At 61.8% G+C, this 461,373-nt stretch carries 385 protein-coding genes, 3 tRNA genes, 1 other RNA gene, 7 pseudogenes and 2 riboswitches (2 of these 398 only partly in view); of the genes and pseudogenes, 184 read left to right on the top strand and 212 right to left on the bottom strand.

The annotated features are described in order from the left end of the window. Positions 1 to 213 carry the 5' end (the start) of a chorismate--pyruvate lyase family protein gene (locus OH764_RS04260; protein ID WP_498848135.1) on the bottom strand. It extends 498 nt beyond the left edge of the window, so 213 of the gene's 711 nt are visible here — the first part of the coding sequence; it begins with the start codon at positions 211 to 213; its stop codon lies beyond the left edge, outside the window. A gap of 238 nt (positions 214 to 451) precedes the next feature. On the opposite strand from OH764_RS04260, the gene OH764_RS04255 reads away from it, so the two are divergent. Next, positions 452 to 958 carry an OmpA family protein gene (locus tag OH764_RS04255; protein ID WP_498848134.1) on the top strand — a complete coding sequence of 169 codons (507 nt, stop codon included), beginning with the start codon at positions 452 to 454 and terminating at the stop codon, positions 956 to 958. A 90-nt stretch (positions 959 to 1,048) separates the two neighbouring features. On the opposite strand, the gene OH764_RS04250 is transcribed toward OH764_RS04255, so the two are convergent. After that, on the bottom strand, positions 1,049 to 2,788 hold the full coding sequence (locus OH764_RS04250; protein WP_498848133.1) for a hypothetical protein: 1,740 nt from the start codon (positions 2,786 to 2,788) through the stop codon (positions 1,049 to 1,051). Beyond that, a complete protein-coding gene (locus tag OH764_RS04245; RefSeq protein ID WP_498848132.1) occupies positions 2,788 to 4,689 on the bottom strand; it encodes a hypothetical protein in 1,902 nt (633 codons plus the stop codon). The genes OH764_RS04250 and OH764_RS04245 overlap by 1 nt, the downstream gene beginning before the upstream one ends. 280 nt (positions 4,690 to 4,969) lie before the next feature. Between OH764_RS04245 and OH764_RS04240 the strand changes: the two genes are divergently transcribed. Next, positions 4,970 to 5,239, top strand: a complete 270-nt coding sequence (locus OH764_RS04240) for a hypothetical protein (RefSeq protein ID WP_214876976.1) — start codon at positions 4,970 to 4,972, stop codon at positions 5,237 to 5,239. 139 nt (positions 5,240 to 5,378) lie between these two features. On the opposite strand, the gene htpG is transcribed toward OH764_RS04240, so the two are convergent. After that, positions 5,379 to 7,277 carry an Hsp90 family chaperone protein gene (gene htpG / locus OH764_RS04235; RefSeq protein WP_498848131.1) on the bottom strand — a complete coding sequence of 633 codons (1,899 nt, stop codon included), beginning with the start codon at positions 7,275 to 7,277 and terminating at the stop codon, positions 5,379 to 5,381. Positions 7,278 to 7,426: 149 nt separating this feature from the next. Next, the gene (locus OH764_RS04230) at positions 7,427 to 8,878 is read right to left on the bottom strand and encodes an aminotransferase-like domain-containing protein (RefSeq protein ID WP_498848130.1); all 1,452 of its coding nucleotides are present in this window, start codon (positions 8,876 to 8,878) and stop codon (positions 7,427 to 7,429) included. Positions 8,879 to 9,320: 442 nt separating this feature from the next. Here OH764_RS04230 and OH764_RS04225 point away from each other — a divergent pair, with 442 nt between their 5' ends. The 6 genes from OH764_RS04225 (at position 9,321) to OH764_RS04200 (ending at position 17,233) form a co-directional block, all read left to right on the top strand. Continuing rightward, on the top strand, positions 9,321 to 10,025 hold the full coding sequence (locus tag OH764_RS04225) for a VOC family protein (protein ID WP_498848129.1): 705 nt from the start codon (positions 9,321 to 9,323) through the stop codon (positions 10,023 to 10,025). A 75-nt stretch (positions 10,026 to 10,100) separates the two neighbouring features. Beyond that, entirely contained in the window at positions 10,101 to 11,297 is a 1,197-nt protein-coding gene (locus tag OH764_RS04220) for an aminotransferase-like domain-containing protein (RefSeq protein WP_498848128.1), read from the top strand. Between the two features lie 54 nt (positions 11,298 to 11,351). Further along, the gene (locus OH764_RS04215) at positions 11,352 to 11,816 is read left to right on the top strand and encodes a RidA family protein (protein ID WP_020065300.1); all 465 of its coding nucleotides are present in this window, start codon (positions 11,352 to 11,354) and stop codon (positions 11,814 to 11,816) included. Positions 11,817 to 11,982: 166 nt separating this feature from the next. Beyond that, entirely contained in the window at positions 11,983 to 12,885 is a 903-nt protein-coding gene (locus tag OH764_RS04210) for a PhzF family phenazine biosynthesis protein (RefSeq protein ID WP_498848127.1), read from the top strand. A gap of 587 nt (positions 12,886 to 13,472) precedes the next feature. After that, the gene (locus OH764_RS04205; RefSeq protein ID WP_498848126.1) at positions 13,473 to 15,824 is read left to right on the top strand and encodes a bifunctional diguanylate cyclase/phosphodiesterase; all 2,352 of its coding nucleotides are present in this window, start codon (positions 13,473 to 13,475) and stop codon (positions 15,822 to 15,824) included. Between the two features lie 200 nt (positions 15,825 to 16,024). Further along, the gene (locus tag OH764_RS04200) at positions 16,025 to 17,233 is read left to right on the top strand and encodes a chromate transporter (protein WP_498848125.1); all 1,209 of its coding nucleotides are present in this window, start codon (positions 16,025 to 16,027) and stop codon (positions 17,231 to 17,233) included. A gap of 88 nt (positions 17,234 to 17,321) precedes the next feature. On the opposite strand, the gene OH764_RS04195 is transcribed toward OH764_RS04200, so the two are convergent. The 5 genes from OH764_RS04195 to OH764_RS04175 all read right to left on the bottom strand — a co-directional run bounded on the left by OH764_RS04195 (position 17,322) and on the right by OH764_RS04175 (position 25,389). After that, positions 17,322 to 17,780 (bottom strand): CopD family protein, encoded by a 459-nt coding sequence (locus OH764_RS04195; RefSeq protein WP_020065296.1) that lies wholly within the window; start codon positions 17,778 to 17,780, stop codon positions 17,322 to 17,324. A 330-nt stretch (positions 17,781 to 18,110) separates the two neighbouring features. Continuing rightward, complete coding sequence (gene parC, locus OH764_RS04190) at positions 18,111 to 20,435, bottom strand: DNA topoisomerase IV subunit A (RefSeq protein ID WP_498848124.1); 2,325 nt, start codon at positions 20,433 to 20,435, stop codon at positions 18,111 to 18,113. A gap of 69 nt (positions 20,436 to 20,504) precedes the next feature. Continuing rightward, entirely contained in the window at positions 20,505 to 22,490 is a 1,986-nt protein-coding gene (locus tag OH764_RS04185) for a DNA topoisomerase IV subunit B (RefSeq protein ID WP_498848123.1), read from the bottom strand. Positions 22,491 to 22,898: 408 nt separating this feature from the next. After that, positions 22,899 to 24,848 carry an ATP-binding cassette domain-containing protein gene (locus tag OH764_RS04180; protein WP_498848122.1) on the bottom strand — a complete coding sequence of 650 codons (1,950 nt, stop codon included), beginning with the start codon at positions 24,846 to 24,848 and terminating at the stop codon, positions 22,899 to 22,901. A 139-nt stretch (positions 24,849 to 24,987) separates the two neighbouring features. After that, positions 24,988 to 25,389 carry a DUF4399 domain-containing protein gene (locus OH764_RS04175; RefSeq protein WP_498848121.1) on the bottom strand — a complete coding sequence of 134 codons (402 nt, stop codon included), beginning with the start codon at positions 25,387 to 25,389 and terminating at the stop codon, positions 24,988 to 24,990. A gap of 218 nt (positions 25,390 to 25,607) precedes the next feature. On the opposite strand from OH764_RS04175, the gene OH764_RS04170 reads away from it, so the two are divergent. Then, positions 25,608 to 25,799 (top strand): rubredoxin, encoded by a 192-nt coding sequence (locus OH764_RS04170; protein WP_020065290.1) that lies wholly within the window; start codon positions 25,608 to 25,610, stop codon positions 25,797 to 25,799. 364 nt (positions 25,800 to 26,163) lie between these two features. Then, a tRNA-Arg gene (locus OH764_RS04165) sits at positions 26,164 to 26,238 on the top strand. A gap of 58 nt (positions 26,239 to 26,296) precedes the next feature. On the opposite strand, the gene OH764_RS04160 is transcribed toward OH764_RS04165, so the two are convergent. The 4 genes from OH764_RS04160 to OH764_RS04145 all read right to left on the bottom strand — a co-directional run bounded on the left by OH764_RS04160 (position 26,297) and on the right by OH764_RS04145 (position 28,942). Continuing rightward, positions 26,297 to 27,373, bottom strand: coding sequence for an acyltransferase family protein (locus tag OH764_RS04160; RefSeq protein ID WP_498848120.1), 1,077 nt, complete (start codon positions 27,371 to 27,373; stop codon positions 26,297 to 26,299). Positions 27,374 to 27,440: 67 nt separating this feature from the next. Continuing rightward, positions 27,441 to 28,145, bottom strand: coding sequence for a glutathione S-transferase family protein (locus OH764_RS04155; protein WP_498848119.1), 705 nt, complete (start codon positions 28,143 to 28,145; stop codon positions 27,441 to 27,443). A gap of 159 nt (positions 28,146 to 28,304) precedes the next feature. Continuing rightward, on the bottom strand, positions 28,305 to 28,526 hold the full coding sequence (locus OH764_RS04150; protein WP_498848118.1) for a hypothetical protein: 222 nt from the start codon (positions 28,524 to 28,526) through the stop codon (positions 28,305 to 28,307). 224 nt (positions 28,527 to 28,750) lie between these two features. Next, on the bottom strand, positions 28,751 to 28,942 hold the full coding sequence (locus OH764_RS04145) for a CsbD family protein (RefSeq protein ID WP_020065286.1): 192 nt from the start codon (positions 28,940 to 28,942) through the stop codon (positions 28,751 to 28,753). 200 nt (positions 28,943 to 29,142) lie between these two features. Between OH764_RS04145 and OH764_RS04140 the strand changes: the two genes are divergently transcribed. Further along, positions 29,143 to 29,469 (top strand): hypothetical protein, encoded by a 327-nt coding sequence (locus OH764_RS04140; protein WP_498848117.1) that lies wholly within the window; start codon positions 29,143 to 29,145, stop codon positions 29,467 to 29,469. A 280-nt stretch (positions 29,470 to 29,749) separates the two neighbouring features. Further along, complete coding sequence (gene dcm / locus OH764_RS04135) at positions 29,750 to 31,024, top strand: DNA cytosine methyltransferase (RefSeq protein ID WP_498848116.1); 1,275 nt, start codon at positions 29,750 to 29,752, stop codon at positions 31,022 to 31,024. A 97-nt stretch (positions 31,025 to 31,121) separates the two neighbouring features. Here dcm and OH764_RS04130 read toward each other — a convergent pair whose 3' ends face one another. Further along, positions 31,122 to 31,817 carry an alpha/beta hydrolase gene (locus tag OH764_RS04130; protein WP_498848115.1) on the bottom strand — a complete coding sequence of 232 codons (696 nt, stop codon included), beginning with the start codon at positions 31,815 to 31,817 and terminating at the stop codon, positions 31,122 to 31,124. Positions 31,818 to 31,976: 159 nt separating this feature from the next. After that, a complete protein-coding gene (locus OH764_RS04125; protein WP_498848114.1) occupies positions 31,977 to 32,891 on the bottom strand; it encodes a LysR family transcriptional regulator in 915 nt (304 codons plus the stop codon). A gap of 190 nt (positions 32,892 to 33,081) precedes the next feature. Here OH764_RS04125 and OH764_RS04120 point away from each other — a divergent pair, with 190 nt between their 5' ends. The 7 genes from OH764_RS04120 to OH764_RS04090 all read left to right on the top strand — a co-directional run bounded on the left by OH764_RS04120 (position 33,082) and on the right by OH764_RS04090 (position 40,054). Continuing rightward, a complete protein-coding gene (locus OH764_RS04120) occupies positions 33,082 to 34,404 on the top strand; it encodes a hypothetical protein (protein ID WP_498848113.1) in 1,323 nt (440 codons plus the stop codon). Between the two features lie 86 nt (positions 34,405 to 34,490). Next, positions 34,491 to 35,426, top strand: a complete 936-nt coding sequence (locus tag OH764_RS04115; RefSeq protein WP_498848112.1) for a glutamate/aspartate ABC transporter substrate-binding protein — start codon at positions 34,491 to 34,493, stop codon at positions 35,424 to 35,426. A gap of 65 nt (positions 35,427 to 35,491) precedes the next feature. Next, positions 35,492 to 36,229, top strand: coding sequence for an amino acid ABC transporter permease (locus OH764_RS04110; RefSeq protein ID WP_498848111.1), 738 nt, complete (start codon positions 35,492 to 35,494; stop codon positions 36,227 to 36,229). A 1-nt stretch (position 36,230) separates the two neighbouring features. Further along, complete coding sequence (locus OH764_RS04105) at positions 36,231 to 36,908, top strand: ABC transporter permease subunit (RefSeq protein WP_088172912.1); 678 nt, start codon at positions 36,231 to 36,233, stop codon at positions 36,906 to 36,908. A gap of 160 nt (positions 36,909 to 37,068) precedes the next feature. Further along, the gene (locus OH764_RS04100) at positions 37,069 to 37,869 is read left to right on the top strand and encodes a LysR family transcriptional regulator (protein WP_498848110.1); all 801 of its coding nucleotides are present in this window, start codon (positions 37,069 to 37,071) and stop codon (positions 37,867 to 37,869) included. A gap of 204 nt (positions 37,870 to 38,073) precedes the next feature. Continuing rightward, positions 38,074 to 39,024, top strand: a complete 951-nt coding sequence (locus OH764_RS04095) for a LysR family transcriptional regulator (RefSeq protein WP_498848109.1) — start codon at positions 38,074 to 38,076, stop codon at positions 39,022 to 39,024. Between the two features lie 76 nt (positions 39,025 to 39,100). Continuing rightward, a complete protein-coding gene (locus OH764_RS04090; RefSeq protein WP_498847679.1) occupies positions 39,101 to 40,054 on the top strand; it encodes an IS5 family transposase in 954 nt (317 codons plus the stop codon). Positions 40,055 to 40,286: 232 nt separating this feature from the next. Here the strand turns inward: OH764_RS04090 and OH764_RS04085 are convergent, their stop codons facing one another. Next, on the bottom strand, positions 40,287 to 40,901 hold the full coding sequence (locus OH764_RS04085) for a hypothetical protein (protein ID WP_498848108.1): 615 nt from the start codon (positions 40,899 to 40,901) through the stop codon (positions 40,287 to 40,289). A 433-nt stretch (positions 40,902 to 41,334) separates the two neighbouring features. Between OH764_RS04085 and OH764_RS04080 the strand changes: the two genes are divergently transcribed. From OH764_RS04080 to OH764_RS04060, 5 genes are all read left to right on the top strand, one after another. Beyond that, positions 41,335 to 41,604, top strand: coding sequence for a hypothetical protein (locus tag OH764_RS04080; protein WP_498848107.1), 270 nt, complete (start codon positions 41,335 to 41,337; stop codon positions 41,602 to 41,604). A gap of 95 nt (positions 41,605 to 41,699) precedes the next feature. Further along, entirely contained in the window at positions 41,700 to 42,131 is a 432-nt protein-coding gene (locus tag OH764_RS04075; RefSeq protein ID WP_498848106.1) for a hypothetical protein, read from the top strand. Between the two features lie 217 nt (positions 42,132 to 42,348). Then, complete coding sequence (locus OH764_RS04070; RefSeq protein WP_498848105.1) at positions 42,349 to 42,795, top strand: very short patch repair endonuclease; 447 nt, start codon at positions 42,349 to 42,351, stop codon at positions 42,793 to 42,795. A 159-nt stretch (positions 42,796 to 42,954) separates the two neighbouring features. Further along, positions 42,955 to 43,458: a YbhB/YbcL family Raf kinase inhibitor-like protein gene (locus tag OH764_RS04065; protein ID WP_020065276.1), complete on the top strand. Its 504-nt coding sequence runs from the start codon at positions 42,955 to 42,957 to the stop codon at positions 43,456 to 43,458. Positions 43,459 to 43,636: 178 nt separating this feature from the next. Then, on the top strand, positions 43,637 to 45,085 hold the full coding sequence (locus tag OH764_RS04060; protein ID WP_498848104.1) for an MFS transporter: 1,449 nt from the start codon (positions 43,637 to 43,639) through the stop codon (positions 45,083 to 45,085). A gap of 143 nt (positions 45,086 to 45,228) precedes the next feature. Here OH764_RS04060 and otsA read toward each other — a convergent pair whose 3' ends face one another. The 6 genes from otsA to OH764_RS04030 form a co-directional block, all read right to left on the bottom strand. Then, positions 45,229 to 46,656 (bottom strand): alpha,alpha-trehalose-phosphate synthase (UDP-forming), encoded by a 1,428-nt coding sequence (otsA, locus tag OH764_RS04055; protein WP_020065274.1) that lies wholly within the window; start codon positions 46,654 to 46,656, stop codon positions 45,229 to 45,231. 225 nt (positions 46,657 to 46,881) lie between these two features. Further along, positions 46,882 to 47,157 carry a hypothetical protein gene (locus tag OH764_RS04050; RefSeq protein WP_498848103.1) on the bottom strand — a complete coding sequence of 92 codons (276 nt, stop codon included), beginning with the start codon at positions 47,155 to 47,157 and terminating at the stop codon, positions 46,882 to 46,884. A 153-nt stretch (positions 47,158 to 47,310) separates the two neighbouring features. Next, positions 47,311 to 47,538: a hypothetical protein gene (locus tag OH764_RS04045; RefSeq protein WP_498848102.1), complete on the bottom strand. Its 228-nt coding sequence runs from the start codon at positions 47,536 to 47,538 to the stop codon at positions 47,311 to 47,313. Positions 47,539 to 47,629: 91 nt separating this feature from the next. Then, positions 47,630 to 49,030, bottom strand: a complete 1,401-nt coding sequence (locus OH764_RS04040) for a sigma-54-dependent transcriptional regulator (protein ID WP_020065271.1) — start codon at positions 49,028 to 49,030, stop codon at positions 47,630 to 47,632. Positions 49,031 to 49,327: 297 nt separating this feature from the next. Beyond that, complete coding sequence (locus OH764_RS04035; protein WP_498848101.1) at positions 49,328 to 49,588, bottom strand: hypothetical protein; 261 nt, start codon at positions 49,586 to 49,588, stop codon at positions 49,328 to 49,330. Between the two features lie 244 nt (positions 49,589 to 49,832). Beyond that, positions 49,833 to 50,150 (bottom strand): ElaB/YgaM/YqjD family protein, encoded by a 318-nt coding sequence (locus OH764_RS04030; protein ID WP_020065268.1) that lies wholly within the window; start codon positions 50,148 to 50,150, stop codon positions 49,833 to 49,835. Between the two features lie 307 nt (positions 50,151 to 50,457). Here OH764_RS04030 and OH764_RS04025 point away from each other — a divergent pair, with 307 nt between their 5' ends. From OH764_RS04025 to OH764_RS04015, 3 genes are all read left to right on the top strand, one after another. Then, complete coding sequence (locus tag OH764_RS04025) at positions 50,458 to 51,516, top strand: sigma-54 interaction domain-containing protein (protein WP_027775614.1); 1,059 nt, start codon at positions 50,458 to 50,460, stop codon at positions 51,514 to 51,516. A gap of 238 nt (positions 51,517 to 51,754) precedes the next feature. Further along, entirely contained in the window at positions 51,755 to 52,381 is a 627-nt protein-coding gene (locus OH764_RS04020; protein ID WP_498848100.1) for a hypothetical protein, read from the top strand. Continuing rightward, positions 52,378 to 52,920, top strand: a complete 543-nt coding sequence (locus tag OH764_RS04015) for a hypothetical protein (protein WP_498848099.1) — start codon at positions 52,378 to 52,380, stop codon at positions 52,918 to 52,920. The genes OH764_RS04020 and OH764_RS04015 overlap by 4 nt, the downstream gene beginning before the upstream one ends. A 105-nt stretch (positions 52,921 to 53,025) precedes the next feature. On the opposite strand, the gene OH764_RS04010 is transcribed toward OH764_RS04015, so the two are convergent. After that, positions 53,026 to 54,372, bottom strand: a complete 1,347-nt coding sequence (locus OH764_RS04010) for an ABC transporter ATP-binding protein (RefSeq protein WP_013338552.1) — start codon at positions 54,370 to 54,372, stop codon at positions 53,026 to 53,028. Positions 54,373 to 54,466: 94 nt separating this feature from the next. Then, entirely contained in the window at positions 54,467 to 56,218 is a 1,752-nt protein-coding gene (locus OH764_RS04005) for an ABC transporter permease (protein WP_498848098.1), read from the bottom strand. A 753-nt stretch (positions 56,219 to 56,971) separates the two neighbouring features. Between OH764_RS04005 and OH764_RS04000 the strand changes: the two genes are divergently transcribed. Together OH764_RS04000 and OH764_RS03995 are read left to right on the top strand one after the other, a co-directional pair. Beyond that, positions 56,972 to 58,657 (top strand): sensor domain-containing diguanylate cyclase, encoded by a 1,686-nt coding sequence (locus tag OH764_RS04000; RefSeq protein WP_498848097.1) that lies wholly within the window; start codon positions 56,972 to 56,974, stop codon positions 58,655 to 58,657. Between the two features lie 114 nt (positions 58,658 to 58,771). Next, on the top strand, positions 58,772 to 59,038 hold the full coding sequence (locus OH764_RS03995) for a double-stranded DNA-specific endonuclease (protein WP_020065259.1): 267 nt from the start codon (positions 58,772 to 58,774) through the stop codon (positions 59,036 to 59,038). A gap of 156 nt (positions 59,039 to 59,194) precedes the next feature. Here OH764_RS03995 and OH764_RS03990 read toward each other — a convergent pair whose 3' ends face one another. Together OH764_RS03990 and OH764_RS03985 are read right to left on the bottom strand one after the other, a co-directional pair. Continuing rightward, positions 59,195 to 60,511: a two-component system sensor histidine kinase family protein gene (locus OH764_RS03990; protein ID WP_498848096.1), complete on the bottom strand. Its 1,317-nt coding sequence runs from the start codon at positions 60,509 to 60,511 to the stop codon at positions 59,195 to 59,197. After that, on the bottom strand, positions 60,495 to 61,220 hold the full coding sequence (locus OH764_RS03985) for a response regulator (protein ID WP_013338547.1): 726 nt from the start codon (positions 61,218 to 61,220) through the stop codon (positions 60,495 to 60,497). Before OH764_RS03985 ends, OH764_RS03990 begins: the two co-directional genes overlap by 17 nt. Before the next feature lie 220 nt (positions 61,221 to 61,440). On the opposite strand from OH764_RS03985, the gene OH764_RS03980 reads away from it, so the two are divergent. Beyond that, positions 61,441 to 61,977 (top strand): Spy/CpxP family protein refolding chaperone, encoded by a 537-nt coding sequence (locus OH764_RS03980; protein ID WP_498848095.1) that lies wholly within the window; start codon positions 61,441 to 61,443, stop codon positions 61,975 to 61,977. A gap of 230 nt (positions 61,978 to 62,207) precedes the next feature. On the opposite strand, the gene OH764_RS03975 is transcribed toward OH764_RS03980, so the two are convergent. Continuing rightward, entirely contained in the window at positions 62,208 to 62,918 is a 711-nt protein-coding gene (locus OH764_RS03975) for a pirin family protein (protein ID WP_498848094.1), read from the bottom strand. 402 nt (positions 62,919 to 63,320) lie between these two features. Between OH764_RS03975 and OH764_RS03970 the strand changes: the two are divergent. The 5 genes and pseudogenes from OH764_RS03970 (at position 63,321) to OH764_RS03950 (ending at position 68,379) form a co-directional block, all read left to right on the top strand. Continuing rightward, positions 63,321 to 64,098: pseudogene (locus OH764_RS03970) on the top strand (ABC transporter substrate-binding protein). A 319-nt stretch (positions 64,099 to 64,417) separates the two neighbouring features. Next, positions 64,418 to 65,107, top strand: a complete 690-nt coding sequence (locus tag OH764_RS03965) for an ABC transporter permease (protein WP_020065253.1) — start codon at positions 64,418 to 64,420, stop codon at positions 65,105 to 65,107. Further along, complete coding sequence (locus OH764_RS03960; protein WP_498848093.1) at positions 65,104 to 65,817, top strand: ABC transporter permease; 714 nt, start codon at positions 65,104 to 65,106, stop codon at positions 65,815 to 65,817. The genes OH764_RS03965 and OH764_RS03960 overlap by 4 nt, the downstream gene beginning before the upstream one ends. A 42-nt stretch (positions 65,818 to 65,859) precedes the next feature. Next, on the top strand, positions 65,860 to 66,639 hold the full coding sequence (locus tag OH764_RS03955) for an ABC transporter ATP-binding protein (protein ID WP_020065251.1): 780 nt from the start codon (positions 65,860 to 65,862) through the stop codon (positions 66,637 to 66,639). A gap of 618 nt (positions 66,640 to 67,257) precedes the next feature. Continuing rightward, the gene (locus OH764_RS03950; protein WP_110402893.1) at positions 67,258 to 68,379 is read left to right on the top strand and encodes a porin; all 1,122 of its coding nucleotides are present in this window, start codon (positions 67,258 to 67,260) and stop codon (positions 68,377 to 68,379) included. 209 nt (positions 68,380 to 68,588) lie between these two features. Here OH764_RS03950 and glnK read toward each other — a convergent pair whose 3' ends face one another. Both glnK and OH764_RS03940 read right to left on the bottom strand, forming a co-directional pair. Continuing rightward, positions 68,589 to 68,927 (bottom strand): P-II family nitrogen regulator, encoded by a 339-nt coding sequence (glnK, locus tag OH764_RS03945; protein WP_006048444.1) that lies wholly within the window; start codon positions 68,925 to 68,927, stop codon positions 68,589 to 68,591. 147 nt (positions 68,928 to 69,074) lie between these two features. Next, complete coding sequence (locus OH764_RS03940; RefSeq protein ID WP_498848092.1) at positions 69,075 to 70,796, bottom strand: glutamine-dependent NAD(+) synthetase; 1,722 nt, start codon at positions 70,794 to 70,796, stop codon at positions 69,075 to 69,077. A 157-nt stretch (positions 70,797 to 70,953) separates the two neighbouring features. On the opposite strand from OH764_RS03940, the gene OH764_RS03935 reads away from it, so the two are divergent. Together OH764_RS03935 and OH764_RS03930 are read left to right on the top strand one after the other, a co-directional pair. After that, complete coding sequence (locus OH764_RS03935) at positions 70,954 to 72,123, top strand: GNAT family N-acetyltransferase (protein ID WP_027775625.1); 1,170 nt, start codon at positions 70,954 to 70,956, stop codon at positions 72,121 to 72,123. Between the two features lie 9 nt (positions 72,124 to 72,132). Next, complete coding sequence (locus OH764_RS03930) at positions 72,133 to 72,459, top strand: GIY-YIG nuclease family protein (protein ID WP_498848091.1); 327 nt, start codon at positions 72,133 to 72,135, stop codon at positions 72,457 to 72,459. A 12-nt stretch (positions 72,460 to 72,471) separates the two neighbouring features. On the opposite strand, the gene OH764_RS03925 is transcribed toward OH764_RS03930, so the two are convergent. Beyond that, a complete protein-coding gene (locus OH764_RS03925; RefSeq protein WP_498848090.1) occupies positions 72,472 to 74,580 on the bottom strand; it encodes an FUSC family protein in 2,109 nt (702 codons plus the stop codon). Positions 74,581 to 74,901: 321 nt separating this feature from the next. Continuing rightward, positions 74,902 to 75,429 (bottom strand): inorganic diphosphatase, encoded by a 528-nt coding sequence (gene ppa / locus OH764_RS03920; RefSeq protein ID WP_027775628.1) that lies wholly within the window; start codon positions 75,427 to 75,429, stop codon positions 74,902 to 74,904. A 277-nt stretch (positions 75,430 to 75,706) separates the two neighbouring features. Here ppa and OH764_RS03915 point away from each other — a divergent pair, with 277 nt between their 5' ends. The 8 genes from OH764_RS03915 (at position 75,707) to OH764_RS03880 (ending at position 85,397) form a co-directional block, all read left to right on the top strand. Continuing rightward, positions 75,707 to 77,146 carry an aldehyde dehydrogenase family protein gene (locus OH764_RS03915; RefSeq protein WP_498848089.1) on the top strand — a complete coding sequence of 480 codons (1,440 nt, stop codon included), beginning with the start codon at positions 75,707 to 75,709 and terminating at the stop codon, positions 77,144 to 77,146. Positions 77,147 to 77,196: 50 nt separating this feature from the next. Further along, complete coding sequence (locus OH764_RS03910; RefSeq protein ID WP_027775630.1) at positions 77,197 to 77,955, top strand: SDR family oxidoreductase; 759 nt, start codon at positions 77,197 to 77,199, stop codon at positions 77,953 to 77,955. Between the two features lie 193 nt (positions 77,956 to 78,148). Then, positions 78,149 to 79,468, top strand: coding sequence for an MFS transporter (locus OH764_RS03905; protein WP_498848088.1), 1,320 nt, complete (start codon positions 78,149 to 78,151; stop codon positions 79,466 to 79,468). Between the two features lie 616 nt (positions 79,469 to 80,084). Further along, positions 80,085 to 80,762 carry a CsgG/HfaB family protein gene (locus OH764_RS03900; protein ID WP_288823684.1) on the top strand — a complete coding sequence of 226 codons (678 nt, stop codon included), beginning with the start codon at positions 80,085 to 80,087 and terminating at the stop codon, positions 80,760 to 80,762. A gap of 70 nt (positions 80,763 to 80,832) precedes the next feature. Continuing rightward, positions 80,833 to 81,183 (top strand): DUF4810 domain-containing protein, encoded by a 351-nt coding sequence (locus OH764_RS03895; RefSeq protein WP_498848749.1) that lies wholly within the window; start codon positions 80,833 to 80,835, stop codon positions 81,181 to 81,183. 14 nt (positions 81,184 to 81,197) lie between these two features. After that, on the top strand, positions 81,198 to 81,863 hold the full coding sequence (locus OH764_RS03890; RefSeq protein ID WP_498848087.1) for a DUF799 domain-containing protein: 666 nt from the start codon (positions 81,198 to 81,200) through the stop codon (positions 81,861 to 81,863). 784 nt (positions 81,864 to 82,647) lie between these two features. Continuing rightward, entirely contained in the window at positions 82,648 to 83,670 is a 1,023-nt protein-coding gene (locus tag OH764_RS03885) for an LLM class flavin-dependent oxidoreductase (protein ID WP_498848086.1), read from the top strand. Between the two features lie 110 nt (positions 83,671 to 83,780). Further along, entirely contained in the window at positions 83,781 to 85,397 is a 1,617-nt protein-coding gene (locus tag OH764_RS03880; protein WP_498848085.1) for an MFS transporter, read from the top strand. A 60-nt stretch (positions 85,398 to 85,457) separates the two neighbouring features. Here the strand turns inward: OH764_RS03880 and OH764_RS03875 are convergent, their stop codons facing one another. The 4 genes from OH764_RS03875 to OH764_RS03860 form a co-directional block, all read right to left on the bottom strand. After that, positions 85,458 to 86,174 (bottom strand): O-methyltransferase, encoded by a 717-nt coding sequence (locus OH764_RS03875; RefSeq protein ID WP_498848084.1) that lies wholly within the window; start codon positions 86,172 to 86,174, stop codon positions 85,458 to 85,460. 104 nt (positions 86,175 to 86,278) lie between these two features. Next, a complete protein-coding gene (locus OH764_RS03870; RefSeq protein ID WP_204520410.1) occupies positions 86,279 to 86,575 on the bottom strand; it encodes a 4Fe-4S dicluster domain-containing protein in 297 nt (98 codons plus the stop codon). A gap of 2 nt (positions 86,576 to 86,577) precedes the next feature. Further along, positions 86,578 to 86,886 carry a hypothetical protein gene (locus tag OH764_RS03865; protein ID WP_410802009.1) on the bottom strand — a complete coding sequence of 103 codons (309 nt, stop codon included), beginning with the start codon at positions 86,884 to 86,886 and terminating at the stop codon, positions 86,578 to 86,580. A 12-nt stretch (positions 86,887 to 86,898) separates the two neighbouring features. Continuing rightward, on the bottom strand, positions 86,899 to 87,480 hold the full coding sequence (locus tag OH764_RS03860) for an RNA polymerase sigma factor (protein ID WP_498848083.1): 582 nt from the start codon (positions 87,478 to 87,480) through the stop codon (positions 86,899 to 86,901). Between the two features lie 158 nt (positions 87,481 to 87,638). Between OH764_RS03860 and OH764_RS03855 the strand changes: the two genes are divergently transcribed. Then, positions 87,639 to 87,956 carry a hypothetical protein gene (locus OH764_RS03855; RefSeq protein ID WP_408491045.1) on the top strand — a complete coding sequence of 106 codons (318 nt, stop codon included), beginning with the start codon at positions 87,639 to 87,641 and terminating at the stop codon, positions 87,954 to 87,956. A gap of 199 nt (positions 87,957 to 88,155) precedes the next feature. On the opposite strand, the gene OH764_RS03850 is transcribed toward OH764_RS03855, so the two are convergent. The 3 genes from OH764_RS03850 to hemC are packed head-to-tail and all read right to left on the bottom strand — an operon-like array spanning position 88,156 to position 92,404. After that, on the bottom strand, positions 88,156 to 89,346 hold the full coding sequence (locus OH764_RS03850; protein ID WP_498848082.1) for a heme biosynthesis protein HemY: 1,191 nt from the start codon (positions 89,344 to 89,346) through the stop codon (positions 88,156 to 88,158). 2 nt (positions 89,347 to 89,348) lie between these two features. Beyond that, positions 89,349 to 91,367, bottom strand: a complete 2,019-nt coding sequence (gene hemDX, locus OH764_RS03845) for a uroporphyrinogen-III synthase (RefSeq protein WP_498848081.1) — start codon at positions 91,365 to 91,367, stop codon at positions 89,349 to 89,351. Next, complete coding sequence (gene hemC / locus OH764_RS03840) at positions 91,367 to 92,404, bottom strand: hydroxymethylbilane synthase (RefSeq protein WP_498848080.1); 1,038 nt, start codon at positions 92,402 to 92,404, stop codon at positions 91,367 to 91,369. Before hemC ends, hemDX begins: the two co-directional genes overlap by 1 nt. A gap of 422 nt (positions 92,405 to 92,826) precedes the next feature. Here hemC and ppc point away from each other — a divergent pair, with 422 nt between their 5' ends. Next, positions 92,827 to 96,036 (top strand): phosphoenolpyruvate carboxylase, encoded by a 3,210-nt coding sequence (gene ppc, locus OH764_RS03835; protein WP_498848079.1) that lies wholly within the window; start codon positions 92,827 to 92,829, stop codon positions 96,034 to 96,036. A gap of 55 nt (positions 96,037 to 96,091) precedes the next feature. On the opposite strand, the gene OH764_RS03830 is transcribed toward ppc, so the two are convergent. Then, positions 96,092 to 96,844, bottom strand: a complete 753-nt coding sequence (locus OH764_RS03830; RefSeq protein WP_498848078.1) for a class I SAM-dependent methyltransferase — start codon at positions 96,842 to 96,844, stop codon at positions 96,092 to 96,094. 175 nt (positions 96,845 to 97,019) lie between these two features. On the opposite strand from OH764_RS03830, the gene OH764_RS03825 reads away from it, so the two are divergent. The 5 genes from OH764_RS03825 to OH764_RS03805 all read left to right on the top strand — a co-directional run bounded on the left by OH764_RS03825 (position 97,020) and on the right by OH764_RS03805 (position 102,204). Then, the gene (locus tag OH764_RS03825; RefSeq protein WP_027775644.1) at positions 97,020 to 97,844 is read left to right on the top strand and encodes a helix-turn-helix transcriptional regulator; all 825 of its coding nucleotides are present in this window, start codon (positions 97,020 to 97,022) and stop codon (positions 97,842 to 97,844) included. Between the two features lie 183 nt (positions 97,845 to 98,027). Next, complete coding sequence (gene argH, locus OH764_RS03820; RefSeq protein ID WP_027775645.1) at positions 98,028 to 99,434, top strand: argininosuccinate lyase; 1,407 nt, start codon at positions 98,028 to 98,030, stop codon at positions 99,432 to 99,434. Between the two features lie 185 nt (positions 99,435 to 99,619). Beyond that, positions 99,620 to 100,156: an energy transducer TonB family protein gene (locus tag OH764_RS03815; protein ID WP_498848077.1), complete on the top strand. Its 537-nt coding sequence runs from the start codon at positions 99,620 to 99,622 to the stop codon at positions 100,154 to 100,156. Positions 100,157 to 100,565: 409 nt separating this feature from the next. Then, positions 100,566 to 101,873, top strand: a complete 1,308-nt coding sequence (locus OH764_RS03810) for an MFS transporter (protein ID WP_498848076.1) — start codon at positions 100,566 to 100,568, stop codon at positions 101,871 to 101,873. Positions 101,874 to 102,024: 151 nt separating this feature from the next. Further along, positions 102,025 to 102,204, top strand: a complete 180-nt coding sequence (locus OH764_RS03805; RefSeq protein WP_020065217.1) for a hypothetical protein — start codon at positions 102,025 to 102,027, stop codon at positions 102,202 to 102,204. A gap of 44 nt (positions 102,205 to 102,248) precedes the next feature. Here the strand turns inward: OH764_RS03805 and OH764_RS03800 are convergent, their stop codons facing one another. Both OH764_RS03800 and waaC (OH764_RS03795) read right to left on the bottom strand, forming a co-directional pair. Continuing rightward, complete coding sequence (locus tag OH764_RS03800) at positions 102,249 to 102,386, bottom strand: hypothetical protein (protein WP_164701812.1); 138 nt, start codon at positions 102,384 to 102,386, stop codon at positions 102,249 to 102,251. Positions 102,387 to 102,923: 537 nt separating this feature from the next. Further along, entirely contained in the window at positions 102,924 to 103,925 is a 1,002-nt protein-coding gene (gene waaC, locus OH764_RS03795; RefSeq protein ID WP_498848075.1) for a glycosyltransferase family protein, read from the bottom strand. Positions 103,926 to 104,134: 209 nt separating this feature from the next. On the opposite strand from waaC (OH764_RS03795), the gene OH764_RS03790 reads away from it, so the two are divergent. Next, the gene (locus OH764_RS03790) at positions 104,135 to 105,652 is read left to right on the top strand and encodes a chloride channel protein (RefSeq protein ID WP_498848074.1); all 1,518 of its coding nucleotides are present in this window, start codon (positions 104,135 to 104,137) and stop codon (positions 105,650 to 105,652) included. Between the two features lie 74 nt (positions 105,653 to 105,726). Here the strand turns inward: OH764_RS03790 and minE are convergent, their stop codons facing one another. From minE to OH764_RS03750, 8 genes are all read right to left on the bottom strand, one after another. After that, complete coding sequence (gene minE, locus OH764_RS03785; RefSeq protein ID WP_020065213.1) at positions 105,727 to 105,984, bottom strand: cell division topological specificity factor MinE; 258 nt, start codon at positions 105,982 to 105,984, stop codon at positions 105,727 to 105,729. Between the two features lie 14 nt (positions 105,985 to 105,998). Next, positions 105,999 to 106,814, bottom strand: coding sequence for a septum site-determining protein MinD (gene minD / locus OH764_RS03780; protein WP_007175863.1), 816 nt, complete (start codon positions 106,812 to 106,814; stop codon positions 105,999 to 106,001). 102 nt (positions 106,815 to 106,916) lie between these two features. After that, positions 106,917 to 107,753, bottom strand: coding sequence for a septum site-determining protein MinC (minC, locus tag OH764_RS03775; protein WP_498848073.1), 837 nt, complete (start codon positions 107,751 to 107,753; stop codon positions 106,917 to 106,919). 240 nt (positions 107,754 to 107,993) lie between these two features. Next, the gene (locus OH764_RS03770) at positions 107,994 to 108,527 is read right to left on the bottom strand and encodes a GNAT family N-acetyltransferase (RefSeq protein ID WP_498848072.1); all 534 of its coding nucleotides are present in this window, start codon (positions 108,525 to 108,527) and stop codon (positions 107,994 to 107,996) included. A gap of 177 nt (positions 108,528 to 108,704) precedes the next feature. Continuing rightward, a complete protein-coding gene (gene map, locus OH764_RS03765; RefSeq protein WP_498848071.1) occupies positions 108,705 to 109,490 on the bottom strand; it encodes a type I methionyl aminopeptidase in 786 nt (261 codons plus the stop codon). Between the two features lie 262 nt (positions 109,491 to 109,752). Further along, a tRNA-Ser gene (locus OH764_RS03760) sits at positions 109,753 to 109,842 on the bottom strand. Positions 109,843 to 110,009: 167 nt separating this feature from the next. Beyond that, positions 110,010 to 111,305: a serine--tRNA ligase gene (serS, locus tag OH764_RS03755; protein WP_498848070.1), complete on the bottom strand. Its 1,296-nt coding sequence runs from the start codon at positions 111,303 to 111,305 to the stop codon at positions 110,010 to 110,012. 62 nt (positions 111,306 to 111,367) lie between these two features. After that, complete coding sequence (locus OH764_RS03750; RefSeq protein WP_020065207.1) at positions 111,368 to 112,681, bottom strand: replication-associated recombination protein A; 1,314 nt, start codon at positions 112,679 to 112,681, stop codon at positions 111,368 to 111,370. Positions 112,682 to 112,934: 253 nt separating this feature from the next. Between OH764_RS03750 and cytX the strand changes: the two genes are divergently transcribed. After that, positions 112,935 to 114,251, top strand: a complete 1,317-nt coding sequence (gene cytX, locus OH764_RS03745) for an SLC5/6 family protein (protein WP_498848069.1) — start codon at positions 112,935 to 112,937, stop codon at positions 114,249 to 114,251. 91 nt (positions 114,252 to 114,342) lie between these two features. Here cytX and speB read toward each other — a convergent pair whose 3' ends face one another. Then, complete coding sequence (speB, locus tag OH764_RS03740) at positions 114,343 to 115,332, bottom strand: agmatinase (protein WP_498848068.1); 990 nt, start codon at positions 115,330 to 115,332, stop codon at positions 114,343 to 114,345. 193 nt (positions 115,333 to 115,525) lie between these two features. Between speB and OH764_RS03735 the strand changes: the two genes are divergently transcribed. Further along, positions 115,526 to 116,437, top strand: coding sequence for a LysR family transcriptional regulator (locus OH764_RS03735; RefSeq protein ID WP_498848067.1), 912 nt, complete (start codon positions 115,526 to 115,528; stop codon positions 116,435 to 116,437). A gap of 83 nt (positions 116,438 to 116,520) precedes the next feature. Here the strand turns inward: OH764_RS03735 and lolA are convergent, their stop codons facing one another. Together lolA and OH764_RS03725 are read right to left on the bottom strand one after the other, a co-directional pair. Next, positions 116,521 to 117,249, bottom strand: a complete 729-nt coding sequence (gene lolA, locus OH764_RS03730) for an outer membrane lipoprotein carrier protein LolA (RefSeq protein WP_498848066.1) — start codon at positions 117,247 to 117,249, stop codon at positions 116,521 to 116,523. 447 nt (positions 117,250 to 117,696) lie between these two features. After that, the gene (locus OH764_RS03725; RefSeq protein WP_498848065.1) at positions 117,697 to 120,012 is read right to left on the bottom strand and encodes a DNA translocase FtsK; all 2,316 of its coding nucleotides are present in this window, start codon (positions 120,010 to 120,012) and stop codon (positions 117,697 to 117,699) included. 354 nt (positions 120,013 to 120,366) lie between these two features. Here OH764_RS03725 and trxB point away from each other — a divergent pair, with 354 nt between their 5' ends. The 4 genes from trxB (at position 120,367) to OH764_RS03705 (ending at position 124,067) form a co-directional block, all read left to right on the top strand. Next, positions 120,367 to 121,368 (top strand): thioredoxin-disulfide reductase family protein, encoded by a 1,002-nt coding sequence (gene trxB, locus OH764_RS03720; protein WP_498848064.1) that lies wholly within the window; start codon positions 120,367 to 120,369, stop codon positions 121,366 to 121,368. A gap of 193 nt (positions 121,369 to 121,561) precedes the next feature. Further along, positions 121,562 to 122,335 (top strand): Smr/MutS family protein, encoded by a 774-nt coding sequence (locus tag OH764_RS03715; protein WP_498848063.1) that lies wholly within the window; start codon positions 121,562 to 121,564, stop codon positions 122,333 to 122,335. Then, positions 122,335 to 122,955 carry a trimeric intracellular cation channel family protein gene (locus OH764_RS03710; protein WP_027804182.1) on the top strand — a complete coding sequence of 207 codons (621 nt, stop codon included), beginning with the start codon at positions 122,335 to 122,337 and terminating at the stop codon, positions 122,953 to 122,955. Before OH764_RS03715 ends, OH764_RS03710 begins: the two co-directional genes overlap by 1 nt. Before the next feature lie 194 nt (positions 122,956 to 123,149). Continuing rightward, entirely contained in the window at positions 123,150 to 124,067 is a 918-nt protein-coding gene (locus OH764_RS03705; protein WP_498848062.1) for a LysR family transcriptional regulator, read from the top strand. Between the two features lie 83 nt (positions 124,068 to 124,150). Here the strand turns inward: OH764_RS03705 and OH764_RS03700 are convergent, their stop codons facing one another. The 4 genes from OH764_RS03700 to OH764_RS03685 form a co-directional block, all read right to left on the bottom strand. Beyond that, complete coding sequence (locus tag OH764_RS03700; protein ID WP_020065197.1) at positions 124,151 to 125,266, bottom strand: ABC transporter ATP-binding protein; 1,116 nt, start codon at positions 125,264 to 125,266, stop codon at positions 124,151 to 124,153. A 113-nt stretch (positions 125,267 to 125,379) separates the two neighbouring features. Continuing rightward, positions 125,380 to 126,237 carry a carbohydrate ABC transporter permease gene (locus OH764_RS03695; RefSeq protein ID WP_020065196.1) on the bottom strand — a complete coding sequence of 286 codons (858 nt, stop codon included), beginning with the start codon at positions 126,235 to 126,237 and terminating at the stop codon, positions 125,380 to 125,382. Further along, a complete protein-coding gene (locus tag OH764_RS03690; RefSeq protein ID WP_027775665.1) occupies positions 126,227 to 127,165 on the bottom strand; it encodes a carbohydrate ABC transporter permease in 939 nt (312 codons plus the stop codon). Before OH764_RS03690 ends, OH764_RS03695 begins: the two co-directional genes overlap by 11 nt. A gap of 245 nt (positions 127,166 to 127,410) precedes the next feature. Next, entirely contained in the window at positions 127,411 to 128,658 is a 1,248-nt protein-coding gene (locus tag OH764_RS03685; RefSeq protein WP_498848061.1) for an ABC transporter substrate-binding protein, read from the bottom strand. Positions 128,659 to 129,208: 550 nt separating this feature from the next. Between OH764_RS03685 and zwf the strand changes: the two genes are divergently transcribed. From zwf to OH764_RS03665, 4 genes are all read left to right on the top strand, one after another. Next, positions 129,209 to 130,672 (top strand): glucose-6-phosphate dehydrogenase, encoded by a 1,464-nt coding sequence (gene zwf / locus OH764_RS03680; RefSeq protein WP_498848060.1) that lies wholly within the window; start codon positions 129,209 to 129,211, stop codon positions 130,670 to 130,672. A 49-nt stretch (positions 130,673 to 130,721) separates the two neighbouring features. Next, on the top strand, positions 130,722 to 131,468 hold the full coding sequence (gene pgl, locus OH764_RS03675) for a sugar phosphate isomerase family (RefSeq protein ID WP_498848059.1): 747 nt from the start codon (positions 130,722 to 130,724) through the stop codon (positions 131,466 to 131,468). Then, positions 131,446 to 133,362 (top strand): bifunctional transcriptional regulator/glucokinase, encoded by a 1,917-nt coding sequence (locus tag OH764_RS03670; RefSeq protein ID WP_498848058.1) that lies wholly within the window; start codon positions 131,446 to 131,448, stop codon positions 133,360 to 133,362. Before pgl ends, OH764_RS03670 begins: the two co-directional genes overlap by 23 nt. A 161-nt stretch (positions 133,363 to 133,523) precedes the next feature. Then, a complete protein-coding gene (locus tag OH764_RS03665) occupies positions 133,524 to 134,450 on the top strand; it encodes a bestrophin family protein (protein WP_498848057.1) in 927 nt (308 codons plus the stop codon). 36 nt (positions 134,451 to 134,486) lie between these two features. Here the strand turns inward: OH764_RS03665 and OH764_RS03660 are convergent, their stop codons facing one another. From OH764_RS03660 to apbC, 5 genes are all read right to left on the bottom strand, one after another. After that, on the bottom strand, positions 134,487 to 135,167 hold the full coding sequence (locus tag OH764_RS03660; protein ID WP_498848056.1) for a lysozyme inhibitor LprI family protein: 681 nt from the start codon (positions 135,165 to 135,167) through the stop codon (positions 134,487 to 134,489). 92 nt (positions 135,168 to 135,259) lie between these two features. Further along, positions 135,260 to 137,545, bottom strand: a complete 2,286-nt coding sequence (locus tag OH764_RS03655; protein ID WP_020065187.1) for an arginine/lysine/ornithine decarboxylase — start codon at positions 137,543 to 137,545, stop codon at positions 135,260 to 135,262. An 87-nt stretch (positions 137,546 to 137,632) separates the two neighbouring features. Then, complete coding sequence (gene dcd / locus OH764_RS03650; RefSeq protein WP_006048517.1) at positions 137,633 to 138,202, bottom strand: dCTP deaminase; 570 nt, start codon at positions 138,200 to 138,202, stop codon at positions 137,633 to 137,635. Positions 138,203 to 138,534: 332 nt separating this feature from the next. Further along, positions 138,535 to 139,068 (bottom strand): superoxide dismutase family protein, encoded by a 534-nt coding sequence (locus tag OH764_RS03645; protein WP_498848055.1) that lies wholly within the window; start codon positions 139,066 to 139,068, stop codon positions 138,535 to 138,537. 130 nt (positions 139,069 to 139,198) lie between these two features. Continuing rightward, complete coding sequence (gene apbC / locus OH764_RS03640; protein WP_498848054.1) at positions 139,199 to 140,287, bottom strand: iron-sulfur cluster carrier protein ApbC; 1,089 nt, start codon at positions 140,285 to 140,287, stop codon at positions 139,199 to 139,201. Between the two features lie 401 nt (positions 140,288 to 140,688). On the opposite strand from apbC, the gene OH764_RS03635 reads away from it, so the two are divergent. Continuing rightward, positions 140,689 to 141,342, top strand: a complete 654-nt coding sequence (locus OH764_RS03635; protein WP_498848053.1) for an OmpA family protein — start codon at positions 140,689 to 140,691, stop codon at positions 141,340 to 141,342. A gap of 397 nt (positions 141,343 to 141,739) precedes the next feature. Further along, a complete protein-coding gene (metG, locus tag OH764_RS03630; protein WP_498848052.1) occupies positions 141,740 to 143,878 on the top strand; it encodes a methionine--tRNA ligase in 2,139 nt (712 codons plus the stop codon). Between the two features lie 152 nt (positions 143,879 to 144,030). Here the strand turns inward: metG and OH764_RS03625 are convergent, their stop codons facing one another. Together OH764_RS03625 and OH764_RS03620 are read right to left on the bottom strand one after the other, a co-directional pair. After that, positions 144,031 to 148,377: a translocation/assembly module TamB domain-containing protein gene (locus tag OH764_RS03625; RefSeq protein WP_498848051.1), complete on the bottom strand. Its 4,347-nt coding sequence runs from the start codon at positions 148,375 to 148,377 to the stop codon at positions 144,031 to 144,033. A gap of 28 nt (positions 148,378 to 148,405) precedes the next feature. Beyond that, a complete protein-coding gene (locus tag OH764_RS03620; RefSeq protein ID WP_498848050.1) occupies positions 148,406 to 150,253 on the bottom strand; it encodes an autotransporter assembly complex protein TamA in 1,848 nt (615 codons plus the stop codon). Positions 150,254 to 150,603: 350 nt separating this feature from the next. On the opposite strand from OH764_RS03620, the gene OH764_RS03615 reads away from it, so the two are divergent. The 4 genes from OH764_RS03615 to panD all read left to right on the top strand — a co-directional run bounded on the left by OH764_RS03615 (position 150,604) and on the right by panD (position 153,123). Continuing rightward, positions 150,604 to 150,789, top strand: coding sequence for a DUF3460 family protein (locus OH764_RS03615; RefSeq protein WP_007175923.1), 186 nt, complete (start codon positions 150,604 to 150,606; stop codon positions 150,787 to 150,789). Positions 150,790 to 150,806: 17 nt separating this feature from the next. Beyond that, complete coding sequence (locus tag OH764_RS03610) at positions 150,807 to 151,682, top strand: segregation and condensation protein A (protein ID WP_498848049.1); 876 nt, start codon at positions 150,807 to 150,809, stop codon at positions 151,680 to 151,682. Positions 151,683 to 151,886: 204 nt separating this feature from the next. Beyond that, positions 151,887 to 152,720, top strand: a complete 834-nt coding sequence (gene panC, locus OH764_RS03605) for a pantoate--beta-alanine ligase (protein ID WP_087751364.1) — start codon at positions 151,887 to 151,889, stop codon at positions 152,718 to 152,720. Positions 152,721 to 152,736: 16 nt separating this feature from the next. Then, positions 152,737 to 153,123 carry an aspartate 1-decarboxylase gene (gene panD, locus OH764_RS03600; RefSeq protein ID WP_128594487.1) on the top strand — a complete coding sequence of 129 codons (387 nt, stop codon included), beginning with the start codon at positions 152,737 to 152,739 and terminating at the stop codon, positions 153,121 to 153,123. A gap of 236 nt (positions 153,124 to 153,359) precedes the next feature. Here the strand turns inward: panD and OH764_RS03595 are convergent, their stop codons facing one another. Further along, on the bottom strand, positions 153,360 to 153,998 hold the full coding sequence (locus OH764_RS03595; protein ID WP_498848048.1) for a ParA family protein: 639 nt from the start codon (positions 153,996 to 153,998) through the stop codon (positions 153,360 to 153,362). A 234-nt stretch (positions 153,999 to 154,232) separates the two neighbouring features. Between OH764_RS03595 and OH764_RS03590 the strand changes: the two genes are divergently transcribed. Then, positions 154,233 to 154,652, top strand: coding sequence for a PaaI family thioesterase (locus OH764_RS03590; protein WP_498848047.1), 420 nt, complete (start codon positions 154,233 to 154,235; stop codon positions 154,650 to 154,652). Positions 154,653 to 154,748: 96 nt separating this feature from the next. Here OH764_RS03590 and OH764_RS03585 read toward each other — a convergent pair whose 3' ends face one another. Further along, positions 154,749 to 156,209, bottom strand: coding sequence for a cobyric acid synthase CobQ (locus tag OH764_RS03585; protein WP_498848748.1), 1,461 nt, complete (start codon positions 156,207 to 156,209; stop codon positions 154,749 to 154,751). Between the two features lie 348 nt (positions 156,210 to 156,557). Between OH764_RS03585 and cobU the strand changes: the two genes are divergently transcribed. The 4 genes from cobU (at position 156,558) to OH764_RS03565 (ending at position 160,157) form a co-directional block, all read left to right on the top strand. After that, entirely contained in the window at positions 156,558 to 157,112 is a 555-nt protein-coding gene (gene cobU / locus OH764_RS03580) for a bifunctional adenosylcobinamide kinase/adenosylcobinamide-phosphate guanylyltransferase (protein ID WP_498848046.1), read from the top strand. Then, positions 157,112 to 158,047 (top strand): CobD/CbiB family cobalamin biosynthesis protein, encoded by a 936-nt coding sequence (cbiB, locus tag OH764_RS03575; RefSeq protein WP_498848045.1) that lies wholly within the window; start codon positions 157,112 to 157,114, stop codon positions 158,045 to 158,047. Before cobU ends, cbiB begins: the two co-directional genes overlap by 1 nt. Continuing rightward, on the top strand, positions 158,040 to 159,146 hold the full coding sequence (gene cobD / locus OH764_RS03570; protein ID WP_498848044.1) for a threonine-phosphate decarboxylase: 1,107 nt from the start codon (positions 158,040 to 158,042) through the stop codon (positions 159,144 to 159,146). Before cbiB ends, cobD begins: the two co-directional genes overlap by 8 nt. Before the next feature lie 90 nt (positions 159,147 to 159,236). Next, positions 159,237 to 160,157, top strand: coding sequence for a cobalamin-binding protein (locus OH764_RS03565; protein WP_498848747.1), 921 nt, complete (start codon positions 159,237 to 159,239; stop codon positions 160,155 to 160,157). 45 nt (positions 160,158 to 160,202) lie between these two features. Here OH764_RS03565 and cobC read toward each other — a convergent pair whose 3' ends face one another. From cobC to OH764_RS03535, 6 genes are read right to left on the bottom strand one after another with little or no spacing between them, the layout of a single operon-like run. Continuing rightward, on the bottom strand, positions 160,203 to 160,793 hold the full coding sequence (gene cobC, locus OH764_RS03560) for an alpha-ribazole phosphatase family protein (RefSeq protein WP_498848043.1): 591 nt from the start codon (positions 160,791 to 160,793) through the stop codon (positions 160,203 to 160,205). After that, positions 160,778 to 161,563 carry an adenosylcobinamide-GDP ribazoletransferase gene (locus tag OH764_RS03555; protein ID WP_498848042.1) on the bottom strand — a complete coding sequence of 262 codons (786 nt, stop codon included), beginning with the start codon at positions 161,561 to 161,563 and terminating at the stop codon, positions 160,778 to 160,780. Before OH764_RS03555 ends, cobC begins: the two co-directional genes overlap by 16 nt. Before the next feature lie 46 nt (positions 161,564 to 161,609). Continuing rightward, the gene (gene cobT, locus OH764_RS03550; RefSeq protein ID WP_498848041.1) at positions 161,610 to 162,671 is read right to left on the bottom strand and encodes a nicotinate-nucleotide--dimethylbenzimidazole phosphoribosyltransferase; all 1,062 of its coding nucleotides are present in this window, start codon (positions 162,669 to 162,671) and stop codon (positions 161,610 to 161,612) included. A gap of 37 nt (positions 162,672 to 162,708) precedes the next feature. Beyond that, positions 162,709 to 163,548, bottom strand: coding sequence for an ABC transporter ATP-binding protein (locus tag OH764_RS03545; RefSeq protein ID WP_498848040.1), 840 nt, complete (start codon positions 163,546 to 163,548; stop codon positions 162,709 to 162,711). Continuing rightward, positions 163,545 to 164,603 carry a FecCD family ABC transporter permease gene (locus tag OH764_RS03540; protein ID WP_498848039.1) on the bottom strand — a complete coding sequence of 353 codons (1,059 nt, stop codon included), beginning with the start codon at positions 164,601 to 164,603 and terminating at the stop codon, positions 163,545 to 163,547. Before OH764_RS03540 ends, OH764_RS03545 begins: the two co-directional genes overlap by 4 nt. Positions 164,604 to 164,630: 27 nt before the next feature. Continuing rightward, positions 164,631 to 166,574: a TonB-dependent receptor family protein gene (locus tag OH764_RS03535; protein ID WP_498848038.1), complete on the bottom strand. Its 1,944-nt coding sequence runs from the start codon at positions 166,572 to 166,574 to the stop codon at positions 164,631 to 164,633. A gap of 92 nt (positions 166,575 to 166,666) precedes the next feature. After that, a riboswitch (cobalamin riboswitch) is annotated at positions 166,667 to 166,946 on the bottom strand. A gap of 216 nt (positions 166,947 to 167,162) precedes the next feature. Between OH764_RS03535 and OH764_RS03530 the strand changes: the two genes are divergently transcribed. The 5 genes from OH764_RS03530 to OH764_RS03510 all read left to right on the top strand — a co-directional run bounded on the left by OH764_RS03530 (position 167,163) and on the right by OH764_RS03510 (position 169,647). Beyond that, positions 167,163 to 167,519 (top strand): ATPase, encoded by a 357-nt coding sequence (locus OH764_RS03530; RefSeq protein WP_027775693.1) that lies wholly within the window; start codon positions 167,163 to 167,165, stop codon positions 167,517 to 167,519. Continuing rightward, positions 167,516 to 167,830, top strand: a complete 315-nt coding sequence (locus OH764_RS03525) for a cell division protein ZapA (RefSeq protein ID WP_020065163.1) — start codon at positions 167,516 to 167,518, stop codon at positions 167,828 to 167,830. Before OH764_RS03530 ends, OH764_RS03525 begins: the two co-directional genes overlap by 4 nt. A gap of 162 nt (positions 167,831 to 167,992) precedes the next feature. Continuing rightward, positions 167,993 to 168,174: non-coding RNA, 6S RNA (gene ssrS / locus OH764_RS03520), on the top strand. Between the two features lie 82 nt (positions 168,175 to 168,256). Beyond that, a complete protein-coding gene (locus OH764_RS03515; RefSeq protein ID WP_498848037.1) occupies positions 168,257 to 168,715 on the top strand; it encodes an EVE domain-containing protein in 459 nt (152 codons plus the stop codon). 203 nt (positions 168,716 to 168,918) lie between these two features. Then, complete coding sequence (locus OH764_RS03510) at positions 168,919 to 169,647, top strand: SIMPL domain-containing protein (protein WP_498848036.1); 729 nt, start codon at positions 168,919 to 168,921, stop codon at positions 169,645 to 169,647. A gap of 90 nt (positions 169,648 to 169,737) precedes the next feature. Here OH764_RS03510 and lgt read toward each other — a convergent pair whose 3' ends face one another. Next, entirely contained in the window at positions 169,738 to 170,637 is a 900-nt protein-coding gene (lgt, locus tag OH764_RS03505) for a prolipoprotein diacylglyceryl transferase (protein ID WP_020065160.1), read from the bottom strand. Between the two features lie 113 nt (positions 170,638 to 170,750). Continuing rightward, positions 170,751 to 171,731 carry a LysR family transcriptional regulator gene (locus OH764_RS03500; protein WP_498848035.1) on the bottom strand — a complete coding sequence of 327 codons (981 nt, stop codon included), beginning with the start codon at positions 171,729 to 171,731 and terminating at the stop codon, positions 170,751 to 170,753. A 131-nt stretch (positions 171,732 to 171,862) separates the two neighbouring features. Between OH764_RS03500 and ilvD the strand changes: the two genes are divergently transcribed. Next, the gene (gene ilvD / locus OH764_RS03495) at positions 171,863 to 173,536 is read left to right on the top strand and encodes a dihydroxy-acid dehydratase (RefSeq protein ID WP_498848034.1); all 1,674 of its coding nucleotides are present in this window, start codon (positions 171,863 to 171,865) and stop codon (positions 173,534 to 173,536) included. A 155-nt stretch (positions 173,537 to 173,691) separates the two neighbouring features. Continuing rightward, the gene (locus OH764_RS03490) at positions 173,692 to 174,033 is read left to right on the top strand and encodes a c-type cytochrome (RefSeq protein WP_498848033.1); all 342 of its coding nucleotides are present in this window, start codon (positions 173,692 to 173,694) and stop codon (positions 174,031 to 174,033) included. 78 nt (positions 174,034 to 174,111) lie between these two features. Here the strand turns inward: OH764_RS03490 and OH764_RS03485 are convergent, their stop codons facing one another. The 3 genes from OH764_RS03485 to OH764_RS03475 form a co-directional block, all read right to left on the bottom strand. Further along, positions 174,112 to 174,825 (bottom strand): DUF2486 family protein, encoded by a 714-nt coding sequence (locus OH764_RS03485; RefSeq protein ID WP_498848032.1) that lies wholly within the window; start codon positions 174,823 to 174,825, stop codon positions 174,112 to 174,114. A gap of 90 nt (positions 174,826 to 174,915) precedes the next feature. Further along, positions 174,916 to 175,332, bottom strand: coding sequence for a DNA polymerase III subunit chi (locus OH764_RS03480; RefSeq protein ID WP_498848031.1), 417 nt, complete (start codon positions 175,330 to 175,332; stop codon positions 174,916 to 174,918). 61 nt (positions 175,333 to 175,393) lie between these two features. Further along, positions 175,394 to 176,905 (bottom strand): M17 family metallopeptidase, encoded by a 1,512-nt coding sequence (locus OH764_RS03475; RefSeq protein WP_498848030.1) that lies wholly within the window; start codon positions 176,903 to 176,905, stop codon positions 175,394 to 175,396. Positions 176,906 to 177,042: 137 nt separating this feature from the next. On the opposite strand from OH764_RS03475, the gene lptF reads away from it, so the two are divergent. Genes lptF through OH764_RS03460 form a run of 3 tightly spaced genes read left to right on the top strand, consistent with a single transcriptional unit; the run spans position 177,043 to position 179,684 of the window. Further along, positions 177,043 to 178,140 (top strand): LPS export ABC transporter permease LptF, encoded by a 1,098-nt coding sequence (lptF, locus tag OH764_RS03470; protein ID WP_027775702.1) that lies wholly within the window; start codon positions 177,043 to 177,045, stop codon positions 178,138 to 178,140. Positions 178,141 to 178,143: 3 nt separating this feature from the next. Continuing rightward, on the top strand, positions 178,144 to 179,292 hold the full coding sequence (lptG, locus tag OH764_RS03465; protein ID WP_317020998.1) for an LPS export ABC transporter permease LptG: 1,149 nt from the start codon (positions 178,144 to 178,146) through the stop codon (positions 179,290 to 179,292). Positions 179,293 to 179,303: 11 nt separating this feature from the next. Next, positions 179,304 to 179,684, top strand: coding sequence for a sirohydrochlorin chelatase (locus OH764_RS03460; RefSeq protein ID WP_498848029.1), 381 nt, complete (start codon positions 179,304 to 179,306; stop codon positions 179,682 to 179,684). Between the two features lie 82 nt (positions 179,685 to 179,766). Here the strand turns inward: OH764_RS03460 and cobA are convergent, their stop codons facing one another. The 6 genes from cobA to OH764_RS03430 form a co-directional block, all read right to left on the bottom strand. Next, a complete protein-coding gene (gene cobA / locus OH764_RS03455) occupies positions 179,767 to 180,522 on the bottom strand; it encodes a uroporphyrinogen-III C-methyltransferase (protein WP_498848028.1) in 756 nt (251 codons plus the stop codon). A gap of 51 nt (positions 180,523 to 180,573) precedes the next feature. Further along, positions 180,574 to 181,890, bottom strand: a complete 1,317-nt coding sequence (locus OH764_RS03450) for a sulfate adenylyltransferase subunit 1 (RefSeq protein WP_027804174.1) — start codon at positions 181,888 to 181,890, stop codon at positions 180,574 to 180,576. A 17-nt stretch (positions 181,891 to 181,907) separates the two neighbouring features. After that, positions 181,908 to 182,870 (bottom strand): sulfate adenylyltransferase subunit CysD, encoded by a 963-nt coding sequence (gene cysD, locus OH764_RS03445; RefSeq protein WP_027775707.1) that lies wholly within the window; start codon positions 182,868 to 182,870, stop codon positions 181,908 to 181,910. A 124-nt stretch (positions 182,871 to 182,994) separates the two neighbouring features. Beyond that, the gene (locus OH764_RS03440; RefSeq protein ID WP_498848027.1) at positions 182,995 to 183,747 is read right to left on the bottom strand and encodes an adenylyl/phosphoadenylyl-sulfate reductase; all 753 of its coding nucleotides are present in this window, start codon (positions 183,745 to 183,747) and stop codon (positions 182,995 to 182,997) included. Continuing rightward, entirely contained in the window at positions 183,744 to 184,292 is a 549-nt protein-coding gene (locus OH764_RS03435; protein WP_498848026.1) for a DUF934 domain-containing protein, read from the bottom strand. The genes OH764_RS03440 and OH764_RS03435 overlap by 4 nt, the downstream gene beginning before the upstream one ends. A gap of 22 nt (positions 184,293 to 184,314) precedes the next feature. Then, positions 184,315 to 185,994, bottom strand: a complete 1,680-nt coding sequence (locus tag OH764_RS03430; RefSeq protein WP_498848025.1) for a nitrite/sulfite reductase — start codon at positions 185,992 to 185,994, stop codon at positions 184,315 to 184,317. Positions 185,995 to 186,222: 228 nt separating this feature from the next. On the opposite strand from OH764_RS03430, the gene OH764_RS03425 reads away from it, so the two are divergent. The 5 genes from OH764_RS03425 to OH764_RS03405 all read left to right on the top strand — a co-directional run bounded on the left by OH764_RS03425 (position 186,223) and on the right by OH764_RS03405 (position 193,334). Then, positions 186,223 to 187,164, top strand: a complete 942-nt coding sequence (locus OH764_RS03425; protein WP_498848024.1) for a CysB family HTH-type transcriptional regulator — start codon at positions 186,223 to 186,225, stop codon at positions 187,162 to 187,164. Between the two features lie 42 nt (positions 187,165 to 187,206). After that, positions 187,207 to 188,367 (top strand): ABC transporter substrate-binding protein, encoded by a 1,161-nt coding sequence (locus OH764_RS03420; protein ID WP_087751380.1) that lies wholly within the window; start codon positions 187,207 to 187,209, stop codon positions 188,365 to 188,367. 222 nt (positions 188,368 to 188,589) lie between these two features. Beyond that, a complete protein-coding gene (locus OH764_RS03415; protein WP_498848023.1) occupies positions 188,590 to 189,801 on the top strand; it encodes an efflux RND transporter periplasmic adaptor subunit in 1,212 nt (403 codons plus the stop codon). A gap of 15 nt (positions 189,802 to 189,816) precedes the next feature. Further along, entirely contained in the window at positions 189,817 to 193,011 is a 3,195-nt protein-coding gene (locus OH764_RS03410; RefSeq protein ID WP_498848022.1) for an efflux RND transporter permease subunit, read from the top strand. Between the two features lie 62 nt (positions 193,012 to 193,073). Then, on the top strand, positions 193,074 to 193,334 hold the full coding sequence (locus tag OH764_RS03405) for a hypothetical protein (protein ID WP_020065140.1): 261 nt from the start codon (positions 193,074 to 193,076) through the stop codon (positions 193,332 to 193,334). Between the two features lie 30 nt (positions 193,335 to 193,364). Here the strand turns inward: OH764_RS03405 and OH764_RS03400 are convergent, their stop codons facing one another. The 6 genes from OH764_RS03400 to OH764_RS03375 form a co-directional block, all read right to left on the bottom strand. Next, entirely contained in the window at positions 193,365 to 194,516 is a 1,152-nt protein-coding gene (locus tag OH764_RS03400) for a Gfo/Idh/MocA family protein (protein ID WP_498848021.1), read from the bottom strand. Between the two features lie 49 nt (positions 194,517 to 194,565). Beyond that, a complete protein-coding gene (locus tag OH764_RS03395) occupies positions 194,566 to 195,615 on the bottom strand; it encodes a sugar phosphate isomerase/epimerase family protein (protein ID WP_498848020.1) in 1,050 nt (349 codons plus the stop codon). Between the two features lie 68 nt (positions 195,616 to 195,683). Next, positions 195,684 to 196,646 (bottom strand): type 1 periplasmic-binding domain-containing protein, encoded by a 963-nt coding sequence (locus OH764_RS03390; protein WP_498848019.1) that lies wholly within the window; start codon positions 196,644 to 196,646, stop codon positions 195,684 to 195,686. A gap of 74 nt (positions 196,647 to 196,720) precedes the next feature. Further along, entirely contained in the window at positions 196,721 to 197,734 is a 1,014-nt protein-coding gene (locus tag OH764_RS03385) for an ABC transporter permease (RefSeq protein ID WP_498848018.1), read from the bottom strand. After that, positions 197,715 to 199,202, bottom strand: coding sequence for a sugar ABC transporter ATP-binding protein (locus OH764_RS03380; RefSeq protein ID WP_498848017.1), 1,488 nt, complete (start codon positions 199,200 to 199,202; stop codon positions 197,715 to 197,717). Before OH764_RS03380 ends, OH764_RS03385 begins: the two co-directional genes overlap by 20 nt. A 3-nt stretch (positions 199,203 to 199,205) precedes the next feature. Further along, positions 199,206 to 200,258: a LacI family DNA-binding transcriptional regulator gene (locus tag OH764_RS03375; RefSeq protein ID WP_498848746.1), complete on the bottom strand. Its 1,053-nt coding sequence runs from the start codon at positions 200,256 to 200,258 to the stop codon at positions 199,206 to 199,208. Positions 200,259 to 200,649: 391 nt separating this feature from the next. On the opposite strand from OH764_RS03375, the gene OH764_RS03370 reads away from it, so the two are divergent. The 4 genes from OH764_RS03370 to OH764_RS03355 all read left to right on the top strand — a co-directional run bounded on the left by OH764_RS03370 (position 200,650) and on the right by OH764_RS03355 (position 205,462). Next, positions 200,650 to 201,303, top strand: a complete 654-nt coding sequence (locus tag OH764_RS03370; protein WP_020065132.1) for a protein-L-isoaspartate O-methyltransferase family protein — start codon at positions 200,650 to 200,652, stop codon at positions 201,301 to 201,303. Positions 201,304 to 201,362: 59 nt separating this feature from the next. After that, positions 201,363 to 201,686, top strand: a complete 324-nt coding sequence (locus tag OH764_RS03365; protein WP_020065131.1) for a rhodanese-like domain-containing protein — start codon at positions 201,363 to 201,365, stop codon at positions 201,684 to 201,686. Positions 201,687 to 201,697: 11 nt separating this feature from the next. Beyond that, complete coding sequence (locus OH764_RS03360; protein ID WP_498848016.1) at positions 201,698 to 203,248, top strand: TolC family protein; 1,551 nt, start codon at positions 201,698 to 201,700, stop codon at positions 203,246 to 203,248. A gap of 258 nt (positions 203,249 to 203,506) precedes the next feature. Beyond that, positions 203,507 to 205,462: an acid phosphatase gene (locus tag OH764_RS03355; RefSeq protein WP_498848015.1), complete on the top strand. Its 1,956-nt coding sequence runs from the start codon at positions 203,507 to 203,509 to the stop codon at positions 205,460 to 205,462. 73 nt (positions 205,463 to 205,535) lie between these two features. On the opposite strand, the gene OH764_RS03350 is transcribed toward OH764_RS03355, so the two are convergent. Further along, positions 205,536 to 206,372 carry an alpha/beta fold hydrolase gene (locus OH764_RS03350; RefSeq protein WP_204520370.1) on the bottom strand — a complete coding sequence of 279 codons (837 nt, stop codon included), beginning with the start codon at positions 206,370 to 206,372 and terminating at the stop codon, positions 205,536 to 205,538. 315 nt (positions 206,373 to 206,687) lie between these two features. On the opposite strand from OH764_RS03350, the gene OH764_RS03345 reads away from it, so the two are divergent. Together OH764_RS03345 and OH764_RS03340 are read left to right on the top strand one after the other, a co-directional pair. Next, positions 206,688 to 207,185 (top strand): DUF2844 domain-containing protein, encoded by a 498-nt coding sequence (locus tag OH764_RS03345; protein WP_498848014.1) that lies wholly within the window; start codon positions 206,688 to 206,690, stop codon positions 207,183 to 207,185. Positions 207,186 to 207,211: 26 nt separating this feature from the next. Next, positions 207,212 to 208,522 carry a DUF3443 domain-containing protein gene (locus tag OH764_RS03340; RefSeq protein WP_498848013.1) on the top strand — a complete coding sequence of 437 codons (1,311 nt, stop codon included), beginning with the start codon at positions 207,212 to 207,214 and terminating at the stop codon, positions 208,520 to 208,522. A 125-nt stretch (positions 208,523 to 208,647) separates the two neighbouring features. Here OH764_RS03340 and aptA read toward each other — a convergent pair whose 3' ends face one another. Beyond that, the gene (gene aptA, locus OH764_RS03335) at positions 208,648 to 209,979 is read right to left on the bottom strand and encodes an aspartate aminotransferase family protein (protein WP_498848012.1); all 1,332 of its coding nucleotides are present in this window, start codon (positions 209,977 to 209,979) and stop codon (positions 208,648 to 208,650) included. 405 nt (positions 209,980 to 210,384) lie between these two features. Here aptA and urtA point away from each other — a divergent pair, with 405 nt between their 5' ends. The 13 genes from urtA to ureG all read left to right on the top strand — a co-directional run bounded on the left by urtA (position 210,385) and on the right by ureG (position 223,038). Then, positions 210,385 to 211,683 carry an urea ABC transporter substrate-binding protein gene (gene urtA, locus OH764_RS03330; RefSeq protein ID WP_498848011.1) on the top strand — a complete coding sequence of 433 codons (1,299 nt, stop codon included), beginning with the start codon at positions 210,385 to 210,387 and terminating at the stop codon, positions 211,681 to 211,683. 314 nt (positions 211,684 to 211,997) lie between these two features. Beyond that, positions 211,998 to 213,653: an ABC transporter permease gene (urtB, locus tag OH764_RS03325; protein ID WP_498848745.1), complete on the top strand. Its 1,656-nt coding sequence runs from the start codon at positions 211,998 to 212,000 to the stop codon at positions 213,651 to 213,653. Between the two features lies 1 nt (position 213,654). After that, complete coding sequence (urtC, locus tag OH764_RS03320) at positions 213,655 to 214,848, top strand: urea ABC transporter permease subunit UrtC (RefSeq protein ID WP_498848010.1); 1,194 nt, start codon at positions 213,655 to 213,657, stop codon at positions 214,846 to 214,848. Further along, positions 214,845 to 215,708, top strand: coding sequence for an urea ABC transporter ATP-binding protein UrtD (urtD, locus tag OH764_RS03315; RefSeq protein WP_087751393.1), 864 nt, complete (start codon positions 214,845 to 214,847; stop codon positions 215,706 to 215,708). The genes urtC and urtD overlap by 4 nt, the downstream gene beginning before the upstream one ends. 31 nt (positions 215,709 to 215,739) lie before the next feature. Then, positions 215,740 to 216,432: an ABC transporter ATP-binding protein gene (gene urtE / locus OH764_RS03310; protein ID WP_498848009.1), complete on the top strand. Its 693-nt coding sequence runs from the start codon at positions 215,740 to 215,742 to the stop codon at positions 216,430 to 216,432. Between the two features lie 113 nt (positions 216,433 to 216,545). Beyond that, positions 216,546 to 217,439, top strand: coding sequence for an urease accessory protein UreD (locus OH764_RS03305; RefSeq protein WP_498848008.1), 894 nt, complete (start codon positions 216,546 to 216,548; stop codon positions 217,437 to 217,439). 282 nt (positions 217,440 to 217,721) lie between these two features. Then, positions 217,722 to 218,525, top strand: a complete 804-nt coding sequence (locus OH764_RS03300; RefSeq protein ID WP_498848007.1) for a transporter substrate-binding domain-containing protein — start codon at positions 217,722 to 217,724, stop codon at positions 218,523 to 218,525. Between the two features lie 133 nt (positions 218,526 to 218,658). Then, positions 218,659 to 218,961, top strand: a complete 303-nt coding sequence (ureA, locus tag OH764_RS03295) for an urease subunit gamma (RefSeq protein WP_006048588.1) — start codon at positions 218,659 to 218,661, stop codon at positions 218,959 to 218,961. 36 nt (positions 218,962 to 218,997) lie between these two features. Continuing rightward, on the top strand, positions 218,998 to 219,303 hold the full coding sequence (locus OH764_RS03290) for an urease subunit beta (protein ID WP_020065115.1): 306 nt from the start codon (positions 218,998 to 219,000) through the stop codon (positions 219,301 to 219,303). A 55-nt stretch (positions 219,304 to 219,358) separates the two neighbouring features. Then, positions 219,359 to 221,065 (top strand): urease subunit alpha, encoded by a 1,707-nt coding sequence (gene ureC / locus OH764_RS03285; protein WP_020065114.1) that lies wholly within the window; start codon positions 219,359 to 219,361, stop codon positions 221,063 to 221,065. A 2-nt stretch (positions 221,066 to 221,067) separates the two neighbouring features. Further along, positions 221,068 to 221,706: an urease accessory protein UreE gene (ureE, locus tag OH764_RS03280; protein WP_498848006.1), complete on the top strand. Its 639-nt coding sequence runs from the start codon at positions 221,068 to 221,070 to the stop codon at positions 221,704 to 221,706. Continuing rightward, positions 221,693 to 222,373 carry an urease accessory protein UreF gene (locus OH764_RS03275; protein WP_498848744.1) on the top strand — a complete coding sequence of 227 codons (681 nt, stop codon included), beginning with the start codon at positions 221,693 to 221,695 and terminating at the stop codon, positions 222,371 to 222,373. Before ureE ends, OH764_RS03275 begins: the two co-directional genes overlap by 14 nt. 11 nt (positions 222,374 to 222,384) lie before the next feature. Next, a complete protein-coding gene (gene ureG / locus OH764_RS03270; protein ID WP_020065111.1) occupies positions 222,385 to 223,038 on the top strand; it encodes an urease accessory protein UreG in 654 nt (217 codons plus the stop codon). A gap of 36 nt (positions 223,039 to 223,074) precedes the next feature. Here the strand turns inward: ureG and waaA are convergent, their stop codons facing one another. The 4 genes from waaA to OH764_RS03250 form a co-directional block, all read right to left on the bottom strand. Further along, positions 223,075 to 224,382: a 3-deoxy-D-manno-octulosonic acid transferase gene (gene waaA, locus OH764_RS03265; protein ID WP_498848005.1), complete on the bottom strand. Its 1,308-nt coding sequence runs from the start codon at positions 224,380 to 224,382 to the stop codon at positions 223,075 to 223,077. Positions 224,383 to 224,521: 139 nt separating this feature from the next. Then, positions 224,522 to 225,406 carry a Kdo hydroxylase KdoO gene (gene kdoO / locus OH764_RS03260; RefSeq protein ID WP_020065109.1) on the bottom strand — a complete coding sequence of 295 codons (885 nt, stop codon included), beginning with the start codon at positions 225,404 to 225,406 and terminating at the stop codon, positions 224,522 to 224,524. A gap of 49 nt (positions 225,407 to 225,455) precedes the next feature. Continuing rightward, entirely contained in the window at positions 225,456 to 226,457 is a 1,002-nt protein-coding gene (gene waaC, locus OH764_RS03255) for a lipopolysaccharide heptosyltransferase I (protein ID WP_498848004.1), read from the bottom strand. A 264-nt stretch (positions 226,458 to 226,721) separates the two neighbouring features. Next, complete coding sequence (locus OH764_RS03250) at positions 226,722 to 228,116, bottom strand: phosphomannomutase/phosphoglucomutase (protein ID WP_027775745.1); 1,395 nt, start codon at positions 228,114 to 228,116, stop codon at positions 226,722 to 226,724. A gap of 260 nt (positions 228,117 to 228,376) precedes the next feature. On the opposite strand from OH764_RS03250, the gene OH764_RS03245 reads away from it, so the two are divergent. Genes OH764_RS03245 through galE form a run of 4 tightly spaced genes read left to right on the top strand, consistent with a single transcriptional unit; the run spans position 228,377 to position 232,706 of the window. Then, the gene (locus tag OH764_RS03245) at positions 228,377 to 229,639 is read left to right on the top strand and encodes an MATE family efflux transporter (protein WP_498848743.1); all 1,263 of its coding nucleotides are present in this window, start codon (positions 228,377 to 228,379) and stop codon (positions 229,637 to 229,639) included. After that, positions 229,636 to 230,469, top strand: coding sequence for a glycosyltransferase (locus OH764_RS03240; RefSeq protein ID WP_131318428.1), 834 nt, complete (start codon positions 229,636 to 229,638; stop codon positions 230,467 to 230,469). Before OH764_RS03245 ends, OH764_RS03240 begins: the two co-directional genes overlap by 4 nt. Positions 230,470 to 230,522: 53 nt before the next feature. Beyond that, positions 230,523 to 231,671: a glycosyltransferase family 4 protein gene (locus OH764_RS03235; protein ID WP_498848003.1), complete on the top strand. Its 1,149-nt coding sequence runs from the start codon at positions 230,523 to 230,525 to the stop codon at positions 231,669 to 231,671. Between the two features lie 12 nt (positions 231,672 to 231,683). Further along, complete coding sequence (gene galE, locus OH764_RS03230) at positions 231,684 to 232,706, top strand: UDP-glucose 4-epimerase GalE (RefSeq protein WP_317020955.1); 1,023 nt, start codon at positions 231,684 to 231,686, stop codon at positions 232,704 to 232,706. 790 nt (positions 232,707 to 233,496) lie between these two features. Here the strand turns inward: galE and OH764_RS03225 are convergent. The 4 genes from OH764_RS03225 to OH764_RS03210 all read right to left on the bottom strand — a co-directional run bounded on the left by OH764_RS03225 (position 233,497) and on the right by OH764_RS03210 (position 238,946). Beyond that, entirely contained in the window at positions 233,497 to 235,284 is a 1,788-nt protein-coding gene (locus OH764_RS03225; protein ID WP_498848002.1) for a hypothetical protein, read from the bottom strand. After that, positions 235,194 to 235,580 carry a GtrA family protein gene (locus OH764_RS03220; protein ID WP_498848001.1) on the bottom strand — a complete coding sequence of 129 codons (387 nt, stop codon included), beginning with the start codon at positions 235,578 to 235,580 and terminating at the stop codon, positions 235,194 to 235,196. Before OH764_RS03220 ends, OH764_RS03225 begins: the two co-directional genes overlap by 91 nt. Continuing rightward, complete coding sequence (locus OH764_RS03215; protein WP_498848000.1) at positions 235,577 to 236,515, bottom strand: glycosyltransferase family 2 protein; 939 nt, start codon at positions 236,513 to 236,515, stop codon at positions 235,577 to 235,579. The genes OH764_RS03220 and OH764_RS03215 overlap by 4 nt, the downstream gene beginning before the upstream one ends. 799 nt (positions 236,516 to 237,314) lie before the next feature. After that, positions 237,315 to 238,946 carry a methyl-accepting chemotaxis protein gene (locus tag OH764_RS03210; protein WP_498847999.1) on the bottom strand — a complete coding sequence of 544 codons (1,632 nt, stop codon included), beginning with the start codon at positions 238,944 to 238,946 and terminating at the stop codon, positions 237,315 to 237,317. Positions 238,947 to 239,198: 252 nt separating this feature from the next. On the opposite strand from OH764_RS03210, the gene OH764_RS03205 reads away from it, so the two are divergent. After that, complete coding sequence (locus tag OH764_RS03205; protein WP_498847998.1) at positions 239,199 to 240,296, top strand: MraY family glycosyltransferase; 1,098 nt, start codon at positions 239,199 to 239,201, stop codon at positions 240,294 to 240,296. A gap of 1,577 nt (positions 240,297 to 241,873) precedes the next feature. Here the strand turns inward: OH764_RS03205 and OH764_RS03200 are convergent. The 3 genes from OH764_RS03200 to OH764_RS03190 form a co-directional block, all read right to left on the bottom strand. Beyond that, complete coding sequence (locus OH764_RS03200) at positions 241,874 to 242,749, bottom strand: T6SS immunity protein Tli4 family protein (protein WP_498847997.1); 876 nt, start codon at positions 242,747 to 242,749, stop codon at positions 241,874 to 241,876. 83 nt (positions 242,750 to 242,832) lie between these two features. After that, positions 242,833 to 244,545, bottom strand: a complete 1,713-nt coding sequence (locus OH764_RS03195; protein WP_498847996.1) for an esterase/lipase family protein — start codon at positions 244,543 to 244,545, stop codon at positions 242,833 to 242,835. After that, positions 244,545 to 247,226: a type VI secretion system Vgr family protein gene (locus OH764_RS03190; protein ID WP_498847995.1), complete on the bottom strand. Its 2,682-nt coding sequence runs from the start codon at positions 247,224 to 247,226 to the stop codon at positions 244,545 to 244,547. The genes OH764_RS03195 and OH764_RS03190 overlap by 1 nt, the downstream gene beginning before the upstream one ends. Positions 247,227 to 247,765: 539 nt before the next feature. On the opposite strand from OH764_RS03190, the gene OH764_RS03185 reads away from it, so the two are divergent. Next, positions 247,766 to 248,233 carry a hypothetical protein gene (locus tag OH764_RS03185; protein ID WP_498848742.1) on the top strand — a complete coding sequence of 156 codons (468 nt, stop codon included), beginning with the start codon at positions 247,766 to 247,768 and terminating at the stop codon, positions 248,231 to 248,233. A 1,061-nt stretch (positions 248,234 to 249,294) separates the two neighbouring features. Here OH764_RS03185 and OH764_RS03180 read toward each other — a convergent pair. The 3 genes from OH764_RS03180 to OH764_RS03170 form a co-directional block, all read right to left on the bottom strand. After that, a complete protein-coding gene (locus OH764_RS03180) occupies positions 249,295 to 250,476 on the bottom strand; it encodes an integrase domain-containing protein (protein ID WP_498848741.1) in 1,182 nt (393 codons plus the stop codon). A 4,782-nt stretch (positions 250,477 to 255,258) separates the two neighbouring features. Further along, a complete protein-coding gene (locus tag OH764_RS03175; RefSeq protein WP_498847994.1) occupies positions 255,259 to 255,921 on the bottom strand; it encodes a nuclease-related domain-containing protein in 663 nt (220 codons plus the stop codon). A gap of 563 nt (positions 255,922 to 256,484) precedes the next feature. Then, entirely contained in the window at positions 256,485 to 257,453 is a 969-nt protein-coding gene (locus OH764_RS03170) for a hypothetical protein (protein WP_498847993.1), read from the bottom strand. A 1,865-nt stretch (positions 257,454 to 259,318) separates the two neighbouring features. Between OH764_RS03170 and OH764_RS03165 the strand changes: the two genes are divergently transcribed. Next, positions 259,319 to 260,335 carry a PRTRC system protein D gene (locus OH764_RS03165; protein ID WP_498847992.1) on the top strand — a complete coding sequence of 339 codons (1,017 nt, stop codon included), beginning with the start codon at positions 259,319 to 259,321 and terminating at the stop codon, positions 260,333 to 260,335. A 1,215-nt stretch (positions 260,336 to 261,550) separates the two neighbouring features. Here OH764_RS03165 and OH764_RS03160 read toward each other — a convergent pair. From OH764_RS03160 to OH764_RS03140, 5 genes are all read right to left on the bottom strand, one after another. Beyond that, positions 261,551 to 261,772, bottom strand: coding sequence for an IS1096 element passenger TnpR family protein (locus OH764_RS03160; protein WP_498847991.1), 222 nt, complete (start codon positions 261,770 to 261,772; stop codon positions 261,551 to 261,553). 296 nt (positions 261,773 to 262,068) lie between these two features. Further along, a complete protein-coding gene (locus tag OH764_RS03155) occupies positions 262,069 to 263,952 on the bottom strand; it encodes a polysaccharide biosynthesis protein (RefSeq protein ID WP_498847990.1) in 1,884 nt (627 codons plus the stop codon). An 11-nt stretch (positions 263,953 to 263,963) separates the two neighbouring features. Continuing rightward, positions 263,964 to 264,986, bottom strand: coding sequence for an MraY family glycosyltransferase (locus OH764_RS03150; protein ID WP_498847989.1), 1,023 nt, complete (start codon positions 264,984 to 264,986; stop codon positions 263,964 to 263,966). Beyond that, positions 264,980 to 265,951, bottom strand: coding sequence for a UDP-glucose 4-epimerase family protein (locus OH764_RS03145; RefSeq protein WP_498847988.1), 972 nt, complete (start codon positions 265,949 to 265,951; stop codon positions 264,980 to 264,982). Before OH764_RS03145 ends, OH764_RS03150 begins: the two co-directional genes overlap by 7 nt. Then, a complete protein-coding gene (locus OH764_RS03140; protein ID WP_498847987.1) occupies positions 265,948 to 266,793 on the bottom strand; it encodes a glycosyltransferase family 2 protein in 846 nt (281 codons plus the stop codon). Before OH764_RS03140 ends, OH764_RS03145 begins: the two co-directional genes overlap by 4 nt. Positions 266,794 to 267,469: 676 nt before the next feature. Here OH764_RS03140 and OH764_RS03135 point away from each other — a divergent pair. Beyond that, complete coding sequence (locus tag OH764_RS03135) at positions 267,470 to 268,624, top strand: AGE family epimerase/isomerase (RefSeq protein WP_498847986.1); 1,155 nt, start codon at positions 267,470 to 267,472, stop codon at positions 268,622 to 268,624. A gap of 430 nt (positions 268,625 to 269,054) precedes the next feature. Next, positions 269,055 to 269,557, top strand: a pseudogene (locus tag OH764_RS03130) (transposase); the annotation flags it as partial. A 360-nt stretch (positions 269,558 to 269,917) separates the two neighbouring features. Here the strand turns inward: OH764_RS03130 and OH764_RS03125 are convergent. Further along, entirely contained in the window at positions 269,918 to 270,910 is a 993-nt protein-coding gene (locus OH764_RS03125; protein WP_498847985.1) for an acyltransferase family protein, read from the bottom strand. Positions 270,911 to 271,607: 697 nt separating this feature from the next. Continuing rightward, positions 271,608 to 272,459 (bottom strand): hypothetical protein, encoded by an 852-nt coding sequence (locus OH764_RS03120; protein ID WP_498847984.1) that lies wholly within the window; start codon positions 272,457 to 272,459, stop codon positions 271,608 to 271,610. A gap of 843 nt (positions 272,460 to 273,302) precedes the next feature. Here OH764_RS03120 and OH764_RS03115 point away from each other — a divergent pair. Continuing rightward, positions 273,303 to 274,478 carry an acyltransferase family protein gene (locus tag OH764_RS03115; protein ID WP_498847983.1) on the top strand — a complete coding sequence of 392 codons (1,176 nt, stop codon included), beginning with the start codon at positions 273,303 to 273,305 and terminating at the stop codon, positions 274,476 to 274,478. Between the two features lie 66 nt (positions 274,479 to 274,544). Here the strand turns inward: OH764_RS03115 and OH764_RS03110 are convergent, their stop codons facing one another. The 13 genes from OH764_RS03110 to OH764_RS03050 all read right to left on the bottom strand — a co-directional run bounded on the left by OH764_RS03110 (position 274,545) and on the right by OH764_RS03050 (position 291,128). Then, positions 274,545 to 276,485 (bottom strand): glycosyltransferase family 9 protein, encoded by a 1,941-nt coding sequence (locus OH764_RS03110; protein ID WP_498847982.1) that lies wholly within the window; start codon positions 276,483 to 276,485, stop codon positions 274,545 to 274,547. Positions 276,486 to 276,487: 2 nt separating this feature from the next. Then, positions 276,488 to 279,919 (bottom strand): glycosyltransferase, encoded by a 3,432-nt coding sequence (locus OH764_RS03105; RefSeq protein WP_498847981.1) that lies wholly within the window; start codon positions 279,917 to 279,919, stop codon positions 276,488 to 276,490. Positions 279,920 to 279,949: 30 nt separating this feature from the next. Beyond that, positions 279,950 to 281,740: a glycosyltransferase family 2 protein gene (locus OH764_RS03100; protein ID WP_498847980.1), complete on the bottom strand. Its 1,791-nt coding sequence runs from the start codon at positions 281,738 to 281,740 to the stop codon at positions 279,950 to 279,952. Between the two features lie 103 nt (positions 281,741 to 281,843). Further along, positions 281,844 to 282,593 carry an ABC transporter ATP-binding protein gene (locus OH764_RS03095; protein WP_440785417.1) on the bottom strand — a complete coding sequence of 250 codons (750 nt, stop codon included), beginning with the start codon at positions 282,591 to 282,593 and terminating at the stop codon, positions 281,844 to 281,846. Positions 282,594 to 282,602: 9 nt separating this feature from the next. Next, positions 282,603 to 283,385, bottom strand: a complete 783-nt coding sequence (locus tag OH764_RS03090; RefSeq protein WP_440785416.1) for an ABC transporter permease — start codon at positions 283,383 to 283,385, stop codon at positions 282,603 to 282,605. Between the two features lie 60 nt (positions 283,386 to 283,445). Further along, positions 283,446 to 284,345, bottom strand: a complete 900-nt coding sequence (locus OH764_RS03085) for a glycosyltransferase family 2 protein (protein WP_440785415.1) — start codon at positions 284,343 to 284,345, stop codon at positions 283,446 to 283,448. A gap of 2 nt (positions 284,346 to 284,347) precedes the next feature. Continuing rightward, complete coding sequence (rfaD, locus tag OH764_RS03080) at positions 284,348 to 285,334, bottom strand: ADP-glyceromanno-heptose 6-epimerase (protein WP_440785414.1); 987 nt, start codon at positions 285,332 to 285,334, stop codon at positions 284,348 to 284,350. Positions 285,335 to 285,365: 31 nt separating this feature from the next. Next, entirely contained in the window at positions 285,366 to 286,361 is a 996-nt protein-coding gene (gene rfaE1 / locus OH764_RS03075; protein ID WP_498847979.1) for a bifunctional heptose 7-phosphate kinase/heptose 1-phosphate adenyltransferase, read from the bottom strand. Between the two features lie 54 nt (positions 286,362 to 286,415). Further along, positions 286,416 to 287,315 (bottom strand): SDR family oxidoreductase, encoded by a 900-nt coding sequence (rfbD, locus tag OH764_RS03070; RefSeq protein ID WP_498847978.1) that lies wholly within the window; start codon positions 287,313 to 287,315, stop codon positions 286,416 to 286,418. Next, positions 287,308 to 287,859: a dTDP-4-dehydrorhamnose 3,5-epimerase family protein gene (gene rfbC / locus OH764_RS03065; RefSeq protein WP_498847977.1), complete on the bottom strand. Its 552-nt coding sequence runs from the start codon at positions 287,857 to 287,859 to the stop codon at positions 287,308 to 287,310. The genes rfbD and rfbC overlap by 8 nt, the downstream gene beginning before the upstream one ends. Then, the gene (gene rfbA, locus OH764_RS03060) at positions 287,844 to 288,737 is read right to left on the bottom strand and encodes a glucose-1-phosphate thymidylyltransferase RfbA (protein WP_440785454.1); all 894 of its coding nucleotides are present in this window, start codon (positions 288,735 to 288,737) and stop codon (positions 287,844 to 287,846) included. Before rfbA ends, rfbC begins: the two co-directional genes overlap by 16 nt. Before the next feature lie 10 nt (positions 288,738 to 288,747). Beyond that, positions 288,748 to 289,809: a dTDP-glucose 4,6-dehydratase gene (gene rfbB, locus OH764_RS03055; protein ID WP_498847976.1), complete on the bottom strand. Its 1,062-nt coding sequence runs from the start codon at positions 289,807 to 289,809 to the stop codon at positions 288,748 to 288,750. A gap of 407 nt (positions 289,810 to 290,216) precedes the next feature. Next, positions 290,217 to 291,128, bottom strand: a complete 912-nt coding sequence (locus OH764_RS03050) for a GDP-mannose 4,6-dehydratase (RefSeq protein ID WP_440785408.1) — start codon at positions 291,126 to 291,128, stop codon at positions 290,217 to 290,219. A gap of 203 nt (positions 291,129 to 291,331) precedes the next feature. Between OH764_RS03050 and OH764_RS03045 the strand changes: the two genes are divergently transcribed. Continuing rightward, the gene (locus OH764_RS03045) at positions 291,332 to 292,216 is read left to right on the top strand and encodes a symmetrical bis(5'-nucleosyl)-tetraphosphatase (protein WP_440785407.1); all 885 of its coding nucleotides are present in this window, start codon (positions 291,332 to 291,334) and stop codon (positions 292,214 to 292,216) included. Positions 292,217 to 292,228: 12 nt separating this feature from the next. Here the strand turns inward: OH764_RS03045 and OH764_RS03040 are convergent, their stop codons facing one another. The 8 genes from OH764_RS03040 to OH764_RS03005 form a co-directional block, all read right to left on the bottom strand. Beyond that, complete coding sequence (locus tag OH764_RS03040; protein WP_440785406.1) at positions 292,229 to 293,068, bottom strand: lysophospholipid acyltransferase family protein; 840 nt, start codon at positions 293,066 to 293,068, stop codon at positions 292,229 to 292,231. 69 nt (positions 293,069 to 293,137) lie between these two features. Continuing rightward, positions 293,138 to 294,418: a dihydroorotase gene (locus tag OH764_RS03035; RefSeq protein ID WP_498847975.1), complete on the bottom strand. Its 1,281-nt coding sequence runs from the start codon at positions 294,416 to 294,418 to the stop codon at positions 293,138 to 293,140. A gap of 93 nt (positions 294,419 to 294,511) precedes the next feature. Further along, a complete protein-coding gene (locus OH764_RS03030; protein WP_440785403.1) occupies positions 294,512 to 295,537 on the bottom strand; it encodes an aspartate carbamoyltransferase catalytic subunit in 1,026 nt (341 codons plus the stop codon). A gap of 86 nt (positions 295,538 to 295,623) precedes the next feature. Beyond that, complete coding sequence (gene pyrR, locus OH764_RS03025) at positions 295,624 to 296,163, bottom strand: bifunctional pyr operon transcriptional regulator/uracil phosphoribosyltransferase (RefSeq protein WP_498847974.1); 540 nt, start codon at positions 296,161 to 296,163, stop codon at positions 295,624 to 295,626. Then, complete coding sequence (gene ruvX / locus OH764_RS03020) at positions 296,150 to 296,590, bottom strand: Holliday junction resolvase RuvX (protein WP_020069823.1); 441 nt, start codon at positions 296,588 to 296,590, stop codon at positions 296,150 to 296,152. Before ruvX ends, pyrR begins: the two co-directional genes overlap by 14 nt. Positions 296,591 to 296,600: 10 nt before the next feature. Further along, the gene (locus tag OH764_RS03015) at positions 296,601 to 297,179 is read right to left on the bottom strand and encodes a YqgE/AlgH family protein (protein ID WP_020069822.1); all 579 of its coding nucleotides are present in this window, start codon (positions 297,177 to 297,179) and stop codon (positions 296,601 to 296,603) included. A 252-nt stretch (positions 297,180 to 297,431) separates the two neighbouring features. Then, positions 297,432 to 298,841: a FimL-related protein gene (locus tag OH764_RS03010; RefSeq protein WP_440785401.1), complete on the bottom strand. Its 1,410-nt coding sequence runs from the start codon at positions 298,839 to 298,841 to the stop codon at positions 297,432 to 297,434. Positions 298,842 to 299,085: 244 nt separating this feature from the next. Beyond that, positions 299,086 to 299,256 (bottom strand): rubredoxin, encoded by a 171-nt coding sequence (locus OH764_RS03005; RefSeq protein ID WP_006047743.1) that lies wholly within the window; start codon positions 299,254 to 299,256, stop codon positions 299,086 to 299,088. Positions 299,257 to 299,541: 285 nt separating this feature from the next. On the opposite strand from OH764_RS03005, the gene OH764_RS03000 reads away from it, so the two are divergent. The 4 genes from OH764_RS03000 to cysC all read left to right on the top strand — a co-directional run bounded on the left by OH764_RS03000 (position 299,542) and on the right by cysC (position 302,307). Continuing rightward, on the top strand, positions 299,542 to 300,402 hold the full coding sequence (locus tag OH764_RS03000) for a hydroxymethylpyrimidine/phosphomethylpyrimidine kinase (protein ID WP_498847973.1): 861 nt from the start codon (positions 299,542 to 299,544) through the stop codon (positions 300,400 to 300,402). Positions 300,403 to 301,182: 780 nt separating this feature from the next. After that, positions 301,183 to 301,437 carry a hypothetical protein gene (locus OH764_RS02995; protein ID WP_498847972.1) on the top strand — a complete coding sequence of 85 codons (255 nt, stop codon included), beginning with the start codon at positions 301,183 to 301,185 and terminating at the stop codon, positions 301,435 to 301,437. Next, positions 301,380 to 301,679, top strand: a complete 300-nt coding sequence (locus OH764_RS02990) for a hypothetical protein (protein ID WP_440785399.1) — start codon at positions 301,380 to 301,382, stop codon at positions 301,677 to 301,679. The genes OH764_RS02995 and OH764_RS02990 overlap by 58 nt, the downstream gene beginning before the upstream one ends. Before the next feature lie 16 nt (positions 301,680 to 301,695). Next, positions 301,696 to 302,307 carry an adenylyl-sulfate kinase gene (gene cysC / locus OH764_RS02985; protein ID WP_440785398.1) on the top strand — a complete coding sequence of 204 codons (612 nt, stop codon included), beginning with the start codon at positions 301,696 to 301,698 and terminating at the stop codon, positions 302,305 to 302,307. 163 nt (positions 302,308 to 302,470) lie between these two features. On the opposite strand, the gene groL is transcribed toward cysC, so the two are convergent. The 11 genes and pseudogenes from groL to OH764_RS02930 all read right to left on the bottom strand — a co-directional run bounded on the left by groL (position 302,471) and on the right by OH764_RS02930 (position 310,134). Next, positions 302,471 to 304,111, bottom strand: a complete 1,641-nt coding sequence (groL, locus tag OH764_RS02980; RefSeq protein ID WP_020069817.1) for a chaperonin GroEL — start codon at positions 304,109 to 304,111, stop codon at positions 302,471 to 302,473. A 52-nt stretch (positions 304,112 to 304,163) separates the two neighbouring features. After that, the gene (gene groES, locus OH764_RS02975) at positions 304,164 to 304,454 is read right to left on the bottom strand and encodes a co-chaperone GroES (RefSeq protein WP_006047749.1); all 291 of its coding nucleotides are present in this window, start codon (positions 304,452 to 304,454) and stop codon (positions 304,164 to 304,166) included. Between the two features lie 537 nt (positions 304,455 to 304,991). Beyond that, positions 304,992 to 305,252 (bottom strand): annotated as a pseudogene (locus OH764_RS02970) (site-specific integrase); the annotation flags it as partial. Positions 305,253 to 305,628: 376 nt separating this feature from the next. After that, a complete protein-coding gene (locus OH764_RS02965) occupies positions 305,629 to 306,159 on the bottom strand; it encodes a hypothetical protein (RefSeq protein WP_408170203.1) in 531 nt (176 codons plus the stop codon). 1 nt (position 306,160) lies between these two features. After that, positions 306,161 to 306,298 (bottom strand): hypothetical protein, encoded by a 138-nt coding sequence (locus OH764_RS02960; RefSeq protein WP_288830404.1) that lies wholly within the window; start codon positions 306,296 to 306,298, stop codon positions 306,161 to 306,163. A 127-nt stretch (positions 306,299 to 306,425) separates the two neighbouring features. After that, positions 306,426 to 306,854, bottom strand: a complete 429-nt coding sequence (locus OH764_RS02955; protein WP_498847971.1) for a DUF1810 domain-containing protein — start codon at positions 306,852 to 306,854, stop codon at positions 306,426 to 306,428. A 30-nt stretch (positions 306,855 to 306,884) separates the two neighbouring features. After that, positions 306,885 to 307,454: a hypothetical protein gene (locus OH764_RS02950; protein WP_408421625.1), complete on the bottom strand. Its 570-nt coding sequence runs from the start codon at positions 307,452 to 307,454 to the stop codon at positions 306,885 to 306,887. A 29-nt stretch (positions 307,455 to 307,483) separates the two neighbouring features. After that, positions 307,484 to 307,624: a non-homologous end-joining DNA ligase LigD gene (gene ligD / locus OH764_RS02945; RefSeq protein WP_408201332.1), complete on the bottom strand. Its 141-nt coding sequence runs from the start codon at positions 307,622 to 307,624 to the stop codon at positions 307,484 to 307,486. Between the two features lie 116 nt (positions 307,625 to 307,740). After that, a pseudogene (locus tag OH764_RS02940) lies at positions 307,741 to 307,821 on the bottom strand (hypothetical protein); the annotation flags it as partial. 397 nt (positions 307,822 to 308,218) lie between these two features. Next, the gene (locus OH764_RS02935; RefSeq protein WP_408421622.1) at positions 308,219 to 308,983 is read right to left on the bottom strand and encodes an alpha/beta hydrolase family protein; all 765 of its coding nucleotides are present in this window, start codon (positions 308,981 to 308,983) and stop codon (positions 308,219 to 308,221) included. Beyond that, positions 308,980 to 310,134, bottom strand: coding sequence for a DUF3182 family protein (locus OH764_RS02930; RefSeq protein ID WP_498847970.1), 1,155 nt, complete (start codon positions 310,132 to 310,134; stop codon positions 308,980 to 308,982). Before OH764_RS02930 ends, OH764_RS02935 begins: the two co-directional genes overlap by 4 nt. A 445-nt stretch (positions 310,135 to 310,579) precedes the next feature. Here OH764_RS02930 and OH764_RS02925 point away from each other — a divergent pair, with 445 nt between their 5' ends. Further along, a complete protein-coding gene (locus OH764_RS02925; protein WP_498847969.1) occupies positions 310,580 to 311,515 on the top strand; it encodes a VirK/YbjX family protein in 936 nt (311 codons plus the stop codon). A 253-nt stretch (positions 311,516 to 311,768) separates the two neighbouring features. Here OH764_RS02925 and OH764_RS02920 read toward each other — a convergent pair whose 3' ends face one another. The 4 genes from OH764_RS02920 to OH764_RS02905 all read right to left on the bottom strand — a co-directional run bounded on the left by OH764_RS02920 (position 311,769) and on the right by OH764_RS02905 (position 315,464). Next, positions 311,769 to 312,659 carry an NAD(P)-dependent oxidoreductase gene (locus OH764_RS02920; protein ID WP_498847968.1) on the bottom strand — a complete coding sequence of 297 codons (891 nt, stop codon included), beginning with the start codon at positions 312,657 to 312,659 and terminating at the stop codon, positions 311,769 to 311,771. Then, the gene (locus OH764_RS02915; protein ID WP_408502444.1) at positions 312,659 to 312,970 is read right to left on the bottom strand and encodes a putative quinol monooxygenase; all 312 of its coding nucleotides are present in this window, start codon (positions 312,968 to 312,970) and stop codon (positions 312,659 to 312,661) included. Before OH764_RS02915 ends, OH764_RS02920 begins: the two co-directional genes overlap by 1 nt. Before the next feature lie 45 nt (positions 312,971 to 313,015). Further along, entirely contained in the window at positions 313,016 to 314,374 is a 1,359-nt protein-coding gene (locus tag OH764_RS02910; RefSeq protein ID WP_440785389.1) for an NAD(P)H-dependent oxidoreductase, read from the bottom strand. Between the two features lie 181 nt (positions 314,375 to 314,555). Then, the gene (locus OH764_RS02905) at positions 314,556 to 315,464 is read right to left on the bottom strand and encodes a LysR family transcriptional regulator (protein WP_498848740.1); all 909 of its coding nucleotides are present in this window, start codon (positions 315,462 to 315,464) and stop codon (positions 314,556 to 314,558) included. A gap of 196 nt (positions 315,465 to 315,660) precedes the next feature. Here OH764_RS02905 and OH764_RS02900 point away from each other — a divergent pair, with 196 nt between their 5' ends. Both OH764_RS02900 and OH764_RS02895 read left to right on the top strand, forming a co-directional pair. After that, positions 315,661 to 316,689 carry a TRAP transporter substrate-binding protein gene (locus OH764_RS02900; protein ID WP_288831100.1) on the top strand — a complete coding sequence of 343 codons (1,029 nt, stop codon included), beginning with the start codon at positions 315,661 to 315,663 and terminating at the stop codon, positions 316,687 to 316,689. Next, the gene (locus OH764_RS02895; protein ID WP_498847967.1) at positions 316,686 to 318,575 is read left to right on the top strand and encodes a TRAP transporter large permease; all 1,890 of its coding nucleotides are present in this window, start codon (positions 316,686 to 316,688) and stop codon (positions 318,573 to 318,575) included. The genes OH764_RS02900 and OH764_RS02895 overlap by 4 nt, the downstream gene beginning before the upstream one ends. A 275-nt stretch (positions 318,576 to 318,850) precedes the next feature. Here OH764_RS02895 and OH764_RS02890 read toward each other — a convergent pair whose 3' ends face one another. After that, positions 318,851 to 319,543: a phosphatase PAP2 family protein gene (locus OH764_RS02890; protein ID WP_498848739.1), complete on the bottom strand. Its 693-nt coding sequence runs from the start codon at positions 319,541 to 319,543 to the stop codon at positions 318,851 to 318,853. 262 nt (positions 319,544 to 319,805) lie between these two features. Here OH764_RS02890 and OH764_RS02885 point away from each other — a divergent pair. Together OH764_RS02885 and OH764_RS02880 are read left to right on the top strand one after the other, a co-directional pair. Next, positions 319,806 to 320,165: pseudogene (locus OH764_RS02885) on the top strand (methyl-accepting chemotaxis protein); the annotation flags it as partial. 190 nt (positions 320,166 to 320,355) lie between these two features. Next, complete coding sequence (locus OH764_RS02880; RefSeq protein ID WP_288824332.1) at positions 320,356 to 321,330, top strand: FkbM family methyltransferase; 975 nt, start codon at positions 320,356 to 320,358, stop codon at positions 321,328 to 321,330. 76 nt (positions 321,331 to 321,406) lie between these two features. Here OH764_RS02880 and OH764_RS02875 read toward each other — a convergent pair whose 3' ends face one another. After that, positions 321,407 to 322,522 (bottom strand): glycosyltransferase family protein, encoded by a 1,116-nt coding sequence (locus OH764_RS02875; protein WP_498847966.1) that lies wholly within the window; start codon positions 322,520 to 322,522, stop codon positions 321,407 to 321,409. Between the two features lie 856 nt (positions 322,523 to 323,378). Between OH764_RS02875 and OH764_RS02870 the strand changes: the two genes are divergently transcribed. Both OH764_RS02870 and OH764_RS02865 read left to right on the top strand, forming a co-directional pair. Further along, positions 323,379 to 324,941, top strand: coding sequence for a hypothetical protein (locus tag OH764_RS02870; RefSeq protein ID WP_131317674.1), 1,563 nt, complete (start codon positions 323,379 to 323,381; stop codon positions 324,939 to 324,941). Between the two features lie 183 nt (positions 324,942 to 325,124). Then, positions 325,125 to 325,760, top strand: a complete 636-nt coding sequence (locus OH764_RS02865; RefSeq protein ID WP_498847965.1) for an FMN-binding negative transcriptional regulator — start codon at positions 325,125 to 325,127, stop codon at positions 325,758 to 325,760. Between the two features lie 506 nt (positions 325,761 to 326,266). Here the strand turns inward: OH764_RS02865 and OH764_RS02860 are convergent. From OH764_RS02860 to OH764_RS02845, 4 genes are all read right to left on the bottom strand, one after another. Beyond that, on the bottom strand, positions 326,267 to 328,225 hold the full coding sequence (locus OH764_RS02860; RefSeq protein ID WP_440785585.1) for an RICIN domain-containing protein: 1,959 nt from the start codon (positions 328,223 to 328,225) through the stop codon (positions 326,267 to 326,269). Between the two features lie 25 nt (positions 328,226 to 328,250). Beyond that, a complete protein-coding gene (locus OH764_RS02855; RefSeq protein WP_498847964.1) occupies positions 328,251 to 328,874 on the bottom strand; it encodes an SCO family protein in 624 nt (207 codons plus the stop codon). Positions 328,875 to 329,241: 367 nt separating this feature from the next. Then, on the bottom strand, positions 329,242 to 331,044 hold the full coding sequence (locus OH764_RS02850) for a right-handed parallel beta-helix repeat-containing protein (RefSeq protein WP_498847963.1): 1,803 nt from the start codon (positions 331,042 to 331,044) through the stop codon (positions 329,242 to 329,244). Between the two features lie 102 nt (positions 331,045 to 331,146). After that, positions 331,147 to 332,076, bottom strand: a complete 930-nt coding sequence (locus OH764_RS02845) for a polysaccharide deacetylase family protein (RefSeq protein WP_498847962.1) — start codon at positions 332,074 to 332,076, stop codon at positions 331,147 to 331,149. 603 nt (positions 332,077 to 332,679) lie between these two features. Here OH764_RS02845 and OH764_RS02840 point away from each other — a divergent pair. From OH764_RS02840 to OH764_RS02830, 3 genes are all read left to right on the top strand, one after another. Next, positions 332,680 to 334,932, top strand: a complete 2,253-nt coding sequence (locus OH764_RS02840; RefSeq protein WP_498847961.1) for a polysaccharide biosynthesis tyrosine autokinase — start codon at positions 332,680 to 332,682, stop codon at positions 334,930 to 334,932. 88 nt (positions 334,933 to 335,020) lie between these two features. Then, positions 335,021 to 336,265, top strand: coding sequence for a polysaccharide biosynthesis protein (locus OH764_RS02835; protein ID WP_498847960.1), 1,245 nt, complete (start codon positions 335,021 to 335,023; stop codon positions 336,263 to 336,265). Between the two features lie 10 nt (positions 336,266 to 336,275). After that, complete coding sequence (locus OH764_RS02830) at positions 336,276 to 337,430, top strand: hypothetical protein (RefSeq protein ID WP_498847959.1); 1,155 nt, start codon at positions 336,276 to 336,278, stop codon at positions 337,428 to 337,430. Here OH764_RS02830 and OH764_RS02825 read toward each other — a convergent pair. The 4 genes from OH764_RS02825 to OH764_RS02810 form a co-directional block, all read right to left on the bottom strand. Continuing rightward, complete coding sequence (locus OH764_RS02825) at positions 337,424 to 338,356, bottom strand: glycosyltransferase family protein (protein ID WP_498847958.1); 933 nt, start codon at positions 338,354 to 338,356, stop codon at positions 337,424 to 337,426. The two genes, OH764_RS02830 and OH764_RS02825, sit on opposite strands and share 7 nt — an antisense overlap. 74 nt (positions 338,357 to 338,430) lie before the next feature. Then, positions 338,431 to 339,372 (bottom strand): glycosyltransferase family protein, encoded by a 942-nt coding sequence (locus tag OH764_RS02820; RefSeq protein WP_498848738.1) that lies wholly within the window; start codon positions 339,370 to 339,372, stop codon positions 338,431 to 338,433. Positions 339,373 to 339,430: 58 nt separating this feature from the next. Beyond that, the gene (locus OH764_RS02815) at positions 339,431 to 340,585 is read right to left on the bottom strand and encodes a glycosyltransferase family protein (RefSeq protein ID WP_498847957.1); all 1,155 of its coding nucleotides are present in this window, start codon (positions 340,583 to 340,585) and stop codon (positions 339,431 to 339,433) included. A 1,274-nt stretch (positions 340,586 to 341,859) separates the two neighbouring features. Further along, a complete protein-coding gene (locus OH764_RS02810; protein ID WP_498847956.1) occupies positions 341,860 to 343,581 on the bottom strand; it encodes a glycoside hydrolase family protein in 1,722 nt (573 codons plus the stop codon). A gap of 89 nt (positions 343,582 to 343,670) precedes the next feature. On the opposite strand from OH764_RS02810, the gene OH764_RS02805 reads away from it, so the two are divergent. The 3 genes from OH764_RS02805 (at position 343,671) to OH764_RS02795 (ending at position 346,937) form a co-directional block, all read left to right on the top strand. After that, on the top strand, positions 343,671 to 343,928 hold the full coding sequence (locus tag OH764_RS02805) for a hypothetical protein (protein WP_498847955.1): 258 nt from the start codon (positions 343,671 to 343,673) through the stop codon (positions 343,926 to 343,928). 1,216 nt (positions 343,929 to 345,144) lie between these two features. Beyond that, positions 345,145 to 345,780, top strand: a complete 636-nt coding sequence (locus tag OH764_RS02800) for a hypothetical protein (RefSeq protein WP_288824356.1) — start codon at positions 345,145 to 345,147, stop codon at positions 345,778 to 345,780. Between the two features lie 89 nt (positions 345,781 to 345,869). Next, entirely contained in the window at positions 345,870 to 346,937 is a 1,068-nt protein-coding gene (locus tag OH764_RS02795; RefSeq protein ID WP_498847954.1) for a hypothetical protein, read from the top strand. Between the two features lie 19 nt (positions 346,938 to 346,956). Here OH764_RS02795 and OH764_RS02790 read toward each other — a convergent pair whose 3' ends face one another. Next, positions 346,957 to 348,030 carry a glycosyltransferase family 4 protein gene (locus OH764_RS02790; protein WP_204521184.1) on the bottom strand — a complete coding sequence of 358 codons (1,074 nt, stop codon included), beginning with the start codon at positions 348,028 to 348,030 and terminating at the stop codon, positions 346,957 to 346,959. Beyond that, positions 348,030 to 349,283, bottom strand: coding sequence for an oligosaccharide flippase family protein (locus tag OH764_RS02785; RefSeq protein ID WP_020069795.1), 1,254 nt, complete (start codon positions 349,281 to 349,283; stop codon positions 348,030 to 348,032). Before OH764_RS02785 ends, OH764_RS02790 begins: the two co-directional genes overlap by 1 nt. Positions 349,284 to 349,653: 370 nt before the next feature. Here OH764_RS02785 and OH764_RS02780 point away from each other — a divergent pair, with 370 nt between their 5' ends. After that, on the top strand, positions 349,654 to 350,856 hold the full coding sequence (locus OH764_RS02780) for a glycosyltransferase (RefSeq protein WP_020069794.1): 1,203 nt from the start codon (positions 349,654 to 349,656) through the stop codon (positions 350,854 to 350,856). 60 nt (positions 350,857 to 350,916) lie between these two features. On the opposite strand, the gene OH764_RS02775 is transcribed toward OH764_RS02780, so the two are convergent. Next, the gene (locus tag OH764_RS02775; RefSeq protein ID WP_288824363.1) at positions 350,917 to 352,065 is read right to left on the bottom strand and encodes an acyltransferase family protein; all 1,149 of its coding nucleotides are present in this window, start codon (positions 352,063 to 352,065) and stop codon (positions 350,917 to 350,919) included. Between the two features lie 278 nt (positions 352,066 to 352,343). Here OH764_RS02775 and OH764_RS02770 point away from each other — a divergent pair, with 278 nt between their 5' ends. Further along, positions 352,344 to 353,786 carry an O-antigen ligase family protein gene (locus tag OH764_RS02770; protein ID WP_131317702.1) on the top strand — a complete coding sequence of 481 codons (1,443 nt, stop codon included), beginning with the start codon at positions 352,344 to 352,346 and terminating at the stop codon, positions 353,784 to 353,786. Then, positions 353,783 to 355,000 carry a glycosyltransferase family protein gene (locus OH764_RS02765; protein WP_498847953.1) on the top strand — a complete coding sequence of 406 codons (1,218 nt, stop codon included), beginning with the start codon at positions 353,783 to 353,785 and terminating at the stop codon, positions 354,998 to 355,000. Before OH764_RS02770 ends, OH764_RS02765 begins: the two co-directional genes overlap by 4 nt. Positions 355,001 to 355,099: 99 nt before the next feature. Here the strand turns inward: OH764_RS02765 and OH764_RS02760 are convergent, their stop codons facing one another. Continuing rightward, positions 355,100 to 356,833: a GMC family oxidoreductase gene (locus OH764_RS02760; RefSeq protein ID WP_498847952.1), complete on the bottom strand. Its 1,734-nt coding sequence runs from the start codon at positions 356,831 to 356,833 to the stop codon at positions 355,100 to 355,102. Between the two features lie 169 nt (positions 356,834 to 357,002). Next, positions 357,003 to 357,617: an LbetaH domain-containing protein gene (locus OH764_RS02755; RefSeq protein ID WP_498848737.1), complete on the bottom strand. Its 615-nt coding sequence runs from the start codon at positions 357,615 to 357,617 to the stop codon at positions 357,003 to 357,005. 184 nt (positions 357,618 to 357,801) lie between these two features. Between OH764_RS02755 and OH764_RS02750 the strand changes: the two genes are divergently transcribed. Further along, complete coding sequence (locus OH764_RS02750; RefSeq protein ID WP_498847951.1) at positions 357,802 to 358,296, top strand: hypothetical protein; 495 nt, start codon at positions 357,802 to 357,804, stop codon at positions 358,294 to 358,296. Positions 358,297 to 358,327: 31 nt separating this feature from the next. Here OH764_RS02750 and OH764_RS02745 read toward each other — a convergent pair whose 3' ends face one another. From OH764_RS02745 to OH764_RS02705, 9 genes are all read right to left on the bottom strand, one after another. Then, positions 358,328 to 359,659, bottom strand: coding sequence for a glycosyltransferase WbuB (locus tag OH764_RS02745; protein WP_027777978.1), 1,332 nt, complete (start codon positions 359,657 to 359,659; stop codon positions 358,328 to 358,330). A 63-nt stretch (positions 359,660 to 359,722) separates the two neighbouring features. Continuing rightward, positions 359,723 to 360,865: a glycosyltransferase family 4 protein gene (locus OH764_RS02740; RefSeq protein WP_498847950.1), complete on the bottom strand. Its 1,143-nt coding sequence runs from the start codon at positions 360,863 to 360,865 to the stop codon at positions 359,723 to 359,725. Between the two features lie 25 nt (positions 360,866 to 360,890). Further along, the gene (locus tag OH764_RS02735) at positions 360,891 to 361,847 is read right to left on the bottom strand and encodes a GDP-L-fucose synthase family protein (protein WP_498847949.1); all 957 of its coding nucleotides are present in this window, start codon (positions 361,845 to 361,847) and stop codon (positions 360,891 to 360,893) included. A gap of 5 nt (positions 361,848 to 361,852) precedes the next feature. Continuing rightward, positions 361,853 to 362,971 (bottom strand): GDP-mannose 4,6-dehydratase, encoded by a 1,119-nt coding sequence (gmd, locus tag OH764_RS02730; RefSeq protein ID WP_110402741.1) that lies wholly within the window; start codon positions 362,969 to 362,971, stop codon positions 361,853 to 361,855. A 98-nt stretch (positions 362,972 to 363,069) separates the two neighbouring features. After that, positions 363,070 to 365,304 (bottom strand): polysaccharide biosynthesis tyrosine autokinase, encoded by a 2,235-nt coding sequence (locus OH764_RS02725; protein ID WP_214877246.1) that lies wholly within the window; start codon positions 365,302 to 365,304, stop codon positions 363,070 to 363,072. Positions 365,305 to 365,353: 49 nt separating this feature from the next. Continuing rightward, positions 365,354 to 366,493, bottom strand: a complete 1,140-nt coding sequence (locus OH764_RS02720; protein ID WP_498847948.1) for a polysaccharide biosynthesis/export family protein — start codon at positions 366,491 to 366,493, stop codon at positions 365,354 to 365,356. Positions 366,494 to 366,561: 68 nt separating this feature from the next. After that, positions 366,562 to 367,947: a sugar transferase gene (locus OH764_RS02715; protein WP_498847947.1), complete on the bottom strand. Its 1,386-nt coding sequence runs from the start codon at positions 367,945 to 367,947 to the stop codon at positions 366,562 to 366,564. A gap of 52 nt (positions 367,948 to 367,999) precedes the next feature. Further along, positions 368,000 to 369,547: a glycosyltransferase family protein gene (locus tag OH764_RS02710; protein WP_498847946.1), complete on the bottom strand. Its 1,548-nt coding sequence runs from the start codon at positions 369,545 to 369,547 to the stop codon at positions 368,000 to 368,002. An 86-nt stretch (positions 369,548 to 369,633) separates the two neighbouring features. Next, a complete protein-coding gene (locus OH764_RS02705) occupies positions 369,634 to 370,617 on the bottom strand; it encodes a helix-turn-helix domain-containing protein (protein WP_498847945.1) in 984 nt (327 codons plus the stop codon). A 790-nt stretch (positions 370,618 to 371,407) separates the two neighbouring features. Between OH764_RS02705 and OH764_RS02700 the strand changes: the two genes are divergently transcribed. From OH764_RS02700 to OH764_RS02685, 4 genes are all read left to right on the top strand, one after another. After that, complete coding sequence (locus tag OH764_RS02700; protein WP_498847944.1) at positions 371,408 to 373,408, top strand: hypothetical protein; 2,001 nt, start codon at positions 371,408 to 371,410, stop codon at positions 373,406 to 373,408. Positions 373,409 to 373,534: 126 nt separating this feature from the next. Then, positions 373,535 to 373,684: a hypothetical protein gene (locus OH764_RS02695; protein WP_498847943.1), complete on the top strand. Its 150-nt coding sequence runs from the start codon at positions 373,535 to 373,537 to the stop codon at positions 373,682 to 373,684. Between the two features lie 84 nt (positions 373,685 to 373,768). Next, the gene (locus OH764_RS02690) at positions 373,769 to 374,221 is read left to right on the top strand and encodes a GDP-mannose mannosyl hydrolase (protein WP_498847942.1); all 453 of its coding nucleotides are present in this window, start codon (positions 373,769 to 373,771) and stop codon (positions 374,219 to 374,221) included. Positions 374,222 to 374,343: 122 nt separating this feature from the next. Continuing rightward, entirely contained in the window at positions 374,344 to 376,740 is a 2,397-nt protein-coding gene (locus OH764_RS02685) for an RICIN domain-containing protein (protein WP_498847941.1), read from the top strand. Positions 376,741 to 376,786: 46 nt separating this feature from the next. On the opposite strand, the gene OH764_RS02680 is transcribed toward OH764_RS02685, so the two are convergent. From OH764_RS02680 to OH764_RS02660, 5 genes are all read right to left on the bottom strand, one after another. Next, entirely contained in the window at positions 376,787 to 377,872 is a 1,086-nt protein-coding gene (locus OH764_RS02680; RefSeq protein ID WP_498847940.1) for a glycosyltransferase family 4 protein, read from the bottom strand. 415 nt (positions 377,873 to 378,287) lie between these two features. Next, a complete protein-coding gene (locus OH764_RS02675; RefSeq protein ID WP_498847939.1) occupies positions 378,288 to 379,769 on the bottom strand; it encodes an MFS transporter in 1,482 nt (493 codons plus the stop codon). 62 nt (positions 379,770 to 379,831) lie between these two features. Further along, positions 379,832 to 381,070: a CaiB/BaiF CoA transferase family protein gene (locus tag OH764_RS02670; RefSeq protein WP_498847938.1), complete on the bottom strand. Its 1,239-nt coding sequence runs from the start codon at positions 381,068 to 381,070 to the stop codon at positions 379,832 to 379,834. After that, positions 381,067 to 382,050 (bottom strand): hydroxymethylglutaryl-CoA lyase, encoded by a 984-nt coding sequence (locus OH764_RS02665; RefSeq protein ID WP_498847937.1) that lies wholly within the window; start codon positions 382,048 to 382,050, stop codon positions 381,067 to 381,069. The genes OH764_RS02670 and OH764_RS02665 overlap by 4 nt, the downstream gene beginning before the upstream one ends. Positions 382,051 to 382,345: 295 nt before the next feature. After that, positions 382,346 to 383,239, bottom strand: a complete 894-nt coding sequence (locus OH764_RS02660; protein ID WP_408161642.1) for a LysR family transcriptional regulator — start codon at positions 383,237 to 383,239, stop codon at positions 382,346 to 382,348. 274 nt (positions 383,240 to 383,513) lie between these two features. Between OH764_RS02660 and OH764_RS02655 the strand changes: the two genes are divergently transcribed. Next, positions 383,514 to 384,173, top strand: coding sequence for a LysE family translocator (locus OH764_RS02655; RefSeq protein ID WP_498848736.1), 660 nt, complete (start codon positions 383,514 to 383,516; stop codon positions 384,171 to 384,173). Between the two features lie 223 nt (positions 384,174 to 384,396). Next, the gene (locus OH764_RS02650; protein ID WP_498847936.1) at positions 384,397 to 385,185 is read left to right on the top strand and encodes a sulfite exporter TauE/SafE family protein; all 789 of its coding nucleotides are present in this window, start codon (positions 384,397 to 384,399) and stop codon (positions 385,183 to 385,185) included. Between the two features lie 114 nt (positions 385,186 to 385,299). Here the strand turns inward: OH764_RS02650 and OH764_RS02645 are convergent, their stop codons facing one another. Both OH764_RS02645 and OH764_RS02640 read right to left on the bottom strand, forming a co-directional pair. Further along, complete coding sequence (locus tag OH764_RS02645; protein ID WP_498847935.1) at positions 385,300 to 385,548, bottom strand: hypothetical protein; 249 nt, start codon at positions 385,546 to 385,548, stop codon at positions 385,300 to 385,302. Positions 385,549 to 385,930: 382 nt separating this feature from the next. Next, positions 385,931 to 386,284, bottom strand: coding sequence for a BON domain-containing protein (locus OH764_RS02640; protein ID WP_498847934.1), 354 nt, complete (start codon positions 386,282 to 386,284; stop codon positions 385,931 to 385,933). Between the two features lie 668 nt (positions 386,285 to 386,952). On the opposite strand from OH764_RS02640, the gene OH764_RS02635 reads away from it, so the two are divergent. The 3 genes from OH764_RS02635 to OH764_RS02625 all read left to right on the top strand — a co-directional run bounded on the left by OH764_RS02635 (position 386,953) and on the right by OH764_RS02625 (position 390,349). Continuing rightward, a complete protein-coding gene (locus OH764_RS02635) occupies positions 386,953 to 388,452 on the top strand; it encodes a TAXI family TRAP transporter solute-binding subunit (RefSeq protein WP_498847933.1) in 1,500 nt (499 codons plus the stop codon). A 99-nt stretch (positions 388,453 to 388,551) separates the two neighbouring features. Then, positions 388,552 to 389,196 (top strand): 2-hydroxychromene-2-carboxylate isomerase, encoded by a 645-nt coding sequence (locus tag OH764_RS02630; protein WP_498847932.1) that lies wholly within the window; start codon positions 388,552 to 388,554, stop codon positions 389,194 to 389,196. 187 nt (positions 389,197 to 389,383) lie between these two features. Further along, positions 389,384 to 390,349, top strand: a complete 966-nt coding sequence (locus tag OH764_RS02625; RefSeq protein ID WP_498847931.1) for a LysR substrate-binding domain-containing protein — start codon at positions 389,384 to 389,386, stop codon at positions 390,347 to 390,349. Positions 390,350 to 390,491: 142 nt separating this feature from the next. Here the strand turns inward: OH764_RS02625 and xdhC are convergent, their stop codons facing one another. Genes xdhC through xdhA form a run of 3 tightly spaced genes read right to left on the bottom strand, consistent with a single transcriptional unit; the run spans position 390,492 to position 395,074 of the window. After that, positions 390,492 to 391,112 (bottom strand): xanthine dehydrogenase accessory protein XdhC, encoded by a 621-nt coding sequence (xdhC, locus tag OH764_RS02620; protein WP_498847930.1) that lies wholly within the window; start codon positions 391,110 to 391,112, stop codon positions 390,492 to 390,494. 6 nt (positions 391,113 to 391,118) lie between these two features. Next, the gene (xdhB, locus tag OH764_RS02615) at positions 391,119 to 393,482 is read right to left on the bottom strand and encodes a xanthine dehydrogenase molybdopterin binding subunit (RefSeq protein WP_498847929.1); all 2,364 of its coding nucleotides are present in this window, start codon (positions 393,480 to 393,482) and stop codon (positions 391,119 to 391,121) included. Positions 393,483 to 393,520: 38 nt separating this feature from the next. Continuing rightward, entirely contained in the window at positions 393,521 to 395,074 is a 1,554-nt protein-coding gene (xdhA, locus tag OH764_RS02610; RefSeq protein WP_498847928.1) for a xanthine dehydrogenase small subunit, read from the bottom strand. A gap of 379 nt (positions 395,075 to 395,453) precedes the next feature. On the opposite strand from xdhA, the gene OH764_RS02605 reads away from it, so the two are divergent. Continuing rightward, positions 395,454 to 396,665 (top strand): MFS transporter, encoded by a 1,212-nt coding sequence (locus OH764_RS02605; RefSeq protein ID WP_498847927.1) that lies wholly within the window; start codon positions 395,454 to 395,456, stop codon positions 396,663 to 396,665. A gap of 185 nt (positions 396,666 to 396,850) precedes the next feature. Here OH764_RS02605 and OH764_RS02600 read toward each other — a convergent pair. Further along, positions 396,851 to 397,039: pseudogene (locus tag OH764_RS02600) on the bottom strand (PAAR domain-containing protein); the annotation flags it as partial. Positions 397,040 to 397,044: 5 nt separating this feature from the next. On the opposite strand from OH764_RS02600, the pseudogene OH764_RS02595 reads away from it, so the two are divergent. Further along, positions 397,045 to 397,269, top strand: a pseudogene (locus OH764_RS02595) (hypothetical protein); the annotation flags it as partial. 89 nt (positions 397,270 to 397,358) lie between these two features. On the opposite strand, the gene OH764_RS02590 reads toward OH764_RS02595, so the two are convergent. The 4 genes from OH764_RS02590 to aspT (OH764_RS02575) all read right to left on the bottom strand — a co-directional run bounded on the left by OH764_RS02590 (position 397,359) and on the right by aspT (OH764_RS02575) (position 403,982). Further along, entirely contained in the window at positions 397,359 to 398,582 is a 1,224-nt protein-coding gene (locus tag OH764_RS02590; RefSeq protein WP_498847926.1) for a pyridoxal-phosphate-dependent aminotransferase family protein, read from the bottom strand. Between the two features lie 191 nt (positions 398,583 to 398,773). Next, complete coding sequence (locus tag OH764_RS02585) at positions 398,774 to 400,438, bottom strand: bifunctional aspartate transaminase/aspartate 4-decarboxylase (protein ID WP_498847925.1); 1,665 nt, start codon at positions 400,436 to 400,438, stop codon at positions 398,774 to 398,776. 92 nt (positions 400,439 to 400,530) lie between these two features. After that, positions 400,531 to 402,213: an aspartate-alanine antiporter family protein gene (gene aspT / locus OH764_RS02580; RefSeq protein WP_498848735.1), complete on the bottom strand. Its 1,683-nt coding sequence runs from the start codon at positions 402,211 to 402,213 to the stop codon at positions 400,531 to 400,533. Between the two features lie 86 nt (positions 402,214 to 402,299). Then, entirely contained in the window at positions 402,300 to 403,982 is a 1,683-nt protein-coding gene (gene aspT / locus OH764_RS02575; protein WP_498847924.1) for an aspartate-alanine antiporter, read from the bottom strand. A gap of 103 nt (positions 403,983 to 404,085) precedes the next feature. Here aspT (OH764_RS02575) and OH764_RS02570 point away from each other — a divergent pair, with 103 nt between their 5' ends. Beyond that, positions 404,086 to 404,217, top strand: coding sequence for a hypothetical protein (locus OH764_RS02570; protein WP_498847923.1), 132 nt, complete (start codon positions 404,086 to 404,088; stop codon positions 404,215 to 404,217). Positions 404,218 to 404,498: 281 nt separating this feature from the next. Beyond that, the gene (locus OH764_RS02565) at positions 404,499 to 405,506 is read left to right on the top strand and encodes a 2-hydroxyacid dehydrogenase (RefSeq protein ID WP_498847922.1); all 1,008 of its coding nucleotides are present in this window, start codon (positions 404,499 to 404,501) and stop codon (positions 405,504 to 405,506) included. On the opposite strand, the gene OH764_RS02560 is transcribed toward OH764_RS02565, so the two are convergent. After that, positions 405,503 to 406,117, bottom strand: coding sequence for a ParB N-terminal domain-containing protein (locus OH764_RS02560; RefSeq protein ID WP_498847921.1), 615 nt, complete (start codon positions 406,115 to 406,117; stop codon positions 405,503 to 405,505). The two genes, OH764_RS02565 and OH764_RS02560, sit on opposite strands and share 4 nt — an antisense overlap. A 96-nt stretch (positions 406,118 to 406,213) precedes the next feature. On the opposite strand from OH764_RS02560, the gene OH764_RS02555 reads away from it, so the two are divergent. Both OH764_RS02555 and OH764_RS02550 read left to right on the top strand, forming a co-directional pair. Beyond that, positions 406,214 to 407,038, top strand: a complete 825-nt coding sequence (locus OH764_RS02555) for an enoyl-CoA hydratase (RefSeq protein ID WP_498847920.1) — start codon at positions 406,214 to 406,216, stop codon at positions 407,036 to 407,038. Positions 407,039 to 407,277: 239 nt separating this feature from the next. Then, positions 407,278 to 408,444: an MFS transporter gene (locus OH764_RS02550; protein ID WP_498848734.1), complete on the top strand. Its 1,167-nt coding sequence runs from the start codon at positions 407,278 to 407,280 to the stop codon at positions 408,442 to 408,444. 67 nt (positions 408,445 to 408,511) lie between these two features. Here the strand turns inward: OH764_RS02550 and fahA are convergent, their stop codons facing one another. From fahA to OH764_RS02535, 3 genes are read right to left on the bottom strand one after another with little or no spacing between them, the layout of a single operon-like run. Then, complete coding sequence (gene fahA / locus OH764_RS02545) at positions 408,512 to 409,813, bottom strand: fumarylacetoacetase (RefSeq protein ID WP_498847919.1); 1,302 nt, start codon at positions 409,811 to 409,813, stop codon at positions 408,512 to 408,514. Continuing rightward, a complete protein-coding gene (hmgA, locus tag OH764_RS02540) occupies positions 409,810 to 411,156 on the bottom strand; it encodes a cupin domain-containing protein (protein ID WP_498847918.1) in 1,347 nt (448 codons plus the stop codon). Before hmgA ends, fahA begins: the two co-directional genes overlap by 4 nt. 31 nt (positions 411,157 to 411,187) lie before the next feature. Further along, complete coding sequence (locus OH764_RS02535) at positions 411,188 to 412,552, bottom strand: MFS transporter (RefSeq protein WP_498847917.1); 1,365 nt, start codon at positions 412,550 to 412,552, stop codon at positions 411,188 to 411,190. 319 nt (positions 412,553 to 412,871) lie between these two features. Here OH764_RS02535 and OH764_RS02530 point away from each other — a divergent pair, with 319 nt between their 5' ends. After that, positions 412,872 to 413,705 (top strand): EAL domain-containing protein, encoded by an 834-nt coding sequence (locus tag OH764_RS02530; RefSeq protein ID WP_498847916.1) that lies wholly within the window; start codon positions 412,872 to 412,874, stop codon positions 413,703 to 413,705. Between the two features lie 106 nt (positions 413,706 to 413,811). On the opposite strand, the gene OH764_RS02525 is transcribed toward OH764_RS02530, so the two are convergent. Further along, complete coding sequence (locus OH764_RS02525) at positions 413,812 to 414,597, bottom strand: IclR family transcriptional regulator (RefSeq protein ID WP_498847915.1); 786 nt, start codon at positions 414,595 to 414,597, stop codon at positions 413,812 to 413,814. Positions 414,598 to 414,691: 94 nt separating this feature from the next. Here OH764_RS02525 and OH764_RS02520 point away from each other — a divergent pair, with 94 nt between their 5' ends. Then, complete coding sequence (locus tag OH764_RS02520; RefSeq protein WP_006047845.1) at positions 414,692 to 415,882, top strand: acyl-CoA dehydrogenase; 1,191 nt, start codon at positions 414,692 to 414,694, stop codon at positions 415,880 to 415,882. Between the two features lie 165 nt (positions 415,883 to 416,047). On the opposite strand, the gene OH764_RS02515 is transcribed toward OH764_RS02520, so the two are convergent. Continuing rightward, a complete protein-coding gene (locus OH764_RS02515; protein ID WP_020069742.1) occupies positions 416,048 to 416,686 on the bottom strand; it encodes a peroxiredoxin in 639 nt (212 codons plus the stop codon). Positions 416,687 to 417,027: 341 nt separating this feature from the next. On the opposite strand from OH764_RS02515, the gene OH764_RS02510 reads away from it, so the two are divergent. The 3 genes from OH764_RS02510 (at position 417,028) to OH764_RS02500 (ending at position 418,482) form a co-directional block, all read left to right on the top strand. Next, a complete protein-coding gene (locus tag OH764_RS02510; protein WP_006047848.1) occupies positions 417,028 to 417,330 on the top strand; it encodes an ElaB/YgaM/YqjD family protein in 303 nt (100 codons plus the stop codon). A gap of 139 nt (positions 417,331 to 417,469) precedes the next feature. Next, entirely contained in the window at positions 417,470 to 417,856 is a 387-nt protein-coding gene (locus OH764_RS02505; RefSeq protein WP_498847914.1) for a phage holin family protein, read from the top strand. Between the two features lie 161 nt (positions 417,857 to 418,017). Continuing rightward, on the top strand, positions 418,018 to 418,482 hold the full coding sequence (locus OH764_RS02500) for a DUF3318 domain-containing protein (protein WP_498847913.1): 465 nt from the start codon (positions 418,018 to 418,020) through the stop codon (positions 418,480 to 418,482). A 97-nt stretch (positions 418,483 to 418,579) separates the two neighbouring features. Here OH764_RS02500 and OH764_RS02495 read toward each other — a convergent pair whose 3' ends face one another. The 8 genes from OH764_RS02495 to glyA all read right to left on the bottom strand — a co-directional run bounded on the left by OH764_RS02495 (position 418,580) and on the right by glyA (position 423,415). Continuing rightward, positions 418,580 to 419,011, bottom strand: a complete 432-nt coding sequence (locus tag OH764_RS02495; RefSeq protein WP_498847912.1) for a type IV pilin protein — start codon at positions 419,009 to 419,011, stop codon at positions 418,580 to 418,582. 10 nt (positions 419,012 to 419,021) lie between these two features. Continuing rightward, positions 419,022 to 419,309, bottom strand: a complete 288-nt coding sequence (locus OH764_RS02490) for a hypothetical protein (protein WP_498847911.1) — start codon at positions 419,307 to 419,309, stop codon at positions 419,022 to 419,024. A 39-nt stretch (positions 419,310 to 419,348) separates the two neighbouring features. Further along, positions 419,349 to 419,654 carry a hypothetical protein gene (locus tag OH764_RS02485; protein ID WP_498847910.1) on the bottom strand — a complete coding sequence of 102 codons (306 nt, stop codon included), beginning with the start codon at positions 419,652 to 419,654 and terminating at the stop codon, positions 419,349 to 419,351. After that, a complete protein-coding gene (locus OH764_RS02480) occupies positions 419,651 to 420,463 on the bottom strand; it encodes a PilW family protein (protein ID WP_498847909.1) in 813 nt (270 codons plus the stop codon). The genes OH764_RS02485 and OH764_RS02480 overlap by 4 nt, the downstream gene beginning before the upstream one ends. Then, positions 420,460 to 420,918, bottom strand: a complete 459-nt coding sequence (locus OH764_RS02475) for a type IV pilus modification PilV family protein (RefSeq protein WP_498847908.1) — start codon at positions 420,916 to 420,918, stop codon at positions 420,460 to 420,462. Before OH764_RS02475 ends, OH764_RS02480 begins: the two co-directional genes overlap by 4 nt. Continuing rightward, complete coding sequence (locus OH764_RS02470) at positions 420,915 to 421,475, bottom strand: GspH/FimT family pseudopilin (RefSeq protein WP_498847907.1); 561 nt, start codon at positions 421,473 to 421,475, stop codon at positions 420,915 to 420,917. Before OH764_RS02470 ends, OH764_RS02475 begins: the two co-directional genes overlap by 4 nt. Positions 421,476 to 421,678: 203 nt before the next feature. Then, complete coding sequence (gene nrdR, locus OH764_RS02465) at positions 421,679 to 422,161, bottom strand: transcriptional regulator NrdR (RefSeq protein ID WP_020069733.1); 483 nt, start codon at positions 422,159 to 422,161, stop codon at positions 421,679 to 421,681. Positions 422,162 to 422,167: 6 nt separating this feature from the next. Continuing rightward, positions 422,168 to 423,415 carry a serine hydroxymethyltransferase gene (gene glyA, locus OH764_RS02460; protein WP_498847906.1) on the bottom strand — a complete coding sequence of 416 codons (1,248 nt, stop codon included), beginning with the start codon at positions 423,413 to 423,415 and terminating at the stop codon, positions 422,168 to 422,170. A 166-nt stretch (positions 423,416 to 423,581) separates the two neighbouring features. After that, positions 423,582 to 423,690, bottom strand: a riboswitch (ZMP/ZTP riboswitch). 238 nt (positions 423,691 to 423,928) lie between these two features. Between glyA and ydfG the strand changes: the two genes are divergently transcribed. The 11 genes from ydfG to OH764_RS02405 all read left to right on the top strand — a co-directional run bounded on the left by ydfG (position 423,929) and on the right by OH764_RS02405 (position 432,263). Next, positions 423,929 to 424,675: a bifunctional NADP-dependent 3-hydroxy acid dehydrogenase/3-hydroxypropionate dehydrogenase YdfG gene (gene ydfG, locus OH764_RS02455; RefSeq protein ID WP_088173098.1), complete on the top strand. Its 747-nt coding sequence runs from the start codon at positions 423,929 to 423,931 to the stop codon at positions 424,673 to 424,675. A gap of 59 nt (positions 424,676 to 424,734) precedes the next feature. Beyond that, complete coding sequence (gene ybgC, locus OH764_RS02450) at positions 424,735 to 425,214, top strand: tol-pal system-associated acyl-CoA thioesterase (RefSeq protein ID WP_498847905.1); 480 nt, start codon at positions 424,735 to 424,737, stop codon at positions 425,212 to 425,214. Positions 425,215 to 425,371: 157 nt separating this feature from the next. Continuing rightward, positions 425,372 to 426,049: a protein TolQ gene (gene tolQ / locus OH764_RS02445; RefSeq protein ID WP_006047860.1), complete on the top strand. Its 678-nt coding sequence runs from the start codon at positions 425,372 to 425,374 to the stop codon at positions 426,047 to 426,049. Positions 426,050 to 426,059: 10 nt separating this feature from the next. After that, on the top strand, positions 426,060 to 426,506 hold the full coding sequence (gene tolR, locus OH764_RS02440) for a protein TolR (RefSeq protein ID WP_025601528.1): 447 nt from the start codon (positions 426,060 to 426,062) through the stop codon (positions 426,504 to 426,506). Further along, positions 426,503 to 427,519 (top strand): cell envelope integrity protein TolA, encoded by a 1,017-nt coding sequence (tolA, locus tag OH764_RS02435; RefSeq protein WP_498847904.1) that lies wholly within the window; start codon positions 426,503 to 426,505, stop codon positions 427,517 to 427,519. The genes tolR and tolA overlap by 4 nt, the downstream gene beginning before the upstream one ends. 137 nt (positions 427,520 to 427,656) lie before the next feature. Beyond that, complete coding sequence (gene tolB / locus OH764_RS02430; protein WP_027777927.1) at positions 427,657 to 428,949, top strand: Tol-Pal system beta propeller repeat protein TolB; 1,293 nt, start codon at positions 427,657 to 427,659, stop codon at positions 428,947 to 428,949. Positions 428,950 to 428,980: 31 nt separating this feature from the next. Next, a complete protein-coding gene (gene pal / locus OH764_RS02425; RefSeq protein ID WP_013338115.1) occupies positions 428,981 to 429,490 on the top strand; it encodes a peptidoglycan-associated lipoprotein Pal in 510 nt (169 codons plus the stop codon). Positions 429,491 to 429,509: 19 nt separating this feature from the next. Continuing rightward, the gene (gene ybgF, locus OH764_RS02420; protein ID WP_498847903.1) at positions 429,510 to 430,259 is read left to right on the top strand and encodes a tol-pal system YbgF family protein; all 750 of its coding nucleotides are present in this window, start codon (positions 429,510 to 429,512) and stop codon (positions 430,257 to 430,259) included. Positions 430,260 to 430,460: 201 nt separating this feature from the next. Next, positions 430,461 to 430,536 (top strand) — tRNA-Lys (locus OH764_RS02415). 361 nt (positions 430,537 to 430,897) lie between these two features. After that, positions 430,898 to 431,272, top strand: a complete 375-nt coding sequence (locus OH764_RS02410) for a hypothetical protein (protein WP_498848856.1) — start codon at positions 430,898 to 430,900, stop codon at positions 431,270 to 431,272. A 178-nt stretch (positions 431,273 to 431,450) separates the two neighbouring features. Next, on the top strand, positions 431,451 to 432,263 hold the full coding sequence (locus OH764_RS02405) for a mechanosensitive ion channel family protein (RefSeq protein WP_498847902.1): 813 nt from the start codon (positions 431,451 to 431,453) through the stop codon (positions 432,261 to 432,263). A gap of 104 nt (positions 432,264 to 432,367) precedes the next feature. Here OH764_RS02405 and OH764_RS02400 read toward each other — a convergent pair whose 3' ends face one another. After that, positions 432,368 to 433,033 carry an SNARE-associated domain-containing protein gene (locus OH764_RS02400; protein ID WP_498847901.1) on the bottom strand — a complete coding sequence of 222 codons (666 nt, stop codon included), beginning with the start codon at positions 433,031 to 433,033 and terminating at the stop codon, positions 432,368 to 432,370. Positions 433,034 to 433,225: 192 nt separating this feature from the next. Between OH764_RS02400 and mutL the strand changes: the two genes are divergently transcribed. Next, positions 433,226 to 435,280: a DNA mismatch repair endonuclease MutL gene (mutL, locus tag OH764_RS02395; protein WP_498847900.1), complete on the top strand. Its 2,055-nt coding sequence runs from the start codon at positions 433,226 to 433,228 to the stop codon at positions 435,278 to 435,280. Between the two features lie 43 nt (positions 435,281 to 435,323). After that, complete coding sequence (miaA, locus tag OH764_RS02390) at positions 435,324 to 436,283, top strand: tRNA (adenosine(37)-N6)-dimethylallyltransferase (RefSeq protein WP_498847899.1); 960 nt, start codon at positions 435,324 to 435,326, stop codon at positions 436,281 to 436,283. Between the two features lie 153 nt (positions 436,284 to 436,436). On the opposite strand, the gene purM is transcribed toward miaA, so the two are convergent. Continuing rightward, positions 436,437 to 437,504, bottom strand: a complete 1,068-nt coding sequence (purM, locus tag OH764_RS02385) for a phosphoribosylformylglycinamidine cyclo-ligase (protein WP_498847898.1) — start codon at positions 437,502 to 437,504, stop codon at positions 436,437 to 436,439. A 149-nt stretch (positions 437,505 to 437,653) separates the two neighbouring features. Here purM and OH764_RS02380 point away from each other — a divergent pair, with 149 nt between their 5' ends. The 7 genes from OH764_RS02380 (at position 437,654) to panB (ending at position 443,927) form a co-directional block, all read left to right on the top strand. Continuing rightward, the gene (locus tag OH764_RS02380) at positions 437,654 to 438,730 is read left to right on the top strand and encodes an AI-2E family transporter (RefSeq protein ID WP_498847897.1); all 1,077 of its coding nucleotides are present in this window, start codon (positions 437,654 to 437,656) and stop codon (positions 438,728 to 438,730) included. A gap of 71 nt (positions 438,731 to 438,801) precedes the next feature. Further along, the gene (gene hda / locus OH764_RS02375) at positions 438,802 to 439,545 is read left to right on the top strand and encodes a DnaA regulatory inactivator Hda (protein ID WP_020069718.1); all 744 of its coding nucleotides are present in this window, start codon (positions 438,802 to 438,804) and stop codon (positions 439,543 to 439,545) included. Next, on the top strand, positions 439,538 to 440,224 hold the full coding sequence (locus tag OH764_RS02370) for a histidinol-phosphatase (protein ID WP_020069717.1): 687 nt from the start codon (positions 439,538 to 439,540) through the stop codon (positions 440,222 to 440,224). The genes hda and OH764_RS02370 overlap by 8 nt, the downstream gene beginning before the upstream one ends. Next, on the top strand, positions 440,221 to 441,819 hold the full coding sequence (gene pcnB / locus OH764_RS02365; protein WP_498847896.1) for a tRNA nucleotidyltransferase/poly(A) polymerase family protein: 1,599 nt from the start codon (positions 440,221 to 440,223) through the stop codon (positions 441,817 to 441,819). Before OH764_RS02370 ends, pcnB begins: the two co-directional genes overlap by 4 nt. Positions 441,820 to 441,867: 48 nt before the next feature. Beyond that, complete coding sequence (gene folK / locus OH764_RS02360; protein WP_020069715.1) at positions 441,868 to 442,401, top strand: 2-amino-4-hydroxy-6-hydroxymethyldihydropteridine diphosphokinase; 534 nt, start codon at positions 441,868 to 441,870, stop codon at positions 442,399 to 442,401. Beyond that, the gene (locus OH764_RS02355) at positions 442,398 to 443,078 is read left to right on the top strand and encodes a deoxynucleoside kinase (protein WP_498847895.1); all 681 of its coding nucleotides are present in this window, start codon (positions 442,398 to 442,400) and stop codon (positions 443,076 to 443,078) included. Before folK ends, OH764_RS02355 begins: the two co-directional genes overlap by 4 nt. A 33-nt stretch (positions 443,079 to 443,111) precedes the next feature. Continuing rightward, positions 443,112 to 443,927, top strand: coding sequence for a 3-methyl-2-oxobutanoate hydroxymethyltransferase (gene panB / locus OH764_RS02350; protein ID WP_020069713.1), 816 nt, complete (start codon positions 443,112 to 443,114; stop codon positions 443,925 to 443,927). A gap of 48 nt (positions 443,928 to 443,975) precedes the next feature. Here panB and pabB read toward each other — a convergent pair whose 3' ends face one another. The 5 genes from pabB to grpE all read right to left on the bottom strand — a co-directional run bounded on the left by pabB (position 443,976) and on the right by grpE (position 450,527). Then, positions 443,976 to 445,865, bottom strand: coding sequence for a bifunctional chorismate-binding protein/class IV aminotransferase (pabB, locus tag OH764_RS02345; protein WP_498847894.1), 1,890 nt, complete (start codon positions 445,863 to 445,865; stop codon positions 443,976 to 443,978). Between the two features lie 25 nt (positions 445,866 to 445,890). Beyond that, positions 445,891 to 447,033, bottom strand: coding sequence for a molecular chaperone DnaJ (dnaJ, locus tag OH764_RS02340; RefSeq protein WP_020069711.1), 1,143 nt, complete (start codon positions 447,031 to 447,033; stop codon positions 445,891 to 445,893). A gap of 269 nt (positions 447,034 to 447,302) precedes the next feature. Next, complete coding sequence (dnaK, locus tag OH764_RS02335) at positions 447,303 to 449,261, bottom strand: Hsp70 family protein (RefSeq protein ID WP_498847893.1); 1,959 nt, start codon at positions 449,259 to 449,261, stop codon at positions 447,303 to 447,305. A gap of 152 nt (positions 449,262 to 449,413) precedes the next feature. Then, positions 449,414 to 449,854, bottom strand: a complete 441-nt coding sequence (locus OH764_RS02330) for a thioredoxin family protein (protein WP_498847892.1) — start codon at positions 449,852 to 449,854, stop codon at positions 449,414 to 449,416. 88 nt (positions 449,855 to 449,942) lie between these two features. Continuing rightward, a complete protein-coding gene (gene grpE / locus OH764_RS02325) occupies positions 449,943 to 450,527 on the bottom strand; it encodes a nucleotide exchange factor GrpE (protein WP_027804896.1) in 585 nt (194 codons plus the stop codon). Between the two features lie 379 nt (positions 450,528 to 450,906). Here grpE and OH764_RS02320 point away from each other — a divergent pair, with 379 nt between their 5' ends. Then, complete coding sequence (locus tag OH764_RS02320) at positions 450,907 to 451,068, top strand: hypothetical protein (protein WP_006047884.1); 162 nt, start codon at positions 450,907 to 450,909, stop codon at positions 451,066 to 451,068. Here the strand turns inward: OH764_RS02320 and OH764_RS02315 are convergent. The 3 genes from OH764_RS02315 to hrcA all read right to left on the bottom strand — a co-directional run bounded on the left by OH764_RS02315 (position 451,040) and on the right by hrcA (position 453,713). Beyond that, positions 451,040 to 451,447, bottom strand: a complete 408-nt coding sequence (locus OH764_RS02315) for an RNA-binding S4 domain-containing protein (RefSeq protein ID WP_020069707.1) — start codon at positions 451,445 to 451,447, stop codon at positions 451,040 to 451,042. The two genes, OH764_RS02320 and OH764_RS02315, sit on opposite strands and share 29 nt — an antisense overlap. Positions 451,448 to 451,455: 8 nt before the next feature. After that, positions 451,456 to 452,526, bottom strand: a complete 1,071-nt coding sequence (hemH, locus tag OH764_RS02310; RefSeq protein ID WP_310354195.1) for a ferrochelatase — start codon at positions 452,524 to 452,526, stop codon at positions 451,456 to 451,458. 167 nt (positions 452,527 to 452,693) lie between these two features. Beyond that, the gene (gene hrcA, locus OH764_RS02305; protein WP_020069705.1) at positions 452,694 to 453,713 is read right to left on the bottom strand and encodes a heat-inducible transcriptional repressor HrcA; all 1,020 of its coding nucleotides are present in this window, start codon (positions 453,711 to 453,713) and stop codon (positions 452,694 to 452,696) included. A gap of 318 nt (positions 453,714 to 454,031) precedes the next feature. On the opposite strand from hrcA, the gene OH764_RS02300 reads away from it, so the two are divergent. Both OH764_RS02300 and recN read left to right on the top strand, forming a co-directional pair. Next, the gene (locus tag OH764_RS02300; protein ID WP_027804895.1) at positions 454,032 to 454,934 is read left to right on the top strand and encodes an NAD kinase; all 903 of its coding nucleotides are present in this window, start codon (positions 454,032 to 454,034) and stop codon (positions 454,932 to 454,934) included. 66 nt (positions 454,935 to 455,000) lie between these two features. Continuing rightward, positions 455,001 to 456,671 carry a DNA repair protein RecN gene (gene recN / locus OH764_RS02295; protein WP_498847891.1) on the top strand — a complete coding sequence of 557 codons (1,671 nt, stop codon included), beginning with the start codon at positions 455,001 to 455,003 and terminating at the stop codon, positions 456,669 to 456,671. A 124-nt stretch (positions 456,672 to 456,795) separates the two neighbouring features. Here recN and glnE read toward each other — a convergent pair whose 3' ends face one another. Then, positions 456,796 to 459,594, bottom strand: a complete 2,799-nt coding sequence (glnE, locus tag OH764_RS02290; protein WP_498847890.1) for a bifunctional [glutamate--ammonia ligase]-adenylyl-L-tyrosine phosphorylase/[glutamate--ammonia-ligase] adenylyltransferase — start codon at positions 459,592 to 459,594, stop codon at positions 456,796 to 456,798. Between the two features lie 205 nt (positions 459,595 to 459,799). On the opposite strand from glnE, the gene OH764_RS02285 reads away from it, so the two are divergent. Then, on the top strand, positions 459,800 to 461,373 hold the beginning of the coding sequence (locus OH764_RS02285) for a YhdP family phospholipid transporter (protein WP_498847889.1). Its footprint extends 2,614 nt past the window's final position; only the first 1,574 of its 4,188 coding nucleotides appear in the window; the start codon lies at positions 459,800 to 459,802; its stop codon lies off the right edge, out of view.

Raw genomic sequence — 461,373 nt, 5'->3', positions numbered from 1 at the left:
CGGCGCGCGGGCGGGCAGACCCAACGCGGCATGCTCGTCGGCCCAGGCCAACGCCACACCTTCACGCGTGACACGCACCGCGACTGCGCCGAGCGCGCGCAGATGCGCGGTCAGCGAACCGCCACGGGTCAACCAGTCTTTCTGCGCGGCGCCGAGGCCAGGCAAGGGAGCGACGCGCCAGTGCGCGTCGGCGGCATCGAAACGGATAGGCATGGGTTCGGATTATAACGGCGCGACTGTCGGACGATTGCCCGGCCCGCACGCGTATTTTCCGGCGATCCGACTCAGCCGCCGCATCGGTATCGAAACGCTCAATCAAGTCGCCGATTTCGGAAAGGTCCGATGTTCCAAGGCCGCGACCCACGATAAAACCTCCGTGCTTCACGAACCGGCGATTCGCCCGCTGTCGACGGGCGCGCCATCCGATGTGCAAACGAACGAGAGAACAAACATGAAGAAAATTCTGAGCATGAGCGCCTGCGCAATGTCGGTGCTGCTGGTGGCTGGCTGCGCCGCGCCGTTGAACCGCGATACTGAGACGTCGTTGAACAAGGCCGTGGGCATCGAGGTTGCACCGGTCGCGGATGGCGTCGCCGTGAAGCTGCCCGAGAAAGCGCTGTTCGATTTCAACAAATCGGAAGTGCGCGGCGATGCGAGCGCGGTGGTAGACCGTTCCGCGGTGCTGCTCAAGCGCAGCAAGAAGCCGATCATCGTCGAAGGCTACACGGACAATATCGGCACGCTCGACTACAACCAGCAACTCTCGGAAGCGCGTGCGACCGCCGTGGGTTACGCGCTCGTGGCGCGCGGCGTGACGATGGAGCGCATCCGCACCAAGGGCAACGCGTACAACAATCCGGTTGCAAGCAACGACACGCCCGAAGCACGCGCGCTCAATCGCCGCACTGAGATCGTCGTGCGCGGCGAAACCATGGATACGTTAATGGGCAAGAAGTAGGCACCAGCCGCTTCAGGCGGACTACGCTAGTCACATCCAGGGCCGGCTGCGTCGCGCGCGCCCGGCTCACCTGCGGACTCAGCTACCGATTCACCTGCCGACGTACTCCTGCAGCGCCTGCGCGACGTCAGCGAGCACCGCTCCCCATTGATTCAACTCACGCTGCCTGAAAAGACGCATTGACGGATACCACGGACTATCTGCGCGTTCCGCCATCCAGCGCCAGTCCGTGAAGGTAGGCACCAGCACCCACACCGGCGTGCCGCAGGCGCCGGCAAGATGCGCGACCGCGGTGTCTACGGTAACGACCAGATCGAGCGACTGAATGATCGCCAGCGTATCCAGGAAGTCGTGAATCTGCGGTCCGAGGAGGTGTATGTCGATCCCCTTCGACAAAGCCGCCGCGTCATGCTGCGCCTCTCCTTTTTGCAACGAGAACCAACGCACGCCCGGCTGCTCCAGAAACGGCCGCCATTGCTGAAGCTCAATGGACCGATAGCGGTCGAGCGCATACGCGGGATTGCCCGCCCAAACGATACCGACGCGCTTTGTGAACGATCCTTGCGCCTTGACAGGACCGAGTGCGTCCAGACGGTCACGCCAGCGCTGCACGGCTGCGGGCTTTGCCTGCAGGTAAGCCGTGGCAAGCGGCAACATCGGCAATTCGAGTTTCATATGCGCAGGCATGCTCAACATGCGGCACCAGTAGTCGTACGGGCCGGGCGGCGCCGTGGTCCAGGCCGCATGCACGCCCGCCGCATGGCGCGCCACATCGCCAAGCGGCCCTTCGACCCAGACGTCCACCTGCGCGCCACGCCGATGAAGCCAGTCGGCCATACGCAGAAACTGGATCTGATCGCCAAGACCCTGTTCGCCGATCAGCAGGAAACGGCGGCCGAGCACGCGCTCGCCTTGCCACTCCGGGAAATCCGGGCGAACCAGATCGTGATTTTCCGGTAGCGCGTCATGCCACCGGTACTGCTTCCAGCCTCGTTCGAAATCGCCCGCGCGAAGCTGTGATGCCGCCAGATTGAACTGCATCGACGGGTTCTGCGGCATGAGCCGGGCGGCCTCCGCGTTATGCATCTGCATTTGCTCGAAGTTGCCGAGCATATTGAGCGCGAACGACGCGTTGTGATGCAGCCAGGCGTTGTTCGGTTCAACGCTGATTCCCTGCCTCGCGACGCTGACCGCGTCGGCGAAACGATGCACGCTGTTCAGAGCGAATGCGAGTTGTTGCAGAGCTGCGGCGTTGGAGCTGCAGCGTACGCGCAGGGCTGGCAACAGATCGCCGATCTCGGCATCGCGCTGCGCCTTGGACAACGCCGCGATCAACATGAACGCATCTGCAATGTTCGCGGAGTCGAGCGCCCATGCTCGCGACCAATAGTTCGCTGCATCGGCGTGCTGCTCCTGTTCCGTGCAGATCTGCGCCAGCGCGCGAACTGCATGGTGCAAAGTGGGCTCGAAGCGGATCGCGGTTTGATAGTGTTGGCGCGCCTCGGCGAATCGCGCGGAGAGCTTCAGGCAATCAGCAAGATTCCGATGAATGCTCGCACTGCCACCACTTAACTTCAGCGCGCGATGGTAGAACGCCTCGGCCGCGATCCGATTTCCGCCCAGCACGGCAAGCAACCCGCGATGCTCCCAGATGTCTGCACGATCGGGCGCGAGGTTTAGCGCGCGATCCAGCTGCTCAGAGGCACGCTCGAGCGCGCCCTCGCGAAAATATGCAAGCCCGAGTTCATGCAGAGCGTCTGCCTCTGCGTTTAAGTCGGCTGGCGGGGCTTCGCTGCTTAATAAACCCGAATCGCGCGTGTCAGTTGCCATCAGCCGATTACTGCCGGATGCGCTGCGTGGCTCGATTCCACGCTGCTCGCGCCGTCCGCCATCAGCGCTTGCAGGCGTGCCTTCACTCGCTCGATGACGGGGGCCCAGTGCCCCGGCTGCGGCTGCCTGAAAAGCTCCACCGAGTCGTACCAGGGTTGCGCCTCCTCGTTGCCCCACGCCCAGTGCGACACGTGGTCGAGCATCGCGAACACCGGACGCCCTACCGCGCCGCCAAGATGCAACGGTGCACTGTCGATCGTGACTAGCGCGTCGAGCGCACCGAGATGGGCGGCAACGTCGTCGAAGCCGGCATGGTATTGCGCCGTCATGTCGTACACGCGATAACCCTGCGCGGTCAGCACCGCGACATCGGCCGCACGTCCTGGCGTAAGCGAATAGAAGATGACATCGGCAAGCGACAGCAACGGTTCAAGCGTTGCCCGCGCAATCGAACGCTTTTCGTCGCGACGATGCGTAGGGCTTCCCGCCCACACGAGCCCGACATGCAGTCTCGCCTGCGGTGCCTGTCTGCGTAGCTGCTCACGCCACGCGCTCACCTTGTCCGGATCTGCGTGAAGATACGGATCGCCTCGGACCTGCTCCGGCTGCAGGTCCAGCACAAGCGGCAAACTCATGATGGGCAGGCTGTAATCCGGCGCGCCGAGCGGGCCGTCTTCGATCGACACGCAGTCCGGGTAAAAACGCGTGAGCAGCGCGTGCAACGACTTGCGCACGCAGAGCACGAGCCTGCCGCCTTCCCGACGCACGCGGGCGGCAAGTTGCGGGACATAGCGCACCATGTGAATGTCGTCGCCGTTGCCCAGTTCGCTGTGCACGACAAGCGTCTTACCGGTGAGCGCCTCCCCTTGCCAGCGCGGACACAGCCGAGCCATAACCGAAACGATATTGTTCGGCTCGCGGTCGTCGCGTGCGAGGCGTGCCTCGAAACGCTTCCAGCCGCTTGCCCATGCGCCGTGCCGCAGATCCAGGTCGGCAAGATCGACTGCCGGCGTCACCGCGTGCGGATTGACCGCCAGTGCTTCGCGCAGCATCGCGGCACTGTCCTCGTAGCGTGCCTGTTCGCATAGATAGAAGCCAATCGCGGCGAGCACGTCGGCATTGCCTGGCGACGCAGCATTCGCGGCGCGCATGGTCGCCTCGGCCGCCGCGGCGTCGTTGCACTGCCATTGCGCGTGACTGAGCTGCCACGCCATCTCCGCGTCTGCGGGATTGCGCGCCAGCGCCTCGCGGCACACGTGCTCGACCGCAGTCCAGTCGCGCACCTCGCGCAATGCCAGCACGAACTGCAACGGTAACGCCGGATCGACGGCCGGATCGAGCGCATATGCGCTCGCTAGCGCGGCACGCCGCTCCTCGCGCACGCCGGGACCGCCGGCCCCGCTCGCCGCACCCGCCGGACCCAGCGCACCGAGCGAAATAGCCAGCCACCACGGCGCGCGCGCGTCGTGCGGCGCTCGCTGCCGATAGGCTCGTAACATATGCGCCGCCGCCGAATGCGCGCCACACCCGTTGATGAGCCAGACGATCCATTCGAGCGTGGTGGCAAGCGGCTGCGCGGCGACCGCGATCTCGCTGTGATGCCGCGCGACCTCGGCGCGGGCGAGCGCGTCGGCGAACAGCGCAAGGCGAGCATGGCGCGCGCCGCCGGCTTCAGCTTGTGCGTGCGATGCGCTGTGATACGCCTCTTCGAAACGCCCCGCGCTCGCGTGCAGATCGGCATGCAACTGCCATGTCACGCCAGCGGCGGCCAGTTCGGCCGCACGCAGCACTGCCGCGTGGTGGCCCTCCTCGCGCAAAACCGACCACAGAAGATGAACCGTCTCGAGAGGCGTTGTGACATTGATCAGTGCCGCCGGAGCGGCCAAAGCGGAATCGGACATGAAAACTCAGAAAGTGCCGCAACGCGCAGGCGCTTCAATCGCAAAAGAGATTCCACGCGCACGGCTTGTACAGAAAGTGGCTCGAAGAACGTGCCCGATCTTCGAGCCGCCCAGTTTCGAAGCGCGACAGTCAAGATAATGCCGTGCCCTGCGTCTCATAAACTAATCTCAATTTATGGTCGTTGATTAGTTTTAGTTAGTTAACCATAATTAATTTTGCACGACGTCGAAATAGACCCAAAGCGTCGCGCAAATCTATAACTAGCAGCAGGGAGTCAGCTTGAATACTACAAACGTAAAGGAAACTTCTGACCGTATCGCGCATCTTGCGTCGGTCGTATTGGCTCGTCAGGGCGCTACCCATATCGAGAAAGAGCTAGCCGGCTCCGCGCTCGCGCAACACCACACGGCTAAACAGACCAGCGCGGCAATCGGCAGCCTCGCGGCGCAGGTGCTCGGCGATCATCATTCCAGTTTCGAGGCGAAGGAGTTGGCCGGGAGCGTGCTTGCACAAGTGCGTCACCTGCACGGGCTAACCTTCGCCCATTAATGCACGCGCAGTGACCGATCCGGATCTATCTTGGTCGGTCCATAACATCACAAAGCGCTCGGCAAAAAAAATGCGCTGCCAAAGCAGCGCATTTTTCTTTCACTTCGTTGAACGTCGGTTCGACGCTACGCGATCGAGCTCAATTCGCGCGTGCAAGCAACAACGCGTTCGTACGCTTCACGAAGCTCGCCGGATCTTCAAGCGCGCCGCCCTCGGCCAGCAACGCCTGGTCGAACAGCAGGTGGCACCAGTCGTCGAAGTTCGCGCTATCGGCATGCAAGCCCTTGACCAGTGCGTGCTCCGGATTCACTTCCAGAATCGGATGGAACGAAGGCGCCTGCTGCCCTGCGGCCTTCAGCATGCGCTGCAGGTAACCGCTCATCTCGCCGTCGTCGGCAACGAGGCACGAGGGCGAATCGGTCAGGCGGAACGTGAGGCGCACGTCTTTTGCCTTGTCCTTCAACGCTTCCTTCATCTTGTCGACGAGCGGCTTGAGCTCCTCACTCACCTTTTCCTGCGCCTCTTTTTCCTCGTCGTTCAGCGCGCCCAGATCCAGATCGCCGCGCGCCACGCTTTGCAGCGGCTTGCCGTCGAATTCGTTCAGGAACGACAGCATCCACTCGTCCACGCGGTCGGTCAGCAGCAGCACTTCCACACCCTTCTTGCGGAACACTTCGAGATGCGGGCTGTGCGTCGCGGCCTGCCAGGTGTCGGCGGTCACGTAGTAAATCTTGCTTTGCTCCGGCTTCATGCGCGCGACGTAATCGGCGAGCGACACGTTCTGCTCCGGTGTTTCCGTATGCGTGGACGCAAAGCGCACGAGCCTGGCAATGCGCTCGCGATTCGCAAAATCTTCGCCGATGCCTTCCTTCAGCACCTGGCCGAACTCTTTCCAGAAGCCGGCGTACTTCTCCTTGTCGGCGTCGTTATCCGAGTTGGCCAGATCTTCCAGCATCGACAGCGCGCGCTTGGTCACGCCCTCGCGGATCGCCTTGACGTCGCGGCTTTCCTGCAGGATCTCACGCGAGACGTTAAGCGGCAGATCGCTCGAATCAACCACACCCTTGACGAAGCGCAGGTACGCGGGCAGCAGTTGCTCGGCGTCGTCCATGATGAACACGCGCTTCACGTACAGCTTCAGCCCGCCGCGATGATCGCGGTTCCACAGATCGAACGGCGCGTGGCTCGGCACGTACAGCAACTGCGTGTATTCGCTTCGGCCTTCGACGCGGTTATGCGTCCACGTGAGCGGATCCTGATGATCGTGCGACAGATGTTGATAAAACTGCTTGTACTGCTCTTCGGTGATGTCGTTCTTCGCACGGGTCCACAGCGCGCTGGCCTGATTGACGGTCTCGTCCTCGTCTTTCGTGACCATCGCGCTATTTTCCGCGTCCCACTCTTCCTTCTTCATCAGAATGGGCAGCGCCACGTGATCGGAATACCGCTGAATGATCGACTTGAGCCGATGCGACGACAGGAGTTCGTCTTCATCCGCACGCAGATGCAGCGTGATGGTCGTGCCGCGCGCGGCGCGCTCGATCTGCTCGACGGCGAAATCGCCCTCGCCGGCGCTTTCCCAGCGCACGCCTTCCGACGCCGGCAATCCGGCGCGGCGCGTCTCGACCGTGATCTTGTCCGCGACGATGAAGCCCGAGTAGAAGCCCACGCCGAACTGCCCGATCAGCGCAGCGTCTTTCTGCTGATCGCCCGACAGCTTGCCGAAGAATTCCTTGGTGCCCGAGCGCGCGATCGTGCCGAGGTTGGCGATTGCTTCGTCACGGCTCATGCCGATGCCGTTATCGTCGATCGTGATGGTGCGCGCGTCCTTGTCATACGACACGCGAATGCGCAGATTCGGGTCGTTCTCGTACAACCCGCTGTTTTCAATCGCTTCGAAACGCAGCTTGTCGGCCGCGTCGGACGCATTGGAAATCAGCTCGCGCAAAAAGATTTCCTTGTTGCTGTACAGCGAATGGATCATCAGTTGCAGAAGTTGTTTTACTTCTGCCTGAAAGCTCATGGTTTCTTGTGCCATGGTCGGACTTCCTCTCTGTTGCGAATCGGTTTTTGCGAATCGGGTATTGCGGATGCGCTTCGGGTCAGGCGTGGCACGGGGCCGGATTGCCGACGTGCGGTGCCGTGCCGCCGGATCGTTCGCCTAAATAAGGGCGATGCGGCGCCGTTTCAAGAGGCCCGGCGCGCAACGCCATCCAGGTAACGGCAGAGGAACGTCGCCAGTTCTGGATCGCCGCAATTGGCGACGTTGAAGCGCATCCACGTGGTGGGCGACTGCTGCGGCGAAAAAAGGCTGCCGGGCGTCAGCAGAAAACCGGCTTCGTGGCCGGCGGCCGCGAGGCCGTCGGCGTCGACTCCGGTGTCGGCCCACACGAACATACCGGCCGTGGGTGTCAGGAACAGCTTCAGGCCGGTCTTTTCCAGCATCCGTACGGATTTTTCGCGCACGCCGTCGAGCCGCGCACGCAACCGCTCGACGTGGCGTCGGTAATGACCCTCGGTGAGGATTTTGTACAGCACCCGCTCGTTCAATTCCGGGCTCGTCATGCCGACCAGCATTTTCTGGTCGCTGACCGCCTTCGCGACTTCCGGCGCGCACGCGATGAAACCCACGCGCAGATTCGGCGCGAGCGTCTTCGAAAAACTGCCCAGATAGATCACGCGCTTGAGCTGATCGAGGCTTGCGAGCCGCGTGCCGGCATAGCTCGGCGGGCAGAGATCGCCGTAAATGTCGTCTTCGACCACGATGAAGTCGTACGCCTCGGCAAGCCTCAAGATGCGGAACGCCTGCGCCGCCGTCAGCGAAGTGCCGGTCGGATTCTGCAGCACCGAATTGATCACCAGCATCTTGGGCCGCCACGTCTGCACCAGCGATTCGAGCGCGTCCAGATCCGGGCCGTCCGGCGTATAGGGCATGCCGACAAGCCGTGCGCCTTGCGATGCAAAGCGCCCGAACATCTGGAACCACGCAGGATCGCCGACGATCACCGAATCGCCCGCCTTGACATAAATGCGCGAAATCAGGTCGATCGCCTGCGTGATGCCCGACACCATCACGATCTGCTCGGGCGACGCGCCGATCTCCAGTTCCTCGAGCCGCGTCTGCAATTGCTGGCGCAGCGGCAGAAAACCGAGCGGCGTGCCGATCCCCAGCATCTGCGCGCCGCTTTGCCGACCCAGCGTGCGCAGCGCGTTGGTGATCAACTCGCCGTCGAGCCAGCGCGCCGGCAGATAGCCGAGACCCGGACTGCGCTCCGGGCGCGCGCCCGTATGCAGCATGTTGCGCAGCAGCCAGACCACGTCGATGGTCGCCGGCGCGGGCGCCTGCGTGACCGGACGAATTTCCGGAACCGCCGCGCCCGCCAGACGCTCGCGCACGAAGAAACCCGAGCCGCGCCGCGACTCCAGGTAACCCTGTGCGACTAGCCGCTCGTACGCCTCGACCACCGTGAAACGCGACACGCCTTTGTCCAGCGCCAGCTTGCGGATGGACGGCATACGCATGCCGGGGCGAAACACGCGCTCTTCGATGCGGCGGCGGGCCCATTGCACGAGTTGCTCGACCAGCGTCAGCGACGCCGTGTCGTGCGGGGCGGGAATTTGTGTAAGCGGGACGGACATAGACGCACTCCAACTGTACCGAACAGTATCAAATCGATTGTACCGTTACTGTGCAGGTCGTCGCCGCTACATTTGAGACAGAAGAAGCGCCCCGGCCGGATTGGCGGCGTCTTCGAAGTACCGAGCCAGGCGGCGATCCCGCCGAGTAGGCTGTCGGATGCGCGAACGCCGTTTTGCAGCGGCGAGCGAACCGATAGGGCAAGCCGGCAAGCTAACCGGCAAGCGGCCCCCAGACAGCCTCACGCCCAGTCGCCGGCAACCAGTCGCAAAGACCTCGCACCGCACGCTGATCGCACGTCGATGGCCCGTTAAGGGCACGTTAAGCGCAGGTTCGCGGATCGTCGCCGCTCCGCGAACGGTTATGCTTACGTGCCCGGGCCCCCGCATACGCTGCGCGTGGCGCGGGTCCGGCCTGATGTGAAACCCGTTTTCCCGATCCGCAATGACCGCACATTTGCTTCGTCTCGATCATCTCGTTGTTTCCGCCCGCACGCTCGACGAGGGTACACAGTACGTCGCCGACGTTCTCGGCGTGGCACCGGCCGGGGGCGGCGCGCATCCGTTGATGCGGACCCACAACCGCCTGCTGAACCTGTGGGGCGGCGCGTATCTGGAAGTGATCGCAATCGATCCGCATGCCGACGCCGCGCAGGAATCGGCCGCCGCCGCGCCACGCCCGCGCCTTTTTGCGCTCGACGACCCCGCCACGCACGCGCGCCTCGAGAATGGGCCGTACCTGTCGCATTGGGTCGTCCGCGTTGACCGCCCGAAGCATCTGCCGACGTGGCAGGCCCAGTACCCGCAGCGCATCCCGCCAATCGTGCCTCTCACGCGTGGCGAGTTCAGCTGGGGGTTGTCCATTGCGGACGACGGCGCGTTTCCCTCCTGGCAAGGCGCCGGCGACGGCGTGCTGCCCTCGCTCATCCAGTGGGACACGGCGCGGCATCCGTCGGAGTCATTGCCCGAAACCGGCATCGCGCTAAAAGCGCTGAACGGCCAGCATCCGCAAGCCGAGACGGTGGCCGCGCAATTACAGTGGCTAGGCGCCGCGCATCTGATAAAGCTGCATCCGACGGACGACGCAGCGGCTCCGGCCGCGCTCACCGCCGAGTTCGAAACCCCCAACGGTCTACGGACCCTTAAATAGCCAGCGCGCGCGGGTCGCCGACTCGCGCGATAATCGAAGTTTTGACAGGTTCCAGACATACCAGCAGAGGAGACCATGGACCAAAGCGACTTGAAAGCCCCCACGTGGCAATTGTCCGAACGCGCACGCAAGCTCACCAGCTCGGCGATCCGCGAGATCCTGAAGGTCACGGAGCGGCCCGAAGTCATTTCGTTCGCCGGCGGCCTGCCCTCGCCGGCCACCTTCCCGGCCGAACGCATGCGCGAAGCGTCCGACCGCATTTTGCGCGACTCGCCCGCCGCCGCGCTCCAGTACAGCGCAACGGAAGGCTATGCGCCGCTGCGCGAGTGGGTCGCGAAGCGCTACTCGGTGAACGGCGCGCAGATTCGCCCGAGTCAGGTACTCATCACCACCGGCTCGCAGCAGGCGCTCGATCTGCTCGGCAAGGTGCTGGTCTGTCCGCAAAGCCCCGTACTCGTCGAAACGCCGACCTACCTCGGCGCGCTGCAATCGTTCTCCATGTACGAACCGCGCTACATCCAGGTGCCGACTGACGAACAAGGGCTGATTCCCGAAGGACTCACGCCCGAACTCACCGCCGGCGCCCGCCTGTTGTACGCACAACCGAATTTCCAGAATCCGACTGGCCGTCGCCTGCCGGTCGAGCGGCGCCGCGCGCTCGCCGAGTTCGCGAAGACCGCGCCGTTCCCGGTGATCGAAGACGATCCCTACGGCGCGCTGGATTATGCGGGCGAACCGCTGCCGACCATGCTGTCGATGGCGCCCGACCATATCGTCCACCTGGGTTCTTTCTCCAAGGTGCTCGCGCCGGGTCTGCGCGTCGGCTACATCATCGCGCCCGAAGAGTTGATCTTCAAACTCGTGCAGGCCAAGCAGGCCACCGACCTGCATACGCCGAGCTTTACCCAGCGCATCGTCCATGAAGTGATCAAGGACGGTTTTCTCGACACGCATGTGCCGACCATTCGCGAGCTTTACCGCGACCAGTGCGCGGCAATGCTCGCCGCGCTCGAACGTTACATGCCCGAAGGCGTGCAGTGGAACCGTCCGGAAGGCGGCATGTTCATCTGGGTGAGCCTGCATGCGCAAATCGACAGCATGAAGCTGCTCGAGGAAGCGGTCGCACAGAATGTCGCGTTCGTGCCGGGCGGTCCGTTCTTCGCCAACGAAGCGCAGCACAACACATTGCGCCTGTCGTTCGTCACGGTGCCGCCGGCGAAGATCGACGAAGGCGTGTCGCGTCTCGCGACGCTGGTCCGCGCCAGGCTCTGAAACTAGCCGGCCCGTTCGCCGCAACCACCTCTCATTACCGACCGAGGACACAACATGGCTCAAACCAATGTTTATGACAAGCTGAAGGAACTGGGCATCGAATTGCCGAACGCAGGCGCGCCGGCGGCCGCCTATGTGATGAGCGCGCAAAGCGGCAATACGGTGTACCTGTCCGGCCACATCGCGAAGAAGGACGGCAAGGTGTGGGCGGGCAAGCTCGGCGCAGAACTCAGCACCGAAGACGGCAAGGCCGCGGCGCGATCCATCGCCATCGACCTGCTTGCCACACTGCACGCGCATGTGGGCGACCTCAACCGCGTCACGCGCATCGTCAAGTTGATGAGTCTCGTCAATTCCACGCACGAGTTCACCGAGCAGCACCTCGTCACGAACGGTGCGTCCGAACTCGTCGCCGACGTGTTCGGCGAGCGCGGCAAGCACGCACGCTCGGCATTCGGCGTCGCGCAGATTCCGCTCGGCGCATGCGTCGAAATTGAAATGATCGCGGAAGTCGAGTAACGCATCGCGATCTAAGGCCGGCCCGTCCGGCCTGTCGCATTCAACGCGTCGCGAGGTGTCGATCACCCGCGGCGCGTTTTGCATTTGTGGCGAGGTAGCCCGTTCCCGCAGCAGCAGATAGAATCCGCGAACCCTATCAACCGCAGGAATCGCCGGACCGCCCCCGATGCCCGCTAACACAGTTCGTTTCAAACAGGTCGACGTGTTCACGTCGGTGCCGTTCAAAGGCAATCCGCTTGCTGTCATATTCGACGCAGAGACGCTCGGCGCCGATCAGATGCAGGCGATCGCGCACTGGACCAATCTGTCCGAAACAACCTTCCTGTTGAAGCCGACGGACCCGGCTGCCGACTACCGCGTGCGCATTTTCACGACTCATGGCGAATTGCCCTTTGCCGGTCATCCGACGCTCGGCACCGCGCATGCGCTGCTTGAAAGCGGCTACCAGCCGAAGCAGCCGGGCAAGCTCGTTCAGCAGTGCGGCGTGGGCCTCGTGGAATTGCAGTCCGTTCGTGAGGACTCCGGCGACATGCATGGCGCGTGGGCATTCGCCGCACCGCCCGCACGAATTGCGCCGTTGTCGGAACAACAATACGCCGCACTTTCTACGGCTTTGCGTAGCGACGCGATAGACTTCGGCGCCACGCCGAGCGCCGTCGACAATGGCGCGCCGTGGCTCGTCGTGCGCGTGAAATCGGCGCGCGATTGTCTCGCGCTGGAACCCGACGCCGCGGCGCTCGCGCGCATCGTGCAATCGGTCGGCACGCACGGTCTCGCCGTTTATGGTCCGCACGAGGCCGGCGGCCCTGCCACATTCGAAGTGCGCTGCCTGATGACGGGCGGCGCCTTCGGCGTCGGCGAAGACCCTGTTACCGGCAGCGCCAATGCGGCGCTCGCGGGTTTGCTCAGTGCGCAGCATCTACGGCCGGGCTCGAGCTACACCGCGCGCCAAGGCACCGCGCTCGGACGCGCCGGCCAGGTCTTCGTGCGCTACGACGACACGAACAGCAAGACGTGGATCGGCGGCTCGTCGGTGACCGTCGTCGACGGTACGTTCCGGATGCCGTGACCGGCCCATCGTTTGCTTACATCTCATCCCATTGAATGGAGCAATCGCAAGGCTGCTGCAAGGTAGTGAAGAAGCAGGCGCGCGCAACTTGTTTCATTCGCCACGCGTAACCACGTTTAGCCACAAAAAGCCGCTCGTTGTGTTGAGCCGATGCAATTTGCATAAAGACCGCCCGAAAAGACCACGTACGTGACAGCCGCCATGCCGGAACGCCGAACCTCGATGCAGCATCCGAAGACCAGTTCCACCGCCATTCGATCCCGCTCATGCTCCGAGTCGCGGACCGGCGGACTATGGAGCACGCCACGGAGCCTGGCGGAAAACCGCAGCCCGGGCGGACCGCGAAATAGCCTCGAGACAGCCGCGGACTGCGCCAGCGTATACCCGATGCCGGGACCCTTCCTTAATCCAGTGGCATTAAGTAATATCGAAACGTACCCGACAAAGTGCGAACGATCAGGCGCCAGGTCACGCCCCTTCTTGCGCAGTAGTTCCGGCAACTTGGTCACCATGCAGCCATCCATGAAAACAGCGCCGACGACCCTCGCGCGTTCGCAACCGGCCCCCAGTCGGGTACGGGCCGCCTGATGAGCAAAACCCGCTTCTCCGATCAGCGCGAAGCCAAAAGCCGCCGCGATCCCGCTGCGTCCAGACGGCGTGCGCTGTTCGCGATTCCCGCGCTCGGCGTACTGGTGCTGGTGCTTCTTTGGACCGTGATCTTCGCGCGTCTTTCGGTCGAAAAAGAAGCCACTTATCGCGAGGCCATGGCGTCTGCCGCGATTCTCTCGGCAGCGCTCGAACAGCATACGATCAAGGCGATTCACCAGGTCGATCAGATCACGCGGTTCGTCAAATACGAGTTCGAGAAGACACCGGGACGTTTCGATCTTGCCAGCACAGTCGAGAAAGGCGTCGTGCAAAGCGAGACGCTCGTTCAGGTATCGTTGATCGATGAACGCGGGCAGTTGATCGCCAATACGGCCGAGCTGAATCCCAGGCGTATCGATCTGTCGGACCGCGAACACTTCAAAGTCCACGAACACGAAAACGACGACCAGTTGTATATCAGCAAGCCGGTGCTCGGCCGCGTGTCGGGCCACTGGACCTTGCAGATGACGCGGCGCCTGAATCATCCGGACGGCACGTTTGCGGGTGTCGTCGTGGTATCCGAAGACCCGAGCTATTTCACCAGCGACTTCTACAACAACGCGGCGATCGGCCGCGAAGGCGTGATCGCGGTCATCTCGGACAACGGCAGGGTGCTCGCGCGCCGCACCGGCAGCGCCGTGAATGCGAACGGCTCGTTCTCGGCGAGCGGCTCGTATCCGACGTCCGAACACGTCTCGGGCACCTATGTCGATTCGATCGACAACGTCACGCGCATCGTGTCGTACCGGCATATCGACGGTTATCCGCTCGGCGTGCTGGTCGGTCTGTCGCAAGCCGAGGAATTCGCCGACTACAACCATACGCGCAACGTCTATCTGCTGATGGCGGGGTTCATCTCGCTCGCCATGCTGAGCTTCTTCGCCGTGGCAACCGGCCTGATCGGCAAGCTGCTCGGCCGGGAGCGCGAGATGACGCATCTGGTCGAATACGACCTGCTCACCGGCTTGCGCAATCGCTATGCAACCTTGCGGACGCTGCGCCACGAAGTCGCGCAACCGGCCAACCTGGGCCGCCTCGCGATTCTGTTTATCGACCTCGATAACTTCAAGACGGTCAACGACACCCTCGGTCACAACGCCGGCGACATCGTGCTGCAAATGACGGCCTCGCGGCTCTCCACCGCAGTCGCGGACGACGGCACGTTGAGCCGCATCGGCGGCGACGAGTTCGTCGTCGTTATCAAGGGCGAGGACGTCGAGAAGCGCGCGGTCGCGCTCGCCGAAGCGGCGGCCGAAGCCTTCGCGAAACCGTTCGAGGTGCGCGGCAGCTCGTTCGTGCTGCATGCGAGCATCGGCATCGCGCTTTATTCGGTCGCCAACGAAAGCGAGATCGACCTGCTGAAAAAAGCCGACCTCGCGATGTACAGCGCGAAAGATGCGGGCAAGAACTGCTACCAGTTCTATTCGCCGCAGCTGTCGCATCGCGCCGACCATCTGATGAAGTGGGAACAGCAGTTGCGCGTCGCGCTTGCCGAAGGGCAACTGTTTCTCGCCTACCAGCCGAAGATCGATCTCACGCGCCGCTGCATCACCGGCTTCGAGGCGCTGGTACGCTGGAACCATCCGCAGCACGGTCTGATTCCGGCCAACGAATTCATTCCGGTCGCGGAGTCCACCGGCCTCATCGTGCCGATCGGCGACTTCGTGATCGAGACCGCGTGCCGGCAACTGGCTGTGTGGCAGCAGCAAGGCTACGACACGCTGTCGCTCGCCGTGAATATTTCCGCCGTGCAGTTCTGGCGCGGCGATCTGTACGAAACGGTGTCGCACGCGATCGAGGAAAGCGGTATTTCGGCACGCCGCCTGGAACTCGAAATCACGGAAACGGCGATGATGGAATATCCGGAACTCGTCTCCGAAAAAATCTTTGCGCTGAAGCGCCTCGGTGTGCGAATTGCACTCGACGACTTCGGCACTGGCTATTCGTCGCTGTCGTATCTGAATCGTTTTTCCGTGGATACGCTGAAGGTCGACCGGTCGTTCGTTCAGGCCATTCCGGGAGATCGCAGCGTTTGCGTGATGGTCACCGCGATCGTCAATCTGGCGCGCTCGCTCGGGCTGACGGTGGTTGTCGAAGGAACGGAAACGGAAGAGCAGATTGCGTGGCTCGCCGCGCTCGGTCATATCGAGGCGCAAGGTTTTCTGTTTTCGCGCCCGGTTCCTGTCGACGCAATTCCGGCGCTGCTCGAACGGTTCGGCGTGTGCGGCATGACGGGCCGGCATCCCGTTCAGGAAACGAATACGAGCGCCAGCACCAGCACGAACGGCTAGGCAGACAGGCCGAAGGCGTCGCTTGCAAGGCTTTGAATTTCGATGCTGCAATCGAGAAGCCGGCCCATACCGCAGTCACGCAAAACCGGCTACATTCTCGCTGTATTGCAATCTCGCGCGGTGCCGCCGGACCGGTCGGCCTTGCGCAACACCCACACGATTCACAGGACGGACGCCCGCTCAGCGGGCGCCGTGGCGCCATGCAGACCATAACAAGCCACAATGCGGCAAGACGAGGGGAACGGGAACCGCTATGGACGCTGTTTCGGGTCGTGTTCGGCCTGTCGGCATTGTCATGGGGCGGCCTCGCGCTGATGGCTCAACTCGAGAATCACTACGTCGAACGTGAAGGACGGCTCTCGCGGATCGCGTTCTCCGACCTGATCGCGCTTGCGTGGATGGTGCCGGGGCCGGTGGGCTGCAACGTCGCCGTGCAACTCGGACACGCGCTGCGCGGACGCGCCGGCGCTTGGGTCGCGGGCATTGCCAGCGTGCTGCCCTTTTTCATGCTGATGACGCTCTTCGCGATCTTCTATCGCACGCCGATCGTGCGCGCCGCCGCGTCGCAGACCCTGCTCAATCACTTCAGCGTGGTACTCGCCACATTGATCGGCATCACCTGGTACAAGCAGACACGTGCGCTCGTGCGCGGCAAGCTCGAATGGACCGCGGCGGTCGTCGGCTGTATCGCGCTTTTCTATGCGCACAGCCCTGCCGCTTATGTGCTGATGCTAAGCGCGGCGTTCGGTGCGGGCTGGGTGGTCAGCCCCGTGCGCGACACGCGCTTTGCCGTGTCGTTCGCGCGCGTCGACTGGCAGATCCTCACAATACTGTGCGTGTTCGTGCTGCTGTTCGCGCTACCTCTGCCGCATCGCTACGATCTCGCGCTGCTATGGCCGCGGCTCGCGGGCGCGGGCATGACGCTGTTCGGCGGCGGCTTCTCCGCGTTGCCGGTGCTCAAGACATTGTTTGTCACACCGTCGATCGGCATATCGGACAACGACTTCACGCTTGCGTTTTCGCTGTCGCCGCTATCGCCGGGACCGCTTCTGAATGTCGTGCCGTTCTTCGGCTATCTCGTGGACGGGTGGGCTGGCGCGTTGATCGCCACGCTCGCGTTGTTCGTGCCGTCCGGATGCCTCGTGGTGCTGGCGCAGCAGCACCTGCATCAATTGAAGATGAACCAGCAATTCGAGCACGGCATGCGGATTCTGCGCGCGGTCACCACGGCCTTCCTTGCAGTGGCCGTGCTGCGAATCGCCGGACGCGTGCCGTTGCAACCGGTCTATCTGATTACCGCGCTATTCTCGGCGATGTGTTTCGCGAAGCTGAAGATGCCCGTGTACGTGGTGTACGGCACCGTTGCGGTCGTATGTGGACTGTGGCTCGCTTACGGCGCATTGCTTTAGCCACGCGCTCAGAGGTTGTACGCCGCCTTGCAGCGCGACCCCGTGCATCGACCGTGCATCGACCGTTCAGCGAGCCGGCAAGCGTCTCTCAAAACCCGCGCGACAGCACGGCGAATCCGACGGTCACCACGCCAAGCACGATATTGATCAGCACCAGACGCCGGATCGTGCCGACTGCCTGTGCGCCATCAGGCCACTTCTGCGCCTGCACCGCGCGGCGAATGCGCGGAAACACCGCAAAGCGGATATGTCCAAAGATCAGCATCATGACGATGCCAAGGCCGGCCATTGCATGCAACGGCCACGTGGCGTGGCCACCGCCGAATTGCATTAGCAGGAAGCCGCCCGTCAGCAGAATGACCAGCACCGAAGCAGCAACCCAATTGAAGAAGCGACCAAACACCGACTCCCACAACGGCAAACGCAATTGCGGCGAAAGATCGGCAATCGCCGGGCGCAAGCAGAAATGCGCGAAGACCATCCCGCCGATCCATATCGCGACTGCGAGCAGGTGTAGAAACAGCGCGAGTTCGATAGCCTTGTTCATGTTGTATTCCTCTCCGACGACGCCACACCGCTTATGACGAATGATATGAGCAGCGGCTATTGAGCGCGTTCGACCGCACGCCATGCGTGCAGTTCCAGCAAGCCCAAGGCTTTCTCGTCGTTTTTCTTGTTGTTATTGCAGCGCGCCTGTATCTAGACGGAATACCGCACTTCGACACCGTAACGCCGCCCCCGAATTTTCTCCAACGTGCCCCGCAGTTACGGCGTGGTAACGGCGTGGTTACCGCGAGCCACTGCAGCACACTTCACTGCGCACGGCCAGCGCCTCGCATGCTAGCAGACGCCGACCGTATTGGAACGTCAATCTTCGTCAAGCGGCCAGCACGGGGCGCATACCTTCGAGCTTTAGCTTGGTTTCAGGCGGGCGCCCTTTACGCGCCCGCTTGCCGACATGCGACGCCAAAGCGGCGCCGCTCAGCTTTTCTTCGTCCAGACGTCCGCCGCGACGCGCGCCGATCAGCATGACCCCCGCCGCGTTGATCGCGAGCGCCTGAACCAGCGTTTCCTTGTCGTCGAGCGCCATTAGTGTGACGCCGCGACCGCCGCCAGAGAGCGTCTTCATTTCGTCGAGACCGAATACCAGCAGGCGCCCGCTCGACGACAGACACGCGACCTGCGTCGCGTCCGGCAGCATCGGCATGGGCGCGAGCGGCACAGCGCCGGCGTCGATCGTCATGAACGACTTGCCTGCCTTCAGGCGGCTCACCATGTCGCCGACCTTCGCGATGAAGCCAAAGCCGTTGCTCGACGCGAGCAACAATGCCTGGTCAGCCGAAGCCGCGTAGTAATGCATCAGGTGGCTGCCCGATTCGAGTTCGATCAGCGACGTCACCGGCACGCCGTCGCCTCGGCCGCCCGGCAGCGACGCCACCGCGACCGAATAGACGCGGCCGTTGCTGCCCCACGCGACGAGCGTATCGGGCGTGCGGCACTGGAACGCGGCGTAAAGACCATCGCCGGCCTTGAATGTGAAGCCAGCCGTGTCCAGCCCGTGCCCCTTCAGCGCACGCACCCAGCCCTTTTGCGAGACCACGACCGTGACAGGTTCATCGACCACGCGCGCTTCGTACGTCGCGCGCTTTTCCTGCTGGATCAGCGTGCGGCGCTCGTCGCCGTACTGCTTCGCGTCGCCTTCGATTTCCTTGATGAGCAGGCGCTTCATCGCCGATTCGCTGCCGAGGAGCTCTTCGAGCTTCGCTTTCTCGTCGCGCAGTTCGGCAAGCTCTTTCTCGATCTTGATTTTCTCAAGACGAGCCAACTGACGCAGCCGGATTTCCAGGATGTCCTCGGCCTGGCGATCGGACAGGCCGAACGCGGCCATCAACGCGACCTTCGGTTCGTCGGACTCGCGAATGATGCGGATGACTTCGTCGATATTCAAAAAGACGATCATCCGGCCTTCGAGGATGTGAATCCGGTCGTCCACCTTCGTCAAACGGTGACGCGTGCGGCGCGTGACCGTCGCGAAGCGGAACGCGATCCACTCGTGCAGGATTTCGCTCAAGCCCTTCTGACGCGGCCGGCCGTCGCCGCCGACCATCACGAGATTCAGCGACGCATTCGATTCGAGACTCGTATGCGCGAGCAGCGTGGTGACGAACTCCGTCTGATCGATGCGGCTCGACTTCGGCTCGAACACGAGACGCACGGGCGCGTCCTTACCGGACTCGTCGCGCACCGCGTCGAGCAAGGCCAGCATGGTCTGCTTGCCTTGCAACTGTTCAGGCGTTAGCGCCTTTTTGCCAAGCTTGATCTTCGGATTGGTCTGCTCCTCGATTTCTTCGAGCACCTTCTGCGCGGCCGTGTTCGGCGGCAATTCGGTGATGACCAGTTGCCACTGGCCGCGCGCGAGGTCTTCGATCTTCCAGCGTGCTCGGACCTTCAGGCTGCCACGGCCGGTTTCGTAGGCCGCCGAAATTTCCGCCTCGCTCGAAATGATCTGGCCGCCGCCGGGGAAATCCGGACCCGGAATGTGCTGCATCAATTCGGCATGCGCAATCTTCGGGTTGCGGATCATCGCGACTGCGGCGCTCGCAACTTCTCGCAGGTTGTGCGACGGGATTTCGGTGGCGAGGCCCACGGCGATGCCCGAGGCGCCGTTGAGCAGGACGAACGGCAGACGCGCGGGCAAGAGCCTCGGCTCGTCGAACTCACCGTCGTAGTTCTTCATGAAGTCGACCGTGCCCTGATCGATTTCGTCGAGCAGCAGCTTGGCGATCGGCGTCAGACGCGCCTCGGTGTAACGCATCGCCGCTGCGCCGTCACCGTCGCGAGAGCCAAAGTTGCCCTGGCCGTCGATCAGCGGGTAGCGCATCGAAAAGTCTTGCGCGAGACGCACCAGCGCGTCATAGGCCGACTGGTCGCCGTGCGGATGATATTTACCCAGCACGTCGCCGACCACGCGCGCCGACTTGACCGGCTTCGCGTTGTCGGACAGGCCCATGTCGTTCATTGCGAACAGGATGCGGCGTTGCACCGGCTTCTGGCCGTCGCACACATCCGGCAGCGCGCGGCCCTTGACCACGCTGACCGCGTAGTCGAGGTACGCACGTTCCGCGTAATTGCCGAGCGTCAGAAAATCGCCTTCCGGCGGCGGTGGCTCGGTGAACAGGTCGAGAGTGTTATCGTCGTCCATCTAGATTCCGTATCGTGTTTGGCGTGAAGTTTCGTGCTTCCGTGTGACATGCGAGCGCTGTAAAACCGCTCAGATATCCGCTTCCACTTCATTGCCCTTTTCTTCCAGCCAGCTGCGCCGCGATGCCGCTTCGCCCTTGCCCATCAGCATGGTCATGCGCGCGACCGTGGCGTCGTAGTCGAGCTCGCCGAGCGCGACCGGCGTGAGTCGCCGTGTGTCCGGGTTCATCGTCGTATCCCACAGTTGCTCAGCGCTCATTTCACCGAGGCCTTTGAAGCGGCTGATCGACCATTGCGTGTCGCGCACGCCGTCTTTACGCAGCTTGTCGAGAATCGCTTCGAGTTCGCCTTCGTCGAGCGCATAGAGCTTTTGCGCCGGTTTTTTGCCGCGCGCGGGCGCGTCCACTCGAAAAAGCGGCGGGCGCGCGACGCACACATGACCGCGTTCGATCAACTGCGGGAAATGCTTGAAGAACAGCGTGAGCAGCAACACCTGAATGTGCGAGCCGTCCACGTCCGCGTCCGACAGAATGCAGATCTTTCCGTAGCGCAGGTTCGACAGATCGACCTTGTCGTCCGGACCATGCGGATCGACACCGATCGCCACCGAAATGTCGTGCACTTCGTTATTCGCAAAGAGACGGTCGCGCTCGGTTTCCCACGTGTTCAGCACCTTGCCGCGCAGCGGCAGGATTGCCTGATATTCTTTGTCGCGGCCCATTTTCGCGGAGCCGCCGGCCGAATCGCCCTCGACGAGGAACAACTCATTGCGGCCGATTTCCGTCGACTCGCAGTCGGTCAGCTTGCCTGGCAGCACAGCCACGCCGGAGCTCTTGCGCTTCTCGACCTTCTGACCTGCGCGCGTGCGCGCCTGCGCCTGCTTGATGACGAGGTCCGCAAGCTTCTTGCCGTGCTCCACATGCTGGTTCAGCCACAATTCGAGCGCCGGGCGCGCAAACGACGACACGAGCTTCACCGCGTCGCGGCTATTCAGACGCTCCTTGATCTGCCCTTGGAATTGCGGATCGAGCACCTTTGCCGACAGCACGAACGACACGCGCGCAAACACGTCTTCAGCGAGAAGCTTCACGCCCTTCGGCTGAAGGTTGTGCAATTCGACAAAGCTCTTCACCGCCTGATACAAGCCGTCGCGCAAGCCCGATTCGTGCGTGCCGCCGGCGGGCGTCGGAATCAGGTTGACGTACGACTCGCGCGTGAGCGACCCTTCCTCGCTCCACGCGACGACCCACGCGGCACCCTCGCCTTCGGCGAACGTGTCTTCACTTGATCGCGAGTTTTCGGCGTAACGCTCGCCTTCGAACAGCGGTATTAGCAGGTCACTGCCGTTCATGCCTTCGAGCAGATAGCCGCGCAAACCGTCTTCATATTTCCAGCTTTGCTGTTCGCCGGTTTTCTCGTTGATAAGCGTGACTTCGACGCCCGGCAACAACACTGCCTTCGAGCGCAGCAGCCGTTGCAATTCGCCGAGCGGCAGATTGGGCGAGTCGAAGTACTTCGGGTCTGCCCACGCGGTAACGCGCGTGCCCGACTTCTTTTCGCCCTTCGCTGCGGCGCGCACTTCGAGCGGCTTCGCCACGTCGCCGTGCGCAAAGCTCAGCGCGGCAACCTTGCCGTCGCGCCACACGGTGACGTCGAGGCGAGTGGACAGCGCGTTGGTGACCGACACGCCGACGCCGTGCAAGCCGCCCGAGAACGTGTAGGCGCCGCCGGCGGCTTTATCGAACTTGCCGCCCGCGTGCAGCCGGGTGAACACGATTTCCACGACCGGCACGCCTTCTTCCGGATGCAGGCCGAACGGAATGCCGCGGCCGTCGTCTTCGACTGACACCGAATGGTCCGCGTGCAGCGTGACCGTGATTTGCCGGCCGTGGCCGCCAAGGGCTTCGTCCGACGCGTTGTCTATAACTTCCTGAATGATGTGCAGCGGATTCTCGGTGCGGGTGTACATGCCGGGCCGTTGCTTGACCGGCTCGAGACCCTTCAACACCTTGATCGACGCTTCGCTATACGCGGCGTTTGGCTTTTTCGTAGACATGGTTGACTCGGGTGCGTCGGTTCATCGTTGTCCACAGGTCCTGTGGACAGGTCCGTGGACAATGCGTTGAGTTTTCAAAAAAAGCGAAACGAAACAACGTGGTTAGGTGGGGTGCCCGCAGCGCGGGCAAACTGTTTTGCCGCATGGCTTCCGCGCACGAAACCACGTGACGGCCACGTGGTTTCGTGCGCGGGCTCTTATCGACACGCCAGATAACGGCCCGACGCACGGCACTATCGCCGCGCATCGTTGCCGCCGGTGCGAACGCCGGGGAAGCCTGTTCGCGGGGTATTTTACTGATTTCAAACCTGGCGGCAATTCACGGCTCGAGCGATCGGCCTTCCGGACAAGGCGTGGCCCATGCAAAAGCAAATGCGCCGACGACACGACACGTCAGCGCTCACCGCTTTATTTGCGGCGCTTTTCCAGTTCGTCCCAGCGCTCCAGCGCGAGCAGCAGCTCTTCGTCGATCGCGGCGTAGCGTTCGGAAAGGCGCTTGCCCTCCTGCGCGTCTGTCGCGAAGATCGAGCCGTCTTCAAGCTGAGCACCGATGGTTTTCTGCTCCGCTTCGAGAGCGGCGATTTTCTCCGGCAACGCCTCCAGTTCGCGCTGTTCCTTGAACGACAACTTGGCCGCGCGTTGGGTGTTGCGGCCAGCGGGACCGTCCTTGGAAGCTGCGCTGTCTTTCGCGCTGTCTTTGGCCGCTTCCTTGCTCGCCTCTTTCTGCGCTTCCTGCGCCATCTGCTGCGAGCGCTGGCTCTGGATCTGCCAGTCCGTGAAGCCGCCCACGTATTCGCGCCACTTGCCCCCGCCTTCCGACGCGATCACCGACGTCGCGACGTTATCGAGAAACGCACGGTCGTGGCTGACGAGCAGCACCGTGCCGTTGTAGTCGGTGAGCAGCTCTTCCAGCAGTTCGAGCGTGGGAATGTCGAGGTCGTTGGTGGGTTCGTCGAGCACCAGCACGTTGGCCGGCCGCGCGAAAAGACGTGCTAGCAGCAGACGGTTACGCTCGCCGCCCGACAACGACTTGACCGGCGAACGGGCACGCTCCGGTGCGAACAGGAAGTCGCCCAGGTAGCTCATGACGTGCTTTTTCTGGCCGTTGACTTCCACCCACTCGCTGCCCGGGCTGATGGTATCGGCAAGACTTTTGTCCAGGTCCAGCTGCGCGCGCATCTGGTCGAAATAAGCCACTTGCAGATTGGTGCCGACGCGCACCGCGCCTTCGTCCGGCTGCAATTCGCCGAGGATGATCTTCAGCAGCGTGGTTTTGCCCGCGCCGTTCGGACCGACGAAGCCGATCTTGTCGCCGCGCATGACGGTCGCCGTGAAACTGTCGATCACAGTGCGCGAGCCGTAGCGCTTCGTGACGTCCGTCAGTTCGGCGACAATCTTGCCCGACTTCTCGCCCTGGCCCACGTCGAGCTTGACGTTGCCTTGCACGTTGCGGCGTTCGGCGCGCTGGTTGCGCATTTCGACGAGCCGTGCGATCCGGCCGACGCTGCGCGTGCGGCGCGCCTCGACACCCTTGCGAATCCACACCTCTTCCTGCGCGAGGAGCTTGTCGGCCTTCTCGTTTTCAACGCGTTCGATTTCCAGCTGCTGCGCCTTGCGCGTCTGATAAGCGGAGAAATTGCCCGGATACGAGAGCAGACGCCCGCGATCCAGTTCGACGATGCGCGTGGCGACGCGGTCGAGAAACGCCCGGTCGTGCGTGATGAAGAGCAGCGCCGCCCGCTGCGAGACGAGCAGATCTTCGAGCCAGCGGATGCCGTCGAAGTCCAGGTGGTTGGTCGGCTCGTCGAGTAGCAGTACGTCAGGCTGCACGACGAGCGCACGGGCGAGCGCCACGCGCTTTTGCATGCCGCCCGACAGCGAACCGACGCGCGCCTCGCCATTCAGGCCGATCTGCTGCAGCGTGGTGGCAACGCGCGTGCTCCAGTTCCAGGCATCCGCCGCGTCCAGCGACGATTGCAGCGTGTTCATGCGCGCCATCAGCGCGTCGTGCTGTGCGCCTTCCGGTTCATCCGCAAGCTGGTTGGCGACCGCGTCGTATTCGTCGAGCAGCGCGCGGGCGTGCGTGAGGCCGGCGGCGACAGCGTCGAACACCGTGTCGTCCGTATCGAACTCCGGCTCCTGAGGCACGTACACCGTGGTCAGATTCTGTTGGCGCGTGACGAGACCGTCGTCGGGCTTAGCGAGTTCCGCGACGATTTTCAGCAGCGACGACTTGCCCGCGCCATTGCGGCCGATCAGTCCGACGCGCTCGCCCGATTCGAGAGAGAAGTCCGCGTGATCGAGCAACGCGACGTGACCGAATGCCAGTTGGGCTCCGGTAATGGTGTAAAGCGACATGGAGAATTGGAGAAGACAGCGATGAGTCGGAACTGCTCATTGTACCGGGCGCGCGGGCTAGTGCCTGTAAGCCCGAAGACATAGGACGAATCACCGGGCCGCGCGTGCCCGCCCTTGCACCCTCGCAGGGGCACACCCATCACTTCACATGCACCGTGATCGTCTTGCTGAGTTCGGGGCCATACGACCGATGCGCACCGTCGCCGAATTGCAGCGTCAGCGTGTGATCGCCCGGCGGCAGTGTCAGATCCGTTTCGGTCTGCCCTTTGCCGAAGTGCAGCGATTTGTCGTTGGCGGGAATCACCTCGCCTTTGGGAAGCGGCTTGCCGTCCACCAGCAGATGATGATGGCCCGTGCCGTCCGTCATTGTGCCGGCCGGCACGACCTTCATGCCCTCGACGCGGAACACCACGTGGACCGGATTGCTGACGCTCGCGCCGTCCGTCGGCTGCACGAACGACACGCTTGCAGCCTGCGCTGTACCCGATGCCGCCAGCAAAGCGGCCGCTGCCATGCCGCTCAACCATCTGCTTCTGAACATGGTTTCTCTCCTGGTTGGAAACATAAACCGCGTGGAAACGCCGAGCCGCTGCCAGTCCGAGGATACACGCTATACATGACACGCCCTCGCGTCAGCCCAGCGCGGAACGTCGGTCAATCGGGGTATCGGACGAATTCCGGTAATATTGCGGGTCGCCGCCATGCCCAAAAAAGGGGCAGACTGGGCGGATCATTGCATTGAAGAAGGATGAGTGCGTCGTGAGCGAAGTAACGGAAGTGACAGAATATAAGAGCTGGGTGTGTCTGATTTGCGGCTGGATCTACAACGAGGAAGAAGGTCTGCCCGAAGAAGGCATCGCCGCGGGCACCCGCTTCGCCGCGATCCCGGACGACTGGCGCTGCCCGCTGTGCGACGTCGGCAAAGCGGAATTCGCGGTGGTCGAGTTTTGAGGCTGACCGGCTTGGCGGTATCGAGCCAGCCTTGACCGGCCGGACGTTGAGATAAGGCTTCGGTAGTTCGCGCGGCCCAGCAGGTCTTGCCTGCTGGGCCGCTTGTTTTTTGGGGCGGGCTCGGAGAGCGAGCCGGGCCTGATACTCTTCTTCGCCGGTGCGCTCGTCAGGCGAAACGTCGGCGATAGTGACGCGTCGACGGGCTCCGATCGTGTATTGGCGGGCTTTGAAGGCGGCGTTCGTTTCCAACGTTTTTGCTATACTCTTGCCCTCGCTTGCATAGCTGGACATGTGAGCGGCTGCCGCCGAATGTGGGCGCAGCGAGCACAGATCAGGGGCCCGGTCCGCCCCGTAAAGTTATCCGCTCCCTGTAGTTCAATGGATAGAACAAGTGCCTCCTAAGCGCTAGATGCAGGTTCGATTCCTGCCAGGGGGACCAACCCGCCTCACAGCCTCACACGGCGTTTCACATCTCTCACGCCGCCCGACGCAACGCCTCAGTTGCGCACAGGCTCTGCCGTCGCACGAGTCCGCCTGACCAGGCGCTTGCCCATTCTGTTCATCGGTCCTTCCAGCCATTGGTACGAAGCGAGCCCGATGGCGACCGACGCCAGCACCACGACTACACAGACCAGATCGCCAGGCATACGATGCTGCCGGTCGAATATCTGCAGCAGCTTGACGCAGACCGGCACCGAAAAAACGTGCGTCAGATACAGCGAATAAGAAGAGTCGCCAACGAGTTCCAGCAACGCGTTCCAGCGCACCATGTTCTCCACCGACAACCCGGCCACGACTACGGCGAACGCAGGCAACCCAAAGACCAGAAAGCGGTTCGTTTCAGTAAGGGCCGGCGCGAACACTTTGCCGGCGGCCAAGATCGACACGACGATCGCTGCCGCCACTGCTATCGGCACCGCGCGTTCCGTCGCATAAACCCAGCCGACGAGAGTGCCAAATACAAACTCCATCACGATCGGATTTGTATAAAACGAAAATACGACTCCGCCCGCATGAACGAAATGCAGCGCGGACATGACCGCCAGGAATGCCGCGACAGCCAGCAGCCGATAACGCGTTAAACACATCGCAGCGGCGGACACGCCGTAAAACCACATCTCGTAGTTGAGCGTCCACCCGACGCCGACTACCGGCGCCGTCACGTGGATCCAGTTCAGCCAGGGAAAGAACAGATAGGAGGCCACCGCGTGCCCGACATTCAGCGACGCATTTCCGAATGCGCCCGGCACGGCGAGAACCAAGACAATGAAAAGCGACGTGAGCGCCCAGTAAAGAGGAACAACCCGGGTAATGCGGGCAACGATAAATGCCTTTGCGGAAGCCACGCCGGGCGGCTTGTCATGCGTAACCAGCACCATGACAAAGCCGGAAATGACGAAAAAGACATCGACGCCGATTTCACCGAAACGCGAAATCTGGTGGAAGAAATGCGTCGCCCAGCCGTATCTGGCGACGTTCCCTTCTGCATGAAATGCGACCACGCCCAACGCGGCCAACGCTCGCAATGTTTGAATCGACCTCAACTGCCGTATGCCGCCCATACGGTCTGCCATACGTTCCGCTATGCGTTATCAAAACGACGCGCGGTCCGGCGCGGACCGCCGTCGTACCAACGAACGCCTACACCCGCTTCGGACTATCCAGTCCCCGAACGACAGCCGGACGCGCGACGAACGCGGCCAGGACGCGCCTCACATTCGGAAAATCCTCTATGCCGACGAGCTCGCCCGCTTCGTAGAAACCGATCAGATTGCGCACCCACGGGAACGTCGCGATGTCCGCGATCGAATACTGATCGCCGAGAATCCACTCGCGCCCTTCGAGACGCTGCTCCAGCACGCCGAGCAGCCTTTTCGATTCGGCGACGTAGCGATCGCGCGGACGCTTGTCTTCGTATTCCTTGCCTGCGAATTTATGAAAGAAGCCGAGCTGGCCGAACATCGGGCCGATGCCGCCCATCTGAAACATGACCCACTGGATCGCCTCGTAGCGGCCGGCGGCGTCCTTTGGAATCAGCTGGCCGGTTTTGTCCGCGAGATAAATCAGGATCGCGCCGGATTCGAAGAGCGGCAACGGTTTGCCGTCAGGTCCATTGGGATCGATGATGGCGGGGATCTTGTTGTTGGGATTGAGCGACATGAACTCCGGCGTCATCTGATCGTTCGTGTCGAAGCGCACCAGATGCGGCTCGTAAGGCAAGCCGGTTTCTTCAAGCATGATCGACACTTTGACGCCGTTCGGCGTAGGCAGCGAATACAGCTGAAGGCGGTCCGGATGCTCAGCAGGCCATTTCTTCGTGATCGGGAAAGCGGACAGATCTGTCATGTGATGGTGTAAACCCTGTGCGGAATGGCGGGAAATGGCATTGGGCGGCAAAGACCGACGGGGTGTCCGGCCTCGGCTGGGCCAATGCGGAGCGCCAAATATAAACCGAGTCGGCGCAACGGGTGCGGGACGCCGGCATGTCCGCGATTCAGGTTGCGCTCACCACAAGTCCTTCGTCGCGCCGCCCGCGCTCAGGTCATAGCCCTCGCGCCACAGCGCGGCACCCACCGTCAACAGCAATGCCCTGCGTTCGACGTCGAGTTGCTCCCACATCGACGCGAGCCAGGCTGCAAAGCTTGCGCACGTCTCGTCCAGATCGGCGGGCGCTTTGCCTTCCAGGTACTGCCGTTCAAACATCGAAAGCACTTTTTCCGGTGTCATTGTCGCGGCCTCCATGTTGGATGCAGCCAGTCTAAAGGCCCGGCAGCCCGCAGCGCACGTTCGGCGCGCCAAAGCCGGGTTACTCCCAGGCCCGGCCGACGATGCAGCCGAAACCGGACAAGCCGACGAGAACCGGACGCGCCTCCCGCCAGAGACTTGAAATGGCACCGCCAATGAGAAAAAGGCGCCGAAGCGCCTTTTCCCTACGACTGCATCAAGCCAGATTACGGGGTGTTGCGCTTGGCTTGGTCCTTCGCGTCTTCCTTTGCGTCGCCGTAGCTCTTCTGCACCTTGCCCGCGCCCTGCTGGAGATCGCCCTTCAGTTCCTTGGCGGGATTATCCGTCGCCTTACCCACGGCTTCGTTGATTTTTCCCTTAACCTGTTCGCCCACACCTTTTACCTGGTCCTTGTTCATGTTCGGCTCCACTTATTTGAATGCCGACGCGAAATTGCGCCAGTAACCTGATCGAGCAACGGCCATGCCTGAGGCCCGTCGCTGAACGCGTCGGCAAAACCGGTACCGCGCGGCGGGCTGTATCGAGCCCCCCGGAAATATTTTCATCAAAAGGCTAAAGTTTCCCTCCAGCCTGCCGTAATAGGTGCCATGGAGGAGCCATGGACCGCAAACCCATCACCCTGTCGGCATCATCGAAAGCCGGTTTGATCGACGGCGACATTACCCATATCGCTCGCGCGATGCGGTTGTCGCTGGAAGGCGACCTGGCTGGCCCTATTCTGCCCCCGATCTACTGGCGCGAGCGTCTTTACAAGTTGCTCGACACGGGCAGCCTGACGCACCCGCAGCTGTGCGCGGTGGACAGTCTTCTGTTGCAGCTCGACCGGTTCGAGGCTGAGCCGCCTCTGGCATGGGACGAACTCGCGCCCGGCACCGCTGCACTACTTCCACCTCCGCACGAAACCGGCGCCGGACATCTCGCCTAGCGCGGCGGTCGCCCGCTCTTGTTGCTTCCCAGTTCCGTTGGTGCGGAGCGAAGCGGAGAGCAGGCGCGACGTATTGGTCTCGATAAAAAAAGGCCGCGAACTATGCCGCGGCCTTAACACGTCGCAACGCAGGGACCTCGCGTCACGCTGCAAGGGTACACATCCAACTGTGACAAGCGCATTTTCGCCGCAGCGTGGAATATCGCGCCCCAAAATTCCTGGACAGGCGGTAATCGAACGGTCAAAATGTCCGCCAAAATTCCCAGCGAGAACAAGCGACATGACAATGGCCACCAGGCACGACCTGCTCCTACAAGCGTTGCAGGTCTACAGTCAGGCTGAAATCGCGGCGCGCTGCGGAAAAGACGTCAGAACCATTCGACGCTGGAAAACGGACCAAAGTTGTCCCCGCATCGCCGAAGCGGCATTGCGTGAGATGCTGCACACGAGCGCGCGAAATTCGCATCCGGAAAGCCGCGCGGATTTCCAGTTCATTGATCTTTTTGCGGGAATCGGCGGAATTCGGCGCGGCTTCGAGGCGCACGGCGGTCAGTGCGTGTTCACGAGCGAATGGAACGAGTTCTCCAAAAAGACGTACCAGCAGAACCATCAGGACGCCAGCCACACACACCAGTTCGTCGGCGACATCGTGTCCTACGCGGAAGATTCGGTTCCGTCACATGACCTGCTGCTTGCCGGCTTTCCTTGCCAACCTTTCAGCATCGCGGGCGTAAGCAAGAAGAATTCGCTCGGCCGTCCGCACGGTTTCGAGTGCACGACACAAGGCACGCTTTTCTACGATGTCGCGCGCATCATCGATGCTAAACGCCCGGCCGCGTTCGTCCTGGAAAACGTCAAGAACCTGCTCTCGCACGATAAAGGCAACACGTTCAGAACGATTCTCGACGTACTGCGCGACGAGCTGAAATATGACGTTCACTACAGGGTTATAGACGGGCAACACTTCACGCCGCAGCATCGCGAGCGGATCGTCATCGTAGGTTTTCGCGAGCCAACCGGGTTTTCTTTCGACGATCTGCGCGTGCCGGCAACGGGGCCGCGTCTAGCGTCGATTCTGCACAAGACGGACGGCACTGAGCCAGTGTTGCCGCACGACGGCGAGCGCTTCTTCGACCACGTCCGCCGCAAGGTGCAGCCGAAGTACACGCTGACGCCGAATCTGTGGGCCTACCTGCAGGCTTACGCGGAGAAACATCGCGCGGCCGGAAACGGCTTCGGCTTCGGCCTCGTCACGCCGGGCAGCGTCACACGCACGCTGTCCGCGCGTTATCACAAGGACGGCTCGGAAATTCTTCTCGCGCAAGACAACGGGGAGCGGCCACGCCGTTTGACGCCGCGCGAATGCGCACGTTTGATGGGCTTTCCCGACGACTTCGTGATTCCCGTGAGCGATACGCAGGCGTATCGCCAGTTCGGTAACAGCGTCGTAGTTCCGGTCATGCAGGAAGTGGCCCGCATCATGAGCCCGCATTTGAAAGAGCTTCTCGCGCGCGAGCGCGAACGTTCGCGGGAAACGCTGACTGCGCTTGCTTAGCTGCGTTGCCTGTTGCGTCGTGTAATAACCATCGGTGAAGCGGGCCTGTCGGCCCAATACGCAACAGATTCGACAGGCCCTCGCATCGACGTTGCGATCATCTAGCCAGTTCTGTGGCCGCCTCATGAATCAATGCGGCGACCTCCACTGGTCGCGAAGCAAGCGACGCATGACTTGCGGGCAGCGTGACCACCTTTCTTGCATTCATTCTGGCGGACATCATCTTCTGGTTGTCGGGGTGGATCATTCTGTCTTCACTCGATATCTGGTACCAGGAGGGTTTGTCGGCCCACGCAGGCGAACTGATTCGGTCTCCGAACGTTTCGCCGAGCGGTGCTTTCTGCGTCACGGCCATGACGAGCCCCTCGTCGGAAGTCAGGTCCTGGCAAAAGCTCTCATGGAACTTCCCTGCTTTAAGCCATAGATAGCCATCGCTGTCAGGTTCGAGATGAGGCGCAGCCTCGGGAACGTGCTGCTGCGTAATGCCACCAGGGCTCTCTCCCTCGTCCGGCGCAAACGCTGCGATATACACAAGGCCAACGACGTCCGGGTGATTTCCTGCCTGTGTGATGACGGCGCCTCCATACGAATGTCCCACCAGCAAGACCGGTCCGTTCTGTTGCGCGATCATCTTGCGGGTACGCTCGACGTCATCGGCCAGCGACGTCAGTGGCAATTCCACAGCGCGGATCGACTGGTGACCTTTGCGCGCCAATTCGACGATGACCTTGCTCCAATGCGCGGCGCCGCCCCAAAAACCATGCACCAGCAAGATCACAGGCTGATTGCTCATTTGCGTAACTCCATTCGAGTGATTTGATTTTTCGCCGGCCACGGCAGGTCTGATCGACGCTTCGACACTCGTGACCGTGCTCCGATCGCCGCGGAAAAAGCGGGATCGATTGGATCATAGGTCCAGAAAATCACAACACCGAGAAAGTTTATGTGGTGGTTACCCGCATACCGCGGATAGCGCAATCGTGTCCAAATGCGATTGCAGGATCTCGATGAAATGCCGCGCGAGCAACGAAGGCGCGGTGTGCGCAGGCATTGCCATGCTCACGGCTACGTCGATTGCCGGCGTCAGCGGCTTGACCAGCAATTGACCTGCGAATGTACTCGCCACATAAGGATTGACGATTCCGACGCCATTGCCCGCACTCACGAGAGCACAGATCGTGATTGACGACGTTGTCTGAATGGCGAATTCAGCAGGTATGTCATTCGCATTCAGTACTGCCTTAATTGCGACTGTCAAATCGTCCATTTCGCCGAGCGCGAGCAGGCTCTCGTCGCGCAAAGCCAGCACATGAATAGTCGACTCCGCTTGAAGACGATGGCCGAGCGGCAACACGCATACCGCGGGCACCGTCTTCGCGACCTCAGTCTGGAAGTCGAGCTCGTCGAGCTTGCCCGTCGTCAATATCAGGTCCACCAGATCCTGACGCAGTAAATCCGTGAGCTGCGGTGTATTAGCCGTCTGCACGTTCAGATACGTCTGTGGGAAGCGGGCTCGAAGCTCACGAATGACCTGCGGTAACAGACCGATACCGAGCGTCGGTGTACAACCGATTCGCAAGGCTCCCGTGCCGGACTTGCGCAGAATGGCGACCACCGACTCGATGTTCTCCAGACCGTTGAAATGCAGTTGCACGGCTTTGTATAGCAACTGTCCTTCGCCTGTCGGTCGCAGCCTTCCATGGTGCACCTCGAACAGCTTCAGACCGGAAAAGCTCTGCAATTCCGCAAGCCGGCGACTAATTGAAGGCTGCGTCGTATTGAGTACCGCGGCAGCGCCCGTTGTCGTGCCCATTTGCATTACCGCGCGAAATGCCTGGATCTGCTGGAAGTTCAGTGGCCGGGTCAAGGGGACGTCCCTTCGATATGAGCATAGGAGCGCAGTATTCGAATGAAGACTGCCGCACGAGTATATCAACGGCGAATACCCATGCGCGAAAAATGAATTACCCCGCATTGATGTGCGGCGATATGCTTCAGTCACCTCATGCATCGGCACTTCATGCCTGTGCCACCTTCACTAACCGATTCGTCCGTTCATGACTGCGTCCGCCACTTGCATCGTCAACCGCTTGCCCGAAAGAGGGCGAATCGTGAAACTCAAGTGCCCTGTGCGGCGGCTTGGCAGTGGCGAGCGCCATCATTTCTTTGGCTACTACAACAAGAGCGCATGGGACCGAACGGGCCGCTACGTGCTGGGCAACCAGGTCGCCATGATGGATGCGCCTCTTACGCCACAACTCATGGCGAAAGTCGGCTACTTCGACATTGAGGATCGCGAAACTTTTCACGCAATCGATACGACGACCGCCTGGAACTGGCAAATGGGCTGCCAGTTGCAATGGCTGGACGGCGAGCCCAGGCGCAAGGTCATTTACAACACTCGCACGGGCGATCTGTCGGCGCGCTATCCGGGTTTCGGCGCAGCCATTTTCGACATCGACACCGCCAGAAAGACAACGCTTCCCATGCCGGTTTATGTGTGCGCACCCAATAGCCGCTATGCGCTTTGCGTCGACTACCGGCGTCTCTACGTCACGCATGAAACGATAGGCTACAGCGAACGCGGCGGCCCATTTGCCCTGCAACTTGCCCCGGCAGACGACGGCATCCATCGCCTCGACCTTGCAACGGGTGAAACCGCATTGATCGTGAGCTATGACGATTTGCGCAGCTTCCACTACGTTCCGTCCATGCAGAACGCCATTCACTGGGTAAGCCACATCGAGATCAATGCTGCGTCCTCGCGCGTGCTATTTTTGCACCGCTGGACTGAACGCACCGCCGACGAAACCTGCTTCCTCCATAGGCTGATCACGATGAATCCAGACGGCTCGGGCATGCGGCTGCTCGATTGCTCGGACCATCCGCTACCGCAACTGGCAGAGCATTTCGATTCGTCCGCAGTCGGCACCTTCGACTACGAGAAGTCTGAATACCAGATATCGCACCCGCTTTGGCAAGACGATTCACACGTCATCGTATGGGGCCCGCACGCCGGCAGCATCCATTATCACCTGTATGAAGACAGCGATAGAGGCAACGTGGAAGTAATCGGTCGCGACCTGCTCACAGAGAACGGTCATATGAGCTTTTCGCCAATCGACACGCGCTGGCTCTTATCGGACACATACCCTGACTCGCGGACGAACACACGCATTCTGTTTCTCTACGACATGCATGAAGATGTGCGCTACGACATCGGGGAGTTCTATGCACCGCCCGACCTGAAAAAGGAAAACCGTTGCGATCTGCACCCGCGTTGGAATCGCGATGGCCGCGCCGTGTGCATCGATTCTGTTCACGAGGATGCGCGTCGGATGTATGTGATCGATGTTGCGCAGATCACCGGCACGCGCTGAAACAACACTGACATCCATTGTCGCGTGATGCCGGAAAACCGCGCGGCTCGGGGAGCCCACAAGAGATGCAAGTTCTGGAGACCACCATGAAACAATCGCTTTCTGCCCGAGCCGCGAACGGCCGCTGCGGCGCGATCGCCGCCGTCGCCCTTTTGACCTTCAGCGCACTCGATGACGCGAGAGCGGCAGAACCCGAACTCACGGGAACACTCCTCAAAATAAGCAAAGAACATGTGGTGACCATCGGATACCGCGATGCGTCCGTTCCGTTTTCGTACTACGACGCGGACCAGAAGCCGATCGGCTACTCGATCGACGTGGCTAATCTGATCATCGCGCGCATCAAAATGGTCGTGAAGCTGCCAGACCTCAAAGTCCGCACTATCCCCATCACCTCGCAGAACCGCATCTCGCTGCTTCAGAATGGCACGATCGATTTCGAATGCACGAGTACCACGAACAACGTGGAGCGCGCGCAACAGGTGGCGTTTTCGAACAGCTTTTTCGTAATCGGCACACGCCTCCTGGTCAACAGGAAGTCGGGCATCAAGGACTTCGACGATCTGAAAGAAAAAACCGTCGTGGTCGGCGCGGGCACTACCTCGGAGAAGATCCTGCGCAAGATGAATGTAGAGAAATCGATGAGCATGGACGTCATCAGCGCAAAAGATCACACCGAATCGTTTCTCATGCTCTCTACTGGCCGCGCAAAAGCCATGATGATGGACGACGCGTTGCTGGCCGGAGAACGTGCGAAAGCGCGCAACCCAGGCGACTATGAAATCGTGGGCACACCTCGAACCTATGAAGCCTACGGCTGCATGTTGCGCAAGAACGATGCACCGATGAAAGCCGTGATGGACGCCGCAATTATCGAAGCCCAAAAGTCCGGTGTTGCCGCGAAGATGTACCAACGCTGGTTCCAGCAGCCCATTCCTCCGAAAAGGATAAACCTGGATTTCCCGCTGTCTCCGCGCATGCAGGCGCTCTTTGCGAATCCCGACGACAAGCCGACGTCCTGAGCCGCATCGACCCAATATGACGACACGTTAACCGCGCGCCGACATGCGCAGGCGAGAGGTATTTCATGGATTACAGATGGCACTGGGGCGTGCTGCTGCAGCCCGTTGCTACCGGCGAACCGGCCACTTATCTGGGCTGGCTGGTGTCCGGTCTGGTGAACACCGTTGAATTGACATTGCTCGCGTTTTCACTCGCACTTGTCACGGGCACCGTATTCGGCGTAATGCGTACATTGCCCAACCGCGCCGCAAAGGCGGTGAGTGCCGCGTACGTTTCGATCTTCCGTGGCGTACCGTTGATCGTGCAGTTCTTTATCTGGTTCTTCGTCGTGCCGGAACTGCTGCCCGCCGCTATCGGAAACTGGCTCAAGAGTCTGCCATCTCATCCACAGTTTCTCATCGCATCGGTTGTATCGCTCGGGGTGTACACGGGTTCGCGAATCTGCGAGCAAGTGCGCGCCGGCATCCTGGCGCGTCCCGTTGGACAGGTCCATGCCGCATTCGCACTCGGTCTCACGCGAGCACAGGCATATCGGTATGTGCTGCTGCCCGTCACGTTTCGCACGATATGGGGCCCGCTGACATCGGAGTTCCTCATCATATCCAAGAACTCGGCGGTGGCATCTACCATCGGTCTGCTTGAACTGTCCGGCCAGGCGCGGCAACTCGTCGACTACACGGCACAGCCGTATGAGTCGTTCATTTGCGTAACGCTCGCCTATATGGGACTGAACTTCGCGATTCTGTGCGGCATGCGCTGGATTCGTCGCCGGACTGCATTGCCTGGCCTGATTGGGGGCTGACATGTTCGAGATGGACTGGCAAACGCTCATCGATTCGAGAGCTGTACTGCTCTCAGGCATGCGAATCACTTTGCAGATTACCGTGGTGGCGATTCTGTTCGGTCTCGCCTGGGGTACGGTATTAGCCGCGTTCAGTTTGTCGTCGCACTACGTGCTGCGCGTTTTCACGCAAGCTTATGTGTCGCTGTTCCGATCCATTCCGCTTGTCATGCTGCTGCTGTGGTTTTTTCTGATCGTGCCGCAATTCCTGAAGGCTTTGTTCAATCTACCGTCGACGGTAGACCTGCGGCTCGTTTCTGCCCTGACCGCCTATTCGTTGCTCGAAGCCGCGTTCTTTTGCGAAATTATTCGTGCGGGGATCGCGAGCTTGCCGCGCGGACAGCTTCAGGCCGGGTACGCACTCGGCATGACACCTTTCCAGACGCTGCGCTATGTGATCTTTCCGCAGGCCTTTCGCGCAATGGTTCCGCTCGCGCTCACACAATGCATCGTGATTTTTCAGGACACATCGCTCGTCTATGTGATTGCTCTTGGAGACTTCTTTCGGCGAGTGACTGCGATCGGCGAACGCGACGGAACGCTTGTACCCATGCTGATCGTTGCTGGTGTGGCCTACTGGTCGGTCACCACGCTCCTCATCGCGATCACCAATGGCGTTCGGACGAGGCTGGCAAAATGATTGCACAGGGAAACGTCTTTCGTACTCGCCGGCATCCCGCATCGAGTGATCGACCTGTCTCCATGCGCGGCACATGACCACGGCCACGAGTCACGACACGCAACTGCGCATGTTCGTCGCAGTTGCGAAGCACCATTCGCTGCGCGCGGCGGCGGAAACGGTGGGTATCACACAGCCGGCCTTGAGCCGCCACATCCAGGCCCTCGAATCGAAACTGGGCCGCCTCCTGTTCAGGCGGCATGGACGCGGAATGCAGCTCACGTCAGATGGTGAAGCATTATTCCGCACGGTCGAACCTCTCTTCGACGCTTTGGACGAATCTATCTCGCATGCCGCGCAAGGTCCTGGCTGGGGACTTTCACTGCGCATTGCCACTGTACAGACGTTGATCGGACATTTCGTGCCGAGCCTCACCAAGGAGCTACTGCAACTTTATCCGCAGACGCGCCTCTCGCTGCAATGCGACAGTTCGAGCCACATCGTCGAGATGGTTTTACGCGGCATGGCCGACCTGGGGCTCACCTATTCGACGGAGGTCAGCGCCACAGACCTCGAAAGCGTCGATCTTCACCATGAACGCCTCGCTCTCTATCACAGCACACGGGCCGATCTGAGCCGCGACACCATGTCGCGATTGTCGGAGTTGAAGCTGATACTGCCGCCCCGCCACTTCGGCGTGCGACGCTACGTGGAGCGCGTGCTGGGTTGTGCGATACAACCATCGATAGAATGTGACTCCCTCGAACTCTCACTGCGAATGGCGTCTATTGGCGATGCCATTGCACTACTCCCCGAGCATGTGCCAAACGATTTAATTGCAAGCTGCGAATTGAAACGCATCATTCTCAAGGATATTCCACCGCGCAGGCTCGTCGCCTTCTGGCGAGTGCAACACAGGAGATCTGTCGTACTGGATACGGCAATCGGGATTGCCACGCGAACACTCGCGGCCAAACAATAACACTACGTTAATCCAGAGTTATTTGTGGGATCGTGGCGCCCTCCTCGGGCGACGCTCATAATTGCATCGCGTTGCGCACAACTCACGTGCATTTTCAACACCTCTTTAAGCCGGTGGACAACGTAAGAACACGTCTCCACAAACGCTTGCATCGTCGAGCGGCTTCCTGAAGTGCAACGCATACCTGCAAACGGTGAGGACACGATGAAGAACCATCAACTTCGCGCGCTCGTCGCCATTGCGGACGCGGGCAGCGTTCGCGGCGCAGCCCGGGCATTGGAACTGTCGCCGTCGGCGATCACCCAGGCGCTTAAAGATCTCGAAGACGACGTCAATGCCCCGTTGATACAGCGTACCTCGTCGGGCGCGACATTGACGGAATGCGGCAATACACTTCTCACGCATGCGAGACTGATCGTGGCGCAAGTGGAGCGCGCTCATGGCGCGATGAGAGAGATGCGGGCTGAGCCGTCCGGCAAGCTCGCGGTCTCCATTACGCCATGGATAGCACTCTGTTTTCTTCCGGAAATATTTATCCAGTTCCGCCAGAGAATGCCGAATGTCCAACTGGAGATGTTCGAGGGTCTCATGTCGATTGCGAATCCCCGCTTGCGCGACGGGAGCGTTGAACTATTCGTGGGACGGCAAGCACCCGACATCGCCAATACGGAATTCAATTTCCGCCCGCTCTTTTCTTGCGGCCTGGCCGTTGTCGCGCGGCAGGGGCACCCGCTTGCGCAGTCGCGCTCTCTCGCCGACCTTATGGATGCCGACTGGCTAGTCTCACTCGACTCTGACATGGAGTGCCGTCTCTCCAAGAAGATGTTCTATCGCAATGGCTTGCCGGAACCACGCAACGTCCACTTCACCCATTCATTGACAGTGGCCGCATCAGTACTGCAAAGAACCGATGCAGTTTCGATCTTTCCGTGGCCGCTCGCAGAGATTTGCGTGACGCGCTATAAGTTCTGCGCCTTTCCGCTGAGAGAAGAACTTGCCGACACTTCTGTCGGCATCGTCTCGCGCAACGGGAATCCTCTCAGCGCGGCGGCGAATTGCCTCGTCGACATACTTCTGGAAACTATCCGCGACAGCGACAAGGCAGGAACGGCAGAAGCGAAGCGGGTTCTGCAATCGACGGAGCTGCTCTTCTAGGGATGGTCTGCAAAAGTCCTGGCGTCGAAGTCTGGTTGTCCTATCCTGGAAGAACGGGAATTAAAGGAGTTCCTCGATGACACAGCTCGGTCTTGGCCTGGATCTTTCAACGAAACGCACGCGCAAGCGGGAATTTCTCGATGAGATGAGGCGCGTTGTGCCATGGTCGAGGTTGATTGCGTTGATCGAACCGCACTATCCGAAGGGTAAGACTGGAAGGCCGCCGTTTCCGGTTGCGACGATGCTGCAGATTCACTTCATGCAGCAGTGGTTTGGGCTTTCGGACCCGGCGATGGAAGAGGCGCTTTATGACGTGCCGCTGTACCGTGAGTTTGCGGGGCTGGACGAAGGTATGACGCGTTTGCCAGACGAAAGCACGATTCTGCGGTTCCGCCACCTTCTCGAAACGCACGGACTGGCCGCGCAGATGCTCGCCCTGGTCAATGAGATCCTGAGTGAAAAAGGCTTGATGTTGAAGGCAGGGTCAGCGGTCGATGCGACCTTGATTAGCGCACCGAGTTCGACAAAGAACGGCTCTGGCAAACGGGACCCGGAGATGCATCAGACGAAGAAAGGGAATCAATGGTACTTCGGGATGAAAGCGCACATCGGCGTGGACGCAGAGTCGGGGCTGGTCCACACCGTCATTGGTACGGCAGCCAACGTGCACGACATCAATGCGGCCGAAGCGTTGTTGCACGGCCAGGAAAAGGATGTGTACGCTGACGCCGGATATCAGGGTATAGAAAAGCGATGTCAGGCGAACCCGGTACGCTGGCATGTCGCGATGCGACCGGGCAAGCGTCGACAACTGGACCTGACCAATCGTCTGGACGCGATATACAACCAGATTGAGCGCCTGAAGGCTGGCGTGCGCGCCAAGGTTGAACATCCGTTTCGCGTGCTCAAGCAGCAGTTTGGTTACACGAAGACCCGCTACCGAGGATTGGTGAAGAACACCGCGCAGATCACGACACTGTTTGCGCTGGGCAACCTCTGGATGGCGCGCAAGGCTTTAAACAAAGCGTGAAACGCCCGGCGCATCAGGCCGTGAATCTCGGCAAACGAAGGTCATCATGCTTCAAAAGCCGCACGATCAACCTGCTGGCAGACTCTGCGGCCGATACGCCCAACGTGAAAAAAGATCGGCGCACATGAAAACATGTTGTGCAGACCTTCCCTAGCACCGCTGACAGGCGAGTCGTGCCGGCGTCCGGGTACTACTGCGAACGGCAGTACCTCGGCGCCGGCTCTTCATATCGTCAACGAATTGGCTTGCCGTCGCGCGTGATCAGAATCGCTGTCTCCGCATGATATTTCGCGTGCACGCTGTCGCCGACGGCAATCTTATCGAGCGGTACGTCGGGCGCTATTTGCAACAACATGCTGCGCGTGGGTCCCCGCAATACGATCTGCCGATTCTTACGATCCAGACTCTGCACGGTTGCGACGATGTCGACGTTGCGGAGCTTGACGGACATACCGTGAGAAATCGGCGTCGCCGTCTCTCCCTCGACGCGCGAACGGACGCCCTTCGTCTCTACCTTTTCTGCCGACAGCAGTAATGCGCCTGTGTACTCGACGTGAACTTCGTCGCCTACCTTGAGGAGTCTCACGTCCGCAACCTCGGGATCGACCTCCACGACCACCGTTTCTCCGCGCGATCCCTGGACCGTGATGCGACTCGTCTGCACATCGACGTTGATGATACGGCTGGTGAGCCGGGCCATTGCATCCGCACCCACCGCACTGGCCGCACTGGCTGATGCAGGCGCACGCGTCACTTGTGCGTGGGCCGCTAGTGGGTGGCCCAGCAATATGGCCGTAGCAAAGGCGAGGGTCAGCATACCCGGCGATCGTAATGTGAGTGCACGCATGTGTTGCTCCTGTTCCTGATTATTAAGTGTGGCCAAAGCCTCGTGACAACTCGCAGCGTTTGAACGATTCGGTCATTCGATCGGTGTCAGCAGCGAACGTATCGCGAGCCGATAGGGACTGTGAAGAAGCGCGATCATGAACGCGTTAATCGCCTGCGAACAGCATGCGCAAATGGCGTAATAACTTCAGAGGAGATGGGTGCGTGACTGCTACGTAACATTGGAGGCACGCTATGTGTATGTATCGCGCTTAATGATTGGTGTTCGGTTTTCCTTTACACGTACGTCATTTCCGTTCTTTCCGCTCACTGTCGCTTGCATTAACTTCTCATCACGTTGCAGCGAGTAACGAACCCCGAGCCTCCACTTTCAAGCTCTGAGTGGTGGACTTTCGCGGCCGCTTAACGCGGCCGTTTTTTTCGCAGGAGTGTCTATGAAGAAACTCGTTTCCACTGTGTTGTTCTGCCTGTTCAGCGCCGCATCTGCATGCTGGGCACAAACCGAAACGGAAAAATCGCCGGCGGGCACGAATGACCAGATCGTCCAGATGCACCAGCAGATCTCCGCGGCCAATCGCAGCTATGACGCAAAGGTTGCCGCGGCGAAACGCGTTTATCTGCGGCAGAAAGCAGCCGCAGGCAAAGAGCGCGACGCGTCCATCGCCGCGGCGCGCGACGGTGTCCCCTCATCTGGAACGCAGTAAGCGGTTGCGTTGAAGCAGCCGGAAAACACAAATTCCGGCTCGCGATGTGAAGACGATCCAGCACTGGTAAAACAGGAAGAAGAAAGGCGTCGAACATGAAAAGAGACCATACCGCGCGAGCGTCGTCGCGCGACAGCGAACAAGATCCGGCCGCGTGCACCGTCGTCGCTTCGGATAACGAAGCGGAGAAGAACAAGGAGGCGGCGAAGCGCAAGAGGCTGAGTGCGTCGAACCTCGACGCCATCATGACGCCGGGAGTCCGATACACCTGCGTCGCGCTCGCGAACCAGTTGAACAGCAGCACGCGGCAGGTCAGGGCTTCTCTGAGCCAGTTGGTCAGCGCCGGCACGATCCGCCACGTGCAGGAAGATCGCATCGGCAGATACTGGGTTCCCACCAAGGAAGAGAAGCGCGAATTCGAGCAAGGGCGTCGTGAACGCAGAAGGCCGATTGGCCATATGCTGGAAGGTTACGACTCCGAGTTGCGCCGGATACAAAGTCTTTGCATGCTCGTGCGCAGATCGTGACGACAGTCGTTTTTGCGTAAACTGGCCGAATGCCGGCATCCGCCGGCTTGCTTACGCGCATCGAATTAAACTGCCGGCGACGCCCGATGCGGCGCGCATCGTGCTCTCGCGTAGGCAATCGCTGCTTACCGAGGAGCCATCTAATGAGTCGACAGAAGTTTCTTCTTCACGCGCCGACGCATTGCGGCCGCGCGCGGCGCGTCATCGAAAGCTAGCAATGGTCGATATCGTCGATAGCGCGACCCGCAGCCGCATGATGTCCGGCATTCGCGGGCGCAACACCAGGCCCGAAGTTCTGATCCGCAGCCTGCTGCATCGGCAGGGCTTTCGCTTTCGTCTGGATGCGCGCGACCTGCCGGGACGCCCGGATATCGTGCTGCCCCGCTACCACGCCGTCGTGCTCGTGCACGGCTGCTTCTGGCATGGCCACGACTGCCATCTTTTCAAATGGCCGCAGACGCGCCCCGAGTTCTGGCGCGAGAAGATCGGCCGTAATCGCAGCAACGACGACAAGGTGCGCGCCGCGTTGCTCGCCGACGGCTGGCGCGTCGCGGTCGTATGGGAATGCGCTTTGCGTGGCGCCAATCGCGATATAGAAGGCGTGCTGACGCGGCTCGTCGAATGGCTGAGAAGCGATGCGCCGAGCTTCGAGGAGCGCGCGTAGCACCTCAGACCGAACGTTGCGTCGAGCGAACCGAAAGCACGCGGTGATACACTCAATCGGCTTACCCGAAGCGACCCTCGGCGGCCCGGCATGACGTCGGCGCGGCGCTGAAACCGTTCGCTTCGGCCATCGAAAACCCGTCAAGAAGGGAGGCACATAATGGCTGATTTCCGTCTCTGGTCCGACGATTTCTCCAACAACGGCTTCATGCCGAAGGCACACGAATACAGCGACAAAGCCTTTGGCGTCGATGGAGAAAACATCTCGCCCGCGCTGCAATGGGAAGGCGCGCCGGCTGACACGCAGAGCTTCGCGCTCACCGTGCACGATCCCGACGCGCCGACTGGCAGCGGGTTCTGGCACTGGGTGGTGGTGAACATTCCCGCCGACGTGCGTTCGCTGCCGCGCAACGCCGGCAAGGCCGACGGCTCGCTGCTGCCGCAAGGCGCGCTGCAGGTGCGCAACGACTACGGCACGGTCGGCTTCGGCGGTGCGGCGCCTCCGCGCGGCGACAAGACACATCGCTACATCTTCCGCCTGCATGCGCTGAGCGTGCCGCATCTGCCGATCAATGCCGAAACGACCAATGCGGTCGCGCGTTTCATGACGCATATGAACGAGATCGACTCGACGACCCACACCGGCCTCTACGAACTCAAGTAACGGCAAGCTGGCGATGCCGCGCCGCCCGAGCGCGGCGCGCATGTGACATGGGCGATGCCGGCGCGCTCATCCATTGCGCGCCGGCATCGCCGCGTCCCGCGAACCGTTTTGCAACGGCGCGCGATACCCACGGCTCGCTGTCCGACCGGCGGTTTGTCCAAGGCACATTCAACAACCGATGCACGCACAACCATCGCGCAATGGCGGCGCAGTACCGCCCAACGCAGAGCAGACAGGCGCGGCCGACAGCGCCGCAGCGTCCAATCCCGAACACGGCCTGCCGACGCCGCAACGCTATTGGGCGATGCTGGTCATTGCGCTCGCCCTCACGCTGGCAGTACTCGACAGCGCTATTGCCAATGTCGCGTTGCCCACTATCGCGCGAAACCTCCAGGCGAGTGCGGCCGGCTCCATCTGGGTCGTCAACGCATATCAGCTTGCCATCACCATTTCACTGCTGCCGCTGGCGTCGCTTGGCGACCGCATCGGCTATCGCCGCATCTATCTTGGCGGTCTGATTCTGTTCACGGTCGCGTCCTTCGGCTGCGCTCTTTCCACGTCGCTGTCGACGCTCGCAATTGCACGCGTCGTGCAGGGCTTCGGCGCGGCGGGTGTCATGAGCGTGAACACGGCGCTGGTCCGCATGATCTATCCGCCGACGCAACTCGGGCGCGGCGTCGCAATCAATGCGATGGTGGTGGCGGTGTCCTCGGCGGTGGGACCCACGGTGGCCTCGGCGGTGCTCGCCGTGGCCTCGTGGCCGTGGCTCTTCGCGATCAATGTGCCGATCGGCATCGCGGCGATTGTGGGCGGCTTCAAGGCCCTGCCCATGAACCGCGGCCACGATTCGCCATACGACCTGTTGAGCGCGGTCATGAACGCGTTCGTATTCGGCCTGCTGATTTTTGCAGTCGACGGTCTCGGGCACGGTGAACGGCTCGGCTATGTCGCCGTGGAATTCATCGGCGCGGTGGTGATCGGCTACTTCTTCGTGCGTCGTCAATTGAGCCGGCCGGCGCCGCTGCTGCCGATCGATTTGCTGAGGATTCCCATCTTCGCGCTGTCGATCGGTACCTCGGTCTGTTCGTTTTGCGCGCAGATGCTCGCTTTCGTGTCGCTGCCTTTCATGTTGCAGGACACGCTGGGTTTCTCGCAGGTCGACACGGGCCTCCTGATGACACCATGGCCCGCGGTCATCATCATCGCTGCGCCAATCGCCGGCGTGCTGTCGGACAAGGTGTCGTCAGGCTGGCTGGGCGGCGTCGGACTGGCCACCATGACCGTCGGACTGCTGCTGCTCGCCACGCTCGGAGCGCATCCCGACCCGGTGCAGATCGCATGGCGCATGGCGTTGTGCGGCGCCGGTTTCGGTATCTTCCAGTCGCCTAACAATCGCACGATGCTGTCGTCGGCGCCGCGTGAGCGCAGCGGGGGCGCGAGCGGCATGCTGGGCACCGCGCGCCTGACCGGGCAGACGCTCGGCGCGGCGCTTGTCGCGTTGATTTTCGGAGTGGCGCCGCACAACGGGCCAGTTCTCGCGCTGTATGTGGCCGCAGGTTTTTCCGCGGTGGCGGCGGTGGTCAGCACACTGCGCGTGACGCAACGGGCGAAAGCGCGGCCGGCCTGATCTACATTTTTTTGCGAACTCAACGCAAAAAGGGCGCGGATCGCTGCGAACGATCCGCGCCCTTCTCTTCCTTTTCTTCGACAACCTCGCTCTGACGTGACGAGCGCGCGGGGCTCCGCGAGAGCCGCGCTGCCGCAAAATTGCTATGACGACGCCGTCACGTCAGCGAGCTTTACCGCTTTGGCCGTCACGGAAGACGCCGTAGCGACGTTGCGCAAATCGCCGAGGAAGGTATCGCGCCAGACGGACAAGTTGTTCTCGCGCATCGGCGCCATCATGTCCGCATGGCGGGCCTGACGTTCGGCGAGCGGCATCGAGAGCGCACGTTCCAGCGCTTCGGCCATTTGCGAGAGATCGAACGGATTGACGACCAGTGCACCCGGCAGTTGCTCCGCCGCGCCGGCGAATTGCGAGAGCACCAGCACGCCCGGATCGGCCGGATCTTGCGACGCCACATATTCCTTTGCGACCAAGTTCATGCCGTCGCGCAGCGGCGTCACATAGCCGACCTGCGATTGACGGAAAAGCGCCATCAGCAGGTTGCGCTCGTATTTGCGGTTCAGGTACTGGATCGGCGTCCAGTCGAGCTGCGCAAAGCGGCCATTGATACGCCCCGCTTCGCCTTCCAGCGTCTGACGAATCCGCTGATAGGTCTGCACGTCAGCGCGCGTCGGCGGTGCGATCTGCACGAGCGACACACGCCCGTGCCATCCCGGCGCATTCAGCAGCAGGCGCTCGAACGCCTGAAAGCGTTCGACCAGACCCTTCGAATAATCGAGGCGATCGACACTCATGATCAGCTTGCGGCCGCGCATGCCGTCGCGCAGGCTGCGCACCGGCTTGCGGTCGGTAAACTGCTCGGCGGCCTTGGCGATCGCGTCCGGATAGATACCGATCGGATACGCACCCACCTTGAGGAACCGGTTGTACGCGTGAACCATGCCGTCTTCACTCGACGTGCCATGATGGCCACGCTCGATGAAATCGACGAACGACTGGCGATCCGCCTCCGTTTGAAAGCCGATCACGTCGTAGCTGCACATCGCCTTCACGAGTTCCTCATGCGGGGGAATCGTGCGCAGCACCTCGGGGACCGGAAACGGAATGTGCAGGAAAAAGCCAATCGGGTTCTTCACACCGAGATCGCGCAGGCAGCGCGCAAACGGCAACAAGTGGTAGTCGTGAACCCAGATAATGTCGTCAGGCCTCAGAAGCTCTTTGAGCTGCTTGGCGAGCGTCGCATTGACGCGCTGATAGCCCGCATATTCCTGACGGTCGTAACGCGACAGGTCATTGCGATAGTGAAACGTCGGCCACAGCGTCGCATTCGAAAAGCCGCGGTAATACTGGTCGTAGTCACGCTTGGTCAGGCCAACGGTCGCATAGGTCACGTTGCCTTGCTTCTCGATTAGCGGCGGGGACGGCTCGCTCACCGTCTCACCGCTCCAGCCGAACCAGACTCCGCCGGTTTCCTTCAACGCATCCAGCACGCCGATCGCCAGGCCGCCCGCTGCGGGCCGCCCTTCCTGGGTCGGCGCAACACGATTCGATACCACGATCAGTCTGCTCATTGGTGCTCCACCTAGTTCAGTTGTTTCGTTGCATACGGACATGTGCCAAAAAGGTGCATGCAAGTCGCGTGCCGTTTTTGCGGAAGCGGAGGACAAAAAATGTATGCAAATGTGACGGGCGAGCAAAAACCCGCAGCACGGGAACGCCGCGAAGAACTTCCTTGCGTTTCCTACGACGAACTGGCGAACGCCGTTCTCGCGTGATTATTTGCTGGGCAGAGAGCCTCACGCGTCCTGCTCGGAGCCTAGGTCGCGCTGGTAGTCGAGACCTTCCGGGCGGACGCCGCCCTGGTTGTACTCCCCGTCGGGTGGTGCGTGCGGAGCGACGCGATTCTGCGCGGACGGATCATGGTGAGGCGCCTGAGGGACGGGCGCGGCTGATGAATCAGGCGCTGGCGCGCGGGGCGACTCGGTAGAAAGCGGCGGACCGTTCTTCGTCGCCGGGGGACGGCCGTCGCGCTTGGAGTGGCGCGCCGAACGCCGCAGTGCTGGATGTCTCATGATCGATGCCTCCGGGCAAAGCCGCGCCGCCCAAGCAGTGGCGGCATCTACAAGTTTCGAAACGACGCCGTAACTGCCGGTAAAACATGCGCCGCATTTGTAACATGTACACAAGTTTGCGGCGCGTGGCTAGGGCTCAACCTGCAGGCCATGTCAGAGTTGCAGAGAGATTGGCGGGCGCCGACTGGCTTGGGGAGTTTGCGTGGGCTGCGGCGGCGGATCGCCGATCGGCGGCTCTACCGGTTCGATCGGCTGAGGACTGGGGTCGGGCACAGTGTCGGGCTCGCCCGGCGTCGGCGGCGCCGAAGGCGGTTCGATCGGCTCCGGACGATGTGCATGCTTCTGAAGCGGCGACGCGGGAGCGGCAACGTGTTCCGGCATGTCAGTGATCCTCGTTATGCGTTCTACCGAAACGCAGCAAGGGCTGTGCCGTCACCGGAGCGCTCCCGGCCAAAGCGGAGGCGATTGAACGCTAAGCGTCCGCGCCGCCCAGCGCGCGCGATTCGTCGGCGGAATCGCCTTCTTCACGTGCGTCGTTGCCATATTCCACGAGGCGGTTGTACAGCGTCTTCAGGCTGATGCCGAGAATCTCCGCAGCGCGCGTCTTCACGCCGCCGCACTGCTCGAGCGTAGCCAGAATCAGTTGACGATCCGCTTCTGCGAGCGACGTGCCGAACGGGATGGTGATCGCCGTACCGGCCGCCGGCTTCGACAACGTGATCTGCAGCGGCACGGTGGCCGTGCTGTCCGAATCCGTGCCCGACATGATGTGCGCGCGCTGTACGTAGTTCTTCAGTTCACGCACGTTGCCCGGCCACGGGTACGACAACAACATCTCCTTCACTGCGGGCGGGAAGTGTTTGCGCGTGCCATGACGCTCGTTGAGCTCGTCGAGAAACGCCTGGGCCAGCAACTCCACGTCTTTGCCCCGGTCGCGCAGCGGCGGCAAGCTGATCGGGAATACATTCAGCCGATGGTAAAGGTCGAGCCGCAGCTTGCCTTCCAGCACCGCCTGCTCCGGATCGCGGTTGGTCGCGGCAATCAGGCGCACGTCCGTTTCGATTTCCTTTGTCGTACCCACGCGCATGAACATGCCCGTTTCGAGCACGCGCAAGAGCTTGACCTGCAGCTCAATCGGCATCTCCGTGATTTCGTCGAGGAACAGCGTGCCGCCATTCGCGCGCTCGAAATAGCCCTTGTGCTGACGGTCGGCGCCGGTGAACGAGCCGCGCTCGTGACCGAACATTTCCGATTCGATCAGATTCGGCGAGATCGCGCCGCAGTTCACGGCGAGAAACGCATGCTTGCGACGCAAGCTCAGTTCGTGCAGCGTCTGCGCGGCGACTTCCTTACCGGTGCCCGATTCGCCGACCAGCATGACCGAAGCCGCCGTGGGCGCGACGCGGCCGATCTGGTCGTAGACCTCCTGCATTGCCGGCGAATTGCCGAGCATCAAACCAAAGCGGCCCATGCGGCGCAGTTCGCCGCGCAAGGTGCCGATTTCCGCTTTCAGGTCGCCGGCACGCGGCAGGCGCGAAAGAATAGCCTTCACGCGCTGCATGTTGATCGGCTTGACCAGGTAGTCGGTGGCGCCCATTTTCAGCGCGTTCACCGCCGACTCCACCGTGGCGTGGCCCGTGATCACGATCACTTCCACGCCGGAGCGCGGATCGAGATCTTCGAACAGGTCGACCCCGCTGCCGTCCGGCAGCTTCAGGTCGGTAAAGACAACGTCCGGCATTTGCCGGACGAGTTGAATGCGCGCTTCGCGCAAATCGCCCGCGGTGGCGGTGGTCAATCCGTCTTCCCCGATGATGGCGGAAAGCGCCTCGCGGGTACCTGCGTCGTCATCGACAATCAGTACATGTGGCATCGCGTCTCGAAAGCCTGCAAGCGTGGGAGAAGAGCATGCGGCGGGGCATGCTAAAAAGGGCGACGACCCTCGCGCGGGCGGCGGCGAATGCGACTCGATGTGAGCGCACGCCAACCTGCATCAAGCACGGGACCGCCGATTCCATTCAATACTGCAACAATACACGCAGAAAGCGGGACGTGATCGGCACTATTGTTCTGTATTTACCTATTATAAGGCTTTACTGAGACAAATTAACAGTCCCGCCACGGCGCCGCATCCCAGGGATTTCATGCGGCGCCCTGGCGAAAGGCAAGCTTATCTGCTGTGCGGGAACGGCCACGCGTCAGGATGGGCGGAGCCGTTTGCTCCATGGGCGCCGGGGCCCGTGCTCGCCGCCAGAGCCGCGCCGGGCGCGGACGACGACGGCGCGGTAACGGCGCCACCCTCGCCTTCCCAGCGGTGCAACTCACGCCCTGTCGCACCCTGCGCAGCACGGTTTCGTTGGACATAGCGGACCGCGAGGAAGCCGCCGAGCGCCATCAGCGCGCCGAAGATACCAATTTTGGGTCGAGCCATCGTGAACTCCTTGTGGTCGTTGAATGGGAGAAAGGTGGCGGCGGCGCATCGCGCCGCCGGTCATCTTCGATAAATCGCCAAGCGTTAGCCGGAACGTAAAGGCGCGGGAGTTTCGCTCGGCGCAGGTCCCGGCGAGCGCACAACAGGGGACCTGACCAGGATCGGCCGTGTTGAGCCGAAAATCAGCCAATCATCAGCTGATAATCAGCCGTTACTCAGCCGACGCCTCGCCAAGAGCCGGCCGTTAGCGCGCAGTCAGGACGCCCAGTACAAAGCCCACGCCCGCTGCAATGGCGACCGAACTCCACGGGTTTTGCCGCACGTAACGTTCCGTGTTGACGGTCGCCGAGCGATAGCGTCGCTGAGCGTTATCCTGCGCATCGCCGAGTGCGGATTGCAGCGTTTCCACATGGGTGCCCAGTTTCTGGCGCAATGCGCCTACGCCCTCGCCCGGCACATTGGCGGCGAGTCGCAGCATTTCTTCCGAGTCCTTGAGCAGCACCCGCAGATCCTCGACGATCTTCTGGCCGCCGAGTGCAAGCTGTTGCGTCGTGTCAGTCATCGTTTTCACTCCTCGTCTAGGGTCAGCGTTCGCGCGCCGCGGTGTTGGCGGCAAAGCGCACGCATGTCGGGAGGAAGGCGCAAACCCTGTGCCCGGTAACTTTAGCGAACACGCCGATACGCGGCATTCAGCCTTGGCACTTTCGACCGACTTGCGGCCACAGTTCATCGATAGCTGACACATAGATTGCAGGAAGCGCCGTCGAAGTGGTTAAATCGACCTTTGTGAGATACGACTTCAAGAGCTGTCTCGTTCCAGGCCTGCGCGCCGCAACAACGAACCTCATTTGCACAGGACTTCCCCGTTTATGGCGTCAATCGATGTGGACTCGCCCACTGTGTCCGCTGGCGGCAGCGCTTCCGCTCAGGCGAAGCAGCGCGTCACGGACGGCATCGCGGGACTGAAATCGTACGGCCTGCTTTACGGCTCGTCGCCGGTGATGCTCGACTTGTACGAGCAGATCGAGCGCGTCGCGAGCACCGACGCAACCGCGCTGATCATCGGCGAATCGGGCACCGGCAAGGAGCTGATCGCCCGCACAATTCACGATCAAAGCAGCCGCAAGGACGCGCCCTTCGTCGCCGTCAACTGCGGTGCGATTCCCGACGAACTGATCGAGGCCGAGCTTTTCGGCCATGAAAAAGGCAGCTTCACCGGCGCCGTTCAAGGGCGCATCGGCTACTTCGAGCATGCGAACGGCGGCACGCTGTTCCTCGACGAAGTGACCGAAATGGCGCCCGTGCGTCAGGTGAAACTTTTGCGCGCGCTCGAGACCGGCACGTTCTATCGCGTGGGCGGCAATGAACTGATCAGCGGGAACGTGCGCGTGATCGCCGCTACCAACCGCGACCCCGCCGTGGCCGTCAAGGAAAACGGCCTGCGCGAGGACCTGATGTACCGGCTGGCGGTTTTCCCCTTGCGCGCGCCGCCGTTGCGCGAACGCGAAAACGACCGCGAACTGCTCGCCCAGCACTTTCTCGCGCAACTCAATCAGCAGGAAGGCACCAGCAAGAGCTTCAGCAAACGCTCAATCGAAACGCTGCGCACATGGTCGTGGCCGGGCAACGTGCGCGAGTTGAAGAACGCGGTGTACCGCGCGTTTATCCTCGCTGAGAAAACGGTCGAGTTGCCGCATCCGCATCTTGCGTCGAAGGTGAAGCGGCCAGTCACGCAAGGCGATGCGATGAGCGTATGGATCGGCACGCCGCTCGCCGACGCTCAGAAGCAGATCATTCTCGGCACGCTGAAGTACTGCGGCGGCGACAAGCGGCGCGCGGCAAAAGCGCTCGGCGTCAGCCTGAAGACGCTTTATAACCGCTTGAGCGCGTACGGCGACGAAGGCTCGGAAGAAGATACCGAACACTAGCCGCGTCTGCGCAGAACTGCCTCCCGCAATCAGTTCGCACCACCAATCAAACCGGCCTCTCATTGAACAGAATCCGGTTTGACCCGCACCATCTTTTGCAATTTCTTGCACTTTTCCGCTGCCATTTACAAAACGCATCCTGCAAAATGCAGCAGCCCATTTTTCGTCGATGGGAAGAGGCGCTGCTCTTTCGGGGCGGCCTCTGCACGCGAACATGCAAGAAAAGTAGAGACAGGGAATGCGAAAGAAAATGGTGTGGGCCGAGTGGTTTAAACCGTGCTTGAAAGCCCGCCTGAAGACCAGCCCGAATACCCACCTGGAACGATTGGCCACGCGCCGACGGCCTGAAGCCGCCGTGCTGGCCGTAGTGGCGGTGGCGGTCTCGTCGGCGCTGAGCGGCTGCAGTTCGCTCTATACCGAAGGTGCCACGGCCGGCGCGGGTATCGCCGGCGCCGCGATTGCGGGGCAGGTTACCAATAATGCCGCCGTTGCAACCGGCATCGGCCTTGGCGCAGTGGCCGCCGCGAGAGCCGGCGTGCAGTACTCACAGCGGGTGGTCCACCGAAACACGCAGGACGGCATCGCGAAGATCGCCGGGCCGCTCGAAGTCGGTGCCGTCGCGCCGTGGAGCGTTACGCACTCCGTTCCGATCGAAGACGACGAACACGGCCGCGTCACCGTCAGCCGGACGATTAGCGCGGGCACGCTGGACTGCAAGGAAATCGTCTTTTCGGTCGACCACATTGCCACTAAAAATGTGCCTGCGAGCAGCGCGTTCTACGTCGCGTCTATCTGCCGCGACGGCGAAAACTGGAAATGGGCTTCGGCCGAGCCCGCTACCGAACGCTGGGGTGCCCTGCAATGACGGCGCATGCGCTTGCGACTGGAAAGCCGCTGCGTCGCCTGGGCCTGACGGCGGTCACGGCCGCGCTATGTGTCAGCGCGACTCTGCTCACGAGCGGTTGCTCGTCGATCGGCGCGGCAAGCGGTGCCGCCGCCGGTGTCGCGTCGGGCCTCGTCACGTCGAATCCGGCGGTCGGCATCGGTGTGGGTATCGCCGTGCAGGCCGCAACGGACGAAGCCGTGGGTCGCTATATGCGCACCATGCACACCGACCAGCAGAATCTGATTGCGGCGTTGGCAGGCGCAATGCCCGTCGGCGAAACGCGGCCCTGGTCGGTCAAACACACGCTGCCTATTGAAAACGGTCACGGCGAAGTGCGCGTCACGCGCGCGTTCGGGTCCGCGCTCGCGCTTTGCAAGGAATTCGTGTTCTCGGTGCGGGACGGCGACGGTCCGGGCGCTCGCGAAGACTGGTACACCGCCAGTGCGTGCCAGCAGGACAAGGGCTGGAAATGGGCTTCTGCAGAACCGGCCGTCGAACGTTGGGGCAACCTGCAATGAACCAGACGCGCCAGCGAACATTGCGCTAGTCACACGGCAGAACGAAAAAACGGCAGGATCTCCCCTGCCGTTTTCAATGAGCGACGCGCAGAAGCGCAGTCGCGCTCACGACTCCACGTCTTCCAGACTGAAGATTTCGGTCTGATCGTTGTACGAGAAAATCTCGCCGTAACGGCCCCAGTTGATGACCGCGTCGAGCGTTTCCTCGGCGGCGCTGTCGGACAGAAAATCCTCGAGTTCCTGTTCGAAGCGTACGCGCGGCGCGCGGTGCCCCGGCCGTTCGTTCAACACCTTCTTGATCCGCGCGGCGAGCGGCACATGCCGCAACAGGTGCTCGGCGAACATCATCTTGCGTTCCTGCGTGCCGAACTCCGCGAACACGCGTGCGGGCGGCGTCAGGAAAATATCGCCTTCGCGCACGTCAGCGAAACCAAGGTGTTGAAGCACTTCGGCCACCGGGAACAGATCGTCCACCTCCAGATGCAGCGAGCGTGCGATTTCCGGCATGTCCGCGCGGCCGTGATACGGCGCGGCGGCCAGCGTCTCGATCAGACCCGCCATCAGGTTGGTAGACACGTGCGGCAACCAGCTGTGCAGCTCCAGCCCCTTCCGGGTTTTTTCGTCGGTCTGACGCGCGGTCATCTTGGCGTAGATTTCGTCGACCAGACGGCGGAACGCAGGGTCGAGACGATTGCGCGGATGCTTGAACGGCACCTTGATCTCGGCAATCACGCGGCCCGGATTCGACGACAACACCAGAATCCGGTCGCACATGAACACGGCTTCCTCGATGTTGTGAGTAACGATCAACACTGCCTTGATCGGCATGCGGCCCTGCGTCCACAAATCGAGCAGGTCGGTACGCAGCGTTTCGGCGGTCAACACGTCGAGCGCGGAGAACGGTTCGTCCATCAGCAGCAGCGTGGGATCGACCACCAGCGCCCGCGCGAAGCCGACGCGCTGACGCATGCCGCCCGACAACTCGCGTGGATAGGCGTTCTCGAAACCGTCTAGACCGATCAGGTCGATGGCCGCGAGCGCGCGTTCGCGCCGCTCGCGCGCGGCCACGCCTTGCGCCTCGAGCCCGGCTTCCACGTTTTGCAACACGGTCAGCCACGGGAACAGCGCGAAGGTCTGAAATACCATGGCGACGCCCTTCGCGGGACCGTCGAGCGGCTTGCCCATATAGGTGACTTCGCCGTCGGTCGGCTCGATCAGACCGGCAATGATGCGCAACAACGTCGACTTGCCCGAGCCCGAACGCCCGAGAAGACCGACGATCTCGCCTTCACGCAGCGACAGGTTCGCGTCGTCGAGAACGAGTAGTTCGCCCTGCGACTTGTTGAAACCGCGGCACACGTCCTTGACACGCAGGATCTCTTCGCCGAGGCGCGGCGGCTTCGGCGGCGTCTGGATCGGCGCGGCGGTCATAGCAGCTTTAGGATTTTGCATCGCGATATGCCTTCAATTCTCAAGAAACGCCGGGCCGCCCGAGCTTTGCACGGCCCCGTTGTGGGCCCGGCGCGAGCGGCAAAGTGGGGCGCGCTTAGTCCAGCCGAAGCTTGGCTTCGGCGTACGCGTACATCGGTCGCCACAGCAGGCGGTTGAAGAGCGTCACGAACAGGGACATCACCGCAATACCCACGATGATCTTCGGATAGTCGCCCGCTGCCGTGGACTGCGCGATATAAGCGCCGAGCCCGTGCGCCGCAACCTTCGTGTCGCCCCACTGCACGAATTCCGCGACGATGCTCGCGTTCCACGCGCCGCCCGATGCGGTGATCGCGCCCGTCACGTAGTACGGGAAAATGCCCGGCAACATGGCCTGACGCCACCATTGCCAGCCACGAATGTGGAAATTCTTCGCCGCTTCCCGATAGTCGTTCGGATACGAGGTCGCGCCGGCAATCACGTTGAACAGGATATACCACTGGGTGCCGAGCACGATCAGCGGCGACAGCCAGATGTCCGGGTTCAGGTGGAAGCGAACGATCACGATCACGAATACCGGAAACAGCAGATTGGCCGGAAACGCGGCAAGAAACTGCGCAAGCGGCTGAATCTTCTCGGCGAGCGCCGGCCGCAAGCCGATCAGCACGCCGACCGGCACCCAGATCACGGACGCGAGGGCGATCAGCAGCACCACCCGCAACAGTGTGATGAGGCCGAGCATGAAAACGTGGCCGACTTCGTCGAGCGAAACGCCCGTGCGCACGTAAATGAAGACGCGATACACGACATAGACGGTGCCGATCAGGACCAGCGCCGCCCACACGATGTCGCCAAGGCGCGAGCTCTTCTGCATCTGCGGGATCTGGAAGCGCGGCCTTTGCAACGCTGGCAGCTGGAACGGCACGCGCGCGGCCTTGGCGAACATCCAGCCGAGCGGCACGAGCAAGCGGTGAATCAGGCGCGTGCGGCGGATCAGATCGAGCAGCCACGATTCCGGAGCGTCCCCCGAACTCGTGGTCTCCATACGGAATTTGTCCGCCCAAGCGACGAGCGGTCGGAACAGCAACTGGTCATACGCGAGAATCACGACGGTCATCGCGAGAATTACCCAGCCGATCGCGTGCAGATTCTTGACGACGATCGCCTGCGCGAGGTAGGCGCCGATGCCGGGCAGCGTGATCGTGTTGTTGCCGACGGTGATGGCCTCGGAGGCGACCACGAAGAACCAGCCGCCGGACATCGACATCATCATGTTCCAGATGAGACCGGGCATCGAGAACGGCACTTCGAGCTTCCAGAAACGCTGCCATGAAGTGAGGTGAAAGCCGCGCGAGACTTCGTCGAGATCGCGCGGCACCGTGCGCAGCGACTGATAGAAGCTGAACGTCATGTTCCACGCCTGGCTCGTGAAGATCGCGAAGATCGCCGCGAGTTCGGCGCCCAGCACGCGGCCCGGAAACAGCGCGAGAAAGAACGTGACCGTAAACGATATGTAGCCGAGCACCGGCACCGACTGCAGGATGTCGAGAATCGGCACCAGCACGAGACCCGCCCGGCGGCTTTTCGCGGCAAGCGTGCCGTAGATCAGCGTGAATATCAGCGACGCGACCATCGCCGCGAGCATGCGCAATGTCGTGCGCATTGCATACTCGGGCAGGTTCGCGGGGTCGAGCGAGATCGCCTGAGTCTTCAGCGTGGACATCGGCGCGAGCGTCTCGTGAAAGCCGATCGCCGCCATTGCGATGATGCAGATGATCAGCGGAAAGGCCACGAAGTCCCAGCGATTGGGCAGCACCCGCCATGCCGACGCATTGGCAGTGCGCTTCAGGTTGAAGCTGAAATCCATCAGACCCACTCCTCATTCATACAGGCGAACAAACGCGCGAACGAGGCCGCGACTTCGGCGCGGCGGTCTGACGATCGGTCCGGAAAGCGGAAATCAGGCATGGCAAAACGCGTGTGCGCGGTAAATCGTTAGCGTTGGTGACACGTGGACCAGCGACGGAAGTGCCCACGGGTAAGCCGCCCCGCAACCCCCAACCGTCAAGCCAGAATCCTGTCGCCGCAGGCGCCGCCCGTAGGCTGGCGAGCTTTCCTTTGTTTTGGACGGCACGACACTACACCATCCTATGTTTCAGGCACAACCTTTGGAGGCAAATCGCGACAACTTATAGCGGCCGCCTGACAACAGTCCGGCAATGACCTGACAGAGGCCTTCCGCCGAGAGCAAGCAGCCGTGCCGTGAGCCTCTTTTATAAGCAGCCTCACGACCATTGACCGAAAGGCCGGTCAAGCTCATTGATGCCGAAATTGCGGAATTACGCTTCGCACTGTCGCGCGGGGCATCAAGAAACCGGCCGGACTGCCGTTAAGAGCCTGATGGGTGAAGCCCATGAAATCTCATGCCTCAATAACGGTGGCGTCTGGCCCCATCACGGTTAGAATCCACAAAGATGCACTGCGTTGGTGGCTTATCCCGAGCACTAGCGACGGCGCACAAACGGCCGTTCCCACAATCGCGAAACGCGGGGCGAAACAGCGCCGCGGCGCCGCCACGAATAGCAAGTTGCATGTCTAAGCCAGACGGATCAGAGGGTCGATGAACAGGACAACCTTGCGCCAGGCAACCGGCCCGATCGTCTTCGTGCTGATCTTACTGGCTTGCTGGTTCGTGGCCGGCATGGTCGCGGACCGGATGGTACAGCAAGAACTTGCCGCGACCTTGCACGCCCAGCGCCAGATGTCGGCCTCCATCGTCGACAACATGGCGGAGGTGATAGCAAGCGACCTCGCGATGTCGCGGGCCATTCCTGCAACCATGGCCGAAATGGACGTGGTTCAGAACGCATTGGTGCAATCCCGGAATTATGCCGCGAACGGCGAGACGACGGAACCCGCCCTGCGCGCCGCGTTGCTAAAAGACCCGCGAATGACCGCCGTGAGCACGTTCCTGCACCGTGCGCAGGGCTTCTCCGGTCTCGATCAGGTGTGGCTCGTGAATGCGAATGGCATCTGCGTGGCCGCGAGCGATGTCCTCGCCGATATGCCGCGCAGTTCCTTTGTCGGCGTCGACATGCGCGTGCGGGCTTATCTCACGAGCGCCCTGCTCGGCGCGTTCTCGGAAGCGTATGGCGTCGGCCGCACGAGCGGCGAGCCCGGCATCTTCATTGCCGTGCCGGTCTACGCGGACGGAGAACTCACAGGCGCAGTCGTCGCCAAGGTGGGGATCGCGCGGCTGCGCCACTGGGTCGCCAATGCGGGGACCTTCGTCGCCGACAGCAACGGCGTCATCATCATGGCGCACGACAGCAAGCTCGAAGGCCACGCACTGCCGGACTCCCCAGTGACGAAGATGCGCGCAGCGGAGCGCAAGCTGGCCTATCGCCGCGATACGTTCCCGGATATCCAGATACACGTGGACACGCAGGTGCGCGAGGCAGCGCCGTGGGTGTCGGCCGCTGTCGCAGAACAGCTTTTCGCTTCGGCCGGACAGCCGGGACCGTCGCTGTATCAGACTCGCGGCGGTCTGAACTCGGGGCTGTCGGCGCATCTCGTCGAGCCCCTACCCTTCTGGCCCGAACTGCTGCGCAACCATAAGCGCGATCATCTGCTGGTATTCCTCACGCTTGCCGGCACCGTGGCGCTTGCATGGGTGATCACCGTCTCGTACGTGCGTGAGCGGCGTCACCACCGGGCCACGCGCGATCTTGCCGAACAGTTGCAATCGGCCAATACGCTGCTGTCGGCCGAGGCGCGTCATGACGCATTGACCGGCGCGCTGTCGCGACGCTATTTCCTCGACTTGCTGCGCCATGAAATCGACCGTGCGCATCTGGGCAATGAGCCACTGTGCATGGCTATTGCGGATCTCGATCACTTCAAGCAGATCAACGACCGCTTCGGCCATGCCGCCGGCGACCGCGCGCTCGAACATTTCGTCGACACGTGCCGGGCGGAACTGCGCGGCGCCGATGCGATCGGCCGGCTCGGCGGGGAGGAGTTCGGGTTGCTGCTGCCGGCCACCGATCTTGCCGGCGGCCGCGAAGTGGTCGAACGCTTGCGCCTGCGTCTGAAGGCCGTGCCGTCGGCGAAGTTGCCGGCCTCGGTCACGCTCAGCGTAAGCATCGGCATCACCGAACTTTCCGTGGACGACCTCCCCGAACGGATCATGAGCCGCGCCGACACGGCGCTCTACGCCGCGAAGACCGGCGGCCGCGACCGCACCGAAGCACTGCCGCCCGACGACACCGCGCCGTCCGCGCGCACGGTGGCCAACATCTGGTAACCGTGCGTCCGCTGTCTGACGCAACGCAAGCCGAAGCGCCGGGCTTCCCGCAAGCAAGCAGGTATGATCGACACTGACCTTGGGTTGTCGCTACCGCTTTAACGGGAGATTCGCATGAAGGGAAATCTGGTCATCGTTTGCCGCGATCAGGATGCTGACGCGTTCGACCATCTGCTAGCCGAATACGGCGCGTTTCAGACGCGCCTGTCGTCCACCGCCTGGTATCTGAAGCTGGATGTCGCGCCAGAAGTCATTCAGGAAGAAATCCTCGCGCGCCTCGGCAAGTACACGACGCACTATATTTTCGAAGCCGAAACCGTGACCTGGAATACGGTGGATAGCGAAGCGGCGAATGCGCTGAACACGCTCTTCTCCGACTAGCGCGGCGCTTGGCCCAGCTCGATGGGGCGTTCTGGTTACCCGCCCAGGTTGCAGGCGACGGCTTGAAAAGAAGCTCGAGCAGCGGGCACCGTGCCAAGCGCGCGGGCAACAGAACAGCAGCGAAAGACGCGGCGTACGGCCGCGCCTGCGATCACATCACCAGACGCTTTCCGAGGCCGTCTTCACCTGAGGCACGGCGGAAAACGCAAAGCTCATCAAGACCCGCAAGCCCCGGCCGCCGTGGTTGCCTATCTCCCACTCTCCTCCCGCGCGCCGAACCAGCCGCTCGACGATGGCGAGCCCCAAACCGCTGTGGCCGTTGCCGCCGCGCGCCGGATCGAGGCGCACAAAAGGCCGGCTTGCATTGACGAGATCCTGCGCGGCAATGCCCTTGCCGTTGTCGCTCACCGACAGCGTGAAGCCTTCCGCGGTGCGTGCAGTGGCCACCACGACTGGCGGTGCGCCATAGGCGTGGGCGTTGTCGAGCAGATTGGACAGAATTCTGTCGAGCGTCGCGGCGGGGAGGCGGAAACCGGGACCCGCCCGCAGGTCGGTTTCAACGGTCGGCGCGCCCGAGGCCACTGCGCGATAACTGCGCACGACCCGCTCGCATTGCGCGTCGACTTCGACCGGTTCGCTGCGGTCGGCGCCGTCGTGCGCGAACACCAGGAACTGCTCGACGATGTGCGTCATAGAATCGACATCGCGCACGACGCCGTCGCGCATCTTGGCTTCGTCCATCATTTCGGCGCGCAGCCGCAAGCGCGCGAGCGGCGTCTTCAGATCGTGTGCGACGCCCGCGAGCATCACCGCGCGGTCGTTCTCGGTACGCGCGACTTCTTGGACCATCTGATTGAAGCCGTGTGTCAATTGCCTCAACTCGCGCGGTCCGCGCTCGGGCACGGGCGGCACCGGCAGGCCACGGCCGAACCGCGCAACCGCCTGGGCAAGCGAGCGCAGAGGCTGCTGCAGCGCCCATGCGGCGAAGAGTGCCGCCATGACCGCGAACGAGAAGATCATGACGAGCCACAGCACGGTGCGGTCGAGCGAACGCGGCGGTCGGAGCGGCTGAACCGGCACGACGATCCAGCTGTGGTCGGCGGTTCCGCGCACCCACAGCGTGGGCGGGCCGCCCGGCAAGCCGGCGCGCACCTGCGTGCCGGACGGCATGCGGTCGCGCACGTCTTCGATAAAACGTTCCAGCGGCGGCGGCATGTTCGGGGATTCAGGCGGCACCTCGGGGCTCGCCGGATCGACGAGTTTCACGCGCGAAGGCAACGGCTGGTCCGGGTTGCGGACCACGTGCTGACGCACCGCGTCGACGAGAAAAGTGGCTTCTTCGACGGCGTAGCGCGCTTGCAGCTGGTTGCGCTCGAGGCGCATGAGCGCGTACCACGCGAAATGCGACAGCAGCAACACCGCGACGACCAGCAATGCCAGCCGCCCGAACAGCGAATCAATGGGCCGGCGCATGCTGTTCGCCGTCGGGCACGAACACGTAGCCCCGCCCGCGCACTGTCTGGATGAAGCGCGGCGTGGACGGGTCCGTTTCGAGGATGCGCCGCAGACGCCACACCTGCACGTCGATGCCGCGGTCGGTGCCGTCGTATTCGGGACCGTGCAGCAACTCCAGCAGACGCTCGCGCGTCAGCGTGCGCATGGGGTGGTTCACGAAGATTTTCAGCAGCGCGAACTCGCTTCCGGACAGCGTAAGCGGCTTGTCCTCCAGATGCAGCGTGCGCGACTGGAAGTCCAGCGTGAAACGGCCGAAACTGAACGGCTCGCGCTGCTCGGGCGCAGCCGCCGACGGCAGCGTGCGGCGACGGCGCAAGACTGCCTGCACGCGCGCAAGCAGTTCGCGCGGATTGAACGGCTTGCCGAGGTAGTCGTCAGCACCGAGCTCCAAACCGACGATCCGGTCGACGTCGTCAGCGCGCGCGGTCAGCATGATGACGGGAATGTCGTCGCCCGACGCGCGCAGCTTGCGCAACGCCGTGAGCCCGTCGACACCCGGCATCATCAGGTCGAGCACGATCAGATCGGGACGCTCGCGCTCGAGCCTGCGTTCGAGCGAGCCCGCGTCGTGCAGCACCGACACTTCGATACCCTGGCGGGCCAGATAGTCGCGCAGAAGATCGCGCAATTCGACGTCGTCGTCGACAACAAGTATTTGAGTAGCCATGGAATGAAGTTTAACGCGCGACAGGAACGGTTTTGGATTTCAAGCAGGCCTCAAGGGTTACCGGGTGTTACCGTGAAAGCTGCACGTAATGGCCCGTAACAGCGGCACCAGGGCGCGTAACACAGCGGACGATGCAGTTCTCTACGCTGTGTCTTACCGAATGCAGGCCGTCAAACGTGATCGGATGCACCGTCGGCTATTCCATTACAAGGAGCATGACATGTCCACCAGAAAAATCTCGCGCGCCCTCGCCGTTGCCGCCACCGCTCTCGCCATCGGCGCGGGCGCAGCCTATGCGGCTCAACCCGCTCACGAGGCCCACGGCGGCCCCGGCGGATGGCATGGGCACTTCATGAAGGAACTCACGCAACTTCATGACCAGTTGAAGCTGAACGCGGATCAGGAAAAGCAGTGGCAAGCCGCGCTCGACACCATGAAGCAGAACCACGAGGCGATGCGTGCGAACCACGAGCAGATGAAGGACCAGTTCAAGTCCGCGCAGCAGCAGCCGATTCTCGACCTGAACGCAATGGCCGCCGCGCATCAGCAGATCGAGCAGAAAGACGCACAGTTGCGCCAGCAAACCACCGACGCCTGGCTCAAGTTCTATAACGGCTTGAATGACCAGCAGAAGACAACCGTCAGCACAGCGCTGAAGCAGCGCTTTGCGAAGATGGAATCGCGTCACGAGAAGATGCGCGAGCGCTGGCAGCATCACCAGCAGGGTGCGGCATCGGCGCCTGCTGCAAATCAGTAAGCCACGCCAGTAGGCCACGCGTGGCCGCGCAGCCAAATGCGCGGCTCGATAAGCGAAGGCCACTCGCGTGGTCGCCTTAAAAAAAACGCCACGGAGCTTCTCCGTGGCGTTTTTTCCGTGTCTCGGCTTCTATTAGCGCGATCCCGGCAAGCGATCCGGCGAGCACTCGCGCTTGCGAGGTCGTTGCGCGCTCAACCAGTTGGGCCAGAACCGCCTGCAGCCAACGCTCTTTAGCCTTCGAGCCGGCCGAGGTCGAACAGCAACACTTCGGCGTTATGCCCTTTTTCCAGCGTCACCGTATCTGTCTCGCTGAGCTTGGCCGCGTCGCCAGCTTGAAGCGCCTCGCCGTTCACCGTCAACGAACCGCGTGCCACGTGAACATAGGCGAGCCGCCCTTCGGGCAGCGTGAACGTTGCCTGCTCTGTGCCGTCGATCAGCGCGGCGTAGATCGACGCGTCCGCGTGGATCGTCACAGAGCCGTCGCGGCCGTCGGGCGAAGCGACAACCCGTAGCCGGCCGCGCTTGTCGGCGGCCTCGAAGTGCTTCTCTTCGTAACCCGGCTGATCGCCCGCGCGTTGCGGGATCACCCAGATCTGCAGCAGATGCGCCTCTTCGTCCTGCGATGCGTTGAACTCGCTGTGCATTACGCCGGTGCCGGCGCTCATGCGCTGCACGTCGCCCGGACGGATCGTGGAGCCATTGCCCATGCTGTCGCGATGCGCAAGCGCCCCTTCGAGCACATAGGTCACGATCTCCATATCGCGGTGTCCGTGCGTGCCGAAGCCCTGGCCGCCCGCTATGCGGTCTTCGTTGATCACGCGCAGCGGGCCGAAATGGACATGATCCGGGTCCCGATAGTCGGCAAACGAGAAGCTGTGATACGAGTCGAGCCAGCCGTGGTTGGCGTGGCCGCGTTCGTCGGAGCGGCGAATTTCGATCATGAGGTACTCCCTGTCAAATCTGGCGATGGCCAGAATGTATGGGCTGCGCGCCCGTCGCACAATCGGCGCGAATGCACCGGATCGTTTCGCAAATCCGCGTAATCGCGCGAGGCCGCGGCCGATCTCGCACTGGCTCAACCCGGCTACGCGTCGCGCATACGCAACGCGTGCGCCGCCGCGCCCGTCCGACCGGCATTGCGCACTGGCGCCGCGCCCCTGTTCGGGTAAAATACCGCGCTTTTCATCGTAGATGGTGGCCGCAAAGGCGCCTGAACGCCGAGACGCCGCGCAGGGGACCCATAGCGGCGCGACAATTTTGGCCGCCTAGAATAGCGGCGCCGGCCACAAGCCGGCGTTCGTCGGGATCGGACACCACGACGATCAGTTTGACCCAGGAGAAACATGAAGAAGCTCGCACTGTGCGTAGCGCTTGCCGTCATGGCCACGGGCGCCATGGCAAAAGAATGGAAAACCGTACGCATCGGGGTCGACGCCAGCTATCCGCCGTTCGAATCGAAGGCGGCCAGCGGCCAGGTCGTCGGATTCGACGTCGATCTGACCAAAGCGCTGTGCGCAAGAATGAACGTGAAGTGCGTGTGGGTCGAGCAGGATTTCGACGGCATCATCCCAGCACTGAAGGGCAAGAAGTTCGACGCGATCGTGTCGTCGCTGACCGTCACGGACAAGCGTCGCGAGCAGATTGATTTCTCCGACAAGCTGTTCGACGCGCCCGCGCCGCATGATCGCCAAAGCCGGCTCGCCGCTCCTGCCCACCGCTGAATCGCTGAAGGGCAAGCGCATCGGCGTCGAACAGGGCACGACCCAGGAAGCCTACGCCAAGGCTTATTGGGAGCCGAAAGGCGTGACCGTCGTGCCGTATCAGAATCAGGATCAGGTCTACGCCGATCTCACCTCCGGCCGGCTCGACGCCGCGCTGCAGGACGAGATCCAGGCCGACGCCGGTTTCCTGAAGACGCCGCGCGGTAAAGGCTTCGCGTGGGCCGGTCCGGAAGTGAAGGATCCGAAAACCATCGGCGAAGGCACGGCCATCGGACTGCGCAAGGAAGACGCCGATCTGCGGACCATGTTCAATCGGGCCCTCGCCCAGGTTCATCAGGACGGCACGTTCACGAAGCTCGAAAAGCAGTACTTCGACTTCGACATCTATCCTGGACACTGAGCGTGCACTGATCGGACACTGAGCACGGTTCACAGGCGGGCCACCGCTTCAGGCACTTCGCCTGCTCGCGCGAGACGCGGGCACCATGGAACTCGGGGCTCGCCCGCATGGGCTTCCCCCGGGCTTCGTAATACAGTCGGTCTAGTTTCAAAGAGAGTCGAAAAGCGCGCTGCAAGATCGCCAACGGTCATGCAGTCATGATTTGCACAGCGGTACGCTGTGCGCCGCGGATCACAGCGAGCAAAGCTCGCGGTACATGCGGTGCAGAGCCGGCCGCGTCTTTCGCGGTGTGTCGCAAACGCATCGTCAAGGACCCGATATGTTCCTTCAAGGCTACGGCCCGCTGCTTCTCAACGGCACCTGGCAGACCGTCAAACTGGCGGTGTTGTCCCTGGCGCTTGCTTTCTTGCTGGGCCTCGTCGGCGCGGCGGCGAAACTGTCGAAGAACCGCTTCTCGCACGGTGCCGGCACGGTCTACACCACGCTCGTGCGCGGCGTGCCCGACCTCGTGCTGATGCTGCTGCTCTTCTACAGCATCCAGATCTGGCTAAACAATCTGACCGACCTGCTCGGCTGGGATCAGATCGACATCGACCCGTTCGTGGCCGGCGTCGCGGTTCTCGGCTTCATTTACGGCGCGTACTTCACCGAGACGTTCCGCGGTGCGTTCCTCGCCGTGCCGCGCGGCCAGCTCGAAGCGGGTGCGGCCTACGGCATGACGAGCTGGCAGGTGTTCTCGCGCATCATGTTCCCGCAAATGATGCGCTTCGCGCTGCCCGGCATCGGCAACAACTGGCAGGTGATGGTCAAAGCGACCGCGCTCGTGTCGATCATCGGCCTCGCGGATGTGGTCAAGGCTTCGCAGGACGCGGGCAAAGGCACCTTGCGGTTTTTCTTCTTCACCCTGTTCGCGGGGGCGATCTACCTCGTCATCACCACAGTGTCCAACTTCGTGCTGATGTACCTCGAAAAGCGTTACTCGACCGGCGTGCGAAAGGCGGATCTATGATCGAGATCATTCAGGAATACTGGCGCAACTATCTTTATACCGACGGCTACCGCTTCACCGGCCTCGCGATCACGTTGTGGCTGCTTGTGGTGTCGATCGGCCTCGGTTTCTGCCTGTCGATTCCGCTCGCCGTGGCGCGCGTGTCGAAGAAGAAATGGCTCTCCACTCTCGTGTGGCTCTACACGTACATCTTTCGCGGCACGCCGCTCTACGTGCAGCTACTGCTTTGCTACACGGGCTTATATAGCCTCGAGATCGTCCGCAATCACGAGCTGACCAACGCGTTTTTCCGCGAAGGCATGAACTGCACGCTGCTCGCGTTCACGCTGAATACCTGCGCCTATACCACCGAGATTTTCGCCGGCGCCATCAAGGCTACGCCGTATGGCGAAATCGAAGCGGCACGCGCTTACGGCATGTCGTCGTTCACCCTGTACCGGCGCGTGATTCTGCCCTCGGCGCTGCGCCGCGCGCTGCCGTATTACAGCAACGAAGTCATCCTGATGCTGCACGCCACGACCGTCGCATTCACCGCGACCGTGCCGGACATTCTCAAGATCGCGCGCGACGTCAACTCGGCAACGTATCAATCGTTCAATGCGTTCGGTCTCGCCGCCCTGCTCTATTTGTGCATTTCTTTCGCGCTGGTGTGGCTGTTCCGCCGCGCCGAGCGCCGCTGGCTCGCTTACCTGCGGCCGCAAGGCAAGTAACCGGCGCATTGCGCCAGCACGTAAGCACGCCCAAGGATTCCGATGAACACAACGAAGCAAAAGCTCTTCGTCGACGAGCTTCACAAACAGTACGGCGATAACGAAGTTCTCAAGGGCGTCACGCTGAAGGCCAATGCCGGCGACGTAATCAGCGTGATCGGCTCGTCCGGTTCGGGCAAGAGCACGATGCTCCGCTGCATCAACTTTCTCGAACAGCCGAACGCCGGGCGCATTTTCGTGGACGGCGAAGAAGTCCGCACGCAGATTGCCAAAAACGGTGCGTTGCGCGTGTCCGACCCGAAGCAGTTGCAGCGCGTGCGCACCAAGCTGTCCATGGTGTTCCAGCACTTCAACCTGTGGTCGCACATGAACGTGCTCGAGAACATCGTCGAAGCGCCCGTCAACGTGCTGGGCCTGAAGCGCAAGGAAGCAGAAGATCGCGCTCGCGAGTATCTGGAGAAGGTCGGTCTCGCGCCGCGCCTGGAGAAGCAGTATCCGTCCCATCTGTCCGGCGGCCAGCAGCAGCGCGTCGCCATCGCGCGCGCTCTGGCGATGCATCCCGACGTGATGCTGTTCGACGAACCGACCTCCGCGCTCGATCCCGAACTGGTCGGCGAAGTCCTCAAGGTCATGCAGACGCTCGCCGAAGAAGGCCGCACGATGATCGTCGTCACGCATGAGATGGCATTCGCGCGCAATGTGTCGAACCACGTGATGTTTCTGCACCAGGGCCGCGTTGAAGAAGAAGGCCATCCCGACGAAGTCTTCCGCAACACTCGCAGCGAGCGCCTCAAGCAGTTTCTTTCCGGAAGTCTCAAATAGCGGACATATCGGAGAACCTGGTATTTGAGACAAAGTCGTGTGTCTCATTTACCGCTTGTAGTGAAAGTAGTTTTACAAGGCGCTTACGAGCGCCTTTTTTGTTTCGGTCAACTGCGTAATCCATGCATTTCGACCGCGAAAAACACCGCCGCAACGCCCTTCCAGCCCCTCGTTTTCGCACTACCTTGCCGTTTTTGAAGCGTCAATAGTGGCAATCCTTAATCTTGCTCCCGCCGATCCGTGATTCCCTTGTCACGCAAGGGATTCAGGTATTTTTCAAGGTGCTTGAAAGCGCCTTTGCGCACATCCGTATTGCAATTTGGAGACACAGGTCAGCGCCGGTACTAATTTCTTCTCCCACACAAGTGTATTTTTGATAAATTAGTAACCAAAGTAGCAAAACAAAGTTGATTAAAAGTAGTTTTACTTCAAAGCACAGAGGAGAACCGGTCGGCGAGGGATCGGCGTGACGACGAGACAGTCCCAAGGCTGCACGTCAGGACAGGAGACCTAATCCGCCCGCTAATCTCCCTGGTACCGATTTCTGTTCGGAGCGCTTGCGTCCGAACACCATTCGCAGTACTGGGTTTCACTTTTTGACAGGGTATGGAGGAGAAGATGAAGAAAGCTTTGCTCGCCGCTGCGCTGATGTCGGCCGGCGTTGTTGCGCATGCCCAAAGCAGCGTGACACTGTATGGTCGCCTGGACGCGGGTATCGAATACATGAGCGGTCTGCCGAACGCCAACTACACCGGCTCCACGTCGCGCTGGCGCGCGGAAAGCGGTGACTGGGGCACGAGCCTCTGGGGCATGAAGGGCGTCGAAGACATCGGCGGCGGCAACAAGGTTCTGTTCCAGTTGGAAGGCTCGTTCAACACCATGACGGGCGCAGGTCCTGGCGGCGGCGGTCTCTTCAATCGTTGGGCAACAGTCGGTCTGTCGAACAATACGTACGGTACGTTCACGATGGGTCGCATGCTCTTCATCTCGAACGGCGTGTGGGACTTCGACCCGTTCGGTCAGTCGAACTGGTCGTCGGCATCGCTGGTGCGTGGCCGCAACTGGCCGCAATCGAGCAACAACCTCGCTTACCAGTCGCCGAAGTTCTACGGTTTTGACATGTACGGTCAGTACGCACTGTCGAACGCAACGAACTGGAACGGTAACGGCACGACGCCGCAAGGCCGTGAAGCAGGTCTGCAGCTGACGTACACGTCGTCGCTGTTCCAGGTTCGCGGTATCTATGACGAAATCCGCAACGCCGCAAACGGTAACTTCACCGACCCGTTCACCGCATCGCGCGAATACACGGCTGCCTTCAACGTGTTCCTCGGTCAGTTCAAGATCCAGGGCGCATACCAGGCAGTCCGTACGTCCGCCGCTGCTAGCGCTGCAGGCACGTCGCCGACGTCGCTCGATCACGAATGGGGTGGTGTGACGTGGCAAGCCACGCCGGCCGCAGCACTGATCGCGGCGGTGTATCACGTCAACGCAAACAAGAACGGCGGCAACGCAACGATCTACACGATCGGCGGTTCGTATAACCTGTCCAAGCGCACGCTGCTGGACATCCAGGTTGCGACCGCGCGTAACAGCAAGACCGCTAACTTCGGTCTCGACGCGAACGCTGCAGGCCCTGGCGGCAACATCACTTCGGGCGGCACGACTACGTACAACGAGAACCCGCTGCCTGGCCACAGCCAGACCGGTGTGTACGCAGGTATTCAACACTCGTTCTAATCGGACGGTGTTTCCCGAAGGCACTGCCTTCGGGGCTTAGAAGTTCTTCAAGAGAATCTTTTTCACGCTGCTGCGAGAGGCGCGTATCGGTGCGATGTCCGAAAGGGTATCGCACCGTTTTTTATTGGCGCACGGCGTTTTGCGATGTTGCGCGGGGGGTGCGTGGTGCTTGTTCAACCGCCGGCGCACCGCTTCGGTGCGCGAGGGCTTTACACTGCCGCTTCGTTTTCTTCGCCGGTACGGATGCGGATCACGCGCTCGACGTCGGCGACGAAAATCTTACCGTCGCCAATCTTGCCGGTGCGGGCTGCGCCGATGATCGCGTCGATCACCTGATCGCACTGATTGTCGGCCACGACCACCTCGATCTTCACTTTCGGCAGGAAGTCGACCACATACTCTGCACCACGATAGAGCTCGGTATGACCTTTCTGGCGGCCGAATCCTTTGACCTCGGTGACGGTCAGGCCCGTGAGGCCGACTTCAGCGAGCGCCTCGCGCACTTCGTCGAGTTTGAACGGTTTGATGACTGCGGTGATGCGCTTCATGGCGAACCTCGTCTCGTGACTGGAAGAGTGAAAGGGAAATGGATGATTTTTATTCTACGCCGCGCCGGATGCGTTGCGGCAGTCCAGCGACGCGCGCCGCTGCGACTCGCCGCCCTTTAGCGCAATTCGGCGCGAGCGCCGCGCCTCTCACTCCACCGGTTCGGTGTAGCGCGACGTGATCGGATAACGCCAGTCGCGACCGAACGCGCGATGCGTGACGCGAATGCCGATCGGCGCCTGTCGGCGTTTATATTCGTTGATCTTGATGAGCCGCGTGACGCGCTTCACGTCTTCGGCCGCGTAACCCGCGGCGATGATTTCCGCGAGCGCGCGGTCCTCTTCCATATACATGCGCATGATCGCATCGAGCACGTCATAGGGCGGCAAGCTGTCTTGGTCGGTCTGGTTCTCGCGCAATTCCGCGGACGGCGCGCGCGTCAGAATCCGCTCGGGTATCACATTCTGCTTGCCGAACGTCGTGGCTTCGTTGCGGTAATGGCACAGGCGATAGACCAGCGTCTTCGCGATGTCCTTGATCACCGCGAAGCCCCCGGCCATGTCGCCGTAAAGCGTGCAATAACCCACCGCCATTTCGCTCTTGTTGCCGGTGGTCAGCACGATCGAGCCGAACTTGTTCGACAGCGCCATCAACAACGTGCCGCGAATACGCGCCTGAATGTTTTCTTCGGTGGCATCTTCCGGCCGGCCCTCGAATTCTTGCGCGAGCGAGCTGCGGAACGCGTCGAACATCGGCGCGATCGCAATTTCGTCGTAGCGCACGCCGACGCGGCGTGCCATTTCCGCGGCGTCAGTGGTCGAAATGTCAGCCGTGTAGCGCGACGGCATCATCACTGCGCGCACGCGCTCGGCGCCGAGTGCGTCGCACGCGACCGCCAGCACCAGCGCCGAATCCACACCGCCCGACAGACCGATGAGCGCGCCCGGAAAGCCGTTCTTGTTGACGTAATCGCGCACACCCATCACGAGCGCCGCATAAACCTGCGCTTCGAGCGAAAGCTCCGGCGCGATGCCACTGTTGCCGCCGTTGGTTTCGCCGCGCACCGGACGGGCCGCTTCGAATTCGACGATTGCGGTCGCTTCCTCGAACTGCGGCATCTTCGCGACCAGCTCGCCCTGCGCGTCGAGCACGAACGAGCCGCCATCGAACACGAGTTCGTCCTGCGCGCCGACCATGTTGACGTAGACCATCGGCAGCCCGGTCTCGCGAATCCGCGCCCGCAGAATGTCGAAGCGCACCGCTTCCTTGTTCAGGTGGAACGGCGAACCGTTCGGAATCAGCAGCACCTGCGCGCCCGCCGCCTTCGCCATTTGCGCGGCCGACGCATGCCACGCGTCTTCGCAGATCACCACGCCGTACCTGACGCCGTCGAGCTCGAACACGAACGGCTGCGCGTCTGATGCGAAATAGCGCTTTTCGTCGAACACCTCGGTGTTGGGCAGATCCTGCTTGCGATAGGTGCCCGCTACCTTGCCGTCGACAAGCAGCGAAGCCGCGTTGAACGTGTCGACAGGCGGCACGCCGCGCTGGATCGGCGCGTTTGCATTACCATGACCCTGGGCCGCGCTGTCGCCCACCTCGCGTAACGGATGGCCGACAATCACGTGCAGGCCGGTGAACGGCTTCAGTTGCGCGGCGAGATCGGCCAATGCGGCAGCGCTCGCGGTATAGAACGCGGGGCGCAGCAGCAGATCTTCAGGCGGATAACCGGACAACGCGAGTTCCGGCGCGACCAGCAGCTTCGCACCGGCGTTGTGCGCGTCACGCGCGGCAGCGACGATTTTCGCGACGTTGCCGGCGAAATCGCCGACGGTGACATTGATTTGAGCGAGAGCGATTCGTGTCTTCATGGCAGGATCGACGGGCAAGCGAAGGGCTTGCGGAGGGCTTTGCAAATAAAGCGGCTTGTTTTGGGCTCGACGGAACGGCCAACTCGGATAAACGAACGACGCAGTGCTTGACGTTGTATAACGCGCGCCGCGTCGCTCATTGGGACAGTCACACAAGTTGAATCAGGAACGCTTTGATTATCGCACGGGCATTCTGGCGTCGCCCTCCGAGGTGGACGCGGCCGAATGGAACGCCCTTCTCGCTCAGCAGCCGCAGCCCACGCCTTTTCTGCGGCACGAGTTTCTAAGCGCGCTGCACGCAACCCGTTGCGCGGTCGCGGACACGGGCTGGGCGCCGCAATTCGTCACGCTGACCGACCCGCTGACCGGCAAGCTCGCGGCGGCCGCGCCGGTTTATCTGAAGGGTCACTCGTATGGCGAGTACGTGTTCGACTGGGCCTGGGCCGACGCGTACAAGCGCAACGGCTTGCCCTACTACCCGAAGCTTCTGTGCGCCGTGCCGTTCACGCCCGTGCAAGGCAATCGGCTGCTGTCCGCCGACGCGCACGCGCTGCGGCATCTCGCGGCCACACTGATGGCATTCGCCGAGCAGGCCGATGTGTCCTCGCTGCACGTGCTGTTTCCGACCGAAGCCGAAGCGGGTGCGCTCGCCGACATGGGCATGATGCAACGCGAAGGCGTGCAGTTTCACTGGCTCAACGACGGCTACCGCGACTTCGACGATTTCCTCTCGACGCTCGAACAGAAGAAGCGCAAGAACATCCGCGCGGAACGCCGCAAAGTACACGAGGCAGGCGTCACGATGCGCAGGATTCGCGGCGAAGACATTCAGGACGCCGACTGGCGCTTCTTCAGCAAGTGCTATCGGCAAACTTATCGCGAGCACTTTTCGACTCCGTATCTGAACCTCGACTTTTTCCGCATGATCGGCGCGTCGATGCCGGAGAATCTGCTGCTCGTGATCGCCGAATATGAAGGCAAGCCGATCGCGAGCTCGCTCGTCGTCTATCAGCGCGACGCGAAAACCGGCGGCACGCTGTATGGCCGTTACTGGGGCGCGCTCGAACACGTGCCGTGCCTGCACTTCGAAACCGCGTACTATCAGCCGCTCGAATTTTGCATCGAAGAAAAGCTCGGCGCATTTGAAGGCGGCGCCCAGGGCGAACACAAGATGGCCCGAGGCTTCTTGCCCACGGTCACGCGCTCGGCGCACTGGCTCGCGCATCCCGCTTTCGCCGATGCCGTCGGCCACTTCCTCGACAATGAGAAGAACAGCATCCACGCGTATGTGGACGAGCTGCGCGAACACAATCCGTTCAAAGGCTGAAGCGCGTCCATGGCGTGGTTTCTTTATCTGCTCGAATGCTCGGACGGCAGCGTCTACACCGGCATCGCAACCGACGTGCAAGCCCGCTTCGACAAACACGTGAGCGGCGCGGGCGCGCGCTACACCCGTTCGCGCAAGCCGGTGCGCGTGCTGGCATCGTTCGAACTGGCCGACCGCTCCAGTGCTTCGCGCGCCGAGTATTGGGTGAAGCGCCTTGCGCCCTCGGAAAAGCGCGTGCTCGCAGCGGGTGGACGGACGCTCGAGTCGGTGGTGCCGGTCGCGGAACCCGATTCAACCAACGCCGAAGAGGCGACCGAGGAAAACGGCGCTGCCTGACGGCGCGGTTGCTCAGCCCCGCGCCTCGCGCATGCGTTCGGTGAGTAAGCGCTGCATCAGCGCAAGCTCACCTACCGCATCGGCTTCGAGCGACGTCAGCCGCTCGCGTGCCGGAAGGTCGTGCCGCAGCGGCAAAATCGTTCGATTCAGCGCGGCCTCGATATCGGCGTTCACAGCCGCGAGCCACATGCGAAGCTCGTCGTGGCTATCCTGCATCTCGCGCCGGTTCGCACTCAGCCTAAGCTGCGTAGCCGTGCCCGCCATCTTGCGTAGCAGACTCAACACCGTCAGCGTTACGGTATCGACTAGCGAGTCTTCCAGTTTTTCAAGGCGAATCCGTGCGATGGCTTCCTCCGCGTTGTTGCTGCCGAGGCCGGCCGCGCGGCGCAAACGCTCCATGTCTTTTTCGCTTCGACGCGGCGATTCGAGCGCCGCGATCAGATACGCGAGATTCGCGCGGACCGCGTCCCTCAGATACGTGCGGTAGTCGCTCTTCTCCCGCGTCGGCCACAGATAAAACGTAGCGAAAAGCGCCAGCACGCAGCCGAGCACATTGTTGCCGAGCCGCGTGAGCGCATATGCGAATTCACTTGCGCCCGGTGTCGCGAAGTCGGCCACGAGCACGAAGGTCGGCGTGAGGAACAGCACGAACAGGCTATAGCTGACGGGGCGCAAAGCCATGGTCGCCATGACGAGCGGAAATACCGCGAGCGAAATGCCGAGCGGCGAATGAATCGCATAGCCGATGCCCGCGGCCAGCACGCCGCCCACGATGCTGCCCGCCGCGCGCTCGATACTGCGCGGCCAGGTCGCCGCGATCGAAGGCTGCAGAATCAGCAGCGTCGCCATCGTCGCCCAATAGCCGAACGGCAAGCCGAGCGCGCGGATCACGAGAAAGCCCGCGGTCGTCGTCACGCCGACGCGCGCAGCGTGACGCAAACCGACGGACTCGAGCGACAGGTTCGCCTTCAGCGTCGCCCAGACGCGCGCAAGCGTTGCAGCGACGCTGTCCGCGAAGCGCGGCGGCGCCGCTTGCACCGGCGTGAAATCGACGAGTTCAAAGTCCGATTTGAGTTTCACCGGCTCCATCAGCGCGTTTTCGAGGCGCCCCGCGAGCCGCCGCACACGGAGTTGTAACTCGGCGAGAAGCTCCCACCGCCCTTCGTTCGCCTGTGCGCCGATGCTGCGAAGCGTCTCGCCCATGCCCGTGAGCAGACGCGCGGCGCGCCTCGCGCGCCGTTCATCGCCGGACATTTTTTCGCACGCACCCGAGACGGCGATCAGGTAGGCGAACAACGCCTCGCCTTCGGTCAGCAACGCGAGCAGCGTGTCGTAGGCCTCACGTGCGCCGGTTCGCGTCGCCGGCACGCTGGCCAGCGCCTTGCGCGAGCGTTCGAGCGCCGCGCGCGCATCCGCGCGGAATTTTGCGGCGTGCGTCGCCCACTCGCGCGGTGTGCTGCGCTGCTGAAGCAGACGCGCGCTGTCGAGCGCGATGTCCGCCAGCCGCACATACACCGTCCGCAGTGAAGCACGGCTCGCGCCGAACGGATGGATGCGCCAGACGGTCAGGCTCAACGCGACCGCGAACAGACAGCCGATCAGATAGACGCCGAGAAATGCAAGCCCTTCGCGCACATCGCGCATGGGCCGATCGACCATCACGACGCAAGCGGTCGCGGCGAGAATCGTCACTTGCGACGTCGCAGCGCCCCAGATGCGTCCGAACGCGCCGAGGCTCGTGAAAATAAGCAACGCGAGCGCGGCAAACGCCGTTCCCTCTGCCGACGCAAAAGCGGTCAGTCCACCGCACAGCGTGGAGAGAAGCGCGAAGCCCATCATCGAGGCGAAGCGGGCGCGGTTCGAACCGGCGGCGTCCGCGAGACACGTCCAGAACGCACCGATCGCAGCCCAGGCGAAAATGGGATCGTGCAACAGATTGCCGAGCGCGAGCATCGCCGTGGACGCGCATGCGGCGCGCAAGCCTTCGGAGAGACTCGCCTCGCTCGCGGAAAACGACACCATCCAGACCGGCCGCTTGCGATAGATCGCCGTCGCGATCGCATACAGCCGATTCGACCATCGGGGCGAAGAAGATGCCAGGTTGGACTTGCGGTTCATCATCCGGACGGTGTGCTCCCAAAGCGGGCTTGTTGCTGGTTTGGTGCGGGCTTGTTGCGGGCTCGCTGCTGCGCGTTCACAGACGTCCCGGCAGTGAGCCGAATCAACCGCGAGCCACAGATAATAAGGGTTTACACCGAGATATAAAAATGGCTTCGGTTCATCGTCGGGATGCACTGCGGCTATACCGGCATTTCGACGCGCGACGTCACAATCCTCACATCGAATAAAAAACCGCGCGGCCCCTTCGGGCTCGCGCGGTTTTTTGAATGAGGCGACTGGATCGGCGAAGCAGTGATTCTTCCGATCAGCGCGTCGAGCCGCTTACTTCTTGTGGTTCGCCACGCCTTCGCTGATTTCCTTGTGCGCGGCTTCGATGCCTGCCCAGCCTTCGACCTTCACCCACTTACCCTTCTCGAGCGCCTTGTATTGCTCGAAGAAGTGCTTGATCTGGTCTTTCAGGTACGCCGGGACGTCGTCGATCGACTTCAGGTCGGCAGTCATCGGGCAGATCTTGTCGTGCGGGACGGCGATCAGCTTTGCGTCCACGCCAGATTCGTCGGTCATTTGCAGCATGCCGAGCGCGCGTGCGCGGACCACCGAGCCTGCCAGCAGCGGGAACGGCGTGATCACCAGCACGTCGACCGGGTCGCCGTCGCCCGACAGCGTTTGCGGAATGAAGCCGTAGTTGGCGGGATAGCGCATGCCGGTGCCGATGAAACGGTCGACGACGAGAAGGCCCAGATCCTTGTCGGCTTCGTATTTCACCGGATCGCTCTGCGCCGGGATTTCGATGATGACGTTGAAATCGTGCGGAAGATCTTTGCCTGCGGGGACGTGATTGAAGCTCATGAGCGCTCTCTGGTCAGGATGGAATTCGGAGCACGGCATGCGGCGCGTGGGCTCGAGGGCATGCATCGGAAAACTTGCCTCGAGTAGGAGCGCAGCGGCCGGACAGTGCGGAATGCGCCATTATAGCCAATCGGCCGATGGCATCCGCCGCCGGATCGGCGCGATAATCGTCTGGCGTCTCTCGATTGTGCCTCTGGTTTGTGAACACCGCGTAACGGCGTCCGCTTCGGCGTGTGGCTGAACGTACGCCGGCTGCGCGACATCTCAAGGAGTCTGCATGGAAGAAGCCCGACACTTCATTGGCGGCGAATGGTCCGCTGCTTCAGGCGGCGAGACGATCGCCGTGCTCGATCCCTCGGACGGCCAGCCGTTCACGCAGCTTGCGCGGGGCACCGCGGCGGATATCGACGCCGCGGTTCATGCCGCGCGCCGCGCGTTCGAAGGCGCATGGGGCGCGGCAAGCGCGGCGGAACGCGGACGCGTGCTGTACCGGCTGTCGATGCTCGTCGCCGCGCGCCAGGAAGAACTGGCGCAACTCGAAGCCCGCGACACCGGCAAGCCGCTCAAACAGGCGCGCGCCGATTCCGCCGCGCTCGTGCGCTACTTCGAGTTTTATGCCGGGGCGGCCGACAAACTGCATGGCGAAACACTGCCCTATCAGGCCGGCTATACGGTGATGACGATCCGCGAGCCGCACGGCGTGACCGGCCACATCGTGCCGTGGAATTATCCAATGCAGATCTTCGGCCGCAGCGTCGGTGCGGCACTTGCCGTGGGCAACGCATGCGTCGTCAAGCCGGCTGAAGACGCGTGTCTTTCAGTGCTGCGCGTCGCCGAACTGGCGGCCGAAGCGGGCCTGCCCGCAGGCGCGCTGAATATCGTCACCGGTTACGGACACGAAGCGGGAGCGGCGCTCGCACGTCATTCGGGCATCGATCACATTTCGTTCACGGGCTCGCCCGAGACCGGCAAGCTCGTCACACAAATGGCCGCCGAAAACCACGTGCCGGTCACGCTCGAACTCGGCGGCAAGTCCCCGCAACTCGTCTTTGCCGATGCGGACCTCGACGCCGCGTTGCCCGTACTCGTGTCGGCGATCGTGCAGAACGCCGGGCAGACGTGTTCGGCGGGCAGCCGCGTGCTGATCGACCGCGCGATTTACGAACCCTTGCTCGACCGGCTGAGCGGCGCGTTCAACGCGCTGCGCGTGGGCCCCTCGCACGCGGATCTCGACTGCGGGCCGCTTATTAACGCGAAGCAGCAACGGCGCGTGTGGGACTTTCTCTCCGACGCGCAACACGACGGCATACCGATGGCCGCCCATGGCGAAGTGATTCCCGAAGCGCCGGAAAGCGGCTTCTATCAGGCGCCCACGCTGTTGCGCGATGTGCCCGCGAGCCACCGTCTCGCGCGCGACGAAGTGTTCGGACCCGTGCTCGCCGCGATGTCCTTCAGCGACGAAGACGAAGCCCTCGCGCTCGCGAACGGCACGCAATATGGGCTGGTCGCGGGCATCTGGACACGCGACGGCGCGCGGCAAATGCGCCTCGCTCGGCGTCTACGCTCGGGCCAGGTGTTCATCAACAACTACGGCGCGGGCGGCGGCGTTGAACTGCCGTTCGGCGGCGTCAAGCATTCGGGCCACGGGCGCGAAAAGGGTTTCGAGGCGCTGTATGGCTTCACGGCGCTAAAGACAATTGCGATCCGGCACGGCTAGTTCGCAGCAGGGCTTATCCATCACCACTCACAACAAACAGCGGAGACACTATGCGGTTGACAGGTAAAACGGCCATCGTCACGGGTGGCGGCTCGGGTTTCGGCGAAGGCATCGCGAAGACCTACGCGCGCGAAGGCGCGAACGTCGTGGTCAACGATCTGAACGGTCCCGCCGCCGAGCGCGTCGCGAGTGAGATTGCGCTGGCCGGTGGCAAGGCCATCGCCGTCGCGGGCAACGTCGCGCAACGCGAGGACTGGCAAAAGCTGCGTGAAGCGGCACTCGAAGACTTCGGCAGCGTGCAGATAGTCGTCAACAACGCGGGCACCACGCATCGCAACAAGCCTGTACTCGAAGTCACCGAAGCCGAGTTCGACCGCGTGTATGCGGTGAACGTCAAAAGCATCTACTGGAGCGTGCAGGAGTTCGTGCCGTATTTCCGCGAGCAAGGCGGCGGCAGCTTCATCAACATTGCGTCGACCGCGGGCGTGCGGCCGCGCCCCGGACTCGTCTGGTACAACGGCAGCAAGGGCGCGGTGATTATCGCGAGCAAATCGCTCGCCGTGGAATTGGGCCCGGACAGAATTCGCGTGAACTGCGTGAATCCTGTGATCGGCGAAACGGCGCTGCTGTCGGAGTTCATGGGCGTCGAAGACACGCCTGAGAACCGTCAGCGCTTTCTCGCCGGCATTCCGCTCGGGCGCTTCTCGACGCCGCAAGATATCGCCAACGCCGCGCTCTATCTGGCTTCGGACGAAGCGGAGTTCATCACCGGCGTGTGTCTTGAAGTGGACGGCGGGCGCTGCGTGTAGAGCTTGCGTTCTAGCTTTGCCGTCGCAGCGCCGCTCATGGCGCTCATAGACACGCCCTGAGCAAGCCGCGTTCACGCGCGGCGCTTGACGGGCTTAGTGTTTTCCCCCGGTATCTAATTGCCGTGCGAGCCGCGCCGCACGGCTAGAATCAATCGACGCGGCACTTCAATTCGACAAGAAAAGAGGAGACACCATGGCTAGTCCCGCAAATCCGCTCCACCATCCCGGCGCGGGCGCGCCGCCTTCCACTTTCGAAGAGGCGACCTATCGCAAGGTCAACTGGCGGCTCGCGCCGCTGCTGATGCTCTGCTACGTGGTCGCGTATCTGGACCGCGTGAACGTCGGCTTCGCCAAGCTGCAAATGACGAGCGACCTCGGCTTGAGCGATGCGGTTTATGGCTTTGGCGCCGGCATTTTCTTCGTCGGCTATTTCTTCTTTGAGATTCCGAGCAATGTGATCTTGCACAAGGTGGGCGCGCGAGTTTGGATCGCGCGGATCATGGTCTCGTGGGGCGTGATCTCCATGCTGACCATGTTCGTCACCACGCCGACCATGTTCTATGTGATGCGCTTTCTGCTCGGCGTCGCCGAAGCCGGCTTCTTTCCCGGCATCATTCTGTATCTCACCTACTGGTATCCGTCGCACCGGCGCGGGCGGATGACGACGTGGTTCATGACGGCTATCGCGCTATCGGGTGTGATCGGCGGGCCGGTGTCGGGCTATATCCTCAAGACGTTCAATGGCATGAACGGCTGGCACGGCTGGCAATGGCTTTTCCTGCTAGAAGGAATACCGTCGGTACTGGTCGGCATATTGGTGTTCGTTGCGCTCGACGACCGCATTGCGAAAGCAAAGTGGCTCACGAAAGAGGAAAAGGAACTGCTCGAGCGCCACGTTTCCGCCGAGGAAGCCACCAAGCACGACATGCCGATCCGTCAGGTGCTGACGAGTGGCCGCGTGCTGATGCTGAGCTTCACCTACTTCTCGTTCGTGATGGGTCTGTACGGCGTGAGCTTCTGGCTGCCGACTATCATCAAGGCGACCGGCGTGACCGATGCGTTCGCGATCGGTCTGCTGTCGGCGGTTCCCTTCGCGGCGGCAGTCGTCGCGATGGTGTTCGTTGCGCGCAGCGCGGACCGTACGCGCGAACGGCGCTGGCATATCGCGTTGCCCGCTTTCGCCGGGGCGATTGGATTGGTGCTGTCGGTCGTGTGGGCGCAGAACACGCTGCTTGCGATGGCTTCTCTCACGCTCGCGACCATGGGCATTCTCACTACGTTGCCATTGTTCTGGAGTTTGCCTACGGCGATTCTCGCCGGAACGGGTGCGGCTGCCGGGATCGCGATGATTAATTCGATTGGTAATCTCGCGGGGTTTCTGAGTCCGTATGCTGTCGGCTGGTTGAAGCAGGCGACTGCCGCTAATGATTCGGGGATGTATATGCTTGCGGCGTTTATGATCGTTGGCGGGTTGCTGGCTATCAGTGTGCCGGCGAAGATGGTTAATCGGTGAGTTGAAGCGTTGTGTGTGGTGGGGCCCCGGTGGCTGTGTGCTGCTGGGGCTTTTTGTTTTTTGGGGATAGTGGGGTGGCGTCGCAGGAGGAGCGACATTGGAGCGGATTGGTTCTTCGTCAGCAATGTGGCGGATTGCCGACGTTGCCGGCATCTAGCATAGGAACGGCAACTTCCTGGATCATCGAACTCAGGCTCACGCCCTTTTGATCGCATCCAATAAAACTAAAAAGCGCGTCGATAAAATGCGTCGCGCATTAAATCGCAACTTTCCTAAAGTTTCCGGTAAACCCGCCGATAGATTCGTGTGGAAACTTGAGTACAAGTTTAGAAAACACGTTACGCCAATAAGAACCGGGGAGCTTCGACGCGCACGCTCGCGTGCCCGAAGCGAGAAACTTGCAACGCCGATGGAATAACCACGCGTGCAGCGACGCACTGCACCTTTCACGTTCGCCGTATCCACATACGCGCGGCTCGGACGACTCGCGCCTTGCGCGAGCGCACCGCCGCCGCGCAGCGACACATCTCGCTGCTCCCCATTCTCTTGCCGCTTTCGCTCGTGCGCCCCGCGCGCACGCTGACTGATGTTCCCGTTCCAACACCAAGGAGAATCGATGGAAGTGTCAAAAACTTGTGGCGTCGTCCTCGCCGCCGCCGCGATTGCGGCACTAGGCGGCTGTGCGACAGAGTCGTCGCGTTCACTCCCGGTTGCGCCGGTGGCCAGCGCGCAGCGCCCGCCCGTCGGCAAGGCCGTGCAAATCTCGGTCGGGAAGTTCGACAACCGCTCGAGCTATATGCGTGGCATTTTCTCCGACGGCGTCGATCGTCTCGGTAGTCAGGCCAAGACCATTCTGATCACTTCGCTGCAACAGAGCGGCCGTTTCAACGTGCTTGACCGCGACAACCTCGACGAAATCCGCCAGGAAGCCGGCTTCACCAAGAAGGCGCAGGCGATCAAGGGCGCGAATTTCGTCATCACCGGCGACGTCACCGAATTCGGCCGCAAGGAAGTCGGCGATCACCAACTGTTCGGCATTCTTGGCAGCGGTAAGAACCAGATCGCATACGCGAAGGTCAGCATCAACGTCGTCGATACCACGACTTCGGAAGTCGTCGCCTCGGCGCAAGGCGCGGGCGAGTACAGCCTCTCCAATCGCCAGATCATCGGATTTGGCGGCACCGCGAGCTACGACTCGACGCTCAACGGCAAAGTCCTCGACCTCGCGATCCAGGAAGCCGTCAACCATCTGGCCGAACAGGTCGACGCGGGCGCATTGCGCACCGCTCGCTGAGCGCGCGCCGTCCACATTTCTTGCTCGATAAAACAACGACTACTACGGGGTTTTCATGAAATACACCGGCATGCTTCGGGGACTTCGCCTGCCCGTCACGGCAGCGATGCTGCTGCTCGCGGGCTGCGCGAACACCACGCCGACGCTCTATCAATGGACCGGCTACCAGCCCGGCGTCTACGACTACCTGAAGGGTGAAAAGGGCCCGCAGGAACAGATCGACGCGCTCGAAAAAGCGCGGCAGCAAATCAGCGCGAAGGGCAACACGCCGCCGCCCGGCTTCCATGCGCAACTGGGCATGCTGTACGCGAACGTCGGTAACGACACGAACGCCATGCAGGAATTCGACGCCGAGAAGCAGCTCTTCCCGGAAGCGGCGACCTACATGGACTTCCTTATGAAGAAGCCGAAACAACAATAAGCGAGCGTACCGATATGTCCAGAATCTCTTCTCTCAAGCTCTCGCTGGCGCTGTCCGTGCTCGCGCTGCTCGCCGCTTGCGCGCAGCCCGCGAAGCACATGGATTACACGGCGTTCAAGCATGCGCATCCGCGCTCGATCCTCGTGCTGCCGCCCGATAACACGACGACGGATGTGAATGCGTCGAACAGCGTGCTCTCGCAGATGACGATGCCACTCGCCGAGGCGGGCTACTACGTGATCCCGGTCGCCGTGATGGAAGAAACGTTCAAGCAGAACGGCGTCACGACGGCGGGTGATATCCAGCAGACATCGCCGGCGAAGCTGCGAGAGATCTTCGGCGCGGATGCGGTCCTGTACTCGACGATCTCGCAATACGGCACGCAGTATCGCGTGCTGGCCAGCGCGACGGTGGTGACGGCGTCGGCGAAACTCGTCGATCTGAAAAGCGGCGATGTGCTCTGGCAAGGCGCCGCGACGGCCAACAGCGAAGAAGGCAGTAACAACGGTGGCGGTGGCCTGATAGGCATGCTCGTGATGGCTGCGGTCAAGCAAATCGCGAACTCGCTCACAGACAAGAGCCGCGATATTGCCGGTATCACGAGCTATCGTCTGCTGCACGCGGGAGCGCCGACGGGCCTGCTCTACGGTCCGCGCTCGCCAAAGTACGGCACGGACTAAGCGGCGTTCGCACTTGCGACGAGTCTCGCCGAGGCGTTTGCATCGGCGAGCCCAGGCACGGTCGCGAATAGCCAGCCTCAGGCAGCCAGTGCGTGTCAGTGCCTGCCAGCGCGAAAATCCATTTTCAGCCTAGACTTGAATTGCGCGCTCGGCGACATGCTCCTGCGGCACGAAGGCCGTCGCCGGCGATCGCTCACCTGACGGCCCGTCTTCGCGGAGCAACAGTGACGCCTGGAGGCAATCATGATCCGAGCAATCTGCACGCTTCTTTCGCTTGTGAGTCTTTCCGCAGCGAGCGTGAACAGTTTCGCTGACACTATCCGAATCGAATCTGGCACCTATGGCGCCAAGTGTGGCGCTCATCATGGCAACTCGACTCGTGCGTTGGCTCTACACTGTAACGCTGTCGACACCTGCCGCTACCCGGTTTTCTCGCCGGCGACCTCTCGTAATCGAAGTGCCTGTAAGGCCGACTTCGTTGCCGAATGGTCTTGCGGGCCGGGAGAATCTCATCAAGCAACAGTGAGCTCCGCCGCGAATAACGGAGGAATTCTCGTGCTGACTTGCGTTCCTTCCACCGGTGCAGGCAAATAGGCGATTCGACAAGGGCAAGCGTCTGACTCGCTCTTGATCGGCATCATCGGCGTCCACCGACTTTGCAGCTCGATAAGCAACGCAATACCCGAGAGCGCAATCGTCGATATTCGGCTCCGCAGCGAGCGACATCCGCGCGACTCGGGCAAGATGCCGTTATCGCTCACCTACGCATGCTGGCAGGACTGTTATGAAAAAGATCGGCTTTCTCTCGTTTGGCCATTGGAGTCCATCGCGACATTCACTCGCGCGTTCGGCCTCCGATGCCCTGCTGCAATCCATCGAGCTCGCTGTCGCTGCTGAGGAGCTCGGGGCCGACGGCGCGTTTTTTCGGGTGCATCATTTCGCGCGCCAGCTAGCGTCGCCGTTCCCGCTTCTGGCTGCGGTCGGTGCGAAAACGAGCCGCATTGAGATCGGCACCGCTGTCATCGACATGCGTTATGAAAATCCGCTCTACATGGCGGAGGACGCCGGGGCGGCCGATCTGATCGCGGGCGGGCGACTGCAACTTGGCATCAGTCGAGGCTCCGGCGAACAGGTGATCGACGGGTGGCGTTACTTCGGCTACGCGCCCGGCGAGGGCGAGACGCATGCCGATCTCGCGCGGCACCACACCGAGGTGTTTTATGAGGTGCTGCGCGGCGGGGGCTTTGCTGAACCGAATCCGCGACCGATGTTTGCAAATCCGCCGGGACTGCTTCGGGTCGAGCCCCACTCCGAGGGGTTGCGCGACCGGATCTGGTGGGGTTCGGGCTCAGATGCGACGGCGGTCTGGGCAGCCGGAATGGGCATGAACCTGCAGTGCTCGACGCTAAAGAACGATGAGTCGGGCCGCCCTCTTCATGTCCAGCAAGCCGAGCAGATCCGGGCGTATCGGCAGGCGTGGAAAGAAGCGGGACACACGCGAGAACCGCGCGTGTCGGTCAGCCGCAGCATTTTCGCGCTGATAAACGATCGCGACCGGATGTATTTCGGACGCGATGCGAATAGCGACGACACGGTCGGTCTGCTCGACGACAACATCCGAACGATTTTCGGGCGCAGCTACGCGGCACCGCCTGAAACGCTCGTGAAGCAACTTGCAGCGGACGAGGCGATCGCAGAAGCCGACACGCTACTGCTGACCGTACCAAACCAGCTAGGCGTGGAATACTGCGCACACGTCATCGAATCGATCCTGACGCATGTTGCCCCGGCGCTTGGCTGGCGTTAGTACGGCAGACTGGCGCTCGCCGGCGAGAACGTTTTGGCGACGGTCTACGTTTTCACGCCACTTCGCTCCAGTTGCTATGCTAGTCACCATCGACCAGCATTGGAGCGAGCATGGCCGACCCGCACCTTCTTGATAACGACCCACACCCCACGCACGGCGTCGCTGCTCAAGCGAGCCCGTGCGATGAACTCATCATCCGCGCGCAGCCCACTGCACTCGACAGTCCGTGCCGGCGCAAACGTCTTGCGCTCGCCGCGACGATCCTCGGCTCGAGCATGGCGTTTATCGACGGCTCCGTCGTCAACGTCGCGTTACCCGCCATTCAGAGCGAGCTGCGCGCGAGCGTCGCGTCGATGCAGTGGATCATCAATGCCTACCTTCTCTTCCTGGGATCGCTCGTACTGGTGGGCGGATCGATGGGCGACAAGCTCGGCCGCCGCACGGTGTTCATCGCTGGCATCGCAGTCTTCACGCTGGCGTCGGCCGCTTGCGGGCTCGCGCCGAACGCGGGCTCACTGATCGCCGGGCGTGCGGTCCAGGGCATCGGCGCTGCGCTCTTCGTGCCCAGCAGCCTCGCGATCATCGGCGCGGTGTTCGACGGCGAAGAGCGCGGACGGGCAATTGGTACGTGGGCAGGTGTCGGCGCGATCACGTCCGCGTTGGGTCCAGTGGCCGGCGGCTTGCTCGTCGACGCGTTGTCGTGGCGCGCGATCTTCTTTCTCAACGTCCCGCTCGCAGCGGCAACCATTGCGCTCGCTGTTTTGTCGGTGCCGAACAGCCACAAGGCAGATGCGCCTCAACAGTTGGACTGGCCTGGCGCGCTGAGCGCGGCAGCGGGGCTCGCCGCACTCACCTATGGCCTGACCGAGGCGTCGGCGCGTGGCTTCGCGCATCCCATCGTACTTTGCGCAATCGGCGTCGGCGTGCTCGTGCTGGCCGCATTCGTGATGATCGAAGCGAAGAGCCATGACCCGATGATGCCGCTCGAAGTGTTCCGCTCGCGCGATTTCACCGGCGCGAACCTCGTCACGCTACTGCTCTACTTCGGTCTGGGCGGCGCATTTTTCTTCCTGCCGTTCACGCTGATCCGCGCACACGGCTACACCGCCACCGAAGCGGGCGCAGCGTTGCTGCCGGTGCCCGTGATCATCGGCTCGTTGTCGCGCTTGACGGGCGGTCTGACGACTCGCTTCGGTTCGCGGGCCTTATTGAGCGCTGGCCCGTGCATCGCCGGAATCGGTTTTGCGATGCTTGCGCTGCCATTCGTGCGCGGCAGCTTCTGGACCGGATTCCTCCCCGCGCTCGTCGTGCTCGGGCTCGGCATGACCATCACGGTCGCACCACTCACGACGACCGTGATGGCCTCAGTGCCGGGCCACCGCGCAGGCGTCGCCTCGGGCATCAACAACGCGGTCGCACGCGTGGCGAGCCTGCTGGCGGTTGCGGTACTCGGCATTGTGTTCGTGTGGTCGCATAACGCAGCGCTGTCGGCGCGCCTGGACGAACTGCACGTTCCTCATGATGCACGCCAGACCGCGTTATTGCAGTTGGACGCGCAAGCCCATACCGTAGCCACCGATGCCCCTCCTACGCACTCGCAGACACTCGCGGCGCAGGCGGAAGCCGACGCCATTATTGACGCGCTGCGCGCCGTCGCGCTGGTGTCCGCCGCATGCGCGTTCGCAGGAGCGGCGCTCGCCTTCGCCACCATCGAGCCGCGCAAGTGACGTGCTGCGCTCACCGAACATGTCTGCTCGAGGCATCCCGGAAACCCGCTCTTTGCCAGCTTAAGAAACGACGACTGTAAATTCGAGCCCTGATTCGAAGTCCAGTGTCGTTGTCGAGAAACGGGGATCGTCGTCAAGGTAGCGCTTGTACGGCTGAACGGCGTTCTCGGCCGTGTACATGTTGTCGGCGAGAACGATAGAGCCAGGGCGCAGCAGCCGCTCAATTTGCTTGAACAGATTCAGATAGGTGTTGGCCCACACGTCGATGAACACCATATCGAAAGTGCCTTCCAGCTGGGCAACGGTCTCGAAGGCGTCGCGCTCCCACAGGTCAACATAAGCCTCTACGCTCGCCGCTTTGACGTTGGCCCGAAATTGCGCGCACTTGAGCGCGTCGGCTTCGGTCGCTGTCACCACTCCACTGCCCAACGTGCGAAGGGCTTCGGCCAGATACAGCGTGGACACGCCGCAGGAACTGCCGAGTTCGAGGATTCGAGCCGGTTGATGCGAAAGCACCATGTTGTGCAGAAACTTACCCGTTTTCGCTGACACGGCTAACGATAAAGAAGTGCCTTGCGACGACTCGAAATCTTCGCTAGACAGTCCGAGCGTTTCGAGAAAGCGGCCGCGCAATCGAGGTGCGAGCGTGTCGTATTCCTCCGCGAGAGTCAGGAATTCCTCGCTCGATCCTTCAAACTGCGCCTGCGCGCGGGCTATCACTTCTGTCTGACTCTGTTCGTGAAGCCGCCGCAAAAGAACTGCGCTTGACGACGTCATGTGCGCTCCGTGACGAGATCGGTAGTGTTGATGATGCGCCCGGCACCGCCCGGTTTATCAGGCAGCGGGTGATGTCGTTACGCCATCAGCAAAGACGTTGGACGTTATGCCGTTCTGGCGAGCTTGATTGCGCGTTCAGGACATGCGCTCACGCAGAGACCGCACGACCGGCAGGCGTCCGCGTTCGGCGTGTAGGCGACTTTCATTCCATGCACACGCAGCTTGAAACGATGCATGAAACCGAGGCTCAGATAATCGACGTCGTCGATGCGTCGAATTTCAAACACATTCTCGGGGCAAACGTCCAGACAATCGCCCTTACCTTCGCAACGTTTCAGGTCGACGACTGGCGCAATCACGCCCGGCTTCTGTTTGCAGTCCGCCGTTGATATCTCGCGCATGTTCATTCTCCCTCGCGCCGGGCGCGGCCTGATCGCCATGCCGTCTGAAAATGCTCCCGCTCCTCCGGCGTCATGGCTTGCCATTTGCGCCAATGACGCCGCTCGCGCCAGCCGCCGTGTCCGCGGAACCCGCCAAACAGGATGCGGCTCAAGACCAGCAAGCCCAGCGCATGCGCGAAGTCGATCGTGCGGGCGCCGACGAATAACGCCGGAATCACCCAGTTCCATAGACTCATGACCACCCACCCGAGCACGCCTATGGCGACCACCGCAAGCAGTACCTTACCCACGCATCTGATTCGAAATTTCATCCGTCGACTCCTCTAAATACCCAGTTCGTCATAAATGGCTTGCAGCCGGGCGCGCAGATGCAAGACCGCGTAGCGTTTGCGCGCGAGCAGCGTATTCAGCGTGACGCCGCTTTCCGCCACCATGTCTTTGAAGGACCTTCCCTCGAGTTCGTGGCCAATAAACACCTCGCGCTGGTTCGGCGGTAACTCGTCAATCGCGTCCTGCAACGCTTTGAGCAATAGCGCGCGAGCGTAGAGCGCTTCGGGACCCGCGTCGGGCGACGGCAGGGCGAGGTCGAGGCGATACTCACTGTCGGTGTCATCCTCGCCCTCGGACAGATCTGTCAAAGGCTGCTCTCTTTTCTTACGAAAGCGATCGATGATTCGATTGCGCGCGGCCCGGAAAAGCCACGCGCTCGCCTGTTCGATCGGAGCGGGCAGCCGGTACGCCTGCACGAATTCATGGAACACGTCCTGCAATATGTCCTCGGCATCGTCGGGATCGCGTATTCGTCGCCGGATGAAATTGACGAGCCTCGTGCGCTCACGCACCACGGTCGCGGTGATGTCGTTGTCGCGTTCGGTCATCGTGTGCGAGGTGGGTGGCGGTTCCATGCGTCTGAAGACGTTTCAGGCGCGCGAATATTGTGGCAGGTGCGAAAATTCTTTTCCGTTCGCAACCGTGAATTGGGCGGGTTCAGCGCTCCTGTTCCGGGAATTGCTCGCGCAGATCCAAGCTACAGTTGATGCACTTGTAGCGAGGCAGATCAACAATGAGCAGATATCAGACGGTCCTTCTGGAAATTTTGGCTAGTGAGGGATTCGAGGATTGCATGTCCCCGGGGGCGCCAGTCTCGTCCGCCAGCATTGCAGACGAAGTGACGCAGCTGTGCGCCGACATGCAAGGGCAACTGACGAGGCTCGCACAGTTCCGCGATTATCCCGACCTGATGCTGACGGCGGTGGACGAACTGATGATCAACGCCGACGTTCTGCGCGTGCTGGCCGCGGCTCGGCTGAAACTGGAACAAGCGGCGGCAGAGGACGGTTCCAGTACGCTCGCCGCACCTGAAGGAGCGGTGCTCCATTAGCCTCGGGGAGAGACTGGCCAGCTAAACAGAGCGCCGCTCGAATTTGCATTCGTGCACGGCGCTCAAGCCCCGAAATTTCGGGATGCACGGTAATGCGGTGCGAAAGTTGAGGAGTTGGAGACTTTCCGTAGAGCAACACGCGACGAGCGACGACATCGTCAGACGCTCTTCGCATGGCTGCCCAGCGCAAAGAGCGATCTCACACGATGTTCATCGCCAACGCACTCTCGCGATAGTGCTGGCTCGCCTTCTCCGTGTCCCCCAACTGCTCGTGAAGCCGAGCCAACGCACGGTGCGAGCGAATCTTCAGCGTCTCATTGTCAGCAAGCTTGAGCGCACGTTCGAGGAACGACTGCGCCTTCCCCCACAACTGCTGATGCAGACACAACCGGCCCAATGCGAACAGCAAGTCCGCGTCGTCCGGACGATCCTTTTGCCACGCTTCGGCCTTCTGGATGAGCGGCAACGCATCGCCGCCCGCAGTATCCGGGTAACGACGCAGCAAGCGCGCATCCCAATTCTGCGCGAGCGCTTCTTCGACGATCTTGCGCGCCTCCCGCGGACGATTCAGCGCAACCAGCAGTTCCGCAGCCAGATCGGCGAGACGCGGCGAATGACGCTCCGTCGGCGTCAGCGAATTCCATAGTTCGAGTAACGCATCAGCGTTATGCCGGCGATCGCGCAGCAGATTCTCCGCCGCCAGTTGCCGCAAGCGCACCGCCACCGCCGGGTGAATCGCCTCGCGCTTTTCCAGCGTCTTGACGAGCTTGAGCACCTCGCCCCAGTTCTTCAATTGCTGCTGCGCGCGCAACATGATCTGCTGAGCGTGAATGCGCCGCGCGCCCTGCGATTGCATTTCGGTGAGCGCGGTCAGCGCGCCGTCCGCGTCGCGGCCGTCGGCCCGCATGTCGGCGGTGGCCATCAGACGGGCGTCCTGCCAGTCGGTTTCGTCGATCTGAGCGAGCCATTCGTCGCGCCGCGCATATTCATGCATGCGATGCGCCGCGGTGGCCGCAATCAGGCCGGCCGCGCCCTTGTTGTCACCGTTCGCGAGCGCGTCTTTCGCGGCCTTTTCCGCGCGCGAAAAGCGCCCGGCGTACAGGTTGCCGATCGCGTCACGCAGCGCGGCGTGCGCCTTCGCGACGCGCGAGCGCGCACGGTACGCGGCCACACGCTGCGGCATGCGCCAGATGTTGCGCACGATGCGCAGCAACGCATACAGCAGAATAAACAGCACCACGAGCCCGACCACGAACAGATTGAGCGACATGTCGACGCGGTACGGCGGATACACCAGCATCACCTGGCCCATGTCGAAGCGTCCGACCACCGCGAGCGCGACCGCGACGGTGAAGAGCAGCGCGAGCCATAGAAGTCCCCGGATCGCCATGATTAACCTCGGCCCCGGTATTGATTGACGGCTTGCAGGCTCGTGTTCAGGTTCGGCAATTCGACCGCGGCCGATCCGGCCTCCACCTGCTTGACGAGATCGACAACGTTTTGTGTTTTCTTCGACGACATATCGAAGTAACGCGTCAGCGCCGTCTGCGCGCCCTGAAGGTCGGACTTCAGCGTGGTCTCGTTACGCGAGAGCAGAGCAAGACGCGCCGACAGCAAACGCAGCTTCACGTTCTCTCGCACGAAGTAGCCCTGGTCTGGCGCGACCATCATCGCGTCTGCGTTGTCGATGCGGCGCACCTGCACGAGGCTCGTCAACTGCTGGCCGATGCCGCTCGTCAACTGGTTCCACCACACTTTCCAGCGCGGCTCGCCGGTGGCCGCGGACACCTTGGCCGTGTCTGCCCATGTCGCCGCACGCGGCGTGGCATGGGCAATCGGCGCTTCGCCGGAGAGCGGCAGGCTGTCGATCTGATCGACCGCATTGTCGAGCTTGATCGCAAGACCCGTGAGGTCGGTGGAAGGCGCGGCCTTCAGCTTGTCGATGTCCTGCGCGATGGCCTTGCGCACCGCAACCGCCTGCGTGCTATCGGACGCCGCGAGCCGCGTGTCGGCGCTTTGCAGCGCGAAGAGCGCAAGCTGCGTGTTGCCGGTCAATTGCAATTGCTGGCTTGCCGCAGACAGCATCTGACCGACTTCCGCGAGCGTCCAGTCGTCGCGATTGCGCGCGAGATCCGCGTACTGTTGCTGGAGTGCCTGCTGTGCGGCCTGCGCATCGGCGAGCTTGCCTTCCAGCTGCGCGACCTGCGAGTCGGACTGACGCACCGTGGCGAGCGCCTGCTCGGTTTTGATACGCAGTTCGTTGGTTTGCGTGTCGTTCGCCTGCTGACGTTGCGCGATGTTCTGCTCGGTGCGCTCCACCTTGCGATTGAGCGCATAGCCGCCCACGCCCGCGGCGCAAGCAAGAACCACGACGACAAACCACAGCAGCGGTCCGCTCGCGCTGCGGCGCTTTTGCGCTTCGTAGGGCGTGAAGGGTTGGTTCGGCGGCAACGCGGCGGTCGCGGCCGGCTGGGGTGAAGCGTTCGTGGATGCGTTCGTTTCAGTCATGCGTGATTTAGCCGGTGAATGAGCCGGATTGGACGGTACCGGTTGAACTACGGTCGGCAGATCGGCGAGCAAGGTGCGGGCAATGCGCTCGTCGCCCGCGCCTGACACCGTAATCCTATCAAAACCTAATGCCCGCGCGGTCTCAGCAATACGGGGATGAGGCGTGACGAGCACGGCCTGCTTGAGCTGCGCGAGTTCGTCGGCGGTGAGATGCTCTTGCGCGAGTTCGTGCAGATTGCGCACGCCTTCGGAGCTGGTGAGAAGCCAGGCATGCGGTTCGCCCGCAAGCAGTCGATGCACACGAGCCCATGCGCCGATCGACGGTTCCGGCACGAGCCGCCGGTACGCGGCAACCGTCTCCACCTCGGCGCCGGCCTCGCGCAGACGCTCGGCGAGCCACTCGCGGCCGCCGTCGCCGCGCACGATCAGAACACGCTTGCCTTCGAGATTCGCCTCGCCGAGCGCCGAGTCGATTGCGGCGAAGAGGCCTTCAGAGTCGAAGCGGCCGTTATCGTCATCGGCGCCGGATGCGGGACTGATGACCCGGTGAGCCGGCGCGCTGACGCCGTGACGCGCGAGCGCCTGCACGCTGCCCGGCCCGACCACGCCGACCGGCAATGCGTGCGGCCAGATCGCGCCGCTCTTCGCGAACGCGTGATCGATCGCGTTCGGCGACACGAAGATGACGAGCGCATAGCGTTCGAGAGAGGCGAGCGCGGCGCGCAACGGTGCGTCGTCGGCGACGGGCGCAATGTCGATCAGCGGGAAATCGAGCGTCGCAATTCCGGCCGCGGAGAGGCGTTCTATCAGTTCGCTCGACTGACCGGACGGTCGCGTAATCACGACCGTGAACACCGCCTTGCCGGCGGAGGACGATGCGTTGCCGGGAAAGTCGGCCGCCATCAGTCGCCGGACATCGGGGTGCCTGCCGAGCCGGAGTCCGCGCCGGAGTTTGCACCGTCTCCCGGCGCCGCGGGACCGCTCGCCGTGCTGAGCGCGCGGACGATGTCCATTGCGCCTTGCTGTTCGAGTGCGCTCGCCACTTCGCTGCCCAGCGCGATCGCGCGTTCGACGGTCGGCGCGGGTGCCGACGCCTGCGCGCTCAGCACGCGTTGGCCATCGGGCGTCGCCACGATGCCGCGCAAATGCAGCGCGCCGTCATGCCATGTTGCATACGCAGCGAGTGGCACCTCGCAACTGCCGCCGAGTGAACGCGACACCATGCGCTCCGCTTCGACCGCTGCCGCTGTATGTTCGTGATGCAGCGGCGCGAGCCATGCCGCGAGGTCGGCGCGATCGGCGCGAATCTCGATGCCGAGCGCGCCCTGCCCTGCAGCGGGCAAGCTGTCGTCCGGATCGAGCAGCGCACGGATACGCTCAGCCAGACCGAGGCGCTTAAGGCCTGCCGCTGCGAGAATGATCGCCGCGTAATCGCCGCGATCTAGCTTGGCGAGGCGCGTATCCAGATTGCCGCGCAGCGGCCGCACCTGGAGATGCGGATAGCGCATGCGCAGCATGGCTTCGCGGCGCAGGCTCGATGTGCCCACCACCGCGCCGGCCGGCAGCGCGGCAAGCGAGTCGTAATCGTTCGACACGAGCGCGTCTCGCGGATCCTCGCGTTCCATGATCGTGGAGAGCGCGAAGCCCGCGGGCAATTCCATCGGCACGTCTTTCAGCGAATGCACGGCGAGATCGGCGCGCCCATCGGCGAGCGCGGCTTCGAGTTCTTTGACGAACAGCCCCTTACCGCCCACCTTCGACAAAGTGCGGTCGAGAATTTGATCGCCGCGTGTCGTCATTCCCAGGATTTTTACGTCACAAGATGGATATAATTTGTGCAGCGCACATCGCACATGCTCCGCTTGCCACATGGCGAGGCGGCTTTCTCGCGACGCAATCACAAGCGTGTGGGGTGGCGCGGCAAACGTCTCGGTGTTCATTAGCTTGTCGATTGAATGACGGGATGGAATAACAAACAATGTTAGCACGCGCCCTCGCGCTCACCCCCCGGTTCGCCCGCCTGTGGCCCTTACGGATCAAGGCTCGAACCGAGACGCGCAGGGGCGCCGTGCCAACGCGGTATCGATGGAGGAGACGGGCTTCGCGCCATGCGCCGCTGTTTGGTTGCGGCCTGTTCACGCACGCTCGTTCGCGCACCGCGCCGCCGTATGCGCGATGATGCAATGCGGCGCAACATGCGCCGCGTGCAGAGCTTGTGCGGTCGCGCGGCCTTCCTCCTCGGCGTATTGCCATCGGTGCATACCGCTTCAAAGCAGTTCACGTTGCAGTTCCAGTGCAGTTTTGAGTTCCGCAGTAGCAGTTCATCACTTAACAGACCCTGGCTTCCCTGAGGAAACCCATCGTGACGTCTTCCGGATCGGCGCGCCCTGCCCGCCGCAACACTGCATCGCCCAACGCTTCCACTGTCGACGCCGACGCGTCCACAGCCTCCGCATCGTCTGGCGCAGGCGCCGCCCAACCGGGCAAAGCCAAGCGGGCGTCCTCCAGCGCGAAGGCAGCGAACGCCGCGAAAGCCATCAAGGCAGACAAAACCACCGCGCCGGCCAAGCCGGAAAAGGCCGTCAAGGCTTCGAAAGCGGACAAGCCGGCGAAAACCGCGTCCGCCACGAACAAGGCCGAGGTGAAGACGAACTCGAAAGCACAAGCGAAAAACAAGGCGGAATACAAGGTGGAAGACAAAGCGCCGAACCTGCAAGCCGTCTCCGTGGACACCGTTGTCGCCGCGCCGAAAACCAACGGCCGCACGCGCGCCGACAAGGACCATCCGCTCTTCCAGGACATCCGCTATCTGGGGCGGCTGCTCGGCGACGTGCTGCGAGAACAGGAAGGCGACGCGGTGTTCGACGTCGTCGAAACAATCCGTCAGACGGCCGTGCGTTTTCGCCGTGAAGACGACAACGCCGCCGTGCAGACGCTCGACAAAAAACTGCGCTCGCTGAGTCCCGAACAGACGGTCAGCGTGGTGCGCGCGTTCAGCTACTTCTCGCATCTCGCGAATATCGCCGAAGACCGCCACCGCAATCGCCGTCACCGTATTCACGCGCTGGCCGGCTCCGCCGCGCAGCCGGGCACCATTGCCTACGCGCTGGAGCGGCTCGTCGAAGCGGGCGCCTCCGCCACGCCCGTATTGCAGCAATTTTTCAACGACGCGCTGATCGTGCCCGTGCTGACGGCGCACCCAACGGAAGTGCAGCGCAAGAGCATTCTCGACGCGGAGCACGACGTCGCGCGCCTGCTCGCCGAACGCGATCAGCAGTTGACCGACCGCGAACGCGCGCATAACGAAGCAATGCTGCGCGCGCGCGTCACGTCGCTGTGGCAAACGCGGATGCTGCGCGACTCGCGGCTCACGGTCGCCGATGAAATCGAAAACGCGTTGTCGTACTACCGCGCGACCTTCCTCGAAGAAATCCCCGCGCTGTACGCCGATATCGAAGAAGCGCTCAAGGAACACGGCCTCGAAGCGCGTCTGCCGCCGTTCTTCCAGATGGGCAGCTGGATCGGCGGCGACCGCGACGGCAATCCGAACGTCACGGCTGAAACGCTCGAACATGCGATCGCGCGCCAGGCCGAGGTGATCTTCGAGCACTATCTCGAGCAGGTGCACAAGCTCGGCGCGGAATTGTCCGTGTCGAATCTGCTCGCCGGCGCGAGCGACGAACTCAAAGCGCTCGCCGAAATCTCGCCTGACCGCTCGCCGCACCGCACAGACGAACCTTATCGCCGTGCGCTGATCGGCATGTACACGCGGCTCGCGGCAAGTGCGCGCGTGCGTCTCGGCGAAGGCAGCGTGCCGCTGCGCAGTGCGGGCCGGGGCGCAGCGCCGATTCGCGCGACCCCGTACGACGATGCGTCCGAATTCGTGCGCGATTTGCACGTGCTGATCGATTCACTCGCCGCTCATCATGGCGCGCCGCTCGCGGCGCCGCGTCTCGCACCGCTCGCTCGCGCGGCCGAAGTATTCGGCTTCCATCTCGCGAGCATCGACTTGCGCCAAAGTTCGGACATCCACGAAGCGGTGATCGCCGAACTGCTGAAGCGCGCGGGCGTTCATGACGACTACGCCGCGCTCGCCGAAAGCGAGAAGCTCGAAGTGCTGCTCGCAGAGCTTGCGCAGCCGCGCCCGTTGCGCCTGCCCTATGCCGAGTACTCGGATCTCGTGAAGAGCGAGCTCGGCGTGCTGGAACAAGCACGTGTCACGCGCGAAAAATTTGGCGCGCGCGCGGTTCGCAACTACATCATTTCGCACACCGAGACGGTCAGCGATCTGGTCGAAGTCATGCTGCTGCAAAAAGAGACCGGCCTTCTGCAAGGGCAGCTCGGCGATGCGAACGATCCGGCGAGAGCCGCGCTGATGGTCATCCCGCTCTTCGAGACGATCCCTGACTTGCGCAACGCGCCGCACATCATGCGCGATCTCCTTGCGCTGCCGGGCGTCGACTCGATAGTCGAACATCAGGGCAACGAGCAGGAAGTGATGCTCGGCTACTCGGACAGCAACAAGGACGGCGGCTTTCTCACGTCGAACTGGGAGTTGTATCGCGCGGAACTCGCGCTTGTGTCGCTCTTCAACGAACGCGGCATCACGCTGCGTCTTTTCCACGGACGAGGCGGCACCGTCGGCCGTGGCGGCGGCCCGACTTATCAGGCGATTCTGTCGCAGCCGCCCGGCACCGTCGACGGTCAGATTCGCTTGACGGAACAAGGCGAAGTGATCGCGAGCAAGTTCGGCAATCCGGAGATCGGCCGGCGCAATCTTGAAACGGTGGTGGCAGCGACGCTCGAAGCATCATTGTTGCCGCATGGCACGGCGCCCGCGGAACTGCCGGTTTTCGAATCCACGATGCAGCAATTGTCCGACGCGGCCATGGCCTCGTATCGCGCGCTCGTGTATGAAACGCCCGGCTTCAAGGAGTATTTCTTCGAGTCCACGCCGATTTCGGAGATCGCCGAACTGAACATCGGCAGCCGTCCCGCGTCACGCAAGTTGCATGATCCGAAGCAACGCAAGATCGAAGATCTGCGCGCGATTCCGTGGGGTTTCTCATGGGGCCAATGCCGGCTGTTGCTGACCGGCTGGTATGGTTTCGGCACTGCGGTGGCCGCGTATCTCGACGACGCGCCGAGCGATGCCGAACGCGGACGCCGTCTCGCGCAACTGAAGAAAATGCACAAGACCTGGCCGTTCTTCTCGACGCTGCTCTCGAACATGGACATGGTGCTCGCAAAGACCGACCTTGCGGTGGCCTCGCGTTACGCGGCGCTCGTCACCGACAAGAAGCTGCGCAAGCATGTGTTCGAGCGGATCGTCGCGGAATGGGAGCGCACGTCCAAAGTGTTGTCGGAGATCACCGGCAAGAGCGAACGGCTCGCCGAAAATCCGCTGCTCGCGCGTTCGATCAAGAACCGCTTTCCGTATCTCGACCCGCTTAATCACCTGCAGGTCGAATTGCTCAAGCGTTACCGCGCGGGCGACACCAACGCGCGCGTGCGGCGCGGGATTCATCTGAGCATCAACGGTATCGCGGCGGGGTTGCGCAATACCGGTTGACGGTTCGGGATGGCAGTGGCGTTTGCACGCGCCGCTGCCATCTCCGCATGCTCTCTCAAGCCGCTTCGACCATCAAAGCGTCCAGCTTGAAAGAGCCGTCTTCCTTCACGTCGAAATACTGCCGCACTTCATCCGGCGAATTGCGCCACAGCGACTGGATCGCCACCACGCGCTCCTCAGGCGTGCGCATGCGCGCCACCCAGGAACTGAACTCGATGTCGATGCGCCAGCGCTCGCGAATCGAGGCCTTGAACCCTGCGGCTTCGAAGAGCACGATCCATTCGTCGGCGCGGTAATCGCGAATATGTGAGCCGTCGCGCAGGAGTTCGATTGCCTGGAAATGCGTGTCCAGCAACGGATGGTCGATACCAGCAATGTCGATAAAGAGCACCCGGCCGCCCGGCTTCAGCACGCGCCGTACTTCGGCGAGCGCTGGCGCCACGTCGTGCCAGTGATGCGCACTCATCCGGCTGATGACCCAGTCGAACGTGTGATCGGCGAACGGCAATTTCTCGGCAGCGCCTTGCTGCGTGCGAATGTTGACGAGGCCGCGATCCTTCGCGGCGCCTTCCACTGTGGCGAGCATCGGCGCCGCAATGTCGTAGGCGATCACTTCTCTCGCATGCGGCGCGACCGCGAAACTCGCGTGGCCCGCGCCGCAGCCCATGTCGAGCACCGTCGCATCCGGCGTCGCCGCGATCGACTCGGCAAGCGTCCGCAGATCCGCGCCGGTTGCGTGGGTCGGACTCGTCAAATACGCGGCGGCGGTCGACCCGAAGGCGTCGGCGACCTGATCGTGATGCTTCATGAATAGCTCCGGTTGTCTGCGTGGGACTGTGTCGTGTGGGTCCGCGTTTCTGGTGCTGGCAGCGCGGCCTGCCGTTCGAGCCGCTACGCCGCTACAATAGAGCCCGCCGTGTACCAGTACAAGTTAAGCAATTATTCTGGTATCTATACCACCCTCCTCACGCCGCACCAAACGAATGACCACGCGAACGAGCACGCCCGCTTCCGCCGACAACCCGCCGCCGCTCGATGCCACGCCCGCCCGCGCGCTGGGTGACTTCATCCGCGCGCACCGCGAGCGGCTGTCGCCGCAAGCGGTCGGCCTGCCGCCGGGCCCGCGCCGCCGCACGCCCGGCTTGCGGCGCGAGGAAGTCGCGCAGCTGTGCGGCGTGAGTCCGACCTGGTACACATGGATCGAGCAGGGACGCCCGGTTTCCGCTTCCGCGGACGCGCTCGCACGTATCGCCGTCGCGCTGCAACTGTCGCGGGCCGAGCGGGCGTATCTGTTCGAACTGGCCGCCCAGCGCGATCCGGCCGAGCCCGACCCGGCCGCCGCCGACGCGCCCGCGACACTGCTCGAAACCGTGCAACTCGTAGACGCGCCCGCCTATGTGCTCGACCGTCAATGGAATGCGCTCGCCTGGAACGAACGCGCGGCCGATCTTTTCGTCGGCTGGCTCGACGGTTCGCATGACCGCAATCTGCTGCGCTACACGTTCACGGAACCGGCGGCGCGCGAGTTGATCGTCGACTGGGACACGCGCGCGCGGCGTCTAGCCGCCGAGTTTCGGGCGGATTCGATTCGTCATCTGAACGACGCGCCAACGCGTGCGCTGATCGATTCGCTCACCGCGGCGAGCGACGCGTTTGCGCGCTTCTGGGCTTCGCAAGATGTCGGAGGCCGCGAAGGCGGACGGCGCGAATTCAATCATCCGCGCGACGGCCGGCTCGTCTACGATCAGATTACGTTCAAGCCCGCGCATCGCGAAGATCTCAAGCTGGTAGTGCTGGTGCGCGAATAGGCCGTGGCGCGAGCCGCCAATGCAGGCCGCGGCGCGGCGTTGCGCCAGTGTTAAAATCCCTGTCTTTCCATGCTTCGGCGGTGCGCTTGCAGTCATGCGAAGCCCATCCGCGTCGTCAGCTTCTTACCGCTCGCCTGATCGCCATTTAACTGCTGCATAACTGCCGCTTAACTGCCCAAAACCATGACGTCCCAACTGCACAAAAAAGGCGAAGCCTGGTCGGCTCGCTTCTCGGAGCCGATGTCGGAGCTCGTCAAACGCTACACGTCGTCGGTTTTCTTCGACAAGCGTCTCGCGCTCGTCGACATTGAAGGGTCGCTCGCGCACGCCTCGATGCTGGGCGCGCAGAAGATCATCGCCGCCGAAGACCTCGCCGCGATCCAACGCGGCATGGCGCAGATCAAGGGCGAAATCGAGCGAGGCGAGTTCGAGTGGCAACTCGACCTGGAAGACGTTCACCTGAACATCGAAGCGCGCCTCACCGCGCTGATCGGCGACGCCGGCAAGCGTCTGCACACGGGCCGCTCGCGTAACGACCAGGTCGCGACCGACATCCGCCTGTGGCTACGCGGCGAGATCGACCGCATCGGCGCGTTGTTGAAGGAGCTGCGCACGGCGCTGCTCGACATGGCGGAGAAGAACGCGTCGACCATCATGCCCGGCTTCACGCACTTGCAGGTCGCGCAGCCGGTCACGTTCGGCCATCACCTGCTCGCCTACGTCGAAATGTTTTCTCGCGACGCCGAGCGCATGCTCGATTGCCGCAAGCGCGTGAACCGTCTGCCGCTGGGCGCGGCGGCACTCGCCGGCACGAGCTATCCGATCGACCGTCACGCGGTGGCAAAGACGCTCGGTTTCGACGGCATCTGCGCAAACTCGCTCGACGCTGTGTCCGACCGCGACTTCGCAATCGAATTCACGGCGGCGTCGGCGCTCGTCATGACGCACATCTCGCGCTTCTCCGAAGAACTCGTGCTGTGGATGAGCCCGCGCGTCGGCTTTATCGACCTGGCCGACCGCTTCTGTACGGGGTCGTCGATCATGCCGCAGAAAAAGAATCCTGACGTGCCCGAACTCGCGCGCGGCAAGACCGGCCGTGTGAACGGTCATCTGATGGCGCTGCTCACGCTGATGAAAGGGCAGCCGCTCGCGTACAACAAGGACAATCAGGAAGACAAGGAACCGCTGTTCGACACGGTGGACACCGTTGCCGATACGCTGCGCATCTTCGCTGAAATGGTCGCGGGCATTTCGGTGAAGCCGCAAGCCATGCGCGACGCCGCATTGCAAGGATTTTCGACGGCAACCGATCTCGCCGACTACCTCGTCAAGCGCGGCCTCGCGTTTCGCGACGCGCACGAAGCCGTTGCGCTGGCCGTGCGCATCTGCGCGGATCGCGGCTGCGATCTCGCGGACCTCACGCTCGATGAAATGCGCGCGGAATTGCCGAACGTCGCGCATCTGATCGGCGACGACGTGTTCTCGTATCTGACGCTCGAAGGCTCGGTTGCAAGCCGTAATCATCCGGGCGGCACCGCGCCCGAGCAGGTGCTGGCCGCGGTCAAAGCGGCACGGCAAGCATTGAACTGAGACGCGTCGAGTTGCGCGAACGCGCCGGCATGGCGCGTTCATGCACTGCGAATTGCGAAGGCGAACTCGTTGGCGAGTTCGCTTTTTTTTTGCGCCTAAGTCGACATACCGGGGCGAACGCGGATTGAAACCCGGCGGTTTTTGACTACGATCTAAGTAGGTTCTGCCCTTTTTAGTGGTTCATCATGCTTACCCGCACGCGCCCTCTTCCCCCCATGACTGACTGCCGCGATCGCCGCGGCTGCGCATGGTCACTACCTCTACGCGGCACCGCATACACTGCGTTGCTGGCACTCGCCGTCGCCGGCTGCACGTTCACGCCGCCGCCACACGCGGTCGTCGCAACGCCGCCCACCGTAGTCAACAGCGCGACGCTCGATCAGTATCGCGAGGCGGTCGCGCAACGCATCGTCGAGCGCAATCCTTCGTATGTACTGCGCGGCACGCCGCAAGCGATGCTGCGCTCGCTCGTCGTGGTGTCGTTCACCGTCGATCGCAACGGGCACGTGGTGTCATCGTCGGTGTATCGCACGAACGGCGACGACGAAGCGGAAAGCACCGCGCTCGCCACGTTGCGACGTGCATCACCGCTGCCGTTGCCGCCGGGCAAATTGCTGGACGGCCGCGGCCAGCTCGAACTGTTCGAAGATTGGCTTTTCAACGACGACGGCAAGTTCCAGCTGCGCGAACTGGCCTCGCCGCAAGCGCTGACCATCGACTGAGCGCGGCCTGGCCGATCGGCCAGCCGCCTTGCTGCGCGCGCGCCGCGCTCGCTATAATTTTCCGATTCCCTCGCCGGAGCCTCCGGCACGGTGCAGGCCGCCCGCTCATCCGCCGGCGCGGCTTGCAGCCACCTGTCGCGGCGCCGCGTCATCCACGCGTGCCACGCAAACGCCTTTGCTGCGTGGCGGCGTGATCACCATGCACGCGCACAAGGCCACATTCGCGCGCGAGTCCACACGGCCAACGCTGTATGCTGCGGGTTCGTCGCCCGTCAGCATGATTGCCGACGCGAGTCCGACTCAAGCGCACGAACCTGAACAAAGATGCCGATTGACCGCGCCGCTGCGCAGCCACACTGCGCCTCTATCGAGCGAGGCAACGCGGCATCACGATACATGGAGACCCTGCATGTCCACATCGCCGATTTCCGCGGCCGAGCCCAATGCGGCCGGACACACCAACAGCGCGCGCATCATCTTCGCGAGCTTCATCGGCACCGCGATCGAGTTCTACGATTTCTATGTCTACGCGACCGCCGCGGCGCTCGTCATCGGCCCGGTGTTTTTTCCGCATGGCTCGGCAACCGCTCAGGCCCTGTCGGCCTTCGTCACGTTCGGCATTGCGTTCGTCGCGCGGCCGATCGGCTCGTTCCTGTTCGGCCATTTCGGCGACCGCATCGGCCGTAAATCGACCCTCGTCGCGTCTTTGCTCGTGATGGGCGTCTCGACCACGCTAATCGGCTTCGTGCCGGGCTACGACTCGATCGGCACTCTTGCACCGATCCTTCTGTGCATCTTGCGTTTCGGCCAAGGCATTGGCTTGGGCGGTGAATGGGGCGGCGCTGCGCTGCTCGCCACCGAAAACGCGCCTGCCGGCAAGCGCGGCTGGTTCGGCATGTTCCCGCAACTCGGACCGTCGATCGGCTTTCTGGCGTCCAACGGCCTCTTCTTCGCGCTTGCGATGTCGTTGAGCGACGCACAGTTCCGTAGCTGGGGCTGGCGCGTGCCGTTCCTCGTAAGCGCGGTGCTGGTCGCGCTCGGGCTTTACGTGCGGCTGAAGATCGCGGAGACGCCGGCCTTCCAGGCCGCCATTGAGCGTCAGGAGCGCGTGAAGGTGCCCATCGCGACGCTGCTGTCGCGGCATTGGGTGCCCACGCTTCTGGGCGCGCTGGCAATGGTGGTCTGCTACACGCTGTTCTATAACGCAACCACGTTCTCGCTGTCGTATGGCGTGTCGGTGCTGCACATTCCGCGGCAGACCTTCCTCGGACTGCTGTGTATTGCCGTGGTGTTCATGGCGCTTGCCACGCCGCTGTCCGCCTGGGCAAGCGACCGCTATGGCCGCAAGCCGGTGCTGATCGTGGGCATCGTCGCAGCGGTCCTGTCGGGCTTCACCATGGCGCCGCTCCTCGGCAGCGGACAAACGCCGCTCGTGCTGCTGTTCCTCGTCATCGAACTGTTCCTGATGGGCGTGACCTTTGCGCCGATGGGCGCGCTGCTGCCCGAACTGTTTCCGACCAACGTCCGTTATACCGGCGCAGGTGTGTCGTACAACCTGGGCGGGATTCTCGGGGCATCGGTCGCGCCATACATCGCGCAAATGCTGGCCGCGCGCGGCGGGCTGCCGTGGGTGGGCGCGTATGTGTCGATCGCCGCGGCCGTCAGCATGATCGGCGTGCTGTGCATGCGCGAGACGCGCGACTCGCGCCTGATGTGACGCGGCGATAGACAGGTAAGGGACCTCGGCCGGCTGATCGCTGAAGTCCCCGCCTGGCGGAGGTTTCGCTGAGTGAATCACCTGCCTTGCGCGCCTTTTTGACTTGCCTATACTCGACCTGAATGACCCTATGGCAAGCAGGGAGGCCCGGATGAACCTTCACTTACATAATGCCGACGTCGTGACGATCATCGCGCTCGCATTGTTGTGTTCGCTGCTGCTGGCGTTGCGCTTTCGACCCGCCACCTGGAAAGGCATTGTCGTCGAGGCGCTGGCGGCGAACGCGGCAGCCATTACCGCTGTGATCGCGTTCGAAATGCTGGTGGCCTGACGCCACGACCGGCCGTTGCGGGCCAGCTTTGGCCGGCCGCGAGCTTAACGGTAGTAATAGCCGTGATGGTGGTAGTAGCCTCCGCCGCCGTAGTAGTAGCCCGGCGCCGGCGCGACGACGCAGCCGCCAAGCAGGGTTGCGAGTACGGTGCCGGCGATCAGAGTCAGGAGCAGGCGTTTCATGTTGTTCTCCGTCGAGTCAGGTTCGTTCGAGAATTCTCGAATGACTCGATTGAACACGACGTACGGCTGCCAGAACGTTGCCAGTTGTAAGGGAAGATCACGCGCGTGTTACACGTTCGCCGATCCGCGCGACTCGTCAGGACACATGGCAATGCACGCTCACATCCGATGAAAACACCGCCTATACTGACTTGAAGATGTCGGTCGCGAACGGGCCTTGTGGGCGTTGCCTTGCGGCCTTCCCGGCGACGGTAACGGCGTCCGCCAAGCACGGCTTGCGGGCGCCATTCAGCCTATCTTCACCAACACGCGCAACGGGCGCGAGCGCTTCACCGACCAACGAAAAGCGACAGATTTAACAAGCGTGTAATGAGCGCTTCGCGGGTCGCATGGTTGCGCAGCAAGCCGAATCCTTTTTCGCCCAGCGTTCCCCGACGCGGGCGTTTATAGGGGCGTCACGTCATAGTGCCGGTGGCATAGGCACTCTGCGCGCGACGCCCTTTTCTTTTGAGCAAACGATTGCGGTCGAGGCTGCGCTCAAGCCGCAGCAGAACCTTGCCCGGCGACGGCGGGCGGCTTGCTGTGCACGTAGTCGATGGCATCGAGCACGGCGCTGATGGGCGGCACGGAAAGGCCGTCGCCAACCGAGATCGAGCGGAATGGTGCTTCTACGCCGCAATGCTCAGGCGACGTCGATACGAAAACCATAACCGTGCGCTTCAGCAGCGCATGTGCGAGGTGGACAAAACCTGTGTCTGCGCCGACCACCAACGAGCACGCGTCGATCATTTGCGCGATTTCCGTCACGGTCATCTTCGGCAGAACCTTCGAGCCTGGTACTTGCGCGGCGATCTGCTCGGCCTCGATGCGCTCGCCTTCCGAACCCCACGGCAAGACCACGTGAAAGCCGCGTTGCGAAAGCTCGGTGCCGACCACCGCCCAATGCGAGATCGGCCACTTCTTGTCGTCTTTCGACGTTGCATGAAAAAGCGCGGCGACTGGCGCGCGCTCGCCTTCGAACGGGGGTCTCACCGGCTCCGGCAACTTCAGGTCGTAGACGGGCGGGCCTTCTACTTCGTAGCCGAGAGCCTCGCCCGCGCTGATACGCATGCCATGCCACGCATTGCATTGCGGACGCGGACCAAAGCGCCCCGTGTACGCAAAAGCAGCGCCCCGCTCGCCCAGATCCTGAGACTGGTAGCCGATGCAACGCGACGAGCGGGCTAGAAACGCGATGATCGCGCTTTTGTACACGCCATGAATGTCGATGATGTAATCGTAGCGATGCGCACGCAGCTCCGCGATGGAGGCAGCGATCGCCTTGAAGTCGGCCCACCGGCGCGCTTTCTTGAAACGCCGCAGCGGCGCGAACAGTACACGGTCGATACCCTTGCACCATTGCGCCACTTCGGCGAATGCTTCGTCTGCGGCCCAATCCACCTGGACGCCAGGAAATGCGCGTTTGATGTCCGCTACGACGGGCAGCGCTTGCACGATATCGCCGAGGGAGGTGACCTTGACGATAAGGACTCGCTTCATTGAGGGCCTTCGGTTGTTCAACGTCAAAATATTTTAGCCGACGAATGGAATAGTCTTTGCTGAAACGGGCAATGCGGTCGCCGGAAAACAATACGGCGTCTTACATCGAGCACCTTACAGATTGCCTTTTTACTTTATTTCACAACGCTTTCATACGGTTTTACGTTTTCCGCGCGCTTTATACTTCATCCTTTGCACATCCAGATCTCATGTCGCGAGCGCAACCTCTTCTTTCTTCCGGGATCGTGCGTCGCGCGAGACGTCTTTGGCGCCAGTACGGCATTTTCTGGCTCGGGGCGATCGCGGTCGGGCTCGTGGCGGTGCTCTACGCGCGGCTAATCGACTGGGGCTACGAGGAATTCCGCTCGGTACAGCGCGAGCACGTGTGGGCGCCGCTCATCATCACACCCGCGGTGGCAGCCCTCGCCGTATGGCTCACGCGCAAGTTCTTTCGCGGCGCCGAGGGCAGCGGCATTCCTCAGGTGATCGCCACGCTTCATTCGAAACCCGGCGAATATGGCGCGCGGCTGCTGTCGTTTCGCATTCTGTTCGGCAAGATCATGGTGTCGTTCCTGGCGATTCTCGGCGGATTTACGATCGGCCGAGAAGGGCCGACCGTGCAAGTGGGCGCGGCCCTCATGTTCAATCTGCGCAGGCTGTATCCGCGTTCGAACGCACTGATCGAGCGGCAGCTGGTGCTGGCCGGCGCGGCGGCGGGTCTGTCGGCGGCGTTCAATACTCCGCTCGCGGGCATCGTGTTCGCCATCGAGGAACTGACTCGCAGTTTCGAAGCCCGCGCGAGCGGCGTGCTGATTACCGCCATCATCATTGCCGGTGTGATCGCGCTGGGACTGAACGGCAACTATACGTACTTCGGCACCATTCAGATCGGCGCGCACTTTCCCAACCTGCTTGCGCTCGCGGTGCTGCTTACGGCCATCATCACGGGCATTGCGGGCGGCGTGTTCTGCTGGCTGCTGCTGAACACCGCGCGCTGGATTCCCGCGCCGCTGCGTCAATTGCACGGCGAGCGGCCCGTCGCGTTCGCCGCACTGTGCGGCTTCGTGATCGCGGGAGTCGGCCTGGTTTCGGGCGGCACTACGTTCGGCAGCGGCTACGCGGAAGCGCGCGGTTTGCTCGATGGACACGAACAGCTGTCGGTGTTCTATCCGTTCCTCAAAATGATTTCGATGGTCGGCTCGTACCTGCCGGGCATTCCAGGCGGCATCTTCGCGCCATCGCTGTCGATCGGTGCAGGCTTCGGCAATCTGTTGCACATGGTGTTCGGCTCCATGCAACTGCCGATGCTGATCGCCCTCGCCATGGTCGGCTATCTGGCCGCCGTCACGCAATCGCCCATCACTTCTTTTGTGATCGTGATGGAGATGATCAACGGTCACGCGCTCGTGATTTCGCTGATGGCCACCGCGCTGATTGCGAGCCGCGTGTCGCGCTTTTTCGCGCCGCCGTTATACGAGGCGCTTTCCGAGCGCTACATGGCGCCGCTGCCGCGTCCGGCGCCCGCTCCGGTGCCGGAAGTGCCCGCGGTGGATGCGCCAGAAGTCGACGCATCGGAGCCGGTGGCGGAAGTGATCGCCGCAGATAGCTCCGACGAGACGTCCGCTGACAGTTCACTTGATGCCCCCGCTCGGACTTCCGCCGACAACCCAACCGATCGACCCGCTGATCGACCGACTGAAGGCGGTTCGCCCGCACCTCGTCCGTAAGCGGCGCTCGCCGACGCTCGCCGACGTTTACGCTCGGCGCGCGCATCGACACGCGCCGACCGCGAGCAACAGACTTATAAGGTCTGCGGAATCTCTATCTTGACCTCGAGCACCTCGAGGTCGTCCTGGCGCTCGAGACTCACGCGGATGTCGTCGTCGGAAATCCGCACATACTTTGAAATCACGGCGACCAGTTCGCGTTGCAACGCAGGCAGATAATCGGCGGGAGCATGACCGCCGGCGCGCTCGTGCGCGATGATCAACTGCAGGCGTTCCTTCGCTACCGACGCGGATTTCTTCTTCTCGCCCAGCAAAAACGAAAGAATCGACATAACGTGCGCTCCCCTTACTTGGTGCCGAAGAGGCGCTGCAGCAGCCCGGGCTTCTGGTAATCGGTAAAGCGAAGCGATTTCTGCTCGCCGAGAAAACGCGATACGACGTCTTTATAAGCTTCGGCCACGTCGGTGCCGTCGAGATGCACTGCAGGCAGACCCTGATTCGACGCGTGCAGCACCGCTTCGGATTCCGGGATCACGCCGATCAGGTCGATGCGCAGGATTTCCTGGATGTCGGTCAGCGACAGCATCTCGCCTTCGCTCACGCGCTTCGGGTTGTAGCGCGTGATCAGCAGGTGCTCCTTGATCGGCTCCTTGCCTTCAATCGCGCGCTTGGTTTTCGACGACAGGATGCCGAGAATGCGGTCCGAGTCGCGCACCGACGACACTTCCGGGTTCGTCACGATCAGCGCTTCGTCGGCAAAGTGCATGGCGAGGAGCGCGCCGGATTCGATACCGGCCGGCGAGTCGCACACGATGTATTCGAAGTCCATCGCGATCAAGTCGTTGATGACCTTCTCCACGCCTTCCATGGTCAGTGCGTCTTTGTCACGCGTTTGCGAGGCCGGCAGAATGAAGAGGTTCTCGCACTTCTTGTCCTTGATCAGCGCCTGGTTCAGATTGGCTTCGCCCTGAATGACGTTGATCAGGTCGTACACGACGCGGCGCTCACAGCCCATGATGAGATCGAGATTGCGCAGACCGACGTCGAAGTCGATCACGGCGGTCTTGCTGCCACGCAATGCGAGGGCCGATGCAAAACTCGCGCTCGTGGTCGTCTTGCCCACGCCACCCTTGCCCGATGTCACCACAATGATTTTTGCCATTACCCTTACCTTGTGTTCGTCAAATTCGTCAATTATGTGCGGCCATATTTCGCCCCCGACGCCGCGCGCCGTCAACGTTCGGCGCAGCGGACCCGGCAGCGCTTACGTGAGCCGCAATGGTTCGATCATCAACTTTTCGTCTTCGAGCCAGATCTGCACCGGCTTGCCGAGCACGTCGGCCGGCAGCGGGTTCTCGGTCGTCCGATAGATGCCCGCGATCGAGATGAGTTCCGGTTCGAGACACGTGCAGAAAATGCGCGCGTCGTGATTGCCTTGCACACCTGCGAGCGCACGGCCGCGCAACGGCGCATAGATATGGATGTTGCCTTCAGCGATAACTTCCGCGCCGTAGCTCACGAGCCCAAGCACGACGAGATCGCCCTTTGCGTAGATGCGCTGACCCGAGCGCAGCGGCTTCTCCACCACCATGGTTTGCGAAGACGTGGCAAGACGCACGGGCTCGGCGGCCGGCGCAGGCGCGGACTCAACCGATGCGGCTGCGGCCGTCTGACTCGCAGGCGGTGCGCTTGTGCCAGAGTTCGCACCTGAGTTTGCTGCGTCAGCCAAGTCCGCCGCCGATGCACCCGCGGCTTCTTCGTCAGCCGATTTTGCGGACGCGCCGCGGCGGTCGCGCGCTTCGAGCAACGGCAGCGCCGACTCCGCCGCCCACGACTGCTGCGTGTCGGCGACCACGCCGACGGGACGCATGCGCACGCTCTCGAGCAACCGTGCGATCTCGGCGAGCGGCACGCGTTCGTTGCCGGCAAGCCGGCGCACGTCTATCGCGACGACGTCGTTAGCGAAAAATTCGGGGGTCGCCTCGAAGCGCCGGGTCAGCTCGGCACGCATGGCATCGAGGTCGGTTGTCTTGACCACAAACAGGAGCGTGTCGACGGAACCGCTGCGGAGTTCGAAAAAGGGCGATTTCTTGGGCGACATAACGTTCGGCAAAAATTTTGCGTATTTTACAGGCGTCCGCGCGCGCGGCGAGATTTTTTGCCGGACAACGAGCGGCTGGATGCTCACACGTGCTCGCGCGGAAACGATCGAACCGTGCGGCACATGAACGCGCGAGGCGGGAACGCTGCTGGAATGCGGACGAAAATGCAGATGGCGATGCGGACAGAGACGCGGACGGGAATTCGATACAGGCGGCGGACGGTTGCGCTACTCGATATCTCACCGGTCGACTGCTGTCGACGTGGACGGCACGTGGCGAACCAGCAGACTTTCGACCTGCTCGGGCGCACGCGCGACGCGCCGATGTTCGCCGGTCGGCCCGAAACCGAGCGCTTCGTAGAAGCGCATTGCGTTGCGATTCGAGTCGGCCACCCATGCGTAGATTTCCGCCGCGCCCTCGTTGGCAAGCCAGCTGCTAGCCGTATCGACGAGCAACTCTCCGCCGCGCAGATGCCGGACCGCAGGCGCGACCCACAGCTCGCACACGAATGCGCGGCGCTCATCGGCTTCTTCGAAGTGCGCTTCGACCAGTCCGGCCGGATGACCCTCGGTGTAGAGAATGAAAGTGCTGATGGCGGCAGAAACCGCGTGTTCTGCGGCGACGGCGTCAAAGCTCGCGGCATCCGCGGACAATGCGTCTTCTAGCGTTGCGCCGAACGCATAGGGCGCCTCACGCAGGGACGCTGTACGAAGTTCGCGAAAAACGGCGCCCTGATCAGCGGCGATACGGCGAACGGTCAGTGACGGACTCATGCAGACGAAAACCCCTTGAAACCTTAAGCCGTAGCTTTAACCGAACCGGCGCGAGAGTCAATTCATTCTTTGACGGGCGATCTTATCGCGCAAGCCGGTTCACGCAAAGCGCAGGTAACCCCGAGCATTTCGCGCGCCTGGCGCCGTATGCGTCGACGTCATGCGCAGCGGTTTGCCTCACGGTGCTGCGTAGCTGCCAGTGCCGTCCGGCCAGGGCGTGAGGAGTTCGTAGCCGTCGTCGGTGACCGCGATCATGTGTTCCCACTGCGCCGACAGCGAGCGGTCTTTCGTGACCACCGTCCAGCCGTCGCGCAATACCGTGGTACCAGCTCGGCCCGCGTTGATCATCGGCTCAATCGTGAAGACCATGCCGGGCTTCAGACGCACGCCTTGTCCCGGTTGGCCGTAGTGCAAAACCTGCGGGTCTTCGTGATAAACCTTGCCGATGCCGTGGCCACAGTAGTCGCGCACGATCGAAAAACCATCGCGTTGCGCGACCTTCTGGATCGCGTGGCCGACATCGCCAAGCGTCGCCCCCGGCTTCACCTCGCGAATGCCTGCGAGCATTGCCTCATAGGTCGTGTCGACCAGTTGACGAGCCACCGTGCTCGGCTGGCCGACGCAATACATGCGGCTCGTGTCGCCGAAGTAGCCGTCTTTGATGATCGCCACGTCGATATTGATGATGTCGCCGTCTTTCAGCACTTCGTTGCGGTTCGGAATGCCGTGGCAAACCACCTGATTGACCGAGGTGCACACCGTCTTTGGAAAACCCAGATAACCGACGTTGGCCGGAATCGACTTTTGCGTGTTGACGATGTAGTCATTGCACAGTGCGTCCAGCTCGTCGGTGGAGACACCGGCCTTCACGTGCTCGCCGATCATGGCCAGCACGTCGGCCGCAAGGCGGCCAGATATACGCAGCTTGGCAATGTCGTCAGGAGTCTTGTAGGTAATGGCCATGTATTCGGTCGATGGGTTCGCAGGTAGGTCGATATTCAATCGAACGGCCAATTGTACAGAGGATCGGCGCGGGGGCCGGGCAAAGCGGGGGAAGAGGCTGGTGAATCAGCGGGTTGATGCGCCAGCGGCAGGTGCAATACCCCGCACGCAGCGATAAGTTAGCATCGCTTATGAATGCCAGACGTCATAGCCGACGTCAGAACGACAGGTCATTTCACAAGCAGAAACGAAAACAGGCCCCGAAGGGCCTGTTTTCTGAATTTGGCGGAAAGGGTGAGATTCGAACTCACGGTACCCCTAAAGGTACACCGGATTTCGAGTCCGGCGCATTCGACCACTCTGCCACCTTTCCGTGTTTTCCGACTTGCCACAACGAGGCGGTTTTGTCAGATCCAAGCGGGTCGCTGCTTGGGAGAGAAAGATTATAGAACAGCCGATCTGGATTTCCAAGTACCTCGCCGAAAAAATTTCGACGAATCCCGGCGATCAAACCACGCGGTTGCATCCACCCGACGCGAATCAGGCCGCCGGCACTTCCAGCCGCTCGACGCCGCCGAGGTATGGCCGCAGTGCCGCCGGCACCGTTACGGAGCCATCGGCATTCTGGAAGTTCTCGAGCACGGCCACGAGCGTGCGACCCACCGCAAGACCCGAACCGTTCAGCGTATGGACGAGTTCCGGCTTGCCTTGCGCGTTCCGGTAGCGCGCCTGCATCCGGCGAGCCTGGAACGACTCCGTGTTCGAACAGCTCGAAATTTCGCGATAGGTGTTTTGCGCCGGCAGCCAGACTTCGAGGTCGTAGGTCTTCGTCGCGGAGAAACCCATGTCGCCCGTGCACAGCGTGATCACGCGGTACGGCAATTCCAGCTTTTGCAGAATCGTCTCAGCGTGGCCGACCATCTGCTCCAAGGCGTCATACGACGTTTCCGGCGCCACGATCTGCACCATTTCAACCTTGTCGAACTGATGCTGACGGATCATGCCGCGCGTGTCGCGCCCATACGAGCCCGCTTCCGAACGGAAGCAAGGCGAATGTGCGGTCAGTTTGATCGGCAACGCACCCGCTTCGACGATGCTGTCGCGCACCGTGTTCGTCAGCGAAATTTCCGACGTGGAGATCAGATACTGAGTGACCGTGTTTTCGCCGCCGCCCTTCTCGACGCGGAACATGTCGTCGGCGAACTTCGGCAGCTGGCCGGTGCCGTACAGAATTTCCGGATTCACGATATACGGCGTGTAAATCTCCGTATAGCCATGGTGCTGCGTGTGCGTGTCGATCATGAACTGCGCGAGCGCACGATGCAGCCGCGCAATCTGCCCGCGCAGCATCGTGAAGCGCGCGCCCGACAGCTTGGCGCCGGTCTCGAAATCGAGGCCGAGCGGCGCGCCGACATCCACGTGATCCTTGACTTCGAAATCGAACTGACGCGGCGTGCCCCAACGGCGCACCTCGACGTTATCCGCTTCGTCGCGTCCTGTCGGCACGCTCTCATGCGGAAGATTCGGCACGCCAAGCAGAAGATCCGACAGACGTTTTTGAATGTCGTCGAGCTTCGCTGCCGACGCCTTCATCTCGTCGCCGATGCCGCCGACTTCCGCCATCACGGCCGAAGTGTCCTCGCCCCGCCCTTTCATCGCGCCGATCTGCTTCGACAGGCTGTTGCGGCGCGCCTGCAGTTCTTCGGTGCGAGTCTGGGTGTCGCGGCGTTCCGCTTCGAGCGCGGTAAAGGCCGCCACGTCGAGGGTATAGCCGCGGTCGGCGAGGCGCTTCGCGACGCCGTCGAGGTCTTTGCGCAGCAACTGGATGTCGAGCATGGGATGGGGCGGTATTCGTTGTATGAAGGTGGGATTTTAGCGCACCGGCGGCACCGGACGGCTCAACTCTTCTTGGGCTTGTTCTCGTTGCGCCACTGCGCGTCGAGTTCGGCAAGACGCGCCATCTTGTCGCCTATCTTGCCTTCGAGGCCGCGCGGGGTCGGCGTGTACCAATGCGGATCGCGCATGTTCTCGGGCAGATACGTCTCACCGGCTGCATATGCATCCGGTTCGTCGTGTGCGTAGCGATACTCGTGGCCGTAGCCGAGCTCCTTCATGAGCTTGGTCGGCGCGTTTCGTAGGTGCACCGGCACGCCGCGCGACTTGTCCTTGCTCACGAAGCGGCGCGCCTCGTTGTACGCGTTGTAGCCGGCATTGGACTTGGGCGCGACCGCCAGGTAGATGATCGCCTGCGCGAGCGCCAGTTCGCCCTCGGGCGTGCCGAGTCGCTCGTAGGTCTCGGCGGCGTCGAGCGCAATGCGCGCGGCACGCGGGTCGGCAAGACCGATGTCCTCCCACGCCATCCGGACGATGCGGCGCGCCAGATAGCGCGGGTCCGCGCCGCCGTCGAGCATGCGGCAGAACCAGTACAGCGCGCCGTCCGGGCTGCTGCCGCGCACCGACTTATGCAACGCGCTGATCTGGTCGTAGAAAGCGTCGCCGCCCTTGTCGAAGCGGCGCAGATTCTCGGCGAGCGCGCTGCCGAGCAACGCGCCGTCGATCTCCGTGGTCTTCTGCTGCGAAGCCGCGCGCGCGACGATCTCAAGGTTGTTCAGCAGCTTGCGGCCGTCGCCGTCGGCGGAACCGATCAGCGCATCGCGCGCTTCGTCGGTAAACGTCAAGCCGCCGAGTTCCTGTTGCGCGCGCTCGAGCAGTTCGCCCAACTCTTCCTCGGTGAGACTTTTGAGCACGTAGACCGCGGCGCGCGACAGCAACGCGCTATTCACTTCGAACGACGGATTCTCCGTAGTCGCGCCGATGAACACGAAGAGTCCCGACTCGACATGCGGCAAGAACGCGTCTTGCTGACTCTTATTGAAGCGATGCACTTCGTCGACGAACACTAGCGTCTGATGCCCGTTCGCGCGATGAATCTGCGCGGTCTCGACCGCCTCGCGAATGTCCTTCACGCCGGACAGCACCGCCGACAACGCGATGAATTCCGCATGAAACGCGTCGGCCATGAGCCGCGCGAGCGTGGTCTTGCCGACGCCGGGCGGGCCCCAGAGGATCATCGAATGCGCTTCACCGGATTCGAATGCGACCCGCAGCGGCTTGTTCGGGCCGAGCAGATGCTTCTGACCGATTACTTCGTCGATATTGCGGGGCCGCAGGCGTTCGGCGAGCGGAACATTGGCACGGGTTTCTTCGAACATGACGTTTTGGGGATAATCTCGGCTTTTCCGGACGCGGCCCGCACGATGGTCCGTGTGATGATCGGCCTGAAGGCGGCATGCTGCCGGACGAGAGCGCAAAACCCGCACGAGCAAGGCGCGAGGCGTGGGAAACGTCCTGCATTATGACAGTGACCGCGCCAGGACGAGCGGCGCGCATTCTGAACATGGACGCTGACTCGCATACAAGAGCAACCGGAACAGCAACAGCAACACGACTCAGGGACAAGATCCGATGGCACATGATCCACTCGCCGGCGACGCCGGTTCCACCTACGCGCCGCTCACGCCGGTACCCGACGCCCGCCGCGCCTTCCGTACCGGCGACGCGTTCGCGCTCTGGTTCTCGCTCGGCATCGGCCTGCTGGTCGCGCAAGCCGGCGCGTTGCTAGTGCCGGGGCTGTCGCTGCCGCACGCGCTGCTGGCCATCGTGATCGGCAGCGCGATCGGCGTGGTTCTGCTCGCGCTTGCGGGCGTGATCGGCACGGACACCGGACTCGCGGCGATGTCCTCGCTGCGTCCGACGCTCGGCGTGCGCGGCGCGTCGGTGCCGGCTGTGCTGAACGCCGTGCAACTGCTCGGCTGGGGTTCGTTCGAAGTCATCGTCATGCGCGATTCCGCCGACGCTCTTGCGAAGCAGGCGTTCGGTCTTTCCATGCCGCTCGTCTGGACCATCATCTTCGGCGTGCTCGCGACGCTGCTCGCGATCAGCGGCCCGCTCTCGTTCGTGCGGCGCTTTCTGCGCACGTGGGGCATCTGGCTCCTGCTCGCGGGCGCGGCATGGCTCACGTGGAGCCTGCTCGCGCAGCATGACCTGAGGGCGATGATGCGCCGCCCGGGCACTGGCGAGATGTCGTTCGGCGGCGCAATCGACCTCGTGGTGGCGATGCCGCTTTCATGGCTACCGTTGATCGCGGACTACACGCGCTTCGGCCGCCGCGCCGGCGACACGTTCCGCGGCACGCTGCTCGGCTATGGCATCGCGAACATCTGGTTCTATGCATTGGGCTCGATCTACGGTCTGGCCGCCGGTGGCGGCGACGCGCTGCTGACAAGCGCGCTTGCGCAAGCCGGCGGCGGACTCGCATTGCTGCTCATTCTGATCGACGAAGTGGACAACGCATTCGCCGACATTCATTCAGCGGCGGTGTCGACGGGCACGTTCTGGGCGCGCGGCAGTGTGCCGACGCTGTCGGCGGCGTTCGGCGCGCTGTGCACGTTGATCGCGCTGCTTATACCGATGGCGAAGTATCAAAACTTCCTCCTGTTGATCGGCTCAGTGTTCGCGCCGCTTTTCGGTGTGGTGCTGGTCGATCACTTCATCGTGCGCAAACGCCGTATAGAAGCCGCCATGCTCGCCGACGTACGCGGCCGTTACGGCTTCTCGGGCGGCTGGCATCTGAGCGCGTTCATTGCGTGGGCAATCGGCATCGCCGCTTATCAGGCGATCAACCAATGGCTGCCGAATCTCGGCGCGACGCTGCCCGCGCTGGTGATCGGCGCAGTGTGTTATCTCGCGTTCGTGTCGACGCGTAAAACCGCGTACGCGTGAGAGGTTCAATGCGCCGCAATTAAAGAAAAGGCCTGCATTTGCAGGCCTTTTCGTTGCATCCGCCGCGCATCGCACAGGATGGCGAGCAAGCTCAGCGAGCAGCAGTCCGGTACTCGACGCCCGGCAGCACACACAACAACTCGAACGCGAGGTTCGCGGCGAGCAGCGCCGTCGTGCCGAACGGATCATACGGCGGCGCCACCTCGACCAGATCGCATCCGACGATATTCAAGCCGCGCGCACCGCGAATGATTTCGAGCGCCTGCGGCACGGTCAGCCCGGCGATTTCAGGCGTGCCGGTGCCGGGCGCAAAGGCCGGGTCGATACCGTCGATGTCGAACGTGATATAGACCGGGCCGTCGCCGATGCGCTCGCGCACGCGCGCCATTAGCGGCGCAAGCGACTGGTTCCAGCATGCTTCGGCCTGCACGACCTCGAAGCCCTGATCCCGGCACCAGTCGAAATCTTCTGCCGCGTAGCCCGTGCCGCGCAGACCGATCTGCACGACGCGCTCGCAATCGAGCAGCCCCTCTTCGACCGCGCGACGAAACGGCGTGCCGTGGGCGATTTTCTCGCCCATCATCGTGTCGTTGACGTCGGCGTGGGCGTCGACATGTATAAGGCCAACCTTGCCGTGCTTGCGATGAATCGCCCGCAAAATAGGCAACGCGATGGTGTGATCGCCGCCGAGGGTGACCGGCTTGCAATCGTGCTGAAGTATCTCGTCGTAAGCGGTTTCGATCCGGGCGATCGAATCGTGCAGGTTGTACGGATTGATCGCGACGTCGCCCAGATCGGCCACGCGCAGAGAATCGAATGGCGCCGCGCGCGTTGCCATGTTGTAAGGGCGCAGCAGCACCGATTCGCTGCGAATCTGGCGCGGCCCGAAGCGCGCGCCCGTGCGGTTGGACGTGCCCAGGTCGAACGGCACGCCGACGAAACATGCGTCGAATCCCTCCGCCGAGCCCACGTTCGGCAGGCGCATCATCGTGGCAATGCCGCCGCAGCGCGGCATTGCATTGCCGGACAGCGGTTGCGGCCGTTCACCGGCTTCGGGAGAAATGAAAGAAGAAGTATTCATCGTGGCTCGACAATGAAAAGAAGACGCAGCAGTTGGGAATCTGCGAACCGGCTACGTTACGTGCACTTATGCGTTCCGGAGGCACTCCGAACGCCTGCAAACCGGGTGAATCTCCATTCTTGAGCACTTCCCGTCAACTTAAAATAGCCACGAAGTAACCTTTACATCGATTTGCAACGATGTATCCTGACGCATGTTCTCCCAACTCACCGACCTCGATTTACGACTCATCCGCGTATTCCTTGCGATCGTCGACGCGGGCGGCGTCTCGTCGGCCCAAGCCACGCTCAACGTCGGCCAGTCGACCATCAGCACGCAACTCGCCACGCTCGAAACGCGCCTTGGGTATCGGCTGTGCGAACGCGGCCGCGGCGGCTTCCGGCTGAGCGCGCGGGGCGAACAGTTCGCCGATGCCGCTCGTGCGCTGCTCGGTGCCGTCGACACCTTCGGCATGCAGGCGCGCAATGTCGGCCGCAAGCTGGTGGGCACGCTCGACATCGGCATGATCGGGCACACGCCCGTATCGGCAAGTGCGCGCATTAGCAACGCGATCGGCCGGTTTCGCTCGCGCGACCAGTCGGTGCGATTTTCGATTCTGGTGCGCTCACCCGGTGAGCTAGAAGAATTGCTGCTCAATGGCCGGATTCAGGTGGGCATCGGGTATTTCTGGCATCGCGTGCCGTCGCTCGAATACACCGAGGTGTTTGCCGAAGACCAGTTCGCGTATTGCGCGAAAGGACATCCGCTGTTTGCTTCAGCCGGCGGCGTGTCGCCCGAGCAAGCTGCAACACACGAATGGGCGTGGCGCAGCTATCCGTTGCCCGAAGCCGAGAGTTCGACCACGCCGCGCAACGTCACCGCGGTCGCGGACAACATGGAAGCGGTCGCGATGCTCGTGCTATCCGGGCATCATCTCGGCTACCTGCCCGGACACTTCGCGGCGCCGTTCGTCGAGCAAGGACTGCTCGCCGCGTTGAACCCGGAGCTAATGCGTTATCGCGTCGCGTTTCATATGGTCACGCGGACGCGGCAGCATCGCACGGATATTGTCGAAGCGTTCATCGACGATATGAAGGCAGCCCATGCCGTCGAAGCGAAACCGTAGCGCGCGCACTGCGTTGTACCGGTAATAAAAAAGCCGCGCGTTCAGCGCGGCTTCTCTCGCAAACATCAATGCACGGCGAGCGCTTAGCCGTTGATCACGTCAGCGCCTTTAGGCACGGTAAACTTGAATGCATCCGCGGGCAGCGGCGGATTCTTCTGGATGTTCGAGAAGGTCAGCAACGTCACGTTGCCGAACACGTCGTGCAATTCCATTGCTTGCAGATTGCCGTCCTTGAAGCCGATGCCCACGCGCTGAAATTGCGTGTCTTTCGCTTTCGGCGTGAGTTCGAGCCAGTCGATGCCGGCCTTGACACCCGCATCGCGCAACGTGAAGTTCTTGTCCAGATCGTTGCTGCCGAACAGGATTGCCGCCGGGCTCGCGCCGAGCGCGCCGCCGAGGCTTCGCACCGTCACCTGGTTCAGATCCTTGTCGTACACGTAAAGCTTGTCGCCGTCCGCCTGCAGCAACTGCGCGTAGGGTTTTTCGTATTGCCAGATGAACTTGCCGGGACGCGCAAACGTGAATGTTCCGCTCGACGTACCGTTCTTGCCGCCGCCCGTGGTGGACAGCACGCCGCTTGCGCCGCTCGCTGCTTGCGCCTTGCTGGGCGCGCGCACTTCCTGCTGCACGAAGGTGCCGCGCGCCGAGTGAACTTGCGCGACGAACGCCTTCAGCTGCTCGGTGCCGCTCGCGAACGCCTGCGAAGCGACGAGCATCGACGCGCCGATCGCGGCTGTACCGACGCCGCGCGCGATTGCGCGGGCAAACCGGACGACGCTGCTGGATGCATGCTGATGCACAAATAGCTGCATATGATTTCTCTCCCTTGATTTGAATTCGTTGAGCGATTGCTTTGTCTGGCTTTGATTGGCTCTGATTGCGGCGCATCGACATGAGCAATGTTTGCCGGTGGCCGTGAGCGCAGCGCGACGCTTGCTGTGCGAGGCTCGGGGCGAACACACGAGGCTTGGGTCCCTGCGGTCTGTCGCGCTGCGCCTACAACCGAGCTTAGGCGGGCAGGCTTAAACGAGCCTTAGAAATCGGCATCGAAGAGGACCTTGAGCCTGGATCTTCGCATCGGATTTTTGGAGGCGGACCTTTAATGCCCAACTTGAAAGCGGACGTTCAAAACGTCGACATTCAAAGCCGACCATGAACCAGGGCCGTTGGAGCCGTTGAGCGGTCCCCTCAGAAGCCTATCCGCGAAGCAGGCCCCGCAAGCGGACAAAACACTGGCCATTCGCCTCCCGCCATAACGCCTACTCGGCCTCTCGCGCCGGTGCCAGAATTTCGCGATTGCCGTTCGACGACATCGCCGACACCACACCTGAATTTTCCATTTGCTCCAGCAGGCGCGCCGCGCGGTTGTAGCCGATGCGCAAATGCCGCTGCACCAGCGAAATCGACGCACGCTTGTTTTTCAGCACCACGTCCACAGCCTGATCGTAAAGCGGATCCGATTCGCCGTCGCCTGATCCGCCCGCTCCGGCGCCCGCCGAGCCCTCGTCGCCCTCACCGGTGACGCCGCCTTCGAGAATGCCTTCGATATAGTTCGGCTCGCCCTGCTCCTTGAGCTTGTCGACGACGCGGTGCACTTCTTCGTCCGACACGAACGCGCCGTGCACACGGACCGGCAAGCCGCTGCCCGGGGGCAGGTAGAGCATGTCGCCCATACCGAGCAACGATTCCGCGCCCTGTTGGTCGAGAATCGTGCGCGAGTCGATTTTTGACGACACCTGGAACGCCATCCGCGTCGGCACGTTAGCCTTGATGAGCCCGGTAATCACATCGACCGACGGACGCTGCGTGGCGAGAATCAAGTGAATCCCGGCGGCGCGCGCCTTCTGCGCAATTCGCGCGATCAGTTCCTCGACCTTCTTGCCGACCACCATCATCAGGTCTGCCAGTTCGTCGATCACGATGACGATGTTGGGCAGGCGCGTGAGCGGCTCCGGCTCGTCCGGCGTGAGGCTGAAAGGGTTCGGCAGCTTTTCTTCGCGCTTGGCAGCTTCGTCGATCTTGTTGTTGTAGCCGGCGAGGTTACGCACGCCGAGCTTGCTCATCAGCTTGTAGCGCCGCTCCATTTCGGCGACTGCCCAGTTCAGCGCGTGACCCGCCTGGCGCATGTCCGTGACCACCGGACAGAGCAGATGCGGAATGCCTTCGTAGACGCTCATTTCGAGCATCTTCGGATCGATCAGGATCATTCGGACCTGATCGGCGCTCGCCTTGTAGAGCAGCGACAGGATCATTGCGTTGATACCAACCGACTTGCCCGAACCGGTCGTGCCCGCGACGAGCAGGTGGGGCATCTTCGCGAGGTCCGCGCATACGGGCTTGCCGCCGATATCCTTGCCGAGCCCCATGGTGAGCGGCGATGCCGCGTCCGCATACACCGCCGAGCCGAGAATTTCGGACAGGCTCACGGTCTGGCGCCGCTGATTCGGCAGTTCGAGCGCCATGAAATTCTTGCCCGGAATCGTTTCGACGACGCGGATCGATACCAGCGACAACGAACGCGCGAGGTCTTTCGCCAGATTCACGATCTGGCTGCCCTTCACGCCAGTGGCCGGTTCGATCTCGTAGCGCGTGACGACCGGACCCGGATACGCGGCGACGACGCTCACCTCGACGCCGAAGTCCTTGAGCTTTTTCTCGATCAGACGCGAGGTGAATTCGAGCGTGTCCGCCGAAATGGTTTCCTGCGCGGCGGGCGCCGGATCGAGGAGCGAGATAGGCGGCAGCGTGGAATCGCCGGGCAGATCGGTGAAAAGCGGCACCTGCCGTTCTTTCTCGACGCGCTCCGACTTGGCCGGCGTGACGACCGGCGGCACGATCACGACGGGCTCGTGCTCCTCGATACGCACGCGACCCTTCTCGACCTTGCCTTCGCGCTTCACCGCCGCCGCTTCGCCCAGTTTGCGGTCGCGGCCCGCCTCGCGGCGCAGCTTCGCGAAGGTCACAGCCGAAATGATCGACTCCCCGAGCTTCTCCGACACCGACAGCCACGAAAACCGGAAATACAACGACAAGCCAATGCCGAGCACGATCAGCAGCGCGAGGGTGCCGCCCGTGAAACCGAGCGCATGCGACACGCCGCGCGCGACCGCTTCGCCGATCACCCCACCAGGCGCGCGCGGCAATTGCACCTTGAGCGACCACATGCGCAGCGCCTCGATGCCGTCGCAGGCAAGCAGCACGAGCATGAACGCAAAGGCGTCCGCGAGCCAGCTGGCATCGCGCGGCGCGTCGTCCTGCAAGTCTTCGTGACGGGTGATGCGCTTGTAGTTCGCGGAGATATGGCGACCGAGCAGCACGATCCACCAGTAAGCGGAGAGGCCGAACAGCAGCAGCAGAATGTCCGAGGTCCACGCGCCCACGCGGCCTGCCCAGTTGGCGATGTGATCCACCTGCGCGGCGTGCGTCCAGCTCGGATCGCGCCGGCTGTAGCTGACGAGCGCCATCAGCAGGAAAACGCCGAGCGCGACCTGCAGAATCCAGCGGATTTCGGTGAAGAGACGCGACATGCGGTGCGGCAATGCCTGCGCGCTCGCGGTATAAGGAGCTTTTGCCATTGATCCTGTTGCTTGTGTGGCCGATCCGGTGTGCCGGGGCGCAGCCGAGCCGCGCTGGGCGCGGCTGCGGGCACGACACCGGCGACCCGAAACTTCGATCCGGCCTATTGTAAACGCAGTGCCCCGCGCAAGGCTGTAAATGACGGTAACCTGGCCGATTGGCCACACGCAGGCGTCCAATCAACGCGCGGCCAGCTCGAAAGCACGCGCCATGGGCTATCGCCGCGATCGGAAAGCTTCATGGAGCAGCCCGCCGCCCCTCCCTTTATAATGCCGGACTGATACCCATCTACAGTTTCAGCCAAGTCGCGCAGCCTCGCATGGGCGAGCAGCGCGCCGTAAAAGGATTCGATCATGCCCGCAACTTCCACGAAACACGCCAAGGTTCTGATTCTCGGTTCCGGTCCCGCCGGCTACACGGCAGCGGTCTACGCGGCGCGCGCGAACCTCGCGCCGGTGCTCGTCACGGGTCTCGCGCAAGGCGGCCAGCTGATGACCACGACCGACGTGGAGAACTGGCCCGCCGACGCCAACGGCGTCCAAGGCCCGGAACTGATGGCGCGCTTTCTGGAGCACGCTGAGCGCTTCAACACCGAAATCATCTTCGACCACATTCACACGGCCAAGCTGAACGAAAAGCCGATCCGTCTGATCGGCGATTCGGGCGAATACACGTGCGACTCGCTCATCATCTCGACGGGCGCGTCGGCGCAATATCTCGGCCTGCCGTCAGAAGAAGCGTTCATGGGCAAGGGCGTGTCGGCCTGCGCGACCTGCGACGGCTTCTTCTACAAGCAACAACATGTGGCCGTGATCGGCGGCGGCAATACCGCCGTTGAAGAAGCGCTGTACCTGTCTGGCATCGCGAAAAAGGTCACGGTGATCCACCGTCGCGACAAGTTCCGCGCCGAGCCGATCCTGATCGACCGCCTGCTCGCCAAAGAGAAGGAAGGCGCCGTCGAGATCAAGTGGAACCATACGCTCGACGAAGTCACGGGCGACCAGTCAGGCGTAACCGGCTTGCGCATCAAGCACACGCAAACCGGCGAGACGACCGACATTGCGTTGCAGGGCCTGTTTGTCGCGATCGGCCACAAGCCGAACACGGACATCTTCGAAGGCCAACTGGAGATGAAGAACGGCTACATCATCACGAAGGGCGGCCTGAACGGCTTCGCAACCGCTACCAGCGTGCCGGGCGTGTTCGCCGCCGGCGACGTGCAGGACCACGTGTATCGTCAGGCGATCACGAGCGCAGGCACCGGCTGTATGGCAGCGCTCGACGCGCAGCGCTATCTGGAAACCATCAACGAGATGGCCGGCGAGCACGCAATGAGCCAGGAAGCGGAGCGTTGATCGGCTGCGTCTCTTCGCGAACGCAACGGTAAAATGTCGGCTGGGCCTTGCCCGGCCGCTCGCCCGATCAAAGGCCGCGGCTCCCCAGCCCGCGGCCTTTTGCATTCAGAGCTGCGCCACGGCCATGCAAGACCCCGCTTGATCTACTTCCGATCGACTCTCGATCGACTTATTTTCCGCGTGTATTCCCGCTATGCCCAAGAACCAGCCTCACCCGAACGAGCCCAAGCGTGTCAGCGCCGCCGCGCGACCCGCGCCGGAACCGGCTGCCCCCGCCGCCAGGCCGGTAATCGAGCCGGCTGCGGGTCTGGCGGGCCTGGGCGCGCTGCGCGATGCGTTGAAGGTCGACGGCGAGCGGCGCGAGCGTGAACGCGCAGCCGCGGCGGCCGCGCAGCGCGAAGCGACTGCAGATGCCAATCTGTTTCGGCGGGAGATCGGCGAAGTCACGCCGCTCGCGGTGCCGCCGCGCGCATCGTTGCCGCGCAATCCTCCGCCGCCGCTGCCGGTGCAAACCCGGCTCGACGAAGAAGCCGTGTTGCACGAAGCGATTTCCGACGAGTTCGACCCCGAGGTATTGCTCGACACCGACGAAACGCTTTCGTATTGCCGTCCAGGCGTGAGCCAGGAAGTCGTGCGAAAACTGCGGCGCGGCGACTGGATCGTGCAGGCGCAGATCGATCTGCACGGCATGCGCCGCGAGGAAGCGCGCGAGGCTCTGGCTGAGTTCATCCGCGAATCGGTAAAGCGCGGCTTGCGCTGCCTGCGCGTGATTCACGGCAAGGGTTTGGGCTCGATCGGCAAGGAGCCCGTGCTTAAGGGCAAAGTGCGCGCGTGGCTCGTGCAAAAGACCGAGGTGATAGCGTTTTGTCAGGCGCGTCCGCATGACGGCGGCTCAGGCGCTGTGGTCGTGCTGCTGCAGCCAGGCGCTACGCCGGCTCACGCAAGAGCTTCAGCGGAGCCACGGTGATCCATCCCAGGCTGACGCTCGCGCTGACTTTCATGGAGGCGCTGGCGATTTTCGCTTACGCCATTTCCGGTTTTATCGAGGCCAAAACCCGTCGGCTCGACGCCGTAGGCACCTTTCTCGTCGCAATCGCCACCGCCTTTGGAGGCGGCACACTGCGCGACGTCCTGCTCGAGCGCCGTCCGTTCTACTGGGTCGAGCATCAGGAATATCTGATCGCGATTTTCGCGATGTCGCTGTTCGCCCCCACGCTGCTGAAAGCCACCTCGCGCCTGCTGTCCGAGCGCGTGCTGCTGGTGGCCGACGCGATCGGCCTCGGGCTTTTCAGCATCGCGGGGACCTCGATTGCGCACGACGCCCAGATGCCGTGGTTCACGTCCGTGCTGATGGGCGTCGCGACGGGCGTGTTCGGCGGCGTGATCCGCGACGTGCTGTGCAACGAAGTGCCGTTGATCCTGCGCGACTCGCGGCCGTACGCGACATGCGCTTTCGTCGGCTGCTGGCTGTATGTGCTGCTCGACTACGTCAATTTCGACACCGTGTATAGCGTGCTGATCGCCACCGCGTTTATTCTGCTATCCCGACTCGCCACCTTCCGGTTCAACGTGCGATTGCCGCATTAGCCGCATTAGCCTGATCAGGCCGAACTAGCCGCACGGCCGCCTCCGCCGTACTCGGCGCCGTGCCGGCTGTTCCCGGGCAACGCATCCTACGAAGACTCTAGCTGCCGCCCGCCACACCCGATGCGGACAACATTAATTCGAGCCTATACACTTCACGTCGAACCTATTTCCGCCAATCACTCACAAGGCCAAACATGGACCGTTTCGAAGCGATGGAGATATTTACGCGTGTGGTGGAAGCGAACAGCTTCACCAAAGTATCCGAATCGCTCGACCTGCCGCGCGCTAAAGTCAGCCGGACGATTCAGGCGCTGGAAGAACACGTCGGCGTACGGCTGTTGAACCGCTCGACGCGCCAGGTCAGCGTCACCGAAGACGGCGCGCTTTTTTACGACCGCTGCGTGCGCATTCTGGCCGAAGTCGCCGACGCGGAGTCGTCGCTGTCGAACAAGCGCGAGAATCCGGTGGGCACGATTCGCGTCGATACGTCCGGCACGCTCGCCCGTGCGCTGCTTCTCCCCGCGCTCGACGATTTCTACCAGCGTTACCCCGAAATCGACGTGCGGCTCGGTCTCGCCGACCGCAACATCGACCTGATACAGGACGCCGTAGATTGCGTCATTCGCATGGGCACGCCCGAAGAGTCCAGTCTCGTCGCGCGGCGTATCGGCCAGGCGCGGATCGTCACGTGCGCGTCGCCCGCGTATCTGGAGAAACACGGCACGCCCATCACGCTCGATGAGTTGAGTGCGCACCACGCGGTCAACTATGTGTCGGCGCGAACCGGCAAGACCTTTCCGTTCGAATACGAAGTGAACGGTGAGATCGTCAAGGTCGCGATGAAAAGCGTGCTCGCGGTGAACGACGGCTCGGTCTACATTCGCGCGGGTGCGCTCGGCCACGGCATTATCCAGCCGTCGCGCTTCATGGTCGCGCACCTCATCGAGCGTGGCGTGCTCAAGGAAATCCTCACGAACTACACGAGTCCCAGCACACCGCTGTCGATCCTTTACGCGCACCGCCGCAATCTGAGTTCGCGGCTTCGCGCATTCACCGAATGGGTGACGGAGCTCGTGCGCAACAACCCGGATCTGCGCATACCAGACGCTTGACGACCTACAGCGAAAAGCCCCTTGCGTCTCGCGACACAAGGGGCTTTTTTTCATTCAGGCCAACAGCAGCAGTCAGAACCGGCTCAGGCGATCCGCTCTTCATTCGACGGATCGAACAACACCGCCTTCGACGTATCGAACAGCAGCGTCGTGTTCGTCAACGGCTGCGGGTTCGAAGCCGGGTGCACGCGGCTCACCACGCGCTTGCCGTTGACCTGCGCGAAGACTAGCGTGTCCGGACCGGTCGGCTCGATCACGTCGACCTTCACTTCGATCTGTTGCAGCCGGGCGTGGTCGCCGTGCGCGCCGCGCGCATCGGTAATGCGCTCCGGGCGCAGGCCGAGAATCACTTCACGTCCGACGTGCGACTTGACCTTTGCCGAATCGAACGGCAGGTTCAGCGCCGTGCGAGTGACGCCCGTATCCAGTTCGATACCGACGCCCGCGCCCTGCTCGACGAGCTTGCCCTGGATGAAGTTCATCGGCGGTGCGCCGATAAAGCCCGCCACGAAAAGGTTCGACGGCGAGTCGTAGATTTCCTGCGGGGCGCCGAACTGCTGCACGATGCCGTCTTTCATCACCGCGATGCGATCGCCGAGCGTCATTGCTTCGATCTGATCGTGCGTCACGTAGACGATCGTCGTGCCCAGACGCTGATGCAGCAGCTTGATCTCCGAACGCATCTCGATACGCAGCTTGGCGTCGAGGTTCGACAACGGTTCGTCGAACAGGAACATCACCGGGTCACGCGCGAGAGCACGGCCCATCGCCACGCGCTGACGCTGGCCGCCGGACAGCTGGCCGGGCTTGCGATCCAGCAGGTGCGTGATCTGCAGCGTGTTCGACACACGGTCGACGATCTGCGCCTGCTCCTGCTTTGGCACCTTGCGAATGTTCAGGCCGAACGAGATGTTCTCGCGCACCGTCATGGACGGATACAGCGCGTACGACTGGAACACCATCGCGATGTCGCGATCTTTCGGCGACAGGTTGTTCACGGTCTTGCCGTCGATCTGAATTTCGCCTTTGGTCACGGTTTCGAGACCGGCGATCATGTTGAGAAGCGTCGACTTACCGCAGCCCGAGCCGCCGACGAGAATCAGGAACTGGCCGTCTTCGATGTCGATGTTGACACCCTTCAGGACCGGCACCCCATTCGGGTAAGTCTTGTACACGTCACGGATGGAAAGGCTTGCCATGCTGTGAATCCTCTTGTCTCTGGTACTGCTTGAAAACGTCTTGTCGGTGACGGAGGTGCTGGGTGCCTTTCATGCACGAAGCAGCCGCCGCGCTCGGATGGTCTAGCCTGGGTTCAACCCTTCACCGCGCCTGCCGTCAGGCCGCGCACGAAATAGCGCCCGGCGACGATGTAGACCAGCAAGGTCGGCAACGCGGCGATGATCGCGCCGGCCATGTCCACGTTGTATTCCTTCACGCCGGTGGAGGTGTTCACGAGGTTGTTCAGCGCCACCGTGATCGGCATGGAATCGACGCCGGAGAACACGATCCCGAACAGGAAGTCATTCCAGATCTGCGTGAATTGCCAGATCAGGCACACCATGAAAATCGGCAGCGAGACCGGCAGCAGGATCTTCGTAAAGATCGTGAAGAAACCCGCGCCGTCGATGCGCGCCGCCTTCACGAGTTCAGCCGGAATGCTGACGTAGAAGTTGCGGAAGAACATCGTAGTGAATGCGATACCGTAGATCACGTGCACGACCACCAGACCGGTCGTGGTGTTCGACAGGCCGAGAAAGCCTTCGAAACGCGCCATCGGCAAAAGGATCGCCTGAAACGGAATGAAGCAGCCGACCAGCAGCATTGTGAAGATCGGATCGGCGCCGCGAAAACGCCAGTGCGTGAGCACATAACCGTTGAACGCGCCGATGATCGACGAGAGCAGAACCGCCGGAATCACCATGCGCACCGAGTTCATGAAGAACGGCTGCATGCCGTCGCAACGCACGCCGGTACACGCACCGCTCCATGCCTTGATCCAGGGCTCCACGGTCCAGTGCGAAGGCGGAGTAAGCAGGTTGCCGGTGCGCAACTGGTCGATGTCCTTGAACGACGTCGACAGCATCACATACAGCGGAAACAGGAAGTACAGGGCAAACAGGACCAGAGCCGCGTAAATGACGGCACGGCTGATCGTCATCTTAGGCTGCATTGCGGGTGCTCCTCGATTCCAGATACATGAGCGGCACGAGCACGGCCACGACGGTTGCGAGCATCATCATCGACGATGCCGCGCCGACGCCGAGCTGCCCGCGATTGAACGAAAACGTGTACATGAAAATGGCCGGCAGCGACGACGACGTGCCAGGACCGCCCGCCGTCAAAGCGACGACCAGGTCGAATGTCTTGATCGTGATATGGCAGAGGATCAGCAGCACCGAGAAGAACACCGGACGCATGCTCGGAATCACGATCTTGCGGTAGATGGTGGGCAGATTCGCGCCGTCCATCTGCGCGGCCTTGAAGATTTCACCGTCGACACCGCGCAGACCGGCAAGGAACAGCGCCATCACGAAGCCGGTGGACTGCCACACCGCCGCGATCACGACGCAGAAAATCGCCTTGTCGGGGTCGCCGAGCCAACTGAACGAAAAGCTCGTCCAGCCCCAGTCGTGGAAAACCTTTTCGAGGCCGATGCTCGGCGTCATGATCCATTGCCACGCCGTGCCGGTCACGATGAACGACAACGCCATCGGATAAAGAAACACGGCGCGCAGCGCGCCTTCATTGCGGATCTGCTGATCGAGCAGGATCGCAAGGAAGAGGCCGAGGCCGATACAGATGCCGATGAACGGGATGCCGAACCAGCCCAGATTGGCTGCCGACGTCCAGAACACGTCGTTATCGAACAGTTCGCGATAACGGTCGAGACCGACAAATTCATAACGAGGCATCAGCCGCGAATTGGACAGCGACAGATAGCCTGTGATGGCGATAAAACCATAGACAAATACCAGACTGATCACGACGCTGGGTGCGAGCACCAGCTTCGGAATCCAGCGATCGGCAAGGGCCGCCATGGGCGACACGCGGCGGGCGGCGCTGGCCGTTTTCCCGTTTCCGCTGATAGAAGCAGTCACTACTCGACTCCTGCTGAAACTGTACCGTCTGGCCAATCACGTCGACGCACGGCCAACCGGCAATGTGAGAACGTGACAAACGCGAGGCCGCAACGGCATAGGTGTGACTCTATGAAACCCAGGGTGAAACCGCTTGCATCGGGACGCCCGCATTGCAGAAAGCGCACATCGCGCGACGCGAACCGACACCATCAGCGGCGCGAAGCGGCGCGTCCGATCCCGGACGCGCCGCTTCGCTACTTCACTTACTTGGTCTTCGCTGCCTTCGCGAGCGCCGCAACTGCGCTCTTCGAATCCTGCTGCGAGTTCATGAACTTCGTGACCACGTCGGAGATCGCGCCGGCTGCTGCATCGGGTTGAGCCATGCCGTGTGCGAGCGACGGCACATAGCCGCCCGACTTGATCGCGACCTGTTCATCCGCATACGACTTCTTCGCGCAGTCGTCGAACTTGGCCATCGACACGCCCAGACGAACCGGAATCGAACCCTTGTTCAGGCTGAACTGTTCCTGGAAGTCCGGCGACATGATGGTCTTCGCGAGCGCGAGTTGGCCAGGCGTTGCCGTCTTCTGGCCTTTCTGCTGGAAGAACACGAACGAGTCGACGTTGAACGTGTAAGCCTTTTCCGTGCCCGGCACTGCTGCGCACACGTAGTCCGAGCCCGACTTCTTGCCGGCATTGGCGAATTCGCCCTTCGCCCAGTCGCCCATGAACTGCATGCCGGCCTTGCCGTTGATGACCATTGCCGTAGCCAGGTTCCAGTCACGGCCCGTGCGGCCCGCGTCGAAGTAACCCTGGATCTTGCGGACCGTGTCGAACACGCCGACCATCTTGTCCGACGTCAGCGTCTTTTCGTCGAGGTCGACCAGCGCCTTCTTGTAGAAGTCCGCACCTTGCGACAGAACCACGTCTTCCCACAGCGTCAAGTCTTGCCACGGCTGGCCGCCCATCGCGATCGGCTGGATGCCTGCGGCCTTCATCTTGTCGGCCACCGCGAAGAACTCAGGCCACGTGGTCGGCACCTTGCCGCCTGCCTTGTCGAGCGCTGCCTTGTTGATGTACAGCCAGTTCACGCGATGCACCGAGAACGGCGCAGCGACGTAGTGACCGTCCGCGTGCATGATCTTGTCGATTTCCGGCGGTAGATTCTTCTTCCAGTCGCCGGCGACGGAGTCGATCGGCACCAGCACGCCTTGCGAAGCCCAATCCTGAATCAGCGGGCCCTTGATCTGCGCAGCGCTCGGTGCGTTGCCCGAGATCACCTGCGTCTTGAGTGCCGTCATGGCAGCCGCGCCCGCGCCACCTGCAACCGCAAAGTCCTTCCACGTGTAACCCTGCTTCGTCATGTCGTCCTTGAGGACGCCGACGGCTTTCGATTCACCGCCCGAAGTCCACCAGTGCAACACTTCGACCGACTCGGCTGCTTGCACGGCCGAGACGCCACACATCAGACCTGCGGCGCACAAAGCGCCCATGATCGCGCGAAATTTCATTGCTTATCTCCTCCAGACACCTGAACAAAAAACAAATGGCCCCTGATGTCGCCAGGGTGCTGTGGTTGGTTCAAACAGGCAAAACACTGGGCGATCGAGCACGGTCGGGCGCATGCGCGAGGCATGCGCCGGCGGACCGATGTCCGGCCGCTGGAAGCTCAAGAGATGAGTGGTTCGGGATGCAACTGACTGTCTCCTCTTTTGATTTTTGCCTGCCCGCTTCGCGCGGCAGACTCGAGGTGCCTTGCACGTCAACAGAGGAATCCGCTTGCCGGCCCTGCACTCCCCGGCTTTCTGTAACGGTTGCCGGGACAGGCTGGCCCATGCCGGCACGCAATGTCCGTTAACATGCAGGGAACGCCTGCCGATTCGCGAAAACGCGCAACTGACCTGACAGCGCACGCTTTTTTCATCGAATTAGCGCTACCTCTTGATTTGGATTGTAGTTAAACTACAATTCAGTGTCAAAAAATATTTTATCGGACTACGGTCGCCCTTTTCACGGCAGTGAACGGTCAGCGCGGCGGCCCCAGGACATCGACGGAGACTCATGCAAACCGATTCAAGCTTCACCTTCGTTCTCTTCGGCGGAACCGGCGATCTGTCGATGCGCAAGATTCTCCCCGCACTGTTTGAAGCGCACCGTGCGGGTGGCATGCTGGCCGACAGCGGCAAGATCGTCGCGGTGGCTCGCCATGCTGCGGATCGCGGCGAGTACATCCAATGGGTCAACGAGCACGTCAGGCCGCATGTGTCGAAGAATGGTGTCGATGAAACGGCATGGTCCAGCTTTCTCGAACGCATCGAGTTCGTGAACATCGACCTGGGCAATCCGGAAGACTTCACGCTGCTGCGCGACGCGGTGAAAGACCTGCCCGGCATTCGCGTTTTTTATCTGGCTACCGGTCCGTCGCTGTTCGTGCCGATCTGCCGCGCCCTCGCGTCGGTGGGTCTTAACGAAAACGCGCGCATCGTGCTGGAAAAGCCGCTCGGCTACGACCTCAAGTCGTCGAATGCAATTAATGATGCAGTCGGCGAAATCTTCGCTGAAGAACAGATCTACCGTATCGACCACTATCTCGGCAAAGAACCCGTGCAGAACCTGCTGGCGCTGCGCTTTGGCAATGCGCTGTTCGAGCCGCTGTGGCGTCGCGAGTGGGTGGAAAGCATTCAGATCACAATTGCAGAAGAGCTCGGTGTCGAGGCGCGCGGTGATTTCTATGACAATACCGGCGCGCTGCGCGACATGGTGCAGAACCATTTGCTGCAATTGCTTTCGATCGTCGCAATGGAACCGCCGCATTCGATGGACTCCGACTCGGTGCGCGACGAAAAGCTGCGCGTGCTGCGCGCGTTGAAGCCAATCGATCCGCTGAACATCGGCAAGGTTGCGGTGCGCGGTCAGTACCATGCCGGCGGAATTCGCGGTAACCCGGTCCCCGCCTATGCGACGGAACCGGGCGTGAAGCCGAACAGCACGACCGAAACCTTCGTCGCGTTGAAGGTCGAGATAGAAAACTGGCGTTGGGCCGGCGTGCCCTTTTTCCTGCGCACGGGCAAAAGGCTGGCGGACCGCGTCGCGGAAATCGTCGTGAATTTCCGCCCGGTGCCGCATTCGGCGTTGGGTGCTTCGGCGTTGCGCGCAGGCGCTAATCGTCTGGTGATCCGCTTGCAGCCGAACGAATCGATTCGTCTGTACTGTCTTGCGAAGCAGCCCGGCGAAGGCATGAATCTCGCAAGCGTCCACCTGGATCTCGCGTTCGACCAGTTTTTCCGCGAAGGGCAGATGGAAGCGTACCAACGCCTCTTGCTCGACGTGATCAACGGCCGTCTCGCACTCTTCGTGCGGCGCGACGAACAGGAAGCCGCGTGGCGCTGGGTCGAACCGATTCTGAACGAATGGAAGGCTTCGAACAAACCGCCGAAGCCTTATGCTGCGGGCACATGGGGTCCTGCCGCCGCGAGCGCGATGCTTGCGCAGCACGGTACCTGCTGGCTCGAGGAAGAGAACTGATTCGCGGCGGATTTCCGCAGCTCTAACAAAAAAGCAGCACGGAGGAGAAGTGATCGAGCTTCACGCTTTCGACGATCAACGCGCCCAATCGGACGCGTTGGCGAAGGCCGTAGGCGACGCGTTGCATGCATCGCTGGCCGCACAGACGGCAACGTCAGACGCCGGTATATCCGGCGCGTCCACAGCCGGTACGTCCACAGGCGGCGCCCGCCCGGCCCTGCTCGCCGTGTCCGGCGGCAGCAGTCCGCGCCCCTTCCTGCAGACGTTATCCACCCAAAGCTTCGACTGGCCGCACATTGCGGTGACACTGGTCGACGATCGCTGGGTGCCCGAGACGGACAGCGCGAGCAACTCGCAACTGGTGCACGCCACGTTGCTGCAGAACGCCGCGAAGAACGCGACGTTCTGGCCGCTCGTCGACACCTCGCAGGATCTGCACGCGCATGTCGCCGCGCTGAACGCCGACCCGCGTTTCGCCAGCGTGCCCGACGTCGCGATACTCGGCATGGGCGAAGACGGCCACACCGCGTCTATCTTCGCCGATGCGCCTGAATGGGATCACGCCATCAGCACGACTGAGCGATTCGTCGCCGTGCATCCCGGCAGTGCGCCGCATGCACGCGTGAGCTGGTCGCTCTCCGCGCTCAAGGAAGTGAAGCACCTGTTTTTGCTGATTGCCGGACCGCGCAAGATGGACGTGCTGAACGCCGCTGCATCTTCGCTACAAAAAAATGCCATCTCGCAGTTGGCGAACGACAAGGGAGTGAGACTCGATGTCTACTGGTGTGCAAACTAAGGCTGTTCCGGGCGCGGGCCAGCACGCCGATGGACCGAGGCTGCTGGCCGACATCGGCGGCACGAATGCGCGCTTTGCGCTGGAAACCGGACCGGGCGAGATCGGCTCGGTGCACGTCTATCCGTGCGCGGATTACCCCGGCGTCGCTGAAGTTATCAAGAAGTACCTGAAGGACACAAAGATCGGCCGCGTGAATCACGCGGCGATTGCGATTGCGAACCCGGTCGACGGCGATCAGGTCAGCATGACGAATCACGACTGGAGCTTTTCGATCGAAGCCACGCGCCGTGCGCTCGGCTTCGACACGCTGCTCGTCGTAAACGACTTCACCGCGCTCGCCATGGCCCTGCCCGGCCTGACGGACGCGCAACGCGTGCAGGTCGGCGGCGGCACGCGCCGTCCGAACAGCGTGATCGGCCTGCTCGGTCCGGGCACCGGTATGGGCGTGTCGGGCCTTATTCCTGCCGACGACCGCTGGATCGCGCTCGGCAGCGAAGGCGGTCACGCCACATTTGCGCCGGCCGACGAGCGTGAAGACATCGTGCTGCAGTACGCGCGCAAGAAATGGTCGCATGTGTCGTTCGAACGCGTGGCCGCGGGGCCCGGCATCGAAGTCATTTACCGCGCGCTGGCGGGCCGCGACAAGAAGCGCGTAGCGGCAAACGTCGACACCGTCGAGATCGTCAAACGCGCGTTGCAAGGCGAGCCGCTTGCGGCTGAATCCATCGACGTGTTCTGCGGCATACTCGGCACGTTTGCGGGCAATATCGCGGTGACGCTCGGCGCGCTCGGCGGCATCTATATCGGCGGCGGCGTCGTCCCGCGGCTCGGCGAAATCTTCGCGCGCTCGTCGTTTCGCAAACGCTTCGAGGCGAAAGGCCGCTTCGAGGCGTATCTGCAGAACGTGCCGACTTACGTGATCACCGCGGAATATCCGGCGTTTCTCGGCGTGTCCGCGATCCTCGCCGAACAGCTGTCGAATCGCGCGGGCGGCAGTTCGTCGGCGGTATTCGAACGGATCCGGCAGATGCGCGACGCGCTGACGCCGGCCGAGCGCCGCGTCGCCGATCTCGCGCTGAACCATCCGCGCTCGATCATCAACGACCCGATTGTGGACATTGCCCGCAAGGCCGACGTCAGCCAACCGACTGTGATCCGCTTCTGCCGCTCGCTCGGTTGTCAGGGTTTGTCGGACTTCAAGCTGAAGCTTGCAACGGGTTTGACCGGCACCATTCCGGTGAGCCACAGCCAGGTGCATCTCGGCGATACGGCAACGGACTTCGGCGCAAAGGTCCTCGACAACACCGTGTCGGCCATTCTGCAATTGCGCGAGCATCTGAACTTCGACCAGGTCGAACGCGCGATCGATCTGTTGAACGGCGCGCGGCGCATCGAGTTCTACGGACTCGGCAATTCGAACATCGTCGCGCAGGACGCGCACTACAAGTTCTTCCGCTTCGGCATTCCGACCATTGCGTACGGCGATCTGTACATGCAGGCCGCTTCGGCTGCGTTGCTCGGCAAGGGCGACGTGATCGTCGCCGTGTCGAAGTCGGGCCGCGCGCCCGAGCTGCTGCGCGTGCTCGACGTCGCGATGCAGGCAGGCGCGAAGGTGATTGCGATTACGTCGAGCAACACGCCGCTTGCCAAGCGCGCGACGGTCGCGCTCGAAACCGATCACATTGAAATTCGCGAGTCGCAACTCTCGATGATTTCGCGAATTCTGCATCTGGTGATGATCGACATTCTCGCGGTCGGCGTGGCAATTCGCCGCGCAGTGCCGAGCGCGGACGTTGCGGAGACGGTGGCGAAAGCACGTCAAGGCGCCGACGACGACGCCACCGCAGTGCTCGACTGGCTCAGTCACGGCGCGGCTTCATCGGCGCGCGATTGATGCACGATTGATGTCCCGTATGAAGGTCACGCTATGCCGTGGCCTTCGCCCGATTTCGGGAATCTGGACACAAGCATTGCCTGTGCGAGTACGCGCTTCAATGGCGCGACTCGAACAACAAGCGATAATAGAAACTCCATCGCTCACGGCAAAGCACACCGATGATCATCCGTCCGCATCTCCATTGGTTCCGCATGCTGCTCGCCTGGCGCGGCTCGGTGCTTCCGCAGTTGCTTCCCCGGCTCTTCCTGATTTTCGCGATCTCGGTCGTTGCGGTCGCGGCGCACGATCATCTTCTGCCCATCTCGCTGAACCTCAACACGACTGCGCCGTTCTCGCTCGTCGGCATCGCTCTCGCGGTGTTTCTTGGCTTTCGAAACAACGCCAGCTATGACCGTTGGTGGGAAGCGCGCAAGCTCTGGGGTCAATTGTTGAACGACGCGCGTTCGCTCGCTCGCCAGGCGCTGACCTTGCGAACGACGCAGTTGCCGAAAGAAAACCTGGCCGAGTTTTTCGCCGCGTTGGGCGCGTTGCCGCATGCACTGCGCCATCAGCTTCGCAGGAGCGATCCGCGCGAGGACCTCGCCGCACGCCTGCCGCCTGCGCTGTTCGAACGCGTTATGACATCGCGCTACAAACCGGCAACGTTGATGCTGGTTCTTGGCGAATGGGTGCAGCGCGAGGCGCAAAAGGGCTCAATTGATCCGCTGGCCGTACTCGCGCTCGACCGGAATCTGAATGGACTGTCGGATGTGATCGGCGGGTGCGAGCGCATCGCGTCGACGCCGTTGCCGTTTGCCTACTCGGTGATGATTCACCGCACCGTGTACTTCTTCTGCGCGTCGTTGCCGTTTGGACTCGTCGACAGCATCGGCATTTTCACGCCGGTGTTCGCGGTGTTCGTCGCGTACACGTTCATGGCGCACGAAGCGATCGCGTCACAAATCGAGGAGCCGTTCGGCACCGACGACAACGACCTTGCGCTGAGTACCATGTCTTTCATCATTGAAGACGCACTGCGCGATATGCGCGGCGAACCCGCGGTCACGCTGCCCGACCCGCAAGCCGAAAGCTACGCGCTAACCTGAGCGTTCCGATGAGGCAGCGGCTGTCCGCTCGCAGGTCTAGTCGTTGCCGACTGTTTCCGACAAACGCTTGAGCGTCGCCACACGCGCACCGATGATGTCGATGCGACCGCGCTCGTCGACGACCGGCGTGGTCGCGTTCAGATACGCGGTCCACGCCTTTTGTGCGCGCGTCAGCGTGGGACGGGAGCGCGCCGGCATCTTTGCCTGCAGACGGCGATAGTAGCGATTCAGGTCGAACATCGCGTGTTCGCAGCGCGCGTCCGAACGGCAAGCGCGCAGGCGGCTCGGAGGATCGCCGCCACCCGCACTTGCCTTCGCGACCGCACTGCGCAGCGCGAGAGCCCGGTCACGCACCGGCTGCAATTGCATATCGGCTTCGACAAGCACATACATCGTGCCGCGCGTGGTGGCGAATACCGCCGCGAGCAGTTGCGTTTCGGCATCGCGCGAAGCCTGCCAGCTTGCCTGACTCTTTTCCCATTGCTTGCGCCGCGCCGGCGGCAACTCAGGCTGCAACTGCTGCCATGCGTTGTCCATAGCGGTCTTCCAGCCGATGCGCGCAGTTTCCATGCACTGCACCTGTCCCATCGTCGACGACATATCGCTGCGCGCCAGACACGTGCGCATCGCCGCATCGATCGGATCGGCAGCGGCGACTTCAGCGCGCGCGGCGAGCGGCGCGACGCCGAGCAGCAGCGCGCAGGTCAACGTGCGCATCAGTGCGCGCTGTGCTGCTCGCACCCAAGCCGGCGCACGCGACTCGCGTCGCCGGCCCCGGTTGCTCCCGAGGAACGTCATGAAGCGCATTGTCAGACGCGTACGCAATCGACGAAATATTCGATGCGTCCGTTGATCATCTCGCCGACGAGCCCGTGAATGTCCGTGTGGAAACCCGGGAAACGCTCGTTGAATTCACGCGCGAATCGCAGATAGTTGACGATGGTCTTGTTAAAGCGCTCGCCCGGAATCAGCAACGGAATGCCCGGCGGGTACGGCGTCAACAGAATCGACGTGACGCGGCCTTCCAGTTCGTCGATGGGTACGCGGTCGATCTCACGGTGCGCGAGCTTCGCGAACGCGTCGGAGGGCTTCATCGCCGGCTCCATGCTCGACAGGTACATCTCGGTCGTGAGACGCGCAATGTCGTTCGCGCGGTAGACGCTGTGGATCTGCTGGCACAGGTCGCGCAAACCGACACGCTCATAAGTCGGGTGCAGCGCGACGAAGTCCGGCAACACGCGCCATAACGGCTGGTTGTTGTCGTAGTCGTCCTTGAACTGCTGGAGCTCCGTCACCATCGAATTCCAGCGGCCCTTCGTGATGCCGATCGTGAACATGATGAAGAACGAATACAGCCCGGTCTTCTCGACGATGATGCCGTGCTCGGCGAGGTACTTCGTCACGATCGCGGCCGGAATGCCCGTCTCGCCGAAACCGCCGTCCATGTCCAGACCCGGCGTGACGATGGTCGCCTTGATCGGATCGAGCATGTTGAAGCCTTCGGCAAGCGGTCCGAAACCGTGCCAGGAATCGTTCGGACGAAGCATCCAGTCTTCGCGCGAACCGATGCCTTCGTCGGCGAACTGGTCCGGGCCCCAGACCTTGAAGAACCAGTCGTCGCCGTATTCCGTATCGACCTTGGTCATCGCGCGGCGGAAGTCCAGCGCTTCCGCAATCGACTCTTCGACGAGAGCGGTGCCGCCGGGCGCTTCCATCATGGCCGCGGCCACGTCGCACGACGCGATGATCGCGTATTGCGGGCTCGTCGACGTATGCATCAGATACGCCTCGTTGAAGCGGTGCTTGTCGAAGCGGCTGTTCTTCGAATCCTGCACGACGATCTGCGACGCCTGCGAAATGCCGGCCAGCAGCTTGTGCGTGGAGTGCGTGGCGAAGACCATTGCGCCGATGCGCGGTCGGCCCGCGCCGATCGCATGCATGTCCTGATAGAACTCGTGGAACTCGGCATGCGGCAGCCACGCTTCGTCGAAGTGAAGCGTATCCAGCCACTCGCCCAACATTTCCTTGATCATCTCGACGTTATAAATCACGCCGTCATACGTGCTTTGCGTGATCGTCAGAATGCGCGGCTTGAGGTCGGGATTTTTCGCCAGCGCTTCGCGTGCGAACGGATTCGCCTCGATCTTTCTGCGGATGTTTTCCGGCTCGAATTCCGACCGCGGAATCGGGCCGATGATGCCGAAGTTGTTGCGCGTCGGCGTGAGGAAAACGGGAATCGCGCCGGTCATCGTGATCGCGTGAAGGATCGACTTGTGGCAGTTGCGGTCGACCAGCACGATATCGCCCGGCGCGACCGTGCCGTGCCAGACGATCTTGTTCGAGGTCGACGTGCCGTTGGTCACGAAGAACACATGGTCCGCGCTGAAGATGCGCGCGGCGTTGCGCTCGGAAGCCGCAACGGGGCCGGTGTGATCGAGCAGTTGCCCGAGTTCGTCCACGGCGTTGCAGACGTCCGCGCGCAGCATGTTTTCGCCGAAGAACTGATGGAACATCTGACCGAGCGGGCTCTTCAGGAACGCGACGCCCCCGGAGTGGCCAGGACAGTGCCACGAGTACGAGCCTTCGTCCGCGTACTGCACCAGTTCCTTGAAGAACGGCGGCGCGAGCGAGTCCAGATAAACCTTGGTCTCGCGGATGATATGGCGCGCGACGAACTCCGGCGTGTCCTCGAACATATGGATGAAGCCGTGCAGTTCGCGCAGGATGTCGTTCGGCAAGTGGCGGGACGTACGCGTTTCGCCGTACAGGAAGATCGGAATGTCCGCGTTGCGGCGGCGCACTTCCGTCACGAACGCGCGCAGCGCGACGATGGCGGCGGCCAGTTCCGGCGTTTCCCCTTCAACCACGACGTTTTCGACGTAGGGCAGCAGCTCGTCGTCGTCGATCGACAGGATGAAGCACGACGCGCGGCTCGACTGCTGTGCGAACGAAGTCAAATCGCCGTAGCTCGTCAACCCGAGCACTTCCGCGCCTTCTTTCTCGATTGCTTCGGCCAAAGCCCGGATGCCGGAACCTGAGATGTTCTCGGAGCGGAAATCTTCGTCGATGATGACGACGGGAAAACGGAACTTCATGGGCGATTCTCCAAAAAGAACGACCGCTGCACTGGATAGATTGCAGCGGTCACCCGGTGTACCTGGTGAGTCAATGCGCTGCCGGCGTCACGTCTTCGGCAACGTGACCCCGTGCTGACCTTGATATTTGCCGCCGCGATCCGCGTACGACGTTTCACAAATCTCGTCGCTTTCGAAAAACAGCACCTGGGCGACGCCTTCGTTCGCGTAGATTTTCGCAGGCAACGGTGTCGTATTCGAGAATTCGAGCGTGACGTGACCTTCCCATTCCGGCTCGAACGGCGTGACGTTCACGATGATGCCGCAGCGCGCGTAAGTGGATTTGCCGAGACACACGGTCAGTACCGAGCGCGGAATACGGAAATACTCGACCGTGCGGGCGAGCGCGAACGAATTAGGCGGGATGATGCAGACGTCGCCCTTGAAGTCCACGAACGATTTCTCATCGAAATTTTTCGGATCGACAATGGTCGAGTTGATGTTCGTGAAGATCTTGAATTCGTCGGCGCAGCGAATGTCGTAGCCGTAGCTCGATGTGCCGTAACTGACGATCTTCCGGCCGTCTTCGGAGACGCGAACCTGATCGGGCACGAACGGCTCGATCATTTTGTGCGACTCGGCCATGCGCCGGATCCACTTGTCGGATTTGATGGTCATAGGTGAACGCTGCTCGACGTGAATAACAGGGGTGTGACGGATAACAACCCGGCGCGTGCCGGGCACGTTGCGGCCGGTTGTCCCACTTTCAGGGCCGGTTTGGCCGGTGCGCCCCGCAAGAAGCTGCCCGGGGCCGTATTGGCGATGACGCCGGCCGCCGCGGCGAAAGGCGCTTATTTTACGCGATCACGAGGATGCTGCCGCACATGCGCGCCACTGATAAGCGGCAGCGAGCCGCCGGGGTCTGCTTTCAGCTGCTTTCGTCCGCGTTTCAGCCGTTTCCGGCAGCCTGGCCACGGGCTGGGGCAACGAGGCAACCACGCGGTAGTCCGTCATTGGCGGATCAAACCGCAAGCGAGTGCGGGACCCGCGCCATGCTGCGGATACGCGTAGGGATCGGTTGCGTCGTGATGCAGCAGCACCGCGCGCTGCAGGACCGAGCGGATACCGTCGAGCGAGACGTCCGGGGCAACGATGAAGCCGGTTGCCACGCCGTTCGCGTCCGCATGAATGTTGCCGAGATCGCCTTCGACGCGCGCGCCCGCCTTCAGACGCTCGGCAGCCGGTGAGAACACCTGGCCGGCGCTGGAGCCGTCGGTGGCGTTGCAGTCGCCGCGCTCGTGAACCTGAAGCGCGTGATCGCTGTTAGGCGGCAAGCCCGCGAGATTGTAGGTAACCTGAACGCCGTCCGAGCGCTCGATGAACGTAACGAGGCCGCGCGCCTGATTGCCCACGGTAGGCAGCAACTGCGCGTCGGCGCGCTTTTCCTGTGGTCTCAGGAAAGCGCTGCACCCGCATAACAGCACACTGCTGGCAGTCAGGACGATGAAAGCATGCACCGCCTGCCAGTCGATTCGTTTTCCCATGCGATCCTCGTGCCGGCTGGCGGCCGCCCCTGCGGTTGCCGAGCCGAACCTGTGAAGTCGACATGATACCGCGAGACCAGGCGCGAATAGACGCCCCCGGCCCCCTTTCGCCCATCCTTTGAAGGGCCCGTCAGGTGTTCTGCACGACGATATTGGGAAATTTGGACGTCATGTCGCGGGCGCGCTCGGCGATATGAACCGCGACCTTGCGCGCGATCGTGCGGTAAATCTCCGCAATGCGCCCTTGCGGATCGGCCACTACAGTAGGCCGGCCCGAGTCGGCCTGCTCGCGGATCGCAATGTCGAGCGGCAGGCTCCCGAGCACGTCGACGCCATATTCCTTGCCCATGCGCTCGCCGCCTCCCGAGCCGAAGATATGCTCCTCATGGCCGCAATTCGAACAGATATGCATGGCCATATTTTCGACGATGCCGAGAATCGGAATGCCGACTTTCTCGAACATTTTCAGGCCCTTGCGGGCGTCGAGCAACGCAATGTCCTGCGGCGTGGTGACGATCACGGCGCCGGTCACCGGCACGCGTTGCGAGAGCGTCAACTGGATGTCCCCGGTGCCCGGCGGCATATCGACGATCAGGTAATCGAGATCGCGCCAGTTGGTCTGCCGCAGCAGCTGTTCGAGCGCCGACGTCGCCATCGGGCCGCGCCACACCATCGGGTTGTCCTGCTCGATCAGAAAGCCGATGGAATTGGCCTGCAGACCGTGGCCCGTCATCGGGTTCATGGTCTTCTCGTCCGGCGATTCGGGGCGCCCTTCGATGCCTAGCATCAGCGGCAGCGAGGGTCCGTAGATATCGGCGTCGAGTATGCCGACCGACGCGCCCTCGCTAGCCAGCGCCAGCGCCAGGTTAACGGCGGTCGTGCTCTTGCCGACGCCACCCTTGCCTGACGCCACGGCCACGATATTTTTAACATTCGGCAAGAGTTTCACGCCGCGCTGCACCGTATGCGCCGCGATTTCCTGCGACAACTGAATGTGCGTCTGTGCCACGCCCGGCACGGCCTGCAACGCGTCGGCGAACTGCTTGCGGATGGCCTCGAACTGGCGCATGGCCGGATAGCCGAGTACCACCGCGACGCTAACCGTGTCACCCTCCACGGCTACGTTTTTAATGTTCCTGGCTGCGGCATACGGCCGGCCGGTGTTGGGGTCAGTGACGGCTGCGAGGGCAGCGTCGACCAAAGCCCGATCGATACTCATTGACACTCCAAGGGAACACCTGCGGCGCGGCGCAATCGAAGCTTCGGCCACGCGCCGGAATTGCAAGAAATTGTTAGACAGCATTGCGAAAACCAGGCGTGCCGGGCACCCTTTGGGCCGGCGGACGCCGTGGGGCCGCATCGCTGTGTGCGCCAGGCTTTATTGTAGTGGCTCACGTCGAGCGCTGCCGGAAGACCCTTCTTCATTGTCGGACCGGGACTGAAGAACGCGTGGGGTTTTCCGCCTGGCTTGCGTGTCCCTTTGGTTGTTCGCACTGTCGAGCAGTCTGTTCTGGTGCCGTGACGTTCGCCACGCAGGCTCTAGCGCCACGGACGCTTCACCCGCGCGCGTTACTCGCGCGCTTTATTCGCGTCATTCGCTTTACTCGAAAGGAATCAAAAATGAATGCAAAAATCACGACTCGCCTGGCCATTCTCGCCGTTTCGGGCTCCCTGCTCGCAGGTTGCGCCAGCCAACAGGGCACTAACACGGCAGTGGGTACGGGCGTAGGCGCTGGCACCGGCGCGGCGCTGGGCGCAATTTTCGGCGGCGGCAAGGGCGCGGCGATCGGCGCCGGCGTCGGCGCAGCGGTGGGTGGCATCACCGGCTACAACTGGCAATCCATTCACAACAAGCTGTCGGGCGCCACCAAGGGCACGGGCACCCAGATCACCGAGCAGCCGGACGGCTCGCTCAAGCTCAACATTCCGAGCTCCGTTACGTTCGACACCAACAGCTATGCGATCAAGCCGTCGTTCGCACCGGTGCTGGATCAGCTGACGCAAACGCTGCAGCAGAACCCGGAAGTGATCGCCCAAGTGGTCGGCTACACGGACAGCACGGGTCAACCGGCTTACAACCAGACGCTGTCGGTCAACCGCGCGCAAAGCGTAACCGGCTTTCTGGCGCAACGCGGCGTCGCGCCGCAGCGTTTGTCGGCACAAGGCATGGGCCAGAACCAGCCGATCGCCGACAACAACACCGAAGCCGGCCGTGCAGCAAACCGTCGCGTGGAAATCTATCTGCGCGCCACGGCTCAGCACACCACGCAATAACAACAACGCACGATTAGCAGGGGAATTGGGGCCGGAGATTCGCAGCACCGGGCTGACCAGCGTCGCCGGTTCAGTTATCTGGTGGCCGGCAACCTGATGCTGAGCAGGCTGTAAAAACGCATCGCGGAAAATCTCTCACGAGGACGAAAAAATTTCGAACTCTCCTGAAATTCCGCTGTCTCTCTTTACGGTACGTGGCTGGCGAAGCCGCCGCGTCACCATTCTCCTCTTGTCGTTGTTGCTCCGGGGTTAATCGCCCCGGTTTTTTTTTTGGGCGCTCGCTTTTCGCGGTGTCCGAGGCAGCCCGGCATGCTGCGCGCCCGCGCCGGGCCATGCCCGCGGGCGCCTGCCCTGCTAGAATCGACCTTTCGTCCCACCGCAGGCTCCCACCATCCTTATGTCAGCACCCGCAACCGATCTCACTGCAGGCGCGCCGTCGGCCCGCCGCCAGGTTCTCGTCACGTCGGCCCTTCCTTATGCGAACGGGCAAATCCATATTGGCCATCTGGTTGAATATATCCAGACGGACATCTGGGTCCGCACGCTGCGAATGCACGGGCACGAGGTCTATTACGTGGGCGCCGACGACACACACGGCACGCCGGTCATGCTGCGCGCGGAACTGGAAGGTTTGACGCCGAAGCAGCTGATCGACCGCGTCTGGCAGGAGCACAAGCGTGACTTTGACAGCTTCGGCATCTCGTTCGACAACTATTACTCGACCGATTCCGAGGAGAACCGCGTCCTGAGTGAGAACGTCTATCTCGCGCTGACGGAAGCGGGTTTGATCGACGCCCGCGATATCGAACAGGCGTACGACCCGGTCAAGGAAATGTTCCTGCCGGACCGCTTTATCAAGGGCGAATGCCCGAAGTGCGGCGCGAAAGACCAGTACGGCGACAGCTGCGAAGTGTGCGGCTCGACCTATCAACCCACCGAGCTCGTCAATCCGTACTCGGTGGTGTCGGGCGCCACGCCGATTCGCAAGACATCGACGCATTACTTCTTCCGCCTGTCCGATCCGCGCTGCGAGAATTTCCTGCGCGCGTGGGTGGGCGGCCTTGCCCAGCCGGAAGCGACCAACAAGATGCGCGAGTGGCTGGGCGACGCCGGTGAAGCGAAGCTCGCCGACTGGGATATTTCGCGCGACGCGCCCTATTTCGGCTTCGAAATTCCGGGCGCGCCGGGCAAATACTTCTACGTGTGGCTGGATGCGCCGGTCGGCTACTACGCGAGCTTCAAGAACCTCGCCCAGAAGCGCGGGCTCGACTTCGACGCGTGGGTTCGCCCGGGCTCGAAGGCTGAGCAGTATCACTTTATCGGCAAAGACATTCTGTATTTCCACACGTTGTTCTGGCCGGCCATGCTCGAATTTTCGGGCCACCGCACGCCGACCAACGTGTTCGCGCACGGCTTCCTGACGGTGGACGGCGCGAAAATGTCGAAGTCGCGCGGCACCTTCATCACCGCGCAGAGCGTGATCGACACCGGCCTGAACCCGGAATGGCTGCGCTACTACTTCGCGGCCAAGCTGAACAGCACGATGGAAGACCTCGACCTGAATCTCGACGACTTCCAGGCGCGCGTGAACAGCGATCTGGTCGGCAAGTACGTGAACATCGCGAGCCGCGCCGCAGGCTTCCTGATCAAGCGCTTCGACGGCCGCGTGCAGGACAGCGCGATGCAGCACCCGCTGCTCGCGACGCTGCGCGCCGCCGTACCGCAGATCGCCGCGAACTACGAAGCTCGCGAGTACAACCGCGCGCTGCGCCAAACCATGGAACTGGCCGATGCGGTGAACGCCTACGTCGACACGGCCAAACCTTGGGATCAGGCGAAAGACCCGGCCAATGCCGTCGCGCTGCACGAAACCTGCAGCGTGAGCATCGAGGCGTTCCGTCTGCTGTCGCTTGCGCTCAAGCCCGTGCTGCCGAAGCTCGCAGAAGCGGTTGAAGCGTTCCTCGGCATCGAGCCGCTCGTGTGGGCCGACGCGAATGTACCGCTCAGTTCGGCGCGTCCGATCAACGCGTACAAGCATCTGATGACGCGCGTCGACCCCAAGCAGATCGAAGCCTTGCTGGCAGCCAATCGCGACTCGCTGCAAGCCACGGCGGAAGCAGGCGCGCCGGTCGCGGACGCGAAGACGAAGTCAAAGGCCGCAAAGGCTACCCCCGCGGACAAGGACGACACGCCCGAAGTCATCTCCATCGACGACTTCGCGAAGATCGATCTGCGTGTCGCAAAGATCGTCGACTGCAAGGCGGTCGAAGGTTCGGACAAGCTGCTGCAACTCACGCTGGACGTCGGCGAGGAGAAGACGCGCAACGTATTTTCCGGCATCAAGTCCGCGTATCAGCCGGAGCAGCTCATCGGCAAGCTAACGGTGATGGTCGCGAACCTCGCGCCGCGCAAGATGAAGTTTGGCCTGTCGGAAGGCATGGTGCTGGCGGCGTCGGCGACCGACGAGAAGGCCGAGCCTGGCCTCTACGTGCTGGAGCCGCACAGCGGCGCCAAGCCGGGCATGCGTGTGAAGTAACGCGCAAGCGCACACGTACGCAAACATTCTCGACACGGTTAGCTGCAACAAGCAAAACGGCACGCTGTAAAAGGCGTGCCGTTTTTTTTCGCCTGCATTTTCATGTGCGGCGCATTGCGCTCCTCAAGACAGCAAGAGCAGCCGAAAGCAGATCACCACTTGATGCGGTCATAGCGCCGCGTGTATAGCAGCTCGATCCCGTCGAATGTGCCGCCATAGGCCGCGACGGACCAGTAGCGCGTCAGGTTGACGGTCGCCTTAACCGCGTTGCTCGCCGACTGCAACCCCTGCTCATAGCCGATCACGAGCCATTCGTTGATCGCCTTCGACACCATCACCACCTGCGGGTCCGTCAATCCGACTTCGCTGCGACCAATCGAAAACTCGTCAAGACCGAAAGTCTGCGCGATCCGCTTGCCGCTCGCGCTGCCGAGCAACGCGAGCGCGGTTGTCATCGTGCTCTGCTGGCCGAGGTTGTTGCCCTGATCGGTGCCATGACCAAAGAGCAGCCACGAGAGCTTTTCGTTATCCGGCACGTTCGGCTCTGACACGAGCTTCGCGACTGGGAAGTTCACGGTGCCCGTAACCGAGACGCCCGCCTCCACCTGCTGATTGCGGCGCATCGCCAGAATATTGATGCCGGGATTGGCGACCGGTCCATTGAACGTGAAGAAGCCGTTTTCAATGTTGAGCTTGCGGCCGAACGCGGTGTACGTGGAGCCCTGCGTCACGCGCACGTTGCCGACCGCGCGCAGAGGCAGATTCGGCGCGCTCATCGCCGTGATGGTGCCGGTCAGGCCGAGGTCGGCCCCCTGTCCGCGAAAGCGGAAGTTGTTGCCCAGGTTGATGTCGATATTCGCACGCGGTGCAAACGGACCGATCGGCTTATTGCTGCCCGGCACCGGTCGCGGCCGTTCTCCCGCCACCGTGCCGTCCGGGCGTACGACCACCACGTCGTCGCCGAGCTTGGGCGCGGATTGCTCCGGCAGGTCGAACAGCGCGTGGTCGACGGTAAACTTGCCATTGATCGCCATGCCGCCCTGCGCGCCCGCGTTGGCGACGCTAGCGCTGCCCGTCAGCGACAGATTACGATCCGGCGCCGCAAAAAGTTCGAGTTTGTCCGCGACGATGCTCGCAGTCAGGTCCGGTTCCGCGCCGTCCAGACGCACCCGGCCGGTTGCGCGCAACGTCCCGCTCGCGCCGTGGAATTCGACCTGCTCGAAGTCGACAAGATTGTGCGACAGCGCGACCCGTACAACGCCGTCCTTTAACTGCACGCCCTGGTCGACAAGCGTGGCGGAAAGCCCGTCGCCGAGCAGCGAACCCGTCAGGTTAGGCTTGGCGACAGTACCGCCAAGCGCGAGCCTCAACGCAAGGTGGCCGTCGAGCAGATAGTTTGGCCCGAACAGCCCGCCGGTCGTTTTCAGCGACGGCACATTGGCATTGACATTGCCGGTAAGCGCGCCCTCTTCGTTGACGCTCAGGAAGCCGTCGCGCTCAACCAGCGTGGTGTGCGCGTCGGCGTCGATCACGCCGATGCGACTCGCCTGCGCATGCACCGTCGCGTTCAGACGATTGCCGCCGCTGAACTCCGCGCGCGCGGCGATATTGGAGATACCCAGCGACGCCAGCCCGCGACCGATCTCGACCGTGACGTCGCCGCTGCGGCGCCGCAACTGGATATGGCCGCTCGCCGTGGTGCCGAGCGCGAAGTCCCAGTCGCCGTCGAATATCAGATCGGTCTTGACGGCCGGCGGCGTGCCGGTGATCTCGCGCCGCAAGTCCTGCAGCCGCGCCACCGAAATGCCAGTCAGGTTGCCCGCCGACTGAACCTTGCCGTGGTCGAAAGAGAACGACTTGAGGCTCAACACCGCGCCTTCGAGCGTGAGCCGTGTCGCGCCGAGCGTCAGGTGGCGCGGCCCGGCGCTCACGGCAAGCGGCGACTCGAGATTCAACGCGGGGGTGCCGCGGTTTTGCAGACGCGTCACCGTGCCGTCCCAGCGCGTGCCGTCGCGCGCCTCGGTGAGCTTGCCGTTGGCCGCCAGCGTCAGATCCAGAGGGCGATCCTGCAGCTTGCCGGTGGCCGCGGCTTCGAGCGAGTGACTGGCGCGCGTGCCGGTCAGACGCGCGGTGAGCGTGGCGAGATCGACGCCGCCAGCGCTCACGTTGCGCGCGTCTGTCGTGAAGACGAGCGCGCCGTTTGCGCCGTCGCGCAGTTCGGCATGACCTTCTGCATGGCCGATACGGTTGCTGCTCAACACGACGCCGTCGGCCTTGTAGTTCAGCACCACGTTCGGATGCTCGAACGAGCCGGTGAGGTCGCCGTCGGCGGCGACGAGCCCGGCGAGGCCGAAGCCGAGGCGCTCGAGCGCCGGTGCGTCGATATGAAAGCGCAAGCGGTCGCCGCGTGCGCCGAAGCTGCCCTGCAGATCGACCTGGTTGCCCGCCACCGAGAGGTTCGCGCGGCTCGGCAAAATCCGCGAGCCCGCCAGTTGCACCGTGCCGCCGCCGGTCAGCGGCAGGCCGTCGTAGACGCTTGGACCCAGCTTGAACTCGGCTTTGGTGGTGAAAATGGGCGCCAACATGCCGGTCGCGGTCAGCGTGCCGTTGACCTTCGCCTCGATCTTGCGCGCTGGCGGCGCAGCGCGCTTGCGCGCGGGCGTCTTGCGCTCGATCACCTCTTTCTTGACGACGGCTTTGCCGGTGTTCTTCACGACCGCCGCAGCCTTGTCGGCCGGAGCTGCGCTTTTGGCGCCGGCCGTGCTGCCGGCTTGCGCCTCGGCCTGCGCGGATAGCCGGCCCTTCGCCTCGCTCTGCGGCACGGCAGGTCCATTGACTGGCGCGCGGGACGGCATTTGCGAGGCTAGCGTCAACGGATCGAAATCGGTGAGTTGCGCCTTCAGGTTGTAGCTGGAATTCGCGTCGTGCTTGAGGGCGCCGGACAGATCGATGCGGCCTTTGCCCGACGTGATACGCACGTCGTTGAAGCTGAGCCGCGCGGGGTCCATGGTCAGTTTGCCCTGCGCGCGCAGCGCCGCTTTGGGGTCGGCCAGATCGAGCGTGACGGTCTGGATGTCGTCGTTGAGTCGGATAGCGATCGGGCCGGACAGCTGCGTGGGCCGCACCGTCGCCTGAAGCGCGTTCAGGTCGAGACCGGCGACCTGCAGGTCGAACTGGCCGCGCTTGCCGCTCAGCGCGCCGCTGCCGGTCAGCGTGGCGCTCTTCACGAGGTGCACGGCGAGATTCGAAATGCGCTGTGCACTGGCGTCGAGGCGCACATCGGCGTTGGCGTCGATGAGCGGCAGCAGGTGTTGATCGATCGCGCCGGGACGTGCGTTGACAATCGAGACATGGCCCGCCACTGCCAAACCGGCTGCACTCTTGCCGGGCGCGCGCGCGTGGCTGGCGCTTGCGGGATGTTCTGCGGCTGCGCCTTGTGCGGAGTTCAGTGAAGCCGTCACGCTGGCGCCACTGGCCCCACTGGCCGCGCTCGCTCCGACCGCGCCCGCCTCCTGCGCCACCGGCTGCAGCTCCGCCCTCACGGCGAGATCGGCGAGCGGCGCGCCCGGCGCAAACGCCTGCGGATTAACGTGGTCGAACGTCAAGGTTGCGCGCTTGAGCGGCACCTCGCCGAACGGCGTCGCCTCGACTTGCGCGTGGCCGGCGAGCTTCATCCCGCTCGCGTCGAGTTCGGCGACGAGATTGGCCAGCGTGCCGCTCAGATGCCCGCCAACCTGCACGGCTTCGTCGTTGACCTTGCCCGAATAACCCACGTCGCCGGTCAGTGGAAACGGCCGCATGCCGTCGAGCTTTGCAGACGCCGTCACCGCGCCGAACGGCGTATCGAGCCGCTCGACTGCGGCCTCGTGGTGACGCCCGTCGCTGCGTCCATGGAAAGCGAAGTGAGAAAACTCGGTTGTCGACGTGCCCTGGTGCAACAACAGCTTGTCCACTTGCACGTCGCGGATTTCCAGCTGCATCGGCAAGCGCAGATCTTGCGGGAGTTTCAGCGGCTCGCTGCTGCTCGGCGACGAGGCGCCGATGTGCGCGTCCACGGTACCCACGTGCAGATAGTCGATCGTGAAACGCCACGGCTCGCGCATGAGCGCCCATTTGCCCGACACCCGGTCGATCTGAATGTCGGTGCCGCTGCCGTCCAGCGCGCGCCAGCGCACTGCGCGCAGCCGTACGCCGTTCGCGAGCGCTCCGCTTTCCAGCGTGCCGCTCAGCTTGCCGCCCAGCAGCTTGACCGCCGCCTGCCACGCATAGGCGGTGCCGCGTTCGGTGGTGAGCGCGCCGTACAGCAGGCCCAGCGCCAACGCAACGAGCAACACCAGCACCACGACCAACGCGGCGAGCGTTTTCAACAGCAGGCGGCCGGCGCGGCGACGCTTCGCCGGCGGCGGTTCCGGCGTGCCGGGCGGTCCGGGCGGTTCAGCGCCCGGCGGCGGGTTGCCGGGCGGCTGCACGGGAGGTTGGGCGGAAACGTCCGTCGTCATGCGTGGTTCATGTACAAGCAGGTGCGCATCAGAAGGCGATACCGAGCGTCAGATAGGGCCGCACACTTCTGTTGCGGATGCCGTATGCCAGGTCGACATTGACCGGGCCCACCGGGCTGCGCCAGCGCGCGCCGACGCCCGCGCCCGGGAAAAAAGTTTTCTCGCCCCAGGTGTCGGTCGCCGTGCCGACGTCGAAGAAGGCCGCCGCGCCCCAGTCGTGCGTGAACCAGTGCTGGTATTCCGCCGATGCCGTCACCAGATATTTCGTCGGCAGTACCGAACCCTGAACGTTGTTACCAATGCTCTGGTAGGAATAGCCGCGCACCGAGTTGGAACCGCCCGCACGAAACAGCAGCGAAGCCGGAATGCCGCTCGAACTGCCGCTCGTGAATACGCCGCCGAGCTCCGCGCGAAACACCATGAGGTCTTCCTTGCCGATCGGCAAATACTGCTGGCCACGCGCGTAGCCGCGGATGAACGTCTGGTCGGTGAGCACACCCTTTACCGCGAAACCGGCTTCGACGTGGATCAGGTTGCCCTTGCGCGGGAACAGCGGGTCGTCGGTATTGCGCCGGGTCCACGACCACGACGGCACCAGCGCGCGGCTCGTGGTCGGCTCGCCCGCGTTCTGGTCGAGCCGGTCCTGATAAAACAGGATTGCATACGTGTAGTCGATGAACTGCGACGTGCGAGTACGCTGCACACCACCGCGAATGCTGTAGATACGTGTGTCGGAAACGTCCGTGGTCGTGTAGGACGCCAACACACTATTGGTCCATCCCCGTCGTCCCGGCGGCATCGCAAGCTGAACCTGGCCGTACTGCTGGACCTGATCGACCCGGCCGTCGATGGTGAACGGCCACGCCTTGCCAAACGTATTCAGATACGAGTACGCGCCCTGCACCAGCGCGCCGTTGTCGGTCGAATAGCCGACGCCACCGCGAATGCTGTTGTACGGATACTCCGACACCTTCACATGCAGCGGCGTTTCGACCGGCTTTGCCAGATCGCTGCCCACGTCGATCGCGACACTCGCGTAATACGGCGTGTTTTGCAACTGCCGCTGCAATTCGGTAATGCGCTGCACGTCGTAGACGTCGCCCACCGAAATCGGATTCACATTCTCGACGATCTGTTCCGGATAGCGCCGTGTGCCCGACACGTCCAGCTTGCCCATCGTGAAGGTGGGCCCACTTTCATACGCGACGGACAGCTTGGCCTCGTGCGTACGGGGATCGACGCGCGCCTCGGCGTGATAGATCTTCGCGCCCAGATAGCGGCGCGCCTGCAACGCCTTCAGCGACGCGTTCTTCGCGTCGTCCCAGCCCGCCTGCGAAAACGGGTCGCCTTCGTGCAGCGAAAATGCAAAGCGCGCGGCGTTTTCCTGCGCCGGGTCCTCGGTCAGCACCGGGCCGCGAAACGACAGGGAAATGGAGGTAATGACGGTTTGCGGGCCAGGATCGACGCTCACGGTCACATGCTTGATCTTCTCGACAATACGCACGTCCGTACGCACGATCGGGGTGAAATAGCCCTGCGTGGCGGCCAGATCGCGCACCTGCCGGGGCGTGGCCGTGATCAGAAATTCGAACTGGTCGTCGCTGATGTCGGGGCGCTTCGCAAACCGCGCAATGTCCAGGTGTTCTTCGAGCAGCTTGCGCAGCGAGCGCGGCGATGCTTCGACATCAACCTTGTAGCTCGCCGCCGTGCGCGCCGCGTATGCGGGACCGCCAGCCAGCGTCAGCATCAGGATGCCTAGGGCGAGCCACGCGCGCAGCCAGCGCCGCATTGGCGTACGCATTGGCGTACAAACGCCGCGGCCCCCGCCGGCTTTGCTGCGCCGCCCGCGCGGCTGTTGGATCGCACACCCCGCCAAACAGGACCTCCGGCCATGGTTGATGAATTTTGTCGTTCGGGCGCAGTGCCGCCGAAGCTCGCTATTTGACCACATCGGCGGCGCCGCGCTATCTCTAAACGCGCCCGCGAACGCCCGCGCGGCGCATGGCACGAGGCGACGCGCCCGCCTTTGACGCGCTGCGCGGCGCGCGGGTTCCGGCTATCCGCGCCAGGCGCAATTTCACAGACGATGCATCGGCCGCCGGCCGGCTTTTTCGACCGCGCGCGGCGCATGCGCTAAAATTACGGAATAGCAGCGGCAGCCGCGCGAAGACCACCACGGCGAAGCCGCCATTTGCCCAACCACGCCCCAACCACGGACGTCGAGCCATGTATCAATCGGACATCACCCAGTTCCTGAACCAGCTCAAGCAGCAGAAGCCCAACCTGGAAGCCGAGCAACGTCGCGGCCGGGCCTTGCTGTGGGACAAGCAGCCGATCGACCTGGAAGAGCGCGCCGAGCAGAAAGCTTCGCGCGTCGAACAGACGCCTTACTCGTACTACCAGAACTTCTGAGCGGCTCCCCGCAACCAATGAATCCCGCCGACGAGGCACACGGCGCGCCGCCGGCTCCGTCCGCCGCCGCGCTTGCCACGCCCGCCACCGATTCGACGCCCGACACCGTCGACGGCATTGCTTTCGCACGCCTGTACGGCGAGCCGCTCTTCAAGCTGCCGACCGACCTGTATATCCCGCCGGACGCGCTCGAAGTGTTTCTCGAAACATTCGAGGGCCCGCTGGACCTGTTGCTGTACCTGATCCGCAAGCAGAACTTCAACGTGCTCGACATTCCCATGGCGGATGTCACGGTGCAATACCTCGGCTATGTCGACCAGTTGCGCCAGACCAATCTCGAACTGGCGTCCGAATATCTGCTGATGGCCGCCATGCTGATCGAGATCAAGTCGCGCATGCTGCTGCCCGTGAAGAAGGCCGACAGCGGCGAGGAAGCCGAAGACCCGCGCGCGGAACTGGTGCGGCGCCTGCTGGAATACGAGCAGATGAAGCTTGCCGCACAGCGCATCGACCAGTTGCCGCAACTCGGGCGTGACTTCCTGCGCGCCGAGGTCTATATCGAGCAAAGCATCACGCCGCGCTTTCCCGACGTGAACAGCGAGGACCTGCGCGCCGCCTGGGCCGACGTGATCAAACGCGCGAAGCTCGTCCAGCATCACAAGATTTCGCGCGAAGAACTGTCTGTGCGCGAGCATATGAGTTCGATCCTGCGGCAACTGCAGAACGCGCGCTTCGTCGAATTTTCTGACCTGTTCGATACCAGCAAGGGTGTGCCGGTCGTGGTGGTCAACTTCATCGCAATGCTCGAGTTGTGCCGCGAATCCCTCGTCGAAATCACCCAGGCCGAGCCGTTTGCACCTATCTACGTGCGCCTCGCGTATTTGCCGGCCTGAAGCGAAAACCGGTTGCGGCGCAGCGGGCCGGGCTTCATGCTTCAAAACGGCCGGCCAGGCCTCGTTTCGGTGCGTCCGGCGGCCAAATCCACTACAATCCCGCGCTCCGAACCTGTCATTACCAGTGAGGCGGCGGGCCGCGCAATCGCCTGAGGCCTTTGCGTCAACCCAGTCTCGCGCCGCGCGAGGAATCCCTGTCCGATCATGAAAGTCATCAGCTCGATCCATGAATTGCGCGACCAGTTGCGCGGCCAGAATCGCACTGCCTTTGTGCCGACCATGGGCAATCTGCACGAGGGCCATCTGTCGCTGATGCGCCTCGCGCGCCAGCACGGCGATCCGGTGGTGGCCAGCATCTTCGTCAATCGTCTGCAGTTCGGGCCGAACGAGGATTTCGACAAATATCCGCGCACCATGGAAGCGGACATCGAAAAGCTGCAGAAAGAAAACGTTTACGTGCTTTTCGCGCCGACAGAGCGCGACCTCTATCCCGAACCGCAGGAATACCGGGTACATCCGCCGCACGATCTGGGCGACATTCTCGAAGGCGAATTCCGGCCGGGCTTCTTCCAGGGCGTGTGCACCGTCGTAATGAAACTGATGTCGTGCGTGCAGCCGCGCGTGGCGGTGTTCGGCAAGAAGGACTACCAGCAGCTGATGATCGTGCGCCGCATGTGCCAGCAATTCGCGGTGCCGACCGACATCATCGCGGCCGAGACGGTGCGCGATACCGACGGTCTTGCGCTCAGCTCGCGCAACCGCTATTTGCAGCCGGACGAGCGCACCGAGGCGCCGATGCTGGCCGCCGAGCTCAATCGGGTGCGCGACGCAGTGCTCGCAGGCGAGCGCGACTTCACGGCGCTTGAGCGCGCGGCGATGGCGTCGCTGACCGCCCGCGGCTGGCAGCCCGACTACATCGCAGTGCGCAAGCGGTCGAATCTGCTGCCGCCGGGTCCGCAAGATGCGAACGCGGAACTCGTCGTGCTGGCCGCCGCCAAGCTCGGTGCGACCCGTCTTATCGACAACCTCGAAATCTGAAGCCGTCTGGATCACTATGCAACGCAACATGCTGAAGTCGAAGATTCACCGCGTCGCGGTCACGCACTGCGAACTGCACTACGAAGGTTCGTGCGCGATCGACGAAGACTTGCTCGAAGCGGCGAACATCGTCGAAAACGAACGGATCGACATCTGGAACATCAACAACGGTGAGCGCTTCTCGACCTATGCGATCAAGGGCGAGCGAGGCAGCGGCATGATTTCGTTGAACGGCTCGGCCGCGCGACGTGCGCAGCTCGGCGACCTGGTGATCATCGCGGCCTTCGCGGTGGTCGACGAAGCGGAGTTGAAGGCGGGCTGGAAGCCCGACCTCGTGTTCGTCGACGAGAACAACAAGATCAAGGGCAGCCGCGATCACGTGCCAACGCAAAACTGGAATTGAGCGACGCGCTCGCCTGAGTTCTTTGTAACGGAGCTCAGCTTGGCTGGGGGTTGCCACCCCCGGTTCGGCGCCACGCCCGATCGAAGCGGGCGGCCGTGCTGCCTCGCGGTGGTGGCGCTGATGGTTCGGAATTCCGCCTGACAGGCACGGTTGGCTCCGGTACTCAGGACAGCTCCGGGCAGCTCCGGGCCGCTCTAACGTTCAAAGCCGGCGCAAGCCTCACCAATACCCCGCCCTCACCCCTTCTTACCGCCGCCATTCGTCCACTCGATGATCGGCTGCCACTGCTCCAGATCCTTCTCCACGCGGCTTTTGGCGACGTCCCACAAAGTGAGGCCGTGGGCCGCTAGCTGCACGTAGTTCTGCGTGTCGCGCAGATAGCCGAGCACCGGCAGCTTCAGCCCCTCGACGAAACGGTGCAACTGCTCAGCCGAACGCGTGCGCGCATCGACGCGCATCCCCACCACGCCAATCTCGATCGCACCTTTCCTGACGGCTTTTTCCTTCGCGAGCCGCTCCAGAAATTCCTGCGTAGCCAGAATATCGAACATCGACGGCTGCAGCGGCACGATCACCTTGTCGGCCAGATCCAGCGCGATATTCATGCGATTGCCGTGCAAACCCGCCGGGGTGTCGATGATCGCGTGCTCCAGACCCTTTGGCGGTTTGGCGGGCGTCTCGGGGTTGACTTCCCATGTTTCGATGGCCGGCAGCGTGTCCGGCCGCAACGACAGCCACGCATGGGCCGACTGCTGCTTGTCGAGATCGGCGAGCGCCACCCACTCGCCGGTTGCGGCGAAATAGCCGGCCAGATTGGTCGACAGCGTGCTTTTGCCCACGCCGCCCTTCGGATTCGCCACCACGATTACCGTCATGAATACTCCCGGAATGAAGCCAGGACGACGCCGGCCGGTCCGCCGCGTTCTGCCCTGAACCTTCTGCTTTTGGCTTGTACATGTTGTCATGTCGGCGCCCCGACTTGCACAGATTCGAGTCCGTGCGCCGATCCAGCCGTTGATAATATCGACAAATGCAGCGAGGCCGAAGCCCCCGAACGGCTAATCGGTCGCCTTGCATCACCGATTTAACCTTTCCAGGAAGCCAATCCAATGAGCAAACTCCGGCCGGAATACACCGTGGAACGACTGCACGAACGCCAGAAAGGCAAGCTGCCAGGCTTGCTGGGCGTGCATGTGCTGTCGCTGGACGAAGGCGCACTGACTGCGGAATTGACCGTGCGCGAAGAACTGCTCGCGCCGAACGGCTTTCTTCACGCGGCCACGGTAATCGGTCTCGCAGACACCGCTTGCGGCTATGCGTGTCTCGCCCACCTGCCGGACAAGGCGCGTAATTTCACGACAGTCGAGCTGAAAAGCAACTTTCTCGGCACGGCGACCGAAGGCACGATCCGCGCGGTGGCGAAAGGTGTGCACCTTGGCCGCAGCACGCAGGTTTGGGATGCGACCGTCACCGGTCCCGACGGCAAGACGATCGCCCTGTTCCGCTGCACGCAGATTGTTCTGTATTGATAGAACCGCGGGACATCGCAAGGAGCGCGACGCGAAGTCCGCTTCGCCACGATGGTTCTTCGCAGAACGCGATCGCGACGCGGGCGAGTCCGGCCGTCAAGCCACCGCAGCCATCAAGCTCGCCAGATCCAGGTGTTCAGCCAGCGTGTCGGCGAGCCGGTCCAGCGACGCTTCGCGCAACGCGGGATAGTCGATTGCGTCTGCGTCGCTCAGTCCTGCCCAGGCCAATAGCGCCGCGCAGGCAGCCGGTGTGTCGAACACGCCGTGCACGTATGTGGCGAGGATCTGGCCATCCGCGGAAATTGCACCGTCGGGACGCGCTTCGCCCGGCGCCCCAAGACACAGCGCCGGCGATTCCAACGCCGGCCCTTGCGTCTCGCCCATATGAATCTCGTAGCCGCCCACCTCCGGCGAGCCCGGCAACGCGACGCGGCCGGTCACATTCTTCAGCGTCTTCTCACGCGTCAGCACTGTCGAGTAGTCGAGCCAGCCAAGGCCCGCCGACGTTCCCGGCGCACCCTCCACGCCGTGCGGATCGGCAACCTCGCGCCCGAGCATCTGCATCCCGCCGCAGATGCCGATCACGCGCCCGCCATAGCGCAAGTGCCGTTGCAGCACCGCGTCCCAGCCCTGCGCCCGTAGAAACGCCAGATCGCCGCGCACGTTCTTCGAACCCGGCAGGATGACGAGGTCCGCGGGCGGCGGTGGCGTGCCGCTTCGCACGTAATGAAAATCGACTTGCGGATGCGCGCGCAGCGCGTCGAAATCCGTGTGGTTGCTGATATGCGGCAGCACCGGCACGACCACACGCAACGTGCGCGCGGCGTCGCCGCACTGCGCCGCGCGGAGTTCGGGCGGCAGCATGTCCTCGGCGTCGAGCGTGAGGCCGTGCAGATACGGGACGACCCCCAGCACCGGCTTGCCGGTCTTTGCCTCGAGCCAGTCGAGACCCGGCTTCAGCAGTCCGATATCGCCTCGAAAGCGATTGATGATGAACCCCCGCACACGCGCCTGCTCGCTCGCCGACAGGCACGCAAGCGTTCCTGTCAGATGCGCGAAAACGCCGCCCCGGTCGATGTCCGCCACCAGCACGACCGGACAGTCGACGGCTTCGGCAAAACCCATGTTGGCGATATCCCGCTCGCGCAGATTGATCTCGGCCGGGCTGCCCGCGCCTTCCACGAAAATCGTGTCATACGCCGCTTGCAGCCGCGCGTAGGACGCAAGGACCGCTTCGAAAGCGACGGGTTTGTACTCGTGATACGCGCGGGCGTCGAGATTCATGCGCGCCTTGCCGTGGATGATCACCTGCGCGCCGCGATCGCTCGTGGGCTTGAGCAGCACGGGGTTCAGATCGGTGTGCGCGGCGATGCCGGCGGCCACCGCCTGCAACGCCTGAGCACGCCCGATCTCGCCGCCGTCGACGGTCACTGCGCTGTTGAGCGCCATGTTCTGCGGCTTGAACGGCGCGACCCGGACACCGGCACGCCGCGCGAGCCGGCATAAACCGGCGACCAGCGTACTCTTGCCCGCATCGGACGTGGTGCCCTGGATCATGAGCGTGCCGCGCGGCACGGGAACGGTGTCATGCGAGATCGAATGGATGGTCACTGAAATGTCGGACTTGGCGAAGGAAAGGACGATTAAAGCGGCAGACGAACACAAGAGGCGAACGACAGGCAGACAGCGCGCCCGCGCCCAGCTGAGCGAGAGTCGAACGCCAATAACGCAGGGACGACCGCGGCAACCGGAGCAACAGAATATGGTCACGAATCGCAGCCAGGAATCACATTCGCCATCAGCGGTAACCGCCGCTGCCTGGCATTAGTATCCACCACCCTTGCTCGCCAACCGCGGCATTATCCCATCGCGCCGGCCCGCGCTGCACGCCGGTACAATCACGCGATGATTTCCCGCGACCTCACCTTCGTTCTCGGCGGCGCGCGCTCAGGCAAGAGCGTGCACGCCGAGCAGCTTGCCGCCCAAAGCGCGCTGCCCGTGACCTACATCGCCACGGCACGCGTGACCGCCGACGCCGAATTCACCGCGCGTATCGCGCATCATCGTGCGCGGCGCCCCGCACACTGGCATTTGCTCGAAGCAGACGTCGATCTCGCCGCCGCCATCGCTCAAGCCGACGCGCCAGGGCATTGCACGCTGATCGACTGCCTGACGCTATGGCTCGCCAACCTGCTGTGTCCCGCCGATGCCGACGGCCTGCCGCCCGATCAATATCGAATCCGCCTTGAAGAACTGGAAGCCGCGCTTGCCAATGCTCGCGGCAAAATCATCGCCGTCAGCAACGAAATCGGCCTCGGCGTGGTACCGCTCGGCGCGGCGACGCGTCTTTACGTCGACGAACTCGGGCGGCTGAATCAGCGCGTCGCGGCGCTCTCCACGCAGGCCACCATGATGGTCGCGGGCCTGCCGCTCGCGCTCAAAACCACGGGCGGCGCTTGATGCTCTCGCTTCCTCTTGTCGTGACACTCGCGACTGCGGGCGTGGCCGTCGACCGCTGGTTCGGCGAGCCGAGCGGCGCGCATCCGCTGGTGGCTTTCGGCAAATGGGCGGCGCGTCTTGAAGCGCATTACAACCGCGGACGGCGCTTGCGGCTCAAGGGGCTGCTCGCATGGTCGCTTGCCGTGTTGCCGCCGGTGCTGGTGGCCTGGTGGCTCGTCGCCGTGCTGCCGTTTTTCGCGGCCTGCGCAGTGCACATTGCCTTGCTGTGGTTCGCGCTCGGGGCCCGCAGCCTGCACGACCATATCGAGCCCATCGCGCGGGCGCTCGCGCATCGCGATCTCGCGGAAGCACGCCTGCTGACGGCGCGGATCGTCTCACGCGAAACGGCCAATGCCGATGAAGCCGCACTTTCCCGCGCCGCCGTCGAATCGGCACTCGAAAACGGCAATGACGCGATCTTCGGCGCGCTCTTCTGGTTCGCGATCGCGGGCGGTCCGGGCGCGCTCGGATTTCGCCTCGCCAACACCCTCGATGCGATGTGGGGTTACCGCACCCCACGCTATCTGCGCTTCGGCTGGGCGGCCGCGCGACTGGACGACGTGCTCAACTGGATTCCCGCACGCCTCACCGCCGCGAGCTATGCGCTGCTCGGCGACACGCGCACCGCGTGGCGTTGCTGGCGCGAGCAGGCGCCGCGTTGGGACAGTCCGAACGCGGGGCCGGTCATGGCCTCGGGCGCCGGCAGTCTGAACGTGCTGATCGGCGGTCCCGCGGTCTATAACGGTGCGCTCGAACATCGGCCCACGCTCGGCTTCGGGCATCCCGCGAAGGCCGCTCACATAACGGCCGCGCTCATGCTGGTCGAGCGTACGGTGATTTTGTGGCTCGCCGTGCTGATCGTGCTGGCCTTGCTGAGCGTGCCCTTGCATGTCTGAACGAATGGACGAGCTGCGCTCACTTCAACATATCGACGAGCCGGGGCACGCCGGTGAAGCGCCGGCGGCATGCGCGTCATCCAGTGCAACGATCGTGCACGGCGGTAATCTGCACGAAGCGGCAGAGCGCTACCGCATTCCATACGCGCAGTGGCTCGATCTTTCGACGGGAATCAATCCGCACGGCTATCCGGTGCCGCCCGTTCCCGCCGACGCCTGGCGCCGCCTGCCCGATGAAGGCGACGACCTCGCCGACTGCGCCGCGCGCTACTACGGCGCGCCGGACGCGGCGCATGTGTTGCCGGTAGCGGGGAGCCAGGCGGCGATTCGCGCGTTGCCGGCGTTGCTGCCGCGCGCGGTAGCCGGCGTCGCGCCGCTGACCTATAGCGAATACGCGCCGGCATTCGAGCGGGCCGGACATCGCGTGGTGCCGCTCGACGTTTCGTGGGATGTTCTGCCCGATTCGCTCACGCATGTGGCGGTCGTGAATCCGAACAATCCGACCGCCGGGCATCTGGGCGCTTCGAAGCTGCTCGCCTGGCACGCGCAATTGAGCGCGCGGGGCGGCACCCTGCTCGTCGACGAAGCCTTCGCGGATGCGATGCCCGACGCTTCGCTTGCGGCCTTTACGGATCGCGACGGTCTGATCGTGTTGCGTTCACCGGGGAAGTTCTTTGGACTTGCGGGCGTGCGCGCCGGTTTCGTGCTTGCCGCGCCCGCGCTGCTCGACAGCTTGCGCCGCGTGCTCGGCGCGTGGACCGTCAGCGGTCCTGCGCGTCATGCAGTGAAGGCAGCGCTGCTGGACCACGACTGGCAACAGCAGATGCGCACACGGCTCGAAGCGGACAGCGCGCGCCTCGTCGATCTGCTGCAAGTTCATGGCATTCGTACGCGCAGCACGCCGCTCTTCGCCTGGACCGACGATCCACGTGCCGCAGCCCTGCACGAGGCATTGGCCACGCGCGGCGTGTGGACGCGGCTTTTCGCATCGTCAGGCAGCGTCCGTTTCGGTTTGCCCGCGAGCGAAGACGAGTGGGCGCGTCTCGCCCACACCTTGCGCGCGGCAGTCGAAACGATTCACGCAACGCGACCGGCCTGACCCGCTGACGAGCGCAAACCCTGCCCACATCGCCTTGAAACGCAGGGCAGCGCATCGATCCACCCAACGCAAAACCCGATGTTCGACCCAATGAATTTGTCCGCACGATCGCTCCGCCCCGCTCTCGCCGTCATGCTGCTCGCCATCGCGTTGCGCGCGCAAGCGGGCATCGCCGTGACCGACGACACGGGCGCCGTGCTCACGCTGCCCGCACCCGCGCAACGCGTAATCAGCCTTGCGCCGCATGTCACCGAAATGCTCTACGCGGCCGGCGGCGGCGCGAAAATAGTAGGTGCCGTGTCGTACAGCGACTATCCGCCGGAGGCGCGACAACTGCCGCGCGTGGGTGACAACAAGTCGCTCGATCTCGAACGCATCGTCGCGTTGAAGCCCGACCTTATCGTGGTGTGGCGGCACGGTAACGCACAGCGCCAGCTCGATCGTCTGCGCGAATTGCACATACCGTTGTTCTTCAGCGAGCCGCATCATCTCGACGATGTCGCCGTCTCGTTGACGAAGCTCGGCGAATTGCTCGGCACCTCGTCTACCGCGGATGCAGCCGCCGCCGCATATCGTCGGGACATTGCGCGCCTGCACGCGCAGTATGCTGACCGGCCAGCCGTCAGCGTGTTCTATCAGGTGTGGGATCAACCGTTGATGACGCTCAACGGGGAGCATATGGTCAGCGACGTTATCGAGCTATGCGGCGGACGCAACGTGTTCGCGAAACTGCAACCGCTCGTGCCCACCGTTTCGACCGAAGCCGTGCTCGCAGCGAATCCGCAGGCAATCGTCACGGCAGCGCCCGGTGCGACGAAACCCGACACGACCTTGCCTCAACTCGGCGCTTGGCGCGCGTGGCCGCGTCTGTCGGCGGTGGCGAATAACAATCTGTTTTCGATCGACGGCGATCTCATCAACCGCCCCGCGCCGCGCATCGCGCTAGGGGCGAAGCAGATGTGCGAGGACCTGGATCTCGCTCGCTCGCGCGTCAGGCAAAGCGCGCAATAACGGGCTTAACGTGCATTAACGCCTGAGCCTGATGCGCCCTCAGGCTCACGCGTTCCACTTCACGAGCGACCACTGTTGACTCTCGTCGCCGCGGCGCAGCCAGACGATGTTGGCGGTCTCCAGCGACCATCGCAAGCAACGTTCGAGCGGCACGTCGAGCGCTAACGACGCAATCGCGCGCATCACGCCCGCATGCGTGACGACATAAGCCGGCGATAGCTCGCGCGTCTGCGCGTACGCGTCGAACCATGCGCGCACCCGCATGACGAACTGCGCGACGCTCTCGCCACCATGCGCGCGTGCATGTTCGAAGTTGGACGCCCAGTCGTCGAGCAGTTCGCGATCGATCGCGTCCCAGCGCCGCTCTTCCCAATCGCCGAAATCCATTTCCTTCAGACGATCGTCGTGGCTGAGCACGCAGCCGAAGTCGTTCGCCATTTCAACGGCGAGCGCCGAGCAGCGCGTCAGCGGGCTGGACATCACGACGCGTGGCGCCGGCACCTGCAAGCTTGCGAGTCTCAAAGCAAGTGCCGCGGACGACACGTCGGCCGCCTCGGCGAGCGCCACATCGCTGTGGCCATAGCAAACGCCCGCGTCGAGTGCGACGGCGGGATGGCGAATCATGACGATATCCATGCGAGCCCTAAGAGATAGATGCCCAGTTCAAAGATCTGTTGCGCAAAGCCGAGACAATCGCCGGTGTAGCCGCCAATGCGCTTCACGAAATAGCAGCCCATTGTGAACCGCAACGCAAGCAGCATCGCGAGCGCCGAGCCCGCGAACCGCCAGTCGGCCGCGAGCCACCCGCGAGGTCCGTCCGGCCACAACAGCCACGGCAATCCGAACGCGGCGGCGAATAACAGTGCTGTGCCGCTCAGGCGCTGCGCGACGGGCTTCGCTTTGCCCTCGGCGCGCACATAGTCGAGCGTGCACAGATAGCTGATCGCGCAGGCACGGCTTGCCGCATGAGCCGCAACCATCAGGCTTGCGGCGCGCAGCGGCGGCATTGAAGCGAGCGTCTGCCACTTGAGAACAAGCGCCACGACAAGCGCAATCGCACCAAAAGCGCCAATGCGCGAATCGTGCATGATGCGTAATGCATCGTCACGCGTATAGGCGCCACCGAACGCATCGACGCAATCGGCGAGGCCGTCCTCGTGGAATGCGCCCGTTATCAATAGCGACGACGCCATCGACAACAACACCGCAACGCCCGCTGGAAAGACACGCAATGCCGCGAGATAGACAAGCGCGCTGATGCCGCCGACCAACACGCCGACCAGCGGAAAATAGCGCGCCGCCGCGTTCAGATAGTGCGGTTCATAGCCGACCCAGCGCGGCACGGGTACACGTGTGAAGTAACCCAGCGCCGTAAAAAAGTAGCGCAATTCGGCCAGCGGTTTCATATATGGCTTGCGTGCTCGTTGACTGAAAAGCGAAGTTCGGCGCGGGTCACGCTTCGCGGTTCGCTACACCGGCCGATTCGAAGCTCGCCATCTCGTTGATGAACGCGCAGGCCGCCCGCAGCAACGGCACCGCGAGCGCCGCACCGGTGCCTTCGCCGAGCCGCATGTCAAGCGACAGCAGCGGCTGTGCGCCGAAATAGTCGAGCATGCGCCGATGTCCCGCCTCGTTCGACGCGTGCGCGAACACGCAATATTCGCGCACGTCGGGCGCAATCGCGTCCGCGATCAACAGCGCTGAACTGGCGATGAAGCCGTCGACCAGAATCGTCATTCGTGCTTGCGCTGCGGCGAGATAGGCGCCGGCCATCATCGCGATTTCGAAGCCGCCGAAGGTTGCGAGCACATCGAGAGGAGCGGTGGATGCGTCGTGATGCGCAAGCGCCGCTGCAAGCACGCTGCGCTTTTTAGCGAGCCCGGCGTCGTCCAGACCGGTGCCGCGGCCCACGCATTCGTCGATCGGCACGCCGCAGATGCGGCTCATCAGACACGCCGCCGCCGATGTGTTGGCAATGCCCATTTCGCCGAAGCCGATCACGTTGCTGCCAAGCGCAGCGTGATGCCGCACGCGCGACGCGCCGGCTTGCATCGCGGAGAGCGCCTGCTCGTGCGTCATCGCAGGTTCGTGCGCAAAGTTGCGCGTGCCCGGGCCGACCGGAATGTCGACGAGGCCATCGGTGCGCGGCAACGGCGTCGCGATACCCGCATTGACCACTTCGAGTTCGATGCCCGCGACGCGGCTCAATGCATTGACTGCCGCGCCGCCCGCGAGAAAATTCGCGACCATCTGCGCGGTCACCGCTTGCGGATAGGGGCTGACGCCTTCGGCCGCAATGCCGTGGTCGCCAGCGAACACGATCAGCGCGGGACGCTGGACGGCCGGATGCGTAGTGCGCTGAATCAGGCCCATCTGACGCGCGAGCGTTTCGAGCCGGCCGAGACTGCCGGGCGGCTTCGTCTTCGTGTCGATGACGTGCTGAAGCTCGCTGCCTAACGTCTGTTCGAGCGGTTCTACCTGGGGCAATCCGGACAAGCTTGGCGAGGAGGTCATGAGTTTCGTGAAGATAAAAGATGTTCAGTTCTGAGCGTCAGCTTGACGACGTGTCATGGTTCGAAGCGGATTCGTGACGCGAGCGCGGCGCGGGAATGAGCGCCTCGTGTTCGCCGTCGCGAATCAGGATCAACGGATAGCCGAATACGCGGCTCGTCAACGCAGGCGTCAGTACCTCGTGCACACGCCCCGCGTAGGCGGCGCCCGCACCGTCGAGCAGCAGCGCGTGCGTCGCGAACCGGCGCGCGAGGTTCAGGTCGTGACAGGAAAACAGCAGGGTCCGCGTCGGCTCACGCGTCCATTCGCAGAGCGCTTCCAGGCACTCGATCTGATGATGCAGGTCCAGATGCGACAAAGGTTCGTCGAGCAGAAGGAGCGGCGCTTGCTGACACAGCACCGCTGCGAGCGCCACGCGCTGACGTTCGCCGCCGGAAAGCGACAGCACGTCTCGCGCGGCTAATGCGGTGAGCCCCAGCAAGTCCAGCGCGGCACGCGCGGCCTCGCGATCGCCCTCGCCTTCCCAACCCCAGCCGGTCAAATGCGGAAAGCGGTTGAGCATAACGATGTCGAGCACGCTCGCGCTGAATGCATCGGGCGCGCTTTGCGGCATCAACGCGCGGCGCTGGGCGAGTTGCCGCGTGTGCCAGGCGGACATGCGCACACCGTCGAGTTCCACGTGCCCAGCCGAGGGTTCGCGCAAACCCGCGAGCGTGGATAAGAGTGTCGTCTTGCCGGCACCGTTCGGGCCCGCCACGCACCAGATCTCGCCCGGATAAAACGTATGCGTGAACGCGTCGAGCAACGTGCGCGCGCCCGCACGCAAGCTCACGCGTTGTGCGCTGAGCGTGGGCTGCGCGAGGTTGTTAGTGGGCATCATCGGCGGGCGCGCAGCAGCATCCAGAGAAACACCGGAACGCCGATGATCGACGTGATCAGGCCGACCGGCAGTTGTGCCGGCGCGATCACAAGCCGCGCAATCAGATCGGTGCCCATCACCGCCACCCCGCCGCCGAGAGCCGCGGCGGGCAGCAGCATACGTTGGTCGTTGCCGAACGCGAGCCGCAACATATGCGGCACCACGAGCCCGACAAAGCCGATGGTGCCCGCCGTCGTCACAGCCGCTGCGGCGGCGAGCGAGGCCGCAAGATACACGCGCAGCCGCAGCGGCATGACCGCAACGCCCAATGCTTGCGCGGCAGCGTCGCCTCGCAACAGTACATTCAGGCGCGGCGCAACGGGCACGATGGCGATCAGCACGACGACCAGCGCGACGAGCGCGGTCCACGGCAGCGCATTGCCATTGAGGTCGCCGGTCAGCCAGAACAACATGCCGCGCAGACGACTGTCCGGCGCAAGATTGAGCAGCAAGGTAATCAGCGCGCCCCAGCCTGCCGCGATGACGGCGCCAGTCAGAAGCAGGCGCGGCGACGTGTCCTGCGGTTCGCCGCGCCACAACTCGCGACGCGCGAGGCCGAGCACGAGAAGAATAGACACGAATGCGCCCGCGAATGCCGACGCATCGACGAGCCACCACGCGCAACCGGCGATCATTGCGACGAGCGCAAAAGTTGCGGCGCCGCCCGATACGCCTAATACATAGGGCTCAGCAAGCGGATTGCGCAACAACACCTGCAGCAGCGCGCCAGCCAATGCGAGCAATGCGCCGCAAGCAAAACCGGCCAGCGCGCGAGGCAAACGCAGCGTGCGCACGATCTCGCCGGCGAGATCGGCAGAGTTCGCGTCAGACGCGCCCGCATGCAGCGGCGAAAGCGCCTCGATCACGCGCGCGGGCGCGAGCGCCACACTGCCCAATGCGAGCGACGCCATCAGTACAGCAAGCGCGGCGACAGCAAGCACGAGCCAGATCGCGGCGGCGCGCTTCGCAGTCATCGCGTGAAGGGTGGCGGGCATCGAAGCTTGATGACGGCTCATCGGCGCGTTCCTATGACGGCACGGGCATCACTGCTGCTGCCAGCCGACCGTGACATATGCACCGCGCCCCGGCGAGTTATACGAGTAGACCGTTTCATAGTCCTTGTTGAACACGTTCTGGATTTGCGCGGCTACGTACCATGCCTTCGTGACGTTGTAGCGCGCAGCCAGGTTGACGACACCGTAGCCGCCGAGCTTGCCGCTGCTGTCTTCGCGCGGACCGCTCACGATCCACTCACCGCCCACGCGCCATCCTGCAATACTGCGATTCACCGTCAGCGACGCGAAACGCCGCGCTCGCCGTACAAGGTCGGTATCGTTGTCGAGGTCGACCGGATTTTGCAGCGTCAGCGACGCGCGCACGTCGGTCTTTCCGACATGTCCGCTCCACGATCCTTCGAGGCCTTGCACTTTTGCATGGCCCACGTTTTCGGCCAGATAGATCCCCGGCGTCACCTGCTCATAGTCGATCAGATTCGAATAACGCGTCTGGAAAGCACTCAAACGCATCACACCGAGCGCATTGGATGCGTACTGCAACGCTGCTTCGATCGAATGGCTGCGCTCCGGCTGGATGGACGGATTCCCGCTCAGCGGATAGTACAGATCGTCGAAGCTCGGCGCGCGAAACGAACTCGAATAGCTTGCGCTTAGCTTCCAGCGCGACGTGATGTCGAAGCCATAGCCGAGATAGTAACTGTTCGCTCCGCCGAAATCGGAGTACTGGTCGTGCCGCAGGTTAGCCTGGATCTGGTTGCGCCCGAAGCGTGCCGTATATCCGGCGAAGCCCGAGTCGACATGACGAGTGGGCGCGGCAAACGTATCGGAGTCGAGACTCTGGTCCAGATGCTCGTAGCCGACCTGCAGCTTCTGCTGCGCGGCCAGCGCGAAATCGTTTTGCCAGGTGTACTGGCGATTGTCGGTGTCGAAGCGACCGTTATACAGACCGTTGGTATTCGACACGCTGCGGTCGTCGCCTTGCGCAACGATAAAGTGCGTGGTCCACCAGTCGGTTAGCTTGCCGTTAGCGAAGGCGGACAACTGACGCACTTTCGTGTACAGATTATTCAGATCGGTCGGCTCGCCGTATGCATTGTCGTAGCTGTTGTTGCCGTTCGACTGGAGATAGCGGACGCCCGCGTCCCACTTGTCGGTGAATTGATGGCGCAGCGAAGCGGAGACGCTCTCGTTCAGATAGCCGTTCGCATTGGGGTTCGCATTCGGCGCCTCACGAGGATTGAGCGCGGAAAAACCGTCGTCTTTCGAACGCGCGAGTGAGATGTTGAAGGTCGTGCGGCCGTCCTTATCCAACGCGCCGTTCGCGCCTACCTGTTGCGTCTGCGTGTGGTAGCTGCCGTAGCCCACGGAAAAATTGAAACGCGGCGGATGATCGCCGCCGTCTTTCGTGAACACCTGGACCACGCCTCCGATCGCGCCCGAGCCATACAAAGCCGACACGTTGCCGTTCACTACTTCGACGTGGTCGACCTGATCGAGCGGAATCTGCGCGATTTGCGCTGTGCCGAGACTCACGGAATCGACGCGCACACCGTCGATGAGAATCAGCGATTGCGTCGACGACGCGCCGCGCAAATACAGGCTCGCTGTCGAACCGGGCCCACCCGTGCGCGAGATTTGCGCGCCAGGCGCGAGTTGCAGCAGACCCGGCAGATCGGTTGCGGTGGTATCGGCAATGTCCTGCTGATCGAATAGCGACGTTTGCGGGATCGTGTCGGCAAGCGCTTGAGGTCCGCGCTCGGCGGTGACGACGACGGGAGACAAAACAGCAGGTGAAGAATCGGCGATTGGGATGGATGCAGCGCTTGTAGCGACAGGCGGGAGCGGTGCGAGCGGCGCGGCCTGTGCGACTGCAACCGACGGCGCAGGCGAACTGTCGGCGGCTTGCGCATGCGCGAGCTGCGGCAGCCCTGCAAATGCGAGCAGCGCCGCGCGGGCGATAGGGGACAGCATGAGTGAAGTTTCCCGTGGATGGCGTGCGCGGCCCGCTTCCCCGCAGGCCGTCGCGTAACGAGGCGCGAGCGCTTTTGACATCATTTCGCGGGCGCGCGCCTCTCCCTCTGGCCGGTATCCGGGCTGACGACGCTCGATCCCGCCTTCCCACGCGTGACGCGCAGTGGCACACTCGCATGTTGAACCGGAACACGCGATGGGGATCGAACTGCAAACGCGAACTGCAAAGCACGAAGTGCAAAGCGAATGCGGTCGCTTACCGTTGCGGGGGCAGCGCAGGTTCGCGCGTTCAGGTGAACGGCGCGCCCTGCTTCCCGTTTAACTGCACGCGCAATGAATTGCGCGCGGGGCACCAGAGTGCGGCCAGTGTATGAGCGCCCTCGGGGCCAGTCAAGAATGCGGGTCACGACAGCGATGATTCGGACAGGAGCAGAGTATTGTCCGACGCGATCTGTGACACACGAGTACTTTTCATCTTCAGTCGAAAAAAGCCTGCATAAAGCGGTGTTGTTACGTCTCGAAACGAGACAAATGTCGGAACGTGCGGCATTCCGCGCTAAAATGCGAGGTCTTTAGAGGACGCAGCACATGCTCACCGAACTCGAAACACTCTCACAGAATATCGGCAAGCTGATAGCGATCAGCCAGCGCCACAACGAAGCGCGCGTTGCGCTTGAAGAGCAACTCGCCCAGTCGCGCGCAGAGGCAGAAGCCACGCGCACGGAACTTGCCATGGTGCGCGAGGAACGCGATGCACTGCAAGCGGAGCGCGACGCGCTGTCGGCCAAGATCGACGACGCTCAAGTGCGGCTCAATGCGATCCTCGAAAAATTGCCGCGCGCTCGCGGGCACAACGAGCCGGACAACCAGCTCGATCTGCTCGAGCCCGCTCAGCATGAAGTCGAAGCGGAGAGCGACGCCACTCGCCATGGAGAAAATGCATGACCACCAAGCAGATCGAAGTATCGATTCTCGGCGTGCCCTATCGTCTCGCCTGCTCGCCGGAAACGGAAGGAGCGCTGCTCGAAGCAGTCGCACGAGTCGACGCTGAAATGTCGAAGATCCGCAATAACAGCAACGTGCGCGGCACGGATCGTATTGCTGTCATGGCCGCGCTGTCGCTGGCATCGGAACTGCTTAAGCTGCAATCGAGCGTGCGTCACGGAGAAGCATTTCCCGCTGAAGAAATCCGGCGTACAATGCATCAAATGAACGAACAACTGGGTACTGTGATCGAGCAGTACACCATGCAGTAAGCAGCAGGTTTGCAACGTATCTGGAAGTAGAAGTGGCCGGTCTTCGGGTCGGCTGCAAATTCAACCAGATGCTACAGGTAGTAGCTGAGCAAAGCGCGTGAGAGCATGCACGAGCACACTCGGCAAACGTTTCACCTGAATGGTTTTAGCTTCACCGGTTTAGCTTCCCTGCCTGGTTCGCCAAGGTCATATATTCCTTGAACCAATGCCATGTGCACGGTTGCGGAAATTTGTAGCACGGGCGTGCGCGTCACTCTGTCTGATGTACCCGAAGTGCTGCTAACTGCGACCAATTCTGAACCCCCGGTTCAGGATGCCGGCCTAGCGGCCAAGGCGGGGACCTTATTTGGAACGGCATCGGACTTCTGTCCGATGCCGTTTTTGTTTGGGCTCCGGCTTTTCCAACCTTAACGCTCCCTTCGATTCATGCGCTACTGGCTAATGAAGTCCGAACCGGACGAAGCAAGCATCGACCATCTTGCCAACGCACCGCACCGTACGTTGCCGTGGACCGGTGTGCGCAACTATCAGGCGCGCAACTTCATGCGCGATGGGATGCAGGTCGGCGACGGCGTGCTGTTCTATCACTCGAGTTGTCCCGAGCCTGGCATCGCCGGGATCGCCGAGGTAGCGTCTACCGCTTACCCGGACCCGACTCAGTTCGACAAGAAGAGTCCTTACTACGACCCCAAGTCTTCGCAGGAAACGCCGCGCTGGCTGCTCGTCGACGTCGTCTTCAAGAAGAAGATTCCGTTGATTCCGCTCGCCGCATTGCGCGAGCACGAAGAGCTGAAAGACATGCGCGTGCTGGCGAGAGGCAACCGTCTGTCCATCACGCCCGTCACCGAAGCCGAGTGGCGCTTCATCACGAAGCGACTCGCCTGAGTTCGCCTATGCTCGCTGCAACGGCGCCGCGAACGATGTGGCCCACCGGTGCTCATCGCACGGTTAAATTGGGGAACCAAGCTCAGGTTACAAGCGCCTAACGCACTTGCAAACGGACTACCAGCGGCGCACACAGCGCCGTGCCGTTGCATCGCGCCTGCCGGATCGTGCGCAATCCTGTTCAAGCAAGGAGTTCCACACAGATGAAAACCACCGCACGTGCACTCGCTTTCGCGCTCGTCTGCGCCGCGCCTGCAGCCCTCGTGCTCACGCCCGCTATGGCACGCGCGCAGAGCGTCGCGCCCTATCAACCGGCCGGCGTGCTGTCGCTGAACGCGCAGGCCAGCGCGGAAGTGCCTCAAGACGTCGTCGAAATCACGCTCTTTTACGAGCAGGAAGCGAGCGATCCGTCGGCTCTTACGTCAACGCTAAACCAGCGCGCCGATTCGGCATTGCAAAAAGCCAAAGGCGTGAGCGGCGTGACGGCACGCACCGGTTCGTTCTCGATTTATCCGTCTACCGATCGTGATGGCCGTATCTCCGCATGGCGCGGCCGCACGGAGGTCGTGCTCGAATCGCACGACTTCGCTGCGGCGTCGAAGCTTGCGGGGCAAATGGCGCCCATCATGCAGGTCGGCAATGTCCAGTTCTCGCTGTCGCCTGCGGCGCAGCGCGCCGCTGAACAAAAGCTGACTGGCGATGCAATCAAATCGTTCCGTGAGCAGGCGGCGGCGTCCGCGCAGGCGTTCGGCTACAGCGGTTATTCGATTCGTGAGGTCAACGTCGGACATAACGGCGCCATGCCGCGGCCTGTCATGATGATGAGCGCGCGCGCCATGGGCGCCGACGCCAAGATGTCGGCCCCTGTGCCGATTGAAGGCGGCACGTCGACGGTAACGGTGAATGTGTCGGGCTCGGTGCAGATGAAGTAACGCGCGGTCAACCTGCTGCCCCATGTGGCGGCAAAAGAAAAACGCCACGGCATGCCGTGGCGTTTTTTATTCAGAACACAACGTGCCGCGCTACGGCAGCGCGTGCGCCGGTTCACCGGGGCTGCGACGATACGACCACACGAGCATCGCAATGCCAACGAGGATCATCGGCAAGGAAAGCCATTGGCCCATGGAGAGACCCATGGCGAGCAGGCCCAGGAAGTCGTCCGGCTCACGTGCGAATTCGACCGTGAAACGCGCGAGGCCATAACCAATCAGGAACACCGCCGAAATAGCGCCGAGCGGCCTTGGCTTACGCGAGAAGAAGAACAGTACGAAGAACAGCGCGACGCCCTCGAGCGCGATCTCATACAGCTCTGACGGGTGACGCGGCAACATGTGATATTGCGCGAACACCTCGTTCAGCTTCCATTGCGCGGCCAGTTGCGGATGCGCGGCGAGCCACGCCGCATCGTCGGGTGCGGCGCCTGGAAAGAGCATCGCCCACGGCGCCGACGGATCGGTCACGCGCCCCCACAACTCACCGTTGATGAAGTTGCCGAGACGCCCTGCCGCTAGTCCCGTCGGCACCATCGGCGCGACGAAGTCGGTGACTTGCAGCCACGAGCGTTTGCGCTGGTAGGCGAACAGCACCATGGCGAGCGTCACGCCGAGGAAGCCGCCGTGAAACGACATGCCGCCTTCCCACACCTTGAAGATGTCGAGCGGATGCGCGAAATAAAAGCTCGCTTTATAGAACAGCACGTAGCCGAGCCGGCCTCCGAGAATCGTGCCGAGCACGCCGTAAAACAGCATGTCGTCGATATCTTTGGGCGTCCAGCCTTGCGCCGCGACGAACGGCAAACGCAGCCGCAGCCGGCCGACGACGATCGCCGCGATGAACGCGACGAGGTACATCAGTCCATACCAGCGCACGGCGAGCGGCCCCAGATGAATGGCAACGGGGTCGAAATTCGGGTGAATGAGCATCGTGTTGTTATGGGCAGTTCGGGTTCAAAAACTAGTTTGTATCGATAAGGCGCGGCTTGCGCCGTCTGCATTGGACGGCTGCGCATGCAATGCGTTCGCCGCAGTCACGTTAATTACGGTATGCGGGCAGCTTGCGCATCGACACTCGCCGCATGCGCCCGCACGATTTCGATGAAGCCCGCCAGCACCGGACTCACTTTCGCGGTTCGCCACACGAGCCCGGTTTCGATAGCGGGCACCGACTCGGACAACGGCCGGTACACGACGCCGGTCCGGCGCAGGTTACGCAACGATTGCGGCACGAGTGCGACACCCATGCCGGCCGACACGAGGCTCACGATGGTCTGCATCTGGATCGCCTCCTGCCCGACCCGCGGCTGAAGCCCCGCCACGCCGTAGCAATCCATAATGATGTCATAAAAGCCTGGCGCCAAACGTCTTGGGAAGATGACGAGCGGCGCATCGGCAAGCTCACGCAGGCTGACCGGCGTGTCGAGCCATTCCGCATGCGGGTCGCCGCGAGCGCTGCTACTGGCCGCCACGCGCGCCGCCGTGTCGGTCGACATGGCGATTACGAGCGGCTCGCGCGCGATCGGCAGCCACGAGAGCTGCGCGGCATGACGCGACGGCACGGGGGCAATCGCAAGGCCCGCGTCGATGCGCCCGGCGACGAGTTCGTCCACCTGCACGTCGCTGGTTGCTTCGGTGAGTTCAAGCCGCACGCGCGGATAACGCGCGCCGAAGTCGCGGAGCAAAAGCGGCAACAAGCCGTAGTCCGCCGTCGAAACGAATGCGAGCGACAGCACGCCCGCCTCGCCGCGCGCAAGACTCTGTGCAAGCGGCCGCAAGCCCTCCGCACCCGCCAGCAGACGTTGCACTTCCGGCAGCAGATCCGCGCCCACAGCCGTCAATTCAACGGACCGCTTGGTACGCGCGAATAGCGCCACCCCAAGCGTTTCCTCCAGCGCACGGATTGCCTGCGAGAGAGGCGGCTGGGTCATTGAAAGGCGCGCGGCCGCGCGGCCGAAGTGTTTCTCTTCGGCGACGGTCACGAAATAGCGCAGTTGACGCAGGTCGGGAGCGGCAGGCAGCATGATTAATACATTTTACGACCTATTCGGCCGTCAATAATATATTGGACACGCACACCGCAAAATTGCATTCTTGCCTGACGGGTCCGAACTACACTGGACCGACCAGCAAAACAAACAGACCGGAGATCCTCATGCCCTACAACCGTCGTTCGAAGAACATCACGCAAGGCGTGGCCCGTTCGCCGAACCGCTCGATGTACTACGCACTCGGCTATCAGAAAGAAGATTTCGACAAGCCGATGATCGGCATCGCCAACGGCCATTCGACCATCACGCCGTGCAACGCCGGTCTTCAGCGACTTGCCGACGCAGCCGTGGCCGCCGTCAAGGGCGCGGACGCGAATCCGCAGATCTTCGGCACGCCGACGATTTCTGACGGCATGTCCATGGGCACCGAGGGCATGAAGTACTCGCTCGTGTCGCGCGAAGTCATCGCGGACTGTATCGAAACGTGCGTGCAGGGCCAATGGATGGACGGCGTGGTCGTGATCGGCGGCTGCGACAAGAACATGCCGGGCGGCATGATCGGCCTCGCGCGCATGAACGTGCCGGGCATTTACGTGTATGGCGGCACGATCCGCCCGGGCAACTGGAAAGGCACCGATCTGACGATCGTGTCGTCGTTCGAGGCCGTCGGCGAATTTACAGCGGGCCGGATGTCGCAGGAAGATTTCGAGGGCGTCGAGCGCAATGCGTGCCCGTCGACGGGATCATGCGGCGGCATGTACACCGCCAACACCATGAGCTCGTCGTTCGAGGCGCTCGGCATGTCGCTGCTCTATTCGTCGACGATGGCCAATCCCGACCAGGAAAAGGTCGACTCGGCCGCTGAATCGGCGCGCGTACTTGTTGAAGCCGTCAAGAAAGATCTGAAGCCGCGCGACATCATCACGAAGAAATCGATTGAAAACGCCGTCGCGGTGATCATGGCGACCGGCGGCTCGACCAATGCCGTGCTGCACTTTCTGGCAATCGCGCACGCGGCGGAAGTGGAGTGGACCATCGAGGATTTCGAGCGCATGCGCAAGAAAGTGCCGGTGATCTGCAACCTGAAGCCCTCGGGCCAGTACGTCGCAACAGATCTGCACATAGCCGGCGGCATCCCGCAAGTCATGAAGATCCTGCTCGACGCGGGTCTGCTGCATGGCGACTGCATCACCATCACCGGCAAGACGCTCGCTGAAGAACTGAAGGACGTGCCGTCCAGGCCGCGCGCGGATCAGAAGGTGATCTTTCCGATCGATCAGGCGTTGTACAAGGAAGGCCACCTCGCGATCCTTAAGGGCAACCTGGCCGAAGACGGCGCGGTCGCGAAGATCACGGGCCTGAAGAACCCGGTGATCACAGGTCCGGCCCGCGTATTCGACGACGAGCAAAGCGCGCTTGAAGCGATTCTCGCCGACAAGATCGTTGCCGGCGACGTCGTCGTGTTGCGCTACCTCGGCCCCAAGGGCGGACCAGGCATGCCGGAAATGCTAGCGCCGACTTCGGCGATCATCGGCAAGGGTCTCGGCGAAAGCGTCGGCCTCATCACCGACGGACGCTTTTCAGGCGGCACGTGGGGCATGGTGGTTGGTCACGTCGCACCCGAAGCATTCGTGGGCGGCACGATTGGTCTCGTGCAGGAAGGCGACTCGATCACGATCGACGCGCACAAGCTGCTCTTGCAACTGAATGTCGACGACGCCGAACTTCAGCGCCGCCGCGCCGCATGGCAACAGCCGCAACCGCGTTATACGCGTGGCGTGCTGGCGAAGTACTCGGCCCTTGCACTGCCGGCCAACAAGGGTGCCGTAACCGGCTGAAGCAACGAGCCAGGACCGCACTCGAGGTGACCCGCGAGCCTGAAACCCGGTCAAGCCCTACGTAAAAGCGAAAGGGGCGCACGAAAAACCGTGCGCCCCTTTCCTTTTATAATGTTCTGACCACAAGCCGGGCAACCGCACCGGCGGAGACCAGAATGAAATCAATGTCGTGTACGGTGCTTGCAACGGCTGCTGCATTCGTGGCCATGTCGATCGGCATCAGCCCGGCCGCGCATGCCGAGGCGCCCATGGGACTCGCGCTTGCCCAACAGCAGAACTGCATGAGCTGCCACTCGGTCTCGCGTCCGTTCATGGGGCCGGCACTGCACGATGTCGCCACGAAATATGCCGGCCGCGAAGACGCCGTGATCTACCTGAAGCACAAGATTCTGGACGGCAGCACGGGCGTATGGGGCCCGGTGCCCATGCCCGCGAATACGCAACTTACGCCCGAGCAGGCGGCTGCGCTGGCGGGCTGGGTGCTCACGCTCAAATGATTTCGGCTGATTGATTAGCCTGGCCGCGAGCGGGGCTCGATGCGTCGCGCCACGCTCGCGACGCCGCTGCACCGACTGTCACGCGCCGCCCGATCGCCGGGCAATCTCCGCTTCAACCGCTTCGCGTACCCAACCGGTCATTTGATTCTCAAGAGTCGATACGACTTCGCGCGTGATCTGATCGACGAGACGTGTCGCGTGCTCTTCGACAGCGCTGCGACAGCGTGCTTCGATGACGCCGCGCCCTTCGCCCGCGAGGAATCCCGCGACCCGCTCACGCAGCCCCTCGGCGATGCGTTCGGCATCGATATCGGACTGGCCGTTCGTGTCCACTTCCTGAGCAATATCCGGCGGCACCGTGGCGGCTGCTTCAAAGGGCGGCGGCGGTTCCGTCCGATCAAACGTGGCTGCGGACGCTGCCAGCGCGTCGTCATGCGTGTGGTCGGCTTCGGCCGGAACATGCGGCAGCGATTTGTTCGCGGCATGAGCGTGATCGGCCGTCGAACGCGCCTTATCGGTTACGGCAGCGTTAGCCGAGTTCCCCAAAGGCTGCGGCGCAAGCACCGGCTCCGGCGCACGCGTTTCCTCAGGGGTGAGGACCGGCTGCGGCGCAAGTTCGGGCTCCGCGGAGACGTCCGGCTGACGAAGCGTTTCTGCTTCGCGCAGCGGCGTTTCTGCTGGCGCAGCAGCCGGAGCAGCGGCGCCGGCCTGCGGCTCGCGACGTTGGGCCACATGGCCCGGCACCAGCACCTCGCTTAGAACCGGGATGGAGTTATCGTTGGGATCGGACACCTGCGCCCTCCGTGTTTGAGTCGTAGCGAAAGCAGGCCGCGTATGCGCCGAATCGCATCGACAGGGCACAACGCGACGCGGAGCGGAAACCTAACCGCCCTGCTTGTAGTTGTTCAAAGCATAGCCGCGATCGCGATAGAAGCGGTAGCGTTCGCGGCCCGCAGCGAGCTCGTCGTGTGCGTTACCGACCACTTCCAGCAATCTTTCGAAGCGCGCGAATTGCGCGGGCACGCTCGCGCCCAGATTGAGCAGCACCTGATGATGGGGGACGTCGTCGAGATTCGTGGCCAGCAGGATCGGCGTTTGCGCGGCGACCGGCGTGCCGGCCATGCAGTGCGGCACGAAGTCGAGCGCGGAGAAGGTCCACAGCTGTTCGTCGAAAGCGCGCAGGCGCTCCGGCTCGGCCACGACGATGGTGGGCTGCCCCGCCTGATACGCCTTGCGCACCAGGCGGCATGCATACAGCAGCGAGTCGCCGACGTTCGAGTGAAAGTCGATTCTCGTCATCGGCGACTCCTTCTGGTGCCAGGCGCGATAGCCCGCACACGTGCAACATTACTGCGATGCGTCATTGCGCGGCGCGGTCGATCAGGAACTGCGCGAGGAGCGGCACCGGACGACCTGTCGCTCCCTTCGCCGCTCCGCTCTTCCATGCGGTGCCGGCGATGTCGAGGTGCGCCCACGGATACGCGTCGGTGAAGCGCGACAGAAAGCACGCCGCCGTGACGCTGCCCGCCGGACGCCCGCCGATGTTGGCCAGATCGGCGAAATTCGACTTCAGTTGTTCCTGATACTCGTCGTCGAGCGGCAGGCGCCAGGCCGGGTCGGATGCCTCACGCGATGCGTCGAGCAACTCGCCCGCGAGCGCGTCGTCTTTGGAGAAGAGGCCGCTGTTGTGATGGCCGAGCGCGATGATGCAAGCACCCGTCAGCGTGGCGATGTCGATCACCGCAGCGGGCTTGAAGCGTTCCGCATAAGTGAGCGCGTCGCACAAAATCAGGCGCCCTTCCGCGTCGGTGTTCAGCACTTCGATTGTCAAACCCTTCATGCTGGTGACGATGTCGCCCGGCTTGGTGGCCGTGGCCGAGGGCATGTTCTCGACCGCGGGAATGATGCCCACCACGTTGATGTTCAGGCCCAGTTCTGCGACGGCGCGCAACGTGCCCAGCACCGAACCGGCGCCGCACATGTCGTACTTCATCTCGTCCATGCCTTCGCCTGGCTTGAGCGAAATGCCGCCCGTGTCGAACGTCACGCCTTTGCCGACCAGCACCACCGGCGCGGCCTTCGCGGCGCCGCCCTGGTACTGCAGCACGATGAACTGCGCGGGTTCGACCGAGCCGGCCGTGACCGACAGGAACGAGCCCATCTTCAGCGCTTCGCACTGTTTTTCGCCGAGCACTTCGACCTTCAGCTTCCAGTCTTTGGCAAGCTTCTTCGCCGTGTTCGCGAGATAGGTCGGCGTGCAGACGTTGCTCGGCAGATTGCCGAGGTCGCGCGTGAGATCCATGCCGTTGGCAAGCGCCGCGCCCTGCTTTGCCGCGAGCTTGGCGGCTTTCTCGTCGCCGGTATTCACGCTGAAGACAATGCGCTTCAGTGCGCGCGCAGCGTTGTCCGGCTTGCTCTTCATTTGCGTGAACTTATAGGTCAGTTCGCGCAGCGCGAGGATCGCGGCGCGCACGCCCCAGTCGGCCGTACGCTCGAGGATAGGCAGTTGGGCCAGCGTGAAGGTGACCTGCACGATCTTCGTGGCGAGCAGCGCGCGCCACGCAGCGCGCACGGCTTCGCCATAAGCTTTCTGGCTGAAAGCGTCCTGTTTGCCGAGGCCTACGAGCAGCACACGCGACGCGCCGATACCCGAGACTTCGTGCAGGAACAGCGTGGTGCCCGCTTTGCCGTCCATGTCGCCCGCCTTGATGATGCGGGTCAGGAGGCCCTTGGTGGCCGCGTCGATCTCAAGTGCCGCGCCCGAGAGCGTTTGCGACTCGAACACGCCGATTACGATGCAATCGGATTTCCCGGTGAGGAAACCGTTTGACGAGCCTTTGGTCCAATCACAGGCTTTTATGCTAAAGTCCATCGCGCTTGTCCTCGGATAAAATCTGGGCTTAGGATGAAAGCCGCAATTATCCGCTATTTTTCCCGCGGCGGCTGCACCGGAGGCGTGACGGGAAGCAACCCGCGCGTCGCTGAGAGCGCCCCCTCTCGTCATCAATAATGATCTTCGAACGCTCCCTCCAGCGCGAACTCGCGTATACGGCTGGTGCCGTGTTCATGGTTCTCCTCACGCTCGTGCTGACCACGATGATGATCCGCATCGTCGGCTTCGCGGCGCAGGGCGAAATCGACCCGCGCGACGTGCTGGTCCTGATCGGGCTGACCGTGATCGGCTATCTGGCCATCATGCTCGTCGCCACGCTGTTCGTGTCGATTCTGTTTGTGCTGACACGCTGGTACAAAGACTCCGAGATGGTCGTGTGGCTGTCGTCAGGCGTGAGTCTCACGCGGTTCATCAAGCCGATTGGCATCTTCGCCACGCCGATCATCATTCTCATCATGTTCTTCGTGTTCGTCGGCTGGCCGTGGTCCAATCAGCAGAGCAAACTGATCCGCGCGCGTTTCCAACAGCGCGACGAAGTTTCGCTGCTCGCGCCCGGCCAGTTCCGCGAATCGGCGAGCACTCACCGCGTGTTCTTCATCGAGAAGATGTCGCCCGACCAGGGCCATGTCGAGAACGTGTTCGTGACGAGCACGGAGAACGGCAAGGTCAACGTGGTCGTGTCCAAGAACGGCCACACCGAAACGCATAAGAACGGCGACCGCTTCGTGGTTCTGGAAAACGGCCGCCGCTATGAGGGCGAACCGGGACACCCGGATTTCCGCATCATGGAGTTCGAGCGCTACGGCGTCAAAATCGAGAGCCAGCCGGTCGTCAATACGACGAGCACCACCGGCACGCCCACGCTCACGCTGCTGCGCAATCCGACGAGAGAAAATCTTGCGGAGTTCGCATGGCGCGCCGGTCTGCCGCTCATCGCGATCAACCTGATGCTGCTCGCCATTCCGCTTGCGCATCAGAACCCGCGGCGCAGCCGCACGATCAATCTTGTCATGGCCGTGCTGATCTATCTGACCTATTCGAATCTGTTGAACGTTGTCCAGTCGTGGATCGAGCAAGGCAAGATGTCGTTCGGGGTTGGACTCGTGAGTCTGCATGTGATCGTGGCCGCGGTTGTCGCGTTCATCTTCTGGCTGCGCGTGCGCAACCGGCCGCTGTTCACGCGAGCCATGTTCACCCGTTCGCAGGGAGCGTGACCGATGCGCATCTATGAAAGGTACTTCGCGCGTCAGATCTATCTCACGTTCATCTTCATTCTGTTCGCGTTTTCGGGCCTGTTCTTCTTCTTCGACCTGATTAACGAACTGAACTCGGTCGGCCACGGCAACTATAAATTCCAGTACGCGGTACTGCGCGTCGCGCTCCAAACGCCGTCGCGCTTCTACGAAATCATTCCGGTTGCCGCGTTGATCAGCGCGATCTACGTGTTCGCGCAAATGGCGGCGAACTCCGAGTACACGATTTTCCGCGTATCCGGGCTTGCCACCAATCAGGCATTGCGCTCTCTGCTGAAAATCGGCATTCCGCTCGTGTTTCTCACGTATCTGATCGGCGAGGTGGTCGGTCCGTATACGGATCAGTTATCGGAACGTGTGCGGCTGGAGGCGCTGGGGTCGTCGGTATCGAGCAACTTCCAGTCGGGCGTGTGGGTGAAAGATACGCTCATGGCGCGCGCGGACGGCGAGCAGGTCACGCGCTTCGTGAACGTCGGCGAACTGAAGCCGGACGCGACAATCAGTAACGTACGGATTTACGAGTTCGATTCGAAGTTCCGGCTCTCGAATGTGCGCATTGCGAAAACCGGCGTGTATCAGCCGCCGGGGCATTGGCAATTGACCGGCGTAACCGATACACAGTTAATCGACGTGCCGCCGCCTCCGGGCACGCCGGCCGACGCGCTCAATCCTGTGTATCGTGCAAAGCAGGTTGCGCTGCCTGAATATTCGTTGCGCTCAGAGCTCACGCCGCAGATTCTCTCGGTGCTGCTCGTGTCGCCGGATCGCATGTCGATGTTCAATCTGTTCCGCTACATCCAGCATCTGACCGAGAATCATCAGGACACGCAGCGTTACGAGATCGCGCTGTGGCGCAAGGTGCTGTATCCGTTTGCCGTGTTCGTCATGCTGGTGCTGTCGCTGCCCTTCGCGTATCTGCATACGCGGGCCGGCGTGGTCGGCATGAAGGTGTTCGGCGGGATCATGCTGGGCATGAGCTTCCAGTTGTTCAACACGCTGTTCTCGCATATCGGCACGCTCAACACCTGGCCCGCGCCGCTAACGGCGGCAACACCGGGGCTGGTGTATCTGGTGCTGGGTCTCGTCGGGTTGAAATGGGTTGACCGGCACTAGGAGCCTTTGTCATGGCTACGCATGGATTGGTGTTGTTCGGGCATGGCGCGAGAGATGCGCGCTGGCGCGAGCCGTTTGAGCGGCTGGCGCAGAAGTTGATAGCCGCACGAGCGCACGACGAAGAGGCGCAGGCAGTGAGCCTCGCCTTTCTGGAATTGATGGAACCGGATTTGCCCACGGCTATCGGACAGCTTGCTACGCAAGGTTGCGCGCTCGTCACCGTGGTGCCCGTGTTCTTCGGGCAAGGCGGACATATCAGGAAGGACCTGCCCGAGTTAATCGAGCGGTGCCGCGGGCTGTACCCGGCTGTCGAAATTCGCTGTGCGGTAGCGGTCGGCGAGGACGAAGCGGTTCTGGACGCAGTCGCCGCGTATTGTTTGCGGCAGGTTTGATAACGCTGTTCGCGCCGCCCATTGGGGCGACACGTTCGGACCGGGCAGAGCGGCGCCTTGAGTCGGCAACGCAGTCGAAAACCTAAGCCGCCACTAACATCCCATTCGCAGACCGAAGCGCGCTGACCTGCCGCTCCGCAAACGCCTCTCCAATCATCACCAAACTCGGCTGCGAAGCATCCACCCATCGTTGCGCTTCGCCAGCAGCAAGCTTTTCGAGCGTCAGCGTCAACATCCGCTCACGCTCGGTACTGCAGGCCTCGACAATCGCGACAGGCGTGGAAACCGGCTTGCCTGCATCGATCAATTGCTGCGCGATTTCAACGCTGCTATCGCGGCCCATGTAAAACACGAGCGAATCGGCGTTCACCTGTTCGCGGATTTCATCGGAACCCGGCGCGCGGCTGAACGTCGCCAGCGCGACACTGCGCGATACGCCGCGCAACGTCAGCGAGCGCTTCAGCGAGGCCGCGCTTGCCAGCGCCGCCGTAATGCCGGGCACGACCTCATATTCGATGCCGGCCGCCTCGAGAGCGCGCATCTCCTCATCGGCGCGACCGAACAGCATCGGATCGCCGCCCTTCAGGCGGACCACCACCTCGTGCTCCAACGCGGCATCCACGATCTGCTTGTTGATGAACTGCTGCGCCGTCGATAGTTGCCCGCAGCGCTTGCCCACCGCAATCCGGCGCGCGCTGGACGGCGCGTAATCGAGCATCGCGGGCTCCACCAGCGCGTCGTGCAGGACCACATCGGCGGTCGCGAGCAGCCGCGCGCCGCGCACCGTAATCAGGTCCGCAGCGCCCGGTCCAGCACCGATCAGATAAACCTTACCCATTTGCCTCAGCCTGTTCGTCAGGGGCGTTCGCGGTGCGCGGCTGCCAATCATTTACGCGGAAAACGCCCGGATCATCCCGGCCGCGACCGTGTGATGCGTCGCTTCGTCGATCAGCACGAAGGCGCCCGTGCCCTGGTGCGAGTCATACACGTCGCACACCAACGGCTTCTGCAACGTCAACGCTACGCGGCCGATATCGTTCATCGCCAGTTCGCGGCGATCGGTCGACTGCGACAGCGTATGCACGTCGAGCACTTCCTTGATCGCGCCGATGCGCGCGAACACCGTATTGGTGGTCTGCTTCAGCAGATACTTGCGCTGCGTGGAAAGCGGCGTGTCGTCGAACCAGCACAGGTCGGCTTCGAGTTTCTTCGCCGGCTCCGGAGCCGCTTCGCGCAAAACGAACGTATCGCCGCGCGACACGTCCACGTCTTCCGCGAGACGGATCGTCACCGTTTGACCGGCGAACGCGCGATCCACCTGCGCCGTGCCGCCGACCACCGGCGCGATGATCTCCGCAACCGTCGCTTCGCGGTTGGCCGGCAACACGACGATCGTGTCGCCCACCTTGACCTCACCCGCTTCCACACGGCCCATGTAGCCGCGGAAATCGTCGGCCTGGCTGCCGTCCTGACGCGCGACCCATTGCACCGGGAAACGCAGCGCCTGGCCCGTCGGCACTTCGACCGGCAACGCTTCGAGCAGATCGAGCAGCGGCTCGCCTGCATACCACGGCATGCTTTCGCTCGCCGTCACGATGTTGTCGCCCTTCAGCGCCGACACCGGCACGAAGCGCACGTTGCTCAAGCCGAGTTGGCGCGCGAGATCGACATACGCGTCGCGGATCTCGTTGAACCGCGCTTCGCTGTATTCGACCAGATCCATCTTGTTGATGGCAACGATCACGTGCTGCAAGCCGAGCAGCTTGACGATCGCGCTATGACGCTTGGTTTGCGGCAGCAATTGCGCGACGCCGTCGACGAACGTCACCCGCGTTGCGTCGACCAGAATGATCGCCGCGTGCGCGGTCGACGCGCCCGTCACCATGTTGCGCGTGTACTGCTCGTGGCCCGGCGTATCGGCGATGATGAACTTGCGCTTCGCGGTCGCGAAGTAACGATAGGCGACGTCGATCGTAATGCCCTGCTCGCGCTCGGCTTCGAGGCCGTCGGTCAGCAGCGACAGATCGATTTCGTCGCCCACGGTACGCTTATTCTTGGCGCGCGACAGTGCGGAAAGCTGATCGCTCAAAACGGCTTTGCTGTCGTACAGCAGGCGGCCGATCAACGTGCTCTTGCCGTCGTCCACGCTGCCAGCGGTAATGAAGCGAAGCACGCCGAGGTCTTCCGGTTGATGAATATTCATGATTGCATTGCCTCGTGTGCTTAGAAATAACCCTGCTTCTTACGCTGTTCCATCGCGGCTTCGGAGACCTGATCGTCCATCCGCGTCGCGCCGCGTTCCGTGATTTCCGTCACGGCCGTTTCGGCGATGATCTTCTCCAGATCGTCCGCGTCGCTCTCGACCGGGCACGTGCAGCTAATGTCGCCCACGGTGCGGAAGCGCACTTGTGCCGTTTCGCTGACTTCGCCTTCGCGCATCGGCGTGAGCGGCGTGACCGGCACGAGCAGGCCATTGCGTCGCACGATCTCGCGTTGATGCGCGTAGTAGATCGACGGCAGTTCGAGCTTTTCGCGAGCGATGTATTGCCACACGTCGAGTTCGGTCCAGTTCGAGATCGGGAACACACGCAGATGCTCGCCGTTGTGCAGACGGGCGTTATACAGGCTCCACAGTTCCGGGCGCTGCGCTTTCGGATCCCATTGGCCGAACTCATCGCGGAACGAGAAAATTCGCTCTTTCGCACGGGCTTTCTCTTCGTCACGGCGCGCGCCGCCGATCAGCGCGGTATAGCCGTGCTGTTCGATCGTTTCGAGCAGCGTTACGGCTTGCGCCGCGTTGCGCGAATCCGTTTCGCGGCGCAAACGCACCGTGCCGCGCTTGATCGAATCTTCAACGTGGCCGACCACCAGTTCCGCGCCGATCTCTTTAGCGCGACGGTCGCGGAAGTCAATGACTTCGTCGTAATTATGGCCGGTGTCGATATGCACGAGCGGGAACGGCAACACGGTCTTGCGATTTGCGCCGATGCCGAAGGCCTTTAGCGCGAGCGCGAGCACGACGACCGAGTCCTTGCCGCCCGAGAACAGCAACGCGGGCTTGCTGCATTCGGCAACCAGTTCGCGCAGGATGTGAATCGACTCGGCTTCGAGCCAATCGAGGTGATCCATCCGGTTCGCCGTGTTGGCAAGCGGAGCGTTGACAGTGGAATCGAGCGTGGTGCTCATGTTTGGGTCCTTCGTTGATTCGCTTGTCGAGCGGTTGCCCGTGAAAGCGCTGATATTCAATTCGGTATGTGCGGCGTGAAGTGGCAAAGCCAAGTCTTCGACGCAACACAATTCAGGCAATGCGTCAGGCCGGAGCGTTCTCGCCGCGGTCGACTGCAATCGGCGTAATCGTCGTGATATGGAGTCCGCATTCCTTCGTATCGCGCGATTCCCACCACCAGCGTCCGGCCCGGCTATCTTCGCCCGGACGCACCGCACGCGTGCAAGGCTCGCAGCCAATGCTCGGATAACCGCGCGCATGCAGCGGATTCACCGGCACGTCGAAGGCTTTCAGATAGTCCCAGACCTCAGCCTCGGTCCAGTCGGTCAGCGGATTGAACTTCGCGATGTTGCGCGCGACGTCGTGTTCTTCCTCGTGCAATTCGGCACGCGTCACCGACTGCTCCCGACGCTGGCCCGTCACCCACGCGCTGACGTCCGACAGCGCACGGTTCAACGGCTCGACCTTGCGGATTTCGCAGCAGCGCTTGCGCAGATCGACGCTCTCATAGAAAGCATTCAGCCCATGCGACGCGACGTATTCGTCAATCGCGGCAGCCTGCGGATGAAACTGCTCGATGTCGTAGCCATAGCGCTCTTTCACACGATCGATCATGCCGAGCGTCTCGGCATGCAAGCGGCCCGTATTCAGCGAGAAGATGCCGATCTTCACGCCGCGCGACAAAATCGCATGCGTCAGCAACATGTCTTCAGCGGCGAGACTGCTTGCGAGCTTCACGTTCGAGTGACGAGCGGCGATCGAATCGAGCAGCGCGTCAAGGCGCTCGACCTTCGCGGCGAGTTCCGGTGTGAGCGATTGCAACGAGGCGGCGCTCATGCCGAAACCTTTTGCGAAGCAGAGGCCGAAGCAGCGCGGCGGCGGAACAGCGGCGCCGGCTCGTCGAACGCGCCCTGGTATTGCACAGTGAAATCGTCGAATGCTTTCAGCGCGTCGCTGATGTCCTTGTCCGCGCGCACCGCAAAAGCGTCGAAGCCGCAACGGAACATCAAACGCACCTGGTCGCGCAGCACGTCGCCGATCGCGCGCAGTTCGCCCTTGTAGCCATAACGCTCACGCAGCAGGCGGCCGATGCTGTAGCCGCGGCCGTCACGGAACACCGGGAAGTCCACGGCGATCACTGCAAGCTTGTCGAAGTCGCCGGCAATGTCCGCCGGCTCGCTGTCCGGCGCGAGCCACACGCCCAGTTCAGCGGCGCTGCGCGAAGCGCTCAACGCATCGCGCTCTGCCTTCCACAACGCGAGCGGCACCAGCACGCGGCCAGCCGGCAGTTCGTTCACCGCGGGCAGCGAGCCGTCTTCCGCCGGGCGCACGAGCGTCCAGTCATCGTTGACGATCGCGCGGTTCTTGATGATAGAAGCCATCTGTTCTTTATCCTTTGCGCGGTTACGCGTGAGCCGGTTGACGCGACGCGTACACGCGTTCCTTGAACGGAGCCATGCCGATGCGGGTGTACGTGTCGATGAAACGCTCGCCTTCGTGGCGGTTTTCAACGAACGTGTCGATCACCTTCGTCATCACGTCCGGCATTTCTTCCGCCGAGAACGACGGGCCAATCACGCGGCCCAGCTGAGCGCCGCTTGCGCCTGTACCCTGCTCGCCGCCGAGCGTCACCTGATACCACTCCGAGCCGTCCTTATCGACGCCCAGAATGCCGATATTGCCGACGTGGTGATGACCGCAAGCGTTGATGCAACCCGAGATGTTCAGCGATACGTCGCCCAGGTCGTACACGTAATCGAGATCGTTGAAACGTTCCTGGATGGCGAGCGCAATCGGAATCGACTTCGCATTCGCGAGCGAGCAGAAGTCGCCTCCCGGGCACGCGATGATGTCGGTCAGCAAGCCGATGTTCGGCGTTGCGAAACCTTGTGCCTTGGCCTTTTCCCACAACGCGAACAGGTCGCGCTTTTTGACGTTCGCGAGAATCAGATTCTGTTCGTGCGACACGCGGATCTCGCCCAGCGAGTACTCGTCGGCCCAATCGGCGACCGCTTCCATTTGCGCGTCGGTGGCGTCGCCCGGCGCGACCACGCCGTTCTTCAGCGACAGCGTGACCGCTGCATAGCCCGAAACCTTATGCGGACGCACATTGCGCTCGACCCAGCGGGCGAACGCGCGGTTTTCCAGCAGATGCTTTTCGAACGAAGCGTCCGTATCGGCCAGCTTCTCGTACACCGGCGGCTGGAAGTATTGCGACACGCGATCCAACTCGGCCTGCGTGAGCGTCGAAGGGCCGTCCTTCAGGTGCTGCCATTCTTCCTCGACCTGCGCGGCGAACTTCTCCGGGGAGAGCGCCTTCACGAGAATCTTGATGCGCGCCTTGTACATGTTGTCGCGGCGGCCGTAGCGGTTGTACACACGCAGCACGGCTTCGCTGTACGTCAGCAGGTGTTGCCATGGCAAGTCTTTGCGGATCACCGCGCCGACGATCGGCGTGCGGCCCAGACCGCCGCCCGCCAGAATGTCGACCACGAGTTCGCCCTGAGCATTGCGCTTCACATACACGCCCATGTCATGAATCTGCACGGCGGCCCGGTCTTCGTGCGAACCGGACACGGCGATCTTGAACTTGCGCGGCAGCCACGCGAATTCGGGGTGGAACGTCGACCATTGACGCAGAATTTCCGCCCAGGGACGCGGATCGACGAATTCGTCCGGCGCCACGCCCGCGAACTGATCGGCGGTGATGTTGCGGATGCAGTTGCCTGAGGTCTGAATGCCGTGCATCTGCACCGACGCGAGCTTGCGCAGAATCTCCGGCGTTTCCTCGAGCTTGATCCAGTTGTACTGGATGTTCGACCGTGTGGAGAAGTGGCCGTAGCCCCGGTCGTGCTCGCGCGCGATCTGCGCGAGCATGCGAAGCTGGTTGCTGCGCAGATTGCCGTACGGAATCGCGATGCGGTGCATGTACGCGTGGCGCTGGTAGTACAGGCCATTCTGCAGACGCAGCGGACGGAACTCCTCTTCGCTCAATTCGCCCGACAAACGGCGGCGAACCTGATCGGCGTACTGCGCGACCCGTTCATCGACGATGGTCTGGTCGTACTGATCGTATTGGTACATTCGGGGACCCCAATTTTTTTGCGTTACCGCGTGACACGAGGCGATCCGGTTTCGCCGCGCTCTGAACATCCGTGTTTGTCAGCTAGATCGAGTCAGGGTTTAGACCTATCTCTCATTTGCTTATAACAAATACAGATATCCATATTGAAAAAGATGGACAGATCGTAATAAACTCGCCTTATATTTCAAACGACTAAAAAATTCTTTTGATATGCGGAGAGGTTATATATGAACCTGCATCAGTTCCGCTTCGTCCGCGAGGCTGTGCGGCAGAACTTCAACCTGACCGAAGCAGCCAAGGCGCTGTATACAAGCCAGCCAGGCGTTTCGAAGGCGATCATCGAGCTCGAGGACGAACTGGGCGTCGAAATCTTCACCCGTCACGGCAAGCGCGTTCGTTCGCTCACGGAGCCGGGCCGGATCATTCTTCAGTCGGTTGAGCGGATCTTGCAGGAAGTGGAGAGCCTGAAGCGCGTCGGCAAGGACTACGCGGCGCAGGACCAAGGCAACCTCGTGATCGCCGCCACGCATACCCAGGCGCGCTACTCGCTGCCCTCCGCCATTGCGGAATTCAAGAAACGCTTTCCAAAGGTTCACCTTTCGATACTGCAAGGGAGCCCGACGCAGGTCGCCGAGATGGTGCTGCACGACCAGGCGGACCTCGCCATCGCGACGGAAGCGATCGCCAACTATAAGGAACTGGTCTCGCTGCCGTGTTTTCAGTGGCACCACGTGGCGGTGATGCAACCCGACCATCCTCTGCTCGACCGCAAACTTCTGTCGCTGGACGATCTGACCCAATATCCGCTGATTACTTACGACAACGCGTTCGCCGGCCGCACCAAGATCAACGAGGCGTTCCGCCTGCGCGGGCTGGTTCCGGACATCGTGCTGGAGGCCATCGACGCCGACGTGATCAAGACCTACGTGGAACTGGGCCTCGGCGTCGGCATCATGGCTGACATTGCATTCAACGCCGAGCGCGACCGCCATTTGCGGGCAATGCCGGTCGGCCACCTCTTCGGCAGCAATGTGACGCGAGTCGCGCTCAAACAGGGCGCGTATCTGCGCAGCTATGTGTACACGCTCGTCGAACTGCTGTCGCCGAGCATGAACCGCAAGCTGATCGAACAGGCGCTCAAGGGCGAACACGAAACCTACGAACTCTGAACTCACAACCGCTTCCTGCTATCCCGCTACGGAGACCCATCGATGACGTCGCATAACAACAAACTTCGCGGCCTCGCCGCTCTCGGCGCTCTTTTGTTCGCCACCGCCGCACACGCCGACATCAAGGTCGGCATCGATCTGTCGAGCACCGGCCCCGCCGCGGTGATCGGCATTACGAGCAAGAACGCCATGCTGATGTGGCCGGCCACCATCGCCGGCCAGAAAGCCGACTACATTTTCCTCGACGACGCCTCCGACCCCGGCGCCGCCGTTCGCAACATCCGTAAGCTGATCAACGAAGATCACGTCGACGTAATCGTCGGCCCGAACATCACGCCCGCGGCGATGGCCGCGCTCGATCCGGTCGCCGAAAGCCAGACGCCGATGATCACGCTGATCGGCTCGGCGAGCGTCGTGGAGCCGCAGGAAGGCAAGAAGGTGTGGGCGTACAAGATGGCGCAGACCGACAGCGCGATGGCCGACGTGATGACGCGCTACATGTCGAATCACAACGTGAAGACAGTCGGCTTCATTGGTTTCGCGGACGGCTACGGCGAGAGCTGGCTCAACGAGTTCAGCAAATTCGCGGCGCTGCGCCATATTCAACTGGTCGCGACCGAGCGCTATAACCGCACCGACGCTAGCGTGACCGGCCAGGTTCTCAAGCTGATGGCCGCGAAACCCGACGCGATTCTGATTGCAGGCGCAGGCACGCCGACCGTGTTGCCGCAGCGCACGCTGATCGAGCGCGGTTTCAAGGGGCCGATCTACCAGACGCATGGCATCGCGACGCCGGAATTCATCAAGCTCGGCGGCAAGGACGTGGAAGGCACGCTGTTCCCGACGCAGCCGGTCGTCGTCGCGCGCACGTTGCCGGCCGATCATCCGGCGAAAAAGGCGGCGCTCGCGTTCGCGAACGAGTACGAGGCGAAGTACGGGCCAGGCAGCGTCACGCAATTCGCGGGCGATGCAGCGGGCGTCTATCCGCGTTTGCAGGATGCCGTGACGCGCGCGCTCAAGACCGCGCAGCCGGGCACGGAAGCTTTCCGCGTGGCGTTGCGCAACGAACTGGAACACGCGCATGAACTGGTGGTGCCGAACGGCGTCGTTAATACGAGCGCGAAGGACCACGTGGGGCTGGATCAGCGCGCGAGCGTGATGGGCATCATCAGGAATGGCAAGTTCGTTTATCTGAGTCAGTAAGCCTTTTCTGGGCGCGCGAACGCTCGAGGGGCGCCGCGGGCTGGGTCTCGCGCGCCGCAACCTCCGTGTACCATGCTGACGGCCAGCTTGCGGTGAGCGCGGGCTCAGGCTAACTTGCCGATTGCGCGATGAGCGCGCGGCGCGCCCGTGCCTCAAGCCACCGCCTCGGGCCACCGCCGAATCCGCGTGTATCGCCAATCCGTGAAGTCCGTCAGATCGCGCATGCTAAAGACCAGAAAACGCATCATCATCGCCGCCGCGGTGGCCGTCGTAATTCTCGCCATCGCGATAGCTCAGGCGATCAGAAAGCGCGAGACGCCCGCCGCCGCCGCGGACACGGCATCTTCCGTGATCGAATTCTCTCCCGACGATCTCACCACTGTGAGCCGCCGCTCGCTCGTCCAGACGCTGCCTCTTACCGGCTCATTGCGCGCCGTCACCCAAGCCGCCGTCAAATCGAAAGTCGCCGGGTCGGTACTCGAAGTCGCCGTGCGCGAAGGCGACGCGGTGCAGAGCGGCCAGATTCTTGCAAAGATCGATGCGCGCGACTACGTGGCGCGCGCCGAGCAAAGCCGCGGTCAGATGGCCGCGATGGTGGGGCAACTGGACATTGCAAGGCAAACGCTCGAAAACAATCGCGTGCTGGTGGAGAAAGGCTTCATTTCGAAGAACGCGTTCGACACTGCGCAAAGCCAGTACGAGATCGCGCGTGCGAATCTCGATGCGGCGCGCGCGGCGCTCGCGTCGTCGAATCTATCGCTCGCCGACACTGTGGTGCGCTCGCCGCTCAACGGGCAAATTGCGTCGCGTTCGGTCGAGCCAGGCGAAAAGGTCGCCGTGGATACCAAGCTCTTTGACGTGGTGGATCTGCGCACACTCGAACTCGAAGCGCCGGTGCCGGTCGGCGAGATCGGCCGCGTACGGATCGGCCAACCGGTGCAGATCATGTTCGACGGCATCGACGGACCGGTACAAGGCGCAATCACTCGCATCAATCCAGCCGCGCAGCCCGGTTCGCGCTCGATCATGGTGTATGTCCGGGTGGCGAATCCTTCGGGCACATTGCGCGTGGGCATGTTCGGCACCGGCACGATCTCGGTCGGCAGCAGGGAAAACGTGCTGGCAGTGCCCGCCACCGCCGTGCGTACCGACGCCGCGCGCCATAGCGTCTATGCGCTCGTCAGCGGCAAACTCGTGGAACAACAGTTGCAGACCGGAATCACCGGCGACGCCGACGGCGGCACGTGGACCGAGATCGTCGGCGGCCCGCTAACACCCGGCCAGCAGATCGTGAAGAACAATCTCGGCTCGTTGCGCATCGGCAGCACCGTGCATATGGTGCCCGCGCCGGGAGCCACGGCGCCTGCATCCAGGCCAGTTTCAATTCCAGTCCCGGCGCCGGCGACCGGCGCGCCCGGCTCCGGCCAGCGCTGAGCGGAGCCCTCGCCCATGTGGTTCACCCGCATCAGCATCGGCAACCCGGTGCTCGCCACGATGATGATGATTGCCTTCCTCGTGATAGGCCTCTTCTCGTATCAGCGTCTCAAGGTCGATCAGTTCCCCGACATCACGTTCCCGATCGTTGTCGTGCAGACGGCGTATCCGGGCGCATCGCCCGAATCGGTCGAGTCGGACGTCACGCGCAAAATCGAGGAAGCCGTCAACACGATCAGCGGCATCGATCAGATCACGTCGCGTTCATACGACGCGCAATCGGTCGTGATCGTGCAGTTCGATCTCGCGGTGGATGCGGTGCAGGCCGCGCAGGACGTGCGCGACAAGATTGCGCTGATCCGCCCCGACCTGCGCGACGGCGTCAAGGAGCCACGCGTATTGCGCTATGACCCGGCTGATATGCCGATCGTGACGGTTGCGGTCTCGAATGCGCCGGGCGCGTCGCTGTCCACGCGCGATCTCACCACCGTCGCCGATCAGATCGTGCGCAAGCGGCTGGAGACCGTGCGCGGTGTCGGCTCGGTGTCGCTTGTCGGCGGCGTCAAGCGGCAAGTGCAAATCGACGTGAATCCGCACAACCTGCAGGCGCTTTCGGTCGGCGTGGATCAGGTGATCCGCGCGGTGCAGAACGAGAACCAGGAGATTCCAGCCGGACCGCTCACGTCGAACAGCGTCGAACAGACGGTGCAGGTAAAGGGCCGCTTCGAGACGCCGTCCGACTTCAAGCGGATCATTGTCGCCCGGCGCGGCGCGCAGTCGGCGATCCCTACGGCTTCGTCGACCTCGCAGCCGGTGACGCTAGATCAGGTTGCCGACGTGATCGACGGTCAGCAGGAAGCGGACAGCATGGCGCTGCTCAACGGTCGGCGCGCGTTGTTTCTGTCGATCATCAAGGCACAAGGCGAGAACACGGTCGACGTCGCGCATGGCGTGCGCGCGGAAGTCGCACGCTTGCAGCCGCAGTTGCCGCCAGGCGTGAAGCTCGACATCACCGACGACTCGTCGATCAACATCGAAGAGAGCGTCAATGAAGTGAAGCGCACGTTGTTCGAAGGCGCTTTGCTGACGGTGTTCATCGTGTTCCTGTTTCTGGGCTCGTGGCGCAGCACGGTCATCACAGGTCTTACGTTGCCGATCGCGCTCATCGGCACGTTCGCGGTGATGTACGCGTGCGGCTTCACGATCAATGTCATTACGCTAATGGCGCTGTCGCTATGCGTGGGCCTTCTGATCGACGACGCAATCGTGGTGCGCGAAAACATCGTGCGGCACGTTCAACTCGGCGCGGACCATCGCACGGCGGCGCTCGACGGCACGAAAGAAATCGCACTGGCGGTGCTCGCCACGACCTTCTCGATTGTCGCGGTGTTTTTGCCGGTCGGGTTCATGGGCGGCATCATCGGCCGCTTCTTCCATCAGTTCGGCATCACGGTTGCCGCCGCCGTGCTGATTTCGATGTTCGTCTCGTTCACGCTCGATCCGATGCTCTCGTCGATCTGGCCGGACCCCGATCTTCACGACGCGGACACCGGCCGCAAAGGCTATCGTTACGGCCGTTTCGTCGAACGCTCGCTACACCTGTTCGACAGGCAGATTGCGCAGCTGAGCGCGCTCTATCAACGCCTGCTCGGCTGGTCGCTCGAACATCGGGCGATCACGCTCGTAGTGGCCGCGGCGACTTTTTTCGGCAGCCTGTTTCTCGTGCCTTTTGTCGGCACCGAGTTCGTGCCGAATGCGGATTTCTCGATCACGAAGATCGGCTTGAACACGCCGGTGGGCACGTCGCTCGAAGCGACGTCGAAGAAGGTCCAGCAGGTCGAGGCGGTTCTCGCGACTTACCCGGAAGTGCGCTACACCTATGCAACGGTCAACTCGGGCAACACGCAAGGCAAGAACAACGCGCTCATTACCGTGCGGCTGAAAGACCGGCGCGACCGCACGCGCGGCGTGGCCGAACTGAATCAGATGTTCCGCGCGCGGCTCGCATCGGTGGCGGGCGTAACCGTGACCGAAATCGGCATGCCGGACGGCGCGGGAAGTACGAAGGCGATCCAGCTCAGCTTGCAGGGCGACAACATGGACGAACTGCGTCGGCTCTCCGAGGCAGCGCAGGCTCGCATGCGCAAGATCCCAGGTCTCGTGGATCTCGATTCAAGCCTGAAGGCCGACAAGCCGATCGTCGCGATCAATGTGAGGCGCGAACTCGCATCGGACCTGGGTGTGGGCGTGGCGGACATCGGCACTGCATTGCGGCCACTGCTTTCGGGCGACGCGATCAGCACATGGCGGGCGCCCGACGATCAGGACTACGACGTCAGCGTGCGCTTGCCGCGCGAGCAACGCGAAAGCATCGACGATCTCTCCCGGTTGATGATCGCCACCAACCGCACCGACTCGAACGGTGCACCGGTGCTCGTGCCCCTGCGGCAGATCGCGGACATCGTCAAGACGACCGGCCCGGACGTGCTGAATCGCCGCGACCTGCAGCGCGAGGTCATGCTGACCTCGAACGTGAACGGCCGCTCATCCGGCGAAGTCGCGTCGGACATTGCGAAGACGCTCGACGCGATGCATCTGCCCGCCGGTTACCGCTACCGATTCGAGGGTTCGACCAAGAACATGAACGAGTCGCTGGTGTTTGCAGTCGAGGCGCTCGCGCTCGCGGTTATTTTTATCTACATGATTCTCGCCTCGCAGTTCGCGAGCTTCGCGCAGCCACTCGCGATCATGGCGTCGCTACCGCTTACGCTGATCGGCGTGCTGGTCGCACTGCTGCTGTTCGGCAGCACGCTCAACATGTTTTCGATCATCGGCTTCGTGATGCTGATGGGGCTCGTCACCAAAAACGCGATCCTGCTCGTCGACTTCGCCAACCAGGCGCGGCGCGGCACGCTGCTCGACGCCTCGGGCAAAGGCCGCGTGATGGAGCGGCGCGAGGCTTTGCTCGAAGCGGCAAGGGTGCGCCTGCGACCCATTCTGATGACCACGCTCGCGATGATCTTCGGCATGCTGCCGCTCGCCGCCGCGCTCGGCGAAGGCGGCGAACAACGCGGGCCGCTCGGGCAGACAGTGATTGGCGGGGTGATTACGTCGTCGATATTGACGCTCGTCGTCGTGCCTGTCGTGTACACCGTGCTGGAAGATTGGGCGGACTGGCTGCGCAGGAAGTTACGGCGCCGCGCGGGCTGAGCCGCAGGGCGTCGGCGAAATTGTTAAAGTAATAGTCTTTCCCTGATCAGCGGTCCCACACCATGCGCACCACGCGAGCCATCCACGCTGTCGAGCGCTTGAAAACGCGCAGCGGCAATCCGCAGTTCGCCGCGATCAGCCTTTCCGGCGGCCTCTTCTATCTCGTCGACAAATCGGGCGGCACCGACAAGAAAGTCTCCGATCCGCTCGGGCTCGACGACTTCGTCAAGTTTGTCGATGCATACGGTCCGCAAAAACCGCGCAAGGCGAGCAAGCTCGACATTGCGTTCGAAGCCCAGATCAAGAAGAGCAAAGGCGGATGAAGCGTAGAGCCGCGCAGCGAGCGCGTGGCTCTACGACTTCTCGATCTCGCGCCATTGTCCATCTGCAGCACTGCTCGCGAGCACCGCATCGATAAAGCGCAGACCCGCGACGCCGTCCTCCACCGTCGTGAGCAGCAGGCTTTCAGCCGGCAACGCGCGGCCCTCGTCCAACGCTTCGATCTGCAACGCGGCGTCCTTATACAACTGCGCGAATGCTTCAAGATAACCTTCAGGATGACCTGGCGGCACGCGCGTCGCGTGAATCGCGCTCGCGCCGCTTACGCGTCCGCGCGTCAGGCGTTCGGCTGCCCCGCCGAGCGGTGTAAACCACAATTCGTTGGGCTGCTCCTGGTCGAACGAAATGCCCGCTTTGGTCCCATAAACGCGCAGCCGTAACGCGTTTTCCGCGCCGCTCGCGACCTGGCTCGCCCACAGCATGCCGCGCGCGCCGTTCGCATAGCGCAGCATCGCCTGCACATGATCGTCGATGCGGCGCCCGGGCACGAACGTGTGCAACTCGGCGGAAAGCGCGGCGGGCGTCATACCCGTGACGAAAGCGGCAAGCTGATACGCATGCGTGCCGATATCGCCGAGACAGCCCGCCGGGCCCGCTAGCGCCGGGTCCGTGCGCCAGCCGGCCTGCTTGTTCAAGCCGCCCGCTTCGATCGGCTCGGCCAGCCAGTCTTGCGCATATTCGACCTGTACGACGCGTATCTGCCCAAGCTCGCCCGCTTCGACCAACTCGCGTGCATGACGCACCAGCGGATAGCCGGAGTACGTGTGCGTCAGCGCGAAAAGCTTGTTCTTCTGATGCGCGAGTTTGGCGAGCGCTTCGCCTTCGGCAAGTGAAATAGCAAGCGGCTTATCGCACACCACATGAATGCCCGCTTCGAGAAACGCGGTGGCAACCGGCGCATGCAGATGGTTCGGCGTCACTATCGCGACGGCGTCGATACCGTCGTCGAGCGCTGCTTCCGCTCGCGCCATTTCCTGCCAGTCAGCGTAGCTGCGCGCAATGCCCACCTCGGCGGCGCTTGCTCGCGCGCGTTCGGGATCGGACGACAACGCGCCTGCGACGAGTTCGAAACGATCGTCGAGGCGCGCGGCGATCCGATGCACTGCGCCGATGAACGCGCCCTGTCCACCGCCGACCATGCCCAATCTGAGTCTTCTGGATGGCATCTTGTCCGCTCCTTTGCTTACCGCTGGCTCACTGTTGCAATCAGCGCCCTCAGATGCCGAGCACGCGCTTTAACTGCGCTGCATCGACGCCGCTGCCTGCGAAATCGTCGAATGCATGCTCGGCCACGCGAATGATGTGCTCGCGGATAAACTCCGCGCCTTCGCGCGCGCCGTCATGTGGATGCTTGAGCGCGCATTCCCATTCGAGCACCGCCCAGCCCGGGAAATCGTATTGCGCCATTTTGGAAAAGATCGCGCGAAAATCGATCTGGCCGTCGCCGAGCGAGCGGAAGCGCCCCGCGCGCTCCACCCAGCCGCTATAACCGCCGTACACGCCTTGCCTGCCGTTCGGCCGGAACTCCGCGTCCTTCACATGAAACGCCTTGATGCGCTCGTGATAGATGTCGATGAACGAGAGGTAGTCGAGTTGCTGCAGAACGAAATGGCTCGGGTCGTAGAGGATATTCGCGCGCGGATGCTGGTTCACTCCATTCAGGAAGCGCTCGAAGGTCACGCCGTCGTGCAGATCCTCGCCGGGATGCAGTTCGTAGCACACGTCCACACCCGCTGCTTCGAAGGCATCCAGAATCGGCGTCCAGCGGCGCGCGAGTTCGTCGAACGCGGCCTCGATCAAACCGGTCGGACGCTGTGGCCACGGGTACACATACGGCCATGCAAGCGCCCCGGAGAACGACACATGCGTGGTCAGCCCCAGGCGCTGCGATGCCTTCGCCGCCAGCTTCAATTGCTCGATGGCCCACTGCGTGCGCGCTGCCGGGTCGCCACGCACATGCGGCGCCGCGAAACCGTCGAACAATGCATCGTAAGCGGGGTGCACGGCCACGAGCTGCCCTTGCAGATGCGTCGACAGCTCGGTAATCGTGACGCCCGCGTTGTCGACCGTCTCGCGCAATTCGTCGCAGTACGCCTGACTCGACGCAGCCTGTTCGAGATCGATCAGGCGCACATCGCACGGCACCTGAATGCCCTTGAAACCGAGCCCCGCAGCCCAGCCAGCCAGATGCGCGAGGTTGTCGAACGGCACTTCGTCGCCCATGAACTGAGCGAGAAAAATCGCCGGACCTTTGATGGTTCTCATCGTATGGTTCCTTTAGCGGGGCGCGCTTTCCACCTACGCGCCCCGCTGCCAATAGACGGTGCAAAGGCTCAGAACGGCGAGTCCGGGAAATAGAACTGCTGCGCGTTCTCCTTCGTGATCAGCACCGACGGAATGATCGTGGTGGCCGGCAGCTTCTCGCCCTTCAGGCGGGCTTCCGCGGTGAGCTTGATTGCGTCGTAGATAAATTTGGGCGAGTACGACACGTCTGCCTGGATGCGTGGAGCGCCGTCCATCACATTCTTCACCATGCCTTTCGAACCCGCGCCGCCGAAAACGATCTTGATGTCGCTGCGCTTCGCCTGGTCGATCGCCTTGAGCACGCCGACCGCCATGTCGTCGTCAGCGGCCCAGACTGCGTCGATGTGCTTGAAGCGCGTCAGATAGTCCTGCATGACCTTGAACGCGTCGTCGCGATTCCAGTTCGCGTATTTCGCGTCGAGAATCTTGATGTTCGGATAGCCCTTCAGCACGCCGGTAAACGCGGTCCATCGTTCGTTGTCGAGCGTCGTCGGAATGCCGCGCAGCGCGACGATGTCGCCTTTGCCGTCGAGCGCTTTCGCCAGATATTCGGCGGGAATTCTGCCGAACGCGGTGTTGTCGCCGGCCACGTAGGCGTCCTGCGCGCTGGTATCCGTCAAGCCGCGATCCACCACCGTCACATACACGCCCTTCTTTTTCACCTGCGCGACCGGCTGCGTGAGCGAAGCCGATTCGAACGGGAAAATCACAAGCGCATTGATCTTGTTCACCGTAACCAGATCCTGCAACTGGTTTGCCTGTTCTGGCGCTCCGGCCGCTGTCTTCACGATGACTTTCAGATTCGGATGTTCTTTCTCGAGATCGGCCTTCGCCTTGTTCGCCCACCAGACGATGCCGCCCGTGAAGCCGTGGTCGGCTGTCGGAATCGCGACGCCCAGCGTGACCTTGTCATCGGCTCGTGCAGCGCCCGCGGTGCCCAGTATCCCCAACGCCAGCATGCCGGCGCCGATCGCTCGAATGACCTGCTTCATGGTTGTGTCTCCAATTTGTGCTGTTGTGAGGCGTTCGTGCGCCCCTGCCATTGTGTCGCTTTGCAGCGCTACACCTACCGCCGTCCACGTTGAACGAACGCGACGAAGATAATCACCACGCCCTGCACCGCCGCGTTCAGATACACGCTGATGATGCTGGTCAAATTCAGAATATTGGCAATGACCGACAGCAGAATTGCGCCGATGACCGTGCCGATCACGCGCCCTTCTCCGCCCTTCAGCGCGGTGCCGCCCACCACCACCGAAGCAATCGCTTCGAGTTCCCACAGCAGACCGGTGGTCGGCGTCGCCGAGCCGAGGCGCGGCACATACAGCACGGTGGCCACGCCAACGCAGATGCCGAGCAGCACATACGTGACGATCTTCACGGTATCGACACGTATCGCCGCATAGCGCGCGACCTGTTCGTTCGATCCGATCGCCTGCACATGACGTCCGAACGCAGTGCGATTCAGAATCAGCGCGCCGCCCGCCGCCGTCACGAGAAATACCCAGATCGGCACGGGCACACCGAACAGACTTGCGTAATAAACGGGCCCATAAAGATCGGATAACGAATTATCCAGTGTCAGCGCGCCGCCGTCGGCGAGCCATGTCAGCACCGCGCGAAAAATTCCCAGCGTGCCGAGCGTGACGATGAACGGCTCGATGCGCCCCTTGGTGATCAGCAGCCCGTGCGCGCAGCCGAAGAGGCCGCCCAGCACGAGCGCGAATGCGATACCCAGCGTCACGATGACGAGCGGCGCGAACGTGTGGCCGCCTACGCCCGCCGCAAGCCCGTTCATCAACCAGATCATGCTGCCCGCGATGAGCGCCGCCATCGAGCCGACCGACAGATCGATGCCGCCCGAGATGATCACGAACGTCATGCCCACCGCGATGATGCCGATGAACGACGTGCGCGTCAGCACGTTCATCATGTTGTCGAGCGTCGCGAAATCGCGATTCAACGCCGTGCCGACGATACACAGCGCGATCAGACCGACGAGCGGTCCGAGCGCATACAGCCGATGCGCGAAGCGCAACGCGCGGCCGGGTTGCACGGCTTCAGTGGGTGCCGGTCGCATGGGCGATCAACTCCTCTTCGGTCAGATGGTCGAGCGTCAGCGTGGCTTGCAGGCGTCCCGCGCGCATGACGGCGACGCGATGGCACAAGCCGATCAGCTCGATCAGTTCGGATGAAATGACGATCACCGCGCGGCCCTGCGCGGCGAGACGATGGATCAGAAAATAGATGTCGCGTTTGGCGCCGACGTCGACGCCGCGCGTCGGCTCGTCGAGAACGATGACGTCCGGCTCCGGCTGGAGAAACTTGGCGAGCGCAAGCTTCTGCTGGTTGCCGCCGGAGAGCATGCGCGCGCGGCTCGACAGGTCGCCCGTGCGTATGCCGAATTCGCTCACCGCGCTCTTCAATGCGTCGCGGCCCGCTTTCATGTCGAGCAGCGGATGCGCGTAACGTTCGAGTGTCATGAGCGTCACGTTGTCCTGCAGGCTCAGGTTCACGTGCAGGCCCTTGCCTTTGCGGTCTTCGCTGAGATACGTGAGGCCGTGGCGCATTGCTTCGCGTGGACTTTTCAGATCGACGGGACGTCCTGCGATTTCGATGCGTCCAGCCGTGCGCTTGCGCAAACCAATAATCGCTTCGAACGCTTCAGTGCGTCCCGCGCCGACGAGTCCCGCGAAGCCCAGCACTTCACCGGCACGCACGTCGAAGCTCAGATCGTCGACCCATTCCGGCACGGCGAGCCCTTGCACTTTCAGCGCGACCGGCGCGGCGGCGGATACCGCTATCTTCTCGGGGAACATGTCGGACACGTCGCGGCCGACCATCAGGTTGGCCATCTGTTGCCGCGCGAGCGCCGCCGTTTCATTGCGCGCGACAAAGCGGCCGTCGCGCATCACGATGACTTCGTCGGTAATGCGCTCGACTTCATCGAGCTTGTGGGAGATGTAGACGATGGTCACGCCATCGGCCTTCAACTTTGCCATCAGCGTGAAGAGACGCTCGGTTTCGGACGGCGTGAGCGTTGCCGTCGGCTCGTCCATGATGAGCAGGCGGGCGCGGCGCGACAGCGCCTTGGCGATTTCGACCATCTGCTTTTCCGCGACGATCAGTTCGCGCACCTTCGTGTCCGGCGCCTTGTCCAGTCCGACCTGCGCGAGGTAACGCGCGGCATCGGCGCGCATCGCTGCATCGTCGACGAACCAACCGCGCCGCTTCTCGTGGCCGAGATACATGTTTTGCGCAATCGTCAGATGCTCGGCCAGATTGAATTCCTGATGAATCAGCACGATGCCTTGCGCTTCGGCGTCGCGCGAACCGGCAAAGTGCTGCGCATGACCGTCCACCAGCAACGTGCCCGAGGTCGCGGTTTCATAGCCGGCGAGGATTTTCATCAGCGTGGACTTTCCCGCGCCGTTCTCCCCGAGCAAACCGTAGATGCGCCCCGGCGCGAGATCGAAGCTCACGCCGTGCAGCACGCGCACCGGGCCGAAGTCTTTGCGGATGTCGTCGAAGCGGATAGCGAGGCTCATGAGTCACGTGCTCCCGCGAATTACGAGCCGGTGCGGCAGCAGCACGCCCGGCACGTTAGCCAGGGGATTGGCGAGCCGCTGCAGCAGGAGGCGCGCGGCGGTCTCGCCCAGTTCGCGCATGGGCTGCGCGATCGTGGTGAGCGGCGGATCGATTTGCGCGGCGATAGAGATGTCGTCGAACCCGACCACGGCGACATCGTCGGGTACGCGTTTGCCGACGCTTCGCAAGCCGTGAAGCACGCCCGTCGCGAGCGTGTCGGACACGGCGAAGATTGCAGTAGGTGCGTCGGGCGGCAGCATCAGCGTGGCCGCCGCCGAAGCACCCGCCTCGTAGTCGAGACTATTCAGGTTCATGCGCCAGCCATCGAGCGGCGTGATGCCCGCGTCGGTCAGCGCATCCAGATAGCCTTGCTGACGCTGCCGCGCGTACAGATAGTCGATGTCGGAATTGATGAGGCCGATGCGCCGATGCCCGCGAGACAGAAGGTGCCGCACGGCGTCGCCTGCGGCCTGATAGTTGTCGATGCCTACATACGGCACGCCCACCGCCGGATCGAACTCGCAGCAGGCGACCCACGGCAGCGCGCCGGATGCATCGCTTTGTGCCTGCTGGATCGTCGCCGGGTCGAGACAGATCGCGCCGTCGGCGCGGCGGCGGCGCAGCAGGTCGAAGTAGCCGCGCTCGCGGCCGGCGTCCGCGCCCGTATCGCAGAGCAGCATGAAGTAACCGTGCTGGCGCGCAACGCTGTCGATGCCGCGGACGATCTCGGCGTAGAACGGATTTCCGAAGTCGGGGACCATCGTGAGCAACAAGCGGCTTTCGGCGGTGCGCAGATTGCGCGCGAGTTCGTTGACGCGGTAGCCGCTCGCGTCCACGGCGGCGAGCACCTTGTCGCGAGTCGCGGGCCGCACGTTCTCGTGTGCATTCAACACGCGTGACACGGTCGCCACCGAAACGCCCGCCTGCCTCGCCACGCCCGCGATAGAGAGCCCTTCCGCCGAGCGCGACGCCCGCGAAAGCGGTTGCGGCCGCGACTCGTCGCCGGTCGCGGTCACCGCTGCGGGCTTCACTTTTGATGTCGATCGGGACAAGGCAGCGGCTTCCAAAATGTAATCGATTACATTTTTTAGCGAACGGAAGTAGAAGTGCAAGGCCGGATTGCTAGGGATTTACACGGGGCATCGGCGAAAAGCGCGCGGCGGCGAACACACGAACCCCGCGACGAATGCGCGAACCCGAGCGACGCTGGCGAAAGCCCGCTTGGCACGATGCCCGCCTCGGCCCGGACGGCCAGCGCCATTTGGTACAATCCCGCAGTTACCCTGCCGTGGCTTGCGCATCGAGTGTTATTGCGAACGTCAGCGCGACATCAGCGGACTCTCCGCCGAAGCCGCCGCGCAGTGGGAAAATCGCAAAACTCGCCAAACCAGAACCGCCAAACCCACCATGAACATCGAGCAAGCGCGTTTCAACATGATCGAACAGCAGATCCGCCCCTGGGAAGTGCTCGACCAGGACGTGCTGAATCTGCTGTCGATCGTCAAGCGTGAAAACTTCGTCCCCGCCGCATACCGCGATCTGGCTTTCGCCGACTTCGAAGTGCCGCTGCCGGCCGGTCAGCACATGCTGGCGCCGCGCGTCGAGGCGCGCACGCTGCAGGAACTGGCGGTGAAGAAACATGAAAGCGTGCTGGAAATCGGCGCCGGTTCCGGTTACATGGCGGCGCTGCTCGCGCACCGCGCGCAACACGTGCTGACGGTCGATATCGAACCGGAACTCGCGGAACTGGCGAAGAACAACCTGATCGCGAATGGCGTGCTGAATGCCGAAGTCGCGACCGGCGACGCCGCGCGCGGCTGGGCCGCCGCTGCTCCGTACGACGTGATCTGCGTGTCGGGCGGACTGCCCGTGCTGCCGCAGGAAATTCTCGAACACCTGAAGATCGGCGGCCGTCTGGCGGCGTTTGTCGGCACCGCGCCGGTCATGAAGGCGCAGATCATCACGCGCATCGACGAAAAGCAGTACCGCGTTGCCGACGTGTTCGAAACCTACGTCGAACCGCTCGTCAACGCCGTGCAGCCGCCGCGCTTCAAGTTCTGATTCGCGTGTTTTTCACGGACGGCCGGCGCGCCGCCGTCCTCTGAACGGAAGTCTCGCTGATGCAAAACCTGACCGCTCCCGCGCTCGCCGAATGGCTCGCCGACACGTCGCGCCCCGCACCCGTGCTGCTCGACGTGCGCGAGCCATGGGAAATCCAGACGGCGTCGATGGCCGGCATCGTGTCGATTCCCATGCGTGAAATTCCCGCGCGCAGCGAAGAACTCGACGACGATGCGCAAATCGTCTGCATCTGCCACCACGGCGCACGCAGCGCGCAGGTGGCGATGTTCCTCGAATCCCGCGGCCATGCGAACGTCTTCAATCTGCAAGGCGGGATCGACGCATGGTCGCGCCAGGTCGACCCGTCGGTTCCCACTTACTGAGCCCACGGGCAATGAAGCGTCAGCACGCGCCGCTCCTGGCGTCTGCTCTGGCGCTTGCTTGCGCGCTTGCCTGCGTGTTGCACGCGCCGCTCGCGCAAGCTGTCGATCTCTCCCAACTCTACGACGAAGCGCTCTCCAACGACGCGCCATTGCAAAGCGCGCGCGCGGCGCTCGCCGCCAATAGCGAGGAACTGCCGCTCGCACGCGCGAAGCTGCTGCCGCAAGTCTCGGCGTCGCTCAATGGCAGCCGTCAGAGCACCGACTTCGGCGGCGGCTTTCCGGCGTCGTATGGCAACACTTACGGCTATGTGGTCTCGCTTACGCAGCCACTGATTCATGTAGACAGCTGGTACGGCTATGCGCAAGGCAAACTTGCGGTCGCGTCTGCGCAGGCCTCGTTCGCGCAGGCGCGCCAGGATCTGATCGTGCGCCTTGGCGAGGCGTACTTCGACGCGCTTGCCGCGCAAGACAGCGTTGCCATCGCGCGGTCGCTGAAGGCGTCGATTGCGCAGCAACTCGAGTCGGCGAAGCGTTCATTCGAAGTGGGCAACACGACGATCACCGACATGAACGAAGCGCAAGCCAAATACGATCAGGCGGTCTCGCAGGAAATCGCCGCGCAGAACGATCTCGCCGTCAAGCTGGCGGCGTTGCAGCAGATCGTCGGGCATCCGGTCGAGCATATCGACGGTCTCGCGGCCGGCGCTCCGCTGCCGCCGCCCGTGCCTGCGGACATCAACCAATGGGTCGATGCGGCGAGCGACGCGAACTACCAGGTCGTACTCAGACAGATCGCGCTCGATAACGCGCAGCGCGAAACGTCGAAGGCGAAAGCCGGCCATCTGCCGACTGTCGATCTGGTCGCGAGCCGCTCGCATAGCAGCCTGGGTGCGGCGGGAGCCGGCAACTTCGGCGGGAATTTCGGCGGCGGCTTCGGCAGCGGCGCGAATACGCCTTCGCCCGGCACGCCTGCGCTGGCAGCTGAACTCGGCAACCTGGGCTCCTCGTACACGAACAGCACAATCGGCGTACAGGTCACGATTCCGCTTTTCGCAGGCGGCGCCACGCAAAGCCGCGTTCGCCAGACGCTCGCACTCGAAGACCAGGCTGCCGCCGATCTCGATACTGCCCGGCGCAACGCGGCGCTCTCCGCGCGCCAGGCGTTTCTCGGCGTGGTCAGCGGGCTCGCGCAAGTGCGTGCGCTACAGACTGCCGAGCGGTCGGCGCGCACGTCGCTCGAATCGAATCTGCTTGGCTATCAGGTCGGCGTGCGTATCAACATCGACGTGCTCAACGCGCAAGACCAGCTCTTCTCCGCGCGGCGCGACCTGGCAAGGGCGCGTTACGACACATTGATCAATAGCCTCAAGCTGAAGGCCGCCACCGCGAACCTCACCGATCAGGACGTGTTGCAGCTGAGCTCGCTGCTATCTCCCGTGGACGATGGCGCATTGACCGCGCTGCCACAAGCGCCCACGGTGCCGCATCCGGGCGCCGCGGCGAAAGGCGCGGCGGGCAAGCTCGGGCGGCGGGGGTTGTCCGGTTCGGCCACGACGCAGTAGCCGCTGCTGCAGTTCAAAGCCGGGCTGATCCGCGGACTGATCCGTTCACCCCGCATATAAATCTATCGCGCTTTCGCGGCGATCTTCCACGCATCTTCCTGCAGAACGGGACCCAACTGTGCGGCCTCACGCTCGCACTTGTCCGCGCGTACGGCCGCTTTGAATCCTCTCCCATCTTTCTGAATGTCATCGGGGCTTAACTTGAGTTACTCAAGATCCGTTCCCATTCGATCTTCTACAACCGACATCAGGAAGCCTATGTTGTTCCAACCACCCGCACGCCGCCCGTTATCGACTTTCGTTGCCTTGTGCACCCTGCTCGCGCTGGGCGCGTGCGGCAGCAGTGACGATCTCCAGAGCAGTGCGGCCGTCGCGCCCGCCCCGCCGGCGGACCCTGGATTTGTGGACAGTGCGTCCATTCCCCCGGTGCCGGCATTCGTCGACAATGCCGCTTCCAATCAAAGAAACGACGCGCACTTCGCGACCCTCGACACCAATGCCGGTGTACGTGTTGTCGCGCGCTTCCTCGACCTGTGGCAGCCGTCGACGATGATTGTCGACGCGGGAGCGTCCGCGCCGGCGGTCGACGGTTTCCCCGCCGTGGTTGCCTCCACATGCTCGGGTCTCATCAACTCAGGCACAGCGTGCGGCACGGTCCTCGATGCGGCCGTGTTGAATCAGAACACGCAGTTCGTCGTCAACGAGACGGTCTCGCGCACCCAGGCGCAAGCGGATGCAGCGTATTTCGACGACCGTCGCAACAAGGGATACAGCGTGACAGACGGTATGGGACCGTTGACCGGCGCATGGCTCGGCCTCACGCAGCAAACCACCACCATCACGTCGATTCCGGCGAACGCGACCACCACGCTGTACAACGACGCAGGCAACAACACGGGCGTTGGCCGTCCGGCCAATGCGGCGTTCGGCACCGTGGTCGACTTTGTCAACGCAATGAGCACGAACGGTTCGACAGAACCGGCGAAGCGCCTCTACAAATACGCGAGGCCGTACCGCTGGAGCAGTTCGGTGGTGGTCGTGCCGACACTCGTGCCGGCCGAAAGCACGACGCCCGCCACCGATGGCGGCTTCATCAGCGGCCATACGGCGGAGGCAATGCGCGACTCGATGGCCATGGCTTACGTGGTCCCGCAGCGCTTCCAGGAAATGATGAGTCGTGCGATGGAACTCGGCGAAAATCGTATCGTCGCAGGCATGCATTCGCCGCTCGACGTGACAGGTGGACGGATGCAGGGCCTGGCGGTAGTGGCTGCCAATCTGTATAACCCGGCCAACGCGTCTTTGAAGGCCGCCGCCTACGCGCAGGCCCAAAGCGCTTTGATGGCGCAAACCAGCACGACGAACAGCACGTTCAACACGTTCGCGCATTCCGGCACGACCGCGACGGATCGTTTCGCGGACTATACGGCCAACCGGTCGGACTACTTGCGCCGGATGACGTTCGGCTTTCCGCAAATCGAAGCGACCGATGCAGCGCCGGTGGTTCCGAAGGGTGCAGAACTGCTGCTGGAAACCCGCTTTCCTTACCTCAGCGCGGATCAACGTCGCGTCGTGCTGAAGACGACAGAACTTCCGTCCGGGTATCCCGTCATGGACGATGCCGAAGGCTGGGGCCGCCTGAACATGTTCGCGGCCGCGGACGGCTACGGCGCGTTCAACGGCAATGTGATCGTCTCGATGGACGCGACCCAAGGCGGCTTCAACGCGCTCGACACCTGGCGCAACCCGATCTCAGGCGCGGGCAAGCTCACCTTGCAGGGAACCGGCACGCTGAAACTGGCCGGGGCCAACACGTACTCGGGTGGCTCGCAGATTGCAGGCGGCACGCTCGAAGCCGACTCCGCGTCCGCGCTCGGAACGGGTGACGTGTATCTAGGTGCGGGGTCGCTGGTCGTCAATGCGCCCGGTGTGGTTTCCGTCGTCGGCAAATTCACGCAGCTTGCGAATACGACGCTTGAGCTCAATCTCGGCGCCAACGGACAAGGCACGCTTAAGGTCGGCGCTCAGACCACGGTTCTTGGCGGAACGCTGCATGTGAAGTTCGTCGACGGCTTTAAACCGAAGGCGGGCGATACGATCACGGTGATCAGCGGCAATGGTTCGAACGTAAAGTTCTCCGCTGTTTCCGTTGATGGCTTCAAAGCCACGCCGGTCTACTCATCAACCGGCGTTCAGCTCCATCTCGATTCGTAACTGAGGCGGCAAAGCTCCCCGCCTTCGCTACATCGGCAGCGAGTCCGCTCTGCGCGGACTCGCTGCCCCGCTCTTAGCCCTGTATGAACGCCAGCAGATCAGCGTTGAGCACATCTGCGTTCAACGTCAACATGCCGTGTGGGAAGCCCGGATACGTCTTCAATGTTCCGTTCTTCAACAGCTTGATCGACTTCAGCGCCGCATCGGCAAACGGCACGATCTGGTCGTCTTCACCGTGCAGCACGAGAGTCGGCACGCTGATCGAGCGAAGGTCTTCGGTCTGGTCCGTTTCCGAGAAGGCCTTGATGCCTTCGTAGTGCGCCTTGGCGCTGCCCATCATGCCCTGACGCCACCAGTTCTGGATCACGCCTTGATGGACCGTCGCGCCCGGACGATTGAAGCCGTAGAACGGTCCCGCCGGAACGTCGACGAAGAACTGCGCGCGGTTGTCGGCAAGCGCTTTGCGAAAGCCGTCGAAGACTTCGAGCGGCAGACCTTCCGGGTTCGCCTCGGTCTTGAGCATCAGCGGCGGCACGGCGCTCACCAGCACCGCCTTCGCGACGCGGCCAGCCGGTTCGCCGTGCTTCGCCACATAGCGAGCCACCTCGCCGCCGCCCGTCGAATGGCCGATATGCACGGCGTTGCGCAGATCGAGCGCTTCTACCACCGCAAACGCGTCGGCGGCGTAGTGGTCCATGTCGTGTCCGTCGGAGACTTGCGACGAGCGGCCGTGGCCGCGCCGGTCGTGAGCGATCACGCGGAAGCCCTTCTGAACGAAGAAGAGCATCTGCGTATCCCAGTCGTCGGAAGACAACGGCCAGCCGTGGTGGAACACGATCGGTTGCGCGTCTTTCGGACCCCAGTCCTTGTAGAAAATTTCGACATTGTCCTTCGTTGTCACGTACGGCATGGTCGTTTCTCCTGTTTCACGTTTTGAGCGATAGCCGACTGGATGATCCGGCGCGAGTGTTACGAAAGCCACCATGGTGGCAACAAACTGTAGAGCAAATCTGGCAACGCGCCGAAAGGAGAATACTGACAGGCGCCGCGTTATGGAAGCGCGACGAAAAGAACTGATCGTTGCGCCATTGCCATCAATCGCCTCTGGGCACGCTTACTCTCGTCGCAATTTATTGCGCCGCTTCGCCCGCCCGATTAAGAAATTTCGCAGAGTTTCCCGAATACCAGACAGGCACCATGCTCGGTCCATTTCGGGAGCCGAGTGATGAGACTCAAGAAGATAGCGATGCTGGCCGCAACCGTGTTGCCGTTGGCGTCGTATGCCGCGCTGGGTGGCCCGCCGGTCACGGGAGCGTCCATGCCGCTCATGCTGCGCGCCGCCACGCCGCAATCCGCTTCGGCGTCCGCTCCGCCGTACGCAAACAGCCAGCCGGCCGGCGGGCCCATTAGCGCGGCGCCCTACTCGATGCGTCAGTCGATCGACGCGAACGGCGTCACGATCCGCGAATACGTGTTGAGCACCAACGTGGTGTTCGCCGTCACCTGGGACGGCCCAGTGCGCCCGAACATGCGCGCGCTGCTCGGCAGCTACTTCGCGAATTACGTTGCATCCGGCCAAGGCGGCGTGCGCGGCTCCGGTCCTTTGATAGAAGGCAGCGACGACTTCCGCATCGAATCCGCGGGCCGCCTTGGGCGCTTCTTCGGCATGGCCTGGGTGCCGCGTCTGATGCCCGCGGGCGTGCGTCCGGGCGATCTCGAATAACAGCCATGCGCTTCCCGGGAAAACACATGAATACATTGAAAAAGACGCTTTCGCTCGCGGCGGCCATCGGCGCTCTGGCGCTTGCCGCTTGCGGCGGCGGGGGCGGCGGCTCTGCCACTCAGGGCGATAATTCGGCCGGCTGGAACGCTACGCCGCAATGGACACCGCACGGGTCCGGCACCTCCAGCGGTTCGGGCAACTCATCGCTACCCGCTACCGGCGACAACACGGTTACGATCCGTGTCGACAATACAATGGGCGGCGTCAACGTGCTCAAGGCCTCGATCAGGGTATGCGTACCGGGCACCCAGAGTGCCCCGCAATGCGTGACCGTCGACAACATGCTGGTCGACACCGGCTCCACCGGCGTGCGGATCGCGGCGCGCGCCATCCCCACGCTGGCCCCGTTGCTGCTCACGCAAGTCGGCGCAGTCGACGACACGAGCGGCTCCGCCCCCATCGTCGAATGCATGCCATTCGCCTCCGGCTATACGTGGGGCTCGGTCAAACGCGCCGACATTACGATCGGCAGCAAGACGGCAAGCAACCTTCCAATCCAGGTGTACGCGGACAACGCATTCGCCGCCCCCGACGACTGCACGAACTACGGTGCCGACCTGGGCGGCGGCGCCTTCGCCGGGATTAACGGTATTCTCGGCGTCGACAGTTTCGCTACAGACTCAGCCGACGCGGTCACTACCGCGATTCCGGGAAATTACTACTACTGCCCGTCACAGAACTCGTGCGTTAGCACACGCATGCTAGCCGGCAAGGAAGTGAAGAACCCCGTGGCCGCATTCGCCTCGGACAACAACGGCACGATCATTCGTCTGCCCGCCGTGCCGGCCGGCGGGCAGACGAGCGTGACGGGGCAACTGGTGTTCGGCATCGGTACGCAGCAGAACAACGCGTTGCCGTCGAGCGCGACCGTGCTCGCCGTCGACAAATACGGCGCATTTACCACGCAGTATCGGGGCAAAGTTTTTACCCGCAGCGTGATCGACAGCGGCACCAATGCATATGCCTTCCCCGACGACACCATCGCGACGGGTGCGGACGGCTGGTACACGCCTGCCACGCCGCTGAATATGAGCGCAACGATAGAGGCGACCAACGGCACAGGCAAGCCGCTCGATATGCCGTTCTCCATTGCCGACACGAGCAACCTGCGGTTATCCGGGTACTACGCTCTCAGCAACGCCGGCGTGAACTTCGCGTATAGCGGAAAAAACAGCATGTTCCTGTGGGGGCTGCCGTTTTTCTATGGCCGGGACGTCTACACAGTAATGGGGAACGCGAAGGTCGGTAACCAGACCGGACCGTTCGTCGCGTTCTAGCGTACCGACGCAAAAAAAAGCGCAATGCATGAGGCCGGCGCGGCACGCGCTGGCCTCATGCAAACGCCTGATGCATCCCTTGGCAAATTCGTAAAGTCAGCGCACAAAGCCCAAGGCCCGAAGCTTCAATCCGTCTCTCTCAACACCTCGGCCACCGTCGTAAAAATCTCGTCGATCTGAGCCTCTTCAATAATGAGCGGCGGCGAGAACGCGAGAATGTCGCCGGTATAGCGTGTCAATACGCCCTTCTGGAAACATCGCACGAAGACGTCGTAAGCGCGTGTGCCGGGCGCGCCGTCGCGCGGCGCAAGCTCGACGCCGCCCACCAGCCCGAGATTGCGAACGTCGATCACATGCCGTTCACCGCGCAGCTTGTGAATCGCGCGCTCGAAAAGCGGCGCCATCCGCGCTGCTCGATCGAACAACTGCTCGCGCTCGTAGAGATCGATCGTCGCGCATGCCGCCGCAGCCGCAATCGGATGTCCCGAGTACGTATAGCCATGAAACAGCTCGATGCCGCCTGGCGCGCCGTTCACGATCGAGTCGTGAATCTGGCCGCTTGCGGCCACCGCGCCCATCGGAGCGGCCGCGTTGTTGGTGCCCTTCGCCATCGTCAGCAGGTCGGGCGTGACGCCGAAGTACTGCGCGGCGAACGGTGCGCCGAGGCGGCCCCAACCGGTGATGACTTCGTCGAAGATCAGCAGAATGCCGTGCTTGTCGCAAATCTCGCGCAGCCGTTGGAGATAACCTTGCGGCGGAATCAGCACGCCTGTCGATCCGGCCACCGGCTCAACGATCACCGCGGCAACCGTCGACGCATCGTGCAGCGCGACGATCCGCTCGAGTTCGTCGGCGAGATGCGCGCCCCACGCCGGTTGGCCTTTCGAATACGCGGCCTCTTTGATGTTCAGCGTATGCGGCAAATGATCGATCGACGGCAGCAGCGCGCCTGAAAACGCCTTGCGGTTGGGCGCAATGCCGCCCACCGAAATACCGCCGAAGCCGACGCCGTGATAGCCGCGTTCGCGTCCGATGAAGCGGGTGCGTTGTCCCTCGCCGCGCGAGCGGTAATAGGCAAGCGCGATCTTCAGCGCGGTATCGACTGCTTCCGAGCCTGAGTTCACGAAGAAGATGTGCTTCAGATCACCCGGCGTGTGTCGCGCGATTTTCGTCGCGGCTTCGAATGCTTTCGGGTGGCCCATCTGGAACGTGGGCGCGAAATCCATCTCAGCAGCCTGAGCCTGCACGGCGGCCACGATTTCATCGCGGCAGTGCCCTGCGTTCACGCACCACAGGCCCGCGGTGCCGTCGAGAATGCGCCGCCCATCATGCGATGTGTAGTACATGCCCTTCGCGCTCGCGAGCAGACGCGGCGCGCTCTTGAACTGGCGATTGGCGGTGAAGGGCATCCAGAACGCGGACATATCGGGCGGATTGGCGCCGGCGGATTCAGTCATCTCATATCTCCATGCAGAGCGGTCGACGGGAGTTAGCGCTTCAGCGCTTACTCCTGTCCCATGCAAAGGCCAGTAAGCGGTCTTTCAGTGTAGGCACAACACAGCGCATGCACAAAGCAGCGGCGCATGTGCACCGCCAAAGCCCGCTGGCCGATCGTCACGCTTCGTCGCGGCGCGGCGCGCACCTGAACGAGGCGCATCGAAGCCATGTGCACCAGATTCGTACGCCAAGCCGCATAAGCCCGCTCGCGAGGAGGCGCGCCGCAGCGCGCGAAGCCGCGGAGCGCCCCGCATCTCTCACATGGCATGTGCCTTGCAGTACACGAGCGGCAAGTCATGCGGGGCAAGCCCCGTGGCTGAAATCGACGCCCATAAACATTCATCATCAATGGCAAGGGGATATACATGAAACGTCGCAGTCTGTTGAAGTTCGGCTCCATGTCCGGCGCGCTCGCGCTTGCAGGTCGCGCGCCCTTCGCTCGCGCACAGTCCGCGACCGGCCCGATCAAGGTGGGCATCCTGCATTCCCTGTCCGGCACGATGGCGATCTCCGAGACATCGCTGAAAGATACCGCGCTGATGACGATCGCTGACATCAACAAGAACGGCGGCGTAATGGGCCGTCAGCTTCAGCCGGTCGTCGTCGACCCCGCTTCGAACTGGCCGCTCTTCGCCGAAAAAGCGCGTCAGTTGATCACGCAGGAAAAGTGCGCGGTGGTGTTCGGCTGCTGGACGTCGGTGTCGCGCAAGTCGGTGCTGCCGGTGTTCGAGGAGCTCAACGGCCTGCTCTTCTACCCGGTCCAGTACGAAGGCGAAGAAATGTCGCGCAACGTGTTTTACACGGGCGCCGCACCGAACCAGCAGGCGATCCCTGCAACCGAATATCTGATGAGCGCAGAAGGCGGCGGCGCGAAGCGCTTCTTCCTGCTCGGCACCGACTATGTGTATCCGCGCACGACCAACAAGATCCTGCGCGCTTTCCTGAAGTCGAAGGGCGTGCAGGAGGCCGACATCCAGGAGGTCTATACGCCGTTCGGCCACAGCGATTACCAGACCATCGTCGCGAACATCAAGACGTTCTCGCAAGGCGGCAAGACGGCCGTGATCTCGACGGTGAACGGCGACTCCAACGTACCGTTCTATAAGGAACTCGGCAACCAGGGGCTGAAGGCTTCCGATGTGCCGGTCGTCGCGTTCTCGGTCGGCGAGGAAGAACTCCGCGGCATCGACACGAAGCCGCTGGTGGGCAACCTCGCGGCATGGAACTACTTCATGTCCCTGCGTAACCCGGCCAACGAGAAGTTCAAGAAACAATGGGCCGCGTGGGTCAAGGAAAACAATCTGCCTGGCGGCACCAAGCGCGTGACGAACGACCCGATGGAAGCGACTTTCGTCGGCATCCACATGTGGAAGCAGGCCGTCGAGAAGGCGAAGAGCACCGAAGTCGACAAGGTGCGCGTGGCGATGATCGGCCAGCAGTTCGCAGCGCCGTCGGGCTTCACGCTCGAAATGGACGGCAACCACCATCTGCACAAGCCGGTGATGATCGGCGAAGTGCGCGCGGACGGTCAGTTCAACGTGGTGTGGCGCACCAAGACGGCGGTTCGCGCGCAGCCGTGGAGCCCGTTCATCGCAGGCAATGCAGGCAAGCCGGATGTGGTCAGCTCGATCCCGGCGTTTCTGAAGCGCTCGCGGGTCGCTTAACGGCACCGCTCATGACGGCGGCTCGAGTGGCCGCCGTCATGTGTCGAGGCGAACTCGCGGCGACCGTCACGGCGTTCCGGCACGCGCGATGAGTTCGCCGCGAATCCGGCATGCGCAGCAAATCGCAATCGAAACTTGCGCGCCTGGCGAGCGATCACGGCCGTAATGCTTGCGACCCGTTCCGCTCGACACTGCGCCATGCGATTCGGCAGCTGAACAAAGCCGTGCAGCGTGCGGCACAACACCGGCCCGCATTCAACCGGCGCGATGCGAGCTTTGTAAAGCGCGTCGCCGGTCATTCTTCAAAGGCCATCATGGCGTTTTCATTCCTCACTCTTGCACAGCGGTTCGCGCGACGCAGCGTCAGCAGCACCGCTTTTGTGTTGCTCACGTTGGTTGCGTTCGGCGCGCTGACGCCGCATGCTGCGTTCGCGTTGACCGCGGCCGATGTCGCACCGCTTGCCGCCGACGACTTCGACGCGAAGTCCGCGGCCATCGACAAACTCATCGCCAATCACGACAAAGAGTCGGTCGCGGTGCTGAAGGCGTTGTCCGAAGACGGCGTGCTCGCCACCGACTCAGGCGCCGTCCTGCTGCAGGACGGCGACGCGACGCGCGATGCCGTCACCGGCAAGACCGTCGCCGTAAGCGACGCACAACCCGTCACATTGAATAATCTGCTGCGCTCGAAAGTGGCGGGCGCGGTGTCGGGCTTACAGCTCGACTCGCCCGATAAGGCAACGCGCGAGCAAGCCATCAACGCGCTGCTGAAGAACCCCGACCCGTCGATCAAGCCGCTCGTCGACACGGCCCGCGCAAAAGAAACCGACCCGGCACTGAAGAAGCGCCTCGACACGCTGTGGGCAATGACCGCGCTGCATGACGCCGACGCGGCCAAACGTCTCGAAGCGGTGACGCTCGTCGCCGCGCGGCACGATCTCGACATGAACGAACTGCTGCGACCGCTCGTCGCGAAAAAGCCCGACGGCACATTCGCGGAAGCCGACGCTCGCGTGCGGGCCGCGGCGCAAAGCGGTATCGACGAACTCGATGCAATCCAGCGCCGCGGCGAAATCGCCGGCACGCTGTTCGCGGGTCTGTCACTCGGCAGCGTGCTGCTGCTCGCGGCACTTGGGCTTGCCATCACGTATGGCCTGATCGGCGTCATCAACATGGCGCACGGCGAATTTCTCATGATCGGCGCCTACGCCACGTATGTCGTGCAGAACCTCTTTCAGCGCTTCGCGCCGGGCGGGTTCGACTGGTATCCGCTCGTCGCGGTGCCCGCGTCGTTCGTTGCGGCGGCACTGGTCGGCATCGTGATCGAGCGGCTCGTGCTCAAGCATCTGTATGGCCGTCCGCTCGAAACGCTGCTGACCACCTTCGGCATCAGCCTGATCCTCATTCAGGCGACGCGCATGCTGTTCGGCGCGCAGAACGTGCAGGTCGTCAATCCTTCGTGGATGAGCGGCGGCGTGACCGTCATGGCGAACCTGATCCTGCCGTACAACCGGCTCGCGATTCTCGCGTTTTCGCTGATCGTCGTCGGCATTGCATGGGCCGTGTTGACGAAGACCCGCCTCGGACTCTTCGTGCGCGCCGTCACGCAAAACCGTCGCATGGCTGCCTGCGTCGGCGTGAAGACCGCGCGGGTCGACTCGTATGCGTTCGCGTTCGGCGCGGGCATTGCGGGACTCGGCGGCTGCGCGTTATCGCAGATCGGCAATGTCGGGCCCGACCTCGGGCAAAGCTACATCATCGATTCGTTCATGGCGGTCGTGCTCGGTGGCGTGGGTCAACTGGCGGGCACGGTGATCGGCGGCTTCGGGCTCGGGCTCGTGAGCAAGGCAATCGAGCCGTTCTGGGGCGCCGTGCTCGCGAAGATCGCAGTGCTCGTGCTGATCGTGCTGTTCATCCAGAAGCGTCCGCAGGGCATGTTCGCCCTCAAGGGCCGTAGCGCGGAGGCATGAGATGACATCTGCAACTTCTTCTTCGGCCGCGCCGGCTCATGTGGGCGCAACGGATGGCAACCCGGCCGGCCGCGTCGCGCAGTCGGGCTTTGCCCTCGGCTTGCCGCCGCGTCCCGCGCTGCTGTCGCGCCGCGCATGGCTTGCGCTGATCGCGCTGATCGTCGTGTTCGGCCTCGGCGTGCCGTTCGCTACGTTGGTGGTGCCGGAGGCGAGTCCGCTGCATCTGTCCGCTTACGCGACGACCATCACCGGCAAGTTCATGTGCTACGCGATCGCGGCGCTGGCACTCGATCTGGTGTGGGGTTACTGCGGCATTCTAAGTCTCGGACACGCGCTCTTCTTCGCACTCGGCGGCTACGCGATCGGCATGTACCTGATGCGCGCAATCGGCCACGACGGCAAGTACGGCAGCGATCTGCCCGACTTCATGGTGTTCCTCGACTGGCATCAACTGCCGTGGTATTGGCAAGGCACGCAGCATCTGGGCTATGCGCTGCTGCTCGTGGTGCTGGTGCCGGCAGTGGTGGCATGGGTATTCGGCTTCTTCACGTTCCGCTCGCGGGTGAAAGGCGTCTATCTGTCCATCATTACGCAGGCGATGACGTTCGCTGCCATGCTGCTCTTCTACCGCAATGAGACGGGCTTTGGCGGCAACAACGGCTTCACCGATTTCAAGCGCATCGGCGGCTTTCCAATCACGCATGCCGGTACGCGCACCGCCCTGCTGCTGATCACGTTTGCGGTGCTGATCGTCGCGTTCCTCGGCGCGCGGGCCATCGTCACCTCGAAGCTTGGCCGCGTCGTGACCGCCGTGCGCGACGGCGAAACGCGCCTGATGTTCCTGGGCTACAGTCCGCTCGCGTACAAACTCTTCGTGTGGACCGTGTCCGCCGTGTTGTGCGGCATCGCCGGCGCGTTGTACGTGCCACAGGTCGGCATCATCAATCCGGGTGAGATGTCGCCTGGCAATTCGATCGAAATGGCCATCTGGGTGGCCGTGGGCGGACGCGGCACGTTGATTGGGCCGATTGTCGGCGCCTTCGCGGTGAACGGCGCGAAGAGCTTCTTCACGGCGAATTTCCCTGAATACTGGCTGTTCTTTCTCGGTCTGATTTTCGTGCTGGTCCCGCTATTTCTGCCGAATGGCATCATGGGACTGGTCGAACTCGTGACGCGCAAGAGGAACCGCTCATGAACGAAAACCCGATGGTTCCCGATCTGGCTTTGCCCGAACATCCTTCTGAACACGCGTTGAGCGGCGTCGCGAGCATGGGCCACGTCGTCGTTCCCGGCGAAATCGACGTTTCCCACGGCACGATCCTGTATCTCGAAGACGTGACCGTGAGCTTCGACGGCTTTCGTGCGTTGAATGCGCTGACACTTTCTATCGACGCGGGCGAATTGCGCTGCATCATCGGACCGAACGGCGCCGGCAAGACGACGATGATGGACGTGATCACCGGCAAGACCTCGCCTGATTCCGGCAAGGTATTTCTCGGCCAGTCGATCGACCTCACGCGGATGAACGAGCCGTCCATCGCGCGTGCCGGCATTGGCCGCAAGTTCCAGAAGCCGACGGTTTTCGAGCAGCATCCCGTGTGGGAAAACCTCGAACTCGCAATGAAGACCGACAAGGGGTGGCTTGCGTCGTTGCGCGCGCGGCTCGATCGCGAAGCGCAAGCACGCATCGAAGAAACGCTCGTGCTGATCGGTTTGGAATCCGAGGCGCGGCGCCTTGCCGGCGAACTCTCGCACGGACAGAAGCAGCGGCTCGAAATCGGCATGTTGCTGATGCAGCAACCGGCGCTGCTGCTACTCGACGAACCTGCCGCGGGCATGACCGACGACGAGACGATGCAGCTGGCAGACCTGCTCAACCATCTGCGCGGCACGTGTTCGATGATGGTCGTCGAACACGACATGGAGTTCGTGAAAGCTCTATCGGGCGATACCGGCAAGGTCACGGTGATGGCCGAAGGGCGCGTGCTCGCGCACGGCACGCTCGACGAAGTGAAACGCGACGAGACGGTGATCGAGTCGTATCTTGGCCGCTGAGCGGACAGGCCAGTCAAAGGGTCGAACGGACATGCTAGAAGTAGAAAACCTGAACCAGTACTACGGCGGCAGCCACATTCTTCGCGATGTGAAGCTCACCGTGCCCGATGGCAAACTCACCGTGCTGCTCGGCCGCAATGGCGTGGGCAAGACGACATTGCTGCGTTGCCTGATGGGCGTCGTGCAGACGAAGAGCGGTTCCATCGCCTGGCGCGGCACGCCGATCACGAAGCTGCCCACCTATTCTCGCGTCGAGAAAGGGCTTGCCTACGTGCCGCAAGGACGCGATATTTTTCCGCGGCTCACCGTCGAAGAAAATCTGCTGGTGGGCGCCGCCAGCAAGAAGGCACCGAAGAAGATCCCCGATCGCATCTATGAGTTGTTTCCCGTGCTCAAGGACATGCGCAGCCGTCGCGGCGGCGATCTGTCAGGCGGTCAGCAACAGCAGCTCGCGATCGGCCGGGCATTGATGAGCGATCCGCAACTGCTGATTCTCGACGAACCCACGGAAGGCATTCAGCCGTCGATCATTCAGGACATTGGGCGCACGCTGCGTCAACTGGTCGAAGAGATGGGCATGACCGTGTTGCTCGTCGAGCAGTATTACGACTTCGCGAAGGACATTGCCGACCGCTATTGGGTGATGAGCCGCGGCGAGATCGTTGCGGGCGGCGAAGGCGCGAACATGGATGCGGATGGCGTGCGTGCGCTGATCGCGGTGTGACGCTCTCGCGTCGGTGAGCGTGCTATGCTCGGCGCGTCTAGGGCCGGGTCTCCGCGCCCTTGCCCTTGCGGCTTCCCTTCTTGTACCAATACGTCGATCGCACGCTCATTCGCATGTCGCTTCACGAAAACCACGCCACGCTCGCTACTGTGCAACCCCAGGCGCAAGCCGAGACGCATGCGCATTGGCGCGCGCGACTCGAACTTGGGTTCGTCAGGCATGGCGAGCGCAGCGTCCTGCAGCATCGGCTGCACGATGGCCCGCTGCGCGTCCAACGGCCGTTGTATCCGGAAGGTCAGGCTGTTTGTCACGCGGTGATCGTGCATCCGCCGGGCGGAGTCGCGGGCGGCGATCAACTCGATATAGAAGTGAATGTGGGTGCTCACGCGCATGCTGTGATCACGACGCCTGGCGCGACCAAGTGGTACAAATCCAATGGACGTTCCGCGCGGCAGCATATCGCTGTACGCGTCGGTGAAGGTGCGAAGCTCGACTGGCTGCCGCAGAACAATATCGTTTTCGACCACGCAAAAGCGGAGCTCGACTTCTCGCTGACACTCGACGAAGGCGCAACGGCGATCGGCTGGGATGCGACGCAGCTCGGTCGGCAAGCGGCCGGCGAGCGGTGGTCACACGGAAGCCTGCGGGCGGTGTCGCGTGTCGCGCGGGCTCACGGCGAGTTGTTGTGGCTGGAGCGGGCGAGTCTTGTTGCCGGTGACCCGTTGCGCGACGCGGCTCAGGGGCTTGGCGGCTTTCCTGCGTATGGCACGCTATGGGCAATTGGTCCGACTTGTGACGACGCGCTGGCCGAAGCGCTGACCGCGCAGCTCCCCTTCGACGACTCCTTGCGCGCAGCGGCTTCCTGCGTGACCAGTGGCGTATTGCTCGTGCGCGCCGTGTCGCGATCGATGGAGACATTGCAGCGTGCGTTGACGCAATGCTGGTTGCAGTTGAGGCCTGTTGTCCACGGGGTCGAGGCGGTGCCTTTGAGAATCTGGACGACGTAGGCTACCTGCGCAAAATCATCACGCCTTCGTCGCATGCGGCAGCGCCGCAGCTTCTTCGCCAATCACACCCGCAATCACACCCGCAATCACACCGCTTTCACCGCGTAAGACAAGTCCGCACCAACTCGACGCAATCGCGAGCCCCTATTTGGTGCGTCACCTGGCAAATCTCCCCACCCGTCCCCGCCGCACCACGATGGCACACACCTTGCATTGCTTGCGGCCGATGCTGCCGCTTCCTCGCCGCCAGCCGCCTGCCTGCCACCACCACAGCTACTACAAATGAACCGACCAACGCTTCGTTTCACCCGCCGCACGCTCCTCGCCGCCCTGCTCGTTTCGCCCGTCCTCGCGATCACCGCGCCTGCGGCGCACGCCGATACGCTCGACAACATCGCCAAGGCAGGCGTGCTCAAGGTCGCCGTGCCGGAAGACTATCCGCCGTTCGGTTCCGTCGGCCCCGACATGAAGCCGCAAGGCTATGACATCGACACCGCCGCGCTGCTCGCGAAGTCGATGAACGTGAAGCTCGAACTGGTGCCCGTGAACAGCGCCAACCGCATTCCCTATTTGCAAACGAACAAGGTCGATCTGGTGATCTCGTCGCTCGGCAAGACGCCCGACCGCGAGAAAGTGATCGACTTCTCCAACGCCTACGCGCCGTACTATCAAGGCGTGTTCGGCCCGGCCGACGTCAAGGTCAGCGGCCCCGCCGATCTGACCGGCAAGACGGTCGGCGCGACGCGCGGCGCGCTCGAGGAACTCGGTCTCACGCAAATGGCGCCGAACGCCACGATCAAACGCTTCGAGGACAACAACGCGACCATTGCCGCGTTCCTCTCGGGCCAGGTTCAGTTGATCGCCGCGGGGAACATCGTCGCCGCCGCAATTCTCGCGAAGAATCCGCCGCGCCGTCCTGAGCCGAAGTTCGTCATCAAGAATTCGCCGTGTTTCGTCGGCATGAACAGGAACGAACCGCGTCTGCAGCAGAAGGTGAACGCCGCCATCGCGCAAGCCAAGCAGGACGGCACGCTCAATACGATGTCGAAGAAGTGGTTCGGCGCAGCGCTGCCCGCGGATCTGTAAGCGCGTCGTTAGCCGGGCTTGATAGCGTCGCTGTTTTGTCCGGCATTGCATGGGTCGCATCGGCGACCCGCAACGCATATCATTGTCGCAGCCCGATTCCTTCGGATCGGGCGCAACCCACCGCACTCATTCGATGAAGCTGACACCTCGCGAGAAGGACAAGCTGCTGATCTTCACCGCCGCGCTGCTTGCCGAACGGCGCCGCGCACGCGGCCTCAAACTGAATTATCCAGAAGCGGTCGCGTTCATCACCGCCGCGCTGATGGAAGCGGCGCGCGACGGCAAGACCGTCGCCGAGGTCATGCACTACGGCACGACGCTGCTCACTCGCGACGACGTCATGGAAGGCGTGCCCGAGATGATCCCCGACATCCAGGTCGAAGCCACGTTTCCCGACGGCACGAAGCTCGTCACGGTTCATCATCCGATTCCCTGATCCGCTGAGTCCCGCTAAACCTATTAAGGCACGCCCATGATTCCCGGCGAACTCATCACCGACGACGGCGAACACGAACTCAACGCGGGCCGCGCCACCGTCACGGTGCTCGTGTCGAATACCGGCGACCGGCCGGTGCAGATCGGCTCGCATTACCACTTCTATGAAGTGAACGACGCACTCGCTTTCGACCGCGAAGCCGCACGCGGCTTCCGGCTCAACATCGCCGCGGGCACCGCCGTGCGTTTCGAGCCCGGCCAGGAGCGCACCGTCGAACTCGTCGAACTGGCGGGTGAGCGCATCGTCTATGGCTTCAACGGCAAGGTGATGGGGAAGCTGTGACTCGCCGCGCGCGCTCATCCGCTTGCACCGCCCTGCTCAATTCCGGACTGACATCATGACCTTACGCATTGGCCGCCGCGCATACGCGGAAATGTTCGGCCCCACCACCGGCGACCGCGTGCGTCTCGCCGACACCGAGTTGCTGATCGAAGTGGAGCGCGACTTCACCACCTACGGCGAAGAAGTGAAGTTCGGCGGCGGCAAGGTGATCCGCGACGGCATGGGCCAGTCGCAGCGCGTGCATGCTGACGTCGTCGATACCGTTGTGACCAACGCGGTGATTCTCGACCATTGGGGCATCGTGAAGGCCGACATCGGCATCAAGAACGGCCGCATCGCAGCTATCGGCAAGGCGGGCAATCCCGACATTCAGCCGAACGTGACGATCGCGATCGGCGCATCCACGGAAGTAATAGCCGGCGAAGGGCTGATCGTGACGGCGGGCGGCATCGACACGCATATTCACTTCATCAGTCCGCAGCAGATCGAAGAAGCGCTCGCCAGCGGCGTGACGACGATGCTCGGCGGCGGCACGGGTCCGGCAACGGGCACCAATGCGACCACCTGCACGCCAGGTCCGTGGCATCTCGAACGCATGCTGCAGGCAGCGGACGGCTATCCGATGAACCTCGGCTTCCTCGGCAAAGGCAACGTGAGCCAGCCGGAGCCCGCGCTCGAACAGATCGCGGCGGGCGCAATCGGCCTGAAGCTGCACGAAGACTGGGGCACGACGCCGGCCGCAATCGACAACTGCCTGTCCGTCGCCGACGACACCGACACGCAGGTCGCCATTCACACGGACACGCTGAACGAAGCGGGTTTCGTCGAAGCAACCGTGGCGGCGTTCAAAGGCCGCACGATCCATACGTATCACACGGAAGGCGCAGGCGGCGGCCACGCGCCCGACATCATCAAGGTATGCGGCGAAGCGAACGTGCTGCCTTCGTCGACGAATCCGACGCGGCCCTACACCGTCAACACGCTCGAAGAACATCTCGACATGCTGATGGTTTGCCATCACCTGGACCCGTCGATTGCAGAAGACATTGCGTTCGCCGAATCGCGCATTCGCCGCGAGACCATCGCCGCGGAAGACATCCTGCACGATCTCGGCGCGCTTTCCATGCTGTCGTCGGATTCGCAGGCGATGGGCCGCGTGGGCGAAGTGATCATCCGCACGTGGCAGACCGCGCACAAGATGAAAGTGCAACGCGGCGCGCTGCCCGAGGACACCGCACGGCACGACAATTTCCGCGCGAAGCGCTATGTCGCCAAGTACACGATCAACCCGGCAATCACGCATGGCATTGCGCATGAAGTCGGTTCTATCGAGCCCGGCAAGTGGGCCGATCTGGTGTTTTGGGAGCCCGCGTTTTTCGGCATCAAACCGTCGTTGATCCTCAAAGGCGGCATGATCGCAATGGCACAAATGGGCGATCCGAACGCGTCGATTCCTACGCCGCAGCCGGTGCATTATCGCGAGATGTTCGCTACGCGCGGCGGTGCACTCGGGCGCACGTCGCTGACTTTCGTTTCGCAACTCGCCGCCGATGCGGGCGTCGCGGAGCGCTATGGCCTGAACAAGCGTATCGTGGCTGTGAAGAACTGCCGCAACATCACGAAGGCAGACATGATTCACAACGCGTGGCGCCCGTCGATCAGCGTCGATCCGGAAACCTATCAGGTGATCGCCGACGGTCAACTGCTGACCTGCGAACCGGCGACTGTCCTGCCGATGGCGCAACGCTATTTTCTGTTCTGACCATGCGCACACTCGACAAACTGGTTGCACCGCATCTCAAACTCGCGCCGGTGCTGGTGAAGCGCGCGCCGACGCTAACGCTCGCTTTCGACGAGCGCCGCAAGAGCCGCCTGGCGGCCACGCTCGACACCGGCGAAGAAGTGGCGGTGCTGCTGCCGCGCGGCACGGTGCTGCGCGATGGCGATGTGCTTGTCGCAGACGATGGCGGTCTCGTGCGAATAGTCGCCGCGCCGGAAGCCGTGCTGGTGGTCCGTGCGAAAGACGCGTTGACGCTCACGCGTGCGGCGTACCACCTCGGCAATCGTCATACGCCGGTGGAAGTCGGCGCGGATTATCTGAAGCTCGAATACGATCCGGTGCTGGCCGATATGCTGAAGCGTATCGGCGCGACGGTCGATCAGGTTTCGATGCCGTTCCAGCCGGAGTCCGGCGCGTACGGCGGCGGCCATAAGCACGGCCACGACGAGACGTTCGCCGAAGACTACGCATTGGCGCAGCAGGTGTTCGGCGAGCATCATGGACATGAGCATTCTCATGATCACGAGCACGGGCATGGCCACGCGCACGATCACGGGCACGAAGGCCACGTCCACGACGAATCTTGCGGCCACGCGCATCACCATCACCATGCGCATCGCTGAACTCACGGCGCTACTGCACCTCGCGTCGCCGGCGCTGCCTATCGGCGCCTTCAGCTACTCGCAGGGTCTGGAAGCGGCGATCGAAGCGCAGCTGATCACCGATGCCGATTCGGCTCGCGCCTGGATCGCGAGCGGCCTCACCGATGTGCTCGCGCATGGCGAACTGCCGTTTCTCGCGCACCAGATGGAGCGCTGGCGCACACACGACGCGGCCGGCATCGCGCAAGCGAATGGCGAGTTCCTCGCGAGCCGCGAGTCGGCCGAGTTGCGGCGTGAGACCGAACAGATGGGCTGGTCGCTGCGGCAATTGTGCACGTCGCTCGAATGGGGCGATGCGGCGCGCCGCGCGACGCTCGCCTCGATCACGCCGCTCGCGCAACCCACCGCGTTCGCTTTTGCAGCCTATGCACACGATGCCGCCGTCGACGCCGCGCTTGCCGCATACGCGTTCAGCTGGGTCGAGAACCAGGCCGCCGCCGCATTGAAAGCCGTGCCGTTGGGGCAACTGGCGGGGCAACGCATCATCGTCGCGTTGCGCGAGCCGATCAATGCGGCAGTCGAGCGCGCTTTTGCCACGTCGCCGGAAAACATCAATACCTTCGCGCCGCAACTCGGCATTCTGTCGGCGCGTCACGAGTCGCAGTATTCGCGGCTTTTCCGCTCATAAAACGATCCATCATGAACGCACCTCATCATCCCGCTCACTCGTCCGTCCGCACGAAGAAACTGCCGCCCCTGCGCGTGGGCGTCGGCGGCCCGGTCGGCTCGGGCAAGACCACGTTGCTCGAAATGCTCTGCAAGGCGATGCGAGAACAGTACGACCTGGTCGCGATCACCAACGACATTTATACGAAAGAAGATCAGCGCCTGTTGACAGTGGCGGGCGCGTTGCCGGCCGAGCGGATCATGGGTGTGGAGACGGGCGGTTGTCCGCATACCGCGATTCGCGAGGACGCGTCGATCAACCTCGAAGCTGTCGATCGCATGCTCACGCGTTTTCCGGATGCGGACATTGTCTTTATCGAATCGGGCGGCGATAACCTCGCGGCGACCTTCAGCCCGGAACTGTCGGACCTGACGATTTACGTAATCGACGTGGCAGGCGGCGAGAAGATTCCACGCAAGGGCGGCCCGGGCATTACGAAGTCGGATCTGCTCGTGATCAACAAGACGGACCTCGCGCCGATGGTCGGTGCGAATCTCGACGTCATGGCTTCCGACGCGAAGAAAATGCGTGGCGAGCGGCCTTTCGTGATGAGTAATCTGAAGGCGCTCGACGGGTTGGACGACGTGGTGCGGTTTATCGAGCGAAAGGGGCTGTTGAAAGTTTGAAGGCAAGCGCTGAGTCTCCTCAGCGCTTGCTTGTCCTCACTCCGGCAACAACGCCATCAACACATCCACGGTACGCGCGGTCGCCCCGCGATGACGCGCGGCAAACGCCGAGGCCGCGCCGCCCATCATGAGCCGTCGCGCCTTGTCGTTGAAGAGTTCGCGCAGCGCCCGCGCCAGATCGGCCGGATCCTGCACCTGCACCGCCGCGCCGGCGGCGACTGCATCGGCCGTGGCCTGCGTGAAGTTGAACACATGCGGCCCGATCAGCACGGGCACGCCCACTGCGCAGGCTTCGATCAGATTCTGACCGCCGAGCGGCAACAGACTGCCGCCGATAAACGCGAGGTCCGAGGCCGCGTAATAAGCGCCCAGTTCGCCCATGGAATCACCGAGCAGCACGTTCACGTCCGCCGGCAAAGCGGGCACACCGCCGCTCGCAGCCGCTGACGCAACCTTCGCATCGGGCGCCCATGTCGAACGTCGCGCGAGTCGCAGCCCGGCTTTCTCGACGAGCGCGGCAACTTCGTTAAAACGCTGTGGATGGCGCGGCACGAGAATCAACAGCGCATTCTCAACACCAAGGGCCGCGAACGCCTGCAACACGAGTTCCTCTTCGCCTTCGCGTGTACTTGCCGCCACCCACACGGGTCGCGCGCCGATTGCCGCGCGCCACGCATGACCGCGCGCCGCCAGTTCCGGCGGCGTGCTCATGTCGAATTTAAGATTGCCGAGTACCGCGACGTTGCGCGCGCCGAGCGCCGTCAACCGTTCCGCGTCCGATGGACTCTGCGCCAGCACACGCGCAAAGCCGCCGAACACGTCTTTCGTCGCGCCGCCGAATCTGGCCGCCCGCTTATATGAGCGCGCCGACATCCGCGCGTTGGTCAACACCAGTGGTACGTCCGCGCGCCGGCATTCGTCGATCAGCGTGGGCCACACTTCAGTTTCCATTACCAGACCGAGCGACGGCCGCCAAGCGCGCAGAAAGCGCCGTACCGCGTGCGGCATGTCGTACGGCAGATAGCTGCGCATCACGCGGTCGCCGAAGATCTGCTCGCCGGTCGCGCGACCGCTGGGCGTCATATGGGTCAACAGAATGCGTGCGTCCGGACGCGCTTTGATGAGCGCGTCGATTAGCGGTTGCGCGGCACGCGTCTCACCGACCGACACCGCGTGCACCCAGATCAACGGCGCGTCGTCTTCGGGCAAACGTCCGCGAACATAGCCGAAACGCTCTGCGATATGTTGCCGATAGCCACGCTCCTTGCGCGAACGGATCAGCAGACGCAGCACCGCAACCGGCGCGATGATCCACCAGAGCGCGTTATAGATTGCCCTTAGCATCGGCGCTCCGCATGATGCAACCGCACAGCGTGCAGCTTGCGAATACCGTGCCGATGCAACGGAGCAGGCGCAGCCGCATGGTCAGCCATCGGCGCGCGACGGTGCACAAAATCTGGCGAGCCCGAACGAACCGCGGCGCTCAAACCAGCGCCCTGCCCTTCAGGCGTTCAAGTATGCCGAGCGGCGCACATTCGGGTTGCACCATTGCCTTGACCGGCAGGAAGAACGTCTGCTCGAGCATGAACTGACCGGACATCACCGCATGCGAAGTCTGATCGGAGAAGCACACCCACACGCTACCCGGCGGAAACGGCATGGTCTCCTGCGGACTTGTCTTCTGATATTCCATGTCGGCCTTCATGCCGTCGTGCAGATGGAGCATCAGATGGTCGTACTCGCTGCGCGGCGATTTCGTTACGTGCAACAGATTCAGCAGCCACGCTGCGCCCGGCATTTGCGGCTTGATGCGCGGCAGAAAGCGTTTGGCCATGTCCTCGAACGGTTCGCCGACTCGCCACACGCGCGGCACGCCATTCGGATTGACGTTGGTGAACACGCGCAGAATGCGTTCGCCATAATTGGGCCGCGACGGAAAGGCGTCCACATGCAAGCGGCTATCGTCTTTGCGCCATGACGTTTGCCGTGTTTCGACCTGATGCAGCCGCAAACTCGTGGGCGCGACGCGCAGCTTGCCGTTGTATTCGGGAAAGAGCCCGTCGACAAGCGTGCGCGCATTCGTTTGATAACGCGCGATCAACGCGCGCACCGCGGACTGGGTGACGGCGTTGCCGGCCACGCCATGCAATGCGCCGCCGTTCGGTTCGAGGCTGATGTTCTTGCGGTTCGGATCGGCCAGCGCGGGGTCGAGCAGCGCCTGCTCGCCGCCTTCAATCGCGAAACGCAGGTTGGGGAAATACAGCACCTTGCCGCGTTCGACTCCGGCGAGCAGCGTCTCACGCGGCACGGACAGGTTGCGCGCGTGCCAGTCGGCATTCGCTACTTCGATGATCTGGGTTTCGTTCATGATCGCCCTTGGAAACGGATGACGCGTGAGGCGAAGCGCACCGGACGAATCACAACAGTCCGAAGCCGGCAAGCGCGGACTTCACCTGTTGCAGCGTGGGCGGTTGCCCTGCCGTGCCGAGATTGACGACGTTCGGCGACCAGTAGCCGCCGGTGCGCCACGCGGTCGCGAAATTGTACAACTCGACCGTGGGCCGCTTAAGCGCCGCCGCGATGTGAACCAGACCTGTGTCAACACCGACCGTCGCGGCCGCGCCTTCAATCAGACCGACCACCGCGGGCAACGACAGCCTGGGCGGCACGATGGCCGCCGCGCCGAACTCTTTCGCGAGACGCTCGCTCGTCTCGCGCTCGGCCTCGCTGCCCCAAGGCAAGACGATTGACGCGCCGCGCCGCACGAGCGATTGCCCCAGCTCGATCCACGCGGTATCGGGCCATTGCTTGTCGGCACGCGAGGTTGCATGCACGAACACCACGTAAGGCACCGGAAGATTGAGATTCGCCGCCGACAACGCCAACGCGGCGCGCCGCGTGTCGATGCCAAAATCGATGTCGTCGGTAGGTTGCGGCTTCGGGTCGTTCAGCGCCGCCGCCACCAGTTGCCGCGTGCGCTCGACCACGTGCGTGCGCGGCTCGATCGGCACGCGCTTGTCGTAAAAGAACCGCACCGGCCATTCAAAACCCGCGCCGTCAGTGCGATTTGCAAGGCCGACGAGCGGTCCGCGCGCCATCTTCGCGACCCACGCGGTCTTGATGAGCCCCTGGCAGTCGATCACCAGATCGTAGTTCTCGGCGGCGAGCGCACGTCGGAATGCGCTTATCTCACGCCAATTGCCGATCGACAAGATGCGCTTGCGCCAACGGCGCAGCGACACGGGAATCGCGCGCCGCACGCCGGTCACGAGTTCGACGAGCCCCATGAAGCTTTCCTCGACGAGCCAGTCGATCTGCGCCTCGGGATGACGGCGCCGGATGTCGGCGATCACCGGCATGTTGTGAACGACGTCGCCCAACGACGACACCCTCACGATCAATATCTTTTGCACGCTCAAGAGTGGGAAAACCGGTTATCCGGCCCGAAGATGCATTGAAAGAAGTCCAACGAAATCTAACGCTTCGCGTGCGACTTCCAGCGAGAGACGACAGAACGTAGACGTTATGTCACCAGGACGGCAATTCTAGCGCGACCCGGCAGACTGGCATGAAAAAACGCGGCGCGGTAAGTGAAACCCGCGCCGCGCTCTGGCCGATGGCCACGGCTCGCCAGCAACGCCAGCAATGCCAGCAATGCCAGCGCAGGCCCGCCGTTCGAACGTTTAGAACGGCAGCTTTGCGTCGGCCTTCTCCGCGAGAATCACGCGGCGGAAGTCTTCCTGAATGCGCTTGAGTGCCGCGTCGTTATCTGCTTCAAAACGCATGACCACGACCGGCGTGGTGTTCGACGAACGCGCGAGGCCGAAGCCGTCGGGGTACTCGACGCGCAGGCCGTCGATCTTCACGACGTCGTCGGCGCCGGTGAACTTCGCATTCTGCTGCAAGCGGGCGATGAGTTCGAAGTTCTCGCCTTCCTCGAGTTTCAGTTGCAGTTCGGGCGTGGAGTTCGAGTTGGGCAGCGAGTTGAGCAGCTTGCTCGGGTCTTCCACGCGCGTGAGGATTTCCAGCAGACGCGCGCCCGTGTACAGGCCGTCGTCGAAACCGTACCAGCGGTCCTTGAAGAACACGTGGCCGCTCATTTCGCCCGCGAGCGGCGCGCCGGTTTCGCGCAGCTTCGCCTTCACGAGCGAGTGGCCGGTCTTCCACATGAGCGGCTCGCCGCCCTTGTCCTTCACCCACTTCGCGAGATTGCGGGTGCACTTCACGTCGTAAATGATCTGCGCGCCCTTGTTGCGCGACAGCACTTCTTCGGCGAACAGCATCAGTTGGCGGTCCGGATAAATGATCTGGCCGTCTTTGGTGACGACGCCGAGGCGGTCGCCGTCGCCGTCGAAGGCAAAGCCGATTTCCGCGTCCGTTTCCTTCAGTGCGCGAATCACGTCCTGAAGGTTTTCCGGATGCGCCGGATCCGGGTGATGGTTCGGGAAGTTGCCGTCGATTTCCGTGAAGAGTTCGACGAGTTCGCAACCGAGCTTCTTGAAGAGCTTCGGCGCGAGGCCGCCGGCGACGCCGTTGCCGGTGTCCACGACGATCTTGATCGGGCGCGTGAGCTTGACGTCGCTAGCAATGCGCTCGAGATACGCATCGGCAATGTCGTACTCGGCGTAGGTGCCGCTGCCTTCGGAGAAGTTTTCGTCGACGATGCGCTGATGCAGCGCGAGAATCTGCTCGCCGTAAATCGCGGAGCCGCGCAGCACCATCTTGAAGCCGTTGTAGTCCGGCGGATTATGACTACCGGTCACGACAATGCACGAATCGATACGCCGTTCGCCGCCTTCGAGTTGCAACGGCACGCTCGCCGCAAAGTAGCCGACCGGGGTGGGCACCATGCCGACATTGACGACGTCGACGCCGGCCGCACGCAGCCCGTCCGACAATGCCTGGATCAATTCCGGGCCCGACAGGCGACCGTCACGCGCGACCACCACGGCGTCGCCGCCTTGTGCACGCACTTCGCTGCCGAACGCACGGCCGATCGAGCGCGCTGCATCGGCATCGAGCGTCTTGCCGATTACGCCGCGAATGTCATATGCCTTGAAAATAGATTTGGAGATCATGTTGGCTCACTTGCGTGCAATGGAAAATTTTGACCGGCGCAGTCATGCTGAATCGGTAAATCATAGCGATCGGACATGATGCTGCGCCCTTGCCGGAAGCAATCCGGTTCCAACTTATAATTGCGCTTTTCGGACCAGCCTGGTAACACCATTCTAATGCTTAGACGCCCTCCATTTGTAAAGTTGCCAAGGCCGCCCGTGCCTCGACGGCCAGCCAGGTGGGCAGACTCGCGCCGAACGCATTGGCGGGCACTTACCGGATGCTGACGCTCAAGCGCTTTGCCAATCCCGACGTCACGCGCGCCTTCACGAACATTGTCTGGCTTGGCCTTGAACGGCTCACGCAAATCGGCGTGGCCATTGCAATCAGCGGCATGCTCGCGCGTTACTTCGGGCCGGACACGTTCGGCAAATGGCAATACGCCAATACGCTGCTGCTGGTGCTGTCGCCTATTACCTGGGTATGCGGCGCAGAGATTCTCGTGCCCACCATTGTCGAACGGCCTCCCGCGCAGCTCGGCACCGTGCTCGGCAGTGCGTTCGCACTGCGCTTTTCGGTCTCGGTCGCAGCATTGCTGCTGACGTGGCTCGGCATTGCGCTCAATCTGTTCGATCCGCTCGTCGGCGCGATGCTCGCGGGGCTCGCCGTCACGATGCTTTTTCGCGAACCGTTCGTCGGCGTGATCAATGCGTGGCTGCAGAGCATGACGTACAGCAAGCCGCAATTGCTCACCAGCATGAGTACGGCGGTGATCAAGGCTGGCTTCGTCTATCTGCTCGTGCGCGCCGCCGCGCAACCCACGCGCTTCGGCTGGCTGTGGGCGCTCGAGTCTGCGGCCATCGGCAGTGTACTGGTGGTCTATTACATTCGTCGGCATGGCGGCAAGCTGCGGTTACATTTCGACCGCTCTCTCTTCAAGCACTTCGCGAGCGCGGGCACGGTGTTCTGGCTCGGCCTGATCTGTATGTATCTGTTCCTGAAACTGGATCGGCTCATGTTGGAGCGGGCCATTTCGTTCGCCGATCTTGGCCGCTATTCCGCCGCGCAGCAGTTGAACGAGAACTGGATCACGCTTGCGCTGATGCTCGCGCAGACCATCGCGCCGGCGTTCGTCTACCGTGTGCAGCAGGCCGCACAGTTGCGCCGCAACGTCTGGCGCCTTACCGCAATGACCGCCGCGTTGATGGTCGCGGGTGCCGCGGTGCTCGATCTGCTCGCCGGCTTTATCATTCGCCGCGTGTTCGGGCCGGGCTTCGAAGGCGCGATCGAAATTTTCCGCTGGGCGGTATGGCTCTCCGTGCCCGCCGGCATCGAGGCAATCGGCAATCTGGTCGTTCTCAAATATCAGGCGAAGTTCGTGTTGCTGTTCAAATGGCTGCTCGCGCTAGCCGTTGCGTTCGTCGTCAATCTGCTGGCTATTCCGCGGCTCGGCGCTTATGGCGCGCTCGTGGGCCTTGCATGCGGTTATCTCGCGGCGGCGTCGGTTAATCTTTATTACATCCGTTTCAAATTGCACCCATGACGCTTACCGCCGTCGACACGCCGCCGCACTGCCTCGATGACGTCGCGGTGCTGATGCCCGCCTACAACGGCCAGGCCGACGTCGATCTTACGCTCGCGTCGTTCAATGAAAGTGCGCTGGTGCACGTTCTGATCGTCGATGACGGCAGCACGCCGCCCATCGTCGCGCCAACGCTTGCGAACCTGCAAATCGAAGTGTTGCGCATGCCGCAGAACGGCGGCATCGAGCGTGCGTTGCAAACCGGTATCGACGCGCTTGCGCAGCGCGGCTTTCGCTATGCCGCTCGTATAGACGCGGGCGACCGCAGTGTGCCGCAACGGCTCGCGAAGCAGCGCGCATACATGGAAGCGCATCCGCAAGTGGCCGGGCTTGGCATGTGGACGCAGGTGGTCACGCGCGCGGGCGCACCGCTTTTCATGCTGACGCCGCCCGCCGAACCCGCGGCGATTCGCCGACTGCGGTTCTTCCGCTCATGCCTCGCGCATCCTTCCATGATGCTGCGTATCGACGCCGTGCGCGCCGTCGGCAATTACCGCGCGGCCTATCCGTCGGCGGAAGACCTCGATCTGTTCGTGCGTCTGATGGAACGTTACGACTGCGCGAATCTGCCGGAGCTGGGTCTTTACTACGAACTGAACGAAGGCGGCATCAGCGCGACGAGACGCCGCCGCCAGGTGCTCTCGACACTGCGGCTGCAACTGCGCTACTTCAACGTCGCGAATCCCTACGACTGGTTCGGCCTCGCCAAAAATCTGCTGCATCTCGTGACACCGTACCGCGCGTTGCAGCGGGTCAAACGCAGCCTGCTCGCGCCGCGCGCGAGTCATTGATCCGCATTGTCACGTCCGTTCGCCCTTTCATTCACCGCCGAGCACGTTCCCGCATGAAGCCAGCCTTGAAGTCGACGCCCGCGTTGCGCATTACACTCGTGTGTAACACCGCCTGGGCAATCTATACATATCGGCAAGGGCTGATTCGCATGCTGGTGCGACGCGGCGTCGACGTGACGGTGCTCGCGCCGCGCGACCGCACGTTCGAGTTGCTCACGGCCATGGGCTGCCGCTGCATCGAATTGCCGGTCGCCTCCAAAGGCACCAATCCGCGCGACGACCTGCGCACGCTGTACTCGCTGTATCGCCATTACCGCGCGATCCGCCCGCACGTGGCGCTCCATTACACGATCAAGCCGAACATCTATGGCTCGATAGCCGCGAAACTGGCGGGCGTGCAGTCTGTTGCGGTGACGACAGGGCTCGGGTATGTGTTCATCCAGCGAAGCCGCGCCGCGCTGGTGGCCAAAAAGCTGTATCGTTTCGCGTTCCGTTTTCCGCGCGAAATATGGTTTTTGAATCGCGACGATCAGACAGCGTTTGTCGAACAGAATTTGTTAGTGCATCCTGAACGCGCCCGGCTGTTGCACGGTGAAGGCGTCGATCTCGAACAGTTCGGCTTTACGCCTCTGCCCGAGCGCGCGGGATTCAAATTCGTTCTGATTGGCCGTTTGCTGTGGGACAAAGGCGTCGGCGAATATGTGGAAGCTGCACGGCAGCTTCGCCAACGTTATCCGCAGGCGCGTTTTCAGCTGCTCGGTCCGGTCGGCGTCGACAACCCGAGCGCGATCACGCGCGACGAAGTGGCGGCCTGGGAACGGGAAGGCATCATCGACTATCTCGGCGAGGCGCATGACGTACGGCCTTTTATCGCCGATGCGGATTGCGTCGTCTTGCCGTCGTATCGCGAAGGCGTGCCGCGCACGCTGATGGAAGCGTCGGCCATGGGCCGGCCGATCGTCACGACCGACGTGCCGGGCTGCCGCGAGGTGGTAGCACACGGGGTCAATGGACTGCTTTGCAAAGCGCGCAGCGCGGAAAGCCTCGCCGCGGCGCTCGCCGGAATGCTCGATATGAGCGGCGCCGAGCGCCGCGCCATGGCAGAACGCGGCCGGCAGAAAGTCGCGCAGGAGTTCGACGAACGCGTCGTCGTCGAAACGTATAAGGACCTGGTGCAGAAAATGACAGGCGTTTTACTTTAACGGAGCAACAGCATGACCACGAAGGGCACGATTCTGGTAACGGGCGGCGCGGGCTTCATCGGTTCGCACACCTGCGTTGAACTGCTGAACGGTGGCTACGACGTCGTGGTAATCGACAATCTCGTGAATAGCAACCGCGAGTCCCTGCGGCGCGTGGAGCGAATCGCAGGCCGCGCCGTTGCGTTCTACGAAGCGGACGCACGCGACGAGGCGGCGCTCAACCGTGTTTTCGACGCGCACCCGATTACCGGCGCCATCCACTTTGCCGCATTGAAAGCGGTGGGCGAGTCGGTTGCGAAGCCGATCGAGTACTACAGCAACAACGTGGGCAGCCTGCTCGCGCTGCTCGGCGTGATGCGCGATCGCAACGTGAAGCAGTTCGTGTTCAGTTCTTCGGCGACGGTGTACGGCGTGCCGAAAAGCTCGCCTATCGACGAATCGTTTCCGCTGTCGGCCACGAACCCGTATGGTCAATCTAAGCTGATTGCCGAACAGGTGTTGCGCGATCTCGAAGTCGCCGATCCCTCGTGGCGCATTGCTACGCTGCGCTATTTCAATCCGGTCGGCGCGCATGAAAGCGGGCTGATCGGCGAAGATCCGGCGGGCGTTCCTAACAACCTGATGCCGTATGTCGCGCAGGTCGCGGTCGGCAAGCTCGACAAGCTACGCGTGTTCGGCGGCGACTATGAAACGCCCGACGGCACCGGTGTGCGCGACTATATTCACGTGGTGGATCTCGCGCGCGGGCATCTGGCCGCGCTCGATGCGCTCGTCAAACGCGACGCGAGCTTCGTCGTCAATCTCGGGACGGGCCAGGGCTACAGCGTGATCGACGTCGTGAAGGCGTTCGAAAAGGCGTCGGGGCGGCCGGTGCCGTACGAAATCGTGGCGCGCCGTCCGGGCGATGTGGCGTCATGCTTCGCCGATCCGCGCGCCGCATTGGAACTGCTCGGCTGGCGCGCGGAGTTCGGCATCGAAAGAATGTGCGCGGATCACTGGCGGTGGCAGTCGGCGAATCCGGACGGCTTTAACTGATCCGGTCGCAAGAAGGTCGCGGGCATGCGGTGAAAGACGGCATGTCCGCCTCTTTCCGCTTCACGTCCCGCTTTGCCTTCTGGATTCTCCTTGGCCCCAGTTCAACTCCAGCGCTACCTGTTTCCCTACTCCTTCACATGCGCCGCCGCACTCTGGTTAAGCCGCTATCCGATGGACTGTCGATCAGAGTCAGCCCAAGCCGACCCGCCCAGTCATTTTTGGAACGTCGTATGGTCTAATGCCAGCAACCGCCTTTCGAATTCTGCACCGCGCGAGGCAGTTCCTAATGCGAAACGATGCGACTATCGCTGGAACCTATCGGTTCGAGCTAACAGCCAGAATAAGACCATTTGGATGAACCCTCTAAGCCGAACTTTGATTCGAGTTCGCATCGTCACCGTTGGCGTTGACACGAACGCGTCAAGGTTAGGCCAGTGATACAGTTGTCTCGCGGAGGAAGCGACTGTCTGTCAACTGAGCTCATGCTGGATGCCTCCTTGCCAGACTGCACACCTGGATCAAATTTGAGGCAGATCAGACAGCAGACTATCAGTTAGCCGAACAGCCGGAAACGGACCGTTCGAAGCCGAACTCGCTTCAAAGACGAGCCGACTAGGCGCTTCGCCGTCGATGCTGTCTTATAAGGCAGCAGTCGGATCCTTAACAACCGCATACCGCGGTGCGATGTCGACGACAACATGGGAAGGGCTCTGGGGCCTAGCGCTATAGACATCGGTCGCACTCCGTCGCCTTGCTTGCCCGATGTGTCGGTCAGCTTTCACCTCATTGATTATCTTACGCTGGTGACGCGGCACCACTGATAGGGAGATGTGCCCCCGCCGATGTGGGCTTTGTAAAGCTTACAGGAGCTGGCGTCGAGCACAAATCCATAGTTCGCAAGGACAGCTTTAGAATTAACGACCTCAGTCGTGTTTTTGGCCTGGTCGTACTCGCCATGTGTCCAGTAGCCAGGAATCAGGGCATACAGCGGTCCTCCCCTTGCGCGAGCCATGACGTGGACCTTATTGTCGTATGCTGGCCTTGCCTGTGGAAATGCTGAGACGACAGCGGCGAATGCAACGTTCTCAGGGAAGAGCGCGACCATCCAACCGAGTGGCGGGTCGCCCGAGGTCAACAGCACTGTCGTGTTCTCCGGCGTTGGAAGCGGCGGCAGGTCAATCGAAAATGTCTTCTTGCTCCATGCCTCGTGGCCCCACGAACGCGCACCGCCAATCAACACGATGAGCGAACATATGACGAGCATCGTTCTCGATACGCCAATCGCTCTCCGGTACGTAAGCATCTGGCCGACTAACATGTAGACGACGAGCGGCAAGCACAGTTCGATTCCAACGAGATACCGTTGAATGCTAAACAGCTTCATCCATACCAGATACCCGATCGCGACGTACGCGACCACGTACCGACCTCGTCCGGGCAATTGAGGCGCTGCGACTCCCTTCGCTTTTCGAACCGCCACGGTCAGGGCCCAGCAGCAGAAACACGCGTATGCTACGGCCCATATCGCCTGATGCAGGCGCGCTTGTCCGACACGGTAAGGATTGAGCGAGAAAATAAAAGGAAAGACGATCGCTTCGAGGAAGCTCTTCGGAAGCCAGCCAGTGTCAACAACTGACACCGGCGAGGTCAGCGCGCTAGGGAAAACGGAACTGAACTGCGGATACAACGGGTTGCCGTACCGGTGCCAAAGCTCGACGAACCAGAAACCGCCGGTCGTTGCAAGGCCAGTTAGCACGCCGACGCCAAATACGAATGCCGCGCGCAGGCGCGAAGGTATCGACACTTGCGCGAACAGGAGGCCGCCGCATAGCGCAACAGAAAAGACAGCTGTCGTCAGTTTGAGTCCGGCACCCGCCCCGGACACGAATCCGGCGAGAAGCAGCGTCGCGATCACGGGTATGCGGAACTGGGCCAGTCGCGGCCAGACGTGCAGCACGATGAGCAAAGCGCCGAGACTTGCGAGCGATGTCGTGTTATCGCCCATCGTGTTACCGATCGCTGAAAGAAAGTTAGCGGTGACGCAGCCCGCGAGTGCAAGCCAGAATGCCGTTCGATAACGGGTTGCCTCGGGAACATGACTTAGCGTCACAAGGCAGACACCGAGCAGCAGGGGGAAATTCAGCCCGTGAACGACGCCCATCACGAACCCGATGACCATCGCAGGCAGATGCATCGCCATGAAGTAAAACGGAACATCCAACAGCGGATTGAAATAGCTTTGCATCCCGGCGGGCGCAAGATCGATCGATAACTTCCCGTGAACGAACGCAAAGGCGTTGTATAGGTGATAGTTGCGCAGGTCCCAGTTTGAATCGGCGCCCTTACTAAGTGAGTACAGTCCAAAGATGATCGGAACGATCCAACACGCATGCTTCACAGCGCGAGGGCTGTTGATGCTGAGGCCTCGAAGCCAATGCGTTCGGTTCTGCACGGTCGTGGTATTCATTTGGGTGCGTAAGGTACGGCCTAATTTCGGAAGGCCCAGAATTTGGCTGCGAAGAAATTGACGAACATCCCTGCGAGCGATCCGCAGGCGACCCCGATCAGCGGCAGCCATGAACTACGTGGCCCGCTTATGATGATGAGCGAATACACCGCGTAATTGATGCTTGCGCCGCTCAACATGGACAGCAGGTAGCGCCACCATTCGGTCCAGGCGGAACGCTGCCCCCGGTCACGGAAGGTGTATTGACGATTGATCCGCCAGGTCACCCACACGGCGGCCAGAAACGATACGACCCGGCCGAAGAATGGACCGGATCGGCACGCAAGCGCAAAGTACAGGACACCAGCATCCGCCGCGAATCCGATGGCGCCTGCAATGGCGAATCGGATGACCTGCGACTTCATCATGCCCGACGGGGACCAGGGATCGCCAGGTAGGCGAGGCGCTTCGATTCCGCTCGTCCGTGGGTGACGGTGTCAAGGACGATACCGCATACCAGCAGGATTGCGCCGAAGAGCATCAGGGCGACGCACATCAGTGCTGTCGGCAAGCGCGGTACGAGACCTGTGCGGATGAACGTGTCGAACAACGGTATGGCGAGCAGGACGGAAATGAGGGCGCACAATCCGGATCCGAGCGAGAAAAACGCCAACGGCTTCTCTGTCTTCAAAAGCTTGGCGATCGTCATGAGGATCCGGAAGCCGTCGCGGTAGGTGTTAAGCTTGCTGGCTGACCCTTCGGGACGGGATTTGTACACCGTAGCCGTTTCCGCTACGGGCATGCGAAGCTCGAGCGCATGGACGGTCAGTTCCGTTTCTGTCTCGAAGCCCGAGGCGTGAGCAGGAAACGACTTCACATAGCGACGCGAGAAGACCCGGAACCCCGAGAGCATGTCTGTGAAAGTCCGGCCAAAGATGGACGATACACAGCGTGTGAGGAGGACGTTCCCGAAACGATGTCCGAATCGATAAGCAGCGTGCTCTTCGGAAACCCGAATGCCAACGACCATATCGAGCCCCTCCGCAAGAAGGGCGTCGATCATCGCCGGCGTTGCATTCGCATCATAGGTGTCATCACCGTCGACGAGCACGTAGATGTCTGCCTCGACGTCGGCGAACATTCGCCGGATGACGTTTCCTTTGCCGCGCGGCGCCACCGTTCGGACATGAGCGCCAGCATTCTTCGCCACCTCAACCGTTGCGTCGGTCGAGTTGTTGTCGAACACGTGTACTTCACATCCGGACACAACAGCTTTGAAATCCCGCACTACGGCAGCGATCGTTGCGGCTTCGTTAAGGCAAGGGATGAGAATGGCAATGCGATGTGCAGTCTGTGCGGACATTCTGTGATGGAGAAATGCTCGGGTTACGGCATGCGACCACGCGTTCCGCAGCCGCATAGGCGGCCACGGACTGAGCGGATAACTCGCCAGGTAATTGGTCTATTTTAATAGAGTTTCGTTGAGCGCAACGAACTTGAACCGTGACGAATGGAGCCACGGTGCCGCTCCCCGCCGCAGAATCCTTCGCAACTGGGCAGGATGGCGTGCCATGTAATTTGGTAAGAGAAGCGGACTGACAGCCACGCCCGGGTGGTGATAGTCATCGAAGCGATAGATCGGAAGGCATCGAAGCCCAAGCTGCACGTGGTTGGTAGCAAGTACGCCGTAAGTATGCACAGTGTCGACTGCGGGATAGTTGCTGTCCAGACGTTGCAGCATCGCGGCGACGGGTGGATGCTGTTCGCGCTTGATCGAAGCGTCAAACTCGCAGTTATGACGACATACCGGCATAAAAGCGGAATGACTTTTGCGATGATTGGCGAAACCACCGGGAAAGTGGGCGGCCTTTCAACCGGTCGCGCTAACGCATGAGCCGTACCGCGTTTTCGATTTATGGACGGCTTCGGCGCCTCACTATTGAGAGCAGTTGGCGAGACGCAACAGCTATTCGCGGCATCTGGGCGCTTGCGGGCGGACGCATGTTGGAGATGAGCAATCTGCTGCACCGCGAAGTGTCGCGTACCGATTCAGGCGAATGTTCCGCGGGCCTCTTATATTTGACAAGTGCGGTGTTGCTGCGCGAAGTCCCCGATCCCTGTAATTTTGTCCGTTTGTTACAGTCGGCCTGCGCTATGGAAACTTAAACAGTCTCCGGTAGCAGCGCACGGCTGGTGATGCTGAAATCCACGTTCGCCCGGACACCAGTACCCGCTCCCGACGGACTTTCTCCCACCCGAAACACCGCAACCGCCTCCCGCAAAACAGCAGCCTGTTCTTCCAGCGATTTCGCCGCCGCTGCCGCTTCCTCTACGAGTGCGGCATTGTGCTGCGTGACTTCGTCGATCTGCGAGACGGCCTTGTTGACCTGCTCGATGCCGTCGCTCTGCTCCAGCGCGGCGGCCTCGATTTCTCCCATGATGCCGGTCACGCGTTCGACCGACTGCATCGCCTCGTTCATCGTGCGGCTCGCCTCGGCCACGAGTGACGCGCCCTGCTCGACCTGAGCCGCCGAATCGCCGATCAGTTCCTTGATCTCCTTCGCCGCCGCGCCCGAGCGCTGCGCGAGGCTGCGCACTTCCGACGCCACGACTGCAAAGCCGCGCCCCTGCTCACCGGCTCGCGCCGCTTCCACGGCCGCGTTCAACGCGAGAATGTTGGTCTGAAACGCAATGCCCTCGATCATGCCGATAATCTCTGTCACTTTGCGCGACGACTCGCTGATGCCGTCCATCGTCTCCGTGACACGCGACACCACCGTGCCGCCGCGCGTGACCGTGTCGAGCGCGCCGTGCGCGAGCCGGTTGGCTTGCTTCGCGTTGTCCGCGTTCTGCTTCACGGTCGCCGACAGCTGCTCCATGCTTGCTGCCGTCTGCTGAAGCGCCGCCGCTTGCTGCTCGGTGCGCGCCGACAGGTCTGCGTTGCCCGAGGCAATTTCATTCGCGCCCTGCGTAATGGCCGTTGTGCTGCCGCGCACTTGCGACACCGTGTCGACGAGACCATCGCGCATCTTCGTCAACGCGCTCAGCAACTGGCCCATTTCATTGCGCGACTGGCTCTTGATCGCCACGGTCAGATCGCCTGCCGCCATCCGCTCGAAGTGCTTGACCGTGGCATTGACCGGCTTGATGAGCGCCGCAGACAACGCGACCCGCGCCGCCACGCCGATCACGATAGCGAGGGCGCCGATTGCGGCGAACAGTAGCGTCGCAATCTGGAAGCGTTGCGCGGCGGTCGCGGCCTGGCGGTGCTGGTTCTCGGTCTGCGCATGTTCGAGCGCGTCGATCGCCTTCGAATACGTGGAGTAAAACCCGTTCGCCGTCTCGCCCTGAATGTTGCGGAACGTATTGAAGTCGAAGTCGGTGAGCGCTTTGAACTCCGGTTCGATTGCCTTATCGACCAGCGCGTTACGGGCCTGCTCGACGTTCTGCGCGAGCTTCTGCTCCGCGTCGCTCGAAAACGGTCCCGCCATGTAATTGCGAAAGTCCTTGTTCGATTCGACCAGCACCTTGTGCGCGGCGGGCAGCAGGTCGTCGGTTTGCTTGCCGACGCTGAAGAGCGTTTGATAAGAGCCCAGCGCGAGTTGCACCTGCAGCAGCTTCTCGGAGCTCGCCTTCAGATGCGAGAGTGCCGCTGCGCTGCGCTGCGTGTCGTCGAGGCTATTGTTGGCAAGCTTCAGTGCGCCATATCCAACGCCGATTACGGTCAGCAGGAAGGCAACGAATACGCTGATCACCAGCGTCAGGCCGCCACGAATTGTGATGTTATTTAGCATTGGGTCTCCGGAACCGTCTTGTCGATCCGCGGCGAGTGTGCCGTCCGCCCGCATTGCGCACACGTCGCCGCATCCAGGTTAACGACGCGGCGCGATCCTCCCTACATAGGTGAAATCCATGACTGGCGCGGCTTTGCGCGCGATTTGCACCTCACTATCTGGGATTTGTTGCGGCTCTTGCGAGCCCGGCGCTTTTCCGGGCGTCTCGCGTTTCGTTTGTATAATTCGGCGTCTTTGCTCAGGCCTACTTTCATGCTTAGTTTTGCGCTCGGCTTTCTCGTTTCACTGCTGATCACGCTGTTGATCGTGCGCTATGCGCATCTGCATGAAAAATTTTCGACCGACACCGATCTGGCCGGCGTACAGAAATTCCATGTGCGCCCGGTGCCGCGCATCGGCGGAACGGGAATTCTCGTCGGGCTGATCGTTTCGGCCGTGCAACTGCGCTATGCCTATCCGGCAGTATCGGGCGGCATCCTCGGGCTCATTGCGTGCGGCATGCCGGCCTTCGGCTCGGGTCTCGTCGAGGATCTGACGAAGCGCGTGTCGCCGCTCGCACGCCTTGTCTGCACGATGGCGGCAGCGGCGCTTGCGTATTTCCTGCTGGACATCGCGGTCACGCGTATCAGCGTGCCGCCGCTCGACTTCCTGCTCTCATACGCAGTGATCTCGTGCGCGGTCACGGTGCTCGCGGTGGCCGCGCTTGCTAACGCGATCAATATCATCGACGGCTTCAACGGCCTTGCGTCGATGGTGGCGTTCATGATGTTCGCGTCGCTCGCTTATGTCGCTTTCCAGGTGCACGATCCGATCGTGCTGTCGGCGTCGTTCATGATGATGGGCGCGGTGCTCGGCTTCTTCATCTGGAACTTCCCGGCGGGGCTGATTTTTCTCGGCGACGGCGGCGCGTATTTCATCGGTTTCATGCTTGCCGAGTTGTCGATCATGCTGGTCATGCGCAACCGCGACGTGTCCGCGTGGTATCCGGTACTGCTCTTCATGTACCCGATCTTCGAGACGTGTTTCTCGATCTATCGAAAGAAGTTTATTCGCGGCATGTCGCCCGGCATTCCGGACGGCGTGCATCTGCACATGCTGGTCTATAAGCGGCTGATGCGTTGGGCGGTCGGCGCGCGTACCGCACGCGAACTGACGCGGCGCAATTCGCTGACGTCGCCTTATTTGTGGCTGCTATGTTTGATCGCGGTGGTGCCGGCCACGTTGTTCTGGCGGCATACGCTGCATCTGTTCTGCTTTGTGGTGGTGTTCGCGGCGACCTACGTGTGGCTCTATGTGAGCATTGTCCGGTTCAAGTCGCCGCGGTGGATGGTGGTGAGGAAGGGGAAGTAACCAAGCCACCTTTAGGAAGCACGAGCAGTGAGGCGGCGACAACTTTGACTCCTGACCCCGGCGCCGCGGAAAATGCGTCTTAACTGGAAATTCACAGCGGAGAGTGAAAGGCACTGTGCCAGCTGACGATTATGGAGTCTGTCAGGCTTTTGGCGGCTATGTGGGAAATTGAGTGCTGCGGAACGTCTTGCTGGCTTATGTTCGCAACCGGAACGTGAAGATTGCATGATTGAGGACAGCTCCAGCGGACAGTCCGGACGCAAGCAGCTCGGATCGCATGCCGTCTTCCGAGTTGCTTCATGTCGATCATCCCAAAAGATTTGGCGAGAGATTCGGGCAAGGGGATGGTGTTTCCCATCGTGGCTACCGAAGCTGGCGATGGATCTGTAGAAAAATTTCGAGAGTGCTGCGACGACTTGAGCAAGCCAACGCTTCGGGCCGCGAGTGGGTTATCACATCAAGCACAACCTATCGCTGTGCCGCGCTTGGGTCCCGCTATGTTCAGCCTCGCGCCGGTGAGTGTGAATTTTCGTGATGACACGCTGCGATTTCTAGCCTACCCGAAGGCATACCAACGCAAGCAAAATGACTTTTGGAAAGCATCGGCGTCGGACCGAGCTTGCCGAATCGCGTGCCGGCTTGCGTTCGCGATGTTACCTGCAGAGATAAAGAGGCTATGCAGGAGTCCAAGGGTATGGCGTCGAGATGGTTCAGGAAATAGCGATATCGCTGCGCTCAGATGCGTACGCAATTTTGACGTTCCCACGGGAACTTCCAATGCAGAACGCGCAGCGGCGTCAACCGTGCACGCCGCTGCGGTGCATCGTCCAGACTGCGTGCGACCACGTGCCGACTCAGCCACGCGGTGGCCGGCATAAAATGCGCCACCGCAAGCTTGAGCCCGTCGGTTTGGTGCGGTCCTCATCCACGTAATTGCCCTTGGGCTATTGCACCTTCGCTACCTGCGGACTGACTGCAGCCAAATAGTCATCCGACGTCCCAGAAGCTTTCGGACATCCTCGCAACGGTTTCCGGATAATCACGAACTGGCGGACCTCCTTGCTGCGTCAGTAGCAAATCCCCTACCAGAGGTGCAATTCGCATCGAACTCAGACCATGACCGCGGCGTGGAACAGCCATGGGAATGGGCTTCATTGAACGTAAGCTTTGTAAAGGCCGCAACGAACAGGAATTGCGAGCGCGGAGCGACTGCATACGTATCTCCAAACCGGAGGGCACCGTACTCGCCCCACATTATTATTGCTTGCCTTACGACGTTGCGCGTCGACGTAGGACGTATCTTGCGACGGCACTAGGCGAGGACTGGGCGTGCAAAAGCGTACACACGAATCATCACTGAGCGCGGCATGCCGTCCATCAAGTGCAGTCATCATCTGGCGGGGGCCGTCGCATTCAATTTTGCCATCGTGTTGCAGGCCGGGCACGTCACACTGTCACCTTCGTGTGCAACATCCTGCCCGTTCAGTTAAATCGTGGCCGGCGTAGCGTGGACGGTGCCGGTAGCTGTCGTCGTGTCCCCGTTCAAGATGAGATGTCGTTCCATGAAATTTGTTCGCTTACCGACGCTTCACAGATTTCAGTACATCATCCCAGACTGCAATCAACATCGGCCGTGCGCTTTCAGGCACTGCAGTGTGCGTATCCATGGAAATCCTCATCGTCGGCTCGGTCGCGTGATCGTTGCCAGTAAGCGCGCTCCATTCCAGCGAAACGTCTTTTGACTGCTTGATCGCGTAGCCATATTCATCGCCTTCCCGTCCCGCAACGACCTTGCCGCCACGTCGCAAGATTTCTGTGTCACTGGACACCAGGTTAGCAAGCGGGACTGGCAGGTTGCTCATACGGGCAAGAAGATTGCCGCCAGTATTCTTGGCCTCAGTATTGGTGCTCATCATAAGCGACGCATCGGGACCCGATAAATCGACCGAAATCAATGCTGTCTCGCCGCCCGCGTAACCACCCGGAATAAAACCTCGCTCGATGCAAAACCCCTGCTCAGCTGGGACAGCAAATGGATCGCGAAGCCGGATCTGCTGGATGAGCTGTGAGATAGCCACTTTCGCGCCTTGAACAGAATCGTTTGTTACCTCGATACTGAAAAGGAAACCCGTGTCCTGCTTCAGAGTCGTTCCACGCACACTGTAGAGGTCGTTTCCGCTTTGCCAGACCTGAACTGAGTCAGCCGCATTGTCGCCTTGTGAGACAACCTGCTTGGGCTGGAAGTCGGTTACTTCGGCGTCGCTTGCAATCTTATGCGCCGCTTCGTCATGAAGCTGCTGCTGATTCACAGGGTAGAACACATCTATGTTGATACCCTTAAAGCTTTGTACCAGACGCACATTGGTTGCCGAATGGGGGATATCTATTGTGTACCGTCCCACACACACCGTCCTGAGCGGCGCAGCGTTGGCGGTGGTAGAAGATGCGCTCATGGCGGGATCCTGACGGTTACTGCAACCCAGCAAAGGAATTAGAAATGATACTGTCAATATTGTGACAACGAGGCTCGTACGATTCATGCATCTCCCCAATCGGCCTTCTGCGCGATCTTGGCAATCGCGTACTTTGACACGGCCATCACGTCATGTATTTCTGTCATGTACGCACCCTGATGATCGAAACCCTTGAGCGCAAATTGCTCGATAGCACTGCCGTTTTTTCCGGGCGCGAGCCCGGACTCGTGCGGTACGGTGCCGTCACCGTTCGACCCTGCAGGCTGAATTTCGAATCGCTCGTGAATATCTCCCATCCACGAGGCATTCGCAGTCGCTTCGACCGTTCCCGCACCGTCGTCGTTTCGGGGTTTGCCATTCAGCGCCAGCGTCTTGAGCTCGGCGTCTGTGTCGAACACTGACATCGGACCACGCATGACATAGCGCTCAGTGCCGATGTTCCACTGGATTTTCCCCCAAGACTGGTGCGCCGAATCGGCCCCGTAAAATGCATAGGTTTGGGGGTGATAGCTATTCTGGAGCGTTGCGTGAAAATCCTCGGCGCTCTGCAGACAATTCATGTATTTCGCCCACGCAACATCGTCGCCGCCGCCGGCTCGTGTTTGCCCCGTTGGCGTAAGTGCGCCACCTATGTTGGCGGGATTTAACCACGCCGGATTCACTAGGCGCCACCATTTATCTCTTTCCGAATAGACTGATTTGTACGGGTTGCCATCGATGCGATAAACGTCGCTATTGACCTTGATCGTCAGCCACCCACCCGGATAATCCTGGTTCGGCAATAGCTGCAAACCGCCAGGGGCCTGCGCCAATACCGGCGTCACATCCCAACCATACGCTCCGAGGAAAAGCCACGTTGCGAAGCTAACCGGGGACATGCTAGCGCGTTCATTGCCTGCTTTCATTCGCTTGTAGGCAGCCGGTGCGCCCAGTGCCGGCATCGCGCCATGCAGGATGCCGAGGACACGGTCCTGAGCGTTACCCATTTTCGGATGCACCGCGGCCCGCGCAACGAGGCCTCCCATCGAATGCGTAACGAGAATGACCTTTTTAACGGCCTTACTTCCCCATTTACTACGATAGTGAGCGAGGATATTGTCAATCTCGCGGGCGAGGTACTTTCCGGACTGCTCGTTCGATTGCAGCCAGTTGTATCCGACCGCGTGCACGGGATACCAGTATTTTCCGACCTGTTTCAATTCGTCGGCGCCGAGCTTCAACGGATGGGCTTTATCGTCGCTTTGGACATTGATGCCGTCCCCCTGAAAAGGCAACCAGCCGGCTTCAGGAAGCACCTGCTTGAACGCGGGATTCCACTTCACCACGTTGTTCAACTCGCGTTCGAGATATTCCAGGAATGGCCCATAGCTGCTCCAGTAAACCGTGCCCCACCCGCGAGTCTTTAGCAGTGCATCGCTGAACCCATTGGTGGGCTTAACGACTCTGGTCCCGTTCACAACCAGATCGTCATCAACCTTGGTGTTTCGGGGATCAAACACAATCTGACGGTCGGCAGGGCTGAGCTTGATGATCTTGAGGACTGCGCTCGTGGCATCTGGCCTCCATATGTTCGAAACCTGCTGTGCTTTCGACGCGTCAATGGCTTTGAGGTTGGACCCCATGATAACGGGCACGAACACAACCGGGATTATCCGATCGGGAGGTACCAGACATTCTGCGCGCGCGGTCATGCTGACCGGCGAGGTCTCAGATAACCAGCAGGGCAAGCCGTCGTCGTCGTGATGGTGAACCAGAGTTCGATTCTGATCAGCCATTAGTCCACCTCAGGAAGATACTTAAGGACGAGTTGCTCGTAGGACGAGCTTTTCTGTATGCCCGTCCGTCCCTCCGCATCGGTGCGACCGGTAATAAGAGTCCCATCACCACGCGTAATCTGGAATTTTCGGTTCGCCATGGGTTCGCCTGTGCCCTGATGACGAAGAATAAACTGCTCATCGTTGGGCATATCTGGCCAGGTGTTCATTTGTTCAGCATGTGACGTAGGCCCGCTAAACGAGTGCCCGGCACCCTTTATATCGATCTTGCCGGGCGCGTGAATCTCGATGTTGCCGTCCCTGACGCGAATATAGGCACCTCCTGACGTCAGCAAAATCTCCTGCTTTGCGGCTGCTTCGATCTTTTCCGTTGCCGAAAGCAGCTTCAACGTCTTCTGCGAGGTTAATTCGATGTTGTCCGAGTTCGCCTGAATTTCGACCTTGCCCTTAGCCGCGAAGAGCTTCATCCCGGCGTTCTGTACGTACAGGCTCAGTTTTTCCGCGATGCTCGCGATCAACGATTTGCCAGTCGCGATGTGCGTGCTCTGACCGCTCACGAAGTTAATGTGCTGGTCCGCGGACACATGGGCCGATTTCTGCGTGGACAGGGCAACACCAGACGGACTCGCAAACAGCATGACGGGCTCCTTGAATGCATTGGCATTGCCCGTGCCGCCGCCTGCGGTCTTGCCGCCCGACGCTGATCCTGCAACGCTGCCTTGTATCGCGTCGGTGAATGACTTGAGCGAGTCGTAGCCCTCCTTGAGGCTTTCCGCCCGGTGCGTTGTGCTCGCATCAGACAGCGCTTCAAGCGTACTTTCCGAATTAACCAGTTGCGAGTTCGCTTCGCGCACGTCGAGTTGCTGGCTCGTTGCTGATTTCGCATGCGTGGAAACATACAGGCCCTGCCCCGCACGCACTGCGCCGTATGCGTCGGACTTCAGGTCAAAGCCGTTGCCCAGATACGGCCCGCGTGTGTTGGCCGTCTGATCAATCAGGTAGCCCAGGTGCAAATGCGCATTCGTGCTGCTGCTGTAGAGATGGACGCGGTTCTGGCCCGTCGAGTCATCCATCACCATCTGGTTGTAGCCGCTGCCCTGATATTCCTTGGACTTGTAGCCAGAGAGCAACCCGTTGGAATGCCAGTGCGGTCGTGTCGCGCCGTTATAGACGCGGCCGGTGACTAGCGGCCTATCGCAATCGCCGTCCACCCAGTTGATCAGAACCTCTTCGCCGACTCTTGGGACATGCACGCCTCCGTATCCGCCACCGGTATCGGACATGGCAACCCGCACCCAGCATGATGCACTTTCGTCGCCGTCATTGAGCCGGTCCCAATGAAAGCGGACCTTGATGCGATTGAGTTGGTCGGTATAGACTTCTTCGTTTGCCGGTCCGACGACAATCGCCGACTGCAAGTGCATTACCGGCTTGTGATGTTCAAACGGGCTACGATACGGCACAACCTTGCGCTGCGCTTCTACTTCAATGAGGAAAAAGCCTTCACTGCCATCGGCATGCCTGACCTTCAACCTTTCTTCAGAGGCGTGACCCGATCTAACCGTCGCCAGTTCGCCTTTCAGGCTGTGCGGGAAATCGGCGGCCTGACTGGACACCGGCAGGTTGTTTTCAATGAACCACGCTGCCTCAATAATTGCGAATTGCCTGTTCTGCCCGCTATCCGTGGCGTGATCCGGGTGGTCATCCAGTTCAAACCAGCGACCGGCGTCCATCCGCCGCACACCGCCGGCACCGTAAAAACGCTTCGCCCGCGATTCCCATTCTTCCATGCGGATTTTTGAGAGGGCATCACCCCGGTCCTGATTGCCGTAGGTATAAGCGCCCGTATATTCATATACCTCGGCTTGCTGAGGCAGGTTTCCCTGCGTGGGAAGCGTCGGGATATTTGTGCCTTTCGGGCTCGCGGACGAAGCCGGCGCCTTGTAATCGAAGGTGCGGGTCGTGAGTGTTGTGCTTTGGAGTGTTCTCGTGCCCGACCACTGCACCAGGGCATCAGTTTCGCTATTCGTGCCCGCGCGATAGAACTCGACGGTTTGGGGCGAAAGCGGCTGCAATGTATCCAGATTGTCTGTGACGACAAGGGTATGCGATTTGCCGTCGCTGCCCTGTTCGAAGTAGCCGAACAAGCCTTCGCTTTCCATCAGCCGGTGGACGAAATTCCAGTCGTCCTCGTATTGCAAGCAGAACGAGCGCGACGGGAGCGGCTTGCTCAACACAAAACGAAATGCTCCCTGGGCCTGCGGATGCATGTTGAAGACTTCGGTCAATATTTCGTCCGCGGACTTGTCTTGCCAAATCCGCGCATCCTTGCGAAAGCGCAGAAAGTGCATCCAAGATGCGAAGCCAATCTGATAACTCGTGAGACCGCTATCCGAGCCGAGACGGCGGGCGGTGTGTACATAGCCGTGGTAAGGCAGATAGGACCGGTCGGTCTGCTGCATCCAAAGCGTGACAGGCTGGGCGATCAGGATTTTAAGTTCGATCGCTGCATATGTGGAAACGACATCGACGGTGAAATCGTAATGGCGGCCAATCCGCGAATAACCGACAGCCCGCTGCGGGAGCAGAATACTATTACCCAGCGAGCTATCCAGTCTCAGGAGGCGGTCACTCTGGACGAGTCCGCCAGTTACTGCCCCGATTATGTCCTGCGCTCCCATACTGCCTCTTTTTAATGGCTGATCGAGCGACCGCGCTCTGCGCGATTCTACGAAACTTCAGATGAATCGACCAGTCATTCAATGTCAGCAATTGTAAAGTGGCATGAATTTGAATCTAATATGCGATTGGCATATCTGTAGGTTGCGTTAAATTAATTCGCGGATACGCTGTCGGCATAGTAAGTCGATTACGATTCCGGGATTCAAAACGGCAACTAGACTGCGCAATCCATGCAACGCAATCGCAAAAAACGGCTAGTAATCGGACGACCAGCTAGAAAACCGCTTGGCAAGACCATGCTGTTACCTCACTCAGCGATTTATGTGCGCATAGTCGCAGTGTGCAATCATATTGGGCTCGCAGCATTCCGGACGGGCAAAGGCAAACGGCGATTTGCTGGCGCAGTTGGTCAAGGCGCTATGAAGCTCCCTTGACCCCGCTTGAGCGAGTCCGGCGGGCAGCATCTATTCCCGCGGGAGCCAAGCGTCGCCTTCATGCGCGATTTCATACGTTCCATCCGTTGGACCTGCTGCATTCAATGCGCCAAGTCCAACCACGCGTTGCGCAATGTGGCGCATCTGATACTTCACAAGACTCGAAGAAGACAACGATTGAAGTATCACGCCCGAATGTCCTATCAAGTCTTGGAACAGCATGGCAGGAAGGAGAAATCCGACGAACACCCACCACAAAGCTCGCGGTCCACACGACTAGCGCACTCGCGAAGAGCAGTTCCAACATACCTGGCCAAAGATACAGCAAATGGCTTGAAACCGAACCAAGCATCAACGCAAAGCAGCTATACGAACGCCTCACCACGATAGCTCCCACCCTGTATTCGGGCACACGACTGCGTCCTGAGGATCCCGTCTATCAAACCAGCGAAGCGGCCGTCAGTCACCGTAGCCAAGGACCCGCCTGCCAAGGCGAGTCATTGCTACGCATTAACAGCTCAACGCATCCCCGGTGTGAAGCAGATTTCGTCTTCGTCCTCAATGTCGCGTGAAGGAGGCAATCGATGTCAGCGTCAAGACTTTGAAGCACGCGTCGCTATTCGATGGAAATACGATTCAGTGACATCAGCTGCAAGCAAACCCAGTCGTTGCGCCTTCCATGATGGATCGCAGATCTTGCATGGCGCCGGAAAGCAACGATGTACGACCGGGGCATCACAGCAAGGCGCCGTTTCTGCAACACCTGTATTGCAGCCGTCTGCGGTTCACTCAATACCAAACTCGACTTGCGCTGCGGATTGCGACGGAAGAGCGCAGTGAAAACACCGTCTTTCAAGAAACAAGATACAAAGCCGTCGAGCTCTTCGCACGTTTCGCTTGCGACCTGCCCAGTGTCCGAAAGGCAGCACTGCCTTTGCTCGTGCGAAACAAAGCGCACGGATCCCACCTCTCGCGTCCGGCGTGTCGGCGGTAAGTCCGCTTTGCGCCGCATCGTTGCAGACGTTCGCGTGACAAAACATCTGCCGCCGGTTTGGCCGGATCAGGCTCGCGCGTTCACCGCCTCCCCGCCCGCAAGGTCGTGATTCGGTTGGCAAAACGGACTGATTTGCGACAAACGCAATAACCGACCAAACACACAAAGCTCGCAAAACCGGCGTTGCTCACAGTGCTCAAGGTATTGGGAACTGGGCCTGGACGGCCGCGTACCGGAGAAGACATGCCTCATCTCGAATACATCTGCACCGTGCACCGCCACCGCGGAAAAGCCGTTACCTAAACTGCTCACTTTGCTCGCCCCGGCGTCATCGCCACGTACCACACACTGACACGTCCGCTGGTCGAATGGCTTTTCAGAAGCTGTGTTTCCGTTCCCTGCTGCACGCGTTAAAAGCAGGGGCTCTGCCCGCGGTCGGCCACTCTTTTGTTTTTCCAACGCTTTTTCCATTTTCATCGAGCCACCAATTGTGGAGAGTCGCTAAATGGGCGGCATTTGACCGAATCGGTCGGGTCAACGCGCCGATAAAGAGCACGTTTCGAGATCCGCAACTCGGCCGCTGCGTTGATTTTTCCCGCCGGCTGTCACGGTCGACTCGCGGACTGTTCGCGGCCTGAGTCAACGCTCGAGGTCGGCCCGTGAATCGCCCAAAACGATCATGCCCCCACACGAAAGAGGCGCAGTGGGCAGATGGGCGCACTTCGCCAGGATCCGGTAAAGTGCCTGCCGGGAGATGTTGAGGTTTTTGGCCGCCTCTGACTTGTTTCCGTTCGCCGCGGTAAGGGCCGCTATCGCCTGTTCCCCAGAGATGACGGGCCGCGACAGACGTTCGACCGTGGCAAAAGTCGAAATGTAGGCAGTCGCCTTCGCAGCGAGGCTATGTCCTGCTGCCTCGACGAGTCGCTGCATCGCCGCCTGGTGAAGCGCTGGATCAGGGCGGTGATCGGGCCGTTTGATCGGCGCGGGTACGCCGGTTGTCCGTTCGTACATCTTTTGCAGATACGCGTGGCGAAGCCCATGAACCGTGACGCCCTGGGCGCTGCGGGTGATCCCCTCCTTCTGCAAGACGTGGTAGAAGTGGCGATACCACTTCTTCAATGACCACGGCTCCGGAATCATTGACCCCGTGCGGGGGTTCGAGAGCCTTGCGGCGCGGATAAGCACCTCGTATTGCCATTCAGCATCGATGGGAACGGCTCGCGGACGTCCGCCTTTGGTGCCATCGATTACCTGGAGGTGGCCTGAAACTCGAAGACACTGCAGCGGACGCAGGAGCATGCTTTCCTGTGCACGTAAGCCAAATGTCGCCTGAAGCTCAACCTGCATGGCGACCCACCGGTCGCGCTCGCATAATCGGGCGATCACGTCATCGAGCTCGACTCCCGCCGCCTCCCATGACTTGTCTTCCCGTGCAACGTAATAGCGACGATACCCTTCAGGACGCTTGATGTAGTCGTCCATTGTGCCGACGAGCTGGTGCTTTTTCATCCAGGCGGCTAGCGTACGCCAGTAAGTGAGCTTATTCTCGACCGTGCCGGGCGATTGTTTCTTTTCGTTGATCCAGAGGGTCACGAGATAGCCGATGTGTTTCTCTGCGAGATTCCACGGCGACTGGATGGCGAAGCCTCCTTTTCGAAGTTCGCGGAAGCCGGCGACCAGACTCTGGACGCGATACTTTTGGGTCTTGATTGATATGGCGTTCGATGTAACGCGGGTTTTGCTATGCGCTTTTGTTAAATGTCGTTGAAACAGCTCCGCCAGTTCGTTCGTGAGCCGTTGCGGAAGCCCCGCGTTTTCCATCAGCGCCGAGAAGTTCAGTTGGATCTTCACAGTCGTTTTTCGTGAAAGGCGGCATCCTCCCCTATCAAGAGGACGCCGCGGATTGATGAGGACCTGCACGCTTTGCTTTCCGGGATCTTAGAGATCAGAGAGTTGATTCACCCGGCGCAGGGAAGCACTGCCGCCTGATGATCCTCGAGCCGGCATCGGCCGGCACGAGGCTACCCGACCGCAGACTCACGTCTGTCGAGCCAGGCAATTCCTGTTGCGCTTTTCTTTTTCGGCTGCGCGGGCCGAGAGGAATGGGATTAGAAATCCGCACATAACGTGCAAGTGATTTCCCGTTCGGAGAGCCTGCTCACCGCGGTCGCATTGATATCGGATCGCGTGAGTCAGGCATGGCTTTACGCCGTTGACGGAAAGCAGGTCTGGACGTTCGCGATGTCCGCGCGAACGTGTTCTCAGTCGGTACAGAATTGCAATCTGGTCAGGAGACCAGCCGCCGTGCGGGTCGCGGAGAACTCAGTTTCCCCAACGCGACCTGCGACGCCGGCTCTGGCTTAACTGCCAGGCAGAAGGTGGACGCCCCACCGGGCGACTAGCTCAGGAAATGGAGTGCGCTGCACTCAGGTCGATGCGTCACTGACGCAGATAGGTGTAGCCATATTAAGTTTCTCGACGCGAGAGTTCGGGCGAAAAGCTCGCGATTTTGCGGTAGCTTTCGGCCAAGGCGTTGCGCTCAGTGAAGATGGCTCGTGCCTGGCGAAAACTCAGCAGGTGCTGCCGAATTTCGGACCAAGGAGAACAACGCGCTGCAGGGCGTGTTCGCGGCGAGAAGCGAGCAAATCAGCGGATGGCGACTGGACATCTTCGGTCAGCAACGTCAAGCGCCGCTGCCGTCCCTGGAGTCAGATCTGTCCATTCCGGTAAAGGAGGACAGGCGCAAGCGCGCGGCAAGGGGCGTCCGCCTCTATCAGACGATGTGCCGCTCGGGCACGCTATGGATGCGATGCCGGCCGCAACATGATCGGATGACGAGCGAAACGGTCATCGGCAAGCTCAGGTACCGCGGAGCAGGATCGGATCGTCGAGCATGTAGGGCCGCCACATGCCCTGATCAAGGACAGACTTGACGAAGCGCGGGGGGGAGGTTCCAGGCGGCGCCACTGATATAAAGGAATGTCACCACGCCGTCGTGCGCCCTGTTCGCGAACAGGCGCCGTCGGCCACAGCCTGGCCTGAGGTCCACGTTTTTGGCAGGACCCAGACGGACGAGGTCGGGCACGCGCGACTTCGATTGTGTCGTTTCTTCCACGGAATTTGAGCGCTCGTTGTCGCGCAATCGCGTGGAATTCATTAAGGAAAGTCGTTTCAAATTATCGCGGTGCCACCGAAGCGATGACATTCTTTTTTACAAGCAATAAGCTGCGCACCGCTTCCATGAGTGCTTCATTTCGTCGGACTTCCCCGCACGCTGACTTGTCGGCAAAGGCCGTGAGCGACAGGATTGCGCCGTGGGGCGCAGACTGGTCAAGCGGTTGGAGATGCCGATATTTTGCCGCGCCGTTCCAGACAAATGATGTCCGAAGCGTTGGTCATCACCGGCGACATCGAACGCTTCAAAACGTCACACGACGGAAGGACCAACTCTGAAAATCCGCACCGTGCTCTTCGCCGCAGATGCCTTGAGTAAAGGATCTTCGATTCAATTTATTGGCCTTGACGCTCAGACTGCGTTCGACCAGCGGACAGCGAGGCACGAAATGCGGCAGCCTTCGCGTGCTGCGTACCCCGCTGGCGAACTATAGACTGCCAAGGCTGTGCCGTACTCAGAGGATCAAACACTTCGGCCTATGAGCTTGAGCCAGCCGTGAGGAAGGTTTCCATGCATATACATCCGACGCCCCTCGCAAGCTCTTGATGATGATCGGGAATTGTCTGCATGCATGAATCGACTTGCTCATGGTTAGTTGCAACAGCATTCCCGCAGTCTGGAGGAGATCCGTCCCCCGGTCTTAACTAATCATGGCTTGAACTACATGGGCGGTACAGACAGCAGAACCCGCGATGGGCGATACGAATCTACACCAGTGTTCCGTCACGTTGCTGCTGGCACCTCCGATGCCTCGGTGCCAGCTGGATCTCAAGGATGCTTGCGTTCTATTTCTAGTAAGTGCTACTTCCACAGCTCGGACACGCACAGGCAACTGCGCCGCATATGAGGGTCTACCTGCAGCGCCCTCGCAAAACTCGAACTCGCGTAAGAGCCAGCACGCAAAGTCCGACGCAGCTCGGGCCGGCGGCCCATTACGCGTTGTCTTACCGCCAGACAACAACATCTCCTGGGCGCAAGCAAGACTGAAAAAGCGACTACTCCAGCGGAAGCCGATGGTCGATGACTAGCGAGTAATGCCCGGACGACGTCGTTGCCGCTTAACCTTGCGTGCGTTACGCTCCATCAGCGAGCTAAGTCCACACATGGCAACTGCGGCGCCCAGTATTAGAAAGCTGATATCCATGCTCATTCCTTTCGCTCGAAATCACTTCATGAGTAAACGTTAGCACGAAACTGTTGACAACACCTCGTCTTATCGTCTGATACGGCGCAGGCCAGCGTCAAATGGACTCCATACTGTGCCTTCAGGGGAAAAAGCAGCAGGACGTGCGTGGCAGAAACGGCCCACTGCTGGCGACGCTGTTTCCCGCCTGGTTGCGCATGACATTCAATCAAAAAGCGGCGCCCCGACGCAACGGGCCTCTTCATGGATTAGAACCGGCAAGATCATTCAGTTCAACGAACAGCGCGCACGCCGAGATTATCCGGCATCGAGGACGTCGGTATTGCAGACGTAGCGTACTACCGTTTCAGGGCGCCGCATTCGGCGCCGGGTTATGACGCCGGCGATATGAGCGATTGGCGTATTGGATCGCCGATGATCTGTACTTCACCGTATGCCCCCGACCGCCTAGCGATGTCAAGCACCAGGTCGCAAAAGTCGGTTCCTTGAGCGCAGACCCGCGACGGCAAAAACGCTAGCGCGACGAGTGCAGTATGAGATTTTTTCTTCAACACATTGCGGTGACGCCGCGTCATACGTTGCATGGCACGTTGAGGTAATTTTTGTTAGTTCATCATACACACGGCAGGCGGAAGTCAAGGAAGCGCTGCACAACTGACCCGCGCGCGAATGACAGGACGTTTGACGCAATCCGTTGCCTACCGTGGTACGAATGGTCGACGGACATTATCAGTGCACTGTCGGCGCGAACGCGATGTGCGGGTCAGGAGGGCAACGAAGACCTTAGCTCGGCAACGTACTCGATCTTGGGCTGAGGGAGCCGAGCGAGATCATGATCCGCTTTCGCATTGAAACAACGAGCCCTTCTCGATGCGCACAGTGCGCGCGTCACCTCCCCGAATCCAGACGCCTGGACCAGCCGGCTGACGGTCTTAACCCGAAAAGCTCCGCAAAAACGCATAGCTTTTCGTCCAGCATAGCGTTGCATCCGGCAACTGATTCCACCCTGATCGCACGTTTGCCGGAACTCTCGCTCAGGTCAATATCGCCCGGGATTGCGGCGTCATCAGGCATGTCTCTGGCGTATCTAACGAGGTGCCGGGCGAATGTGGCTGCTCGGTTCACAATCAAAGTGTGTTGCGTCCGTAAGGTAGGATGCAACGAGATGCCGTCCTGGCTTTTCTAGATGAAGTCGAAGCTCACACGGCAATCGGCTTGGCGCCTCGCCTGGATCAGCCTCAGGTTTCCGAGAGACACAGACGTTAATGCCTCGTCACGCCCACACGGCCTCCAACTCGGGACGGCTCTACGGGAGAATCTCATAAAGGCATGAAACTCGCGCAAACGTTTCGACCTAATGAATGCAAAAGGACCGTTAGCCGGCTAACGGTCCTCGCGACGCGCAAAAACCCGCCGCTCCTTGCCCAGCAAGGCTTCCAAGCCAACGCTTGCTCGCACTGACCTTGTAATTTATGGAACCGCCTTGTATTGCGCGTATCGATCCGTCGGGACAAAAAAACCGGCTGCGGCACCGGGTTGAGTTCATGAGAATGCGCGAATACAAAGCCGGCGCGGCCGGCAAATCAAGGGTTTCGGACATAAACGGGCCATAAAAAGCAAAAGGCCACACCCGAAAGTGCAGCCTTTCAAGAAAAGATGCAAGAGTGAATGCCGGTCCGCGTCAATAATCAGCGTCGAACGCGCGGACGCCGGCGTTCGCGATCCGCCTTGCGGCCGAGGTCACTCATGTGCTTGCCATACGCACAAATCGCAATCGTCAGGATTAGCGCAACTACACCGAAGCCCATAGTGATTCTCCGTTCATGAAATCCATGCCCTCAATAAAGGTTAGCACAATCGCCGCAAGCGAGGCCTCGTTCAGAATAGCGCCCGCGTCGAACTGCTGATTGAGTGCCAATACCCAACGAAACCCACCAGCGAAGCGACAGAGAGCGCGTGACAGAAGCGACCGAACTGCTGCCTCTGATCCTTACTCCACGCCTTTGCGATCGGGATTATTGACAGCTTCGCTCGACATTCGTGACCGGGACGATGACCGAAAAAGCACCGTCCACGCGATGATCGAGCGGCGCATTCAGGCCATCGATCAGAGCAACTACTGAGGTCGGTCGCAATCGGTGGAGGCCAACGCGCCGCCTGCGATAGAAACGGCCATCGATGCTGGCTCTGGGTTTTCTGTTCGCGCCTGAGATCGCGGCGGCGCATCGGAGTGCCGCGTAGCACGCTCTTCTTCCGACGGCTCAGCAACCACCGTTTGCCTGTGTCAACTCTCGCCCCAATCCACACATCGCAGTTCCAAATGGGCGGCGAGTCTCACGGCATCGAGATGCTGAAGATGGCTTGCGCGGAAGCGGTTCAATCGTGTGCGCATAAAATGGTGAAGTTCAGATGGATACAGGATCGCTTCGGGCAGCGCAGGATCGAGCACGCACTGCGAGGAGGCGAAGATTGCAATGGACTCAACCGGACATTCGTATTCCGCGAGTAACGCACGCAGATGTCGCAAAGCGGGCTTTGCCCTGCGTAGTGGAGACGTCTGGACAGAAACGACACCGACCTTGCCATGGACGAGGAGTTCGTCGTCGTTTAATGAGCGCTTTACAGTGCCCGTCCAATCGTATCGGTCAATGACAAATGATCCGAACCCAGTCACAGCAAGACAATCCACCCACGTCATCGGATTACGCGATCCGGGTGCGTGCTCAAGCATCACGCCGCGGCGTACGACGAATGCGCGGTCGGACATTGTCCGCAGTAGCGCTGCAACGCTTTTTGACAAAGAAAGGGACAAACGGCGTCGATGCGCCATCCAGCCATCGCGATCGTCGGCCAGTCGCCTGAAGTCCGGCGCGAGTTCATGGGAGCACGCGCCAACACCGTATGCATCTATATTCTCAACAGAAAACAACGTCTTGCCCTGTTTCATTTGTTCTCCTTTCGTGGACTGAAGAGGGTTATCGGACGGCGATTCACTCACGACTTCGACGGCTGGCGAATACAACCGTCAATTCACCAGCAAATTGGCGTGATGCTGTGTCGCAGAGCAAAGGGATTGCCGATAACTCCAGCTTGTCATCGGCAATCAGAAGTCAAGGCAACGCTCCCAGACAAGGAGCAACCGGAGAGCGTCGGTCATGAGCCCTATTGCCTGCCATCCAGTCAGCGGCCGTTAGCGCTTGCCACTTGGCAGAGAAGGGAATTAAACTTTTAGCATACCGAAATAACAGGGGCGTGAGGCCTGCGAAGAAGACGGGATCGGGCAGGAGCGAACCGGACAGTGTCTGAAAACAGCACTTTGCCGGACCGTCACGCCGTCGACAAAGCTGGAGACGAAACGCTGTCGGGCATTGCACACTGCCGGCAAGCGCGGCAGCACGGTTGAACCGGGGCCGGCCCAAGTCCCAATTCACTATGTATAGTGGCTTTCAGCCGCTGTGATGCACTGATACGGAAGGTAAAGCTTGCAATGGAAGTTGCCTTTGTTAGCGATTAGCGAGTGGATCCTTGCAGGAGCACCCCTTTGAAGCTTGGATCATTGGAGATGAGCCGTTCCGCCTCGATGTACTCGGGACTAACAGAAACTTTCTTCATCACGCTGCGGATTGCACGCTCCAGGTCGCGTCGGTACCCGAAGAGAGCGCCGGCGTCGCTGCACTCAATAATGAGTCGCCGCGTCCCCCTACCCTTCCTGATGCGAATGCGAGAAAGGTCCGATGGGTGAACGTTCTGCCCGTTTAACTCCCGAAGAACAGTTTCGGCCGTCGCCTCCCTTATTCCAGGTCTTAGACTTCTCACACACTGAAATAGCACTTGCCGGCCCAACTCCTGGTCTAGCGCGAGAAGTTTTCGTCCAACAGTGAAAGTCAGTCCGGCCTCACTGATATGAACTGGCAAGCTACCCCAAAGCGCCATGATATGCACCGCATCGCGTATGTTCTTTCGCGAAATGTCAAGCGCACGGGCGCAGCCGCTGTAACTGGTCCATTCCCCTCTGATTACACCGACGTGATATCTGTCGGAGATGGTTCTCGGTGAGTCCAGCGTCTTTTTCAGAACCTTGTTCTCAGGGTTGCCGAAGCAGCGCAGCGCGCGCCTGGACACAGACCCTTGCCCATTTATCGTTGCGAGCACCGCTCGCGCTGAGAGCTTCCTGCCAGCCGCGACATGCTCGCCGACTCGCTGAAGCACGGTCTGAAGACCATCCCGCGCGATAACCTCGCGTATCACCCGCACGGAATACGGCGTTACCCCGGTGGGCGACTCAAACAAGCCGATTACCCCGGCGGGCAGAGCAGCCACGTTAAGCGCCAGCGAAAGTTCGGCCTGACTAACGCCGAGCGCGGCAAGTGCGCCCTTTTGCGTAGTCCATTTTCCTTTGATCAGTCCGTCTTTATAATAATGGGCAATAATGAAGCAATTGCGCTTTCTGAGTTGTCGAAGCAGTCCATCGGGGGTCATGGTTTTGTCTCACGCTTGATCCGGTGTTGCGGTAATCTGCAGGCAAAGCGTTACGATACGCGACTTGCCGCTCAAATGGCGACCGAATGGGGCATGAAAAATACCCTCTTTCAGAAAAAGACGACGGCTGGTCAACCGTCGGGCAGTCACGTTGCACTGGAGGCATGACATGCGTACCCGCCGGCTACTGCTGCCAGTCTGGATGCAGAAGGGCACGCGTGCGCGGATTTCATACTTGTGGCCATCAGATGTCGTTACCACGCCGATGCGTCTTTCGCGCTTTCCCGAGAGTTTGCGACAAGATGGCCGAGCGCTTCGGTCCTGCCGGGTCGACGGCAGCTCGACTCGGCCCGCGTCGGTTTGTGGCGTCTGTCTTATAAATGTGCTGCCGCCCCGTGAGCCGGCTCACGGTGGCGCCGGCAGCGCGCTACCACCGCATCGTTCTGTTTTAATTGATGAAACAGGCTGATTTGCGAATTCTCGATTGATTGATCAACGGCGCAAGGTTCGCAAATAAGGGGCACGCCGCGCATAGCACATAAGTGTTAGCGTCGATTCAAGACTGACCCACGAATGACAACTGCGGTGCCTAGTGCCAGGAACCTGAGGTCGAAGGCATTCCGCTTCGCTCGACATCTCGTCCGACATTAAGACGACGTCTGGTCACCAGGACAAGCAGGACGAACAAACCGAGATTCATGATGGTCAACCTCCGTTCATTGAATGCGTAGCAGCGATGCCGCCGGCGCCTAAGCGCACTAGCGCTCCACACCGCCTCTATAAAGCGATTTGCGCAGCGCGCCTGCCGAACTGAACGACCCCGAGTCCGTCGCCGATGTGCTGCACCGCCTTGCTCGCGATCCTCGAGCATGCTTCGGCGACTGCGGGTCTGTTGTGGAGAAAATCGCGCCGAGACGCCGGCACGGAGCATCAGCGCGGTTGCGCCGCACGCCAATTCTGGAGGCGATGTCTCGAGGCGTCAACTGCCGTGTCCGCCTGCTGGCTCACGTAACGGTGTCACGCGGGGTACTCTCCATGGCTCTTTTTCTTGCGCGCAGGCTTGGTCTTGCGTACCGGTGCCGGCTCCATCGCGTCGGCTCACCGAGTTGGCCGGGCGAGGAAAGTGTGCTTTGCAAGAGTGTCAACACGGTACGAATCGTCATCGTTGGGGCCTACTGTCGGGTACGCTGCGTCGGCGGAGCATGATCCTTTTCGGTGTAAGACGGGGCGTGCGCGGCTCCCGATTTGCGAATTCTGTACAGTTGATCGATTAATAGGAATTTCGCAATTCAGCTCGTTTAATAAACGAAGTCAATAGGATGCGGTAACAGCAGCGTGGCTGCCCCTACCGTTAGTCTGCTGACGGTACCGCTACATTTGAGTGACCTACAGCCAAAACCGAGGCATGCGCCAAACGGCTGTCGACTGGGCACGGTCGAGGAGATGGACCGGAGTGGTCAGCCGATCTTCTCAGACATTGTCATGGGTCCCCTTCGTTGTCTTTCGGCTGCGTACACGGCAAACCGGCACCCGCGCGCGGGATAATTACTTCCGGTGCCCCATGTCGTTAGCCCGCCGGCAAGGGGGAGCGTCGTCGATTTGAAACCGTTGGCCAAGTCTTCATTGAACGGACACAACTGGAAAGCGCCCGCATGTAAACGCCCCGCTCTGCTTGAAAGCTGCGCCGATTATGTCGCCATTTGCGTGCAGGGCAGGCTGACCGATCAGATACAGTTGATTGAACACAGACGGTTGACTTCGACGCACGGCAGGCAACGGTAGTCGGTGAACGGTGAACGGGTTGTGAAGCACCGTGCAACTTAGCCTCCGAAATTAGCAGGATTTCCCCTTAAAGAGGAGGGTTAATGAAAGTATCAGCGTTTGGCGTCGACATTGGTTACGGCCACACCAAAGGTGCGCTGCGTACAGGATCCGATATTTCTACCGTGAGCTTCCCGTCGCTCGCGCCTCTTGTACCTGATCTTGAGTTACCGCGAACCAGAGAACGCGTGGCCGACGGGTTGAACGTTGTTTTAATTGAGGTGCAAGGCTCTCATTATGCAGTCGGCCCCGAAGTAGAGTCGTTGTCAGCGTGTTCAAGCCTAACGCGAACGTTATTTGACAGTTTCTGCTTGACGCCCATGTTCACCGCGCTACTCGGCGGAGCACTATATCGCGCCGGTGTAACCGACATCGAATGCATGGTGCTTGGCCTCCCGTACCACCTCACCGGGGAATACTTCAGATATCTTCGCGATGCATTTACAGGCGCTCTCGATTTTGGCCAAGGCCCGGTCCACGTACGCTCGGTAGAGGTCGTTCCCCCGCTGCTCGGATCGCTCGGAACCTTCTCCAATTCCGGCGATGGCCGCTTTGATCCGGAGCACGGCCATCTCTTCATCGATGTAGGCTACTCCGAGACTAGCTGGCTGCTGTATTGTGACCATATGATAATCGACCAATGTTCGGGCCACGTCCGGGGCGGTGCATGGCAGGTCTATAGAACCATTGGATCGCTGATCGCGAACCAGGAGCGCTGCCCTGTAGACAATATGGAACGCATTGGCAGATGCCTTAGCGATAAGAGGCCACTTCTGCACTACGGTAAGGGTATCGACCTCGCTCCGTTGGTTGAAAGCACACGAGCCGTAGTGAACGCTGCGTTGAAAATAATCCGTGATCGCACTCCCTCTCCTTCGAGGTTGAGGTCGATCGTATTGACAGGAGGCGGAGCAGGCCTCTACGAGACAGCGGTGCGCGCCGCCTTTCCCCGGGTACGCATCGACGTCCTGGACGCGCCCTCACACGCAAATGCGAAGGGCTTCCTTCTAATCGGCGAGGCCCTGCTCGCGGGAAGGAAAATTGTGCCTACGTCTGCATGAACTCGCGAGGCGCTGTGGCTCCCGGACTAACGGGCGCAGCGGGTTACTTCACGGCGCAAGAAAGAGGAGTTAGGTCATTGGCGCGCCTGTTTCGCGAGCGGTGCAGATCATCAATTAGTACGACTACTCACTTCGCCTGACGGGATAATATTATTCACGATTATTTATCACGTCTCGATCGTCTTTTGCAGTAAAGTCTGGTGCTGCTTGGCAGCGTCCTCCTTCTCCGCGCCAAGGTCGCCAGCTACGTTGTCATCGGCACCTGCAAATTGATACACCGTCTACCAATTCTTGAGTGCCGTTGACAACGTGGTCACGACGTAGGCCGGCAGAGCCCCACCGCCTCAGCGTGGTCGGCATTGCGCCAGGTTGTCTGTGACGATCGAATCACCGCAGTCAACAAACGCAAATCCCGGTCAGCCAGCATCACTGGCCGCACGCCACCGCACTTCTTCAGGTGTACGCCGACTCGATTGCGCTAGACTCTTAAACATCGCGAGCAACGCGGTTAGCCGTTGCCCTTGAGGTAAAACAAGCTCGAACTGCTCCCCGATCAATACGGCGCGAGCAATCCAATATGCAGATCCCAAATAATCGGGCAGCTCTCGATATTCAGTGTTCAACAAGTAAGACGCGACGGTTTCCAGATGAGCGATTTCTGAGTCGGCGAGCCTCGCGGGTAGTTTGCGACAAGAAGTTGCCGAGGTGTCGTTCCTCTGTAGTCCTTGATTTTTATTGGATTTGAAATAATGCTTCGTCAAAGGGTCCATGTTTCAATGGGATCGGCTGAGGTGACCCCATCTTGCCGACGTCATTGAAAAGTCAAGGCAGCCCCAAGGTGCGAGTGCGGCGAGGAGTGTCCGGATCCGAGTATGCTCGAATCCCGCGAAGAGCAGCGTGGAGCCCTCGACTGCGTAAGCGGTTAGAGATGCATCGGAAAAACGTGGCGAGCCGCTCGCGGCACGTAGGGTGTGGACGCCGACAGGCTACTGCGGCCAATAGGAGTTACACCCTCGAAAAACCGTAGGCGCTAGTTAAACCCCACTGGGTCTTGGATGTATCGCAGAGCAAGGCTTAAAGCTTGCCTACTTTTCACCGCAGCTGTTCACGCCATGTGCAGCAGCGTCGAGTTAGCCCGTCGGTCAAACTGGGCAGCAAAATCATCGCCCTGCCACGTTTAATAACGCTTCGCTTCGTCAGACTCTCGCTCCACGCTCAGAGCGCGCAACATCTCTTGATATCGGTAGTGCCGCCGACGTCCTCGGGTGGATACGCCCGTTCTCCGGCACAGATCCACGCTTCGCTGTAGGGCTCGTGGTCCGTTTGCATGCCCTCTTCAAGGTGAGAGCCATAATGCCAGTCATCGTCTAGGCCATATTGATAGACGAACCGATGTCCCGGGATACACAATCCAGCGTTACCGCGCCGTGCGATCATCCTGCGTTTTGGGGTCTTCAGAGGACAGGTGGAGCATGTCGTCGTTATCGACAGCCCCGTATGGGGAGTATGCAAGCCTTGTCAGCGGCGGCGGCGTCAACGTCGTCGGCTTCCATGCCGGCGATCTCGTTGCCCTGTCGCCCCGACGATAATGCCAGATACCATTTGCTACACATTTCAAAATATTTGATGGGCGGGCGGCCGCTGTGCAATCACCGTCGATGTCTCACACCCAGGAGCCGCTCCCCGATCGATTTGGCGGTCAGAGATCCTCTTTGCACACCGCTGCTCGATGCTCATGAGGCTCGGTTAGCCGCCGCAGGCACGCTGCGCAGTGCAGTCGAGGTGGCCGGCTGATATTCGGCGACCCAACGGCGCAGGTCGCGGCGGACCTCGTCGTCAGTCGGCACGCGGTGTTGCATCAGCCACGGCAGCAGGTTGTCGATCAGGCTGTCCGGAACTTCGCGCGCCTTGGCGATGCGCAGTTTCGGGTGCGGCGTGCGCGTGGTGGTTTCGTCGTCGGCGAGCAGTTCTTCGTAGAGCTTTTCGCCGGGGCGCAGGCCCGTGTAGACGACGCGAATCTGTTCTTCGGTGAAGCCATACAGACGGATGAGATCGTGCGCCAGATCGGCGATGCGGACCGGCTTACCCATGTCGAGAATGAATATCTCGCCGCCGTGGCCCATACTCGACGCTTGCAGCACGAGCTGCGACGCTTCGGGAATCGTCATGAAGAAACGCGTGATTTCCGGATGCGTGACCGTGACGGGACCACCGCGCGCAATCTGTTCCTGGAACTTGGGAATCACGCTGCCCGCGCTGCCGAGTACATTGCCGAAGCGCACGGTCTCGAACTGCGTGCGCCGCGTGCCCTGCTGTTGCAGCGATGAACATACCATCTCCGCGAGACGCTTGCTTGCGCCCATCACGTTGGTCGGGTTGACGGCCTTGTCGGTGGAAATCAGCACGAAGTGCGCGACGTCGTGACGGATCGCAGCGCGCGCCACCCGATAGGTGCCGAGCACGTTGTTGCGCACGGCCTGCCACGCGTTCACCTCTTCCATGAGCGGCACGTGCTTGTAGGCCGCGGCGTGGAAAACAATGTGCGGCGTGTAGCGCGCCATGACCTGATCGAGCAGCAGCGAGTCCTTCGCGTCGCCGATGATCGGCACCACGGAGACTTCCGGATACTTGTCGGTCAGCTCTTCATTGAGCCGGTAGATGGAAAATTCGGAAATGTCGAACGCCACCAGTTGAACCGGGCCGAAGCGCAGAATCTGCCGGCACAATTCAGAGCCGATCGAGCCGCCCGCGCCGGTGACCATGACGACGCGGTTTTTCAGGAGCGCTTCGACGTGGTCGGTGTCGATCATGACCGGGTCACGGCCGAGCAGGTCTTCGAGATCGATCTGGCGGACGCGGGAAAGGAAGGCCTGGCCTTGGCTGACAGCGGTCAATGCCGGCAGCACGAGCGCGCGCACGCCGGCGCGCACACAGAGCGTGGCAACCCGACGCTGGACGTCCACAGATGCCGACGGGATAGCGATGATCGCATATTCGGTTTTGAGCTCCTCGGCCATGCGCGGCAATTCGCTGATAGAACCGAGAACCTTGTAACCGTAGATTTCGCGTCCATGCTTGGACACATCGTCGTCCAATAGGCCGACAAGACGCCATTCGCTCGAGCGCGACAATTCACGCGCGAGGCTTGCACCGGCGTTTCCCGCGCCGAGCACGACGACCGGCTTGCCTTGCGCGACGAGGCCGCCGTAAAGGTAGAACTCTTTGGTCGCCCGGTAGAGGGCTCGCGTTCCGCCCATGGCCAGGAACAGGAAGAGCGGCGATACGACGAGGACCGAGCGCGGCACGATCGGCGAAGGTTGTACCAGCACCGAGACAACCATGGCAATCAGCGCCCCGGCGATCACGGCTTTCGAGATCCGAACGAGATCGGGCAAGCTGGCGAATACCCACATGCCGCGGTACAGCCCGAAAATGCGGAACATCACGCCGTAGACCGGAAGCACCCACAGCAGGGAACGCAGGGCGCCGGTGCGGAATTCGTCCGGGATCGAGCCGTTGAAACGGAGGAGATACGCGATGAGCCACGATCCGGCAACCGCGCATAGATCGAAGAGGAACGCGCTGAAAGACAGCCAGGTGGCCTTGTTTCTTAACATCAGCGGCATCCTTACTTGTCTGACAGTGTTGATTGGAACCGACGCCAGCGTCTATCGACGACCACACCCGCCAGAAAAAGAACCACCAGCCAACCGGCGACGATGCACCACTGAACGATAGCAGCGCGGCCCAGAGCAAATACAGCAAGCATTATGCCAGTTGCCATGACGACATACCACACCAGAGCTGTCCTCGAGTGGCCGACTCCACTTCGCACCATACGCTGATAGTAGTGCTCGCGGTGCGGTTGCCAAAATCTTTCACCCCGCAGGAGGCGCCGTGCGAGTGTCACGGACGCATCGGCGATGAACGGCGCAAACACCATCGCGGGAAACCAGATGGGCCAGACGCCCCCGCGCCAGCCCCAGTAGCCGAATGCCCCGGCCAGAAAGCCCAAGGAGATGGAGCCTGCATCGCCCAAAAAAATCCGGGCAGGATGAAAGTTGAAAAAGAGGAAACCCAGCGCTGCACCGGACACGGCCACGGACGACCACGCCAGTTCCGGCGCCGGATGGCCGCTTAGCAGAGCAGCCACGGCGTAGCCGGCGAAGCCGAACAAGGCCATACCCCCGGCCAGCCCGTCCGCGCCATCCATGAAATTGTAAAGATTCACGAGCCACAACATCAGGAAGGCGAGTATTGCCAAACCCCACCATGGCGCGTTCGCGGTGAAGAGAGACACCAGGCCGACAACGGCTAACATGTGCGCAGCAAACCTGACCCGCGCCGGCAGCCCTCGGCGGTCGTCGATCTGGGAGACAGCCGCGAGGAAGGCAGTGCCCACCGCCGAGAACCAAAGGCCTGGCGCGAGCAGCAAGGTCGCAATGACGCAGACGGGGACCACGCCCCAGCCACCGACTCGCGGCGTAGGCGCGTTGTGAAGCGACCGGTCGTTGGGCACATCCGTGGCGAGACGCCAGGCGAGTCCGGTGCGCAGCAACGTCCAGAGAATTGCTCCACATGTGCAAGCGGATGTGAGTGCGATCAGCGCCGCAGCCGCCCAGGCCGGCAACGTGGCAAGGTAGGTCAGCACCCGCGGCCTCCTTGCGTGGTGCGATACCAGCGGGCGGTCGCGGCCAGCCCTTCGTCGGTGGAATACGGCGGGGTCCAGTTCAACACCGAACGAATTCGGGCCGTATCCACCTGCAACGCGCCGACCAACCGATCCACCTGAGCCGAACGGCCTGTCAGTCGGCCGGCCAGACGTAGCCATTCCTCCGGTATCGGAAGCAGCCGCGCCGGCTTGTGCAAGTGGCGGCCCAGCGCGCGGCACAGTTCGGCGACGGTAAGCGCGTCCGTGTCGGCGACATGGAAGCATTGGCCTGCCGCGCGCGGATCCGTCGCGCAACGCATCAGTGCGTCCGCAAGATTCTCGACATAGACGAGGCTGCGTCGTCCATGGACCGCGCCGAGGGGCAGCGGTATACCTTTTCCTATGCCTTGCATCAGACGCAGGAAGTTCGCGCGCACCCCGGGGCCATAGACCAGTGGTGCGCGCACAATCACCACCTCCATTCCCGTCTCACGAGCATAGCGGGCCAGCTCCTGTTCGGCGGCAAGTTTGGAGCGGCCGTAGGGGTCTTCAGGAGCTGGCGCATCGTCTTCGGTCAGAGGCCGCCCGTTATCGGCTTCCGCAATTGCCTTGATACTGCTGACAAAGACGAAACGGCGAACGCCATGCTGCGAGGCAGCTCGCGCAACGCGAAGCGTGCCTTCGACATTGGTGGCGTGGAAGGCGGCCTCCGGATCTGTCGACACTTCGCGCATCACGTGAACACGGGCCGCGAGATGAACGATGCAATCTGCAGCGAGCGCAGTTGACCACCCGGCTTCTATGGCCGCGAAGTCCGCGCTGGGTTCGATCCACTCATTGACACCCTGCTCGAGGTGCCCGCCGCGCCGGACGAGGCCGGTGACGGTGTGCCCCGCGTCGAGTAACACGCGGCTCAGCGCGCGACCGACAAACCCGTAGGCTCCTGTAACGAGTACGTGACTCACAGCCACTTCCAGCCGAAGCGGTTGAAGAACTTGTAGGCGGAAGAGATGAACATGCGGATGTGCGAGGAACCTTTGCGCGATGCTCCACCGCCGTGATGAAGCACGCGTACATTAGGCACGTACGCAACATGCGCTACGGCGTGCGTGCGAAGACTCAGGTCGTAATCCTCGAAATAGAGGAAATACCGTGAGTCGAAGCCTGCCAGCTGCCTGAGCACGGAAGTGCGAAACAGCATAAAACAGCCGCTGACGATGGGCGGGTCCCACACGACGTCCCGGTCATTAATCTGGTCGTGCATCTCGTAGCGTGCAAGGCGCCGCGAAAACAATCGCTGCAGCGCAGTAGGCATGAAACCGCGTACGAATAAATCCAGCATTGTGGGGTAGCGCCGACACAGGAACTGTTGACAGCCGGATTCGTCGCCGATCCAAGGCGTTAGAAGACCCACCTCCGGCTGTGCCTCGAGAAAGTCCAACGCTTGCTGAAGGGAGTCTGACGCAAGATCGATGTCCGGGTTCAGTATCAAGTGGTACCGACTTTTACTCCGTTGGATGGCGAGGTTGTGACCGCGACCGTAACCCACGTTGCCATGCCCGGTAATGACAGTACAGACCACACCACGTGCCCTCAATTCATCTAGAGATGCCAAACGTTCAGACAATCCCCCGTTATCGATAAGAGAAAGCGCTATCACTTGTCCTGGTCGCTTTGAATACACTGCATGACATGCAGCGCTGAGGCCAGCGAGCGTCGAGTTCAATTGCTGAATGTCCGGTCGATAAACGACGATCGATATCGATAACACGTTAGGTTCGGACGACGGCGCGGCTTGATGTTTCATGCTTGGTGAAATTACATGTCCAGAAAACCACACTCGTTGTGGCCCTCATGGCCCGGCAGTTCGGACCAAACGTTCGGGCCTCGGCGACTATGTTCTTCAGTGTGCTGCCGCTGGAGGCTGTATGACTGCATCATTGGCGGATAGCCGGGCGCGCCGTGTACGGCTCACGAATCAGCGTATTGCACTAGGCTTTACAAGAGACAACTTACAGGGCCAATGATAACGCATCGATCGACACCTTCTTACCGCAAGAGGCCGGTGCTACAAACGCGCTCCTTATGGAGCGATCGCTGCAGCCCCTCACGTTCTTGCGCACACCGCCGCGCTGGCTGCTTTTGATACCATGTACAATTTGCGGTCTATCCTGAGGCGGGCTGCTCTTTGCTTGGTCATGTGGTTTTTGGAGCTTTGCGAAGCCGATTGCAGTGCGTACCCCCTTGTCGGTTTATGCTGATACCGGGGTCGCCACTGCTCGGTCTTTGTCGCTGGCGCTGATTGGAAGGGTCGACTGGGGCCTGCCGCAACACCTAGGTAGCTGTTGCTTACCTAAGATCGTAATATGCCTCCCAGTAGGCGCACGACCGCCGCAAACTGACGTCTCTCTAGACGAGTAACACTGAACAGCCTCGCCTGAAAGAGCCTCGTTCGCGAAAAACGAAATCAGACCTCCCCGATTATGCTCAGCACGCCCCCTACCGCCGCCTCAACGTCCGCGCTCGCCGTTGCACTGCGAGATCACTTCAGCAACGTCATTCTCCCAATGTGGCGAGAGGCCGGGTTCAATGCGGCTCTGAAATTGCCGTTCGAGGCGCTTGATGACGATCATCGTCCCGTGCCGCCCCAACGCTATCGGGCAATGGCCTGTGCGCGACAACTTTTCGTGTTCTCTCAAGCCGGAGATGCCGCTCACGCGCATGTTCTGTTTGATTCTCTGACACGCACGTTCCGGGATACGCAGCGCGGCGGCTGGTTTTACAGCGTGGACGCACAAGGTGTACCGCTAGACACCACCAAAGACCTGTACACGCACGCGTTCGTTGTTTTTGCGTGCGCCGAGTATGCGCGGCGCTGCGGAAGTCAGGACGCTCTCGAAATCGTGCATGGAACGTCAGAGCTGATACAGGCGAAGTTCGACGCGGACGACGGCCTATTGAACGCGGCACTCACCGCGGACTTCTCAAAAATAACCGGCGTACCGGCGCAGAACCCATTGATGCATCTTACCGAGGCGTGGCTGGCCGCCCGCGAAGCGACGGACGACCATGCTTTCGATGTACAGCTTCGACGCGTAGCCGGGGCCGTGTCGCGCCACTTCGTGCATGCGAGATCAGGTTGCATAGCCGAATTTCCGCTCGGCACGCAAGGCAATCGCCTAGAGCCGGGCCATCAGTTCGAATGGTTTTGGCTGGTCAATCAAGCACGCCCGCTCTTCGAAGCTTCCGGGCTAACCGAGACAGTGTCGCGAGCCTTCAGCTTCGCGCAACGCAACGGTGTAGATCAGCGCACAGGAGGAGTATCCGCGTCGCTCGATGATGAAGGGCGCATTCAGGACGCGACCCAGCGCATCTGGGCGCAAACAGAATATCTGAGGGCGCTTGCCATCCATGAAGAGCCGTCTGTTCGTGCGACCTTGCAGCGGCAAATGGAATTATTCCAGCAGCGCTTCCTGCGCTTACAAGGCTGGATCGAATGCAAGACTGCGACGGGCGAAACAGCCAGGGCGGACATGCCATCAACAACACCATATCACCTTGCAACCGCTTTCGACGCGTTGCCCGCCTACAGGCGAAAGAGCGAAACGACACAATGGCAAAACTTCGTCCAGCGTTAACGGAGACGGCGTTCATAGGCTCAGACTCGGTACCCTTCACACAAGGGGCTTCAAACGAGTAACGGGGCCGATGTGAAAAGTTGATCGCCGGGGACCACGGTGGAAGTTGAACGATGGGGCGTATCGCATGATCGGGGCGCGTGCGAGTACGCCTCTCACATCTTTAGTGCACCGAGGTCATGAACGATAAGTGAAACAACATGCCTATCGGTAAGCGCACAGCAAACCCGTCTTGACGAATTGCACTAGGCGACTGTCACGGGCGGCGGGTGCCAGCGATGCGGCAGCAATGCAGAGATCTCGCTGGCCTTGTGGGTCGGTAGGCGCGTGAGGATGTGGAGTAGCCCCTTGATTCTCAGGACACGCGGCACCTCTTAAAATAAGAGGGAGTCTTGTGACTGGTCTTAAGCCTAGGCAAATAGTGGAAAGCATCGAAGTTTCGAGTGAGCCCGAGCGTCGCCGTCGGCGCTCGGTCCAGGAAAGGGTCTCTATCGTCCGGGAGACCATGGAACCGGGCGCAACGGTCTCGGCGGTTGCCCGGCGATACGGGGTGAGCCCAAATCAGGTATTTGCGTGGCGCAAGCAATATCAGGACGGGAGCCTGGTAGCGGTGAAAGCTGGGGAAGCGGTGGTACCGGCTTCGCAGTTGGCCGCAGCAATGAAGGAAATCAGAGAACTGCAGCGTCTGCTGGGCAAGAAGACGCAAGAGGCAGAGATACTGAAGGAAGCAGTCGAATATGGCCGCTCAAAAAACTGGATTGCGCGCTCGCCCTTACTGCCCGGGAACGACCAATGAAAACGGTCTGCGATGTTCTCGGCGTGGCGCGCTCTGCTTTAGCAGTCAGGAAAGCCCGCTCCCCGGACTGGCAGGATGGCCGTCGCGCTCGGTATATCGACGACACGGACCTGGTAGCGTCCACCATTCGTTTGGTGGGCACCAAAGTAGCCAAACTCAACAAGTAAATCTACACAGTAATGAAGACGCGCTTACGGTAGAACAGCAGGTCCCGTCCGAGATTAAAATGCTATCGGCGAGACAGTCGCGATAGCGACTTTGCCGGTCGCACCTGCATATATGTACAGTATATCGCAGTAGATTACGGGCAGGTTGGCGACCGTGATGCAGTCAACACCCAATGCGCATCCTTGCCGGCACGGCTTCATGGACCGACAAAACGCTTATCGAGTCCTGCGCCTTCTATCCGCGAAGGTGCAACGGCGCCGAAGCGCGCCGGCGGCAGCCCCCCGCCCCATCGCCATTGTTAAAGCGGTCTCAATAAAGCCATATGGGCTCTAAACTCGGCTTGCTTTCTGCGCGACGTCCGTCTGTGGATGCACGATGAATCTTTTCAGGTTCAGGGCAGGTTGCTCGACCAGGTACCATGAAAGTGCTGACAGCGGTATTAGGATCGCCATTGTGAGCGCAAACAGGCTGTATGGGTGGTCGATCGGCATGCCGTGTTTCTTGGTCCAGTAAATTACTGACTGCTGCACCGGCCAACCATAAACGTAAATTCCGTACGATAAATCAGCGCGCCAAAACGGCAAGGGCTTTGCGTACTTGGCGGTATAAATGACGATGAACGGGACGGTAATCATCATTGCGACTTGCCTTATCTGAACATCAGGCGCGCCGAAACCCCAATAGAACGGAATGCTACCGATACCGGCGAAAAGCCACGTGCGCATCGGCTCAATCAGAAACGGTGCGATGCAAATGGCGCACCAGAAAGCCGTCCTACCCAGTCGAAGGTCTTTTTCATTTATGGCGATGAAACCGCCGATCGCGAAAACCATAAAGAATGTTCCAACCACGGTAAGGGTTGGAGATCCGCTCTGCCAATGAGCGAAGTAGACGATCCAGCCACCACCAAGGATGGCGGCGAACGAGGCACGATTTAGTGCGCCGATAAAGCCGAGTCCCATCACCGCTGCGTAGCATGCAATCTCCCACGGAAGCGTCCACCATGTCCCGTTGACTGTATGGATCTTGTTCACGTCGTAGCCGTTGAAGCGCGCAGAAAGCCAGTAGGAGATGACGGCAGAGATGATCCATGCTGGAGCGATGCGCAGGGCGCGGTTCGCCATGAACGACGGTATGGACGGTGTTCGCATCCAGCTCTGAGTGATCAAATAACCACTGATGACGAAGAACCAGATAACCGCAGCCCCCCCGACCGACATACCCCAAGAATTGGGTTCCTCGTAACCTAGCAATGGATAGCAGTGTGACCCGACCACGGCTGTCGCCAGCCAAAACCTTATCTGGTTGAAGTTATTACGCACCGTCATATTCCGTAATGTTTGGTGCGCAGTCTACCGCAATCCGTTACGTGTGCGCGATCGGTCCCAGACGGGCGCCGGCGCCGCACTTATCGACAAACGGACGACGGAGCACTTGCGCGGAAGCGCCGAACGCCGCGTATGCTGCGTTCCTCGAATCGGTCGCAGAGGATCGGGAGGCGTTGAGCGTGGCGACCAGGCTCTGCTGAATCGCCGCAACATTCTCCGGCTGCCGCTGCATCTCCGCCCAGTATTTGTCGACTCGCTCATGGACCGTGCCCATGAGTTTGAAGTGCGGCTCAATGGCCGCGCACCAGCCCGCATAGCCGCCGCGCCACCAGCACGCAATCGTTCGTTTCGGCCTGCTCTGTCCAACGTCGCAGCAGATTCGCGTTCAGCTTTTGGTGCAATGCGATGGCCGCGAGCGACACCCCGGGGCCTTGGCAAGCCGCCACCACCTAGGCTTTGAACTCAACGCTATAGCGCCGGCGTCGACGACGGCCAAGTGGTGCTTCTTCTTCGATAGTGTTCACGTGTCCAATTTTAAGTGGATACGATGCTCCCAATACCTTCAACGCAACTCAAGACGGGATGGCCAGGCGCTTACGCCTATCGGGCATATGCACTGTGCGTTCGAACGCCATTAGCGTCAGTGGGCATCGAACAGATGACGAGGACGTAGATGGTACGCGACCAACGCTCAATTCCGGCGAAACAGGCGCTGAACGGCCCTCACCGCTCGCCAAGCAATCGATTGTTCGATCCTGTCGAGCTCGTCGTTTGAACTGTCGAGACGTTCGATCAGATCCGCGACGAGGCGACTCTGCAATTCGGTGTCCTTTGCACGATCGAGCTGCATCGCCCGACGCTCGGTTTCCAGTTGTGCATTCAGGCTCTGGACCTTGTCCTTCAGCTGGATATTCAATTCGCGATCTCGACGCAACGCCTCTTCCAGCATTCGGCTGCGCGTCCTAGCCGATTCAAGTGCGCCTTTCATGCGCTTCAGTTCACGGAACAGGGTCGTCCGATCGATGGTCGCGTGAGCGGGAAAACAAATCGGCGCTCCGACCCGTTTTTCGCTCGCCGCGGCCCCTTCCAATTCCGCGCCAACCCGCACGAGGTCGACACGCGCAACCGAACTGTGGGCGGCGAGCGCCGTTTCCCGTGCGAAGCCGTCGCCGAGCACTGGCTTCAGTTGCTCGTACAAGTAGTTGCCGTCCTCGATAAAGCGCGGGAAATCCAAGAAAACAATCGGAATGTCGTGCTTCACCAGCGTATGGATGACTTGGTGGAAGCCCAGCGCGAGAATCCGCGCCTGATCGACGGGATTCAGCGAATACACCAGCCCGCCCGGAGTCGTTCCCCACGTCTCCCAACGAGTATGCTCTTCGGTTAACCCATCGTTCGCGAGGCGGGCGCGCATTTCCAGCATCACGCGGCTCGTCGCAGCTTCGACGATGTCTCGCATTGCGACGATCACCGCATCGATGACAACGCCCTTTTGCTCGACTAGGCGATCGATAAACTCATAGAGCCATGGCGTCTTGATCACGTAAGGAAGATCGGAATCATCGCCAGTCGGCAAGTCTTCGAGCCCAGCGTTTGCGTGCTCTTCCAGTTGTTCGTTCGGATGCCGGGAACTGTGGGTATCCAGGCCGCATGCGCTCAGGTACTGCACCATGAACGTCGTGCCCGCCCGACCGGTTCCCCCCAAGAGCAGATGATGTCTGGCCGGTCGATCGCTCACTTGCGTCTCCCGCGCGTGCGTTTTTGCACCATGAGGAAGATCCGGCGTCGGCTCGGACGGCGGCGCAACCGGTTCAGCCGGCGTCTTCGGCTCGAATTGGCCGAGGTAGATCGTTTGATTCGGATATCGCCCTTCCCGAGCGCCGTGATCGCGATAGTGATCCGTCGCTTCGGCCGCTGACATGTTTGCCAAGTCCGGGTACAAGCCGCGATAGAAGTCGGGATCGAATTGTTCGTTGTTGGAATCGCGCATTTTTTAAATCCGCGCCGACCGCACCGCCAACGCGCTGAGACAATATATGATTCGATGCATGCAGCGCGGATGGTAGCGAGGCTGGCGCAAAAGATCTAGCATTCTGCGGCGATTTCTGAAGCGTCGCACTACAAATACTCGTAACGGTATAGAAATGTCCATAGTTAGAAAAGGTGCTCCTCGGATTGCCGAAGTGGTCGTCCACGACCCTAGGCCACAAGTTACAATTACGTAGCGCGACGCGCGACTGTCCGCAGCAGAGAATCGAAGACATCGTAATCATCAGCTCTGTCATGAGCGGGAATGTGCGGCCGCGGGCCGGGCCGTCGCAGCGTCATTCCTGCATCGCGCTTTGGCAGCGCCTGTCGAATTCCCATCCCCCTCAGCCTCACCTAGATGCCGCTCACGTCAATTGATATCGCATTCGGCTCCTTACTCTCAGTCGTTGTTGCGCTCGTCGTCGCACAGCTGGTGTATCGCTTTTCCGGCTTTTATACAAGCGCGATCGATCGTGAAATCGCGTCGTCGCGCTTTCACGCAATCGATGGTCTGCGCGGGTTTCTCGCGATAGGCGTCGTGCTGCATCACATCTACATCAATCACCACTTCTTCCTGACCGGCCAATGGGAATTGACGCCGTCGCGGTTTACCACGTTTCTTGGTCGGGGCTCTGTAGGAATGTTTTTCATGATCACGGCCTTCCTTTTCTGGGGTCGAATAATTGAAAGGAAGGAGCGCTTCGATGCCGCGCGCTTCTACCAGAATCGAGTCCGCCGCCTCGTTCCCATGTATCTGGTGAGCGCCGGTCTCGTGGTGGTCACGGCCATGGCACTGAGCCATTTCCATCTCAACGTGCCGCTTTCCGAGTTAACGGCGCAGATAACGTCATGGCTGCTTTTCACGTTCCCCGGCGTGCCGCCGATCAACGGCTTCAGCCAGACGGCTCTCATCAATACTGTTTTCTGGTCGTTGATCTACGAGTGGAAGTTCTATCTCTTGTTACCGATGATCGGCGCACTCGCGCTTCGTTGGGGAACGTGGCTGGTCGCGCTGGGCGTATGTGCGTGCATTGCCCTCTTTTCGCCGGGTCAAGTCGAATGGTACTTCGTCGCGGGTTGCGCGGCGGCGATGGCAGTGCGCATTCCCGCCATTCAGAACCTGTGCCGAAGCACGGTCGGCACCGCGCTGCTCATCACCTGCATCGCTGCTGTGGTAACCTGGCAACCGTTGATCTACTCGCCTGGCGCCGCCGCGTTGATGTTTGTGCCGTTTCTTGTGATTTCTGGCGGCAACAGTTTGCTCGGCATCCTGACGAACAAGGCAGCTCGCCTGCTCGGCCTGCTGAGCTACAGCATCTACTTGCTCCACAACTGGGTGCTCTATCTGGTTGCACGGCTCGTCAATCACATTGTACCGATCGCGTCGATCTCTCACGCGAGCTATCTCGGCATCGGCGCCGGCGTGGCTGCGATCACGGTGCTGCTCGCCACGCTGACCTATCGGCTCATCGAGTTTCCGCCGATCCGCCTCTCCAGCGCCGCAACGAAGGCAGAACGATCGCCCGCACTCTGAATCTGCAATGCACTGCGACGCGGCTGCAATCTCAGCCTCGACGGCGAAGATTGCAGAAGCATGCCGTCAATGTTCGCTGACGGCCGGCAACATGGAGAAGAACGCCTGCAACGCGGGCCGGTCGACCGTGTAGCCCGTGCAGTAGTCGCGGTCGGGGTACGCAATGCAGGTCAGCGAGTTACACGGCGAGCAATTTACGATAGGCCCGAGATTCAGGCAAGGACTCGTCTGGCTGCGGAACCAGCGTTTGGAGCTCACGTGATCCGGATGCGTCGAGCCGTAGACGCAGATTTGTGGAATGTCCAGAATCGCGGCGAAATGCGACGTCCATGAATCGACACAGATCAGCGCGCGGCCGAGCGGAAAAATTTCCTTCCATTGCGAAGGCATGAAATTCTCGAGGATCGCGCCATCGGTGTGAGCGACCCGGCGATCGTTGGCCGCGCCAATCTGGATGAGCTTGAATCCGGCGCGATGCACTTCTTCCGCCAGCCCGGCCATGATGTGCGGAGGAATCGATTTCAGGCTCCACCCGCCAAGCGGGTGCACGAAAACGACGTGTTCGCCAATGGCGCCGACAATCTCTCGCGCGCGAACACGCTGTGCATCCGTGCTGGTCGGCGGCAAATTGGGCAAGCGCGTTTCCAGCGGCAGCCCTGCCTCTTCCAACATGTATTCGACCAGATTGCGGCCTGTGTCCGACAAGCTCCGGACCGGATGGCAACGTGCGACGCGCGGCACCGCATCGGGGCGCAACGACACATACTGGTAGGAGTCCAGCAGCACACGATAGGTGTCTTCGGCCGCTGCAACCGGCACCGGGATCGACTCGACGTGAATTCCCGGAAACTCTTTCGCCCACGACACAAGCGGCTCCGCGACATGCAGCCGAACGCGCTTGCCCGCCTCCGCCCCACTAGCCGCCACTTGAGCGGCGATGACCATGTCGCCGCGATGGAACGGGCACACGATCTCGATCACTTCGCTTTCGTCGCAAACGGTAGATGCCGCGTTGGAATCGATGCGTCGCAAATCGTAGATTGCTTCCCAGGACGGGCCGGCATCAGTCAATTTCGCCAGCATCGAGCGTGAGTACGCACAACCGCTGCGCACAATATTGACGCCTCTCGCCGCCAGCCTTCGCGAGAAGTCCGTCACTGCGAGATTGCCCAAGAAACGTGTGTCGAGCAATTGGCCGGAATCGTCAGCCAGCAATGCGCGCGGGCCACCGAATATCCCTTCGGAAAACTCACGCACCGGCTCGGTCGGCGGCAATTTCCCGGTCTTGCGCTTGTTAGCCGTGACAGCGCGCGCGAGCAACGCGGCGCTCTGCTCCTCGTCAAGGACTTCGGCTGACTGGGCACGCACCGGCGCTGGGTCGACAGTAATCGAGCGCAGGGCCGCATCCGGGCCGACGGCGCCCGAAACGATCACCGCGCGGCGCTTCTGCTCGAGCTCAGTCTTGAGCAGATACGTGAAACAGCCGTCGAGCGGTACGTCGTAGCGTCCCACGATCCATACGTTCTCGTGCTGCGTCTCGCGCCAGCCTTGCGAGAACGCCTCGGCGAACCGCACGTCCTGCAGCGTGTACGTCGCCACCTTGAAACGCGTGAGCGGTAGGCGCCGCAGCCACGACGCAACGTGATCGCGGATCGCCACGAGACGCGGCTGTTCGGCCGTCGCATCGACCACGACGATTTCGGCGACGTCCAGCTTTTCCTTGCGAAGTTCATCGACAAAGATCGAGACGTTGTCGAACGGCGCAACGCCGACGATGACGATCGACGTATTGGCGGCGAGCGCGCTCAAATCGGCATCAGCGATGTGCGCGCGCTCGTCGAATGCCGTCTGACTGTCCTGTACATGCGCTATCAGGTTCCCAAACCGCGCCGCGTTGCGCACCGCCGAGCCGCGCGTCGCACGTAACACCACACTCAGGCGATCCGCAAGCCCCGGTGCGGTACGTCTGATGATCCGCTTCAATCCCCGTTTTGCACTAGCTTTCATGTTTATTGCACCTGCGTACCGGTCGCTCTCCAACACTTCATCGCTCGTGGAGGAAAGGCAAGGCCGTAGTTTTCCGCTGTAACCGTGAGGTTCGGACTGTAGAACGGATCGTGAGCGATCACGTCGCTCCAGCGCGTCAGCATATACGCACGCTCGCGCGCATCGCGCTCGATCTGCGCCGCCGAAAGATTCGCGCCACGCGAAATCGATTCAAGGTGGTACAGCTCGGCGAACGGCGTATAGACGATGTCGTAGCCGGCCTCGCGAATCTTCAGGCACAGATCAACGTCGTTATAGCCGACCGTCAGATTTATCTCATCGAAACCGCCCACCTGCTCGAACACATCCTTGCGCGCCAGCATGCAGGCCGCCGTGACTGCCGTCATGTTTTGCACCAGCATCGGACGGCCAAAGTAACCGATCGAATTGCGCGGGAAATGGCGATGTCCGTGCGCGGCCACGCCGTACAGACCGAGCACGACGCCGGCGTGCTGGATCGTATCGTTGGCGTAGTAGAGCTTTGCGCCGACCGCACCGACGTTCGGCTGCGCCAGTTGTGTGACCATCTCCAATAACCAGTCGGGATGGATGATCTCGATATCGTTGTTGATGAACCCGATCACCGAACCCGTCGAAACCGCCACGGCCGCGTTATTCAGAGCCGAGAAGTTAAAGGCACCCGGCACGCGCAGCACCTTCACGCGTGTGTCGCGCTTGATTTCCTTGAAATACTCGAGCGTTTTGGCTTCTTCGCTGTCGTTGTCGACCACGATGATTTCGAGGTTCTCGTAATTCGTTTCATGCATCAGCCCGTCGACTGCAGCGCGCAGCACTCCCAGACGGTCGCGGGTCGGCACGATGAGCGAGACGCGCGGCAGCTCGGCGGGCGGCTGGCGCTTGATACGCCACCAGCCCGGGAAGCTGTCGATCCCGACCACTTCTGACGTCGGTTCGACATCTGCGAAATACTCGACCATCGCGCGCTGCGCGGTGTCGATCGAGGCATCGGGATTATCGGTCGAGAAGCTTGTCACCCCTGGGAAAATGCGCCAGTGATACAGCACGTGAGGAATGTGCCGTATTCGCCGGCCATCCGTGTGCTTGAGGAAGCGCAGCGCGAAATCGTAGTCCTGACTGCCTTCGAAGCCCGCGCGGAAACCACCGATCTGCCGCACGATCGACGTCCGGTACACGCCGAGGTGCGCGATGAAATTCTGCGAGTAGAAGAGCTCGCGATTCCAGTCGGTCTTGAAGTGCGGATCGTGACGCTGGTCATTCTCGTCGACCTTGTCCTCGTCCGTGTAGATGAGATCAACGTCCGGATGACGATTGATTTCGTCGGCCACCATGAAGAGCGCATGCGCGGGAATGGCGTCGTCGTGATCCATCAGCGCGACGAACTCGCCCTTGACGATTTCTAGCGCCGAATTGCTCGACGCCGAAATATGGCCGTTCTTCTCGCGAAACACAACGCGAATGCGCGCGTCCTGGCGCATATATTCTTCCAGCACCGCGCGGATTTCCGGATTCGGCGAGGCATCGTCGGCGATGCACAACTCCCAGTGACGATAGGTTTGCGCGATGACGCTGTCGAGCGCCTTGCGCAAATATTTCGGACGCGTGTTATAGACGGGCATCACCACGGAAATCAGCGGCTTGTTCGCAAGCGCGTCGCCTAGTTCGCGCAGGCGCACGAGATCCGGTTCGGTCAGCGTGTCGTAGGTCTCCACCCACGCGCGATACTCGCCCTTGTCGTACTTGCCGACAATGCCTGAGCGCACAAGCGTCTTGGCGAGCCGCAGCTTTCCGCCCACCAGCGCGCGCCAGACCTGCGCGCGTTGCGCCCGCGACAGCGCCGCATAACCCAAGCGCAACAGACCCAGCCGGCCGATGCTGCGCACGGACACGTCTTTCAGGCTGAAACGGACATCGCGACGATCGGTCGGATCGAAACGCAGCGAACGCACGTCCGGCGGCAGTACGATCAGGCGCTTCTCGCGCCCCTTGCCGTAGCCTGGCATGGCATACGACGAAACCTGCGCGCCGTCGGCGCCGTGGAAGGCGTAAAGGACCGGGTTCAGGCTCGGCTCGTTCGAATCCATATCGACGGTCAGGACCGCCCAGCCCGCACGCAATCCCGCCCAGTGCGGCGCAACGGCGACCTGCGGATCGGCGCCCGTCGAGATGAAATCATTGCCGCCTGTCGACTCCATTTCGTGGACGGGCATGAACGCCGGCGTGCCCGCGGAGGTCATCAAGCGGTAAAGCGCGCGCGTGGCGCTGCGTGCGCGCCGCGCCACGCGGCTCGCCACACGGACGGGCGCGGTGATGCGCCAGCTGAACGACTCGCGATAAGCATGCACGGCTGTGTTGAGCTGCTCGACCGAGGCGCCGAGCCGGTTGAGCGAAGCTTCGAGTCCCTGCTTCTCGGCCTGCAAACGCGCGAACTCGATTTGCTGCTTGCGGGCCGCTCCGCGCAGCGAATTCGCCGTGGAGTTAGCACGCTCGAGTTGCGCCGCTTGCGCTTCAATATGCGCTCGTGCCGCCTCAAGCGCTTCCTGTGCCTGAGCGCGGGCTTGTTCGGTGCGCGCATACGCAGCCCGGGCCTCTTCCTCGGCGCCTCGAACTTGGTGGAACGCGGCTTCGAGCGCGGTGCGGCCTTCGCGGAATTCGGAAATCTCGTGGTCGCGCGCGGCGATGGTAGCCTTCAGTTGAGCCACGGCATCAGACTCGCCGATGTCGGTCTCGAACACGCCGGACGCCAGCGCGGGCAGCTCGCCATCGGATGCAACGGCGATCAGATACATCGGTGCGACCAAGCCGGTGCATTGCTCGACGCCGTCCGTCGACTTGCGGAAGCTTTCGATGCGGCCGTCGTGCTCGGCCAGCAACGCCGATGCGTAGACCACGCGTTGTCCATACATCGCGACATGCGTAAATGAAGCGCGCACCAAGGCCTCGAACTCGGCACGGGTCAATTCCTTGACGTGATATTCGTTGTGAAAGCCGGGGATGTCGGAATAGACCACGCGATCGGGACTCGACATGATCAGCAGGCCGCCGGGTCGCAGCACGCGCCGGATTTCCGCGATCATTTCGTCGTGCTGATCGTGATGCTCGATCGTCTCGAAGCTCACCACGACATCGACCGACGCGTCATCGACGGGCATTTTCGCCGCCGAGCCCACCCGGTACTGAAGGTTCGGAGCCGCGTGATGGCGCGACGCGTGATCGATCGCTTCCTGGGCAATATCGACGCCGATGACAGAGGCCGCGCCGCGGGCGAGCAGCGACGAGCCGTAGCCTTCGCCGCAGGCGATATCCAGCACGTTCTTACCTTTGCAAAGCTCAGCGGCACACAGATACCGGTGCACGTGTTCGAGCTCGATGTTGCCCTTCTGATCTGGGATAAAGCGTTCGCCGGTGAATTTCATAACTCTTTTTGCTGATTCCGCTAGAGATGCCTAGTCAAACTGACCTATACGCGGCGATTCCGACAATCGGAAAAAGTGCCCGCCTTCGATTTCGAGATTTGGGTTGTAGGCCGGGTCACTCACCAGCCTAACGCCCCACCGCTGTCTCATCCATGCCGCTTCGCGCTCTAGTCGTGCGGCGCGCGCGCCGGTCCGGTCTGCACCACGGGAAGCGGACTCGTGGTGATAGAGGCGGGCGTAGGGCACGAACACGTTACGATAGCCTTCCATATATAACTTCAGGCAAAAATCGACATCGTTGTACGCGACGCCGAGATTATCCGGGTCCAGACCGCCGACCTGCTCGAAGAGCGCCTTCCTGACCACCAGGCATGCGCCAGTCACCGCGGAAACCTGTTGCGCCAGCAACGCGCGACCGAAGTAGCCCGCTTCTTCGCGGCCGAGCATGTGATGAAGGTGGCCCGCGACGGCGTCGCCCGCGAGCACGACACCGCCGTGCTGCAAGCGTTCGTTCGGATACCAGAGCGCGCCGCCCACGGCGCCGACGCCCGGCTGCATCGCATAGCCGCACAGGACCGACAGCCACGCCGGATCGCGCGCATCGATATCGTTGTTCAACAGGCAAAGCACGCTGCCGCGCGCCAGTGCCGCCGCCCGGTTGTTGAGCGCCGAGTAGTTGAACGGCGAGTCGTCGCGTATTACGCGACAGTTTTCCATCGCTGCGTACTGCGACAACAACGTCAGTGCGCGCGCATCGGTCGAGCCATTGTCGACTATCAGGATTTCGATATTCGCGTAGCGAGTCCGCTGCGTCAGGCTCTCGAAGCATTGAGCCAGCAGGTCCGGTTTATCCCGCGTCGGAATGATGACCGACACAAGCGGTTGCGGCTGGGGCACCGGAAAAAGCACACGCAACATCGACGATGTCGGGCGCAGCCACTCGACGTCGGCGGCGCGGCCCGTTCTTTGCAGATGCTCCTTCACTGCACGCTTCGCGGCCTCGCGAACATAGGGCTTCGCCGCCACTTCGCGCGCCGTGCTTTGCTTGCTGATGCGCCAGTGGTAAAGCACGTGAGGAATGTGAACGATGGCGGTAGCGTCCACTTTCTCCGCACAACGCAAAACGAGATCGTGATCCTGAGTGCCTTCGAGTCCCGCGCGAAATCCGCCGACCTCGCGCATCAGCGCCGTCGAAAAGACGCCGAGGTGCGAAAACATATTCTGGCCGAGTATGAGAACGGGGTCCCAGTCCGGCTTGAAGTACGGTTCGATGCGCTCTCCGCCGGGCGTGAGTTTGTCCTCGTCGCTATACAGCAGCTTCGCCTCGGGATGCCGCTGAAGATAGCGCGCGACCATGTACAGTGCGTGTTCGGCCAGCCGGTCGTCATGATCGAGAAGCGCAACGAAGCTGCCGGTCGCCAGCGCGAGCGCATCGTTGCTAGCCGCACAAATGTGCCCGTTGACTTCGCGCCGCGTCGTCTTGATGCGCGCATCGGCTGCAGCGTATTGCGCGAGAATTTCCGCGACGTGAGGTTCGGTTGATGCGTCATCGCAAAGACACAGTTCCCAGTCGGGATAGATCTGTCCGAGCACGGAATCCAGCATATCGCGCAAGTGCTCCGCCTGCGGATTGAACACCGGCACGACGATGGAAATGCGCGGGCGCGTTGCAAGCCCCGCGATTTTTTCGCGCAGCGCAGCACGGGCGGCGGCGTCGATCGTATCGAAACGGGCGATCCACGCCCCGTAATCGTCGGCGTTGGCAGCCCGCGAGAGTAGACTGCGCACGCCGCCCAGGCCTTGCCGACGGAGCACGCCCATTGCAGCCCGTGCTACAGGCAACACTCCGCCGCGCGAGCGCACTGCCTGATGGGCTGCGCGCCAGGCACGGCATGCGGACCCAGGCACGGAATGCCAGCGCATGTCAGCCAACCTGCTCTTCGTACGCAGCGACGACTTTCTCGACCGGACCGAACGCCCGCACGCGGCCGCCGTCCATCCAGAGCGCCTTGTTGCATACGCGTCGGATCTCTGAATTTGCGTGCATGGCCAGTACGACGATCTCGGCGCGGCTGTGCAGGTCGTACAGACGCTCTTGCGCCTTGTGCATGAACGCTGCATCGCCCACGCCCATGACTTCGTCGAGCAGCAGGATTTCGGCGTCCACGGCCGTCGACACAGCGAACGCGAGACGAACCCGCATCCCGCTCGAATAGGTGCGCAGCGGCAGATCGAGGTAATCGCCCAGCTCGCAGAACTGCACGATGCTTTCGGTCTTCGCCTTGATTTCCGTGTCCGTCATGCCGAGCAGCAGACCGCGCAGACGGATGTTCTGCATGCCGGTCGAGTTGTCGTCCATGCCGAGACTGATATCGAGTAGCGGCACGATCTTGCCGTTGCTTTCGACTGTGCCGCGCGTCGGCGTGTAGATGCCCGCCATGGTGCGCAGCAGCGTCGACTTGCCCGCGCCGTTGCGGCCGATCAAACCGATGCGGTCGCCGGCTTCAAAACGCAGATCGACATTGTCGAGCGCCTTGACGACGACGACGCCGTCGCTGTCTTCGGCGATCGTGTTGCGGCGACCCATGCGAAGAACCTGCTTCTTGAGCGAGCGGCCCTGCACGTCGTAGATGGGCAGGTCCAGACATGCACCTTTGAGTTCAATAAATGCCACAGTGCTCTCCTAGACCCAATACGGAATGCGTTTGAGATAGCGCCCGGTCATAGCCAGCGCAAAAGTCCAGCCCACGACCGCAAGACCGAGCGCGACGAACCACGTCGTCGGTGACGGCATCTGTCCGATCAGCGGTGCGCGGACCAGTTCGATCAGATGGGCGAGCGGATTCAGTTCGACAATAAACGAAAACCGCTTGAGCGAATCGGGGCGATAGATGATCGGCGTCACGTAGAACGCAATCTGGACCAGCGCCGAAATGATCTGCGGCAAATCGCGGAACCGTGCCGACACCAGACCTGCGAGCATTGCGACCCACAGCGCATTGGCGAGGTAAAGCAGCAGCGCCGGAATGAAGACGGGCAGCACCGCCCAGTCCTTCACGCCATAGACGGCGAGCAGGATCAGCACGATGATGAAGTTGTGGGCAAGAATGACGAGGTTGCGCCACATGACTTGGAAGACGTAAATCAGCTTCGGCGTGGCCGCCTGGCGGATATAGGTCGCGCTGTTGATGTAGGCGATGCTGCCTTCCTGCACCGTCTGCGCGAACATCGTCCACATCACGAGGCTGATCGCCAGAAACGGCAGATAGTCGCTCATCTTCTGGCCGAACAGCGAGCCGTACACCACGCCGATCGAGCCGATCATGACCCCCATACTGATGGTCAGCCAGAACGGCCCCACACGCGAGCGCGCATAGCGCTGACGGATTTCAAGCCAGCCGAGCAACGTCCACAACCGGTAGGACGCCATACTCTGCTTCAGGTCTGCAAATATCAAGTTGAACATAGCTATAGTCGAGGGAGTTCACTGCCCGCGTAAGCGTGTCTGCTTCGCGAGGCCTATCTATCAACGCGCGGAATCAAGCGGGCCGCTGCGGCCCCTCAGTCCGTGCCATAAACCAAGCAACGCCATCCCAAGATGGCGCCGGCGAGGTTTGAGCCAGATACCATATATCGCCAAGCGAAACGGCAGCTTCAGCAGCTCGTTCGCCTTCCATTTCCACGGAATGTACCGTCTCTTCATCAGTTCGACGGCATTCCTGAACAAGTAGTAGTGACGCATCGGTGAATGGCTGGGATAGCTTCGTCCCAGTATGTTCACCGGTTCGCCGCCCAGTTTGTGAGCCAGCCGCAGCCAAGGCGCGCCCACGACGCTATAACCTGCGGCGCTGGCCCGAATGCACCATTCAAGATCGACGAAATCGATGAACAGCGAATCGTCCATCGGACCGATCTCCGGCCACACGTCCAGATTCACACACGACCCCGACGTGATCAGGAAATCGACGTCGATCAAGTTCTTGCCGTCTGCCGCGACGCGCTGCAAGGCGGGAAACCCGAAACGGACGAACGGCGCGATCCCGCCCAGACGAACGTCCTCATAGGCCGGCCCGATCAGCGCCACACGATGTCCGGCTTCGACTTCGCGCGACAGCACGGCCGGCAACTCGCGGAGCAGATGCACGGAGGGTTCGCTGTCCTGATCGAACAGCAACACGCTGCGGCAACCTGCGCGCCGCACCTGCTCCACGCCCTGATTGAGCGCGGTCGCAATGCCGAGATTGGCGCCGTTCGCGATGTACGCGATCCCCGGCTTCAGCCCTAGGTCTTCTGCCGTACGCACGCGCTCGGTGTTGTCGACCACCACGCATTGGCCAAAATCGACCAGTCGATTGGCTCGCTCGATACAGGCATCGTCGGGGTGATAGAAAACCACGACGATGCCAGGCTGTAACTGCGCCGACACCGTTACCGCGCCAGCCAACGTACGTAACGATCGACGCCTTCCTGAACCGTCAGGAACGGCGCGTCGTAGCCCGCCGCGCGCAGCTTGGTGAGATCGGCTTGCGTGAAGCACTGATACTTGCCGCGCAGCGCGTCCGGGAATGGCACGTACTCGATTAACCCTTCTTTCACCTGCTCGTCGAGCGTCATCGCCGGCTTGCCTTCCATCGCGCGCAGCGTGTTGATCGCACTCATCGCGATATCGTTGAATGGCTGCGCGCGGCCACTGCCGAGGTTGAAGATGCCGCTCTTTTCCGGATGCTCGAAGAAGAACAGGTTGACCTTTACCACGTCTTCCGCGGAGACGAAATCGCGCGTCTGCTCGCCCGGCGCGTAGCCGTTGTACTCGCCGAACAGCTTCACGCGGCCTTCCGCGCGGAGCTGGTTGAAGTTATGGAATGCCACCGACGCCATGCGGCCCTTGTGCGCCTCGCGCTGGCCGTACACGTTAAAGTAGCGGAAGCCCGCGATCTGGCTTTGCGCCGTCGGCAGCACGCGGCGGATCACCTGGTCAAACAGGAACTTCGAATAGCCGTAGACGTTTAGCGGCGCTTCCACTTCGCGCTCTTCGACGAAGCGCGCCGAGCCGCCGTAAATCGCCGCCGACGACGCGTACAGGAACTGCGCCCGCTGCGCCTGGCACGCGTCCAGCACCGCGCGGCTGAAGCGGAAGTTGTTGTCCATCATGTAGCGGCCGTCGGTTTCCATCGTGTCCGAACAGGCGCCTTCGTGGAACACCGCGCGCACCTTGCCGAAGTCGCCGCGCGTAAAGCGCTCGACGAATTCGGTCTTGTCGAGGTAGTCGTCGATTTCGCAATCGACGAGATTCCTGAATTTGTCGGCACGCGTGAGATTGTCGACGGCAATGATGCGGTCTTCGCCGCGCTCGTTCAGCGCCTTGACTATGTTGCTGCCGATGAAGCCGGCCGCGCCGGTCACAATGATGGTCATAGTTTTCTTGGGTTCGTTCAGGACAAAGCGGTCAGACCGCTGCTTCGTCGGCGAACACGTCGTGGTAGGAGATGGGCGAGGTGCCTACCCGGCTGACAACCACGCCTGCCGCGCGATTGGCGTAGCCAACGGCGTCGAGCAGCGGCACCCCCGCGCCCAGCATGGCCGCGACTGTGCCGATGACCGTGTCACCGGCGCCGGAAACGTCGAACACTTCGCGCGCGGCCGTAGGAACGTGCACGGGATCGTGTTCGGTGAAGAGCGTCATGCCCTCCTCGGACCGCGTGAGCAGCAAGTTGTCGATGCTGAGCGACTTGCGCAGTTGCGTCACGCGCGCGGTCAAATCCGCTTCGGACGACCACGCGCCGATCACGTCGCGCAGTTCCGCGCGATTCGGAGTAATCAGGCTCGCGCCGCTATAGCGCTCCCAGTCGCTACCCTTCGGATCGATCAGCACCGGCTTGTTGAGACGGCGCGCCGTCGCAATCATGCTGGAAACGTGTGTCAACCCGCCCTTCGCGTAGTCCGAGAGCAGCACGATGCGCGAGTGCTCGACCATGGCGTCGAAGCGCGCGAGGCCGGCGAGTAGGATTTCTTTCGTCGGCGTTTCCTCGAAGTCGATGCGCACCAATTGCTGCTGCCGGGCGATGACGCGCAGCTTGATGATCGTCGAGATCGAACGGTCGCGTTCGGCGCATGCCTTGACGTTGCTTTCAGTGAGCAGCGTCATGAGCCGCTCACCCGGTTCGTCCATTCCCACCACGCATAGCAACGCGGCGTCGGCGCCCAGTCCCGCGATGTTGCAGGCGACGTTCGCCGCACCGCCTAGCCGCTCTTCGCTGCGCTGCACGTGCACGACGGGAACCGGCGCTTCAGGCGAAATGCGATTCACGTCGCCGAACCAGTAGCGGTCGAGCATCACGTCGCCCACCACCAGCACCGAAGCGTCGGCGAGCCGCTCGCGCGAAACTGTTGGAAGCGAGTGTTCCAGTTTCGGTCTGATCACGACGCTTTCAATGACGGACATAGGCTTCCGGGGGAAAGAGGAATCGCTGCACAGGGCGCTGAATGCGCCTGGCCCTTACTGCATGCACAACGTCAGCGCCTCACGCCAGTCCGGCGCACGCACGCCAAACGCCGCAGCAAACTTGTCGTTGGAGATGCGGGAGTTGGCCGGACGCGTTGCCGGAGTCGGATACGATGATGCGGGAATGGGCTTGACGACGGGCCGCTTCGCGAGCGACGACAGTTCGAAGATCGCCTCGGCAAATCCGTGCCACGATGTCGCGCCACCCGCCGTCAGATGATAGACACCCGACTGTTGCGCCCACCACTGACCGCGCTCCCCGGCATGCGTCGCCTGCACGAGCACGTGAGCGGTCAACGCAGCGATCGTACGCGACCACGTCGGCGCACCAATCTGATCGGCGATGACGCTGAGTTCGTCGCGTTCCGCCCCTAGCTTGAGCATCGTCAACAGAAAGTTCTTGCCGCGCGTGCCGTACACCCAGCTCGTGCGCAGGATCAGGTGATCGCAACCGCTGGCCCCGATCTCGTGCTCGCCTTCGAGCTTGGTCTTGCCATAGACGTTCTGGGGATTGACCGAATCGGTCTCGACATAAGGCGTGTCCTTCGTACCGTCGAACACGTAGTCCGTCGAGTAGTGGACGAGCGCGGCACCCAAGCGTTTCGCTTCTTCTGCGAGCAGGGCAGGCGCCCGCACGTTCAGGCGCTGCGCACCTTCGAGGTCGCTTTCCGCCTTATCCACCGCCGTATAAGCGGCCGGATTGACAATGATCGTCGGCTTCACCTCGCGCACGACGCGACGAATCGCGTCCGGACTACCGAGATCCAGCGCAGCACGATCAAGCCCCACCACGCGCCCGAGCCCCTGCAGCGAGCGCAGCAGCTCATACCCGACCTGACCGTTGACACCCGTCACGAGAATGGTGGCTTGCTGATCCATCACACCCTTACGCATAGACTTCCGCTTCGGCGAGCGTTTTCCCCGCCGCATCTTTCGCCGCAAGCAGCGGCTCGAGATCGACAGGCCATTCGATACCGATGTCCGGATCGTTCCACACGATGCTGCGCTCGTGCTCCGGGAACCAGTAGTCCGTCGTCTTATAGAGGAACTGTGCGGACTCCGACAGCACCACAAAACCATGTGCAAAGCCAGGCGGCACCCACAGCTGCCGATGATTCTCCATCGACAACGTCACGCCCAGCCACTTCCCAAAATTCGGCGAACTCTTGCGAATATCCACGGCAACGTCGAACACTTCGCCCTCGACCACACGCACGAGCTTTCCCTGCGCATGTTGAATCTGATAATGCAGACCGCGCAGAACACCTTTCGCGGAGCGCGAATGATTGTCCTGCACGAACGTCACGCCGCTATGCACGTGCTCCGCGAACTCGACGGCATTGAAGCTCTCGTAGAAATAGCCGCGCGCATCGCCGAATACCTTCGGCTCGATGATCTTGACTTCGGGCAGCACCGTAGCGGTTACTTGGATGGCCATGCAACTTGATCCGTAAGAATGTTTTGCAGATACTTGCCGTAGGCGTTCTTCGCGAGCGGCGCGGCGAGCGCCAGCAACTGCTCGGCGCCGATCCAGTGCTGGCGGTACGCAATTTCCTCGGGACATGCGACCACGAGACCTTGGCGCTTCTGCAACGTCGCGATGAAGGTGGCGGCTTCGATCAGCGAATCATGCGTGCCCGTGTCGAGCCACGCATAACCGCGCCCCATGATCTCGACGTTGAGCGCGGCATTGGCGAGATAACGCGAATTGACGTCGGTAATTTCCAGCTCGCCGCGCGGCGACGGCTTGGTGTCCGCCGCGATGTCGCATACCTGCTTGTCGTAGAAGTACAGGCCCGTGACCGCATAATTCGAACGCGGTTTGGTGGGCTTTTCCTCGATCGACAATGCACGGAACTGCTGGTCGAACTCGACGACGCCGTAGCGTTCCGGGTCGTGCACGTGGTACGCGAACACGGTCGCGCCTTCGGCCTGATTGTTTGCACGCTCGAGCTGCTTTGCGAGGTCGTGGCCGTAGAAAATGTTGTCGCCGAGAATCAGCGCCGACGGGTCGTTGCCCACGAACTCGCGGCCAATGATGAACGCTTGCGCGAGACCGTCCGGAGAAGGCTGAACCGCGTACTGAATGTTCATGCCCCACTGGCTGCCGTCGCCGAGCATCGCTTCGAAGCGCGGTGTGTCCTGCGGCGTAGAGATGATCAGCACGTCGCGAATGCCCGCCACCATCAGCGTGGAGAGCGGGTAATAGATCATCGGCTTGTCGTAGACAGGCAGCAACTGCTTCGAGACGACATGCGTGATCGGATAGAGCCGGGTGCCCGAACCGCCCGCGAGAATAATGCCTTTGCGCGCCATTGCCGTGCCCTTACGCGCGTTGCGCGTAGTTGGTCTCAACCCACTTCCGGTAGTCTCCCGAAGCGACTTCGTCAGACCACGCCTGATTGTCGAGATACCACTGCACCGTCTTTGCAAGACCCGTTTCAAACGTTTCCGCCGGCTTCCAGCCGAGTTCGCGTTCGAGCTTGCGAGCGTCGATCGCATAACGGCGGTCGTGGCCCGGGCGGTCCTTCACGTAGGTGATCTGGTCGCGGTACGAACCGCCCGCCTTCGGGCGCAGGCGATCGAGCAGATCGCACAGCGTGTGCACGACGTCGAGGTTCTTCTTCTCGTTCCAGCCGCCGATGTTGTACGTCTCGCCCGGCGTGCCGCGCGCGAGCACTTCGCGGATCGCGCTGCAATGGTCGCCGACATACAGCCAGTCGCGCACGTTCTGACCGTCGCCATAAACGGGCAACGGTTTGCCGCCGAGCGCGTTGGCGATCATCAGCGGAATCAGCTTTTCGGGGAACTGGTACGGACCGTAGTTGTTCGAGCAGTTTGTAGTGAGCGTGGGCAAGCCGTACGTGTGATGGTAGGCGCGCACCAAATGGTCGGAGCCAGCCTTGGTCGCGGAGTAAGGGCTGTTCGGCGCGTACGGCGTGGTCTCGGAGAATTGCGGATCGGTAGCGGAAAGCGAGCCAAAGACTTCGTCGGTTGAGACATGCAGGAAGCGGAATGCGGCCTTGTCTGCGTCGCCAAGCGTGTTCCGGTAGCTTCGCGCGGCTTCGAGCAGCGTGAACGTGCCGACCACGTTGGTCTGCACGAAATCGGCCGGGCCGTGAATCGAACGGTCCACGTGGCTTTCGGCCGCAAAGTGCAGCACAGCGCGCGGCTTGTGCTCGGCGAAGAGCGCGTCCATTGCGGCGCGGTCGCAAATATCCGCGCGCACGAACACGTGCCGGGGATTGTCCTGTTGCGACTTGAGCGTGCCGAGATTGCCGGCATAGGTCAGCTTGTCTACATTCAGCACCGCTTCGTCCGACGTATTCAGCCAGTCGAGCACGAAATTGGCGCCGATAAAGCCGGCACCGCCCGTTACCAGGATCATGTAATTCCCTTCCAGATGTTGGCGATAGCCCCGGCATTGATTCGCCGTCCCGCTCGCCCCGCGTTGTGGAGTCCAATTAATTCGCCGCCCGCTGCCAGCGCACAGCAGGCAGACGCTCAGACGCCGATCTTATGAACCCCAGATTATATAGCTGCACGGAACAAAAACGAGAATCCTAACAGCTTGAAACAGCTTGACGTCTGTCGTCGGGTATATTTTGCCGAAGTCGCGTGCCAAACATCGCATTTACCGCATCACCACCGCGCGCACAACACGAGGTCTAGACGCGACCTCCTCACTACGCACAGCGGCGTGATCGGGAACGGGGTCGAAGGGGGAACGGGTGTATGCCGCGCCGCTTCCAGGCCCGGTGGAGTTGAAGCACACGGAGCGCCCGCTTCACGCGCTCAGGCCGCAAGCATCCAGCGCAGCGTATCGATGAATGGGATGGCTTGCACCTCGGGCACTAACGAGCGCAGCTTCGCGGGCGAACCGGCGAGCACTTTGACATCGGTTTGCCGGACGAAAGCGGGATTGATGTGCACTTGCAACTCATGGCCGGTCAGGTCGCTTGCGGCCGACAGAATCTCGCGCAACGTATAGGGCGTGCCAGTGCACACGTTCACGGTCTCGGAGGCGGCCTCGGAATCGAGCAGCGCCTCGTAAGCGCTCGCCACGTAGCGCACGTCGGAAAAATCCCGTGCAATATCGATATTGCCGAGTTCAATAGAGGGCTCGCGCCGCGCGAAGTGCTCGACGATCTTCGGTACGAGGAAGTTCGACGCCTGTCCGCGGCCCGTGTAGTTGAACGGACGCACGATCAGGATAGGCAGCCGGTCGAACCAGGTGTGCACCATCGTTTCCATGGCCGCCTTGCTGGCCGCGTAGTGATTGACCGGCGTGAGCGGAAAGCTTTCGTCGATCGCATCGCTCGTCACGTTGCCATACACATTGGCGCTGCTCGCAATCAGCACCTTGCGCGGCGAATGGCCGGTCGCCGCACACGCCTCCAGAAGGTTCAGCGTGCCGATCACGTTGACGCGGTAGAAGTCGAGCGGATCGTCGTGACCGACAAAGCTGATCGCAGCGAGATGAACGATAAAGTGGGGCCGCGCCGTTTCGATCACGCGCCGGCAGTTTTCGGGCGAGGTGATATCGAGCCTCAAACGCGTGGGCGTTTCCCGCTCGCCGCGGCCGGCGAAGGTTTCGATCACGGTATGGCCGCGACCAAGCAGGTTATCGACCAGATAGCGGCCCGTGAAGCCGCTCGCCCCGGTGACGAGCGTGCGGACCCGTTGCTTCGCATGGGAAGACGACATGCTTTCTCCGTTCACGAGAGTCATCTTGTTGTGATGCAATATCGCGCCGGTCGTTCATTGCGTGCCACGACAACAGCGGCAGTGCGAGCGTGGCGCGATACCGGCGCTTCAAACGGGCTATTATGTCACGCTCGCTTGCTGCATTGCCCAACGCGGCACGCTCCGTGCGCCGCCGCGTGTATCGAACCGCAAACATTCCCTCGATGACACCCTCCACCGCGCCTTCATCCCCTTCGTCAGTTTTGCAGCAGCAACCCGTGCCTCTGGCCTTCGGCGATCTGCAAGGATGCCGCACGCCTTTCCAGCGACTGCTCGCGAAGGCCGCGCCGCCAGCCGGCACGCCACTATGGTTCGCGGGCGATCTGATTAACCGCGGCGCCGAATCGCTTGCCACGCTGCGCGACATCATCGCGCTCGGCGATCGCGCGGTGCCGGTGCTGGGCAATCATGATCTGCATCTGCTCTCGGTGTCGGCGGGAATTCGCAAGTCCAAAAAGGGCGATACGATCGACGACATTCTGGCCGCGCCCGATGCCGCCGATCTGCTCGATTGGGTCCGTCACCGCCCTATCGCGCATTTCGAGAACGGCATGCTGATGGTGCATGCGGGCGTGGTGCCGCAATGGGACGTGAGCCTCACGCTCGAACTGGCCGACGAATTGCAGCGGGCGCTGCGCGAGCCGAACTGGAAGGAGACGCTCGCGGGCCTGTATGGCAACGAGCCGAGCCTATGGACGCCGAACCTGAAGGGCATCGAACGGCTGCGCGTCACGTGCAGCGCGTTGACGCGCGTGCGCTTCTGCAATGCGGAAGGCGCGATGGACTTCAGCAGCAGCGGCGGCCTGAACGCCGCGCCGCCCGGCTGCATGCCCTGGTTCGACGTGCCGTGGCGCAAGACTGCGAACGTGACCGTGGTGTTCGGCCATTGGGCGGCGCTAGGGCTGATGTTGCGCGACAACCTGATCGGACTCGACTCTGGCTGCGTGTGGGGCGAAAAGCTGTCAGCGGTGCGGCTCGCGCAGAATCCGGGGCAGCGCACACTCACTCAGGTCCAATGCGACAACTGCCGGTCGAGCGGGGGCAATTAGGCGGTACGGGATCTAGACGCCTGGCGAGCGGGCCGAGCTGTCGGCGGGTTCAATCATTGTTTCGGCGGATGCGGACGATTCCGCCTGCTCCACGACGAGCGCGCCGCTTGTTGCCGCACCGCCCTGCATCTCCCGCAGCGCCGCTTCGATCACGCCTTGCGCTTGCGCCGCCAACGCACGGCGGTCCGCGCCCGCCGCAAGCGGCGCACACACGTACACATGTGCGGTCAACGGCCCGCCGCGCAGCAGCATATCTAGCGAGTCCGCGAGCGAGACATCGTCGATATAGGCAGGCGCCGTGGACTGCCGGCCGTGCGCGTCTTCGTACATGATGCAAAGCGGCTGCACCGGCGCTGCGGCCGACACCGCCGCCTGAAACATATTCGCGTGAAACGGCAGCAGCGCGAGGCCATTGGACGTCGTGCCTTCCGGAAACACGCACATCAGCTCGCCCGCGCTCAAACGGTCGGACAGCTCATGCATGATCCGCTTTGCGTCGCTGCGCTTCTCGCGCTGTATGAACACGGTGTCCAGTTGCTGCGCGAGCCAGCCGACCAACGGCCATTGGCGGATCTCAGCCTTAGACACGAACGGAGTGGGCCGCCACGCATTGATCACATAGATATCGATCCATGAGATGTGATTGGCCACGACCAGTGCACCGCGATCGAGCCGTGCGCCGTCGTTATGCACGACGAGCCGCATGCCGCACAGGCGCAGCATCTTGAGCGACCATTCGCGGTTGAGCGCGTGACGCCGGTCCGCGTCAGCTTTCGGAAAGCGCGTCGCCACGATCCACATGCCATGCAGCAGATGCGCGATGAGACGAGCCTTGCGTAACGCGAGCTTCATGTTCGGAGTTTTCCGTTGTGGGTCGATGCGAAATCCAGACTGACCAATGCGTGAGCCATGCCGGGCACGTTAGCGCTGCTCGAATGCGACGCGGCCCGCCACGATGGTCGCGCGAACGCGAGCCGGCAATTCGTAACCGAGAAACGGCGTGTTATGCCCTTGGCTCTTCAACGCACGCGGCTCGACGCGCCAATGCGCGTGACGGTCGAACACGCAGAGGTCGGCCACGCTGCCTACCGCAACGCTGCCCGCCGCTTGCAGATCGAGCACGGCGGCTGGCGCCGCGGTGATGCGGTTGAGCGCTTTTGCAAGCGGCACACCGGCTTCGTCGGCCCACTTCACCGTTAGCGACAGAAACAGTTCGAGGCCGGTAGCGCCCGGCGTGGCTTCGTCAAACGGCAGCAGCTTTTCGTCGTCATCGACCGGTGTGTGGTCGGAGCAGATCGCGTCGATGGTGCCGTCGACGAGACCCGCGCGGATCGCTTCGCGATCACGCTGCTGACGCAGCGGCGGGTCGAGCCGGAACTGCGCGTCGAAGTAGCCGATGTCGAGGTCGATCAGATGCACATGGTTCACGGTGACGTCGCACGAAACCGGCAAGCCCTCGGCCTTGGCCTCGCGCATGAGCGCGATGCCCGCCGCCGACGACACATGCGACAGATGCACCCGCGCGCCCGTCACACGCACGAGTTCGAAGATGGTATGCAGCGCGATCGTTTCCGCCGCGACAGGCACGCCGGAGAGGCCGAGCCGCGACGCCAGCGCGCCGCTCGCCGCCACGCCGCCCTTGCCGAGATAGGCATCCACGGGACGCAGCCACACCGTGTAGCCATAGGTTTTCGCGTATTGCAGCGCGCGCATCAGCACTTGCGTATCCACCACCGGCGAGTCGGCCTGCGAAAAACCGATGCAGCCAGCTTCCGTAAGTTCGACCATTTCGGTGATAACCTGGCCCTTCAGGCCGACCGTCAACGCACCGAGCGGATACACATGCGCCTGATCGAGATTACGGGCGCGGAACTTCAGCATTTCGACGAGACCGGGTTCGTCGAGCGTCGGATCCGTGTCCGGCGGACACACGAGGCTCGTCACGCCGCCAGCGAGCGCCGCGGCCATTTCCGATTCGAGCGTGGCCTTGTGTTCATAGCCCGGCTCGCGCAGACGCGCGGACAGGTCGACGAGACCGGGCGCGATATGCAGACCGCGCGCGTCGATGGTTTGCGTCGCCTCGAAACTGGTGGGCGCGTTGCCGAGCGCGACGATCTTGCCCGCCTCGATGAAAACGTCCTGCTGCTGTTCGGTACCCGCTGCCGGATCGATCAGCGTGCCGCCTTGAATATGAATCGTCATGCGCTACCTTAATGTTTCAGCCGGATTCGGCCAGGTTCTGCGTTGTCTGCCGCGCGTGCGTCGTTCTGGGTCCGCACGCATGCGTTTGCCGGATCAATCGTTATTTCCCGCGACAATCCCCATCACCGCCATGCGCACGGCGATGCCGAACGTCACCTGATTCAGAATCACGGATTGCGGACCGTCGGCCACCTGCGAATCGATTTCGACGCCGCGATTCATCGGGCCCGGGTGCATCACGATTGCATCGGGCTTGGCGAGCGCGAGCCGCTCGGGCGTCAGGCCCCAGCTCTTGAAATACTCCTGCGCCGAAGGCAGGAGCGCGCCGCTCATCCGCTCGTTCTGCAGACGCAGCATGATGATCACGTCGACGTCCTTCAGCCCTTCGTCGAGGTTGTGGAACACTCGCACACCCATTTGTTCGAGGCCGCCCGGCAGCAGCGTACGCGGGCCGATCGCGCGCACTTCGGGCACGCCGAGTGTGGTCAGCGCGTGAATGTCGGAGCGCGCGACGCGCGAATGCAGAATGTCGCCGACAATCGCCACACGCAGATTCGTGAAGTCCTTCTTGTAGTGGCGGATCGTGTACATGTCGAGCAGACCCTGAGTGGGATGCGCATGACGGCCGTCGCCGGCATTGATCACGTGCACGTGCGGTGCGCAGTGCTGGGCAATCAGATACGGCGCGCCGCTCGACGCATGACGCACGACGAACATGTCGGCGTGCATCGCCGACAGATTGTTGATCGTGTCGAGCAGCGATTCGCCCTTGCTCGTGGACGAAGCGTTGATGTTCAGATTCAGCACGTCGGCCGACAAACGTGTCGCGGCAATTTCAAATGTGGTGCGTGTGCGCGTCGAATTCTCGAAGAACAGATTGAAGACCGACTTGCCGCGCAGGAGCGGGACCTTCTTGACCTCGCGATCCGTCACGCTGACGAACTGGCTCGCCGTGTCGAGGATGTGGTTGACGATCGCCTTCGGCAAACCTTCAATCGATAACAGATGCTTGAGCTCCCCGTTTTTCGTGAGCTGCGGGTTGCCCCTCAGGAAGCCGTAGCGGAAGCGCTCGGTGGCGCTATCGACTTGGTCGTGAGAGGCCTGGTTCGCGGTGTTCATGAGTTACCTGCTGGAGATACGGACTTCAACGTGTGTGCGGCGGGCTGCGAGTCGCGGTGCGTGCGCATTCGCGCCCGATGCCGTGCTCAATCGGCGCGGGCTTCGGTGTGAAAGGTGAAACGCGGCTGGCCTGCGCTGCTCTCGTCGCGCGCGAGCACCAGCGTCGCGTCCGCGGGCACATCCACCACGCCGCCGACAAAGCGTGCCGCTACCGGCAACTCGCGCCCGCCGCGATCGGCGAGCACCGCCAGTTCGACCGCCGCCGGGCGGCCGTAGTCGTAGAGTTCATTGAGCGCTGCGCGGATCGTGCGGCCGGTGTACAGCACGTCGTCGACCAGCACGATGCGGCGGCCGTCGACGGAAAACGGCAGCGATGTCGGACTCGCCTGCGAATGCAGACCTTTCTTCGCGTAGTCGTCCCGATGCAGTGCGACATTCACGACGCCGAAACTCGGGAGCTTCAGATCATGCGCGAGCCGTTCGGCGAGCCACGCACCGCCGCTGTAAATGCCGGCGAGCACGGCGCCCTCGGCACCGTTTTGCGCCGCATCGAACTCGTCGCCGTAGGCGGCGCGAATCTGGTCGAGCAGCGCGCGATAAAGCGCTTCGGCGTCAATGGAACTCATGATTGTCGGAAAGTCCGTCTAGATATTGCTGAAGGATGATGCTGGCGGCTTCGGCGTCGAGCATGTCGGCACGGCCCTTGCCCTCGCGGATACCCGACTTTGCCTCGACCGACGAATAACGCTCGTCGATCCACGTGACGGGCAAATTGAAGCGGCCGTTCAACTGGTTTCCAAAGCGCTTGGCGAGTTGCGTCATTTCGTGCGGCGTGCCGTCCGGATGCATTGGCAAGCCGACGACGAGCGCGTCCGGCTTCCATTCGGCGATCAGTTTGCCGACCTCCGCGAAGCGAAATTCGCGGCTGCGATTCTGCACGATGACGAGCGGCCGCGCGCTCTTCGTCAGCGAATTGCCGACCGCCACGCCGATGCGCTTTTCACCGTAGTCGAACGCAAGCAGCGTCGCCTCACGTCCGGCCGGCAGGCTCATGCGGCGCCCCTCATGCGTGCCCGGCCTCGCCCGACAGCATGGACAGCGAAATGCCGAGCAGCGCCAGCGCGGCTTCGAGACGCTCTTCGGCCGGCACGTCGAACACGATTTTCGGATCGGCCTCGACCGTCAGCCAGCCGTTTTTCGAAATCTCTTCTTCGAGCTGACCCGCGCCCCAGCCGGCATGACCGAGCGTGAGCAGGAAACGTTCGGGCCCGGTGCCGCTGGCAACCGCCTCAAGCACGTCTTTTGACGTGGTCATCTCAAGACCGCCGGGCACCGACATGGACGACGTATAAGTGTTGCCGTCTTTCGGGTCGTGCAGCACGAAGCCGCGCTCGGTTTGCACCGGGCCGCCGAAATACACGGGAACATGAAGGAGAGGCTCGATTTCGAGCTTGAGGTCGATGCGACTGAAGAGCGCTTCCAGGTCGATATCGGTCGGCCGGTTGATCACGAGGCCGAGCGCGCCGCGCTCACTGTGATCGCAAAGGTAGACCACCGTTCCTGAAAACGTCGGATCGGCCATGTTGGGCATGGCGATCAGGAACTGGTTGGTCAGATTGATGCGATCGGTACTCTTGGACATAGTTCGGATTTTAGCAAAGACGGTGCAGGATGGCGGGCTTTGAGCGTGGATTGGCGACGCGAGTCATGGAGCGTGCCGCAAGCCATCGACGGCGATTCATGTTGCACTCTATCACGCACGCGGGCCTTGCCACGGTGCAGCTTGGGCCTGCGCGCTTGACTGCCTGGTAGCCCGCCTGGTTGCCTGCTTCGTTGCCTGCGTAGTTGCGTACCTCATGCGCTCGCTGCGCGGCCCGGGCGCACGTGACGCCCGTTACGCGCCGCCCTGCTCGATCGCCCGCGTAAGCGCGCTCAGCGCCGCGCCGCTGGCCGGCGGCGCCACGCCCGCCGCCACCTTGTGCAGCGTGGCGCGCAATGCCTCGGCCGCGCCTTCCAGCGCACTGGCCGCGGGCGCGTCGACGATCACATGCGCACGCACCGCAGGCGTCGACACGCCGGCATGAGCGCGACGGCGCCAGGCGAGCCCCAGCGCATCGGCCAGCAGCGCGACATGGCCGAGACCGAGCGCGCAAGCTGCGGACCCGAGTCGGTACGCGGCGTCGCCCGCCTGGAGCGCTTCGCTCGGATCGGCCCTCTCAGGCTGATCCGCGGCGCGCGCATGTTCGGCGAGCGCGGAGATGGCCGCGTCGGCCGTCTGCAGAAAATCTTCGTACGCATGCGTGTTCACGCTCAGCACGCCCAGTTCGCGTGTCATGGAAGTGCGTGCGCTGAATGACTGCGCCTCCACGGCTCCGGCTTCCCAAAGCATTTCCGATGCCTGCGTGCCTGCCACGTGCCAATCGACCGTCAAGCCGTAATCGTGCAGCACCTCGACCTGGTCGGCATCTTCAGCGGCGGCGCCAAACAGTGCGTAATCGCGCCACAGCAGCGCGAGGGTAGCTCGCACCAGCGAGCGCTGCGCGCGCTCGATGCCGCGCGCATGGTCGGCTAGCGCGAGATTGCAGCGCGCGTAAAAACGCCGCGCGTCGGGCTCACCCGCCGCGCGTCCGCTGACCCGCAATGCACGGGCGCAGGCCTTGGCAAGACGCCAGAAGTCATAGGGATCGGGACCGGCGAGTTCGGTGAACACCGCGTCGAGTTCGTCGAGCGCGGCGTTGGTGGCCGCTCGCGCCGCCACGCTGCCGGTATCCGGCTGCGAGCGCAGCACCGGGAGCAGCGCGCGTTCATAGCGCGCACGCAGATGAGCCAGCTGCTCGGCCGACTGTGCATGAAACGAAACGGGCGGCACGGGCCGCGCGGTCAGCGCGAGGTCTTCGAAAGCCACCGGAGAAGCAGTTGGGTGTTCGCCGAGATCGGCACACAACTCGCGGTAATGACAAAAGAGCGTGGGCGAACAGGCGAGCTCGCGCAGATTGTGACGCTCGAGCGCCGCACGGAAGTCGCGCAGCGCGGCGCCAAACGCCGGCCGCACGTTATCGGCCTCGGCCGGATCGCCCGCGGCCAGCGGCGAAAGACGCACGAGCGCGTCGGCGAAACGCGTGGCACTCAGCCAGCCCGCGCTGCGCAGTGCGTGCGAGGCGCGCACCAGCGCGGTGGTGCAGCCGGTGTGCTGCTCGAACGCCAGCAGCGCTTCGGCTAGCGCAAGTTCCGCCGGGCGAACAGCGCCGCCGCGCGGGTTGGGCAATGCGTCGAAGGAAACAGGTGCTGCGGATCGAAGAGTCATGAGTTGGCGACGGAAAGTCGGCGGGCCGCCGATGGGCGCCGCGCGCAGACTGAGCGCCTAACGCGCGGACCGGCAACTGAACAATGACAAATGCGCGATGACTTCTGCACAGTGACACATGCAGAACGACCAATGCGCCATGACAGACTACGCAACGTCAACCTGCGGTTGGGACACGGCCAGCACGAGGACGTTCCGCCGCCATGCCACACCCCGGCGGGGCGACGCCGGCCGCCGTTCGACTTCAGATCTGGACCATCTCGAAGTCTTCCTTGCGCGCGCCGCACTCGGGGCACGTCCAGTTGATGGGAACGTCTTCCCAGCGCGTGCCCGGCGCAATGCCCTCGTCCGGCAAACCGGCTTCTTCGTCGTAAATCCAGCCGCAAATCAGGCACATCCAGCTTTGATATTCCATTCTTGTATCGCGTCGTGAAGTCCGTGGAAACAGGAGCCATGATGGTACCGTGTTGCCGCCCCAATGCCTAGCAATCGCAAAACGCCCAGTCCCTTTGCGCAACGACCTTCGGCAATGCTGGATGGGAAAAGTGCCGCTGCGTGCGACGTCGCGCCACGGGTTAGCCCGGAAGCCGGGAACGAAGCCACCCGCGATGCGAAAAAACGCCCCTGCGCCGTTTTAGGACGCATAATTGAGCCGCTTGCGCACTCACCGCGCCAAAAATACTGCTCCTCGTACATCTTCATGCCCAGCGACACGCCTCCGATCGTCCTCACCTTCGGCCTCTCCGATCCTACCGGCGGCTCTGGCCTGCAAGCCGACCTGATGACACTTGCCAGCATGGGCTGTCATGGCGTCTCCGTGCTTACCGGCTATACCGTGCGCGACTCGGCGAGCTGCGACGAAGTCAACGGGCTCGACCCAGAGGTTGTAGCGACCCAGGCGCGCATGCTGCTCGAGGACATGCCGATTGCAGCGTTCAAGGTGGGCGCCTGCACGCGCGCCGAGGTAGTGAGCGCGATCGCCGAAGTAGTGGCCGATTACGACGACATTCCACTAATTCTTGCCCCCGACTTCACACTCGACGACGAGCACGTCCTCGCCGCCGATGAACTGCGTGAAGCCATTGCCGACCTGCTCGCGCCGCAAACCACCTTGCTGGTTGCCGACTCAGCCACCCTGCTCGCGCTCGCTCAGCCAGACGGCGACGCCGAAGCACCGAGCCTCGACGCCGCGATCTCGCATCTGCTGTCGCAGGGCTGCGAATACATTCTGTCGACGGAAACTGGCACGCACCGGCTGGTCAATACGCTTTTCAGCGAAGACGGCCAGTTGCGCCAGGACATGTGGGATCGCGGCAGTCACCGCATCATGGGCCTGACGGATACGCTCGGCTCGGCCATCGCGGCACTCCTCGCCAATGGCCAGGAACCGGCCGAGGCCGTGCGCGAGGCTCAGGAGTATCTGTACCAGGCGGTGCGCGCCGCGTTCCGACCGGGCATGGGCGCGTATATGCCGGACCGGTTCTTCTGGGCTCGTAGCAGCGACGAGGAGGCGCCGCCGGCTAGCGCAAACGATGCCGCGCCTGGGGAAGCCCGGCACTGACCTCATTTCGACGTCAGTCGCGCGTCGCGGCGAACGTTCAGAGAACCTTATTCGCGTAATCAAACGTTACAACGCCGGGACAACGCGCGGGCTACACTTCCAACTCGCAATTCGTTATATCGTTATATGTTTGCACCCACGTTTTTCGTCCACCCGCTCAAGAGCGGGAAACCGACGGTGATCTCGTACTTCGACTTCAACAAAGGTAAAGACCAATTCGTCGTCTTCGAATGGGACGGAGAAGGTTGGGTTAGGCGCCCCGCCAGGCTACTCGAAACAGGCATCTGCGGCGGCCACCAGCCGTACGGCCTCCATAGAAGCCTGAAGACCCCACCCGCCTATTGCACCATGCGTGGTCCTCTCGCGCGGCGCCAGTGTGTCGGCGACGGAAGCGCTCGTGCGGCGCGGCGCGCTCTCCCTTGACGAGTGGGTGAGCGAATGACTGGGCGGCAGGAATGTCTTTATGCAGAATGCTGAGCGGGCATTCGACGCCCGACAAGCTCAGTCTCGAGATTGCGACAGCCAACTTGCGGCATCACTGCAGTACGGTGGGTATTTGCGAAAACATGAGCGAATTTCTACTCCGGCTTTGTGCAAAGACCGGATTGAAATTGCCGTTTTACTTTGAGACGAACACGACGAGCGGCTAGTCGAAAAACACTGGGCAGCTGAGCGAAAGCGCGAGACAGAAATTCTGTCCAAGACAACAGCCTCAATTACGCGATTTTCGAGCATGCAAGCGCGCAGATGAAAGCGATGCGCACAGGCCCGGCAGCGTCATTGCGAAAGCTTGAACTGGTCAAGGTGATCCAGGCAGAGATCAATCGGTTTGAGAATTCGAATCTGCATAAGTCGGTGGTGTTCGGCTTCGACGAAGCGTTTCTCGCGAAGGTGCATGGCGTGATCGGCCGCTTTACCCTCGCGCCGATCGACGAATATTGCGGCTCGCATACAGCGAAACGCAAACGATTGCGGACATGTACGACGGATTTGTCGACTCGGTGCGCGACGGCATTGTCTCCGGCTGGGCGGTGAACCTCAGTCATCCGGAACAAAAGGTATCGCTCGAGGTGCGGATCGGCAACGAAGTCATTGCTCGCGGCTCGAGCGGTGGCGATAGGCCGGACGGCGCCCAAGCGGGCTATCCGAGCGCCTACGCCGGCTTTTCCATCGCTTTACCGCCAGGCGCGGCCGACGGATTCCGCCTCGCCCTCGCCGATTCGGCGGAACGGCGGCACAACGCCGGCGTATGGCGCCAAGGTTGGCACTGCGTTTAAGTTTTGAGGAGTAAGAATGGAGCAACCCTGCGGCCCCGTACAACGCTTCCACGGCACCATCAAGCTCGCGGACAGAATGCGGATTCTCCGCCAAAGGCCGGTCACCATCTGGCTCACCGGCCTCTCGGGAGCAGGCAAGTCGACCATTGCGTTCGAACTCGAACGGCAACTCGTTTCGCAAGGCCAGGCCTGCTACGTACTCGACGGCGACAACATCCGCCACGGTTTGGGCAGCGACCTCGACTTCAGCCAGCAGGGCCGCCACGAAAACATCCGCCGCGTCGCACACGTCGCCAAGTTGATGAACGACGCAGGCCTCATCGTTATTACCGCACTCATCTCGCCGATGCGGGCCGACCGGGCGATGGCGCGCGATATCGTGGGCGCCGGCAATTTCATTGAGACTTACCTGTCGGCACCATTCGCAACATGTGCGCGACGCGACCCCAAAGGTCTCTATGCTAAGGCGCTGGCCGGCGAGATTGCGTCGTTCACCGGCGTATCAGCGCCCTACGAAGTACCGCTCGATCCGGATATCACGATCGACACCGCAACGTTGACGCCGGCCGAAAGCGTAGCGGGCATCTCCCGGCACTTGCGCGAGCACTGCCTGGCGCAGCCGGCATAGTCGTAAGACGCTGAACGCCTTCCCTCTCCCATAAACGCCGAACCAAAGAAAAAACCCGCATTTCTGCGGGTTTTTTCTTTGGCAAGCGCACCTCGCGGCGCGCTTTTCCATGGGCTCCCGATCGAACCTCTGTGCGAGGCGCAACCGGCGAGCGGACATGAAATTACATGTCCATGCCCATGCCGCCCATGCCGCCGGGCATGCCGCCAGGCATCGGTGCGTCTTCCTTCGGCAGTTCGCAAACAGCTGCGTCGGTCGTCAGCAGGAGACCTGCCACCGATGCTGCGTTTTGCAGTGCAGTGCGCGTGACCTTCGTCGGGTCCACGACACCAGCGTCAACCAGGTCGACGTACTCGCCGGTTGCTGCGTTGTAGCCATAGTTGCCCTGGCCAGCAGCGACTGCCGCCACCACGACGCTGGCTTCTTCGCCGCCGTTCGTGACGATCTGGCGCAGCGGCTCTTCCATTGCGCGCAGGACGATCTTGATACCTGCGTCCTGATCGGCGTTAGCGCCCTTCAGGCCGGCGATCGCCGTACGTGCGCGGATCAGCGCAACGCCGCCGCCAGCAACGATGCCTTCTTCCACAGCTGCGCGCGTTGCGTGCAGTGCATCTTCGACACGTGCCTTCTTTTCCTTCATTTCGACTTCGGTCGCAGCGCCAACCTTGATCACTGCAACGCCGCCTGCCAGCTTGGCAACGCGCTCTTGCAGCTTTTCACGGTCGTAGTCCGACGTAGCTTCTTCGATTTGCGTGCGGACTTGCTTGACACGCGCTTCGATGTTTGCAGCTTCGCCAGCGCCGTCGATGATCGTCGTGTTTTCCTTGCCCACTTCGATGCGCTTCGCCTGGCCCAGTTCTGCCAGCGTTGCCTTTTCGAGCGTCAGGCCGGTTTCTTCAGCGATGACCTGGCCGCCGGTCAGGATCGCGATGTCTTCCAGCATGGCCTTACGGCGATCGCCGAAGCCCGGAGCCTTCACGGCAACCGTCTTCAGAATGCCGCGGATGTTGTTCACCACCAGCGTTGCCAGTGCTTCGCCTTCGACGTCTTCTGCGATGATCAGCAGCGGACGGCCAGCCTTGGCGACTTGTTCCAGAACCGGCAGCAGATCGCGGATGTTCGAGACCTTCTTGTCGTGCAGCAGCACGAACGGGTTCTCGAGCACGGCAACTTGCTTGTCCGGGTTGTTGATGAAGTACGGCGACAGGTAGCCGCGGTCGAATTGCATACCTTCGACGACGTCCAGCTCGTCTTGCAGCGACTTGCCGTCTTCGACGGTGATGACGCCTTCCTTGCCGACCTTGTCCATTGCTTCAGCGATACGATCGCCGATCGACGAGTCGCTGTTTGCCGAAATCGCGCCGACTTGTGCGATTTCCTTGTTCGTCGTGCACGGCTTGCTGATCTTGCGCAGTTCTTCGATCGCGGCGCCCACGGCCTTGTCGATACCGCGCTTCAGGTCCATCGGGTTCATGCCCGATGCAACGTACTTCATGCCTTCGCGGACGATCGACTGAGCCAGAACCGTTGCGGTCGTGGTGCCGTCACCTGCGTTGTCGCTGGTCTTGGAAGCCACTTCCTTGACCATTTGCGCGCCCATGTTCTGGAGCTTGTCTTTCAGTTCGATCTCTTTTGCGACCGACACACCGTCCTTGGTGACCGTCGGGCCGCCGAAGCTGCGTTCCAGGACAACGTTGCGGCCCTTCGGACCCAGCGTGACCTTCACAGCGTTCGCGAGGATGTTCACGCCTTCGACCATCTTGGCACGGGCGGAATCACCGAATACGACGTCTTTAGCTGCCATCTTCTAACTCCTTGAATTCTTGGGATATAACCGGGGAAGTAGCGGCTTGCGCTTACTTGTTCACCACGGCCATGATGTCTTCTTCGCGCATCACGAGCAGTTCGTTGCCGTCGACCTTTACGGTCTGGCCTGCGTACTTGCCGAACAGGACGCGGTCACCAACCTTCACGTCGAGGGCGATCTGTGCGCCCTTGTCGTCACGCTTGCCCGGGCCGACTGCCAGGATTTCGCCCTGATCCGGCTTTTCTGCTGCGGCTTCGGGGATCACGATGCCCGACGCGGTCTTGGTTTCTTGATCCAGACGCTTGACGATCACGCGATCATGCAAAGGACGAAGGTTCATACATACTCCTCTCTTGATTGAGACTGAAGAACGCTTGGAAAACCCGGCTGGCCGAGCCAACCGGCGAAGTTGTTAGCACTCTCGTGCAGCGAGTGCTAATTATATGGACGGCTGGTGACAAATTCAAGAAGGGATGTGGGGACAGTTGATGTCGAGATTCACTCAACTTCGAACTTCGTTCACTTAAGTTTGAACTCTCAATGCACTCGGCCTACCGAATCAGCCGATAACTTTCCAAAAAAACAATGCCTTAGAGTCGAATCTGTTATTCGCCGCGTCGTACGCACAGTCCCATGTAACGCCCAATCTGACGACGCTGGGTCGCGCTCGCTGGGCAATCTCCCCAGCCTAGGTAAAACCCTCACCCTAGCGCCAGGCGCAGGATGCTCGGGCTGTTGATGCGCGTCGCGCCTCGGCGCACGAATGGGGATGGCACCTTTCGAGGAAGACAGCGAGGCGACGGCACTGCGACGAGTTGGCCTTCGCGGCACGCCGCTCAAAGACGGACGTAGTAGCAAAAGAATCACCAAGGTTCTGGAGCGCGATCTCGAAGAAGAACTTCAGGCCGGTGATCGCCGCATTGAGCGACACCGGCGACACGCCGTGGTCGACCAGGTGCAACTGGTAGCGTCGCAGGTCCTCGACGGTGGCGGTATCGGGCGAGCGCCCGGGAAACCGGGTGAACTCGCGCACGATGCGCAGATAACTGGCCTGCGTCTTCGGTGCGAGCTGCCGCATGCGCATGTCGTCGGTCATGCGCTGACGTAGCGCACTGACAGGCTGGAGGGTGTGAGTCATGACTCTGCTCCCGTTGAACGACGAGGCGGATTGCCTCGCCTTTCAAAATGAAAACAGAGTCGCTTTCCTCTCCATTGCTGTTACCGCCGATCGAAGCCCATGCCGCGCGAGGGGTTTACTCCAACGAAGTTTAACGGCCGGCCAGTCGGCGTGGCTACCATTCCGTTGCGCGGCATGAAGGATGCGGCCACTCGGCATTTTCATGCCATGAAACCCAATGCCGAAGGGTGAGCGGCATTGACATCACCGGCATACCGGGGAGGTTTCCGGCGGTTGGAGTGTGCCGGCGTCCCGGCCGTCATGTTGCACGGGGAAAATGGCGAGCGCCGCGTTCCTGCACCGCCATTTTTATTCACGCGATGGTAGATGCCGCTCTTCAGAAGTCGTGTCGAATCGAGAAGGTTGCGCCGCGCTCATGCGCGTGATTGAGGTTCAGAAGCGGATTGGCCCTGAAGCTCCAGTCGTCGTCACCGCTTGCGGCAGTGGGCGGAACGCTCTGCGGATCGGACGGAAGGCCGAAGCCAAAGGGGGGCAAGGGTGAATGGGCGGCTTGAGCGCCGTCGAGCGGGGCCAGGTAAGGGTTGCCCGGCGCATTCCCATAACGGAAGCGCTGTTTGCCTTGCACGATATTGTTGATATTGGGCGGCCCGTAAGCCACAGCACTCCATTGCATCGCATTCTGGACCACATAGCGGCGTACGTGGCGAAACAGCGTGTAGGCCGGTGATGCAGCGACGGGATACGAATAGAAAAGAACTGACGTCGAATAATGCGTTTGGGATGGAATGTGGACGGGACGTTTGGCGAAGGACATCGCGCTGTTCACAAGCAATAGCGCGCCGGCAGTCCACAGAACTGGACTGCGGCGCGCAATCAATCCGACCTTGCCAACGATGTAGTCGATCACGCTACCGGCCACCCGTCGGCGGAAAGTGCTCGCCTTCCACGCACGTGACTTCGAATTCGGGGCCACCACCACCCTCCTTCACGACCTTGTAGATACCGGACGACTTCACCGTCTCGCCGGGCTTATGCTGGTCTGCCATACGACCTCCTTTTCTTTGTTGGCAACGGACTTGAAGAATGTCTGCACCCGGATATGGCGTGTACGTAGAACTGCGCGGCATTTCCACTCGCCGGCGCGCACGCGCACTTGCCGCATGCATTGCGAAATCAGCCGTCCACCAGCCTCGCGCGCGTGAGCGGATCTGCCTCGTCGCCGCAGTGCTTTCGAAGCGCCGCTTTGAATAGCGCACTGTCTTGCGCGGCGCCGGCAAACAGCGTCATCGATGAGCAGAATTTGAGATTGTCCGGATAGCCGAAGATTTCATCGAGCGTCTTGCCTTCAATGTCGTTGACGATCGCCGTGCACTCCCGCAGACGGGGGCCGAGCACGGGATGATCGAGATAGTCGCGCACCTCATCACGCCCGGATATCGCGTAGCGCTGCGCTGTCGGGCTACTGCCGATCCCCTTGATCTGCGGAAAGATGAACCGCATCCAGTGGCTGCGCTTGTCGCCGGCGCGCAGTTCGTCGGTCACTCGCCCATACACCGGCTGCTGCGCGTCCACGAACCGTTGTAGATCGTATCGGTCGCGCATAGCGAAGCCCTCCTTCCGTCAACTTCCCATTCAGCCTGCGACGTCACTGCTACCCGGGCTCGCGGCAGCTCGAAAACTGTCGGACATAAGGTTGACTGCGGTGGCGCCGGGCATGTCGCCGACGGCACTGGTTTTCTCAACGCGCGCGACAACATGTTCTGGGCCGAGCGATTTTCCGCAAGCGGGGCAAGCGGGCTTTACATCGGCGAATATCGGGTCGAGGCCTTCGTAATCGCCAGCGTGCGAAAGGCTCCTTACGAAGTTGAAGTGCCATGCTGGCACCGCATTTTCGTCTGCGCTTTCCACGATGCAGCCCCGATGTCCGCACGGGCACAACAGGTTGAATATCGTATGTCTTTTCACGATGCATCCCCATGGTCCAACACCGTGAAAGACGAGCATGGTTAGTGCCTGCTTCCCTATGATGCAGCGCTTCGAGAGGACGCAACCAGGCAGTGCGCTCCTTCCTGCGGCCTCATCGACTCCTCGCGTCCATGGCGACGCGCGTCGCATCGCCGCAGTGATGCCGTGCCGGATCTGCCAGTACCCCTGCCAAGGGTCCACCTTGAGGGAACGCTGCCGCTGAATGGCTTTTTGCATGGTCCACTCGTCACCGCGACTTACCTCTTTCAGTTCGTCCCACGAAACCGGCATCGATACCCCATCCCCGACCGGGCGCGTAAAGAGAACGCAGCGACAGTGCTCGCGCCGCGCCTATTGCGCAGGTAGTCGATGAAAATCTTTCCGACGCGGTTCTTAGGCCCGAGCACAGCAGAAAACCTTTGCGGAACGCGACGCGCGCCATGTGCGGTGGTACCGCGTGCGCGAAGGCTTTGGTCTCGTCCCACCCTTGGCGGCAGGTCAACGGCACAACGACGCGAAAGCCCTTCCCGCCGCTCGTCTTGGGAAAAGAGCGCAGGCCAATCTCGTCCAGCACGACCTTTAGAAGCTCCGCGGCTTCGAGCATGGCAGTAAAGGGCGAGGGTGAAAAGGCGAAAAGACTCCGTCAGGCTCACGTCGAAGCAACGCGCCTGCTTACGATGGCTGAGCAGGCGGAAGCTGAAGGTGACCACGAAGCTCGTGAATGGGCTCACGATCACCGAACCTACCACACACGGATCACGGCGCTTCTTCGGATTCTGGACGACCCTACAGTTCCCTGCGGCGCAGTCATCCAGCTAACACCGTCGGGAGCCCCGACCACGCTCGAGCACACGGGAAAAAAATGTGCGAATCCGGGTATAGACCACGCCGTTCAGTACAGCGAGCGGAAGGCGGGGAGTGGAATGCCTTCGCCCGAAGGGGTGGCCTTCCGGCTCGTCGCAGTCGGGCGCCGGGACACCCGTGCGCTTCCCATGGCGTGCCTAATGTGGCGCACCTCCCCGGTCGCCTGCGCGCTGGCCGGCAACCATCTCCGTCAGCCAGTTCATCAGCAGGCTGGTATAGGCCCGCTGGCTGGCGTCGTCCGACAGCCCGTGATCTGCTCCAGCGATGATCCGGTAGGTGAGCGAGTGGGCATCCAAAAACGCCTGCAGATAGCTGGCGATTGCAGGGTGCGGCACAATCTTGTCGTGCTCCGATTCAACGAGCAACACATCACCGCCAAAGCGGGCGGCCGCCCGCAATGCGCGATTGTCTGACGACGCCACAATCCGTTTGCGATACGCCACCAGGTCGTGCTCGACATGCAGGGCGCGCTTTGGTGTATTCCATCCGTCGTCGAGGTAGAGCGCCGGCACGCGCAGACCCAGCCAACGCACGGGTCGCAGCTCGGTCAGAATGGTCGCGAGATAGCCTCCATAGCTGCTGCCCACTACGGCGACCGCGTCACGGTCGATCGACGGGTGCGCAACGAGCGCATCGTATGCAGCGAGCAGGTCCTGCAGATTGGTCTCCCGGGTCACGTTCTGCTGTTCGTCCTGTGTTCGTCCATGTCCCGTCAGATCGAACGTCAGGCAAATGCAGCCCAGTGCCACCGCCTGCCTGGCGCGCTCCAGATACTGCTCCTGGCTGCCCCCCCAGCCATGCACGAAAAGAACACCCGGGACGGCAGTCTTCGGCGCGAGGACGGTACCGTCGAGGTGTCCGCGCTCCAGCTTTATCTGAACGCCGTAACGTTCTGCTGTCATCTGTCGGCACTCCCTTGCAATATATGGCGATCCACCGTGTAGTACTTCGTGATGGCGCCCGCGTGCGGATCGACGCCCTGATAAACGATCGAGGCGCCGTCCGGTAGCTGCACATCGTCACCATAGATCTCGCGTGTCGAGGCGCTCACCGCATACGCCAACGGATCTGCCCTGAACGTACGTAGCGCACCAATTTCGGCGCCCGTAGCACCGCCGACCCGCCACGACTGCTCGAGCACGCCGCATTGGCGCGCGCCTTGCGCGTCGGTGCCCCACGCGACGTCGTAGTTGCACCGCGATGCAAAGAAGCCCGCATAATCGTTTTGCACGGCGGCATCGAACGCACGCGCTTTGCGGATGGCCTCATTGATGTCGCTTGTCAGGTCGAGCCGCGCAAGCATGTCGAAACCGCCCCGCACGGCGATGAGATCCGTGCCGCCATACACGCGATGTCCGTGGTTGTTCATGGTCAGATGCTGCACGCCGTAGTAACTCACCACGAGTTCGTCAAGCGTGACCTGGCCGACGCTCAGCGTTTCAATCGGATCGAGGTTGCGCTCCACGACGATGCCTTCAGTTCGCAACGCCGCCTCGCCGAGCGCGGCAAGCTCCGTTTCGAGTTCATCCATATTCGCGACCAGCGACTGTCCCGCTCCACCAATTCCCGATGGCCGCTTGATCCGTACGAGCCCATCCCGCCACAGCCGGCGAGCCGCGTTGCAAGCGTCATCGTGCGAAAAGGCTGAGTAGCCCGGCAGAACCAGCGAGGCAGTGTGCTCGCCGAACAACCTCGACCAACCAGGCGGAGCGACTTGGGCGTCTTCGGTCAACGGGTGTGCAATGAGCTTTGTCGCGACGAACGGGAACGGCACGACCCCGCCGAACAGATCGCGAACCGAACGCACGCCGAGCCTATGCGCTTCGGTAAGCGTTAGCGTGTGGTCCGGAATCAGGTAACGATGGGCAGCACAAGTAAGCGTTGGGTCGAACTCACCCGCAATCCCGGTGCCTTTCAGTTCAGCAATCTGCCTGGCGAGTTCCCGAAGCGTGCCCACCTCGTGACCAGCCCGGGCTGCCCTGCATTCCTCCAGATGGACCAGCACAACGGGAACGGGTGGTATCGCAGGGGGCGAAAGCACCGATGGGTCCACTTCGTGCTCCTTTGCGCCGTCGCACGGCCGACGTATGTGGTTGGCGCTCACGTGAACGGGCAAGGCCGTCATTTTGCAACGAGCAAAAGCTGTGCCTTCCGTTAGCCCGTCCACCGGGCCGTGTCTCTGCTCGCCGGTTTGGACTCCGGCTCTTAATGGGACGTCCAAGGGCGGTCCCGTAATAATTCGTAATATTTTCAGTTACAATCGCGGCCAGCAGCCGACCGTCGCCGGCGGAAATCGGGCGCGAAAAAATATGAAAAAAGCTGTTGTTCCCTTGGCGCCGCACGGGACCAAGCCTCGCTCATATGACACTTGCCACTGACATTGCAGCGCCATCCCGCTGTTGGACCGATTGATGACATTTTCAAGCAAGTACGCGCTACTTCGAAAGGCCGTTTTTGCGACGAGACCACAGTCCCTTTTCCGAAGGGTTCGGATTCTGATGTATTCCGTTATCTATCCACGCGCGGCATGGCTTTGGTTTCAGGCGCTGAGCAGGCGATCGCTATTGACCGATCTCGCGGTCCACAACCGGCGCTTCGTAGAAAAACCATTCCATCGTTTCGGGCAGGCGGACTTGTCCGCCCGCAGTCGGGCCGCGCTGATTTGCGGACACTATGCGGCGATGGAGCAAATGCTGGGCGACGCGCTCACGGCCCGCATCTACCTGCTTGGTGAATCGGTCTCACTGTCGTCCACGCTTCAATACGACATCGTTTTGCGAGAACCCACGCGATGCTGGCGGGAGGGCCTGCTGACAGTGGCGTGGATGGACCGGCAGACAAGGGTCGATCTTGCGTGGGCCACGGTAAGCATCGAGTACACGGCGGAGACCCGCTCGTGGGTGCTTTTGATTGGCGGCCTACAGGGGCCAGCCGGAATTGATCGGGAACGTGTACGTGACGCGACGAAAACATGTCATGGTCTTCGTCCCAAAGCGGCCGTGATGGAGGCGCTTTGCGAGTTGTGCCGCTTGCTGAACATCCCGGTGCTCGCAGCTGTCGCGAAGAGCTCGCACGTGTCACACGCTCGGGATGAGGGGTTTCACGCGGACTACGACGCTTTCTGGCGTGAAATGGGTGGCGTGGAGTGTGGTGCTCGTTTCATCCTACCTCGCATCCTGCACCATCGGGAGATCGGTCAGGTGCCTTCTAACAAACGAGCCGCGTTCCGGCGGAAACATGCTTTGATCGCGGAGGTGTTGGCGCAGATTCAGGCGAGCCTAGGACCGGAGCTGTCAGCAATGGGACAGGTCAAAGAGACGCGTCTTTCCGGCCAGAGCAGCGAGCATGCATCGACATGCAGGCTACACGATGGACATCAACCGTGTCGGCAAGAGCCACTAGCACCTGGTATCTGCGGCGACTCGGCGACTTGATTTGAAACGATGAACGTCGGCACAGGCCCCGATGAAGCAACGTTCACCCTCGCGAATGAGTTCGCCGCTTGTTGGAGTGGATCGGACGTCTGAATGGCCGAACGATCACTTGGTGAACGTTCTCCAATCGGGAAATAAGCCGCGCGTGGGTACGCGGCGCAAGCGTGCGGATACAGCTTGGTATATATCAATACCGGCCTAATCGTCCAACGACACATGGTTCGTTTTGAATCAAAATCCGTTCGTCACAATGTCATGACACCGGCAAACCGTTGCGCCTGCGCAGTTCTCGAATAAGTGCGCTGTGGTCCAGATCGCCGTCGCCATGCTCGACCATGTCGGTGAAGAGCCCATCGACGAGCCCCAGTACCGGCAACTCCAACCCCACGCTCTGCGCAAAACCGAGCGCGGTCTTCGTATCCTTGATTTGATACTTGGCCGGGCCGCCCGGCGCAAAGTCTCGCGCGATCATGCGTGCCGCGTGCTGGCGGAGTATCGTCGAGTCGGCGAACCCGCCGAGCAGCGCCGCGCGGACTTGCGCGGGATCGGCGCCGCCGCTTTCCGCGAGCAGCATCGCTTCGGCGACCGTAGCGATCGTGCTCGCTACCATCATCTGGTTGACGAGCTTCGCGAGCTGACCCGTGCCCGCCGGGCCGATGCGCGTCGGACGGCCCATCGTCTGCAGCACGGAGCGCACGCGTTCGAACACCTCCACCTCGCCGCCGGCCATGATCGCGAGCGTGCCGTCCTGCGCGCCTTTCTCCCCGCCTGAAACGGGCGCGTCGAGATAGCCGATTTCGCGTGCCGCCGCGACCCCGGCGTGGCGTTGCGCCGTCTCAACAGGAATCGAGCTCATCACGATCAGCACGCTGCCCGCGCGCATGTTGGCGATGATCCCGTCGTCGCCGAGCAGGAGGTCGTCGCATGCGGGACCCGAGCTCAGCATGCAGATGACGACATCCGCGTCGCGCGCGGCTTCGCTTGCATGACCGACCACCTCGATTCCCACCGAGAAGAGCGGCACCGCCTTGTCCCGGGTGCGGTTCCACGCCGCGACCCGGTACCCGGCGCCTGCCACGCGCCGGGCCATGGGCAAGCCCATGATGCCGGTGCCGATAAAGCCCACAGCAAGACTCGCGCGCATTATGCAGGCTCGCGATGGCCGAAGCGCACCGGGCGCTCCGCCACAATCAGCGCGGGAAAGCCGGCCCGAAAGCGATCGAGGTGCGGCGTCCGCAAGTGCGCGTCGAACGCGGCTCGATCGTCGTACACCTCGTAGAACATGACGCGCGCCGGCAGTTCGTCGAGCTGGACGATATCGAACTGCCGGCATCCCGGCTCGTCGGCCAGTGAGTGCCGCGCGTCGTCGCGCGCGAGCGCGAGGAAGTCACCAACACGCTCGGCCTTCACTTCGAACTCGGCGATGACCACGAACGCTTCGGTTCCGCTATCCACGCTGGACTCTCCACTCTCTCGAACCGATGCCATGATGTGCGCGCCTCACGCTGCCTTCGCCGGCTTACCGAGCGCGCTCTGCTCCATCTCGCGACGCAGCGCGACGACATCGAGATCGCGTTCGAGTTCGACGTCCTCGAAGCGCACGATCGTGTCCTTGGCGACCGGGCGCTTCAGCCTGACGTTGTGCGCAAGCCCAATCGGCAGACCGCCGATAGCAAGGCTCTTCGATGCCGGGATCGCATTGGCCCAGACCGCGTATCCGCCTTCGCCGTCGAGCAACTCGCCCGGTTTGAGGTCGCGCTTGGCGGTCGCCACGGCGTCGCCGCGGAACTCCTTCGACGAGCCCGTCGCCTCGCCGCGCAGCACGGCGGACAGCACGCTCACGCTGGTTTCGAGGCCGATCATGTGGAACGGGCGCCACATCGAGCCGTACCAGCCGGTCGGATCGACGAGCAGGCCGTATTGCTTGAAGCAGGCGCGCGCGTATTCGTTCGGCGCCTTGAACGTGACAAAGACACCATAGCGGATGTTGTTGAACACTTCGCGGCCGTCCGGTTCCTGGCTGGCGGCGATGTCCACGAGACCGCTGCGCGAAAGGCGACCACCGTCTTCCGCTGGCCGGAAGACGCGCGCGAGATCGTGCAGGCCCGCAGGCGGAAAGGCGAGGCCGTCGTCCGGGCAGTCGAGGCCCGTGCCGTTCGCAACCGCAGCCATTTCGATCGCGGCCTTGGTGCCATCGGTAAACGAGTTGTACATCTTCGGGTTGAAATCGCCCTTGGCGACTTCTTCGTCGGTCCAGCCGAAGAAGCTCCACACGGTGTCCGGGGTCGAGTAGCGGTAGCGCGGCTCGAAGTTCATGCCCTTGCCAGCCGATGTCAGTTCGAAGCCGCAGGAGCGCACCCAGTCCACGAGCTCACAGATGATCGCGGGCTGGTCGCCGTACGCCATGCTGTAGACGAGACCACGCTCGCGGGCACGCGCGGCGAGCAGCGGGCCGCACATCGCGTCGGCCTCGACGTTGACCATGACCACATGCTTGTTGGCTTCGATTGCGGCCAGCGCGTGACGCACGCCCGCGATCGGGTGGCCCGTCGCTTCGATGATGCATTCGATCTCGCCGCAGGCGGCGAGCGCGGCGGCATCGTCGAGCACACAGGTGGCGCCGGTCTTCGCAGCGTCGGAGAGCGTGCGTGCGCCGTATTGCTCGGCCGGCCAGCCAACCCGTGCAAGCGATGCGCGCGCCTTGCCAACGTCGAGATCGGCGACGCCCACGACGTGCAGCCCTTCGATATGGCGCGCCTGCGATAGCACCATCGAGCCGAACTTGCCGGCACCGATCAGGCCGACGCGAACGGGACGTCCAGAAGCGTTGCGTGCCTGGAGCAGACTGGAGAGATTCATTTGCAATCCTTTGTTGTCGAGACCGTGGATCGTGGCCGCGAGCGCGGCGCGCGGTGAGTGGCCGGGGTTGGCGTGATCGAAGGCAGAACAGCGGTGCGCCTTACTTGCGAGCAAGTGTAGTCAGGGCCTTGCGCCAGAACAATTAACATTTCCGAGTCGATTTGTTAGCCTGGCTTCAACATCACCGGGAGACGGGAAGTTGGGAACCGGATTGCCAGGCGGTGCGCTCGGCGCGCAGCCAATCGAGGAACAGGATCACTTTTTTCTTGTGGAGGTGCTCGAGCGGGCAGACGATCCACTGCGTCGTCAGGCGGATGGCGGGCGGCTCGCGCACAGGACAGATCAGCGTCCCGTCGCGCAGCTCCCGCCACATCATGAGCGTGCTCTCCAGCGCGATGCCCATGCCGTCGACGGCGGCATCGATTGCCATGTGACTGCGGTCGAACAGGACGCGTTGTCCGGGATCGAGCGGCGCCGCGTGCGCCAACGAGAACCAGTGCGGCCACTGGACTTGCGACTTGATCGAGTAGATCAGGCGGTGCCGCTGCAGATCGGCGGCGTCGAGACTCGCCGGCGCGCAGTAGGCGGGCGAGCAGACCGGCAGGAACGACTCCTCGGTCAGCGCCTCCACGTAAACGCCCGGCCATTGCCCGGTGCCGTGACGGATCTCGATATCGACTGCTTCTTGCGCAAAGTCGGTCATTTCATTGGTGCCGTTCAGCCGCACTTCAAGATCGGGATGGCCGTCGAGGAACGAGCGCAGACGCGGCAGAAGAAACTTGGTGGAGAGCGTTGGCGTGGCGCGCACGGTCAGGAGCGTAACGGAGCGCAACCCGCGTATCCGCTGAGTCGCGTCCGCGATGCGGTCGATCTCCTCTGAAATCATCGCGAAGTAGCGCTCGCCCGCTTCGGTCAATGCAACGCCTCGCCCAACCTTAGTCATCAACGCCGTGCCCAGATGCGTTTCAAGCGACTGGATCTGTTGGCTGACGGCCGATGGCGTGACGTTTAATTCCGCTGCTGCCCGAGAGATGCTTCCCGAACTCGCCGCAGCATGAAAAACACTGATGGCCCGCAGTGGCAGATACATGATCACCCTTTAGATTGGCTACACCTTTTCGCAAAATAATTGAATTGTCCTTCACCAACAAGCCTCATATATTTTGCACATGCAGGACCGGCGGTGCCTGGATAAGTAGTCAACGAACCAAGCATCGCGACGTGCCTCGACGCCATACCGACAAAGTGGCGCGCCACGGTAAGTTCATATAAATGGAGACAGCATCATGAGCACGTCGAACTCGCCGCGCCGCATTTCGCGACGCGCGGTGTTGAAGGCTGCGGCCGCCCTTCCGCTGGTAACGATATGGACCCGGCCTGCACGCGCTGCTGAGTTCACCTACAAGCTCGCTACCGGGCAATCCCTTAATCAACCGATCAATGCGCGGTTGAAGGAAGCCGTTGATCGCATTCGCGAGGCGAGCAGCGGCAGGCTCGAGATCCGCTTCTTCCCCGCATCGCAACTCGGCTCGGACACCGACCTGTTGTCGCAGACGCGCTCGGGCGCCGTCGAGTTGCTCAACATATCGGGCTCGGTGCTCTCGACGGTGATTCCGCTCGCGGCCATCACCAATCTCGGCTTCGCCTTCTCCGGATACGACCAGGTCTGGCGCGGCGTCGATGGGGATCTCGGCAAGCTCATCCGCGCGCAGATCGACAAGAGCGGGTACGTGTCGGTGTCGAAGGCAGCGGACAACGGCTTTCGGCAGATCACGTCCGCAACGAAACCGATCAAGGCGCCCGAGGACTTGCGCGGCTACCGGATTCGCGTGCCGGTCTCGCCGATGTTCACGTCGCTCTTCCAGACGCTAGGTGCGAACCCTACGTCGATTAACTTCAACGAGCTCTACACCGCGTTGCAGACCCATCTCGTGGACGGCCAGGAAAACGGCCTCGTCACGATCGAGGCGGGCAAGCTCTATGAAGTGCAGAAGTACGTGGCCGAGACAAATCACATCTGGGACCCGTTCTGGCTGCTCGCCAATCCGCGCGCGTTCAATGCGCTGCCCGACGACCTCAAGACGATCGTCAGGCGCGAGTTCGACCGCGCGAGCGTCGAGCAGCGCGCGGACGTCGCGCGTTTGAATACGTCGCTGAAGTCGCAACTCTCCGGCAAGGGACTAACGTTCGTGCCCGCGGACAGGGAAGCGTTTCGCGCAGCGCTCTCGAAGGGCGGCTTCTATACACAATGGCGCGACAAGTTCGGCGGTGGCCCGTGGAGTGCCCTCGAAGCGGTGACGGGGAAAATATCATGAGCGCGGCACACAATCTTGAAGTGCCGGGGCCCGCATTCGTGCGCGAGACGCACGGCGAGACCGCCATCGAACGCTGGTTGCGGCGAGGGATCGAGGTGCTCGCCGCGGCGGCGGTCGTGGGCGAGGTGGCGCTGCTGTTCATCGGCATCGTTGCGCGTGCAGTGTTTCACCAACCGCTGATCTGGTCGGACGAACTCGCGTCGATCTTGTTCCTCTGGCTTGCGATGCTGGGCAGCGCGCTTGCGGTGCAGCGTTCGTGTCACATGCGGTTGACCTTCTTCGTATCGCACGTGACACCGCGCGCGCAGGCATGGGCCGAGACGCTGGCGGTCGCTGCTGCGGCCGCGTTCTTCGCGCTTGTCATGCATCCCGCGTTCGACTATGTGCAGGACCAGGCGTTCGTGGAGACGCCAGCGCTCGGCTGGTCGGGCTCGGTCAGGGCACTGGCGATTCCGTTCGGTTGCGCGGCGGCGCTGGTGAGTTGCGGGCTGCGCCTGGCGCGCCATGATCGACGCCACATCGTCGGTGCGATTGTGCTGATATTGCTGATTGCGTTGGGCTGCTACCTTGCCAAGGCACCCTTGACGCACATGGGGCAGGGCGCGCTGCTGGTGTTCTTCGTCGGCCTCCTCGGTGCGGGGGTGATGGCGGGTGTGCCAATCGCCTTCGCGTTCTCGCTCGCGACGAGCGCCTTTTTGCTGACGACCACATCGACACCGCTCAGCGTGGTGGTCGGACGCATGGACGAAGGCATGAGCACGCTGATCCTGCTCGCCGTGCCGATGTTCGTGCTGCTCGGGCAACTCGTGCATGTGACGGGCGTGGCGCGCGTGATGGTGGCGTTTCTCGCGTCGCTGCTTGGGCACGTGCGGGGCGGCATGTCGTATGTGCTGCTCGGCGCCATGCTGCTGATATCGGGGATCTCGGGCTCCAAGACGGCCGACATGGCGGCGGTTGCGCCCGTGCTTTTCCCGGAGATGCGCAAGCGCGGAATGAAGGACGGCGAACTGGTATCGCTGCTTGCGGCGGCCGGTGCGATGAGCGAAACGATTCCACCGTCGCTAGTGCTGATCGCGATCGCATCGGTGACCGGCATATCGATCGCGGCGTTATTTACCGCAGGCATCCTGCCGGCCATCGTGCTTGCTTTCGTGCTGGGCGTCGTCGCGTGGTGGCGTGCAGGGCGTGAGGACGAAACGGACGAGAGCCGCGCGGGAGCGGTGAGGGCACCCTGGTCGCACGTGCGCCGTACCTTCGTGATCGCATTGCCGGCGCTGCTGCTTCCATTCCTGATCCGCAGCGCGGTGGTCGAAGGGATCGCGACCGCGACGGAGGTATCGACGCTCGGCATTGCCTACTCGCTCGTGATCGGCCTGTTGATCTATCGCGGCGGCCTGAAGTGGAAAGCCATCATGCCGATGCTGCTGCAGACGGCGGCATTGTCCGGTGCCATTCTGTTCATCGTGGGGGCGGCGAGTGCGATGGGCTGGGCGTTGACGCAGTCGGGTTTCTCGCACGACCTCGCCAACATGATGACGAGAGTCCCGGGCGGTGCTGCCGGTTTCCTGCTGGTATCGATCGTTGCGTTCATCGTGCTCGGTAGCGTGCTGGAAGGCATTCCGGCCATCGTGCTGTTTGGGCCGCTGTTGTTTCCAGTTGCACATCAGCTGGGGATACACGAAGTGCACTATGCGATGGTCGTCGTGCTCGCAATGGGACTCGGGGTGTTCGCGCCGCCTTTCGGCCTGTGTTATTACGCGGCGTGCATCATCGGTGAGGTATCGCCTGAAGCGGGACTCAAGCGCATCTGGATTTATCTCGGCATGCTGCTTCTCGGGCTGATCGCGATAGCCTTCATTCCTTGGATTTCGATCGGCTTTCTTTGAATTTATCGAGTAGATGTGGTGTTTAGCGCTGACCACACTTGCCGGTTCCGGCGGTGTGGTTTCGCCCTCGCCCTCGTGCGAGTAGCGATCCGTGTTGTCTCAAGCAATTGTTGGAGGCAAAGCCGTCAAATGGACATTCGTGCGACTGCTCCGCCTTTCTGAGCGGCCGGTCGATCACAACGACGCAGGTCGCGTCGATGAACCTGTCTGGATGCAGTCCACTCGCTCGGGCGCCACCGCCTACACGCTCCCGGCGCCGCACCGCAGTGCGTGGTTCATAGATGTTTGAACACACCGCTCGCCAGCTTGCGCAGTTCGTCGAACTGCGTAACGAGTTCGAGGCACAGAATAAATGCCAGCATCGCTGAAGGCCCCGGCCAGCGTTCGATCCATCGCAGTGCCGGAGTCGCGTAGCGCACGCGGATCGCATCTCGCGTAACGACATAGGCAATTCCGATTCCCACGGCGGCGCCCACCAGCAAATCGGTTGGGTAGTGAAAGCCCAGGTAGGCGCGCGGAACGCAAATGAACAGCACGGTATAGGCAATCGCCAGTCCACCGATCCCCCGCCACACAAGGAAAATGCCGGTGGCGACCGCCATCCATAGCATCGCGTGATCGCTTGGGAAGGAACTCCAACTTGTCAGCAGTGCGTCCTTAAGAGCGCTACCTGCAAAGTGCAGATGCAGTTCGGCGCTATAGACGGGGCGCACTCTGAACGGCAACCAGTGAGTCAGCAGTCTTCCGAGGAAGAGCGCCACGACGCCACCGAGAAGCGTCGCGAGAACCATTTCTCGCCGCCATTCACGGCGTTCGTCCTGCTGAAACCACATCCACCACAACACGGGAATGAGTACGAGCCCTTTGAAGGTGTAAAGATCGGCGATGGCTTCTATGGATTGCGTCGCGAAATGACTTAAGTGTATGTTGGACAGATATGTCTCGATAGACGAATCTATGTTATTCATTATTTTGTAAGAAACTTGGGAAGTCGCATCGAGGGGTAGCATAGCCCGTTGGATGCGCCGGATTTCTGGTGCTTACTTTCACTGACAACTTTTACTGCGCGATCGATGCCCTCGATCCTTTTCCCAATTTCGTACGTCTCGGCATCTTCCGAACACTCGTTCTTACGTTCTTGGCGGCGTTGTTGCTCATACCCGTCGCGCAAGAGGCCCGTTGAGTCAGATCGATCTTCCGACCGCCGCTAACGCAGGCGCAGCCGACACGATTGCCCCATCTTCCCGAAGTCTCGCGCAAAGATCGTCGAGCGCCGCCAAAGATATCGAGGTGCTCATCGAGCCATCGGGCTCGCGGGTCGAGGCAGGAGCCGAACTTGTCGCGAGCGCAGGGGAAACCATGGAAAAGGTCGGCATCGCGATTCAGCGGGTGACGGACATCATGGGCGAGATCGCGTCGGCCTCGCACGAACAGATCCGCGGCATTGAGCAGATCAATCAGGCGATCACGCAGATGGACGAAGTGACGCAGCAGTACGCCGCGTTAGTCGAAGAGGCGGCTGCGGCCGCCGGTTCTCTCGAACATCAAGCGCAGCAATTGCGCACCGCCGTATCGGTTTTCCGCACCGCCTGTACATGGGCCGGCGGGTTCGCGACGCAATGCTGGATCAACCGCTATTTAAAGTTGCGTCACCAGCGCGGCGTTGCGTTTATAGTTGTGTCGTCCGCTTACCAGGCCTGGCCGATTTCGTTGATGCCTTTGCCGAAAGCGAGGAGATGTGGAAACGCTGCGGAAATAGGGTTGCTGTATTCTGTTTCTCATGAAGAAACTCGTTCTCTCCGCCGCTGGCGCTGTAACCTCGATGCTTCCCTTGAGGCTTCGGCATGTGATGGCAAAGTCCCTCTTGGAAGATAACTCGCTCGCGAGAGAGTATGGCTATCTCTACCTGTCCAGCCTCTCACGGAAGCTCAATGTTGTGCGGTTCTCAGCAAATGGACAGTACGGCACGATGGTCAGCAGTTCGAATGATCTGAGCATTCTGAAGAAATACGCCGAGACCGGACGTTGGGCGCCTGAGCTTTCCGACAAGTTGAAATTGTTCTTCGCCGGTTCGGGAGGAACATATCTCGACATCGGCGCGAACATCGGCATGACGACCATACCGATTGCGCAGCACAACGAGCGCGTGAAGTGTTATGCGTTTGAACCGGAACCGGTCAATTACCGCAATCTTCTACGCAACATTGCGGAAAATTGCCCGTCACCCAACATAGAGACTTTTCAACTCGCGTTGCACGAACGAGAGGAAGTACTGCCCTTCGAGATTGCCGACGGCAATCTGGGCGACCACCGCCTTCACTTCGAAACCAACCTTCCGGCAAAACAGAACGAGGTGGGTCGCAAGATCATCGAAGTGCGCTGCGCAAGGCTGGACGATCTTCCTATTCAGTTGTCCGGCCCTGTGTTTGCGAAAGTCGACACACAGGGTGCGGAACCCTACGTCTTTGCTGGCGGCAGCAAGACGCTTGCGAAAGCCGATGCGATCCTCGTGGAATGGTCGCCATATCATATGGCCCGGTTAGGGGGCGATCCCAACGTCGTGCTGCAGTTTCTCGAGGAGCACTTCACTTACGGCAAGGTTGAAGAAACCGACGCAAAGGCGGGAATACCAGCCGAGACGGAACCCATGCGAACAATCGCAGCGCGCCTGCGGAGCACAATTACAAAATGGCGCGACGATCCACTCAATTACGTCGATATCTTCGCGACAAAGACGGCGTCACTCGCGCGATAGCAAAAGCGGCTTGCTGCACGCAAGCCGCTTTAACAACGTACCAACGAACCTGACAACGCCCTACCGGCTCACAGCGTCACTCAGTGACCGGTTTTTCGACAGCGTTCGTATGCCCTACGACCGACTCGAAAAACTGCGCGTACTGCCGGGAGCAGGCGTTCCACCCGAACTCGTCGACAGCTTTGCGCCTGGCCGCATTGCTGGCAATGGTCTGCCACGACTCATTGACCGACTTCAGAATCGCAGGAAGCTCGCTTACGTCATTGAACAGCATGACGTTGTCGAACCTCCTCGCAGCCCACGCCATGAAAGGTGTCGATCGTGCGATCAGAACCGGCACGAGACCAATGGCTTCAAAGAAGACGCCGCTGACGAGCATGGAGTCGGCCGCATGCGGCAAGATCAACACGTCGCTCTGCGCAATGCCTTGCGCGAACTCTGCGTCGGTCAAAAACTTCGAATCGATGCGCACGGCTTCTCGCAGCGATTTGCTGTCGATGATTTCGTTCAACGTCGCGAGATAGGCTTCGGTGCCGTGGCCGGCGACGTGCAGTTTGCAATCGCCCGGCCAAACGTCGAGTACCGCGTCGATCTGCTTATATGGACGAATCACGCCGAGCATCGTATAAAGCGGCGCCGCGCCGCGGGGCTTCGCCGTACCTGACGGATGGCCGGGAGCGTCCCAATAGAGCGGATGAGGTAAATACTGCGCACGATAGCGAGCCTGAAAGTCCGGCGCGTGTACAACACGGACATCGGCAAGACGATGCACGAGCGCAATGATCCGCATAGACAGGCGCCTGTTGAAGCCGACCGTATCGTGCACTGCCTGATCATGTACGAAGCACACGACCTTTGCTCGCCCGATCAACATCAATGAACAGTAGAACGACAGCAGCAGGCAGCCGGTCACGCTAAGTTGTGCCGTGCCTTTCTGACGCCTGAACGCCCGGTATTCAAGCCAATGAAATACGAGCATGTTCTCCGGCTTGAACAGATCGGCGAACCCGCCGCTCAGCAGTCCCCTGATTGACAGCGGGAACACATCGTAGCCGGCGGATCTATATAGATCCTTCTGAATGTCGATGTAGCGGTTTGTAGGATTTCTAAAAGGGCACATTAACACTCGCGGCCGTCTTTTCACTTCGTCTTTTCCATTCGCGTAACTGGTTTCGTCATTGACCTGCGACATTCGACAATCTCCGGTCAAGCTTCACGCGCGAAAACAACACGCTCAGGCGAATACCCGGACATTTACGATGCCCACCATTCAAACGCCTAAACCAGTATTGGGTGAATTAACGCTCCATCTTTAAGTTCAGCTTAGCATGCGCCAAATCGTTTTGCGAAGTTGCATCACCTTAGAACGCGCCAATCTCACAGGAGCCCAGGGCGCCCGTGTCCGAAAGTGCTGAACGCGGGCATTCGTGTCGTTTTTGCCACGCGAGGGTGTGGCGGCGGGAAGCTAAGCCGACGCACATGAAAGCGGAAAATATGACCTCCGTCTCTTGGGGTCAAAGCGAAAAAAATGCAGGGCGACCAGTCCCCATACGATAAGGAGAAAGTAAAACTTATTTGGGACAACCCGCGAAATCGGAAACGATCTTGCTTTCTGGCGGGAATTTGCTATTTCTCGTTTTGTCCGACGAGTCTTGCGGGTAAGATCTACCCCGTTCGCAGTAGCAACCCCGCAAATTTTACGCATTGCGGGTTCGCTCCCAGCAAACGTTTGCACGGACACCGTTCTGATCCGCGGTTCCGGCAAACAGTTCGGTTGACCCCACTGTTGATGATTCCCCGACGCGCGAATCGGCCCGGCCGTTTCGACTGGCTCGTGCGCGTTTGTTTGAACCGCCTCGTTCATTAAAGCGGCGCAAACCGGTTCGGCAGACGCACGGCATGACGCACCAAATAGCACTGAGATTTTATAGACGATCAGTAGTGCGAATAAAAACAAAGATTTTCTAGTTTCAAGATCAGTAATCAACAAAATACAAAATCAAATTTATAAATTTTTTCGGGGTTTTTTCGATAGCGGATAATTCAAAATGTTGAAAAGACGACAGTTTATTGGCGCACTGACGGCACTGAGCGGTAGTGTTATTTTGAGCGCATGCGGCGGCGGTGGTGCGGAAGAAGGTGGCACAATTACCGCTAATTCTGCGGCGCAAAAGACGAACGCAACGGCCAAAGGCACGTCGCCGAACGGCGCCGCGATGCCGCCGGCGACATCCCTGGTCGACGGCTCGGGCGCCACCTGGACTCTTTCGGGCGGCGTCGCTTATCGCAATGGCGCGAAGGCCGGGAACAACTACAACGTGATTCTCGCGCTGTGCTTCAACGGCAACATTTACGTCGAGAACACCAGCTCACAGTTTTACCAATGGACTGGATCGACATGGCAGTCTACGAGTGACCCGCGCCAAGGCACGACGTCGCCGGACGGCACGACGATGCCGTCGGCTCCCAACATTGTCGACAAGACCGGCGCCGTGTGGACGCTGACCAACGGCGTTATCTCCCGGAACGGCGCAGTTGTGGGCAACAACTACAACGTGTCGCTGGTGCTCTGGTACGGCGGCAAGATCTATTGCCGCAACACCAGCGGCCAGTTCTACGCGAACGCAGAGGTGGCCGCCCAATGGTTGCCATGTAGCGATCCGCGTATTGCCACCGCCGCCACCGCCGGAAGCTTCTTTGGCATTAACGGTCACTTCGACTACACGTACACGCCGACGCAACTGATATCGATCCTGAAGGGCCTGGGCTGCACGAGCTACCGCGTTGGCTGCACGGCAGATCCGAATCAATTGAATGCTGTGGTCAAACTGGCACAGGCGTTCCAGTCGGCGGGTATGACGCTGCTCGTGCTGGTCAACCTGGGTCTGTACGACAGCAGCGGCAAACTGCTCGCAGGCGAATCCGCTGCGTACAACGCCACGTATGGACCGGCATTCACGATCGCCAACGCGCTGAAGCCGTACGGCGTGACGTTCTATGAATGCGGAAACGAGTTGACGCGCGACAGGGCGATCATCATCGATTCGACGAACGCAGGAACGAAGGCCCTCGACTTCAACAATGCGAACTGGCCCACCATGCGCGGCGCAATGCGCGGCATGATCGACGGAGTGAAAGCCGCACAGCCCGGCGCGAAATGCGGTATCAACTTCTGCGTCGCCGACGTCGGTGCCTCGGACGCGCTGTGGGACGGCATGCAACCCGACGGCAGCGGCGGCTATCCGAAGGTGCGCTGGGACATCACGACATGGCACAACTATGAAGTGTATGGCGACATTTTCAACATCGGTACCGATGGCGCGGGTCCGGGCATCAACCTGCCTGCGTACTGCAAGGCCCGATACGGTGTGCCGTTCTTCATCACCGAGTGGAACACCGGCCCGGAGCAGTCGCAAACATATCGAGCGAGTTACATTACGTCGCAATTGGGTTCGTTCTATGCGGCTCGCAAGACGCACAACATTCAGTCCGTCATGTACTACGTGCTCGACAGCGGCAACAACACGTTCGGCATTATGACCAACGGGACCGCGCTGAATCCGCCGTACGGCGCATTCACGAACTTTACGTCGGGCCACGCGGACAGCTGATCCGCCCGTCCGGGTTCGATGTACGAAATGGCCTCCCGCTGCTTTCTGGCGGGAGGCCATTTCTTTTTCACGAGACACCGACACGCGGCGCTGAGACTCTGGCCTGAAGAAATCGCCCGAAGCTGGCTCTACAGGCGACACGAGTTTTGGCGCACACTGCGTACAGAACTCACCGGAGCAGCCATGTACGTACCCGACCATTTCAACGAAGCGCGCAAAGACGTGCTGCATGCGTTCATCGCGCACAATCCCTTCGGCACGCTGATCACTCACGGCACGAGCGGTCTGGACGCTAATCACATTCCGTTCGAACTAGCGCCGGAAGAAGGCGAATTCGGCGTGCTGCACGCGCACGTCGCGCGAAACAATCGGCTGTGGCAGGACGTGACCAACGGCGATGAAGTACTCGTCGTATTCCATGCGGGCGATGCCTATATTTCGCCCACGTGGTACCCGAGCAAGCAGGAAACGCACAGACAGGTGCCCACCTGGAACTACATGGTGGTGCACGCGCACGGCCGCATCACGATTCGCGACGATGAAAAATACGTGCGAGGCCTCGTGGCGCGCCTGACTCGCACACATGAGGCGAGCCAGCCTCGTCCATGGAAAATGGGAGATGCGCCGAGCGAATATATCGACACCATGCTCAAAGCGATTGTCGGCCTGGAGATCGAGATCACGCGGCTCGTGGGCAAAAGCAAGCTAAGCCAGAATAAGGACGCACGCGACATCGAGGGCGCGGCCGAAGCGCTGAAGGAAAACGGCAATCATCGTATCGCCGATGCGATGCTCGAGCATACGCCGCATAAGCAGTAAGCCAAGTCGGCCCCGGCGTCCTCCTCAAGTCGGCCAGTGGGCAACATGCCCGCAGCGTCCAGCGCACTACGGGTTAGTGACAAAGCGCCAAAGCGCTGCACACTCGGCACTCGATAGCTCGAAGTGAGGCATAGACTTGCGCAACACCACGCTTGCCGGATCTATGCCGTCTTTGACTGCCCGACAGAACGCAACCGGATCGTACCGACTGGGCGGGCCGCCCCGGCGGCTTCTTGCATCGAGCAAGTAGCCACGAGTAAGGGGCGGTGCAAAGCCGGGCGATGGATCCGTCCGTGTATGGCAGTTCACGCATCGCGTGGTCCATTCCGGCAGCGATTGATTGTCGTCGCGCAGGTGCGCTACTGCCGCACGTTGTCCGGTGAAAATCGCGCAGCCCATATCGCCCGGCGTGCAGCTCAAGTCGGCATGCGCGAAATGCGCATTGCTTAGTATCGCCAAGCAGATGGTCAACCGAATCGCCCGGCGTAAGGTTGTCGACGTAATCATCAGTGCAGGCGCAGCGTGCGTGACACGCTCGGCACTCCGTTGGTGTTCAACGCAAAGAGCATGTAGTAGCCAGGCACGACAACACCGGGATCGGCCGGAATCTTCAGAATGAATTCACCAGCCGTACCTACCGTGAAACTCAACGGCACGCGTCGCTGCTCGTTGTTTACAGCATGCGTGTTGGACGACAGGCGCATGAGCGCGAATGCCTTGACACCACTGCTCGCTTTCACGGCGATGGAAGTACCGAGCTGTGCATCGGCCGGCACGTTACTGAGGGTCGGCCGTGTCGCTGCCGATCCATCCGCATTGAGTAGATACGGCGGCGTAAGTATTTCAATGTCCGTGTGGTTAGTCGCGCAGCCGCCGCACAGTCCCCCGCCTCCGCTCAGCACGCGCCCATCCGCCAACAGCAGCGCAACGCTGTGATACGTCCGCGGCACGGCTTGCGGCGCGAGCTGCGAAAACACTTTCGTCGCCGGGTCCCACAACTCCGGAGTCAGCACAGCAGTGTCGTCCGAGAAAGGCTGCGCAAAGGCTTGACCGCCCACCACGACGACCTGCCCGTTCGGCAACACAACGCTGCTGCTGAATGCCCGCGTATAGCTCATCGGAGGCAGCGCGGTGGCGACCGCTGTGCCGGTGCTGATATCGATGAGCGTCGCATTCGACGTCGCATTCGACTGCTCGTAACTTGGCGCACCACCAACCGCGAGAATCTTGCCGATGTCGTACATGACGGCGTTCCCGTTCATCGCGTCGGTATCGTTCGCGCGCTTGCCGGCATCGGTCACGTTGCCGTTACCTGCGGTGTCGAACCAGTGCATGGCCTGGCTCGGGCCGGCGTGGAAAACGCGTCCATTGGACACTGCGAACAACCACGCGTGATTGTCGGCGCGGAATATGCCCGCTGCGTCCTGGGTCAATATGTAGTCGGCGAGTATCGCGCCGTTGATCTGCCAACCCGAACCGGACGTCCATGTTTCGCCGTTTTTGCCGCCCTCGCCGCCATTCCATGAGCCACCGAGCGTGAACACGCTCCCATTGCTCAACGTAACGGTCCCCTGATAGCCGCGCGGGATCTTCATCAGGTTGCTCGACGACCATTGACCTGTCGAAGGCGTGTAGATGCTCGTCTTCGAGCTACTCGATCCCCCGTTCACCAGCAGGCGACCGTCCGGCAGATTCGCAATGCCGGGGCAGAACATATCGTGCCCGGTGTTGCTGACCAGTACCTGCTTGTTGGTTCCCGTGGTTGGGTTGAAGACCGCGGTGTAGGTCTTTCCCGGCGTGATTTCACCGGACGTAAAGTCGAGAAGCATATCCGACGACCACACCAGCACATTGCCGTCGGGAAGATTGGCGGCCGCCGCGGGAACCATCGGCACTCCGACAGGGGCCGACCACTTCGACGGCAACGTCTTCACGTTCAGGCCGCTCAACTGCCACGTCTGCAGAGCACTCCCATTGCATACTTGCTGCCGGATTTGCTGCCCCCATCCAGTCAAACTCTGCGCCGCCAGACACATGCCGCTGTGCGCAGCGACGATCGCGTAGCCGTTGCCTTGCGGCTTCGCAGTAAATGTCTGGTTCGTCTGACCGTTGCACGCCCACTGGATAATGGCGGCACCAGCATTCAAGCTCTCACCTGTCACGTCCATGCACAGGCCGCTGTTCTGATTTACGAAGTGGAACTGAGATCCGGTGGGTACGGGCCGCCATTGCTGATTTGCACCGCCCGAACAGCCCCAGGAAATGACCGAGGCGCCACCCGTTGTCGATGCAGAGTCAACGTCCGCGCACAGATTCATACCGCTGAGCGTGATCGGACCTACCGTTTGCGCCTCTACGCGGGTCGCAAACGTGGTAAGCGCGAACGCTATAGCGGCGACGCAAAGTGCATTCACGCATCTGCCTGCATAGAGCCAGATGAATCTGACAAACGGAATTGGCGCCATGATCTCTGCTCCAGTTAACGTTGAACTACGCGCGCCCCAATGCGCCCAGCGCATTGCAAATTTCGTCTACACGTGGAAGATCCGCGCTGCGCCAGCGCAACCGCGCCCTTGCATCGAAGCAGTAGATCTGGGTTGCATGATCCGCAATGTTGCCGAGCGGCAAGCGGCTACCTGCAAGTGCCATCCGCATTCCGTCGACGTCTCCCAGTGTCGGAGTCGCAGCAGTCCATGCTGGCCCAGCCTGAAAACGCTTGAGCCACTCATGCAGCGCGGACGGTGAGTCGGAAAGCGGATCGATCCCGATCGAGAGCAATCGAACCGGATAACGTCCACGAATTTGTGCCAACCGTTGCTGCACCCCGCTGAATAGCGCTCCTTGCAGAGGACATACAGAACTACATCCGGTATAGATGGTTTGAACTGCCGTCACGCCATCTAGCAGCATGCTGTTCAGCGATCGCTCTGTACCGGTCTGATCGACCAGCCGCGTGTCTTCCAGACGAACTGGCGGAGTGACGAGCCCCGACGTCCCATGCTGTGCGTACGACGACAAAGGCGCCGCCGCGAGTGCAAGCATTGCGGCATCACGCAGGAAGACGCGGCGCGACGATCTTTCAACCGGCGTGGACTCGCCAGGTTCAGCGCGCATGAGAGCTTTCGGATCAAACAAGGCGTCGTCCTCCGCAAAAGCTCACAGAACTGCACACTCGCCTTCGCAAACAGCGTTTGGCGCGGCAGTCAATGAACACGTCGGGTGAGTCGGCGATCGCTACGTTGCTTCGGTTCCGGAGGCGGCGAACCGGTTACGTGTTTGGAGGCAGCGATTAACGTCGACGGCATTCGATCGTATGCGAAGACGGCGACGACGGTTTGTTTAGTACCCCACACTTCCTGGTGCTTCGTGACGTGAAACTTGTCCACACGCGGCAGCTCGGAACGTGGACCGAATGAAACAATCCGGCAATGCGAAGCGTTGCCGTGATCTATATTGATTCGCGCGCCGCGACGTTATTTTCTCAACCCGCACTGGCGTTGCTTGCGAGGAGCATGCCGGCACCGCGTGCCTGCGAATAGCTGGTGCCACAGCTCATTGCACTGTTTCCCGTCACCGACATGGCAGTGCAGCCGTTCAGATTCATGCCCGTCTCGCAACGGCGCACGAGATTCGCCGACACAACACCGCCAACGCGATTTGCCGCCGCAATTCCACTTCCTCCAGGCCCGCTGAAACCCTCGACAACATTTCCCACTACCACGGCCCCCGTCGCGCTCGACTCCAGGTAGATGCCATTTTTCGGGCTCTCTTGACCGAGCACGGTATTGCCATTGATTACCGGGTCTGACACGTCCACACAATGAATTCCGTGCGCGCCCATGTAGCGCAGGTTATTGCCTAGAATCGACGGCGAATCCTGGTAGAGCGCGAGAATGCCAATTGCACCATCCGCAGCATTACAAAGCACACTGTTATTGGTGACAGCTGTGCCTTGTCCGCGCTCGTGCCATATGAAAGTCAATAGCGGCGAGCCGGCGCGTATCGGGTTGCTCGCAACCAGCGCGGTTTCAGCAACACTCACAACAAAGGTTGCTGACGGCACGCCAGGCCCAGTAATAAGTTGGCCGAGTTGAACCGCAGCATTTGCGGATGTCAGCGTCACACGAGCCGTGCCGTTTGTCGTCGCCCGCTGCTCCACTGAGACCGCGTTATCGGTGTCCGAGCCTATCAAGCAAATTGCGGCTCTCGCGTGACCGCGCGTGAGGTCGACCGTGTTGCCCGATATGACGCACTGCACGGCTCCGCCATACACGGCAATGCCTGCGTGAATTGGGTCCCATGCAGAGCCAGTGCCGTCGGTTGCGGCGCGGTCGAATATCACCGTGTTACCCGTCACCGAGCACGCCAGCGATCGGACGATAGCTATGCCCCACCACTTCGCGCCCTCGCAGGTGTTGCCCGTAATGGTGGAGTTATTGACGTTCTCCGTCACGATGCTGCGCCGGAACGAACCTCGCACGACGTTGCCCACCACGGTGCACATGTTGTCCTGCAACGGGAAAGAGTCGGCATGGTAGTTCGCCAGCCCTTCCATGTGTATTCCGATGCGGCAGTCCTGACCGGCTCTGGCTGTCACGAGATTGCCGGTGATCGTCGCTGCGCAACCCCAGACCGTGATACCGTCGCCGCGATCCTCGCCATAAGTGGACTTTTGCGTCGGGCCGCCGCCAGCGCCGATACAGTCAATAACCCTGTTATTGGCGATGATGAAATCGTGGTACTCGCCCGTCGACTCGACCTGAACGCCGTTCTGAAAATAGCGAATGGTCGAGCGCGTCACGGAACCGAGACTCGCGCGAAACATGATGCCGACGTTGCGTTCGCCGCTATTCGACTGAAGCATGTTCGGGTTCGTGAGATAGACTCCGTCGAATTCACAGCCTTGAGCAGTCACCGTGATCGCCGCTGCATTGGCGATGCCCGCTGTAAATCGCAACTCGCCGCCGCCGACTACACGAATTGCCTTCTCAATCCTGAGGGGCTTGGTCACCTTGAACACGTGACCGCCAGGGACATTCACGACTGCCGCGCCGCTGCTAAATGCCGCTTGTATCGCAGCGCTGTGATCGACGGACGGCGCGCCAGAGCGTGCGTCAGCGCGTGCTTCGGGCGACATGAAGTCCAGCACGCTTGCTTCGCCACTCGGCCCGCGTGTGTTTGTTGCATTCGACGCAGTTGCCGGTTTAGCCGAAAAGTATCCCGCCACTGCCGCGCCTGCGGTCGTGGATAACTTCGTCAGGAAGTTGCGCCTCTGTTCGCTCAAAATTTTTCCCGCAGGTTCGAGTACAAATGGTTTGCCGTCGAGAAGACCTCAGCATCTGCCGCGATGCGATAGCAACATCACCCACTGCACCCTACCGATCAATTAACCGGCATTCGTCTGCGGCTTGCCGATACGAGCGAAGTGAAACGTCCTGATCAATATCGACTTCACCGCGCCCAAAGGGAGCCTTCGCCACGCGAGCGGCACGCCGGTCATTTGCGCGGCAAACCAGGGCAATGACGAATCGTCTTCGATATCGAATGCGCTCAGACGAAACGGATCACTTTTTTCGTCATTCCAGCCGACCGCTGTGGTGCGTCCACTCTTGTATCCGGTCGCCTTTAGCATCGCCACTTCGCGCGACCCATACCGGCCATAGGGATATGCGAAGTGTTCGCAGGGTGCCCCGGTAAGCTCCTCGACCTCACGCTTCGATTGCGCGAGTTCTTCGATGCACTCCTGATCGTCGAGGCGTGTGAGCGTCGGGTGAAAACGCGTGTGCGATTGAAAATCCACGTACGGCAGCATTGCTTCTATCTGCCCGGCGCTGAGCCCACTGACCGGAGCTTCGTCGCTGCGCACATTCTGCTGAAACCCGTACCGCGCCAACTCTTCGAGCCTTTGCGCGTTGGGAAGCTTGATCAGACGCTTGACGCCCGCATGCTGGGCGCCTGGCGTGAGCCACCAGTGAGTGCGCTCATGTGCCACGATGCTGCTGCAAATATAAATAGTAGGACGAACGCCATGCTTGATGAAAATCGGCAACAGCGCAGCGTTTCCAACATGGCCATCGTCGAATGTGAGCGCCGCGCGCTGGCGACCTTTTCCAGGCGTATTCACTTCGGACATCGGAACAAAGTCGCAATACTGCTTCAAATACGCAAGGTGTGAATCAAGCGTGGCTGGATCGGGATCGTGATAAAGAAGTACCGCAACCCGGTCTCGCCACAGTAGAAAGCGTGTGAGCGCTGGTAAGCCGCTGAGAAGAATGGCGTGCGTAAAAATCGTGCGCATTGGTCGCTTCGGTTTCATGTCGCCTCTTCAGGTCACGAAATACAGCACGGGTTGAGCGCTTCCTTATACCGTTCCCAATAAGGCCAGAACGTGCGGTTAACCACAAAGACGCTGCTTGCCTGCATTCACCTCTAACGGTTTTACTTTTCGCGAATACCGTCGCCGACAAAGCGCATATTCATATCTTATGCACAGTGGTGCTGCGCCTATGCAGCGCAAATGATCCCGCTCAGGTTGTGCGCTCGCGAACATACGCGTCGAAAATGGCACCCCAGACTTTGGCAGTGCTGACTGGTGCGCATCACGCGCTAGTCCACCTTCACACCGTTCTACACGCGACCCGGTTTCATTCAGGCACGATCCGCGTCTGACGAGTCGCAGCATTCCGACAATGTATGAGCCTTGTTTGCCGCCCTCTTCCGTTGAAGCGATGGAAAGACTTTCGTCGGCATATTCAGGGGTTCGAACGACGCTCGCAACTCGGGCGGAAAGTAATGGGCCGCGACGCTTGACGCCGATACGCAGACGAATAGCGTGCGGCAACGTAACTTTGCTGGCATCAGCACCTGCACATCCATGTGTGCGGGTGGTCGGTTAAACCTCTTCGATGATGGGCTCCTTATGAACGAGTTTTCTCCAAAATCGCAGGCTGCCGGCTCCCGCCAGAATGACGTTGATCTGGTCCGTTACCTCGACGTAGTCCTGGCGAACCGGTGGCTCGTTCTGGCAATCGCGAGCATGGTGCTTGCAATGGGCGTGGCCTACAGTCTTCTCGCACCGCCCGTTTACCAGTCCGATATTCTCCTGCAGGTAGAACAGGAGAGCCCCACCAATACCAAGAGTCTGCTTGGCGACGTATCAAGCCTTTTCGACGTCAAAACAGAAACCACCGCTCAGATCGAGGTACTGCGCTCGCGCATGGTGGTAGGAAATGCGGTCGACAATCTCAAACTCTACATAAGCGCCGAGCCGAAGCGCTTTCCACTGATCGGCAATTGGATTGCGCGTTGGAACAAAGGCTTGTCGCAGCCCGGCTTGCTCGGAGCCGGCGGCTATGCGTGGGGCAGCGAATCGATCAACGTAGGGACGTTCGATGTTCCAGAAGATCTCGAAGGCGACGACTTCAAGCTGACCTCGCTCGGCGGAGGTCGCTATGTTGTCGAACAGAAGCAGCTCGACGCACCGATCTACGGACGTGTAGGCGAGACGATCGTTTCCAACGAGAGCACGGGAAAGATAACGTTGCGCGTGCAGGCACTCAATGCGAATCCCGGCACGGAATTCATGCTGGTGAGGAATTCGCGACTGAAGACGCTGGAGAACCTGCAAGACAAGCTGTTCATCGTTGAAAAAGGCAAGCAGAGCGGCATTATTGGCGCGTCGCTGACAGGCACCGATCGGCAACTTACCGCGAAGATCCTGAACAACATCGGCGACGAGTACGTTGCGGCAAACATCGCGCGTAAGGCAGCCGAGGCCGAAAAGTCGCTGGCGTTTCTCAGCGATTTACTCCCGCAACTGAAAAGCGAACTTGAAGATTCCGAGCGCAGCTACAACGCGTTGCGGATGAAGCGCGGCACATTCGACATCAGCGAGGAAGGCAAGACCTATCTGCGCGAAAGCGTCGAGTTGCAGGCTAGTGCACTGGCGCTGAAGCAGAAACGCTCCGAACTCACCGCACTTTTCACGAGTGAACACCCGTCGGTTCGTGCCGTCGATCAGCAGCTTGCCGCCTTAAGCGCCAAAGAAGCCGCGGTCTCACAGCGAATGACGTCACTGCCTGAACTGGAACAGGAGTCGTTGCGCCTGATGCGCGATGTGCGCGTCAATAACGATCTCTACGTCGGCATGCTCAACAACATGCAGCAGTTGAAACTCGTGCGGGCAGGCAAAGTCGGCACCGTGCGACTGCTCGACAGATCCGTTGTACCGAAGGAGCCCATCAAGCCGAATAAGCCGCTGCTGATCGCAGGTTCCGCAGCACTCGGCCTCGTCCTGGGAATGGTGGTGACCTTCGTGCGCCACATACTGCGCGGCGGTGTGACAAATCCTCAGGACATCGAGCAGGAAACTGGTTTGACTGTGTATGCGACCGTGCCGGTTTCGCGCACACAAGCAGCGCTCGAGCATGAATCGCCAAAACGGAACGAGGGCTTGCTGTTGCTCGCCACGCATTCTCCGGGAGATCCATCTGTCGAGAGTCTACGCAGTCTGCGCATTGTGCTGCAGCTTTCAATGCTGGAAGCGGGAAACAATCGCGTTCTGCTCACCGGTCCGAGCGAACAGATCGGCAAATCATTTCTGTCCGCCAACCTGGCAGCCGTGATGACCGGATCGGGCAAGCGTGTGCTGCTAATCGACGCTGATTTGCGCAGGGGCCATCTGAACGAGTATTTCAGCAAGGAATCGCAACCAGGGCTCGCGGACGTTCTGACGCAGAGTGCCACGTTAGACGACGCCCTGCAGCGTAACGTAGCGCCCGGACTCGACTTCCTCCCCAACGGTACTACACCGTCCGACCCCGCGGAGCTTCTGATGGGCGATGCAATGTCCCGCCTCCTGGAGTCGGTAGGCGACAGATACGACATGGTGTTGATCGATACTCCGCCCGTCCTCGCGGTATCCGATGCCGCCGTATTGGCGCACCGCTGCGGCACTGTGTTCCTTGCAACACGCTTTGGCACGACGTCGGTCGAAGAAGTACGCGAGTCCGTCAAGCAACTCAGGCATGCGAACGTGGAAGTCAAAGGCGTGATCTTCAACGCCTTCCATCCCGCCGCCTATCGCTACAGCTTGGGTTCGCATGCGGGCCGTAACCGATATCTGTCGTATCAGTACGCGACCGCCTCGGGCGACTCCAAATCCGGCAGTTGACCCGTGCGTAAGCGCATGCCGCGGAGAGCCTATGTGGCCGATGCGGCATAACCGGTACGGCTTTGTCAAACCGAACTCCGAATAGAAGATGATCGTTAATGTAAAGCATTCGGTCGTTAGCATCGCGGGCGTTGTGCTCAGTCAGGCCGCGAACTTCATTGCGGTCATACTGATTGGCAAGTTCTGCGGGCCGAGCGAGCTCGGTTACTTCAGCCAGTTGAATGCGATTGGCCTTTTCGCCGGTTCGGTTCTGGGCTTGCGGCTCGAAGTGGCCTGTATGGCCGCGGATAAAACGCTTGCCGTTCGCGCGCTGGTGAGTTCGAGTTGCGTCGCCATGGCGATCGCACTGCTGCTCGCCGCCGTCGCAGTGGTCAGTGGCGAGCAGAAGTATTTGACCGTAGTGGTGCTGGCGAGCGGTGTATTCCTCCAGCAGGCACTGTCGTCTGCACTGGCAAGCGAGCGCAAGTACGTGAGCATCGCCGTGCAACGCGCATTTCCGAATGTCGCTTTCGCAGTGGCATTCGTTGCGCTGATGATGGTGGCCAGCCACCCGTGGAGCGGGCCGGACATTTTCGCGGTGTACAGCTTCGTGTTTTTTGCTTCAGCCGCCGTTCCGCTGGCTGGCTATCTTTTCACCTCCCGGTCGATGCTTTCGCCAGAGTGCCTAAAGTTCTCCCGACTGCAACTCGATTACGCCAAATTCTCGCTGCCGACAACATCGCTCAATTCGGTCGTAATCTATTCAATCGCGATCCTCATGCCACTTGCTTTCGCACCCCACGACGCGGGCGTGTTTGCTCTTGCCTATCGCGTCGGTTACTTCCCTGCGTCTCTCCTGTCACAGAGCCTCGGCGCGGTGTTCCGACGGGATCTTATCGATCTGGTCGAAAGAGGAACGGACGTGCGCGGCGCACGAAATCCGGCAACATCGTTCTCTCTGGTTCTGATGCCACTGAGCGTGGTGCTCATTGCAGCTGGCTACCTCGGTCTCGCTCTCATCATCAACTTCAAGATGGGAGACCTCTGGCAGCAGTCGATGCACGTTTACATGCTGTTTTCGCCGTACTTCCTGACGATGGCCGTGTTCGGTTCGCTTGCGCAGGTATTTATCGTCTTCAAGCAGCAGAAGTTCGATCTGGTGATTCAACTGATGAGCGCTGTCAGCATATTTATCATTTTCGCCTTCACGAGCGTCTTCAAGCTGGACTTTATGTCGGTTGTTCTGCTTCTCAGCCTATCGGGAACGCTTGTGGCATGCGTCGGCATCTACTATTCGGTGAACGTGGCGAAAGGCGGCATGAGCATCAAGCCGCGGGATTCGGTTGCAATCTAAGGGGGTGAACGTGCGTATTGTCAAAGTACCCGGGCTGATCGGGCGAAGCGCGAGTCCCGGCGTGTCGGCGACAATCTGGATGCTTCTGCTCGCCCTTCTTTGCTTCGTTTCCATCGCCCATGAAACGGTGCTGCCGGCCAAGTTCCTGCTCGACGAGCAAGTTATCCTCGAACGAATGCTGACGGTTAGCCGCTTCGAGGCCTTCGGCGACTCCTTCGACAACCTTGCGTGGACTTTCCGGTCCCTCGGCATTAGCACGCCGGGAATATCGTTGGTCGGATTTTTCGCTTCAACAGTCGGACTCGTGCTTGCGATCTGGCGCTCAGGAGTGACGTCGCTAACTTACATGGAATTCCTGCTGGCCTGCTTCTGGCTCTTTGCGCAGACGGTCTACATCGGTATGCCTTCGAAGGAGATCGTTATATCGCTAGCGGTTCTCTTCATCCTGCAGTGCAAGGACTCGCGGTTCATCGTTGTCGTATTCACAGTTTGCGTCGCGCTCATTGCCATCTTCTTTCGCACCTACTGGGCCATCACGTTAGCTCCGGCGCTGTTTCTGTACTTCGGGCCCGCTGTTCTGCGCAGGCCGCCTTTTCTTGCATTGCTGGCTGTCATTTTGTTCGCGTGCGTAGCCGCGAACTTTCGTATGCAATATGGCGAAACGCTGGACTTCGCACGGCAGATGGTCAACGAGTCGAGAGATCCGAGCGAGGTCGGCTCGCTTATCGTGCAGATCATTCCCGGCGGCAATATGGTCTCGGACGTGACCAATGCCATGCTTATTCTGGGCACCTTTCTGCTGCCTTTGCCGCTGGTTCTCTCGGGGGTGGCGACACAGACCATCGGCGGAATATGCACGTTCTTTACGCTCGCCTCGATGTTCTCGCGGTATCAGAAAAGAGGTGCGGTCGCAGCGCCAGATCGCTTTGAGAAGTTGTGCTTCTGCTTCATCGTCAGCTTTCTTGCAACTCAGGCGATCTTCGAACCCGACTATGGGTCGTTTCTCCGTCACCTGTCGCCGATTTCGCCGCTCTTAATGTATCTGCTGCTTTCATCGCGATTGGAGCGTGAGCCGGACGCGCCTCATGTCGCTACGATCCGGGGCGTCCGCTTCCATTTCGGCCAGCCAGAGCGCAGATGGCTCAGGTCCCACGATGGTCAATGAACGCGCAGCGCGGCGTTCAGGCAGCGGTCGATTCCCGATGACGCAATGACGTTATTCCACCGAAGATGTTCGAGATTGGAAGGGTCGTTGGCCGGCACTGTCTCATCCGATAGCTGACCTATTCCTGCAAAGATGTCGGGCCCCGTGACCTTGCAGAGAATCCCGAATGCGGCCGCTGCAGTGAGGTTTGACGGTGAGTCGTTACAAATGATCCTTTTGCCCAACGCGGCATATTCGAGCAGCTTCGTCGGAGTCTGGACGTTATAGGGGCGTGAGTACGGAATCGTCGATATGGCGTACTCGCAGTTCTTTACTACCTCGAGAGCATCCCGCTGCGGCAGCTTTCCAGTGAATATCAGGCCAGGCGCTCCTTGATAGGCGTCGGCAATCTCCTTTTCCACGGCACCGACAAGTACCAGCGTTTCGGAACCGCGCCGCGCGGACGCGAAACCTGCAAGAAACTCATCGACGCCCCTCTCACGGGTGATCTCGCCCATATAGCAAAACGTTCCCGTCGGCAGTGCTCCGTTGCGCGAGCCCTTGCAGGAGAAGATCCAGTCGGGCACGCCCATGGGCAACAGAATGGTTTCGACGCTGTCGTCGAAGTCCATCAGCTTCTGCATCGATTCGTTCTGGAAGATTCTCAGATTTGGACGCGGCTGCAGCAACTTCTTCGCCGCGTCTTTCAGTGTGATATAGCTGCCCACCGACAACGAGCGGTAGTCGTGAATGACGTAGCGCGAGGGCAATCTCTTTGGATAGAACCCCATGATGCACCAGAGCACATAGTTGTGTGGGTCCGCAATTTTCCGGTAGTCAGCCATCGTTCCTGAGTTGACGAAATAGCCGTTCTTTTCGAAATACTCCGTGTACGCGGCCACCTCTGGATAGTTCGCCTTGCCCGTATGCAAAATAAACAGTTTCACTTTTTCCTACCTCCGTTGCTCACACTCGGCACCCACGTGGTCGACGAACTCTTTGCTTGCGAAGGCGTTGCGTCCTACTGGCTAAAGTTTATTTTTTGCGAAATATAGCTATTGATGTTCGATTTCTCGATAACGTTGTCCCACGCGAGCTGCGTGAAATTCGCCCTTTGATTTGGCTTCGCCGTCTCGATGGTGGCGGCGGTCATACCGGTGAAAATCGAGGAGCTGGTGATGATGCTGTTGATGTGCAAATCCTCGCAGCACGCGACGTTCGACGGAGAGTCATTGCACAGAATTTTCTTCCCAAGCGCAGCGTACTCGAGAAGTTTGGTCGGCGTCTGGTAGCAGTGCGGACGGTGGTACGGGAAATACGACACCGCAATCGACGACCTTGCAACCAGGCCAAGTGCCTCGCGCTGTGGCAACGCGCCTGCGAACACCAATCCGCGCTTACCGGCGTACCGCTCGTAAAGACGTGGCTCCGGCTTGCCGACGAGCAGCAGCGAAGCATCCACCTCGCGGAAGTTCTCAAGAAATGCCTCAATGACAAGATGAAAGCCCCGCTCGAAGCTCATGTCGCCGATATAGCAAAAGTCGGCGATATCCTCGGCATCAGGCGGTTGTTGCGGCACCTCGAAGATCCATTTCGGAACACCCATTGGGAGGATCACCGAGGGCACGTCGTCATTGAACTTCATGATGTTTTGCTGCCGCGTATTCTGGAAGACCCGCAAGTTGGGCCGCGCGTTCAGATATCGCTTTGCGATGTCTTTCAGGCCAGCCGAGCCGCCCACTGAGAGCGACCTGTAGTCGTGAATGACGAAATCCGACGCCAGTTGCTTCGGATAGAAGCCCATGATCGCCCACACGAGAAAATCTGCCTTATCCGCAAGCGCCTTGTAGTCGCTTAGCGTGCCGGCGACCACATCGACACCGCGTGCGGCGTAGTAGTCCTGATATGCCACGAGTTCGGGGTAATTAGCCCGGCCGGGATGTAGCAAGAAGATTTTGTACACGGTTGGTCCCCGTAAATCGTTGGTGCGTTCAACTAGTCGTTCAGATCGTGCGACGGAACTACAATGACTTGTCCGGGTTGGGCTGGATATCGCAAGGGACAATTGAATGGGTGTCCAGTACTTCCTTGACGTGTTTTTCTCCGCTGGACTCATAGGTGTTCAGCCATCTGTGAAAGATGGTGTCCATCGAGAACTTCGCCACCGCGAGCTCTCGAGCGGCCGCACCCATCTGTTCCCTCAGCTTCCGGTCGCCGCGGAGTTGCTTTAGGTAACCCGGCATCTCCTCATCCGACCCAACGAACCCCGTGACGCCGTGAACAACCACGTCGCGGTTGCCGACCACGTCGGTCACGACCGCTGGAATGCCCGCCACCTGCGCTTCGATCAGCGCTACAGGCATGCCTTCCCAGCGTGAAGTCTGCACGTAGATGTCGAGCTCGGACATCAACGAAAGCGCCCGCGAACGCGTTAGCCAGCCGCTGCACATGAGCGCCGACGCCTGAGTCGCGTCGGGCAGTTCTTCGCTATTGCCGCCAATCCAGACAAATCTGGTGGTCGAGTCGTGCAACGTGGTCGCGAGAGAGATAAAGAGCTCGTGGTGTTTCTGAAACGACGCACGGCCATTCATTCCGACGACGACATTTCCGTCCTCGCGATTCTTGCGCAGCGGAATGCTGTTGATGTCCACGCCGTTCTCTATCAGCGTTGCGTCCTTTACTCGAACCTTCTCTTCAATCTCGCGCAACTCTCCCGGTGAGCACGCAACGACAGTTCCTCCCATCATGTCTGCCATGCGCTCGAACATCAGATACGCGAGCTGCTTCGCGCGAGAGACGTCGCGACGTAAGAATGCAAGGCCGTGCGGCGAGTACAGAACCTTCGCGTTTTGCGTCGCAATTCTGGCGGCCGCTCGCCCCAATACGCCGGCCTTCGACGAGTGCAGGTGGATCACTGTCGGATCGCAGCGCCGCATATGTCTGGCGAGTTCCCACACGCTCGACCAGTCCTTGCGGACATGGACGTCCCTACACATGGACACGTGCACCAGGTCGACCTTGGGGTGGAACAGTTCGATGAAGTTCTTGGGAGTTTCCGGCCGTGTCGAATAAAGGACCGTGACATGCGCGCCGATTGCCGCTGCGCGGTTGCAAAGCTCCGTGAGCATCGACAGAACGCCTCCTCCGAATGCCTCGGTAACGTGAACGATTCTCATGGGGCTCCCGCGCCAATTAACGATTTGCCAAGTTATCCACCGTGCTCGCCGCCCAGGTACGCGCCAAATTTATCCAATAACCTGGAGCCTGCGTTCGTTTTAAAACGCAAAATGCGAAAATTAATCTGCATAACTTATAAATCATGCGAAGCGTCGTGAAATCGTCGATTTCACGACGCCGCGTTTATTTCATGCCGACGCCAAACTGCGTTGGAGCCGCAAAACGCGAAGCAATGCAAGGGATTGGTACCACTTAACGCGAACACGCAATTCAGGCTCGCGAATAGCGCGAGACTTCCAACTTTTCGGATTCGTGCTTGTCGACCAACAAGCAACCAGGGATGGCTTACTGTTATTGCAAGCAGCGTATTGCGCAAAACGGGATGGAGCACAGCGGGCAAGCAGGTTTGCCTGAATCTTTCGAGTAGCAAACAGTAGAATGCGGAAACCTTGCGTGACGATAAGAGCCTAAAATGTCTCGCTCCGTGCGGAAGGACACATCGCGCGGTAAGTATTGCAGTCAACAGTAACAAGTACCGTCAAATAATATTATTACCTTAAGGCGACGTTTCGTTTTATGCTTGGTCCGCGCCTTGCTGGGGAGTACGGTGCCATGGCAATGGGGTGCACGCTCAGATGACGCCGAGGCCGTTGGATTGATCTAGACAACGGCAGGCCACGGCTAGAACGGCAACGTATGCTTAGGCGAAAAGACAGGCAGACCACGCTGCTGGATGGCCGCCTCGCTCTAACCGTTTCGAGGCAAGCGGGAATAGCTAGCCGCACTGAATGGTTTGCTCATCTCAGCGTCAGGAGGCGACTTACTTATAGCAGGGCGCCGCAACCAGGCCAGAAGGTTCTACGCGAAGGTGACACGTTGACGGCTTGCTGGCCATTTTTTTGAGTTCGCCTGGCTTAATCTCTGTGGAGTGCGGCATTGACGACGATTCCGATGACCCTGAAGATCAAGCGCGCGTTCTCCGTCGCACGGGTGCTATGCATCTTCCTTGCACTCAGCGTGTCCATGCAAGCATTTCAGACAATAGAGCGTTTGACCGGCCGGCGAAGAGCGCGCCGACACAACAAATAGGCTCAGCATCGCAATGCCCATGCTGGCGCTGATGTGCTTGTCGGTCCGACGTAGGTAGAAATAGACGAGCGTTACATTCAGTACTTTTCGCAGACCGCTGTGATCCCCACCAAATGCGAATCGACGCGCCACCATGTTCAATGGCGCGCGTCGAACCTAACTCAGTGCATTTATTTAGGCGCGGTTACTGGCCGGTATAACCGAGTGGGACCGTCGAATTGTTTTTCGCCACCGTCGCGTTATTCGACACGATGTACTGCGGCATTTCAGTAAGCGTCAGCGTCACTGAACCGTTGCTATAAGGAAGTGTGCTGACATTGCCGTATCCATCGATCCTCGTCACATTTCCCGATGTGCCCGCATTGTCGACCTGCAACGTATAACTGCTCGAGTAGGTCTGGCTGTACGCGCCGTTGCTTGTCGGCCATTGCGCGTTGCTATGCGTCCAGGCGGCGGTCACCACTTTGCCGTTGCCGAGTTGCTGGAACGCGTACACAAATGCGCCCGACGGAGTGCCCTTTACGCGACCGAGCGTATTAGTGCCGTCGAGTACGCGGGTCATCGTGGCGAATGCCATTGCCTCCGGTTTTGGCGACAGGTTAGTCGCGCCAAATGCACCTTGCGCGTTGTTCAGATCGAAGAACGAGCCGTAGCCCACTTCGCCCGGATAGTCGGGGCCGTAGAACAGTGTGGTGACCTGCGCGCCGCCGCCGAGCACGATGATGTGTGCGCGCACGCCGACTGCCGCGTGAGCGAACAACTGGTTCTGCGACGGCACCGTCGGACCATAACTGAGGCCCGGATCGTAGCTGGTACCCGCTTCGGTGAAAAAGAGCTTCATGTTCGGCTTGCCCGCTTGCATCACCGAACGCAGTTGCGTCATCTGGTTGTCGAGCGCGTTGGCCTGGTTCGCCGGGTCCGGGTCGGAGTCCTGCAATTCCGGCGGATGTGCCGGATAAGTACCGGCGTTCCAGTAACCATGCGTCGACACGGCGTCGATGTAATTCCACAGACCCAGCGCACCGAACTTCTTCAGATATCCGGTCGTGCAGGTGTCGCAATTCGCGGCGAATGGATTACCCGTACCCATCACGATCGCGTTCGGATCTGTCGAGTGAATACCTTCGTATGCGGCCTTGTACATGGCAACGAAATTCGCGTCGCTGTCTGCCCAGCCGAGGCTCGGTTCCCACGTTACCTGATAGTAGTTCTTCTGCTGGTTCGGATAGTTTGCGGCGCGAATTGCGCTCGTATCGGTGCCGACTCTTGCCATGAAGTTCTGAAATTCCGGCATGTTCGACGGCGCGTAATAGCTGTCGTTGAACTGCCCCGTCTTCGAGTCCCACGCAGGCAAACCGTCCAGACGCACAATCCGCATCTGATCGGGATTGGCTTTATAGAACGGATCCAGGTCGTTCGCGCTCGGCGTGTAGGTGTTTGGACCGTTGGGTTCCATCGCCGACACTTGCCGATCGTCGATCGTCCACGAGATGCCGAGCGCATGCAGTGCCGCGATATTGCCGTTGAAGCCCTGCATACCGAAACGGTGCTGATCCTGATGCGCATAGGCGACGGTTCCGATCGCGGAATTCAGGTCGGGCAGAACACCGAACGTTGCGATGCCCACCGGTCGCGTTCCGCTCCTGGGCAGCGTGCCGCCGCCGGAGCGCAACGTAGCAGTCAGTGCGCCGTAGCCGGCCCACGTCGACTTGCATGACAGCGTGTTGGTCTGCACGCCCGAACTCACGGCGAAACTGCCCTGCGTCTTGATTGCGCCATTCGAGTCCGCCACTGACCAGACGACGGTGTCGGCGTTCGGTGCGTTCGTCGTAATGGCGATCTTGAACGCGGCGTTGTTCGGAAACACGCGCAGACCGTCGGTGGTCGGCGTGTCGGCGCTGATCACGCCGTTAGCAGTTCCGCCCGCCGTTTGCGTCGGGTTGCCGCATGAGATGGCGGCGCTCGTAGTCGCTGCAGACGAAGACGGTGTAGGGCTTGGTGTCGGTGTCGGTGTCGGTGTCGGCGCGGGCGCGGGAGTGGGCGTTGGTGCAGGCGTTGGTGCAGGCGTTGGCGCGGGTGCAGGTGCAGGTGCAGGTGCAGGTGCAGGTGCAGGTGCAGGTGCAGGTGCAGGTGCAGGTGCAGGCGCAGGTGACGGCGTCGCTGCCGCGGCTCTCATCCAGCACGCCTTGTTGTATCCGAACGCGGGATCGGCCTGCGAAACGGAGCCGACATAACACCCGACGCCGTTACTGAACGTACGAGGACTCGTCAACATTGTCGACGGTGCGTCGGGCGGGACCGCGCCGAACACCACCGAAGCCGTGCCGAGAAACGAGCACTTGCCGTTCTCTTGCGCGCACAGCTTGAATTGTTGACCCGCGACCGTAATCGTACTTGGCTGCGCTTGCGCGCTTTGAGCACCCAGGGATGTCAGCGCCGTCGTCGCCGCGATTCCTACCAACCTCGAATATCTAACCATGTCCCTGTCTTTGTGAAGAGAAGTTATCCCCGAAAAAGTAGGCAGGATCGGCAGCGCCGTCACGCCTTTGTCTTATTGGATGTGAGAGAAAAGCTGTCCCCCGGACGCAATGTGGTCCGTCTTGCAGCATCAAACGCGGGACGATCGAAGGCCGGCGCGGCTGTGCCCTCTGCGCGCGGTGCGAAACAAAGATCACGGCTGTACGAACGCCGCCGTTCCTAACATTCAGTGATTAGGATGGCTAACCTACTACTTCAGCCAGATGGCTTTTCATCAACGATCAATCTGTTCGTTGGTGTAACGTCCGCCACATGAGTCACAGACTGGCCGCAGAAACGAAGCAAGCGACAAACGCCTTGAGAATCTGCGCCATTAGCGCGGCCCCGCGGCGAATGCTCGGCGCAAAAGGCCAATAAGAAAAAGTTACTCAGAACCGATGTCTGTTGAGAACGCTGCAGCATTAGTTACTGAGCGTCTCGGCGGGAGAATTATAAACGTTTCAAAACTGCAACCAAGGGGGGCGCGCTTCAATAAGTAGCAATTGAAACCGTACTTGCCCTGAAGAGCCGGTGCGTTCCCCAATTCGCCTCTGTACGAAAAGCTCGCCTCCGCATTGCGCGGAAAACGTAAAAGCTCTATTCGTCGGCGGATAAGGCCATAGCTGTTGCGTGTAGAATTATTTGATCGGCGTTTTCAGCCGCATCGCCAGAAGCAACTTAGCAATTTTCGAAGAATACGTGACACAGGTACGCGTATTGCGTAGTGTTTAACCTAGGCTAATGACCATTGCCGACTGTCCTGATTCGACTGCACCATGGCGTTTTCGTGTGTTACGCAACGCACTGAGATTACGCACCAGAGTGGTACGCTGAAGAAAGCAGCCTTCGCGGGCAGTGAGCCGCCGCATTGCGGCGACAATCGAGCGACTAGAACGCACCGCGAAGCGCAATTGCCGGCTAACGGCTCAACATCGCTGCGGGAGCCACTGCGATGGGATACAAAACCTATACCTTGATGACCTTACTGGCGGTTAGCAACGCAGCCCAAGCGTGGCAGCCGCTCATCTACCCCATTCGAAGTCAAACCGCGTATCAGCGCAGCGTCGACAGTGCGTTGTGCTACGCGTCTGCGAATAAGGAAACCAAAGTCAACACCGTGCGCGAGGCGCAAATGCCGCCGCCAAAGCCAACGGCAACCAAGACGTCTTCTACTGGCGCACCATCGCGTCCGCCGCTACCGCCGAGCACGTTCTCATCCGCGCCTGCTGGTCCCGCGCTGCCTGATGGCACAGCGCCGGCCGCGTCCAACGCCGCTTCGGCGCCGAAACCCGGTGCCGCCACAGCCAGCAATGGCGCGTCTGCGACTCGTGCGACACCCGCCAGTGGAGTTCCAGCGGCACCCAAAACCGCGGATGCGGGGCACGCTGCATCTGCCGCATTGCCGCCTTCCGCGGCAATCGTGCAGCAGCCCGCCTCTGAGCCAGCGACCACGGCAAGCGCTGCGGGCGCGTCGCAACCGGGCACCGCCGCCCTGCCGCCACTACCGGCGCCCGAGCCACCCATGACCCGCTACTGGGCCGCCTACGGCTCATGCATGCAGGCACGAGGCTATGTCGTTGCGCAGTGAGCCTTCGCCGCAAGCATGCTTGCGGCGTCCACTACGCCGGCTACAGGGAGCGCGCCGCACGCCTTCGGCAACATCGCGGATATAACGACATGAATAGAGACCAAAACTATTATTCGGAATGCGAACAATGTGGCGCACCGCTCGTGAGTCACGACGTTCCCTGCCCCTCATGTCATGCGCGCAGCGTCCCTGCGTACGCCGCGATGGTGCCCACGCTGACCGTGCGACTCACCGACGCGCGGCCGCCGAAAGCGCGGCGCCTACCGGCGCGAAGAGTCTGGAACCCGACACGTGCGCTCGCCAATCCATATGCTGTGGTGGAAGATGCAGCCATCGTGCAGAGCACCTATCAACGGATGCGCGAGCCGCTGGCTCTGGCCGCCTCCGCTCTGATCGTGGCTTCGGCGGTCTACGTCGGCTTCATACACAATCAGGACAGCGATGCAGACGGCGACCCCATAACGGTGTCGGGTGCGATCAGCAGACCGAAGAGCGCGCCGCCGGTCCTGGCGGTGCAGCGTCCTGAAACTGCTGCGCCTGCGCGCTCGACAACGGTCACCGCCGCTCCTCGCGTCGACACGGCGCCCAGGTTGCCAGCGGCAACGACCGCGGAGTCAGCCGCGTTCGCGTCGTTGCCCGCACGCCGCACTGCGCCGGCCGCTTCGGCTGCCGGGACCGTGTCCGCTGCGCCGGCCACCGCCGCTATCACGACTGCATCCGCGCAAGCAAAACGCAATCCGGATGCCGCACCCCCGCTCACCCCAGAAGAAAAAGCGCGTGCCGACCTGGCGCGGCATCTGCGTGCCGCGCGTGCAAGCCTTCAGAACAATAATTTATCTGCGACGAAGGCGCGCGTCGCCGCGGCGATCGCGGTACAACCTCAAAGCCGCGACGCTCAGAATCTGCGCGCGGCCGTTAATACACGCGAACAGCAGCGCGACGCATTGTTGAGTCTTGCGCGAGGCTGCGGCCACATCGGCCGGTGGGATTGCGTGTCGCTCAATGCCGGCAGCGCACTCGGTATCGATTCGAGCAGCAAGGAAGCGCGGCATCTGATGACACTTGCGGCACAGGAGTCGGCGCTAGATAGTGCGCGGACGATCGAGCCGGCAACCGACACTGCGCCCGATACACGCGACATCAACTTGCATCATTAAAGCGCGCCCGGCTCGACGTTTAACGCGCCGACACTGCCGGGCAAACTTGTCGCGCGATTGCGCGATATCGCTCGGCCGTGTCTCTCAGCGTGAGCCCTGCAAGCGATCTCTGCACGCGCTTCTCGCTCAACGCCTTTACGATGGCGTCGGCGTAACCGCTCACGTTGTCGGTGTCGACCAATTGCACGCCGGGGAAACCATTGGCGAATGCGAACGCCGGTATCCTGCTCGCGACGATCGGCACGCCCGAAGCCAACGCCTCCAGAAACGCGACGCTGTGCCCTTCCGAACGCGAAGGCATGACGAAAACGTTCGACTCGGAGAGCACGGTCGCCACATCGCTGCGCGGCCCGGCGACCACGACACGTTCTGCGATGCCCAGTTCTGTTGCGAGCGCAACGACCGCGCGCTGATAGTCGGGGTCCTCGACTACACCGTACAGCACGAGCCGTGCGTCGTCGATCTGTTTGAGCACTTCCCCGAAAGCGCGCACCGTGAGCAGCTGATTTTTTACAGATGCGTATCGGCCGATCTGAACGATCTGCGGAACACTTGCAGCTCGCTGCGCACCGTCTGTAAATGCGAAGCGGGCTAGATCGACGCCGTTCGGCACCACCGTCATCGACGGATGCACTCCGATTGCCTGGATGTAGTCCGTGACGCCTTGCTGCGATACGCCGATCACGACGCTCGCGCGCCCCGACAGAAGATGTTCGATGCGCCGGAACAGCGGGCGCTCGAAATCGTTGGTCGCGGAATGCATGACGTAGACGACAGGCACGCCCAGCGGCAACGCACGCGCGTAGAACGACGGAATAGTCGCATGCGCGAAGATCACGTCTGGGCGGAACCGCCGCACCGCGACGAACAGATTCCACAGTTTGCGTGCCGCGTGGTGCCGTTTCTGTGGAAACCAGCATTGCACGCCGTGCGCCTGCAACTCGCTCGCCAGCGAAGCGAAGTCGTCATGCGCAGGCAGTAGCGACCCCACGCATACCGCCATGCCGCCGGCGCACTGATCGAGCGCGAGGTCTTTCGCGAGCACTTCAGCGCCGGACAAGCGCGGCGCCAGTACGAGATGGAAGACGCGCATCATGCAGTCCTTGCTCTCAAGGTTCTATAAAGCATCCACGCCGCGGCGCAGCCGAGGCCCAGTGTCATCGACCATGCGATACCAGTCACGCCCCACCAGCGAACCGCGAGCGGCGCGCTGATCAGCAGCACCACTACCTGAATCGCCGATGCATGCACAGTCGCTTTTGCATCGCCGATTGCCCGCAAATACGAAACGAGCACCGCGATCAAAGCGCCAACCGCCATATTGATGACAAGTATTCTGAAGAGCGGCACCGCGGGCAGCCAGGCCGCGCCGAGAATCAGCGAGAACATTGGCTCCGCGATCAGCCGCAGCACCTCGACAAACGCGGCGAGCCCGATTGCGGCCGCCAGCAGATAAACCCTGATGAGGCGCGACGCCGCCTTGGGATCGCGGCGATGATGCGCGGCAAAAGTCGGAAACAGGTATTGCGACATCGCGATCGCCGCATCGGCCAGCAGCATCTGCGCGAGACGCGACGACATCTGATAGCCGCCGAGTTGCGCGGGTCCGAGCAGCTTGCCGACCACCACCTTGTCGAACTGGTTGAGCAGCAGGTTGATCACACTGCTCGCCCAGATCCATCGACTGAAGCCGACATACTGGCCAATGCCGGACCACACCGGGCGCACCGGCGGCCTCGGTGTCATGGTGGCCCACGTCAGCACGCTTTTGAGCGATTCGCCGGCGACGAGGCCGATCAGTACCGAAGCGGCGCCCGCGCCGAAGTAAGCGAGTGCAAGGCCGACCGAGCAGTCGACAAACGCCGCAGCAACCTCAACGCCCGCAATATGCTGAAAGCGCCGCTCGCGCTGGACCACGTAGTAGGTCGGCGACGCGAGCCCGCGCAACAGCGGCAGCAACGCGGCAAGCTGGATCAGCACGAGCGATCCGTCGAGATGAAACTGACTGCTCAATAACGGCGCGAGCGCCACCAGTAACAGCGAAATCAATAAGCCACGCGCCGTTAGTGTGGTCCATACCGCGCCGAGCTGCGAGCGCGTCGGTGCGTGCTCGCCTTGAATGACTGCCTGCGCGAGTCCCGTGTCGGATAGCGCCTCGGCAATCGCGACCGCGAGCAAAGCCACGCTCACACTGCCGATCGCCGCCGGCCCGAGCATCCGGCCGATCGCAAGAAATTTGATGGCCACCAGTCCACGCACCGCGAACTGTTGCAATAACACCCATGTCGCCGCGCTCGCGCCGAAACTGCTGGCTATCGAGAGCGCGGGAAGCCTGATCGCCCGCAAGCTGGTTCTCCGTCTAATTGCAGCGCTTTGCAGCGGTTTAACCAGCGTGTCGTGACTCGCTGTGAACGCCGCGGCGCCTGATTGGAATTGGTCCCGCCAGCAAGCTGGCGACGGTTCATGTATCACCGTAAGCAGGACCATACCGCGAGACATTCGCCGTCAACCGCCATCAACCAGGCGGCTTCGGCCCAAGCCTTTGTCTGGTAGTACGTTTACCCACACAACGCGAGAGATAGGTGTTTTTCATGCGGTGGCGAGTGCTACCGTTATTCATCTGACGCCACGGCAGAGCCCGCGGCTCGGGCCATTTCCGCTCGCTGCGGAGAACCCGCTGACGCAATTCGTCCACCCATGCACGCCTATTTTCACTATGCCTACCGACGTGATCGAACCTGACTTTGTCCTGATCGTGGAGCCCAATCTCACCGGCCACCGGTGGCGGTATGCCGAGTGGACGATGCAAGCCTGCGCAGAGGCCGGCTATCCGTGCATTCTGGTCACTGAATGCGCCAACGAAGATCACCGGCTCGCCAAGCAGATCACTGCAGCCAACCGCCCCGATCAGCAGATCGCTTTTGTCGATCCGGACGAAAGCCGCACTCACCGTTTGCGCGAGCGCAATCAGTACTGGCGCTTTCACAACTATTTCCAGCGTGCATATCGCATTCTCAGCCGCACTCAGTCGATCCGGCTGGTCGTCGTGCCCTATGCCGATTATTTCTTCAATGGACTGCCGTTTCTCGGCTCGCCGTTCGGCAAGACGCCATGGGTCGGCATTACGATGCGCTCGACGTTTCATCATCACAAGGTCGGCATCAAGGCGCCCGATCGTCCGCTCGTCAACGCCATCAAGGCACAGTTGTTCAAACGCGCGGTTCGCACGCCGGGACTGCGCACGTTGCTGAGCATCGATCCCACCTTGCCGGAATGGGCGGCGCTCAATACGTCGAAAGACAGTGCAAAGGTCGAGTATGTGGCCGACCCTTTCCCGGATGAACGCGCGGAAGATCCTGCACTCGCGCGCGAGCGGCTCGGGCTCGATCCCGCGCAACGCTACCTGCTCGTGTACGGTGCGATTACTGAGCGCAAAGGCATCTACGAACTCGTTCATGCGATGACGCGTCTCGAGAGCGCCCCCACGCTGATCGTTGCAGGCGAACAGGATCCAGTCACGCGGCACTTCATGCGCAATCACGTTCGCAGTCTGACGCCCGCGCCGCTCGTGCTGGATTCGTTTATCTCCATCGACATGGAGCGCGATCTGTTCTCCGCTTGCGACGCGGTATGGCTCGGCTACAAAGGCCATTACGGCATGAGCGGCGTGCTCGTGCAGGCTTACCGATTCGGCAAGCCGGTAATCGCAACAGAAGACGGGCTGATTGGCTGGTTCAGCAGGCGCTGCGAACTGGGACCGATACTGAGCGACCTGAGCTCCGCGTCGATCGGCAAGGCCATTGCCGAAACAATGACTTCGTGGCCGCACGAACATGCAACGGCGTCGTCGCGCGACAATCTACTGTCGCGGAATACGCTCGGCGAATTCAAGCAAACCTTGCTGCAACAGATGGCGTGATTTAACCGCCATCCGCATGATGTGCGCCGCCGGTCACGCCGGCGCACATCATGCGTTTACTCACGACAACTGCCCGCTGGCCACAGGCACTTCCTCGCGCACCGAGCTGCTGCGCTTTTCCGGAAACAACGCGTTGCGCATTAGCAGGAACGGATATTCGATTGCGCGCGTAGTCACATACCCGATCACGATTGCAATGACGAACTGCGCCGTGAGCGCAACGATCCAGATGACGCTGGGCGCGAAGCCAAGCGCGGTGGCCTTGCGAATCACCATGTCGCCGGGAGCAAGCGCGAGAGAGTGCCACAAGTAGATTCCGTACGAATACAGACCCACCCAGGCGACGCCGCGATAAATCCATGTCGTGCGCAGCGACCCCGAGTACTCCAGAACCAGCACGATCAGCGCCGCAAAACCGAGTGCCTGGATCGTGTATCCAATGCTTTCGTCGAGTGCGATGTTGCTCGTCGCCAATACGAGCCATGCACATAGCAGCGCGACACTCCCGATCAGCAGCCACTTGCGCTTAGCGATCTGGTGATAGATGCCCGGCTTCATCCAGTAGATCGCGGACAGGATCACGCCAATCAGCAAGCTGTCGATGCGGTACTGGGTATAAGCAAACGCCCCTTGCAAGTCGCCGCCTGCCACCGCAAAGCAACGCGCTGTGAGCGTTACCGCACAGATCGCCGACAGTACGCCGATGATCGTCCACGCGCCGAGTCGCAAGCGTGAGAAAAGTAAAAGCAGCGCCGGCAGCACGAGATAAAAATGTTCTTCGACCGCGAGACTCCATGTCTGCGTGATCGAAGTGCCGAGGTAATTCTGCAGATGCGTCATGTTCTGCAAAAGAAATGTATTCCACGGATGCCGGCCGGCCAGCACATGGAACACAATCAGAACGTAATATGCGGGCCAGATACGGAACATCCGCCGTACGATAAAGCGGCGCGCGTCGACATGACCCGTTTCAGCGTATTGCCGAAGCAGCAGGCCGCCGACGAGAAAGCCGCTCAATGTGAAGAAGAGATTAACGCCCTCTCGTCCAAAGTTCTTGAGTGGATACTCGATAATCTGAAGGAGTACATTGTCGGTATGAACAGCGTGAAAGTGAAAGCCCATCACCGCAATGATTGCGATGCCACGAACGAAGTCCAGTTCGATCGCACGTCCGGCTTTCGCGGGTCCCGTCCCGCCAAATAGCTTCATTTTGTTTTCCCCTTTCCGTTTTTTCGGTCGCATCCCCCGTCTTTGCATCTTCGGTGTCGGCAGGTACAAGCGACCGCCAAGATCAAGGCATTCACCGACAATAAACGAGAGCTTGCGTGCGTCTTGCAGGCATAGCCCTTTCCACTGTCGCCAGAATCCAGGCAGGCGGAGACGAACAGCAATTTGCGATATCCGCAAGCACAAAGTTGCGCTCACAATGACCCGACGCGAGACCGTCCGCTTAGACGACGGCAAACGGCGACGGGGAGGAAAAAAGAATGCGCCATCAGTATGCAGCACCTTGGATATGGATTTTTCTATTACCGCTTGCGCTGGACTACAAGGCTACCAACGCGACCACGGGCCATTTCGCCCAATTCATATTCGTCGCTCCAGCAGTGGCAGCGGGGCTCGCCCTCCTGCTCATCGCACCGCGCTTTCACGAGCGCTCCCGGCTTCGCACGATCGTCACCACGAGCCTGCTGTTGTGCGTATTCGGTAGTGTCGTTGCGCAACTCATCCAGGATAACGACGGCGGCAACTATTTACGCGTGCTGCTGCCGTTCATGCTTTTCCTGCTCGGCTATCTTGTCGCGTGCAGACCGTGGAGCGAGCAAAGAATCGCGCAGTTTGAGAAAGCGCTCTTCGCGGCGAACGTAGTCAGTCTCGTGTTCACCTTCGTCTATGGTCTCGCGACGAGCGGCGGCCTCGACGACGCGCGCTTTCGCATCATCTCCGTAACTTTGCTCGGACTGCAAGGCGTGCTGCTTCACGAATTCGTGGTCGCCAAACGCTATTCACCCTTCACCATCGCCGTGTTTGCCGGCACCGTGATCGTCGAACTGCTGAGCGTGACCCGCAGCCTGCTGGTCGGTACGGTGCTTCTGTTCGTGATAGCAATGGCACTGAGCGCGCCGTCGATGCGGCAGATCTGGCGTGCCGTCGCTCGTGGCCTCATGGTTGTCGTGGTGTTGGCGGGCGTGGCGGGTATCGCGGTATTGGCGGTTCCCAATGTCGCGGAGCACTGGACGCAGCGCATTTTCGTGGCGGAAGCAACCATCTCCGGCAAGGATCCGACCACCATCACGCGTCTGGCAGAAATGCGTGACCAGTATGACCAGGTCACCGCCTCGCCGGAAACGCTGCTGTTCGGTGCGGGCTACGGGCACTACTACCGTTATTCGCCGGATTACCTGCCGGACCTTGCAGGCCAGTTCAGCAAGCAGGATTTCTACGCGATCAACGAATGGGCTGCGGGCCACAACTTCTGGGTCTATCAGCTGTTCGCGGGCGGGCTCGTGTTCGGTATCGCGATGCCTCTCGCCACACTCGGCGCGCTTGCGCTCTGCTTCTTCGCCTATCGCTACTGGCGCTCGGTGGTACCCGATGCGCCCATGCTGCCGATACTCGGCCGCGCGATCATGCTGTTCGCCGCGCTGCCGGCCACCTCTATTGGCGGCAATCCACTTGGGCCTCGCTTTTCGGGGCTCGTATTCGGCATTGGACTTGGTTTGATGATTGCCACTTATACGCGTTTGCAGCGCGCGCTGCCGGCACGCGCGAATCGCATGAACGCCGCGCGCCGCATGCGGGCCGCCGCCTCGCCTGACCTGCCGCGCCGCATGCAGCCGGGCATGGGCCGCACAGATGTCGCCAGTACGCTGGGCATGTCCCAGACAGCACGGCTGCCGGGTTCCAACCGACCGGATATCGCGCGATGAAAATCCTACACGTGCTTGCAAGTGTCGATCCTCGCGCCGGCGGTCCGGTTGAAGGCGTTCGCCGTAGCGGCGTGGCCATGCAGGATGCCGGTCATGAAGTCGAAGTTGCCACCTGCGATGCCCCGGACGATCCATACCTCGCGGCTTTTCCGTTCCCGGTTCATGCGTTCGGACCCACGACCAACCGCTACAGCTATAGCGCCTATCTCGCGCCGTGGCTCGCGAATCATGCGAAGCGCTTTGACGCCGTCGTGGTGCACGGCCTGTGGCAATACCATGGCTTTGCGACATGGAAAGCGCTGCATGACAGCGGCGTGCCGTACTACGTGTACACGCACGGCATGCTGGACCCGTGGTTCAAAGAAGCGTATCCGCTCAAGCATCTGAAGAAATGGCTCTACTGGCCGTGGGCTGAGTATCGTGTGCTGCGTGACGCGCGCGCTGTGATCTTCACCACCGAAGAAGAACGCACCAGGGCCCGCCAGTCATTCTGGCTCTATCGCGCTCGCGAGCGCATCGTGCCGTTCGGAACAACGGTGCCCAAGGTCGACGCAGCGTCGGTACGCGAAGCGTTTTTGCAGGCAGTACCCAGCGCACGCGGCAAACGCGTCGTGCTGTTTCTCGGCAGAGTGCACGCGAAAAAAGGCTGTGATCTGCTGATCGACGCATTCGCTCGCGTGGCCAAACGTGACGCGAGGCTACATCTCGTGATCGCCGGCCCGGATGAAACCGGCTGGGCCGCGAGTCTGCGCGCTCAGGCGCAGGCTGCTGGGATCGCGCATCGCATAAGCTTGCCGGGCATGCTGCAGGGCGATCTGAAGTGGGGAGCCTTTTACGCGAGCGACGTATTCGCGCTGCCGTCACACCAGGAGAACTTTGGCGTCGCGGTGGCCGAGGCGCTTGGCTGCGGCCTGCCCGCGTTGATCTCCGATAAGGTCAACGTGTGGCGCGAAATCGAAGAAGACGGCGCGGGGCTGATCGGCCCCGACACCGTCGAGGGCACTGAAAAGAACCTGATTCGCTGGCTGGAACTGGACGACGCTGCTCGTGAAGCGATGCGTGTGCAAGCCGCGCGCACATTCAACGCCCGCTTCAGGATCGAAACCATGGTGAGCGCGTTGACCACTTTGCTTGAAACGAGAGGCGGTCACCACGACGAAGCAGAAAAGACCACGCTCCCCGCTTTTCGCAAAGCCACTCAGCAGGCTCGCTGACATTCCATAAAAAAGGCGGCGCTTATATAAGCGCCGCCTTTTTTTATTCCAGGCGACGCCGCGTCAACCGCGCCGTCGCCTTTTCATTGCACTGCCGGTTCACTGCTCCTTCATCAACGGCGTCAACGTCGAGGCCGCGATCGGCAGCGTCTCTACCGGCGACTGCGCCGGCGCAACACCGCTATTGGCCGCTTCTGCGCGCGTATTGCCGACGACGTTCGGAACGTCGAGTTGCCGGGCTAGGTGGCCGGCGAGCCGCAACGACAGTGCGGCGATCGTAATGGTCGGGAAGTTCGCGCCGACAGTCGGGAACACCGAACTGCCGCCAATGTAAAGATTGCTGATGCCGTGTACCTTGCAATCGCGATCAACCACACCCTCGCGCGGTGAATCATGCATGCGCGTCGTGCCCATGTGATGCCACGTCCCTTCCAGTTTTTGCGGCCAGGCCCTGCCTTCGAGCGGCGCATCGAGTTGGACCTCGGCGACGCGCGCGAGTCGCAATTCCTTCGCTAGCGCATCGAACGTTTTGTCGAAGGTGCGCTTTACCTGGTCGCCGAGGCGCCAGTCGACCTTCACGCGCGGCATGCCGAACTGATCACGCTTATCGGCGGACAGTGTGACGCGGCTATCCGGATCGGGCACTGCCTCGACGATTGCCTGCAGCGTGACGTCGGTGATCAGTGCGGGCCACTGTAACAGCCGCGTCAAGCCATATCCCACCGTATGCAGAGGGTGCGCCGCCATCGTCGCAATGTCGGCCTTCAGGCTGCGCCCCGGCTGGTCCTTGTGCATCAGCGCTTCCTTGCAGCGGATCAACGCCTCCGAGCCCGCACTGCCTTCGCCGTACCACCTCGAATAAAGCCACACACGTGAATTGAGCAGCCTTTCGCGCTCCATCATCTCCGGTCTCGGCGCGAACTGAGATGAGATCTTCGTACCATGCGCCGAGACTGCCGGGTTCTGGTAGTGGTACTTGATGTCATACAGCTTGTTGCGCGCAACGCCCGGCAGGAAACGCACTTTCCCCGACATCATGCGCGGGTGATCCATGAAGTAGCGTCCCACCAGATCGTTCGCGTTGCCGAGTCCCGCCGCCTGCACATTGTTCGAAGCAAGCAGCAGACGCGCGTTCTCGATTCCGCCGGTGGCAAGCACGAAGATGCGCGCCTTCACGGACATCCTGCGGCCGCTGAGCGTGCCGACCTGCACTCCTGTAATCGTCGTGCCTTGTGCATCCGCGTCGATGTTCAGGACGTTCGCGTACAGAAACACGCGCACGCGCGTAGAGCGCGACAGTTCTTCGCGATACACCTTGCCGAAGCGCACCGGAGGGCTGAACTGGGCGACGGTGTCGCGCATATCGCCGGTACCTAGCGGGATGCGGCGCACGTCCGGGCGGCCGATCTCGCGCTCCCAGTAGGCGGGATCGAAGGTTTGGGGGCCGAGCTTCAGCAGATCGTGCGTGCGCGCATAGTATGGCGCGAGTTCGTCCAGACCGAACGGCCAGCCGCTATGCGGAATCCAGTCGCGCTTCTCGAAGTCCCACGGATCGAGCGGGCGGCACCAGCCGCCCCAGCAGTTGCTGCTGCCGCCAAGATAGCGGCTGCGCGAGCCGTCCGCGAACCGGTACGGCAGCCCGGCGTTCTCGCCGCGATAAAGGTCGCGTGTCTCTTCGTCGGGAACAAGGCCACCACTTTCAAGCATGCAGGTATCCACGCCGATCCGCGACATTTCGCGTGCGAGCGTGATGCCCGCGACCCCTCCCCCGATGATGCAAACCGTCGTTTCAATGACCGTGTTTTGCTCGACATTGCGAGTATCGATGAACATCCGCAGCTCCCGTATTCTTCATAATGTTTGTGGGGCGTCGCTGGCTCGCAAGCGAGCGGCTTCGCGAGCAACGCGCCCATATGCCGTGACCGGATGTGCCTTTTTCCGGTTGCCACCACGTCGGTCTCCTCAGCGTATAAACGCTGCGGCTTTACTTCTGTGCTTCAGGTCACGAAAGAAACCGCTTCCGTAAAAAACGGCATGGATTTCCGCCATACACGCCCTCGGCTTCGAGCGAACGATGTACGACAGACAGTGGCGTGACGACTGCCGAGCGGCCGATCGTCACGCCCATTTGCACGACGCATTTCGACGTGATCCACACGCCGTCCTCGATCACAATAGGCGCCACCCGCAGGTCCATCGTGGTGCTCATGTCATGCGAGCCGGCCGTGAGGAACGTCCCTTGAGAGATGCACACATTCGAGCCGATGCGGATCAGCGCCTGGTTGTAGATCCATACGTCGACGCCAAACCAGCACTTGTCGCCGACCTCGAGATTCCAAGGCGCCTTCACGCGCAATGGATGCACGAAACGGCACCCCGTACCGATCTTCGCGCCGAAGAGGCGCAGCAAAGCGACTCGTACGAATGAGAACGGCAGCAGCTTGTTGTTGATTACGCAGGCTTCCACAAAGAACCAGATGAGCTCTACGAGCGCACTGCGCCCCGCGCGGTGATTCCCCTTGCCGGCGAGACTCAGGTCGATGACGCGGCGCTCGGCGGCGTCGCTTTCTGCTTGCGGCGCACATGCGATCCGCGGGTCGTCAGCAATGTTGCCCATCATGTTCCTCCAAACCTTGCCTTCCTGTTGATATACACAGGCATACTGATTATTTTTCTGCGAGTGGCATTGTCCGCCATAGGCGCGTTCAAATGTGTCGGTCCGGGCAAGCGTTTTGGCGGCTACGTGCATGGATTCTGGCGCACGATATCTTCACCACAACTGTATTAACCCGGGGACCACAATGACCACTTCGCTTGAACGTACTGGCGCCTGCATGCTCGTCCTTGCAGCCGCGTGCGCAGGACCGGCGCTCGCCCAGAACACTGCGCCTGCGCGAGCACCGGCAATGACCGCCACCGCACCGACCGGCTATGGCGCGCCCCAGCAAGCTCCCGTCGATCGCCGGGCCGTGCAGCGCAAGCGGGAGCAGAAGCTGCTCGGCGCGCCCGATGGATACGGCGCAGCCGATGCGCAAGGCGGCAATATCGACGACGCGCGCCGCGCGGCCTTGATGGACGAGCAACGCATGACTGTTATCGGAGGCGAGCAAGCCGCCCAGCAGGGCGCTGCGGGTAAGCGCAAGGCGCCTGCCGCAGCCAACGGCCAATTGCGCGTGGCCGACGCGGCTCCCGGCCAAAGGGCGGCAGACAAGCTGCTGCCCCAAGGCGCGGCCAAGGCCGCCTACACCGACCCGTACGCAACGGGTAAGCGTTCCGTCTATAGGTCGCCGTGGTAATCGCGCATTCATGAAAAGGCCGCGTGCCGGTTTAATCCGGCGCGGCATCCTCCGTAGTAGCCGGCTTTGCATGCGGCACCGCCACTGCTGAAGGCCTTGCGTCGAAATATGTCTTGCTCGCTTTCGCACGCCTTCTTCCTGCCGCGCGGCACAGCATTCCAACGCGTTCTTCAAACGTACTGATCGTCGAATCCGGCGACAGCGTGCTCTCCGCATAGTCACGCCCGGCGCGGCCGAGTGCTGCCCGCCGCTGCGAGTCGTTTGCGAGTGCAGTGATAGCGCCGACCAGCGCCTTCACGTTATCCGGCGGCACGACTACGCCACGCGAATGCACCGCTTCGTGAAGCGCCGTGCCGCGCCGTGCCATCGCAATCGTCGCGCGACCGCTCGCGAGCATGCCGGTCAGCTTCGACGGCATCACGAGATCGGCCGCGTCGGCGCGTTGCGGCAGCACGTGAATGTCCGCAAGATTAAGCAGTTCGTTCAAGCGCTCCACCGGCTGCAGCGGAAGAAAGATGCAGTTCGGCAACGCGGCGCAGCGCTTGACGAGGTTCTCTCTCGCGGCGCCGCTACCGCAGAACACGAACGTGACGTCGGGGCGAAACGCGAGCGACGCCGCCGCTTCCGCAAGCGTCTCGATACCCTGCTTTGCGCCCATGTTGCCCGAGTACAGAACGACCTTCTGCTCGTCGGAGATGTTGAGCAGGCTTCGATACTCGCTCGGTCGCGACAGCGGAAACACCGCTGACACGTCGACCCAGTTGGGCAGGCACACCACCTTCGAAGGCTCGACGCCCTTTGTCGACGCGCGCGCGCTCATTTGCCGCGTGATGGACGACACTGCATCGAAGCGACGCAATAACTGGCTCTCGATCCAGCGCGCGATCCGCGCGGCACGCGAGCCTTTGAGCAGGCCGAGTTCAAAAGCGGCGTCGACCTCGTAGTCCTGAATGTGCAGCCACGCGCTTGCGCGGGCGACCCGGGCGAGCGCGATCGTCGCGGGTGCACACATCAAGGTCGGTGCGATCAACAGTACTGCATCGGGGCGCCAGAAGGCCTGCAACGCGAGCAACGGCAAAGAGGTTGCCGCGAAGCTGGCCAGATGAATCATCCGCTTCACGCCGCTCGGGCGTGAAGGCACCCATAGCGGCGCGCGCCATACCGTGACACCGTCGCGCTCTTCCCGACGATAGCGCCACGATGTGTACCCCGAGGAAACTCGCCAATCCGGGTAGTAAGGCGGAGCGCATACCACGCGGACGTCGTGCCCCCGGCTCGCAAGCAGTGCGGCCATTTCTGCCGTGTACTTGCCAGTCCCCGTGAGTTCGGGCGCGTAATTGAGGCCGTAGATCAGGATCTTCATTGTGCGTGTCTGAACGTGTTTAAGGCTGCTATGCCCGACCTCGCGGCGACGCCGCGACGCCCGTCAATCGCTCAGCATCAGCGCACAGCCCCGGGCAATATTGGCGGCTGCAGAAGGCGGATCGAAACGACGAATTACATCCATGCACCGGTGAGCGGCGCCGCTCGCATCGGCGAAAGCCTCCATCGCCTTCAGGAGCGTGCGCTGCAACCCGGCAACGTCGCCGGCGGTAAACGAATAGCCGCTCACTCCATCGACGACGAGTTCCGGCACACAGCCGCAGCTTTCGCTGACCACTGCCGGACAACCGTGCGCGAGCGCCTCGTTCACCACGAGGCCCCACGGCTCGCTATAGCTCGGCAACACCATGCATGTCGCGCCGTAGTACTCCCGCGTGAGCGGCTCGTCCTGCAGACTGCCGGCGAAAGTCACCGCGCCGGTCAGTTGCAGTTCCGCGACCTTCGCGTGCAATGCGTCGGCCATCGGCCCCGTGCCGACAATGCGCAACTGTGCTGCAGGAATACGCTTGCGCAGGCCGGCGAACGCTTCGATCAGCGTGCCGATGCCCTTCTCTTCCGACAGACGTCCCACGTACAGAAAAACCGGGGGATTGCCGGCGCGCGCAGCGACGCGCTCCACTAACGCGCGTTCCGGGGAAAACGACCCGGGCAACGCGGCCGCCTGGCACGGGACGAAAATCTTCTCCCGCTTCGCGCCGAGCGACAGCAAATATTCCCGGCTGCGCTCGCCGAACCCGAAATAGCCGTCGCACAGCGCAAAGAACACGCGCTTTGGAATCGACGTAAGGAGTTTCTTAGGACGATCCCGCGCTGTCGAATCGCAAAACACCGCGCGTCGCTTGCCCGTCACGATGCACGCCGCAAGCATCGCCCAATATTCCGGACGGTGATAGCCGGGAAGCACGATCAGATCGGACTTGGCCTTTAGCACCTCCCACGTGAGCCGGGCGATCATCTTGATTGTCGGCACGTCTTCGTAGCACCCGTCGAACAGCTTCTGCATCGGATACCGATGGTACGAATAATCGACATCGGAGAAGCCGATGCGGTCGTGCTCGGTATCGGCGATCTGGACCATCGAATAGCGAATTGCTCCGGATGCCGAAATATTATGCAGCGCAGAAAAGACGACACCTTTGTGACGCGACCATACGACGTTGTGGAAGATGGTGACTGATGCGGACATTTTTATGCAGCTCCTCGACAAGGCGTCATTGCATGGCAGCCGTAGTCGCCGACCCGGTATACGATTCGACGAAATCCCGATACGTCGACGCGATTCCCTGCTCGAGTCCGATCGTCGAGCGCCAGCCCATCTTCGCAAGACGCGAGACGTCGAGCAGCTTGCGCGGCGTGCCATCCGGCTTCGATGCATCGAACACCAGTTCGCCCTCGAATCCCACCACCTTGCAAATGCACTCCGCCAGTTCGCGAATCGACAGATCTTCGCCGACGCCCACGTTGAAAAGACCTTCAGTCACGTTGTTTTCAAGCACGAACAACGTGGCCGCCGCCAGGTCGTCGACATGCAAGAACTCGCGGCGCGGAGTGCCCGAGCCCCACACCGTCAACGTGTCCGCGCCGTTCAGCTTCGCTTCATGCGCCTTGCGCAAAAGCGCGGGCAACACGTGACTGCTGTTCAGGTCGTAGTTGTCGTTCGGGCCATAGAGATTGGTCGGCATCAACGATACGTATTGCGTGTTGTATTCGCAGTTGTACGCCTCGCACAACTTCACGCCCGCGATCTTCGCAATCGCGTACGCGTCGTTGGTCGGCTCGAGCGACGAGGTCAACAGATATTCCTCGCGGATCGGCTGCGGACACTGCTTCGGGTAGATGCACGACGATCCGAAAAAGACGAGCCGCTCCACCTGGGCACGATACGCCGCGTGAATTACGTTGGTTTCGATCACCAGGTTTTCATAGATGAACTCGCCCGGCCGCGACGCGTTGGCAAGAATGCCGCCCACGCGCGCCGCGGCCAGCAGCACGACATCGATTTTCTCCGCCTGGAAGAAGCGGTTCACGGCTGCCTGATCCGTGAGATCGAGTTCGACGCGCGACCGGGTAATCACGTTGGTATAGCCCGCGGCAGCGAGCCGTCTGGCCAGCGCAGAGCCGACCATGCCGCGGTGCCCCGCGACGAAAATGCGTGAATGTTTGTCCATCGCAGTCACTCGTGATGTTCGAGCGCCGTGAAACCGGCGAGCGTGACGAGCGCGTCACGACGTGCAATCTGAAAGTCGGAGCGAACCATCTCCTTGACGAGCGAAGCGAACGGCGTGGTCGGCTGCCATCCGAGCTGCGCGTGCGCCTTGGACGGATCGCCAAGCAGCGTCTCGACTTCCGCCGGGCGGAAGTAGCGCGGATCGACGCGCACGATCACGTCGCCTGGCGACATTCTGGTTTCGCGCCCTTCCACCTTCTCGACAATGCCGATTTCGTCGACACCGCTGCCTTCGAAACGCACGGTGACGCCCAGTTCGGCGGCAGCGTGCTGAACGAACTGACGCACGCTGTACTGCACACCGGTGGCGATGACGTAATCCTCGGGCTGCTCCTGTTGGAGCATGCGCCATTGCATCTCGACGTAGTCGCGCGCATGGCCCCAGTCGCGCAACGCCGAAAGATTGCCGAGATACAGCGTTTTCTGCATGCCCACCGCGATACGCGCAATGGCACGCGTGATCTTGCGTGTCACGAAGGTCTCGCCGCGTACGGGCGATTCGTGATTGAACAGGATCCCGTTGCATGCATAAAGGCCATAGGCCTCGCGATAGTTGACGGTCGTCCAGTACGCGAACATCTTCGCCACTGCATACGGGCTGCGCGGATAGAACGGTGTCGTCTCCGATTGCGGCACCTGCTGGACGAGACCATACAGTTCCGAGGTCGACGCCTGATAAAAGCGCGTCTTGTTCTGAAGGCCCAGGATACGGATAGCCTCGAGAATGCGCAGCGTACCGAGACCGTCCGCGTTAGCCGTGTATTCCGGCTCTTCAAACGATACAGCAACGTGACTTTGCGCCGCCAGGTTGTAAATCTCGTCCGGCTCCACGCGTTGAATCACGCGCAGAATGCTGGTGGAATCCGTCAAATCCGCATGATGCAGAAAGAGCCGCTGTTCCGGATCGTGTGGATCGCGATACAGGTGATCGATTCGATCTGTGTTGAATAGCGACGAGCGGCGTTTGATGCCGTGAACTTCGTAGTCCTTAGCGAGCAACAGCTCGGCAAGATACGACCCGTCCTGCCCCGTGATCCCCGTGATCAGCGCGACCTTGCGTTTCATGAAGCTTCCCCTTTTGAACTTTTTAGTACTTGTGGCGAGAAAACTCAGCCCCGATTTTCAACCTGTAATACTGTCTTTCAACCCGCGATATTGTCTTTTCAACCCGCGATACTGTCGTATCCGTAATAGCCGCCCTGATAACCCGAACCGAGGAATGCTCCTTCCTGCGGCACATCAGTGAGCAATACCCCTCTGAGTCCGACGCCTCCATTACGAAGACGTTTGGCGGTCTCCGCAATTTCATTCACCGGATGACGGCCATGACGCACCACCAGCAGTGTCGTACCCGCATGCTTGCCGATCAGTGTCGAATCGGTCACCGCGAGAACCGGCGGCGTGTCGATGATCACCAGGTCGTAACGCGCCTTCAGTTCTTCGAGCATCGACTCGAAGCGAGAACTCATCAGCAGTTCGGAAGGATGCGACGGCAGCGTGCCCTTCGCCAGCACGTCCAGACCCGGCAGCACGTCACGCTGAATCATCGACGCCAGATCGCCGCCGCTCAGCACGTCCGACAAACCGGGTTGATGCGCGATGCCGAAATGGGAATGCACGTCACCGCGCCGCATGTCGCCGTCTATAACCAGCACGCGTTTGTTTGCCGACGCCACCAGCGCCGCCAGATTCACCGACAGGAACGACTTGCCCGCGTCGGGCCGCGAACCTGTGATCATCACCACGTTATTTGGTGCGTGGTCGAGTGAAAGCTGCAGCGAGGTACGCAGATTCCGCACGCCTTCGACGGCGATATCTTCCGGTGCCTGCTGGGCGAGAACATGCAAGCCGCGACGGCGCAACATGACATTTTCCTGCAACCGCAACTGCGTCTGGCTGCGCGGCACCACGGCGAACACCGGGACGCCGAGCACCGCTTCGAGCTCGTCCGGACGCTCCACGCCGCCGTACATCGCGCGCTTGAAGAAGGTCAGCATGATGCCGAGCACGAGGCCGCCGCCAAGCGCGATCAGGATCGCGATCACGCGCTTCGGACGGACCGGCTCATCCGGCGCCTCGGCGAAATCGACCACCCGCACGTTGCCGACCTGACCTGCCTTCGCGACGCGAAGCTGTTGCGCGCTATTGAGCAGGTTCGTATAAAGCTCGGTATCGACATGCACATCCCGCAACAGACGCAACGCGGTCTGCTCCGTGTCCGGCATCACCGATACGCTGCGGTTCATATTGGTCTGCGCGCCCTGCAGTGCTGCGATTTGCGCATCCAGCGAGGCAACCGCCGGGTGATTCGCGGTAAAGCGTTGCGACATCTCCGCACGTTGCGTTTGCAGATCCAGCAGCTTGGTCTTGTTGTCGACGATCTGCTGAAGCAGCAAGCGGCTCTCTTCGCCAAGATCCACCGTACCGTGCGTATTGCGGAACTTGTTGTAGCGCTGTTCGGCGTCGTCCAGCTCCTTGCGCAAGCCCGGCAATTGCTGATCGAGGAATGCGAGCATGTGCTCGGCTTCCGTCGAACGGCTCGCAACGTCCTGGCGCACGAATTCACGCGCCATGCTGTTGACGATCGCGGCGGTCAACGCGCTGTCGCCGCCTTCGAGACTCGCGCGGATCACGCCGGACTGCAGCGTGGTTTCCTGCACGACGAGCGCCTTCTGCAAACGATCAACCGTGCTCAACGTCGATGCACGCGACAACTCGAACTGCGAGCCCGGCGCGCCGGTCAGCGAATCGACACGCAGGGCGATCGGACCGTCCGCCGTGTCGGTTTCGACCGTTTCGCCAACATGGCCAGACAGAATCGCAATGCCGTTCTTGTCGCGCAGCACGTACGAACGGTCGTTGCCGGCGATCAGCGTGAACGTCGTGTCGTACATCTCTTTCGACGTGTCGAAACGCGACACCGCGATACTTTCATTGCCCCACGCGTAGCCGGACAGATTGATGAACTGCGGCAGTTTGAAGCCCCACTGCCCGTTCACGAGTCCGGCAATCAGGCTGCCGATAACCGGCATATAGCGCGGCGTAGCGGTGATGTCGAGATGCAGTTTCTTAACGGTCTCCTCGGTCACGAGACGCGATTTGAGCAGCTCGATTTCGGCCGCGGTCGACGGCTTCGTATCGAACATCCCCGTGAGCGGCGGCAAGGAGTCCTTACCGTTCGCGTTGGCATTCGCCGTCTTGTCCTCGACGTGAAACAACACATCCGCTCGATACGTTGGCGGGGCCAGGAAAGCGTACGCGCACCCCAGCGCGAGCGCGATCAGCGTCACCATGGCGATGGTGCGCCAGCCCCGCACGATCGTGCGGAGATAGTCCGACAGATGAAGCTCGTCCGGTCCGGACACGTCGGTGTAGCGGTTTTCGAAATTGATTGCCATTTTGGTCACCCAGCGGAACCCGGCGGTTCTGATTTACGTTATAGGGTCGTTATTTCGCGAGCACGGCACCAGTCACAGCCGCATTGATTGCCGGCAGCAGCAGGTTCAACACACGGTTAAAGCGAACCAGTCCGCCCTGACCGACATACACCACGTCCTTCGGTTGCAGCTCGAACTGGTTGGCGAGAATCATCGAAACCGGCGAGGTTGCGTCGAGGTGATAGACCTGCGGCGAATCGCTCGTCGAGTTGCGGATCACGAACAGTTGCCGCGTAGCGGCTGTGTTCGAATCGAAGCTGCCGCTATCCGAAATGGCTTGCGAAAGCGTCAGCGAACCGTTGCGCATCGGCGTGATCGTCGCAGGCTTGTTCACTTCGCCCATCACATAGACACCGCTGTCTTCGCGCGAGGCCACGCGTATCGCGTCGCCCGGTTGCAGGTAGATGTTCGACGGGTTGTGTCCGCGCTTGAGCAGGTCGTCCATGTTCAGCTGATACGTGACGCCATTGCGAACCAGCTCGACGCGGCTGCGATCGGCATTCGGGCTGAAGCCGCCGCCCTGGTTGATCGCGCTCGTGAGCGACATCGAAATGTCGTTGATCGACTGCGTGCCCGGCGTGCGGACTTCGCCGTCTACGTAGATCTGCGCAGCACGGAAAGACGCTACACGCACGGTCACTTCCGGCTTCTGATAGACCTTGCTCAGGCGGCTATACAGTTCCTTCTGGATCGTGCCGACGTCTTTGCCGGCCACGTGCACCGTGCCCGCGTACGGGAACTGCACATCGCCCTTTTCGTCGATGAGAAAGCCCGACGCCGCGTCCGTCGTCTTGCCGTTCTGCGCAGGCTGGCCTAAAGCTGCCGCGAGTTCCGGGTGATCCCACACGACGATTTGCAGCACGTCGCCGGGACCCACGCGATAGGGAGTCGGCTTGCCGAAAAGCGCCAGTGTTTCGGGCGGCAATGCGGCAGTGGTTTGCTCGGTGCGCATCTTGCGCACCAGCGACAGATTGATATCGGTAATCGGTATCGTCTGTTGCTGCGCGGGTTCGGTGCTGAAATCGCCACCTGTTTCCTGAAGCATGGCCGGTGTGTCCATCCGCTGACCAGGCGCGGCGGCGCAGCCCGCGAGCAATGCAGCGATGGCGAAAACCGTAAGACTTCCCGTGCGTGTACCAAGCGAGCTCATAACATTTCCTCCTTGCGCGGGAGCGGCGTTCCCCAGATAAGGCGACGCCCCGCGTGCTTTGTTAACAACTAGTAAGCGTTTCGATGCACCAGTCCGGCAACAATCGTCGCGCCGATGATCCGCATGTCGAGTGCGAACGACCAATGCCCCAGGTAGTAGAGGTCATGTTCGACGCGACGTTCCATTTTTTCTATGCGGTCGGTCTCGCCACGAAAGCCGTTGATTTGCGCCCAACCTGTAATGCCCGGCTTGATCCGATAGCGATTGATGTAGCCCGCGACCACTTTCTGATAGAGGTCGTCGTGCTCGAGCGCATGAGGACGCGGTCCCACGACCGACATGTCGCCACGCAATACGTTAAAAAACTGCGGCAGCTCGTCGAGGCTCGTGCGGCGCAAAAACGCACCCACCTTCGTCACGCGCGGATCGTTGCGCGTGGCCTGTTTGACGGTGCCTTTTTCCTCGGTGTGCATGCGCATCGAACGGAACTTGTAGATGGTGAACACACGTCCGTCCGCACCCTTGCGTTTCTGCCTGAAAAACACCGGCCCACGCGAAGACAGCTTCACCGCAATGGCGATCGCAAGCAGAACCGGAGCGAGACAAAGGAGCGCGGCGGCCGCGAACAGACGGTCGAAGATCTCCTTTTTCAGCATCGAGTTCGCCGACAGCGGCGACGCAACCAGATTGATTGCCGGCACGCCGAGAAGGTCGATCACGCCGCTGCCTTCGAAGAGCGCCAGGCTGCGCACGTCGGGCATGAAACGGATGTTCACCAGATCGTCGCGGAACTCGCTGACGAGCGAACAGATCAACGGCTCTTCGGAGAGCGACAACATCAGCCACAACTCGTGAACGTCGTTCGTGCGGATGTATCCAGCGAGCGCATCCACACTGTCGAACACCGGCACCCGCGTACTTGTGACCGGCGACTTCTCCGGGCTCGTGTTGTAGACCGCCGTCGCGCGAAATCCCGTGGTGGGTGCGGATTCAATACGACGAATGATCGCGTCGCATTGCGAGCCGCTCCCTACTATCGCCACCTGATGCAGATTCATGCCCGCACTACGGGCTCGCGCAAGCACCGCATGCGTGATGAGCCGGTACGAGATCAACAAGCCACCCGTGGCGGCAGTCCAGTACGAGAACCACAAGCGCGACACGAAGTCGATCCGATGCAGCGAATACATCAGCACGAGCGCACTGCCCTGCACGATCAGCCATGCAAGCGACACCTGACACGCGAGCATCAGCTTCGAGCGGCCGCGCCACGATTCATACACACCGAACGCGGGAAAGATCGCCAGCGCGAAGGCAGCGGCAAACATCACCAGCGCCCAATAGAAACCAGATTGAGCGAGGTAATCGAAGCGGATCTGCGACGCTACCGCCGCACCCGCCAGCACCAACGCGACATCGAACATTCGCGCGAGCAAATCCTGAAACTTGCGCATTTTGCTTACCTCGTACTGGCCGTCCCTGTTCGCAACCCGTCCGGCCCGCTGCCTATGAGCAACGGCCGTAGTTGTCGTTGAATCGCACGATGTCGTCTTCGCCCAGATAAGTACCCGATTGAATTTCAATAATTTCGAGCGGCACCTTGCCCGGGTTTTCAAGCCGGTGGCGCGTGCCGAGCGGGATGTAAGTGGACTCGTTCTCGCTCAGCAGGAATTGCTCTTCGCCTCGCGTGACAAGCGCCGTGCCGCGCACCACGACCCAATGCTCTGCCCGGTGATGATGCAGCTGGAGCGAAAGCTGAGCGCCGGGCGTCACGACGATGCGCTTCACCTGGAAGCGCTCGCCGTGATCGATCGAATCGTAAAAGCCCCACGGGCGATGCACCTTGCGATGCGCATCGGCTTCCGGTGCATGCTGCGCCTTGATGCGCGACACGAGACCCTTGACGTCCTGCACATGCGAGCGGTCCACCACGAGCACCGCGTCGGCGGTTTCAACGACCACCACGTTCGTCGTGCCGACGCACGCAACAAGGCGTCCTTCGGAATGCGCGTAGCTCGATACCGCTCCTTCGAACGTCACGCGGCCACGCCCTGCGTTGCCGTTGGCGTCTTTCTCCATCGCGGCCCACACCGCGTCCCACGAACCCAGATCGGACCAGCCGGCCTCCAGCCTGACGACCACACCCGCCGGCGATGCGCCGTCTGTGTGAGCGGGCTCGGCCGCGTTCGCGTCCGGTGTATCGGTCAGGCGCTCCATTACGGCGTAGTCGATCGAATCGGCCGGCGCGCTGAGGAACGCGTCGACGAGCGGCCGGAAATACGCGCCTTCGCTGCGCCCCTCACGGAACGCGCGCTCGCACGCAGCGTGCATCTCGGGCTGGAGGCGCGCGAGGGTATCGAGCCACACGCTCGCACGCACGATGAAGATGCCGCTATTCCACCAATACGTTCCCGCGGCAACGTACTTCGCAGCGAGTTCCTCCGCTGGCTTTTCGACGAATGCGGCGATCGCATGTCCATCGTCGGGCAGCGCGGCACCGATACGGATATAGCCGAAGCCCGTATCCGGCCGCGTGGGCGGCACGCCCAGCGTCGCAATCGCGCCTCGTTCCGCATAAAGCGCCGCGCTTTCCAGCGCGGCCTGCAAGGCACCGAGATCAGCGATCGAATGATCGGCCGGCATCACGACGAGAATGCCGTCCTTACCGTCCGCGCACGCAAGCGATGCCGCGAGGGTAAGCGCGGGCGCCGTATCGCGACGAGCGGGTTCGACGATCAGGCGCGCCTCGACGCCGTTCTCATGCAACTGCTCGGCAATCACGAAGCGGTGCTCTTCTCCGCAAACGATGATGGGCGAAGCGTCGACCTGCCAATTCGACGGGAACCCGTTCATGCGCCGCGCAGTGGCTTGCAGCAGAGAATCCGAACCCACCACGTCGATAAGCTGCTTCGGATAGTTCTCGCGCGACACCGGCCACAGCCGCGTGCCCGATCCGCCCGCAAGGATGACGGGGACGATGCGCGTGCAACGCGCGCCGGTTGCCTCGCCACTCGCATTGGAAGACGCGCCGTTTTCGGTTCCCTGAGTCAACATATTCGTGATCCTTATGATTCTTCAATAACGCCAGAGCAGACGTGGCGACTGCATGTATCAGGCTGGCCCGGCTCGCGCCGTCGAGGCTATTGGCCCACCATGCGGCGGCTTTGAATCCTGAACTCCGTAGGCGAAATTCTCATTCGCTTGCGAAATACCTTCGCGAGCCTGTCACCGTTGCCCATGCCGGTGCGTCGCGCGATTTTGTCGACCGGCAGTTCGGACTCGGTCAACAGACTGCACGTCACCGCGAGACGCTCGTGCAGCAGAAAACTAGAAGGCGTAATGCCCATTTCCATCTTGAAGCGGCGCAGAAAGTTGCGCTCGCTCATCGCCGCGAACTGCGCAGCGTCGGCAATCGAAATCGACTGCTGACAGTTTTCCTGCAGCCAGCGCGCCGCCGCGCGAACCTTGTCACCCGGCGTGAGCGCTCCGTCTTCGCTCAGCAGCGGACCGAGGTTCGAGCACGAATCGGCCAGCAAACGCTCCGCAACGGTGCGCGCGGTCGCGGCGCCCAGATCGCGCTTGATCATTGCGAGCGCGCTCCGCATGGACTCGAGACGATCGCCTGCGTCGGCGGCCTGCTCGGTCTGGCGCGGCGGTATCGACGGCTCGCGCAACTCGCTGCCGCCCGTTGCGTCGGGCACGTATGCCGCGTCGAGCAGTGCGCGACCTTCCGCGATCGGCCGGATCATCCCTGTGTTGTGACGCACGCGCCGCAACCAGGCAATCAGGCGTTCGTCCTTCGCAGCGGCCACTGCCCCCTTGCCGCCGGCCACGTACAACGCGTCGAAGCCGCTGTAATGTCTCGCGTCGAGTCCATCCGTCCATACTCGCAGAGCCGACGATGAAGTCACCATGCCGCCGTCTGCTGACAGAAAACACACGTCATAAGAGCAGCCGCCGGAGCCCGTGGACGCGAGATCGTTCGCCGCCTGAAACACTTCGGCTACGACGCCGGCGCCTTGCAGCGAGCAGTCGTTGAACATCAATATCGCGATGCGACGCATCCCCTTGTTCGGTGCGTGCACCCAGCGCAGCATTGCTGACTCGAGACTCGCGCAGGTCATAGCTATCCTCACCAGAAAACGGCTTCCTTCACCGTCACGGCCACGACGGGCCGACTCCGAGCAGTGCATCATAGCCACCCTAAATCAAGTATTTAGCCGCCATGACCGATAGTGTTGACATGTTGGCGCATTGACAGGGGTGACTCGCCGGTGATTTTCGGCAATATTCTGCCGACACCGAATTGCACCGAATTAATTGCCGATTCCGCATATCATTGAATTGGCGTTGTGCGAATGTTAGTGCAAACCAGGAGCGCATTTCGTTCGCCACCGCACACTGGATCACGACTCAAAAAAGGCGGTTACAATCCAATCCGCGCGTCCCGGTCGCTGTTATAAAACCGTTTTCGCCGGTTTCTGCGGGCCGCGTAGATGATTTCTCCTCCCCGCCTAGGCTGGCCGCCGAACTTGCAGCGCAGCTTTGCGCGTTCGATGGACACCACGCACTTCAATAGCGGAAAGAAGTGTCTAATATAGGCGCGTTACTGCTCACTTAAATTATTTAATTTGTTCTTATTGGGCGTCTTGAATATAAAGATGCCGATTAATGTTTCAGACCTGAAACATCGAAATAACATCCGATAACGCGGCAGTGCAAATGACGGACCAGAAGCGCAAGGCGCGAGACCGCAAACCGGCGGAAACCGCCACGAAATTGCGGAATTGCACTATGCGCTTTCCGCAACACGCCGAAAACGGACACTGCACCGAGGCGGCTCAGACCTGGTGTATTAGCAGTTTGACGACGTTCGCGCGTCCACATACGCCGCGAACCGGCACGGGGAAACATATGTCGAATCGAAGCAAACACGGCGCAGCGCGGAGCTTGAGCGATCCATCCGCAGCGCGCGCTCCAATGCGGCCCACCGCTCTCTTTTTCGCCGTCGTCGCCCTACTGTGGTGCTTCCCGGCTCAAGGCGATGCAGCCTCTGTGGCCGCGGCTGCATCAGCGGCGCCAGTCGATGTCAAAGCGCCATCGGGCCAAGGTCTGCGCTGCTCGCCGCCGTCATCCCAGACGCGCGCGGCATCTAGCGGCGATCTCATCGAAGCCGACACGCCCAGCGACGGCACGCGCCTCTTTGCCGTGTCGAAACCGTTCGCGCTCGTCATCACCACGCGCGCACCGCAAAACGACACGCTCAACTGGCAGATACGCGACACGTGGAACGTTTTGCGTGCAAGTGGGAGCTTCGGCGTCGCGGCGGGCACGACGTCGGCGACGTTAAGTTGCTCATCTACCGTAGCGGGCTACTTTGCCGTGTCGGCCTCGCTCGAACGTGCGCGAGGCCAGCTCGAATCGCGCGGCACACGTCCCGCAGGAATCGCGACCTTCGGGGTACTGCCCGATACCGCGCCGGCCTTGCCGCCTGTGCGGTTTCCCTTCGACGACCTGCACCGCTTTGGCGGCCAGGGCACCGCCTATCTCGCGCCCGGCCAGCATTGCTGCGACGGCGACGGCTATCGTCCGGTCTATACCGCGCTCGGCCTGACGTGGGCCAACGACAATCGCAACTGGTATATGGAGGAGCCCGATAAGCCGACCACCTTCAATCCCGCGACGAAGCAGCTCACGCCGTACTTCCAGCGCGGCGACATCATGCGTCTGATCCAGCTCGACGGCATCCCAAAGTGGGCAAGCCCCACGGGCAAGGAGACTCATAGCTACGCACCTACTTCACTCGCGCAGATGAAGGACTACATGGCAAAGGTGGGCGCGGAATCGAACCGCGTCCGCACGACGTATTTTCCGAAGCAGCGTGACAATTACTATCAGGTGACGTGGGAGCCGGACGCGGATGGCGGATTGCCCTGGCGCGATAGCGACGCAAATTTCGTCGCGATGTACAAGGCAGTCTGGGAAGGCATCCATCAGACAGACCCGCATGCGGTGGTCATGGGGCTCACGTATTCGTCGGTGCAGGGCAACGTGACGTGGATGCGCCGTCTGGGTCCGCTGGGCATCGGCCGCTATATGGACGGCATGACCGTTCACGGTTATTACGACATCGGCACGACGCCATCGCATCCGCCGGAGCGTGTCGCCGACACACGCAATGAGGGCACCGTGTCCGGAGCACTGGCTGCTTCGATGCGCGCGCTGCGCCACGAGATGCGTCAATACCTGAAGCCGGGCGCGCCGCTCTTCGTCACCGAAACGGGCATCAGTTATGACATCGGCGAGTCGTACGGCAAGAACTATCCAGGCGCGGACGTGCTGTACGCACAAGCCGCGGTTGTCGCCCGCACGCATTTGATCCTGCTCGGCGAGGGCGCCGACATGACCTACGTGTTCTATCTCGCGGACATGCCCGATGCCGCGCCGGGCTATGGCATCTTCTTCGAGCTCGAACACGCGAAAGGCGCCTATGGTCCCTCGCGGATCAGCCCAAAACCCGCGGCGCTCGCGGTTGCGGCAATGACACGCATCATCGACGGAACCAATACGCTTGGGCCTCTGAAGGGCCTGCCAGCAGGCGTCCATGCGTACGCGTTCAGAAGGCTTGGCGGCGGCAAGATCGTGACTGCGCTGTGGACTCACGACAACGACCGATGGAGCGCGAAAACCGGATTCAACGCGGGACAAAGCGTCGACTACCGCTTGCGGGTCGATGCACCCGGCACGAGCGGCGAGGTCACTGCGCTCGACATGATGGGCAACGCAACGGCCGTACCGTATCGCGACGGCGTGGCGAACCTGAAACTGTCGCCCGCGCCTCTCTATGTGCTGTCCAGGAACGCCGACGTGTTCAAAGACGCGGTGACTGCGCCGGAAGGCTACGTTGCCCGATAGAGATCCGGACGCATGACGTGATCGGTACGCTACTTCCCGCGGCGAAACCGCCGCGATAGCTAGGTAGCGCACAAAAAATCCGCGCCGGTAAAGCTAGCATTCTTATCGACGCGCTGGAGCCGCCCAATGAACGGCGTAGCATGGTTCATGCTGATACTCGCGGCGGTGGCCGGCGCGTTTGTGTTTGCGGCGGCGGGCACACTCGTGCTCCTGTTGCTGTTCGCCTATGTAGCCGAGAAGCTGACCCGCGACGATGACAACCGCGGCGACTACTAGCGATCACCTGTGACTACTAGCGACTACTAGCGCTTGCAACAGAAAAGTCGCGCCGGACATAGCACCCTCGCTTAAGGAACTGAAATGCTGACGGAGATCGACTTTCTCGACGTTGTTCGTCTAACGCCACTCGTCGCGATCGATCTGATCGTGAGGGACGCAGACGGACGAATCCTGATCGGCCATCGCCGGAACCGGCCCGCGCGCGGCACGTGGTTTGTGCCCGGCGGTCGCATTCTGAAAGATGAAAGGCTCGACGCCGCGTTCGCGCGCATTGCGGATGCCGAACTGGGTATCGCTCAGCTTGCGCGTTCGTCCGCTCGCTTCGAAGGCGTATTCGAACATCATTACAGCGACAATTTCGCGGCAGAGCCTGGCGTGTCGACTCACTACATCGTGCTCGCCTATGCGCTGTCGCCCGGCAACACGCACCAGATCGGGCGGCCCGATCAGCACAGCGACTATCTGTGGCTCACGCCCGCCGAGCTGCTCGCGCACCCGGACGTCCACGAAAACACCAAAGCGTACTTCCGCTAATCGCGCCGACATATACGGATCGGCGAAGCGCGCCGTCATGTCGAGCGCAGTGTTGTCCCGGCAACGTGGAACGTCAGACCATTGCAGTATGATCGAGCCCACTTTCAACGGCTCGAATCGACATGCGATCAGCGGTAGCCAGTTCTGTTCGGAGGTCGTGCATTGCGCTCGTCGCGCTGCTCGCAGTGCTCGTGTTCGCCACGTTTCCAGCGACAGCGCGCGCAGCCGCCTGCAAAGCGGGCACACTCGTCACGGTCGTCGCGCATCTCGATGACGATCTGCTGTTTGTCGATCCTGCGATCAGCGAGCGTCTGGATGCAGGATGGTGCATCAGTACGGTGCATCTGATCGGCGGCGCAAACGGTGCGAACTTCTCCTATGTGCTCACGCGCGAACGGGCCTCGCGGCTCGCATATTCACGCATGGCGGGGGCGCCTGACGCCTGGAACGAATCGAACGTCGAGATTGCCGGCAAGCTCGTGCATCAAATGGTGTTGAAAGCAAAGCCCCAGGTTCGCCTGCTCGAATTGCGACTGCCGGGCGGAGGCGTGCGCGGCGGACGCCAGCCGCTCGGCTTGCTGTGGGAGCAGCGCGCAACGCTTTTCTCGTATCCGATGAGCACGGACGGCTCGGGGCGCATGAAATACGACCGCGACACGCTGTCGGCCACATTGAAGGCAATTCTCGCTCAGGCTACGCTGATCTACACGCTTAATCCGGACACCGTACCATTTGTCGAACATCCGGATCACATCGTTGCCGCACGCATCGCGCGTCATGTTGCCCAGACTCTCGCCAGGAGCGTGCCGATCGTCTATCACGTGACATACCCGACGGGCGGTTGGCCGGCCAATGTTCCAGCGACCGAAGTGCAGCGCAAGCGCGACATTGTCGCGAGCTACTTTTCGATCGACGGAAACGAGTCGTCGCATGTATTCGGCGAGTTTCAGTGGGACGGCAACTGGATCGCGCGGCGTTATGCATTCGCGGATCGCAGCGATCACCGCGTGCCGGACTTCCAGGCGCGTCCAATACAGCTATTCAATGTTGCGACGAATCGCTGCGTAACTGCAAACGGACCCGGCCGCGCGCCTACGCTCGCCGCATGCAATGGATCCGCCGCGCAGCAATGGCGATGGGAGCCGGTACCAGTCTATCCCGGCAACGCGCGCAATGCGGCGCTTGTCAGCGCCGCGACGTCGCAATGCATCGCCGAGCGCGACGGTTATCTGCGCTCGGAAAGCTGCGATCAGTGGGATCTTGCGCAACGCTGGACGCCTTGGGACTTCGGCCTCGTCTATACGCCTATGCGCCATTGCCTCGGCGAAAACGACGGCAAGCTGACAATGCGCGGCTGCACCGCGCTCACCACGCGTTACCGTTGGGCCACGACGCAACGCATCCAGGCAAACGATCTCCGGCTCGCCACCGCAATGTACGCAGACGTGACGGGCACGGGAGCGCAATCCGCCGTCTATGTGCAGCGGCAGCACGATGGTCCCGGCTTCAACGTCTATGCGGCGTCGCTCGAAAAAGCTTCGCCCCCGGCACTCTGGTATGCAGCCGCTGTGCCGTTCGACCCAGACGCGACCGCGCCGAGCTGCGCGGGCGACAAACTGTGCTTCGACAGCGCGCGTTTCCTGCTCGGCGACTTTGACGGCGATGGCAAGGCTGACCTGATGGTTGTTACTGCGCGAGAGAACGGTACCGCCTTCTGGCTGCTGCGCAGTTTGGGCGATCGTTTCGATGCACCCCGCCTCTGGTTGCAAACGGACGCGGCATTCAAACCCGAACTCGCTCAGCAATACGTGGCTGCGGATTTCACCGGCATGCGCAGAGCCAGTGTGCTCATTGCGCAGAAGCGCGCAGACAGCGGGCTCGACTTGTGGATCGCGTCATCTGCCGGCGCCGCAGATTCTGGCACCGCCCCTGTGCTCGTCGCGCAAGCTCGAGGCCTCGCACAGAACGCTGCGTTGCTGCCGTTCGGCAACGCGGGTTCGCGCTCGTCGCTCGTCGCCATGGAGACGGCGCTAGGACGCGTGTCGCTCACAGTCATCTCGAACGACGGGGCGCGGATGAGCATCGGTGAACGCAGAATGTTGCCCGCCAACTTCGTACCGGGCTTCGTGAAGACGACGGTCGCATCGTCGCGCGGCGACGATCGCGACACGCTAATGCTGGTCACGCCGCGTGTAAATGGCACAGACGCCGACACGCTGATCGACATCGCCACGCTCGACATCGCCGCATCCGCAGCGACGCCGGTGCACGTGGCTTCGTTGCGCGGCATGTCGTGGTCGGATGTATTCCCTGGCTATGTGCGCGACACGCACGGCGCGGCACTCGTGCTTTATCGCAGGACCGACGCGACGCTCGGCGACTTTTACTTTACTGGCGGCGCACCGGCGCTATCGCGCTATCCGCTGGAAAACGGCTTTGCCCTGGGCGCGCCGCACGATCTCGGCGAGCTACCAGGGCTGTTTTCGGAGACGGTGAGAATAGACCGGCTCGCGCAATAATGCGTGACGCGCCGGTCCTCAAGCTCAGGATGAACTCAGGGTCGACTCAGGCCGATACCTGCATCGGCTGAGCGAACTTGCGCACGATCGACATGTAGCGGTCCGCAGTGTCGTGCAGCGTATAACCGGCGAGTTGCCGGTGCGCGCGCGGCGTTTCCAATGCCTTGACGAGCGCGTGAGCATAGGCGTCGACGTCCGTCGTGTCGACGAGATTCACGCCGGCCAGATTGCTCGCGAAACCGAATGAAGGAATGCGGTTTGCCACGACCGGAATTCCCGATGCGAGCGCCTCCAGAAATCCTATGCTCTGGGCTTCGAAGCGAGATGGCATGGCGAACACGCGCGAGGAGCGCAGCACCGCGGCGACGTCCGAGCGCGGTCCGCATACGCTGACCTTGCTCTCCAGACCAAGTTGCCTCACGAGCGATACTACCGCGCGGTGATAACCGAGTTCCTCGACCACGCCGCACAGCAGCAAACGCGCTTCCGGTTCGACCTGCAGTACACGCTCGAACGCGCGAACCGTGTCCAGTTGACTCTTTCCTTCGATGTATCGGCCGAGCTGAACGATCTGCTTCGAAGGCACCGCACTGTCAGGTGCGGGCGAACTGTCGTGTCCGGCGAATAGCGACGCGTCGACGCCATTGGGAATGACCACCATCGAAGGATGCCGGCCGATCTCGCGCATATAGTCGTCGATATTCTGCTGCGAGACGCCGATGATGGCTCTCGCCCGGCGCGATAGCAGGCGTTCGGCGCGCTTGAGCGCACCGTTCTCGAAGTCGTTGACGCCTGAATGCATCACCCATGCGATAGGGGTGTTCACTGGCAACAGACGCACGTATAGCGCAGCAAGCGTCGCATGCGCAATGATGAAATCCGGGCGAAACTCGCGCACCACGCGATACAGGTGCAGCAGTTTGCCGATCCTGCCATGCCGCACATCGGGAAAGCGGCACATGACACCCGCCGCCTCGAGCTCGGCTCGAATAGCGACGAAGTCGTCCTGCTGCGGCAACAGCGAAGTCATACAGACTTCGTGTCCAGCACGCTGATGGTGAATCGCAAGACCTTTTACAAGTACTTCTGCCCCGGACAATCGTGGTGCGTGAACCAGTTGAAGAATCCTCACGATTTATCTCTCTGATGACCGCCCATGTTGCAGCGGATAGATGAGTCGGCCCAGCGAACAACGACACGCCGGGCGCTCTCATCCGATAGTTGGTATCTGGCGCACGCCTTTGCAGCGTGCGCCCTTTCCGAAACACGCGACCGGCCAATGCACCGGTTCTCGACGCGAGAAAACGTTACACCCAAGATCCTGCAAGTTTGCGCCAAGTCCAAGACTTCTTCGGCTTCGGAATGAGCGGTATCGCCCACTTGGGCGGTGAATTTCTTCTGGAGACCGAATAGGCCGGCCGATCCATTACACCATTTCACCAAATGTCTGACGAGCGTTAATGAGCGCTACCGCACATTGGCGAGACGGGGGATGAAAGCGGTGGCATCTGGCGGTCTATACGCGAGGCAAGAACCAAAGAAATACCCTACTTCGAGATGTCCTCCAAAGCGACATCGCGCGTCTTCGGGCCGAGCGTGCCAATAGCGAGCATCACAATTGCCATCGCACCGGAAATGAAAACGAACACGCCATTTACGCCGAAGCGGCTCAGGCAACCAGCAATCACGAATGCGGAGAACATTGCCGACAGCCGGCTCCACGAATAAACGAAGCCTACTGCTCGGGCCCGGATACTCGTCGGAAAGAGTTCTGCCTGGTACGCGTGGTAGCTATAGGAAATGATGTTGCCCGCGAGCACGAGACACACGCCGAGGCTGACCAGCAGCACCGTCTCTCGCACCTGGCTAAACAGCAAGCCGCACATCACGTTCACGGCCGCCATGAAGATAATGACAGTCTTGCGCTCGAAACGGTCCGCAATCAGCAAGCCGAGCAACGGTCCGAGCGGCGCCGCCACCGCAATGATGCTTGCGTACATCAGGCTCGTCGTCACCGTAATGCCCTGCTTGATCAGCAGCGTCGGAATCCAGTTGGCAAAGCCGTAGTAGCCCATCGTCTGGAATACATGAAAGATGATGAGCATCAGCGTGCGCTTGCGATACGGCGGCACCAACAGATCGCGGAATGCTGCGCGGGCACGAACCGGCTCCGGCAATGCGGGTTCCGGCAGCGCTCGTCCGTATTCGCGTTCAACTCGCGCTTCGAGCCGCGTCATGATCGCGTCCGCTTCGTCGATCCGGCCTTTTTGCGCGAGCCACCGAGGACTCTCCGGCAAACCGAGCCGGATCCACCACACGACGATCGCGCCCACCACGCCGGTCAACACGACAAGACGCCAGCCGTCCAGACCAAAGAACTGATGAGGCACCAGCAGATACGAGAGAAAAGCGACGATCGGCACTGCGCAAAAACCGACTGCCTGCGAACACGCAGACGCTCGGCCGCGCACGTGCTTGGGCACGAGTTCGGAGATGTATGTGCCGATCGTCACGATCTCCACGCCTATGCCAATGCCCGCAATGAAACGCCACAGGTTGAGCCCGAGCGCCGTGTCCTGAAACGCCATGATGACGTTCGCCGCCGTGTACCAAAGCAGCGACCACGTGAAAATTGCGCGGCGCCCGAAGCGGTCGGCGAGAAAGCCGCACGCCGCGGTCCCGATGAAGAGTCCCGCGAACAACGCGGCGATGAAGCTCGCCACGCCGCTCGTACCGAACAGGCCATGCGTCGTCGCGGTCAGAATGCCGCTGCGCACGAGTGCCGGCGCGATATAGCCCGAGAACATGAGGTCGTACAGTTCGAAGAAGAGCCCGAGGCTCAACAACATCACCAGCTTCCAGATGGAACGCGTGGCCGGCAAGCGGTCGAGCCGCGCCGAAATGCGCGCGCCGCCCAGCGCTATTTCTTCTGCGCGGCTGCCCGCCGAAGCCCCTGCGCCCGAAGGCAAGCCGAGCGCGCCGGCATCGCCGACCGCTGTGGCATACACCGTCTGATTTGACGACTTCATCGTCTGTCTCCTTGAATGCCGGTCTGCGCCGGACAAGCTTGATTGACCGTGTTCGCTGCTGATCACGCAGCCTCGCGTGGCGCCCGGTTCGACTCGTTGTTCAACAGCGCGATTTGCGCCTCGTCATAACCTAGCTCGCGCAATACCGCCGCCGTGTGCTCGCCGATCTTCGCGATGGGCTGACGCGGCTGCAAACGCGCGCCGTCGATCGAAATAGGCAGCAGCGGCATGGCGGTTTCACTGCCGTCGTCTAGCGTGAGGCGAGCAAGGCCGCCGCTTTCTTTCAGGTGCGGGTCGTCGAACAGCTCTTCGGGCTTCGCAATCGACGCGAACGGAATGTGGTCGCGCTCGAACAACGGCACGAGCGCCGCGCCTTCGAAACGGCTCAAGGTGTCGCCCAACGTTTGCAGCAGCCATGAGCGGGCGAGCACGCGGTCGTTGTTCGTCGCGAGGCGCGGGTCGGCGAGCAGATCGCCGCGGCCGAGAATCGCGCACAATGCGCGCCATTGGCCGTCGCCAGTCGCGGCAATAAACATCTGCTCGTTGTTCGCGAGCGTGAAGACGTCGTAGACGGCCCATGCACTGATGCGCTCAGGCATCGGCGCCGGCGGCACACCGGTCGCGGCGTACTGCTGCATGTGCTGCGCGGACAGCAGCACACAGTTTTCGAAGAGCGCGCTTTGCACTTCCTTGCCGCGCCCGCTCGCATGCCGTTCGTGCAGTGCGGCGAGCACGCCGATCGCACCGAACATCCCGCCCATGATGTCGTTGACCGAACTGCCGGCGCGCAGCGGGCGGCCCACCGGACCGGTCATGTATGCGAGGCCCGCCATCATCTGCACGACTTCGTCGAGCGCCAGGCGGTGTTCGTACGGGCCATTGAGAAAGCCCTTGTGCGATACGTAGATCAGCTTCGGGTTGCGCTCGCGCAGCGACGCATAGTCGAGACCGAGCGTCGCCATGCGGCCCGGCTTGAAGTTTTCGACGAACACGTCGGCAGTATCGACAAGCTTGTGCAGCGCAGCCAGTCCCGCTTCGCTATCGAGATCGAGGGCGACGCTCTTCTTGTTGCGATTGAAGGTGCGGAAAAAACCCGCGCCGGTGCCGAGCAAGCGGCGCGTGCCGTCGCCGCGCGGCGGCTCGACCTTGATGACTTCTGCGCCGAGGTCGCCGAGAATCATCCCGCAGGTCGGGCCCATCACCATATGCGACAACTCGATCACGCGAATGCCGGCAAGCGGCAATGCGCTCTGCTGCGGCGCTTCAGTAGTGGAACTGGCGGTAGCGGAATGGGCGTTCATTGCAGCACCTGTGAGCAGGAAGAAGGTAAAGATTCGATCTGTCTCGAAGCGGCGAACTGCCTGGGCAAACCGGCGCGCGCGAGATAGCCGTAAAGCGGCTCACCGGGCAACGCATCGGCGAGCACTGCACGCGACGCGATCAGGCGCGTGAGGTCAATGCCGGTTTCATAGCCCATGCTTTCGAGCATGAAGACGAGATCTTCGGTGTTGACGTTGCCGGTCGCGCCAGGCGCGTGCGGACAACCACCAAGCCCGGCGAGCGACGCGTCGAATTCGCGAATGCCGTGTTGCAATCCGATCAATGTATTGGCGAGCGCAAGGCCGCGCGTGTCGTGCAGATGCAGCGATCGCAGTTTGTCGCCCGCCACGCCGCGCACGATTTCGATAATTTCGCCGACCTGGCGCGGCGTCGCTTCGCCGGTCGTGTCGCCGAGTGCGACCACGTCGGCGCCTGCACGCACCGCATCGCGGGCAATCGCGGCGATGTCTTCATAGGGCACCGTGCCTTGCAGCGTGCAGCCGAATACCGTCGATAAACCGGCAATCAACTCCACACGCCGCGCGCCTGCACCCGGCGCGCTGTCGATCGCCTCGCGCATTGCCGCGAACACGTCGATCATTTCGGCCGGCGTCTTGCGCACGTTCGCGAGGCTGTGCGCGGTGCTCACCGAGATCGGCGCGACGATCCGATGCACGCCCGCTTCGAGCGCACGTTGCGCGCCTTTCAGGTTCGGCACGAGTGCGGTCACGATCAGATCGCCATAACCCAGCGCGTGGGCGATGACCTCGTCGGCGTCGGCCATTTGCGGCAGCAGCTTCGCCGGCACAAAAGAAGCGACTTCCATGTGCCGCACGCCAGCGGCATAGGCGGCGTCGATCCAGCGGCGTTTGGATTCGGTGGGCATCGTTTGGGCGATGCTTTGCAGACCGTCGCGCATGCCGACCTCAGTCACGACGACGCGCTCCCTCATATCACTCATGTTTTGAATCCTGCGGAAAATGCGGGGAAATGAAGCACGGATCACAGCGTGCCCGCGCGAGAGCGCGTCGCAAAGTCTGCGTTGACGAAGCACTCCATCGCCGTTGACGATGGCCGGCGACTCAAGCGGGACGGGCATGCGCCGTCGCAAAGGGGAAACCCTTAAGGGCTTTTCAGAGGATGCGAAGTGCGGACCTGCGCGGCCATGCGCGTAGCTTGAATCGCATATTGACGAGCGGTTGAGCGGCCTGATTTCGCTTCGGATCGGAGATCGGGACGCTACCTCTGCGCATGCCTCAAACCATGCGCAGCAAGTGCTCCAGCAAATGCGACGCAGCGAGGGTCAGCGCGTTGCGGTCGCGCACGCAGATCACGAAGCGCCGTTCGGCCCACGCTTCGCGCAACGGCACGGCGACGATGCCATATTCGTCGGCGGCATGACGGGGCAGCGCCTCGCCGGGCAGAATGGCTACCGCGAGGCCCGCCTGGATAAAGCGATAGGCGGCGTCGAACGTCGACACGTACGTGCGATAGTTGAGTTCGCGTCCTTTCTCAGCCGCGATCCGCTGCATCAGCGCATTGACCGACGCATTCGACGAGAGTCCGAGGTGATCGAACGCAAGCGTCTGCTCGAAGCCGATGGCCGCCTCGCCGGCAAGTGGATGGCCACGCGGCACGATTAGCGCGAGGTGATCGGCTCGATACGGCAGCGCGTCGAGACTCCCCATCGGCACCACGTCGCGACAGATGCCGAGATCGGCCACGCCTTCTTCGAGGCCCCGAACGATTTCCGTGCTCACGCGCTCTTCGACATCCACCCGTATCTGCGGGTTGGCCTTTAGAAATTCGGACAACGCCTCGGGCAAAAACTCGACCATCGACGACACGTTCGCCAGCACGCGAACATGGCCGCGCGCACCGGCTGCATATTGGCTCAGCTCGGCCTGCATGCGTTCATGGCTGCGCATGATGAGCCGTGCATGCCGCAACAACGCCTCCCCCGCGGCAGTGGCGCGCACACCGCGCTGACTGCGCGAAAGCAGCGCGACATCGACGAGCGCCTCGAGATCGGCGAGCCGCTTGCTGACCGCTGACGGCGCGATGAACTCGCGTTCCGCGGCGCGCGCGATCGTGCCCTCCTCGCAAACGGCAATGAACAAGCGCAACGTCACCTGATCGATCTGCCACATGCGGGACGGCTCCAAAGTAAGAGTGGGGAAAATTATGCCCGAGTAAAGCGGTGCCGGACCTGATGCCAGGGTATCCACGGTCGATTGATGCGCAGTGCTTGCACGCTGGCTCTGCTGCTGGACCGCTGGCCGCTTGCTCGCGGCTTGCGCGCTCGCTATGCTCGGCGTTGCTCGCGGATGCCGTCGCATTCTTGCAATGGTTTGCGATGCATGCGGCCCGCCCGGTGACTGTATCGCTACCGACCATGACCACTTCACGGAAATAGCCATGTCCATGTCCATGACCAGCCTCTTCGTTACCGCTGCCGGCGTCGGCCTTGCGATTGCCGCGCCAGTGGGGCCCATGGGTATGCTTTGCATACGCCGCACGCTGACGGGCGGCCCGCGCGCCGGACTGGCGATCGGCTTGGGCATTGCAAGCGGCGACGCGTTCTATGGTCTGATCGCGGCGCTCGGGCTCGTCGGCATTTCGCAGTTCATGCTGGCATACGACAGGCCGTTGCATCTGCTTGCCGGATTGTTTTTGCTGTATCTCGGTGTGCGCACGCTGCTGCAAAAGCCTCCCGTCGACGCGGCCAACGGCGAAGCGAACGGGAACGGCAATGGCAATGGCAAACTCGCGCAAGTGGGCCGCGCGGGGGCGCTGCGCGCCTACGCGAGTTCCTTGCTGCTCACGCTGACCAACCCGCAGACGATCATCATGTTCGCCGCGTTGTTCACGACGCTGGCGCCGCGCGGCGCGTTTTCGTCGACGATTGCGCTCACGACGGTCGGCGGCGTTTTCTGTGGCTCGATCGCGTGGTGGTGCTTTCTCGTGACGGTGGTATCGCTGGCGCGGCACGCTATCGGCAGCAAATTGCGGCTCGCGATCGACCGGCTCGTCGGGATCATGCTCGCGGCCTTCGGCGTCGTCGAAATTCGCCGCGCGCTTTGAGCGCTGGGCAACGCGCCAGGCCTCGCGCGAACGGCCGCGGCACGCGCGTTCCTCGCCGTTCGTACGCTCGCGCGTCAGTTTTGCGACAATAGCGGCTTTCGCTGCACCGAGCGTTGCCTGATGCCCGATCTGCCGACCTGCGTCGGCGGTGGGGAACACGCGCGCCGCCCGTGCCCTAACTGTCAATCCACCGTCAATTCACCGACCGCCAGCGGTCTCATCAATGGCTCTTCCCCATATCGATTTGCTGTACTCCGCCTCCGGCCTGTTCGTCGGCTTCCTGGTCGGGCTGACGGGCGTTGGCGGCGGCTCGCTGATGACGCCGATCCTGGTCCTCCTGTTCAACGTGCACCCGGCGACCGCAGTCGGCACCGACCTTCTGTACGCGTCCGCCACCAAGGCGACCGGAACGCTGGTGCACGGCCTGAAAGGCTCCGTGGACTGGCAGGTGACGCTGCGGCTCGCCGCCGGTAGCGTGCCGGCCGCGACGGTCACGCTGGTGCTGTTGCACCGCTATGGCATGGACACGCCGGGCGCGAGCCGACTGATCCAGATCGTGCTGGGGGTCGCGCTCCTGGTGACGGCAGTCGCGCTCGTGTTCCGCCCGCAACTTGCGGCGCTCGGCGCGCACCGTCAGCGCACACCCAGCCAGGGACGCACGCTCGGACTCACCATGCTGACGGGCGCGGTGCTCGGTGTGCTCGTATCGCTGACTTCGGTGGGCGCGGGCGCGATCGGCGTGACCGTTTTGCTGCTGCTTTACCCGATGCTGCCGACAACGCGCATCGTCGGCTCCGACATTGCGCATGCGGTACCGCTTACGTTGCTGGCAGGCGCGGGCCATTGGCTGCTCGGCTCGGTCGACTGGTCGATGCTGCTGTCGCTGCTTTTGGGGTCGCTGCCGGGCATCGCGGTGGGCAGCATGCTCTCCGCGCGCGCGCCGGATGCGCTGCTGCGCAATCTGCTCGCGGCGACGCTCACGCTGGTAGGCGTGCGTCTGGTGCTGGCGTGAGGCCGCGTGACGTCGCGCGACGCTGGCGTCACGCCGATGTAAAGCCGCCCGTCTGATTCTCGCCTTGCGCCAGACTGATGACGCACGCCCTATGCCGGGCTCCCGCCGTCGCCGTCACCTGAAAAAGCGGCAGGTCAGATCGGCCTCGAACTGTCTGACCCATTGGCCCTGGCGGTCGTAATACGATTGAGCCCAACCGCCACGTCGCACGGTGACGAGGCGCTCATGGGCAGCATCGGCGGGATTGGCGCAAATGCTGATGTCGAAATGCGCGGGCGCAAAGCCGTGCCGCGCGCACACCAGTTCAAATGCGGCCCGGTCGGTGATGGGCAGATCGGTATAGCGCAGGAGCGTAGTTTGCATGGCGTTGACTCCGGTTCTTCATGCATACGGTACGCTTAGCGCGGCGTTGGAAATGTGTCATCCCACACATTGGGCGACGGCGCCTGGCTTGCAGTACAGCGTCTGATGAAACCGTCGTCGCCGCTTTGTTCTTGCCGCTTTGTCGTCACCCTTTTGCCGCTGCCGTTTCATCAACGGGGTCGCACAAAACAAAAAAGCTCCGGCATGACTGCCGGAGCTTTCTCGTCGTGCACATCGAAGTGGTGCATTGCGTCGGAAAACGCCCGTCGCGGCACCGACACCTCATAAGCCGCGCCGTGTGAGGCGCGCCGATTGCCGTGCGGCCAGGCACCTGATCAGTGCACCGTCACAGCGGGCTTACCGATGCGCCCGCTCGCCGCACTTACTGCTGCATCACGTTCAGCTTGTTCGACACCGACGTCACGCCGGGAACACCCTTCGCTGCCTCGCCGGCCGCGTCGATCTGACCTTGATCGGGCACCGAGCCCGTGAGCGTCACTGCGCCGCCGCGGGCGCGCACCGCGATGTTGGACACGTCGATGCCTTGCGTCTTCGCGAGCGCGGCGCGCACCTTGCGGCCCAGCTGGCTATTGGCCTTCTTGCTCGCCTTCGCGCTGGCGGCGGGGGCGGCTGTCGTGCCCGTTGCCGTTGCATCGCTTGCCTGAGCATAGACGTTGCATGCCACCACCATTGCCACCACCGAGCCCAGCGTCTTCAGAAAACCGACCGATTTCATATTGCTTCTCTCCTTAGCTTCACATTGGACCGCTTGAATAAGCGGCTTCGTTACGACTACCTGCGGCCATGCCCGAGGCGCGACGAGGCGCGCGGCGAGGCAATGGCCGGCTGTGGCTGCGACACGAGATGCGAGAGGCGAAGGGAGGCCGGCTGCCATGTGCCGCACGCGATGGCGAAGACGCTCATGCGATGCGGTCCGCAGACCGGCAAGCGGCGATATTCGCAGACGCGCCCGGTTCTTCTGTGTCGTGCCGGGTCGCGCCGCGCGAAACGTGTGTTCGCGGCAGCGATGCACAATTTAATCTAGCCGCGCCCGAAGCGCAAAGGGTTTAGTTATGCTCGACGCGAGGGGCTGAGTTAAATACGCATGTTTGCAGGCATTCATATGCACTTCATGTGCTTCCGATATGCGCTTAATCTGCTTAAAGCGCTCGTCGTTGAGGCGCTTTTTAATGGCCGCCCGCGCCCTGCTTGTCGGCGAAGCACTCGCCGCTCATTCATTGGGCGCTCGCCGCTTCGCCGCTACCCGGTAGTCACTTTTTGTTACGGGTTTCTCCGTGCCCTGCCCAGTCGTCCATTCCGCCGCCGCGGCAATCTCAGGTACCATCGGCGCCACGCGCAGCGCCCCATTCAGTTCATTCCGGACCGTAGCCGTCCTGTCATCCGATGAAGCCAGCCACCGGCCGCAAACGCCCTACCCACCTTGTTGCCCGTTTCGTCGCGATCTCATGGCGCGATCTGGCTGTGTCGTTCGGGCCGATCGTGCTGATCGCTGTCGTCGCGATCTGGCTCGCGGTGCGCCTGATCCAGCCCGCGCCGCCCAGCACGCTCACCATTAGCGCCGGCCCGCAAGGCAGCAGCTTCTGGACGGCGGCCCAAAAGTACAAGGAGATCCTGGCGCGCAACCGCATCACGTTGAATGTTCTGCCGTCGGAAGGCTCGCTGCAAAACCTCAAACGGCTGTCAGACCCGAACTCGAACGTCGACGTGGGCTTCGTGCAGGACGGCGTCGCGCCCGGCGCAGCAAGCAATGGCCTGATGTCGCTCGGCAGCGTGTCGTATGTGCCGCTGGCGATCTTCTATCACGGGCCAACGGTCGCGCGACTCTCCGAATTCAAGGGCCAGCGGCTCGCAGTCGGCGCCGAAGGCAGCGGCACCCGGGAACTGGCGCTCGCGCTTCTGAAGGCCAACGGCATCGAGCCGGGCGGCGCGACCAAACTGCTGCCGCTTTCTGGCGAAGACGCGGCGCAGGCCCTCATCTCCGGGAAGGTCGACGCCGCTTTCCTCGCCGGCGATTCCGCGCAACCCGCGGTCATGGGCAAGCTTTACCGTACGCCAAATGTGCAGTTCTACGATTTCACGCAGGCCGACGCATACACGCGCCGCTTTCCGTACCTGACGCAACTCGAATTGCCAATGGGCGCGTTCGATCTCGGCAAGAACCTGCCGTCCGCGCCGATCCATATGGTCGCGCCGACCGCCGAGCTGGTGGCGCGCGACTCGCTGCACCCGGCGCTGTCTGACCTGCTGATCGAGGCCGCGCGCGAAGTCCACGGCAGGGCGAACATCATGCAGCGCGCGGGTGAATTTCCTGCCCCGCTTGCCCATGACTTCACGATCAGCGACGACGCCGCGCGCTACTACAAGTCGGGCAAGAGCTTCCTGTACCGGCTGTTGCCGTTCTGGCTCGCGAGCCTCGCCGACCGGCTGCTCGTGGTGGTCGTGCCGCTCGTGGTGCTGCTGATCCCGGCGCTGCGGCTCGTGCCGTCGCTGTATGCATGGCGGGTGAAGTCACGTATCTATCGTTGGTATGGCGCACTGATCGCTATCGAGCGCAGCGCGCTTAGCGACCATTCGCCGGCCGAGCGCGCGTCGCTTCTGCAACGGCTCGACGCGATCGAAGACTCGGTGAATGGTCTGAAGATGCCGCTCGCCTATGCCGATCAGTTCTATGTGCTGCGCGAGCACATCGGTTTTGTGCGGGCAAGGCTCATGCAAAGCCGCGAAGCGCAGCGCGAGGTGTCCGAGGAAGAGCCGGACGAAGGTGCCGACCGGGACTTCGCCACGACGCCCGAAGCAGACGACGCGGCCGCCGCGCCCGGCGCGCCGAACGAAGCCGCAGAGATCGGCGAGACACGCGCCGACGAGCGCCGCAAACCAGATTGACGGTGCAAGCCGTCGCTGCACCGCGTAAGATCGTTACAATTCCGACGATATGGCAGACGCAACCGCCGATCTGTCGGACAGGCAATCCGGGAGACACATATGACCGTTGGCATCGACGCCGCGCAGCCGCTGTGGTTTTACGATTTCGTCTCGCCGTTCACGTATCTGCTGCTCGAACAACACGACAAATGGCCTGGCTTCGACTTCGTATTCACGCCGGTGGTGCTGAACGACCTGTATCGTCACTGGGGGCAACGGCCGGCTTACAGCGTGCCGGCCAAACGCACCTTCCTGTACCGGCACGCGCTCTTTCGCGCGGAGCAGCTCGGCATACCCTACAAGATGCCGCCGGCTCATCCTTTCGACTCCATGAAGCCGCTGCTGCTCGCCACCGCCGCTCAGGCAGACGTGGTCTGTGTGCGCGAAATCTTCCGCTTCATCTGGCGTGAGGGCCGCGATCCGTCGAGCGAGGCGGCATTCGCCGAATTGTGCGAACGGGTGGGCATGCCGGACGGCCCCGAACTCATCAAGAGCGAAGAAGTGAAGGCGCAGTTGCAACGCAATACCGCCGACGCCATCGGCCTCGGCGTGTACGGCGTGCCGACCTTCCGGCTGAACGACCAGTTGTTCTGGGGCGAAGATGCGCTGCCGATGGTGTTGTACTGCGCACGCACGCCCAACTGGCTGGAATCGAGCGAAGTGAAGCGGATCAGTGCGCTGCCGTCGGGCTTGGCCAACATCTGAGGGTTCGGCGCAGTGGCGTGCGTGGGGCAACCGAGCGCTGCTGATGCCGGTCATACCGCGCCCGCTATGGCGGCCGCAGTGCAATCGGGCCTAAGGTTATAACCTTTGCGCCACGCATAGACCGCGTGCTGATCGCCTCTCGCGCGGATTCTTGTGACGCCCGCTCGACTTCGCCTCGCTCTTTTCCATGGACGACACCGCCGCCTCCCTCGATATCTGGCTCGTGCGCGTGCTGCGCACGTTGCTGGTCGAGCGCAGCGTCACACAAACCGCGCTGCGCCTGAACCAGACGCAGCCCGCAATCAGCACCGCGCTGCGCAAGCTTCGAGAGACGCTGAACGACCCCATCCTCGTACGCGGCAAGTCGGGCATGGTGCCGACCGAATATGGCGAGTCGCTGCTCGCATCCGCGCAACGGGTGCTGCGTGAGGTCGATTTCGTGGCCACGCCGCACGGGGAGTTCGACCCCGGCCGTTCGCGCCGGACCTTTCGGGTAGCCGCGCCGGATTATCTGAACGACTTCTTCATGCCGACCGTGATCGCGCAGTTCCGTGAGGCCGCGCCGCACGCACGGCTCGAAATCGATTCGCTCGGCCCGATGCTCGACCACACTGCCTCGCTCGATGCAGGCGAGCTCGATCTCGTAATCGGCAACTGGCCGAAGCCCGATCCGCGTTTCGATCGCAGCGACCTGTTTTCGGACACGGTTGTTTGCCTGATGCGGGCGGATCATCCGTTGGCGCGCGCGCCGCTCACGCGCGACGCGTATCTCGCGGCGCCGCATCTTGCGCCGACTCCTTATAGCGGCGCGCGCGGTGGCGCCATCGACATCGGCTTTGCGAGAGCGCGCGCCGAGCGGCGCATCGTCGCCACGCTGCCCTACTTCGGCCTCGTGCCGCAGACGCTGCTGCAATCCGATCTGATCTTCACGACGACGCGGCGCTTCGCAACGCACTACGCGAGCATTCTGCCGCTCGCGGTAGTCGAGGCGCCCATTCCGTTTCCGCGTATCAAGTGCTATCAGATGTGGCATCCGCAGCCCGATCGCCCGAGTGATCTCGGCTGGCTGCGTGCATTGATGTCACAGGTGTCGGACGGGCTGGTCGCGCAGAAGGTTCACCGCGCGAAGCAACCACGGCAAGGTTCCACCTGAGGGCGAGGCGAACGCGCTAATGGAGCAACGAGGCGTCCATGCGGTTGAGTCGGTTAAGGAGCCTTCGGCGGCTGATGGGCTGGATGCGGTTAATGCGGTTGACGTATTCGACCCCGTCGCGTCGGCTAACGGGGCCAACAGGCTAAACGCAGCCAATCGATTTCAGACGTTCGTCGCCAAAGGGTTGAAGCGCCGCTTGCGTTCCGTTTGCCGTTGCGGGCTGAACCGCGGCTCGCCGCCCGCGAACCTGCAGCAACTCCGCGCATACCGCCACCGCGATCATGGCCGGCGCCTTGTCGACGATACCTGGCACGCCGATCGGACATGTCATCTGCTGCAACTGTTCGAGCTCCACGCCACGCGCGAGCAGGCGCCGTTCGAACTTCACGCGTTTTGTCTTCGAACCGATCATGCCGAAGTAGCTGAAATCGCGTCGCCGCATGATGCGTTCAGCGAGCGAAAAATCGAGCGCATGGTTATGCGTCATCACCAGAAACCAGGCGCCGGGCGGTGCCGTATCGACGATCGCGTCGGGCGTGTCGGTGGCTTCGATCTGCACATTCGCGGGGGTTTCGTCCGGGAACAGTTCGTCGCGCTCGTCCACCCACTGAACCACGCACGGCAGGTTGCCGAGCAATTGAATGAGCGCATGACCCACATGGCCCGCGCCGAACAGCACGATGTGCATGGGCGAGGGACGGGATTCGTCGACAGCGCTGCGCCGGCCGATCCGAATCGACGAACAGTGGTTGATCGCGTTCATCTTCAATTACCTCGCGGCCGACGCGGCGGCCCGCGCTGCGCCGATCGCCCTGAGGATTTCCTCGCTCGTGGCAGGTGCATTGAGCGGCGGATTCACCCGATGACCGCCAACTGCGGACACCGCGTCGCGAATCGCAAAGAACACTGAGAACGGCAAAAGCAGCGGCGGCTCGCCGGTCGCTTTCGAGCGGTGAATGCTGTCCTCCGCATTGCGGTTCTTGAACAGACGCACGTTGAAAACGGGCGGCGTATCGTTGACAGTCGGAATCTTGTAGGTGGACGGCGCGTGCGTCATGAGCTTGCCGCCGGCGTTCCACCACAGCTCCTCGGTGGTGAGCCAGCCCATGCCCTGAATGAACGCGCCTTCCACCTGGCCGATGTCGAGCGCCGGATTCAGCGACGCACCTACGTCATGCAGCGCGTCCGCGCGCAGCACGCGCATTTCGCCGGTCAGCGTGTCGATCACCACTTCGGACACGGCCGCGCCATACGAGTAGTAGTAGAACGGCCGGCCTTGCAGCTTCGCCTGATCCCAGTGGAGCTTCGGTGTCGCGTAAAAACCATCGGACCATAGCTGGATTCGCGCGAGATATGCCTTTGCGACGACTTCTTCGAATGGCACAACTGCCTCGCCGACAATCACGCGGTCATGCGCGAAGCGCACGTCGGAAGCCTTGACCTCGCCGGCCCCGAAACGCTCGGCCGCAAACGCGGCGAGCCGTTCGCGCAGCTGGCGCGCCGCGTCCTGTGCAGCCTTGCCGTTCAGGTCCGAACCCGTCGAAGCCGCCGTCGCCGAGGTATTTGCGACCTTGCTGGTATCCGTTGCCGTCACGCGAATCCGATTGAAGCCAACGCCCAGTTCATGCGCGACGACCTGTGCGACTTTCGTGTTCAAGCCCTGGCCCATTTCCGTGCCGCCGTGATTCACGAGCACCGAACCGTCGGTGTAGATATGCACCAGCGCGCCGGCCTGATTGAAGTGCGTGACGTTGAACGCTATGCCGAACTTGACCGGCGTCAGCGCGAGGCCTTTTTTCAGCACCTCGTTGTTAGCGTTGAATTCGTTGATCGCCGCGCGGCGCGCGCGATATTCGCTAGTCGCTTCCAGTTCGTCGATCAGTTCGTGAATCACGTTGTCTTCGACGATCTGGCCATACGGCGTCTGATTACGCTCGGTCTTGCCATACAGATTGCGGCGACGCACGTCGAGCGAATCCTCGCCGATCGAGCGCGCCACGTTGTCCATGATGTATTCGATCGCAAATGCACCTTGCGGACCACCGAAGCCGCGAAACGCGGTATTCGATTGCGTGTTGGTCTTGCCGCAGAAGCCGTCGATGGTCACATCCGACAGCCAGTACGCGTTGTCGAAGTGGCACAGCGCGCGCGTCATCACCGGGCCGGACAGGTCGGCCGAAAAACCGCAGCGAGAGGTCATGTCGACGGCCACGCCTTCGATCACGCCCTTGTCGTCGTAGCCGACTTCATACGTGTAGTGGAAGTCGTGCCGCTTGCCCGTCACCATCATGTCGTCGTCGCGATCCGGGCGCAGCTTGACGGGGCACAACAGCTTCCATGCGGCGAGCGCTGCGCAGCACGCGAAGACACCCGACTGCGATTCCTTGCCGCCGAAGCCGCCACCCATTCGGCGACATTCGATCAGCACGTTATGGGACGCAATGCCCAACGCGTGAGCGACAAGATGCTGCATTTCAGTCGGATGCTGCGTCGAGCAATAGACGTGCATGCCGTCGTCGTCCTTCGGCACCGCATACGAAATCTGCCCTTCGAGATAGAACTGCTCCTGGCCGCCGAGCAGCATTTCGCCAGCCTCACGATGCGACGCGCGCGCGATCTTCGTGCCGGCGTCGCCGCGCGCGAGTTTCATTGGCGGCAGCACGTGCTGGTTGGCGGCACGCGCCTGCTGTGCGGTCAGGATGGCAGGCAATTCCTCATAGACGATCTCCGCGCGGCGCGCGGCGAGCCGCGCGGTTTCGTGCGACGTCGCCACTACGATGAACACCGGCTGACCAACGTACTGAACGATGCCGTCGGCGAGAATCGGGTCGTCGCCGCGGACGATCGGCGCGACGTCGTTGGCGCCGGGAATATCGTCCGCGGTAAAGACAGCGACTACGCCGGGCGTCGCACGTACCTTGTCGAGCGACATGGACACGATCTTCGCGTGTGCTTTGCTCGACAGGCCGAGCGCGGCGTGCAGCGTGCCGGCGACCGTCGGGATGTCGTCGGTATACGTCGCGCGGCCGCTCACGTGCAGATGCGCCGATTCATGCGGGCGCGACACATGAACCTGCGTGAAGTCGTCGAGCGCCTGAGCGTCCTTCAGAAAGGGTTCAGCATGCTGATTCATTGTTGTGTTCTCCGTATTCTTCGAGCGCTTCGTTCGCTTCAGGCATTTGCTTCGACGTTGCCGTCGACACCGGCGTCCGCAGTCGCGCACGCCGCAGTCACCGCGCGCACATCGAGCGAGCTTTTTGGCAACGGATTGTTGGGGCGCGTTTCGAGCCAGAAGCGATACAACGTGTTCTTTGCAGCGTCGAGACGATAATTGCTGGTCGCGCGCATATCGGAAAGCGGCGCGTAGTCGTTGCCGAGCGCGAGCATCGCGGCTTGCGCGGTGGCTTCATGCCATTCGGCGTCGCGCAGCACCGCTTCTGCGTGCGTTGCGCGCTTCGGCGTCGCTGCCATGCCGCCGAACGCGATGCGCGGCTCGCGAATCAACTCGCCGTCCGCGATAAACGAGAATGCGGCACACACGGCGGAGATGTCCGAGTCGAAGCGCTTCGACAGCTTGTAAGTGCGAAATTGCAGCTTTGCGCGCGCGCCCGTGCGAGTCGGCACTTTGAGGCCGACGACGAACTCGTGCTCGGCCATATTCTTCTTCTGATACGCGAGGTACAGGTCTTCGAGCGGCATTTCGCGTTCGACGTCGCCACCTCGGACAATCACGCGCGCGCCCAGCGCAATGAGACCCGGCATCGAATCACCGATCGGCGAGCCGTTCGCGATGTTGCCGCCGAGTGTGCCCGCGTTGCGAATGGGCAGCGAAGCAAAGCGTAGCCACATTTCGGTAAGCTCGGGATACTGCTTTGCGATCTCCGCGTAGGCGTTTTCTACCGTCACGCCCGCGCCGATTTCGATCCAGTCGGCACGCGTTTCGAGCTTCTGCAATTCAGCGATTTGCCCGACGTACACGACATTGCCGAGTTCGCGCATCTGCTTGGTGACCCACAGGCCAATGTCGGTGCTGCCCGCGAGAATACGCGCGGCCGGCGCGCCCTGCTTGATCTGCGCGAGCGCTTGGACCGTGCGCGGCGCGTCGAAGCGCTGGCCGGCGTGCTCGTAATGGAACGTGTCGTCGCGTTGCAGCGTCGCGAGCGTACCTGCGAGCGCCTCCACATTCACCCGCGCCTTAGGCGCGGGGACTTCGAACATGCGCACGGCCGCATCCACGATCGGACGATAGCCGGTGCAGCGGCACAGATTGCCTGTGAGCGCATTGCTGATTGCTTCCCGTGACGGCACCGTCCTGTTCGCACAGCCATGCTCGTGACCGTGCTTTTCGTAGAGCGACCACATCGACATGACGAAACCCGGCGTGCAGAAACCGCACTGCGAGCCGTGGCATTCGACCATCGCCTGCTGTACCGGATGCAGCGAGCCGTCGGGCTGACGCAGATCTTCGACGGTGAAGAGCGCCTTGCCGTCGAGCGTCGGCATAAACTGGATGCAGGCATTGACCGCCTTGAAATCGACGCCGCCCTTTTCGTTGCGCTCGCCAACCACGACCGTGCACGCGCCGCAATCGCCTTCGGCGCACCCTTCCTTGGTGCCGGTGCAGTGCGCATCTTCACGCAGATACTGCAGGACCGTGCGGGTGACAGGCGCGTCCTTGATTTCGCGGATCGCGTTGCGATGGTAAAAGCGGATTGGCTCAGTCATGTCTTATCGCTCTCGAATGTTCTTTGTGCAGCAGGGATGGTTCGAAAACTATCACTGTCAATAAATACAACCCATAGCACGGGTCGCATGCGGGACATATGCTTAAAGCGATATCGAGATGGAATCAGCGCGCTGCGGGCTTATGTTGACTTGGCTCATTTGAGATGTTTAGTTATGAAATGGCTGATTTCAGCCAGCTTTTTTTTGGGGGCGCTGGGTAAAGCAGTTCACACGGCGTCGAAGGCATTGAGCGTCCGACACCTCACTATCTGGGCTTCGCGCGGGCTTAAGTCTGACCAATTATTAAGCAAATGCTGCACGAGAATCGGTTCCGTGGGAAAATCACGCCTTCCCGCCGTTTTCAAGTCTGGTTTTCCCGATGTCCACCGACACAGCGACACCCCGCAGCGAATTTGCCACGACCATGCAGATCATTCCGGTCGTCTTTTTCACGTTTCTTTGCTATCTGACGATCGGCATTCCGCTGGCGGTGCTGCCAGGTTACGTGCATGACGATCTCGGCTACAGCGCGGTGCTCGCGGGCGCTGCGATCAGCGTGCAATACCTGGCGACTCTGGCGTCGAGGCCGCTGGCAGGACGTTCTGCAGACACGCTGGGGCCGAAGCGGACGGTAACGATTGGCTTGCTCGGATGCGGCGCGAGCGGCGTTCTTTTGCTGCTGGCGGTTTTGTGCGGACGCTGGCCCGTGCTGAGCCTTGGCCTGCTCGTGTGCGGCCGGCTCGTGCTCGGATTCGGCGAGAGTCTGTGCGGCACCGGCGCGATTCTGTGGGGGATTGGCCGCGTGGGCACGAGCAACAACGCTCGAGTGATCTCGTGGAACGGCATCGCCACGTATGGCGCGCTGGCGGTCGGCGCGCCGCTCGGCGTTGCAATCGAGCGGACGGTTGGATTTGCGGCGCTCGGCATTCTAGTGATTCTGCTGGCGGCGCTTGGCTTCTACCTCGCCCGGCCGATGGCACCCGTGCCGATCGTGCACGGTGAGCGGATGTCGTACCGAAGCGTGTTCACGCGCGTCCTGCCGCACGGCATCGGGTTAGCGCTCGGGTCGGCCGGTTTTGGATCGATTGCGACGTTCATCACATTGTTCTATGCGGCGAAGCAGTGGCCGAACGCGGCATTGTCGCTGACGGTGTTCGGCACGCTGTTCATCGGCGCGCGGCTGCTGTTCGCCAACACGATCAAGACCTACGGGGGCTTCCGGGTCGCGATCGTTTCCTTTTCGTTTGAATGTGTCGGCTTGCTGATGCTGTGGCTTGCGCCTGAGCCGCATATTGCGCTCGCGGGGGCGGCGTTGACCGGATTCGGGTTTGCGTTGGTATTCCCGGCGCTCGGCGTCGAGGCAGTCGGACTCGTGCCGCCCGCGAGCCGGGGTGCGGCGTTGTCGGCTTACTCGGTGTTTCTCGATCTGTCGCTGGGAATTACGGGGCCGTTGGCGGGGTATATTGCCGGCGAGTTCGGGTATGGGTCAGTGTTTCTGTTTGCAGCAATTGCCGCTGCCGCGGCTGTGGGGCTTTCGAGTTTTCTTTATCTTCGGGATGTGAAGGTTGGGAAGATGCCTGCGGCGCTTTGAGGGTTCTCTTCTCAACGCACCAACTCACAATTAGTTGTGTGGTTCCGGGCAGGCAGCGGTGTAATCAGGACCAGCGCCGTGGCACGGCTGGCCTTGGTGGCAGCTAGTCGTACGTTCAACCGGTAATCCTCGGAAGGCTCGGCTTCGAGCCGCACCAAATTGTGTTTGTCGAGCGGCTAAAGCGATCACAGTTGCGACAGGCTGGAAATCAATCGGCAATCACATGTCGCACGATGTCCATGATGAGTAACAGGAAGGCTATCGTCCATCATCGACTCATCACCCTAAACGATCAGGTTCGGTCTAATTTCCGGATGTGGCGGGCAAAAGACTTCGTTGCCCATACGGGCGACCGGACGACCATCGAAGGTCATCTTTGGTGCTGGAAACAGCGGCATCCGGAGGTACGCGCGTGGCGTTCAACTTCGGCGGGCGCAAAGCGGTATTCAACATCGTGCGCGCGGTCAGCGTTGCCAACCCACTGACGAGCGATGTGCTGAAGACGTTCCAATGTCCGAGTTCCATGTCGGCGTTCAGTTCGACCGACAGTGGTCCGCCGCCGAGATTACCTCCGGCAGGCGGACTTTCGAGCGCGTCGCATTAGCGGAGTGGTCCCCAACCCACGCCCAACTGCAGGTGTCACGCCGTTGAACCGTGGCATTATGACGTACGGAGAGGTCGGAAACCCACTCCCTACTTCCCTCCCGACAATCCACGCTCCAACGCGGCGACCCCGGCGGGCAAATCGACCTTAACGCCGAGATCGACCATCGTCCGGCCCAGCGCGTGCAGAGTGCGAAACAGATTGTGCTCACGGCATTGCTCGCCCATTTGCCCGATCCGGACAATCGGCAATCCGAACGACCCCGAAATTTCGACCTGATGGTGCCGCGAAATATGCGCGCATACATCACCTGGACTCAGCCCGGCGGGCACCTCGATGCCCACCACCGAATTCAACCGACAAGCAACTGGCGCATACAGCTGCAAGCCCAGCGCGGTCACGCCTTCCTGCAACGCCACCGAACACTTGAGGTGCCGCGCGAAACGCTTTTCAAGCGTCTCCGCGCACACGAGCCGCAGTGCCTCATGTAAAGCCAGCACGCCCGAGACCGGCGCCGTGTAGTGATATCCCGCGTTATGCCAGAAGTTCTCGGCGAGCGACGCGTCGAGACACCAATGTGCATTCGGCGCGGTACGTCCTTTCACGCGCTCCCAAGCTGCATCGGAAAACGCAATCAACGAGACTCCCGGAATAGACGACAAGCCCTTCTGCCCTCCCGTGATCACAGCGTCTATACCCCACTCGTCCATGGCGAGCGGCATGGTGCTCAATGTGCACACCGCGTCGACGATCACCAGCGCGCCCGCCGACTTCGCCAGTGCGGCAATGTCCTTCAACTGGTAATTCCAGACCGTATTCGAAGTCTCGCCCTGCACCACCGTGACGATCTCCGGACGCTCACGGCGGATTGCCTCGGCGATCTCGTCAAGACTCGCCACCGCGCGGTCGGCCACTTCCAGTTCCGTCACTCGCGCGCCGACGCGGCGGCCCATCTCCGCCATGCGCCCGCTGAAAAAGCCGTTCTTGATGCTCAGCACGCGCGTGCCTTCCCACGCGAGATTCGAGATTGCCATTTCCATCGCGGCCGAGCCGGGTCCCGCGACGCCCAGCACCCATTTCGAATTGGTCTGGAACACGTAGCGCGCCATCCTCTTCACCTGACCGATCACCTTCACCATGGTTGCGCCCAGATGGTTGATGACGATCGTATTGGCCTTGGCGACCGCTGCGGGAATCGGCACGGGGCCGGCGCCCATCATCAGTAACGGCTCTTCGGGAAGAATGGCGTCGAGCGATTCGACAACCGGACACGGCACAGCAGTAGATGCAACGTTAGATGATGAAGTCGGCATGATCGGTACTTGAAGGAAAGCGCAAAGATGGAATGCACAGGAGCCAACGGCCTCGCCAGCTATGACACTGGCGAGGCCGTCGTCCGATCATTCACCGATCCGCGCAATTGCGCAAGTTTTTTGACCATGCTTTACCGGCGGGCGCTGCAAACGCGCGTCTGCGACGCGCCTGGCCGCACCGCGGCAAAACCTCACTTCACCTTCGTCTTGTCGAGCTTCTTGCCGGTTTCCGCATTGAAACGCTCGACGTATTCTTCGATCAGCCGCCGCACCGCGCGTCCGATCTGCCGGTAGTCGGATTCGTTGAGGTTGGCCAGCGACACACGCCCAGACGCATGCTGTGTACCGAAGCCGAGTCCCGGCAACAGCACCACCCGAGCCTCGCGCGCGAGACGGAACAGCAATTCGGTAGGCTGCGTGCTCTTCAACTGCCAATCGACGAACTCGCGCCCGAACATCCGCTCTCCAAGGTACTCAGCGTCGAGAATCGTGTAGTAGTCGACCTGATTGGGATCGCTGTCGTCGAATGCAATGCCGACCTCTTCATAGAGCGCCTGCTTGCGCTTGCGGATCAGGCGCTTCAGCGCGTTCTTGTATGCGTCGGGCGTATCCATCAGCGAGAACAGCGAGAACAGCACCATCTGCACCTGCTGCGGCGTCGACAGCCCTGCCGTGTGATTCAGCGCGACGGTGCGGCTGTCGGCCACCAGACGGTCGATAAATTTGAGCTTTTCAGGCTCTGTCGTGATCGATTCATAGCGTTCGTGCAACTGCTTCTTCACGTCTTTCGGCAGTTCCGAAATGAGCCTGTCGAGCACGTTGTCGCGATGCGTCGCAATCGTTCCGAGACGCCAGCCGGTCGCACCGAAATATTTGGAGTACGAGTACACGAGAATCGTGTTCTTCGGCGCAAGCGCGAACAGCGACACGAAGTCGTCGGCGAATGTTCCGTACACGTCGTCGGTGAGAAGAATGAGATCGGGCCGTTCCTTGACGATGTCGGCAATGTACTGAAGGCTCTCGTCGTCCATTTTCACCGAAGGCGGATTACTCGGATTCACGAGAAAGAAGGCCTTCACTTTCGGATCGCGCAGCTTATCGAGTTCTTCTTTGGTGTACTGCCAGCCATTCTCAACACCGGCGTTCAGATTCACCACATTCAACTGGTAGTCGTTCAGCCGCGGAATCTCGATGTACGGCGTGAAGATCGGCATGCCGAGCGCGATGGTGTCGCCCGGCTTGATCAGGTGATTCTCGCGCATCGTATTGAAGATGTACGTCATGGCCGCCGTGCCGCCTTCCACCGCGAACACGTCGAACTCGCCGACGAACGGATGTCGGCCGATCATCTCCCGGCGCAGATATTGTCCGACGATGACTTCGGATAGCTTGAGCATCCGGTCGGGCACCGGATAGTTCGACGCGAGAATCCCCTCACACATTTCATAAAGGAAGTCGCCGGCGGAAAGCCCGAGCTGGTCGCGCACGTACGATACCGCGCCGCGCAAAAAGTCGATCCCCGCGACGCCTTTGTTTTCGCGCAAGAACAGGTCGAAGCGCTCTTCCAGGCCTTCGCGCCGCGGAAATCCGCCGACGCCTTCGGGCATATAAGCGAACGAGCGCTCCGACTCGCGCATCGCGAAGAGCCCGAGCTGCCAGAAGCCGTGGCGCGGGATCGTTGCGAGAAAATTCGGGTTGCCCCGACCGGCGTTCAGCATCGACGCATTGGCCGGCCGCTCGACGGCGCCGCCGCCCGCAGCCTTGATGAGTTCGTCCTTCAGCTCGAACGGGCTGAGCGCGACAAGACCCGGCTCTGCCATGTCGCCACGTTTTCTGTCGTCCTTCTCTTTTGCCATGATGTGTTCTCCTGAGCCAGATGAAAGACGCCGCCGGGCATTGATTTGCGCGATGCCGCGGCCGGCGCGAAGAGATCGATACAACGCGTTTGCTACACGAGTCCCACCACGAGCGGGCCCAGCAACGTCAACGCGACGTTCGCAATTGCATAGGTGATGGCGAACGGCACGGTGGGCACCGCGCTTTCCGCCTTGTCCAGCACGCCGCCAAAAGCCGGATTCGCACTACGTGAGCCCGTCAGCGCACCTGCCAGAATGGCCGCGTTGTTGTAGCGAAGCACGTAGCGGCCAAACAGCATCGTGAGCAAAAGCGGGAACAGCGTGACGAACACGCCGAGCAGGAAGATCGTCATGCCGCTTTGCTTGACCGTGACCACGGCCTGCAGGCCGGAATTCAGTCCGACCACGGCGACGAAGGCCGCGAGCCCAAAGTCCTTCAGGAGTTGCGAGGCTGCCGTGGGCATCACGCCGTACATGGGATGCTTGCCGCGCATCCAGCCGAACAGCAGGCCGGCGAGCAGACAGCCGCCGCCTGAACCGAGCGTGAGCGGAATTCCACCCACGTTGATGACGATGAGCCCGATCAGCAAGCCGAGCACGAGACCAACGCCCATGTAGATGAAGTCGGTTTTGTTGCTGTACGGCAGCTCGTAACCGGCGGCTTCCACGGCGCGCTTGGTGTCTTTCGGCGAGCCATAGAACGTCAGCACGTCGCCATGTTCGAGATGAGTTTCCGGCAGCAGCGGCAGCGGCTGCCCAGCGCGCGTCACACCTTGCAGGTAGACGCCATGGCGCATGTCGCGATCAACCATTTCCCGCGCAGCCGCGATCGTCGTGTGGTTCATGCCTTTGCGGGTGAATACGCCTTCGCGCGTTTGCATGACGACGCCGACATCGCCAATGTCTGCAACTTCGCTACCGTTCGAGCCGAACTCGACGACGGCTTCGCGACGGCCCACGACGAGCACGACATCGTCGTGATCCAATACCAGGTCCGGCGTAGGGTCGAGCGTATGGCCGCCTCGCTTGACGCGCTCGATTGTCAGCATGTCGCGATGCAATGTCTCGACCTGTTTCACCGTCTTGCCCGCGCTGACGTCGATCCGGTACGCGCGCCCTACCAGTTCCGGCAATGCCTGAAGCTGTCCTGGCCCGCGAGCCGGCGCGCCCGCGGTGAGCTCGCGTTCTGCTTCGATGGAGGCATCGCGCAGACTCTGCCCCATGAACTTCGGCAAAATATTCACGCATACGATGATCGCGCCGAGCGAGCCGAACACGTACGTCACCGCATAGGCGATCGCAACGTCGGATTGCAGCGACTTCACCTCTTCGGCGGGCAGCCCGAGGCGCGCGATCGCGTCGCCCGCAGTGCCGATGATCGCCGACTGCGTCAGCGCGCCGCCAGCGAGCCCGGCCGCGAGTCCCTTGTTCAGGTGGAACAGCTTTGCGCAGACCACCACGGTGATCAGCGCCGTGACCGCGAGGAAAACCGCCATCGCAATTTCGCGCAGCGTCTTGCGGTTCAGCGAATTGAAGAAACCCGGACCGGAGTCGTAGCCCACCGCGTAGATGAATACGGCGAACATCACCGACTTCACGCCGTTGTCGATCGTCACGCCTGCCTGACTGATCACCACCGCCGCCAGCAGCGATCCGCCGACGCCGCCCAGCTGGAACTTGCCGAAGTTGATCTGGCCAATGAAGTAGCCAGCCGCGAGCGACAAAAACAGCGCGATCTCAGGTGATTTCTGGAATATGTGATGTAGCCAGTCCATCATGTCCTCGCTGAATAGTTTGCGATACTAATTACCCGACACTGCCCGCCGCGGGTGTGCGCCCCCCGCGCGGCAATTCCGACCGGCTAGCTGAGCTTGCCGGCCAGGCCGACCACGACCGGTCCCATCAACGGCAGAAAGATGTTGGAAAGCGCGTAGGTGATCGTGTAGCCGATCACCGGCGTGGAGTTGCCGGTCACGCCGACGAGCGCGCTGATCGCCGGCGTGCTGCACTGCTGACCGGCGATTGCGCCGAGCAGCATCGGCGTTTCGAGCTTGAGGAACATGCGGCCAATCCACAACGACAGCAGCCCCGGCACGAGCACCATCAGAATGCCGGCAACGGGCAGCGCGAGGCCGTATTCGCGCACCAGCTTGATGGCGTCCGGTCCCGCCGACAATCCCACCGCGGCAATGAAAGTGGCGAGCCCGAAGTCCTTGAGAATCTGCGCGGCCGCCGGAGGCAGCGAGCCGACGAGCGGATGTCGCGAGCGGATCCAGCCGAACAGCAGCCCGGACAACAAGCAGCCGCCGCCGGTGCCCAATGCGAGCGATACGCCGTCGACGCGCCCGCCCAGGTGGCCAATCGCCATGCCGACCAGCACGCCGAGGCCCAGATAGACGAAGTCGGTCTTCTGCGTTGCGACGAGCACATAGCCGAGACGCCGCGCGCCGCGCTCGACATCGGCCTTGGCGCCGACCAGCGTCAGCACGTCGCCGCGATTCAGTTCGGTGCCGGGCAACGCGGGTATCGTCGTCTCCAGCCGCGTGACGGCCGCGATGTAGACGCCACGCGCCTCGTCCGGCGGTGCCCGCTCACGCATCTGGGCAACCGTGAGACCGTGCGCATCGCGCCGTGTCAACACGACGTCGAGCTTCTCGGCAAGCACCTGGCCGAAGCCGGCGCCGTCGACTTCATCGCCGAGATCGGGTGCCGCGGCGACGATCGCTTCGCGGCGGCCCGCGACGAGCACGATGTCGCCCGAAGCCAGCGCGAGGTGCGGATCTACCGGCACATTCGCGCCGTTGCGACGCACCTGCTCGATGGTGAGATTGAAGCCGTGCTGCTGCTCGATGGTGAGAACTGTCGCACCACGCGCCGCCCCGATGCGAAAAACGCGGCCCACCAGCGCCGGTGCGGCGGCATGCTGGCCCTCGCCCAATGCTCCGTCGCCGCCCAGCTTGCGCCACACGCGCGCCGCCTCCTCGCGCAAATCGATGCGCAACAGCAAAGGTGCAAACTGGCTCGTGAAGAGGACGATAGTGATCAGCCCGAACAGGTAACTCACGCTGTAAGCAGTCACGATGTTCGCTTGCAGACGCAGCGTCTGCGCTTCGTCGAAGCCAAGCCTGGCAATCGCCTCGGAGGCCGTGCCGATCACGGCTGACTCGGTCGCCGCGCCGGCCAGGAGACCCGCCGCAGTGCCGGCATCGAGCCGCATCACGGTCACCGCGATCATGATCAGCACGAGCACCGACACGATCTCGACCACTGACAGCAGCCCATAACGCCACCCTCGACCGATATTGGCGAAGAATTGTGGCCCACCGGTGAAGCCCAGCGCAAAGATGAACAATGCGAAGGCGATGTTCTTCAGATCGGGCGCGAGGCGTGCGCCTGTCTGGCCAAGTAACAACGCAACGATCAATGTGCCGCAAACACCGCCCAGCTGAATAGGACCAATACGGAAAGAGCCAATCAAATAGCCGATTGCGAGGCTCGTGAACAGAGCGATCTCCGGTTGAGTCCTCAGCAATTCACCGATCATGTTGGCTAGCCGATTTTTGAATTATTCGCAAACTGCTAAATATCCACGCAAGCGCAATTAAGCCCGTTGCCGTTGTGGATAGTTGACTTGAATCAGCTATCCCATGGAAAAGATGGAATGGCTTCATATGGCGCAAAAAAGCGCGCAGCAAATCACGAATGCCGCGCTGACTACTGCGTCATTTAAACGAAAAATATTGCCGACCGGACTTCGCCTGATGCGCCCGGCAAGGTGAAACACCGCAAGTGCGGTTTTTACGAAACGTCTTCACTCATGAATGGAGCGGTGATTCACGAGCTTTTTTAAATTATGAAAGTTTAGTATCCCTGTCAATGCTATTTTTTTTGCCGTGAACACTTGACTTCACAGAGCGCGGACCTAAACAAACTCCTTCCGCATTCGCTTAAGCGCATTGCTTATTGCGATGGCTCCCTTATACTCATTCGCTCCACACAGCCTTGACTCCTCATTAGCCGGGAATTCGCGAGCGCCGCGAAACGTTTATGGGAGTACGCGATGCGCATCATTCTCTTCAGCAGCCGCCAATATGACATCGAAACTTTCACTGGAGCGAACAGCGGCCATGGCTATGATCTGCATTTCCAGGAGTCGCATCTGGACAGCGAAACTGCTGTTCTGGCGCAGGGCTACGAGGTGGTGTGCCCGTTCGTCAACGACCTGGTCAACGCGGCCGTGCTGGAGCGGCTTCATGCAGGCGGCACGCGGATGATTGCGTTGCGGTCGGCGGGCTTCAACCACGTGGACCTCGCAACGGCCGAACGCCTCGGCATCGCGGTCGCCCGGGTGCCCGCCTATTCCCCGCACGCGGTGGCTGAGCACGCAGTTGGCCTGATCCTCGCGCTGAACCGGCGCATTCCGCGCGCCGTCGCCCGTACACGGGAAGGCGACTTCTCGCTGCATGGGCTGCTCGGTTTCGATTTACATGGCAAGACGGTGGGCGTGATAGGCACCGGCATGATCGGCCGCGTGTTTGGCCGCATCATGGCGGGCTTCGGCATGCGTGTTCTCGCGCACGATCCCGGCACGCCCGCGAGCGACCTGCTCGCGCTCGGCGCGCGCTACGTCGCGCTCGACACGCTTCTGGCGGAATCGGACATCGTGAGTTTGCACTGTCCGTTGGTGCCTTCCACCTACCATCTGATCGACGCCGCCGCGCTGGCCAAAATGAAGCGCGGCGCGATGCTGATCAACACGGGGCGCGGCGGACTCGTCGAAAGCAATGCGCTGGTCGGTGCACTGAAGGACGGCCAGCTTGGCCATCTGGGCCTCGACGTCTACGAGGAAGAAGGCGGTCTCTTCTTCGAAGACCATTCGAATCTCCCGCTGCAAGACGACGTGCTCGCGCGTCTGCCGATGTTCCCGAACGTCATCGTGACCGCCCACCAGGCGTTTTTCACACGCGAGGCGATGAACGAGATCGCGCAGACCACGCTCGATAACGTCGCCGCCTGGCAAACGGGTGTGCCTCGCAACACGGTCTCTGCAGCGGGCACAGCAGGCTAGATGCCGCCCGCCTTCAGCGAAACGGGGCGGATCGCGGTGCGGGCGTCGTCCGGTGCGCCGCACATCTCACGCAACAAGGCCGCCTCGCGCTCGTGCACTTCCACCGGAAACCAGCGTGCGCCGGCATCGGCAAGATAACGCGCGCGATGCTGGCCATTGCGAAACGCCACCACACCCTCGCGCTCGACACCGAGCCAGCCGAGTAGACCGGGTGCGCGACGCGTGCAAATCGTCACGTAGGGCATCTGCGGAATACGAGGATTGTCCGGATCGAGAAATTCGCGAATGCCTCGCACTTTGCCCGCATGCCATTCGGCAATAGGCTTCAGAACATAGTCGGTGTTGTCGCGATCCGCGCAGGCGAGCAGCTTGCGCACGTCGACCAGCACGACCTGATGCCGGGTGCCGTCGGCGACGAACACGCGTTTCAGGCGCACATGGTCGTACCATGAATGTTGATGCAGCGGCACGATCCAGACCGTCTCAGCGCAGGCGGGCGCAGCTCCGGACGATGAATTGATTAGAGGCAAAGGCAGGCTCGAAGAGCCGGCGAAGATTCGCCAGCGCGTTAAGAGAGCGCTAACGCTACGAGTCGATTGTGAAAGAAGCATGTCAAGCCACGGTATTAACTGCTGTGCATGAGTGCCGACGAGCGCGGCACAAGCGCCCGAACTGACGGGCGAACGCGTACCTTCAAGGACACAACGATGAAAGACACCCTGAATTTCAATCGATATGTGCGCATAGAGGCTAACCAGGATAACGGCGTAGCAACGATCGTGCTTGAGCGCCCCGAGCGCCGAAATGCCGTCGACCGCGCCGTCGCCGACGCTTTGAGCGCCGCGTTCCAATGCTTCGAGGGGGAACCTGGGTGGCGCGCCGCGGTGTTGTTCGGCGCAGGCGGCACCTTTTGCGCGGGCGCGGATCTGAGCGCGCTGGCCGACGAAAGCCTCCGCAATGAAATACACGCGGACGGCAGCGGACCTGGACCAATGGGACCGACGCGCACGAGCTTCACGAAGCCGGTCATCGCGGCCATCGCGGGCTATGCGGTGGCGGGCGGCCTGGAACTGGCTGCGATGTGCGACCTGCGTGTCGCGGAGGACGATGCGGTGCTCGGCGTGTTCTGCCGACGCGTCGGCATTCCGTTGATCGACGGCGGCACGATCCGCTTGCCGCGGCTGATCGGCATGTCGCGCACGCTCGATCTGATCCTGACGGGACGTGCGGTGAGCGCCGAGGAAGCGCTCGGTTTCGGCCTCGTCAACCGCGTGGTCGCAAAGGGTGCGGCGCGCACCGCGGCAGAGCAACTGGCTGCGGATCTCGCAGCATTCCCGCAGGCGGCGCTGCTGGCCGACCGCCGTTCAGTGCTGGAAAACAGCATGCTCGGCGACCTGGCCGAGGCACTCCAGCGCGAAGGCGCCGGCGGATATCGGGCCGTATTCGACGAAGGGATCGCCGGCGCCGCGCGTTTTGGGAGAGGCGCTGTACGTCACGGCGAAACGCCGCATTCGCACGAAGGAAACAGCTAGCGGGGCGCCGAAAAGGAGCGGCCGCAGCGGTCGGCACCGCGGGTTGCAAACACTCACGCCGCGCGACGTCCCGCCGTGTTCAGCGAAAAACAACGTTCGCATCGGCGCTCAGCACTATCGTTTTGACTTAGGTAGAATCCCTGACTGTTTTGCATCTCGCACGGCGCATGCGCTCTCGTCCCGAAAACGCGCGCCGGCCGCGCGACGCTTCGCGCCGCGCCGATCCACAGTCTGCCGCCATGCCTTTGCCCCTGCTTGCTCTCGCCGTTGCCGCCTTTGGCATAGGCACCACCGAATTTGTCATCATGGGGCTGTTGCCCAACGTCGCCAGTGACCTGTCTGTCTCGATCCCGGCAGCGGGCATGCTGGTCTCGGCATACGCGCTTGGTGTGACCATCGGCGCGCCGATCGTGGCAATCGCGGTCGCCAACATGCCGCGCAAGAAAGCGCTGATGAGCCTGATCGGCGTATTCATCGTCGGCAATCTGCTGTGCGCGGTCGCGCCGGGTTATGCGGTGTTGATGGCCGCGCGGATCGTCACGGCGTTCTGCCATGGCGCGTTCTTCGGCATCGGCTCGGTGGTCGCCGCAGGTCTCGTCGCACCGAACCGCCGCGCGCAGGCCATCGCGCTGATGTTCACCGGCCTCACGCTCGCGAATGTTCTTGGCGTGCCGCTCGGCACCGCGCTTGGCCAGGCTGTCGGCTGGCGCGCGACCTTCTGGGCCGTGACGGCCATCGGCATTGCCGCGGCCGCCGCGCTCGCCGTGTGCCTGCCAGCGCAGATCGAGATGCAGAAGGCGAGTCTCGTGCGCGAATTCAGCGTGCTGAAAAATCCGCAGGTGCTGATGGTGCTCGGCATCAGCGTGCTCGCTTCAGCAAGCCTCTTCTCGACATTCACGTACATCACGCCGATTCTCGAAGACGTGACCGGCTTCACGCCGCACGCCGTCACACTCGTTCTGCTGCTGTTCGGGCTCGGCCTGACGGTCGGCAGCACGCTTGGCGGCAAGCTCGCCGACTGGCGCCTGATGCCGTCACTGGTGGCCTTTCTGCTCGCCATCGTCGTGATTCTCGCGGTTTTTGCCGGCACCATGCATGCCGAAATTCCGGCAATGATCACCGTTTTCGTTTGGGGCGTTCTGGCATTTGCAATCGTGCCGCCATTGCAGATGCTGATCGTCAATCGGGCGAGCCACGCGCCGAATCTTGCGTCGACGTTGAACCAGGGCGCGTTCAACCTCGGCAATGCAACAGGCGCATGGCTCGGCGGCATGGCGATCGGCGCGGGCGCGCCGTTGACCACGCTGCCGTGGGTCGGCGTCGCGACCTCGATCGGGGCGCTCGTGCTCACGGTGTGGTCGGTGTCCATCGACCGGCGCGCGCAGCGGATGGCGGTGGCGGGTTGACAGCCGCCTGCGCGGGCTCGCGCCGGTTCATGCCGGCGCGCTTCGTGCGAACGCGGGCGTTTCTACCTCACGCCCTCGCCGGCAGAATCTCGCCGACGCACGTTCCAAAACCCACGCGATAACCGTCCGCCTGGCACCAACCCGAGAGCGTCAACTCGTCGCCGTCTTCGATAAAGCTGCGCGTGCCGCCCTCTTTCAATTCCAGCGGCTTCTTGCCGTTCCACGTGAGTTCGAGCAGGCTGCCGTACGAGTCTTCCGTCGGCCCGCTGATCGTGCCCGAGCCCATCAGGTCGCCCACTCGCGTGTTGCACCCCCCCACCGTGTGATGCGCGAGTTGCTGAGCCATCGTCCAGTACATGTACTTGAAGTTGGTTCGCGCAATGGCCGTGGCCTGTTTCGCGCCTTGCGGACGTAGCTTCACTTCCAGTGCTATGTCGAATGCATGCTTGCCCTCGTGCCGCAGATACGCAAGCGGCTGCGGCTCCTGCACGGGCTGTGCAACGCGGAAAGGCTCGAGCGCATCCAGCGTGACGATCCACGGCGAAATGGTGGTCGAGAATGATTTTGAATTGAACGGGCCGAGCGGCACATATTCCCATTGCTGGATGTCGCGCGCACTCCAGTCGTTCAACAGCACCATCCCGAAGATATGCGCTTCCGCATCGGTACAGGCGATCGGCTCACCCAATACGTTGCCGCCGCCGATCACGAAGCCGGTCTCCAGCTCTATGTCCAGCTTACGGCACGCGCCGAACACGGGACGCTCCTGATCGGGCAACTTCAATTGACCGTTTGGCCGACGCACCGGCGTGCCGCTCACCACGACCGACGACGCGCGTCCGTTGTAGCCAATCGGCATCTCGGACCAGTTCGGCAGCAACGCATCCTTCGGATTGCGGAACATGGAGCCGACATTCGTTGCGTGCTCTTTCGACGAGTAGAAATCCGTGTAGCCGGGGATTTGCACGGGCAGATGGAGCCGCGCGTCGGCCTGACGCACCAGCGCCTTCCCGCGCAACGCAGTGTCGTCGCGCAAAGTTGCGGTGTCGCGCGAAAGCAGATTGCTCAACTGGATGCGCACGCTGCGCCATGCGTCGCGGCCGAGCGCGATGAACTCGTTCAAAGTATCGCGCGCGAAAACGTCTGCGTTCGATGGCACCTTGAGCAATCCCGCCGCCTTCAGCGCGGCCAGATCGACGATCTCATCGCCAATTGCAACGCCCACGCGCGGCGCGTCGTCTTTGCTATCGCTGAAAATGCCGAACGGCAAGTTCTGAATCGAAAAATCGTTGCTCGGTTCGTTGGCCGACTGCACCCAACTTTTGCGCGACGGATCGAGCGTCGCCTGAAGATCGCTCAATGCGCTCATCGTTGCTCCGGGTTGAAGTGTTTCTTAAGACCTTGCCAGCACTCGTAGTAATGCGCCTGAAGTTGCGCGGTTTCGAGCGCAAAGCGAGTCGGCTTGATCAGCGTTTTGGTTTCGAACATGAACGCCATGGTGTCGCCAACCTTGGTCGGCTTCGACGTATCGCTGTGCGAAGCTTTCTCGAAGGTATCCGCGTCCGGGCCGTGACCGGACATGCAGTTGTGCAGGCTCGCGCCGCCCGGCACGAAGCCCTCGGCCTTCGCGTCGTAGACGCCGTGCACGAGTCCCATGAATTCGCTTGCGACATTGCGATGAAACCATGGCGGGCGGAACGTGTCTTCGGCGGCGAGCCAGCGCGGCGGGAAGATCACGAAGTCGAGTGAATCCACGCCGGGCGTGTCGCTTTGCGATTGCAACACCAGAAAGATCGACGGGTCCGGATGATCGAAGCTAATCGAGCCGATCGTGTTGAAGCGCCGCAAGTCGTATTTATACGGCGCGTAATTGCCGTGCCACGCGACGACGTCGAGTGGCGAATGTCCAATGTCCGCGCGCCACAGATTGCCGTTCATCTTCGCGAGGAGCTCGAAGTCGCCTTCGCGGTCCTCGTAAGCCGCGTGCGGCGTCAGGAAGTCGCGCGGATTGGCAAGACCGTTCGAGCCGATCGGCCCAAGGTCCGGCAAGCGAAGCAACGCGCCGAAGTTTTCGCAGATGTAGCCGCGAGCCGTGCCGTCCGGCAAGCTCACCGCGAAGCGCACGCCGCGCGGAATCACCGCGATCTCGAACGGCCCGACTTCGAGCCGGCCGAGTTCCGTTGCGATATCGAGGCGCCCTTCCTGCGGCACGATCAGCAACTCGCCGTCGGCACTGTAGAAGAAACGGTCTGTCATCGAGCGGTTCGCCGCGTACAGGTGAATCGCGCAGCCGCTCATCGATTCGGCGGCGCCGTTGCCGGCCATCGTCACCCAGCCGTCGACGAAATCCGTCGCCTCGCCTGGCATCGGCAACGCGTCCCAGCGCAACTGATTCGGCGGCGTCGGCGGCACTTCGGCGAAATTCGCGACGAGCCGCTCCGAAGGTAGCGGCGTGAACGGCTTATGCACTGCCGCGGGACGAATGCGGTACAGCCAGGTGCGCCGATTGTGCCCGCGCGGTGCAGTGAAAGCGGTGCCGGACAACTGTTCGGCATACAAACCGTAAGCCGCGCGCTGTGGCGAATTGCGCCCTTCCGGCAGCGCGCCCGGTAAAGCCTCGGTCGCGAATTCGTTGCCGAAGCCCGACTGATAGCCGGGTTCGATCTCAAGCCGCGACCTGACGGTATTCGGCTGACGTGTTGAGGTATCCATGCAAGACTCTCCGTTGACCCTAGACATCACTTCACGCGGTTTGCGGTTCGGACGGCCGGTTGCGTTGCCGCGTCGCCGCGGCAAGCGCGATCACCAGCAACGCGGAACACAGCACCGGCACCGCGGCCGCATGGAACAGCGATTCATTCGACCAGTTCAGCGCGATCAGTTGACCGCCGACCAGCGGCCCGATCACCGAGCCGATTCGCCCGATTCCGAGGCTCCAGCCGATGCCCGTCGATCGCAGTGTGGTCGGATAAAAATGGCCCGCGAGCGCGTTCACGGCCGGCTGCCCGCCGACTACACAGAAGCCGCCCGCAAACACGACGATCAGCAGCCACGGCAAAGCGTGCGCTACGCTGCCGATGGTGCCGACAGCGAGTGCCGCGCCCGCGAAGCACACGAACAGCACGCGCACGAAACCAAAGCGTTCGATGAACCAGCCAAGCAGCAACGTGCCGACCACGCCGCCCGTCTGCAACACCGTGCCGACTATCACCGCTGTGCCCGGCGAATAGCCGGCGTCGCGCATGACGGTCGGCAGCCAGTTCGACAGAAAGTACAGATCGATCAGGTTCATGAAACTGATTGCCCACAGAATCAGGGTGACCGGAGCACGCCCCGCGCGGAACAATTCCGCGACCGGCGCACCGGCATTGCCCTTCTCGCGCACGACGACGCGTGTGTTCGCATCGATCGGCAAGCTGGGATCGAACTTTGCGAGCCAGCGCAACGCGCGGTCGCTGCGGCCCTTGAGCACGAGAAATTGCAACGACTCGGGCAGCGCGGCCGACATGGCGACCGCCAGCACCAGCGGCACCGCGCCGCCGACCCAGAACACCGCGCGCCAGCCGTAGGCCGGAATCAGCGCAGCGCTGATGAAGCCGCCCAGCGCCGCGCCCAACGTGAAGCCGCACGACACCAGCATCATGCGCTTGACGCGATGGGCGGGCGTCGAAAATTCGCCTACCAGCGCCATTGCGTTCGGCATGATGCAACCGAGGCCCAGGCCCGTGATGAAGCGCAGCGCGATCAATGCGGGAATCGTCGAGACAAACGGCGTGACCAGCATCGACAGCGCAAAGAAAAACGTTGCACCAATCAGAACCGGACGACGACCGATGCGGTCCGCCAGCACCGACAGCCCCAATGCCCCGAGCAGCATGCCGAACAGGCTTGCGCTGAATACCGGGCCGAGCGCCGCCTTCGACACATGCCATTCGCCGATCACGCTCGGCGCTACGTAACCCATGGCCTGCGCGTCGAAGCCGTCGATCACGAGGCAGAGTCCGCACAACGCGAGCAGCATGAACTGGAATGCCGGGTGATGCGTCTCGCCGAGCACCCGCTCGACTTCGATCACGTTGGCGGCGGCTGTTGCCGGCTTGGCGCTCATCGGAATTGTCTCCACGTCTGATAGTTGGAATGTCTGCGGCGCGGCCCAATGCGAACCACGCGGAACGACGCGAGTCGGCTCTCTTTAGTCACACGGCGATTTACGCATGGTAAAACGAATTACGTTAAGTGAAATTAACGTATACCCTGGAAGTACGACAACAAACGCGCAGCGACGCCACCAGGTAAGGCTCGCGGATATCGTTAGCAGCATTTTGTTCATGTGCGCGCGATGCGGACTGCTACCATCGAAGCATGCGGCGCATGGGCTCTGTCTGGAGTCTCGAGCGAACGCACCACTCACCTGACCATTCGCTTAAATGATTCCGCCGACCATTCCCAGTCTCGTTGCCCGCGCCTCTGAGCATCCGTTCCTCGGCACACATCTGGCGATGGGACATGGGGCGCACGGCGAGATCGCGCTCGCCCGGTTCCACGACCTCGAGCTTACGAGCGCCTACGAACCGATCTTCGACATCAGCGTGCATGCGCTGGCGCAATCGATGTCGTCGGACGTCGAAAACGTCGACCGTTTCGGCGATGAGCTGGGCTTCCAGGCGGTCACGCAGCGGCTCGACGCCGCGCCGTTCGATATGTTCGACGCGTTCGACCGCATCGCCGACGACCAGGAAGTCGTCGCGCTCGACCGCATGTCGCGCGCGCTCCACTCGGTCAATTTTTTCGGCGCGCAACGGCACGGGCTGCTATTCCTGCGCGTACACGAGCGGCTTCTGAAGAGCGTGAAATACGATCACGGGCGGCACTTTTCGAGCGTGCTCACGTCGTTCGGGTTGAACCCGTCGAGGATAGTGATCGAACTGCCGGCAGCCGCGGTCGCGCATAAGACGTTTCTCGGCTATTTGACCAAGAGCTATCAGCACTACGGCTTCAAGGTGGCGGGCAACCTGTCCAACGCGGGGCAGATTCTGTCGGTGTCGGACACCGCTCGGCTGGACTTCATCAAGATGGATGCAGCGACCGCGTTGCGCGACGCGACGGTCAAGCCGTTAGTGGGATACGCGAGCCGGCTGCGGATTCCGCTGATCTTCAATCGCGTGATGGACCAACCGCAATTCGAAGCGTTGCAGCAATACGATGTTCGCTTCGTGCAAGGGCCGCTGTTCAATGCGCATTATCACGACCGCGCGGCTTGATCTGCGGGTTGGCTTGATCCGGATGATGCGGTAGATGCGCTTGATGCGAGCCACTCGGCCGGTTTTGCTTTGCCTGACTCGCTCCACTCGGCTTGAATGCGATTCCTCAGCCAGCGTCGCCGAGGCGCCGCGCAAGCGCTTTTAGCCGCGGCGCAACCTTCTCCCGAAACACGTCTTCTCCCATCGACGAAGCCGGTCCGCTGCAACTAAGCACAAGCCAGCGCCCTTCGCGCGGCTCGCGAAACGGCACGGCGACCGCGTTAACATCGTCGTGCCAGGCGCGGAACGAATAGCAGCAGCGCTCCTTTTCGAACGCGGCGATTTCCTTCACAGCGTCGGCCACCAGCGCCGCACCGCCCTTCCCCGCCGCCTTCCTGAGCTCCGCAAGCAACGCGGCGCGCACGTCGGCAGGTTGCACAGCGAGATATGCGCGACCCATGGAACTCGTCAGCATCGACAGTTTCGAGCCGGGCGCGAGGCCGAGCGTGAGCGCCGTTTCGCTGCGTATCGTGTCGAGGTAGATCATGTCGAGGCCGTCACGGCAGCCAAGCGAAACAGCCGCGCCCACTTCGCGCGCAAACCCGCGCATGTGCGGGCGGGCGAGTTCGAGCGTGTCGGTGCCCGAGAGCAGCGCAAACCCGAGCGACAGCACACCTGCATCAAGCGCGTACTTTCCCACGGCCTCATCAAGGCGAAGATAGCCGAGCACGGTCAGCGTGTAGGCGAGGCGGTTCACAGTCGCCTTGGGCAAACCGGTGCGTTCGACGAAGTCGCGATTGCCGAGCATCGTTTCGCCCGGCTTGAATGCGCGCAGCAAGTCAAGCCCGCGTGCGAGGGCGACAACGAATTTGCGCTCGTCGAGTGGATCGGACAAAGTGGATGCGGACGTCATCGGGTGATACACTCAGTCGTGGTTTGCAAAACATTGTTCTGCATAGCGGAACTCCAGTCAAGCTTGAATCAAGCAAAGAATCAGGAGATACGTCATGGCCGAGGCCGCGCAGTTTCACTGGGAAGACCCGCTGTTGCTGGATCAGCAGCTCACCGAAGACGAACGCATGGTTCGCGACGCCGCCGCGGCGTATGCGCAGGACAAGCTGCAGCCGCGCGTGCTGGAAGCGTTCCGTCACGAGAAGACCGACATCGAAATCTTCCGCGAGATGGGGGAACTGGGCCTGCTCGGTCCAACCATTCCCGAGCAATACGGCGGTCCCGGGCTGAACTACGTGGCGTATGGCTTGATCGCGCGAGAAGTGGAGCGCGTCGACTCCGGCTACCGGTCGATGATGTCGGTGCAGTCTTCGTTGGTCATGGTGCCGATCTACGAGTTCGGCTCCGAGGCACAGAAGCAGAAATACCTGCCGAAGCTCGCCACCGGCGAATGGATCGGCTGCTTCGGACTGACCGAGCCGAATCACGGTTCCGATCCGGGCAGCATGGTGACGCGAGCAAAGAAGGTCGACGGCGGCTATTCGCTGTCGGGCTCGAAAATGTGGATCACCAATTCGCCGATCGCCGACGTTTTCGTGGTGTGGGCCAAGCTCGAGGAAAACGGCAAGGACGCGATTCGCGGCTTCATACTCGAGAAGGGCTGGAAGGGACTGTCAGCGCCGACCATCCATAGCAAGGTGGGCCTGCGCGCGTCGATCACCGGCGAGATCGTGCTCGACGAAGTGTTCGTACCGGAAGAAAACCGCTTCCCGGAAGTGAGCGGCCTGCGCGGTCCGTTCACGTGCCTGAACTCAGCCCGCTACGGCATTGCGTGGGGCGCGTTGGGCGCTGCGGAATCCTGCTGGCACACCGCGCGTCAGTACGTGCTCGACCGTAAGCAGTTCGGCCGGCCGCTCGCGGCAAACCAGTTGATCCAGAAAAAACTCGCCGATATGCAGACGGAGATCACGCTCGGGCTGCAAGGCGTGCTGCGCCTTGGTCGTATGAAGGATGAAGGCACGGCGGCCGTCGAGATCACGTCGATCATGAAACGCAATTCATGCGGCAAGGCGCTCGACATTGCGCGGCTCGCGCGGGACATGCTAGGCGGGAACGGCATCTCCGACGAATTCGGCATCGCGCGGCATCTGGTGAATCTCGAAGTGGTCAACACCTATGAAGGCACGCACGACATTCACGCGCTGATTCTCGGACGCGCGCAAACGGGCATCCAGGCGTTTTTCTAAAGCCTTTCTGACGGCAAACCACGGTTTGCCGCAGCGCGGTTTGCTCCTGCGTCGAAAGTAAAAGGCCGGATCGCGATGAACCGGCCTTTTGTCCGTGTACGGCGCAACTTTCGCGCTCCCGGCATTCTGCTTTCGAACGCCTCTGGCTTTGCGCCGAGCCCGCGCTTACTTGTTCGGCTGCGGTGTCATGCGCAGATATGGACGCAGCGCCTTGTAGCCTTTCGGGAATTTCTGTTTGATCACCTCTTCGTCCTTCAGCGACGGCACGATCACGACGTCGTCGCCCTGCTTCCAGTTGCCGGGCGTTGCAACCGAGTGGCTATCGGTGAGCTGAAGCGAATCGATTACGCGCAGCACTTCGTCGAAGTTGCGCCCCGTGCTTGCCGGGTACGTAATGATCAGACGCACCTTCTTCTTCGGATCGATGATGAACAGCGAGCGGACCGTGAGCGTTTCATTGGCGTTCGGGTGAATCATGTCGTACAACTCGGACACTTTGCGGTCGCCATCGGCCAGAATCGGAAACCCGACGTTGGCGGCCTGCGTCTCGTTGATGTCCTTGATCCACTCCTTGTGCGACTCGGCGCTGTCGACCGACAACGCGATGGTCTTCACGTTGCGCTTCTCGAATTCCTCGGCGAGCTTGGCGGTCAGGCCGAGTTCCGTGGTGCAGACCGGCGTAAAGTCGGCCGGGTGCGAGAACAGCACACCCCAGCTGTCGCCGAGCCATTCATGAAACTTGATGCGGCCGATACTGGATTCCTGCTCGAAATCCGGTGCGGTATCGCCAAGACGTAGACTCATGTGCATCTCCTTAAGTATTCGGACACCAGCGCGAGCATTTGCGCGCCGCGCCAGGCAAAGATAAAGCATACGGCAGCGACCGTACATGACGAACGAACATCGGCTCACTACTTTATGCCTTTTTGTAATTTTCGCCGATTTAGTGGAAACTTTGCGGGACAGATCAACTCAATCATGCACTAACATCATCTGTGAGGGTCATGCAGGTGTGGTTCGGAAGTGTTTAGCCTCGCCGGGAACGGTTCGTGCGTTCGGCTCCGCAGACCGGGCAGTGCGCTCGCCAGGCGCCGTTTCTTTGGTTAGGATTCACGCGTGGCGTGAGACGAAAAGGGGAGCTGTCAATGTCGGAAGTCAACAAGGAGAGATTGATGTCGGATATCAAAACCGTCCTCGCGGACGCGGAAGACCTGCTGAAACAGGCCGCAAGCGCAACGGGCGAGCGCGCTTCGGAACTGCGCGAAACGGCGCTGTCCCGTCTGAAGCAAGCCCGGGAAAAAGCTGCCGACGTGCAAGTCGTCGTGGTCGAGAAAGGCAAGAAGGCTGCTCGCGCAACCGACGACTACGTTCACGAGCATCCGTGGGCATCCATCGGCATTGCTGCGGGTGCCGGCGTGTTGCTGGGTCTGCTGATCAACCGCAAGTAACACCATTGCACGTTGCCGGACGAACTAAGTCCGGCTTGCCAGCGAATCAAGCGGACCGGCGCATGTCCGGCCGGTCCGCTTATCTTGGCGCGCACGTTTGCACGCGCCGCTTAGGCCACCACGCGCAACGCCCACAGCCATGACGACCGACACACATTCGCAGCGCGAACAACATAGCCCGTTACGCCGCATCATCAGTTCGGTGTCTGCCATTCTGCAAACACGCCTTGAACTGGTCGGCATTGAACTGGCTGAGGAAAAAGACCGCCTTCTGGGCGTGCTCTTTCTTGGCCTTGCGGCGATGATGCTGACCACCATGGCCCTGATCGCTCTTACCGCGCTGGTCGCCATCGCGTTCTGGGACACATACCGGTGGCAGGCGCTTGCCGGCATCACACTGGTTTATGCGATTGCCGGACTGATCTGCGCGCTAAAAGCGCGTAGTGGTCTGCGTAATGCGCCGATGGTCTTCGAGTCCACCATCGCCGAATTCGAAAAAGACCGCGACGTACTTCGTAGACCGTAGCATCGCGAGCGCACGGAGCGCGAGACGTTTTTTATTGATGGGCAAGTTCGTGGACCGGTTGTTTAGCGTATGTGGAGCGCACCGGTTGCACCGACTCTTTCCATGCCGCTCGTTGTGCCGTTCCGTGCGCTGTTCCTAGCCTTCCATAATGCCGATACGCCATGAGCCAGAGCCATTCAAGTTCCGCATTCCGTAACAAGCGCCAGCCGGCGAGAGACCTTAGCGGGCCGCACTTGCGAGCGCTACGCAAGGAATTGCTGCTCGTGCGCGCGGACGTCGAGCGCATGGAATTGGCCCAGGCGACGATCGAATTGCGCGAAGCCGTCACACACTTCAGTTGGCTCAAGTTCATCGTGCCGGGTTTCGGCGGATTGCGCATGGGCACCGGCTCTAAAGCGAACTTCCTGAACGCCGGGACAATTGGCGCTCTTCTCAAACAGTATCCGCTTGTCAGCTCGATCGCCTCGCTCGTCCTCGCGAAGCCGTTGCGCGCGACCGTTGCTGCTGGCGCAAAGCCCGCGCTGAAATGGGGTGGCCTCGCGCTTGCCGCGTGGGAAGCGTATCGCGTGTGGCAGCAGATCAAGGGGGAGTCGCGTGCATCGTATGGTTCGGGCGACGAGAGGTGAAGTGCCGGGTTGGCTGCTTGCTTGAGCGCCCAGTGGTTGCCTGCTTCCCTGTCCGTCAACGAAAGCACTGCGGCGTGCGCCGACTTCGAGGCGCTTGCTAGCCAGTGCCCCAACACTGCCCGGTGGCCGGTGCCGATCCGTTCGCGACATTCTTGTTACTTCGCATCCCCGTTGCGTCGAGCGTAAAGACGCCACACGGGTCATCGCGCATCGGCCCCGATTCGTCCGGGGCCGCTTCAATTGAATAACCGCCGTTAGCATCGTCCGCCGGCAGTACATGCAGCCGATAGACAGCCGTGCCGAATTGCGGAGCCTGGTCGAGGCCCGGCGGCAACGCGGCAATGCTGTCACTTGCTGCACCTTCGACGAACTGCGCCGCCCGAAACAGCGCCGATGCCGCGTCGACCCGATGCGTTCGCACGACGTGGTTGCGATACGACGGCACGGCAAAGACGGCCAGCACCGCGACTATCGCGAGAGTGATAATCAGCTCGAGCAAGGTGAATGCGGATACGTGCGCCCTTCTCATCTATGCCTCATTAAAATGGCCGCGCGGCGACGCGCCGCCAATGGCGTTCGATCCTGTCGCCGTCGATAACAAGTTGCATTTGCAGCCATACCTGCGAGTCCTTATTCGTGCCAAACCCGCGCGATGTCAGCAGGTACGCCCGCGCGTCGGGGCGAGCCGGCAGACTCCATCCTTCGACCACGCATTGCGGCGCGCGCAGTGCCCCGGGCCACTGAGCGACAGGTGTCGCGGCTGCGGCTTCGAACGCAGCTTCGACTTTCCACTGGGTCGGCTCGCGGGCGACTGGCGGCGATGCCAATGCGCCGATGCCCGTGCCTGCAACGACGCTGCGGGCACATTAGCTCAATGCCGAGTCGGCAGCATGGAATGCCTGCAAGTAGTCGCGCACATTGACGGCGCTATGCGCGGCCGCGACCGATGCTTCGAACCAGGCCGCCGATGTCGCCAACAGCATCGCCGAAATCAGCAGAACGATGGGCAGCACCGCGCCGCGGCAACGCGTGCGATGCGCGTCGCGGTGTTGGCGCGAAGCACGGCGCCTCCGGCCACCAGACGCCATTTGCAGCGTCGCCAATTGCTGTGAGCAGCCGCACAGCGCATGAGCGACACAGCGGCACGCCGTTCTGCTTGGTGTGTCAGTCACGAGACAGCCTCCGCGTAATTTCGCAGCGCGATCCGACGCCAGAATGCCTGCCGCGGACGCAAGTCGCTCGCAATGCTGGTAACGCCATCGCAATCCGCATAGCGCGAGCGCTGCCCTTGGGGCGCGCCCCGCACGAGCACACACAGATCGACCGCGACAACGCTCGCCCACCGGTCGGGCATTACCGCCGACGCGTCGATTGCATTGGCCGCGCCGGCCAGCCAATACCTGATGTGCAGCCGCTCGACGCCTTCGACCAGCGGTTGCGCAGCGCCTGTCTTGCCATTGCCTTCGCAATAGAGCTCCGGCTCGCCGGTCGAGCCGCTCGTCTTGGCGTAGAAGCGATTGACCACCGGCACGCCGCGCTCGCCAAGCGAAGCGCTGCTGCTGGTCACGGCTTGTCCCAGACAGTCCGTCGTTTGTCCCGTGGATGACGGCCACGTCGACACACTATCGCCGACATATCGCACCGCGACGCCGTCTGATTTACCAGGCAATGTCTCGCACGTCAGACGGCTGTCATCCGTGCCGGCTGGGTGACCGCCGGAACAGCCGAACAATGGCGCCGGTGCGCGGTATTGCGAAGCGTCGGCCGGCACGAAGCCCGCCATTTGCAACTGCTGCCCGACAACGGTCAGCGCCGTCCAACCGGCCTCGCGGATTCGCAGCCCGTTGCTCGCGTGCTCAAAGGCTGCGCGCTGTGTCGTGTAGAGCGACACCGTCCCCGCGGTTACCACGAGCCCCAGCGCGACGGCAATAACGAACTCGACCAACGTATGACCGCACGCACGATGCAGCCGCCGCATCATTTGACGAACGCCAGTGCGATACACGAGAAGCCCACGGGCGCGCTCACTCCGCCACACGACTCGGGCTTGTCGATTACGTCGTTCGCGCGCGGCAAGTTTTGCGAAGCCGACCATGTCACCCGAGCCGCCGACACGCCGCCTGTCGCGACGACCGATGCGTCGCCGCGCGGCAATACTGTTGCCGCTCGCGAGTTCCACGATGCGAGCGCGGCCTCGTTGCCAGATGGCGCAGACATTGCGTCAGCCACCGAATCGGCTATCCACGCGGCCTGTTCTCGCATCGACATTGCTCGGGCCTCACGCGCTGTCCACAACTGCCCGGCGATTAGACCGAGTGCCGTGACCGCGAGCACTGCGACGGCTAGCATCACTTCGATCAACGAGCTGCCGCCGCACTTGCTGCCGCAACGTTGCGATGGTGCTTGCGCCAACCATAGTTCGATGAACGTCCTCATGACGCCGCCCCGCACGCTCCTTCGACGATTCGGGTCCGCCCACCCGCAGCAATGCGAATGCAGCGCCGCCACTTATCGCCCTGAGTCGCTTTCGACGGCGCACGCGGCGCAATGTCGAAACTGCGGAAAGTGCCGATCAACTGACCAGCGGGCGGCGTGAACGTCAGATTCGTCTGCGTACCCACGATGCTCACCGACGAAAGCGGGGAATGGGCGCGCAGCAGCGTAAGAGTGCCGCCTCGATCCGCCAGCACGGCCCAGCCGCAAGACCAGTCGGTGAGGCCCGTGCCGCACGGTTGCCCGGCGGCAAGGCAGTGCCGCGCCGCATCTGTGCGGCATACGGTCACGCGAGCGCCGCGACGCAAAGCCTCGCTGCGCGCATAGCCGAGCGTCGACACGAGCGCCTTTGCGCGGGCATCGACCTGATCCCGCACCTGCCACGCTACGAACGATGGAGTCGCCCACAACAAGACCACCGCCAGCAGCGCGACTACGACCAGCGTTTCGACAAGCGTAAATCCGCCGTACGGCGGCGGAGCGATTGCATGCTGTTTCATTTGCATCCCTGAATATTTCAAAGAATGCAGCCAATCTAGCGGTTCGAGGACGGCTCAACAATCGGCCGAATGGCCAGGTGGCATTCAGACGCTATTGCGCGCAAGAATTCACGCGACGAACGATGAGGGAGCGGGAAATGCAGAGACTCGAAGCGACGCGGCACAACACGAATAGTCGGACGCGACGCGAGGGACGTGGGCGCTCAGCGCTTGCGCGACGGCTTGGGAGGAGAGGAAGCGTGGCGGAACTCTTCGATCACGTCTTCAAATTCAGAGACGTCTTCAAAGCGCCGGTAAACGGAGGCGAAACGAACGTAGGCAATGGTGTCGAGCGCGCGCAACTCGTTCATTACGAGTTCGCCGAGGCGCTCGCTGCGTACCTCGCGCTCGCCGCTGCCGAGCAGTTGGTACTCGATCCGGGCGACAGCCGCGTCGATCGCGTCTGCTGCAACGGGGCGCTTGCGCAGCGCCAGTTGCATGCTTGCGACGATCTTGCGGCGATCGAATTCGGTACGGCTGCCGTCTTTCTTGACGACCGACGGCAACGCCAGCTCGACCCGCTCATACGTCGTAAAACGTTTGTCGCAGGCCGGGCAGCGGCGGCGCCGGCGAATCGTCGCGCCGTCTTCGGAGACACGCGAGTCGACAACCTGCGTATCGGCGTGACGGCAGAAAGGGCAATGCATGGCGACTTAGCCGTAGACCGGGAAACGCTGCGTCAACTCAGCGACCTGGCCGCGCACGCGTTCGATCGTGGCCGTGTCTTCCGGGTTGTCCAGCACGTCGGCGATCAGGTTACCCACCTGCTCTGCTTCCTTGGTGCCGAAACCGCGTGTGGTCATGGCCGGCGAGCCCAGACGGATTCCGCTCGTCACAAACGGCTTTTCCGGGTCGTTCGGAATCGCGTTTTTGTTGACCGTGATGTGAGCGGCGCCGAGCGCGGCTTCCGCAGCCTTGCCGGTAATCTTCTTCGCTCGCAGATCGACCAGCATCACGTGGCTTTCAGTACGGCCCGACACGATGCGCAGACCGCGCTTGACGAGCGTCTCCGCCAGCACGCGGGCATTCTCAACGACTTGTTGCTGGTAAGCCTTGAATTCCGGCGACAGCGCTTCCTTGAACGCAACCGCCTTGCCGGCGATCACGTGCATCAGCGGGCCGCCCTGAATGCCCGGGAAGATTGCCGAGTTGATCTGCTTCTCGAATTCGGCCTTCATCAGGATCACCCCGCCGCGCGGGCCACGCAGGCTCTTGTGCGTCGTGGTGGTGACGAAGTCTGCATGCGGCACCGGGTTCGGATACACGCCCGCAGCGATCAGACCCGCGTAGTGCGCCATGTCGACCATGAAGTACGCGCCGACCGACTTCGCAATTTTCGACATACGTTCGAAGTCGATGCGCAGCGCGAACGCGGACGCACCGGCAACGATCAGCTTCGGCTTGTGTTCCTGGGCCAGCTTCTCGGCAGCGTCGTAGTCGATGTCTTCGGCTTCGTTCAGGCCGTAGCTCACGACGTTGAACCACTTGCCCGACATGTTGACGGGCGAGCCGTGAGTCAGGTGGCCGCCGTGCGCGAGGCTCATGCCCATGATCGTGTCGCCCGGCTTGAGCATGGCGAAGAACACGCCCTGGTTCGCCTGCGAGCCCGAGTTCGGCTGCACGTTGGCAGCCTCGGCGCCGAACAGTTGCTTCACGCGGTCGATCGCCAGCTGCTCCGCCACGTCGACGTATTCGCAACCGCCGTAGTAGCGCTTGCCCGGGTACCCTTCGGCGTACTTGTTCGTGAGTTGCGAGCCTTGCGCAGCCATGACAGCCGGGCTCGTGTAGTTTTCCGACGCGATCAGTTCGATATGCTCTTCCTGACGACGGTTTTCCTGCTCGATCACCTTCCAGAGTTCAGGGTCGACGTTGGCGATGGTGCTTTGGGCTCTGTCAAACATACGGATTCCGTTGAGTGTGTTCAGGTTGACCGGATCGTGCGCCGAATCTTGCGTAGAGGGTACGCAGCGCTGCTGGCGACTGGGCCAGCCCTGACGTGGCGAGAGGAGAGTCGCCGCACACGCGAGGCAGGACAGCCACCGTCAGCGCAGATTGATGCGCGCGGATCACGGCTGCCCAGGCGAACGGCAAAACGGCACCCTGCGCTTCACGGTGGGTTTTTCCACCTTGAACCCGATTGGTTGGATCGGTTCTATCGCCAGTCACGCAGGGGTGAGCGCGTTAGTTTATTGGAAGAGGATCGAATAGGCAACCGGGTTTCCCCCGTCGCCCAAGGCACTGGCACGACGGCGACCGAGGGCGCGAAGCGCCGCGCACATCCGTCCCGCGAAGGCCCGCCAGGAAGCGTGCGCGGACGTCTTGCGACGCAATCCATCCGGCTCGCCTATCCTTGCCGCAGCGCCGCATTGGAAGTAGGCTTGGGGCCTTTGTCTTCTACCGACCAGGGAACTGTAATGATCGTGTTCGTCACCGGTGCGTCCGCAGGATTCGGCGCCGCCATCGCTCGTGCCTTCGTCAAGGGCGGCCATCGTGTCGTCGCCACGGCCCGCCGCAAAGACCGCCTGGATGCGCTCGCCGCCGAACTCGGCGACGCCCTCCTGCCCTATGAACTGGACGTGCGGGATCGCGCGGCGGTGGAAGCGGTCCCAGCAGCGTTGCCGGCCGACTTCGCCGCGATCGATGTGCTCGTGAACAACGCCGGGCTCGCACTGGGCGTCGAGCCGGCGCAGAAGGCGAGCCTCGACGAATGGCAGACGATGATCGAAACGAACTGCACCGGCCTCGTTCAGGTCACGCACGCGCTGCTGCCCGGCATGGTCGAGCGCAACCGCGGCCATATCTTCAACCTCGGCTCGGTCGCTGGCCGCTGGCCTTATGCGGGCGGCAACGTCTACGGCGCCACCAAGGCGTTCGTACGCCAGTTCAGCTTGAACCTGCGCGCCGACCTGGCGGGCACTGCGCTTCGCGTGACGGACATTGAACCCGGTCTGTGCGGCGGCACCGAATTTTCGAACGTGCGTTTTCGGGGCGACGACGAAAAGGCCGGCAAGGTCTACGAAAACGTCCAGCCGCTGACGGCCGAAGATATCGCCGATTCGATTTACTGGATCGCCACTCGCCCGGCACACGTCAACATCAACACGATCGAACTGATGCCGGTGGCGCAATCGTTCGCGGGTTTGTCCGTTCATCGCGGCTAAAGGCCCGCCAGACGGCGCGCACATCTTGAAACAGACCTCGCAGTGTGCGATCCGGTAAAATGCGCCGCATGAATATGACGACCAGCCAGCCAGGCACGGAAATCGGCCATTCGTGGGGCATCCGCGTGTACTACGAAGATACCGACGCCGGCGGCATCGTGTTTTACGCGAATTACCTGAAGTTCTTTGAACGGGCGCGCACCGAATGGTTGCGCGCGTGCGGCATCGACCAGAATCGGCTCGCCGATGAAGCGGGCGCGATCTTCATCGTCCGCAGCACCGCAGTCGACTATCGGGCACCCGCGCGTCTCGACGACGTCGTCAAAGTGGTGAGCCGGATCGAGCGGCTCGGAAGAGCTTCCGTCGACTTCGCGCAAGAAGCGTGGCGCGACGGCACGTTGCTTGCTGCCGGCTCGATCCGGGTCGGTTGCGTCGAGCGTACAGCGCTGCGCCCCGCCGCGATTCCGCCGCAGGTTCTGGCAGCTTTGCGGCGCGGCCCAGGCGTGCGCGACGGCGGCGTGTCAACGAACGCATGCTGACCCTCGTTGTTACGAGGCCAGTGAACTCGCATCGACCAAGCAGCACAAAAGCATGGTTCGGCTTGCAGCACCGCCGATGCTTCCGTTTTGCTCACGGAAAGCTTCGTGTGGCCTTGCAAAGCCGGACGCCCCTTTCGGGACGATAAAACGAACCTTTATGAACACTACACAAGATCTGTCGATCGTTTCTCTCGTACTCAACGCGAGCCTGCTGGCGCAGGCCGTCATGGCGCTCCTGCTGTTGCTGTCACTGCTCTCGTGGACTTTTATCTTCCGCAAGTGGTTTGCGATCCGTCGCGCCCGCGCGCAGACTGAGCGTTTCGAACGTGATTTCTGGTCGGGCGGCGACCTGCAGGCGCTGTATCAAAGCGCTGCCAATAACCGTCACACCATCGGCGCGCTCGAGCGGATTTTCGAGTCGGGCATGCGCGAATTCCTGAAAGGCAAGGAAAAACGCCTGAACGACCCGGGCGCGATTCTCGACGGCGCGCGCCGTGCAATGCGCGCGGCGTTCCAGCGTGAAATGGACGTGCTCGAAGCGAACCTCGCGTTTCTGGCGTCGGTCGGTTCAGTCAGCCCGTATATCGGTTTGTTCGGCACGGTGTGGGGGATCATGAATGCGTTTCGCGGACTCGCCAACGTGCAGCAGGCCACGCTTGCGAACGTGGCGCCGGGCATCGCCGAAGCGCTGACCGCGACCGCGATCGGCCTGTTCGCCGCGATCCCGGCCGTGGTCGCATACAACCGTTACGCGCACGACATCGACCGTCTGGCGATCCGCTTCGAGACCTTTATCGAAGAGTTCTCGAACATCTTGCAGCGCCAGGCACACTAAGGAGTCCACGATGGCAGGCTCTCGCTCCTCCAGCATGCGCGGCGGCCGCTCGCGCCGCGCGATGTCCGACATCAACGTCGTGCCGTATATCGACGTGATGCTCGTGCTGCTCGTCATCTTCATGGTGACCGCGCCGCTAGTCGCGCCGTCCATCGTCAATCTGCCGACTGTCGGCGGCGCAGCGCCGCAACAGCAAACGCCGCCTGTGATCGTCAACATTCGCGCGGACGGCAACATGAGCGTCAAATACAAGGACGATTCCGGCGCGCAGCAGCAGGAGGACATGACGAAAGCGGGCCTCAACGGCTTTATCGCCGACCGCGCGCAGTCGCATCCCGATCAGCCCGTCGTGATCGCCGCCGACAAGACCGTGAAGTATGAAGCCGTGATGAACGTGATGTCCGAGCTGAAGGCACGAGGCGTCAAACGCGTTGGATTGCTCGTCAAATCGCAATGATCCGTAAGAACACCGACTATCCGCTCCAGCCACCGCGTGAACGCGGCACCGGGCGCGCCTTTGCGTTCGCGCTGGTGATGCATGCGCTGCTCGGGTTCTTCCTCTATCACGGCATTCAGTGGCAGAACAGCACGCCTGAAGGCGCCGAAGCGGAACTGTGGACCGAAGTGCCGGACGCCGCGATCCCGCGCGTGGCGCCGCCGCCGCCCGCGCCTGTGGTCCCGGCTCCGCCGGTGGCGGACGAACAGGCCGAGATCGCGCTGCAGGAAAAGAAGCGCAAGCAACAGGAAGCGGCTCGTCAGGCGCAACTCGCGGAACAGCAACGTCAGGAAAAGCTGCAGGCTCAGCAGGAAGCCGAGGCGAAGCGTCAGCAGCAGTTGGCCGAACAGGCGGCGCAACTGGCCGCCCAGAAAGCGGCGGCCGCGAAGCAGAAGCAACAACAGCAGCAAGCGGAAAAGCTGAAGCAACAGCAGTTGGCCGAGCAGCAGAAGCAGCAGCAATTGAAGGAACAGCAGCAGGAACAACAAAAGCAGGCTGAGGCCGAAGCGCAGAAAAAGGCGGACGCGCAAAAGGCGGCGAAGGCGAAGGCACAAGCCGCACAAGCCGAAGCAGCGGCGCAAGCGAAGAAGGTCGACGCGGAACGCCGCGCGCGCCTTGCGCAGATGCAAGGCATGGCCGGGCCTCCGGGCTCGACCGGCAATGGCCTCGGCAAGAGCGGCACGGGCAGCGGCTCGGGTGGCAATGCGGCATCGCCGGGTTACGCTGACAAGGTGCGTCGCGTGGTGCGGCCGAACATTTCGTGGGGCGGTGAGACGGAGGGCCTGGAGACTGTGATCGCCGTTCGTTGTTCACCAACAGGCACCCTGTTGAGCGCAACGATCGCTCACAGCAGCGGCAATTCCGCGTGGGACGACGCGGCGTTGCGAGCCGTTCAGCGTTCGGACCCAATGCCTCAGGACATCGACGGCAAGACGCCGGCGAGCTTCAGAATTACGTTGCGACCGGCAGGTTGATGAAAGCCTGACGGTAACTTGACAGCAGACCCAGCGCCCCGCCCGGCGCGGCGTGCTCGGGAACGAATTAGCTCTTTTCCGGTCTGTCTGCTGTCGCGAAGCTTTAGTAAAACCGTTTTTTGGGGAATCCATACAGCATGAGTTTGATGACCAAGCTAGGCCTGCGGACACTTGTAGCGTCGTGCCTGATCGCCGTCGGCGGCGCCGCGAACGCACAACTCAACGTCCTCGTGACGGGCGTCGGCTCCACCCAGTTCCCGATCGCAACGGCGAACTTCGCCAACGAAGCGAGCTCGCCGCAACAGGTCAGCACCATCGTGCGTCAGGACCTGCAACGCAGCGGCAAATTCACCAATATCGACGCAGGCTCGACGCCGGTTCCCGAAACGGCCTCGGTCGACCTTGGTAGCTGGAAGGCCAAAGGCGCGAATGCATTCGTAGCCGGCAGCGTGAACCGCCTGCCGAACGGCCAGTACGAAGTGCGCTTCAAGCTGTACGACACGGTCAAGGGCGAGAGCCTCGGCGGCCTCGTGCTGGTGAGCCCAGAAAGCGGCCTGCGCATGAGCGCGCACAAGGTGGCCGACTACATCTACGCGAAGCTGATGGGCGGCCGCGGCGTGTTCGCGACGCGGCTCTCGTATGTCATCAAGACCGGCAACCGTTATCAGTTGCAGATCTCGGATTCGGACGGCCAGGACGCGCACATTGCGTTGTCGAGCCCGGAGCCGATCATCTCGCCGGCATGGTCGCCTGATGGCACCAAGGTGGCTTACGTATCGTTCGAAAAGAAGAAACCGATCGTCTATATCCACGATCTACCCACGGGTCGGCGCATCGTCGTTTCGGACCAGAAAGGCAATAACAGCGCGCCGGCATGGTCGCCGGACGGCCGCACGCTCGCCGTGGCGCTCTCGCGCACGGGCAACACGCAAATCTTCGCCGTCAATGCGGACGGCACTGGCATGCGCCGTCTCACGCAAGGCAGCTCGATCGACACCGAGCCGACCTTCTCGCCGGACGGCCAGACGATCTATTTCACGAGCGACCGCGGCGGTCAACCGCAGATCTACAAGATGTCGGCGCAGGGTGAAAGCGCCGGCGCGGCACAACGGGTCACGTTCACCGGCAGCTACAACACCAGTCCACGCGTGAGCCCGGACGGCAAGCAACTCGCGTATATTTCGCGCGTCGGCGGCGGCTTCAAGCTGTATATCCAGGACTTGCAAGGCGGAACGGCCACGGGCCTGACGGACACGACACATGACGAATCGCCGAGCTTCGCGGCGAACGGTCAGTACATTCTTTACGCCACTCAGGTGAACGGCCGTGGCGTATTGGCTGCGGTTTCGACCGATGGTCGCACCCGGCAGGTCCTGTCAGTGCAAGGCGGCAGCGTACGTGAGCCGTCCTGGGGCCCTTTCATGCAATAACGTTGATGCAATAACACAAGGAGAGTAAAAAATGATGTCTAAACTTCGCTTCGCATTCGCAGTTCTCATGGTCGGTGCACTGGCCGCATGTCACTCGGGCGTCAAGCTCGACGAAAACGCAAACAAGGGCGGCGCCGTCTCGACGCAACCGAACCCGAACGATGTCGCGCAAGTGAACGTCGATCCGCTGAACGATCCGAACAGCCCGCTCGCAAAGCGCAGCATTTACTTCGACTTCGACAGCTATTCGGTGAAGGACGACTACCAGTCGCTGCTGCAACAACACGCGCAGTATCTGAAGAGCCACCCGCAACGCCACGTGCTGATCCAGGGCAACACCGACGAGCGCGGCACGAGCGAGTACAACCTGGCACTCGGCCAGAAGCGTGCTGAAGCAGTGCGTCGTTCGCTGTCGCTGATGGGCGTGACCGACTCGCAAATGGAAGCCGTGAGCCTCGGCAAGGAAAAGCCGCAAGCTACCGGTCATGACGAATCGTCGTGGGCACAGAACCGCCGCGCCGATCTCGTGTACCAACAGTAAGTAACAGGTGATGAGCCGAATGACGCATCGTTTCTCCTGGCTGCGATTTGCCGCAGCGGCCTGCGTCGCGGGCACGGTCTTCATGGCTGTGCCGGCGCACGCCGGTATCTTCGACGACGATCAGGCCCGCCAGGCCATTCTCGATCTTCGGGCGAAGACTGACAGCCTGTCGAGCCAGTTGTCGGCAGCACAGCGCACGATCCTCGATCAGTCCAACCGTCTCGACCAGATGAATCAACAGGTCGCGACGCTGCGCGGGCAGAACGAGGACATGGCCAATCAGCTCGCCACGCTGCAAAAACAGCAGAAGGACTACTACACCGATCTGGACACGCGTCTGAAGAAATTCGAGCCGCAGCAGCAGACGGTGGACGGCGTTCAGGGCGAGGTCCAGCCGGGTGAAACGGATTCGTTCAATGCGGCCTCACAGCAGTTCCGCAACGGCGACTTCAAGAATGCGGCGGCGTCGTTCCGCAGCTTCATCTCCAAGTATCCGAACAGTCCCTATCAGCCGACCGCGCAGTACTGGCTCGGCAACGCGCTGTATGCGTTGCGCGATTACAAGGGCTCGACGGCGACCTGGCAGGGTGTGGTGAAGAATTATCCGCAGCATCCGCGAGCGCCTGAAGCATTGATGGCAATCGCGAACAATCAGCTCGAGCAAGGTCAGAAGGCCGCGGCCAAGAAGACGCTCGAGCAGATCGTCGCGCAATACGGCGGCTCGGACGTCGCGCAGTCGGCGCAAAGCAAGCTGTCGCAGATCAAGTAGTCGTAGTCGTGTCGAGCAGTTGGCAGTAACGCGCAGTGTCCGCGAGCGCCAAAAAGATGGTCACGCGCGCCTCTCGCTGAAAAGCCCGGGTCTTCATGCCCCGGGCTTTTCACTATCTGAACTGCACGAACGTGTACATCGGATTGCTCGGGACGGGTTGACAGTCCTCCGGGGCTATCGCTATAATTTCGCTTCTCTTTTGGGTCGTTAGCTCAGCTGGTAGAGCAGCGGACTTTTAATCCGTTGGTCACAGGTTCGAATCCCGTACGGCCTACCAAAAGATTCGAGGGCTTACACGCGTCAGCGTCGTAAGCCCTTTTCTTTTTCGCCGCTGTTTTCGTGCAGCGCGCGCTCCGCTAGTCTCCTGGCAACACTCTTCTCGTCAAGAACAACTAGCGCAAACCACACGGCGAAGTCCAAAGCGAAACAGCCCACAACTCGCCGCGATTTCTCATTACGCCCCTGACTTTTCTCACGCAATACCTCGCACATTCCGACAACGCTACGGACTGCGAACGTGAGCATTTATTGAGACATAAAGACGTGCAATGATCGCCGCCGTCTGTCAATCCGCCGAGAACCGATGGACGCAGACGCTCTCGCAACACCGCAACCTGCGGCGCTTTCATTCCATCGATATGACCAATTTTCTGTTCGATCTCGCTTCGAATCTTGCGTTACTGGCGATCGTGCTTGTCGCGTGCAATGGGTGTAATCGCCTGATACCCGGCGCCGCGATAGACGGCTCTCGCGTGTTTTCCGCGCTGGCGCTCGCCGCAATGCTGCTGGATGCAGCCCTCACTTTCCTTGTCTTTGCCGACTCTCGCACACGTTACGGCCAGTTCAGCACGCCGACGGCGTCCTTCATACGCAGCGCCGCGTATGCGCTCGCAATCGTTGCGGCAGTTGCGTGGCGCAGCTTGGGTCGCCGAAACCGCCCCGCCAGATCGACGGTAGGCAAGACGTTGGTCATTCCGACATCTCCCTACTCTGACTCCCACCTGCCGATGTAAAACGCGTCGCGCGAGTATGAGGCGTCGCGGGAACGATCCTTGCTAACCCTCGCGCCTTCACCTATAACTTCCCAAGACCAAGCGGTATCCGGTTGGAATTCAGCCACCCCGGCGACCGCCCGCAGCATCGCGTCACGTCGTAAATCAGTCAAAGCAAGTTCACCGATTGGGGAACATCTTGGATTTCGAAACCGTACGCGTTTTCATGATGACCCGCGGCATCGACCTCGGCGTCAAAGTGCTCGGTGCGATCGTCTTGTGGATCGTCGGCCGCTGGGTCATTGGACTCATTACCCGCTTGCTGCGCGCGGTGCTGATGCGCAACAGCCGCGTCGACCCCACACTCGCTCACTACCTCGGCTCGATTCTCGGCGCGTTATTGAACCTGCTTCTGATCCTCGCGATCTTGCAGGTATTCGGCGTGCAGACCACTTCGTTCGCGGCGCTGCTCGCCGGGCTCGGCCTCGCGATCGGCACGGCGTGGGGCGGACTGCTTGCGCACTTCGCGGCCGGCATCTTCATGCAGGTGTTGAGGCCGTTCAAGGTCGGCGACTTCGTGACCGCGGGCGGCGTCACGGGCACCGTCTCTGAACTCGGTTTGTTCGGCACGACCATCGTCACGCCAGACAACGTGACGACGATCGTCGGCAACAACAAGATTTTCTCCGACACGATTTCCAATTACAGCGCGTTGCCGGTGCGACGGGTCGAACTGACAGCGAAGATCGCGAACGGCGTCGACCCGACGGACGCGATGAACCGGCTGAAGGCCGCCATCGCCGAAATACCGAACGTTGCGGAAAGCCCCGCGCCCGATGTCGAAGTGCTGAGCTTCACGCCCGAAGGACCGCTGCTTTGCGTGCGACCCTATGCACACAATGAACATTACTGGCAGGTGTACTTCGACACTAACCGCGCGATCATTCAGACATTCCGCGAGGCCGGTTACCCGACGCCGGAAACCCCGCTTGCGCCGCGTGCAGTAACGTAAGTGCGCATGCAGGCGTGTGGCCGCGCACGCAAAAAAACGGCGTCGCAATTGCGACGCCGTTTGCTTATGCGAGTAGGTCCGCGGACTAAGTGCCCGAGCCAGCGTTAGCCAGGCTTCGACGCACTCTTGCGCATCATCTTCCAGAGCGCGCCCAGCACGACCGGCACGATTGCAGCGCCAATCCCGACGAGCACGATCACATTCAGATATTGGCGGATAAAGGGGATATTGCCGAAGAAATAGCCGAGCAGAACAAGCAGCAATACCCAAAACAGCGCGCCGGCGACATTGAACAGCTGAAACCGGCTAACCGTCATCGCCGAAGCACCCGCGACAAACGGCGCAAACGTCCGCACAACCGGAATGAAGCGCGCAAGGACGATGGTCTTGCCGCCATGTTTCTCGTAGAAGTCATGTGTCTTCTGCAACGCGCGCCGGTCGAGAAAACGCTCGAGCACTGGAATATGCGAATTGAAAACCTTCGGCCCAATCGCTCGTCCGATCGTATAGTTGACGGTATTGCCCGAAGTCGCCGCGACGAACAGCAACAGGATCAGTAGACCGAGATTCATCTGCCCAGACGCGCAGAAGGCCCCGCCGATAAACAGCAACGAATCGCCCGGAAGAAACGGCAGAACCACGAGCCCCGTTTCGCAGAACACGATCAGGAACAGCACCGCATAGACCCAGGCGCCGTACACGTGGATGAATTCTCCCAGGAACTTGTCGATGTGCAGCACAAGATTGGCTAGATGTAGCAGCGTGTCCAAAAAGCGTCCTTTATGAGGCAAGAGTGAACGTGGCAGGAAGGTCGGCAGCAGACCTCCGGGATAGCGGCGAGCATTTGCTCGCCGCCCAAATTGACCGCGTCATGATACAGAAAGTGCCCGGGCGAACTTCGAAAATCTCCGGGTCGTTTCCGCCATCCGAGGACCGCCGCGCCGAATCGCTATAATTTCGCCATGTCCGAATTTTCCGAAACGCCTGTCGACGCCACGGGCGCCGCCGCTACACCGGCTGTGCGCCCGCTGCGGGCAATCCTGCCGCTGCCCGATCAGCTCATCAGCCAGATTGCCGCCGGCGAAGTGGTCGAGCGGCCCGCGTCGGTGGTGAAGGAGTTGCTTGAAAACGCGCTCGACGCGGGCGCGCAGACGCTTCGCATCATGCTGGACGAGGGCGGCGTCAAACGTATTTCGATCACCGACGACGGCTGCGGCATTCCCGAGAACGAACTTGCACTCGCGTTGATGCGCCACGCGACCAGCAAGATCCGCTCGCTCGCCGAGCTCGAGGCCGTCGCGACGCTCGGGTTTCGCGGCGAGGCGCTGGCCTCAATCGCGTCGGTCGCGCAGATGACCATCACGAGCCGTACGGCCGATGCGCCGCATGCAGTGCGCGTCGATGCACAAACCGGCGTGCTGAGCCCGGCTGCGGGCACGCAAGGCACCACCATCGAAGTGCGCGAGCTGTACTTCAATACGCCCGCGCGCCGCAAATTCCTGAAAAGCGAACAAACCGAACTCGGACATTGTCTTGAACAGATTCGTCGTGCTGCGCTGGCGCGACCGGATGTCGCCATTTCGGTCCTGCACAACGGCAAGGCCGTCGAGCATTGGAACGCGAGCGAACCGCCTGCGCGAGTCGCGAAGATACTGGGCGAAACTTTCGCGACGGCTCATCTGCCGCTCGATGAATCCGCCGGTCCGCTCGCCGTCTACGGTTGCGCGGGTTTGCCGACCGCAAGCCGCGGACGCTCCGATCAGCAGTACTTCTTCGTTAACGGCCGTTTCGTGCGCGACAAGCTGCTGACGCACGCGGTGCGCGCCGCTTATGAAGACGTGCTGCATGGCGACCGTTATCCGTCGTATGTGCTGTTTCTCGATCTGCCGCCCGAAGCGGTCGACGTGAACGTTCATCCGTCCAAGATCGAAGTTCGATTCCGCGATTCACGCTCGATTCATCAGTTCGTTTTCCACGCGGTCCAGCGTGCGCTGGCGCGCCATGCGGGCGCGTCGCCGGAGACGACCGCAGGCGGGCACGCGGCGCATCTGCAAGCGTCGGCGGACGGAGCGGTTTCGTTCGGAGCGTCGCCGGGCGTTGCCGGCGTTGCCGGCGGTGCAGGGTTCGGCGGTTCCGGTGCGGGCAGCTTTGTCGGCGGCTTGAGTTCGAACGGCACGCCTGGATCGACGGGCGGCGGCTTCAGCGCGTCGCAAGCGGGCAATACGTGGATGCGCCAGTCGCGCATGACGCAGGGCACGCTGCCGGTCGCCCAACCGCTCGCATTCTATGACGCGTTGTTCGGCCGCAAGGACGCCAGCGCAGGAACCGCGCAAGGCGCGACGCTTTTCGAAGCGCGCGATTCCGCCGCCGAAGGTCCGTCGCCCTATAGCACGTCAGCGCCCTACGCGCCGCCCACGTTCAATCCCGCCGACGATCAGCCGCTCGGCTTCGCGCTCGGCCAGATTCACGGCATCTATGTGCTTGCGCAAAACGCGCATGGACTCGTGATCGTCGATATGCACGCCGCGCACGAGCGCATTCTTTATGAGCAGTTCAAGAACGCACTCGCCGACCGCACGATCGCCGTGCAGCCGTTGCTGATTCCGCAGACGATGCAGGCGGACCCCGTCGAAATCGGCACAGTGGAAGAAGAGCGGGACACGCTCGACGCACTCGGCTTCGACCTGGCGGTTCTGTCGCCGACCACCCTCGCCATCCGCGCGGTGCCGGCGCTGCTGAAAGACGCCGACCTTCAGGCATTGGCGCGCGCGGTGCTGGCCGATCTGCATGCTTACGGCGGCTCGCGCGTCCTGACCGAGCGTCAGCACGAACTGCTCGGCACGCTCGCCTGCCATCACGCGGTGCGCGCGAACCGGCGTCTCACACTGGATGAAATGAACGCGCTGCTACGTCAGATGGAAGCGACCGAGCGCGCCGACCAGTGCAACCACGGGCGTCCCACGTGGTATCAGTTGACGCTCTCCGACCTCGACCGCCTCTTCATGCGCGGACAGTGACGGTGCGTTTTTTGAGGCTCGATTGCCGAGCGCCGGCACGCTCATGAACGCACGCACCGCTACCCCCATTCCGTGCCTGCTCGGCCCGACTGCGTCGGGCAAGACCGCGGCTGCTTTGGCCCTGGCCGCGCGGCGGCCGGTCGAAATCATCAGCGTCGATTCGGCGCTCGTGTATCGCGAGATGGACATCGGCACCGCAAAGCCGACCGCCGACGAGCGGGCGGTAGCGCCGCATCATCTGATCGACATTGTCGATCCCGCCGACGCCTACTCCGCCGCGGAATTTCGCGCCGACGCACTCCGGCTGACCGCCGAGATCACTGCGCGCGGTCGGCTGCCGCTGCTGGTCGGCGGGACGATGCTGTACTACAAGGCGCTGACTCAAGGGCTCAACGACTTGCCCGCAGCCGACGCGACTGTCCGCGCGCAACTCGACGCCGACGCCGCGCGCGATGGCTGGCCCGCGCTGCATGCACGCCTGGCTACCGTCGATCAGGCGACTGCCGCGCGTCTTGCGCCCAACGATTCGCAGCGAATCCAACGCGCGCTCGAAGTCTTCTTGCTAACGGGTCAAGCGATGTCCGCATTGCTGGCTGCGCCCGCTCGCATCGACGACGCAGCGGCGCAGTGGCGCTTCGCACCGATCGCACTCGAGCCGTCGGACCGGAGCGTGCTGCACGCGCGCATCGAGCAGCGTTTCGATGCCATGCTGGCGAGCGGCTTTGTCGATGAAGTGGTGAAGCTGCGCGAACGCGGAGATTTATCCACCGAGATGCCGTCTATGCGTTGCGTCGGCTACCGGCAGGTCTGGGAATATCTCGATGGAACCGTCGACTACCCGACCATGCGCGACAAAGGCGTGTTCGCGACGCGGCAATTGTGCAAACGGCAACTCACATGGCTGCGCAGCATGAACGAGCGGGTGGTGGTGGACTGTTGCGACCCAAACGCGAGCGCGCGGGTGCTTGATCTGATCGAAGCGCTAGTTTCACAACCTGTTTGATGCGCTTCGTTGAAGTAAGTTGAAGCACGTTGAAGTGCTGCGCTTTCGCGCTACCCAGACGGGAAGCATGCTGGCGGACTGCCAGACCTCAGAAACCTTGAAACTGCGAGCCCGCGCGGCGTTTGATATTCACGCCGCGCGGGCTGCCAATCTTTACACCACTACCGTCTGTGCTTCACCCGGCGCGCTCTCGCGAATCGTGCCGATCTTCCAGACCTGCTCGCCGGCTGCGGACAGCAGACCGATTGCAGCGTCCGCGTCAGCCGCCGAGACGACTACCGCCATCCCGATACCGCAGTTGAATACGCGATGCATTTCCGCATCCGCCACGCCGCCGTGCTTTTGCAGCCACGAGAAGAGCGGCGGCAGCGGCCAGCTGCGATGATCCAGCTCGGCCGTCAGGCCTTCACGCAGAACCCGCGGAATGTTTTCGACCAACCCGCCACCGGTGATGTGCGCCATGCCCTTCACCGCGATTTGCTGCATCAGCGCGAGAAGCGGCTTAACGTAAATGTGCGTGGGCGCCATCAATGCGTCGGCTAGCGAACGGCCGTCGAAATCCGCATTCAGATCGGGCTGCGCGCGCTCGATGATCTTGCGCACCAGCGAAAAACCGTTCGAATGAATGCCGCTCGAAGCAAGGCCCAGCACCACGTCGCCGGGAGCAATGGTGCTGCCGTCGATAATCTTGCTCTTTTCCACCGCGCCGACCGCGAAGCCCGCGAGATCGTATTCGCCGTCCGGATACATGCCCGGCATTTCAGCCGTCTCGCCGCCGATCAAGGCACAGCCCGCCAGTTCGCAGCCGTAAGCGATACCCTTGACGACCGTTGCCGCCGTGTTCACGTCCAGCTTGCCGCAGGCAAAGTAGTCGAGGAAAAAGAGCGGCTCGGCGCCTTGCACGAGAATGTCGTTCACGCTCATGGCGACCAGATCCTGGCCGACGGTGTCGTGCTTGTCCAATTCGAACGCGAGGCGCAGCTTCGTGCCCACGCCGTCTGTGCCCGATACCAGCACCGGTTCCTTGTACTTTTTCGGCACTTCGAACAGCGCGCCGAATCCGCCAATGCCGCCCAGCACGCCGTCGCGCATCGTCTTTTTGGCAAAGGGCTTGATCGCGTCGACAAGGGCGTCGCCTGCGTCGATGTCCACGCCGGCGTCGCGGTACGACAGACCTTGGGCCGAACCGGTTGAATTCGGGGCGGATTTCGGTTGATTCATGGGGGAGAGCTCGAAGGTCGGTAAAATGCGATTTTACCCGATGCCGATCCAGAGTAGGCGCTTCAGCGCCTACTCTGGTCCCATACAGCGTTGCCGGCCGGCTGGCTGGAATTTGAATCATCCGTTCCGGCGACACCAGGGAAACAACTTTGCAACAGAACTCCTCGATACTGACTCCGGTCCAGCGCCGCGCTTTCACGTGGCTAGCCATCGCGCTCGGCGTGGGCATTCTGCTGTGGCTCTTGAGCCCCGTCCTCACGCCGTTTCTGCTCGGCGCGATTCTCGCGTACATTCTGCAGCCGGGCGTCGCGTGGATGGTGCGCCGGCGTGTGCCTCGCGCGATCGCTGCGTTGCTGATGATGCTGCTTTTCACCCTGCTGGTGACAATGCTCGCGCTGCTGGTTTTCGCCGTCATCCAGAAGGAAGGCCCGCAGCTGCGCCAGCAGGTGCCGCAATTGTTCGCTCATGTGAATGCGTGGCTGCAGCCCAAGCTCGCCATGCTGGGGCTCGCCGATTCGCTGGATTTCGCAAGCGTGCGCGATCTCGTGATGGGCCAGTTGGAAGGCAGCGCGCAGACCGTCGCTCGTTATGCATGGACCTCGATCGTGACGAGCGGCAACGTCATGATGACCGTGATCGGCAATCTCGTGCTGGTGCCGCTCGTGCTGTTCTATCTGCTGTACGACTGGAACCGCATGCTGCTGCGCGTACAGGGCGTGGTGCCGCGCCGCTGGCTCGACAAGACGCTGCAACTCGCGCGCGACATGGATCAGATGCTGTCGCAATATCTGCGGGGCCAGTTGCTCGTGATGGGCGTGCTCGCGGCGTTCTATGCGGTGGCGCTCAGCATCGCCCGCTTCGAGATCGCGCTGCCGGTGGGCATCTTCACCGGGCTCGCAGTGTTCATCCCGTACATTGGCTTCGCGACCGGCCTCGCGCTGGCGCTTCTTGCAGCATTGCTGCAGTTCGGCAACTGGTATGGCTTTGGTGCGGTGGCTGTGATCTACGGCGTCGGTCAGATCGTGGAGAGCTTTTTCCTGACGCCGCGCCTCGTCGGCGAGCGGATCGGGCTGCACCCGCTCGCAGTCATTTTCGCGTTGCTCGCGTTCGGGCAACTGTTCGGCTTTTTCGGCGTGCTCCTTGCGTTGCCCGTGAGTGCGATTTTGTCCGTGGCGGTGCGCGAATTGCGGCAAAGCTATCTGGAAAGCACCCTGTACAACAATTGACCTTCTGCTCCAGTGACCCGGCTCGCCAGGACCATCGGCAGCCTCAGCCCTACTTTCGGCATCAACCTACTGTGCTTCGTCAACTGACGCTCGATCTCGGCACTCCGCCGCCATCGACATTCGATAATTTTTTCGCTGGCGCAAACGCCGAGCTGGTGACGCGCCTGCGTGAACTGGACGGCGCGCTCGCGGCCGGCCCTGTCGCCGATCGCACCTTCTATATCTGGGGCGAAGCGGGCAGCGGCCGCACTCACCTGTTGCAAGCGCTCGTGCACGAAGCGCCGCCGGGGCACGCGCGCTTCGCGGGTCCGCAAAGCAGCCTTGCCGCGTTCAGTTTCGATCCTCGGGTGGCGCTCTATGCCATTGACGATTGCGACGGTCTGTCGGCCGCGCAGCAGATCGCCGTGTTCAATCTCTTCAACGAAGTGCGCGCGCATCCGACGAGCGCGCTCGTCGCCACCGGCAACGCGGCGCCGATCGGCATGACGGTGCGCGAGGACCTGCGCACGCGGCTCGGTTGGGGTCTCGTGTTCCACCTCGCGCCGCTGCCCGACGAAGGCAAGGCAGCGGTACTGAAGCACGCGGCCCGCGAGCGCGGCATCATGCTGGCCGACGACGTGCCGGCCTATCTGCTCACGCATTTTCGTCGCGACATGCCGAGCCTGATGGCGCTTCTCGACGCGCTCGACCGTTTCTCGCTCGAACAGAAGCGCGCGGTTACATTGCCGCTTTTGCGCACGATGCTGGCTTCGCCGGGCGCGGACGGGCCCGCCGCGTCGTCCGCCGCTTCAAGTAAAATAGATCCCCATGGCTAATCTCGCACTCTTCGACCTCGATCACACGCTCATTCCCACCGACAGCGACCACGAATGGGGCCGCTTCATGGTGAAACACGGTATGGTCGACGGCGAAAACTTCGCTCGTGAAAACGACCGCTTCTATGCCGACTACAAAGCCGGCAAGCTGGACATTCACGCCTATCTGATCGCCATGCTCACGCCGCTCGCGAAGTACACGCGCGCGCAACTCGCGGACTTTCACGCGCAGTACATGCACGAAGTGATCACGCCGGCCATCCTTCCGGCGGCCGTCGAACTGGTCAAGCGGCACCGCGAAGCCGGCGACCTGTGCTGCGTGGTCACGGCGACCAACGAATTCATCACCCGTCCCATCGCGAGCGCGTTCGGCGTCGACACGCTGATCGCCTGCGAAGCGGAAACCGTCGACGGCCAGCCGCATTCGGCCTACACCGGCCGCCCCACCGGCACGCCGAGCTACAAGGAAGGCAAGATCGTGCGCACCGAGGCATGGCTTGCGTCGCTCGGCAAGAGTTGGAGCGACTTCGAGCGCAGCTACTTCTACAGCGATTCGCACAACGACATTCCGCTGCTCGAAAAAGTCACCGATCCGATCGCAACGAATCCCGACGACACATTGCGCGCCCATGCGCAGGCCAAAGGCTGGCGCATCCTCGAACTCTTTCAACCCACGTGATCAAAAAACTCATCCGTAAGCTATTCGGCCAGGACACAGCGTCCACCGACGACACCGTGCCGGCTGAAGCCGACTCAGCCGAACCCGGCAGCGCACCGGCACGCAATGCAGCAGGCGCCGCGGGAACCGGCCGCGCCCGCCGGAAGCCCGCCCGCAATGGCGCGCCCGCAAAGACAGTGCGCGACCCGGACGTGCCGGTCATCATTCCGCACGACGTGCACGGCATCGACCCCACGCTGATCTCGCGCAACGCGATTCGCGTGACCGAAGGCCTGCAACAGGCGGGGCACCGGGCGTTTATCGTCGGCGGTGCGGTGCGCGACCTGCTACTCGGCATCAAGCCGAAAGACTTCGACGTGGCGACCGACGCCACGCCCGAACAGGTGCAGAAGCTGTTCCGCCGCGCGCGCATCATCGGTCGCAGGTTTCAGATCGTGCATGTGCAGTTCGGCCAGGAAATCATCGAAACCTCTACGTTCCGCGCGCTGGTCGATCCGCCCGCCGCTGACGCGGCGCCGCCGCGGCGCCTGAAGCGCGACGAGCTCGACCGCCGCACGCACGCGGTCGACGCAAGCGGCCGCGTGTTGCGCGACAACGTGTGGGGCGAGCAGCACGAAGACGCCACGCGCCGCGACTTCACGATCAACGCGATGTACTACGATCCCGCCACCGAAACGGTGCTGGACTATCACAACGGCATGGCGGACGTGCGCGCGCGCCTGCTGCGCATGATCGGCGACCCGGCCACGCGATATCGAGAAGATCCTGTCCGCATGCTGCGCGTGGTGCGTTTCGCGGCAAAGCTCGACTTCGAGATCGAAGACGCGACCCGCGCGCCGATCGCCGAAATGGCCGACCTGATCAACAACGTGCCGGCCGCTCGTCTGTTCGACGAGATGCTGAAGCTCATGCTGTCCGGCCACGCGCTCGCCTGCCTGAAGCGCCTGCGTCAGGAAGGCCTGCATCATGGTTTGCTGCCTTTGCTCGACGTCGTGCTTGAGCAGCCTACCGGCGAAAAATTCATCACGCTCGCACTCACCAACACGGACGCACGCGTGCGCGCCGGCAAGCCGGTATCGCCCGGCTTCCTGTTCGCCACGCTGCTCTGGCACGACGTGCAGCAGCGCTGGCAGAAGTTTGAAGCGAACGGTGAATATCCGGTGCCGGCGCTGCATCGCGCGATGGACGAAGTCCTCGACATGCAGACGGAAAAGCTCGCTATTCACAAGCGCTTCTCGTCCGACATGCGCGAGATCTGGGGCTTGCAGCTGCGCCTCGAAAAACGCTCGGGAAGAAGCGCGCTGAAGCTGCTGGAACACCAAAGATTTAGAGCGGGGTATGATTTCCTCCTGTTGCGCTGCGAATCGGGCGAACTCGATGAGTCGGTCGGAGCGTGGTGGACGGAGTTCATCGAAGGAGACATCGCGGCGCGTGAAACATTGCTTACGCAAGGCGGGAAGGACCGAAGCCCCAGAAAACGACGGAGACGCAGCAGTGGCGCGAGAAACCGCAAACCGGGCGACGGAATGGAGGGCGGCACGCCAGCCGAACGCACAGACGCCGAAGCGGGCCATGAAGGCCCGCACGAAGACTGACGCGGCGTTCGCTGAAGCCGTCGAACGATAGTTGCAGGAAGTTATGCCATGACGGTTGCTTATCTCGGCCTCGGCGCGAATCTCGGGGACGCGCGCCAGACCCTGAAAGACGCAGTGGTGTGCCTCGCACAACAGCACACCATCACCGTGCTCGCCAAGTCGAGCCTGTATCGCACGGCCCCGATCGACGCGGGCGGTGACGACTATTTCAACTGCGTCGTCAAGATCGACACAACGCTGCCCGTGCGGCATCTGCTCGCGCTGTGCCACAAGATCGAGCATCAGTTCGGCCGGGAGCGGCCCTTTCGCAATGCACCGCGAACGCTCGATCTCGACATCCTGCTTTTCGGCGATCAATCGATCGACGAAGCCGATCTGATCGTTCCGCATCCTCGTCTCGTCGAGCGTGCTTTTGCGCTGGTGCCGCTTGTCGAAATCGACGCTGCGCTGATCATTCCGCGACATGGGCGCGCCGACGCGCTGCTCGACGCCGTGCGCGATCAGCGCATCGAGAAAGTGAAAGGACCCTGCCAGTGCCCGATGCTGAACGCACTCGCCGCGGGCAAGGGCCGCTGCGAATGAATTCCACACCGCTTACCGTCACCGCGCCGCAATTGCGGCCTCCATTCGGCTATCTGGCGATCGAAGGACCGATTGGCGTGGGCAAGACCTCGCTCGCGCGGCGTCTTGCGCAACGCTGGTCGATGCAGGAACTGTTCGAGAGGCCGCAGGACAATCCTTTCCTCGAGCGCTTTTATCGCGACACCGCGCGTTATGCGTTGCCCGCGCAATTGCACTTCGCGTTGCAACGCGCGCAGCAGGCGCAAGAAGTGAACGCAGCGCAAGTGGCGGGCACGCCGCTCGTAGCCGATTTCATGACGCAGAAGAACGACATTTTCGCGCGCCTCACGCTGCAGGAAGACGAGTGGCATCTGTATCGCGCGCTCGCCGCGAAGCTGGAAGTGAGCGCGCCGGCACCGGACTTCGTCGTTTATCTGCAGGCGAGTCCCGAAGTGCTCTTCTCGCGCATTCAAAAGCGCGCAGTGCCGATGGAGTTGCAAATTTCCGATGCGTATCTGCATGCCCTTTGCGACGCCTACAACGAATTCTTCTATCACTACGACCGCACGCCGGTGCTGACGGTTAACGCCGAACATCTGAATCCGCTCGACTCCGACGCGGACCTTGCGCTGCTCGCCGAGCGCATCGAAACCATGCGCGGACGCAAGGAATTCTTTGTCAAGGGCACGTCGCTCTGAGCGGCGCGCGTCTCTCTCTTCAACGGATCGACCATGACCTATTTGCAGGAGACGAGCCGCAGCGCCGTCACCGTGCCGAAACTGCAGGCAATGCGCGATGCTGGCGAGAAAATCGCCATGCTCACCTGTTACGACGCAAGCTTCGCCGCGCTGCTGGATCGCGCCGGTGTCGACGTCATGCTGATCGGCGACTCGCTCGGCAACGTCCTGCAAGGACAGACCACCACACTGCCGGTTTCGCTCGCCGACATCGCCTATCACACGGCGAGCGTGGCGCGCGCGCGACCGTCGGCGTTGATCGTCGCGGACCTGCCGTTCGGCACGTACGGCACGCCGGAAGAAGCGTATAGGAGTTCCGTCGAATTGATGCGCGCGGGTGCGCAGATGGTGAAGCTCGAAGGCGGTGAATGGCTCACGGATACTGTCCGTTTCCTCGTGGAACGCTCAATTCCGGTGTGTGCACATGTCGGGCTGACGCCGCAGTCGGTGCATGCTTTTGGCGGCTTCAAGGTGCAGGGCAAGACCGAGGAAGGCGCGAACCAGTTGTTGCGCGATTCGCTCGCCATGCAAACCGCCGGCGCGCAGCTCATTGTGATGGAAGCAATTCCGACGCTGCTCGCGAGCGAAGTCACGAAGCAGTTGCGGATTCCGACCATCGGCATCGGCGCGGGCCTCGACTGCTCGGGTCAGGTGCTGGTATTGCACGACATGCTGGGTATTTTTCCCGGCAAACGGCCGCGTTTCGTGAAGGATTTCATGGTCGGGCAGCCGAGCATTCTTGCTGCCGTGGAAGCGTATGTGCAGGCCGTGAAGGACGGGACATTTCCTGGGCCTGAGCACTCGTTTTGAGGCTGCTTTCGCGGGGGCGATATTAGCGTGGCGGCGCTTCGGTAGTTTCTAGCGGATAATCCGAGCCGGCAGCGCGCCGCGCAATGCATTGCAGACCAACAGCGCTTCAGCGTTCAATACGTCAGCCTCTGTCAGCACCTTTTCAGCCGCCTGCAGGCTAGTGTCGTCTTCAAGCAGGATGCTTCGCATCACACCGGGCAGCACGCCCGACGCGAGCGGCGGCGTCCACCACCGCCCCGCCAGCTTGACGAATACGTTTGAGCGCCCGCCTTCCGTCAACTCGCCTCGTTCGTTGAAGAACAACGTGTCGAAGGCGCCTTTTGCCTCGGCTTCGCGCCAGCCGCGATCGTACTGCGCACGGTGCGTGGTCTTATGGCGCAGCAGTGGATCGCCGGCTTGGGTCGATGCAAAATCGTGATCCGTTGCGAGGAGAACGCCGACCGTCGAATCGGCCAACGGCACCAACACCGCGGCCGTGATTTGCGTCACGCCGCTCTTGCCTAGCGCGACGCGCATACGGTGCGGTGTGGCCGAGGGCAACGACGCACATCGCTCCGCGATCTGCGCGCGAATGCTTGCGGCATCGAATTGAAAGTCTAGCGTCGCAGCACTCGCCGACAGCCTCGCGAGGTGGCGCGACACATGGCGCACGCCCTCTTCCCGCGTCGCGTACATGGTTTCGAACAGCTCGAAGCCGGGTTCGGCACCGGTCAGGAAACGGGCTTTCAAGCGACACTCCGCATATTCGTCTTCGGCGACGCTGTCGAGCACGATGCCCGCGCCGATGCCCATCGTGCCGCGCAATTCTCCTGTAGGCGCGGACGGCTTCAACGTCAGCGTGCGAATCGCGACGGACATGCAGAAGTCGCCGCCGCTAATTTCATTCGCCGCCGGCTCGGGCGCGGGCGCGTCCAGCCAGCCGATCGCGCCGGTGTAAAGGCCGCGTGGCGTGCTCTCCAGTTCGTCGATCAACTGCATCGTGCGATGCTTTGGCGCACCGGTGATCGAGCCGCAAGGAAAGAGCGCGCGCAGAATCGCAGCGAACGACGTGCCGGGCCGCAAAGCGGCTTCAACCGTCGACGTCATCTGCCAAACCGATGCATACGGTTCGACAGAAAAGAGCGCGGGCACTTTGACGGAGCCCGTTTGAGCGACGCGCGACAAATCGTTGCGCAGCAAATCGACGATCATCACATTTTCGGCGCGATTCTTGGGGTCGTTGCCGAGAAATTCAGCGGCGCCGCGATCCGCTGACGGATCGGCTGAGCGTGGCGCGGTGCCTTTCATCGGCCGCGCGCGCAACGTTGCATTCTGCTTCTCGACGAAAAGCTCCGGCGAACATGACAGCACCCACCCGTTACCAGGCATTGCAATCAATGCGCCGTACGGAACGGGTTGACGCGCCCGCAACCGCCGATAAAGCGCGATAGGCGGCCCAAATACGTCGAAGCCAAGCCGGTATGTGTAGTTGACCTGATAGGAATCGCCGTCGCGCAGGGCGGCATGAATTGCGCCGATGGCCGCATTGAACTCTGCGGGCTCGACGCTCTCGCGCACATTGGCCGTGCCCGCCACAGACGGCTCAGCGAGTTCGCCGTCTTGTTTTACGAGCCACGCGTCGACCTCGTCGCGTGAGAGTTTCTCGCAACGTTCGAACAATAAAAAACGCAGCGTGGCGTCGCCATGCTGCGTTTTGAACGACGGATCTGATGACCCGCCGAGAAGATGCCGGCCGAACTCGTAGTCGGCGAGCACGATAGCGTGCAGGCCGTGCCGCGCATCGGATTCGGCGGCCTCGCAAACGGCTTCCAGCTGCGCGGCGTCGGCGCATACCCGCTCATGCGCGAAACCGGTGTACAGCCTGCTCGAGCGGCGCGCCGCCGACGCGTCGCAATCATCGAGCAATGCAAACACAGCGCCGCGCTCATCTACCGTCATGCCTACCGCCAACTTCTAACTGCCGTTAATCGAAGAAGCTCTTCACCCTATCGAACCAGCTCTTGCTTTGCGGGCTGTGCCGGGCGCCACCTTCCACCAAAGCTTTTTCGAACTGCTTGAGCAGGTCGCGCTGCGGTTCCGTGAGCTTGACCGGCGTCTCGACCTGCACATGCACGTACAGATCGCCGGCAATACTCGAACGCAAGCCCTTGATACCCTTGCCGCGCAACCGGAACGTCTTGCCCGACTGCGTGCCTTCGGGCACCGTGAAGCTCGCGCGGCCCGCGAGCGTGGGCACCTCGATTTCGCCACCCAACGCCGCCGTGGTGAACGGAATCGGCATCTGGCAATGCAAATCGTCGCCGTCGCGCTCGAATACCGAATGCTGCTTGATATGGATCTCGACGTACAGATCGCCTGACGGCCCGCCGTTGATGCCCGGTTCGCCGTTGCCGGCCGAACGGATGCGCATGCCGTCGTCGATACCTGCCGGGATCTTTACTTCGAGCGTCTTGGTTTCCTTCACCTTGCCCGCGCCGTGGCAGTGAGCGCACGGCTCAGGAATATAGGTGCCGGTGCCGTGACACTTCGGACAGGTCTGCTGGATGCTGAAAAAGCCCTGCGACATCCGCACAGCACCCGAACCGCTACACGTCGGGCAGGTTTCCGGCTTGGTGCCGGGCTTCGCGCCCGAACCGTGACAGACTTCGCACGAGACCCAACTCGGCACGCGAATCTGCGTGTCGTAACCATGCGCGGCCTGTTCCAGCGTGATTTCCATGCTGTAGCGCAGATCGGCGCCGCGATACACCTGCGGGCCCGCACGTCCGCCGCCGCCTCGCGCCGCGCCGCCTGCCGCCTGGCCGAAGATGTCGCCGAAAATATCGCCGAACGCATCGGCAAAGCCGCCGAAGCCTTGCGCACCGGCGCCCCCCATGTTCGGATCGACGCCCGCGTGACCATACTGGTCATATGCCGCACGCTTTTGCGAGTCCGAGAGCATTTCATAGGCTTCCTTCACCTCCTTGAAATGCTCTTCCGCATCCTTGTTGCCCGGATTGCGGTCGGGGTGGTGCTTCATCGCCAGCTTGCGATAAGCCTTCTTGATTTCGTCGTCGCTCGCGTTCTTTGCGACGCCCAGAACCTCGTAGTAATCCCGTTTCGCCATATCGGTTCAACGCCCCTCGCGAGAGTGCCGCGCGGTGGCTCCTCTTGAATGCTGGAGTCTCACGACTCGTCCGGTCGTGTTTCGTGCCACCTGAATGCGGCTCAAAACAACGGCCTCCATAAAACAAATGTGCCCGGAGAGCCCAAAAGGCTCGCCAGGCGTGATAACCGCTCTTGCACGTTCCCGCGTCCAGATGCCCGCGGTCCTTCGTGCAGCCGGGCCGCACACAGAACCCGTGTGCGGCTTTACGGTCGGAATGCGACCTGGCTTTAGTCTTTCTTGACTTCCTTGAAGTCGGCGTCGACCACGTCGTCCTGCTGCTGGCTCGCGCCACCAGCCGACGGGCCCGCGCTCGCGCCCGCCGCGCTTGCTGCCGCAGCTTCGGCACCTTGCGCAGCCTGCATGTCGGCGTACATCTTTTCGCCCATCTTCTGCGAGGCAGTCGCCACCGCTTCGATCTTGGCTTCGAGTGCAGCCTTATCGGTCGAACCGCTCTTCAGTGCGTCTTCCAGGTCCTTCAGCGCGGTTTCGATCTTTTCCTTCTCGCCGGCTTCCAGCTTGTCGCCGTACTCGGTGAGCGCCTTCTTCGTGCTGTGGACGAGCGCGTCGCCCTGGTTGCGGGCGTCGGCCAGCTCACGCAGCTTGTGATCTTCTTCCGCGTTCGCTTCGGCGTCCTTCACCATCTTCTCGATTTCTGCTTCGGACAGACCCGAGTTCGCCTTGATCGTGATGCGGTTTTCCTTGCCGGTCGCCTTGTCTTTCGCGCCGACGTGCAGAATGCCGTTCGCGTCGATGTCGAAGCTCACTTCGATCTGCGGCGTGCCGCGCGGTGCCGGCGGAATGCCTTCAAGGTTGAACTCGCCCAGCAGCTTGTTGCCCGCCGCCATTTCGCGTTCGCCCTGATACACCTTGATCGTCACGGCGCTCTGATTGTCGTCAGCCGTCGAGTAGACCTGCGAATGCTTGGTCGGGATCGTGGTGTTCTTGTTGATCATCTTCGTCATCACGCCGCCGAGCGTTTCAATGCCGAGCGACAACGGGGTCACGTCGAGCAGCAGAACGTCCTTGCGGTCGCCGGACAACACCTGGCCCTGGATCGCGGCGCCAACGGCCACGGCTTCGTCCGGGTTCACGTCGCGGCGCGGGTCCTTGCCGAAGAATTCCTTAACCTTTTCCTGCACCTTCGGCATACGGGTCATACCGCCGACCAGAATCACGTCGTCGATTTCGCCGACCTTCACGCCTGCGTCCTTGATAGCGACGCGGCACGGTTCGATCGTGCGTTCGATCAGTTCTTCAACCAGCGCTTCGAGCTTGGCGCGCGTGATCTTCAGGTTCAAGTGCTTCGGACCCGACGCGTCGGCCGTGATGTACGGCAGGTTGATTTCGGTTTGCTGGCTCGACGACAGTTCGATCTTTGCCTTCTCAGCCGATTCCTTCAGGCGCTGCAATGCGAGCACGTCCTTCGACAGATCGACGCCCTGCTCTTTCTTGAACTCACCGATGATGTAGTCGATGATGCGCTGGTCGAAGTCTTCACCGCCGAGGAACGTATCGCCGTTCGTGGACAGCACTTCGAACTGCTTTTCACCGTCGACATCGGCGATCTCGATGATCGACACGTCGAACGTACCGCCGCCCAGGTCATACACGGCGATCTTGCGGTCACCCTTCTCGTTCTTGTCGAGACCGAACGCGAGCGCGGCTGCGGTCGGTTCGTTGATGATGCGCTTCACTTCCAGACCGGCGATGCGGCCTGCATCTTTGGTTGCCTGACGCTGGCTGTCGTTGAAGTACGCGGGAACCGTGATCACAGCTTCGGTGACCGGCTCGCCGAGGTAGTCTTCAGCGGTCTTCTTCATCTTGCGCAGCACTTCCGCGGAGATTTGCGGCGGAGCGAGCTTCTGATCGCGCACTTCGACCCATGCGTCGCCGTTGTCGGCCTTCATGATCTTGTACGGCATCAGGCCGATGTCTTTCTGAACTTCCTTCTCTTCGAAGCGGCGGCCGATCAGGCGCTTAACCGCGTACAGCGTGTTCTTCGGGTTCGTGACCGACTGACGCTTGGCAGGCGCGCCGACGAGAATCTCGCCGTCTTCCATGTAGGCGATGATCGACGGCGTGGTGCGTGCACCTTCCGAGTTCTCGATCACCTTGACCGAATTGCCTTCCATGATCGCCACGCACGAGTTGGTCGTGCCGAGGTCGATACCGATGATTTTGCCCATTTTTACTAATCTCCTGACTTTGATCGCTGCGGGAATCGCCCTGTTTGCCGTCTGGCGGCAAGGCAATCCGCCCTAAATTCATACCTGCACTCAACATAAGTGCGTCCGCATCGTTTTCAAGACCTCTTTTGCGATGCGGTCTTTAATTTTTTTCAATCGACCGGACTTTTGCCCGAATCCGCTCCGTCGGCTCGCGCACCGCCTGCTGCATTGGCCGAGCGGATCTTCTCGCGCGCCGCCGCAACCGCCGCCTCGAACTGCGCTAGGCCGTGCCAGCCGGTCGCCCGACCCAGCCGTTTGCCGCGGTGGAAAAAGAACCACGTCGGCACACCATGAAGCACGAAACGCCGGCCAAGCTCGCGGTGCTCGTAGACATTGCTGTGAAACCAGCGCAAGCCGAGCGCATGGATCGCGTCCGGCTGAGCGAGCATGGCCTTCTTGGCGATCTCGCAGTTGACGCAGTCGAGTCCCCAGAAGAACACCACCGCGAGTTGATCACCCGCTTCGGCGAGACTGGCGTCGAATGATTCGGCGCTCAACTCCTGCATGTCAAACGCCGAAAACGCGGTTGCGTCGACGGGAATTTTGGCCATGACGATGCCTACTGGTGCCTACTCGTTGTCTACGGCTGCGTACAGCGGGCGCGAGCGAAACCCGTACGGAATGCGGTGTGAACCGGCCTTACTTCGGCGCCGCGACGGTGACGAGCGCCGGGCGCAGCACGCGATCCGCAATCACGAAGCCCTTTTGCAACACGGCAACAACCGTGTTCGGCTCCTGGTCGGCCGGCACCATGGAGATAGCCTGATGGCGGTGCGGGTCGAACTTCTCGCCCACCGGATTCAGCGCGACGACGCGGCCCTTCTCCAGCGCCCCTGTGAGCTGACGCAGCGTGAGTTCGACACCTTCGCGCACTTTCTGAAGGTCGTCGGTCGAGTGAGCGACGGCTGCTTCCAGACTGTCGATCACGGGCAGCAGATGCTCCGCGAAGCTCTCGATTGCAAACTTATGCGCTTTCGCAACGTCTTCTTGCGCGCGGCGGCGCACGTTTTCCGTCTCGGCTTTCGCGCGCAGGAAGCTTTCCTGCAATTCGGCGATCTTCGCCTGCGCTTCGGCCAATGCAGCTTCCGCACCCGTGGCCGGCGTGTCCGTGGCGACGCTCGCAGCGGCTTCCTGCTCCGGAGTGACCGCCTCGGCGGCCTGGCGCGCGGTTTCGTCCGCGGGCGTGGGATTCTGGCTCGTCGGGTTCTCTTGCGTGTTTTCCATGTCGCTGAAAGTCGTTAAAAAATTAAAAGCCAACGGCAGCAACGGCGCATGACACGAACGCGATTTGTGCGTTGCAAAATCGCGACAGTTATCCAGGCGCGCTACCACGTATCGAAACGGCAGTTGGGGCCGCAAATGCGCCATTTCAAGCGTCTTCGCCGAAATTTTCAAACCGGCAGCCGCCGGCCGAAACGCGCGGTTACAACCATGAGTGCGCGGCGATCAGATTCAGATTGAGCGCGGCGTGCAAGTGACCTATGCTCCAGTTACGCGGCGGAAAAACAGCGTTAACCCTAATCTGACATGAACCTTTCCGCCTTTTTGCAATTTCCACCTGGCTAGCTCGTTTCTTTTCCGCACCATCCCAAAAGGGGGTACCGTGAAACTGACCTTTGCAATCTCGGTGGTCGCACTGGTACTCGTCGCGGGCACCACGACCATCTGTATGTCTGGGGCGGTCAACGATCACACAACCGAATACGGCGGCGTGAACGCGACCATGGAACAACTGTTCAATCCCCACCTGAAAATCTGTCGATAGTCCGGCGGTCGCGCTTGGTCGGGCGGCCGTGTAGTGCCTCGGCCGGCTCGCGATAGGTCTTGCGGCGCTCGTGCTCGGCCTGCCTTTTCTGCCGGCTTTCGTCCGTTTCCGCGTAAAGCGTCTGCGCGACGCTCGCTGGGCCGCGCACGTCGCATACGCCCAGCACCTGCACCTGCCAAACGAACCGCTCGATTTCGATCTCGACGAGATCGCCAACCCGCACGTCCTTGGCCGGCTTCACGTTGGCTCCGCCTATGCGCACACGCCCCTTCTCGACCGCGTCCGCGGCAAGCGAGCGCGTCTTGAAGAAGCGTGCAGCCCAAAGCCACTTGTCGATGCGCAGCTTCGCGCCCGGTTCCGTCGAAATTCGGTAGTTCATAAGCGTGCTCAAGCCGGAGTGTGATGCGGTACGGGAACCGCCTGAACCGGCCAGCCTTGCAGATTCTGCGCGACGATTTCGCCAAGCGCGGCAATCCACGCCTGCGACGCGTTCACGCAAGGAATGCGATGAAACTCCTTCCCGCCGGCATGCAGGAACTCGTCGCGCACTTCCATGCCGATCTCCTCGATCGTCTCGAGACAGTCGGCGGTGAAACCGGGACAAAACACGTCAGCACGCCGCACGCCTGCCGCCCCGAGTTCCTTCAGCGTGGGCGCCGTGTACGGCTGCAACCACTCCGCCTTGCCGAAACGCGACTGGAACGTGATCCGGCATTCCACCGGCGTGAGGCCGAGAGCCTGCATCAGCAGCGCGCCGGTCGTCTGGCACTGCTCGTGGTACGGATCGCCAAGATCGAGCGTTCGCTTGGGCACGCCATGAAAACTGAGAACGAGCTTGTCGCCGGCAGCGAAATCCGGACGACCATGGAGATGCCAGTAGTGGTGCACCTGCGCAGCGAGCGCTGAAATGTACGCGGGATGATCGGCGTACTGGCGCACCGTGCGGATCTCGGGCTGGTTACGCATGCGCTTCAGGGCGGAGAACGCGTCGTCGAACGCGGTTGCCGTTGTCGACGACGAGTATTGCGGATACATCGGCACCAGCAGCACACGTTCGGCACCGGCGAGCTTCAGCTGATTGAGCATGGCCGGGATGCCGGGCGTGCCGTAGCGCATTGCGTACTCAACGAGCACCGTGTAGTCATTCAATTGCAGCAGGTGGCGCAACCCTTCCACTTGCTTTTCCGTATAGACGCGCAGCGGCGAGCCTTCGGGCATCCACACGGCCGCATATTTCTTCGCAGATGCGCGACCCCGGAACGGCAGGATCAGAAGCCGCAGAATGATTTGCCACAGCAGCGCCGGAATTTCTACCACGCGAGGGTCGGAGAGGAACTGCGCGAGATAGCGGCGAACCGCTCGAGGCGTTGGCGCGTCGGGCGTGCCGAGATTGATCAGCAGCACGGCAACGCGGTGCGACGTGGCGTTCTGCGAGGGCCGCTCGAGATCGAAGCGCATAGGCAGCAGGAATAACCGCTCAAGGCGGGAAGTGGAATCAGGTGGGATTCATTATAGCGGCGAGCCTCGTGGCCGCGCGCCTTGGAGACCCCTGGCCGTTCGGCCAATTGGCAGGCGGCGCCGGCTCGCGCATCATGTGCTGGATGAAACGCCGCAGCGGCGACGGGCTACTGCTGGCTGAGCGTCAGCGAGAGCAGTCTCGCGGTGATGTCCACGATCGGGATCACGCGGTTGTAGGCCATTCGCGTGGGTCCGATCACGCCAAGTGTTCCGACGATCTTGCCATTCACCTCGTACGGCGCGGTCACGACGCTCATCTCCTCGATAGGCACGAGGTTCGACTCGCCGCCTATGAAGATCTGTACGCCCGCCGCATGACTCGACACATCCAGCAACTGAAGGAGACTGGTCTTTTGATCGAACACATCAAAGAGCTTGCGCAAGCGCGCCATGTCCGAGGAAAGATCCGCGACCTCGAGCAGATTGCGCTCGCCCGAAATGAGCACGGTCTCGCCAGTGTCCGATTCGTCGGTGCTCGCGGTGACGGCCGCATGCATGAGCGTGGTCATGTCGCCGCGCAACTGGTCGATCTCTTCGCGCAGGCGGCGGCGCACTTCGTCGAAAGAAAGACCGGCGAAGTGCGCGTTGATGTAGTTGGATGCTTCGACCAGTTCGGACGGCGTGAAATCGCGCTGGGTCGCCATCATGCGGTTCTGCACGTCGCCTTCGGGCGTAACGATGATCAGCAGAATGCGCTTGTCGGACAGGCGCATGAATTCGATCTGCTTGAACACGTGGCTGCGCCGCGGCGTGAGCACGACACCGGCAAACTGCGACAGATTCGAGAGCACGCTCGCCGCCGCGGCCACGATTTTCTGCGGCTCGCCTGCCTGCAGCGTAGTCTTGACGGTACGCGTGACCGCTTCTTCGTCTGCGGCAGACTCGACAGTCAACATTGTGTCGACAAAAAGCCGGTAACCGCGCGGCGTGGGAATGCGTCCAGCCGAAGTATGCGGGCTGATCACAAGGCCCAGATCCTCGAGGTCCGACATGACGTTGCGGATGGTCGCCGGACTCAGCTCCAGGCCGGAATAGCGCGACAACGTGCGCGAGCCGACCGGCTGACCTTCGGCAATGTAGCGCTCGATCAGAGTTTTTAGGAGGGTTTGTGCGCGAGGATCTAGCATGACGAAAAATTTTAGCTCAATGGTGCGACTACCGCGAGCGCTAACGGCGCCCAACACCGGCGGATCGACCGCCGCTCGCCAGGACTGCGTCTTGCGCCGGTTTCAGCGCCCTGTGCCGCGTTCGGTCCAGTGCGCCGCCAGCTCTGTTGCCAAAGGCCCCGCCCGCAGCGCGCCGTTGCAGTTTGCAGGGCGCACATGTCATCAAGGCTTCACCATTCTAACGATAATCCCTAACTGCGCTGGCCGCCCGCCCGTGCCGGCGGGCCGCCGGGTCCGCGCGCGGTTCTTTTCGGGCCTTACCTATGGTGTAATGCCGGCATGCAAGTAACCAGCCAGTTCAAGACCGTGGCGCTCGTTGGGCGCAACAACACCCCGGGCATCCGCGAGCCCCTGACGGCGCTCGCCTCCTGCATCGCGAAGCGCGGCTTCGAAGTTTTTTTCGAAGCCGACACCGCTGCGGAAATCGGTGTAACCGAGTATCCGGCGCTGCGTCCGGCCGAGATCGGCGCGCGTGCAGATGTGGCGATCGTGCTGGGCGGCGACGGCACGATGCTGGGCATCGGGCGGCAACTGGCGCCTTACCGCACTCCGCTCATCGGCATCAACCACGGCCGGCTGGGCTTCATTACCGACATCCCGATCTCGGACATGAGCGAGATCGTGCCGCAAATGTTGGCGGGCAACTTCGAACGCGAGGAGCGCGTGCTGCTGGAGGCGCGCATCATGCGCCAGGGCAATCCGATCTATCACGCGCTTGCCTTCAACGACGTGGTGGTCAATCGCAGCGGCTTCTCCGGCATGGCGGAACTGCACGTTTCGGTGGACGGCCGCTTCATGTACAACCAGCGCTCGGACGGCCTGATCGTCGCCACGCCCACCGGCTCGACGGCTTACGCGCTGTCGTCGCAAGGGCCGATTCTTCATCCGCAGTTGCAGGGCATCGTACTCGTGCCGATCGCGCCGCACGCGCTGTCGAACCGGCCCATCGTGCTGCCGGACGACTCGAAGGTCAGTATCCAGATCGTTTCCGGGCGCGAGGTCAACGTCAATTTCGACATGCAGTCGTTCACATCGCTCGAACTGGGCGACGCGATCGAAGTGCGCCGCTCGCGTCATACGGTGCCCATGCTGCATCCGGTCGGCTACAGCTATTTCGCGACGCTGCGCAAGAAGCTGCACTGGAACGAGTACCCGTCGCACGAAGAAGACGGCAAGCTCTGACCGGCGGAATGCCGGGATACAAGCGCCGCTAGAGAAACCCGAATATCAGGCTCACAAACCACCTTCATGCTTCGCCACCTCTCGATACGCGACTTCGTCATCGTCGCCGCGCTCGATCTCGAATTCGACAGCGGCTTTACCGTTTTTTCCGGCGAAACCGGCGCCGGCAAGTCGATCCTCATCGACGCGCTGGCGCTCGCGCTCGGCGCGCGCGCTGACGCGAGCGTCGTTCGCACCGGCGAGAGCCGCGCCGACATCACCGCGGAATTCGACACGCACGCGCAGGTGGATCAGTGGCTTGACGAGCAGGCGTTCAGCGCGTCGGTAGCCGACGGCCAGAACGGCGGCACCGTGATGCTGCGCCGCGTGGTGGATGCCAATGGCCGCTCGCGCGCTTTCATCAACGGCACTGCCGCAACCTTGGCGCAACTGCGCGAGGTCGGCGAAATGCTGGTGGATATTCATGGCCAGCACGCGCACCAGTTGCTGATGCGTCCCGACGCCCAGCGCGAACTGTTCGATACCCACGCAGGCCTGAGCGAACTTTCCGCAGGGGTCACGCGCGCGTGGCGCACATGGCGCGAGAAGGTTCAGGCGGTAGAGCATGCGCAAACGCGTGATCGCGAGTTGCAACTGGAACGCGAGCGGCTTGCCTGGCAGCTTGCGGAGCTGGACAAGCTGTCGCCCCAGCCGGGCGAATGGGAAGAGGTTAACGCTGAGCATCGGCGGCTGTCGCATTCGGCGAACCTGATCGACGGCGTGCAAGGCGCGCTGACTGCGTTATCCGAATCGGACGAAGCGATGATCACGCATCTTGCGTCGATCGTGTCGAACGTGCGCGATCTCGCGGAAATCGATCCGGCCTTGAACGACGTACTGGCCGCGCTCGAACCCGCAGAGATTCAACTTCAGGAAGCTGCGTACTCGCTGAGCCATTACGCCCAAAAGCTCGAACTCGATCCCGACCGGCTCGCCCAGGTCGAAAAGCGCCTCGACGCATTGCATTCGGCGGCGCGCAAGTTCCGCTTGCAGCCCGAAACGCTGCCCGACGAACATGAAACACGCCGTGCGCAGCTTGCCGCGCTAGACGCTGCCGCCGACCTCGATAGCCTGCACGCAGCAGAAGCGAAGGCGCGCGAGGTATTCGTCGCGGAAGCCAAAAAGCTGTCCAAGGCACGCGCGAAGGCCGGCAAGGCGCTCGGCGCGGCGGTCACCACGGGCATGCAGGAACTGTCGATGAAAGGCGGCAGCTTCGAAGTAGCGCTCGTGCCGCTGCCGGAGGGCGGCGCGCATGGTTTGGAGCAGGTCGAATTCCGCGTCGCGGGGCATGCAGGCGTGCCGCTGCGGCCGCTTGCCAAGGTCGCATCGGGCGGCGAACTCGCGCGGATCAGCCTTGCGCTGGCTGTGATCGCCAGCGCCGCAAGCCCAACGCCCACGCTGATCTTCGACGAAGTGGATACGGGCATTGGCGGCGGCGTCGCCGAAGTGGTCGGACGGCTATTGCATCAACTCGGGGAAGCACGCCAGGTGCTCTGCGTGACGCATTTGCCACAGGTCGCCGCACGGGGCGACCATCATTTCCAGGTGGCGAAGACCGGCAACGGCAAGGGCGGTACGGTAAGCAGCGTCGTTTCCCTCGACAAGGCGAGCCGCGTGGAAGAAGTCGCGCGAATGCTCGGCGGGCTCGAAATCACGCCGACCACTCGCAAGCACGCGAAGGAAATGCTGGCGGCTTAGTCGTATTAGGGCTGCGGCGAACGCCCGGACCTCAGCGCGGGCAGGTTTTTAACGCCGGAGCGGCACCACGCAAAGCGCCGGCAAGCCGCGCTTGTGCCGCGGCCCGCCATAATGCACGTCCTCTTCAACCCTCGCCAAACACCCGCTCCCAAAGTGCGAGCACGGCATCGCGCTCCGTCGCGACGAGAGCCGGCTCCACGCGCGCCTTCTCCATCCCATCCAGCCGCAACTTGTGCTGCAGTTTCCGGTACGTGCGGTAAGCCGCGCCGACCGTCTCGGCTTCGGCCTCGCTCATCAGCCCGAGGCGCGACACTTCGCGCAGCAGAGCAATGTTCCCGGTATTGCGGATCAATTCGGGATCGCGCGCCGCATGCAGCAAGACCCAGTACTGCACGGTGAATTCGATATCCACCATGCCGCCGCGATCATGCTTGAGGTCGAACAGCGTCGTATGGTTAGGGTGCCCGGCGATCACCCGCTCGCGCATCTCGACAATCTCGGCGGCAAGCTGCCCGGCGTCGCGCGGCGTGGTCAATACCTGTTCGCGGATCGCCTCGAACTGCGCGCCGATCTGCGCGTCGCCCGCACAGTAACGCGCGCGGGTCAGTGCCTGGTGCTCCCAGACCCATGCGGTGTTGGCTGCGTCGCCCTCGCGCAGTTGATAGCGGCGGAACGCGTCCAGGTCGGTGACGAGCAAACCCGACTCGCCGTTCGGCCGCAGGCGCAGGTCGATATCGAACAATGTGCCTGCGCCGGTCGCCGTGGTCAGCCAGGTAATGAGCCGGCGGGTGTACGTGGAATAGATGTCGGCTGCGGCGTCGTCGGGATCGTCGTAGAGAAAAATGACGTCGAGGTCGGACGCATAGCCCAACTCTTTGCCGCCCAGCTTGCCGTATGCGATCACCGCGAAACGCGGCACCTCGCGATGGCGCTTCGGCAACTGGTTCCACACAGCTTCCAGCGTTACATCGAGCACGGCGTCGGCGAGTTCGGACAGACGGTCGCTCACATGTTCGACGCTCAGCTTGCCGGCAAGGTCGATCAGCAGAATACGGAACACTTCTGCCTGGTGCGCGTGGCGCAGCAAGTCCATTTGCTGCTCGACGCCGTCCGCGGCGGCAAGCCGCAAGCGCAACGTGCGCTTGAACTCGGACCAGTCGAATGGACTGTTGATTGCCTCGTCGTCGAGCAGTTCGTCGAGCAATTGCGGATGGCGGATCAGATAGCCGGCCGCCCAGCGCGAGGCGCCCAGCACCGACAACACCCGATGCAGCGCTTGCGGGTATTCGGTCAGTAGCGCCAGGTACGCGCCGCGCCGGCTCACCGCTTCGAGCAGATCGAAAAGACGCGCGAGCGTATCGCCGCGCCGCTCGGGCGGCTCCAGCGTGCGGGCGGCTTCGAGCGCGCGCTGCGCGACAATGTCGAAACGCTGCCGGCTGCGTTCGGCGAGCCCCGCATAACGCGACGATTGCCACACGCCGCGCAGCCGCGCGAGCAGATCGCCCGGCTCCGCCACACCCAGTTCGACGATACGCGCGCGCAACGCATCTTCCGCGCTGTCGTCCGAGAGTGCGCTGCTCCAGACCCAGGCCGCCGCGCCGTCTTCGGGGGCGCCGCAGCCGTCGCGGCCGCTTACCTTGTCGGCAAATATCTGATCGAACTGCTGTTCGACAAACTCACGATGCGCGTCGAGCCGCGCCATCAACGTCGGATAGTCGTCGCAGCCCATGGCATGGGCGAGTGCCGCGCGGTCCTCGGAATCGACGGGCATCGCATGAGTTTGCGCGTCGTTGCGATATTGCAGCCGGTGTTCCAGTTCGCGCAGGAACCGATACGCTTGCGAAAGCTTCACGCAGACCGATGTGTCGATCAACCCATGCGTCGCGGCGTGACGCAACACGGCGAGCGTCGGACGCACACGAAAACCGGCGTCCTGGCCGCCGCGGATCAACTGGAACACTTGCGCGCTGAATTCGATTTCGCGGATGCCACCGCGCCCCAGCTTGATGTCGTCGGCCTTGTCAGGGCGCATCGACGCGCGGCGCTGCGCCTCCTGGCGAATCTGCAGATGCAATGCGCGAATCGCACTTATCACGCCGAAGTCGAGATAACGGCGATAGACGAACGGCGTGACGATCGCATCGAGCTGTTTCGAGAGACGCCGCGCCGCCTCGCTGGTGGCTTCCGAAACGAGCCGGCCCTTGATCCACGCATAGCGTTCCCACTCGCGGCCCTGCACATAGAAATACTCTTCGAGCATGCCGAGACTGCATACGAGCGGCCCCGAATCGCCGTTCGGGCGCAAACGCATGTCGACGCGAAATACATAGCCATCGGCGGTGACTTCGGCGAGAGCGCCGATCAGCCGCTTGCCGAGGCGCGTGAAGAAGTCCTGCGTGGCGATCGCCGCGCGCTGCCCGCCGGCGGTCTCGCCGTCGTCTTCATAAATGAAGATGAGATCGATGTCCGACGACACGTTCAGTTCCCGGCCGCCGAGCTTGCCCATGCCGACCACGCCCAGCGTGAGCCGCTCGCCTTGCGGGCCGCGCGGCTCGCCAAAGAGCGCCTCGAGTTCGGCGGAAAGCACGGCAAGCGCGCGCTGGATCGTCGTCTCGGCCAGATCGGTCATCGCTCCGGTGACTTCGGCGACGTCCGCCTCGCCAGCCAGGTCGCGCTCCATCACTGCGCAAAACACCTCGGTGCGCAACCGGCGCAGGGCCCGTTTTAGTGCCTCTTCGGTCAAGGGAGCGAAAGCGCCGCCGGCGGCCTCCGCGCAGAGCGTGTCAAAGCGGGCGTCGATGCGCTCGCGGGTCAGCGGCGCTGACGCAAGCTCCGCCACCTTCACGGCGAGTTTGGGATGCGCCGCGGCGGCGCGCGCCGCATAGTGCGAATAGTCGGAACTCAGAAGAGTAGCGTGAGTCATCAAAGGTCTGGCTCGCTCGTTGCTTGATTGTCGGGGACTGTGCGCCAGAGGCATGACTGCTTCGTCGCACCACGACTTCCCGCGTGCCGACGAGGCTCGCGCGGCGGCGTGCTGACAGGGCCTGCACGAAGTCCTGCCGACGCTTTCCCGTGTGTTACATTTCGTCGTTAAATCGCAAAACTACCATACGCCCACCCGCCGCAGCATGTCCGAGCGAAACGAATCCGCCGACCCGCAGGAAACCGGGCAGGCCCGGCCTCTGAGCGGAAGCGACCACGTCGTGCTGCGCCGGACTCTTCACGTCGTTCTGGCGCTGGCGCTCGTCCTCTATTTCATCGCTGCGGGACTGTACCTCGGCTTGCGCTATGTGGTGCTGCCGCGCGCCGACGCTTTCCGCCCGCGCATCGAAGCCGCCGTCTCTGAAAAGCTGCACGCGCAGTTCACCATCGGCAAGCTGGCGCCGCTTTGGAGCGGGTTCCAGCCAGGGCTCGACATCACTAACCTGGTGATTCGAGATCGTGACGGCAAACCCGCGCTCACCATACCGCACGCCACCGCGAGTTTGTCGTGGCGCTCGCTCTGGCAGTTCTATCCGACGCTCTCGAGCCTGATCGTCGATCAACCGGATGTGCTGATTGCGCGCGGCGGCGACGGGGAGCTCTCGGTCGCAGGCGTGCCGGTGCCGACCCGTCACAGCGGCAACGACACGTTGTCGACGTGGCTCGTGCGCCAGCAGGCGATCGTCGTGCGCGGTGGCGTGCTGCGCTGGCGCGACGTCCAGCGTAACGAGCCGGAACTCGCGCTGCGCGACATCCGCATAGCGATCCTGAACGACGGCTACGATCACCGCCTTGCCCTGCAGGCGCCGCCGGATGGCCGATTGCTTCACGGCCCAATCGATTTCCGCACGCATTTCCGGCACGCGCCGCTCGCGGCGATCGGCAAGCCGATCAACTGGAAGGGACAGGCCTATGTGTCGACGGGGCCGGTCGATCTGCCGACGCTTGCGCGTTACGTCAGGATTCCGATCGAAACGTTCGCCGGCCGCATCGACAACGCCATCTGGGTCGCTTTCGCCGACGGCCGCATGAAGTCGGCAAGCGGCCAGATGGCCGGCGCCGATGTCGCGTTACGCGTGCGGCCCACGCAGCCGAAGCTGCTTGTGCCGGTCGCCCATTTCGGGTGGCGCATGGAAGCCGATCAGGGCGACTACAAGCTTCAACTGAGTGACATGCGCGCCGAACTCGGCCAGCCGCCGCTCGAGGACGGCACGCCGCTTACGCGCACACTAACGTTCAGTACGCTCGACGGACACTATCGCAAAGCGTCGCAGCAAAACGGACAGCTCATGAGCGTGTCGGGCGACCGCGTCGACCTGGGCATTCTCGCGGAATTCAGCCGCGCGTTGCCGCTGCCGCGGCCCCTTCTGAACGGTCTCGTGCGCTACAACCCGCGCGGCATCGTTGCCAACTATCTGATCGAAGTGGAACGCGGCAAGCCGGAATCGGGCGAGCCTGGCGGCGACCGTCACGCGACGGGCGCCGAGCCAGTCGAGCGTTATCGCTTCAAGGGCGATCTGCAAGGCATCAGCTTCGCCGCGCAAGAACCGCCGCCTGGGCTCACCGCGCGCAATCACCCGCGTGCGGGCATTCCGGGTATCGAGAATCTTTGGGGCACTGTCGACGCCGATCAACGTCACGGCACGGCTTTGCTCGACACGTCCAATGTGGCGATCACGCTGCCAGGTGTCTTCGACGATCCGCGTCTCAAGCTCGACCA

It is taken from the genome of Burkholderia sp. M6-3 (assembly GCF_050858985.1).
GTDB classification, from domain to species: Bacteria; Pseudomonadota; Gammaproteobacteria; order Burkholderiales; family Burkholderiaceae; genus Paraburkholderia; species Paraburkholderia caledonica.
Note: the sequence above shows the minus strand (reverse complement) of the source record. Positions and strands in the feature narration are given on the sequence as shown.

Coding starts and splice junctions, on each gene's coding strand:
- OH764_RS04255 (WP_498848134.1), top strand. CDS start 452: ATGAAGAAAATTCTGAGCATGAGCGCCTGCGCAATGTCGGTGCTGCTG.
- OH764_RS04250 (WP_498848133.1), bottom strand. CDS start 2,788: ATGGCAACTGACACGCGCGATTCGGGTTTATTAAGCAGCGAAGCCCCG.
- OH764_RS04245 (WP_498848132.1), bottom strand. CDS start 4,689: ATGTCCGATTCCGCTTTGGCCGCTCCGGCGGCACTGATCAATGTCACA.
- htpG (WP_498848131.1), bottom strand. CDS start 7,277: ATGGCACAAGAAACCATGAGCTTTCAGGCAGAAGTAAAACAACTTCTG.
- OH764_RS04230 (WP_498848130.1), bottom strand. CDS start 8,878: ATGTCCGTCCCGCTTACACAAATTCCCGCCCCGCACGACACGGCGTCG.
- OH764_RS04225 (WP_498848129.1), top strand. CDS start 9,321: ATGACCGCACATTTGCTTCGTCTCGATCATCTCGTTGTTTCCGCCCGC.
- OH764_RS04220 (WP_498848128.1), top strand. CDS start 10,101: ATGGACCAAAGCGACTTGAAAGCCCCCACGTGGCAATTGTCCGAACGC.
- OH764_RS04215 (WP_020065300.1), top strand. CDS start 11,352: ATGGCTCAAACCAATGTTTATGACAAGCTGAAGGAACTGGGCATCGAA.
- OH764_RS04210 (WP_498848127.1), top strand. CDS start 11,983: ATGCCCGCTAACACAGTTCGTTTCAAACAGGTCGACGTGTTCACGTCG.
- OH764_RS04205 (WP_498848126.1), top strand. CDS start 13,473: ATGAGCAAAACCCGCTTCTCCGATCAGCGCGAAGCCAAAAGCCGCCGC.
- OH764_RS04200 (WP_498848125.1), top strand. CDS start 16,025: ATGCAGACCATAACAAGCCACAATGCGGCAAGACGAGGGGAACGGGAA.
- OH764_RS04195 (WP_020065296.1), bottom strand. CDS start 17,780: ATGAACAAGGCTATCGAACTCGCGCTGTTTCTACACCTGCTCGCAGTC.
- parC (WP_498848124.1), bottom strand. CDS start 20,435: ATGGACGACGATAACACTCTCGACCTGTTCACCGAGCCACCGCCGCCG.
- OH764_RS04185 (WP_498848123.1), bottom strand. CDS start 22,490: ATGTCTACGAAAAAGCCAAACGCCGCGTATAGCGAAGCGTCGATCAAG.
- OH764_RS04180 (WP_498848122.1), bottom strand. CDS start 24,848: ATGTCGCTTTACACCATTACCGGAGCCCAACTGGCATTCGGTCACGTC.
- OH764_RS04175 (WP_498848121.1), bottom strand. CDS start 25,389: ATGTTCAGAAGCAGATGGTTGAGCGGCATGGCAGCGGCCGCTTTGCTG.
- OH764_RS04160 (WP_498848120.1), bottom strand. CDS start 27,373: ATGGCAGACCGTATGGGCGGCATACGGCAGTTGAGGTCGATTCAAACA.
- OH764_RS04155 (WP_498848119.1), bottom strand. CDS start 28,145: ATGACAGATCTGTCCGCTTTCCCGATCACGAAGAAATGGCCTGCTGAG.
- OH764_RS04150 (WP_498848118.1), bottom strand. CDS start 28,526: ATGACACCGGAAAAAGTGCTTTCGATGTTTGAACGGCAGTACCTGGAA.
- OH764_RS04145 (WP_020065286.1), bottom strand. CDS start 28,942: ATGAACAAGGACCAGGTAAAAGGTGTGGGCGAACAGGTTAAGGGAAAA.
- OH764_RS04140 (WP_498848117.1), top strand. CDS start 29,143: ATGGACCGCAAACCCATCACCCTGTCGGCATCATCGAAAGCCGGTTTG.
- dcm (WP_498848116.1), top strand. CDS start 29,750: ATGACAATGGCCACCAGGCACGACCTGCTCCTACAAGCGTTGCAGGTC.
- OH764_RS04130 (WP_498848115.1), bottom strand. CDS start 31,817: ATGAGCAATCAGCCTGTGATCTTGCTGGTGCATGGTTTTTGGGGCGGC.
- OH764_RS04120 (WP_498848113.1), top strand. CDS start 33,082: ATGACTGCGTCCGCCACTTGCATCGTCAACCGCTTGCCCGAAAGAGGG.
- OH764_RS04115 (WP_498848112.1), top strand. CDS start 34,491: ATGAAACAATCGCTTTCTGCCCGAGCCGCGAACGGCCGCTGCGGCGCG.
- OH764_RS04110 (WP_498848111.1), top strand. CDS start 35,492: ATGGATTACAGATGGCACTGGGGCGTGCTGCTGCAGCCCGTTGCTACC.
- OH764_RS04105 (WP_088172912.1), top strand. CDS start 36,231: ATGTTCGAGATGGACTGGCAAACGCTCATCGATTCGAGAGCTGTACTG.
- OH764_RS04095 (WP_498848109.1), top strand. CDS start 38,074: ATGAAGAACCATCAACTTCGCGCGCTCGTCGCCATTGCGGACGCGGGC.
- OH764_RS04090 (WP_498847679.1), top strand. CDS start 39,101: ATGACACAGCTCGGTCTTGGCCTGGATCTTTCAACGAAACGCACGCGC.
- OH764_RS04085 (WP_498848108.1), bottom strand. CDS start 40,901: ATGCGTGCACTCACATTACGATCGCCGGGTATGCTGACCCTCGCCTTT.
- OH764_RS04080 (WP_498848107.1), top strand. CDS start 41,335: ATGAAGAAACTCGTTTCCACTGTGTTGTTCTGCCTGTTCAGCGCCGCA.
- OH764_RS04075 (WP_498848106.1), top strand. CDS start 41,700: ATGAAAAGAGACCATACCGCGCGAGCGTCGTCGCGCGACAGCGAACAA.
- OH764_RS04070 (WP_498848105.1), top strand. CDS start 42,349: ATGGTCGATATCGTCGATAGCGCGACCCGCAGCCGCATGATGTCCGGC.
- OH764_RS04065 (WP_020065276.1), top strand. CDS start 42,955: ATGGCTGATTTCCGTCTCTGGTCCGACGATTTCTCCAACAACGGCTTC.
- OH764_RS04060 (WP_498848104.1), top strand. CDS start 43,637: ATGCACGCACAACCATCGCGCAATGGCGGCGCAGTACCGCCCAACGCA.
- otsA (WP_020065274.1), bottom strand. CDS start 46,656: ATGAGCAGACTGATCGTGGTATCGAATCGTGTTGCGCCGACCCAGGAA.
- OH764_RS04050 (WP_498848103.1), bottom strand. CDS start 47,157: ATGAGACATCCAGCACTGCGGCGTTCGGCGCGCCACTCCAAGCGCGAC.
- OH764_RS04045 (WP_498848102.1), bottom strand. CDS start 47,538: ATGCCGGAACACGTTGCCGCTCCCGCGTCGCCGCTTCAGAAGCATGCA.
- OH764_RS04040 (WP_020065271.1), bottom strand. CDS start 49,030: ATGCCACATGTACTGATTGTCGATGACGACGCAGGTACCCGCGAGGCG.
- OH764_RS04035 (WP_498848101.1), bottom strand. CDS start 49,588: ATGGCTCGACCCAAAATTGGTATCTTCGGCGCGCTGATGGCGCTCGGC.
- OH764_RS04030 (WP_020065268.1), bottom strand. CDS start 50,150: ATGACTGACACGACGCAACAGCTTGCACTCGGCGGCCAGAAGATCGTC.
- OH764_RS04025 (WP_027775614.1), top strand. CDS start 50,458: ATGGCGTCAATCGATGTGGACTCGCCCACTGTGTCCGCTGGCGGCAGC.
- OH764_RS04020 (WP_498848100.1), top strand. CDS start 51,755: ATGCGAAAGAAAATGGTGTGGGCCGAGTGGTTTAAACCGTGCTTGAAA.
- OH764_RS04015 (WP_498848099.1), top strand. CDS start 52,378: ATGACGGCGCATGCGCTTGCGACTGGAAAGCCGCTGCGTCGCCTGGGC.
- OH764_RS04010 (WP_013338552.1), bottom strand. CDS start 54,372: ATGCAAAATCCTAAAGCTGCTATGACCGCCGCGCCGATCCAGACGCCG.
- OH764_RS04005 (WP_498848098.1), bottom strand. CDS start 56,218: ATGGATTTCAGCTTCAACCTGAAGCGCACTGCCAATGCGTCGGCATGG.
- OH764_RS04000 (WP_498848097.1), top strand. CDS start 56,972: ATGAACAGGACAACCTTGCGCCAGGCAACCGGCCCGATCGTCTTCGTG.
- OH764_RS03995 (WP_020065259.1), top strand. CDS start 58,772: ATGAAGGGAAATCTGGTCATCGTTTGCCGCGATCAGGATGCTGACGCG.
- OH764_RS03990 (WP_498848096.1), bottom strand. CDS start 60,511: ATGCGCCGGCCCATTGATTCGCTGTTCGGGCGGCTGGCATTGCTGGTC.
- OH764_RS03985 (WP_013338547.1), bottom strand. CDS start 61,220: ATGGCTACTCAAATACTTGTTGTCGACGACGACGTCGAATTGCGCGAT.
- OH764_RS03980 (WP_498848095.1), top strand. CDS start 61,441: ATGTCCACCAGAAAAATCTCGCGCGCCCTCGCCGTTGCCGCCACCGCT.
- OH764_RS03975 (WP_498848094.1), bottom strand. CDS start 62,918: ATGATCGAAATTCGCCGCTCCGACGAACGCGGCCACGCCAACCACGGC.
- OH764_RS03965 (WP_020065253.1), top strand. CDS start 64,418: ATGTTCCTTCAAGGCTACGGCCCGCTGCTTCTCAACGGCACCTGGCAG.
- OH764_RS03960 (WP_498848093.1), top strand. CDS start 65,104: ATGATCGAGATCATTCAGGAATACTGGCGCAACTATCTTTATACCGAC.
- OH764_RS03955 (WP_020065251.1), top strand. CDS start 65,860: ATGAACACAACGAAGCAAAAGCTCTTCGTCGACGAGCTTCACAAACAG.
- OH764_RS03950 (WP_110402893.1), top strand. CDS start 67,258: ATGAAGAAAGCTTTGCTCGCCGCTGCGCTGATGTCGGCCGGCGTTGTT.
- glnK (WP_006048444.1), bottom strand. CDS start 68,927: ATGAAGCGCATCACCGCAGTCATCAAACCGTTCAAACTCGACGAAGTG.
- OH764_RS03940 (WP_498848092.1), bottom strand. CDS start 70,796: ATGAAGACACGAATCGCTCTCGCTCAAATCAATGTCACCGTCGGCGAT.
- OH764_RS03930 (WP_498848091.1), top strand. CDS start 72,133: ATGGCGTGGTTTCTTTATCTGCTCGAATGCTCGGACGGCAGCGTCTAC.
- OH764_RS03925 (WP_498848090.1), bottom strand. CDS start 74,580: ATGATGAACCGCAAGTCCAACCTGGCATCTTCTTCGCCCCGATGGTCG.
- ppa (WP_027775628.1), bottom strand. CDS start 75,429: ATGAGCTTCAATCACGTCCCCGCAGGCAAAGATCTTCCGCACGATTTC.
- OH764_RS03915 (WP_498848089.1), top strand. CDS start 75,707: ATGGAAGAAGCCCGACACTTCATTGGCGGCGAATGGTCCGCTGCTTCA.
- OH764_RS03910 (WP_027775630.1), top strand. CDS start 77,197: ATGCGGTTGACAGGTAAAACGGCCATCGTCACGGGTGGCGGCTCGGGT.
- OH764_RS03905 (WP_498848088.1), top strand. CDS start 78,149: ATGGCTAGTCCCGCAAATCCGCTCCACCATCCCGGCGCGGGCGCGCCG.
- OH764_RS03900 (WP_288823684.1), top strand. CDS start 80,085: ATGGAAGTGTCAAAAACTTGTGGCGTCGTCCTCGCCGCCGCCGCGATT.
- OH764_RS03895 (WP_498848749.1), top strand. CDS start 80,833: ATGCTTCGGGGACTTCGCCTGCCCGTCACGGCAGCGATGCTGCTGCTC.
- OH764_RS03890 (WP_498848087.1), top strand. CDS start 81,198: ATGTCCAGAATCTCTTCTCTCAAGCTCTCGCTGGCGCTGTCCGTGCTC.
- OH764_RS03885 (WP_498848086.1), top strand. CDS start 82,648: ATGAAAAAGATCGGCTTTCTCTCGTTTGGCCATTGGAGTCCATCGCGA.
- OH764_RS03880 (WP_498848085.1), top strand. CDS start 83,781: ATGGCCGACCCGCACCTTCTTGATAACGACCCACACCCCACGCACGGC.
- OH764_RS03875 (WP_498848084.1), bottom strand. CDS start 86,174: ATGACGTCGTCAAGCGCAGTTCTTTTGCGGCGGCTTCACGAACAGAGT.
- OH764_RS03870 (WP_204520410.1), bottom strand. CDS start 86,575: ATGCGCGAGATATCAACGGCGGACTGCAAACAGAAGCCGGGCGTGATT.
- OH764_RS03865 (WP_410802009.1), bottom strand. CDS start 86,886: ATGAAATTTCGAATCAGATGCGTGGGTAAGGTACTGCTTGCGGTGGTC.
- OH764_RS03860 (WP_498848083.1), bottom strand. CDS start 87,480: ATGGAACCGCCACCCACCTCGCACACGATGACCGAACGCGACAACGAC.
- OH764_RS03855 (WP_408491045.1), top strand. CDS start 87,639: ATGAGCAGATATCAGACGGTCCTTCTGGAAATTTTGGCTAGTGAGGGA.
- OH764_RS03850 (WP_498848082.1), bottom strand. CDS start 89,346: ATGGCGATCCGGGGACTTCTATGGCTCGCGCTGCTCTTCACCGTCGCG.
- hemDX (WP_498848081.1), bottom strand. CDS start 91,367: ATGGCGGCCGACTTTCCCGGCAACGCATCGTCCTCCGCCGGCAAGGCG.
- hemC (WP_498848080.1), bottom strand. CDS start 92,404: ATGAACACCGAGACGTTTGCCGCGCCACCCCACACGCTTGTGATTGCG.
- OH764_RS03830 (WP_498848078.1), bottom strand. CDS start 96,844: ATGAAGCATCACGATCAGGTCGCCGACGCCTTCGGGTCGACCGCCGCC.
- OH764_RS03825 (WP_027775644.1), top strand. CDS start 97,020: ATGACCACGCGAACGAGCACGCCCGCTTCCGCCGACAACCCGCCGCCG.
- argH (WP_027775645.1), top strand. CDS start 98,028: ATGACGTCCCAACTGCACAAAAAAGGCGAAGCCTGGTCGGCTCGCTTC.
- OH764_RS03815 (WP_498848077.1), top strand. CDS start 99,620: ATGCTTACCCGCACGCGCCCTCTTCCCCCCATGACTGACTGCCGCGAT.
- OH764_RS03810 (WP_498848076.1), top strand. CDS start 100,566: ATGTCCACATCGCCGATTTCCGCGGCCGAGCCCAATGCGGCCGGACAC.
- OH764_RS03805 (WP_020065217.1), top strand. CDS start 102,025: ATGAACCTTCACTTACATAATGCCGACGTCGTGACGATCATCGCGCTC.
- OH764_RS03800 (WP_164701812.1), bottom strand. CDS start 102,386: ATGAAACGCCTGCTCCTGACTCTGATCGCCGGCACCGTACTCGCAACC.
- waaC (WP_498848075.1), bottom strand. CDS start 103,925: ATGAAGCGAGTCCTTATCGTCAAGGTCACCTCCCTCGGCGATATCGTG.
- OH764_RS03790 (WP_498848074.1), top strand. CDS start 104,135: ATGTCGCGAGCGCAACCTCTTCTTTCTTCCGGGATCGTGCGTCGCGCG.
- minE (WP_020065213.1), bottom strand. CDS start 105,984: ATGTCGATTCTTTCGTTTTTGCTGGGCGAGAAGAAGAAATCCGCGTCG.
- minD (WP_007175863.1), bottom strand. CDS start 106,814: ATGGCAAAAATCATTGTGGTGACATCGGGCAAGGGTGGCGTGGGCAAG.
- minC (WP_498848073.1), bottom strand. CDS start 107,753: ATGTCGCCCAAGAAATCGCCCTTTTTCGAACTCCGCAGCGGTTCCGTC.
- OH764_RS03770 (WP_498848072.1), bottom strand. CDS start 108,527: ATGAGTCCGTCACTGACCGTTCGCCGTATCGCCGCTGATCAGGGCGCC.
- map (WP_498848071.1), bottom strand. CDS start 109,490: ATGGCCATTACCTACAAGACTCCTGACGACATTGCCAAGCTGCGTATA.
- serS (WP_498848070.1), bottom strand. CDS start 111,305: ATGCTCGACATCCAGTTGCTGCGCAAAGACCTCGACGGCGTCGCGAAG.
- OH764_RS03750 (WP_020065207.1), bottom strand. CDS start 112,681: ATGTTCGAAGAAACCCGTGCCAATGTTCCGCTCGCCGAACGCCTGCGG.
- cytX (WP_498848069.1), top strand. CDS start 112,935: ATGGCACATGATCCACTCGCCGGCGACGCCGGTTCCACCTACGCGCCG.
- speB (WP_498848068.1), bottom strand. CDS start 115,332: ATGAATACTTCTTCTTTCATTTCTCCCGAAGCCGGTGAACGGCCGCAA.
- OH764_RS03735 (WP_498848067.1), top strand. CDS start 115,526: ATGTTCTCCCAACTCACCGACCTCGATTTACGACTCATCCGCGTATTC.
- lolA (WP_498848066.1), bottom strand. CDS start 117,249: ATGCAGCTATTTGTGCATCAGCATGCATCCAGCAGCGTCGTCCGGTTT.
- OH764_RS03725 (WP_498848065.1), bottom strand. CDS start 120,012: ATGGCAAAAGCTCCTTATACCGCGAGCGCGCAGGCATTGCCGCACCGC.
- trxB (WP_498848064.1), top strand. CDS start 120,367: ATGCCCGCAACTTCCACGAAACACGCCAAGGTTCTGATTCTCGGTTCC.
- OH764_RS03715 (WP_498848063.1), top strand. CDS start 121,562: ATGCCCAAGAACCAGCCTCACCCGAACGAGCCCAAGCGTGTCAGCGCC.
- OH764_RS03705 (WP_498848062.1), top strand. CDS start 123,150: ATGGACCGTTTCGAAGCGATGGAGATATTTACGCGTGTGGTGGAAGCG.
- OH764_RS03700 (WP_020065197.1), bottom strand. CDS start 125,266: ATGGCAAGCCTTTCCATCCGTGACGTGTACAAGACTTACCCGAATGGG.
- OH764_RS03695 (WP_020065196.1), bottom strand. CDS start 126,237: ATGCAGCCTAAGATGACGATCAGCCGTGCCGTCATTTACGCGGCTCTG.
- OH764_RS03685 (WP_498848061.1), bottom strand. CDS start 128,658: ATGAAATTTCGCGCGATCATGGGCGCTTTGTGCGCCGCAGGTCTGATG.
- zwf (WP_498848060.1), top strand. CDS start 129,209: ATGCAAACCGATTCAAGCTTCACCTTCGTTCTCTTCGGCGGAACCGGC.
- OH764_RS03670 (WP_498848058.1), top strand. CDS start 131,446: ATGTCTACTGGTGTGCAAACTAAGGCTGTTCCGGGCGCGGGCCAGCAC.
- OH764_RS03665 (WP_498848057.1), top strand. CDS start 133,524: ATGATCATCCGTCCGCATCTCCATTGGTTCCGCATGCTGCTCGCCTGG.
- OH764_RS03660 (WP_498848056.1), bottom strand. CDS start 135,167: ATGCGCACGTTGACCTGCGCGCTGCTGCTCGGCGTCGCGCCGCTCGCC.
- OH764_RS03655 (WP_020065187.1), bottom strand. CDS start 137,545: ATGAAGTTCCGTTTTCCCGTCGTCATCATCGACGAAGATTTCCGCTCC.
- dcd (WP_006048517.1), bottom strand. CDS start 138,202: ATGACCATCAAATCCGACAAGTGGATCCGGCGCATGGCCGAGTCGCAC.
- OH764_RS03645 (WP_498848055.1), bottom strand. CDS start 139,068: ATGGGAAAACGAATCGACTGGCAGGCGGTGCATGCTTTCATCGTCCTG.
- apbC (WP_498848054.1), bottom strand. CDS start 140,287: ATGAGTATCGATCGGGCTTTGGTCGACGCTGCCCTCGCAGCCGTCACT.
- OH764_RS03635 (WP_498848053.1), top strand. CDS start 140,689: ATGAATGCAAAAATCACGACTCGCCTGGCCATTCTCGCCGTTTCGGGC.
- metG (WP_498848052.1), top strand. CDS start 141,740: ATGTCAGCACCCGCAACCGATCTCACTGCAGGCGCGCCGTCGGCCCGC.
- OH764_RS03625 (WP_498848051.1), bottom strand. CDS start 148,377: ATGACGACGGACGTTTCCGCCCAACCTCCCGTGCAGCCGCCCGGCAAC.
- OH764_RS03615 (WP_007175923.1), top strand. CDS start 150,604: ATGTATCAATCGGACATCACCCAGTTCCTGAACCAGCTCAAGCAGCAG.
- OH764_RS03610 (WP_498848049.1), top strand. CDS start 150,807: ATGAATCCCGCCGACGAGGCACACGGCGCGCCGCCGGCTCCGTCCGCC.
- panC (WP_087751364.1), top strand. CDS start 151,887: ATGAAAGTCATCAGCTCGATCCATGAATTGCGCGACCAGTTGCGCGGC.
- panD (WP_128594487.1), top strand. CDS start 152,737: ATGCAACGCAACATGCTGAAGTCGAAGATTCACCGCGTCGCGGTCACG.
- OH764_RS03595 (WP_498848048.1), bottom strand. CDS start 153,998: ATGACGGTAATCGTGGTGGCGAATCCGAAGGGCGGCGTGGGCAAAAGC.
- OH764_RS03590 (WP_498848047.1), top strand. CDS start 154,233: ATGAGCAAACTCCGGCCGGAATACACCGTGGAACGACTGCACGAACGC.
- OH764_RS03585 (WP_498848748.1), bottom strand. CDS start 156,209: ATGATCCAGGGCACCACGTCCGATGCGGGCAAGAGTACGCTGGTCGCC.
- cobU (WP_498848046.1), top strand. CDS start 156,558: ATGATTTCCCGCGACCTCACCTTCGTTCTCGGCGGCGCGCGCTCAGGC.
- cbiB (WP_498848045.1), top strand. CDS start 157,112: ATGCTCTCGCTTCCTCTTGTCGTGACACTCGCGACTGCGGGCGTGGCC.
- cobD (WP_498848044.1), top strand. CDS start 158,040: ATGTCTGAACGAATGGACGAGCTGCGCTCACTTCAACATATCGACGAG.
- OH764_RS03565 (WP_498848747.1), top strand. CDS start 159,237: ATGAATTTGTCCGCACGATCGCTCCGCCCCGCTCTCGCCGTCATGCTG.
- cobC (WP_498848043.1), bottom strand. CDS start 160,793: ATGGATATCGTCATGATTCGCCATCCCGCCGTCGCACTCGACGCGGGC.
- OH764_RS03555 (WP_498848042.1), bottom strand. CDS start 161,563: ATGAAACCGCTGGCCGAATTGCGCTACTTTTTTACGGCGCTGGGTTAC.
- cobT (WP_498848041.1), bottom strand. CDS start 162,671: ATGACCTCCTCGCCAAGCTTGTCCGGATTGCCCCAGGTAGAACCGCTC.
- OH764_RS03545 (WP_498848040.1), bottom strand. CDS start 163,548: ATGATGCCCACTAACAACCTCGCGCAGCCCACGCTCAGCGCACAACGC.
- OH764_RS03540 (WP_498848039.1), bottom strand. CDS start 164,603: ATGAGCCGTCATCAAGCTTCGATGCCCGCCACCCTTCACGCGATGACT.
- OH764_RS03535 (WP_498848038.1), bottom strand. CDS start 166,574: ATGCTGTCCCCTATCGCCCGCGCGGCGCTGCTCGCATTTGCAGGGCTG.
- OH764_RS03530 (WP_027775693.1), top strand. CDS start 167,163: ATGCTCACCGAACTCGAAACACTCTCACAGAATATCGGCAAGCTGATA.
- OH764_RS03525 (WP_020065163.1), top strand. CDS start 167,516: ATGACCACCAAGCAGATCGAAGTATCGATTCTCGGCGTGCCCTATCGT.
- OH764_RS03515 (WP_498848037.1), top strand. CDS start 168,257: ATGCGCTACTGGCTAATGAAGTCCGAACCGGACGAAGCAAGCATCGAC.
- OH764_RS03510 (WP_498848036.1), top strand. CDS start 168,919: ATGAAAACCACCGCACGTGCACTCGCTTTCGCGCTCGTCTGCGCCGCG.
- lgt (WP_020065160.1), bottom strand. CDS start 170,637: ATGCTCATTCACCCGAATTTCGACCCCGTTGCCATTCATCTGGGGCCG.
- OH764_RS03500 (WP_498848035.1), bottom strand. CDS start 171,731: ATGCTGCCTGCCGCTCCCGACCTGCGTCAACTGCGCTATTTCGTGACC.
- ilvD (WP_498848034.1), top strand. CDS start 171,863: ATGCCCTACAACCGTCGTTCGAAGAACATCACGCAAGGCGTGGCCCGT.
- OH764_RS03490 (WP_498848033.1), top strand. CDS start 173,692: ATGAAATCAATGTCGTGTACGGTGCTTGCAACGGCTGCTGCATTCGTG.
- OH764_RS03480 (WP_498848031.1), bottom strand. CDS start 175,332: ATGACGAGAATCGACTTTCACTCGAACGTCGGCGACTCGCTGCTGTAT.
- OH764_RS03475 (WP_498848030.1), bottom strand. CDS start 176,905: ATGGACTTTAGCATAAAAGCCTGTGATTGGACCAAAGGCTCGTCAAAC.
- lptF (WP_027775702.1), top strand. CDS start 177,043: ATGATCTTCGAACGCTCCCTCCAGCGCGAACTCGCGTATACGGCTGGT.
- lptG (WP_317020998.1), top strand. CDS start 178,144: ATGCGCATCTATGAAAGGTACTTCGCGCGTCAGATCTATCTCACGTTC.
- OH764_RS03460 (WP_498848029.1), top strand. CDS start 179,304: ATGGCTACGCATGGATTGGTGTTGTTCGGGCATGGCGCGAGAGATGCG.
- cobA (WP_498848028.1), bottom strand. CDS start 180,522: ATGGGTAAGGTTTATCTGATCGGTGCTGGACCGGGCGCTGCGGACCTG.
- cysD (WP_027775707.1), bottom strand. CDS start 182,870: ATGAGCACCACGCTCGATTCCACTGTCAACGCTCCGCTTGCCAACACG.
- OH764_RS03440 (WP_498848027.1), bottom strand. CDS start 183,747: ATGAGCGCCGCCTCGTTGCAATCGCTCACACCGGAACTCGCCGCGAAG.
- OH764_RS03435 (WP_498848026.1), bottom strand. CDS start 184,292: ATGGCTTCTATCATCAAGAACCGCGCGATCGTCAACGATGACTGGACG.
- OH764_RS03430 (WP_498848025.1), bottom strand. CDS start 185,994: ATGTACCAATACGATCAGTACGACCAGACCATCGTCGATGAACGGGTC.
- OH764_RS03425 (WP_498848024.1), top strand. CDS start 186,223: ATGAACCTGCATCAGTTCCGCTTCGTCCGCGAGGCTGTGCGGCAGAAC.
- OH764_RS03420 (WP_087751380.1), top strand. CDS start 187,207: ATGACGTCGCATAACAACAAACTTCGCGGCCTCGCCGCTCTCGGCGCT.
- OH764_RS03415 (WP_498848023.1), top strand. CDS start 188,590: ATGCTAAAGACCAGAAAACGCATCATCATCGCCGCCGCGGTGGCCGTC.
- OH764_RS03410 (WP_498848022.1), top strand. CDS start 189,817: ATGTGGTTCACCCGCATCAGCATCGGCAACCCGGTGCTCGCCACGATG.
- OH764_RS03405 (WP_020065140.1), top strand. CDS start 193,074: ATGCGCACCACGCGAGCCATCCACGCTGTCGAGCGCTTGAAAACGCGC.
- OH764_RS03400 (WP_498848021.1), bottom strand. CDS start 194,516: ATGCCATCCAGAAGACTCAGATTGGGCATGGTCGGCGGTGGACAGGGC.
- OH764_RS03395 (WP_498848020.1), bottom strand. CDS start 195,615: ATGAGAACCATCAAAGGTCCGGCGATTTTTCTCGCTCAGTTCATGGGC.
- OH764_RS03390 (WP_498848019.1), bottom strand. CDS start 196,646: ATGAAGCAGGTCATTCGAGCGATCGGCGCCGGCATGCTGGCGTTGGGG.
- OH764_RS03385 (WP_498848018.1), bottom strand. CDS start 197,734: ATGCGACCGGCACCCACTGAAGCCGTGCAACCCGGCCGCGCGTTGCGC.
- OH764_RS03380 (WP_498848017.1), bottom strand. CDS start 199,202: ATGAGCCTCGCTATCCGCTTCGACGACATCCGCAAAGACTTCGGCCCG.
- OH764_RS03370 (WP_020065132.1), top strand. CDS start 200,650: ATGAACATCGAGCAAGCGCGTTTCAACATGATCGAACAGCAGATCCGC.
- OH764_RS03365 (WP_020065131.1), top strand. CDS start 201,363: ATGCAAAACCTGACCGCTCCCGCGCTCGCCGAATGGCTCGCCGACACG.
- OH764_RS03360 (WP_498848016.1), top strand. CDS start 201,698: ATGAAGCGTCAGCACGCGCCGCTCCTGGCGTCTGCTCTGGCGCTTGCT.
- OH764_RS03355 (WP_498848015.1), top strand. CDS start 203,507: ATGTTGTTCCAACCACCCGCACGCCGCCCGTTATCGACTTTCGTTGCC.
- OH764_RS03350 (WP_204520370.1), bottom strand. CDS start 206,372: ATGCCGTACGTGACAACGAAGGACAATGTCGAAATTTTCTACAAGGAC.
- OH764_RS03345 (WP_498848014.1), top strand. CDS start 206,688: ATGAGACTCAAGAAGATAGCGATGCTGGCCGCAACCGTGTTGCCGTTG.
- OH764_RS03340 (WP_498848013.1), top strand. CDS start 207,212: ATGAATACATTGAAAAAGACGCTTTCGCTCGCGGCGGCCATCGGCGCT.
- aptA (WP_498848012.1), bottom strand. CDS start 209,979: ATGACTGAATCCGCCGGCGCCAATCCGCCCGATATGTCCGCGTTCTGG.
- urtA (WP_498848011.1), top strand. CDS start 210,385: ATGAAACGTCGCAGTCTGTTGAAGTTCGGCTCCATGTCCGGCGCGCTC.
- urtB (WP_498848745.1), top strand. CDS start 211,998: ATGGCGTTTTCATTCCTCACTCTTGCACAGCGGTTCGCGCGACGCAGC.
- urtC (WP_498848010.1), top strand. CDS start 213,655: ATGACATCTGCAACTTCTTCTTCGGCCGCGCCGGCTCATGTGGGCGCA.
- urtD (WP_087751393.1), top strand. CDS start 214,845: ATGAACGAAAACCCGATGGTTCCCGATCTGGCTTTGCCCGAACATCCT.
- urtE (WP_498848009.1), top strand. CDS start 215,740: ATGCTAGAAGTAGAAAACCTGAACCAGTACTACGGCGGCAGCCACATT.
- OH764_RS03305 (WP_498848008.1), top strand. CDS start 216,546: ATGTCGCTTCACGAAAACCACGCCACGCTCGCTACTGTGCAACCCCAG.
- OH764_RS03300 (WP_498848007.1), top strand. CDS start 217,722: ATGAACCGACCAACGCTTCGTTTCACCCGCCGCACGCTCCTCGCCGCC.
- ureA (WP_006048588.1), top strand. CDS start 218,659: ATGAAGCTGACACCTCGCGAGAAGGACAAGCTGCTGATCTTCACCGCC.
- OH764_RS03290 (WP_020065115.1), top strand. CDS start 218,998: ATGATTCCCGGCGAACTCATCACCGACGACGGCGAACACGAACTCAAC.
- ureC (WP_020065114.1), top strand. CDS start 219,359: ATGACCTTACGCATTGGCCGCCGCGCATACGCGGAAATGTTCGGCCCC.
- ureE (WP_498848006.1), top strand. CDS start 221,068: ATGCGCACACTCGACAAACTGGTTGCACCGCATCTCAAACTCGCGCCG.
- OH764_RS03275 (WP_498848744.1), top strand. CDS start 221,693: ATGCGCATCGCTGAACTCACGGCGCTACTGCACCTCGCGTCGCCGGCG.
- ureG (WP_020065111.1), top strand. CDS start 222,385: ATGAACGCACCTCATCATCCCGCTCACTCGTCCGTCCGCACGAAGAAA.
- waaA (WP_498848005.1), bottom strand. CDS start 224,382: ATGCTAAGGGCAATCTATAACGCGCTCTGGTGGATCATCGCGCCGGTT.
- kdoO (WP_020065109.1), bottom strand. CDS start 225,406: ATGAACGAAACCCAGATCATCGAAGTAGCGAATGCCGACTGGCACGCG.
- OH764_RS03250 (WP_027775745.1), bottom strand. CDS start 228,116: ATGATCTCCAAATCTATTTTCAAGGCATATGACATTCGCGGCGTAATC.
- OH764_RS03245 (WP_498848743.1), top strand. CDS start 228,377: ATGCTGACGCTCAAGCGCTTTGCCAATCCCGACGTCACGCGCGCCTTC.
- OH764_RS03240 (WP_131318428.1), top strand. CDS start 229,636: ATGACGCTTACCGCCGTCGACACGCCGCCGCACTGCCTCGATGACGTC.
- OH764_RS03235 (WP_498848003.1), top strand. CDS start 230,523: ATGAAGCCAGCCTTGAAGTCGACGCCCGCGTTGCGCATTACACTCGTG.
- galE (WP_317020955.1), top strand. CDS start 231,684: ATGACCACGAAGGGCACGATTCTGGTAACGGGCGGCGCGGGCTTCATC.
- OH764_RS03225 (WP_498848002.1), bottom strand. CDS start 235,284: ATGGCTGCCGCTGATCGGGGTCGCCTGCGGATCGCTCGCAGGGATGTT.
- OH764_RS03220 (WP_498848001.1), bottom strand. CDS start 235,580: ATGATGAAGTCGCAGGTCATCCGATTCGCCATTGCAGGCGCCATCGGA.
- OH764_RS03215 (WP_498848000.1), bottom strand. CDS start 236,515: ATGTCCGCACAGACTGCACATCGCATTGCCATTCTCATCCCTTGCCTT.
- OH764_RS03210 (WP_498847999.1), bottom strand. CDS start 238,946: ATGCTAAATAACATCACAATTCGTGGCGGCCTGACGCTGGTGATCAGC.
- OH764_RS03205 (WP_498847998.1), top strand. CDS start 239,199: ATGCTTAGTTTTGCGCTCGGCTTTCTCGTTTCACTGCTGATCACGCTG.
- OH764_RS03200 (WP_498847997.1), bottom strand. CDS start 242,749: ATGAGCGCATCTTCTACCACCGCCAACGCTGCGCCGCTCAGGACGGTG.
- OH764_RS03195 (WP_498847996.1), bottom strand. CDS start 244,545: ATGGCTGATCAGAATCGAACTCTGGTTCACCATCACGACGACGACGGC.
- OH764_RS03190 (WP_498847995.1), bottom strand. CDS start 247,226: ATGGGAGCGCAGGACATAATCGGGGCAGTAACTGGCGGACTCGTCCAG.
- OH764_RS03185 (WP_498848742.1), top strand. CDS start 247,766: ATGCGCCAAGTCCAACCACGCGTTGCGCAATGTGGCGCATCTGATACT.
- OH764_RS03180 (WP_498848741.1), bottom strand. CDS start 250,476: ATGGAAAACGCGGGGCTTCCGCAACGGCTCACGAACGAACTGGCGGAG.
- OH764_RS03175 (WP_498847994.1), bottom strand. CDS start 255,921: ATGAAACAGGGCAAGACGTTGTTTTCTGTTGAGAATATAGATGCATAC.
- OH764_RS03170 (WP_498847993.1), bottom strand. CDS start 257,453: ATGACCCCCGATGGACTGCTTCGACAACTCAGAAAGCGCAATTGCTTC.
- OH764_RS03165 (WP_498847992.1), top strand. CDS start 259,319: ATGAAAGTATCAGCGTTTGGCGTCGACATTGGTTACGGCCACACCAAA.
- OH764_RS03160 (WP_498847991.1), bottom strand. CDS start 261,772: ATGATCGCACGGCGCGGTAACGCTGGATTGTGTATCCCGGGACATCGG.
- OH764_RS03155 (WP_498847990.1), bottom strand. CDS start 263,952: ATGTTAAGAAACAAGGCCACCTGGCTGTCTTTCAGCGCGTTCCTCTTC.
- OH764_RS03140 (WP_498847987.1), bottom strand. CDS start 266,793: ATGAAACATCAAGCCGCGCCGTCGTCCGAACCTAACGTGTTATCGATA.
- OH764_RS03135 (WP_498847986.1), top strand. CDS start 267,470: ATGCTCAGCACGCCCCCTACCGCCGCCTCAACGTCCGCGCTCGCCGTT.
- OH764_RS03115 (WP_498847983.1), top strand. CDS start 273,303: ATGCCGCTCACGTCAATTGATATCGCATTCGGCTCCTTACTCTCAGTC.
- OH764_RS03110 (WP_498847982.1), bottom strand. CDS start 276,485: ATGAAAGCTAGTGCAAAACGGGGATTGAAGCGGATCATCAGACGTACC.
- OH764_RS03105 (WP_498847981.1), bottom strand. CDS start 279,919: ATGAAATTCACCGGCGAACGCTTTATCCCAGATCAGAAGGGCAACATC.
- OH764_RS03100 (WP_498847980.1), bottom strand. CDS start 281,740: ATGGGCGTGCTCCGTCGGCAAGGCCTGGGCGGCGTGCGCAGTCTACTC.
- OH764_RS03090 (WP_440785416.1), bottom strand. CDS start 283,385: ATGTTCAACTTGATATTTGCAGACCTGAAGCAGAGTATGGCGTCCTAC.
- rfaD (WP_440785414.1), bottom strand. CDS start 285,334: ATGACCATCATTGTGACCGGCGCGGCCGGCTTCATCGGCAGCAACATA.
- rfaE1 (WP_498847979.1), bottom strand. CDS start 286,361: ATGTCCGTCATTGAAAGCGTCGTGATCAGACCGAAACTGGAACACTCG.
- rfbD (WP_498847978.1), bottom strand. CDS start 287,315: ATGCGTAAGGGTGTGATGGATCAGCAAGCCACCATTCTCGTGACGGGT.
- rfbC (WP_498847977.1), bottom strand. CDS start 287,859: ATGGCCATCCAAGTAACCGCTACGGTGCTGCCCGAAGTCAAGATCATC.
- rfbA (WP_440785454.1), bottom strand. CDS start 288,737: ATGGCGCGCAAAGGCATTATTCTCGCGGGCGGTTCGGGCACCCGGCTC.
- rfbB (WP_498847976.1), bottom strand. CDS start 289,809: ATGATCCTGGTAACGGGCGGTGCCGGCTTTATCGGCGCCAATTTCGTG.
- OH764_RS03050 (WP_440785408.1), bottom strand. CDS start 291,128: ATGTCGTCTTCCCATGCGAAGCAACGGGTCCGCACGCTCGTCACCGGG.
- OH764_RS03045 (WP_440785407.1), top strand. CDS start 291,332: ATGACACCCTCCACCGCGCCTTCATCCCCTTCGTCAGTTTTGCAGCAG.
- OH764_RS03040 (WP_440785406.1), bottom strand. CDS start 293,068: ATGAAGCTCGCGTTACGCAAGGCTCGTCTCATCGCGCATCTGCTGCAT.
- OH764_RS03035 (WP_498847975.1), bottom strand. CDS start 294,418: ATGACGATTCATATTCAAGGCGGCACGCTGATCGATCCGGCAGCGGGT.
- OH764_RS03030 (WP_440785403.1), bottom strand. CDS start 295,537: ATGAACACCGCGAACCAGGCCTCTCACGACCAAGTCGATAGCGCCACC.
- pyrR (WP_498847974.1), bottom strand. CDS start 296,163: ATGAGTTCCATTGACGCCGAAGCGCTTTATCGCGCGCTGCTCGACCAG.
- ruvX (WP_020069823.1), bottom strand. CDS start 296,590: ATGAGCCTGCCGGCCGGACGTGAGGCGACGCTGCTTGCGTTCGACTAC.
- OH764_RS03015 (WP_020069822.1), bottom strand. CDS start 297,179: ATGTCCAAGAGTACCGATCGCATCAATCTGACCAACCAGTTCCTGATC.
- OH764_RS03010 (WP_440785401.1), bottom strand. CDS start 298,841: ATGACTCTTCGATCCGCAGCACCTGTTTCCTTCGACGCATTGCCCAAC.
- OH764_RS03005 (WP_006047743.1), bottom strand. CDS start 299,256: ATGGAATATCAAAGCTGGATGTGCCTGATTTGCGGCTGGATTTACGAC.
- OH764_RS03000 (WP_498847973.1), top strand. CDS start 299,542: ATGCCCAGCGACACGCCTCCGATCGTCCTCACCTTCGGCCTCTCCGAT.
- OH764_RS02990 (WP_440785399.1), top strand. CDS start 301,380: ATGTACGACGGATTTGTCGACTCGGTGCGCGACGGCATTGTCTCCGGC.
- cysC (WP_440785398.1), top strand. CDS start 301,696: ATGGAGCAACCCTGCGGCCCCGTACAACGCTTCCACGGCACCATCAAG.
- groL (WP_020069817.1), bottom strand. CDS start 304,111: ATGGCAGCTAAAGACGTCGTATTCGGTGATTCCGCCCGTGCCAAGATG.
- groES (WP_006047749.1), bottom strand. CDS start 304,454: ATGAACCTTCGTCCTTTGCATGATCGCGTGATCGTCAAGCGTCTGGAT.
- OH764_RS02960 (WP_288830404.1), bottom strand. CDS start 306,298: ATGGCAGACCAGCATAAGCCCGGCGAGACGGTGAAGTCGTCCGGTATC.
- OH764_RS02955 (WP_498847971.1), bottom strand. CDS start 306,854: ATGCGCGACCGATACGATCTACAACGGTTCGTGGACGCGCAGCAGCCG.
- OH764_RS02950 (WP_408421625.1), bottom strand. CDS start 307,454: ATGCAAAAAGCCATTCAGCGGCAGCGTTCCCTCAAGGTGGACCCTTGG.
- OH764_RS02935 (WP_408421622.1), bottom strand. CDS start 308,983: ATGACAGCAGAACGTTACGGCGTTCAGATAAAGCTGGAGCGCGGACAC.
- OH764_RS02925 (WP_498847969.1), top strand. CDS start 310,580: ATGTATTCCGTTATCTATCCACGCGCGGCATGGCTTTGGTTTCAGGCG.
- OH764_RS02920 (WP_498847968.1), bottom strand. CDS start 312,659: ATGCGCGCGAGTCTTGCTGTGGGCTTTATCGGCACCGGCATCATGGGC.
- OH764_RS02910 (WP_440785389.1), bottom strand. CDS start 314,374: ATGAATCTCTCCAGTCTGCTCCAGGCACGCAACGCTTCTGGACGTCCC.
- OH764_RS02905 (WP_498848740.1), bottom strand. CDS start 315,464: ATGTATCTGCCACTGCGGGCCATCAGTGTTTTTCATGCTGCGGCGAGT.
- OH764_RS02900 (WP_288831100.1), top strand. CDS start 315,661: ATGAGCACGTCGAACTCGCCGCGCCGCATTTCGCGACGCGCGGTGTTG.
- OH764_RS02895 (WP_498847967.1), top strand. CDS start 316,686: ATGAGCGCGGCACACAATCTTGAAGTGCCGGGGCCCGCATTCGTGCGC.
- OH764_RS02890 (WP_498848739.1), bottom strand. CDS start 319,543: ATGAATAACATAGATTCGTCTATCGAGACATATCTGTCCAACATACAC.
- OH764_RS02880 (WP_288824332.1), top strand. CDS start 320,356: ATGAAGAAACTCGTTCTCTCCGCCGCTGGCGCTGTAACCTCGATGCTT.
- OH764_RS02875 (WP_498847966.1), bottom strand. CDS start 322,522: ATGTCGCAGGTCAATGACGAAACCAGTTACGCGAATGGAAAAGACGAA.
- OH764_RS02870 (WP_131317674.1), top strand. CDS start 323,379: ATGTTGAAAAGACGACAGTTTATTGGCGCACTGACGGCACTGAGCGGT.
- OH764_RS02865 (WP_498847965.1), top strand. CDS start 325,125: ATGTACGTACCCGACCATTTCAACGAAGCGCGCAAAGACGTGCTGCAT.
- OH764_RS02860 (WP_440785585.1), bottom strand. CDS start 328,225: ATGGCGCCAATTCCGTTTGTCAGATTCATCTGGCTCTATGCAGGCAGA.
- OH764_RS02855 (WP_498847964.1), bottom strand. CDS start 328,874: ATGCGCGCTGAACCTGGCGAGTCCACGCCGGTTGAAAGATCGTCGCGC.
- OH764_RS02845 (WP_498847962.1), bottom strand. CDS start 332,076: ATGAAACCGAAGCGACCAATGCGCACGATTTTTACGCACGCCATTCTT.
- OH764_RS02840 (WP_498847961.1), top strand. CDS start 332,680: ATGAACGAGTTTTCTCCAAAATCGCAGGCTGCCGGCTCCCGCCAGAAT.
- OH764_RS02835 (WP_498847960.1), top strand. CDS start 335,021: ATGATCGTTAATGTAAAGCATTCGGTCGTTAGCATCGCGGGCGTTGTG.
- OH764_RS02815 (WP_498847957.1), bottom strand. CDS start 340,585: ATGAGAATCGTTCACGTTACCGAGGCATTCGGAGGAGGCGTTCTGTCG.
- OH764_RS02800 (WP_288824356.1), top strand. CDS start 345,145: ATGGGATACAAAACCTATACCTTGATGACCTTACTGGCGGTTAGCAAC.
- OH764_RS02795 (WP_498847954.1), top strand. CDS start 345,870: ATGAATAGAGACCAAAACTATTATTCGGAATGCGAACAATGTGGCGCA.
- OH764_RS02790 (WP_204521184.1), bottom strand. CDS start 348,030: ATGCGCGTCTTCCATCTCGTACTGGCGCCGCGCTTGTCCGGCGCTGAA.
- OH764_RS02780 (WP_020069794.1), top strand. CDS start 349,654: ATGCCTACCGACGTGATCGAACCTGACTTTGTCCTGATCGTGGAGCCC.
- OH764_RS02775 (WP_288824363.1), bottom strand. CDS start 352,065: ATGAAGCTATTTGGCGGGACGGGACCCGCGAAAGCCGGACGTGCGATC.
- OH764_RS02770 (WP_131317702.1), top strand. CDS start 352,344: ATGCGCCATCAGTATGCAGCACCTTGGATATGGATTTTTCTATTACCG.
- OH764_RS02765 (WP_498847953.1), top strand. CDS start 353,783: ATGAAAATCCTACACGTGCTTGCAAGTGTCGATCCTCGCGCCGGCGGT.
- OH764_RS02760 (WP_498847952.1), bottom strand. CDS start 356,833: ATGTTCATCGATACTCGCAATGTCGAGCAAAACACGGTCATTGAAACG.
- OH764_RS02755 (WP_498848737.1), bottom strand. CDS start 357,617: ATGGGCAACATTGCTGACGACCCGCGGATCGCATGTGCGCCGCAAGCA.
- OH764_RS02750 (WP_498847951.1), top strand. CDS start 357,802: ATGACCACTTCGCTTGAACGTACTGGCGCCTGCATGCTCGTCCTTGCA.
- OH764_RS02745 (WP_027777978.1), bottom strand. CDS start 359,659: ATGAAGATCCTGATCTACGGCCTCAATTACGCGCCCGAACTCACGGGG.
- OH764_RS02740 (WP_498847950.1), bottom strand. CDS start 360,865: ATGTCCGCATCAGTCACCATCTTCCACAACGTCGTATGGTCGCGTCAC.
- OH764_RS02735 (WP_498847949.1), bottom strand. CDS start 361,847: ATGGACAAACATTCACGCATTTTCGTCGCGGGGCACCGCGGCATGGTC.
- gmd (WP_110402741.1), bottom strand. CDS start 362,971: ATGAAACGCAAGGTCGCGCTGATCACGGGGATCACGGGGCAGGACGGG.
- OH764_RS02725 (WP_214877246.1), bottom strand. CDS start 365,304: ATGGCAATCAATTTCGAAAACCGCTACACCGACGTGTCCGGACCGGAC.
- OH764_RS02720 (WP_498847948.1), bottom strand. CDS start 366,493: ATGAGCTCGCTTGGTACACGCACGGGAAGTCTTACGGTTTTCGCCATC.
- OH764_RS02715 (WP_498847947.1), bottom strand. CDS start 367,947: ATGCGCAAGTTTCAGGATTTGCTCGCGCGAATGTTCGATGTCGCGTTG.
- OH764_RS02710 (WP_498847946.1), bottom strand. CDS start 369,547: ATGTTGACTCAGGGAACCGAAAACGGCGCGTCTTCCAATGCGAGTGGC.
- OH764_RS02705 (WP_498847945.1), bottom strand. CDS start 370,617: ATGACCTGCGCGAGTCTCGAGTCAGCAATGCTGCGCTGGGTGCACGCA.
- OH764_RS02700 (WP_498847944.1), top strand. CDS start 371,408: ATGTCGAATCGAAGCAAACACGGCGCAGCGCGGAGCTTGAGCGATCCA.
- OH764_RS02695 (WP_498847943.1), top strand. CDS start 373,535: ATGAACGGCGTAGCATGGTTCATGCTGATACTCGCGGCGGTGGCCGGC.
- OH764_RS02690 (WP_498847942.1), top strand. CDS start 373,769: ATGCTGACGGAGATCGACTTTCTCGACGTTGTTCGTCTAACGCCACTC.
- OH764_RS02685 (WP_498847941.1), top strand. CDS start 374,344: ATGCGATCAGCGGTAGCCAGTTCTGTTCGGAGGTCGTGCATTGCGCTC.
- OH764_RS02675 (WP_498847939.1), bottom strand. CDS start 379,769: ATGAAGTCGTCAAATCAGACGGTGTATGCCACAGCGGTCGGCGATGCC.
- OH764_RS02670 (WP_498847938.1), bottom strand. CDS start 381,070: ATGAACGCCCATTCCGCTACCGCCAGTTCCACTACTGAAGCGCCGCAG.
- OH764_RS02665 (WP_498847937.1), bottom strand. CDS start 382,050: ATGAGTGATATGAGGGAGCGCGTCGTCGTGACTGAGGTCGGCATGCGC.
- OH764_RS02660 (WP_408161642.1), bottom strand. CDS start 383,239: ATGTGGCAGATCGATCAGGTGACGTTGCGCTTGTTCATTGCCGTTTGC.
- OH764_RS02655 (WP_498848736.1), top strand. CDS start 383,514: ATGTCCATGACCAGCCTCTTCGTTACCGCTGCCGGCGTCGGCCTTGCG.
- OH764_RS02650 (WP_498847936.1), top strand. CDS start 384,397: ATGGCTCTTCCCCATATCGATTTGCTGTACTCCGCCTCCGGCCTGTTC.
- OH764_RS02645 (WP_498847935.1), bottom strand. CDS start 385,548: ATGCAAACTACGCTCCTGCGCTATACCGATCTGCCCATCACCGACCGG.
- OH764_RS02640 (WP_498847934.1), bottom strand. CDS start 386,284: ATGAAATCGGTCGGTTTTCTGAAGACGCTGGGCTCGGTGGTGGCAATG.
- OH764_RS02635 (WP_498847933.1), top strand. CDS start 386,953: ATGAAGCCAGCCACCGGCCGCAAACGCCCTACCCACCTTGTTGCCCGT.
- OH764_RS02630 (WP_498847932.1), top strand. CDS start 388,552: ATGACCGTTGGCATCGACGCCGCGCAGCCGCTGTGGTTTTACGATTTC.
- OH764_RS02625 (WP_498847931.1), top strand. CDS start 389,384: ATGGACGACACCGCCGCCTCCCTCGATATCTGGCTCGTGCGCGTGCTG.
- xdhC (WP_498847930.1), bottom strand. CDS start 391,112: ATGAACGCGATCAACCACTGTTCGTCGATTCGGATCGGCCGGCGCAGC.
- xdhB (WP_498847929.1), bottom strand. CDS start 393,482: ATGAATCAGCATGCTGAACCCTTTCTGAAGGACGCTCAGGCGCTCGAC.
- xdhA (WP_498847928.1), bottom strand. CDS start 395,074: ATGACTGAGCCAATCCGCTTTTACCATCGCAACGCGATCCGCGAAATC.
- OH764_RS02605 (WP_498847927.1), top strand. CDS start 395,454: ATGTCCACCGACACAGCGACACCCCGCAGCGAATTTGCCACGACCATG.
- OH764_RS02590 (WP_498847926.1), bottom strand. CDS start 398,582: ATGCCGACTTCATCATCTAACGTTGCATCTACTGCTGTGCCGTGTCCG.
- OH764_RS02585 (WP_498847925.1), bottom strand. CDS start 400,438: ATGGCAAAAGAGAAGGACGACAGAAAACGTGGCGACATGGCAGAGCCG.
- aspT (WP_498848735.1), bottom strand. CDS start 402,213: ATGGACTGGCTACATCACATATTCCAGAAATCACCTGAGATCGCGCTG.
- aspT (WP_498847924.1), bottom strand. CDS start 403,982: ATGATCGGTGAATTGCTGAGGACTCAACCGGAGATCGCTCTGTTCACG.
- OH764_RS02570 (WP_498847923.1), top strand. CDS start 404,086: ATGGAAAAGATGGAATGGCTTCATATGGCGCAAAAAAGCGCGCAGCAA.
- OH764_RS02565 (WP_498847922.1), top strand. CDS start 404,499: ATGCGCATCATTCTCTTCAGCAGCCGCCAATATGACATCGAAACTTTC.
- OH764_RS02560 (WP_498847921.1), bottom strand. CDS start 406,117: ATGCTTCTTTCACAATCGACTCGTAGCGTTAGCGCTCTCTTAACGCGC.
- OH764_RS02555 (WP_498847920.1), top strand. CDS start 406,214: ATGAAAGACACCCTGAATTTCAATCGATATGTGCGCATAGAGGCTAAC.
- OH764_RS02550 (WP_498848734.1), top strand. CDS start 407,278: ATGCCTTTGCCCCTGCTTGCTCTCGCCGTTGCCGCCTTTGGCATAGGC.
- fahA (WP_498847919.1), bottom strand. CDS start 409,813: ATGAGCGCATTGAGCGATCTTCAGGCGACGCTCGATCCGTCGCGCAAA.
- hmgA (WP_498847918.1), bottom strand. CDS start 411,156: ATGGATACCTCAACACGTCAGCCGAATACCGTCAGGTCGCGGCTTGAG.
- OH764_RS02535 (WP_498847917.1), bottom strand. CDS start 412,552: ATGAGCGCCAAGCCGGCAACAGCCGCCGCCAACGTGATCGAAGTCGAG.
- OH764_RS02530 (WP_498847916.1), top strand. CDS start 412,872: ATGATTCCGCCGACCATTCCCAGTCTCGTTGCCCGCGCCTCTGAGCAT.
- OH764_RS02525 (WP_498847915.1), bottom strand. CDS start 414,597: ATGACGTCCGCATCCACTTTGTCCGATCCACTCGACGAGCGCAAATTC.
- OH764_RS02520 (WP_006047845.1), top strand. CDS start 414,692: ATGGCCGAGGCCGCGCAGTTTCACTGGGAAGACCCGCTGTTGCTGGAT.
- OH764_RS02515 (WP_020069742.1), bottom strand. CDS start 416,686: ATGAGTCTACGTCTTGGCGATACCGCACCGGATTTCGAGCAGGAATCC.
- OH764_RS02510 (WP_006047848.1), top strand. CDS start 417,028: ATGTCGGAAGTCAACAAGGAGAGATTGATGTCGGATATCAAAACCGTC.
- OH764_RS02505 (WP_498847914.1), top strand. CDS start 417,470: ATGACGACCGACACACATTCGCAGCGCGAACAACATAGCCCGTTACGC.
- OH764_RS02500 (WP_498847913.1), top strand. CDS start 418,018: ATGAGCCAGAGCCATTCAAGTTCCGCATTCCGTAACAAGCGCCAGCCG.
- OH764_RS02495 (WP_498847912.1), bottom strand. CDS start 419,011: ATGAGAAGGGCGCACGTATCCGCATTCACCTTGCTCGAGCTGATTATC.
- OH764_RS02480 (WP_498847909.1), bottom strand. CDS start 420,463: ATGATGCGGCGGCTGCATCGTGCGTGCGGTCATACGTTGGTCGAGTTC.
- OH764_RS02475 (WP_498847908.1), bottom strand. CDS start 420,918: ATGAGGACGTTCATCGAACTATGGTTGGCGCAAGCACCATCGCAACGT.
- OH764_RS02470 (WP_498847907.1), bottom strand. CDS start 421,475: ATGAAACAGCATGCAATCGCTCCGCCGCCGTACGGCGGATTTACGCTT.
- nrdR (WP_020069733.1), bottom strand. CDS start 422,161: ATGCATTGCCCTTTCTGCCGTCACGCCGATACGCAGGTTGTCGACTCG.
- glyA (WP_498847906.1), bottom strand. CDS start 423,415: ATGTTTGACAGAGCCCAAAGCACCATCGCCAACGTCGACCCTGAACTC.
- ydfG (WP_088173098.1), top strand. CDS start 423,929: ATGATCGTGTTCGTCACCGGTGCGTCCGCAGGATTCGGCGCCGCCATC.
- ybgC (WP_498847905.1), top strand. CDS start 424,735: ATGCGCCGCATGAATATGACGACCAGCCAGCCAGGCACGGAAATCGGC.
- tolQ (WP_006047860.1), top strand. CDS start 425,372: ATGAACACTACACAAGATCTGTCGATCGTTTCTCTCGTACTCAACGCG.
- tolR (WP_025601528.1), top strand. CDS start 426,060: ATGGCAGGCTCTCGCTCCTCCAGCATGCGCGGCGGCCGCTCGCGCCGC.
- tolA (WP_498847904.1), top strand. CDS start 426,503: ATGATCCGTAAGAACACCGACTATCCGCTCCAGCCACCGCGTGAACGC.
- tolB (WP_027777927.1), top strand. CDS start 427,657: ATGAGTTTGATGACCAAGCTAGGCCTGCGGACACTTGTAGCGTCGTGC.
- pal (WP_013338115.1), top strand. CDS start 428,981: ATGATGTCTAAACTTCGCTTCGCATTCGCAGTTCTCATGGTCGGTGCA.
- ybgF (WP_498847903.1), top strand. CDS start 429,510: ATGACGCATCGTTTCTCCTGGCTGCGATTTGCCGCAGCGGCCTGCGTC.
- OH764_RS02410 (WP_498848856.1), top strand. CDS start 430,898: ATGACCAATTTTCTGTTCGATCTCGCTTCGAATCTTGCGTTACTGGCG.
- mutL (WP_498847900.1), top strand. CDS start 433,226: ATGTCCGAATTTTCCGAAACGCCTGTCGACGCCACGGGCGCCGCCGCT.
- miaA (WP_498847899.1), top strand. CDS start 435,324: ATGAACGCACGCACCGCTACCCCCATTCCGTGCCTGCTCGGCCCGACT.
- purM (WP_498847898.1), bottom strand. CDS start 437,504: ATGAATCAACCGAAATCCGCCCCGAATTCAACCGGTTCGGCCCAAGGT.
- OH764_RS02370 (WP_020069717.1), top strand. CDS start 439,538: ATGGCTAATCTCGCACTCTTCGACCTCGATCACACGCTCATTCCCACC.
- folK (WP_020069715.1), top strand. CDS start 441,868: ATGACGGTTGCTTATCTCGGCCTCGGCGCGAATCTCGGGGACGCGCGC.
- OH764_RS02355 (WP_498847895.1), top strand. CDS start 442,398: ATGAATTCCACACCGCTTACCGTCACCGCGCCGCAATTGCGGCCTCCA.
- panB (WP_020069713.1), top strand. CDS start 443,112: ATGACCTATTTGCAGGAGACGAGCCGCAGCGCCGTCACCGTGCCGAAA.
- pabB (WP_498847894.1), bottom strand. CDS start 445,865: ATGACGGTAGATGAGCGCGGCGCTGTGTTTGCATTGCTCGATGATTGC.
- dnaJ (WP_020069711.1), bottom strand. CDS start 447,033: ATGGCGAAACGGGATTACTACGAGGTTCTGGGCGTCGCAAAGAACGCG.
- dnaK (WP_498847893.1), bottom strand. CDS start 449,261: ATGGGCAAAATCATCGGTATCGACCTCGGCACGACCAACTCGTGCGTG.
- OH764_RS02330 (WP_498847892.1), bottom strand. CDS start 449,854: ATGGCCAAAATTCCCGTCGACGCAACCGCGTTTTCGGCGTTTGACATG.
- grpE (WP_027804896.1), bottom strand. CDS start 450,527: ATGGAAAACACGCAAGAGAACCCGACGAGCCAGAATCCCACGCCCGCG.
- OH764_RS02315 (WP_020069707.1), bottom strand. CDS start 451,447: ATGAACTACCGAATTTCGACGGAACCGGGCGCGAAGCTGCGCATCGAC.
- hemH (WP_310354195.1), bottom strand. CDS start 452,526: ATGCGCTTCGATCTCGAGCGGCCCTCGCAGAACGCCACGTCGCACCGC.
- hrcA (WP_020069705.1), bottom strand. CDS start 453,713: ATGCTAGATCCTCGCGCACAAACCCTCCTAAAAACTCTGATCGAGCGC.
- OH764_RS02300 (WP_027804895.1), top strand. CDS start 454,032: ATGCAAGTAACCAGCCAGTTCAAGACCGTGGCGCTCGTTGGGCGCAAC.
- recN (WP_498847891.1), top strand. CDS start 455,001: ATGCTTCGCCACCTCTCGATACGCGACTTCGTCATCGTCGCCGCGCTC.
- glnE (WP_498847890.1), bottom strand. CDS start 459,594: ATGACTCACGCTACTCTTCTGAGTTCCGACTATTCGCACTATGCGGCG.